This is a genomic window from Paenibacillus senegalimassiliensis, from assembly GCF_001486585.1.
In the GTDB taxonomy this organism is placed as follows: domain Bacteria; phylum Bacillota; class Bacilli; order Paenibacillales; family Paenibacillaceae; genus Fontibacillus; species Fontibacillus senegalimassiliensis.
The window spans coordinates 346029-807401 of record NZ_LN909046.1 but is presented as its reverse complement, the minus strand read 5'-3'; the positions used below and the strand labels follow the sequence as shown (position 1 = coordinate 807401).

451 protein-coding genes, 4 tRNA genes, 1 other RNA gene, 2 CRISPR repeat arrays, 2 riboswitches and 3 other annotated features (2 of these 463 running past the window's edge) are annotated in these 461373 nt (G+C 49.6%); of the genes, 59 read left to right on the top strand and 397 right to left on the bottom strand.

Going from position 1 to position 461373, the window contains the following annotated elements; translation table 11 throughout:
• From dinG to BN3279_RS17750, 13 genes are all read right to left on the bottom strand, one after another.
• On the bottom strand, positions 1-1456 hold the 5' portion of the coding sequence (gene dinG, locus BN3279_RS17810; protein WP_059052581.1) for an ATP-dependent DNA helicase DinG. The gene continues 1436 nt to the left of window position 1, outside the view; 1456 of the gene's 2892 nt are visible here — the first part of the coding sequence; the start codon lies at positions 1454-1456; the stop codon falls past the left edge of the window.
• 218 nt (positions 1457-1674) lie between these two features.
• Complete coding sequence (locus BN3279_RS17805; RefSeq protein ID WP_082673116.1) at positions 1675-2307, bottom strand: tetratricopeptide repeat protein; 633 nt, start codon at positions 2305-2307, stop codon at positions 1675-1677.
• 96 nt (positions 2308-2403) lie between these two features.
• Positions 2404-2787 (bottom strand): aspartate 1-decarboxylase, encoded by a 384-nt coding sequence (gene panD, locus BN3279_RS17800; RefSeq protein WP_059052577.1) that lies wholly within the window; start codon positions 2785-2787, stop codon positions 2404-2406.
• Complete coding sequence (gene panC, locus BN3279_RS17795) at positions 2787-3689, bottom strand: pantoate--beta-alanine ligase (RefSeq protein WP_059052575.1); 903 nt, start codon at positions 3687-3689, stop codon at positions 2787-2789. Before panC ends, panD begins: the two co-directional genes overlap by 1 nt.
• Positions 3686-4564, bottom strand: a complete 879-nt coding sequence (gene panB / locus BN3279_RS17790) for a 3-methyl-2-oxobutanoate hydroxymethyltransferase (protein WP_059052573.1) — start codon at positions 4562-4564, stop codon at positions 3686-3688. Before panB ends, panC begins: the two co-directional genes overlap by 4 nt.
• A 267-nt stretch (positions 4565-4831) precedes the next feature.
• Positions 4832-5809, bottom strand: coding sequence for a biotin--[acetyl-CoA-carboxylase] ligase (locus BN3279_RS17785; RefSeq protein WP_059052571.1), 978 nt, complete (start codon positions 5807-5809; stop codon positions 4832-4834).
• Positions 5787-7178 carry a CCA tRNA nucleotidyltransferase gene (locus BN3279_RS17780; RefSeq protein WP_059052568.1) on the bottom strand — a complete coding sequence of 464 codons (1392 nt, stop codon included), beginning with the start codon at positions 7176-7178 and terminating at the stop codon, positions 5787-5789. Before BN3279_RS17780 ends, BN3279_RS17785 begins: the two co-directional genes overlap by 23 nt.
• Before the next feature lie 34 nt (positions 7179-7212).
• Positions 7213-8373 (bottom strand): N-acetyl-alpha-D-glucosaminyl L-malate synthase BshA, encoded by a 1161-nt coding sequence (gene bshA / locus BN3279_RS17775; protein ID WP_059052566.1) that lies wholly within the window; start codon positions 8371-8373, stop codon positions 7213-7215.
• 44 nt (positions 8374-8417) lie between these two features.
• Positions 8418-9131 carry a bacillithiol biosynthesis deacetylase BshB1 gene (bshB1, locus tag BN3279_RS17770; protein ID WP_059052564.1) on the bottom strand — a complete coding sequence of 238 codons (714 nt, stop codon included), beginning with the start codon at positions 9129-9131 and terminating at the stop codon, positions 8418-8420.
• On the bottom strand, positions 9128-9550 hold the full coding sequence (gene mgsA / locus BN3279_RS17765; protein WP_059052562.1) for a methylglyoxal synthase: 423 nt from the start codon (positions 9548-9550) through the stop codon (positions 9128-9130). The genes bshB1 and mgsA overlap by 4 nt, the downstream gene beginning before the upstream one ends.
• Before the next feature lie 15 nt (positions 9551-9565).
• Positions 9566-10372, bottom strand: a complete 807-nt coding sequence (dapB, locus tag BN3279_RS17760; protein ID WP_059052560.1) for a 4-hydroxy-tetrahydrodipicolinate reductase — start codon at positions 10370-10372, stop codon at positions 9566-9568.
• 23 nt (positions 10373-10395) lie between these two features.
• Entirely contained in the window at positions 10396-10926 is a 531-nt protein-coding gene (locus BN3279_RS17755) for a tetratricopeptide repeat protein (protein WP_059052559.1), read from the bottom strand.
• A gap of 56 nt (positions 10927-10982) precedes the next feature.
• Positions 10983-11291, bottom strand: a complete 309-nt coding sequence (locus tag BN3279_RS17750; protein ID WP_059054520.1) for a nucleotide pyrophosphohydrolase — start codon at positions 11289-11291, stop codon at positions 10983-10985.
• A 210-nt stretch (positions 11292-11501) separates the two neighbouring features.
• Here BN3279_RS17750 and BN3279_RS17745 point away from each other — a divergent pair, with 210 nt between their 5' ends.
• Complete coding sequence (locus tag BN3279_RS17745; protein WP_059052557.1) at positions 11502-12371, top strand: YitT family protein; 870 nt, start codon at positions 11502-11504, stop codon at positions 12369-12371.
• A gap of 6 nt (positions 12372-12377) precedes the next feature.
• Here BN3279_RS17745 and BN3279_RS17740 read toward each other — a convergent pair whose 3' ends face one another.
• The 57 genes from BN3279_RS17740 to BN3279_RS17465 form a co-directional block, all read right to left on the bottom strand.
• Entirely contained in the window at positions 12378-13238 is an 861-nt protein-coding gene (locus tag BN3279_RS17740) for a sporulation protein YpjB (RefSeq protein ID WP_232436879.1), read from the bottom strand.
• Between the two features lie 52 nt (positions 13239-13290).
• Positions 13291-13920 (bottom strand): DUF1405 domain-containing protein, encoded by a 630-nt coding sequence (locus BN3279_RS17735; protein ID WP_082673115.1) that lies wholly within the window; start codon positions 13918-13920, stop codon positions 13291-13293.
• 114 nt (positions 13921-14034) lie between these two features.
• Entirely contained in the window at positions 14035-14919 is an 885-nt protein-coding gene (locus BN3279_RS17730; RefSeq protein WP_059052553.1) for a menaquinol-cytochrome c reductase cytochrome b/c subunit, read from the bottom strand.
• A gap of 76 nt (positions 14920-14995) precedes the next feature.
• Positions 14996-15667: a menaquinol-cytochrome c reductase cytochrome b subunit gene (qcrB, locus tag BN3279_RS17725; RefSeq protein ID WP_059052549.1), complete on the bottom strand. Its 672-nt coding sequence runs from the start codon at positions 15665-15667 to the stop codon at positions 14996-14998.
• 19 nt (positions 15668-15686) lie between these two features.
• Positions 15687-16229: a Rieske (2Fe-2S) protein gene (locus BN3279_RS17720; protein WP_059052547.1), complete on the bottom strand. Its 543-nt coding sequence runs from the start codon at positions 16227-16229 to the stop codon at positions 15687-15689.
• 172 nt (positions 16230-16401) lie between these two features.
• A complete protein-coding gene (locus tag BN3279_RS17715) occupies positions 16402-16833 on the bottom strand; it encodes a DUF2487 family protein (RefSeq protein ID WP_059052546.1) in 432 nt (143 codons plus the stop codon).
• Positions 16834-16961: 128 nt separating this feature from the next.
• Positions 16962-17147 carry an IDEAL domain-containing protein gene (locus tag BN3279_RS17710; RefSeq protein ID WP_059052545.1) on the bottom strand — a complete coding sequence of 62 codons (186 nt, stop codon included), beginning with the start codon at positions 17145-17147 and terminating at the stop codon, positions 16962-16964.
• Positions 17148-17308: 161 nt separating this feature from the next.
• Positions 17309-18394, bottom strand: coding sequence for a hypothetical protein (locus tag BN3279_RS17705; protein ID WP_059052543.1), 1086 nt, complete (start codon positions 18392-18394; stop codon positions 17309-17311).
• A gap of 148 nt (positions 18395-18542) precedes the next feature.
• A complete protein-coding gene (locus tag BN3279_RS17700; protein WP_059052541.1) occupies positions 18543-19142 on the bottom strand; it encodes a histidine phosphatase family protein in 600 nt (199 codons plus the stop codon).
• A gap of 70 nt (positions 19143-19212) precedes the next feature.
• Entirely contained in the window at positions 19213-19815 is a 603-nt protein-coding gene (locus BN3279_RS17695) for a zf-HC2 domain-containing protein (protein ID WP_059052540.1), read from the bottom strand.
• Positions 19812-20405 carry an RNA polymerase sigma factor gene (locus BN3279_RS17690; protein WP_059052539.1) on the bottom strand — a complete coding sequence of 198 codons (594 nt, stop codon included), beginning with the start codon at positions 20403-20405 and terminating at the stop codon, positions 19812-19814. The genes BN3279_RS17695 and BN3279_RS17690 overlap by 4 nt, the downstream gene beginning before the upstream one ends.
• Before the next feature lie 319 nt (positions 20406-20724).
• On the bottom strand, positions 20725-21537 hold the full coding sequence (gene thiD / locus BN3279_RS17685) for a bifunctional hydroxymethylpyrimidine kinase/phosphomethylpyrimidine kinase (RefSeq protein WP_059052538.1): 813 nt from the start codon (positions 21535-21537) through the stop codon (positions 20725-20727).
• Positions 21534-22382 (bottom strand): hydroxyethylthiazole kinase, encoded by an 849-nt coding sequence (thiM, locus tag BN3279_RS17680; protein ID WP_059052537.1) that lies wholly within the window; start codon positions 22380-22382, stop codon positions 21534-21536. Before thiM ends, thiD begins: the two co-directional genes overlap by 4 nt.
• Positions 22383-22417: 35 nt before the next feature.
• Positions 22418-23125, bottom strand: a complete 708-nt coding sequence (gene tenA / locus BN3279_RS17675; RefSeq protein ID WP_059052536.1) for a thiaminase II — start codon at positions 23123-23125, stop codon at positions 22418-22420.
• Positions 23126-23253: 128 nt separating this feature from the next.
• A riboswitch (TPP riboswitch) is annotated at positions 23254-23356 on the bottom strand.
• Between the two features lie 278 nt (positions 23357-23634).
• Positions 23635-24723: a prephenate dehydrogenase gene (locus BN3279_RS17670; protein WP_059054516.1), complete on the bottom strand. Its 1089-nt coding sequence runs from the start codon at positions 24721-24723 to the stop codon at positions 23635-23637.
• Between the two features lie 40 nt (positions 24724-24763).
• Positions 24764-25861 (bottom strand): histidinol-phosphate transaminase, encoded by a 1098-nt coding sequence (gene hisC, locus BN3279_RS17665; protein WP_059052531.1) that lies wholly within the window; start codon positions 25859-25861, stop codon positions 24764-24766.
• A gap of 41 nt (positions 25862-25902) precedes the next feature.
• Entirely contained in the window at positions 25903-26724 is an 822-nt protein-coding gene (trpA, locus tag BN3279_RS17660) for a tryptophan synthase subunit alpha (protein ID WP_059052530.1), read from the bottom strand.
• A complete protein-coding gene (gene trpB / locus BN3279_RS17655; protein WP_059052527.1) occupies positions 26724-27920 on the bottom strand; it encodes a tryptophan synthase subunit beta in 1197 nt (398 codons plus the stop codon). The genes trpA and trpB overlap by 1 nt, the downstream gene beginning before the upstream one ends.
• Complete coding sequence (locus BN3279_RS17650; RefSeq protein ID WP_059052526.1) at positions 27917-28585, bottom strand: phosphoribosylanthranilate isomerase; 669 nt, start codon at positions 28583-28585, stop codon at positions 27917-27919. The genes trpB and BN3279_RS17650 overlap by 4 nt, the downstream gene beginning before the upstream one ends.
• Positions 28585-29418: an indole-3-glycerol phosphate synthase TrpC gene (trpC, locus tag BN3279_RS17645; RefSeq protein ID WP_059052525.1), complete on the bottom strand. Its 834-nt coding sequence runs from the start codon at positions 29416-29418 to the stop codon at positions 28585-28587. Before trpC ends, BN3279_RS17650 begins: the two co-directional genes overlap by 1 nt.
• Positions 29408-30445 carry an anthranilate phosphoribosyltransferase gene (trpD, locus tag BN3279_RS17640; RefSeq protein ID WP_089153502.1) on the bottom strand — a complete coding sequence of 346 codons (1038 nt, stop codon included), beginning with the start codon at positions 30443-30445 and terminating at the stop codon, positions 29408-29410. The genes trpC and trpD overlap by 11 nt, the downstream gene beginning before the upstream one ends.
• 21 nt (positions 30446-30466) lie before the next feature.
• Positions 30467-32029, bottom strand: a complete 1563-nt coding sequence (trpE, locus tag BN3279_RS17635; RefSeq protein WP_059052521.1) for an anthranilate synthase component I — start codon at positions 32027-32029, stop codon at positions 30467-30469.
• Between the two features lie 388 nt (positions 32030-32417).
• Complete coding sequence (gene aroH / locus BN3279_RS17630; protein WP_059052520.1) at positions 32418-32792, bottom strand: chorismate mutase; 375 nt, start codon at positions 32790-32792, stop codon at positions 32418-32420.
• Complete coding sequence (aroB, locus tag BN3279_RS17625; protein ID WP_059052518.1) at positions 32785-33888, bottom strand: 3-dehydroquinate synthase; 1104 nt, start codon at positions 33886-33888, stop codon at positions 32785-32787. The genes aroH and aroB overlap by 8 nt, the downstream gene beginning before the upstream one ends.
• Entirely contained in the window at positions 33888-35057 is a 1170-nt protein-coding gene (gene aroC, locus BN3279_RS17620) for a chorismate synthase (RefSeq protein ID WP_059052516.1), read from the bottom strand. Before aroC ends, aroB begins: the two co-directional genes overlap by 1 nt.
• An 89-nt stretch (positions 35058-35146) precedes the next feature.
• A complete protein-coding gene (locus BN3279_RS17615; RefSeq protein WP_082673114.1) occupies positions 35147-36472 on the bottom strand; it encodes a hemolysin family protein in 1326 nt (441 codons plus the stop codon).
• A 299-nt stretch (positions 36473-36771) separates the two neighbouring features.
• Positions 36772-36939, bottom strand: coding sequence for a hypothetical protein (locus BN3279_RS24065; RefSeq protein ID WP_187377817.1), 168 nt, complete (start codon positions 36937-36939; stop codon positions 36772-36774).
• A gap of 60 nt (positions 36940-36999) precedes the next feature.
• Positions 37000-37833: a CheR family methyltransferase gene (locus BN3279_RS17610; protein ID WP_059052513.1), complete on the bottom strand. Its 834-nt coding sequence runs from the start codon at positions 37831-37833 to the stop codon at positions 37000-37002.
• Positions 37824-38267, bottom strand: a complete 444-nt coding sequence (gene ndk, locus BN3279_RS17605; protein ID WP_059052512.1) for a nucleoside-diphosphate kinase — start codon at positions 38265-38267, stop codon at positions 37824-37826. Before ndk ends, BN3279_RS17610 begins: the two co-directional genes overlap by 10 nt.
• Before the next feature lie 119 nt (positions 38268-38386).
• The gene (locus BN3279_RS17600; protein WP_059052511.1) at positions 38387-39361 is read right to left on the bottom strand and encodes a polyprenyl synthetase family protein; all 975 of its coding nucleotides are present in this window, start codon (positions 39359-39361) and stop codon (positions 38387-38389) included.
• Positions 39358-40224 carry a menaquinone biosynthetic enzyme MqnA/MqnD family protein gene (locus tag BN3279_RS17595; protein WP_059052509.1) on the bottom strand — a complete coding sequence of 289 codons (867 nt, stop codon included), beginning with the start codon at positions 40222-40224 and terminating at the stop codon, positions 39358-39360. The genes BN3279_RS17600 and BN3279_RS17595 overlap by 4 nt, the downstream gene beginning before the upstream one ends.
• Positions 40205-40822, bottom strand: coding sequence for a UbiX family flavin prenyltransferase (locus tag BN3279_RS17590; RefSeq protein ID WP_059052507.1), 618 nt, complete (start codon positions 40820-40822; stop codon positions 40205-40207). The genes BN3279_RS17595 and BN3279_RS17590 overlap by 20 nt, the downstream gene beginning before the upstream one ends.
• A complete protein-coding gene (locus BN3279_RS17585; RefSeq protein ID WP_059052506.1) occupies positions 40819-41694 on the bottom strand; it encodes a UbiA-like polyprenyltransferase in 876 nt (291 codons plus the stop codon). Before BN3279_RS17585 ends, BN3279_RS17590 begins: the two co-directional genes overlap by 4 nt.
• 1 nt (position 41695) lies before the next feature.
• On the bottom strand, positions 41696-42415 hold the full coding sequence (locus BN3279_RS17580; protein ID WP_059052505.1) for a demethylmenaquinone methyltransferase: 720 nt from the start codon (positions 42413-42415) through the stop codon (positions 41696-41698).
• An 11-nt stretch (positions 42416-42426) separates the two neighbouring features.
• Complete coding sequence (locus BN3279_RS17575; protein ID WP_059052504.1) at positions 42427-43299, bottom strand: heptaprenyl diphosphate synthase component 1; 873 nt, start codon at positions 43297-43299, stop codon at positions 42427-42429.
• A 133-nt stretch (positions 43300-43432) separates the two neighbouring features.
• A complete protein-coding gene (locus BN3279_RS17570; RefSeq protein ID WP_059052502.1) occupies positions 43433-43975 on the bottom strand; it encodes a hypothetical protein in 543 nt (180 codons plus the stop codon).
• A gap of 114 nt (positions 43976-44089) precedes the next feature.
• Entirely contained in the window at positions 44090-44344 is a 255-nt protein-coding gene (gene mtrB, locus BN3279_RS17565) for a trp RNA-binding attenuation protein MtrB (RefSeq protein WP_059052500.1), read from the bottom strand.
• A 120-nt stretch (positions 44345-44464) separates the two neighbouring features.
• Entirely contained in the window at positions 44465-44737 is a 273-nt protein-coding gene (locus BN3279_RS17560) for an HU family DNA-binding protein (RefSeq protein WP_018751416.1), read from the bottom strand.
• A 238-nt stretch (positions 44738-44975) separates the two neighbouring features.
• A complete protein-coding gene (gene spoIVA / locus BN3279_RS17555) occupies positions 44976-46454 on the bottom strand; it encodes a stage IV sporulation protein A (RefSeq protein ID WP_026263374.1) in 1479 nt (492 codons plus the stop codon).
• Positions 46455-46877: 423 nt separating this feature from the next.
• Positions 46878-47642 (bottom strand): hypothetical protein, encoded by a 765-nt coding sequence (locus BN3279_RS17550; RefSeq protein ID WP_059052499.1) that lies wholly within the window; start codon positions 47640-47642, stop codon positions 46878-46880.
• Positions 47643-47652: 10 nt separating this feature from the next.
• The gene (locus BN3279_RS17545; protein WP_059052497.1) at positions 47653-48003 is read right to left on the bottom strand and encodes a 2Fe-2S iron-sulfur cluster-binding protein; all 351 of its coding nucleotides are present in this window, start codon (positions 48001-48003) and stop codon (positions 47653-47655) included.
• 10 nt (positions 48004-48013) lie between these two features.
• Complete coding sequence (locus tag BN3279_RS17540; protein ID WP_059052495.1) at positions 48014-48652, bottom strand: nucleotidyltransferase family protein; 639 nt, start codon at positions 48650-48652, stop codon at positions 48014-48016.
• 38 nt (positions 48653-48690) lie between these two features.
• The gene (locus BN3279_RS17535) at positions 48691-48870 is read right to left on the bottom strand and encodes a DUF2768 family protein (protein ID WP_059052494.1); all 180 of its coding nucleotides are present in this window, start codon (positions 48868-48870) and stop codon (positions 48691-48693) included.
• 157 nt (positions 48871-49027) lie between these two features.
• Entirely contained in the window at positions 49028-49300 is a 273-nt protein-coding gene (locus tag BN3279_RS17530; RefSeq protein ID WP_059052492.1) for a stage VI sporulation protein F, read from the bottom strand.
• Between the two features lie 80 nt (positions 49301-49380).
• Positions 49381-50421, bottom strand: coding sequence for an NAD(P)H-dependent glycerol-3-phosphate dehydrogenase (locus tag BN3279_RS17525; protein WP_059052490.1), 1041 nt, complete (start codon positions 50419-50421; stop codon positions 49381-49383).
• Positions 50414-51028: a glycerol-3-phosphate 1-O-acyltransferase PlsY gene (plsY, locus tag BN3279_RS17520; RefSeq protein ID WP_059052488.1), complete on the bottom strand. Its 615-nt coding sequence runs from the start codon at positions 51026-51028 to the stop codon at positions 50414-50416. The genes BN3279_RS17525 and plsY overlap by 8 nt, the downstream gene beginning before the upstream one ends.
• 11 nt (positions 51029-51039) lie before the next feature.
• Complete coding sequence (der, locus tag BN3279_RS17515; RefSeq protein ID WP_059052486.1) at positions 51040-52362, bottom strand: ribosome biogenesis GTPase Der; 1323 nt, start codon at positions 52360-52362, stop codon at positions 51040-51042.
• Positions 52363-52547: 185 nt separating this feature from the next.
• Positions 52548-53783 (bottom strand): 30S ribosomal protein S1, encoded by a 1236-nt coding sequence (rpsA, locus tag BN3279_RS17510; RefSeq protein WP_059052484.1) that lies wholly within the window; start codon positions 53781-53783, stop codon positions 52548-52550.
• 139 nt (positions 53784-53922) lie between these two features.
• Positions 53923-54501 (bottom strand): lysophospholipid acyltransferase family protein, encoded by a 579-nt coding sequence (locus BN3279_RS17505; RefSeq protein ID WP_059052482.1) that lies wholly within the window; start codon positions 54499-54501, stop codon positions 53923-53925.
• Positions 54502-54514: 13 nt separating this feature from the next.
• The gene (gene cmk / locus BN3279_RS17500; RefSeq protein WP_187377815.1) at positions 54515-55207 is read right to left on the bottom strand and encodes a (d)CMP kinase; all 693 of its coding nucleotides are present in this window, start codon (positions 55205-55207) and stop codon (positions 54515-54517) included.
• Between the two features lie 117 nt (positions 55208-55324).
• Positions 55325-55558, bottom strand: coding sequence for a hypothetical protein (locus BN3279_RS17495; RefSeq protein WP_232436878.1), 234 nt, complete (start codon positions 55556-55558; stop codon positions 55325-55327).
• A gap of 81 nt (positions 55559-55639) precedes the next feature.
• Positions 55640-56302, bottom strand: coding sequence for a flagellar brake protein (locus tag BN3279_RS17490; RefSeq protein WP_316245770.1), 663 nt, complete (start codon positions 56300-56302; stop codon positions 55640-55642).
• Positions 56303-56452: 150 nt separating this feature from the next.
• A complete protein-coding gene (gene ypeB / locus BN3279_RS17485; RefSeq protein WP_059052474.1) occupies positions 56453-57814 on the bottom strand; it encodes a germination protein YpeB in 1362 nt (453 codons plus the stop codon).
• 38 nt (positions 57815-57852) lie between these two features.
• Complete coding sequence (locus tag BN3279_RS24060; protein WP_187377814.1) at positions 57853-58026, bottom strand: hypothetical protein; 174 nt, start codon at positions 58024-58026, stop codon at positions 57853-57855.
• Positions 58027-58108: 82 nt separating this feature from the next.
• The gene (gene prsW / locus BN3279_RS17475; protein WP_059052472.1) at positions 58109-58798 is read right to left on the bottom strand and encodes a glutamic-type intramembrane protease PrsW; all 690 of its coding nucleotides are present in this window, start codon (positions 58796-58798) and stop codon (positions 58109-58111) included.
• Between the two features lie 82 nt (positions 58799-58880).
• Complete coding sequence (locus BN3279_RS17470; RefSeq protein ID WP_059052470.1) at positions 58881-59501, bottom strand: genetic competence negative regulator; 621 nt, start codon at positions 59499-59501, stop codon at positions 58881-58883.
• A gap of 200 nt (positions 59502-59701) precedes the next feature.
• Complete coding sequence (locus tag BN3279_RS17465; protein ID WP_059052469.1) at positions 59702-60067, bottom strand: hypothetical protein; 366 nt, start codon at positions 60065-60067, stop codon at positions 59702-59704.
• Between the two features lie 96 nt (positions 60068-60163).
• Here BN3279_RS17465 and BN3279_RS17460 point away from each other — a divergent pair, with 96 nt between their 5' ends.
• Positions 60164-61024: a polysaccharide deacetylase family protein gene (locus tag BN3279_RS17460; RefSeq protein WP_059054514.1), complete on the top strand. Its 861-nt coding sequence runs from the start codon at positions 60164-60166 to the stop codon at positions 61022-61024.
• Between the two features lies 1 nt (position 61025).
• Here BN3279_RS17460 and BN3279_RS17455 read toward each other — a convergent pair whose 3' ends face one another.
• Together BN3279_RS17455 and BN3279_RS17450 are read right to left on the bottom strand one after the other, a co-directional pair.
• Entirely contained in the window at positions 61026-61319 is a 294-nt protein-coding gene (locus BN3279_RS17455; protein ID WP_059052467.1) for a hypothetical protein, read from the bottom strand.
• On the bottom strand, positions 61316-61909 hold the full coding sequence (locus BN3279_RS17450) for a CPBP family intramembrane glutamic endopeptidase (RefSeq protein WP_059054513.1): 594 nt from the start codon (positions 61907-61909) through the stop codon (positions 61316-61318). The genes BN3279_RS17455 and BN3279_RS17450 overlap by 4 nt, the downstream gene beginning before the upstream one ends.
• A 77-nt stretch (positions 61910-61986) precedes the next feature.
• Between BN3279_RS17450 and BN3279_RS17445 the strand changes: the two genes are divergently transcribed.
• Positions 61987-62907, top strand: a complete 921-nt coding sequence (locus BN3279_RS17445) for a hypothetical protein (RefSeq protein WP_059052465.1) — start codon at positions 61987-61989, stop codon at positions 62905-62907.
• Between the two features lie 186 nt (positions 62908-63093).
• Positions 63094-63321: a binding site (T-box leader), on the top strand.
• A gap of 210 nt (positions 63322-63531) precedes the next feature.
• A complete protein-coding gene (gene serA, locus BN3279_RS17440) occupies positions 63532-65121 on the top strand; it encodes a phosphoglycerate dehydrogenase (protein ID WP_059052463.1) in 1590 nt (529 codons plus the stop codon).
• A 175-nt stretch (positions 65122-65296) separates the two neighbouring features.
• Here serA and BN3279_RS17435 read toward each other — a convergent pair whose 3' ends face one another.
• The 36 genes from BN3279_RS17435 to BN3279_RS17260 all read right to left on the bottom strand — a co-directional run bounded on the left by BN3279_RS17435 (position 65297) and on the right by BN3279_RS17260 (position 101295).
• Positions 65297-66739, bottom strand: a complete 1443-nt coding sequence (locus BN3279_RS17435) for an ATP-binding protein (RefSeq protein WP_059052461.1) — start codon at positions 66737-66739, stop codon at positions 65297-65299.
• 1 nt (position 66740) lies between these two features.
• The gene (locus BN3279_RS17430) at positions 66741-67457 is read right to left on the bottom strand and encodes a response regulator transcription factor (protein ID WP_059052459.1); all 717 of its coding nucleotides are present in this window, start codon (positions 67455-67457) and stop codon (positions 66741-66743) included.
• A 66-nt stretch (positions 67458-67523) separates the two neighbouring features.
• Positions 67524-68789: a cytochrome c biogenesis protein CcsA gene (ccsA, locus tag BN3279_RS17425; protein ID WP_059052458.1), complete on the bottom strand. Its 1266-nt coding sequence runs from the start codon at positions 68787-68789 to the stop codon at positions 67524-67526.
• A complete protein-coding gene (gene resB, locus BN3279_RS17420; protein ID WP_059052455.1) occupies positions 68786-70456 on the bottom strand; it encodes a cytochrome c biogenesis protein ResB in 1671 nt (556 codons plus the stop codon). The genes ccsA and resB overlap by 4 nt, the downstream gene beginning before the upstream one ends.
• 22 nt (positions 70457-70478) lie before the next feature.
• Positions 70479-71006, bottom strand: a complete 528-nt coding sequence (locus BN3279_RS17415) for a peroxiredoxin family protein (protein ID WP_059052453.1) — start codon at positions 71004-71006, stop codon at positions 70479-70481.
• Positions 71007-71226: 220 nt separating this feature from the next.
• Entirely contained in the window at positions 71227-72141 is a 915-nt protein-coding gene (locus BN3279_RS17410) for a pseudouridine synthase (RefSeq protein ID WP_059052451.1), read from the bottom strand.
• Between the two features lie 133 nt (positions 72142-72274).
• The gene (locus BN3279_RS17405; protein ID WP_059052449.1) at positions 72275-72808 is read right to left on the bottom strand and encodes a spore maturation protein; all 534 of its coding nucleotides are present in this window, start codon (positions 72806-72808) and stop codon (positions 72275-72277) included.
• A gap of 7 nt (positions 72809-72815) precedes the next feature.
• Positions 72816-73445, bottom strand: coding sequence for a nucleoside recognition domain-containing protein (locus BN3279_RS17400; RefSeq protein ID WP_059052447.1), 630 nt, complete (start codon positions 73443-73445; stop codon positions 72816-72818).
• Positions 73446-73509: 64 nt separating this feature from the next.
• Positions 73510-74718, bottom strand: a complete 1209-nt coding sequence (locus BN3279_RS17395) for a D-alanyl-D-alanine carboxypeptidase family protein (RefSeq protein WP_059052445.1) — start codon at positions 74716-74718, stop codon at positions 73510-73512.
• A 130-nt stretch (positions 74719-74848) separates the two neighbouring features.
• On the bottom strand, positions 74849-75322 hold the full coding sequence (gene ytfJ / locus BN3279_RS17390; RefSeq protein ID WP_059052443.1) for a GerW family sporulation protein: 474 nt from the start codon (positions 75320-75322) through the stop codon (positions 74849-74851).
• Entirely contained in the window at positions 75295-75978 is a 684-nt protein-coding gene (locus BN3279_RS17385) for a DUF2953 domain-containing protein (protein WP_059054511.1), read from the bottom strand. The genes ytfJ and BN3279_RS17385 overlap by 28 nt, the downstream gene beginning before the upstream one ends.
• Positions 75979-76108: 130 nt before the next feature.
• On the bottom strand, positions 76109-76753 hold the full coding sequence (gene scpB, locus BN3279_RS17380) for an SMC-Scp complex subunit ScpB (protein WP_059052441.1): 645 nt from the start codon (positions 76751-76753) through the stop codon (positions 76109-76111).
• The gene (locus BN3279_RS17375; protein ID WP_059052439.1) at positions 76722-77537 is read right to left on the bottom strand and encodes a segregation and condensation protein A; all 816 of its coding nucleotides are present in this window, start codon (positions 77535-77537) and stop codon (positions 76722-76724) included. The genes scpB and BN3279_RS17375 overlap by 32 nt, the downstream gene beginning before the upstream one ends.
• Before the next feature lie 139 nt (positions 77538-77676).
• Positions 77677-78144, bottom strand: a complete 468-nt coding sequence (gene ribH, locus BN3279_RS17370; protein ID WP_059052437.1) for a 6,7-dimethyl-8-ribityllumazine synthase — start codon at positions 78142-78144, stop codon at positions 77677-77679.
• Between the two features lie 42 nt (positions 78145-78186).
• Positions 78187-79425, bottom strand: coding sequence for a bifunctional 3,4-dihydroxy-2-butanone-4-phosphate synthase/GTP cyclohydrolase II (locus tag BN3279_RS17365; RefSeq protein ID WP_059052434.1), 1239 nt, complete (start codon positions 79423-79425; stop codon positions 78187-78189).
• An 81-nt stretch (positions 79426-79506) separates the two neighbouring features.
• Entirely contained in the window at positions 79507-80187 is a 681-nt protein-coding gene (ribE, locus tag BN3279_RS17360) for a riboflavin synthase (RefSeq protein ID WP_059052432.1), read from the bottom strand.
• 15 nt (positions 80188-80202) lie between these two features.
• Positions 80203-81312, bottom strand: a complete 1110-nt coding sequence (gene ribD / locus BN3279_RS17355) for a bifunctional diaminohydroxyphosphoribosylaminopyrimidine deaminase/5-amino-6-(5-phosphoribosylamino)uracil reductase RibD (protein ID WP_059052430.1) — start codon at positions 81310-81312, stop codon at positions 80203-80205.
• A gap of 274 nt (positions 81313-81586) precedes the next feature.
• Positions 81587-81741, bottom strand: a riboswitch (FMN riboswitch).
• Between the two features lie 247 nt (positions 81742-81988).
• Positions 81989-82426: a CRISPR direct-repeat array (repeat unit 32 nt; unit sequence ATTTCAATCCACGCATCCGCGTAGGATGCGAC).
• A 375-nt stretch (positions 82427-82801) separates the two neighbouring features.
• Positions 82802-83903: a CRISPR direct-repeat array (repeat unit 32 nt; unit sequence ATTTCAATCCACGCATCCGCGTAGGATGCGAC).
• 377 nt (positions 83904-84280) lie between these two features.
• Positions 84281-84718, bottom strand: a complete 438-nt coding sequence (locus tag BN3279_RS17350) for a peptidylprolyl isomerase (protein ID WP_059052428.1) — start codon at positions 84716-84718, stop codon at positions 84281-84283.
• A gap of 156 nt (positions 84719-84874) precedes the next feature.
• On the bottom strand, positions 84875-86203 hold the full coding sequence (gene lysA, locus BN3279_RS17345; RefSeq protein WP_059052426.1) for a diaminopimelate decarboxylase: 1329 nt from the start codon (positions 86201-86203) through the stop codon (positions 84875-84877).
• Between the two features lie 111 nt (positions 86204-86314).
• On the bottom strand, positions 86315-87967 hold the full coding sequence (locus BN3279_RS17340; protein ID WP_059052424.1) for a spore germination protein: 1653 nt from the start codon (positions 87965-87967) through the stop codon (positions 86315-86317).
• A 31-nt stretch (positions 87968-87998) separates the two neighbouring features.
• On the bottom strand, positions 87999-88421 hold the full coding sequence (locus BN3279_RS17335) for a stage V sporulation protein AB (protein WP_059052422.1): 423 nt from the start codon (positions 88419-88421) through the stop codon (positions 87999-88001).
• Positions 88421-89068 (bottom strand): stage V sporulation protein AA, encoded by a 648-nt coding sequence (locus BN3279_RS17330; protein ID WP_059052420.1) that lies wholly within the window; start codon positions 89066-89068, stop codon positions 88421-88423. The genes BN3279_RS17335 and BN3279_RS17330 overlap by 1 nt, the downstream gene beginning before the upstream one ends.
• Positions 89069-89246: 178 nt before the next feature.
• Positions 89247-89954, bottom strand: a complete 708-nt coding sequence (deoD, locus tag BN3279_RS17325) for a purine-nucleoside phosphorylase (protein WP_059052417.1) — start codon at positions 89952-89954, stop codon at positions 89247-89249.
• 129 nt (positions 89955-90083) lie between these two features.
• A complete protein-coding gene (gene sigF / locus BN3279_RS17320) occupies positions 90084-90839 on the bottom strand; it encodes an RNA polymerase sporulation sigma factor SigF (protein WP_059052415.1) in 756 nt (251 codons plus the stop codon).
• Between the two features lie 11 nt (positions 90840-90850).
• The gene (gene spoIIAB / locus BN3279_RS17315) at positions 90851-91279 is read right to left on the bottom strand and encodes an anti-sigma F factor (protein WP_059054509.1); all 429 of its coding nucleotides are present in this window, start codon (positions 91277-91279) and stop codon (positions 90851-90853) included.
• Between the two features lie 29 nt (positions 91280-91308).
• Positions 91309-91662: an anti-sigma F factor antagonist gene (gene spoIIAA, locus BN3279_RS17310; RefSeq protein WP_059052413.1), complete on the bottom strand. Its 354-nt coding sequence runs from the start codon at positions 91660-91662 to the stop codon at positions 91309-91311.
• An 89-nt stretch (positions 91663-91751) separates the two neighbouring features.
• Entirely contained in the window at positions 91752-92942 is a 1191-nt protein-coding gene (locus BN3279_RS17305; RefSeq protein WP_059052412.1) for a D-alanyl-D-alanine carboxypeptidase family protein, read from the bottom strand.
• 134 nt (positions 92943-93076) lie between these two features.
• Positions 93077-94408 carry a pyrimidine-nucleoside phosphorylase gene (locus BN3279_RS17300; protein WP_059052410.1) on the bottom strand — a complete coding sequence of 444 codons (1332 nt, stop codon included), beginning with the start codon at positions 94406-94408 and terminating at the stop codon, positions 93077-93079.
• Between the two features lie 27 nt (positions 94409-94435).
• Positions 94436-95263, bottom strand: a complete 828-nt coding sequence (locus BN3279_RS17295) for a purine-nucleoside phosphorylase (protein ID WP_059052408.1) — start codon at positions 95261-95263, stop codon at positions 94436-94438.
• A gap of 258 nt (positions 95264-95521) precedes the next feature.
• On the bottom strand, positions 95522-96712 hold the full coding sequence (deoB, locus tag BN3279_RS17290; protein WP_059052406.1) for a phosphopentomutase: 1191 nt from the start codon (positions 96710-96712) through the stop codon (positions 95522-95524).
• 46 nt (positions 96713-96758) lie between these two features.
• A complete protein-coding gene (xerD, locus tag BN3279_RS17285) occupies positions 96759-97721 on the bottom strand; it encodes a site-specific tyrosine recombinase XerD (protein WP_059052404.1) in 963 nt (320 codons plus the stop codon).
• 105 nt (positions 97722-97826) lie between these two features.
• Positions 97827-98063 carry a DUF4227 family protein gene (locus tag BN3279_RS17280; RefSeq protein WP_059052401.1) on the bottom strand — a complete coding sequence of 79 codons (237 nt, stop codon included), beginning with the start codon at positions 98061-98063 and terminating at the stop codon, positions 97827-97829.
• Between the two features lie 172 nt (positions 98064-98235).
• Positions 98236-98709: a ferric iron uptake transcriptional regulator gene (gene fur / locus BN3279_RS17275; protein ID WP_059052399.1), complete on the bottom strand. Its 474-nt coding sequence runs from the start codon at positions 98707-98709 to the stop codon at positions 98236-98238.
• A gap of 126 nt (positions 98710-98835) precedes the next feature.
• Positions 98836-99459, bottom strand: coding sequence for a stage II sporulation protein M (spoIIM, locus tag BN3279_RS17270; RefSeq protein WP_059052397.1), 624 nt, complete (start codon positions 99457-99459; stop codon positions 98836-98838).
• Positions 99460-99544: 85 nt separating this feature from the next.
• Complete coding sequence (locus BN3279_RS17265) at positions 99545-100732, bottom strand: endonuclease Q family protein (RefSeq protein WP_059052395.1); 1188 nt, start codon at positions 100730-100732, stop codon at positions 99545-99547.
• Positions 100729-101295, bottom strand: a complete 567-nt coding sequence (locus BN3279_RS17260) for an NUDIX domain-containing protein (protein WP_059052394.1) — start codon at positions 101293-101295, stop codon at positions 100729-100731. The genes BN3279_RS17265 and BN3279_RS17260 overlap by 4 nt, the downstream gene beginning before the upstream one ends.
• A gap of 121 nt (positions 101296-101416) precedes the next feature.
• On the opposite strand from BN3279_RS17260, the gene BN3279_RS23490 reads away from it, so the two are divergent.
• Both BN3279_RS23490 and BN3279_RS17255 read left to right on the top strand, forming a co-directional pair.
• Positions 101417-101584, top strand: coding sequence for a Z-ring formation inhibitor MciZ (locus tag BN3279_RS23490; RefSeq protein ID WP_082673113.1), 168 nt, complete (start codon positions 101417-101419; stop codon positions 101582-101584).
• A 1-nt stretch (position 101585) separates the two neighbouring features.
• Positions 101586-102140: a tetratricopeptide repeat protein gene (locus BN3279_RS17255; RefSeq protein ID WP_059052392.1), complete on the top strand. Its 555-nt coding sequence runs from the start codon at positions 101586-101588 to the stop codon at positions 102138-102140.
• A 101-nt stretch (positions 102141-102241) separates the two neighbouring features.
• Here BN3279_RS17255 and BN3279_RS17250 read toward each other — a convergent pair whose 3' ends face one another.
• Positions 102242-103369, bottom strand: coding sequence for a M20/M25/M40 family metallo-hydrolase (locus BN3279_RS17250; RefSeq protein ID WP_059052391.1), 1128 nt, complete (start codon positions 103367-103369; stop codon positions 102242-102244).
• A 75-nt stretch (positions 103370-103444) separates the two neighbouring features.
• Between BN3279_RS17250 and prli42 the strand changes: the two genes are divergently transcribed.
• Complete coding sequence (prli42, locus tag BN3279_RS23595) at positions 103445-103543, top strand: stressosome-associated protein Prli42 (RefSeq protein ID WP_089153486.1); 99 nt, start codon at positions 103445-103447, stop codon at positions 103541-103543.
• Between the two features lie 26 nt (positions 103544-103569).
• On the opposite strand, the gene lipB is transcribed toward prli42, so the two are convergent.
• The 5 genes from lipB to lpdA all read right to left on the bottom strand — a co-directional run bounded on the left by lipB (position 103570) and on the right by lpdA (position 109261).
• A complete protein-coding gene (gene lipB, locus BN3279_RS17245; RefSeq protein WP_059052390.1) occupies positions 103570-104268 on the bottom strand; it encodes a lipoyl(octanoyl) transferase LipB in 699 nt (232 codons plus the stop codon).
• A 59-nt stretch (positions 104269-104327) separates the two neighbouring features.
• Positions 104328-105689, bottom strand: a complete 1362-nt coding sequence (locus BN3279_RS17240) for a dihydrolipoamide acetyltransferase family protein (protein ID WP_059052389.1) — start codon at positions 105687-105689, stop codon at positions 104328-104330.
• Positions 105690-105708: 19 nt separating this feature from the next.
• On the bottom strand, positions 105709-106695 hold the full coding sequence (locus BN3279_RS17235) for an alpha-ketoacid dehydrogenase subunit beta (protein WP_059052388.1): 987 nt from the start codon (positions 106693-106695) through the stop codon (positions 105709-105711).
• Between the two features lie 2 nt (positions 106696-106697).
• Complete coding sequence (locus BN3279_RS17230) at positions 106698-107723, bottom strand: thiamine pyrophosphate-dependent dehydrogenase E1 component subunit alpha (RefSeq protein WP_059052387.1); 1026 nt, start codon at positions 107721-107723, stop codon at positions 106698-106700.
• A gap of 116 nt (positions 107724-107839) precedes the next feature.
• Positions 107840-109261: a dihydrolipoyl dehydrogenase gene (gene lpdA, locus BN3279_RS17225; RefSeq protein ID WP_059052386.1), complete on the bottom strand. Its 1422-nt coding sequence runs from the start codon at positions 109259-109261 to the stop codon at positions 107840-107842.
• Between the two features lie 203 nt (positions 109262-109464).
• Here lpdA and BN3279_RS17220 point away from each other — a divergent pair, with 203 nt between their 5' ends.
• Entirely contained in the window at positions 109465-109767 is a 303-nt protein-coding gene (locus BN3279_RS17220) for a DUF2627 domain-containing protein (RefSeq protein ID WP_059052385.1), read from the top strand.
• An 80-nt stretch (positions 109768-109847) separates the two neighbouring features.
• Here BN3279_RS17220 and BN3279_RS17215 read toward each other — a convergent pair whose 3' ends face one another.
• On the bottom strand, positions 109848-110066 hold the full coding sequence (locus BN3279_RS17215; protein ID WP_232436877.1) for a hypothetical protein: 219 nt from the start codon (positions 110064-110066) through the stop codon (positions 109848-109850).
• A gap of 16 nt (positions 110067-110082) precedes the next feature.
• Positions 110083-110394, bottom strand: coding sequence for an ArsR/SmtB family transcription factor (locus tag BN3279_RS17210; protein WP_059052383.1), 312 nt, complete (start codon positions 110392-110394; stop codon positions 110083-110085).
• 151 nt (positions 110395-110545) lie between these two features.
• Between BN3279_RS17210 and BN3279_RS17205 the strand changes: the two genes are divergently transcribed.
• Positions 110546-111076: a hypothetical protein gene (locus tag BN3279_RS17205; RefSeq protein ID WP_059052382.1), complete on the top strand. Its 531-nt coding sequence runs from the start codon at positions 110546-110548 to the stop codon at positions 111074-111076.
• A 549-nt stretch (positions 111077-111625) separates the two neighbouring features.
• Here BN3279_RS17205 and BN3279_RS17200 read toward each other — a convergent pair.
• From BN3279_RS17200 to BN3279_RS17045, 32 genes are all read right to left on the bottom strand, one after another.
• Positions 111626-114160, bottom strand: a complete 2535-nt coding sequence (locus tag BN3279_RS17200) for a hypothetical protein (protein WP_059052381.1) — start codon at positions 114158-114160, stop codon at positions 111626-111628.
• A gap of 319 nt (positions 114161-114479) precedes the next feature.
• Positions 114480-115283: a sporulation transcription factor Spo0A gene (gene spo0A / locus BN3279_RS17195; RefSeq protein WP_059052380.1), complete on the bottom strand. Its 804-nt coding sequence runs from the start codon at positions 115281-115283 to the stop codon at positions 114480-114482.
• 258 nt (positions 115284-115541) lie between these two features.
• Complete coding sequence (spoIVB, locus tag BN3279_RS17190) at positions 115542-116873, bottom strand: SpoIVB peptidase (RefSeq protein ID WP_059052379.1); 1332 nt, start codon at positions 116871-116873, stop codon at positions 115542-115544.
• Between the two features lie 98 nt (positions 116874-116971).
• A complete protein-coding gene (gene recN, locus BN3279_RS17185; protein WP_059052378.1) occupies positions 116972-118711 on the bottom strand; it encodes a DNA repair protein RecN in 1740 nt (579 codons plus the stop codon).
• Positions 118712-118741: 30 nt separating this feature from the next.
• Entirely contained in the window at positions 118742-119191 is a 450-nt protein-coding gene (gene ahrC, locus BN3279_RS17180; RefSeq protein ID WP_059052377.1) for a transcriptional regulator AhrC/ArgR, read from the bottom strand.
• Positions 119188-119661: a hypothetical protein gene (locus BN3279_RS17175; protein WP_059052376.1), complete on the bottom strand. Its 474-nt coding sequence runs from the start codon at positions 119659-119661 to the stop codon at positions 119188-119190. Before BN3279_RS17175 ends, ahrC begins: the two co-directional genes overlap by 4 nt.
• 185 nt (positions 119662-119846) lie before the next feature.
• Complete coding sequence (locus tag BN3279_RS17170) at positions 119847-120704, bottom strand: TlyA family RNA methyltransferase (protein WP_059052375.1); 858 nt, start codon at positions 120702-120704, stop codon at positions 119847-119849.
• Between the two features lie 18 nt (positions 120705-120722).
• The gene (dxs, locus tag BN3279_RS17165) at positions 120723-122636 is read right to left on the bottom strand and encodes a 1-deoxy-D-xylulose-5-phosphate synthase (protein ID WP_392396875.1); all 1914 of its coding nucleotides are present in this window, start codon (positions 122634-122636) and stop codon (positions 120723-120725) included.
• A gap of 93 nt (positions 122637-122729) precedes the next feature.
• A complete protein-coding gene (locus BN3279_RS17160; protein ID WP_059054505.1) occupies positions 122730-123605 on the bottom strand; it encodes a polyprenyl synthetase family protein in 876 nt (291 codons plus the stop codon).
• Between the two features lie 55 nt (positions 123606-123660).
• Positions 123661-123942 carry an exodeoxyribonuclease VII small subunit gene (xseB, locus tag BN3279_RS17155; protein ID WP_059052374.1) on the bottom strand — a complete coding sequence of 94 codons (282 nt, stop codon included), beginning with the start codon at positions 123940-123942 and terminating at the stop codon, positions 123661-123663.
• The gene (gene xseA, locus BN3279_RS17150; protein WP_187377813.1) at positions 123917-125107 is read right to left on the bottom strand and encodes an exodeoxyribonuclease VII large subunit; all 1191 of its coding nucleotides are present in this window, start codon (positions 125105-125107) and stop codon (positions 123917-123919) included. Before xseA ends, xseB begins: the two co-directional genes overlap by 26 nt.
• A 45-nt stretch (positions 125108-125152) precedes the next feature.
• Positions 125153-126010: a bifunctional methylenetetrahydrofolate dehydrogenase/methenyltetrahydrofolate cyclohydrolase FolD gene (folD, locus tag BN3279_RS17145; RefSeq protein WP_059052373.1), complete on the bottom strand. Its 858-nt coding sequence runs from the start codon at positions 126008-126010 to the stop codon at positions 125153-125155.
• A 29-nt stretch (positions 126011-126039) separates the two neighbouring features.
• Positions 126040-126489 (bottom strand): transcription antitermination factor NusB, encoded by a 450-nt coding sequence (nusB, locus tag BN3279_RS17140; RefSeq protein ID WP_059052372.1) that lies wholly within the window; start codon positions 126487-126489, stop codon positions 126040-126042.
• Positions 126490-126659: 170 nt separating this feature from the next.
• Complete coding sequence (locus tag BN3279_RS17135; protein WP_392396874.1) at positions 126660-126905, bottom strand: DUF2273 domain-containing protein; 246 nt, start codon at positions 126903-126905, stop codon at positions 126660-126662.
• A gap of 2 nt (positions 126906-126907) precedes the next feature.
• Positions 126908-127447: an alkaline shock response membrane anchor protein AmaP gene (amaP, locus tag BN3279_RS17130; protein WP_059052370.1), complete on the bottom strand. Its 540-nt coding sequence runs from the start codon at positions 127445-127447 to the stop codon at positions 126908-126910.
• 90 nt (positions 127448-127537) lie between these two features.
• Positions 127538-127945 (bottom strand): Asp23/Gls24 family envelope stress response protein, encoded by a 408-nt coding sequence (locus BN3279_RS17125; RefSeq protein WP_059052369.1) that lies wholly within the window; start codon positions 127943-127945, stop codon positions 127538-127540.
• Between the two features lie 112 nt (positions 127946-128057).
• A complete protein-coding gene (accC, locus tag BN3279_RS17120) occupies positions 128058-129401 on the bottom strand; it encodes an acetyl-CoA carboxylase biotin carboxylase subunit (RefSeq protein WP_059052368.1) in 1344 nt (447 codons plus the stop codon).
• Positions 129402-129474: 73 nt separating this feature from the next.
• The gene (gene accB / locus BN3279_RS17115; protein ID WP_059052367.1) at positions 129475-129969 is read right to left on the bottom strand and encodes an acetyl-CoA carboxylase biotin carboxyl carrier protein; all 495 of its coding nucleotides are present in this window, start codon (positions 129967-129969) and stop codon (positions 129475-129477) included.
• Positions 129970-130141: 172 nt separating this feature from the next.
• Positions 130142-130927: a SpoIIIAH-like family protein gene (locus tag BN3279_RS17110; protein ID WP_059052366.1), complete on the bottom strand. Its 786-nt coding sequence runs from the start codon at positions 130925-130927 to the stop codon at positions 130142-130144.
• A 33-nt stretch (positions 130928-130960) separates the two neighbouring features.
• The gene (gene spoIIIAG / locus BN3279_RS17105) at positions 130961-131599 is read right to left on the bottom strand and encodes a stage III sporulation protein AG (RefSeq protein ID WP_059052365.1); all 639 of its coding nucleotides are present in this window, start codon (positions 131597-131599) and stop codon (positions 130961-130963) included.
• A 33-nt stretch (positions 131600-131632) separates the two neighbouring features.
• Positions 131633-132397 carry a stage III sporulation protein AF gene (gene spoIIIAF / locus BN3279_RS17100; protein WP_059052364.1) on the bottom strand — a complete coding sequence of 255 codons (765 nt, stop codon included), beginning with the start codon at positions 132395-132397 and terminating at the stop codon, positions 131633-131635.
• A 40-nt stretch (positions 132398-132437) separates the two neighbouring features.
• The gene (gene spoIIIAE / locus BN3279_RS17095; RefSeq protein WP_059052363.1) at positions 132438-133643 is read right to left on the bottom strand and encodes a stage III sporulation protein AE; all 1206 of its coding nucleotides are present in this window, start codon (positions 133641-133643) and stop codon (positions 132438-132440) included.
• 75 nt (positions 133644-133718) lie between these two features.
• A complete protein-coding gene (gene spoIIIAD, locus BN3279_RS17090) occupies positions 133719-134108 on the bottom strand; it encodes a stage III sporulation protein AD (RefSeq protein ID WP_059052362.1) in 390 nt (129 codons plus the stop codon).
• A gap of 10 nt (positions 134109-134118) precedes the next feature.
• On the bottom strand, positions 134119-134322 hold the full coding sequence (spoIIIAC, locus tag BN3279_RS17085) for a stage III sporulation protein AC (protein ID WP_009225775.1): 204 nt from the start codon (positions 134320-134322) through the stop codon (positions 134119-134121).
• A 61-nt stretch (positions 134323-134383) separates the two neighbouring features.
• Positions 134384-134902 (bottom strand): stage III sporulation protein SpoIIIAB, encoded by a 519-nt coding sequence (gene spoIIIAB / locus BN3279_RS17080; protein WP_059052361.1) that lies wholly within the window; start codon positions 134900-134902, stop codon positions 134384-134386.
• The gene (gene spoIIIAA, locus BN3279_RS17075) at positions 134895-135893 is read right to left on the bottom strand and encodes a stage III sporulation protein AA (protein ID WP_059052360.1); all 999 of its coding nucleotides are present in this window, start codon (positions 135891-135893) and stop codon (positions 134895-134897) included. The genes spoIIIAB and spoIIIAA overlap by 8 nt, the downstream gene beginning before the upstream one ends.
• Positions 135894-135980: 87 nt before the next feature.
• Positions 135981-136247 carry a YqhV family protein gene (locus tag BN3279_RS17070; protein WP_059052359.1) on the bottom strand — a complete coding sequence of 89 codons (267 nt, stop codon included), beginning with the start codon at positions 136245-136247 and terminating at the stop codon, positions 135981-135983.
• A gap of 110 nt (positions 136248-136357) precedes the next feature.
• A complete protein-coding gene (locus BN3279_RS17065; RefSeq protein ID WP_059052358.1) occupies positions 136358-137611 on the bottom strand; it encodes an aspartate kinase in 1254 nt (417 codons plus the stop codon).
• Positions 137612-137780: 169 nt separating this feature from the next.
• On the bottom strand, positions 137781-138338 hold the full coding sequence (gene efp, locus BN3279_RS17060; RefSeq protein WP_059052357.1) for an elongation factor P: 558 nt from the start codon (positions 138336-138338) through the stop codon (positions 137781-137783).
• 71 nt (positions 138339-138409) lie between these two features.
• A complete protein-coding gene (locus tag BN3279_RS17055) occupies positions 138410-139483 on the bottom strand; it encodes a M24 family metallopeptidase (protein ID WP_059052356.1) in 1074 nt (357 codons plus the stop codon).
• Between the two features lie 49 nt (positions 139484-139532).
• Positions 139533-139985 carry a type II 3-dehydroquinate dehydratase gene (gene aroQ / locus BN3279_RS17050; RefSeq protein WP_059052355.1) on the bottom strand — a complete coding sequence of 151 codons (453 nt, stop codon included), beginning with the start codon at positions 139983-139985 and terminating at the stop codon, positions 139533-139535.
• A 76-nt stretch (positions 139986-140061) separates the two neighbouring features.
• Positions 140062-140601: a YqhR family membrane protein gene (locus BN3279_RS17045; protein ID WP_059052354.1), complete on the bottom strand. Its 540-nt coding sequence runs from the start codon at positions 140599-140601 to the stop codon at positions 140062-140064.
• Between the two features lie 359 nt (positions 140602-140960).
• On the opposite strand from BN3279_RS17045, the gene BN3279_RS17040 reads away from it, so the two are divergent.
• Together BN3279_RS17040 and BN3279_RS17035 are read left to right on the top strand one after the other, a co-directional pair.
• Positions 140961-141959, top strand: a complete 999-nt coding sequence (locus BN3279_RS17040; RefSeq protein ID WP_059052353.1) for a DUF1385 domain-containing protein — start codon at positions 140961-140963, stop codon at positions 141957-141959.
• A 7-nt stretch (positions 141960-141966) separates the two neighbouring features.
• Positions 141967-142287: a hypothetical protein gene (locus BN3279_RS17035; RefSeq protein WP_059052352.1), complete on the top strand. Its 321-nt coding sequence runs from the start codon at positions 141967-141969 to the stop codon at positions 142285-142287.
• A gap of 77 nt (positions 142288-142364) precedes the next feature.
• Here BN3279_RS17035 and BN3279_RS17030 read toward each other — a convergent pair whose 3' ends face one another.
• The 21 genes from BN3279_RS17030 to adhE all read right to left on the bottom strand — a co-directional run bounded on the left by BN3279_RS17030 (position 142365) and on the right by adhE (position 171802).
• Positions 142365-143333: a patatin-like phospholipase family protein gene (locus tag BN3279_RS17030; protein ID WP_059052351.1), complete on the bottom strand. Its 969-nt coding sequence runs from the start codon at positions 143331-143333 to the stop codon at positions 142365-142367.
• Positions 143334-143411: 78 nt separating this feature from the next.
• A complete protein-coding gene (locus BN3279_RS17025) occupies positions 143412-145136 on the bottom strand; it encodes a proline--tRNA ligase (protein WP_059052350.1) in 1725 nt (574 codons plus the stop codon).
• Between the two features lie 374 nt (positions 145137-145510).
• Positions 145511-147145, bottom strand: a complete 1635-nt coding sequence (locus BN3279_RS17020; protein ID WP_059052349.1) for a family 10 glycosylhydrolase — start codon at positions 147143-147145, stop codon at positions 145511-145513.
• A gap of 163 nt (positions 147146-147308) precedes the next feature.
• Complete coding sequence (gene mntR / locus BN3279_RS17015; RefSeq protein ID WP_018751529.1) at positions 147309-147734, bottom strand: transcriptional regulator MntR; 426 nt, start codon at positions 147732-147734, stop codon at positions 147309-147311.
• Between the two features lie 123 nt (positions 147735-147857).
• Positions 147858-148571, bottom strand: coding sequence for a cytochrome c biogenesis CcdA family protein (locus tag BN3279_RS17010; protein ID WP_059052348.1), 714 nt, complete (start codon positions 148569-148571; stop codon positions 147858-147860).
• A gap of 30 nt (positions 148572-148601) precedes the next feature.
• Entirely contained in the window at positions 148602-149405 is an 804-nt protein-coding gene (locus BN3279_RS17005; RefSeq protein ID WP_059052347.1) for a metal ABC transporter permease, read from the bottom strand.
• Positions 149406-149486: 81 nt separating this feature from the next.
• Complete coding sequence (locus BN3279_RS17000; protein WP_059052346.1) at positions 149487-150248, bottom strand: metal ABC transporter ATP-binding protein; 762 nt, start codon at positions 150246-150248, stop codon at positions 149487-149489.
• 38 nt (positions 150249-150286) lie between these two features.
• Positions 150287-151324: a metal ABC transporter solute-binding protein, Zn/Mn family gene (locus BN3279_RS16995; RefSeq protein WP_059052345.1), complete on the bottom strand. Its 1038-nt coding sequence runs from the start codon at positions 151322-151324 to the stop codon at positions 150287-150289.
• 233 nt (positions 151325-151557) lie between these two features.
• Positions 151558-153576, bottom strand: coding sequence for a methionine--tRNA ligase (gene metG, locus BN3279_RS16990; protein ID WP_059052344.1), 2019 nt, complete (start codon positions 153574-153576; stop codon positions 151558-151560).
• Between the two features lie 370 nt (positions 153577-153946).
• Positions 153947-154231, bottom strand: coding sequence for a membrane protein insertion efficiency factor YidD (gene yidD / locus BN3279_RS16985; protein WP_059052343.1), 285 nt, complete (start codon positions 154229-154231; stop codon positions 153947-153949).
• 1 nt (position 154232) lies between these two features.
• Positions 154233-154694: a Fur family transcriptional regulator gene (locus BN3279_RS16980; protein ID WP_059052342.1), complete on the bottom strand. Its 462-nt coding sequence runs from the start codon at positions 154692-154694 to the stop codon at positions 154233-154235.
• Positions 154695-154841: 147 nt separating this feature from the next.
• Positions 154842-157052: a stalk domain-containing protein gene (locus BN3279_RS16975; RefSeq protein WP_059052341.1), complete on the bottom strand. Its 2211-nt coding sequence runs from the start codon at positions 157050-157052 to the stop codon at positions 154842-154844.
• A gap of 267 nt (positions 157053-157319) precedes the next feature.
• Positions 157320-158930, bottom strand: coding sequence for a beta-N-acetylhexosaminidase (gene nagZ / locus BN3279_RS16970; protein WP_059052340.1), 1611 nt, complete (start codon positions 158928-158930; stop codon positions 157320-157322).
• Positions 158931-158948: 18 nt separating this feature from the next.
• Positions 158949-160556, bottom strand: a complete 1608-nt coding sequence (locus BN3279_RS16965; protein ID WP_059052339.1) for a response regulator — start codon at positions 160554-160556, stop codon at positions 158949-158951.
• The gene (locus BN3279_RS16960) at positions 160531-162375 is read right to left on the bottom strand and encodes a cache domain-containing sensor histidine kinase (RefSeq protein WP_059052338.1); all 1845 of its coding nucleotides are present in this window, start codon (positions 162373-162375) and stop codon (positions 160531-160533) included. The genes BN3279_RS16965 and BN3279_RS16960 overlap by 26 nt, the downstream gene beginning before the upstream one ends.
• 47 nt (positions 162376-162422) lie before the next feature.
• A complete protein-coding gene (locus BN3279_RS16955; RefSeq protein ID WP_059052337.1) occupies positions 162423-163250 on the bottom strand; it encodes a carbohydrate ABC transporter permease in 828 nt (275 codons plus the stop codon).
• Entirely contained in the window at positions 163250-164134 is an 885-nt protein-coding gene (locus BN3279_RS16950) for a carbohydrate ABC transporter permease (protein WP_059052336.1), read from the bottom strand. Before BN3279_RS16950 ends, BN3279_RS16955 begins: the two co-directional genes overlap by 1 nt.
• 83 nt (positions 164135-164217) lie before the next feature.
• Positions 164218-165606: an ABC transporter substrate-binding protein gene (locus BN3279_RS16945; protein ID WP_059052335.1), complete on the bottom strand. Its 1389-nt coding sequence runs from the start codon at positions 165604-165606 to the stop codon at positions 164218-164220.
• A 209-nt stretch (positions 165607-165815) separates the two neighbouring features.
• On the bottom strand, positions 165816-166556 hold the full coding sequence (pflA, locus tag BN3279_RS16940) for a pyruvate formate-lyase-activating protein (RefSeq protein WP_059052334.1): 741 nt from the start codon (positions 166554-166556) through the stop codon (positions 165816-165818).
• A 119-nt stretch (positions 166557-166675) separates the two neighbouring features.
• Positions 166676-168937: a formate C-acetyltransferase gene (pflB, locus tag BN3279_RS16935; protein WP_059052333.1), complete on the bottom strand. Its 2262-nt coding sequence runs from the start codon at positions 168935-168937 to the stop codon at positions 166676-166678.
• A gap of 249 nt (positions 168938-169186) precedes the next feature.
• Positions 169187-171802 (bottom strand): bifunctional acetaldehyde-CoA/alcohol dehydrogenase, encoded by a 2616-nt coding sequence (adhE, locus tag BN3279_RS16930; protein ID WP_059052332.1) that lies wholly within the window; start codon positions 171800-171802, stop codon positions 169187-169189.
• 452 nt (positions 171803-172254) lie between these two features.
• On the opposite strand from adhE, the gene BN3279_RS16925 reads away from it, so the two are divergent.
• Complete coding sequence (locus BN3279_RS16925; RefSeq protein WP_059052331.1) at positions 172255-172971, top strand: Crp/Fnr family transcriptional regulator; 717 nt, start codon at positions 172255-172257, stop codon at positions 172969-172971.
• Between the two features lie 126 nt (positions 172972-173097).
• Here BN3279_RS16925 and BN3279_RS16920 read toward each other — a convergent pair whose 3' ends face one another.
• The 6 genes from BN3279_RS16920 to BN3279_RS16895 all read right to left on the bottom strand — a co-directional run bounded on the left by BN3279_RS16920 (position 173098) and on the right by BN3279_RS16895 (position 178908).
• Positions 173098-173880, bottom strand: a complete 783-nt coding sequence (locus BN3279_RS16920) for a formate/nitrite transporter family protein (protein WP_059052330.1) — start codon at positions 173878-173880, stop codon at positions 173098-173100.
• Positions 173881-173952: 72 nt separating this feature from the next.
• Positions 173953-174282 (bottom strand): nitrite reductase small subunit NirD, encoded by a 330-nt coding sequence (nirD, locus tag BN3279_RS16915; protein WP_059054501.1) that lies wholly within the window; start codon positions 174280-174282, stop codon positions 173953-173955.
• 39 nt (positions 174283-174321) lie between these two features.
• A complete protein-coding gene (gene nirB, locus BN3279_RS16910; protein ID WP_059052329.1) occupies positions 174322-176760 on the bottom strand; it encodes a nitrite reductase large subunit NirB in 2439 nt (812 codons plus the stop codon).
• 285 nt (positions 176761-177045) lie between these two features.
• Positions 177046-177612 carry an FAD-dependent oxidoreductase gene (locus tag BN3279_RS16905; RefSeq protein WP_059052328.1) on the bottom strand — a complete coding sequence of 189 codons (567 nt, stop codon included), beginning with the start codon at positions 177610-177612 and terminating at the stop codon, positions 177046-177048.
• Between the two features lie 60 nt (positions 177613-177672).
• Positions 177673-177990: a winged helix-turn-helix transcriptional regulator gene (locus BN3279_RS16900; protein ID WP_018751554.1), complete on the bottom strand. Its 318-nt coding sequence runs from the start codon at positions 177988-177990 to the stop codon at positions 177673-177675.
• 207 nt (positions 177991-178197) lie between these two features.
• Positions 178198-178908, bottom strand: a complete 711-nt coding sequence (locus BN3279_RS16895) for a TerC family protein (RefSeq protein ID WP_059052327.1) — start codon at positions 178906-178908, stop codon at positions 178198-178200.
• A 456-nt stretch (positions 178909-179364) separates the two neighbouring features.
• On the opposite strand from BN3279_RS16895, the gene msrB reads away from it, so the two are divergent.
• The gene (gene msrB / locus BN3279_RS16890; RefSeq protein ID WP_059052326.1) at positions 179365-180336 is read left to right on the top strand and encodes a peptide-methionine (R)-S-oxide reductase MsrB; all 972 of its coding nucleotides are present in this window, start codon (positions 179365-179367) and stop codon (positions 180334-180336) included.
• Positions 180337-180361: 25 nt separating this feature from the next.
• On the opposite strand, the gene BN3279_RS16885 is transcribed toward msrB, so the two are convergent.
• The 7 genes from BN3279_RS16885 to BN3279_RS16855 form a co-directional block, all read right to left on the bottom strand.
• Positions 180362-181027, bottom strand: coding sequence for a YitT family protein (locus BN3279_RS16885; RefSeq protein ID WP_059052325.1), 666 nt, complete (start codon positions 181025-181027; stop codon positions 180362-180364).
• 310 nt (positions 181028-181337) lie between these two features.
• A complete protein-coding gene (locus BN3279_RS16880; protein WP_059052324.1) occupies positions 181338-181850 on the bottom strand; it encodes a Crp/Fnr family transcriptional regulator in 513 nt (170 codons plus the stop codon).
• A gap of 210 nt (positions 181851-182060) precedes the next feature.
• Complete coding sequence (gene map / locus BN3279_RS16875) at positions 182061-182807, bottom strand: type I methionyl aminopeptidase (protein ID WP_059052323.1); 747 nt, start codon at positions 182805-182807, stop codon at positions 182061-182063.
• Between the two features lie 107 nt (positions 182808-182914).
• Positions 182915-183205 (bottom strand): stage VI sporulation protein F, encoded by a 291-nt coding sequence (locus BN3279_RS16870; RefSeq protein ID WP_059052322.1) that lies wholly within the window; start codon positions 183203-183205, stop codon positions 182915-182917.
• A gap of 86 nt (positions 183206-183291) precedes the next feature.
• Entirely contained in the window at positions 183292-185337 is a 2046-nt protein-coding gene (recG, locus tag BN3279_RS16865) for an ATP-dependent DNA helicase RecG (protein ID WP_059052321.1), read from the bottom strand.
• A 27-nt stretch (positions 185338-185364) separates the two neighbouring features.
• A complete protein-coding gene (locus BN3279_RS16860) occupies positions 185365-186237 on the bottom strand; it encodes a DegV family protein (protein WP_059052320.1) in 873 nt (290 codons plus the stop codon).
• Positions 186238-186268: 31 nt separating this feature from the next.
• Positions 186269-188041: a DAK2 domain-containing protein gene (locus tag BN3279_RS16855; protein ID WP_059052319.1), complete on the bottom strand. Its 1773-nt coding sequence runs from the start codon at positions 188039-188041 to the stop codon at positions 186269-186271.
• A 539-nt stretch (positions 188042-188580) separates the two neighbouring features.
• Here BN3279_RS16855 and rpmB point away from each other — a divergent pair.
• Positions 188581-188769, top strand: coding sequence for a 50S ribosomal protein L28 (gene rpmB, locus BN3279_RS16850; RefSeq protein WP_059052318.1), 189 nt, complete (start codon positions 188581-188583; stop codon positions 188767-188769).
• Positions 188770-188911: 142 nt separating this feature from the next.
• Here the strand turns inward: rpmB and spoVM are convergent, their stop codons facing one another.
• The 7 genes from spoVM to BN3279_RS16815 all read right to left on the bottom strand — a co-directional run bounded on the left by spoVM (position 188912) and on the right by BN3279_RS16815 (position 195726).
• Entirely contained in the window at positions 188912-188992 is an 81-nt protein-coding gene (gene spoVM / locus BN3279_RS16845) for a stage V sporulation protein SpoVM (protein WP_036621610.1), read from the bottom strand.
• A 138-nt stretch (positions 188993-189130) separates the two neighbouring features.
• Positions 189131-189802, bottom strand: a complete 672-nt coding sequence (rpe, locus tag BN3279_RS16840) for a ribulose-phosphate 3-epimerase (protein ID WP_059052317.1) — start codon at positions 189800-189802, stop codon at positions 189131-189133.
• A gap of 4 nt (positions 189803-189806) precedes the next feature.
• A complete protein-coding gene (rsgA, locus tag BN3279_RS16835) occupies positions 189807-190721 on the bottom strand; it encodes a ribosome small subunit-dependent GTPase A (protein ID WP_059052316.1) in 915 nt (304 codons plus the stop codon).
• Between the two features lie 25 nt (positions 190722-190746).
• Positions 190747-192816 (bottom strand): Stk1 family PASTA domain-containing Ser/Thr kinase, encoded by a 2070-nt coding sequence (gene pknB, locus BN3279_RS16830; RefSeq protein ID WP_059052315.1) that lies wholly within the window; start codon positions 192814-192816, stop codon positions 190747-190749.
• Entirely contained in the window at positions 192813-193586 is a 774-nt protein-coding gene (locus BN3279_RS16825) for a Stp1/IreP family PP2C-type Ser/Thr phosphatase (protein ID WP_059052314.1), read from the bottom strand. Before BN3279_RS16825 ends, pknB begins: the two co-directional genes overlap by 4 nt.
• Before the next feature lie 6 nt (positions 193587-193592).
• On the bottom strand, positions 193593-194639 hold the full coding sequence (rlmN, locus tag BN3279_RS16820; protein WP_059052313.1) for a dual-specificity RNA methyltransferase RlmN: 1047 nt from the start codon (positions 194637-194639) through the stop codon (positions 193593-193595).
• 130 nt (positions 194640-194769) lie between these two features.
• Positions 194770-195726 carry an AraC family transcriptional regulator gene (locus BN3279_RS16815; protein WP_059052312.1) on the bottom strand — a complete coding sequence of 319 codons (957 nt, stop codon included), beginning with the start codon at positions 195724-195726 and terminating at the stop codon, positions 194770-194772.
• A gap of 185 nt (positions 195727-195911) precedes the next feature.
• Here BN3279_RS16815 and BN3279_RS16810 point away from each other — a divergent pair, with 185 nt between their 5' ends.
• Complete coding sequence (locus BN3279_RS16810; RefSeq protein WP_059052311.1) at positions 195912-196643, top strand: SDR family oxidoreductase; 732 nt, start codon at positions 195912-195914, stop codon at positions 196641-196643.
• Between the two features lie 89 nt (positions 196644-196732).
• Here the strand turns inward: BN3279_RS16810 and BN3279_RS16805 are convergent, their stop codons facing one another.
• From BN3279_RS16805 to BN3279_RS16740, 14 genes are all read right to left on the bottom strand, one after another.
• Positions 196733-197404, bottom strand: coding sequence for a DUF1048 domain-containing protein (locus BN3279_RS16805; protein WP_059052310.1), 672 nt, complete (start codon positions 197402-197404; stop codon positions 196733-196735).
• Positions 197391-197708: a PadR family transcriptional regulator gene (locus BN3279_RS16800; protein ID WP_059054499.1), complete on the bottom strand. Its 318-nt coding sequence runs from the start codon at positions 197706-197708 to the stop codon at positions 197391-197393. The genes BN3279_RS16805 and BN3279_RS16800 overlap by 14 nt, the downstream gene beginning before the upstream one ends.
• Before the next feature lie 188 nt (positions 197709-197896).
• Positions 197897-199282, bottom strand: a complete 1386-nt coding sequence (gene rsmB / locus BN3279_RS16795; protein ID WP_082673109.1) for a 16S rRNA (cytosine(967)-C(5))-methyltransferase RsmB — start codon at positions 199280-199282, stop codon at positions 197897-197899.
• On the bottom strand, positions 199279-200250 hold the full coding sequence (fmt, locus tag BN3279_RS16790) for a methionyl-tRNA formyltransferase (RefSeq protein ID WP_059052309.1): 972 nt from the start codon (positions 200248-200250) through the stop codon (positions 199279-199281). Before fmt ends, rsmB begins: the two co-directional genes overlap by 4 nt.
• Before the next feature lie 9 nt (positions 200251-200259).
• A complete protein-coding gene (def, locus tag BN3279_RS16785) occupies positions 200260-200742 on the bottom strand; it encodes a peptide deformylase (RefSeq protein ID WP_059052308.1) in 483 nt (160 codons plus the stop codon).
• A gap of 82 nt (positions 200743-200824) precedes the next feature.
• Complete coding sequence (gene priA / locus BN3279_RS16780) at positions 200825-203392, bottom strand: primosomal protein N' (protein WP_059052307.1); 2568 nt, start codon at positions 203390-203392, stop codon at positions 200825-200827.
• Positions 203389-204609 (bottom strand): bifunctional phosphopantothenoylcysteine decarboxylase/phosphopantothenate--cysteine ligase CoaBC, encoded by a 1221-nt coding sequence (gene coaBC, locus BN3279_RS16775; RefSeq protein ID WP_059052306.1) that lies wholly within the window; start codon positions 204607-204609, stop codon positions 203389-203391. Before coaBC ends, priA begins: the two co-directional genes overlap by 4 nt.
• 190 nt (positions 204610-204799) lie before the next feature.
• Complete coding sequence (rpoZ, locus tag BN3279_RS16770; RefSeq protein WP_059052305.1) at positions 204800-205021, bottom strand: DNA-directed RNA polymerase subunit omega; 222 nt, start codon at positions 205019-205021, stop codon at positions 204800-204802.
• Positions 205022-205040: 19 nt separating this feature from the next.
• A complete protein-coding gene (gmk, locus tag BN3279_RS16765) occupies positions 205041-205646 on the bottom strand; it encodes a guanylate kinase (RefSeq protein WP_059052304.1) in 606 nt (201 codons plus the stop codon).
• Positions 205647-205659: 13 nt separating this feature from the next.
• Positions 205660-205920 carry an extracellular matrix/biofilm regulator RemA gene (gene remA, locus BN3279_RS16760; protein ID WP_018751582.1) on the bottom strand — a complete coding sequence of 87 codons (261 nt, stop codon included), beginning with the start codon at positions 205918-205920 and terminating at the stop codon, positions 205660-205662.
• A 54-nt stretch (positions 205921-205974) separates the two neighbouring features.
• Positions 205975-206862 carry a YicC/YloC family endoribonuclease gene (locus BN3279_RS16755; protein WP_059054496.1) on the bottom strand — a complete coding sequence of 296 codons (888 nt, stop codon included), beginning with the start codon at positions 206860-206862 and terminating at the stop codon, positions 205975-205977.
• Between the two features lie 32 nt (positions 206863-206894).
• Positions 206895-208802, bottom strand: coding sequence for a bifunctional homocysteine S-methyltransferase/methylenetetrahydrofolate reductase (locus BN3279_RS16750; RefSeq protein ID WP_059052303.1), 1908 nt, complete (start codon positions 208800-208802; stop codon positions 206895-206897).
• A 207-nt stretch (positions 208803-209009) separates the two neighbouring features.
• Positions 209010-209846 (bottom strand): diaminopimelate epimerase, encoded by an 837-nt coding sequence (dapF, locus tag BN3279_RS16745; RefSeq protein ID WP_059052302.1) that lies wholly within the window; start codon positions 209844-209846, stop codon positions 209010-209012.
• Positions 209847-209954: 108 nt separating this feature from the next.
• A complete protein-coding gene (locus BN3279_RS16740) occupies positions 209955-212753 on the bottom strand; it encodes a calcium-translocating P-type ATPase, SERCA-type (protein WP_059052301.1) in 2799 nt (932 codons plus the stop codon).
• Between the two features lie 243 nt (positions 212754-212996).
• Here BN3279_RS16740 and BN3279_RS16735 point away from each other — a divergent pair, with 243 nt between their 5' ends.
• Positions 212997-214760, top strand: coding sequence for an Rqc2 family fibronectin-binding protein (locus BN3279_RS16735; protein WP_059052300.1), 1764 nt, complete (start codon positions 212997-212999; stop codon positions 214758-214760).
• Positions 214761-214861: 101 nt separating this feature from the next.
• Here the strand turns inward: BN3279_RS16735 and BN3279_RS16730 are convergent, their stop codons facing one another.
• The 8 genes from BN3279_RS16730 to BN3279_RS16695 all read right to left on the bottom strand — a co-directional run bounded on the left by BN3279_RS16730 (position 214862) and on the right by BN3279_RS16695 (position 223183).
• The gene (locus tag BN3279_RS16730) at positions 214862-215737 is read right to left on the bottom strand and encodes a PHP domain-containing protein (RefSeq protein WP_059052299.1); all 876 of its coding nucleotides are present in this window, start codon (positions 215735-215737) and stop codon (positions 214862-214864) included.
• On the bottom strand, positions 215734-216648 hold the full coding sequence (locus tag BN3279_RS16725) for a selenium metabolism-associated LysR family transcriptional regulator (protein WP_059052298.1): 915 nt from the start codon (positions 216646-216648) through the stop codon (positions 215734-215736). Before BN3279_RS16725 ends, BN3279_RS16730 begins: the two co-directional genes overlap by 4 nt.
• Before the next feature lie 134 nt (positions 216649-216782).
• The gene (locus BN3279_RS16720; RefSeq protein WP_059052297.1) at positions 216783-217220 is read right to left on the bottom strand and encodes a hypothetical protein; all 438 of its coding nucleotides are present in this window, start codon (positions 217218-217220) and stop codon (positions 216783-216785) included.
• A gap of 232 nt (positions 217221-217452) precedes the next feature.
• A complete protein-coding gene (locus BN3279_RS16715) occupies positions 217453-217716 on the bottom strand; it encodes a YlbG family protein (RefSeq protein ID WP_018751591.1) in 264 nt (87 codons plus the stop codon).
• 43 nt (positions 217717-217759) lie between these two features.
• Complete coding sequence (locus tag BN3279_RS16710; RefSeq protein ID WP_059052296.1) at positions 217760-218197, bottom strand: YlbF/YmcA family competence regulator; 438 nt, start codon at positions 218195-218197, stop codon at positions 217760-217762.
• A gap of 93 nt (positions 218198-218290) precedes the next feature.
• Positions 218291-220252 (bottom strand): helicase-associated domain-containing protein, encoded by a 1962-nt coding sequence (locus tag BN3279_RS16705; RefSeq protein WP_059052295.1) that lies wholly within the window; start codon positions 220250-220252, stop codon positions 218291-218293.
• Positions 220249-221943 carry a DNA repair helicase XPB gene (locus BN3279_RS16700; protein WP_059052294.1) on the bottom strand — a complete coding sequence of 565 codons (1695 nt, stop codon included), beginning with the start codon at positions 221941-221943 and terminating at the stop codon, positions 220249-220251. The genes BN3279_RS16705 and BN3279_RS16700 overlap by 4 nt, the downstream gene beginning before the upstream one ends.
• A gap of 73 nt (positions 221944-222016) precedes the next feature.
• Positions 222017-223183: an amidohydrolase gene (locus BN3279_RS16695; RefSeq protein WP_059054494.1), complete on the bottom strand. Its 1167-nt coding sequence runs from the start codon at positions 223181-223183 to the stop codon at positions 222017-222019.
• A gap of 228 nt (positions 223184-223411) precedes the next feature.
• Here BN3279_RS16695 and BN3279_RS16690 point away from each other — a divergent pair, with 228 nt between their 5' ends.
• Together BN3279_RS16690 and ftsW are read left to right on the top strand one after the other, a co-directional pair.
• Positions 223412-223753, top strand: a complete 342-nt coding sequence (locus tag BN3279_RS16690; protein WP_059052293.1) for a YugN family protein — start codon at positions 223412-223414, stop codon at positions 223751-223753.
• A 12-nt stretch (positions 223754-223765) separates the two neighbouring features.
• Positions 223766-225019 (top strand): putative lipid II flippase FtsW, encoded by a 1254-nt coding sequence (ftsW, locus tag BN3279_RS16685; protein ID WP_059052292.1) that lies wholly within the window; start codon positions 223766-223768, stop codon positions 225017-225019.
• A gap of 127 nt (positions 225020-225146) precedes the next feature.
• Here the strand turns inward: ftsW and BN3279_RS16680 are convergent, their stop codons facing one another.
• The 6 genes from BN3279_RS16680 to BN3279_RS16655 form a co-directional block, all read right to left on the bottom strand.
• On the bottom strand, positions 225147-225509 hold the full coding sequence (locus tag BN3279_RS16680) for an Asp23/Gls24 family envelope stress response protein (RefSeq protein ID WP_059052291.1): 363 nt from the start codon (positions 225507-225509) through the stop codon (positions 225147-225149).
• Positions 225510-225659: 150 nt separating this feature from the next.
• The gene (locus tag BN3279_RS16675; protein WP_059052290.1) at positions 225660-225947 is read right to left on the bottom strand and encodes an Fpa/YlaN family protein; all 288 of its coding nucleotides are present in this window, start codon (positions 225945-225947) and stop codon (positions 225660-225662) included.
• Between the two features lie 179 nt (positions 225948-226126).
• Complete coding sequence (locus tag BN3279_RS16670) at positions 226127-226372, bottom strand: HPr family phosphocarrier protein (protein ID WP_059052289.1); 246 nt, start codon at positions 226370-226372, stop codon at positions 226127-226129.
• A gap of 82 nt (positions 226373-226454) precedes the next feature.
• On the bottom strand, positions 226455-227570 hold the full coding sequence (locus BN3279_RS16665; protein WP_059052288.1) for an aminopeptidase: 1116 nt from the start codon (positions 227568-227570) through the stop codon (positions 226455-226457).
• A 146-nt stretch (positions 227571-227716) separates the two neighbouring features.
• Positions 227717-228574 carry a hypothetical protein gene (locus BN3279_RS16660; RefSeq protein WP_059052287.1) on the bottom strand — a complete coding sequence of 286 codons (858 nt, stop codon included), beginning with the start codon at positions 228572-228574 and terminating at the stop codon, positions 227717-227719.
• A gap of 146 nt (positions 228575-228720) precedes the next feature.
• Entirely contained in the window at positions 228721-230685 is a 1965-nt protein-coding gene (locus BN3279_RS16655) for a sensor domain-containing diguanylate cyclase (protein ID WP_059052286.1), read from the bottom strand.
• Positions 230686-231146: 461 nt separating this feature from the next.
• Between BN3279_RS16655 and rpsD the strand changes: the two genes are divergently transcribed.
• Positions 231147-231746: a 30S ribosomal protein S4 gene (gene rpsD, locus BN3279_RS16650; protein ID WP_059052285.1), complete on the top strand. Its 600-nt coding sequence runs from the start codon at positions 231147-231149 to the stop codon at positions 231744-231746.
• Positions 231747-231803: 57 nt separating this feature from the next.
• Here the strand turns inward: rpsD and tyrS are convergent, their stop codons facing one another.
• Entirely contained in the window at positions 231804-233057 is a 1254-nt protein-coding gene (tyrS, locus tag BN3279_RS16645) for a tyrosine--tRNA ligase (RefSeq protein WP_059052284.1), read from the bottom strand.
• 251 nt (positions 233058-233308) lie between these two features.
• Positions 233309-233576 (bottom strand) — a binding site (T-box leader).
• A 191-nt stretch (positions 233577-233767) separates the two neighbouring features.
• Between tyrS and BN3279_RS16640 the strand changes: the two genes are divergently transcribed.
• Positions 233768-236881, top strand: a complete 3114-nt coding sequence (locus tag BN3279_RS16640; protein ID WP_059052283.1) for a transglycosylase domain-containing protein — start codon at positions 233768-233770, stop codon at positions 236879-236881.
• Between the two features lie 74 nt (positions 236882-236955).
• On the opposite strand, the gene acsA is transcribed toward BN3279_RS16640, so the two are convergent.
• Complete coding sequence (gene acsA / locus BN3279_RS16635; protein WP_059052282.1) at positions 236956-238680, bottom strand: acetate--CoA ligase; 1725 nt, start codon at positions 238678-238680, stop codon at positions 236956-236958.
• 241 nt (positions 238681-238921) lie between these two features.
• On the opposite strand from acsA, the gene BN3279_RS16630 reads away from it, so the two are divergent.
• Together BN3279_RS16630 and BN3279_RS16625 are read left to right on the top strand one after the other, a co-directional pair.
• On the top strand, positions 238922-239554 hold the full coding sequence (locus BN3279_RS16630; RefSeq protein ID WP_059052281.1) for a GNAT family N-acetyltransferase: 633 nt from the start codon (positions 238922-238924) through the stop codon (positions 239552-239554).
• 28 nt (positions 239555-239582) lie between these two features.
• The gene (locus BN3279_RS16625) at positions 239583-240761 is read left to right on the top strand and encodes an acetoin utilization protein AcuC (RefSeq protein ID WP_187377811.1); all 1179 of its coding nucleotides are present in this window, start codon (positions 239583-239585) and stop codon (positions 240759-240761) included.
• Here BN3279_RS16625 and BN3279_RS16620 read toward each other — a convergent pair.
• The 4 genes from BN3279_RS16620 to BN3279_RS16605 form a co-directional block, all read right to left on the bottom strand.
• On the bottom strand, positions 240742-241464 hold the full coding sequence (locus tag BN3279_RS16620; protein WP_059052280.1) for a 5'-methylthioadenosine/adenosylhomocysteine nucleosidase: 723 nt from the start codon (positions 241462-241464) through the stop codon (positions 240742-240744). The genes BN3279_RS16625 and BN3279_RS16620 overlap by 20 nt on opposite strands.
• Positions 241465-241634: 170 nt before the next feature.
• Positions 241635-242639, bottom strand: coding sequence for a catabolite control protein A (ccpA, locus tag BN3279_RS16615; RefSeq protein WP_059054491.1), 1005 nt, complete (start codon positions 242637-242639; stop codon positions 241635-241637).
• A 109-nt stretch (positions 242640-242748) separates the two neighbouring features.
• Positions 242749-243096 carry a bacillithiol system redox-active protein YtxJ gene (gene ytxJ / locus BN3279_RS16610; RefSeq protein ID WP_059052279.1) on the bottom strand — a complete coding sequence of 116 codons (348 nt, stop codon included), beginning with the start codon at positions 243094-243096 and terminating at the stop codon, positions 242749-242751.
• Between the two features lie 128 nt (positions 243097-243224).
• Positions 243225-243641, bottom strand: coding sequence for a hypothetical protein (locus BN3279_RS16605; protein ID WP_059052278.1), 417 nt, complete (start codon positions 243639-243641; stop codon positions 243225-243227).
• Positions 243642-243821: 180 nt separating this feature from the next.
• Here BN3279_RS16605 and BN3279_RS16600 point away from each other — a divergent pair, with 180 nt between their 5' ends.
• Positions 243822-244349 carry a type 1 glutamine amidotransferase domain-containing protein gene (locus BN3279_RS16600; RefSeq protein ID WP_059052277.1) on the top strand — a complete coding sequence of 176 codons (528 nt, stop codon included), beginning with the start codon at positions 243822-243824 and terminating at the stop codon, positions 244347-244349.
• Between the two features lie 72 nt (positions 244350-244421).
• Here BN3279_RS16600 and ptsP read toward each other — a convergent pair whose 3' ends face one another.
• The 6 genes from ptsP to BN3279_RS16570 form a co-directional block, all read right to left on the bottom strand.
• Positions 244422-246164: a phosphoenolpyruvate--protein phosphotransferase gene (gene ptsP, locus BN3279_RS16595; RefSeq protein WP_059052276.1), complete on the bottom strand. Its 1743-nt coding sequence runs from the start codon at positions 246162-246164 to the stop codon at positions 244422-244424.
• A gap of 185 nt (positions 246165-246349) precedes the next feature.
• Positions 246350-246778 carry a CoA-binding protein gene (locus BN3279_RS16590; RefSeq protein ID WP_059052275.1) on the bottom strand — a complete coding sequence of 143 codons (429 nt, stop codon included), beginning with the start codon at positions 246776-246778 and terminating at the stop codon, positions 246350-246352.
• 38 nt (positions 246779-246816) lie between these two features.
• On the bottom strand, positions 246817-248109 hold the full coding sequence (gene aroA / locus BN3279_RS16585) for a 3-phosphoshikimate 1-carboxyvinyltransferase (protein ID WP_059052274.1): 1293 nt from the start codon (positions 248107-248109) through the stop codon (positions 246817-246819).
• 31 nt (positions 248110-248140) lie between these two features.
• Entirely contained in the window at positions 248141-248653 is a 513-nt protein-coding gene (locus tag BN3279_RS16580) for a shikimate kinase (protein WP_187377810.1), read from the bottom strand.
• A 165-nt stretch (positions 248654-248818) separates the two neighbouring features.
• On the bottom strand, positions 248819-250228 hold the full coding sequence (gene gndA, locus BN3279_RS16575; RefSeq protein ID WP_059052273.1) for an NADP-dependent phosphogluconate dehydrogenase: 1410 nt from the start codon (positions 250226-250228) through the stop codon (positions 248819-248821).
• Between the two features lie 130 nt (positions 250229-250358).
• Positions 250359-250955 (bottom strand): hypothetical protein, encoded by a 597-nt coding sequence (locus BN3279_RS16570; RefSeq protein ID WP_059052272.1) that lies wholly within the window; start codon positions 250953-250955, stop codon positions 250359-250361.
• 165 nt (positions 250956-251120) lie between these two features.
• Here BN3279_RS16570 and BN3279_RS16565 point away from each other — a divergent pair, with 165 nt between their 5' ends.
• Positions 251121-251753, top strand: coding sequence for a DUF1054 domain-containing protein (locus BN3279_RS16565; RefSeq protein WP_059052271.1), 633 nt, complete (start codon positions 251121-251123; stop codon positions 251751-251753).
• A gap of 54 nt (positions 251754-251807) precedes the next feature.
• On the opposite strand, the gene BN3279_RS16560 is transcribed toward BN3279_RS16565, so the two are convergent.
• Entirely contained in the window at positions 251808-253079 is a 1272-nt protein-coding gene (locus BN3279_RS16560; protein ID WP_059052270.1) for an MFS transporter, read from the bottom strand.
• Between the two features lie 199 nt (positions 253080-253278).
• On the opposite strand from BN3279_RS16560, the gene BN3279_RS16555 reads away from it, so the two are divergent.
• Positions 253279-254754, top strand: coding sequence for an aminotransferase class I/II-fold pyridoxal phosphate-dependent enzyme (locus tag BN3279_RS16555; RefSeq protein ID WP_059052269.1), 1476 nt, complete (start codon positions 253279-253281; stop codon positions 254752-254754).
• A gap of 89 nt (positions 254755-254843) precedes the next feature.
• Here the strand turns inward: BN3279_RS16555 and BN3279_RS16550 are convergent, their stop codons facing one another.
• Both BN3279_RS16550 and BN3279_RS16545 read right to left on the bottom strand, forming a co-directional pair.
• Positions 254844-255167, bottom strand: coding sequence for a DUF1292 domain-containing protein (locus BN3279_RS16550; protein ID WP_059052268.1), 324 nt, complete (start codon positions 255165-255167; stop codon positions 254844-254846).
• Between the two features lie 102 nt (positions 255168-255269).
• Positions 255270-255824 (bottom strand): hypothetical protein, encoded by a 555-nt coding sequence (locus tag BN3279_RS16545; RefSeq protein WP_059052267.1) that lies wholly within the window; start codon positions 255822-255824, stop codon positions 255270-255272.
• Between the two features lie 178 nt (positions 255825-256002).
• Between BN3279_RS16545 and BN3279_RS16540 the strand changes: the two genes are divergently transcribed.
• Complete coding sequence (locus BN3279_RS16540; protein WP_059052266.1) at positions 256003-256740, top strand: MBL fold metallo-hydrolase; 738 nt, start codon at positions 256003-256005, stop codon at positions 256738-256740.
• A 133-nt stretch (positions 256741-256873) separates the two neighbouring features.
• Here BN3279_RS16540 and BN3279_RS16535 read toward each other — a convergent pair whose 3' ends face one another.
• From BN3279_RS16535 to BN3279_RS16525, 3 genes are all read right to left on the bottom strand, one after another.
• The gene (locus BN3279_RS16535; protein WP_059052265.1) at positions 256874-257113 is read right to left on the bottom strand and encodes a DUF3892 domain-containing protein; all 240 of its coding nucleotides are present in this window, start codon (positions 257111-257113) and stop codon (positions 256874-256876) included.
• Positions 257114-257167: 54 nt separating this feature from the next.
• A complete protein-coding gene (locus BN3279_RS16530; RefSeq protein ID WP_059052264.1) occupies positions 257168-257620 on the bottom strand; it encodes a GNAT family N-acetyltransferase in 453 nt (150 codons plus the stop codon).
• A 252-nt stretch (positions 257621-257872) separates the two neighbouring features.
• Positions 257873-258130 (bottom strand): hypothetical protein, encoded by a 258-nt coding sequence (locus BN3279_RS16525; protein WP_059052263.1) that lies wholly within the window; start codon positions 258128-258130, stop codon positions 257873-257875.
• A gap of 1012 nt (positions 258131-259142) precedes the next feature.
• Here BN3279_RS16525 and BN3279_RS23855 point away from each other — a divergent pair.
• Complete coding sequence (locus tag BN3279_RS23855; RefSeq protein WP_157686462.1) at positions 259143-259316, top strand: hypothetical protein; 174 nt, start codon at positions 259143-259145, stop codon at positions 259314-259316.
• Between the two features lie 300 nt (positions 259317-259616).
• Here BN3279_RS23855 and BN3279_RS16520 read toward each other — a convergent pair.
• The 8 genes from BN3279_RS16520 to BN3279_RS16485 all read right to left on the bottom strand — a co-directional run bounded on the left by BN3279_RS16520 (position 259617) and on the right by BN3279_RS16485 (position 266892).
• Positions 259617-259689: transfer RNA gene (locus tag BN3279_RS16520), tRNA-Val, on the bottom strand.
• Positions 259690-259867: 178 nt separating this feature from the next.
• On the bottom strand, positions 259868-261403 hold the full coding sequence (locus BN3279_RS16515) for an outer membrane protein assembly factor BamB family protein (protein WP_187377809.1): 1536 nt from the start codon (positions 261401-261403) through the stop codon (positions 259868-259870).
• Positions 261404-261519: 116 nt separating this feature from the next.
• Positions 261520-262596 (bottom strand): metallophosphoesterase family protein, encoded by a 1077-nt coding sequence (locus BN3279_RS16510; RefSeq protein WP_059052261.1) that lies wholly within the window; start codon positions 262594-262596, stop codon positions 261520-261522.
• Positions 262597-262601: 5 nt separating this feature from the next.
• Positions 262602-262925 carry a DMT family transporter gene (locus tag BN3279_RS16505; protein WP_059052260.1) on the bottom strand — a complete coding sequence of 108 codons (324 nt, stop codon included), beginning with the start codon at positions 262923-262925 and terminating at the stop codon, positions 262602-262604.
• Between the two features lie 33 nt (positions 262926-262958).
• Positions 262959-263762, bottom strand: a complete 804-nt coding sequence (locus BN3279_RS16500) for an HAD family hydrolase (RefSeq protein WP_059052259.1) — start codon at positions 263760-263762, stop codon at positions 262959-262961.
• Positions 263737-265098, bottom strand: coding sequence for an ABC transporter substrate-binding protein (locus tag BN3279_RS16495; protein WP_059052258.1), 1362 nt, complete (start codon positions 265096-265098; stop codon positions 263737-263739). The genes BN3279_RS16500 and BN3279_RS16495 overlap by 26 nt, the downstream gene beginning before the upstream one ends.
• Before the next feature lie 45 nt (positions 265099-265143).
• Positions 265144-265986, bottom strand: coding sequence for a carbohydrate ABC transporter permease (locus tag BN3279_RS16490; protein WP_059052257.1), 843 nt, complete (start codon positions 265984-265986; stop codon positions 265144-265146).
• A gap of 24 nt (positions 265987-266010) precedes the next feature.
• Positions 266011-266892, bottom strand: coding sequence for a carbohydrate ABC transporter permease (locus BN3279_RS16485; protein WP_059052256.1), 882 nt, complete (start codon positions 266890-266892; stop codon positions 266011-266013).
• A gap of 206 nt (positions 266893-267098) precedes the next feature.
• Between BN3279_RS16485 and BN3279_RS16480 the strand changes: the two genes are divergently transcribed.
• From BN3279_RS16480 to BN3279_RS16465, 4 genes are all read left to right on the top strand, one after another.
• Entirely contained in the window at positions 267099-267644 is a 546-nt protein-coding gene (locus tag BN3279_RS16480; protein WP_392396873.1) for a GbsR/MarR family transcriptional regulator, read from the top strand.
• A gap of 56 nt (positions 267645-267700) precedes the next feature.
• Complete coding sequence (locus BN3279_RS16475) at positions 267701-268465, top strand: polysaccharide deacetylase family protein (RefSeq protein ID WP_059052254.1); 765 nt, start codon at positions 267701-267703, stop codon at positions 268463-268465.
• A gap of 200 nt (positions 268466-268665) precedes the next feature.
• Positions 268666-269193, top strand: coding sequence for a DoxX family protein (locus tag BN3279_RS16470; RefSeq protein WP_059052253.1), 528 nt, complete (start codon positions 268666-268668; stop codon positions 269191-269193).
• Positions 269194-269379: 186 nt separating this feature from the next.
• Positions 269380-270066: a helix-turn-helix transcriptional regulator gene (locus tag BN3279_RS16465; protein ID WP_059052252.1), complete on the top strand. Its 687-nt coding sequence runs from the start codon at positions 269380-269382 to the stop codon at positions 270064-270066.
• A 14-nt stretch (positions 270067-270080) separates the two neighbouring features.
• Here the strand turns inward: BN3279_RS16465 and BN3279_RS16460 are convergent, their stop codons facing one another.
• Together BN3279_RS16460 and BN3279_RS16455 are read right to left on the bottom strand one after the other, a co-directional pair.
• A complete protein-coding gene (locus tag BN3279_RS16460; RefSeq protein ID WP_316245760.1) occupies positions 270081-270608 on the bottom strand; it encodes a GNAT family N-acetyltransferase in 528 nt (175 codons plus the stop codon).
• 72 nt (positions 270609-270680) lie between these two features.
• Positions 270681-270932 (bottom strand): YuzB family protein, encoded by a 252-nt coding sequence (locus tag BN3279_RS16455; RefSeq protein WP_187377808.1) that lies wholly within the window; start codon positions 270930-270932, stop codon positions 270681-270683.
• 192 nt (positions 270933-271124) lie between these two features.
• On the opposite strand from BN3279_RS16455, the gene BN3279_RS16450 reads away from it, so the two are divergent.
• Positions 271125-271742, top strand: coding sequence for a superoxide dismutase (locus tag BN3279_RS16450; protein ID WP_059054483.1), 618 nt, complete (start codon positions 271125-271127; stop codon positions 271740-271742).
• Between the two features lie 53 nt (positions 271743-271795).
• Here the strand turns inward: BN3279_RS16450 and BN3279_RS16445 are convergent, their stop codons facing one another.
• Positions 271796-272794 carry a LacI family DNA-binding transcriptional regulator gene (locus tag BN3279_RS16445; protein WP_232436876.1) on the bottom strand — a complete coding sequence of 333 codons (999 nt, stop codon included), beginning with the start codon at positions 272792-272794 and terminating at the stop codon, positions 271796-271798.
• A 137-nt stretch (positions 272795-272931) separates the two neighbouring features.
• Here BN3279_RS16445 and BN3279_RS16440 point away from each other — a divergent pair, with 137 nt between their 5' ends.
• The gene (locus BN3279_RS16440; RefSeq protein ID WP_059052250.1) at positions 272932-273849 is read left to right on the top strand and encodes an ROK family protein; all 918 of its coding nucleotides are present in this window, start codon (positions 272932-272934) and stop codon (positions 273847-273849) included.
• A 39-nt stretch (positions 273850-273888) separates the two neighbouring features.
• The gene (gene manA / locus BN3279_RS16435; RefSeq protein WP_059052249.1) at positions 273889-274833 is read left to right on the top strand and encodes a mannose-6-phosphate isomerase, class I; all 945 of its coding nucleotides are present in this window, start codon (positions 273889-273891) and stop codon (positions 274831-274833) included.
• Positions 274834-274882: 49 nt separating this feature from the next.
• Here the strand turns inward: manA and BN3279_RS16430 are convergent, their stop codons facing one another.
• The 8 genes from BN3279_RS16430 to BN3279_RS16395 all read right to left on the bottom strand — a co-directional run bounded on the left by BN3279_RS16430 (position 274883) and on the right by BN3279_RS16395 (position 286244).
• Complete coding sequence (locus tag BN3279_RS16430; RefSeq protein WP_059052248.1) at positions 274883-275101, bottom strand: DUF3006 domain-containing protein; 219 nt, start codon at positions 275099-275101, stop codon at positions 274883-274885.
• The gene (locus BN3279_RS16425; protein ID WP_059052247.1) at positions 275098-278256 is read right to left on the bottom strand and encodes an alpha-mannosidase; all 3159 of its coding nucleotides are present in this window, start codon (positions 278254-278256) and stop codon (positions 275098-275100) included. Before BN3279_RS16425 ends, BN3279_RS16430 begins: the two co-directional genes overlap by 4 nt.
• Before the next feature lie 57 nt (positions 278257-278313).
• Complete coding sequence (locus BN3279_RS16420) at positions 278314-279225, bottom strand: carbohydrate ABC transporter permease (protein ID WP_059052246.1); 912 nt, start codon at positions 279223-279225, stop codon at positions 278314-278316.
• A 29-nt stretch (positions 279226-279254) separates the two neighbouring features.
• Positions 279255-280193, bottom strand: coding sequence for an ABC transporter permease (locus BN3279_RS16415; protein WP_059052245.1), 939 nt, complete (start codon positions 280191-280193; stop codon positions 279255-279257).
• A 96-nt stretch (positions 280194-280289) separates the two neighbouring features.
• Complete coding sequence (locus BN3279_RS16410; protein ID WP_059052244.1) at positions 280290-281777, bottom strand: ABC transporter substrate-binding protein; 1488 nt, start codon at positions 281775-281777, stop codon at positions 280290-280292.
• A gap of 212 nt (positions 281778-281989) precedes the next feature.
• Entirely contained in the window at positions 281990-283534 is a 1545-nt protein-coding gene (locus BN3279_RS16405) for a response regulator transcription factor (RefSeq protein WP_059052243.1), read from the bottom strand.
• Positions 283535-285334 (bottom strand): sensor histidine kinase, encoded by a 1800-nt coding sequence (locus tag BN3279_RS16400; protein WP_059052242.1) that lies wholly within the window; start codon positions 285332-285334, stop codon positions 283535-283537. It abuts the gene before it with no gap.
• Positions 285335-285371: 37 nt separating this feature from the next.
• Positions 285372-286244 carry a helix-turn-helix domain-containing protein gene (locus BN3279_RS16395; protein ID WP_059052241.1) on the bottom strand — a complete coding sequence of 291 codons (873 nt, stop codon included), beginning with the start codon at positions 286242-286244 and terminating at the stop codon, positions 285372-285374.
• A 136-nt stretch (positions 286245-286380) separates the two neighbouring features.
• On the opposite strand from BN3279_RS16395, the gene BN3279_RS16390 reads away from it, so the two are divergent.
• On the top strand, positions 286381-287388 hold the full coding sequence (locus BN3279_RS16390; protein WP_059052240.1) for a Gfo/Idh/MocA family protein: 1008 nt from the start codon (positions 286381-286383) through the stop codon (positions 287386-287388).
• Complete coding sequence (locus BN3279_RS16385) at positions 287385-288377, top strand: Gfo/Idh/MocA family protein (protein WP_059052239.1); 993 nt, start codon at positions 287385-287387, stop codon at positions 288375-288377. Before BN3279_RS16390 ends, BN3279_RS16385 begins: the two co-directional genes overlap by 4 nt.
• A 138-nt stretch (positions 288378-288515) precedes the next feature.
• Here BN3279_RS16385 and BN3279_RS16380 read toward each other — a convergent pair whose 3' ends face one another.
• Positions 288516-289466: a ComEC/Rec2 family competence protein gene (locus BN3279_RS16380; protein WP_059052238.1), complete on the bottom strand. Its 951-nt coding sequence runs from the start codon at positions 289464-289466 to the stop codon at positions 288516-288518.
• A 180-nt stretch (positions 289467-289646) separates the two neighbouring features.
• The gene (locus BN3279_RS16375) at positions 289647-291914 is read right to left on the bottom strand and encodes an Ig-like domain-containing protein (protein ID WP_059052237.1); all 2268 of its coding nucleotides are present in this window, start codon (positions 291912-291914) and stop codon (positions 289647-289649) included.
• Positions 291915-292139: 225 nt separating this feature from the next.
• Here BN3279_RS16375 and BN3279_RS16370 point away from each other — a divergent pair, with 225 nt between their 5' ends.
• Both BN3279_RS16370 and BN3279_RS16365 read left to right on the top strand, forming a co-directional pair.
• A complete protein-coding gene (locus BN3279_RS16370; protein ID WP_059052236.1) occupies positions 292140-293330 on the top strand; it encodes an MFS transporter in 1191 nt (396 codons plus the stop codon).
• A gap of 29 nt (positions 293331-293359) precedes the next feature.
• Complete coding sequence (locus tag BN3279_RS16365) at positions 293360-293965, top strand: TetR/AcrR family transcriptional regulator (RefSeq protein ID WP_232436875.1); 606 nt, start codon at positions 293360-293362, stop codon at positions 293963-293965.
• Between the two features lie 90 nt (positions 293966-294055).
• Here BN3279_RS16365 and BN3279_RS16360 read toward each other — a convergent pair.
• Positions 294056-294141: transfer RNA gene (locus BN3279_RS16360), tRNA-Leu, on the bottom strand.
• A gap of 232 nt (positions 294142-294373) precedes the next feature.
• Between BN3279_RS16360 and BN3279_RS16355 the strand changes: the two genes are divergently transcribed.
• Positions 294374-294553 (top strand): DUF6199 family natural product biosynthesis protein, encoded by a 180-nt coding sequence (locus BN3279_RS16355; RefSeq protein WP_059054481.1) that lies wholly within the window; start codon positions 294374-294376, stop codon positions 294551-294553.
• A 38-nt stretch (positions 294554-294591) separates the two neighbouring features.
• On the opposite strand, the gene BN3279_RS16350 is transcribed toward BN3279_RS16355, so the two are convergent.
• From BN3279_RS16350 to BN3279_RS16340, 3 genes are read right to left on the bottom strand one after another with little or no spacing between them, the layout of a single operon-like run.
• Positions 294592-294939 carry a YolD-like family protein gene (locus tag BN3279_RS16350; RefSeq protein ID WP_059052234.1) on the bottom strand — a complete coding sequence of 116 codons (348 nt, stop codon included), beginning with the start codon at positions 294937-294939 and terminating at the stop codon, positions 294592-294594.
• A complete protein-coding gene (locus BN3279_RS16345) occupies positions 294936-296150 on the bottom strand; it encodes a DNA polymerase IV (protein ID WP_059054479.1) in 1215 nt (404 codons plus the stop codon). The genes BN3279_RS16350 and BN3279_RS16345 overlap by 4 nt, the downstream gene beginning before the upstream one ends.
• 14 nt (positions 296151-296164) lie before the next feature.
• Positions 296165-296548 (bottom strand): YhjD family protein, encoded by a 384-nt coding sequence (locus tag BN3279_RS16340; RefSeq protein ID WP_059052233.1) that lies wholly within the window; start codon positions 296546-296548, stop codon positions 296165-296167.
• A gap of 257 nt (positions 296549-296805) precedes the next feature.
• On the opposite strand from BN3279_RS16340, the gene BN3279_RS16335 reads away from it, so the two are divergent.
• Positions 296806-297321, top strand: coding sequence for a hypothetical protein (locus tag BN3279_RS16335; protein ID WP_059052232.1), 516 nt, complete (start codon positions 296806-296808; stop codon positions 297319-297321).
• 519 nt (positions 297322-297840) lie between these two features.
• Here the strand turns inward: BN3279_RS16335 and BN3279_RS16330 are convergent.
• Both BN3279_RS16330 and BN3279_RS16325 read right to left on the bottom strand, forming a co-directional pair.
• Positions 297841-298926 (bottom strand): phage tail protein, encoded by a 1086-nt coding sequence (locus BN3279_RS16330; RefSeq protein ID WP_059052231.1) that lies wholly within the window; start codon positions 298924-298926, stop codon positions 297841-297843.
• Between the two features lie 186 nt (positions 298927-299112).
• Complete coding sequence (locus tag BN3279_RS16325; protein WP_059052230.1) at positions 299113-300006, bottom strand: polysaccharide deacetylase family protein; 894 nt, start codon at positions 300004-300006, stop codon at positions 299113-299115.
• A gap of 197 nt (positions 300007-300203) precedes the next feature.
• Here BN3279_RS16325 and BN3279_RS16320 point away from each other — a divergent pair, with 197 nt between their 5' ends.
• On the top strand, positions 300204-300662 hold the full coding sequence (locus BN3279_RS16320) for a DinB family protein (RefSeq protein ID WP_059052229.1): 459 nt from the start codon (positions 300204-300206) through the stop codon (positions 300660-300662).
• A gap of 199 nt (positions 300663-300861) precedes the next feature.
• On the opposite strand, the gene BN3279_RS24275 is transcribed toward BN3279_RS16320, so the two are convergent.
• Complete coding sequence (locus BN3279_RS24275) at positions 300862-301845, bottom strand: tail fiber protein (RefSeq protein ID WP_059052228.1); 984 nt, start codon at positions 301843-301845, stop codon at positions 300862-300864.
• Positions 301846-302586: 741 nt separating this feature from the next.
• Between BN3279_RS24275 and BN3279_RS16305 the strand changes: the two genes are divergently transcribed.
• Complete coding sequence (locus BN3279_RS16305; RefSeq protein ID WP_059052226.1) at positions 302587-302877, top strand: hypothetical protein; 291 nt, start codon at positions 302587-302589, stop codon at positions 302875-302877.
• A 188-nt stretch (positions 302878-303065) separates the two neighbouring features.
• Here BN3279_RS16305 and BN3279_RS16300 read toward each other — a convergent pair whose 3' ends face one another.
• The 8 genes from BN3279_RS16300 to BN3279_RS16265 form a co-directional block, all read right to left on the bottom strand.
• On the bottom strand, positions 303066-303341 hold the full coding sequence (locus tag BN3279_RS16300; RefSeq protein ID WP_187377807.1) for a hypothetical protein: 276 nt from the start codon (positions 303339-303341) through the stop codon (positions 303066-303068).
• 45 nt (positions 303342-303386) lie between these two features.
• Entirely contained in the window at positions 303387-303965 is a 579-nt protein-coding gene (locus BN3279_RS23850; RefSeq protein ID WP_198343590.1) for a hypothetical protein, read from the bottom strand.
• The gene (locus BN3279_RS24525) at positions 303941-304153 is read right to left on the bottom strand and encodes a hypothetical protein (RefSeq protein WP_059052223.1); all 213 of its coding nucleotides are present in this window, start codon (positions 304151-304153) and stop codon (positions 303941-303943) included. Before BN3279_RS24525 ends, BN3279_RS23850 begins: the two co-directional genes overlap by 25 nt.
• 478 nt (positions 304154-304631) lie before the next feature.
• Positions 304632-305201 carry a phage terminase small subunit-related protein gene (locus BN3279_RS16285; RefSeq protein WP_232436874.1) on the bottom strand — a complete coding sequence of 190 codons (570 nt, stop codon included), beginning with the start codon at positions 305199-305201 and terminating at the stop codon, positions 304632-304634.
• Between the two features lie 48 nt (positions 305202-305249).
• Positions 305250-306734 (bottom strand): NUDIX domain-containing protein, encoded by a 1485-nt coding sequence (locus BN3279_RS16280; protein ID WP_198343586.1) that lies wholly within the window; start codon positions 306732-306734, stop codon positions 305250-305252.
• A 126-nt stretch (positions 306735-306860) separates the two neighbouring features.
• Entirely contained in the window at positions 306861-307058 is a 198-nt protein-coding gene (locus tag BN3279_RS16275) for a ParB N-terminal domain-containing protein (RefSeq protein WP_059052222.1), read from the bottom strand.
• A 31-nt stretch (positions 307059-307089) separates the two neighbouring features.
• Positions 307090-307845, bottom strand: a complete 756-nt coding sequence (locus BN3279_RS16270; protein WP_059052221.1) for a hypothetical protein — start codon at positions 307843-307845, stop codon at positions 307090-307092.
• A 206-nt stretch (positions 307846-308051) separates the two neighbouring features.
• On the bottom strand, positions 308052-308615 hold the full coding sequence (locus tag BN3279_RS16265) for a hypothetical protein (protein WP_059052220.1): 564 nt from the start codon (positions 308613-308615) through the stop codon (positions 308052-308054).
• A 159-nt stretch (positions 308616-308774) separates the two neighbouring features.
• Here BN3279_RS16265 and BN3279_RS16260 point away from each other — a divergent pair, with 159 nt between their 5' ends.
• The 3 genes from BN3279_RS16260 to BN3279_RS16250 all read left to right on the top strand — a co-directional run bounded on the left by BN3279_RS16260 (position 308775) and on the right by BN3279_RS16250 (position 310831).
• On the top strand, positions 308775-308999 hold the full coding sequence (locus BN3279_RS16260) for a hypothetical protein (RefSeq protein ID WP_059052219.1): 225 nt from the start codon (positions 308775-308777) through the stop codon (positions 308997-308999).
• 978 nt (positions 309000-309977) lie between these two features.
• Positions 309978-310364 (top strand): hypothetical protein, encoded by a 387-nt coding sequence (locus tag BN3279_RS16255; protein WP_059052218.1) that lies wholly within the window; start codon positions 309978-309980, stop codon positions 310362-310364.
• A 2-nt stretch (positions 310365-310366) separates the two neighbouring features.
• Positions 310367-310831: a hypothetical protein gene (locus BN3279_RS16250; protein WP_059052217.1), complete on the top strand. Its 465-nt coding sequence runs from the start codon at positions 310367-310369 to the stop codon at positions 310829-310831.
• 110 nt (positions 310832-310941) lie between these two features.
• Here the strand turns inward: BN3279_RS16250 and BN3279_RS16245 are convergent, their stop codons facing one another.
• From BN3279_RS16245 to BN3279_RS24050, 5 genes are all read right to left on the bottom strand, one after another.
• Positions 310942-311433: a hypothetical protein gene (locus BN3279_RS16245; RefSeq protein WP_059052216.1), complete on the bottom strand. Its 492-nt coding sequence runs from the start codon at positions 311431-311433 to the stop codon at positions 310942-310944.
• A gap of 108 nt (positions 311434-311541) precedes the next feature.
• Positions 311542-311691, bottom strand: coding sequence for a hypothetical protein (locus BN3279_RS23840; RefSeq protein ID WP_157686461.1), 150 nt, complete (start codon positions 311689-311691; stop codon positions 311542-311544).
• Between the two features lie 223 nt (positions 311692-311914).
• Positions 311915-312193, bottom strand: a complete 279-nt coding sequence (locus BN3279_RS16235; RefSeq protein ID WP_148466862.1) for a hypothetical protein — start codon at positions 312191-312193, stop codon at positions 311915-311917.
• Positions 312194-312288: 95 nt separating this feature from the next.
• Positions 312289-312819 carry a J domain-containing protein gene (locus BN3279_RS16230; RefSeq protein ID WP_059052214.1) on the bottom strand — a complete coding sequence of 177 codons (531 nt, stop codon included), beginning with the start codon at positions 312817-312819 and terminating at the stop codon, positions 312289-312291.
• Between the two features lie 83 nt (positions 312820-312902).
• Complete coding sequence (locus BN3279_RS24050) at positions 312903-313139, bottom strand: hypothetical protein (protein WP_187377853.1); 237 nt, start codon at positions 313137-313139, stop codon at positions 312903-312905.
• 168 nt (positions 313140-313307) lie between these two features.
• Here BN3279_RS24050 and BN3279_RS16225 point away from each other — a divergent pair, with 168 nt between their 5' ends.
• Entirely contained in the window at positions 313308-313988 is a 681-nt protein-coding gene (locus BN3279_RS16225; RefSeq protein ID WP_232436873.1) for a site-specific integrase, read from the top strand.
• Between the two features lie 110 nt (positions 313989-314098).
• Here BN3279_RS16225 and BN3279_RS16220 read toward each other — a convergent pair.
• From BN3279_RS16220 to BN3279_RS16190, 8 genes are all read right to left on the bottom strand, one after another.
• Positions 314099-314172 (bottom strand) — tRNA-Ile (locus BN3279_RS16220).
• A gap of 16 nt (positions 314173-314188) precedes the next feature.
• Positions 314189-314262: transfer RNA gene (locus tag BN3279_RS16215), tRNA-Met, on the bottom strand.
• An 82-nt stretch (positions 314263-314344) separates the two neighbouring features.
• Positions 314345-314521, bottom strand: coding sequence for a hypothetical protein (locus tag BN3279_RS23835; RefSeq protein ID WP_222860901.1), 177 nt, complete (start codon positions 314519-314521; stop codon positions 314345-314347).
• Between the two features lie 124 nt (positions 314522-314645).
• Positions 314646-316148 (bottom strand): ABC transporter substrate-binding protein, encoded by a 1503-nt coding sequence (locus BN3279_RS16210; protein ID WP_059052213.1) that lies wholly within the window; start codon positions 316146-316148, stop codon positions 314646-314648.
• Entirely contained in the window at positions 316145-317029 is an 885-nt protein-coding gene (locus BN3279_RS16205; protein ID WP_059052212.1) for an ABC transporter ATP-binding protein, read from the bottom strand. The genes BN3279_RS16210 and BN3279_RS16205 overlap by 4 nt, the downstream gene beginning before the upstream one ends.
• 2 nt (positions 317030-317031) lie before the next feature.
• Positions 317032-319962 (bottom strand): ABC transporter permease, encoded by a 2931-nt coding sequence (locus BN3279_RS16200; protein ID WP_059052211.1) that lies wholly within the window; start codon positions 319960-319962, stop codon positions 317032-317034.
• Positions 319963-321057 carry an efflux RND transporter periplasmic adaptor subunit gene (locus tag BN3279_RS16195; protein WP_059052210.1) on the bottom strand — a complete coding sequence of 365 codons (1095 nt, stop codon included), beginning with the start codon at positions 321055-321057 and terminating at the stop codon, positions 319963-319965. It abuts the gene before it with no gap.
• The gene (locus tag BN3279_RS16190; protein WP_082673107.1) at positions 321020-321859 is read right to left on the bottom strand and encodes an ABC transporter ATP-binding protein; all 840 of its coding nucleotides are present in this window, start codon (positions 321857-321859) and stop codon (positions 321020-321022) included. The genes BN3279_RS16195 and BN3279_RS16190 overlap by 38 nt, the downstream gene beginning before the upstream one ends.
• 216 nt (positions 321860-322075) lie before the next feature.
• Here BN3279_RS16190 and BN3279_RS16185 point away from each other — a divergent pair, with 216 nt between their 5' ends.
• Positions 322076-323698 (top strand): S-layer homology domain-containing protein, encoded by a 1623-nt coding sequence (locus tag BN3279_RS16185; RefSeq protein WP_059052209.1) that lies wholly within the window; start codon positions 322076-322078, stop codon positions 323696-323698.
• Positions 323699-323774: 76 nt separating this feature from the next.
• Here the strand turns inward: BN3279_RS16185 and pyrE are convergent, their stop codons facing one another.
• From pyrE to pyrR, 7 genes are all read right to left on the bottom strand, one after another.
• Positions 323775-324422 (bottom strand): orotate phosphoribosyltransferase, encoded by a 648-nt coding sequence (pyrE, locus tag BN3279_RS16180; protein ID WP_059052208.1) that lies wholly within the window; start codon positions 324420-324422, stop codon positions 323775-323777.
• The gene (gene pyrF, locus BN3279_RS16175) at positions 324419-325171 is read right to left on the bottom strand and encodes an orotidine-5'-phosphate decarboxylase (protein ID WP_059052207.1); all 753 of its coding nucleotides are present in this window, start codon (positions 325169-325171) and stop codon (positions 324419-324421) included. The genes pyrE and pyrF overlap by 4 nt, the downstream gene beginning before the upstream one ends.
• A 72-nt stretch (positions 325172-325243) precedes the next feature.
• Complete coding sequence (gene carB / locus BN3279_RS16170; protein ID WP_059052206.1) at positions 325244-328456, bottom strand: carbamoyl-phosphate synthase large subunit; 3213 nt, start codon at positions 328454-328456, stop codon at positions 325244-325246.
• 4 nt (positions 328457-328460) lie between these two features.
• A complete protein-coding gene (gene carA, locus BN3279_RS16165; protein ID WP_059052205.1) occupies positions 328461-329597 on the bottom strand; it encodes a glutamine-hydrolyzing carbamoyl-phosphate synthase small subunit in 1137 nt (378 codons plus the stop codon).
• 54 nt (positions 329598-329651) lie between these two features.
• Entirely contained in the window at positions 329652-330938 is a 1287-nt protein-coding gene (locus BN3279_RS16160; protein ID WP_059052204.1) for a dihydroorotase, read from the bottom strand.
• Between the two features lie 67 nt (positions 330939-331005).
• The gene (locus BN3279_RS16155; protein WP_059052203.1) at positions 331006-331917 is read right to left on the bottom strand and encodes an aspartate carbamoyltransferase catalytic subunit; all 912 of its coding nucleotides are present in this window, start codon (positions 331915-331917) and stop codon (positions 331006-331008) included.
• A 2-nt stretch (positions 331918-331919) separates the two neighbouring features.
• Entirely contained in the window at positions 331920-332465 is a 546-nt protein-coding gene (gene pyrR / locus BN3279_RS16150; RefSeq protein WP_059052202.1) for a bifunctional pyr operon transcriptional regulator/uracil phosphoribosyltransferase PyrR, read from the bottom strand.
• Between the two features lie 109 nt (positions 332466-332574).
• On the opposite strand from pyrR, the gene BN3279_RS24375 reads away from it, so the two are divergent.
• Entirely contained in the window at positions 332575-332703 is a 129-nt protein-coding gene (locus BN3279_RS24375) for a hypothetical protein (protein WP_262362539.1), read from the top strand.
• Between the two features lie 213 nt (positions 332704-332916).
• Here BN3279_RS24375 and BN3279_RS16145 read toward each other — a convergent pair whose 3' ends face one another.
• From BN3279_RS16145 to lspA, 3 genes are all read right to left on the bottom strand, one after another.
• Positions 332917-334170, bottom strand: coding sequence for an LL-diaminopimelate aminotransferase (locus BN3279_RS16145; RefSeq protein ID WP_059052201.1), 1254 nt, complete (start codon positions 334168-334170; stop codon positions 332917-332919).
• 146 nt (positions 334171-334316) lie between these two features.
• Complete coding sequence (locus tag BN3279_RS16140; protein ID WP_059052200.1) at positions 334317-335264, bottom strand: RluA family pseudouridine synthase; 948 nt, start codon at positions 335262-335264, stop codon at positions 334317-334319.
• Positions 335261-335758, bottom strand: coding sequence for a signal peptidase II (gene lspA / locus BN3279_RS16135; RefSeq protein ID WP_059052199.1), 498 nt, complete (start codon positions 335756-335758; stop codon positions 335261-335263). Before lspA ends, BN3279_RS16140 begins: the two co-directional genes overlap by 4 nt.
• A gap of 185 nt (positions 335759-335943) precedes the next feature.
• On the opposite strand from lspA, the gene BN3279_RS16130 reads away from it, so the two are divergent.
• Entirely contained in the window at positions 335944-336663 is a 720-nt protein-coding gene (locus BN3279_RS16130) for a TraR/DksA C4-type zinc finger protein (RefSeq protein WP_059052198.1), read from the top strand.
• A gap of 234 nt (positions 336664-336897) precedes the next feature.
• Here BN3279_RS16130 and BN3279_RS16125 read toward each other — a convergent pair whose 3' ends face one another.
• The 40 genes from BN3279_RS16125 to BN3279_RS15930 all read right to left on the bottom strand — a co-directional run bounded on the left by BN3279_RS16125 (position 336898) and on the right by BN3279_RS15930 (position 382947).
• Positions 336898-337179 (bottom strand): DUF5665 domain-containing protein, encoded by a 282-nt coding sequence (locus BN3279_RS16125; RefSeq protein ID WP_232436918.1) that lies wholly within the window; start codon positions 337177-337179, stop codon positions 336898-336900.
• Between the two features lie 246 nt (positions 337180-337425).
• The gene (ileS, locus tag BN3279_RS16120) at positions 337426-340518 is read right to left on the bottom strand and encodes an isoleucine--tRNA ligase (protein ID WP_059052196.1); all 3093 of its coding nucleotides are present in this window, start codon (positions 340516-340518) and stop codon (positions 337426-337428) included.
• A 54-nt stretch (positions 340519-340572) separates the two neighbouring features.
• Positions 340573-340852, bottom strand: a binding site (T-box leader).
• 128 nt (positions 340853-340980) lie between these two features.
• Positions 340981-341487, bottom strand: a complete 507-nt coding sequence (locus BN3279_RS16115) for a DivIVA domain-containing protein (RefSeq protein WP_059052195.1) — start codon at positions 341485-341487, stop codon at positions 340981-340983.
• Positions 341488-341618: 131 nt separating this feature from the next.
• A complete protein-coding gene (locus BN3279_RS16110) occupies positions 341619-342401 on the bottom strand; it encodes a YlmH family RNA-binding protein (RefSeq protein WP_059052194.1) in 783 nt (260 codons plus the stop codon).
• Between the two features lie 10 nt (positions 342402-342411).
• On the bottom strand, positions 342412-342687 hold the full coding sequence (locus tag BN3279_RS16105; protein ID WP_082673106.1) for a YggT family protein: 276 nt from the start codon (positions 342685-342687) through the stop codon (positions 342412-342414).
• Between the two features lie 7 nt (positions 342688-342694).
• Positions 342695-343147 carry a cell division protein SepF gene (locus tag BN3279_RS16100; protein ID WP_059052193.1) on the bottom strand — a complete coding sequence of 151 codons (453 nt, stop codon included), beginning with the start codon at positions 343145-343147 and terminating at the stop codon, positions 342695-342697.
• Entirely contained in the window at positions 343135-343839 is a 705-nt protein-coding gene (locus BN3279_RS16095; RefSeq protein WP_059052192.1) for a YggS family pyridoxal phosphate-dependent enzyme, read from the bottom strand. The genes BN3279_RS16100 and BN3279_RS16095 overlap by 13 nt, the downstream gene beginning before the upstream one ends.
• 8 nt (positions 343840-343847) lie before the next feature.
• Positions 343848-344696, bottom strand: a complete 849-nt coding sequence (pgeF, locus tag BN3279_RS16090) for a peptidoglycan editing factor PgeF (RefSeq protein WP_059052191.1) — start codon at positions 344694-344696, stop codon at positions 343848-343850.
• A gap of 338 nt (positions 344697-345034) precedes the next feature.
• On the bottom strand, positions 345035-345367 hold the full coding sequence (locus BN3279_RS16085) for a YlmC/YmxH family sporulation protein (protein WP_059052190.1): 333 nt from the start codon (positions 345365-345367) through the stop codon (positions 345035-345037).
• A gap of 164 nt (positions 345368-345531) precedes the next feature.
• Positions 345532-347472, bottom strand: a complete 1941-nt coding sequence (locus tag BN3279_RS16080; protein WP_059052189.1) for an FAD-binding protein — start codon at positions 347470-347472, stop codon at positions 345532-345534.
• 148 nt (positions 347473-347620) lie between these two features.
• The gene (locus BN3279_RS16075) at positions 347621-348433 is read right to left on the bottom strand and encodes a MerR family transcriptional regulator (protein ID WP_059052188.1); all 813 of its coding nucleotides are present in this window, start codon (positions 348431-348433) and stop codon (positions 347621-347623) included.
• Between the two features lie 149 nt (positions 348434-348582).
• Positions 348583-349365, bottom strand: coding sequence for an RNA polymerase sporulation sigma factor SigG (gene sigG, locus BN3279_RS16070; RefSeq protein ID WP_059052187.1), 783 nt, complete (start codon positions 349363-349365; stop codon positions 348583-348585).
• Between the two features lie 65 nt (positions 349366-349430).
• A complete protein-coding gene (sigE, locus tag BN3279_RS16065; protein ID WP_018753244.1) occupies positions 349431-350153 on the bottom strand; it encodes an RNA polymerase sporulation sigma factor SigE in 723 nt (240 codons plus the stop codon).
• A gap of 18 nt (positions 350154-350171) precedes the next feature.
• Positions 350172-351149 (bottom strand): sigma-E processing peptidase SpoIIGA, encoded by a 978-nt coding sequence (gene spoIIGA, locus BN3279_RS16060; RefSeq protein ID WP_082673105.1) that lies wholly within the window; start codon positions 351147-351149, stop codon positions 350172-350174.
• Positions 351150-351377: 228 nt separating this feature from the next.
• Positions 351378-352526, bottom strand: a complete 1149-nt coding sequence (gene ftsZ / locus BN3279_RS16055) for a cell division protein FtsZ (protein WP_059052185.1) — start codon at positions 352524-352526, stop codon at positions 351378-351380.
• Between the two features lie 57 nt (positions 352527-352583).
• Positions 352584-353840: a cell division protein FtsA gene (ftsA, locus tag BN3279_RS16050; protein WP_059054472.1), complete on the bottom strand. Its 1257-nt coding sequence runs from the start codon at positions 353838-353840 to the stop codon at positions 352584-352586.
• A 269-nt stretch (positions 353841-354109) separates the two neighbouring features.
• Complete coding sequence (locus BN3279_RS16045; RefSeq protein ID WP_059052184.1) at positions 354110-354877, bottom strand: cell division protein FtsQ/DivIB; 768 nt, start codon at positions 354875-354877, stop codon at positions 354110-354112.
• Between the two features lie 106 nt (positions 354878-354983).
• Positions 354984-356261 carry a UDP-N-acetylglucosamine 1-carboxyvinyltransferase gene (murA, locus tag BN3279_RS16040; RefSeq protein ID WP_059054469.1) on the bottom strand — a complete coding sequence of 426 codons (1278 nt, stop codon included), beginning with the start codon at positions 356259-356261 and terminating at the stop codon, positions 354984-354986.
• 16 nt (positions 356262-356277) lie between these two features.
• Positions 356278-357183 carry a UDP-N-acetylmuramate dehydrogenase gene (gene murB, locus BN3279_RS16035; RefSeq protein WP_059052183.1) on the bottom strand — a complete coding sequence of 302 codons (906 nt, stop codon included), beginning with the start codon at positions 357181-357183 and terminating at the stop codon, positions 356278-356280.
• 183 nt (positions 357184-357366) lie between these two features.
• Complete coding sequence (murG, locus tag BN3279_RS16030) at positions 357367-358467, bottom strand: undecaprenyldiphospho-muramoylpentapeptide beta-N-acetylglucosaminyltransferase (protein ID WP_059052182.1); 1101 nt, start codon at positions 358465-358467, stop codon at positions 357367-357369.
• 4 nt (positions 358468-358471) lie between these two features.
• Complete coding sequence (spoVE, locus tag BN3279_RS16025) at positions 358472-359569, bottom strand: stage V sporulation protein E (RefSeq protein WP_059052181.1); 1098 nt, start codon at positions 359567-359569, stop codon at positions 358472-358474.
• A 49-nt stretch (positions 359570-359618) separates the two neighbouring features.
• Positions 359619-361043 (bottom strand): UDP-N-acetylmuramoyl-L-alanine--D-glutamate ligase, encoded by a 1425-nt coding sequence (murD, locus tag BN3279_RS16020; protein ID WP_059052180.1) that lies wholly within the window; start codon positions 361041-361043, stop codon positions 359619-359621.
• 3 nt (positions 361044-361046) lie between these two features.
• Positions 361047-362012 carry a phospho-N-acetylmuramoyl-pentapeptide-transferase gene (mraY, locus tag BN3279_RS16015; RefSeq protein ID WP_059052179.1) on the bottom strand — a complete coding sequence of 322 codons (966 nt, stop codon included), beginning with the start codon at positions 362010-362012 and terminating at the stop codon, positions 361047-361049.
• A 23-nt stretch (positions 362013-362035) separates the two neighbouring features.
• On the bottom strand, positions 362036-363439 hold the full coding sequence (locus BN3279_RS16010; RefSeq protein WP_059052178.1) for a UDP-N-acetylmuramoyl-tripeptide--D-alanyl-D-alanine ligase: 1404 nt from the start codon (positions 363437-363439) through the stop codon (positions 362036-362038).
• On the bottom strand, positions 363436-364926 hold the full coding sequence (locus BN3279_RS16005) for a UDP-N-acetylmuramoyl-L-alanyl-D-glutamate--2,6-diaminopimelate ligase (protein ID WP_059052177.1): 1491 nt from the start codon (positions 364924-364926) through the stop codon (positions 363436-363438). The genes BN3279_RS16010 and BN3279_RS16005 overlap by 4 nt, the downstream gene beginning before the upstream one ends.
• Before the next feature lie 99 nt (positions 364927-365025).
• Positions 365026-366978, bottom strand: a complete 1953-nt coding sequence (locus tag BN3279_RS16000; protein WP_059052176.1) for a stage V sporulation protein D — start codon at positions 366976-366978, stop codon at positions 365026-365028.
• 78 nt (positions 366979-367056) lie between these two features.
• Complete coding sequence (locus BN3279_RS15995; protein WP_059052175.1) at positions 367057-369315, bottom strand: penicillin-binding transpeptidase domain-containing protein; 2259 nt, start codon at positions 369313-369315, stop codon at positions 367057-367059.
• 20 nt (positions 369316-369335) lie between these two features.
• Entirely contained in the window at positions 369336-369791 is a 456-nt protein-coding gene (locus BN3279_RS15990) for a hypothetical protein (protein ID WP_059052174.1), read from the bottom strand.
• Entirely contained in the window at positions 369792-370766 is a 975-nt protein-coding gene (gene rsmH / locus BN3279_RS15985) for a 16S rRNA (cytosine(1402)-N(4))-methyltransferase RsmH (protein WP_059052173.1), read from the bottom strand. It abuts the gene before it with no gap.
• A gap of 25 nt (positions 370767-370791) precedes the next feature.
• Entirely contained in the window at positions 370792-371229 is a 438-nt protein-coding gene (mraZ, locus tag BN3279_RS15980) for a division/cell wall cluster transcriptional repressor MraZ (protein ID WP_059052172.1), read from the bottom strand.
• 253 nt (positions 371230-371482) lie between these two features.
• A complete protein-coding gene (locus BN3279_RS15975) occupies positions 371483-372751 on the bottom strand; it encodes an adenosylhomocysteinase (protein WP_059052171.1) in 1269 nt (422 codons plus the stop codon).
• Positions 372752-372761: 10 nt separating this feature from the next.
• Positions 372762-374402, bottom strand: a complete 1641-nt coding sequence (gene bshC, locus BN3279_RS15970; protein WP_059052170.1) for a bacillithiol biosynthesis cysteine-adding enzyme BshC — start codon at positions 374400-374402, stop codon at positions 372762-372764.
• Between the two features lie 151 nt (positions 374403-374553).
• Positions 374554-375498 (bottom strand): ABC transporter ATP-binding protein, encoded by a 945-nt coding sequence (locus tag BN3279_RS15965; RefSeq protein WP_059052169.1) that lies wholly within the window; start codon positions 375496-375498, stop codon positions 374554-374556.
• Positions 375495-376490 (bottom strand): ABC transporter ATP-binding protein, encoded by a 996-nt coding sequence (locus BN3279_RS15960; RefSeq protein ID WP_059052168.1) that lies wholly within the window; start codon positions 376488-376490, stop codon positions 375495-375497. The genes BN3279_RS15965 and BN3279_RS15960 overlap by 4 nt, the downstream gene beginning before the upstream one ends.
• A 12-nt stretch (positions 376491-376502) precedes the next feature.
• A complete protein-coding gene (locus BN3279_RS15955) occupies positions 376503-377471 on the bottom strand; it encodes an ABC transporter permease (RefSeq protein WP_059052167.1) in 969 nt (322 codons plus the stop codon).
• Between the two features lie 6 nt (positions 377472-377477).
• A complete protein-coding gene (locus BN3279_RS15950) occupies positions 377478-378410 on the bottom strand; it encodes an ABC transporter permease (protein ID WP_059052166.1) in 933 nt (310 codons plus the stop codon).
• 196 nt (positions 378411-378606) lie between these two features.
• Entirely contained in the window at positions 378607-380322 is a 1716-nt protein-coding gene (locus tag BN3279_RS15945) for a peptide ABC transporter substrate-binding protein (protein WP_059052165.1), read from the bottom strand.
• A gap of 222 nt (positions 380323-380544) precedes the next feature.
• Complete coding sequence (locus tag BN3279_RS15940) at positions 380545-380928, bottom strand: DUF3397 domain-containing protein (RefSeq protein ID WP_059052164.1); 384 nt, start codon at positions 380926-380928, stop codon at positions 380545-380547.
• Between the two features lie 292 nt (positions 380929-381220).
• Positions 381221-382168 carry a ketopantoate reductase family protein gene (locus BN3279_RS15935; RefSeq protein WP_059052163.1) on the bottom strand — a complete coding sequence of 316 codons (948 nt, stop codon included), beginning with the start codon at positions 382166-382168 and terminating at the stop codon, positions 381221-381223.
• Positions 382169-382293: 125 nt separating this feature from the next.
• Positions 382294-382947, bottom strand: a complete 654-nt coding sequence (locus tag BN3279_RS15930) for an RsfA family transcriptional regulator (protein ID WP_059052162.1) — start codon at positions 382945-382947, stop codon at positions 382294-382296.
• Between the two features lie 341 nt (positions 382948-383288).
• Between BN3279_RS15930 and BN3279_RS15925 the strand changes: the two genes are divergently transcribed.
• Both BN3279_RS15925 and BN3279_RS15920 read left to right on the top strand, forming a co-directional pair.
• A complete protein-coding gene (locus BN3279_RS15925; protein ID WP_059052161.1) occupies positions 383289-383525 on the top strand; it encodes a DUF2626 family protein in 237 nt (78 codons plus the stop codon).
• Between the two features lie 126 nt (positions 383526-383651).
• A complete protein-coding gene (locus BN3279_RS15920) occupies positions 383652-384728 on the top strand; it encodes a coiled-coil domain-containing protein (protein WP_082673104.1) in 1077 nt (358 codons plus the stop codon).
• A 16-nt stretch (positions 384729-384744) separates the two neighbouring features.
• Here the strand turns inward: BN3279_RS15920 and BN3279_RS15915 are convergent, their stop codons facing one another.
• Both BN3279_RS15915 and BN3279_RS15910 read right to left on the bottom strand, forming a co-directional pair.
• Positions 384745-386022, bottom strand: a complete 1278-nt coding sequence (locus BN3279_RS15915) for an ABC transporter substrate-binding protein (protein WP_059052159.1) — start codon at positions 386020-386022, stop codon at positions 384745-384747.
• Between the two features lie 399 nt (positions 386023-386421).
• Positions 386422-387753: a PhoH family protein gene (locus tag BN3279_RS15910; RefSeq protein ID WP_059054467.1), complete on the bottom strand. Its 1332-nt coding sequence runs from the start codon at positions 387751-387753 to the stop codon at positions 386422-386424.
• A gap of 134 nt (positions 387754-387887) precedes the next feature.
• Between BN3279_RS15910 and BN3279_RS15905 the strand changes: the two genes are divergently transcribed.
• Positions 387888-388475 carry a YhcN/YlaJ family sporulation lipoprotein gene (locus BN3279_RS15905; RefSeq protein WP_059052158.1) on the top strand — a complete coding sequence of 196 codons (588 nt, stop codon included), beginning with the start codon at positions 387888-387890 and terminating at the stop codon, positions 388473-388475.
• Positions 388476-388513: 38 nt separating this feature from the next.
• Here the strand turns inward: BN3279_RS15905 and BN3279_RS15900 are convergent, their stop codons facing one another.
• The 6 genes from BN3279_RS15900 to BN3279_RS15875 all read right to left on the bottom strand — a co-directional run bounded on the left by BN3279_RS15900 (position 388514) and on the right by BN3279_RS15875 (position 394091).
• Positions 388514-388966, bottom strand: coding sequence for a pyridoxamine 5'-phosphate oxidase family protein (locus BN3279_RS15900; RefSeq protein WP_059052157.1), 453 nt, complete (start codon positions 388964-388966; stop codon positions 388514-388516).
• A 108-nt stretch (positions 388967-389074) separates the two neighbouring features.
• Positions 389075-390163, bottom strand: a complete 1089-nt coding sequence (locus BN3279_RS15895) for an LCP family protein (protein ID WP_059052156.1) — start codon at positions 390161-390163, stop codon at positions 389075-389077.
• Positions 390164-390260: 97 nt separating this feature from the next.
• Positions 390261-390560, bottom strand: coding sequence for a YlaH-like family protein (locus BN3279_RS15890; RefSeq protein ID WP_059052155.1), 300 nt, complete (start codon positions 390558-390560; stop codon positions 390261-390263).
• A 270-nt stretch (positions 390561-390830) separates the two neighbouring features.
• Positions 390831-392672: a translational GTPase TypA gene (gene typA / locus BN3279_RS15885; RefSeq protein WP_059052154.1), complete on the bottom strand. Its 1842-nt coding sequence runs from the start codon at positions 392670-392672 to the stop codon at positions 390831-390833.
• A 160-nt stretch (positions 392673-392832) separates the two neighbouring features.
• The gene (locus BN3279_RS15880) at positions 392833-393327 is read right to left on the bottom strand and encodes a hypothetical protein (protein WP_059052153.1); all 495 of its coding nucleotides are present in this window, start codon (positions 393325-393327) and stop codon (positions 392833-392835) included.
• Between the two features lie 104 nt (positions 393328-393431).
• Positions 393432-394091, bottom strand: a complete 660-nt coding sequence (locus BN3279_RS15875) for a TerC family protein (protein ID WP_059052152.1) — start codon at positions 394089-394091, stop codon at positions 393432-393434.
• A 131-nt stretch (positions 394092-394222) separates the two neighbouring features.
• On the opposite strand from BN3279_RS15875, the gene BN3279_RS15870 reads away from it, so the two are divergent.
• On the top strand, positions 394223-394918 hold the full coding sequence (locus tag BN3279_RS15870) for a TerC family protein (RefSeq protein ID WP_059052151.1): 696 nt from the start codon (positions 394223-394225) through the stop codon (positions 394916-394918).
• Positions 394919-395003: 85 nt separating this feature from the next.
• Here BN3279_RS15870 and thiI read toward each other — a convergent pair whose 3' ends face one another.
• The 7 genes from thiI to BN3279_RS15835 form a co-directional block, all read right to left on the bottom strand.
• Positions 395004-396239 carry a tRNA uracil 4-sulfurtransferase ThiI gene (thiI, locus tag BN3279_RS15865; RefSeq protein ID WP_059054465.1) on the bottom strand — a complete coding sequence of 412 codons (1236 nt, stop codon included), beginning with the start codon at positions 396237-396239 and terminating at the stop codon, positions 395004-395006.
• A 17-nt stretch (positions 396240-396256) separates the two neighbouring features.
• Positions 396257-397396: a cysteine desulfurase family protein gene (locus tag BN3279_RS15860; protein WP_059052150.1), complete on the bottom strand. Its 1140-nt coding sequence runs from the start codon at positions 397394-397396 to the stop codon at positions 396257-396259.
• Positions 397397-397526: 130 nt separating this feature from the next.
• A complete protein-coding gene (locus BN3279_RS15855) occupies positions 397527-398291 on the bottom strand; it encodes a lytic transglycosylase domain-containing protein (protein WP_059052149.1) in 765 nt (254 codons plus the stop codon).
• Positions 398292-398475: 184 nt separating this feature from the next.
• Entirely contained in the window at positions 398476-399432 is a 957-nt protein-coding gene (locus BN3279_RS15850; RefSeq protein WP_059052148.1) for a nucleoside hydrolase, read from the bottom strand.
• A gap of 30 nt (positions 399433-399462) precedes the next feature.
• Positions 399463-400296: a carbohydrate ABC transporter permease gene (locus BN3279_RS15845; RefSeq protein WP_059052147.1), complete on the bottom strand. Its 834-nt coding sequence runs from the start codon at positions 400294-400296 to the stop codon at positions 399463-399465.
• The gene (locus BN3279_RS15840) at positions 400293-401174 is read right to left on the bottom strand and encodes a carbohydrate ABC transporter permease (RefSeq protein ID WP_059052146.1); all 882 of its coding nucleotides are present in this window, start codon (positions 401172-401174) and stop codon (positions 400293-400295) included. Before BN3279_RS15840 ends, BN3279_RS15845 begins: the two co-directional genes overlap by 4 nt.
• Positions 401175-401178: 4 nt before the next feature.
• Positions 401179-402531 carry an ABC transporter substrate-binding protein gene (locus BN3279_RS15835; protein ID WP_059052145.1) on the bottom strand — a complete coding sequence of 451 codons (1353 nt, stop codon included), beginning with the start codon at positions 402529-402531 and terminating at the stop codon, positions 401179-401181.
• A gap of 175 nt (positions 402532-402706) precedes the next feature.
• Between BN3279_RS15835 and BN3279_RS15830 the strand changes: the two genes are divergently transcribed.
• Entirely contained in the window at positions 402707-403456 is a 750-nt protein-coding gene (locus BN3279_RS15830) for an AraC family transcriptional regulator (RefSeq protein WP_059052144.1), read from the top strand.
• Between the two features lie 71 nt (positions 403457-403527).
• Here the strand turns inward: BN3279_RS15830 and BN3279_RS15825 are convergent, their stop codons facing one another.
• The 3 genes from BN3279_RS15825 to BN3279_RS15815 form a co-directional block, all read right to left on the bottom strand.
• The gene (locus BN3279_RS15825; protein WP_059052143.1) at positions 403528-403911 is read right to left on the bottom strand and encodes a hypothetical protein; all 384 of its coding nucleotides are present in this window, start codon (positions 403909-403911) and stop codon (positions 403528-403530) included.
• A gap of 23 nt (positions 403912-403934) precedes the next feature.
• The gene (locus BN3279_RS15820; RefSeq protein ID WP_232436871.1) at positions 403935-404150 is read right to left on the bottom strand and encodes a DUF1540 domain-containing protein; all 216 of its coding nucleotides are present in this window, start codon (positions 404148-404150) and stop codon (positions 403935-403937) included.
• Positions 404151-404296: 146 nt separating this feature from the next.
• A complete protein-coding gene (locus tag BN3279_RS15815) occupies positions 404297-404800 on the bottom strand; it encodes a YpuI family protein (protein WP_059052142.1) in 504 nt (167 codons plus the stop codon).
• 177 nt (positions 404801-404977) lie between these two features.
• Here BN3279_RS15815 and BN3279_RS15810 point away from each other — a divergent pair, with 177 nt between their 5' ends.
• Positions 404978-406882 (top strand): S8 family peptidase, encoded by a 1905-nt coding sequence (locus BN3279_RS15810; RefSeq protein WP_059052141.1) that lies wholly within the window; start codon positions 404978-404980, stop codon positions 406880-406882.
• 92 nt (positions 406883-406974) lie between these two features.
• Here the strand turns inward: BN3279_RS15810 and rnpB are convergent.
• The 27 genes from rnpB to BN3279_RS15690 all read right to left on the bottom strand — a co-directional run bounded on the left by rnpB (position 406975) and on the right by BN3279_RS15690 (position 440376).
• An RNA gene (rnpB, locus tag BN3279_RS23255) (RNase P RNA component class A) lies at positions 406975-407380 on the bottom strand.
• A gap of 74 nt (positions 407381-407454) precedes the next feature.
• Positions 407455-408570: a Nif3-like dinuclear metal center hexameric protein gene (locus BN3279_RS15805; RefSeq protein ID WP_059052140.1), complete on the bottom strand. Its 1116-nt coding sequence runs from the start codon at positions 408568-408570 to the stop codon at positions 407455-407457.
• Complete coding sequence (locus BN3279_RS15800; RefSeq protein ID WP_059052139.1) at positions 408546-409310, bottom strand: tRNA (adenine(22)-N(1))-methyltransferase; 765 nt, start codon at positions 409308-409310, stop codon at positions 408546-408548. The genes BN3279_RS15805 and BN3279_RS15800 overlap by 25 nt, the downstream gene beginning before the upstream one ends.
• 215 nt (positions 409311-409525) lie before the next feature.
• Positions 409526-410650 carry an RNA polymerase sigma factor RpoD gene (gene rpoD, locus BN3279_RS15795; RefSeq protein ID WP_059052138.1) on the bottom strand — a complete coding sequence of 375 codons (1125 nt, stop codon included), beginning with the start codon at positions 410648-410650 and terminating at the stop codon, positions 409526-409528.
• A 45-nt stretch (positions 410651-410695) separates the two neighbouring features.
• The gene (dnaG, locus tag BN3279_RS15790; protein ID WP_059054461.1) at positions 410696-412516 is read right to left on the bottom strand and encodes a DNA primase; all 1821 of its coding nucleotides are present in this window, start codon (positions 412514-412516) and stop codon (positions 410696-410698) included.
• 69 nt (positions 412517-412585) lie between these two features.
• A complete protein-coding gene (locus BN3279_RS15785) occupies positions 412586-413074 on the bottom strand; it encodes a YaiI/YqxD family protein (protein WP_059052137.1) in 489 nt (162 codons plus the stop codon).
• A 74-nt stretch (positions 413075-413148) separates the two neighbouring features.
• Positions 413149-415230 (bottom strand): glycine--tRNA ligase subunit beta, encoded by a 2082-nt coding sequence (gene glyS, locus BN3279_RS15780; protein ID WP_059052136.1) that lies wholly within the window; start codon positions 415228-415230, stop codon positions 413149-413151.
• Positions 415223-416110, bottom strand: a complete 888-nt coding sequence (gene glyQ / locus BN3279_RS15775) for a glycine--tRNA ligase subunit alpha (RefSeq protein ID WP_059054459.1) — start codon at positions 416108-416110, stop codon at positions 415223-415225. The genes glyS and glyQ overlap by 8 nt, the downstream gene beginning before the upstream one ends.
• A 46-nt stretch (positions 416111-416156) precedes the next feature.
• Positions 416157-416303: a hypothetical protein gene (locus BN3279_RS23830; protein ID WP_157686460.1), complete on the bottom strand. Its 147-nt coding sequence runs from the start codon at positions 416301-416303 to the stop codon at positions 416157-416159.
• A gap of 184 nt (positions 416304-416487) precedes the next feature.
• On the bottom strand, positions 416488-417237 hold the full coding sequence (recO, locus tag BN3279_RS15770; protein WP_059052135.1) for a DNA repair protein RecO: 750 nt from the start codon (positions 417235-417237) through the stop codon (positions 416488-416490).
• 20 nt (positions 417238-417257) lie between these two features.
• On the bottom strand, positions 417258-417395 hold the full coding sequence (locus tag BN3279_RS23470; RefSeq protein WP_082673102.1) for a YqzL family protein: 138 nt from the start codon (positions 417393-417395) through the stop codon (positions 417258-417260).
• Between the two features lie 116 nt (positions 417396-417511).
• Positions 417512-418414: a GTPase Era gene (gene era / locus BN3279_RS15765; protein WP_059052134.1), complete on the bottom strand. Its 903-nt coding sequence runs from the start codon at positions 418412-418414 to the stop codon at positions 417512-417514.
• Positions 418415-418478: 64 nt separating this feature from the next.
• Positions 418479-418892, bottom strand: a complete 414-nt coding sequence (locus BN3279_RS15760) for a cytidine deaminase (RefSeq protein WP_059052133.1) — start codon at positions 418890-418892, stop codon at positions 418479-418481.
• Between the two features lie 17 nt (positions 418893-418909).
• Positions 418910-419281 (bottom strand): diacylglycerol kinase family protein, encoded by a 372-nt coding sequence (locus tag BN3279_RS15755; protein ID WP_059052132.1) that lies wholly within the window; start codon positions 419279-419281, stop codon positions 418910-418912.
• The gene (gene ybeY / locus BN3279_RS15750; RefSeq protein ID WP_059052131.1) at positions 419281-419778 is read right to left on the bottom strand and encodes an rRNA maturation RNase YbeY; all 498 of its coding nucleotides are present in this window, start codon (positions 419776-419778) and stop codon (positions 419281-419283) included. Before ybeY ends, BN3279_RS15755 begins: the two co-directional genes overlap by 1 nt.
• Positions 419750-422041 carry an HD family phosphohydrolase gene (locus BN3279_RS15745; RefSeq protein WP_059052130.1) on the bottom strand — a complete coding sequence of 764 codons (2292 nt, stop codon included), beginning with the start codon at positions 422039-422041 and terminating at the stop codon, positions 419750-419752. Before BN3279_RS15745 ends, ybeY begins: the two co-directional genes overlap by 29 nt.
• A 47-nt stretch (positions 422042-422088) precedes the next feature.
• Complete coding sequence (locus BN3279_RS15740) at positions 422089-423060, bottom strand: PhoH family protein (protein WP_059052129.1); 972 nt, start codon at positions 423058-423060, stop codon at positions 422089-422091.
• 6 nt (positions 423061-423066) lie between these two features.
• Positions 423067-424248, bottom strand: a complete 1182-nt coding sequence (gene yqfD, locus BN3279_RS15735; protein WP_059052128.1) for a sporulation protein YqfD — start codon at positions 424246-424248, stop codon at positions 423067-423069.
• A 3-nt stretch (positions 424249-424251) separates the two neighbouring features.
• Positions 424252-424539, bottom strand: a complete 288-nt coding sequence (gene yqfC / locus BN3279_RS15730) for a sporulation protein YqfC (protein WP_059052127.1) — start codon at positions 424537-424539, stop codon at positions 424252-424254.
• Positions 424540-424659: 120 nt separating this feature from the next.
• The gene (locus tag BN3279_RS15725) at positions 424660-425103 is read right to left on the bottom strand and encodes a GatB/YqeY domain-containing protein (RefSeq protein ID WP_059052126.1); all 444 of its coding nucleotides are present in this window, start codon (positions 425101-425103) and stop codon (positions 424660-424662) included.
• 16 nt (positions 425104-425119) lie between these two features.
• Positions 425120-425293 carry a 30S ribosomal protein S21 gene (rpsU, locus tag BN3279_RS15720; protein ID WP_005547957.1) on the bottom strand — a complete coding sequence of 58 codons (174 nt, stop codon included), beginning with the start codon at positions 425291-425293 and terminating at the stop codon, positions 425120-425122.
• A 132-nt stretch (positions 425294-425425) separates the two neighbouring features.
• Positions 425426-425791 (bottom strand): histidine triad nucleotide-binding protein, encoded by a 366-nt coding sequence (locus tag BN3279_RS15715; protein WP_059052125.1) that lies wholly within the window; start codon positions 425789-425791, stop codon positions 425426-425428.
• 1224 nt (positions 425792-427015) lie between these two features.
• The gene (locus BN3279_RS15710; RefSeq protein ID WP_082673101.1) at positions 427016-430123 is read right to left on the bottom strand and encodes an AAA family ATPase; all 3108 of its coding nucleotides are present in this window, start codon (positions 430121-430123) and stop codon (positions 427016-427018) included.
• Positions 430120-431310: an exonuclease SbcCD subunit D gene (locus tag BN3279_RS15705; protein WP_059052124.1), complete on the bottom strand. Its 1191-nt coding sequence runs from the start codon at positions 431308-431310 to the stop codon at positions 430120-430122. The genes BN3279_RS15710 and BN3279_RS15705 overlap by 4 nt, the downstream gene beginning before the upstream one ends.
• Before the next feature lie 29 nt (positions 431311-431339).
• Entirely contained in the window at positions 431340-435326 is a 3987-nt protein-coding gene (addA, locus tag BN3279_RS15700) for a helicase-exonuclease AddAB subunit AddA (protein ID WP_059052123.1), read from the bottom strand.
• On the bottom strand, positions 435323-438853 hold the full coding sequence (addB, locus tag BN3279_RS15695) for a helicase-exonuclease AddAB subunit AddB (RefSeq protein ID WP_059052122.1): 3531 nt from the start codon (positions 438851-438853) through the stop codon (positions 435323-435325). Before addB ends, addA begins: the two co-directional genes overlap by 4 nt.
• 149 nt (positions 438854-439002) lie before the next feature.
• Complete coding sequence (locus BN3279_RS15690; protein ID WP_059052121.1) at positions 439003-440376, bottom strand: class I SAM-dependent rRNA methyltransferase; 1374 nt, start codon at positions 440374-440376, stop codon at positions 439003-439005.
• A gap of 328 nt (positions 440377-440704) precedes the next feature.
• On the opposite strand from BN3279_RS15690, the gene BN3279_RS15685 reads away from it, so the two are divergent.
• Positions 440705-441721 (top strand): Na/Pi cotransporter family protein, encoded by a 1017-nt coding sequence (locus BN3279_RS15685; protein WP_059052120.1) that lies wholly within the window; start codon positions 440705-440707, stop codon positions 441719-441721.
• Here the strand turns inward: BN3279_RS15685 and BN3279_RS15680 are convergent.
• The 7 genes from BN3279_RS15680 to BN3279_RS15655 form a co-directional block, all read right to left on the bottom strand.
• Positions 441712-442149 carry an NUDIX hydrolase gene (locus BN3279_RS15680; RefSeq protein WP_059052119.1) on the bottom strand — a complete coding sequence of 146 codons (438 nt, stop codon included), beginning with the start codon at positions 442147-442149 and terminating at the stop codon, positions 441712-441714. The genes BN3279_RS15685 and BN3279_RS15680 overlap by 10 nt on opposite strands.
• 127 nt (positions 442150-442276) lie before the next feature.
• Complete coding sequence (gene mtaB, locus BN3279_RS15675; RefSeq protein WP_059052118.1) at positions 442277-443620, bottom strand: tRNA (N(6)-L-threonylcarbamoyladenosine(37)-C(2))-methylthiotransferase MtaB; 1344 nt, start codon at positions 443618-443620, stop codon at positions 442277-442279.
• Between the two features lie 3 nt (positions 443621-443623).
• Complete coding sequence (locus BN3279_RS15670; protein WP_059052117.1) at positions 443624-444385, bottom strand: 16S rRNA (uracil(1498)-N(3))-methyltransferase; 762 nt, start codon at positions 444383-444385, stop codon at positions 443624-443626.
• Positions 444386-444417: 32 nt separating this feature from the next.
• Positions 444418-445107: a site-2 protease family protein gene (locus tag BN3279_RS15665; protein WP_059052116.1), complete on the bottom strand. Its 690-nt coding sequence runs from the start codon at positions 445105-445107 to the stop codon at positions 444418-444420.
• Positions 445108-445113: 6 nt separating this feature from the next.
• Positions 445114-446079 (bottom strand): 50S ribosomal protein L11 methyltransferase, encoded by a 966-nt coding sequence (prmA, locus tag BN3279_RS15660; protein WP_059052115.1) that lies wholly within the window; start codon positions 446077-446079, stop codon positions 445114-445116.
• 118 nt (positions 446080-446197) lie between these two features.
• Positions 446198-446371 carry a hypothetical protein gene (locus BN3279_RS23825; protein ID WP_157686459.1) on the bottom strand — a complete coding sequence of 58 codons (174 nt, stop codon included), beginning with the start codon at positions 446369-446371 and terminating at the stop codon, positions 446198-446200.
• Between the two features lie 26 nt (positions 446372-446397).
• A complete protein-coding gene (locus BN3279_RS15655; protein ID WP_059052114.1) occupies positions 446398-446715 on the bottom strand; it encodes a hypothetical protein in 318 nt (105 codons plus the stop codon).
• Between the two features lie 210 nt (positions 446716-446925).
• Between BN3279_RS15655 and BN3279_RS15650 the strand changes: the two genes are divergently transcribed.
• A complete protein-coding gene (locus BN3279_RS15650) occupies positions 446926-447357 on the top strand; it encodes a hypothetical protein (protein WP_059052113.1) in 432 nt (143 codons plus the stop codon).
• Positions 447358-447360: 3 nt separating this feature from the next.
• Positions 447361-447645 (top strand): YxcD family protein, encoded by a 285-nt coding sequence (locus BN3279_RS15645; protein WP_059052112.1) that lies wholly within the window; start codon positions 447361-447363, stop codon positions 447643-447645.
• A gap of 94 nt (positions 447646-447739) precedes the next feature.
• Here the strand turns inward: BN3279_RS15645 and dnaJ are convergent, their stop codons facing one another.
• The 7 genes from dnaJ to lepA all read right to left on the bottom strand — a co-directional run bounded on the left by dnaJ (position 447740) and on the right by lepA (position 456499).
• The gene (gene dnaJ, locus BN3279_RS15640) at positions 447740-448858 is read right to left on the bottom strand and encodes a molecular chaperone DnaJ (RefSeq protein WP_059052111.1); all 1119 of its coding nucleotides are present in this window, start codon (positions 448856-448858) and stop codon (positions 447740-447742) included.
• A gap of 155 nt (positions 448859-449013) precedes the next feature.
• On the bottom strand, positions 449014-450849 hold the full coding sequence (gene dnaK, locus BN3279_RS15635; protein ID WP_059052110.1) for a molecular chaperone DnaK: 1836 nt from the start codon (positions 450847-450849) through the stop codon (positions 449014-449016).
• A 53-nt stretch (positions 450850-450902) separates the two neighbouring features.
• Positions 450903-451529, bottom strand: a complete 627-nt coding sequence (gene grpE, locus BN3279_RS15630; protein WP_232436870.1) for a nucleotide exchange factor GrpE — start codon at positions 451527-451529, stop codon at positions 450903-450905.
• Positions 451530-451576: 47 nt separating this feature from the next.
• Positions 451577-452608 carry a heat-inducible transcriptional repressor HrcA gene (hrcA, locus tag BN3279_RS15625; RefSeq protein ID WP_059052109.1) on the bottom strand — a complete coding sequence of 344 codons (1032 nt, stop codon included), beginning with the start codon at positions 452606-452608 and terminating at the stop codon, positions 451577-451579.
• Between the two features lie 118 nt (positions 452609-452726).
• Positions 452727-453194: an N-acetyltransferase gene (locus tag BN3279_RS15620; RefSeq protein ID WP_059052108.1), complete on the bottom strand. Its 468-nt coding sequence runs from the start codon at positions 453192-453194 to the stop codon at positions 452727-452729.
• A 194-nt stretch (positions 453195-453388) separates the two neighbouring features.
• Positions 453389-454597, bottom strand: a complete 1209-nt coding sequence (gene hemW / locus BN3279_RS15615; protein WP_059052107.1) for a radical SAM family heme chaperone HemW — start codon at positions 454595-454597, stop codon at positions 453389-453391.
• 84 nt (positions 454598-454681) lie between these two features.
• Entirely contained in the window at positions 454682-456499 is a 1818-nt protein-coding gene (gene lepA, locus BN3279_RS15610; protein ID WP_059052106.1) for a translation elongation factor 4, read from the bottom strand.
• Between the two features lie 191 nt (positions 456500-456690).
• Here lepA and BN3279_RS15605 point away from each other — a divergent pair, with 191 nt between their 5' ends.
• Positions 456691-457869 carry an AGE family epimerase/isomerase gene (locus BN3279_RS15605; protein ID WP_089153500.1) on the top strand — a complete coding sequence of 393 codons (1179 nt, stop codon included), beginning with the start codon at positions 456691-456693 and terminating at the stop codon, positions 457867-457869.
• Here BN3279_RS15605 and BN3279_RS15600 read toward each other — a convergent pair.
• The 4 genes from BN3279_RS15600 to gpr all read right to left on the bottom strand — a co-directional run.
• Positions 457863-458939: a LacI family DNA-binding transcriptional regulator gene (locus tag BN3279_RS15600; protein ID WP_187377805.1), complete on the bottom strand. Its 1077-nt coding sequence runs from the start codon at positions 458937-458939 to the stop codon at positions 457863-457865. The two genes, BN3279_RS15605 and BN3279_RS15600, sit on opposite strands and share 7 nt — an antisense overlap.
• Before the next feature lie 80 nt (positions 458940-459019).
• The gene (locus BN3279_RS15595) at positions 459020-459472 is read right to left on the bottom strand and encodes a hypothetical protein (protein ID WP_059052103.1); all 453 of its coding nucleotides are present in this window, start codon (positions 459470-459472) and stop codon (positions 459020-459022) included.
• A gap of 19 nt (positions 459473-459491) precedes the next feature.
• A complete protein-coding gene (locus tag BN3279_RS15590; RefSeq protein ID WP_059052102.1) occupies positions 459492-460793 on the bottom strand; it encodes a stage II sporulation protein P in 1302 nt (433 codons plus the stop codon).
• Positions 460794-461178: 385 nt separating this feature from the next.
• A protein-coding gene (gpr, locus tag BN3279_RS15585; RefSeq protein WP_059052101.1) for a GPR endopeptidase crosses the window boundary here: on the bottom strand, positions 461179-461373 show its end. 822 nt of this gene lie beyond the right edge of the window; the window shows 195 of its 1017 coding nt (coding positions 823-1017); the start codon falls outside the window, past its right edge — the gene reads right to left on this strand; its stop codon occupies positions 461179-461181.

Sequence of the window (461373 nt, the reverse complement as noted above, 5' to 3'; positions counted from 1 at the left end):
TATGGATACCCAAATGTTTGCCTGCTACATCCTCCAAATGATGCGCTTCATCAATGACCAAATGCTCATAGCCCGGTAACAATTGATGTCCTGCCTGGATGTCAGTAAACAATTTGGAGTGATTCGTAATGACTACATCGGCCACTCCGGCCTCATGCTTGGCGCGGTGGTAGAAGCACTTACGGAACCAAGGACACGACCGGCCCAGGCAAGAATCCGATTCACTGGCCACCGTCTCCCAGAAATCACCTCCGCGATTTCCCAAGTTCAGTTCTTCATCATCACCGTTCCCGGTTTGCGTCAGCCACACAATCATTTGGGCGGCGATCATGACATCTTCTTTGGGAGTGGCGAAATCTTTCCTGCTTATTTTATGTTCAAATTTGCGCAAGCACAAATAATGCTGCCTTCCTTTAAATACCGCTGCCCGAAACGGGAACGGCACGACCTCTGTCAGGAGTGGGATATCTCTCTCCCGAAGCTGCTCCTGCAAATTAATGGTATGGGTGCTGACCATAACCTTCTCGTCTTGTTGAACACTGTGGTAAATGGCAGGCAACAAATAACCCAGCGATTTGCCCGTGCCTGTACCAGCCTCTACCATGAGGTGCTTCTCCTCGGCAAAGGCCTGCATGACCTCTTGCAGCATCAAGTTCTGCGCCTCGCGCTCCTCATATTGCGGAAGTCGTTCCCGCAAGCGTTCACGTACCTGCTCCATAAATTGCTCGAAGCTGATGTTCTCAAGCGGGTTACCCTCTATAGAGTCCCGGGCTGGCTGAATCTCCATCCAGTCCTCCGCTTGCAGCGCGAACTGCCGGTAATACGTGAATCCGTCGTCGCCAGTTAACGTCTCGCGTTCCTTCTCCTGCACCATCGCGTCAAAAAACCAGCCAAGGTCGCTGTCCTCGCTGGCAAATAGATCATTCAGGCGCTGCAAGGTGAGCAAAGGAAGCTGTTCGCACTCTTCCAGACATTTCAGGAAGATGAGCGCGGTGGCCAGGGCATCGCTGTCCGCCCGATGTGGACGGTCATGCTGCACTTCAAATTCGGCCGAAACCATGCCGAGCTGATAGGAGGTCAAGGACGGAAACAGGATCTTTAAGAAATCCATCGTATCCAGTATTCGACCCGTGAAGGGCAGATATCCCGTTTGGTCCAAAGCGTTCTGCAAAAAATTAAAATCGAACGCTACATTATGTCCAACAAGCACAACATCATTGAGAAGCGGCACCATCTCCATCATAACTTCATCCAAGTCCGGAGCGTCCTTCACTTCCTCCTCTGTAATTCCCGTAAGTCCGGTAATGAAGGGAGGGATCGGAACACTCGGCTTGACGAGGGATTGATATACCTGTGAAATGCTCTTATCTGGCTCTATAATGGCAAGTCCTACTTGAATAATTTCATCAGAGGACTGGTTACCCGTCGTTTCAAAATCAAGCACGGCATATTTCATTGCGATTATAAGTCCCTTTCGTTCCAGTCTCTCTACAGCATAACAGAAGATTGCTCATTTGAAAATTAATACAAGAAGGAATTTGTAATTTAAATCACAACAGAAAAACAAGCGACGCCCCGCTTCACACGGATAGCATCGCTTGATCAAACGTAGATATGAAGTACCTATAAGTTCGAGTTCAATTCCGGTTTGAGAGCCAGGTTTTTCAGCATCCATTACAAGAGGGATGTCAATTCATTGCCATAAGAAAGCTTCCCCTTACTGTGAAGACAAGCTTCCAGATTGGCCAGGGGTTCGGCCAGGGAAGGGTCACTGTGGTGCGCCAGGGTAAAATACTCCTTCGCCTTGGCGAAGATCCCCTTCTGTGCTTCAATACAGCCCAAGGCGTTGTAGATGATCGAACGAAGCCGCTTACTCCCCGCCCGCTCCAGCACGAACCAGAAATGCTTGGCTGCATGTTCGCTCTGTTCCATGTGTAAATGACACATCCCCAGGCAGGTGCGAGCCAGTACACTGTCTGGGTACTGCCTGATGACCTGCTCAAACTCTTCAAGTGCCTGGGGGAACATCAACAACTTATAATACCCCTGTCCCTTAATAAAACATGGCGCGTCCAACTCGGGAAGCTCCGGCATATCCTTAAATTCAGGATTTCCCAGCTTTTGGCGTACATCCCCCATCTTCTCTTCAAAGCAAAGCCATTCCTCAATAATTCCATCACTCATATGCTTGAGCAAATTCCACTGTTGTGCAAGCTCTTGCTTCTGGGCATCCCCAGCCAAATGAAACTTACGGGAAATATCCTCCAACATTTCATTCATTTCCGCAAATACATGCTGAAACATCATTCGCCATCCCACCCTTCACGAAAATGAAATCAGTCCGCGCCATACGTTCATTTTTTGTTTCGAACGGACTTTTCATTCCCGCAGGCAGGAATTGCATTAACGAATCATCGCGTGAAGCTCTTGCCGAGCTTTCTCAACAGGGCGGTTATTCTCATCGACGAAAACAATCGTTGGTTTATGACTCCGAACTTCTTCCGGAGACATCTGAGCATAAGAGATAATAATGACATTGTCCCCTGGCTGCACCAGACGAGCCGCAGCACCGTTCAGACATATTACTCCACTTCCGCGTGGTCCAGGAATAACATAAGTCTCCAGACGTGCGCCGTTATTATTGTTAACGATCTGTACTTGCTCATTCTCCAACAGATCAGAGACCTCCATCAAATCCTCATCAATCGTGATGCTGCCAACATAATTCAGATTGGCTTCCGTCACCGTCGCACGGTGAATTTTGGATTTCATCATCGTTCTATACATCAGACGTTCACCTTCTTCGTCAAAATTACATTGTCGATCAATCGCGTACTTCCAAATTTGACAGCGACAGCCACCAGAATATCTCCGTCTTGTCCTTGGTCGTCTACACGTTCCTCCGGTCCCAGCGGCTCAAGTCCCGGAAAGCTTACAACCTCTACATAGTCAATTACAGCCAAAGGCTCTAAGCTAATGTTCTTGCGCAATTGTTCCCGCAAAGTGGAAGCCGTTAAGACCTCCTCCGCTTGACTGCCTGCCTGCACCTCCAAGAGGTTGCGTGACAGTACCAAAGCCGCCTGCCGTTCCTCTGTACTCAAGTAGACGTTGCGTGAGCTCAAAGCCAACCCATCCTGCTCCCTTACAATAGGGCAAGGCACAATCTCTACATTCCAATTCAGGTCCTGTACCATCTGAGTAATAACGGCAACCTGTTGGGCGTCCTTCTGCCCGAAATAAGCCCGGTCAGGCCCCACGATGTGCAGCAGCTTGCCCACAACCGTTGTAACTCCGTCAAAATGCCCTGGGCGCGATGCTCCGCATAGGAGTTCCGTCAGACCAGATACCTTGATTTGAGTCCGTGTTGGTGCAGGGTACATCTCTTCGACTTCGGGCAGGAACACCAGGTCCACGCCTTCTTTCTCAGCTAGAGCCAGGTCTTGCTCCGGATTGCGAGGATACCGCTCAAAGTCTTCGCCGGGTCCAAATTGAATCGGATTTACGAAAATGCTGAGCACAACCAGATCATTCTCTGCCCGAGCCTTCCTTAACAGACTGGCGTGCCCTTCATGCAAGTAACCCATGGTGGGTACCAACGCCACCTTGAGACTCCGTCCTTCCCGGGCTGCTGCAAACCGCGCAGCTTCCAGCTTTGTCCGAAGCGTATTTATTGTCGTTAAGGTCATCATGACCGTACTTCCACCTTTCCCTTGCCGTACAAAGTGTCCAACGTATCCGTAACGCCCTGATCTGCCCGGAAGGCATGTTCTTCGGCAGGGAAGGCACGGCTCTTCACATCTGCCACGTATTCCGAAATCCCGCGGCGAATGTCAGCTCCAATATCGGCATACGTCTTTACAAAGCGCTTGTCTCGATAATTCGCACTGTATTTCAACACATCATGGAATACCAGCACCTGTCCATCGCAGCCCCGGCCCGCTCCGATGCCGATGGTGGGAATCGACAACTCACGGGAGATCGCCGTAGCTACTTCCTCTGTGACCAATTCCAGCACCACGCCAAACGCTCCGGCCCGCTCCAGCGCCTTGGCGTCTTCCATCAAGCGGCGGGCATCGGCTGCATCCTTGCCCTGGACACGGTAACCACCAATTTGGTTCACCGACTGCGGTGTTAATCCGATATGCCCTATGACGGGCACCCCGGCTTGAACGATGGCCCGCACGGTCGCCTCGATCTCCGTTCCGCCCTCAATTTTGACGCCATGGGCATGCCCCTCTTGCATCAAGCGGCGTACGTTCCGCAGCGTCTCATCAATACTTCCGTGATATGTCATAAATGGGAGGTCCGCCACGATAAAAGTCTGCTGTGCCCCGCGAGCCACCGAGCGAGTATGATACACCATGTCCTCCAACGTGACCGGAATGGTTGAATCGTAACCCAGCACTACGTTGCCGAGCGAGTCCCCTACGAGCAAAATATCCGCTCCCGCTTCCTCGGCCAATTGGGCCGAAGGATAATCGTAAGCGGTAATCATCGCCAGCGGAGTACCTTCCTGCTTCATTTTCTTCATCTTCACAATATTTACAGGTTGTTTCCCTGCCATTTCCGTCATCTCCTTCGGTTAAATACCGTTGTCCGCTTGAAGTTGAAAACTGCGCACAACAAAAAAACCTTTTAGTTTGGCACTAAAAAGGTCCGAAATCCAAAGAAGAGTCACTTTGCCCGTCCCTTCTGTCTCGGTCCTCTTCGGCTCAGAGCAGAATCCAACGCATCCTGAAAACTATAACCACCAACGAACGCCCAGAGTGCAGCTCGGATCATTTACCGATGCCACCTCCTGAGCACATTATAACAAATTACGTTATTTTTTTCATCCTCCAAGTTGTACTTCTCCTGAGAAAATCGTACGTGTATTTCCGCTATCCTCCAGCAGAAGCAGCGCTCCGTTCTCCGCCAGCGCGGTAGCCTGACCGGAAATCTCTCCGTCCGGAGTACGTATAGTAATTCGTCGTCCCAGCGTGACGGACAAAGCCTCCCACAAATGGGCAATCGGCACAAAGCCTTTCTCCGTATAAAGCTGATATAGCTGCTCCATCTCCGTCAAGACCGCCCCAATTAATGCTGTTCGCTCAACTCGGCGGCCACTGGAAATTTGCAGAGATGTGACCACAGGATGGAGCTCCTGCGGAATATCCTCCAGTTGCAGACTTACGTCGATGCCAATGCCAGCAATAGCGTACCGAATCAATTCATCCTCGGCAATGGATTCTACAAGGATACCGCACAATTTGCGTCCATCGACCAAAATATCGTTAGGCCATTTAATTCCCGCATCCACCCCGAATTTGCGAACAGCCCGGCAAACAGCCACAGCAGTAAGCAACGTCAATTGCGGGGCAATGGATACGGGCTGGCGGTCCGGACGTAACAGCAAGCTCATCCAGATCCCTTTGCCTGGTGGGGAATACCAGCGCCTACCTTGTCGGCCGCGCCCGGCTGTTTGCTCTTCGGCCACAACCAATGTACCATGCGGAGCCCCTTCTTCCGCCAGACGCCGAACTTCTTCCTGCGTGGAAGTGACTGAAGTCAGAAGCTTGATGCGGCTACCCAGACTTTGATTCCCTGCCAGAGCATGCAGCAAGGCAGTCTGACTTAACCGATCCGGCTGACTGATCAAACGATATCCTCGGCGTGGAGCGGACTCGAATTCATAGCCTTGCTCCCGCAGCTTGGCGATTTGCTTCCATACCGCCGTCCGACTAATGGATAGTCGGCGGCTCATCTCCTCGCCAGATATATATTGCCCCGGATGCTCCAGCAGCATGTTAATCAGCTCGCTTGTCCCCATCTTCTTCCACCACCGATTCCACATATTCCAGGATCGCCTGCCGTTCATTAGGCAACTCGCCAAGTGCCACGTGCAGCAGCAACCGCTTCATTAACTCCCCCAGCCACGGCCCACCGGAACGGCCACTGATCTCCAGCACATCTCTGCCGCTAACAGCAAGCTCGGATAAGGTATGTACCGGCACCTCTTGATGCCACTTTAGCGCAACGGACATCCGTTCTGCTTCTTCCTGCTCAGTCATATCGCCATACGCCGAAACCTGTAGCAAGGCGAACTGCCGACGCAACCACCCTTGAGCTATGTCTCGACCGAACTCAATTTGTAAATGAATCCATTTGCGACGCAGCGCTTGTTCTTCCAACAACTCTGGCTTGGTAGCTTCCCAAGCTTCATCGAAGCGAACAATCGCGGCCGTTTCCTCCGCGATTTGATTAGGGAACGTCCAATTCTTCAGCAAACGCGATACTTCCTCACCGGGCACCTCTAGACTCTGAAGGAGCAACGACCAACGCAAGACAGGATCAGGCGGTAATAACGGCAATGCTGTTAACCATTCAGGCCGCGGCGGATTACGGTGCAGTAATCTCCAGGCCAGGACCTTAGTCTCGTCGTATGCACGTCCGCCGTCCTTGCCCTCCGCCTCCGATGCTTCCTCCTTTGGTAATAGCGCCGCCTTGGCATATTGTAGCAATCCACTGCGCTGAAGTAGGGCCAACCCGCGAAGCGGATCAGGTCCTAGCACCATCTTCTCCAGCTCCACGCGAACCCGTTCCATGGCAATGTAAGACAACTTGTCTCTTCCGGCAAGCAAGGCAGCCCATAGACTCTTGACCGGGCGAAATCCAAAAGTCGACGCAAAGCGAACCGCCCGCATCATACGCAAGGCATCCTCGTCGAAACGTTCCTCAGCCACACCTACACAGCGGAGGATACGGCGTCCAATATCGGACTGCCCTCCGAAGGGATCCGTTAATGTACCGTCCAGTTCCCGGGCAATAGCATTCATGGTAAAATCACGCCGACGCAAATCCTCGGCGACTGCGTCGACGAATTCCACCGACAACGGATGCCGGTGGTCCTCATATTCAGATTCCTTGCGAAAGGTTGTCACTTCATACGCAAACTTATCCATTAACACCGTAATTGTTCCGTGCTGTATACCAGTAGGAACAGTTCGCTCAAATAGAGCAATGACCTCTTCCGGCTTCGCCGAAGTCGCTATATCCAGATCGTGCACTGGCTGACCCATCAACTCATCGCGTACGCAGCCCCCGACAAAGAAGGCCTGATGTCCTGCAGCTAGTAACGTACGCAGCACGTTTTCCCCCTGATGAAGCATCAAGGGGTCTACCTGATTCCAATGATTCATTTCGATGTATGACACCTCCAGATCTTGGCCTTGTTCAGGAGCAAGCCGGGTCCAACGCTGGCAATTTGCGATTCAACACGCGATAATAAATTTCTTCATAGGTAGCGGTTGTCAGTTCACTGCTGAATTCCGTTCTTGCCCGATCCAGGCAGGCCTCTCTTAATCTCGCGGCCAATTCTGAATTCTTAAACATTTGAATGCAATACTGCGCCATTTGTTCCGTATCTCCGATAGGAGCGAGGAATCCAGTCTCTCCATGCTTCACAAGTTCGGGAATCCCCCCGGCCACCGTTCCTACCGTAGGAACACCACAGGCCATCGCTTCAAGAGCCACTAGCCCAAAGCTTTCCTTCTCGGAAGGTAACAGAAGTACATCTGCCATGGAGATCACGTGGGCGATATCATCCTGCTTGCCCAGGAAATGCACACGATCCTCAATCCCCATCTCCTTAATCTTGTGCTGGATTTTAGGCAGATCAGGCCCTTCACCAACGAACAGCATTTTTGCCGGCAACTCTTGATTCACGCGATAAAATATGTCAACAACATCGTTAACCCGTTTTACCGGGCGGAAATTTGAGATATGCATTAAGACTTTCTCGCCAGGATCAGCAAAGTCGCTGCGACATTCCTTGGCTTCGCGTGGGTAATATACCCGTTCATCCACAAAATTGTAAGTCAAATCGATATCCCGAACGATGTCCAGCACTTCACGGGTTTCCCGGGTCAAATCCGAAGATACAGAAGTTACTGCATCGCTTTCGTTTATCGCTAAACGAATTAAATCCTTTAACGACTCGTCTTGCGCCAGCACCGTAATATCCGTTCCGTGCAGCGTAGTTACGACTTTCAAAGAATCGCCGACCATTTGCTTGGCCAAAAAGGCGCACACAGCATGAGGTACTGCATAATGGACATGCAAAATGTCCAGCCCTTCGTTCTTGGCCACCTGGGCCATCTTGGTGGCCAGGGACAAATCGTAAGGCGGGTAGCGGAACACGTAATAATCGCTTACCTGTACTTCATGATAGAAGATATTCTTATGGTAACTTCCCAACCGGAAAGGAACGCTATGAGATATAAAATGGACTTCGTGGCCCTTCTCTGCCAACAATTTGCCCAGTTCGGTAGCCACAACCCCCGAACCGCCTAAAGATGGATAACAAGTAATGCCGATTTTCAAAAATGGTTCCATATGGTGGGGGCCTCCTTTATTAGATATAGTCCTCGGCTCAGGCTTTATGAGCCTACTGGACCGAATAGATGCACAGGATATGCCGTCTTGCTCATAAAACCTTCAGCAAGCGGAAGCAATAAGCGTTGACCCATCAACGAGTCGCGGGCCTTTACACGCTCCACATAACCTTGATTCAGGGGTGTAGCGGCGATGTCCTCACCGGATACGCTCTGTTCGAATTGGGAGCGGTAGCAGCGAAGCGCCTGCTCCTTCCGGGTATAGTATGCACCAACATCCACAACCAAGTCCGGCGCCGTCCAATCGTTAATGAAATAGAAATAAAGCTGTGGAGCAGGCACTGCAGGCTTGTCCGGCATATAGCGGCGTAACTTGGCATTAAATACCGCAGCCTCTACCAGACGGCTGCAGTCGATATGATCGGGATGGCGGTCCTCCCAATAGGGTGCAAAGACAATGCTTGGCGCGAAGTCGCGAATCACTCCCACAACAGCAGAGAGTTGCTCCTCCGATCCCGTGAGACCGCGATCCGGCAGTCCCAGATTCACACGTGCAGACAACCCGAGTACCTCCGCTGCTGCAGCCGCCTCCTGCTTACGCAATACAGGGTTACCATTGGAGGACAACTCCGCTTCCGTTAAATCGCAGATGCCCACACGAAGGCCGGACGCGACATGCTTGGCCATCGTACCAGCCATACCGATCTCGGCATCATCAGCATGTGCTCCGAAGACCAGAATGTCCAGCTTGTCACTCATTTCGACAGCCCCGGCTTATTAAGCTCTACCAGTTCCCGCCATCCGAAGTCACCACGGTCCAGTGCGCGAACTAGAATCTCCGCAGAAGCCATATTAGTGGCAACCGGAATACCGTGTACGTCGCACAAACGAAGCAAGGCCGTAATATCCGGTTCATGCGGCTGGGCCAGAAGTGGATCACGCAGGAAAATGACCAGATCCATCTCATTCTGTGCAATCAAAGCGCCGATTTGCTGGTCTCCCCCAAGCGGCCCTGACAGAAAACGATGAATTTGCAGTGACGTATTCTCCATAATTTGCTGTCCGGTTGTGCCGGTGGAGAACAGCCGTTTGTCCTTAAAGACATGTTCATAAGCAATGGCAAAATTGACGATATCCTCTTTTTTACGGTCATGGGCAATAAATGCGATGTTTAACATAATCTTTAGTCCCCTCTACTCATCCATAAAGTGTTCAAATCCGTAAACCATGCCTTGGCATTCCAGCACTTTCTTAATGGCTAGATTTACCCCTGGCATATATGCGGCCCGCTCATAAGAATCATGGCGAATCGTCAGTGTTTGGCCGAAGTTACCGAAGATAACCTCCTGCTGTGCAAACACACCAGGCAAGCGGACACTATGTATCCGAAAGCCATTGTAATAGCCACCGCGCGAACCTTCGATGGTCTCTTCCTCGTCGGGGTTCCCTTGGCGCAGCTCTTCCCGGTTCTGGGCAATCAGCTCAGCCGTTTTTACCGCCGTTCCCGAAGGAGCATCCAGCTTCTGATCGCCATGGTACTCGATGATCTCCAGATGAGGGAAGTATTTAGCAGCTTGCGCAGCGAAACGCATCATCAAGATAGCTCCAATCGAGAAGTTCGGGGCAATTAATCCCCCGAGCTTGCGTGCACGGCACTGCTCGTCCAATTCTTCGATTTGCTCTGGAGTAAAGCCTGTCGTTCCAACAATCGGCGATACGCCATAACGAATAGCCAGCGCCGTATTTTCATACGCCGACTGCGGCGTTGTAAAATCAACCAGCACTTGGGGCCTGGTCTCTTCCAGAGCCCGCTCCAAATGATCCGTCAACGTAATACCGCAAGCCGGTAAACCCACCATTACACCGGCATCAAGGCCCATGTCCGACAAATTCACAGCAGCGACGAGCTGCAGCTCCGAATCCTGGAGCACCATCTTCACGACTTCTCTGCCCATCCGGCCGGCAGCGCCGGCCACGGCTACTTTAATAGGTTGCGACATCTGTAATCTCCTCACATTCTCTACTATGATGATTGTCTGAGCTTGGCCTTGAATCGTTGCTCCATTTCCTTTAATTGCGCAGCCACGGCAGGCTCCAGTGGAAGCGCAGCCGCTTCGCGTACCGCCTGCAATGCCTCTGCATACCGCTCCAGCTCGCCATAAGCGACGGCAAGCCATACCTGCGCGTCTACTGATAGCGGGTCCAGTTCTACCGCTCGCTTCAGCATCCGTGATGCCGGCTCCGCCGCCGCTGTCCTGCGGGTATCCGCCTCTTCAAGCTGCCGCTTGGCCATCCGTGCCAATTCCATGGATTGGAGGCGATCATAATGCAGCCGGTATTCCTCCTGCCCAGGGTCCAGGGCAGACGCAAGCCGGGCATGCTGGAGCGCTTTATCCAGTCGGCTGCTGCGAGCACAGGTAATTGAATATCGGTAATGTATATCCGCATGGTCCGGTTGAACGGCAAGTGCCCGCTCGAACCAATGCTGCGCCTGCTCGAAATCATTATCGTAAATGCTTCGATAGGCCTTATGCAAATAATCCTCCGCCTTCATATGCTATCCCTCCTTACTGTAGGGATGATCCTGCTAACAGCATATGAAGAATACACCTATTCGGTGTTTTTTTTCGTCCAGCGGTCCGCATCACGTGTGTTAAATTTATGCATGACCTTATTATGGGCCTCTGTCAGATCAATTCCCAAAGAGTTGGCGAAACAAATCGTAATGAACATAATATCGCCAAGCTCCAGCTCAATGGAATTATACGGCTCATCCGCCTTCTTGGGTTTCTCGCCAAAATGGTGATTAACCTCGCGGGCCAATTCTCCGACCTCTTCGGTCATTCGGGCCAGCATCGTTAGCGGACTAAAGTACCCTTCTTTGAATTGAGATATGTAACGGTCTACTTCGCGCTGCATTTCCGCGAGAGATTTGTCTTTGTCTGATTCCAAGCCGAGATCCCTCCGTCGTGTGTCCCGTTTTTCCCTATGTTATCGTAAGTAAGAGGCGAAAACAAATCATTTTTTAATCCATGCACAAAAAAGGTATACTAGGAAAGGTGGTTCCCCGGGGCAGTTCACGCTGGCTGGAGAAGGCCTATTTTTAACTTGAGATGGGTGTGAGAATGGATGAATGCAAATCGAGTAACTGTTTTTCTAAAAACACTGCCACCTATTTTGCTGGGGACGGCCATCTACGCCTTTGGACTTCTCTACTTCATATTACCCAACCAACTGATGGAAGGCGGTCTGACCGGCGTTACGCTGCTGCTGAACTATGCGTTCGGGATTTCTCCCTCACTATCCAACCTACTACTTAATATTCCTTTGTTCCTGCTCGGATGGAAGATCCTCGGGGGCAAGCAAATTGTTCTGACGGGGATTGGCATCGGCTCATTGACCTTCTTTCTCTGGGTCTTTGAGCGCCTGATTGTGCAAGGCTGGATCGTCCCCTTCGCCACGGAGACTGATTACATCCTCGTTTCATTATATGCAGGGGTCACACTAGGGGCCGGTTTGGGGATTGTTTTTCGCTTTGGGGGCACAACCGGGGGCTCGGATATCATTGCCAGAATATTTGGTCGTAAATATGGCTTTAGCATGGGTCAGGTTATCCTGACGCTCGACATTATCATCATCGGACTATCGTTGTTCTATATTAGGAAGGAAAATATTTTGTACACCCTCGTAGCTGTGTTTATTGCTTCCAGAGTTATCGACTTTATCCAGGAAGGGGCCTATTCAGCTAAAGCATTTACCATTATTAGCGATGAGGCCCCTGCCATTGCCGATATGATCACCAAAGAGATGGACCGGGGAGTTACGCTCATCCCCGCCATCGGCGCGTACTCCAAGCAGGCCAAGTATATGGCTTATTGTGTAGTATCACGTCAGGAGTTACGGAGGCTGCAAAGCATTGTCAAATCCATCGACCCCAGGGCCTTTGTCATTATCAGTGATGTCAATGATGTGCATGGGGAAGGGTTTAGAGAAGAATAGCACTGTCTACAGGCGATATCTGAAGCCTTCTTCCTTCGTACGCCTTACCGGCGTGATGCTCTGATTACCCATGAACTTGCGAATTCCTGCATAGCCTAAAGCAAGCACGATCCACAAACCAATCATTCCACTCCAGTACCACGGGCTGTCCGGTCCTGTAATCGGCAAAAACACCGGCTCGTCTCCCCGGCGGCCGAACAACCCCTTGAGCGCGCCTTCGCCTTGTACCAATGCCTCACGCAGTGCAGCCTCGTCCCAAGTCCGCTCTTGACTCAAGCGTCCCACATAGGATAACCACGAAGTAAATTGATTGATATCCGACGGTGAGCGACGGATGATGGCTGCTGGACGGATAATCTCATAATGACGTTGTAGCGCCTGAAGTGCCGTACGAAGCGCGGCTGGCTTGCCTCCCGCGCGGGCTTTGCTCATTTGCTGCAAATCATGGGCCATTACCGTATAGTATTGCTGCCACAACGCATGCTCCGTGTGTAATAGACTATTGACGGCGAGGCGCAGGCGAGCGGAGGATTCCGCCCATTCCTCGGGTACCACCTCAGCCTTGGCCAATGTCGCCTTCGTGTCCATAATTGCTTCCGCCAGTGCGTGGATGCCTTCCACCGAGGTCAACCCTTGAAAGGACAAGCCCTCCAGCGTAGCGGTCAGCACCCCCATATCAGCCGCAGCCTCGCTGACACTGCCTTGCTGCATATGCGTGTAAAGTTGCTCCGCTGCCGCTTCCAGTTGCTTCAGCTTCTCCCCGCGATCAGGCTCCTGGGCTAACGCCGATAGGCTCCATGTCAGCAGCGAAGCCAGCAGAATGAGTGCGGCGGTGAGTCCCACCCTTCTTTTGAATTTCACGGACATCCCTCCCTTACCATCATGGTATGGCAGGCTGTCCCACGTTAGAACCCGAAGGTTAGACCCTTTTGGACGCTCTCAAAGCTATGAAGCCGGCTACCACGCTGGCAGCCGTTAATACAACCGTGAAGACAGCTACGGCAGGTACATCATCCCACAGCGTTCTGGGCAACCACGGGTACACTCCGAAGGTGTAATCTACCCAATCGTTAAGGAAGGTCCAGATACCAGCGCAAGCCAGCATAAATACTCCGAATTTGTACAATCTGACGAACAGCAAGGCCTCCACCGCCATAGCCAGATGAGAGGCCACCAGCATTCCATCCTGCCACACCAGTGACCCGCCCTGAAAGGCACCGGCAAAAATCATGGCCACCGCCCATACTCCATACTTCACGCTCGTTACTACCGCCAGACCTTCCAGTAAGGTACGGATACGAACAAACTTGCCCAGCTTCCCCGGAAAGAGCAGGAACAGCAAGGTTAAGGTAAAGAACAGGCTCGCCGTTGGACTATCTGGCACAAAAATAATCAGCCAGTGGGGATAATGATTCCAGGTATCTAGCAACTGCGCATCATACCAGATGTAGCCATAGATCGTGCCCAGCAAATTACACAGAAACAAGGTCCATAACACCAAGCGCGAGGACAAAAAGGAGGTACTCCAAAAAGTAAATGGCTTCAACAACGTTCTTCCCTCTTTTTCTATAGGAATGGCCTAGGGTCAGCTTACAGAGTATACTGCCCAAGCTTAAAAAAACCTGACCGCAAACTACGATCAGGTTCTCACATATTTCCTATTTTACTGTTCTGATTTTTGTTTCGCAAGCCATTCCGCCAATTGGTCGATGTCCTGGTCTGTTAACCCTGCGCTGATTGCAGCATCATACACGGCCGGCATCTTGCCATTGTAGCCTTCTTTGATAATCGTCAGGATAGCTTCCTTATCATGCTTATCGCCAACTCCACGCAAGGATGGAGCTCCTGCTCCCTTCAAGTCAACGGCATGGCAGGATACGCAAGTGGCCTTCTTGTATACCTCCATCGCCGGATCATCCGCATCTACAATGGCCAATTCTTCCTCTGGCCTTATTGCATTCGAGGTTGGCAACCCCTTCTCACGCTTCTCCCGCGCCTCTTCCTCACGCTGTATGTGCTCTGGCAATTGCCCTCTCGCCTCGAGCTCATGCTGGTAGTGGGTCCAGGCAAAGTTCGTCAGATACACAACGGCTGCGAGTGACAGAAGCATCAAGGATGAAGCAATCGGGCGTTTGTAGAAGCGCCGCTCCTTCCCTCGATCAAGAAACGGGGCGAGCATCAGCCCTCCGAAAGCAATCCCGGGAATCCCCATCGTACCCAATACAACAAAATCTCCAGAAGCATATGGATACTTCAAATATTGATATAGAAACAAGAAATACCAGTCTGGCATCGGAATGACCGAAGCCGCAGGATTAGCAGGATAGCCCAGCGGAGCTGGCTCTGAAATAGTCAGCACCAGAAACCCTACCAGTACCACGACCCCTACCATCCATTCTTTCAGCAAAAAGTTAGGAATAAACGCTTCGGATTTGCCAGGATATGCCGTATAGTCCGGTGGCGCAACGAAACCCTTTCCCTTACGGACGCGCGAGTCGCCAACGTATACGACCTTTTCCTTCTCTTTCGAGTTGTCCACATGAGCCATGTCCTTGTTCCCCTCCCTTCTTCATTCAGAGCTATAGAGGTTGTTCAAAAAGTCATGACGACTTTTGAACTCAATCTTATAATGGCCCGGAAATTCCTTGTCTGCGAATCATAATGAAATGGCCTACCAATAGGATTAATAGCACGGCCGGAAGGAAGAACACATGGATGGCGAAGAATCGGGTTAACGTCTCCGCACCAACAATGCTGCCGCCCTGCAACAGTTCCTTCATCACCGGTCCAAGCACAGGCACCGAGTTGGCGATTTCCAGAGTTACCTTTGTAGCAAAGTAGGCTTTGTTGTCCCATGGGAGCAAATAACCGGTTAAGCCAAGCCCGATCATGACGAAGAAAATCAGCATCCCAACAACCCAGTTCATTTCACGCGGCGCTTTGTACGACCCGGTAAAGAATACCCGTAACGTATGAAGAAACATCATCACAATGACCAAGCTGGCTCCCCAGTGATGCATACCCCGTACAATTTGCCCGAAAGCTACCTGAGTTTGCAAATACTCTACACTAGCATAAGCGTTAATGATGTCCGGCACGTAATACATCGTTAGGAACATCCCCGATAAAATTTGTATGACTGTGATAAAGAACGTTAATCCTCCAAAGCAATACACAAAAGCGGAGAAATGATGTGCCGGGTTGACATGCTCCGGAACCTCGTGATCGGCCACATCGCGCCAAATCGGCGTGATATCAAGACGTTCGTCTATCCAGTCGTATACGTTTTTAAACATCCGATTGTGCGCCCCCTCTTCATTTCACGATGGTGTTCGGGATAATATCCCCCAGATATACCCAGTCATCCTTAATCATGACCTTATACTCGTCAAGCGGACTGGATGCAACCGCCAGTTGCTTGCCTTCCTTGGTGTAATGAGCACCATGGCAAGGGCAATGATATTCATCTGGAAAGTTGCGGTCACTGTCCCATCCCACGGTACATCCCAAATGTTTACAGATTGGTGAAAGCGCATAAACTTTTCCGTTCGCGTCTTTACGGATCCAGGCTGTGAGCTTGGACGTGCTCAAATACCATCCGTCCTGTTGTTTTAATTCAAAATTAAATTCCTGTGGTTCATCCGTAATCTCCCGGGCCTCCACCACTTTGACGAAGTCGCCTTCCCCTTTCTTGTGCAGGATCGGATCAACCGCAAACCGAACCATAGGAAGTGCTACCCCGCCCATCATAAATGCGGTGGCTCCACCAAGCGTGTATGTAAGAAATTGCCGCCGGGACATTTCCTTGCGAGTAGGCGGTTTATGTAAAGATTCATGCGGGTCCTGCTGATGGCTCATAAGTCTTCAACCCCCTTTGCAAACAAAATTCCTGACGGTTCAATGACATTCATCACAAACCGCGGCAGACACATTTATCATATATTAGGCTTTTAAGACCGTCAAGAATTAGACACATTTTTTCCAGGTAACATTCCCAATCTATCTTCAAATTGTCGTTAATTAGTCACATTTAAACATTGACATGCCCTTGCCATAATCTTTGAATTTCCGCCTTCACCCACTCTTCGGGCGTCCCACCCTCCACCTCAGAAAAACCGCGTGGGGACAAGATAAAGTCGGCATCCGGCACAGCATCCTTAAGCCAATTTTCCTGCATGACAACCACGATGGAATAGACAAATCCACTAGACTTGACATTTCGACAAATATCGTTAACGTTCTTCTCCAAATTCTCATTCCCGTACTGTATAGCCGGATAAGTAACAACTCTTCCCCTGAAAGGAATTTCAATCATATCAATCAGCTTCTGAAGACTTCTCAATTTCTCTGTGACTTCGGCGGGCGCCTCATGTCCCGTTAATCCAGTCACCGGAAGGAGACAAGTATCCAAGTAGGGCTGCAGCTCTTCCCAGGCAGCAGGCTCAATCTCGCTGAATTTCATAGGACAACCTCTTTTCTGATATATTTCTTTCCAAATTATATACATGCAGCCAAGACAATACCACCCGCTACCAAAAAAACCGCTCCAATCCATCATAATATCATGATGGTCAGAGCGGTTCACTCAAGCTAACGTTCTTCCAATGTCTTCAGTTCATCCGTCAGGAGCCGGAAGGCAACCTCATCCCCCTGCGCCAAGGCGGAGTCAATCTCGCTGTAGATTTGTTCCGAACGGTGTTTGCGAAGCGCTTCGTCCCATATCATTTCCGCTGCCAAACTGAGCATTGCTTCATAAGTAACCTTCATTTGATCCATAGGATGCACCTCCAAACTATGGTTTAAGAGATTATGTCCGGCGCCGATAACCTGCTCCTACTAAAGCATATTCACCATTATCCCCACCGTTTAGGGATAACCGCCCCCATTCTCACGAATATGCGCTTGCCCATCATAGCGGTACAAACCTGAATATGTACTTAGGAGAGCCTTAGCTCAGCGATGACCATCTGTCCAAAAGGAGTCGCCTGTACGTAACGTTCCCGCTGCTGATCCTCCCCAATACGCACTATCCCCAAGTGAAGCATCATCTGAATCAGACGTTCTTCAAATATGGATGCAGGGGTATCGTAGAAGAAAGGCTTAATCAGGCATTCCACCCTCTCATACAACGAAGACAACGTCACCCAGTCCTTGGAACAGCATAAAGTCCAGTAAATCAACGAAAGCAAGTTAGGGATCGGACCTTTGTATATTCTTAACCAAAAGCGAACGAATTGCATCATCGGCTCTTGGCGCTGCTCCGTTAAGTACTCTCTACCAGCCTCCGTTAACTCCAGGGCATCGGCGTTCTCGCGAATCAAGCAGGAATGATGGGCGTAATCGTATAGCAAGGCCAGGCGATTCGGGTAATCCCTGAATCTCCGGCCGTAGCCAAAGCGCCACCCTTTCCCGTTTAAAGACTCGGATACATGCAAGGTCTCCATAAGCTGTAACTGATTTCTGCGATACATCACGCCTTCCCCGTTCAAGGGAATGTCATGACCCGCTACATACTGCAAGAGCAGCAACAAATCTGCAGCGAGCATATTCGGTTCCTCACGGTACATGAACGGCTCTGGAGCCGCTTGTATTCCGCTGACAAAACGTCGTTCCAGCACTTCACGGAACCGACGCTTCAAATCCTCCGGAATTTCAAACAAGTAGCGCGTATGATGGGTCGTCCCGTTAAACAGCCAGCCCCTCTGCCGAAACCGTGTAATCATATCTCTTGGACTTTCCCGCTCCTTGGCGTCTTCGGTGAACCGGGATGCCTGGGCACAAGCTACCAGTTCCTCCAGACTAAATTGCCTTCGGCCATCAAATAACAACGTGTTCAAAAAACGCAGGTCTTCCAGACTCATTTCACTCACATGATGGTCAATAAAATCTCTTCGGCTCACGGTTTGCAGGATGGACTGAATCAATTCATGCTTGGAATGTCCGCTGCATTCACATTGGTAATGATTAGCAATTCTACTAAGCTGTCCAATGTCCGTATACGTCAGCATATCTGCCAGATCCATCTTTCATCCCCTCGCGCCGTTTTAATCCCATTATGGGAAGGTTTTCCGGCATTTATTCCCAAGCGGAGAAATTTCTATGCAGGATAAGGATTATATTGCTTCCATATTTATAAAAAAACGAAAAAAAATAAACCGGAACACTGCCGATTTATTTCTTCTCCTCTATCATTTCCTGCAAATGCCGGGTGCAGTTGTATAACCGCATATCCCAATGCTCCGATTGCTTCTCCAGAACGGTTAATGACAAATTGCCGATTCGCTCCATGTAAGTTTGTTCATACAAGGCAATGTATAGCTGGGCCAGCAAGCCACCATGCGAGATCACAAGCACCTGCTTATCTGGATATCGCTCTGCCAGATCATGCATAAATGACAAGGCACGCTCACGGATTGCCTCATCCTTCTCCTGCCCTAAATCCTGTTGATCCCAATCCATACCCCAAAGCGTCTCACGTTCCGTATGAGTCAAGCCCTCAGCTTGGCCAAACGCTTTCTCCATTAGGCGTGAATCGGGGTCATATAACGGGATCTGCAACGCCTCGGCAATAATGCTACCCGTCTCCTGTGCACGGGACAGACCGCTTGTAATAACGAAGTCCCAGCGGTATTCAGGTTCTTCCTGCAATCTTCGGGCCAACCTTCTGGCTTGGCTCCGGCCTTCATCATTCAGCGGAATGTCGCTTTGCCCTTGTATTCTCCCGGCCTGATTCCAATCGGTCAAGCCATGACGTACCAACCCTACCAACATAAGCATCCCCCTCAATATAAATAAACGCCCCTGCCGCCTCAAAAGCGGTAGAAGCGTCTAGCCTTCTTGGTTATCGTCTACTACGGCGCAATCCCTTCCATGACACCAGCGCCAACAACATACCGCCCATGGATAACATCATCCAATATTGCGGATAAGCAGGTCCCATCTGCACAGCAAAGGGTTCTACGATTCCTCTTGATTCACCAGGTAACGCAAATGTTAAATCACCGTATATTTCCGCATTGGTGTCCGCAGCCGCTACCGCCGTTGGCAATATGCCAGTTTTCGGTTCAGCCACTTGCTGCCCAGGCGAAACCTGATCCATCAGCAGAAGCGCAGAGCTAAACAGGAATACGGCCAGGAAGCTTGCCGCCCAGATCATGACGCGCCTCCGGAATCGTCGGCTCACGCCACGCTTCACGTCAGGAGCGAGCCAAGGCGATTCGGCATAAATTCGATCCATAACCCGCCGATTAACCTCTTCTGCCTGCTCTTCCGTAACTTCTATTGGAGTGTACTGCAACATCTCCAGGCTTTCTTCCCATTGCCGATATTCCGCGGCACAGGAATCACAGCCCAGAAGGTGCCACTCCAACATCCGTCGCTGAGGATCTTGTTCGGGTAAATCTCGCATCAAACCGAACAGTTCCTGGGCCTCTCTACAGTTCATCTGCTTTTCATCCCTTCATATTGCTCATAGATCGGTTCGTAAAAGTAGGGTTCAAGCTGACTCTTAACGCTGGTTCGCGCACGAAACAACAGCGACTTGACTGCACTGACGCTCTGTCCCAGGATACCCGCAATCTCCTGATAATCCAGTTGGTCATATTCGCGCAGAATCAAGGCGGAACGCTGCTTCTCCGGCAAATTGTTGATGGCCTCTCTCACCATACCGACCTTCTCGCTCCGCAGCACCGCTTGCTCAGGAACGGCCTCACTTGAAGCGACAGGTACATAACCACTTTCGTCCAAGGAGATGTTGCCGGTTCTTTGCTTGCGAAGTTCACTTAATACGGTGTTACGAGCAATGGTGTACAACCAGGTCGAGAAAGAAGCATCCACCTCCCGGAAGGAGTGCAAGCTGCGAAATGCTTTGTAGAACGTTTCCGAGCATAAGTCTTCAGCGAGCAGCTCCAAATGAGCGCTCTTCAACATGTGATAAACGAAGGCCAGTATCTTGCGCTGATATCTTCTCATCAGTTCCGAATAAAGCTCCGTATTGCCTTCCTTGATTTCACGAATCATTTGGGAATCCGTCATTTGGGTGCGATCCTCCTCGCGCTGCCATGGGCCTCTTCCCGTTCGATTCTTGTATCCATTATTACCGAACAGGGTCCGAAAAGTTGCGGTTTTCTATGTAACATCTATATAAATATTCAGATCATGGCGAAATTGAACTTACCAGCTTAACCAAACATTGCACATATTATACCACAGGACTTGGAATTAAAAAAACACTTCTCTGGGCTTAATTCAAGAGAAGCAGATTTCCCTGCTCTTTCCTCGTCGTCCTAAAGCTTGCAGCAAAAGGCAGTCCTTGCTTCCAATCAGCCAAGAACTGCCAATTACATTATATGATTCACCGTGAGGCTCCTTGCAAGCGATAAGCAAAATGGTTCGTAGGTCCGTGTCCGTGTCCCAAAGCCAGCTCATTCTCTATAGCTGCCTGAATAAAGGTTCGGGCTGTGATAACCGCCTGCAGATCTGCCACCCCCTTAGCCAGCTCCGCCGTAATGGCTGCCGAGAAGGTGCAACCTGTACCATGCGTATGTCGCGTCGAAATGCGTTTGCCAGCAAGTTCTGTAAATTCACTGCCGTCATAATACAAATCAATGACCTGCTGCCCGAGATCGGCATGTCCCCCCTTGATGACCACCTGCCGCGAGCCAAATTCGCAAATTCGCTTCGCCGCGTCACGTCGGTCTTGCATATTGTTAATCTTCATCCCGGAGAGAGCCTCCGCTTCCGGAATATTCGGTGTCACTATAGAAGCCAAAGGCAGCAGAGCTGTCTTCAATGCCTGCATCGCTTCCGGCTGAAGTAAAGATGCTCCGCCCTTGGCAATCATCACCGGGTCCACGACCACATGGCTCCAGCCGAAGGCACCGATGCGCTCCGCCACCGCCTCAATAATCTCGGCGCTGAACAGCATGCCCGTCTTAACGGCATCCACCCCCAGATCATGGCCGACAGCATCGATCTGCTCGGCTGCGGCAATGGGTGGCAACGGGTAGACCTTGGAGACGCCCAGCGTATTTTGCACCGTGACAGCGGTTAGTGCGGACATACCATACGCCCCCAACTCCTGGAAGGTCTTCAAGTCAGCTTGTATGCCGGCCCCGCCACCGCTGTCCGAGCCAGCGATGGTTAATGCTCGGGCAATCCGGTTCATCCTACCCACCATCCTCCGGCACCTGCCGCTTCAGTCTCTCTCACCGCAGCATACCCTTTCAGTGAATGTGGATGCAGCTTCGCTAGTTCATCCAGGAACGCAATCTGGAAGCTACCCGGACCGTATTGTGCTGTCCGCTCTGCCGCCCGGGAAGCAGCGGCTCCGTAGAAGGTTAACCCGGCGGTACCCGCGAGCAGCATATCTTGCTCTACCGCCGCAAAAGCTCCCAGCACCGACGTAAGGAGGCAACCCGTGCCAGTAACCTGGGTCAACAAGGCATCGCCCCCGCTGATGATACGGCATCGTTGTCCGTCGGTAATGACATCCTCCCGTCCGGTCACGGCTACTGTTGTGTTCAAGGCCCTTGCCGCCTTTACTGCAAGCTCAGCCGCTTCTGTCCCTGAGCTGTCACCGGCATCTACGCCCTTGATCTCGCGGGACTCCCCTACGAGATTGGCGATCTCTGCGGCATTCCCCCGCACCAGCGACACCTCGACTTTGCGTAAAATACGCAGCGCTGATTCCGTGCGGAAAGTAGTCGCCCCCGCCCCAACCGGATCAAGGAGTACCGGCACGCCATGGGTATTGGCTGATCGACCCGCAATAATCATCGCATCTACCTGTGGAGTGGACAACGTACCCAGGTTAAGGACGACTGCCCCGGCTATCTTCGCCATATCAGCTACCTCTTCCGGGGCATAGGCCATCACCGGGGAAGCCCCTAATGCATACAGGCCATTGGCTGTAAAATTAGTCACGACAACATTCGTCATATTGTGAACAAGCGGCTTGGTTTTCTGTACCTTTACGAGCAAATCGGAACATTGCTTTTCCAGTGTATCCATATGAATTCCAACCTCTTTCCGGATTTAGATTTCTATTAACGTACAGTCAGGTTCTCCAGCGACAACGCCCCAGTCAGCGGCACTGGCCATTCCTCCAGCCTGTATGCCATCTCCCAGAACTGATACTCCAGTTGGCAGCTTTGTAAGAAGTGCTCCGTCATCTTTCTCCGTTCCAGCGCATTCGAAGTCTCCGCCCAGCGATCCAGCGCCAGCCCGAACGCTCCAGTCACACCGCCCGCCCTGCTGCCATAGAACTGCATCCAATCGTAGAAGGGATGCTCGGGAGTAGGCTGTACCTCGGCTAGCAATCTTTGCCCGATCTCTACGTATGTCCATGGACAAGGGAGCAGCACAGCATAAATTTCTCCAAGACTGCCTTCATGAGCAACTGTTAGCATATGACGAATATAGTGATGTGCCGACGGAGCCAGCGGAAAGCCTTGCAAATCCTCGAACTTAGCCCCGGCCACCCGGCAGAAGTTTTGATGCGGATGAATTTCACTGTTCAGAATAAATCCGATTTGCTCATGGAATATGGCCATCTCCTCACGGCTTACACTCTTGGATATCGCAATACCGTAAATCCGCATGTAGGCATTCAGATATTCAAAGTCCTGTTTGACATAATGAATTAATTGCTCCCGTTCCAGTTGCCCTTCAGCAATTCCCCTCACAAAAGGGTGATTGAAAATAGCCTGAAAAATATCATCTGCTTGCCTGCGTAGTTCTTGGGCAAAACTCATTCTTCCCCACCTCCGAATAAATGTTGTTAGCTAATGTTCTGCTTCAAACCCAAGCAAAAAAGCCGCTCCCGTAGAGGGAGCGGCTTATAAATAGCAAACTTGGGATGAACTCCAAAGATGCATGAACGTCAAGACCGACTCCACTTTCCTACGCTAGTACGAACTAGATCAGGTTCAAAGGGTCCAAGATACTTCTTGTCTCAGCCGTTCACGGCTCCCCCAGTGGATTTGCTATGCAATTTAACTATTACTGTACCCATCTCTACACGGGATGTCAATCCTCTTCAAGCAAAATGAAAGCGCTAAAAAAAGTTGTTGACAGAATGAAAACGGATACATATAATAAAAGTACAGTATGGTTTCTCTCCACTCCTATCCAATAACTGCATGTTCTGAAAATGAACATGGGACCGCTCATAGAGCGGTCTTTTTTTTATCCCAATAGCCCTCTCCCTAGATAAAAACAGCGACTCTCCCGGATTGGAAGAATCGCTGTCCTGCGTGCCTGCTCATACATAAACCGTGTATCCCAACGACTGCAAATGCGCTTTGCCCCGCTCCATCTCCGACTCCTGACGGAAGGATAGACGCATCACGCCCGGCACGTCCTCACGGCTCTCAATAATTTGCATATTACTCAAGTTGATGTGACGAAGACCCAATTCCGTGGCAATCTGGCCGATAATTCCCGGATGGTCAGGCACATCGATATAAAGATCGAACAAGGAGGTAATGGCCCCCTTACGCCGCTCTGGCAGCTCCCCACGGAACTGATTAGCTGTTTGGAACGCCTGTTCAATACCTTCCCCGTTGCGCTCCTCCAGAAGCTCAACAAAGCCTTCAATCTCACGATTCCAATCCTTAAGAAGCCCGAGCAGTACCTCGCGGTTGCTGAGCAAAATATCACGCCAAATCAGCGGATCACTGGAAGCAATCCGGGTAATGTCGCGAAAACCACCAGCAGCCAGCAGCCGATAAAGCTCGTTGTCCCCGTTGTAACCACGCACCTGATTCACCAATGCCACGGCAATAATATGCGGCAAATGACTAATCGCACCAACAATTTGATCATGCATGACCGGGTCAACACGAACGATTTGGGCTTTGGTATACGATAACAACTGGGCAAGACGCTCATAAGCTGCTTCCGGCACGTCCAGAGGTGGAGTCAACACATAGTAGGCATTCTCAAATAATAAGGTTGAGGCCGCCTCCACCCCGGAGCGTTCCGAACCCGCCATCGGATGTCCCCCGATGAAATGCACGCCAGGGCTAGCAAGAGTAGCAGCGCATGAGACTACCGACGCCTTCGTGCTGCCTACGTCCGTTACGATACAGCCCGGCTTTAGCGACATTCCGGACAGCCTTTGCAAATAATCCTCCAGCTTCCCTACCGGTACACATAAAAAGATAAAATCGGCATCTTGCGCCGCTTCTTCCATAGACAGAGTCGCCATGTCGACGACGCCACGTTCCTCCATCCGTTTCAGCGATTCCGGACGATGGGCATGACCCATCACCGTAATCCCGGGCTTGCCCTTGAAGCAAAGCGCCAGTGAACCCCCGATCAGACCTACGCCAAAAATGGCAATTTTCATTGTCATATATGCTCACTCATTTTCTACGAATAAAGTAGGATTACACCCGAGCCGCCGGCTTACCCAGCACTTGCTCCAGGGCGGTGACGAACTTGGCATTTTGTTCTGCGGAGCCAACAGTGACCCGAACATAGGTTGGATATTTGCCGAATCCGCCCCGAATAATGATCCCCAGCTTCAATAAGGCCTGGAACATCTCGCTCGCTGGACGCTGAACATCAACCATAATAAAATTACCATGGGCCGGGAAATAGGATAAGCCCAGGCGGTCAAACTCCTGGTAAAGATAAGCGATGCCTTCCCGATTTTTGCTTCGGCACTCTTCAACAAATTGCTGATCGCGAAGCGCCGCCTTGGCCGCCGCCTGCCCAAAACGGGAGGTGTTAAACGGCTCGCGCACCTGGTTGATCAGTTTGATAACACTTGCCTGCCCAACCCCGTAGCCAATACGCAACGATGCCAGACCGTAAATCTTCGAGAAGGTCCGTAGTACGACCAGATTTGGATACTTACTCAGCAGTGAGATGCCGCTTGGGTAATCCACATCGGTCACATATTCTGCATAAGCCTCATCCAGCACTACCAACACGTGCTCTGGCACCCGGTCCAGGAATGACTGCAATTCACCACGGGTGACAATCGTTCCGGTCGGATTATTAGGATTGCAGATCCAGACAACTTTGGTTTTTGCTCCGATGGCTGCCTGTATAGCTTCAAGGTCGTGAGTACCTTCTTTCAAAGGGACTTCAATACTTACAGCACCTTCGATATCCGCATTGCTCTTATAAACGCTGAAGGTTTGATCAGCCATCACGTTCTCATCACCGGGCAGGAAGAAGGCCCGGGCAATTAGTGCAATAATCTCATCCGAGCCGCAGCCGAAAATAATCTGCTCCTTGGCTACGCCAAGTTGACTCGCCAGCAGTTCAGTTAGTTCCGCTGCACTGCCGTCCGGATACAGGCTTACGTTCGCCAGTTCCTGCGTAATGGCTGCCTGAACCTCCGGCGAGGAGCCAAACGGATTCTCATTGGATGCCAGCTTGATGACTTCCTCCAGGCCAAGCTCTTTCTTAACTTCTTCAATCGGCTTGCCAGGTTGATACACTGGCAAATTCACGATCTGGGGTTTCGGTAGCATGCGTAAATCCTCCTCGTAACAATCTTACTCCTGCAGTGTTTCTATAATTTTAATTGTGCCACAAAGTCGCGAATTTGCAATAACGCTTGTGATTTCGTGTCCCGGTTCTCCAGTAAGGAGATGCTGTCCTCGATTTTGCGGACAATAGCACTGCCAACGACCGCCCCGTCGCAAAGCTCCGCAAACCGCTGAACCTGTTCCCGGCTGGAGATGCCAAATCCGACGGCAACCGGCAGGTCAGTTTGCGCCTTAACGGAAGCGATGAATTCATCCACGTCGGTATGGAAGGAGGTCCGTTCTCCCGTTACCCCCAGCGATGATACGCAATAGATAAACCCGCGGGCACGGTCCAAAATACGTGATATGCGTCCACTGGACGTCGGTGCTACCAGCGGAATAAGTTTAATATTTGCAGCATCCGCTAATGCCAGCATCTCTTCCGATTCCTCGAAGGGCAGGTCAGGGATAATGAGCCCGCTGATCCCCGCCGCATTAACCTCTTGTAAGAAACCCTCAATTCCCATTTGCAACACAGGGTTGTAGTAAGTAAACAGGACGAAAGGCAAAGAAATGCCCCGCTCCCGAGCCTGCGCAGCCGTACGGATACAGGAAGCAATCGTAATGCCATGACGAAGCGCCCGCTCGGAAGCGCGCTGAATGACGGGACCATCGGCAAGTGGATCGGAATACGGAACGCCAAGCTCGACCACATCTGCCCCAGCCTGCTCCAAGGCCTCCAAAATGTCCAGCGTTGTTTCAGGATCAGGGTCTCCTACAGTAATAAAAGGGATTAGCGCCGTCCGTCCGTCCGCTTTTAGCTTGGCAAACGCAGCGTCCAGTCCATTGATCTCCTGGTTGCTCATCACGCTTCTCCCCCTTCCGTGTAGGCCATGATCGATTCCACGTCCTTATCACCCCGGCCAGACAAGCAGATGACGATGATATCGTCAGCAGCCATCTTCGGAGCCAGCTTGACAACCTGGGCTACCGCATGTGCCGATTCCAGGGCAGGAATGATCCCCTCTGTCCGGCTCAACAATTGCAGAGCATCCAAGGCCTCCTGGTCCGTAATCGGGTAATAGCGAGCGCGCTGAATATCCTTCAGGTAAGAATGTTCAGGACCGATGCCCGGGTAGTCCAGCCCGGCCGATATCGAATGAGCGGGCTGAACCTGTCCGAATTCATCCTGCAACAAATAACTCATCGAGCCTTGGAAGACCCCCTTCGTCCCCTTGGTCATGGTCGCAGCATGGAACTCGGTATCCACGCCGCGGCCTGCGGCTTCTACACCGACCAGTTGAACGTCCGTATCCTCGATAAACGGATAGAACATGCCAATCGCATTACTTCCCCCGCCAACCGCTGCAACCAACATCTCCGGCAGTCGGCCCTCGGCCTGAAGAATTTGGGCCCGAGTCTCATCTCCGATAATACGTTGGAAATTGCGCACCATCATCGGATAAGGATGGGGTCCCGTTGCCGATCCGAGAATATAGAAGGTGTCCTGTACATGGCTGACCCAGTAGCGTAGCGCTTCGTTACACGCATCCTTCAACGTCCGTGTACCGGATAGCACAGGAACGACCTCCGCCCCAAGCAGCTTCATGCGGAATACGTTGAGCTGCTGACGCTTGGTGTCCTCTTCTCCCATGAACACCTTGCATTCAAGACCCAGCAGCGCCGCAACGGTAGCGGTTGCCACACCATGCTGGCCAGCCCCTGTCTCCGCAATCACCTTCTGCTTACCCATTCGCTTGGCTAATAGCCCTTGCCCGATGGCATTGTTAATCTTGTGGGCACCTGTATGATTCAGATCCTCACGCTTCAAATAAACCTTGGCTCCACCTAAATGCTCGGTTAGCCGCTCTGCGTAATAAAGCGGAGTCTCCCTGCCGGAATATTGCTTCAATAAGTAAGCGATATCCTGCTGAAATGCGGGATCATCCTTGTATGTCAAATAGGATTGCTCCAATTCCATTAAAGCGTTCATTAAGGTTTCCGGCACATAACGGCCTCCGAAGGGGCCAAAACGTCCATGCTCGTCCGGTACTTGCTTCATCTTCCCTTCACCCTTTCCACGAATTGTGTAATTTTGGCCAGATCTTTGACGCCGCCAGTCTCGACGCCACTTGATACATCCACGCCATCAGGCTGAAGCGTCTCGATCAACAGCTCAACATTGCCCGGATGGAGACCACCAGCCACAAACAACGGTATCCCCTGGGTCATTGTCCAGTCACGGTAAGGATTCACTGCTCTCCAATTAAAGCTATGTCCCGAGCCGCCGCCGTATTTCGGATCGTACGTATCCAGCAGGACCCCGTCCAGCACACCAGCATAAGCGGTCAAGTCCGGTCTTCCATGCACTGATCCGTCCTCCTTGATGGAGAAGGCCTTCATCACCTGCACGCCAAAGCGAGCTTTGACGTCGCGGCAGAAGGCCGGGTCTTCCGTGCCATGAAGCTGCACTACATCCAGCGGCGCTGCCCGCAGCACATCCTCCAGTTCATCCATGGAAGGATTGAGGAACACCCCAACGCTGCGCGGAGCCGCCCCGCCGCTCCATGCCCGGAGAAGAGGGAGCAGCTCCGCCGCCCGCTCACTACTGATTTGACGCTTGCTCCTAGCAAATACAAATCCGACGTAATCCACAGGTAAGTTTATCATCGATTTTAGCACTTCAACGCTTTGAAGTCCACAAATTTTCACGGCGGTCTCCTTCATTACTTCGCATCCTTTCCAAGGCTGTAATTCGCCTTGCTCCCGGTATGCAACGGCCCCATCAGTTCCTCAATGGCATCTCCAACTTGCTCGCGCCGCATAAAGGTTTCGCCGATCAGCACACCCTTGGCTCCCTTGGCGCTCAAGTATTCTATATCCTTACGAGAGGCGATCCCGCTCTCGCTAATGAGTGTCACATCCGAAGGCACCTGCTTGGCCAAGTCAGCAGTCGTATCCAGCGACACCTCGAAGGTCCGCAGATTCCGGTTGTTAATCCCAATTAGCTTGGCTGTGCCTAACGCAAGCACCCGTTCCAGCTCCAAATGATCATGAACCTCCACTAACGCATCCAGGCTTAGCGCCTGAGACAAGGCCAGATAATCGCGTAGCTGCGAGTCGGTCAAGATGGCCGCAATCAGTAGCACTGCATCGGCGCCCAGTAACCGAGCTTCGTAAATTTGCCGTTCGTCGATGATAAAATCTTTGCGCAATAGCGGTATGCTTACCGCCCTGCGAATAGCTTCCAGATAGGCACCACTTCCCTGGAAATACGTCTCATCGGTCAGCACAGAGATACAATCTGCTCCAGCCCCCTCATAACTCCCGGCCAAGGCTACAGGATGAAAGTCTGGACGAATCAACCCTTTGGAGGGAGATGCCTTCTTCACCTCGGCAATCAAACCAATATCCCTCTGGCGTCCTTCGGTCAAGGCAAGGTGGAATCCGCGTGTCGGGTCCAGCTTCGCAATGCGCTCTTCCGCCTCTATACGTGAGAAGGTTTCAGCCAACCGCTGAACCTCCTGCTTCTTTGTCTCTACAATTCGCTCAAGATACATAGCTCAATTCTCCTGTCGTTTGAATAAGCTGCTCCAGCTTGCTATACGCATGACCTGAATCAATAGCTTTCGTAGCGATATCCACGCCGTCACGAATACTGTCCGCCAGCCCGGCCACATAAATGCAGGCTCCAGCGTTTGCCAGCACAACGTCGCGGCAAGCCCCCTTCTCTCCTTGTAGAACCTGCCTTACAATCATAGCATTCTGCAACGGATCGCCGCCGATCATTTCTTCCAGCGGATAAGAGCGCAGCCCTAACTCCTCGGGACGCAGATCATAGGTAGTGATGATACCATCCTTAAGCTCCGATACCTTAGTGACCGAAGATAGGCTGATTTCATCCAGTCCTTCTTCGCTGCTTACGACCAGCGCCCGCTTGGAACCAAGCTCGCGCAGCACCTCGGCAATGGTCGTCGTTTTGCTGCGATCATATATGCCCAGCACCTGGCGGTCCGCACCGGCCGGATTAGTGAGCGGCCCCAGCATATTGAAGACGGTGCGAATACCCAGCTCTCTGCGAGGTCCGGCAGCATGGCGCATAGAAGGATGATATAACTGTGAGAACATAAAACAGATGCCGATTTCATCCAGACAACGCTTGGCCTGCTCTGCATCCAGGCTGATATTTACCCCCAGTGCCTCAAGCACATCTGCACTTCCCGAACGGCCAGAGGCAGAGCGATTACCATGCTTGGCAACCCGAACCGATACTGATGACGCCACAATGGCAGCCGTTGTTGATACATTGATTTTATGAATCCCCGAGCCACCCGTTCCGCACGTATCCAGCAGTTGCCGTGCTTCCGTATCCACCCGGCTGGATGCTCCGCGCATCGCTTCGGCAAATCCGGTAATCTCTTCGACGGTCTCCCCTTTGATACGCAAGGCCGTCAGCAAGCTGCCGATCTGTGCAGGCGTCGATTCTCCGTCCATAATCGCCTGCATCATGCCTCGTGCCTCTTCGCGCCGTAAGTTCTGTCCTTCAATCAAGCGGCTGATTCCCGCCTGTACCGTGTGCTGTTCCATCATCGTAATTCGCTCCTCTCTTTATTTTCCTGGGGTATATTCATACAAATAATCTTGATTAATTACGTCATCACAGGAGGACGGTACCGGAAACATTTGCTCAGCCGTCCGAATCGCGGTTAACAGTGCCTTCGCTTTGTTGACCGATTCCTGATATTCGTTCTCCGGAATCGAATCCCATACAATGCCTCCCCCGGCTTGCACATAGGCTTTGCCTCCCTTGAATACGATCGTACGGATCGTAATGCAAGAATCCATGTTGCCAGAGAAGCCTAGATAGCCAATGGCCCCGGCATAGGTTCCGCGAGCTTCCCGTTCCAGTTCCGCAATGATCTCCATCGCCCGCAGCTTGGGTGCACCAGATACAGTTCCGGCTGGCAGGCAGGACAGGAAAGCATCGAAGAAATCTTTATCCTCACGAAGCTGCCCCGATACCTTGGACACCAGATGCATAACATGAGAGTAGCGTTCAACTTCCATATAAGACTCGCATTTGACACTGCCGAAGTCAGACACCCGGCCAAGATCGTTACGTCCCAAATCGACCAGCATTAAATGCTCGGCACGTTCCTTCTCGTCCTGAAGCAGTTCCGCCTCTAATGCCAGATCGCTCTCCTCGGTGTCTCCCCGTGGCCTTGTGCCGGCAATCGGACGCGTCTCTACCCGACCATTCTCGACCTTGACCAGCGCCTCCGGGGAAGTACCGACAATAATCTCTTCATCCAGCTTGAGATAATACATATAAGGTGATGGGTTCATGGTCCGCAGGACTCGATACACATGCAGCGGATCTACCTCTGTTTCAATATGGAAGCGCTGGGACAATACAACCTGAAAAATATCTCCTGCGCGAATATAATCCTTTGCTGTCTCCACGTTTGCAATAAATTGCTCCTTGGTCAGATTAGAGCGGATATCCCCAAGATCGGTTATCGATGGCACCGGACGGCGATTGAAGCTCTCCCCTGCTCCCTCCTCCTGCAGCAAGTCGGCAGCTTCATCCAGCTTCCGCTCTGCCAGCTCATAGGCCTGACGAATCTCCTCGTCCCGAGCGCCCGGCTTCACATGCACGTTGGATATCAGCAATATTCGTTGCTTCACATGATCGAACACAATAATTTGGTCACAAAACATGAATTGCATATCCTGCAAATTCAAGTCGTCCACCGGATGAGAGGGAAGCTTCTCGTAATATTGTAGCAGGTCGTAACCGAAGAACCCGATAGCTCCCCCGGTAAACGGCGGCATTTCCGGAAGTTTAGGACTACGGTATCCGCGTAAGATAGCTTTCAGCTCATCCAGAGGTTTATCCGAGCGAAGCCGTTCCTTTACTCCTTCCCGCTCGATGGTTACTTCCCCCTTCTTTGCTGAGATCAGCAGAAACGGGTCTGTACCGATGAAGGAATAACGCGCCCATTGACTCCCCCCCTCTACACTTTCCAGCAGGAACGCCCGCTCCCGCTGGGCAATTCGGCGAAATATCCGGATGGGTGTCTCCAGATCAGCGAGCAGCGTACGAGCAATCGGGATTAAATTATATTGACTTGCCAAAGCAATAACCTCTTCAACTTGCGGATTTGCCATGTCTTTCACTTCCTTTTCGGATAATAGGGTTCATTATGGACAAACAAAAAAACCTCTACCGAAGTAGAGGTTCTGGATTTGCGGTTTATTTGAAAATGCCTGATTCCGCTAAAGTTAAGATAGGTTAAGAAGCCACAATATCGGCATTCTGCCCAATTCATCTCCGAACCCCCGGAAGAATTGCGCACAACTCCGCGCTGCGGTCAACGTTCATATCCTAATCTCAATGGAACCTGCACTCACTCAACTAAACTCGGCTCATCTCTGGCTCAGCTCTACTCAGCTCTAAACAAAACAATCAACTAAAACTCACTCAGCTAAAACTGATTTAACTATAACTTATTACCTGCTGGTTTGGCAACCCTGCCTGTCAGCAAACTTCTCCATATTAAGATGAGGACACGCCCAAATCCGGACGGAGGATTCTTGCTTCATTCAAATAGACATGCTTCATATCCCGCTGCCCCTTCGTCGTGTTCACATGAATCAGCAAACGAATGCACATCGGTAACGCACCCTTCACCGGTATCTCGGTAGAACACATTAAGGGCACCATATCCCAGCCCTGCAAATCCCGAATCGCTCTTGCAGGAAAGGTAGCATCCAAATCCGGCGTTACCGTGATCCAAACGCTGCTGATGTCCTCAGGGACGATTTGATTGCGTTCCACAATTTCCTTCAGCATATCGGCTGTTGCCGTCAGCATCTCCTGCTCCTCATTGCGGGTGACCGTCGTCGCTCCGCGAATGCCACGGTTATACATGTGGTTCCTCCTCTTTCAGCTCGGCGATGACCCGATGGACTTCCTCCAACGTGACATCATCCACGATTTCTACTTTTCCGATGTCTACCGGCAAAACAAACACCATCTGCTGCTCCTTGAACTTCTTGTCATGCATCATGGCATGGACTAATTCATCGGCCTTTAACTGACCTGGCATAGCGGTAGGCAAGCCGTAACCGCCAAGCAAGGCGACCGTCTCCTCATAAAGCTTAGGCGCACGGCCCCGGTTCACCGCCAGTTTGGCTGCAGCAGCCATTCCGATCGATATCGCTTCCCCGTGCAGGAATTCACCATATCCGCCAGTAGCTTCAATGGCATGCCCTAGCGTATGGCCCAAATTAAGAATCGCCCGAAGGCCCTGCTCCCGTTCATCCACCGACACCACCTGAGCTTTGACGGAGCAGCCTTGCGTCAGACCGTAGCCCAGTGCATCCGGATCAAGAGCCAGCAACTCAGCGGTGTGCTCACGGCACCAAGCAGCAAATGCAGCATCCCAGATCAGGCCATGCTTGACCATTTCGGACAAGCCGGCACGAACATCACGGGGAGGCAGGGTTTGCAGACTATCCACGTCATACAGTACCAACTCCGGTTGGTGAAAGGCACCGATCATGTTCTTCGCCAGTCGATGGTTAACGGCGACCTTACCACCAACGCTACTATCATGAGCCAAAATTGTCGTTGGCATCTGCACGAAGGTAACGCCGCGCATATAGGTCGCCGCTACAAATCCGGCCAAATCGCCAATCACCCCGCCACCCAAAGCAACCACAACCGAGCGCCGGTCAAGCCCGCCCTCAATCGCTGCTGTCATGAGATTCTCATAGACCTCCAGGGATTTGGATTTCTCCCCTGCCTTGACGGTCACACTAACCGTGCGATAGCCTGCGTTCTGGAGCGAAGTCTCCACTACATTAAGGTATAAAGGGGCTACGTTCTCGTCGGTCACGATTAGCACGGGACTCTTCACCGAAAGCTTGTGCTCTATGAAAAATTCTCCCGAACGCGCCAGCAACCCGCTGCCGATATAGATGGGATAAGAACGCTCGCCCAGGTCCACCTGCAGCGTTCTCATTAATATTCCTCCAACTGTGCCAGGTACCCCTGCACGTTACGTTCAATCTCCTGAATCGAATCACCGCCGAACTTCTCTAGAAAAGCCTTGGCTACTTCCCATGCTACAACATGCTCAAGCACTACGCTGGCAGCCGGCACGGCGCAAGCATCCGAACGCTCCACCTGTGCTGCAAAAGCTTCCTTCGTATCGATGTCCACACTTTGGAGCGGCTTATATAAGGTTGGAATAGGCTTCATCACACCGCGAACCACCAGAGGCATTCCGTTCGTCATGCCACCCTCGAAGCCACCCAGTCGGTTGGTAGACCGGTGGTACCCACGTTCCTTCGTATATACAATCTCATCGTGAACCTGCGATCCAGGAATCGTGCCCGCCTCAAAGCCAATACCGATTTCTACTCCCTTGAAGGCGTTGATCGACATGACCGCCTGGGCAATTCTGCCGTCCAGCTTGCGATCGTATTGTGCATGGCTACCCAGTCCCACCGGAACGCCTTCTACGATGCATTCCACGATCCCGCCGATGGAGTCGCCTTCTTCTTTGATTTTATCAATATAAGCTTCCATCTTCTTCTCGGTCTCGCTGTCCGCTACCCGCACGGAAGAAGCCTCGGTTACGCGCGCCAGCTCTGATAGCGGCAGGTTATGGGGCGGAGCCTCAATTTCGCCGATTCGAATAACATGGCCGGCAATGCGAATGCCGAAATGCTCCAAGAACTGCTTGGCAACGGCACCAACGGCAACGCGAATCGCCGTTTCCCGGGCACTGGACCGCTCAAGCACATTACGCAAATCCTTATGGTTATATTTCAAGCCGCCGTTCAGGTCGGCATGGCCAGGACGGGGACGATGCACTCTGCGCTTCTCCTCATCCGTACCTTCCATCGGCTCTATGTTCATGATCTTCTGCCAGTGCTTCCAGTCGTTATTCTCTACAATCAACGCCACAGGAGCACCCGTGGTATAGCCATGGCGGACACCCCCGGCAATCTGGGCAGTATCCTTTTCAATTTGCATGCGGCGGCCGCGGCCGTACCCTTTCTGGCGACGAGCCAGTTCAAAGTTAAGCGCCTCAAAATCAAGCGGCAAGTGGCTCGGCAATCCTTCGATAATCGCAGTAAGCTGGGGTCCATGCGTCTCCCCCGCTGTTAAGTAACGTAAACTCATGATGTTGCGTTCCCCCTTTAAACTGTTAAACTGTAAAGAGCTAAAATCTATTCATCTTTGCCCATTATAATATTGATCGCCTGCTTCTGTCACGTGATGTTTGCATTTTCCGCAGAAAAGTCCCTCTGTTTGATAACGGCCAGCTTACGAATCCGGTGCTGCCCTACCTCACGTACAGCGAATATGTAACCCCGGTATTCAAATTCCGGCTTCTCCTGAATTGTAGGAATCCGCTTGAGTCGTCCGATCATAAATCCGCTTAGCGTATCATAATCCTCTATCGGCAAAGGGATATCCAGCACGTCCTGGGCATCGTGCAGCGACATGGTGCCACTGAACAAATAATGTCCCTCCTCCACTAGCTCGAATTCACGCTCTTCACTGTCATGCTCATCATAAATATTCCCGACGATTTCCTCCAGCAAATCTTCCATCGTGACGATCCCGGCCGTTCCGCCATATTCATCCACAATGACAGCCATCTGAATGCGGTTCTGCTGCATATCCTCAAATAATTCATTGGTCTTCCTCGACATCGGCACGAAATGAGGCGGCGTCACCATCTCCTGCAAATTCCAGTCTTCTTGCGCTCCTCCCCGTAAATAACGCAGCAAGTCCTTACTATGCAGAATCCCGATCACATTATCGATCGTCTCCTCATAGACCGGAAATCGGGTATATTGCGCTTTGTCGGCCAGTTCAGCAACCGTCTGCTGATCGGCCTCCACCGGAATTCCTACGACATGAATTCGATGAGTCATGATTTCATCAACCGTCAAATTATCAAAGTCAAAGATGTTATTAATCATCAGCTTCTCAATCGGCTGAATCGTCCCCATCTCGGTGCCGGTATCCAGCATCATGCGAATCTCTTCCTCCGACACCTCTTCATCATTGGCATTCGGATCAATCCCGAACAATCTGACGATCAGATTTGTCGAACCGGTAAGCAGCTTCACGAACGGTGCGGTCACCTTGGACAACACCGAAAGTGTAGTAGCTGCGAGCATCGCCATGCTTTCCGCTCTCTTCATCGCTACCCGTTTAGGAACGAGTTCACCAAGCACCAATTGGAAGTAGGATAACAGCAACGTAATGACAATCAACGAAATTGTGCTAAGTACGGAAGGCGCAAGCGGCACACCCAGTAAAATCAGATAAGCAGCCAGGTCACCCGCAAAGCTCTCACCCGCAAAGGCACTGGCAAAAAATCCAGCCAGCGTGATTCCGATTTGAATCGTGGCAAGAAATTTACTTGGCTCGCCGAGCAAGCTAAGAATGATCTTCGCCTTACGATGGCCTTGCTGGGCCATTGCCCTTATTTTATTATCATTCAAGGAGATTAAGGCAATTTCCGATGCAGCAAAAAAAGCATTAATCAAAATCAAAACAAGAATAATGAAAAGCTCAACCAATCCCACACACCTCCAAATATTTCCCCGTTATTTTGCCGTAACGAATCCTTAGATATACGCAAAAAGGCATAACCCGTCGTCAATCGCTTGACGCAGATTATGCCTGATCATCCGTCAAAGACGGATGTTAAAGGATTCAATTGTATTTGCTGGCTACTCTCGGGGTCGTCCGAAGCATTCATGGATGAAACCTCTTCCTGACGGTAATTATAAATTATTATAGGAAGATCCTCACCCCGCTGTCAAGTTGGACCCTCTGGACCATCTGTTCAGCGCAACGACCGCCTCTTAGGAACCCCTTAGCCAGAAGCCGGCTGGTTATCCAAAGGGCAAGGGCGCCTGCCCTCAAGCGGAACGTCTTCTAGCATCCGCTTCAGGTGGCTACTTTCGATTCCCAACACTTGCGCACATTCCTGCGACGTCAGAAATCCCCGCTGATAAGCTTCGATTACCTTTCGCTTGTCCATAACCTGACCTCCATTGACCGTATGCTACAAGTATAGGAAAGTTCAGGAGATAATATACAATCAGGCCTTTTTGCGATAGAAGAAAGTTTCCGCCGGCTCCAGCCCATATTGACTTGGGGAGAAAATCTGCTCCGTGCTGCCCACGAACAGAATGCCCCCGGGGCGAAGCGCACCCGCAAATTTATGATAGAGTACCTGCTTGGCTTCCTCGGTGAAATAAATCATGACGTTCCGGCATACGATCAGGTCGAACCCTTCTTCGAACGTATCCAGCAGTAGGTTTTGCTTCTTGAAGGTAACCGCCTTCTTCAGCTTGGCATCAAAACGAAACATCTGACCCTCCGCCGTGAAATACCGCTCGGCCACCTCCTTGGGCACGTCCTTCAACGACCGCTCCAGATAAAGCCCTTCCTGTGCCTTCGCCAACGCTCCCTCATCAATATCCGTAGCCAGCAGATAGGTTCCACCGAGCAGTCCAGAATCTGCCAGAATCATCGACAACGTATAAGGCTCTTCTCCAGTCGAGCAGGCAGCGCTCCACACCCGTAGCTTCGGCCGTCCGGCAGATAGCTCAGGCAAAGCTTCGTCCCGTAGTACCTCCCAGCGATTCGGGTTCCGCCAAAATTCAGAGACGTTAATCGTCATTTTATCCAGGAACTCGTAAAACAACGACTTATTGCCCATCATGGCTGTATAGAAATCTGTAAATTTGGTATAGCCGTTCTTGTTACGCAGCGTAGTTAACCGCCGCTTCATCTGAGCTTCCTTATATTGGGCCAAATCGATGCCTGTGCTCTTCTTGATGCCTTGAATGAATTCAAGATAATCGGGGTCTACACCCGTCTCTGCTTGGTTTGCCCGGGGAAGTTCGGGAAAGATGCGGTTCATATCCATGAGCTCACGCTTCTCGAATACTTCATGAGTTCCGGTTCCGTAAAGAAATTGGCGATTTCACGTTCTGCGCTTTCGCTGCCGTCCGAGCCGTGAATCAAATTAAACGGTGTATGGGCGGCAAAATCCCCACGAATAGTTCCAGGCAACGCCTCCGTCACCTTCGTCTTACCGATCACCATCCGGGATAATGTAATAATGTCATCGCCCGTCCAAACCATGGCAAATACCGGACCGGAAGTGATAAAGCCCACCAGTTCATCAAAGAAGGGTTTTCCCTCATGCTCGGTATAATGCTTCTTCGCCTGATCTTCCGTCACCTGGGTCAGCTTAGCGGCAATCATTTGGAAGCCCTTATCTTCAAACCGGCTAACGATTCTGCCTACCAATCCGCGCTGTACGCCGTCTGGTTTAACCATCAAAAAAGTTCTTTCCATGGTTCCCCTCCCGAAAAAAGTCAACATTGTCCATTCGTTTGCTAGACGCCTTGCCCGCTCCTACGGAAAGAAGGCGGTTTCATCTGCATTTTACCAGATACTCACGAAATAGGTAAAGATTAATAGGCGCGCTTATTGATAAAGCGGGCAATATCCTGCAAATGAGTCCGCGAAGCAGTATCCGCCAGCCCTTCTAACGCCTTGAGCGCCTTGTCAATAAAACGGTCAGCTAGTACCTCTGCTCGTTCGATACCACGGCTTCCCCGAATCATCTCGATGGCCCGCTTCTCGTGTCCGGTACCATCACTTGCTTGAATACCGCGAATTTCTTGCAGCAGAGGGCCTCGTAATTCTGCTTCCTGCAAGGCAAAGATCACAGGAAGCGTAATATTGCCCTGACGCATATCGCTACCTGGCGGTTTGCCAATCGTCTTCTCGGTTCCAAGCAAATCCAGCAAATCATCGCGAATTTGAAAGGCCATGCCTACATTGTAGCCATATCGGTAGAGCGCAGTGCTTACCTCATGGGAAGCTTCCGCTGCCATGGACCCGAGCTGGCAGCTTATCGCAATCAGCAGAGCCGTCTTGCGGCGAATCCGCAGCAAATAGTTCCTGACGCTCTGCTCGGTATTGAAAAAATCGCGGATTTGCTCCATCTCACCGATGGACATCTCCACCATTGCCTTGGCCAATATTTGATGTATGTATGGGTTGTCCAGCTTTGCTACCTGCTGAAGCGCTTTGGCGTAGATATAATCGCCCGTGTACATGGCAATTCGATTATCCCATTTGGACTTGACCGTAGCCTTCCCACGCCGCGTGTCAGCATCGTCAATAACATCGTCATGTACCAGCGATGCCGAATGGATCATTTCGAGTGGCACCGCGATGTATTGCAGCTTCTGCAAATCGTAATTCCCAAACTTGCCACCTAGCAAAACGAACACAGGACGCAATCGCTTCCCGCCCGCCTTTAGCAAATGCAGGGATGTTTCGCTCAGCAGACCATCATCGTCCTCAATCGCCAGATAGAGCTGCTTCTCGATATAATCCATATCTTTTTTTAGTGATCCAAAAATATCCAATAGTTTCATTCTTTCACCCGTGTCAACGAATTATGATTCCATATTTCCATGTCTACCCGATGATCCAGCAAGCCCATTTCATAAGCGTAATCGAAGTAGAGCGACAGACCCTTACGGCGTTCCGGTCCAAAATCATAACGTAAATTGTGAAAATAGTGTTGCCAGTATTCCCTGGTGCCGCCCAATTCTTCGCAAGCCTTCATAACCAGAGGCGTCACATCAGCAAGGCTTCTCTGCTTGCTGGCTTCAAAGGCCAACGTAATCTCCTCCAGAAAGTCTTCATGACTCCGGGCAAATGGCTGCTGCACGGCCCAGACGGCAAAGGTCATACCGTATCCGGTCCATGCCTTCCAAATCTCCCCAAGGTCCGTCATGATATAACCGGGATGATGCCACGAGGCTTGAATGGCCTGATCTCCGATCAGTAGCGCCGCATCGCTGTCTTCCATCATGGCTTCCAGATCAGGCTCGCTGTTCCAATAGCTTGGCTTGCCGCCATAGGCCTTCTCCATAATAATCTTCAACAAATTCACCGAAGTAGCCGACGTATTGGTTAAGGCAATCCGGCCGTTCGCCACTTGCTCTGGCGGCTTCCGCGAGAAGAGCAGAATGGAATTAACCGGGCCGTCGGCGCTCACCGAAAGATTAGGCAATAATACTAACCGGTCGCTACCATGTCCATAGGCGAAGGAAGATACCGGCGATATATCAAGCGAACCCTCCAGCATCCGGCTATTCAGTTTGGATGGCACCTCGGTTACCAGTCGGCTGGGTTGCGAGAGCTGGGCCGTCTCGAAATAGTGGAATACAGGCCATACGTTACTATATTTTATTTTACCGATGAGGATGTCTTTATTGCTTCGGCTCTGCATCGTGATCCCCCCATCTATGAAATAAGGCATGCTCGATACCGAGATTGTCCAATACCTTGCCCACCATAAACGCCACAAGATCATCGATGGTCTGTGGACCAAAATAAAATGCTGGCATCGCCGGAATCATCCGAACCCCTAAACGAGACAGCTTCAGCATGTTCTCCAGGTGGATGGCATGCAGTGGTGTTTCGCGGGGAACCAGCACTAACGGCCGCCCCTCCTTAAGCATGACGTCCGCCGCGCGGGCCATCAAATTATCGGATGCTCCCGTCGCAATTGAGGACAATGTGCCCATCGAACAAGGCATCACGATCATACCGTAGGTAAGAAAAGAGCCGCTGGCGATCGAAGCGCCGATATCGGCGATCGGATGGTACACGAGCTTGCCGGGAAGTGCGCCGAAGCTCGTCCGTAGCACCTCTTCCCGATTCGTCGTATCCCACCCGAGTTCTTCCTTGATCACCCGCCAGCCCGCATTGGAAATAACCAGATGGACGGTAAACTGCATGCCGAGCAGCGTCTCAATCAGCTTAACACCGTAAATGGAGCCGCTGGCCCCGGTCATGCCAATAACGATTGTTTTGGTCTTATTCATCTGTAATGACGCACCACCAAGTCGATCAAAGTAAACGAAAAGACCACGATACTGAGTACACCGTTCATCGTAAAGAAGGCGGTCTGCAGACGGCTTAAATCCCCCGGAGACACGATATGATGCTCATAGAACAATATCAAATAAGCGATAATCATACCCGCAATATACCACCAGCCCAAATCCGTCATGAGCAGCATGGCGATAAAGCCTAACGCCGTGAGAATATGGAAAGCCTGGGCAATCTTTAACGATTTGGCCACTCCAAAGCGTACCGGAATGGAATGAAGACCTTCTTCCTTATCAAATTCAACATCCTGACAGGCATAAATAATATCAAAGCCGGCAATCCAGAACGTAATCGTAGCAAAGAAAATCATTGCCGTCCAATCGACCTTCCCGGTCACCGCAGCCCAACCTCCCAGTGGAGCCAGAGCAATCGTCAGACCCAGCACAACATGGCAAAGCCAGGTAAAGCGCTTCGTGTAGGAGTAGAACACTAGCATCACTACAGCAATAGGCAGTAATTTGAGCGCCAGTGGTTCGAGTTCAGCCGCAGCCCAGAACAATAGCACGAAGGAAGCTATAATAAATAGGATGACTTCCCCGATCTTGAGCAAGCCTGCCGGAATGGCACGACCCGCGGTTCGTGGATTCTTGGCATCACTGACCCGGTCAATCAACCGGTTGAGCCCCATAGCAGCACTGCGAGCTCCGAACATGGCAAGCAACACCCAGCCAAGTTGCGCCCAGGAGGGAAGCGTATTGTTGACAACCTCGGAACCAAGGAGCGCGCCCATAAATGCAAAGGGCAGTGCGAACACCGTGTGTTCGAATTTAATCATTTGCAGAAAGATACCAATTTTCTTAAACATGTTACGTCTCCTTCGTTCCGATGTGCAGAGCGGCAATTCCACCAGTTAAAGGATAGGCTTCGACCCCGATTAATCCGGTCTCCCGGAAGATTTGGGCAAGCTCTGCGCGCCCGGGGAACTGAACCAGTGACTCCGGCAGCCACTTATATTGCTGGTACCGCTTGGCCACTAGCTTACCGACCATCGGCATAATTTTCTGGAAGTAGAAATAATAAAGTCCCTTGAAGGGTTGCCAGGTTGGCTTGGACAATTCCAGACAAACGACCATACCGCCCGGCTTCACAACCCGCTTCATCTCCTGCAAAACTTGACGCAGATCTGGCACGTTGCGTAAGCCAAACCCGATCGTCGCATAATCAAAGGTGTCATCCTCAAACGGCAATGCCATCGCGTTCCCTTGAATCAAGGAGATTTGCGATTCGAATCCGCTCTCCTCCACCTTGCGGCGTCCAAACTCCAGCATATTCTCACTGAAGTCAAGGCCGGTAATCGTCCCTCCGCTGGCCTGAGCCATACTGATCGTCCAGTCGCAGGTGCCGCAGCATAAATCAATAGCTGTGTCCCCAGGGGACATCTTCATCTTGGCCATCGTGAACTTACGCCAGGCCTTATGGCGTCTAAAGCTAATTAAATCATTCATCATATCGTATTTTGGAGCAATGCTCTCAAAGACGGAGTGTACAAACTGTTCCTTGTTCTCCGATGAAGTCGATGGACTCATTCGCAAATTACCTACCCTTCTTGCACGGAACGGCGCACAGGCGACAATACGGCGGCAAACGGCTCAACAATCGCTCGCAGTTCGGCCCGCACCGTTTCTTTGTTGCATTCATGAAGCAGTGATTGCACATGGTCCACCGATTGGTGGAGCATGGATGTCAGTTGCTCTCTGATGTTATATTTGGCTAATAGCAACGTCCAGTCGCGTTCTCCGATCTTGCGTTCGGAGAGCGTCTCCCGTTCCTCGGAGGTTGCGGCTTCCATGATTCGCAGGTAGGCATAACCTTTGCGCTCCTGCGGCAATTGTCCAGCCAAGCGGATCTCGTCCATGACAACCTCGCAATGACTTAATTCCGCCAGTAAATGCTGCCACATGCTTTGGGCCGATTGGTCCAGCAAATGCGTAAAAGAAAGAAAAAGCCCCATCCTCACATGGACGCATTCCTTCACGTATTCCTCCGCCGGAACCACCATCCGCTTGAGCCGGCTATACAAACGTGCCTTCAGCCGGTTTACCTCGCAAATGGCCGCACTCATCCGGGACACCATACCAATCTCTCCGGCCTGGGCCAGCAATTGATAGAAGGCGCCGCTGAAGTAATCCCCCGCCAGCACCTTAAGCTGCCTTGCGCGCATCTCAGGCGAAGCCTCGGCTAATCCCTGCTCCAAATCAATCTGATCATGGGTATCCATGCCTAATTGCACAAGGAAAGCAGCGAGCGAACAAGTCTCCGCCGTCGAAGCCGAGCCCTCCTCCCGGTCGTTTAGAAAGGTATAAAGCAAGCGAACACGGGGCACCGGAAATTCCGGAAGCGCCGTGTATGCGGTAATCATGTCATAGCTGACATATTTATGTGCCAATTCAGTTATGCGATAAGGTTTCATCCTTTGCCTCCGAGCCGCTAGTCCTTTATCATTCATTGATTCACAATAATTCTGTCACAATCTTGTCTATTATAGCATATGTTATTTCACTGCGCACAGAGGTGAACGGTGATCCGCAAGAGAAATATGGACACTACTCACTCAGGAAGCGAGACTTCCATAGCTGCGTCTGCGTGACATGCATTCTTGACTGCAAATCCTCCGTCAATGGGCCATCTCCTATATCCCGTAAGCCGGACAATTCCTCGGTTGATATTTCGTTCCGCCTCACGTCAGCGGCGATAAGCAGATATCTCGTGCCCAGCCATCGGTCCTCGGCCAGCACACGCAGCAACAATTGGTCTACGTTGCTAGTATGCTCAAAAGCAAAGGAAATCAGCTCGGCCATCCCCCGGTAGACCTGCTCCGTGCTTGACTCCTCATCCATCACCTTCAAATCGACGGACAAGATGCCTGCATTCAAATCCACCTTGGCGAGCGGTAACGGAAGCGGTAGAACGGACAAACCATCAACCAAATTATCCTCCGTCAACCTGACTGGCTTTTGTCCTGCAAATACAGTGGTTGCATAGGGCATCTGCTCTGTCTGTGAATCACCAAGCGAAGATATCGCCGCCCACAACATAGCACAGCTCATAGCCAGCAGTACGGCTCGGAAGACTATTTTCCCATACATGGGGCACTCTCCCTTCAGATGCGATCAGACCGTTCGGAATAACCCACCCTGTCCGAGAGTCCTATACCCCATTGTACATAGAAAAAAAGCAGGCTATGCCTGCGATTTGAAAAATCATTCTTCCGTATCGATAATTCCATGCTTGGTGTATACGAGTGCTTTGCCGCGGACCTTCACCGCCGACGTATGATCCGTGAATTGAGCGATTAACACTTCGCCTTTGTCCAGCTTCTCCGTATGGTGAAAGCGAGTATCTTTCCCCCGGGTCAGACCGATCACCGTAACTCCTTGCTCCTTGGCTTTAACGACAAAGTAATCCCCGCCCGTAACCCCCGATTCATTGCCGCCTACGTTCTGATTGTCCACCATGGCTGCGCCTCCCTTTGCATTTTTGATCAGGCTGCTCTCTGCTCTACAACCTTCCGTGAAAAGAAAAAGCCGTGAACGGAAAGCCCACGGTCTTTTGCACGGAAAGATATATAGAAATCTTTATTTAATTCCGTCTTTGAGCGCCTTGCCTGGTTTAAAGGCAGGAATTTTGCTCGCAGGGATTTCGATTTCCTCTCCGGTTTGCGGGTTACGGCCTTTACGGGCAGAACGTTCACGGACTTCAAAGTTGCCAAAGCCAACCAGTTGAACTTTGTCTCCACTTTGGAGCGCTTCGGAAATAGCTTCGAAAACAGCATCTACCGCTTTCGTTGCATCCTTCTTGGACAATTCCGTGCTTTCAGCCACTTGAGAAATCAAGTCGGATTTGTTCATTTCTGATTCACCTCCCTGTCAAGGAAAATTATACCACTTGTTATTTGTGTTTCCGTTTTATCGCAGAATATACGCGAAATGAGCCCTATTGGCATATTTTATGGGGCGCGGAACAAACTTATAGTAATACAGCCCGGGCATAATTTCAAGTATTTCAACCTGGAGCGGCATTTTGGCAACAAAATAACCGCACGCGGCCAGCCTGGCACACGCACGGTTACTTAAAGTAAAATCGGTTTTAAAGGATGATCGCGATGAGCCCACCCGAGCCTTCGTTGATGATACGACCCAGTGTTTCCTGCAGCTTGTAGCGAGCGTTGTCCGGCATCATGGCAATCTTGCCCTGAATGCCCTCGCGTACAATGGAATGCAGCGAGCGGCCGAAAATATCAGACTCCCAGATCTTGATTGGATCGTTCTCGAAATCTTGCATCAGATAACGAACCAGTTCCTCGCTCTGCTTCTCAGTGCCTATAATCGGGGCAAATTCCGATTCCACATCCACGCGAATCATATGGATGGATGGTGCCGTCGCTTTCAGTCTTACGCCAAACCGTGAGCCTTGACGAATGAGTTCCGGCTCATCCAGAGCCATCTCTGCAAGCGATGGTGCAGCGATGCCGTAACCGGTCGTCTTAACCATTTCCAGCGCTTCCGCGAAGCGATCATATTCCCGCTTAGCATGGGTGAATTCCTGCATAAGCTGGAGCAAATGGTCTTTGCCGCGAATCTCAACGCCCACCACTTCCATCAGGATACTATCATACAGATCGTCCGGTGCGTACAGGTCGATTTCAGCTACGCCCTGCCCCATATTCAGGCCGCTAAGCCCTGCCCGGTCGATGAAGTCATATTCCATAAAGTTACCCACAACCCGGTCCACATCACGCAACCGGCGGATGTCCTTAACCGTATCGCGAACGGAATTCTCATAATTACTGCGCAGCCAGTGGTTCTCGTTCAGCACCATCACCCAGCTAGGCAAGTTGACATTCACTTCATGCACAGGGAATTCGTAGAGCACTTCGCGAAGTACGCCGGTTACATCTTCCTCGGTCATGGTTGCTGCACTTAACGTAATCACCGGAATATCATACTTCTCGGCCAGTTCACCGCGAAGCTGCAGCGCTTCCTCACTATTAGGTCTTGTAGAGTTAATGACTAGGACAAATGGCTTGCCAACTTCCTTCAGTTCCTCGATAACTCGTTCTTCTGACTCCACATAAGAGTAACGCGGAATATCGGCGATTGTGCCATCGGTGGTCACGACAACGCCCAGCGTAGAATGCTCCTGAATGACCTTGCGCGTACCGATTTCAGCCGCTTCCTGGAACGGTATAGGCTCTTCGAACCATGGCGTCGAGATCATGCGAGGACCATTTTCGTCCTCATAGCCCTTTGCGCCTTCCACGGCATAGCCGACGCAATCGACGAGTCTGACATTCACCTCGAGTCCTTCTGCCACCTTAATCTGCACCGCATTGTTAGGCACGAATTTAGGTTCCGTAGTCATGATGGTTTTGCCAGCGGCGCTTTGCGGAAGCTCATCCACTGCGCGAACCCGATCGGCTTCGCTAGCGATGTTAGGGAGCACAACCGTTTCCATAAAACGTTTAATAAAGGTTGATTTCCCCGTTCGTACCGCCCCGACGACTCCCAAATAGATATCGCCTCCGGTGCGTTCAGCAATGTCTTTAAAAATGTCCACTTTCTCCAATACCAATGATATCCCCTCCTCAAATTTCGCCGAAGGAAAAATGCCTTGAGAGCATCCGCTTCGTTATTCACCATTCCTTCAGAACCACTGCTACGAACAGGAGCGGCAGCCCCTCTTGCCCGTGTCCGCCGCCGCCATCCAAGGTGGAAAGAACCTGAACGAAGCGACGTTAACTCGTACATGCATTTGGACTAGTAACATCTTATGTACCAGATGCGCAAATATGACGGAAATAACCGTACAAGCCCACTTTTTTTGCAAAGCCGCTCGTTCAGCCCGAACCAGGCGGGCAATAAACGCCACATTTTCATTTGTATGACTCTAGTGAAAAGAGTATTCCGCTAATGGTATAACAACAAAAGCCCTTCGGATTTCTCCGAAAGGCATGATTGTGGGTGAATGGACCCCATTTGCGGTCTATAATTATTGATCCGGGGTAAGCTCAGCTAGTGGAGCCCCATCTAGCCAACGGTAAGGCAGCGATTTTACCGGCACCTGAGATGAGCGGTCTGTTAGCCATTGCCGCAAATCCTCTTCCCCTTGAGGCAAACGACCCGATTGATCGATGGCCTGCATAATATCATAGGCGTAGTCTACATAGACATGCCCGGCCGCGTCTACGAGATAAGGCAGAGCCTGGCTAGAATATACGCTTAGCAGCTCATATTGCGAGGCTTGGGCCAGCGATAAGTCTACTTGGTACAGTCCGGGATAGGCCTCTCCGTCCACCTGGCCTGGAAGCTGTCCTCCATGCTGGGAACGGTAGAGTTCTACCTGACGCTGCACATCGTTAACCTTTTGCACCGTATTCAAATCCATTACTTTCACGGTAGGGTCCACCTCTTCGTTAATGACCAGGAAATAAACACTGCCCCCTTGTTCGAAGGCCGCTGCCGGAATATCGTCCAAATAACCCAACTGCTTCATTTGACCCAAATTCAGGCGAAACTTCTCATAACGAGGTATCTCTTCCCCCGCAGTGAAGATGGGCAAAATCCCTCGTTCCTCCTGAAAGCGGTCCAAGGCTTGCTGAACACGTCCCACGCTCTCGGCATAGGATACAGGTCCGGCCTTCTGCTGCTCTCCCCGGTACATACAACCGGTAGAAAAGATCAATAGCAACGTGGCCAGGCCAGACCAGACAAACGGTTTGCTCCATTTTCGTATTAAACTGCTCGCTGCCGGCATCACTATCCTCCTACCACAAGCTATCATCTTGTTGCTGCTCTAATTGTTTGCGGATGGCCGCCTTAAGAGGGTCCTCAGGCACTCGTACCACGCCTTGCCCGCAAATTTTCGCCTGGCAAGCCAGCCGATAACCCTGTTCGATCTGATAGCCAAGCTTCCGCCGCTCCGCCTCCGTAGGCGAAGTCAGTGCAGCAGCTTGATCTGGTTCCAACAAAATTTTGCACATCAGGCACCCCGCTTTCCCTCCGCAACGGGTAGAGATAGGAACCTTCGCTTCACGCGCGGCCCTGAGTACCGTTGTTCCCGGGCGTACCTTGACGGACTTATCCATGGGTTGAAAATTTACTACTATCTTCTCCATGATTTAATCCTCATTCTTCCCAGCCATGGTACTCCTGCCATGGCTGGGACAGAAGCGGCCGATCCAGCAGTTCCGCCATACGTCCGATTAGATCAGAAGTCCAGGCATTTCTCTTAAGCAGCTCCAGCAACAAGGGCAAATGCCGTTCCGGTTCTTTGCGCATGACCGCAGCGATTGGCAAATAACGATCGTGCCGCTCCCGCAGCAAATTGAATATAAATTCATGGGCCAGCGGCATGACTTGTATTACCGCCTTCTGCAAAGCAACCTGATGTGAAGCTCCGGCCAGTAGCTCATTCACCTCCGTACGGTAAGAAGCACGTGCAGTGCGTATTTCAAACCCCCCGGCCATTTCTACCTCCAGGTCACCCAGGCGATAATGGCTAAGTACAGAGGCATAACGCTCGTTGCGATCATAGGCAGGCTTGTCTGTAGCCAGCGAGCTTAGCCGCTCATGCAAGCTGTGAGCTTCCTCCGTATCCGCATAAATATCTATATCCCTTGGCGGGGACTCCAGTGGTACACCCTGGAGCCACAAGCCGCAACTTCCGCCTAACAGCCAGGCCTCCGGCGAGCCCGCAAGCTGACCCGCAAGCTCCTCAAGCGCTACGGTCAACCGGGCATACAGCGCGCTTTGTGATTCAACCATATAGATTCCCCTTCTCTATTCACCAATGTTTACAGAGCTTACGTGATGGATACAAGACCCGCCAGAAATCCCGTCAGCATGATGAGGAAAGCGATGAATGACAGGACCCATTTCACAAGCCCTTTAGTTTTTGTCCGTGCAAACGTAATCAAAAATACGGATATACCCATAATTAGAACTGCCGCGATCGACAACCACATCTTTGTCATAGCATCCATCGTTCAATTCTCCCATTTTCTATCGTTTAATATGATCCATATTATAGCATTTTTCCGCCGATGAGGCTACGCTGTGAAAGCGCAACCAGATCAGGCCAAATCAAATAAAGCCCTGCGACACTATGCCGCAGAGCTTTGGAGTCCCAAGAAAGCATCCTTATTTCTTCATCATCAATTTCATCAAAGCTTCCATATTGGACGGGTTCATACCGCTTTTCTTCACGGCATTGACAATTTCCGAAACGGTGCTTTCCGTGACCGGCACTTTCGCCATGGCCGATACTTGTTTGATCAGCTTGCGCAGTTCAGCTTCATTCTTCATAGTAGACGGTTTGACCGTACTGGCCAGCTTCTTGACCGAACCTTCCGAAATCGTCTTGCCGGTCTTCTTGTTGATGGCATTCAAGGCCTCTTTGGATATTTTGCTCACGCTATCGCCTCCTCCGCTGTCCTCTTCAACCAATGTATGAGGAGGACAAGCGAAAGGTGACGACGTCCCGGAAAACAGGCTTACGTGTGCCACTGCTCCCAAGTTTCCAAGGATATAACTTCCATCTCGGTCTTCTTGTCCCGGCCCATCAGCGTTTCAACAGCGGTGCGCGGGTCCATTCCCTCGAACAGAACATGGTACAATTGGGCAGCAATAGGCATCTGCACTTGATATTTCTCGGAGATGGCATGGGCGGCCTTCGTGGTACGAATTCCCTCCACCACCATTCCCATGGAGCTCAGCACCGTTTCCAGGGAATTGCCTTCGCCGAGCATAAAGCCAGCTCGCCAATTGCGGCTATGTCGACTTGTCGCCGTGACGACTAAATCCCCGATTCCAGCCAGCCCGGCAAATGTAAGCGGGTTAGCGCCCATTTCGACTCCGATTCGCGTAATTTCTGCAAGCCCGCGCGTCAACAGCGCCGCCTTGGCATTATCGCCATATCCAAGTCCATCAGACATGCCAGCCCCCAGGGCAATGATATTCTTCAACGCCCCGGCCAGTTCTACGCCAACCCGATCACGATTGGTATATACTCGGAAATAAGGGTTCATGAACAAATCCTGAGCCAGATCGGCCTGAGACTCGTCTTCCGCAGCAACCACTACCGTTGTAGGGCAGCGCTTGACGACTTCTTCGGCATGGCTCGGCCCGGATAAGACGACAATCCTGCCCTCATCGCAGCCTAACTCCTCGGCAATAACCGTAGACACCCGCTTCAAGCTTTCCGTTTCAAAACCCTTTGTCGCATGAACAACCAGCATATCCTCATGCCAATAGGGCTTCAAGGCTCTAGCCACCTCACGGACCGCCGAAGACGGAGCAACCATAACTACAGCCTTGGCACCGCTTACGGCGGCTTCAAGGTTTGTCGTCGCCTTCAAACGAGGGGATAAATCGATATCTGGCAAGAAACGTTCATTGCGATGCTTGGTATTAATCTCTTCTTTTTGCGCTTCGTTGCGTGTCCACAGGGCCACATCCATATCCTTGTCGGCGAGCACACTGGCTAGTGCCGTTCCCCAACTGCCCGCCACCAATACGGCAGCTTTATTAGACAACGCGATCTCCTCCTTTGGAACCCAGCTTATTCTCCTTACCATGAACAAGCTTATCTATATTGGTGCGATGTCTCCAGAACGCGAACACACAAATAATCAGACTCATCCAGAAATAAGGTCCCAGTTCTCCGGAGATCGCCACCAGAAATAGGGGCGTCAGCAACACAAAGATCAATGAGCCCAGCGATACGTAGCGGGTGAACACGATACAAAGAATCGCAACAACCCCTGCGTACAATGCGGGCAGAAAGAACAGTGTTGCCATGACGCCGATCGTTGTAGCAATGCCCTTTCCGCCTCGAAAGCGGAAATACAGCGGCCAGTTATGACCAATAATCGCGGCAATACCGCAGAGCGAAGCTGTCCATGGATCTCCTCCGCCCAGCCAGTGACCAAGCCAAACCGCAACAATGCCCTTCATTACATCAAGTATCAGAACGAGAATAGCCGGTCCCTTGCCAAGCACGCGCAACGTATTGGTTGCTCCGGCATTCCCGCTCCCATGTTGCCGAATGTCAATTCCCTTCAAACCTTTGGCCAGCACGACGCTGAAGCTGATCGAACCAACCAGATAGCTAATGATAACCGCAACAACAGGTAAAATCACCTTATTCTCCCCTAACCTTCATCAGACTTGCGCCGTGTGAACAGACGGATGGGCGTACCTTCAAAATCAAATGCCGCCCTAATTTTGTTCTCCAGGTAACGCTCATAAGAGAAATGCATGAGCTCCGGATCATTAACAAACACCACGACGGTAGGCGGCTTAACCGCTACCTGAGTGACGTAGTTAATCCGTAAGCGCCGTCCTTTGTCGGTAGGCGGAGGATTGATCGCAATAGCATCGGACACCACGTCGTTCAGCAAATGCGTCTGTACGCGTTTGGTATGCTGATCCGCTACATGCTGTACAACGGGCAATAGCTTATGCAGGCGTTGCTTGGTCTTGGCCGACAGGAACACGACCGGTGCATACGTCATGAACAAGAAGTGATCACGAATTTTTTGCTCGAACTGCTGCATTGTCTTATCGTCCTTCTCGACAACATCCCATTTGTTAACGACAAAAAGGGATGCCTTGCCTGCTTCATAAGCATAACCGGCAATATGCTTGTCCTGCTCGATAATGCCTTCTTCTCCGTTAATCAGCACAAGCACCACATCCGCACGCTCAATAGCCTTCATAGCGCGCATTACGCTGTACTTCTCCGTTGTCTCATATACTTTGCCACGTTTGCGCATCCCGGCAGTATCAATGAGGACATAACGTTGTCCATCCTTCTCAAATGGAGTGTCGATTGCATCGCGAGTGGTTCCGGCAATATCGCTGACAATAACGCGTTCTTCACCAAGAATAGCGTTGACGAGTGAAGACTTGCCCACATTAGGGCGACCGATCAAGGCTACGCGAATAACATCCTCATCGTATTCATCGTCCACAAGCTCAGGAAGGTTATCTACGATCGCATCAAGCAAATCACCGATACCGGTACCATGGCTGCCTGAAACACCGATAGGTTCACCAAATCCCAAGTTATAAAATTCATAGATATTATCAACCCGGCCAATATTGTCAACCTTGTTCACCGCGACTACGATTGGCTTGCCCGATCGGTACAACAGGGTCGCCACCTCTTCATCCGAAGAAGTCACCCCCGCTTTCGCATCGCACATAAATACGATAACGTCCGCCTCTTCAATCGCCAACTCCGCTTGCATGCGGATCGATTTCAGTATCGGCTCTTCATCATCAAGTTCGATGCCACCAGTATCAATGATGCTAAACGCCTTGCCGTTCCATTCCGAGGCTCCGTAAATCCGGTCGCGCGTAATCCCCGGCTTGTCCTCGACGATTGCAAGTCGATCACCGATGATTCGGTTGAAAATTGTGGACTTCCCCACATTTGGCCGTCCAACGATAGCCACTACGGGTCTTGCCATAGACATACCTCCTATTGCTGATCATTCCATCCACATCTTTGATCTATGTTTAATGATTTTATTGACCGTAACATGTAAATCATCATAGCAAAAAAACGGTGGAATGGCTGTATTTATTTATCTTAAAAAAAACGGCGAACCCGCTTCTTCAGGGTCCGCCGATGTTCGAGCCACAAAAAACCTGATTATTTCAATTTGCTAAGCTTGTCGCCGAAACGCTCACCTAGCGTGATGCTTAATCCTTGGTTGTTCAAGGATACGTTAGGGTTATCACCCAAATCTTCTTTTCTCACGCTGCTGCCTTTGGACGGTTTTTCGCTTCTAGGCGTTGGAGCCGGAGCTTCTTCCGTTTCCTTGATGCTGAGGCTAACCCGCTTCTCCGAAGTATTTACGTCAAGCACCTTCACTTGTACCGTTTGGCCTTCTTTCAATACTTCATGCGGAGTACCGATATGCTTATGAGAAATTTGAGAGATATGAACGAGTCCTTCCACGCCAGGAGCGATTTCTACGAATGCTCCGAAGTTCACCAGGCGTCTTACTTCACCGCTGACGATATCCCCAGTGTGGAATTGCTCAGCCGCTGTATCCCAAGGACCTGGGAGCGCCGCTTTGATGCTCAGGCTGATTTTGCCCTTCTCAGGATCAACCTTAAGCACTTTAACCTTCACTTGGTCGCCTTCGGACAAAGCGTCGGATGGCTTCTCAACATGGCTCCAAGCGATTTCGGAGACGTGAACCAAACCGTCAACGCCACCAACATCAACAAATGCGCCAAATTGAGTCAAGCGTTGAACCGTACCTTCAAGCACTTGGCCTTCGCTCAATTCGCCCATAACCTTCAGCTTGTTAGCTTCAAATTCTTGATCTAGCACGTCTTTTTGCGAAAGGATGACCTTGTTGTTCTCACGGTCCAGTTCTTTCACTTTGACGCGAAGCGTGCGGCCTTTGTAGTCGCTGAAATCTTCAACGAAATGACGTTCTACCATGGATGCTGGAATGAATCCACGTACGCCAACGTCTGCAACGATTCCGCCTTTAACGACATCGGCAACGGTCACTTCAAATACTTCTCCGCTTTCAAAGCGCTTCTCAAGCTCTTCCCAAGCGTTTTCGCTGTCGATAGCACGTTTGGAAAGCACCAGTCTTTCCTTCTCGTCGTCGATGCTAACAACCTTGGTTTCTACTTCCTGACCAACGGCAACCGCGTCCGAAGCGTTGTCCAGGTGAACAGAAGACAGCTCACGAATAGGAATCACACCGTCATATTTATATCCAATGCTTACATAAGCTTGGTTATCCTCGATTTTTACGATCGTCCCTTTGACGGTGTCCCCCTTTTTCAAGGAAACGATTTGTTCCAATTCATCCTGATTTGTTACTTCTGTAGCGTCTTGAACATTTTTTGTTTCTTCCGACATGTCAATAACCTCCTCAATTCAAAAAACCATTTATTTAAACCCGCTTGAAGCGAAGTTCAAAACTTGCCTGCAACCTATTTAAAGGTTATCTTTCCATATATCCTCTATCTTCATGCATGCTGGGACGAAACCTCAAAGCCTACTGCTTCTTCAGTTCTCCGATGCGTGCCATGATTCTTGCAGTGGCCAATTCCGCTGCATCCGGGCCGCCGTTCTCCTTGAACTCCGTCAGATCTACCGGTGGACCATACACTACGCGCATCTTTCTGAACCATCGGTAATTACCGATGATCGCCACCGGAACCACTGCCGCATCACTGCGAAGGGCAAAGGTAGCCGCGCCTCTCTTGCCAACTGCCTGATCTTCTCCCTTGGAACGTGTACCTTCCGGGAAAATACCCATAACATGACCATTTCGCAACAATAGAAGCGATTGCTTAATGGACTCTTTGCTGACTCCGCCCCGTTTGACCGGGAAAGCGCCAAGCTGCTTGATGAGCCAGCCAAAACCAACGATATCGAACAATTCCTTCTTCGCCATAAAATGCACTTTACGTTTTAACATAATGCCGATGGTGGGAGGGTCAAACAGGCTAATGTGGTTAGAACACAGCAATACGCCGCCCTCTTGCGGAATATGCTCCAAGCCGATAGGCTCCAGGCGGAACACTAATTTGTAGAAAATGCGTAGCACACCTCGACAAAAATTGTAAATCATCTCTGGTCAACTCTCACTTCCGTAGGTTCTGCACAAGCAAAATGATGTGATCCACGACTTCATCCAAAGACATATCCGTGGTATCGAGCAGTATAGCATCCTCGGCCTGACGCAACGGTGAAACTTCCCGTTCCTGATCCAGCCGATCACGCTCCGCAATCGAACGCACCAAATCTTCGAATGAAATTTCGTCTTGCTCCTTCATTTCCTTGTAGCGACGACGCGCTCTCTCCTGGACGCTGGCGGTCATGAAAATCTTCAATTCCGCATCGGGCAGAACCGTGGTGCCGATATCGCGCCCGTCCATCACGACGCCTTTGCGCAAAGCCATTTGCCGCTGCAGAGAGACAAGCCTGCTACGCAGCCCCTCGATTTGCGCATATCGGGATACCTGGGCGTTGACGGCTAGAGAACGGATGTCCTCCGTGACGTCTCCACCGTTCACCCGAACCTGCTGCCCTTGCTCGCCGGGCAACAACTCAATGTCCAGATCCGGCAAAATGTGCATGATTTGCTCCACGTTATCCGAACCGATGTCCCTTTGCAGAAAATACCATGTTGCCGCCCGGTACATTGCCCCGGTATCGACATAGACATAAGCTAATCTGCTGGCCACCATTCGGGCTATCGTGCTCTTCCCGGCTCCGGCAGGACCGTCAATTGCAATGTTGATGTTGTCATGAGCTGTAGACGCCTGACTTGCCAAAGGGGTACTCCTCCTCAAACACATCCTCAATAAAAAAGCAGGCATTGCCTGCGACGTGAAAATTATACCACATAACATAGAGGGATGCAAAAGAATCAATATTGGATATTCCAAAGCTTAATTGCTTTCTTGGCTTGCATCCCTGAGGATGGGCACCCCCTCATATCGATCTGCCGAAGCGAGATAATAACGTAGTGCCGGAATGCGCAATAGCCCCTGGAACAAGCAAAGTCCTATAAGCAATACCAGAACCAATCGTCTCAGCCATTTCTCTATCCCATCTGAAAATTGCAAAAATAATCCGGTAAATGCCTCGGCATCCTTGATATCGTCAGCATTTTTCACCTTCATCCCTCCTAGCTCAGAACTTGTCTGCCATATAACTATAGCTTATCCAATTATGAGCAGCAGGAACCGGACTCTTTCGGGCAATCAATTGTCCTTCATATTAAGCCGTTGCCTCTCGAAGCTAAAGCGAACCAGCTTCTGGCGTTCCGTATCCAGAATTGTAATAAAGCTAAGCATAGCCACGATACGGCCATTATCCAGTTGCTTGGTACGAACTACCTCGGCATCAAAAGGGACATTATCAATCAATCCATTCTTAAAAGGCACACGCAGCCAGCAGAACATCCGATCTCCCTCAGAGATCGGATAGAAACTGTCACATTTGAAGGAGACACCTCCCCCGCCAACATCCTCTGTATAGGTCACGAAGCGTGTCTCATCCCTTAACTCTATCGCGAGTTCAAGTTCCGCGGCCACACGCAAGTAATTGCGCCGCTGCACCTTCGTAATGGCGGCCTGCTCTGGCCGCTGTATTCTGACCAACGGGATGCCGTCCTCGGCAAAACCCAAAACATATGTATTAAAATATCTGAGTCCCGATTCCGTAGTAAAGGATATCGATAGCTCTTCCCCGATGCCGGGCTTTCTCATCCGTCCGCTTCCGATTTCAATCGGCATTTCTATCAGGAACGCTTCATCCTCCACATCGGCAATCCGGGATTTTCCGGCTTTATCCGCATCTCCATTATCCTGGGATACGGACCTGATGTGCACCAGGTCGTTCACTTTTGGAAACAAACTACCCACCACCTGAGTTTTATTAAGGCATGCCACCTTTTCCCTGATTATAGCACGGCTCAAGGCCTCCAAGTTCGCGAATATTGTTAAGCTTTTTCACGCAAAAAAGAATGCCCCGGCTAAGCAGACCGAGAGCATTCTTCATTGTTATCAGGAGTGTCAGGATTGGATAGCTTCTTCCTTGCCCGCTCTGATCTCCTCCACAATCTCTTCATTCCCGTTATCGGCATTAATGTAAATCCGGTACTGTGACCCGTTGACCGAGCCGCCGAATTCATACGTTAATACTTTCTCCGACTGTTCATTTTCAATCAAGGCCAGCCGTTGGTATTTTTCTTTGTACTGGCTATTCAGAAATTTACGGGCTTCCTGCACCGTGAGCTTGGGCTTGCCCGCCTCATTTTGGTTCTCTCGCTCGTAAACGTAATCGCTGGCTTGCATGCCGGTTACCTCACCGTTATCCAAGGCGACTCGCAAGGTAACTTTCTCGGGATAAATCAGCACCTCTCCTTGCTTGGTGACATACGTAAAGTTCCCCTCATTATCGAACTCATCGAAGGAAACGGCCGTCAATCCCTTATAACCCTTATCCGCTAAAAACTTGTCCGCCTGGGCTCTGGCCTTATTTGCGTCCACCGCTTTTTTTCCGACCTCGCGATTGTAGGAGTAGGAGATCAAATGCCCGCCGTTTCGGGTAAAATCAAGACTCCATGACTCCCCTTTCCCTTTATTCTGCACATTTGCTGTATAAGAAGCCCATTCCGTTCCTTTTCCGTTCTCAATCACTTCAATATTGGCTGCACCCTTAGATCCAACAAATGCTGCTGCCTTCTTCTTGATATCCTCTGTCGTGATGGGCTGGCCGCCAAGCTTCTTGACGGAACGCTTGTTATACATGCTGGAGATGGAAGGCCCCCAATCCAACTCAGGATATTCACCCACCTTCTTGTCAACGGTCTTGAACCCGTCAATGATGGTGTTATCATTGGGCTCCTTCTGGCTGACGAGCGCCGTTTCAACATCCATCCAGCGTAGCCGATTAGAAATGACCTTATCCTGCACCTCAACTAAATCCTTGGAAATCTCCGCTGAATTTTTGTAAAGCTCTTGCAGGTTTTTCATTTCATTATCGCTCAAGGGCTGTTTGGTCAAGTCTCGGATCGCCGTCTGATACGAAAATTTGGCAATTCTCGACAGGAACTCCTCCGTTTTATTGAACGGTAGCAAAGTCAATGGAAGCTGGTTAATTTCGTTTTGCGCTTCACTCGTAATCCGCCACACGTTGACAAGACCTTTGCGCTGCGATCCGGTCGAAGCCGCGTTTAACGCTAGCGTAGTCCCAAGCTCGCTATGCAGCTTGTCCACATGATAGGACAAGTCATGGAACGCACGCTGATATTGATTTTCCGCCTTGATCAGAATCGCATTTTTCTCCTGGTTCTCCTGATAACCCCAAACAAGGGAACCGATCAGCAAAAGCGCCGTCACCGGAAAAAGAATGGCACTCAATCTTTTATACATCGGCTAGAAGCACTCTCCCTTCTTCAACTAGATTGGGCTTAGTTTGACATGAAGGAAGGAAGTTTATGCACGTCCTCTTCGATTTTGAAGTGCTCACGATTGTTGCACAGGCACTGCTTGAACCCGGTCTCGATTCGTCCGTTCTGCTTGTTGCCCCTCAATATAAAATGCTCGCCACAGTATTTGCACGTAATCTTTACTTTGACACGCACGAAAAAGGCACCCCTTTCCCAACTTCCAGCAACGATAACCGCCGCCTAATATTGGAATCAGGATGCCCTATTTTTACCTAAATTAGTCCTGCCCCTTCGCTCCAGTTAACCGGAACGGGGAACGCTTGTTGGCCCGATACATCTTGCCCAGACCTCCATACCAGAAAAATGCCATCAGCGGAACGATGAACCATATCCAGTATTGCGAAACATTGTTCAAGAACCAGTCGTAGACACCATGCCAGAACCAGGGGAATAACAACGAAAACCAGATAAACTTCCGGCTTACCCAACCGGTAGAGAATTTAGCCCGCCCCAGGTAATACCCCATCATCACACCAAACATGGCATGGCCGGAAACAGGGAGCAAGGCGCGAACCATCATCGTTCCGATGGAAGCCTGGCTGGCGAAGGCATAAAGCACGTTCTCCACCGTAGCGAACCCCAGTGAAATCGCTGTTGCATACAGAATGCCGTCATAAGGCTCGTCAAACTCCGTGTGATTATAGATCATATGGAATAATACAAACCATTTGAGCGTTTCCTCCACGCCCGCCGAAATCCCAAAGGCCGTAACCAGCGAACCGTCACCGAGCCATAAGGTTAAACCACGCTGAAAGATCATGACCGGCAAAACAATCAAGAATCCCAGCAGGAACACCTTGATGACCATATGCAAGGGTTCAGCATCATACTTGTCCTTGAGATAAAAATACGTAAGCAGAGCAATACCGGGAGCTACCGCTGCGCTTGCAATTGAGAAAAAGAGCAACGGTTATCCCCCCTTATTGACCCGCTTGCCGTTCCACGTTTCTCTTCCCTATCAGACTCGCGCCACTTCTTGGAGCACGAGGTTAGTCTTGACGTTTGAAATAGCCGCAAATGGTCTCAATCGCATTCTCGGCCATCACCAGATTACCGTACTCCTCAAGCATAGCTGTGGTGACAGAGGTCGCCTCACCGAATTCGGCCAACACTGCAATCAATGCAGGATGCTTGCCTTCCTCCAATTCCTCCGGCTCCAGTTGAAGAATCCATTTCCCATTATATTTATACAGTCTGCCGGCGTTTTGGAGCATCGGCCGCAACACATGTGCCGCCTCAATCAAATTCTCGAAATCTTTAAAGGAATAAAGAATGGTATCGCTTTGCTCCAGCGTAACTTCCATCTCGTAAACTTCTTCCGGCAGCTCATCCTCATAGGGCGATCCGACACCATGGTGATGGTGATCGTACTTCCCGCGCGTTACGATGACGACCATTCCCTGAGCGGGGAGGGCGAACACTTCAACGGCCAGAGGCCCGGTGGCATCAAAGCCCACTTCATTGTAAGCCTGATCCATCATTTCAGTGAACAAATCATGGACCTTAGGAATTTCCTGCCACATGTCCTCTTTCTGAATACCGCGTTCGCTTAAATCGTCAAACGTGAGGAAAATCCGTACCTTATCCTGGCCAAGTCTTTCTATCTTCATATACAGGATCCTCCTCTCTCTATACCGTATTATAACAGATTATGAAACCTGCTGTAATGTGTGATGGAAATGGTTCTTTGTATGTATGTTATCATTTATTCCCCCTAATTGCACGTAAATAAAATAGACAGAAAAGAATCATTTTCCACTGCCCTGAAGGGAGTAAAAAATGATTCTGATCCTCGTCTTTTTGTACCCGTTTACAGACCGGGAATTACGGTATGAGTTTCCTTGAGAATCGCTTCAACCTCGCGCCGCACATTGGCATCGCTCTTAATGAATTGAAGCAGTTGCTTCATATCGTATTCCTTCGAATGATGCGAGTCCGCTGTGGAGCCTGGACTGGGATACACCCGGGCATTTTCAGCCCCACCAGATGCCAAGTGTTGATCCGTCTTAGCCGTATCCGTCGCACAACCATGGCTTTTAGCCGAGGACAGTCCGGCAAATTTCAGCATACTACCGGCTCCCCCCATGGCCGACATCAACCCGCGCTTCCTTTTGGAAGCCCACATTGTCGCAAAAGCACCCACCAGCACACCGCCTAAAAATGAGGAAGATTTCACGCAAACGCCCTCCTTGGATATGTTAAAATCATCTGTAGTGTTCACCTCTTGCAGCAAACTCATGCGGCATAAATACAGGAAAGCGAGTTGACCCCATTGTTATACAAAAAGCTTCTGCTTATAATTGCCCTTGGCCTGGTTCTTGCTTCGTGCAGCCAGCCCACCGCCCCCACAGGGGAAGCTACACCTGAACCGCCAGCGCCGGCTTCCACCCAGACTAACCAGAATGCAACTGATACGATCCCTTCTGCGAATTCTCAGGAGGAGAACTCGGGCAGCGCCAATATGGAGGAGGAGGCTCTGCCGGAGCTGCTGTATCATATTAATAAAGCCTACCGCGTAGTCCCTAATGAAGAGATTACCAACAAGCAAGTTGTGCTGTTAACCTTCGACGACGGACCCAAAGAGAAGGAAATGATCGATGGTCTGATTGATACACTGGACAAGCACGAGGCTAAAGCCATCTTCTTTGTCAATGGTTACCGGGTGAAGGCGCACCCGGAACTGCTTCAACGGATTGCAGAACGCAACCAAATCATTGGGAATCATAGTTGGGACCATATTGACCTGAAGAAAGCCAGCAATGACGAGATGCGTGAGCAAATTGAGGACGTTCAAACGATTGTAAAAGAGACGACCGGTGAAGCTCCCCGCTTCTTCCGCCCGCCCTTCGGGTCCGGTAACACCATGACCCATCAGATCGCAGAGGACAACGACCTGATCTATATGACCTGGTCCAACGGTTCGCTGGACTGGGATAGCAAGAATAAGAATAAACCCGATGCCGTAATCGCAAATGTTCTGGAGCAACTACATGACGGCAGCAACATCCTGATGCATGAGCTTCCCTGGACAGTGGATGCGCTGGATGAATTGTTGACCAAGCTTGAGCAGAAGGGCTATGAGTTCGTTGACCCACGCAGCGTTGGCCCTGCCCCATCCGAGACGGATTCCTGAATCAAAGCCCGTACTTGTCGCCCCACGGAGAATCGCTGACTCCCCACCACAACAAATAAATTAAAATGATAACGAAAATGTACAATAGCGAGTTGTAAAACCAACGTGTCCACTTGAGCCGCTGCGAAGGGAACAATTCCTTTCGCGTCGGCATTTTCTCTACATCCATAACCTCAGGTTCGAACTCTTCCAAATCTGGCAAATGAGCGGGCAAAGATTTTGATTTGCCACCTCGCTGCGGCTTCATTCTCTTGCGCTGACCATATCGGTCCATTCGACTTAAACGTTCGTTCATGACTCCCTCCGAAACTTAATCACTAAACCCGACACCAGATCAATTAGGAAATGACATAAAATAGGTGCCCACAGCGTGCCTGTATGTATATAAATGAAACCCAATCCATAGCTACTGGCAAATACCCACGCCGTCGGAAGCCAATGCTTCAGGTAACGGACATGGATGACAGCGAACAGGATACTTGTCCAGTAAGGCCCAATGCCATGCTGGATTGCTCCTCTAAACAACAACTCCTCGCAAACAGCAACTATGGCCGCGATAACTACAATATGCCAGATCGGTCTTCCACGAAATAACATTTCATTAATTCCACCATCATCCATGCTATCTTCAGTGCCGAAATGTGACAATACCATGTCGGCTACGAACATAATAATAGCCAAACCGACACCCCAATACAAAAAGTTCACATTTTCGGGCCAATTTAACAGAGAAACGGGGTTTCTCTTCTGAAAAAACAAAATGATTAAACCGATAAATAGAGTAAGTCCTTGTGTCAGATACAAATTAATAAGTAACATACGGTCATTAAGCTGACTCGGGTCGACTTTTTTTATTTTTATGTCCCTTAGATTGAATTTTTTCATAGTTTTTGTCAAACCCTGTCCTTTATTATTATTCTAGCTCATGCAAATACAAATAAAAATAGTAAGGAGCATAAATGATGATCCGAAAAAGCAATTCCAAATTTGAAATGATGTTTGTCCTCGGCTTTTTGTTAACGCTTATTATCTCATTCGGTACTTTTTACTTCGGTCTTAATATCGGAATTGAGAAGACGGAAGCCCGGTACGCATACCTTAAGGAAATTCCACCCGGACAAGAGACGGCATTATCTTATCAGCAACAAGACCTGGTCACTTTCTACTACGTCGTGTTCCAACCTTATCAACAGTTCAAAGAAGACTATCTTGCCCTGGTTGATGAAATGGCCCGCAGCAACTCGAACGCCGTTGCCAGTGATGCCATCAAGCAAATTAGCGAGAATGCCAGCACACAGTATGCTCTAATCGCCGGGCAGTACATCAGCGACTCATCACCACTGTTAAAACAAGCGCAAACCGATTACTTAAAGAGCTTGAAATTGTTTGAAGAAGGAACGAGTCAAGTTAAATCCGCAGTCAAGGGCAAAAAAGGTAACGAGCTGATTGAAGCCTTAGCCGCAGATGAGTTCACTAGCAATGCACAAAGCTTTGGTCTGCAAGCACAGCAGAAGTATTACTCCTCTATCCTGAAGTGGACGGCAAAGACCAATCAAGAAATACCGGATAATCTGGCATACAAGGACACTCTCACTATTAAGGAGTGGTCTCAGTACCCCCTTGCGGTGAAGAATAAAATAGTCACCGATATGATGACTAATGAGAAAATTTATGCCTCTTATCTACCGCAAGACTTAACCGTGAAGATCGATCAGATGATTGACAGCAGTAAAGCCGACGCTCTTCAGCTCAAATCTGTCGCTTCCATTGTGAAAGTTCTCACAGAAACCCAAGCTGTCAAGGAACAAGAGTTCGTAAAATGGAGAACCGCTTACTATGCTTCTGAATCGCTCCCTCAGCTTCCGTTCTTTACCGAGGAGTAGGCTTCTTAAGTGCAGTTCACAAAGTGTCATCCCAAGTCGACATTAGTAGAATCATAACTAAAATTCAAGGCGGATTCAAGCGCAGCCCGGAGAGTCAATTCGGCACAGCGCCGATTCCGCCTTTTTTTGCAGGTGGGTGTTGACACCTTGCCGGGGCCGTGTTACATTATGAAAAATTACATCCAATGAAACACGTTGAAGGAAACAAAACATTCGGGGAACTCCCAGAGAGCCGGTGGTGCTGCAAACCGGTAGTGAAACGAATGTCTTTAGCGCTCCTGAGTAGCTGCGTTGAACTTGTTAGTAGGCGCAGTCGGTGAACTCCGTTATCGTTCTGTCAGCAATGACAATGAGGCTGCCTCTGTAAAGGTGCAGCGAATTAGGGTGGTACCACGAACAACTCTCGTCCCTTACTACGCAAGTAGTGTGCGGATTGAGGGTTTTTTTGCATCCTTTTTTAGCCGCTCCGCCCGTGAAGGGAAGTTATACGTCTCTCGCTCTACCCTTACCCTTTGATGCAGTATAACGGTAATTGAACACAGTGCTAATGCTTTCGAAGAGAGTTTTGTACGTAGAACTTTCGAGAAGCCTTGCTATACAAAACTTTTAGGAGGGTCAAGAATCATGTTTAAAGTGTTAGTATCGGATCCAATCAGCGATTTGGGAATTCAACAGTTAATGGATGCAGCGGACGTTGAGGTAGAGAAAAAGACAGGGCTTAGTGAGGATGAACTGGTAGCCATCATTCCGCAATACGATGGGCTTCTCGTTCGCAGTCAGACGAAAGTAACCGAGAAAATCATGGAAGCTGCGACCCGCTTGAAAGTAATCGGCCGTGCTGGCGTTGGGGTCGACAACATTAATCTGGAGGCGGCAACCAGCCGCGGGATCATCGTTATTAACGCGCCGGATGGCAACACCATCACCACTTGTGAGCATGCCTTTGCCATGATGATGGCCCTGGCCCGCCATATCCCTCAAGCTTATGCCAAAACGATTAAAGGCGAATGGGACCGTAAGTTCCTTGGTGTGGAACTGCGGAACAAAACGCTGGGCGTACTGGGCATGGGCCGAATCGGTAGCGAGGTAGCCAAACGGGCCAAAGCCTTCGGCATGGATATTCTCGGTTATGATCCGTTCCTTACCGAAGACCGCGCCGAGAAGCTGGGCATCAAGCTTGCGACCGTCGAGGATATTGTCAAGAATGCTGACTTCATGACCGTTCATACGCCGCTTACGCCGGAAACCAAGCATATGATCGCTCGCCCACAATTCGAAATTATGAAGAAAGGTATGCGCATCATTAACTGTGCCCGGGGTGGCGTCGTTGATGAAATGGCGTTAATCGAAGCGATTGACCAAGGCATTGTAGCCGGAGCCGCCTTTGACGTATTCGAGAAGGAGCCGCCAGAAGCCGACCACCCGTTCCTGAGCCATCCGAAGATCATCGTTACCCCGCATCTGGGAGCTTCCACGGTAGAAGCCCAAGAGAACGTGGCTATCGATGTATCCGAACAAGTGCTGCATATCCTGCGCGATGAGCCGTTCAAGAATGCCGTGAATATGCCTCCGGTGGCCGCAAGCGTGATGAGCAAGCTTCAACCTTACTTCGAGTTAGGTGAGAAGATTGGCGTATTCCTGACTCAATTGAACAACCAGGCCGTCAAAGAAATTCACGTTGACTATGCGGGGGATCTTGCAGAGGTTGATACTCAGCCGCTGACCCGCTACATTATCAAGGGTGTGTTATCCCGTCACTTCGGCAATGACGTCAACATCGTCAACTCCATGCACTTAGCTAAAGTTCGAGATATTAATATCGTGGTATCCAAGGCCGTAGCGACCAAAGGCTTCACCAACCTAATCACCGTGACGCTCAAGGCCCAAGACGGCACTGAACGCCGTACTGCGGGAACGCTGCTTAATGGGTATGGTGCTCGAATCGTGCAAATCGACAAATTCTCGGTTGACGTAGCTCCAGAAGGTCATCTTATCTTCATCTCTCATAATGACAAACCGGGAATTATCGGTAATGTAGGAACCTTGCTTGGCAAAAATGACGTCAACATCGCTTCCATGCAAGTGGGACGCAAACTCGTTGGCGGCGAAGCCATCATGGTCCTCACCGTAGACAAAGACGTTCCGAAGGAAGTTCTCGATGAGCTGACCAGCCTGTCAGAACTTAACAAGGCATTGCCTATCACGTTTGTCTGATAACTAATATCCTCCCGCTCAAAACAAGCCGCCGGAACTCCGGCGGCTTGTTGCTATGTTCAGCCTTCTTCTCTACTAAGCTCCTCCGCAAGTCGCAGATGTTCCACGATGAACAAGATTTATCTGCGGCATTCAACAAAAAAACATCCTTCACATGAAGGATGCTGGCTTGATTTTACGTAGTTTGTTGCATTTCGACAGGTAATGTGAAGCGAAAGGTCGTTCCTTGCCCAATCTCGCTACTCGCCGTAATGGTTCCTTGATGAGCATCCACAATATTCTTCACAATGGACAAGCCAAGTCCCGTTCCGCTATTCCCTCCGCGTACACGAGCCTTATCGGCCTTATAGAACCGCTCGAAGATAAAGGGTAGATCATCCCCCGGAATACCTACGCCGTTGTCCTGTACAGCTACGTGAAGCTCTCTAGCCCCCTGCTCTGTCCGCTGTATCACAGCGCTGAACACCACTTCACCGTTCTCGGGGGTGTGCCTGAGCGCATTATCCAACAAGTTGGTCAACACCTGCTCCAGACGGTCCTCATCGGCCTGCACCACAAGCCCTTCGGGTCCCAGCTCCAACTTTAGCTCCACGCCACTCTCCTTGGCCCGCACCTGAAATTTACGATAGACGCGTTCAGCCAGCTCACGAAAATCCACAGGATGCATGGACATATCCGTATGCCCTGCTTCCATCCGTGCCAAATCCAGCAGATCCCGAACCAGACGGCTCATTCTAAGCGATTCCTCGTGAATGACCTGGGCCAGTTCAGCGCTTTCCTCTGGAGAAGAGGCCATGCCATCCAGCAGCGCTTCACTATATCCCTGCATCATCGATAGCGGTGTACGGATCTCGTGGGATACATTAGCCACAAAGTCACGTCGCATCTTCTCAAGACGCACTTCCTCCGTTACGTCGCGTAATACCGCAACCGCTCCCCGGATCTCCCCATCCGAAGCTAAAGGAGCCATATGAACGGACCACACGCCCTTCATGACGTGGACGTTCATCTTCTGGTCCCCCTCCTGCTCCAGGACGCGGCGAAACATCGGCAGCAGCGGCTGAAGCACGGACTGGCCTTCTCCCGTGGCAAGGGCGTGCTCATCCGCTTGCTCCTCGGGAAGGTCGCCCCACATCTGCATAATTTGATCACCCGGAGGATTTGTCAATATGACATAGCCCTCTCGGTCCAGCGTAATCACCGCATCATTCATGCTGCGCAGCACGCTTGCGAGATGCTCTTTCTCGTGCTTCAAGCTGCGAATGGTGTTCTCCAGCTCTGCCGCCATATGGTTGAACGCAATCGCCAGCTCGCCAATCTCATCACTGGTACGAAGAGACACACGGGTATCGTACTTGCCTTTCCGTATGGCATCCGTTGCCTTGATCAGCCGCTGCATCGGCTGCGTAATCTTGGTGAACAGAAATAAAGCAAAGAAGGTCGTAAGAGAGAAGCCAATCATGGCAACAATGACGAACAGCCGTTTAACAGCTCCCGAATTTGTAAAATTCGTATCGATATACGGCAGCAGGAACAAGCCCATCAGCATCATAACGCAAGCTACCAGACAAATGATTGTAATCCATAGCTTACCGACAAGCGTTCTCCAAAAGTTCACGTTACTTCGCTACCTCCAGCTTGTAACCCACGCCCCAAACGGTCGTAATCATGGCCGCTGATTCGGGAGATACTTTGTTCAGCTTCTCACGCAAACGCTTGACATGAGTATCCACCGTCCGCAAATCACCGAAAAATTCATAGTTCCATACGTCCTTCAACAGCTCTTCCCGGGAAAACACCTTATCCGGAGATACAGCCAAATAATGCAGCAGTTCATACTCCTTGGGAGTCAAGCTGACCTCCTGGCCGCTCGCCGTAACCCGGTGAGCATCATGCTCGATGACGAGATGGGGAAATACGATATTGTTGCTGGTCCCACTTTCCTTGGACAGGTATGCAGTAGCAGAGGCACGACGCATAATAGCCTTGACCCGGTAAATGACTTCTCGCGGGCTGAACGGCTTCACAACATAATCATCCGCTCCAACTTCAAAACCCTGAACCCGGTTGATTTCTTCTCCCTTAGCCGTCAGCATCAGCACCGGCGTTGACTTGACCTGTCTGAGACGATTGCAGACCTCTACGCCGTCAATACCCGGCAGCATGACGTCAAGCAGAATCAATCCATAATCTCCGGCAGTCGCTTTTTTCAAAGCTGTCTCGCCGTCTTCCGCTTCATCGATTTCGTATCCTTCCTTCTCCAAGTACATCTTCAGCAGCCGGCGAATCCTCTCCTCATCATCGACGACCAGAATACGGTTTGCATGATCTGACATATAACAACAACCCCTTCATCATCTTACCCAAAGCACTTGAGCAGTCCATATGGTTTTGTGATTCTGTTAATCAGTACCCGCGTAGGAATGTAGCCCCGCAATAATCAGGTTAACCCCCACGAGCGTAAACATAACGACCAGAAATCCCAAGACGGCAAGCCAAGAGGCTTGTCGACCCTGAAATCCCCGGGATAAACGAAGATGCAGGTATGCACTATAGAAAAGCCATGTAATCAATGCCCATACCTCTTTAGGGTCCCATCCCCAGAACCGTCCCCAGGCCTGCTGGGCCCAGATCATGGCGAAGACAAGCGCCCCCAGAGTAAAAATCGGAAAGCCAATGGCTATCGCCCGGTAGCTGATCTCATCAAGATCATCGGGATCAATCCCGCGCAGCACCGGAGATAATGCCTTGCCTAATGGCTTACGAGCCATTAGCCGAAGCAGCAAATAAAGCACGATACCTGTTAGTATTGCCCAAATGACCGTATTCAGTTTACGTCCCGCATTCTGCCCGTTCATCCAGGATGGGGCTTCGAACAAAGGCTGCGAAATACCCAAAAAAGGCTGTATCTCCGCAGGTTTGCTGTCATGTGGACCTACGATCGGCGGAAGCTTATAAACTTCTTTATCCTCTATTGTACTATCTTGATCTACTTGGCTGTCAATCACTGTCTGATTTTGTATGAAAATAGCTTCATATCCGGCTGCCCGAAAAGCAAAAACGGAAACAATAAAGCCCACTACTATAATAATAGAAAAAAGCGTAAATTCAACCCATCTTTTTTGCCTACGTCCTGACCGGTCCTTGGCTCCAAAGTCCACGGACCGCAGCAAATACATCAATCCGGCAATAAAGCCTACAGCGAAGAAGGCTTCCCCTGCCGCAGCAAGGGTGACGTGAATGTACAGCCAGATCGAACGAAGAGAAGGAATGAGGGGCTGCACGTCCTGTGGAAATACAGCGGCATACGCCATAATCATGATCGCCAGAGGCAAAGCGAACATCCCGAGCAAAATTTTGCGATAGATGAGAAATACAATCGTGAAAGCAATCATAATCATCATCGACAAGAAGGTCATAAACTCGTACATGTTGCTGACGGGTACATGGCCGCTATAGGCCCATCGCGTTCCACAGTAAATTAAATGAGACAACAACCCAAGCGAGGATACAGTAAAAGAAATGCCTCCCCATTTCCGTTCATGACGGTTCGGATCTCGGCCTCGCCACGTTCTTCCGGTCACGGCAACAACATATAAGATGAAAGCGGCGCAGTATAGCAAAAACGCAGTCATAAAAGCAGTTCTGCTAATTTCTAAGAAATTCATGGACGTTTCCCCCTGTTTTCCAAAGACTTCTCATCCGCTTCCACGCCCATAGCAGCCAGAAACGAAGCTACCTCTCGGCGCATGCCAAACCAATTTTTGGCGGTATGTCCCCCTAGCGTTAGCTTTCCGTCGTCCACCCGCAGCCAAATCCGACGATGCTGCCAATAGAAGCCGAGGATCAAGCCCAACATGACAATGCCAAGACCCAACCAGACAAAAGGCATCGCCCGATCAATCCGGATGTTGAGATAACTTGATGAGGCTATAAAGTCCACATCCTCCATCCCCTGCACATCCAGTGTAACGATAGCTTCCTGACCACTTAGCTGCCGATTGATGGCATCTTGTTGAAAACGCTCCTTGTCAATTTGCTTGGGAAAGTACAAATATTGCACACCCTCAGCGGGTAATTCCGGGCCTTGAATAAGAAATAAGAAGGCGGGTGCATTGGGCTGCCCGGAAAGAGAAACCGGCTGACCCTGTTCGTTCAAGGAGAAGTCCATATATTTGTTGTGAAGTGTTAGCTTATATGGGCCTGCTTCATATTCACGCTGAGGATTCTGCATGTCCAGCTTGAATTTACCGTAAGACTCCCCGGTCTTGGTATTAACCAGCGCTGGTTGCACCGCTCTAAGCTTGGGCGTTAGATCAAAATCAAACTGATACGCCTTAAGCCCTTCAAACACCAGGGGATCATTCACCTGGATGGGATGACGCGCTACCTCCTCAAGCTGCGGGTCTTTGGAGGGGTCCTGACAGCCGGCCACGCACTTATACAAGATGGCCTTCGTTTCATACAGCTTCGGCACAATCTTCCCCGTCTGCTTGAAGTCCTCGGACATTTCATCCTCGGTGTAGTATTCCACCGTAAATCGCTCATTTTCCAGGTAATAGTCCGTGCCCGGAATTCGCGTAGCTTCCCCTTCAGGGAACCAATAGTGTTCGTCCATGTGAAGCCCCGGCAACCCTCGGAACAGGACGGCCAGCAAGAATATAATCAGTCCGATATGGATGACGTAGGGTCCCCAGCGACTGAATCGCTGCTTCTCGGCCAGCAGCGCATTCCCCTCTGTATGAACACGGTAGTGCCGCTTGCGCAAAGGCTCGACAGCCTGCTGTACGAAATGTTCACCATCTAACCCTATATCCCCTTGATAGACCACCTTCTGCCTTGTCAGGAACTCCATATGTTTAAGTATCTTTTGTTTTGAAAGCGCTTTGTATAATGGCAACACCCGATCCAGACTGCAAATGACCAGAGAGGCACCGATCATAACCAGCAGCAAAATGAACCACCAGGATTCATAGGTATGAGACAAGCCAAGCCGATAATAAATCTCCCCGATAGTGCCATATTTGTCTTTGTAAAAGGTAGAAGGATCAAATCGGATAAAATTGCTCTCTTGCTCGAAGATTGTCCCGAACATCGCACCGATTAGCGTAATGATAATTAAATAGACCGCTACCTTGACCGAAGAGAAGAAATTCCAAATACGGTCGATGATATTGGGATTCACTCGCTGCGATCTGCGGGCAACCCCGTCATAACGCATTTCCAGCAAGTCTCCGGTGGTCTCTTCCTCTAACAGAGGCTTGCCGCAGGCTTCGCAAAGGACGGTGCCTACCCGGTTCTGATGGCCGCACTCGCACTTCGTATTCTCAATCAACGTCCGCTTCCTCCTCCCGCGCTCAAGGATTCACCAGTTGCCTGATTTGATCATCTAACGTGTCCAGGTTAAGCTCACCTTGATGTATGGAGGATATCTTCCCGTTCCTGCCCACAAAAAAAGTCGTTGGCATCGGCACAATACCATAGTCTCGCGTAACGGTATTATCGGAATCATAGAGAATCGGGAAGCTCACGCCTGTCTGCCTGACAAAGCTCTCAACCGTAACCGGGTCCTCGCCCGTATTAATGCCGAGCACAACGACGCCTTGATCGCGCCACTTCTCCCACTGGGCTTGCAAAGCCGGCATTTCCTTAACGCAATAAACACACCAGGTCGCCCAGAAATTGAGCACTACCACCTGGTCCTTGTAATCTTTCAAGCTATGTACTTCTCCGTCCAAGCCTAGCAGCTTGAAGGCCGGCGGTGTCCCGCCTTGCACCGGCTTCTGCGCTTCGCCGCCGAATACTGCTGTGCCAATGGCATATCCTCCCAGCACAACAATGAGCAGTAAGACAACAATCTGGATCGGCCTTCTAGCCTTCCCCATAGTCCTCTCCCTTTCCACGACAATTATCATAAGTGTTGAACAAATCGTGAACACTCTATGAACATTATAACGAAATGCGCGCTCATTTCAGCCAGAATAAATGTGAATATTATGTGACATCCATGATTACGGTCCAGCGAGGAAGACGCCGCAGGTTCACGGCGCCCTTCTGATCGTTATTAGAGCCGGACACATCATGTATGGTGAAGATTACCAAATGTTAACGTTTTTTGGGTGCGGATCGTCTCGTTTTTGCGGGTCTATTTGAAGGGCCTGTTTTTCTTGATTTGAGAGGTCTCCCCGGTTTATCCGCCTTCGTCTCATTTGTTGTCTTTCTTGCTTGTCTTGTTGGTTTTGCTGGCTTCTCGGGCGAAGTTACCGGATTTGCAACAGTAACAGGCCTCACTGGTCTGGGCATCCCCGCCAGTTTGTAGAAGCTTTCAATTTCATCCTTGGTTAGATGTCGATACAAACCTCTCTTCAAATTACCTAGGAACAGTTCGCCAAAGGAGATTCGTTTCAGCTTGATTACAGGGTGCGAAATCGCATCAAACATCCGGCGCACCTGACGGTTTCTTCCCTCATGGATCGTAATGGTAATCGTTGAGGATTTTCCGTCACTATCAAGATCGTGATATTCCACCTCTGCCGGTGCCGTCATCCCGTCCTCCAGCATAATCCCTTGCTTCAGCTTGTCCAGAGCCGTACCATGAGGCACACCTTTGACTGTAGCCAGGTACGTCTTGGGTACATGGTGCTTCGGATGCGTCAACAAGTGGGCGAATTCCCCATCATTCGTGAGCAATAGCAGTCCTTCGGTATCGTAATCAAGCCGGCCTACCGGATATACGCGTTCGTTAATTCCCTTTAAATAGTCGGTGACAATTTTTCTGCCCTGTGGATCGGATGCGCTTGTGATTACTCCCTTAGGCTTGTTAAAGACGAGATAGAGCTTCTTCTCCACGCCGACGGTCTTCCCGTCCACAGTAATCGTATCCACAGCAGGATCGGCTTTCGTGCCCAGTGTGGTCACGGTCTCACCATTCACTTGCACCTTACCGCTCAATATTAGTTCTTCACATTTGCGGCGAGAAGCAACTCCTGCGCCAGCTAAAATTTTCTGCAATCTTTCCATATTCACTAAGTCACCTCATAAACATGATACCTAGCCGCAAGCAAAATCACAATAGCCACAGGATGCCAATATAAAAACCGCCCCTGGCAGCGTAGGCGCGAGGGGCGGCTCTTGTTAGGATAGCGAGCTCAATTTAACCGAACAGAAGCAGACAAACAGCAAGGGCGGCGATAAAGCCAATCACATCGGAGAACAATCCAACCTTTAAAGCATAACGTCCATTGCGAATGCCTACGGCCCCAAAATAAACGGTGAGCACATACAACGTTGTATCTGTACTGCCCTGGACGGTGGAAGCCATCCGGCCAATCATGGAATCAGGGCCGTAGGTCTTGATCAAATCCGTGGTAAAGGCCAGAGACCCGGTTCCGGTCAAAGGTCGCAGGAAGCCCAGTGGCAGCACCTCCGCCGGGATATGTAGAGCTGCCAGGAACGGCGTCATCCATCCTACAAGGAAATCAAGGGCTCCAGAGGCGCGAAATACGCTAATGGCTACCATCATGCCAACCAGATGCGGGATAATGCCGATGGCTGTTGAGAAGCCATCCTTGGCTCCGTCAACGAACGACTCATAGACTGGAACCTTTTTAAAATACGCATATAAAGGAATGAAGGCAATCATCACCGGTACGGCCCAAGCCGATATCACATTGATCCAATCCAGCACGTTCCCCTCACCTCTTTAGCGAAAAAGTTGGCGGTGTCGTTCGCTGTGGTGGCGTGCGGTAGCTACTCCGTCCACGATACCATCGGTCCGCCATGATGGCTGCTGCGGTGGCGATAGCCGTCGCAAGCAATGTGGAGCCTACAATTTCAGCCGGATTGGCTGACCCGAAGTTGATGCGAATGGCAATTAATGTAGTCGGGATAAGCGTAATGCTCGCCGTATTCAAGGCCAGAAGCGTACACATCGCCGGAGAAGCCGTTGTCTTGTCAGGATTGAGCTCTTGCAGCTCTTGCATGGCCCGAATTCCCATAGGCGTCGCAGCGTTACCCAGGCCTAACAGGTTGGCGCTCATGTTCGACAGGATATACCCCATGGCTGGATGATCCTTGGGCACATCGGGGAACAGATAAGCAACGACAGGGCCAAGCCAGCGGGAGATGGTCTGAACCAGACCCGACTCCTCCGCGAGCCGCATAATCCCAAGCCAGAACACCAGCACGCTGATCAAGCCGAAGCATACCGTTACCCCCGTTGCAGCGCCCTCAAAGGCTGCTTGGGTGACCGTACTGATATCCCCATTGATTGCGGCAAACGCGAATCCGATTAATATCAGTGCGAGCCATATTTTATTGACCATCTCTGCTCCCCCCTCCTTACCCTAGCCTTGACCAATCGCTCACGTACCCATGATCTTCTCTCTCCTATGCACCAAGCAGCAGGGATCGTAGCACTTTCTGTAACGAGCTTGGCCAAATGCCGCTTCCCAGAGCACCATGGCCCCCTCCCATTGTAACTAGGGCGCTCCCGCCTTGTTCTCCTCGCCTATCCGCACCGGGCTGGTAGTTCTTCTGCTCATAAAGGGGCACCGAGCCGATAAGCTGTTCATTTAAGGTGATAGCGATTTCCCCGCGATAGCCAAATGAGGCCGTTCGGCTTTCCTTCAGCTTCAGTCTCTTCTCCACATGACCAACTTCCTCTGGAGCTAACGCATATTGAAAGGCAGCGCCCGTCACCAATCCACCCTGTATCTGCTGCCCTTCCTTAATAATTGTGGCTAGCGGATAGTTGGCAAAGCCAAAATCCAGCAGCTTGCGATGATCATTCCAATCATCTCCATCGTTCAGTGTGACCACAACAAGCTGCTGTCCACCTCGGGAAGCGGAACTCACGAGGCAACGCTTGGCAATCTTCGTGTAGCCTGTCTTGACCCCATCGGCCCCTTCATAAAAACGCAGCATTTTATTTTTGTTAAGCCATTTATAGTCCCAGGGGTCGTTAGGATTGGGTGCCGTCTTGTCCGGGGTGCGGACGATTTCCTTGAAATGTGGATTTTTCAGAGCGTAAGCGGTCAGCTTGGCCAGATCGTTGGCCGACGAGTAGTGGCCCTTGGCATCTAGTCCATGCGGGTTTTGAAACTGCGTATTGGCAAGTCCCAACATCCTGGCTTTCTCATTCATTAGATGGACAAAGCCTTCCTCCGAACCGCCAACATGCTCAGCAATCGCGGAAGCCGCATCATTGCCTGAACGAAGCATTAAGCCATACAGCATATTTTCCAGGCTCATCTCTTCTCCTAAATGCAAATAGATGGAGGAGCCTTCTTTGGCATAGGCGTTTTTGCCTACCTTGACTATGTCAGATAGCTTGCCATGCTCAATAGCTACAATGGCAGTCATAATCTTCGTCAGACTGGCGATAGGCAACTGCTCGTCCCCCTTCACATGAAAGATCAAGCGCTCCGAGGTCACATCGATGACGGCCGCAGCTTGAGCATGGATAGATGGCGGAACAGGCGCAGCTTGTGCAATTTGTGCGGCTTGGGGCAGCAAAAGCAACGACAAGATCAATAGGCCGACGGTTGCGCGGCACAATGCACGCAGAATGCCAGATGGTTGTCTATTATAGGTCATAAGTAAATTCCTCCGGTAGAGTACTTATATAACTTATATGCGGTGGCAAAAGGGAGTATGTCCCACTCAAAAAAAGACCCCTCCCGGTCAACCGGAAGGGATCGGTACATATACCTGAATAGCAGATCTGTTAAATGATCGGCCCTGACGGCTCGCCCGGCTCATGATCTACGGACGAGGCTACATGCACATGATGTTCGCCCGGGAACATGGATTGAATTCTGTCGATTACCCCAGGAACCGCATCGATAATTTTCTCTACGAGATGGGTCTGATTATCCAGAGGTACGATGTGTACTCCCGGCTTGCCGACAACAAGGAACGCAATCGGATTAATTGAGACCCCGCCGCCGCTACCACCACCAAAAGGTCTGGATGCACGGTGTTCCTCTGTAGACGAGCCAGAGGTACGCTTTTCATGTCCGTCATCAATGTTAAAATCGCTACCACCGGCAGCAAATCCGAAGCCAACACGGCTGATTGGCAGAATAACACTACCGTCCGGCGTTTCCACCGGCTCGCCAACAATGGTGTTGACGTCAACCATATCCTTGATGTTCTCCATAGCCGTTTGCATTAGCCCTTGAATAGGATGGTCAGCCATTTCTTCACTCCTCCCTTCACTTTTAACACGCGAACTCCAAGCAATAGTCCAGCATATATAGCATAACCGCAGCGAATTTGCGCTATGCAACGGACTTCCGTGGAAAATAACGGCGCACGGTCAAACACGGGAACAACAAATAGCTTGGGACGTTGCTTTAATGAAATATAGCAGGTTAGCCAACCAATCAGAGTGGCCTTGACGCCCCACAAGGCCCCGGTCAAGGTAGCGGTATGGGCTGCGTCCTGCAAGCCAATATTGGTAGACCATTCCAGCTTATGGAAGGTAATATGCCTGAGCGTAGTCTTGATCCAAACGCGAAAGCCTTTGGTCGCCTCAAGCACCCGCTGAACCTCATCCATCCATTTTTCCACTTTCTCCCGATTCACCTTCGGTTTGGTGCTCGAAGAATTTTGCTGCAAAATATTCTCCGGACGGTCCCGCTCGATTTGCAGGCCTTCCTTCCAATTTTTGAGTCGAATGGAGGGAACCTGATAATGGATATGGACAAGTCCGTACAACAAGTAAATATCGAACAGAATCAGGTCATCCTTGTTCTGCTTCCTCATCGTCAAATGAATCGTAATGGTAGACAGCAAAATCAAAGCAGCCAGAATCAGCAGCAGGATCAGGATGCCTCCGAGCCAAATCCACACGGGAAAGCCCTCCATACCTATCAAATAAAATGCTCCCGTATAGTATGGCTTGCCCAATAGGAAAAAATGCAAAAAACTGCCTCATCCTGCTGACCGAACGGTCAGGAAGAAGTGAGACAGCTTAGCGAATTTAATTTTCAATTTTCTCCAATTCCTCTGGCAGCGGCTGCGTCTCCTCATCAACATCGTCGAACGTTAGCTGCTGTTCCTCCAGCTTCTGGAAGAGCAATTGAGTCTCTTCTTCAAGCTGGTCGGTACTCTCATAGTCAGCCAGATCAGGCAAGTCCTTAAGCCCCGCTAGGCCGAAATAATCCAGAAAAGCCTTCGTGGTTCCGTACAAAATGGGCCGACCAATCGCTTCAGCCCGACCAACCTCCTCAATCAAATCCTTATTAACCAGAGAATGAATGGCGCGTTCCGATTTGACCCCGCGAATTTCTTCAATCTCTACCCGGGTAATCGGCTGGCGATAAGCCACGATGGACAAGGTCTCTAATGCCGCTTGAGATAAGGAGGATCTGGATGGTGAGTAAGCCAGCCGTTCAAAATATGGCGCATGATCCGGTAACGTTGCTAGCTGGTAGTGACCAGCAATCTGAACAATTTGCAATCCCCGACCGGTCCGTTTGAAGGAATTCTTCATATCCAGCAGTGCATCCGTGATCACATCCTGACGTTGCTCCGTGACTTCAGCCAGTTGCTTAAGACTTAGGCCCTCCTCTCCGGCCAGAAACAACAGCCCCTCAATAATCGATTTCAATTCCTTGAAATTCATCAGTCTTTCCTTCCCCTCTCCACTCCATGACAATATCGTCAAACAGCTTGTTCTGGAAGCAAACAATCTGTTTCATCTTCATTAACTCCAGCACGGCTAAAAAAGTAACCACGATCTCATGCCGATACATCTGCGGATGCAGCAGCTTGGAGAACAACAGTCTGCCACCCTTGCCTGATTGCTCCAGTGCTGAGACAACATCTTTAATCCGGTCCTTGACCGAAATCTCGTCTCGGTGTATACGTGCTACCGTGTTGCGCTTGGATGCCCTACGCAATGCTTTCTGAAATACAGCGATCAAATCGCCCGCATGCAGCCCCTTCACCGGATTCTCCTGTACCTCCGGCATAAATGGCGTTAAATCATCAGGCTCCTTGGAGAAGATTAAGCTGCGTTCCCATTCACGTTCATGAAGATGCTCGGCGATGCCTTTATATTTGCGATATTCAATCAGCTTACGAATGAGTTCGTCCCTCGGGTCCTCCTCATCCTCCAGCAAATAATCGAATTCATTGTCGAGTTCAATGACAGGTGGCTTGGGCAGCAATTGTTTGCTCTTGATGGACAGCAGCGTTGCTGCCATGACCAGAAATTCACTGGTCACCTCCAGCTCAAGCTCCTGCATGTCATGCAAATATTCGAGATACTGGTCCGTGATCTCACTGATGGAGATTTCATTGATATTAATCTCCGCTTTATCAATGAGATGCAATAATAAATCAAGTGGACCCTCGAAGGTTTCCAGCTTGTACGTTACTGTCGTCAATGAACATCCTCCACCCATAACCAAACATATATGTAACTAATTTTACCTTAAAAAACGTAGTTGCAAAAGATGCGATTGTTTACACCTTCACCCAGGGGGATCATTTACGCAAAAAAAATGTAGTGCCCTGAAATCGGACACTACATTCAAGTAAGCATTATTTCAGTTGATTCGTCAAGTTGGCCATTTCAATAGCCGCCATCGCTGCGTCCCAGCCTTTGTTACCGGCTTTGGTGCCGGCACGTTCAATCGCCTGCTCAATGTTCTCGGTAGTCACTACGCCAAAGATGGTAGGCACGCCAGTCTTCAAGCCTACGGCAGCCACACCCTTGGCAACCTCGTTGCAGACATAATCATAATGAGTTGTTGAACCACGAATGACTGTTCCTAGGGTAATGACCGCATCGTATTTGCCACTCTCGGCCAATTTTTGTGCTGCGAACGGAATTTCAAAGGCTCCCGGAACCCAAGCTACATTAATCTCCTCTTCCTTCGCCCCATGACGCTTCAAAGCATCCAGAGCACCGGACAGTAATTTACTGGTAATAAATTCGTTGAATCTCCCTACAACAATTGCATAATTTAATCCTTCGGATACTAAATGTCCCTCAAATACGTTTGCCATCTCTCATCATACCTTTCTGTATATAAAATTATAATTAAGCTACTAAATTTGGGAGGACTCGTCTTGCTCCAAATCATCGAATTGAAGCAAATGGCCCATCTTGGCTTGCTTTGTATGCAGGTACTTGGTATTGTCTTCGTTTTCCTGCATTTGAATCGGCACGCGTTCAACAACTTCCAGGCCGTAGCCCTCCAAGCCTTTGATTTTGCGTGGGTTATTGGTCATCAAACGAATCTGGCGAACACCCAAATCCTTTAATATCTGCGCCCCGATGCCATATTCACGCAAATCCGCCGGGAAGCCGAGCTTGAGGTTGGCATCCACCGTGTCTAATCCCTGCTCCTGCAGCTTGTAAGCTCGGAGCTTGTTGATCAGCCCGATGCCTCGACCCTCTTGCCGCATATACAGCAGTATTCCTCTGCCTGCCTCTTCAATTTGACGCAAGGCAGCTTCAAATTGAGGACCACAGTCGCAACGGTGGGAGTGGAATACATCCCCGGTCAGGCATTCCGAATGCACCCGTACCAGAACCGGCTCGTCACCGCTAATGTCGCCTTTCACCAAGGCCAGATGCTCCTTCGTATCCACATCATTCGTATAGGCTACTGCACGGAATTCGCCGTAATCGGTTGGCATCCGAACCTCAACCTCGCGGTTCACCAGCTTCTCCTTCTCGTTCCGATAGTGAATCATATCCTTGACACTGATCAGCTTCAGGTCAAATGTCTTGGCAAGCTCGACCAAATCCGGCAATCGGGCCATGGTTCCGTCTTCCTTGACCACTTCGCAAATAACTCCGGCAGGGTAAGCTCCACACATGCGGGCCAAATCTACAGCCGCTTCGGTATGGCCAGCACGCCGCAGCACGCCACCCTTCTTGGCAATCAACGGGAACATATGACCCGGACGCCGGAAATCCGACGGCTTGGCCTTAGGGTCCATGATGGCTTGCACCGTCAAAGAACGCTCATATGCCGATATTCCCGTGGTTGTATCCTTATGGTCAATAGATACGGTAAAGGCCGTGCCATGATTGTCCGTGTTCTGAGCCACCATCGGCTGCAAGTCCAGTTCCTCTGCCCGTTCGGACGTAATCGGAAGGCATACCAGACCCCGCCCTTGTGTAATCATGAAATTAATAACCTCAGGCGTCGCCTTTTCAGCTAACGCAATAAAATCTCCTTCATTCTCCCGATCCTCATCGTCCACAACGATGATAACCTTCCCCCGCATCAGATCATAAATGGCTTCTTCAACGCGGTCCAATTTAATATCGCTCATGGCGGTCCCCTCCTATATTTTCATAAGTGAGATGAACACTAGTCGCCTAAGGCTACCGCTCACCACACCTGGGTTAAATCTTTACATGAAGCCATTGGCTGCCAGGAACGACAAGTCAATGCCTTCGGTCTTCTTCTCTCCGTCCTGCTCCGCTTCGCTCTCCGACACTTGGCCAAATCGCAGCATATGTTCCACGTATTTACCCAGAATGTCGCATTCCAGGTTCACCGTGTCCCCGGCCTTTTTGAAGGCTAACACCGTTTGAGCTAGCGTATGCGGGATAATGGAGATAGTAAAACTCCCGCCTGTTGCCTCCACCACGGTCAGACTTATGCCATCCACCGTAATGGAGCCCTTGGGAATGATGTATTTGAACAAGGAAGACTTACTAGGCTTGATCTCATACACCACTGCATTCTGGTCTCGGGTAATGCTACGAATCGTTCCCGTTCCGTCAGCATGCCCCTGGACGATATGACCGCCGAAACGGCCCCCCGCTGCCATGGCCCGCTCCAGATTGACCCGACTTCCCGGCTTCAAATCCTTTAGATTCGTATTACGGTAAGTTTGCGGCATCACATCTACAGTGAAAGAAGTTGTGTCAAAGGAGGTAGCCGTCAAGCATACGCCATTAACAGATATGCTATCGCCCAGCTTCATCCCTTCCGTAATCACGGTTGCGGAAATGCCCAGCAACATCGCTTCACCCTGGCGGTTAATTGATTTCATCGTTCCGACCTCTTCTACGAGTCCCGTAAACATCAAGCATTCCCTCCCTTACTTCTTGGTCGTCCAAACCGGAATGCCACGTATACAGACATTATCCCCGATTTGCTCTACTTCGATGTCCCGTAGGGACACAGCATCCTGCATCAGGTCGAAGCCATCAAAGGTGAAGCTTCCAGCTGCTTCACGGCCGCCAACCAGCTTGGGCGCGAAGAACAGTACAATCTCATCGACTAATTGCTCTTCGACCAACGAGCCGTTTAACTGGCCGCCACCTTCCACCAGCACCGAGGAAATCCCTCGCTGACCTAGCAGGGTGAATGCAAGCCTCAGGTCCACTTGAGGGCCGTCCCCGCACAAAATGACTTCTATCCCTCGTTCCACCAGACGAGCTACCTTGTCCTGCTCTGCCTGGCTGGTCGTGATTATCCAGGTAGGCGCTTTGCCATCGTTTAACACGGCTGCTGTCTCTGGAATCCGGAGTCGGGAATCCGCTATGATCCGGATTGGAGACAATCCCGGGACAGATAAGCGCGTGGTAAGCTGCGGATCATCGGCAATCAGGGTAGATGCACCAACCATAATTGCCTGGTGGCGGTGGCGCATGGTGTGTACGATCTCCCGGGAACGCTCACCCGAGATCCATTTGCTATCCCCTGTCCTGGAGGCAATCTTTCCATCCAGGGTGCTGGCTGTTTTGATCGTGACGTACGGAAGTCCCGTCGTAATGTGCTTGATAAACCTGCGATTCAGCCGAACTGCCCGCTCCCGAAGCACACCTACCTCAACTTCGATGCCATGGTTACGCAGCAGATCGATCCCTTTACCCGCAACCAACGGATTGGGGTCTTCGCAAGCAACAACCACCCGACGCACCTTCTCCCGTATCAAGCGTTCTGCACAAGGCGGTGTAAGTCCTTGATGACTGCATGGTTCCAGGGTCACGTAGACCGTACTTCCCTCTGCCAGTGCACCAGCCATGTTCAGAGCATGTACCTCAGCATGGGGAGTTCCCCGCTGCAAGTGGGTTCCCAGACCGACCAAGGCACCACTCTGGACGACCACGGAGCCGACGACCGGATTCGTTCCGGTCTGTCCCAAAGCCCGCTCAGCCATATCCAGCGCCAAGCCCATGTAATACTCGTCATCAATGACCTTCATCCGTTCCCACTCCTCTTTCTCCTTACCAACCCTAACAAGCAAAAACAACCCTGCCGTAATCCGGCAGGGTTGGTATGAGAGTGATCCTACGCAAGTCAAAGAGCGTTGCTGTTGTCCTGTCTAATCCTGTCTCTTAACGAGACCCGTCGACAAATTCAACGAAGCAAGCTACTACTCCACTAGCCCACCTCTCACTTTGTGAAAAGTAGAACTTTGTCAAGTAAAGCCCTTAGTTCCTGATACATCTGGCAGTATAGCCCCATGTATCTCTTGCGTTTTCCTTCTCCCATCCAGACTATACTGTCGGTCCCGGAATCTCACCGGCTCAGCCGCACATGCTTGGTTCAAGCATCATACGGGTCACGGACTTGTGCTCTCAAAAGAGCCATCACCGTCGGTGGGGAATCGCACCCCGCCCCGAAGGATTACAAATATTTTGTTAGTTGCTTTCGGGGTAATGTTACCATCCCGATACAGAAAATGCAAGAGGCACTAGACAATCTTGCATGCCTGAGAAGGTGTCTAACGGGTAATAATATTCATTTTGTATCAACGCATCCGTGTAGGATGCGACGCTGGAGAACGCCCAACGATTCACCGCGCTTTTGCGATTTCAATCCACGCATCCCGCGTAGGATGCGACCAAGGCCCCGGAGGAATCAGCAACCCACTGCCAATTTCAATCCACGCATCCGCGTAGGATGCGACAACTAACCCCACTCTTTTCCTCAAGTCCTCTCAAAATTTCAATCCCCGCATCCGCGTAGGATGCGACCGCACCATGGGCGATAAGCTCAAGGATGGCGACATGATTTCAATCCACGCATCCGCGTAGGATGCGACTAACCACATCCAAGCTCATCCGCCGTCCCCCCTGATAATTTCAATCCACGCATCCGCGTAGGATGCGACTCTTAGCAATTCTTGCGGTGGTTTCGGATTGTTAATATTTCAATCCACGCATCCGCGTAGGATGCGACTGGTCGCCGGGGGGATGCCGGTACCCTTTACCATCCATTTCAATCCACGCATCCGCGTAAGATGCGACGAACGCTTCCACTAGACTGGGCAGATTGCGGGATATTTCAATCCACGCATCCGCGTAGGATGCGACCAGATCGAGCGCGACCGCATGAAAGCAGCTACTGCTATTTCAATCCACGCATCCCATGTAGGATGCGACAGGTTTCGGCTCCAGATGAGCCGTTCTACACGATGATTTCAATCCACGCATCCCATGTAGGATGCGACAGGTAGGGCGAGCTGTTCCCCATACAAATTTAGTTTATTTCAATCCACGCATCCCATGTAGGATGCGACGATGAAATGAGCGCTGATGTAGTTTTGTATTTGGGGATTTCAATCCACGCATCCCATGTAGGATGCGACTACTCATGTCCATTTCATTTGTGCCACCTTCCTATTTCAATCCACGCATCCCATGTAGGATGCGACGAAGTGCTGGAGCTGGCCTTGGGTAAAGATGCGGTATTTCAATCCACGCATCCGCGTAGGATGCGACGGCCGCTTCGCTGTCGATGGGGACGACGCCCTTCAATTTCAATCCACGCATCCGCGTAGGATGCGACGTTATGGTGCTGGACATGCTAACGCCGGAGGAAATTATTTCAATCCACGCATCCGCGTAGGATGCGACACTGTCGGTATTGGTTGTTGACTCCGAATTATCAATTTCAATCCACGCATCCGCGTAGGATGCGACCCGAATTACAACAAAACTTCGGTGACATCACCCCGATATTTCAATCCACGCATCCGCGTAGGATGCGACTATGACCGCATTAGACGGGGATTGGAGTTGGAGCATATTTCAATCCACGCATCCGCGTAGGATGCGACACAAACAAATGTATCAAGTATTGGCTCAAGAAAAATTTCAATCCACGCATCCGCGTAGGATGCGACGTCAAAAAGTCCAAAAAATATGGCTAGTACAAGTGGGATTTCAATCCACGCATCCGCGTAGGATGCGACATCAAGGAGATGTCAAAACAATTTCCTTGACGATATTTCAATCCACGCATCCGCGTAGGATGCGACATGTGGTTTGTCAATGAACACCTGAAAAACACGAAATTTCAATCCACGCATCCGCGTAGGATGCGACTATGATAGCCATGCAGCCCTCTAGGCAGTTCAGCATTTCAATCCACGCATCCGCGTAGGATGCGACTCCTATTTCAATAGATAAAAACCAAGCGAATCAAATTTCAATCCACGCATCCGCGTAGGATGCGACGTTATCCGGGACGGATGGTGCCGGGAGTGGCAGTAGATTTCAATCCACGCATCCGCGTAGGATGCGACCATTGCTGGTACAGTCGCTTTGTTCAAAGGACTAATTTCAATCCACGCATCCGCGTAGGATGCGACATTCGAACAATCCCTTAACACGATGCGCAATGAAATTTCAATCCACGCATCCGCGTAGGATGCGACCCGAGCCTTTGTGTCGATAGAGGTCAACGGAGAGATTTCAATCCACGCATCCGCGTAGGATGCGACAAGCGTGTGGATCTGGCTCATAAGTGGGTCATTATTTCAATCCACGCATCCGCGTAGGATGCGACTCCGATTTTTAACATAATAAGGGTATTTTTCTGCTTAATTAGCTAATTTCAGCCCTTATACAATCAAAAACGCTCAAATAATTGTATAATTATTACATAAAAACAAATGAAAGTAAATTATTTTGGTGCGAATCCCCCAGGGAAATCATGTTCGCTTCACATTCGCACCAGCCATAAACTAACTTTTTCCACCTGTTTTGCATCTCTGAATAACTTGAAATCCTGTTAAAAAGAGTCTACCACAGTCATCCACAAAATTACACGCTCTCTTACTATCGTTATGCTGTGATAATGCCATATCCAGACATAAGAAATACCGCCCAGACGGGCGGTATCATTGGAAAGATTGATTTCTTGCTGAAGCTACATACAACACCTTAAGCTTCGTCCCAAACTGTAACTTCCTTCATTTTGTCGCCAGGACGAACCTTGTCTACCAGTTCCATCCCGGAGGTCACTTGTCCGAACACGGTATGAACACCGTCCAGATGTGGCTGTGGTTCATACACGATGAAGAACTGGCTTCCGCCTGTATCCTTGCCAGCATGAGCCATCGACAGTACGCCACGTCCATGCTTCGTTACATTGGAAGCTGTTTCACACTTGATGGTGTACCCTGGTCCACCTGTGCCTGTACCATTAGGGCAACCACCTTGGGCTACAAAGCCTGGAATAACGCGGTGGAAGGAAAGTCCGTTATAGAATCCCGAATTTGCCAGCTTCTCGAAGTTGGCAACCGTTCCTGGCGCTTCTTCAGGCAGAAATTGAATTTCTACCTCGCCGCCTGTTTCCAATACAATCTTGCCTTTTTTCATATCGTACACACCTTTCTTATTAACGTCACTTTGACAAACCTCTTACAGTGTACTAAAAAATCGGGTTGCAAGCAAAAAACAAGGCCGAAAAAAACCTACGCCGCAGCGGAAATTTTCTCTCAGCCTTGCCGGTACTTGATATATTAGTGGACTAGCTTATTTAAGAGATGGTTCCTTGGCAATCCGCTCTGGAATCACATCGCATGAAATCAAGTCTTCCAGCGTCTCCCGCTTCACTACCAGATCGCTATGTCCCTCTTGTACGAAGACCACGGCCGGACGACGAATCCGGTTATAGTTGCTTGCCATAGCATAGTTATAAGCTCCGGTGCATGCAACAGCAAGCAAATCCCCGCTGTTCGTCTTCGGCAAATCAACATCCCAGATAAGCATGTCGCCGCTCTCGCAGCATTTGCCAGCAATGGAGACCGTCTCTTCGTTCGCCTCATTGGCCCGGTTGGCCAGCATCGCTTCATATTTGGAGCTGTACAAGGCTGGACGAGGGTTGTCCGTCATCCCGCCATCTACGGCCACATATTTGCGCACGCCAGGGATTTCCTTGCTCGTTCCTACCGTATAGAGCGTCGTTCCGGCATCACCCACAATGCTCCGGCCCGGCTCTACCCAAATCTCCGGCAATTGCGGATAAGAGGCAAAATGCTGCTTCACCGCATCCGTAATAGCTCCAACATAATCGGATACCAAGAGCGGAGTGTCTCCCTCAGTATAGCGAATACCGAACCCGCCGCCCAAATTCACGACTTTGAAGACTACGTCCAATTGCTCCTTGACCTGCATGGCAAAAGCCGCTACCCGCTCAACAGCCAGTTCAAAGCCACCGACCTCAAAGATTTGCGAGCCAATATGGGAATGCACGCCCAGAAGCTGCAAATTCGTGCTCCGGTTAGCCAGATCAACCGCTTCAAAGGCCGAGCCATTTCCGATGTCGAAGCCGAACTTGGAATCCGTTTGACCCGTCGACATATATTCGTGTGTATGGGCTTCCACCCCTGGGGTTACGCGCAGTAATACATTCACTGTAATGCCCTTCTCGGCAGCGATCGCCTGCAACATGTGCAGTTCAACGAAGTTATCTGCTACGAAGCAGCCGATTCCGGCAGAAATCGCCATTTCCAGTTCTTGAGGCGTCTTGTTATTGCCATGAAAGTGGATTCGCTGTGCGGGAAAACCCGCTTGAAGAGCCGTAAACAGTTCACCCTCGGAGACGACGTCCAAGGACAAGCCCTCCTCCTCGGCCAGCCGGCACATTGCCATGACACAAAATGCCTTGCTCGCATAGGCTACCTGAAAGGTCAGGCCCGATGCACGGAAAGCATTCATATATTCACGGCATCTTTGCCGAACAAGGGCTTCATCTACGACATAAAGCGGCGTGCCATAGGTTTGTTTCAATTCTACCGCATCGCAGCCGCCAATCTCGAGATGGCCGTTTGCATTAATCTTGCTGGTACCGTGTAAATACATCCTAAGTCCTCCACTTTTAAATTTTACACCAGTATAGCAAATAACGGCGGATGTGAGAAATGGATTTTTCGGAATAACATTTGTGTTATTTGTAAGACATGCCGCAGGACCCTACTTTTTGCCCGGCATTCTTGTATCATCCCTTGGCTTGTTATACGACGGTCTTTGCTTCGAAGTCATCACTGGAACACGCAGCAGGACAGCGGCCATCGCCTTTGCATTAAAAGGTATAAATGGCCACAAATAAGACGAGTTATTGGAGCGTCGCAACGTTAGCAGCACGATAAAGGCTGTCGTTCCAATGACGAAGCCAGGGCCTCCGAATATCGCCACAACCAGCAGCAATCCCAGTCGAACGACGCGATTAGCCAGCCCGAGCTCATAGCTGGGTGTTGCGAACATCCCGATGGCCGCTACAGCCATATAGAGCACCACCTCGTTGACGAATAGTCCCGTTTGCACCGCAATATCCCCTATTAGGATAGCGGCTATCAAGCCCATGGCAGAGGCTAACGGGGTAGGAGTATGCACCGCAGCCATCCGCATCAGGTCAACACCGAACTCCACTAGCAGGAACTGGGCGATCAGCGGGATTTCCGCCTGCTTTTCCGGACCAATAAAGGCTAATGAAGCGGGTTTAAATTCGGGATGAACAACAATCAACAACCATAACGGTAGCAAGAAAAGGGAAGCGAACACGCCAAAGAACCGCACCCAACGCAGGTAAGTTCCCATGAACGGGGTTTGCCGATTCTCCTCGGCATGTTGGCATAGATCAAAGAAGGTCGTCGGTAAAATCATAACACTGGGCGAAGTATCCACAAATACCACCGCGCGCCCCTCCAGCAAATGAGAGGCAACCACATCAGGCCGCTCGGAGTAGCGAACCAAGGGGTATGGATTCCAACCTCGATGGATGATCGCTTCTTCCAATTGCTTGTCCGCCAGTGGAATGCCGTCAATGTTGACCGCCATAATCTTCTCACGGATGGAATCCACCAAAGTCTTATCCACAATGTCATCGATAAAAGCGATACACACATCCGTTCGAGTCCGGCGCCCCACACCCATCATCTCGAATTTGAGGCCAGGGTCCCGCAGGCGGCGACGAACCAAGGTAATATTCGTCACCAAGGTCTCGGTGAAGCCATCGCGTGAACCACGAACCACCCGCTCCAGTGACGGCTCCTCCGGGCTGCGGACCGGATATTGCCGGGTATCCATGACCAAGGCCGTCTGCTCTCCCTCCAGGAACAATACGCTATTCCCTGTCAGGGCTTTATTAATCGCATCGCTTAGCTTCTCCGTCTTGTCCACCTGAATGTGGGGAATATACATCTCCAGGAACGAGCGAAGCGCCCCTGTTGACAAATCCTCGGGCGTCAAATAAGTCAAACGCTTGATGATCTCCACCATCACATCTGCTTGAGCGAAGCCGTTAACGAAGAACAATCCGGTCTTTTTGCCGCCAAAGGTCATTTCACGAAAGACAATATCAAAGCTATCCCCCAGGCCAACCACTTCTTCAAGTGTATGTCTTGTCGTCGACAGACTGCGGCTGATATTATCGCTCTTCTGCCAATACCTTACCGATTCCTCTACGGAATCAGACATTTCCTGCTCACGCTTGAGCTGGGCTGGATCTTTGGCCGAGGAGTCGTCCTTCTCCTGTGTAGTCGGCTCTTCTCCCGGATCAAAGTTTGGGATATCTTGCATCTGCTCCAGCTCATCCTGAGAGCTATCATGGGTGTCATGTTCCATCATGCTTCTTCCTCAACCTCCATCACTTCCATATTTATGGCCTGTACCAAAACCATTCGAATAGCGATCCTGCCGTCTTACCGAATACCATGGCTAACAGCAACCCGAATAAATACCGCTTCATGTGCAGCCTCTTGGCGAGAATAGGCAAGACATTCAGCACCTCCGTCAATGCCGCCGCCAGCATACCGACAAATACACCATTGAACAAGCCAACAGCCCCGGTCAAAATGTGAGGCCCTGCCAGGCGCCAGTTCCAGAAATCCGCCACAGTCCCAAGCACGGCGCCACTAATCATCGCACCTTCGTACCAATGGACCCTGTTATAGCTTCGTGTCACCTGTGCCAGCCTTGGAATCATGTCAAGTACGATGAACAAGGCAATTACCCCACCACCTACGGCAATGCCTCCAGCCAGTCCCAGAAATATAGCAAGTCCCGCTGCGATGACTGCCATCAAGGTCTCTTCTCCACAGCTTCGGTTTGCTGCATTTTTTTGTATTCCTCAGCCACCACGTATTGGTTCAAATTTTCCTGATAAAGGAACATCTCCACTTCCAGCGGGGTTGGTTCCTCATTCCATTTCTTCTTGAACAAGTGATTGAAGAAGACAATCATCCCGAAGCCGATGCCCAAGGAATAGGCGGCCTGAAATAAATAAGGATGCTCATCCCGCTCACCCGTAATCATTTCGACAATACGCACTTGGACCTCTGGCATGCTGACGTCCGCATGAAAGTTCATAATCGTCAACGCCGCCCCAAAGAACAGCAGTAACCACACGAGTACAAACAACAGCAAGGAGGCCGGCTTCTCCTTGCGGATCATTTCCACCAGTACATGAGGTTCTCCGATCCATTCGATCCGTTGCCCGGGATAACGATCGCGGAGAATAGAGATGACCTGGAGCATATCAATAACGATCAGATTCCCATCACGCTGTTCGGGACGAACCAACACCAGCCTAAGCAGCTCAGATTCCAGCTCCGGAGCCGCCAGTACCCTTGCGACATCCCCCAGCCGAATCGGCACTTCCGCCGGAAGTCCCACCTGCTTGCGAAGCCGCAAATAAATAATGGGCACAGGCACAGCCTGCTGCTCCATATGCCCCCTCCTTCCGCTTTGTTTTGCCCATAGTATGCCAAAGGAGGGGTGCCTTTACTCCCGTTCACCAGTCATGCACATGAAGAGCTGCCCTCACATATCAAAGGACCCCCAATACCACAGAATAGGTGGTATTGGGGGTCCTTTAGTGAATATAGTGAAACCTGGGAACAAGTATCTATAACGTAATCGCCGTATCCAGGGCAACCTCCATCATTTGATTGAAGGTCGTTTGCCGCTCCTCGGAGGTTGTCTCTTCCCCGGTTAACAAATGGTCGCTTACGGTCAAGATGGTCAAGGCTTGGACGCCATATTTGGCAGCCAAGGTGTAGAGCGCTGTCGTCTCCATTTCCACACCTAGCACACCGTATTTCATCAACAGTCCAGTGATGGTGGTATTATCGCGGTAGAACATGTCGGAAGTAAAGATGTTGCCCACATGCAACTTCAAGCCCTTCTCTACCCCACGCTCATAAGCAGCCTTCAGCAGCGGGAAGCTGGCGATTGGGGAGTAATCAAAGCCGCCGAAGACATGGCGGTTCATGCTGGAATCCGTACATGAGGCTTGAGCCAAAATAACATCCCGCACATGTACATGCTCTTGCATACCACCGCAGGTACCCACCCGAATCAGGTTCTTCACACCATACTCCTGAATGAGCTCGTTCACGTAGATGGAAATAGAGGGAACACCCATCCCTGTTCCTTGCACGGAGATGCGTTTCCCTTGATAAGTTCCGGTGAACCCAAGCATGCCGCGCACTTCATTGTAGCAGATCACATCGCTTAGATACGTGTCCGCAATATACTTGGCCCGTAGCGGGTCCCCTGGTAGCAGAATGGTCTCTGCAATTTCTCCGGTCTTCGCCGCAATATGTACACTCATATAATAATAATCTCCCTTACACACGATTTGGTATAGTCCCGCCTCTATTATAAAGGATAGACCCCAAAACGGAAAATCCCCTCTGGACCGGCCATAGCCGATTGCCCAAAGGGGGTAGATTACTCCATATCACTGTGCGATTTGATCGCGTATGCTCTGCAGTATTTTTTTCTCCAGCCGAGAGACCTGGACCTGGGAAATTCCCAGTCGTGCGGCTACCTCAGATTGCGTCTGATCACGGTAATACCGCAGATAGACAATCAGGCGCTCACGTTCCGTCAAGCCATCGATAGCCTCATGCAGCGCCAGCTTATCGAACCAACGTTCCTGAGATTCGTCGGCAATCTGATCCATAAGCGTAATCGGATCACCGTCATTCTCGAACACCGTCTCATGAATCGACGCCGGCGGCTTATTGGCCTCCTGGGCAAATACCACATCCTCAGGAGTGACCCCGAGTCCCTCCGCCACTTCCTTGACCGTTGGCAGACGGCCGAGCAACTTGGATAACTCATCCTTTTTCTTACGTACCTTATTCGCCATTTCCTTCAGCGAACGGCTTACCTTCAACGTCCCGTCATCACGCAAGAAACGCTGGATTTCCCCGATAATCATCGGCACCGCATAGGTCGAAAACTTCACATCATAGCTGAGATCAAACTTATCCACCGACTTTAGCAGACCGATGCAGCCGATTTGAAACAAATCTTCGGGTTCATATCCCCGGTTCATAAAGCGCTGTACGACAGACCAGACCAGCCGTATGTTGCTGTTCACCAATCGGTCTCTGGCGGCACCGTCCCCCGATTGGCTTAGAGCAATCAGTCGTTTCACTTCCGCATCGTCCAAAAACTCTCGCGAGGTTTGCTTCACTTCGGCATCCATAGACCCAACCCCTAATTGTATAAAGCTTTCTTGGATACAATCCTTTTCTTCATCCGAATACGGGTGCCACCGCCCATTTCGCTGTGCAAATCAAACTCGTCCATAAAGTTCTCCATGATTGTAAAGCCCATACCCGAGCGTTCCAGTTCGGGCTTGGAGGTATACAACGGCTGCTTCGCCAGCTCCAGGTCCTCGATACCACGGCCCTGATCCTCAATAACTAAAGTGATCGTATCCCCTTCGATCTCTGCGGAGATCGATACGACCCCCTCCGGATTACCGTCATAGCCATGAATGATGGAGTTGGTAACGGCCTCGGACACAACGGTCTTCAAATCCGTAATCTCCTCCATCGTCGGGTCCAATTGCGAGACAAAGGCTGCGACGGTAACCCGGGCAAAGGATTCATTCTCGGACTTGGCCGCAAACTTAAGCGACATGAAATTACCAGCTTGTTGGTTATCTGCGCTCACAACGCCACCTCCAAATCTGTCAGCGCCAGATCTTCATTCTCGAAGATCGGCATAATCTTGAACAGTCCGGACATTTCAAACAGACGATAGACTGGAGGGTTGGCATCACAAACCACCATTTTGCCACCCTTTTGCTTGATCAGCTTGTATCTGCCCAGGATGACGCCAATACCGGAGCTATCCATAAACTGCAGCGATTTAAGGCTTAGAACCAGGTTGCGGCAGTTGCCGCGCCCAATCTCTTCATCGAGCCGCAAGCGAACATCGTCCGCGGTATGATGATCCAATTCCCCACTCAAGCGCACGATCAGCGTCTCGCGGTGTCTTTCCATTTCCACTTGTAAATTCAAGCCTGTTCACTCTCCTCCCTGACATGAACACAACAATTCTACGATCCCGCTTCCGATTCCTGCTAGCTGACAAAACTAGAAGAAAAGCCCTATGAATCTACAAAAAACAAGTGAGCTGCGGTCCGTTTGAAGAGCGTCCACCACCCGGCTTTGTCAATATCCGCAGAGGCGGTTAGCTCAAATTCAGTGAGCACCTCACCATTTTGATATACCACCAGCTTGCCAACCACCTGCCCCGCCTTGATTGGAGCGGCCACTTTGTCAGGAGCAACCAGCTTGTGCGTAATACTGTCCGGCCCCGACCCTTTCTTGACCAGAACGTTCAGTGGCTTGGCTGATGCCAACTCAAGCTGCGCGCTGGTTCCCTTCTGTACCTTCACCTTGCCGATCGCTTCCCCCGCTTGATAGATCGGTAGCAATGAATACTGCGAGAAGGCATAGTCAAACATAGCCGACACCTCACTATTGCGCGTCTTGGTATTGGGTTCACCCAGTACGACAGCAATAAGACGCAGACCATCCCGTTTGGCTGTGGCAGCCAGGCAGAACTTGGCCTCGGAAGTATAACCTGTCTTCAGACCATCCGCTCCACTATAGAAGCGTACAAGCTTATTCGTATTCACTAGCCAGAACGGCTTCTCGCTGCCCTGCCGTAAATAATCCTGGTATGCGCCGGTGTATTTCGTAACTGCCTCATGCTTCAATAACTCGCGACTCATCAGGGCAATGTCATAGGCAGAACTATAATGGTTCTCCACGGGCAGCCCATTGCAGTTGGCAAAGTGCGTATTCTTCATGCCAAGTTCCTTGGCCCGTTTGTTCATGAGGCTTACGAAGGCTTTCTCCGATCCGGCAATCTTCTCAGCCAACGCTACAGAGGCATCGTTACCGGACGCCATAGCTACCCCTTTCAGCAATTCCTCCACCGTCATCGTTTCCCCTGGCTCCAGGAAGATCTGTGATCCCCCCATGGAAGCGGCATATTCACTTGCTGTCACCTTATCGGTCAGCTTGAGCGTTCCGTTATCGATAGCTTCCATCGTCAGTAACATGGTCATAATCTTGGTGATACTGGCAGGTGGTAAGGACTCGTGGCCCTTCTTCTCATAAATGACCGTACCCGTGTCCGCATCAAGCAGCACAGCCGATAAAGCACTTTGAGCAAGGGCAATTTGATCGTCTCCCGCACGGGCTTCGCTCTCCTCGGCATGAACGCCGGGAGCCCAGACTGAAAACGCCAATACTAACACGGTCAACCAGATGAATCCCCGTTTTTTCAAGATTAGTCCTCCTTTAGACATAAGTCTGGATTCTGCTAACCTAGTATTGGCTGAAAGGTGGAATTTTATTCCTGAGAAGCACAAAAAACGCCCTTCGGCGTTTTTTGGCAATCAACATCATATCATGATTCCAGTTAAAAGCGTTTGACGCCCTCTGGAGTAACCAATGCAAATACAAGCGGTCTTCTCGGCACTTTGGTTGCCGATATCCCATAAGCCTGGAGTACCCGCCGCGCGGCTTCCGCTTGGCCGGATTGGTGAGTAGGGTTGAAATGCAGAATAGCTAGCGCCTCTCCCTCCTTAACCACATCTCCAATCTTCTTCCGTAGCTCCACTCCCGCAGCAAGGTCGATGACGGAATCCTTCGTTTCCCGTCCGGCTCCCAGCAACATGGCGGCAATACCAATCTCCTCTGCCTGAATCGATTCGATATATCCTTCCCCCTCTGCTCGCACCTCGACCACAAGCTCGGCCCGGGGCAGTAGCTCCGGGTTATCAATCTGAGCAGTGTCTCCACCTTGGGCCGATACCAGTTCCTTCAGCTTCTCCAAGGCCTTGCCACTATCCAGTTGCTCCATCAGCAGCGCATTCGCTTCCTCTTCCGTCTCTGCCTTGCCGCCCAGCATCAGCATATGCGAGGCCAGGATGAGGCACACCTCCTCCAGATCAGCAGGACCCTCACCCCGCAGCGTTAATACCGCTTCGCGTATCTCCATCGCATTGCCAATGGCGTGACCGAGCGGCTGGTCCATATCGCTGATGACCGCCACTGTGCGGCGGCCTACCTGGGTACCGATATCCACCATCGCTTTGGCCAGACGGATAGAATCCTCCAGCGTCTTCATAAATGCTCCGCTGCCTGTCTTGACGTCCAGTACAATCGCATCCGCTCCGGCGGCAATTTTCTTGCTCATGACACTGCTCGCTATGAGGGGAATGGAATCTACTGTGGCTGTAACGTCCCGCAAAGCGTACAACTTCTTGTCGGCAGGTGTCATATTCCCGCTCTGGCCCACTACCGCAAGACCGATATCATTAACCTGTCGGAAGAAATCCTCCTTGCCAAGCTCCACAGAGAAGCCTGAGATCGCCTCCAGCTTATCGATCGTTCCCCCGGTGTGTCCCAAGCCCCGACCGGACATCTTAGCCACAGGAACGCCTGCTGCTGCTACCAGAGGGGCAAGCACCACGGTAGTCTTGTCTCCAACACCTCCGGTGGAGTGCTTGTCAACCTTAATTCCGTGAATCGAGCTCAGATCAATCATATCTCCGGAATGGGCCATCGCCATGGTCAAATCTGCCGTCTCCCGCGCGCTCATTCCTTGATAAAATACAGCCATCGCCCAGGCTGACATCTGATAATCAGGAATATCCCCTCTACTATAGCCATTAACCAAGAAGGCAATCTCATCGCCGGTCAGTTCCCGGCCCTCTCTCTTCTTGCGAATCAAATCCACTGCTCTCATCGTCCTTACCTCCATTCCTCAGGCTGTCTACATTTTAGGAATGATAGACAATACAAGACTCAGAAATTTCTCGCGTACACGATCCGTCGTCTCCATAACCTCATGATGGGACAAAGGTTGATCCAGAATCCCGGAGGCCATGTTGCTAATACAGGAAATGCCCAGCACCTCAAGACCCGCATGTCTGGCTACGATAACTTCAGATACGGTGGACATCCCCACTGCATCCGCACCCATCGTCCGTAGCATACGAATCTCCGCAGGCGTCTCATAACAAGGACCCAGCAGTCCAGCGTATACGCCCTCCTGCAACGGCACATCCTTCTCGGCCGCAACGCTCTTCGCCAATTCGCGTAGCTTACGGCTGTATGCCTGGGACATATCCGGGAACCGCGCTCCCAATTCCTCATCATTAGGCCCAATCAGCGGATTTCGTCCGGTAAGATTGATATGGTCCGAAATCAGCATCAGATCCCCAGGTGCATAAGCGGTGTTGATCCCCCCAGCAGCGTTCGTCACAAGTAGCGTGGACACGCCCAGCTCTTTCATCACCCGCACGGGAAAAGCGGTTACCTCGGGACCATAACCCTCGTACATATGAAACCGCCCCTTCATCAACACAACCGGCGTACCTTGCACCGTTCCGATTAATAGTTCCCCGGCATGTCCTTCAACGGTAGACTGCGGGAAGAAGGGAATGTCATGATACGCAATGCTAACGGGCTGCTCCAAATGATCGGCCAGAACCCCCAGCCCCGAGCCCAAAATCAAGCCTACTTTCGGCGTAAGTGCCGAGCGAGAACGGATATAGTCAGCCGCTTCCCGAATCATACCAATGGTTAAAGTTGTCGTCATAGATGGAATCCTCCTGTTATGGATAAATAGGTTGAATATAGGCAGAGCTTATGATCTAGGCATAGAAGCAGACGAGAAAATGTTCTTACGATCGCTGTTGCTCATGGATTTCTCTTATTTGTAAATTCTTATGAGGTAGAAATCCATTCCCAAAGGCGAACGAGCATATGCTTCCGATGCAGCTTTCTTGCAGAAAGCTTTGAGCTTCTTCAGAATCATTTTTCTCGCTTGCTTGTTATGCCAATTCCTAAGCTCAGCTTATATTAATAACTCACGCAAGAAGCTGCGTCCATGCTCCGGTGCCGTCACGCCAAAGTTATCGGCGATTGTTGCGGCCAGATCAGCGTAGGTAGCTCTTACGCCAAGGCTACCCGGCTTGGTTAACCCTGGGCTATACACCAACAGCGGTACATACTCGCGGGTATGATCCGTTCCGGCATGTATCGGGTCGTTGCCGTGATCTGCGGTAATGATGAGCACATCACGCTCGCCTACCTTCTCCAGCAAGGCCGGCAATGCTGCATCAAATTCCTCCAACGCCCGCGCATATCCTTGCGGGTCGCGGCGATGTCCGTAGAGCGAGTCGAAATCGACGAGATTAGTAAACAAGAGTCCGGTAAAATCCTTACCCAGATGTTCTAAAGTCTCCTCAATGCCGTGTGCATTACTCTTGGTTGGATGGGAGGCAGTAACACCCTCTCCGGTGAAAATATCATTGATTTTGCCCACAGCGACAACTTCCTTGCCCGCATTCTTCAGTGCGTTCAGCACCGTCGGCTGAGGTGGCTTCACCGCATAATCATGACGGTTCGGCGTACGCTGGAAGTTCCCTGGTTCGCCAACAAATGGCCGGGCAATAACACGGCCTACGGTATGCTCAGGCTCCAGCGTCAAGCGACGGGCGATCTCGCAAGCCCGGTACAGCTCGTCCAGCGGAATGACTTCCTCATGAGCGGCAATCTGGAATACACTGTCCGCCGAAGTATAGACAATCCAGGCACCGGTGCGCATATGTTCTTCACCCAGTTCCACCAGGATCTCCGTACCGGAGGCCGGTTTGTTGCCGATGATCTTGCGTCCAGTCTCCTGCTCGAAGCGAGCGACTAAATCACGGGGGAAGCCGTCTGGATACGTCTGAAATGGAGTCTCAACTTTCAAGCCCATAAGCTCCCAGTGACCGGTCATCGTATCTTTGCCTGCCGAGATTTCTGCCATTTTCCCATAATAGGCTGCCGGATCAGTTACCGCCTCCAGATGGGGCAGCTCAGCAATGTTGCCCAGACCTAATCGCTGCAAATGGGGCAGCTTGGTACTCGGTACCGTCTGCATAATATGGCCTAACGTATGTGCGCCCTTATCACCAAATTCAGGGGCATCGGGCAGTTCACCAATGCCTACACTATCAAGAACGATGACCGTCATTTTGTTAAAATGATGTTCGCTTTGCATACATAAATCACTCCTTATATAGTATTTCCGCTTATTACTTTACAATTTAATTATCCCTTGTGGGAGAAAAACCATCCACCTCTCCAGGTCCTTCGGATAAATCTGCTTCCGGCTCGCGCCGCCTTGCCCTGGGATGGAAGTTGTCATACACTGATTTCAAATTAGGTTTGGTACGGTTGAGATACATCTGAATGGTTGCAGCATCGGTATGCCCGAGCAGCTCTTGTACTGATTTGACGTCCGCCCCACCCTCCAGCAGATGAACGGCAAAGGAATGGCGCAAAGTATGCGGCGTAATGTCCGCCATAATCCCTGTTTCCTGCCCATACTTCTTAATTACCTTCCAGAAGCCTTGGCGACTAATTCGTTCACCACGGCGATTTGGGAACAAAGCCTGATTGTTCTCGGACAGCTTGAAATGAGGGCGTCCCTCCTCTATATAACGGGCCAGCCACTCGGCTGTCACCGGGCCAAACGGGATAATTCGTTCCTTGCCACGTTCGCCGGAACAGCGCAGAAATTGAAGCACCAGGTCCACATCGCTAGCCTGAAGCTTGACCAATTCGGAGACGCGAATTCCCGTAGCATATAGCAACTCCAACATCGCCTTGTCCCTGAGGCCCAGTGGAGTTTCGGCATCGGGCGCGTCCAGTAAGCGCTCTGTGTCCTCCACGGTCAAAATGGGCGGTAGCTTCTTCTCAGGCTTGGGCAGCTCCAACATCACCAGCGGGTCCTGTTCAATCAACCTCTTCCGCAGCAAATATTGAAAAAAAGCGCGAAGCGTGACGGACACCCGCAGGATGGTCGCCGGAGCTTTGCCCTGCTCCTTCAGAGATGCGAAATAGAGCATAACCCCCGCTCGGGTCACCTCATTATAATGCTCGATACCCCGTTCCCGTAAATACCGAAGATATTGCTTAAGATCACGGGCATAGGATTGCTGCGTGGCTTGGCTTAGCCCCCGCTGCTCAGTGAGAAACGAAATAAAAGAGGCGGCATCCCCTTCCATGTGCTGCGCCCCCCTTCTAAATTGTCGCAAGCCCTACTTGCGTTCATCTCAAACTATTGAATTCCACGTCAAGGTTCAATTTCCCTGCTGCATAAGATGGATTACTCACTCTCCGTACCAAAAAAACAGCAGCAACCGATCTGTGAGCGTCTCCATCCGACTACTGCCGGAGGTTCCTTCATGGAATACCTTAACCGCCGCGCCTTCCGGCACCCGGTATTTATCTGCGCGGAATACGTACTCGTCCAGTAGTCCCAGCCCTTTATACAGACTATATGCGAGCGCAATGAACAGAAGCAAATATTTAGCGCTCCGCAGCCACTTACGAAGTGAAATGACCATCTGGCTTCACCCTCTCCTTCAATATGGGGCCCGGCCAATATGGCTTGGACACCTCCATACCTCAAGTATATAAATAGAGGGCAATGAGTATGCCGGCTAGTACATTTCTTCGCCAGTAGAACGTAAAAAGCTCCTTACGGCATGAGGCCGTATGGAGCTCTGCTTCCATCATTTATTTCTTATTTCCAGGTCCCGACGAATCATTGTTCTTGTCCTTACAGCGGTAACAAATCCCCTGAAAGTCCAGTCGGTGATCCAGCACCGTAAAGTTGAATTCTTTCTCCAGACGTTCCTCCAGTGGACCCAGCCAATCCTCGCGAATCTCATCCATCGCCCCACACTGCACACAGATCAAGTGGTGATGATGGTGCTTGGCTGTATCCGTACGCAAGTCGTAACGAGCAACCCCGTCGCCGAAATTAATCTTCTCCACCACATGGAGTTCGCTAAGCAATTCCAACGTCCGATAAACGGTGGCCAGCCCGATCTCAGGAGCCTTGTCTTTAACGAGCATGAAAACATCTTCCGCACTGAGATGATCGTCTTCATTTTCAAGCAATACGCGTACCGTAGCTTCCCGCTGGGGCGTCAATTTGTAACCGTGGGATTGTAATTGTTGTTTGATTTTATCGATCTTAGCTTCCATGTTCTCCCTCCCCCAGCCATGCCGCACATCCAAAAAAAGTTCTACGACCACTTCCTTCATTATAGGGGGAGTTAATCAACAAAGTCAAACATTTTACTACAGCCGCACCGGGTCCACCCTGCTGCCTCAGAGCATGGGGGCTACCCAGCCCATCAGCACAGGCGTCACCCAGGTTTCGAAGGAGGATATACCAAGCAGTACCGCCGCCATCACCAGGGTAAGCCCCGTATAAGATAAGAAGGGCCTGGCTGCCTGACCCTTGCGATTCATCAAGACGCGAGAACGAATGATGCCCAGGGAGAAGCCAATCGCAGCCACACTGGCAATCAGCAGGGCCGGGATAACAACCAGATTGTGCGGGGCAACCGATACGAGTGCGAACAGAAGTCCCTTCCATGTATACTGCCCCACCAGACAACCAACGGTGAAGCCGATCAATACCCCTTTCAGAAAATCCAGCAGCAGAATGCCGGGCAATCCAATCACCGATAAACCAAGCAGCCAGATTAAACCCAGCCATTTTAAGTGCAAGGCGGCCACACTCCAAAATGTCATCGGCTGAAAATCTACGCCTTCTTCATGTATGGAGAGAAAAAAATCGCCGAGATAACGAGATATATCCTGCTGTTGCTCCAAGGTCAAAGCATTTACCATCAATGCGCCAAAAACGACGCCCATGAGAAACAGGACGGAAACGAACACGTATAACGGGGTTTGATCCTTAAGCGTATGGCGAATCGGTTGCAGCATAATGGGCCTCCTTGCTTGTTCGTTTTGGTTCCTACCTTAAAACTATGAACAAGCCTGGCTCCCTATGCGCATTTCGCCCGCTATCTTAAGATTTCACGACTTTGCCGTATACACCGCCGCCTCCTGAGGCCAGCTCAAGCCGGCCGCTGCGTGCAGCAGCAATCTGCCCCGCCAGGATCGGGCCAACCTGATCTGTAAGGCTCTCTTCCGGTACCCGGTGCAGGATATTCATCTCCGTGCCGAAGGCTCGCAGCAATAATTCAAGCTTGGCCGGACCCAGGCCGGGAATGAATTCAAGCGGCACCTGATAATGATACGGTGGACGATGGCTTGGCACATTTGGTTCCTGTCGATCCGCGATCGAGCGGATACGATCCAGCACACCACGCACTAACTTGGGGCTGCCGCAGTAAGGACAACGTTCGACCGTTGTCTCGGCTTCGTCAATGATATAGCTGCATCCGCTGCAATAGGTCCGGTGGTATTTTCCGAGTCTTGGATTCAGACCATAGTTACCAGCCACATGCCGACCATCCTCGCGCCGTAGCGCTTTGACAAACTCCTTGAAGCTTGCCTCCTTGAGCCGAAGCTCATTGTACTCCCGCCCGATTTTCCCCAGGGAGTGGGCGTCCGAATTTGTCAGGAGGGTATGCGGGTCAAGCTCGCTCAGCAATCCGGCCATCTCGGTATCCGCGCTAAGCCCCAATTCTACGCCCTCAATAAGCGCTGGGTCCAGCACGTCCGCCATCCGCGGCGCACAGCTTCCGTAGATGCTGCGGTGTGGAGTGAAGATATGAGCAGGTATCATCATCCCGCCGCGGGCGATAACCTCCTCCTGCAACAGCTTGGCAGGAGCATACACACGCTGCGAGCTCAGGTTAACATTCTTCATCCTGCTACTCAGCCACTCGGTGAAGCCACGAATGGTCTCCAGATGCGGGAAGAAAGCCAGCACATGTGCCGGGCCCATGCCAGGCTCACGAATCTCCAGCTCACTGCCGAGCAGTAGCGTGGTCCCCTGAAAGGTGATTCCACCATCAGTGAGCTCCTGCATCTCTCCGTGACGAAGAGCTTCTTCAATGTCCTCCTGTACCCCTGGAGATTGGCAATCGATGATGCCGACCAGCCCGATTCCTTTACGTTCGGCTGCCTCTCTAGCTATACCGGCAAACGTAAGGTCCTTGCTGCCGCTAATCTTGACAGGTGCTCCCCCTCCGGTCCGCCCAATATGAATGTGCAAATCAGCAAATATGGTATCTAAGTGAGCACTCATTTGACCGATTCCGCTGCCTTCTGCGCCAATCGCGCTTGCCAAATATATACCGCCAGAATGGTCTTGGCATCAGCGATGCGCCCTTCTGTGATATAGGCAAGGGCTTGCTCGGGCGTCGCCTCATACAATTCGATAAATTCATCCTCATCCAGAGACATTTCCCCGGCTATCAAATCTTCGGCCAAATATAAATGAATGATCTCATCCGCAAAACCGGGAGAGGTGTAGAAGGAATGCAAATGGGTAAGCTTGCTGCTGTGAAACCCAGTCTCCTCCTGAAGCTCACGTGCCGCCGCTTCCTGAGGGTCTTCTCCTTTCTCCAGCTTGCCAGCCGGAATCTCTAATTCACAACGCCCCATAGCCTGACGGTACTGATCGACCAGCAGGAGCCGCCCTTCATGTATTGCCAGTACGGCCACAGCCCCTGGATGCTTAACAACCTCCCGCGTAGCTGTCGTTCCGTCTGGCAGCGTTACGGTATCAATCTGCAAGGAAATGATTTTACCGCTAAATACCGGTTGTGTAGACACCGTTGTTTCTGTTAATTGATCCTTGTCTGTCATGGTATGATTCCTCCCTATTGTACAAAGCGCTTAAAGCGTTCAAATATGGCTCATAACTTGTCCGGCTCGGACATATGTTGTTATTATATCAAACCCGTCCGAGAAAGGAGCCCAGGAGCGCATGAAAAGTTATATCGCTCAAGACCGCGTTCACGCCCAAGGAAAAGCTTGGCAAATTCGCATTCTCTTATCCCAATGGATGAAGGAGGCTGGAGGCGCCGTTCCTCTATCTGAGTTCATTCGTACGCGGCAAGCTGCATCTTGTAGCCGCTCCCAAGCGGGGCGTTAATATGCAAGGCCCTTCGGAACCAAAACCACCTCCAAGCCTAAGTCGTCTACATGAACTGATCACCGAGGCTATCGTCGCAGGCCAACCAGAATTGGCTGGACAGTTCATTCATGACAGCGATCCTTATGAATTCAGCCTGTTCGTACAAGCCTTATACCAGTCAGGCTATACCTTGCTTGCCAAGGAAAAGCTGCTAAAGCTCACACCCTCCCTACTACGGGAACCTCATCCTCCCTATCTGGAGCTGGCCTTCATCTGGGCAGACATCTGTTATGAGGAAAAGCGATTTAGCGAAGCTGCGCCCATCCTTGAAGCCATTGCTGAGCAAAATCCTGACTTCGCTGCGGCCAGATTCGGGACTGCCGCCTGTCATTTAAGGCAAGCCATCACCCATCTCGAGCGACGAGTGGAGCTCTATCATCCCTCACAGGCAGAAGAAGAGAAAATCGCCAAATATATTGAGGACTGCCATCATATGCTGGAACTCGTCCAGGAATCAGGCTGGCGAACACGCTGCTCTGGCGCGAGAACGCAGACGAATCGTTCGTCAGCATGAGATTGCTCCGGACTTGCTGGCATTAGAAGCAGCCGCCTCTTAACAAAAGCCCGGCGCAAGAGAATGCACCGGGCTTTAGGCAAAGCATTAATATTTAACGTTTAGGCCGTTACGGATTGACGAACGATTTCCAAGGCAAATTCCGCCGTCTTCACGATATCATCCTGTTTAATTTTTTCCTTAGTCGTATGAATATCCTCGTAGCCAATCGCCAGGTTGACGGTGGGAATGCCCAAGCCATTGAATACATTGGCATCGCTACCTCCACCGGTCGTGAAGGTCGTCCCTGACAAGCCTAGAGCCGATGCCGCCTTTTGGGCAATCTTCAACACAGCATCTTCCTCAGAGACACGGAAAGCGCGATATAATACATCACTCTGGAATTCGCCCTTGGCTCCGTAATCACGGCAGACCGCCTCCACCGTTTCCTTCATTTCGCCAAGTTGTTTCTCTACCTTTTCCGGGGACATGCTGCGAGCTTCACCGTACAAAATGACATGATCCGGTACAATATTAGTGGCTCCCCCACCTTCAAATCTGCCGATATTGGCCGTGGTTTCATGATCAATACGGCCCAGGTTCATCCGTGCCAGCACCTTGCCCGCCACCTGAATTGCACTGATTCCATCTTCAGGATTAACACCGGCATGTGCCGCTTTTCCAAAAATTTCGATTTTTACGCTGGCTTGGGTAGGTGCTCCAACGCAGATCGTTCCTACTTCACCACCCGTATCGATGGCAAAACCAAATTTGGCGTTGATATACTTGGTCTCCAGAGCTCGCGCCCCGCGCAAGCTGGACTCTTCACCAACGGAGATGACGAACTGGATAGGACCATGGGGGATTTGCTGCTCCTGAATTGTTTCAATTAACTCCAACAATACCGCAACCCCTGCTTTGTCATCGGCACCAAGTACGGTCGTCCCGTCACTGCGTATCCAGCCGTCCTCGCCGACGATGGGCTTCACGCCTTTGCCCGGCGTTACCGTATCCATATGGCACGAGAACAGGAATGGATCAGCAGATACTCCCTCGCTCGCCTTAAGAGTAGCGATAAGGTTGCCGGCACCGTGTCCGGTTTCTGCCTGAGAGTTATCTTCGACCACCTCAAGTCCCAGTGCGGTAAATTTATGAGTTAGCACGTCAGCGATTTGCCGCTCATGCTTGGTTTCACTATCGATTTGCACCAGCTCCAGAAATTGCTGAATTACTCGGTTTGGATTGATCATTGGACTTTCCTCACTTTCTTCTATACGATATGATAATAAGGACAACATCTAACGTGAATATAAAGGAGTACCGTTATGCGTAAAAAATGGATGAGACTTGTTGTATATCTGATGCTGTTCGCCATGGTGGCTTCTACACTGCTTGCGTTCCTGGAGCCCCTGTTCATGCGATAAGGCCGCTAAGCCGCGGCTCCATCATCTTACTCATTGCCTGCGGCTTTGAAGGCCCCGTCAAGCTTGAATAACTCATTAAAATAAGGCACAATTTCCCGCGCCACCTGTCTCACACTAAACGTCTGACCGGTAACGTCCTCCAGCGACGTCACCCCATATTCCTGAATGCCGCAAGGCACAATCCCCCGAAATCCCGCATCCTGAATACCAGACTTCACGTTAAAAGCAAACCCATGGCTTGTAATGAACCCTCTACTACGACGGCATTTATTAAATTTCACGCCAATGGCACATATCTTGACATCTCCCACCCAAACACCGGTATATTCCGGTTTTCGCGATCCTTCAATTCCAAAGGAGTGCAAATAATTAATAATGACCTGCTCCAATTGACGCAGGTAGCCGTGCAAATCCAGGCCTTGCCCTGCATCCAGCTTCAACAGAGGATAACCGACTAACTGACCAGGTCCGTGGTATGTAATATCCCCGCCGCGATCGATTTCAAACACAGCAATGCCCTGCGCCTGAAGTTGCTCGGGACTAAGCAGTAAATGCTCAGGGTGACGCTGGGAGCCGATCGTATAGGTCGGTGGATGCTGAAGCAGCAGCAGGTGCTCCTGCTGCTGTCCTTCATCGATTTGTTTGACAAGTCGTTTTTGTAATTCCCAAGCTTCCCCGTACTCCATCGTCGGATAATAGCAGATTTTCAAGCCGTTATCGCTCATTGCGCTTCGCCTCTTTATAGGAATCTAGGCAGTGGGCTCTCGCCCCTGCCATGCCAAAGTTAATAGACCTGGGTATCGAGTGAATAGCTTTCCATGTTTTCCTTAACTCGCTGCATGAAGCGTCCACAAATGACTCCGTCCAAAATCCGATGATCCAGTGAGAGGCAGAGATTAGCCATAGAACGAACGGCAATCATGTCGTTAATAACTACTGGCCGTTTCACAATGGATTCGAAGGTCAATATGGCCGCTTGCGGATAATTGATAATTGGCTGTGTCAGAATGGAACCGAAGGAACCTGTGTTGTTCACTGTGAATGTCCCGCCCTGCATATCATCCAGCTTCAGCTTGCCCGCACGGACTTTGCTCGCCAGCTCCTCAATCTCCCGGGCGAGTCCGGCAATGTTCTTCTGGTCGGCCTTCTTAATCACCGGAGTCAGCACAGAGTCCTCCGTCCCCACTGCAAGTGAGATATTAATATCACGCTTGACGATAATTTTGTCTACCGCCCAAACGGAATTCATAATCGGATAATCCTTGATCGCACCGACGACCGCTTTCAGCAGAAAGGCGAGATAAGTCAGGTTCACGCCTTCTTTTTGCTTAAATTCCTGCTTAATCTTATTGCGCAGTTGAACCAGATTGGTCACGTCCACCTCAATCATCATCCAACCATGCGGAATTTCGGAGACACTTTGACGCATCCGTGTAGCAATCGTGTTGCGAATAGGGGTTACATCTATAAAATACTCGGATCGGTCCCCATGCTCAACCTCAATCGTAGGAATCGATGGACTTTCTGTCAAATGCAGACCGGAGTTACGGACCGGTTCGGATGAGGCTGCCGATACGGCTGCCATAGGTACGACATTCGGTTGTACAGGTGCAGGCGCTGATGTAGAAGCTACCGCCACAGTTCCTGTGCTGGCCGGACCTCCCTGCTCTATAAACGCCAGTACATCCTTCCGAGTCACCCGTCCTCCCAGTCCGGTACCGGCAATCTGCCGAAGATCCAGCCCATGCTGGGCCGCCAACGTTTGAACTGCTGGAGAATACCGGCTACGCTGCGCGCCTTCCGGCTCCATTACTGGTGCCACCGGAGACTGCGTTGTGCTGCTGACGGACGCCGTAGCTTCCGTGCTGGATTCACCAGCGGCTGACGATACTGAAGACGTTTCAATACGGCAGATAATCGCACCTACCTGAACTTCTTCGCCTTCCTTGGCCAACAGTTCGCCCATCACTCCATCCAGCGTTGAAGGAATTTCGGCATTCACTTTATCGGTAATGACTTCGCAGATTGGCTCATATTGCTCCACCGGATCGCCCGGTTGTTTTAACCATTTCCCAATGGTAGCCGACACGAGTGATTCAGCAAGTTGCGGCATAACAACATCGGTTAACGTTTTATTGGATGGCATATTATGGCTCACTCCCTAATTAATAAAGCGCCAATTGAAGCATGGCTTCCTTGACCTTGTCTTTGCTAAGCATAAAGAATTTTTCCATCGGCGGGCTGATCGGCATCGCCGGTACATCAGGACCACATAGACGCTGAATTGGCGCATCCAGTTCAAACAAGCATTCCTCGGAGACAATCGCCGACACTTCGGCACCAATGCCCCCGGTCTTGTTATCCTCATGGATAATAAGCACCTTCCCTGTCTTACGAGCCGCTTCCACAATAGCTTCGCGGTCTAATGGCTGCAAGGTACGCAGGTCAAGAATATGCGCGCTTACGCCGTGTTCTGACGCCAGTTCCTCAGCGGCTTGCATGGCAAAATGCAAAGGCAAGCTGTAACTGATTACCGTAATGTCAGAGCCTTCGCGGAGCACCTTTGCTTTCCCAATAGGTACCACATAATCGTCGTCTGGAACATCCTCTTTGATCAGCTTGTAGCATTTCTTGTTCTCGAAAAAGAGTACGGGATCGGGATCTCGAATTGCCGCTTTCAGCAAGCCCTTGGCATCATAAGCCGAATAGGGAGCCACAATCTTTAGCCCCGGTGTTCCGAAGAAGATGGACTCCGGACATTGTGAATGATACAGTCCGCCAAATATCCCGCCACCAATCGGAGCACGAACTACGACCGGGCATTGCCAATCATTATTGGAGCGATAGCGAATTTTGGCTGCTTCACTAATAATTTGGTTCGTGGCAGGCAGCATGAAGTCCGAATACTGCATCTCGGCAATCGGCTTCAGTCCATACATTGCGGCGCCGATGGCTACTCCGGCAATGGCTGATTCGGCCAAAGGCGTATCGATGACTCGCGCTTCTCCGAATTGCTCCTGCAGGCCCTTCGTCGTTGTAAATACGCCACCCTTGAGCCCGACATCTTCACCTAATACAAACACATTTTCGTCCCGCTCCATCTCTTCCTTCATGGCCAGGCGAATAGCGTCGATATATTCCATAACCGGCATGATTATTGCCCCTCCCCTTCGCTGGCATACACATGCAACAACGTATCTTCCGGCTTAGGGAACGGCGCATTGTCAGCCGCTTCCACCGCTTCTTTCAACTGCTGGTTGATCTCCTTGAACAAGGCTTCATTCTGCTCTTCACTCCACAAGCCGGCTTCCACTAGATAAGCCTTCAGCTTAGGAATGCCGTCCTTCTTCCAGTTCTCGTCAACCTCATCCTTGGTCCGATAAGCCAGATCGTTGTCCGATGTGGAGTGTGGCGACAAACGGTACATCATCGCTTCAACCAAGGTTGGCCCTTCTCCACGTACAGCCCGCTCCCGCGCTTCCTTCACTACCCGGTAGACTTCAAGAGCATCATTGCCGTCCACGCGAATGCCAGGGAAGCCATAACCTTGGGCACGGTCACAGACACGCCCCCCTAACTGCTTCTTCACGGGTACAGAGATGGCATACTGGTTATTTTCACACATGAAGATCACCGGCAACTTTTGCACCCCGGCAAAATTAAGTCCTTCGTGGAAATCCCCTTGGTTGCTGGAACCTTCACCAAAGGTAACGAACGAGACGATATCCTGCTGCTTCATCTTGGCGGCAAGTGCGATTCCGACCGCATGGGGAACCTGCGTTGTCACCGGACTTGAGCCCGTCACGATCCGCAGGCGTTTGCTTCCGAAATGCCCCGGCATTTGACGGCCACCGCTATTAGGATCATCCGCCTTGGCAAAGGCCGATAGCATTAACTCCGTGAGCGACATCCCCGCAGCCAGGACAAAGCCGTAATCGCGATAATACGGCAGGAAATAATCTCGCTCTCTATCCAGAGCAAAGGCTGCTGCCACCTGTGCCGTCTCCTGACCGATGCCGGAGACGTGGAAGTTGATCTTTCCCGCTCGCTGCAAGAGCATATTGCGCTCATCAAATTTGCGCGCAATCACCATATATTTGTACATCTCAACCACTTCAGCATTCGATAAACCGAGTTGCTCGTGCTTTGATTTTGTTTGAATTGAACTTTTCGCATTCATGGGAGTTACCTCCTTTAATTGAGTGTTTCTCACCTAATCTTAAAACCAGGTACTAAGACTTGGAATAAGTTTATTATAACCGCTTTTGTGCGAAAAGGAAAACGTTAACTCCAGAATTAAGTATTTAAAGACCGCCCGTCTACAGCCAAAGCCGCCTCACCGATAATTTCCGCCAAGGTCGGATGGGCAAATATCGCTTGTCCCATCTCCCAAGGTGTGGCATCGAGAAGCTGCGCCAACGCAGCCTGACCGATTAATTCCGTAGCATGGGGACCGATAATTTGCACCCCTAGAATATCGTTAGTGTGAGCATCGGCTACCATCTTGACGAAGCCGTCCGTTTCCCCATGAACCAATGCCTTGCCAATCGCGGAGAACGGAACTTTGCCGATGTTGACCTCAAGTCCCTTGGCCTCTGCTTCCTTGGCTGTGATGCCCACTGAAGCTACCTCAGGTCGTGTATATACACAACGTGGGACCTGACTCTCCTGATAAGCATAAGACGTCTCCCCGGCCAAATGATTCACTGCCGTCAACCCTTCATGACTGGCCGCATGGGCAAGCTGCAACCCGCCGATACAATCACCAATGGCATAAATATGCGGTTCAGTTGTCTGCATATGCTCATTTACCCGTATGAAACCACGCTCTAACCCTACATCCGTATTCTCCAGACCAATGTTCTCTACGTTGGCCTGACGCCCTACGGAGACTAACAGCTTGTCACCGGATAGCTCCATTCTTTCTTCCCCCTGGCGGGCAAAAATATGCACCCGCTCTTCCTTGACCTCATACGTCTCAGGCTCTACTGACACACCGGTTAGCACCTTAACGCCCCGACGCTGTAACTGCTTCTGCAATTCACGCGCCACGTCCTTGTCCTCCGCCGGAAGAAGTTGATCCGCTGCCTCTACCAGCGTCACCTCCACACCGAAATCACTCAGCAGTGAAGCCCATTCCACACCGATGACCCCGCCCCCAATAATCAGGATGGAGCCGGGCAACTCCTCCAGTTGCAGAGCTTCATCACTGCTGAGAACATGGATACCATCTGGCGTTAAGCCGGGCAATGTGCGTGGTCTTGATCCAGTCGCAATGATCAGATTCGTCGGGACAATGGTTTCCATTTCGCCATCGGCCAATTCAACAGCTACCGCACCACTCTTGGGAGAGAAGATAGACGGACCAATCACTCGTCCCTTGCCTTCGATAATACGAATCTGATGCTTACGCATCAAATATTGTACCCCTTTATGAAGTTGATCCACGATCCCTTGCTTCCGCTGCTGAACCTTCGGGAATACCAAAGTCACTTCACCCGCTTCAATACCAAAGCTAACGCTATCCTTCATTTGGGCATACAATTCGGCGCTCCGCAGTAGAGCCTTGCTGGGAATGCAACCCCGGTGCAGACAGGTACCTCCCAGCTTGTCCTGCTCAATGATAACGACTTCTTTCCCCAACTGCGCAGCACGAATCGCTGCTATGTATCCTCCGGTGCCTCCGCCTAATACTGCTACATCACATGTAATTGTCATTTACCCATCTCCACCCATCTATCAATATGCTAAATCATAATCATTCATTTATAAGTTCTTGCTAGGAAGTACATTCTTATTTTACCTTGTTTCTCTATGATTACAAAAGCCCAACCAGCCATGGACATTCCTGGGTGAAATAGGTATGATATTTCTAGCCGTCATCTCAATCTAAGCTTATGGGTAGAAAGGACGATTCTCTTATGAAGCTAAAATTATCAAGATTCATTGCTATCCTCATCTTGGTTCTACCCGGTATCGCAGCAATGACTGGCTTTCTGAAGATGAAAGACGCCTTGTTCGACTATATGTCTGACCACGGCAACGATGCTCTGAGTCGTGTCACCTTTGATTGGCTGGAATTTGGACTGGGCTTCGCCCTGTTTGTTGCTGGTGCCGGTTTCTTGGGAGGCTGGATCTTCTTCCGTGACCGCAAGCGCAATTATTTAGGACCCAGATTTCGCGATAAGCAAGCGGCGGTGGAGGATAATTCCTCGCAGTCTTGAACTTAAACACACTGGAACTTGAACGCATGGAAATAAATAAACCTCTTGCCCCAATCATTCGGCGGAAGAGGTTTTCTGTTTTATTCGTATAATGCATCCTTCAGCTTGGTTGACATCCGTGATCCACTCTGTCCCGACACCCGCAGCAACGCCTTGCGCAGCCTAAGATTTTCCGCCGTTACCTGTTCAAGACGCTCCAAAATTTCCTGAACCCATTGCCGTTCATTATCCCCTAGCGTCGCCTGCTCCAGCTTATCGCTGTACGCAGCCAAGTCAAACTCGTTCGTCATGCTATTCATTTCCTCTCTCAACATTCTAATGCTTGCATGCAGCATGCTCAACGGCCTGGGTCAGCAACGAAATGACATGCTCATCGTCACAGCTATAATATACCGTATTAGCTTCTCTGCGAAATTTTACCAGCCTTAAGTTACGCAGCAGGCTTAATTGGTGCGAAACTGCGGATTGTGATAACCCTAACACTTCCGAGATATGATTCACAGAGCATTCCTCTTCTGAAAGCAAATGAAGGATTCTGATCCGGGTTGGATCGGACAACGTTTTGAAGATGGTTGAAACCTGCTCCAAAATGTCCGGATTTAACAAATGATGGACCTCTTTCTTCACCAAGGGTTCCCCTTTCCAATGTACCAACAGTCAATATGATTACTTGCTCATGCAAAGAATAATCTTGTAATCCAGGATTGTCAAGCTTGGACCCACGCTGTAAAATAGGTCTGAATTCGGGAAGAACCCCGTAGAAGGAGGCTGTCTGCACATGACATCCAGCATGAGCATAGACAATATCCCATGGCATCGTCTGACGACCGCCTACGGCAAAGGAACAAAAATCCCTACCTTGATTGAGGCGAAGCAATATCATCAATTAGCTGCCCTCATCGAACACCAGAGCACCTTATGGCAAGTGACCCCATGGGTATTGCTTGTCCTGCTAAACAGGCTGCCTGAGCAACCCCTGGAACAATTGAGCATGGAAGAATTGCTCTTATATAAAGCCGTCGCTTCCGTAATCCCTTTGGAAGAAATGAGTCCAGAGCGAGCCGTTGCTTCCCTCGACGAGCTACTTGATGAACGTTATTTATGGCCACTGGACGAAGAGGAAAGTGAACTGGAATGGGAAAAGGATGAGCCAAAAGGTTACGATCCCCAGGCTTTTCTGAGCTATTATTATTTCAGCTACATATTACTATGTGATGCCATCCCTCTGTTCAAGACCCTCATGACCCACCAGCCTGAACAGCGTGAACTGCTGGAAGAATTGGTCGGCTTGTTGCAGCCTGAAGGTTGAGTATAAAGATTTAAATCTAATGAGCAAAGGCCCTGTATTGGCAAAATAACCTTCAAGCCCACTGTGCAAGAGGGAATGAAAAGATACAGTATATTTATCAAAAAGTAGTTCTCCACCGCATTGTGCAGCAATCTCTAATAGGATAGCTCTAGCAGTTACTCCCTCTTTTAGTCGATACTAACTTTAATAATGTTGGTGGGGATTCTGTATGTATAAATCCACCTTAAAAAACAGTAAATGAAAGATAATATTACCTGTTTGTATGAATGGGCTTTTATCGTTGTTGAGAACAGTTGAAAATTTGAATGTATATGTACCATTAATACTCTCTGTGAACTCTTCATTAAAATAATTATCAATCACCGCTAAAAGCTGCTTTCTAACCTCTGTACTTCCCTTCTGAATAACCCAAAGTAGACCTTCTGTAAAGTCCGACTCTGACAGATCATTTTAAAAAGACGACACCACCAAGGGTATCGTCCACTATTAAATATTACATGCAGAGACCTTCTATGTTTACTTTAGATGTGACTTTCATGTGATGCCTCCTTATTGTTCGGCTAAAAATGAACCATCGAATATAACCGATGCAAGTGTTGTGCCTGTTGAACAGGCGGCTACATATACCTCGCCGCTGGGTTCAATAGTGATTGCTATGGCCTGTGCATTTAAGCCAAGTTCATTGGCGTTTGTACCAGAAACATATACTCTTGTACGCGGCCGATATCCAGAAGGAAGCACAAACATAATTGTTCCCTGTGGAAGAACCCCAACTAAAGCAAAGGATAGCCAAACACGACCGCTACTATCTTTGTAGTATCCGTTGTGATTTACTCCTAGGTTGTTATAATAAAAACCATTGATTAAAGTAGGCATAATCCATCCCGGCGCATCCTTCTCCTCCTTCTTCTGCTCCACGACTGACACCCGTTGCAGGGCTTCGGTCACTCCTACGGTAAGGTCGCTAATCTGTGTCTTTTCGTTGGCCGCTAGCGTGCCTGTGATCGGGACAACCTGCGATTTGTCCAGCTTGATGTAGGTTACACTGTAGGCTGCGGATTGGTCGTAGTTTTCCGCGTTAAGACTCGCCCATACAGGTCCGTTCGAAATTTCTAGTGGTGTACCTGGCGTTCTAAATCCCGATGCATCCGGGTAGATGTGGGCGCTATTTTTATACAACGCATTAATTAGTGCGGCTCTATATTTCAGGGGATACATAGCCCCGTTAAAGGTAGCGACACCGTTACTTGCCACAGAAGCGGCATTACGTTCCCACAAAACAATGCCTGTACCTACTTCTACCATGTTGTCACCTTCGGACAGTATCAGCGATCCTTCCGTTACTACGGGTTCAATGGTTTCTTTGGCTAGGCGGAAAAGAAGATTGTAAGGTGCCCAAGTATCGTAATTATTGGCCAAGATAGACGGAACTTCCCTCATTAGATAGGTCGCATCAAAAGCATCTCCCAAACGAGATATCGGATACCACCCTTTTGTACCAACTCCATTATAGGGAGCAACTCTTGCCCCCTCAGTTCTATACATCTTCCACCCGTTAAAATACGCCTTAATCTCGTCTTGTGTTGGTATGTAGTCGTCTCCCCAACCGCTATCAACGTTAGAAATAGTAATATGAATGCCGTTTTTGTACATTAGGCTTTGATCCGCTCCTGTATAAGAGGCAGTTATTCTGTTAGTCAAGAGTGCTCCTGTGTATTTAGTTACATAGGTAATGTAATCTACAGCCGATATTGTCCCGTCTCGAACATAAACAGGCTTATAGGTAGGAGCAACATTCCCCATATCAACATTCCAATCTAACAGCCCTCCCAGCACAAACTTCTTCCATTTGGCCAACTTGAGGTGTTCCCCGTTTTCCTTAAATAGTACATCCGGTTCACTACCATTCATAGGGTTAGCGTGTAACTCCATCTGGAAGGCGAGCATGGATTTACGTTGTGGCTGGAATGGCTGCGGATCTGATCCGATGGTGAGCATTGGGTTTGCAAGTGTGTAAGCTACATTCGACCCTATCTCGATAGAGCTTAAATACACGGAAATCTCTGTGAAAGTTCCGCTGTTAAATTGAATAAACTGTTCCTCCGTATATGGAACAATCGACTCTGTTCCTTCGCCATTTGCAATAGAAATTTTCATATTGTGGTTGCATGTAAAAAAATAGTTTGAATTGGCTACTACAGATACCTTGTAACTTATGAATTGCCATCCATCAGCAGCCTTTTGATCGATTGTCATTTGATATGGTGCTTCAACCTTTTTGGCGCTGCTCCCAAGCCACGTCCACTCATAAAACGGCGGTAGCAGATTACCGGACGTATTAATTAAGTAAGGAGATTCTACGCCGATAATGCCAGAAGGGACAAATGGATACTTTGCAGCTAATTGGTCGGCCATCATATTGTCTATCTCGTTATATTCATCCTCAGTAATTTCGTACATGCGGACAGCGTCAAAATACCCATATTGTCCTGATTCTCCTTGAACATTAAGGTTTGCCCCAAAAACTGAGTTGTCGGCACTAGGTGCATATTTCAAGTAAGACAATTCAAATTTATCGGTTGCTGTCACAGTGTTCCCGCTAAGATTTGTCAAGGGGGATTCAGTGTAAATATTAACCCGAACCCCATCAGTGGCGTTTCCGTTTTTGGCGTCGCAAAGAAAGATGTAATATTTCCCTACTTTAAGCGGGCTATTAACGACTTTGGATGCAGATCCATTTGTGTCTTTTATTTCAACTTTTAACCCAGTGGAACCATGAGTATGATTTCCTGCATCAACACTAATTGTACCTTCGTTCCCCCACCATTGACTTATTTGCTCACCTGGAAGTCCGCTATCCCCTAGTAGAGTAACTAACGTTCGTCCCTGCATTTCTGCTAAATTAAATCGTGCATCCTTCTCCGCATGAATAATCTGTAAGCCCGGCTGCAAGGTAACCGGGGATGTATCAGCGGTATCTAGACGATCCCTAATTTCCGCTTGTAGGTGATTAATCTCCTGTCCAATGTCATTAATATCCTCCGGTTCTACTGTATCCGTTAATGTCCAATCTGTTTTTGCCATGAATGAATACCTCCGCTCTTTATAATTCGCAGCAAGTTCCTGTCCTGCTACGTTCATTCTATAAGAAGCTTGGGGGTATTTATCGGCCTTATTGCGGACGGAAAGAGGACATGAAAAGGACAGAAATGTGCTAACGAAGCCGTGTGGTTTATTTTTAGATATTTGCTGATTTTCAAAGATTGATTAAATTGAAATTCAAAATCAGGCATAGAAAATGCTCCTCTACTGGTTATTTAGCCTAACCAATAAAGGAGCAAAATCAATACATATTAACAGTAAATGTTTAGAGGCATAGAGCAAAGCCCTATTCCTCATCCTTTCAAGAAACTTTATGCTCAATTCTAAGCTTGTCGGCAACCATGGCAATAAATTCGCTGTTGGTTGGCTTCGACTTGCTGATGTTGATGGTATAACCAAATAAATGGCTGATGCTGTCGATGTTGCCGCGCGTCCATGCGACTTCAATAGCATGACGGATGGCGCGTTCGACACGGGAAGGCGTAGTCTTGAATTTTTCGGCAATTGCAGGATACAATGTTTTGGTTATAGCCCCAAGAATTTCAATGTTGTTGTACACCATCGTAATAGCTTCGCGCAGATATTGATATCCTTTAATATGCGCAGGAACGCCGATTTCATGAATAATCGATGTAATGTTTGCGTCCAAATTTTTTCCTTTGCCGAGCGGAACTACGTTGGATTTCACGAATGAGGAGGATGCCCCACCGCTCGTCAGGCTTTGCACGCCTACAAGCTGGCGAATCCGGTTCGCTAGAACCTCCATGTCAAAAGGTTTTAAAATGTAGTAAGAAGCGCCAAGCTGAACGGCACGCTGCGTGATGTTCTCTTGACCGAAGGCGGTCAGCATGATGATTTTAGGCTGCGGATTCAGATTGAGGTCACGTATTCGTTCGAGCACTCCCAGTCCATCCAGATGAGGCATGATGATGTCCAGGATTAGGACGTCCGGCACCTTGGCCGCGTTATCGATCATCTCCAGCACTTCTTCTCCGTTATATGCGATTCCTGAGATGACCATATCGTCTTGCTCCGAGATGTATTCCGCAAGCAAATTCGTAAATTCTCGATTATCATCCGCCAACAACACTTCGATTTTATGCACTGCCTACTTCCTCCTTCAAAATAAATAAATGTATTCAAGCTCTTCTCTTTCCCAAGAATAAGGATTCGACATGCAAAAGTAAATTCCTTCTGTCGAAAATTATTTTTCTTTATTTTTTTACGGTATTAAGTTATAATAATTTATTTATTTACATAAAGTGATGATGTTCGCAGCCTTTCGACAAATGCATACAGATTTTTCTTCATGAATGTCGAGACCCAACCATACCAGAAACATAAAAAAATCTCAAGGCAGCATTTAGCTGGCCTTAAGATTTTGAGTTGATTCTGGTTGACCTTTCAGTATTCCGGCATCCTGGAGCATCCATTCAATGAAGCACCCATACCCGGATCGCGGGTCATTAACGAATACGTGAGTGACTGCACCAATTAACTTGCCGTTTTGCAGGATAGGACTGCCGCTCATCCCTTGCACAATCCCACCGGTCTTCTCAACTAAACGCGGATCTGTAATACGAAGGACAAGTCCTTTGGTTTCAGGAGCATGTTGTTTGGATACATGGACAATTTCAACCTTGAAGCGCTCTACACGTTGCCCTTCCACCACCGTAAGTATTTCCGCCGGACCTTCCTTGACTTCTTCGGCAAATGCGACGGGAACAGGTTTCTGGAAGACGCTATGCTCCGGGTTTTGCGTCATCTTGCCAAATATCCCGAAATGCGTATTACGCTCAATATTGCCTAATGTTTTTCCCTCTTTCAAAAAATGAGCTCGTTTCTCGCCAGGTTCTCCGCTTTCGCTTTTCGATATTGAGGTGACACTGGACTGCAGAATTTGACCACTCCCCACCACAATGGGGGTTTGGGTGTTCATATCGGTAATGATGTGCCCTAGCGCACCATATACCCCCTGATCGGGCGCATAGAACGTTAGGGTGCCAACTCCGGCAGCGGAGTCCCGAATGTACAATCCCAATCTCCATGCCCGGTCTTGCTTATCAAAGGCTGGGCTTAACGAGGTATTGAACTCCTTATCCCCACGTTTGTAGGTAATCTGCAATGGACGTTTGCTTTTGCCCGCTTCGGCTGCGGTATTAGCCACATCGCTAATATCCTTGAGCTTGACCCCATTGATATGCGTGATCAAATCGCCGGCTTGAATGCCGGCTTGCTCACCGGGAGAAACCTTATCCGCTTCGGTAAGTACCTGATGATGTCCTACGACAAGAATGCCAGCGGATTTCACCTTAACTCCAATCGTCTGTCCCCCCGGTATCACCTTTAACTCGGGAATGACATTGACTTTGACTGTCTTGAGAGGAATTTGACCGAATAATTTCATACGGAGCTTGGCTTCTCCGCTCTGAAGCGTCGAGAGCTTGAGGGGACTCCCCAATGATACTTTCATGGAGGGGTTAGCCTGATCGTTCAATTGAACGACATCAGGTCGGTCCACACTAATTTCAGCTTGTACCGGTATTGCTAAAGAAATCTGTGTCCCCTGGCCTTGGAACAGGCGCAATTCGTCCGGTAGAGCAGGCAAACGCCCTTCAGCGGCGGACGTACCGATAAAACAAAAGAAGAAGGCAAGAAAAAGACCGAGCATTCTTTTCCTGAGGTTCGGGTTCAATGGCTGTCACGCTCCCTTAACTTCTTCGCTTGACGAAAAGGTGGTCGCCAATTGCGTACCTATAAGATACCCCCGGTCAGGTGTTTTATTACTGTCAATCATTGTGCCGCACGGAATAAACCATCCTTTTGTTCCTGCGCCAGCTTGAGCATTTCCTGGGCATGATGTTGCGTTTTCTCCGTTATTTCTACCCCTCCGAGCATCCGAGCCAGTTCGTTCACTCGGCCTGCTTCATCAAGGGCTTCAACCTGGGTCATCGTCCGACCATCGGCCACAATCTTCTCAATAAGATACTGACGATCGGCCATACAGGCGACCTGTGGCAAGTGGGTAATTGCAAACACCTGACACATCGTCGACAAGCGTGCCAGCTTATCAGCAATGGCTTGTGCCGCGCGTCCACTAACTCCCGTATCCACCTCATCGAAGATTAATACCGGAACTTGCTCGTGCCTTGCAAAAATGCTCTTGAGTGCCAGCATAATCCGCGATAGCTCCCCACCTGAAGCAATTTTGCCCAAGGGACGCAATGGTTCTCCCGGATTGGGCGAGATTAAGAACTCCGCCGTATCAATACCATTCTTGCCAGGACGAACCCGCCGTCCTTCCCATTCCAGCCCTTGACGATCCTCGGTCCATGACAGCTTCACCTGCATACTGGTTCGGTCCATTTGCAAGTCTTTAAGCTCCCCTTCAATTTGCGCAGCAAGTTCATCGGCAATCTTGCGTCGCAATGCGCTCAGCTTAACAGCTTGCTTCAACAACTTGGAGCCCAGCTTCTCACGCTGAGCTTGCAATTGCTCCAGTCGCTCATCCTTATTCTCAAGCGCATCTGTTTCCTGACGTATCTTGTTGTAGTAATCCAGAATCCCGCCAATGTCATCGCCATACTTGCGCCGCAGGGTAGAGATGAGGTTAAGTCGTTCCTCTACTTCATCAAGCCGCTCGGGATTAAATTCAATGTTCTCACGATAGCTGCGGAGGCCAAATGAAGCATCCTCCAGTTGATAATACGCCGATTGCAATTGTTCCAGAAGTGGTCCGACTCCCTTGCTGTCATAAGAAGTTACATCGTTCAAGCGCGAGACGGCCTTGGCTATGGCGTCCAAACCGCTGGGACCGTACAGCAAATCATACGCACTTGAAATTGAATCCATCATCTTCTCGCTGTGGGATAGTTTCACCTTTTCTTCCAGAAGCCATTCATCCTCACCGGGCTTTAACTCGGCCGCGGCGATTTCCTTTAGCTGAAAACGATACAAATCCAGCATTTGCAGCGCCTGTTGGCTAGTATTTCGCAATTCATCATATTCCTTGTCAATATGTACAAACTCGTTGTAGGTCGTCTTGTACTCTGCTTTGACCGAAGCAATTGTCTCGGCGCCATAAGCATCAAGCAGCTCTAAATGAAGCTCAGGACGAAGCAAAGTCTGGTGCTCATGTTGACCATGCAAGTTAATCAATCCCCCGCCAACTTCGCGCAGCATGGACAAATTAACCAATTGACCGTTGATGCGTGCTGAGCTCTTGCCTTGTAGGCTAATCTCCCGGCGGACAATAAGCAACTCCCCCGGATCTGCGGTGATGCCTAGTCCCTCCAGTATAGACCACACCGGATGTGTCTCAGACACATCGAAGGAGGCCTCCATTTCTGCCTTATCGCAACCGTAGCGAATCAGATCCGCGGAGCCACGGCCGCCAGCAATCAAGCCCAGGGCATCGATGATAATCGACTTGCCTGCGCCTGTCTCCCCTGTCAACACGTGAAACCCGGAACCAAATGAAACCTCGACTTCTTCAACCACCGCCAAATTGCGAATGGACAAATGAACCAACATGCGAGGCACTCCTCCCCTATACCGAATCCGTTATGATATGTAGCCCATAATCTGTCCGATCACAAAAACACTGTACTCCTCATTTCGGCAAATCAGCAAAATCGTATCATCGCCACAGATCGTTCCCAGCAAATCCGGCCACTCCATGTTATCGAGCAGTACAGCCACGGAATTTGCGGTCCCGGGCAAACACTTCATGACCACCAAATTACCGGTGTAATCGATGTGTACGAAGCTGTCCACCAATGCACGTTGCAGCTTCTGTACCGGATTATAGCGCTGGGCTGTTGGCATGGAATATTTATATCGTCCATCATCCGTAGGAACCTTAATGAGCATTAATTCCTTAATGTCCCGCGACACCGTCGCCTGCGTCACCTGATATCCGTTCTCCCGTAACGCTTCCACCAGATCATCCTGGGTTTCGATTTCCCTTGATGAGATAATTTCGCGAATTTTGATTTGTCGTTGACCCTTCATTCTGCCCTCCATAAGCCCTTCAAGGCTGTTTCTTCTTCATCTTCGTCTGTTGTCAGGACGATTTCCTTCAATTCTCCCTGGTCCGGATCTACGTACAGAACACCAGCGCACTCGGGATACAGCAGCAAGTAGGGCAGTAATTCCCTGCGAACGCCACTGCCTGTCCATTCGATGGACAAACGCTCCCGTGCGATTCTTACCAAATAGAATTCCCCGTTCTTGACCGCAATATAGTCAATGAACAAGCGGCTGTGCACAATCTCGCGATTAACGCGAAAAGCAAGCGGCACCTTCAGCTTATCGCTGACCACCTCATATCCCGCTTGTTCAAGCAGCTCTACGGCAGGATGCTCCAGAATTTCCTCGTTCATTTCAAAGCCGATGCCTGATCTTAACGTAAACGGCTTGCGGACCCAAACACGAAAGCCGCGATACAATAAATAAAATCCAATTCCCGCAATCAGCAACATGAGAAGACCATCTGCGTTCGCACCCACCGCAATCACCTCAACCCTTATTTCGACGCAACTGCGGAAAGCTCCTTCTGCCTGACCACCTAATTTGTCACAGAACTACAGACATTAACAGTCATTTTTCTATATTATAGGGAACTTATGTTCGTTTTTCAAGATGCTATATGGTAAAAAAAGACCCATCATTTTGATGGGCCTCCCGTAAAGGTATCCGCTGCTTCCCGTACAATTGCAGTAGCCATATCGTGTATACTCGCCTGTTGCTCGGTATTCACGGCTTCCTCATTTGAAGTATCATCCTCCAGCCTGAGATGGGCCAAAAATTCAATATTGCCTTCGCCCCCGGTAATAGGTGAGAACGTCAAGCCAGCAACTTTGAATCCGTGTGCCACCGCAAAACCAAGAACTGTGTTCAATACCTCCAGATGCACCTTCGGGTCACGAACCACCCCGGACTTGCCCACTTTCTCCCGCCCTGCCTCAAATTGCGGCTTAATGAGCGCGGCGATATCGGCCGGTCGCTTAAGCAAAGCTAGCAGGGGTGGCAAAATAATTTTGAGCGAGATAAAGGACACGTCAATGCTCGCAAAATCAGGCACAGGTCCGTTCAGATCCTCCGGTGTCATATAGCGGAAATTAGTTCGCTCCTTCACATTGACTCGTTCATCATTACGAAGCGACCAGTCAAGTTGATTGTAACCAACGTCAATCGCGTATACGTAGCTTGCTCCGTGCTGCAAAGCGCAATCCGTGAAACCGCCGGTGGAGGAACCGATATCCAGCATCGTTCTGCCTTCAAGCTTGATGTCAAAACGCTTTAAGGCCTTCTCCAGCTTCAGTCCCCCGCGGCTTACGTAAGGATGTACCGCGCCTTTGACCGATAGCACCGTATCGCGGGAAATTTTGGTCCCCGCCTTCTCCAGCCGTTCCTGTCCGCCAAACACCAGTCCGGCCATAATCGCAGCCTTGGCCTTTTCCCTGCTCTCAAAAAATCCCTGCTCCACCAGCAGGACGTCTAGTCGTTCCTTGGATACCGACATGCCAATCTCCCGTCTGCCTTAATAAGGGTTTACCTTCTTGCCATATGCCAAATGCTGCTTGGCACGAAATTTCTGCACTTCCTCCACTACACCCTCTGCCGTTAATCCCACTTCGGCAAGCTGATCCTTGATGCTGCCATGCTCGATAAAGCGATCCGGCACACCCATCAGGCTGATATCCAGCCCGGTAATTCCTTGCTCAGCGTAGTGCTCCAAAATGGCACTGCCCAGGCTTCCAGCCTGCGAGACTTCCTCAAGCACTACCATCTTGCCGCCCATTTGAGCCAATCTCGCCAACATTTCACCATCCAGTGGCTTTAAGAATCTTGCGTTGACTACAGAAGCTGAAATTCCTTCACGCTTAAGGAGTTCTGCCGCTTCCTCAGCTACTTGCACCATAGGACCAACAGCGATTAGCGTCAAGCTCTCACCCTCGCGCAACATCTCCCAGGTCCCAATTGGAATCGGCATCAATTTCTCATCCAAAGGAACACCCGGCACGTTGATACGTGGATATCGATATGCAATCGGACCTTCATTATATTCAAGCGCTGTCTTCATCATATGACGCAGTTCATTCTCGTCCTTAGGCATCATCAGTACCATGTTCGGAATATGACGCATGAACGCCACATCATAAACACCTTGATGCGTTTCACCATCCGCACCTACAAATCCAGCCCGGTCAATGGCGAACATCACGTTGGCATTATGACGGCAAATATCATGCACAATCTGATCGTATGCCCGTTGCATAAAGGTGGAATACACCGCGTAAACAGGCTTCATACCTTCCATCGCCATCGCCGCACACATCGTGGCTGCATGCTGTTCGGCAATACCCACATCAATCATGCGGTCAGGGAAGCGTTCCGCAAAGGGCACAAGACCGGAACCACCCGGCATTGCTGGCGTTACCGCCACAATTCGTTCATCCTGCTCAGCCAGACTGATGAGCGTTTGCCCAAACACCTCGGTGTACATCGGATTGCCTACAGCCTTAAGCACCTGGCCCGATTCAATCTTATAAGGCGGAATTCCGTGCCACTTATGAGAATCCTTCTCCGCCGGCTGGTACCCTTTCCCCTTGGTCGTTAGCACATGAACCAGAACGGGGCCACTAACGTTGTTCGCTTGCTTGAATGATTCAATCAAGCCTGGCAGATCATGACCGTCAACAGGTCCCAAATATTTAAAGCCGAGCTCTTCGAACAGCACGCCCGAAACCATCAGATACTTCAGGCTATCCTTCACCCGCTCCACCGTTTTGGCAACCTTGCCCCCGATGGCCGGAATTCGCTTAAGCAATTGCTCCACTTCGTCCTTGGCCCGCAAATAATTACGGTCTGAGCGAATTTTAGTCAGGTAATTATGCATGGCTCCCACGTTAGGGGCGATAGACATCTCATTATCATTGAGGATAACCATCAGGTCCTTCTTCTCATGCCCGATATGATTCAGGGCTTCAAAGGCCATCCCTCCGGTCAGAGCACCGTCGCCAATTATAGCAACCACCCGATGGGATTCCCCCTTGAGATCTCTGGCCAGTGCCATCCCCATTGCCGCAGAGAGCGATGTGCTGCTATGCCCGGCTTCCCATACGTCATGCTCGCTTTCGTTCCTCTTCACGAAGCCACATAATCCTCCGTGCTTGCGCAGCGAATCAAATTGGTCCATCCGCCCGGTCAGTATTTTATGTACATATGCCTGATGGCCTACGTCAAAAATAAATTTGTCCTGCGGACTGTTATAGCAATAGTGCAGGGCGATCGTCAATTCCACCACACCCAAATTAGAAGCCAAATGTCCACCGGTTACCGATAGTTTCTCGATTAGAAACTGACGGATCTCGGCAGCAAGCGGCTCCAGTTGCTCCAGGGACAAGTTTTTCAGATCGGCAGGCTCATGAATTTGTGAAAGCAGCACAGCCATCCCCCGCTTCCTTAAATGGATTTCTCAATTTCTCATGTTGATAATAGCCTTCATTATATCATAGGTGACGATGTTGTCGAAATCAGAAATCAATTAATGATCTCGATGCAACAGGAAATCGGCAATTTCCAGTAACCGTTGCGGATAAGGAATACAGCCTGCCTGAATAGCTTTCTTGGCTTCCGCGGTAAGGCGATCTGCCTCCGCACGAGAGCCATCAATCCCAAGGAAATAAGGATAGGTCACCTTCTCCTGCTTGATATCGCTTTGCGTCTTCTTGCCCAGCTTGCCTTCATCCCCTACTAAATCCAGAATATCATCCTGAATTTGAAAAGCATGACCCAGCGCTCGACCAAAGCGTTCCAAAGCTTCAAGTTGAGCTTCTGTAGCAGAAGCAATGCGCCCGCCTGCCTTGAGACAGAATACGATTAAATCGCCTGTCTTATGCTCATGGATGAATCGAAGTTGCTCCAGGGCAGTTAATCCCTGCTCTCCCTCCATATCAGCCACCTGTCCGCCCACCATCCCCGCAGGACCGGCAAAGCGAGATAGCTCCTCCACGATGGCCAAGACATTTTCGGCCGGCACGCCATGCGCGCTTCCGGCTTGCACTACACTGTAAAAGGCATGCGTTAACAACCCGTCTCCAGACAAAATAGCCATCGCTTCGCCGAATACTTTGTGGCTGGTTGGCTTGCCACGACGGAAATCATCATTATCCAAGGCGGGCAGATCGTCATGAATCAGTGAATACGTATGCACCATTTCCACGGCGCAGGCGACGGGCAAGGCAGCTTCCCGGCTGCCGCCCAACGCTTCCGCCGCAGCCACGACGAGCAGTGGACGCAATCTTTTTCCGCCTGCCATTAATGAGTATTCCATCGCTTTCCGCAGGTTCTCCGGAACTTCCCATGCTGCGGGAATGCTTGAGGTTAGCCCGGATATCACGGCGCGGCCAACCTCATTCATATATTCATCTAATGCTGTCTGCTTGTGCTGCTGCAAAAAGATCCCCGCTCTCTGTTCAGAAGTCACTTGGCTCGCCCAAGGGCGGCTGAAACGGCTGCTTAGCAATTTCGCCGTCCTCTTCGACTATCATCTCGATTTTACGCTCTACCTCGGCCAGCTTCTGTCCACATAGTTGCGAAAGCTGCATCCCCTGCTGGAACAAGTCAATTGCCTTCTCCAGCGGCACATCGCCTCGCTCCAACTCAGAGACGATATTCTCCAACTGCTGCATGGCCTCTTCGAAATTAACCTCCGGCTGTTCTGCCGTAATGTCAGCCTTTTCTGCCTGCTTCTTCATCTTTACCAGCTCCTTCCGCCCTCATGCCCCATACTTGGCAATCTAACTCTCCATCCGTCATAGCCACTCGTATCTTGTCCCCAAGCTCAACTTGGGCCAGTGATTTAACCAGCTTCGTGCCTGTTTCGTCATAGACAAGGCTATACCCCCGCCCCATCACCTTGAGGGGACTTAACGCATCCAGTTGACGAATATGTGCCGTTAGCTGACGTGAGCTATCTCGCAGCATGCTGAGCATCGATTGCCGCAGCAAACGGTCAGCGCCCTGCTGACGTTTTAGCGCGAATTGCAGCGTCTCCTGCGGATGATATCGCAGGAGGCGCTGACGCAGGCGGCCATGCGCCGCATCCGCCAGTTGCAGCCGCAGCCGATGCGGCACGGCCAGCTCGGCGGCCGCTGTGGGCGTTGCCGCCCGCAGGTCGGCGACAAAATCGGCGATCGTAAAATCGGTCTCATGGCCAACGGCCGAAATGACCGGAATCGCCGATTCGTAGATCGCACGAGCGACCTGCTCCTCATTGAACGCCCACAGCTCCTCGAGCGAGCCGCCGCCCCGGCCGACGATCAATACGTCGGCCTCGCCCATGTCGTTCAGGGTGCGAAGCGCCTTCACGATCGAGGGCGCTGCCCCTTTGCCCTGAACCAGCACGGGGTAGAGAACTACCGCCGCCTGCGGGTAACGCCGCGCCAGCGTGGTCAAGATATCCCTCACCGCCGCACCCGTCGGTGAGGTCACTACACCGATCGTGCGCGGATAGCGCGGCAGAGGCCGCTTCCGCTGCGGAGCAAACAGGCCTTCTCCCTCCAGCTTCTGCTTCAATTGCTCAAAGGCCAGATACAGGCTGCCGATGCCGTCCGGCTGCATATGCGTTGCATAGAACTGATATTGTCCATCCCGCTCGTAGACGGAGACGTTCCCGCGCGCGATGACCCGCGCGCCTTCCTTCGGCTTAAATGGGAGCCGCTGGTTATGCGAAGCAAACATGATGCATTTGATGCGACTGTCCGTATCCTTGAGCGTAAAGTACATGTGCCCGCTGGAGTGATGCGTGAAGTTGGAGATTTCTCCGCGAATCCAGACATCTGCCAGCGTCGCGTCGGATTCCAGCTTCATCCGCATATAGCGGTTTAATTCCTTAACCGATAAAATTCGCTGCGGCTGCACCAGAACCTCCCCTTTCCAGGCTAGTAACGCCCATACTGTAGCCTGTTAAGCCAGACCTTGCAGTCTCTTGGCCGCAATCAGTGTATTTTGCATCAACATCGTAATCGTCATCGGACCCACACCGCCAGGAACAGGTGTAATGGGGCCGGAGATTTCACGAACGCTTTCGTAATCCACATCTCCCGCCAGCTTGCCATTATCCAGACGGTTCATACCAACGTCGATAACAACGGCCCCAGGCTTCACATAGGAGGCATCCACAAAATTGGCTCGTCCAATAGCAACCACCAGGATATCTGCTTGCTGGGTCAATTCCTTCATATTGGCAGTGCGAGAATGACACATCGTAACCGTAGCGTTTTCCCGTTGCAGCAGCAGGGATACCGGCTTGCCGACGATATTGCTCCGCCCGATAACCACTGCATGCTTGCCCGAGATCGGGGTACCCGTGCGCTTGATTAGCTCAATAACGCCAGCAGGAGTGCAAGGTAACAGACTATCGTCACCAATGACCAGATTACCCACATTCACTGGATGGAAGCCGTCAACGTCCTTCTCTACCGAGATAGCATCAATGACCGACTTCTCCTCAATATGCCCAGGCAAAGGCAACTGGACCAGAATGCCGTGGATATTGGCTTGATGGTTCAGCTTATCCACCAGCGCTAGCAAATCTTCTTGCGAGGTCTCGGCTGGCAAACGGTGAACTTCAGAATAGTAACCCAAATCATGACAGGCCTTCTCTTTATTACGTACATAGACTTGAGATGCCGGATCTTCACCAACCAGCACGACTGCCAGCCCTGGCGTGAAGCCTTGCTTCACCAGTTGCTGCACTTCCTCGCGCAAACTTCCCCGAATATCCTCTGAAATTTGTTTTCCGTTAATGATAGGTGCTGACATGTCATCTCTCCTCTACTTTACTCTGTGAATTATCGTTTGCTCTTCAATTGCTCGACATCCTGAATCATCTTGCCAAGTACGCCATTCACGAATTTACCGGAATCTCCGGTTCCGAAGTGCTTGGCCAATTCAATAGCTTCATTGACAGCCACTTTGCCTGGAACGTCGTCACGAAATACCATTTCGTACGTTGCAAGCCGAAGCACCTGCCGATCCACTTTGGACAACCGGCTAAGCTGCCAGCCCTTCAGATAGTCAACCAACAATTCGTCAATGGCCTCTTTATGGCCCCAGGTTCCCCCGATCAGTTCCAGTACGAACGCTTTGGTCGCGTCGATATCGGACAATTCCACTTCACTTTCATTTTCCCCCGCCGCTTCCGTCAGCAGCATCATCACCGCTTCTTCCGCATCCACCTCATTCATTTCCATCTGGTACATGCTCTGTACCGCAATCTCTCTGGCTAATCGCCGTTTCATGGTTTTCCTCCTAAAATTAATCTTAAGCTGTGTATCCCATAGTTATCAGTATCCACAAAATGACGCTTCTATCTGCCACCTGAACAAAAAAAGACCCGTAACAGGCTTACTCCACAAAATGGGCAAGAATCGTTCCTCAGCTCTTTTCTGGAGAAAGCATATTACAGGGATCATTTAAAAGGGCGCCAGCGTGAAGACAACCATTCCCAAATCCGGCCCCAGGGCAGAAATGGGCCTCCCTCCAAGTCCTTCTGTTTGCCTACCGTGTATCCGATAAACAACAGTAAGGCACAGAACAGCATATTCCAAAATCCAAAAAACAGATAGATCGGACATAAGAACAGGGCCGCTGCTATTCCAAGCAAGCGTCCTTTATAATTCTCCCACAATTGCTTCCAGAACACCTTGCTGCTCACCTCTATTCAACCCGGCTTTTGATCACCGGTGAATGAACCAGATTGGCGATGTATACCGAGACATACGTTACAGGAATTCCCGTTATCTCCTCCACATGGTCATGAACCTGCTTCTGGACTTCTTCCGTCAGCGACGGAATGGAGCTTTCTCCATCTACCATGGCACGAACTACAATTTCCAGACCCGCTTCTGTAATTCGAATACGCGTCTTGACTTCCTTGATGCCACGAACACGGGATGCCGCCTTGTACGACAGATTTTCAATCGTCTCTACCGAAATTTGAATATCGCCATATTCCGTCCGCTGATCGATTGAAGACATCGACGCCCGATCTCTGCGCACCGATATGTAGAAAAAACGGATGCTAAGCAGCAGCAAAATGATGACAACCGTCCAGGCACTAATGTAATAAGCTTGGTGCTTCAGGACATTCTCACCCAAAGGCAAGACCTTTGTCAGCAGAAGAATCGCAAACAGAGCCAATATGGCAATACTCAAGCTATAGATAAACAGCAACAATCGATCTAAAATTTTGGCCACGACAAGTACAGCCTCCTTGGTGCAGCGTGTCCACGCTGAAAATTACAGTAAACCCCTGACCCAGAACGGTCGGGGGTTCATGATCCAACATTATTTCACCCGGTGAGCCGGCTCCAATTCTTCAACGCGCTCCGTTGTTTTGAAGATGACGTCGTGAATATGTACGTTCACTTCCACTACGTTCAGTCCCGTCATCGTCTCGATCGAGCGTTTGACATTGCGTTGAATTTCTGAAGCTACTTCAGGCAGACGATTGCCATACTCCACAATTACCGATACGTCAACGGCCGCTTCGCGTTGTCCAACTTCCACCTTAACACCCTTGGACAGGTTCTTTCTGCCGAGCAGTTCAGCGATGCCTCCGGCAAAACCTCCGCTCATTCCAGCGACACCCTGGACTTCAACAGTAGCCAGGCCAGCGATGACTTCGATAACCTCTGGTGCAATCTGAATCTCACCGATATCTGTACGTTCGAATTCCGTAGGCAATGTGCTCATTCTATTCATCCACCTCTCAATAAGTATGACGCCGCAATAGCGTTAGAGCCGCGCACTTATTATACATACTATATCATTTTGGGTTCATTATGACAAACGAGTAAGCAGCTTCTTAAATCTCGTTTTCTTCCAAAAATTTAATATCAAAATCACCCTTAAGGAAGGCAGGGTGCTCCAGCAATCTCTGATGAAAAGGAATGGTCGTATGAATGCCTTCAATAGCAAATTCAGATAAGGCCCGCTTCATCTTGGCAATAGCTTCTTCCCGCGTTGCTCCCCAGACGATCAGCTTTGCGATCATGGAATCATAATGCGGAGAAATCGTATAACCAGGATACGCGCCGCTGTCTACACGCACACCAGGACCTCCCGGCGGCAAGTAAAATCCGATCTTCCCAGGGGAAGGCATGAAGTTACGTGAAGAATCCTCAGCGTTAATGCGGCACTCAATAGACCAACCGTTCAGTTCAACATCATCCTGACTGAACGAAAGAGGGTTGCCCTCAGCTACGGAGATCATCTCCTGAATCAGATCGATACCCGTAACCATTTCTGTAACCGGATGCTCAACCTGGATTCGGGTATTCATCTCCATGAAGTAGAAATGACCGTCAGGGCTAAGCAGGAATTCCAGCGTTCCCGCCCCCGAATAATTCACGGCAAGTGCTGCGCGCACAGCGGCCTCCCCCATCTCACGACGCTTCTCCTCCGTAAGAATTGGGCAAGGCGCCTCTTCAATCAGCTTCTGGCGGCGACGCTGAATCGAGCAATCCCGCTCGCCCAGATAAGCCGCATTACCGTGCTTGTCGGCGATAATTTGAATTTCTACATGCTTCATACCGGTCAGATATTTCTCTAGATACACACCGGCATTACCGAATGCCTTCTGAGCTTCCTGTTGTGCGGTCGTAATCTGCTTGATGAGCGAACTCTCGTCCTCCGCGATACGGATTCCTTTGCCTCCGCCACCGGCAGTAGCCTTGATAATGACAGGATAACCAATATCCCGGGCGATCATGATTGCTTCATCAATGTCCTCAACGAGTCCGTCCGTACCAGGAATAACCGGTACCTTGGCATCCTTCATCGTCTGCTTCGCTACGGCCTTATCCCCCATACGGGTAATAGCCTCGGGAGATGGACCGATAAACGTAATGTTGCACGAGCCGCAGATTTCGGCGAAATCGGCATTCTCGGCCAAAAATCCATAACCTGGATGGATGGCATCACATTCCGTCAAAGTAGCAACGCTCATCAGATTGGTCAAATTCAGGTAACTGTCCTTGGACAAGGTAGGCCCGATGCAATAGGCTTCATCAGCCAGCCGCACATGCAGCGAATCCTTATCTGCCTCGGAATATACCGCCACCGTGGAAATGCCCAGTTCGCGGCAGGCGCGAATAATCCGAACCGCAATTTCGCCGCGGTTTGCGATTAATATTTTATGAAATTTCATAAGTGTCTCATTTCCTCCTTTGGAAAGCTGACGACCCTCACTCTTAGGTAGGTGCGGGTGCGGTACGATCTAGCTACTCCGGCTTCACCAAGAAGAGAGGTTGTCCGTACTCTACCATTTGACCATTTTCCACGAGGATCTCGGCAATTTCGCCCTTGACTTCAGCTTCCAGCTCATTCATCAGCTTCATCGCTTCGATAATGCAGACCGTAGTTTTCTCGCCTACCTTATCTCCAATGTTGACAAAAGGCTGGGCTTCCGGGGAAGAGGAACGATAGAAGGTTCCTACCATCGGTGAAACTATCGTATGTAAGTTAGCGGCTGGTGCAGCGGCTCTCGCCGATTCCTCCGCTTGCTGGGTTGCAGTTTCAAGGACAGCAGGTGCCGATGAGGCGGTTGAGATATGTTGTACTGCTGCGGGTACGACCGGAGATTGTACATGAACAACCTCACTGATTCCAGGTTTACGAATACACAAACGAGCGCCTTCATTCTCAATTTCCAGCTCTTGCACGGATGTCTTGTCCAATAGTTCGATCAATTCTTTAATCTCATTCAGTTTAAACATGTTTTCACTCTCTCCTTCAGCTTTATAGGGAAAGCTTTAGCCCAGTGACAAGCATTTACAGTCCATAACTTTATGTATTATATCATAATCAATCAAAATGGAAAGAGCCCAAGTTTGCCCTGGGCTCTTTCCAACGATTATGCACTTAAGGCTTCCAAGGTAACAGTTGCCATTACTGTGTCACGTACTGAACGCTGACCTTGTCTTGAGCAATGTCGAGCTCCTTGATAATCAAGTCCATGATGCTAACCGCTTCCTTGGCTTCCATCTTCTCGCTGACAACAACAACCTTGAACTTATCATCTGCCTCCGTCACCACAGCGTTAGCATATTGCTGTTTGAGCTTCTCTTCGATGTCATAAATCTTGGCTTCCTTCTCTTCAAGGGCGTTCAATTGTTGCTGGGCCATAGCCGATTCGCTTACTGTTTTGTCTACGTCGCTGATGGTTTGCATCAGTTCTTCCTGCTTCTTCATGTTCTCTTGAGTACGCTCAAATTGATAAGCGGTCAAAGTATCCATAGACGACACGCCCTGAGCCTCTACTTCGCTTAATACATCCTCGTCAGTTACGCCTGGAGCAGCCGTATTCGCGGAACCATCATCTGTTGATGTAGTCCCGGTTGCTGGTGTTTCCTCAGCGGAAGAGGTCTCCTCCTTGGTCACCTCGGAACCCTCTGCACCTTCCTCCTGACCTTCCGGCAAGGTTGCTGCATTCTCATCTGTAATCGCACTGCCGTTCTCACTACCATCCGTTGTGACTTCCGAGAGAATAACATCGTCCCCCAGCGTTTGATCTTCATTGTTCGGCAATACACCGCTGTCCGCCACGTTAACCTGTTGTCCGTCCACCGGAGCGGCTGGGGAAGGACCATCTTCCGTAAACAAATAATAAGCGGATAAAATCACCATCAAGCTGAGCATAGACACTAACCAAATCGTTTGTCTTTTGGATTTCATGTTTAAATTCCTCCTAAATAATGGGGTTAAAATTTATTGAGACTGCTTGCGTGGTACAACGGAAATTCGGTAAGCAGGGACATTCAGACCCTTCTCGACCGCATCTACAATCAGACCCTTGACCGTCTTGTTTTCGGCCCCTCTTGCCACAACCAGCACTCCTCGAACCTTTGGCTTGATCTTCTTGGTGACGATGGGCTGCTGTCCCGCCGAAGCATCGTAAGTGACGATTTGACCGTCTCGTGTGTATTGGGTTATATGCCGCCTGCCTCCGTCTGCATCACTTTCTTCTGTGAGCTCCTGTGAATCCTTCATATTGCGTTGGACCACGATTTCCTCGGTTGAATCGATGGTCACCAGCACATCAACGGCACCAACGCCGACAATCTTCTCCAAAATCTCCTTGGTCTTGTTCTCCAGACCCGACTCGATTCCGACAAAATCGTCATTCTCCGACTCGCCCGAAAATCCGGATAACTCTTGCATCACTGGAGGCTCCCTGCTGCCCCCTCCCTCGGTATCCACCTGCTTCACGTTGACAAATGAGTTGAACAACATGATGGCGACACCCACTAATCCGAGAATTAAGAGCAAACGGAAGGTATTCACCGTCTTCTTGCCTTCTGTTCCTCGGCCTAACCATTGTTCCAGCTTCTTCAGCCATCCCGGCATATACTTCACCTCCCTGACATTTGCCCGCTTGCTTTAGGCTTGCGGATCAATAATCGTGATCGTCTCTTCCCCCACGCCCCATTGTTGCCGGAGCAATTGTTCGATTTGCCGGGTCAACTGATGACCTGAATTCCCAGCCGTCCCGCTTGAAGCTTCTTCTTCGGCTTCTTCCGTACTTGTGCCCGCGATTGCTGCCCTGCTATCCTCGGGTGCGTCCACGCCCGTCTCGGCCTTCTGATCAATCTCGATATGAATTTTCGGTACCGGTGCAATCGCCACTTGTGTTGGCCTCCTGTCAGCACGCTGCTCTTCCTGCTGATCCGGTAAGATCTGTGACATGACAACCTCTACGGAGGCGATGCTCGGCTGGGGAGAACTTGCATCCTTGGCCCCTGATTCCGTAATCAGCTTGACGGATACGCGATCTACGGAGCGTCCTGTCTCCCGTTCAATCTGATCTTTCATCTGCCTGGCAGCCTCTTCTCCAGCCCAGACCAAGGCTTCCTCTTCCCGCTTCTGCTTCAGCTTCTCGCCTTGTTTTAAAATGACTTCGGTGCTCTCCCCTATTTGCTGATCCTCTAATCCATCCATCCCTTGCGAGAATGCCGCTTCCAATTGCTGCGCTGCATCCGCTGAGAACAGCTTGATGACCGGAGATAGAAGGGTAAGCAAGATCAGGAGACTGACGACGAACCTGACGTAACGCTCCATAGCGCGGTTAGGCAAGAGCAGCTCGATAAAAACGGCAATCAAGACGATAGAGATAATTTCCCGCAGCCATTCGGCCAGCCAGTTCACGCGCTCACCACCTTGTGTTCGTGCGTCAGGATGAAGATGTCTATCTCATCATGACCGTAATGTTCCCCGCTGTAAGCATGATGGTTATGGCCAGGAAGAACATCAGCCCAACCGCCGCCAGGGCAGCGAATACATACAGCATACTTTTTCCGATGGTCTCCAGGCAGGTCACAATGGGGGAATCTCCTAACGGCTGCATCACCGCCCCGGCCAAGTTAAAGATGAGGGACAACGTGATGATCTTGATGGCTGGGAACGCGCAAAGCAGCAGCAGAATAATGACACCCACCAGACCGATGGAGTTCTTGACCAGCAAGGAGGCAGAGATCACAGTATCCGTGGCATCGGCGAACACTTTGCCCACCACCGGAATGAAATTCCCGGTTAAATACTTGGCTGCCCGCAGCGTTACCCCATCTGCCACTGAACCAGCAATCCCCTTCACAGAGATGACTCCAAGGAAGATGGTCAACAGAATACCCAGTAGGGCCATACTTACCGTTCGTAGCAGATTGGCAAGTTGAGTCAGCTTGTATTTATCCGATAAGGAACTGACGATATGCAGTACGGCCGAGAAGAATAATAACGGAAAGATTACCGTATGTACGGCCGTTCCAACCACATGCACCATGAATACGACCAAGGGATGTGTCACCGTAACTGTTACCGCATTCCCCATGGAGGCCAGCAGGGTAAAGAGCAGTGGCACCATCGCCATCATAAAATCAATCATTCCGCTGATTGCGTTCGTTGCGTAACTAATTGATACTCGGAAGCTGTTGATGGCCAGTACCAAAATGACCATATAACAGATGGAGTAAGCCACTTTACTGACTTGCTTGCGCTCGAATGCAGTTTGGAGTGTCTCCAGAATCAGGCTGAAAATCGAGAGCAACACGATGGTGACCAGAATATGTCCGTTGTACAGCACCTCATGCCACATATACCGCATCAAACCCGACAAACCGGATTTAAGGCTAAAGCTCTGGTCTTGCTGCAACAGCATCTCCATAAAGGTAGGAACCTTTTGATCGGGAAAAAATCCGCCGTACTCCTTCATTAGCTGCTGCCAGTAAGCTTCGACTTGATCAATGGGTAATTCTTCGGCTTGTCGCTGAATCCAGTTATCATCCGCTCCTGGAGCGGCGGAGGCCAGAAACGGCACATTCCAGAACAAGATCAAGCCCAGAATGATTAGGATTAGCGTTCTACCGTACCCATGTCCTTGTCCGTTAATAGCCTCCATCCTCCCTCTCCCCCATTCTCATGAAGTACGTATTTCATCCATCAGACATTTAGCATTCGGGGGATTGGACGAGCGCTAGGCCGGCAGCAGCTTGATGACGGTCTCGACAATGATGCTGATAATCGGAATGGCAAGCACCATGATGAAGACCTTTCCGGCCATTTCAATTTTGCTGGCGATACTTTCTTGTCCGGCATCCCGCACAATTTGTGCCCCGAACTCAGCGATATAGGCAATTCCGATAATTTTGAGAAGTGTCTTCAGGTAGATCATCTCGACCCCGGATTTATCGGCCAGGTCCTCAAGCACTTCGATGATGCCGCCAATTTTCCCGATCAGATATAAAAAAATGAGAATTCCGGTACTTGTGGCAATCAGGAAAGCGAATAGCGGCTTAGTTTCTTTAATGACCAGAATCAGTACGGTGGCAATTAGGCCAAGCCCGACAATTTGGATGATTTCCATAGGAATTCACCTACTGAAACAAGAAGATCGATTTAATTTCCTGGAACAGACTGTCAAGCAGCCGGATGACCATGAATAGCACAACGACGAATCCGATCAACGTCACCCAATGCGCCATGTCTTCCTTGCCCATCTGCTTCAACACAGTATGGATCATGGCGATTATGATACCGATGCCCGCAATTTGAAAGATGGCGTTCACTTCTATGTTCATTGATTTGGCACCTCGCTAACGATTTCACAGGCGGCAATCGGCCGTGGAGGAAATGGGTAATTTAGTAGAATAAAATGACGATGAACGCTCCGCACAATAATCCTAAGCTTCGATACATCTTCTCATAGCGGGCCTGGTCTTCCCGCGCTGCCGATTCCTCGCTCTCCAATTGACGGACCGCCGTGGCCAAATGACCCAGTTGATCCTGGCGATCGCTTGTCCCGAGTGTGTAGCTTAACTGGCGGATAACTTCCTGCTCGGAACCCTTCATAGCGGTATTCCCCCACAGCTTCATTGCGGCATGCTCCAGGCTTTGCTGGGCTGTCCATTGCTGCTTGGAGTCCATATTGTCCGCTGTCCTGATGAACAGGGACTTGATAGGCTCTTGGGCTTGCTCTCCGATGCGGCGCATCGCATCGGGAAGCGGCGTAAAGCCATACATAATCTCGGTCTCCAGCCGTTTCAGAGCGAGAATCAAGCGGCGGATCTGATTAGGACGAGCAGCAAATTGTCTGGCCTGAAGCCATCCCGCCAGCGTTGCGGCCAGCAGGACGAGCGCGGCTCCGAACATTTTAACCATGCTCTTCCCCGCCCTTCCATGCCGCTCCCGCAAACGGCACTCCTCTTCGCTTGCTATCCCAAAGCTTGAATGCCAGTCCTTTCTCCGAGCGCGAGAGCACCACATACATCTGGAAGAAGAAGGTATCGGTTAACTTAGCCAACGCAGGCCGGGAGGATAAGTCATCAACGCTTGATCCATGCGCTGTAGCGATGACCCGGACCCCGGCATGAAGCGCCTCGGCTAATGCTTCCGCGTCTTCGGGTCGCCCAATCTCATCCACAATTAATACATCCGGAGACATGGAGCGAATCATCATCATCATGCCCTCGGCCTTGGGACAGCCGTCCAGTACGTCGGTCCGTGGACCGACATCAAAGCCGGGTACCCCTCGTTTGCTTCCCGCAATCTCCGAACGTTCGTCGATGACCCCTACCTTGCGGCCGGGCCAAACTGCCGCCGGATGCCCCCAGGTTCCACTGCTGATCTGGCGGGCCAAATCACGGATTAAGGTTGTTTTACCGTGCTGAGGTGGCGAAAGAATAAGCGTATGATGGACCGTTCTGTGCTTGAAATCCAGCAACTTCGGCAAAATTGGGTCAGCAATACCTTTGATCTCTCTGGCGATCCGCACGTTAAAGCCGCTGATATCCCGCAAGTGCTCTACCTTTCCTCCACTTAACAAAGTCCTTCCCGCCAGCCCAATCCGATGACCGCCCGCTATCGTAATGAAGCCCTTTCGAAGCTCCTCCTCCATCGTGTACAGCGAATGGTTCGTAATCAGATCAAGCAGACGATTGCTGTCTTGCTTCTCAGGCTTGTACGCTGCCTGAGGGTTTCTTGTGACCTCTCCCGCAGGCGTTAGAAAATAGTAACGGCCACCTGTGTTAATCTCAAGCGGCCGCCCCTCTCGGATACGTATCTCTTCCAATTGGGGAAAGATAGAAGGCGGTAGCTTGAGCAATAGACTTTGGAGGTTGTCGGGAAATACGTCTAGCCAGCTTGGGCCCATGAACACACCCCCTACCAAGCTTGATGTTCTTGATTTTGCTATATCTCATATGTATGCCTGTACTTTGTGTTTATGCTAGGGAATCTATCATTTCTTCAAAATGCCAATTAAGAGACACGCGACCCCTAAGCCGATCCATAACATCTTCCCAAGTGACAATCTATCAGCCATGCCGGCAAGTCCGATGAAGGTCGTAACAATTAGTACGGAAGGCCCCACGAAGGCTAGTGCCGAATTGACAGCCAGGGCCTTATCGACTCTCCCCAGCTTGAGCATGAGCAGGGCTGCAAGGATCTCTATCATTCCTGACGTGATGCGCAAACTTGCCATGCTTGCGACAAATTTATCAAGCATAAGAACCTCCTTCCTTGTCCCATCTCTTAAACGATATGCCTGATTGTCCCTGTTTAGCATATAAAAAAAAGAGCCCGCATCTCGCGAGCTCTTTGAATCCTCTATATCATTTATCGGCGATCTTGCGGACCCCCGACAAATGCCGTATTCTCCGTATCCAGACCGTAAGCAGTATGCAGCGCGGTGATCACTTCACTCAGCTTGCCTCCATCAATCACACAGGAGACTTTAATCTCTGAGGTGCTCACCATCACAATGTTAACCCCTTGCTTGGAGATGACTTCGAACATTTGAGCAGCCACCCCCGGATGGCTCACCATACCGGCGCCAACGATGGACACCTTGACCAGTCCCTCTTCGGAAGTCACTTCATCGTAAGGCAAGTCATTGCGGATTTGCTCCAAGACCTTAAGGGCTTTGTCGCAATCGGACAGGGCCACTGTAAAGGAGAAGTCCGCTTTCCCATCTTGCACCCCGCTTTGGACGATAATGTCCACATCGATCTTGGAATCGGCTAATGAACCGAATACCTTTGCTAATACGCCAGGAACGTGCGATACCCCCAGAATGCTGATTCTGGCTACGTTCTTATCGTAGGCAATCCCGCTTACTACTACGCCTTGCTCCATCTTGACTTCCTCCTTCACAACCGTTCCTTCATTATTGTTAAAGCTCGACCGTACCACAAGACGGACCTGATGTAGCTTGGCGTATTCTACCGCACGGGGATGCAGCACCGCTGCCCCCAAATTCGCCAATTCCAGCATTTCGTCATAAGAGATTTCATTCAGCTTGCGTGCATGCTTGACAATTCTCGGATCGGTGGAGTAAATGCCGTCCACGTCCGTATAAATTTCGCAACAATCAGCGTTAGTAGCTGCCGCCAGGGCAACCGCTGTCGTATCAGAGCCGCCGCGACCGAAGGTAGTGATTTCGCCCTCCTCGGTCATCCCCTGGAACCCGGCCACAATCACGATATTCCCAGCTTCCAGAGACTTCAGCACCCGCTCTGGCTGAATATCGGTAATCCGTGCCTTGCCATGCACCGCTTCCGTACGGAAGCCTGCCTGCCAACCCGTATAAGAAACCGCTTGAGCACCCATCGCATGAAGCGCAATAGACAACATCGCAATGGAAATTTGCTCCCCGGTAGTCATTAGCATATCCATTTCCCTTGGCGGGGGTTCTTTGCTTAGCAGCTTGGCCTGATCTATCAGATCATCCGTCGTGTCTCCCATAGCAGAAACAACGACCACCACTTGATTTCCTTCCTCCTGCTTCTCGATAACGCGACGGGCAACCCGCTGCATCCGCTCCGTATCGCCTACGGAACTCCCTCCGAATTTCATCACATATAAAGCCAACTTCAGACCCTCCCTAATGATGCTCCACTTATCTGCGCGACCATCGTTTGAACCAGTAACGCTTTAAACCAGTATAATACGAATGACCCAAAGGTCGTCAATGGTTTATACAAAAATTCCTCCACCCCAGCAAGGGTGGAGGAGACCTGCGACAAGCGAGTAGTCCCGCTTATGCCCGCGAAATATATTTACCTTCCCGGGTATCGATCAGCAGCGTGTCATCTTCATTAATGAAGAGAGGAACCTGAACATTGAGACCAGTTTCTACCTTGGCATTTTTGGTTGCACCCGTTGCCGTATTGCCTTTGATACCTGGCTCGGTTTCAACCACTTTAAGCTCTACGCTGTTCGGCAGGTTAATCCCCAGGATTTCTCCTTGATAGCTAACGATTTTCACATTCATATTCTCCCTGAGGAAGTTCAATTCCCATTCCAATTGATCTTCCGTGAGCGAAAATTGATCATAGGTTTCGTTATCCATGAACGTATGCTCTTGTCCGCTGGCATACAAATACTGCACATCACGGTTCTCGATCATCGCACGGCCAATGGTTTCACCAGCGCGGAACGTTTTCTCTACGGTGTTGCCGTTGCGCAAGTTCTTCAGCTTCGAGCGGACGAATGCGGCACCCTTTCCCGGTTTTACATGCTGGAACTCCAGCACCGTAAAAATATCACCGTCTACCTCGACGGTAAGGCCTGTCTTAAAGTCGTTTACTGAAATCACAAAAGTACCTCCTCAAATGGGTTAACAACATTTATTAAGATTGTGGATTAAACATACCATAAATACAAGGTTTAGCCGAGCGCTATGAAGTCCTTGGTGGATTCCGTCAACCGACGATTTCCAGTCTCCGTTATGACGATATCGTCTTCAATCCGGACACCGCCAATTCCCGGTAGATAAATTCCCGGCTCCACGGTAACAACCATTCCTGGCTGTAGCACCGTATCGCTGGCCTTCGACAACCTTGGTGCCTCATGAACCTCCATACCTAGTCCATGGCCCGTGCTATGCCCGAAATACTCGCCATAGCCATAGTTGGCAATGACATCCCTGGCTAAGGCATCCGCTTCCCGTCCCGTCATACCAGGACGTATCCCTTCGACAGCACGCAATTGGGCTTCCAAGGTAATATCATAAATCTCTCGCAACTTCTCGCTTGGGGTGCCGATTGCCACGGTACGAGTAATATCAGAGCAATAATCATTCATGAGCGCTCCGAAATCCATCGTCACCAGGTCGCCCGACTGCATAATGCGCTCGCTAGCCCGCCCATGCGGCAAGGCCGAACGTTCTCCCGAAGCCATAATCGTTTCAAATGAAGGGCCGGTAGCCCCGTTCTTGCGCATGAAGATTTCAAGCTCAAGAGCAGCGTCCCATTCACTAATACCTGGCTTGAGTACATCAAGCATGTGCATGAAGGTTTGATCGGCCAGGTCTGCTGCTTCCTTCATCAGTTTCAGCTCACCGCTATCCTTGAACATCCGCAGTTCTTCTACCAGACCACTTACTGGCACAAGTTCAACTGGCTTTAATTCACGCTCATAAGACCGATAGGTGGCAAATGACATTAATTCCTCTTCAAAACCCAAGCGTTTAATGTTAGCTCCGCTCAGCAGGCTATGCAGCGCTCCGGTAACCGATGCTCCGTGATCCACAATTTGAAAGCCTTGCGCTTGATCAGCGGCTTGAATTAAATAACGGAAGTCCGTCAACAGCCAGGCATCCTGCAAGGTCACGAGTACATAACCTGAGCTTCCTGTAAAACCCGTCACATAGCGGCGGTTCACTTCTCCGGTAATCAATACGGCTTCCAGGTGTTGCTTGTTCATTGCTTCACGAAGCCGGATAACACGAGTGTTCGCCATCTTAAACTCTCCCTTAATATATGAACTTTATAACCAGGTTCCAGACATCCTAACTCTGAGAGCGGGTCTGTTCCAAGTGACGCTTAAGCGCCAGCAAGCCCATCTCATAGCCATAGGACCCAAAACCGGCAATTTGCCCAATCGCGACCGGGGCAATGACCGACGTATGCCGGAATGCCTCCCGCTTATGAATGTTGGACAAATGCACCTCAACGACGGGAATATCCACCGACGTCAAAGCATCGCGAAGAGCATAGCTGTAATGCGTCAGCGCGCCTGGATTCAATAGAATTCCGTCCGAACTGCCATAGGCAGCGTGAATCCGGTCAATCAATTCGCCTTCATGGTTCGATTGAATGAATTCCAGCTCCAGGCCGTTGGTCCCGGCTAACTGAGCCAGTCTGGCTTCAATGTCCCCAAGCTTCTCGGCTCCATAAATTCCGGGCTCGCGTACGCCGAGCATATTCAAATTCGGTCCGTTCATCACCAGGATGCGATACATAACGGCTCCCCCTTCCGAAAATAACCAAAAGTAATTTTAACATAGAAGAGAGTCGCTTGAGAAGCTTTTTTGTCTGTTATTGGAGTGCTTGTTTCGTTGTTTTCTTCGGCTCTCTGGCCCGCTCATCCGTATATTCCTCAGCAGCAGTGTAGCCGATAAACAGTCCCCATAACAAATAGAGACAAAATTCACTGATGATTGTCATGGCAGGCAATTTGGTCAGAGGAGGGAGCATGTCCAGCCAAGGACCCAGCAAAACGAACAGCAGCCCCCACCAAACCACACCATATATAAGTCCCGGTACAGGTCCCCTCATTTTGCGGAAAGCAAGCGTATAAATCATAGTTGCAACCAGAGAAAGCCCGATAAAAGACGCCCAGCCCACGTAATATCCGAATTGTGTATGTAGAAAGGCGTTCTTAAAGAACGGCTCGACCAAGTATCCCGGCACCACCTTCGTAAATCCCATATAGAAGAATAAAGCTTTGACTCCCCCCCAGATCAGCCCTGCAAAAAAACCAATTTCTAATGAAAATAGCCATATATTCGTGTTCTTTCTCCGCTGCTGTCTCCACGACTGAGGGCGTTCTTTGGTTGTTTGCTTCTGATGTCTCAACAAGCATTCTTCCTTTCTATTAAGAGGTAGTTCAAAAAGTCGTCTTCCCAGAACGAAGTTATTCGAGAAGTGGGTTCGACATCGAATCTTGAATTCACCCGGGCCTTCCGGTGCTCACGTACCCACTACGTACGCTCCACTCCTCAGTCCCTAGCTTCATCCAACTCAAGCGTTTTGAAAAAACGCACATCGGAAGCATAAGCTTTGGTCCTAGAAATTCGACTTTTTGAACACGTACTATAAGCTTCTGATTTTTGAAGATTAGTATGCTCATTTCCAGAAAGACTAAACAAACTAGAATTTGACCGCAAAGTCCGTTACAATGGAATCATTACAGAATTCATAGGAAGGTGACTTATTTGCCTGAGCAATCTGCACCCGTCATTTACGGCGGCCAAGCCGTTATTGAAGGCGTTATGTTCGGCGGCAAGCATGTGAACGTAACAGCCGTACGCCGCAAGAGCGGCGAGATTACCTTTTTGGAAGTACCCAAGCAAGACAAGCAGTGGGTTAGAAAGCTGCGTAAGATTCCATTGTTACGTGGTCTGGTCAGTATCATTGATTCCAGTGCCAAAGGCTCCAAGCATTTGAATTATTCAGCGGAAGCGATGGCTGACGATGAGATGGAACCGGAAGAACGAGCCAAGCAGAAGGAAAAGGATGAATCAGGCTTCTCCTTGACGATGCTGGTCGGTGTAGCTATCGCCGGGGTCATTTCCTTTATCGTTGGCAAGCTCATCTTCACGCTGGTGCCAGCTCTGGTAGAACAATATCTGTTCCAGCATGCGTTCTCCAGTCAAACCATGCATACGCTAATCGAAGGTGTCATCAAGATCGTATTGCTGCTTATCTATTTATGGCTAATGTCCCAGACCCCGGTAATCAAGCGCCTGTTCCAATATCACGGCGCAGAGCATAAGGTTATTTCCGCTTATGAGGCTGGAGAAGAACTAACACCTGCTAATGTGCAGAAATATAGTCGCTTGCATTACCGTTGTGGTAGTAGCTTCATTATTCTGACTGTTATTGTGGGGGTTATTATCTATTCATTGCCTATCTTCAGTTGGGATAATGTCTGGGAACGGATGTACATCCGTGTATTGCTGCTTCCGCTGGTTATTGGTCTTTCCTATGAATTGTTACGGTTGACTAATGCAGTTCGCGAAATTCCTGTGCTTCGTTATCTCGGATATCCGGGGTTGTGGCTGCAATTGTTGACAACCAAGGAACCTAGTGACGAGCAAGTGGAAGTATCCATCGCTTCATTCAACCGCATGCAGGAGATGGATGCCCGTATGGAGCAAGTAGGCGTTACGGAGACAACGGTCAATGCTGCATTGGATCCCTTGAAAGGATGAGATTCGCATGAGAAGACAACGCATCTTTTTGTGGATTATCGCATTTTTGTCGGTATTCGGCATTATTGACGGCTTGTTTCTCAGCAAGCATATCCCTATAGGTAACGTAATCGTGCCTTTGGCGGTAGTAGCGATTGTATTTCTATTGTATAAATACCCGCCCCGCCGCTACCGAAAGCAACACCCCAAAATCAAACCCTCTGCCCGCACGATGGCCAAGGTAGCCGCGGAACGACGCTCTACTACAGAGAAGCGCAAGGCTTATCCGTTCCAGGTCATCGAAGGACAAAAGGGCAAAAACGATGACGATTTGCCCAAATATCATTAAAGCTCGTCAAAAAAGGATGGAACCCATGAAGATTCATGGGTTCCATCCTTTTTGGGTTATTCCCTACCAATTATTAATTAAGGCACGTAAGTCTGTTGATATTTCTGGAATTGCTCCTCATAAAGCTTAGTGCTCCATCCCTTAAAGAAACGATCCCCCGCACGGAATCCCGACTCGAATAATAGCAAGCTTTCCTCATCGTCGATATCAAATTGGGTCGTACTGATACCCAGTGTGGGAATCTTGACGGTCCGATAGCGATTGGATTGCTCGATGTACCGTTCATCATGTGCCGACAACATGGACTCCACGATCGCCTGTAGCATTGAGAACGGACCATAAATATCATGTGGCTTATTCGTGTTTTTACCAACCATTTGAAAGCCCACGGTAGGAATTCGCTGTTCAGGAGACTGCGGCTCCTCGCGATCGAATAACCACAGTGGAAAATTGCTTAACAAGCCTCCATCGACAACATGCAGGAACTGATTGACAAAGGGCCTTCCCTTGGTCCGCTTCGCCGGAAGACGAAGCAACACCGGATCAAAAAAATAAGGTATACTGCAGCTCATCCTTACGGCACGCGCTACCTCGAACGATCCGGAATGAATGCCAATTCTCTCCAGATCATCCGGGAGTACCAGAATTTTGCCGTTTGTAATGTCCGAAGCAATTATCGTCAGTTTCCCCGGCTCCAGATCTCCAAAGGTCCGTACTCCCTTGAGCTGCAGGATGTAACGGACCCATTCTTCCAAGGCTTCACCGGAGTACAGGCCCTTGCGAAGCAATACCCTTAGTGCAGGACCAAGGACGGCCAAGTTGAAAATTGGCGAACGCTTCAGGAGCCGGGAGAACGACGTACGCATGATGATTTCTCTCATCTCTTCGGCGCTATATCCGGCGGCAAGTAACGAAGCGACAATGGAGCCTGAGGAGGTGCCGGCAACGCGATTAAACTTTCCTCCGTTGACTTCCGCTGCCCGAACTGCCCCCGCCAGAGAAATCCCTCTGACTCCGCCACCTTCAAACACTGCGTTCATCAGCATCAGGCTAGCATCACCCATCCCTATCCATAAGGTCTATTGCTTATGTATGTTGATAGGAGCGTGCATATGCCTGTCTGGCTAACGATGCAATAATTGAAGTGCGCGGTCAATCGCCTGCTGTGATGAGATTACTTCGCCATCCGACATACCGTGCTCCAGCCATTCCACCAGGTCTTGGTCCGCACCCTTGCCGATGACAATCCGATAAGGAAGCCCTATCAACTCAGCGTCCTTGAATTTGCTACCTGGCCTTTCATCTCGGTCATCAAGCAGTACCTCCACCCCGCACTCAAGCAACTTGGCGTACAACTGCTCCGCTAGCTCCACTTGCCTAGTGTCCTTCATGGATACGGGCATAATATGGACTTGATAGGGAGCCAGGGACGTTGGCCACGCCAGTCCTCGCTCATCATGATGTTGCTCTGCTATAGCGGAGAGCAGTCGTGAAATTCCTATTCCGTAACAACCCATGATCATCGGCTGCCGTTGTCCTTGGCGGTTCAGAAATGCTGCGTTCAAACGCTCACTATATTTTGTTCCCAACTTGAAGATATGACCGACCTCAATGCCATGCAGAAGCTGGAGAACTCCCTTACCGCAATGAGGGCAAGTGTCGCCGTCTACCACATTTCTGAAATCCCCCGCTACTGCATGCACCATATCCCGAGAGGGAATCACGGATTGCAGGTGGGTATCAACTTGGTTAGCTCCGGCTATCCCCTCACTCATCAGGAGGACATCCCGATCCATCAGAACCGGAATATCCAGCCCGATTGGACCGGCAAAGCTAACAGGAGCCCCCGTTATTTGCTCTACGGTTGCAGCATCGGCCAAATGCACTTCGGTCACACCGAGGTAAGTAGCTACCTTAAGCTCATTCACCTCATGATCTCCCCTTACAACTACAGCAACAGATTGTAACCCATCAACTGTGTATATCAGAGTTTTGATCATGTGATCTGGTCCGGATTGAAAAAAATCACAAAGCTGATCAATGGTGTGAACTTCGGGAGTTTGGACTTGTGCAGGCTGTGGTGCTGTAATTAGGGAACCTGTGATAGTTGGAGGAGCAGCATCGGAATTAACTGAGCTAGCCTTCTCAATATTTGCCGCATAGTCACAAGTATTGCATACTGCAATTCTGTCCTCGCCAATGTCCGCCAGCACCATAAATTCATGGGTCTCCCCCTCTCCTCCAATTGCACCTGGATCAGCCTCTACCGCCCGATAATCCAAGTCGCATCGCCCAAGGATCGCTTCATATGCCTTGAACATAGCACGATAAGACTGGTTCAATCCTTCCCAATCTTCATCAAAGGAGTAGGCATCCTTCATCAGAAACTCTCTCCCCCGCAAAAGCCCGAACCTCGGACGACGTTCATCGCGAAACTTCGTCTGAATCTGATACAAGGTTACAGGTAGTCTGCGATAAGAATTGATCTCGTCCCCTGCAAGTTGCGTAATGACTTCCTCATGTGTTGGCCCCAACGCAAACTCGCGGCCGTGCCGATCCTTAAGTCGGATTAATTCATCGCCATAACGTTCATAACGCCCGGATTCCTTCCATAGCTCTGCTGGCTGCATGGCAGGCAGCAGCAATTCCTGAGCTCCCGCTCTTTCCATTTCCTCGTGAACTATTCGCTCAATCTTATGCAATACTCGTCTCGCCAGGGGCAAATAAGTGTAAATCCCTGCGGCCAGTTGACGAATGTAGCCTGCACGCAGCAACCAACGATGACTTGCAGCCTCGGCATCTGACGGAGCCTCCCGTAGAGTAGGCGCTAATAATTTACTTTGACGCATAAGAAGTCCCTCCCTAATCTAAAGAGCAATATACAAAAAAAGACACATTCGTCAGGGACGAATGTGTCGTGGTACCACCCTATTTCCATGCCGATCCATAGATCGGTCATGCTTATCCCGGTAACGGTGGGGCCGGTACAAGTTATTCTCCTCTTCAGGATGATTCCCCTGTACAGCTCGCAAGGCGGGGGAGATTCAGTCACGGCAGAGACCTCTCAGCATCAGTCTCTTCTCTGAGGCACGGACAAATGAAACTCGCTCCTTGGTCGAAGCATTTAATGATGTATTAAACATAATATATGATTACGAATGTATCTTAATAGCTGGCTTCTGTCAAGAGATGTAGATAAGACCGCTACTGCTACTACCTTTGTCTACTGGCCGTAATAAGCTTGCAGCAACGGAATCAGTCCCAGCGGGTTCTTGCGCAGGTCCTTGGCACTGAAGAAGATGCTGCCTTGAATTTCAGGAACCTGACGATTATAGTCCAGTTGGTTGATGATCTCCTGCGCACTAGACCAGCCAATCTCCGGCGTCCCCAGCTTGTATGGCGCATGTCCGATGTACAGCTTGACGTTAGTTCCTTTGACCTCCCCTGCCCACCAGTCGGCCAGCAGATCGTATTGAACCTCCTTGCGGGACATACTCCAATATAGCTGTGGCGCTACATAATCAATCCACTCCCGCTTAATCCAAGTGCGTACATCCGCGTACATATGGTCATACGTCGTGACTCCGGCCTTGGTATTCGAGCCCGTAATATCAACTGCCTTGTTGCGCCATACTCCAAACGGGCTGATACCGAAGGATACGTCTGGCTTAGATTGATTAATGCTTTGTCCCAGCTTCTCGACAAACCGATTGATATTATCTCTTCTCCAGTCGCCTTTATCTTTCAGCTTTTGAGCATTATAGGTTCTATAGGTCGTGTCGTCATTAAATTTCTTGCTGGAAGTTTCTCCGGTTGGGTAGAAATAATCATCCAGATGAACCCCATCGATATCATACCCGCGAACAACTTCCATAACTGCGGCAATGACATGATCACGGGCCTCCGGGACTCCCGGATTGATATACAATTTATCATTGTACTTGACGATCCAGTCCGGGTGCTCGTTAGCTACGTGATTCTTCGGTAGCTTGGTAGCATCTCCACCCGTGCTAGCACGGAACGGGTTAAACCAGGCATGGAACTCCATACCTCTGCGATGAGTTTCTTCAATCAAAAATTGAAGAGGATCGTATCCCGGGTCCTTGCCCGCGGTTCCAGTCAGGTAAGCCGACCAAGGAACCAGCTTGGATGGATAGATCGCATCGGCTTCCGGGCGAACCTGTACAAACACGGCATTCATCCCCATGGCCTGCACCTCGTCAAGCAGCTTGATATATTCCGCTTGTTGTACATCTGCCTTACCGTAAGAAGCTTTGGTTGGCCAATCGAGATTAAATACGGTGGATATCCATACGCCTCGCAGCTCGTCAGCAGTTCCCACCGGCGTTGATGGCGGTAACGAAATATCAACCGGTGGCGCATCCGTGCCCGGCTCAGGCCCGATCTCCTCTCCCCCCGTATCGGAGCTTAGTGTAATCGTACGGTTTGTGTTATTCCAGTTGACTGTAAGCCCAAGCTGTTCACTGACAAACCGCAAAGGCACCATAGTCCGTCCCCCGCTGATTTCTACGGAAGCGTCCAATTGAATCGTCTCCCCGTTGACCTTGGCACTTGCAGTTCCACTCGTCAGAATTAACGTATTTCCATCCTTCTCAATCGTTGCTGTCTTGTTCAGTTGGGACCAGGCCACCCGCGCGCCCAGGCCTTCGCTAATCACGCGGAGCGGCACCATTGTTACATTCGCCCCAGGTTTGATATACGGGGGAGCATCTGTGGACAACAACGCCCCGTCCAGATAAATGCGAATGTCGGGTGTACTAGCTGCTTCCAGCTTGCCGGCATTCGGCCATATTAGCATCAGAATAAAAATAGGAATCCACCAAACGCGTAATTTCATGAGTAACCTCCAAAACATTTTTGATGTACAAGCAAATGCGTGCACCCATATTAACGCTTTGAACCACCCAAGAGTTGCGTTTTTTCCATAAAAAGCAGGTTAAGCAAGCGACATAGAAGCATAGAAAAAAGCATCTGCCTTGGTCATAAGACAGATGCTTCCTCTAGGATTCATTTAATAATTCCTGATGGACATTTTCAAGCTCATTCATACGAGAAGCATCACGTTTGAAATACTCTACCAATGTAGCGATACGCGTGATAGAGTCCCAGCTCAAATGATGCTCGATTCCTTCGACATCTTTATAAATGTTCTCATGCTCCACACCGATCATGCCAAGGAACTCCTCCAGCAATTGATGGCGGTCCACAAGTCGTTTGCCGATTTTCTTCCCTTTGCTGGTCAGGACAAGCCCCCGGTACTTCTCGTAAATTAAATATTCATCCTTGTCCAATTTTTGGATCATTTTTGTAACGGAGGAAGGATGAACCTCCAAACCTTCCGCAATATCGGATACACGAGCGTAGCCTTTCTCGTCGATTAGCTTGTAAATCCGCTCCAAATAATCCTCCATACTGGGCGTTGGCATCTGATGATTCCCTCTTTTCCATGAGTTAACGCGGACTTAATGTACGCAAAACATTACTCTGTTAATGATACATGTTATGATTGTCCATTGGCAAGTGCACTTCAGACACTCAATCGTCCACGCTCAGAATTTCAGCCATTCCGGAGTGATTTGCTGAAGCCAGATAGTAATCTGCGCCATGCGATTTGTGAATAGCAGGACACCCATCAGCAACATAAGGGCCCCGCCGATCTTCATGATTGCGACAGAATATTTGAGAATCCATTTGGTCGATCCGATAAAGAAAGCCAGCACGAAAAATGGCAAGGCGAAGCCAAGCGTATACGCTGTAATGAGTCCGATCCAAGCGCCCGGTTCTGTTACTGCCATCGCAATGATTGCGGCCAAAATCGGCCCCACACATGGCGACCACCCCGCCGAGAAGCCGATACCAAATATAAATGAACCAAGGTACCCTGCTGGCTTGGACGTAAAGTTCATCTTCCGTTCCTTCATCAGAAATTGCGGCTGGAACAAACCTAACAGGACCAAACCCATCACCATAATCAATATAGCTGATAATTGCCGAATCAGAACGCGGTATTGATTGAAGAATTCTCCAAACAAGCCCGCTCCGAATCCAAGCGTGTAAAATACAACAGAAAAACCAAGGATGAAGGCCAACGTATGCGTCATCGTCCGGAAGCGAACCTCCCGCTTCCCTTGCTCCGTCTTAAGCTGCTGTACAGACATTCCTGTGATATAAGACAGATACGATGGATACAAAGGCAAGCAGCAAGGGGATATAAAGGATGCAACTCCCGCACCAAAGGCAATGCCGAGATGAATATCAGCCATACAAACCTCCTATGTATATCCCAAGTAGGGCTACGCGGAGAACCCCCGTTTTCCCAGCAGGGTTAATATAAGCATACCAATCAGTAGCAGCACGATCGTCGCTCCGGGTGCCAAATTCCAGATCCCCGCTATCATCAGCCCTGCCACTACAGCAATTTCTGCAATAATGACAGAGAAGATCACAGAAGACTTGAAGCTTCTGGCGATCAGCAGACTACAAGCTGCTGGAATCGTCAGCAAGGCGGAAACTAGCAAAGCGCCTACAATTTTGATGGCTGTACTGATAACAAGAGCCGTCATGACCGTGAGCAACAGGTTTAGCATTTTAACAGGCAAGCCGCTAACGGATGCTGCATCCTCTTCAAAGGTAAGCAAGAAGAACTCCTTGAAGAAAGCGAATACGACCACAATCACCACAATGGTAACGGCAAAAGCGACATATAAATCCGTAGTATTTAGTGTGAAGATACTGCCAAATAAATAACTGGTTACATCTGTATTGTAGCCCATTCCCAGCGTAAAGAACAAGGAAGCCAGCGCTACGCCACCAGACATAATGATAGCGATGGATAGCTCGGCATAGCCCTTATAAGCCTTCCGCAGCTTCTCGATGGCGAAGGAAGCCACAACGGCGAACACCAAACCGACACCGACAGGATATGCCCCGATCAAGAGGCCCAGTGCAACTCCTGCAATGGTCACATGAGCAAGGGTATCTCCAATCATGGACAAACGCCGCAGCACAAGGAAGATACCAATCAGCGGGGCCGTAAGCCCAATCAGCAGCCCTCCGGTCAGCGCTCTTTGAAAGAAATCAGCAGTTAAAATTTCCAAAACCCACAACTCCTAAAGGTTCTGCCAAGCAAAACCAACTTCGCAAAACTTCTGTCTATTTGTTTCAAGTGAATCAACTGGCTATACCAAGGAATGCTGGAGATCTGGAATCGCACAGTCCTGATCATGCGAATGACGCACGTAGAACTTGATTCCGCCGCACTCCTTACGAGGTTCTTGTCCCAAGCGGCCTTCAATCATGGCAATATCATGCGATACCATAAGAAAGGTCATGTGATGGTGCGCATGCATATGGAAAATTAATTCAAAAAAATCAGCCTGCGTCTGCGCATCAATCCCCACTGTCGGTTCATCCAGAACGAGCAAATCTGGTTTATTGATTAAGGCTCTGGCCAAAAAGACGCGTTGCTGCTGCCCCCCGGATAGCTGCCCGATCCGCTTGTCGGCAATACTGCCGATGCGCATCACTTCCAGGGCATCATTGCATTTCTGCTGCTCTACACGGCCGACCCGGCGGAATATTTGCCGATTATGGTACAAACCCGACATTACCACTTCGCGCACCGTTGCGGGAAATAGCGGATTAAAGGCGTTCTTCTGCGGCACATAGCCAATTCGTTTCCAATCGCGAAAACGCTTGATGGATTGACCAAACAACCGAATCTCTCCCTGTGTCGGCTGCAAGAGCCCGACCATCATGCGTAGCAGTGTCGTTTTCCCGGCTCCGTTGGAACCGATCACCCCGACGAAATCCCGTTCATGCACCTCAAAGCTGAGGTCAGAGATGACCTTCTGCTCCTGATAGGAGAAGGACACGCGGTCCAGTTCAATGATGCTGTCATGACAAACGGCCTTTTCGGCCGCATTAACGTTGTATTTCATCCGTTTATAGCATCCTTCCACGTACTAATGTCTACTATCTATTGTAGGGCCAGCATCAAATTTTGCAAATTTTTCTCCATCAGCGTGAAATAATTATCTCCCGCCTGCTCCTGATCCTTCGTTAATCCTTCAACCGGGTTCAGGACAAGGGTCTCAACGCCCGCTTCGGCAGCCAAGGTCTTGGCCAACTTGTCAGAGACCAGCTCTTCAAAGAAAATGTAGCGTATCCCCTCTTCCTTCACCATCTTCGCCAGCGTGATCAAGTCCTGCGCTCTAGGTTCCGCCTCGGGGGAAAGCCCCATAATAGCATGTTGGGTTAGATTATAATCCCGACACAAGTAGCCAAAGGCCTGGTGAGACACGACAATTTCTTTCTTAGGCAAGGACGATAGTTGTTCGGTGAACTTCGCATCCAATGCCTGCAGCTTGCTGACAAGCTCTTCATAACGAGCCTCATATAGCTCCTGATGTGCAGGATCTGCCTCGATGTAGCTATTCTTAATGTTCTCCGCCATAATCATCGCCGATTTGGGGCTGACCCAAGTATGCGGGTCCACGGCATGGCTATCCGTCTCTCCCTCAGACTCATGATTTGCATCATGGTCCTCATCTTCATGGCTATGCTCATTCTCTGTCCCGGCTTCGTCATGATTGCTAGCCTGTCCATGTCCGTGGCCATCATCACCCGTGCTTTCAATCAACTTGATGCCTTGGCTGACCTCTATTGGCTTCACGGTCGCGTCGGCATTCAGACCCTTCAAGAAGTTAGGTACCCAGCCCTCCAGGCCCGCTCCGTTATATAAGAACAATTGCGCTTTGGACGTATTCAAAATATCCTGGCTCCGCGGAGTCCAATCATGTGGCTCCACACCGGTGGGCAACAGATTGATCACATTCGCTTCCTCGCCGCCGATCGCCTTAGCAAACTCATATATCGGATAAAAGCTGGTAATGACATTCACCTTACCCTCTACGATGCCTCCGCCTGTGCTTTTTCCGCAAGCGGACAACACCAGCAGTATCGTGAGCAGCAAGGCTGCAAAGCCAGCTCTGCGTTTCAATTTGGGCAAAACCATTTAAAAATCCTCCTCGTTACAAATCGTAATGATTACCAAAAGGATTATAGGACTATTACGAGAGCATTGTCAACTTAAAATATTCTTCGTTATATTACATCATGCCCACCTGGTCATGGGATTCTACTCGCAGTCCAAGCTTTCCTGACTTCTAAGTCGAGCTGGAGAAGGAGCGTGAACGAGAAAAAAGCCACCGGGAAGAGGGTCCCGGTGGCTAAAGCAGCCCCAATTGACTATTTAACTACTGCTCCATTAGGCATCGAATCCGGCACTGTAGCCAACGTCAGTTGGTCCCCTTGGGAAGCGGCCAAAATCATGCCTTGTGATAGCTCCCCACGCAGCTTGACCGGCTTCAAGTTGGTTACGCAAATGACTTTGCGGCCCACTAACTCTTCAGGCTGATAGAACTTGGCAATGCCGGACACGACTTGACGTTGCTCGTAACCCAGGTCGAGTTGCAGCTTAAGCAGTTTGTCGGCCTTCGGAACGGGTTCACATGCTAATACCTGCGCCACGCGAAGCTCGACTTTTGCAAAGTCGTCGATACCGATTTCTTCCTTAAGCTCCGGTGTCTCCACAGCGGAAGTAGCAGCAGGAGCCGCTGAAGAAGCTGTCTCTGCTCCCGATGCCGGAGTTCCGCCTGTCATTGAGCCTGCAATAAATTCGATCTCCTGATCTACCTCAAGGCGTGGGAAGATCGGATCGCCCTTCACCAGCTTCGTGCCACCTGGAAGCTGACCAAAGGTCTTCAGGCTCTCCCATGAGGTTAATTCACCCGAAGTGATTCCGAGTTGCGCCCAAATTTTCGCCGGAGCCTGCGTCAAGAATGGCTGTAGCAAAATCGAAGCAAAACGCAACGATTCCGCAAGATGCGCCATTACGGAAGCCAATTCTCCACGCTTGGCTTCATCCTTCGCCAGCATCCATGGCTGTGTCTCATCTATATATTTGTTGGTACGGCTAATGAAAGCACCGATATGGGTAAGAGCTACAGAGAACTCCATATTCTCCATAACTTCCTCCACCTTCTGAACCGTCTCTTGAGCCACCTTAACTAATTCTCCATCAAAAGCGGTAACATTCGGCACATACGCCGGTGCTTCGCCATCAAAATACTTGTCAATCATCGCCACCGTACGGTTAAGCAGGTTGCCAAGATCGTTGGCCAGGTCCGAATTAACCCGTTGCACAAAGCTTTCCGGCGTAAAGGAACCGTCCGAACCGAAAGGTACCTCGCGCAGCAAGTAATAGCGAGTAGCATCCAAGCCATAACGATCAATTAATACATTTGGGTCCACCACATTGCCCTTGGATTTGGACATTTTGCCGCCCTTCATCAGCAGCCAGCCATGGCCAAATATCTTTTTCGGCAATGGTAGTCCCAAGGCCATCAACATGATCGGCCAGTAAATCGTATGGAAGCGAACGATCTCTTTTCCCACCAGATGCACATCTGCTGGCCAATACCGTTCATAATTCTCGGCATGCTCCGTACCGTAGCCAAGCGCTGTAATGTAGTTGGTTAAAGCATCGATCCACACATAAACTACATGCTTGGGATCACCCTTCACCTTGACGCCCCAATCAAAGGTTGTGCGCGAGACGGCCAAATCCTCCAGTCCCGGCTTAATGAAGTTGTTGATCATTTCATTCTTACGGGATTCCGGCTGAATGAAATCCGGATTCTCTTCATAATATTTCAGCAACCGATCAACATATTTGCTCATCCGGAAGAAATAACATTCCTCCTTGACCAACTCAACGGCATGCCCGCTTTCCGGACTTTTCCCACCGATGACCTCATTGTTGTCATTACGAACTACGTCCACAAGCTGCGATTCCGTATAATACGTCTCATCGGGAATACTGTACCAGCCTTCATATTCCCCCTTGTAGATGTCCCCCTGCTTCAGCAACTGATCGAATATCTCTTCAACAACCAGCTTGTGCCGTGGTTCGGTGGTACGAATAAAATCATCATAGGAAATGTCGAGCTTATCCCACAATTGCTTGATACCGGACACGATACCGTCCACAAATTGTTGTGGGGTTTGTCCCTTTTCCTTGGCCTTCTGCTCAATCTTCTGCCCATGCTCATCCGTTCCCGTCAGATATCGAACATCAAAGCCACGAAGTCGTTTGTAGCGCGCCATGGCATCCCCTGCCACGGTGGTGTAGGCGTGGCCGATATGCAGCTTGTCGCTTGGATAATAGATCGGTGTTGTAAGGTAAAATGTTGGTTTGTCAGACATCACATCTTCAGCTCCTTCTGTAAAATGACAACAAAAAAACTCCCATCCCCTATATGGGACGAGAGAGTTCTCACGTGTTACCACCCAAATTCCCTGATTCTTCACAGAATGCAGGCTCTGTTGGTCTTGACGACCTGCCGTTAACGCCGGCCCATGCGCTGCCCCCTTACCGAAACCCCTCTCAGGTGTGTCGGCTCGAAAACAGTTCCTCCCGGACCATCTTCCAAAGAAGCTCCAGACCGGTTTGCAGCTCCCCCGGCTCTCTGTGGCTGGATTATCCCTTGTACTCATCCGTTCACTGGAAGTATATAGATATCATTTATAATAAAAGTTGTTCCATGGCATGTCAAGCCACCGGCCGCCTCCAACCCTACGGCTTGGCCTGGTCGCTCTGCAATGAAGTGGTTATCTCTTCACTCCGCAGCTTCTCCGCCTTGGGCGGCACCAGATCAATACCACCCGGATGAAACGGATGGCACTTCGCAATGCGCTTAGCAGCAAGCCAAGAGCCCACCAGGGGACCATGGACCTCAATCGCCTCTAGAGCATAAGCCGAACAAGTCGGATAGAACCGGCAGGTCGGCGGTTTGAGCGGCGATATGAACTTGCGATAAACATAAATCGGAGCCTGGAACGTCTTGCGAACAACGCCCATCTTATGCCCCCTCGTGCTGCTCCGGCGACGGCTCTGCCTGTGCTTTGCCATCCGTGCGGCAGTTCTTGCAATATCCGAACACCTCGAACTTGTGCTTCACGACCTGGAATTGCTCTGGAGCATCTGCCATTGGCATCGGACAGAAGTGAATTGGATAGGTCTTCTCACATTGCAAACAAATCATGTGGTGATGATGATGACCTTCGCTACAACCCGCTCTGAACTTCAGGCCGTCTTCAAAAACAACCTGTTCAAGCACACCCAGTTCCTCCATGACCCGCAAATTGCGGTACACGGTATCGAAGCTAAGCCCACTGTACTGCTTGCACATATATTGGTAAACATCCCTCGGCGTGAGATAAGCATCCCGTTCCGCGAACAGTTTGGCCAAGCTTCTGCGCTGATCGGTAATTCTCAAGCCCCGGCTAGACATTACTCTGATAATTTCCTCTGTCGACAGCATGTGACATTCCTCCCGTCTACATCCTACCTCCATGCGTCTTATCTAATAATGCCCCAAATTCGCTGCTGCGTCAATGAAAGGGGACATATGGGGAATGATTGCAAAAAAAGACACAGCGTGATTCAACGCTGTGTCTTGGTCCTTACCCTACTCGTTCTTCTTCTCCGGCATTTGCTGGAATAACAGGTTAACGGAAAGGTTGCTGCCCGGTGAAGCGGTAAACAATATTTCTACGGTTTGCTCACGCTCCCCGTTGCGGAACAGTACGGCACTGTCATTCGGCGCATTGACCCCGCCGTTATTTGGCAAGTTGATAATGCTACCATTCACCATAATGGAGCCGGAATAGAAGCCCCCCCGCGGATTGAAGGTAATCAACGTATTCGGAGCCACACGGTGAAGTCTTATTTTGTAGAGCACTCCGAAATTCCCGGCATTCATCCGGTACTCCCCGGTAGGTCCATCATGACCAATCAAGAACGGGTCACTGGAGTTATCACCGATGAGCAATCTCGAAGGCGTCTCGCCAACTAGACCGGCATAATCAATATTTCGGTTGGCTTCCATATACGTACCACGGTTATGAATATCAGGTGCTAGCGCGCTGAGGTAAGGCAAAGTTTTAAATGGATCTTGATCCTTATCTATCATGATCACCGTATAATTCAGGGTATGATCGCTGTACATATCGGCAAACAATGAGATTACGTCGCCTTGCTTCATGGCTGTAGCACTCAACTCATTTAAGATGATTTTGCTCTCACCCGGTGCGAACCAGGTATCTTTATACTTGCTACCTGTCTGCATCGATTCGAAATAACGCTGTACTGAAGCTTTACCCGCGGCCGTGGCGTAGATGCTTGGGCCACCAAAGCCAAAGTTACTTTGCGTCAAACGAGCAGTAGCATCATTGTTATTCGTTGCAATAACATACATTTTTACCGGTTTGCCTGTGGCGTTGACGTGATGAATCATAAAGCGCGTATCACCAATCGCCGTTTCACGATACACAACGCCTTTGGAATATACCGTTTCCGGGCTATTACTGCGAATCAGGGTTACGTCTTCCGAGCTATATGAATACTTCACTCGTTCCCAGCTTGGCACCTGTGTTCCCTCAAAGGTATATTTCTCGCCAACCGGAATAAACAACTTGTTGAATTCATCCCTCGTATAAAGTGTTTCATTTGTAATCGTAATCGTCTTCTCATAGGTCGAATACAATCCAAATTGGTTTACAACCTTCAAGCGAATGGTCATGGTTCCCGGCGTAAAGAAAGCCCATTCCTGGTTTTCCCAATAACGCTCGGTAATGCCAACCTCATCGGTACTAAGATCCGTATAGGTGATCAGTTCACCCATTTTATACGTATCTTTATCCGTCGTGAAGTTTGCCACCGGCGGTGTATGAGGTTTGTTCACTCGTATTGTTAATGAGTATGGATTACTCCATTGACCACTGGAGTCCTGCACCCGGTAAGTAACTGTGTAATTACCCGGAGTTTCAAAGATCTCCTGACGCCCGATCCACTCTTCGTTCACAATCTCCAACCCGATTGGAGAAGTAGCCGTCGTAAGGTATTGTACCTGTGTCTCTCCGGCGACGACTTCTTTATTACCAATTGTAAAAGAAGCCTCTGGCAGTGTGGACAAATTAACGATGACTTTTTTCCCTACCGCATCATACGAATAGGAGATATTCAAAGCCTTGGTAATTGCCGTTAACGGCACCATAAAATTGTTCTTCGCCGAATATGATTTCCCTCTCATGGTTTGTGTCACACCGTTGACTTTGTAGCTAGTGGTATCTAATTTAAAGCGAAGTTCATCTGTTCCCCGCTTAATAATCGTTTCTTTGGTGGAATTATCGAATGAAAGCTGAAATCCCGCGCGCTCAACAATAGCACGAATGGAGATGTAAGATACCCCGTCCTTGACTTCCATCGGATGACCCGCAAGATACTCCTTGCCGTTCTGGTACATCTTGTTGCTGTTCACCATAAGGACTAGTTGGCCGGAGCCGCTTGTACTATTTTCAGTCTGATTGTTAGGTACTACAGGTGGAAGCACTACTTCGCCTTCCACTGTTCCTTGCTCGGTTTCACCTGTTACCGTTTCGCCTTCGTTTTCCCCATTTACGTCAGCGTTAGGATCAGTAATAGTCTCTCCTGACTGTACTTCATTGGTAACCTCTTGCTCTGTCCCTTCTTGATTCAAGACACCGGCTTCTGTTCCTTGATCGGTTATATGAACCTCCGGCTGGTTCTCCTGGCCCAATTCCTCCGCACTTGCCGGAAGAACCATGGCGACTTGCGATGCTGCCAAAATCGTGGTGATTAATAATCTCCTAAAATTCATTCTTAAACTCCCTTTGCTCTCCCATTTTGTATATCCACTTTACTCACAATGTATTAAACGCAGGTAAACTCGAAAAGTTTCTAGCTTAGCCGACATTAATCACGTGAATTCCCCAATTTATTTAATAAGCCCTTCTATGGGCCATAAGACAGGCGTCATAATTAAAGGGGGCGCCCTTAAATCATCTTGCGATGATTATTCGGGGCACCCCTAATTAAGCTATATAAGCTGAACTTATGTTTACGCAAAGAAGCAGACGAGATCCACTCAATTCGTAGTTAAGCTGACTGGCAGAACGCCCTGCGGTTGCAAGCGGCCAACGAGCACTTCGGCAACGGCATCCAGCGCTGGCGGCCGATTCTCATACAAACACAAATAGGTACCCACCTCAGGAAATGCCCGTAGATCATAGGGATTACGGGTGGAAACGACAACGATTCGCTTGTCGCCAGCTTGCTGTATTAATCTCTGTACCAGGGTTTGTTGCCCCTGGTCAAGTTCTCCTACCGCCGTATAGGTAGCTACAACGATTTGCGTGAATGACGCGCTCCGCTCCAATACGGCAGCGATCTCTGGCTCGGAAGCCCGCACGCCGATGACCGCCACCTCTACCTGACGATGGAGTTGCTCCAAAGCCTCTGCCAGCGTATAAGTGTACACCGCCGGTTCATCGACCTCGGTTGTATGCCGCAGCTCTGGCCAGACCACCAGAACCGGTTCATCCAGCCGAATCGGCAGGCTTCCCTCGTCACGCGCCAGCGTGACGCTTCCCTCTGCCGCGCGGCGCAAAATATCCCCGCTCTCGTCTTCCGGCGTCAACGGGATGGTTACCGCTGGCGGAGTGGCCCCCAAGGGCAGCGAGTTTCTCAGCCGCTGCTGCTTTAAGGTCAGAACACGCTCGACTGAGCGGTCGATATGCTCCTCGCTGATTCTCCCGCTGCGTACGGCTGCGGTCACCGCTTCAATTGCAGCGATCTGGTCCGCCAGCGTATGGCTCACCAGCACCAGGTCAGCTCCCGCTTCAATCGCCCTTACCGCTCCTTCTCCCACACCAAAATGGCGGGCGATCGCCTGCATTTCCAGACAGTCGGTCACGACCACTCCATCGTAACCAAGTTCACCACGTAATAGATCTGTTAGAACCCGCCGAGACAGGGTAGCCGGAACCTCTTCCGGCTCAAAGGCCGGGAAGATGACGTGAGCCGTCATAATGGCGTCTACTCCCGCCTCAATAGCGGCACGGAACGGCAGCAATTCCACCTGCTGTAGCCGCCTCCGATCATGGGGAACGCTAGCCAAGCCCAAATGGGAATCGACATCCGTATCACCATGGCCGGGAAAATGCTTGGCCGTGGCAATTACGCCTTCACGCTGATACCCGTGAATGGCCGCCGTGCCATGAGCCGCCACCTGCTCCGGGTTCTCCCCAAACGAGCGAACGCCAATGACCGGGTTCGCCGGGTTATTGTTGACATCGACACACGGCGCAAAGTTGAAGTTAATGCCCAAGGCCAGCATTTCCCTTGCCGCCAGGACGGCAACCTCTTCCGTTAACGCCGGGTTATTTGTCGCTCCCAGGGCCATATTGCCAGGAATCCGGCTCATCCCCTCGTGATCCAGCCGTGCAACCATGCCCCCTTCCTGATCTATAGAGATGAAGAGGGGCACCTCCTGGTGACGACGAGGAAGCTGTTGCAAACTCTGCGATAAATCAGCAAGCTGGGCTACAGATTGAATATTGCGCCGGAAATAAACGATCCCCCCTACATGATAACGCTGCACCAAAGTCTGAATTTGCTCGTCGGGCTCCAGGCTGTGGAACCCGCAAATAAATAACTGTCCGAGCTTCTCTTCCAGACTCCATTCCGTCAAATTCACTTATACTCCTCCTCTCCTTCAGGATACGCTCGTTTCCTTAAGCCGAAAGTCCGACGGGGTCATCCCCGTATACTTCTGAAAGACCTTGGTGAAATAGCGGCGTTCCTGATAGCCGATTGAACTGCTAATTTGCGCGATGGAGCGCTCGCTGCTGCGCAGCAGGCATTTAGCCATCTCCATACGTTGCTTCGTTAAATACTCCACAAAAGTTTCCCCGAAATGATTCTTGAACAATAGGCAAAAGTAGCTGCTGCTAATTCCTAAATAATCGGCAATATCCTCGATTCCGAAATCATCGCCCAAGTGGTTTTGAATATAATTTTGCGCCGACATCATCAATAGTTCAGATGTCTTCTTGGCGGAAAGAGAGCTTCGCGATTGGTCTATGAGCGATACAATCAGGGACAGAAGCTCCTGAATATCCAGAGGGTGCTGCAGCTTTTGCCATAATACCGCCTCCTGCTCTCCGGACAGCATCTGCAACTCACGCATCTCCCTCAGTAAATGAATCAGCAAATAATGAAGCAACTTCTCTGCCGCCCCTGCCCGCTGCTCTTCCAAATAACCGACATAAGTCTTTAGTTCTGAGGCAATATGCTCAAGCGCTTCATGGTTACCGCCCCGAAGTGCGGTCCCAAGCTGCTCAATCCACCCCCACTGGGCTTCCGTTCGACTTGATTCCGAAGGATATTCGTCCATCCCTTGCACCTTGGCTTCCACGAGCCAATCCTGCCCTTTGTTTAGTATCAATTTCCGCCTTAATTGATGATAGACCGTGGACAACTCCTGCAAAGGATGAAGCTCGGATTCCAGACAGATGCGAACCGGAAAGTCTTCCTTATCCCGAACTACCCGTTGTATCCGCTCATAACCCGGGTATAGCAGTTCCTTGGCTATAGGTTCATCTCCGGGCTGCATGGTAAATACGAGACACCACTCGCCCTCCCTGATTTGCAATACCGTCATACCTGGAAGCAGCTCCCCGAATAGCTCTCTGAGCGCATGCCTGATATGCAGATTCCACGCCTTCCGCTCATGAAGCGTCCAATTGATGGAACGATGGGAATACCCCTCCAGATCGAGGAGCAGCATGGCGTAAGAAGGACGGATAACTACGCCCTCCTCTTCCTCCCACAGCAGGTCCTCCTGGTCGGTCTCCTGACCCAGTAAGGAATGAAGCAGAAAGTTCTCGTTAGCCAAATCAACCACTTGATTCAACCGCCGCTCCTTATTAAGCGTTTTACGTTTTTCCCGAATTTGCCGGGCAATACCTCGTACGGTGTCCTCAAGCTCCACATAATTGATGGGCTTGCATATGTAGTCCTTGACGCCGTATCTTATCGCCGTGCGTGCATACTCGAATTCCTGATAGCCGGTCAGCAACAGGAACTCACAGGATATATCCCGTTCTCTTACTTGCTGCAACAGCATGATTCCATCCATAATCGGCATACGAATATCGCTTAAGATCAAATCGGGGCGATGCTCGGAAGCTGCTTCCAGTGCATCCCTCCCGTTCCTCGCCAAACCAACGATTTCAAACCCCATATCTTCCCACGGCAACACTTTGGAAAGGTTGCTCAGGATATGAATCTCATCGTCAACCAATAGCGCCTTCAATCTCACCCGGATCACCCGCCCCATATCTAGGTATCACACATTGTATTATCGTTCCCTGCCCCGGCTGTGAACAAATAAACAAACCATATTTCGCCCCATATTGAAATCTCAGCCGATCGTAGACACTGCGAAGCCCAAGGCCTCGCCGTTCATGACTAGGGTATGCCGCTACCGGCCCTTCTGCCGGATCCTCCAGCTCAGCATATTGAATGCTGGCCAACTGCTCGTTGGTCATCCCTATGCCGTTATCCTCGACCCGCAGCAGAATTTGCTGCGGCGTAAGCCTTCCCGTAACTGTAATTCGCCCTTTATAGTCAATCCCTTCAAAGCCATGTTGAATAGAGTTCTCCACCAATGGCTGAAGAGTCAGCTTAAGCAGCAGGCAATCCATCATTTCAGCCGGAACATCTAGTTCATAGTCAAACAAATCATCGAAGCGGAATTTCTGAATTTCCAGATAGTTGCGTAAATGCTCCACTTCCAGCCGCAGCTTGATCTCTTCCTTATCCTGAATACTAATTCGCAAAATGCTAGCAAGACGCAATACCATTTCGCTCACCTTGCGTCCTTCATTTTGCACCGCCAGCACATTAATGGATTCCAGGGTATTGAACAGAAAATGCGGCTTGATCTGTGCTTGCAGTACCCGCAGCTCCGCGTTCGCCTTTTGCAATTGCTCTCGCTTAACCTGCTCGAACAGTTCATTAATTTTATCCATCTGGTTATTGAAGCCCTTCTGCAGCAGCAGTAGTTCGTCATCGCCCTTCTCATCCACTCTCGCGCCCAGATCACCGCTTTCGACCTTACGCATGAAGCGGACAATCACGCCGATTGTCCCGGTAATTCGGTTCATAAATATAAAGTTGAACAGCATCGCCGTCAGCACACAAATACAGATGATAGCTACGAACCATTTGGCAAAGGTCGTAACCTCCTGCGACAAATAATTCCATGAAGTAATGGATACCAGGCTCCACGAGAAATCCTGCAACTTATAAATAGAGACTACACTTTCCTGGCCGTTAAACTTGCTCTTGAAGCTTCGATAAGCTTGACCGGACTGCCACTCTTTAGGCATATAAGTACCTATCTGCTGCCCGTCCAATTCCTCCTGATAGTCGTATAAAATCAGTCCGTTATCGTTGACCAGCATAAAGCGGGTATCCCGCATGTTGCTGCCCAGCTTCAAATTTGTGAAAATCTTCTCAAGCTCCCAGTTCTTAATCTGCACCACCAGTACGCCAACCCGTTCAAGATTACTTAGCTCCTTGATCAAACGAATTTGAGTAAATACATTGTCCGATCCGGTCAACTCGGGATATTCGTGTGGAGCAATCCACTTCGGCTGACCATTCAGCGACATAACCTCATTGTACAAAGGATGCTCACGAAATTGCTCATAAGGCAATGTCTCGAAATTTTCCTTATTGAAAATGGCTGTCACATTCGACTTCCGTCCCCCGTGGATATTGTACAGGAAAGCGTAATCAATAGCCGGGTGGCTATAGAGCAGGGAGCGGAAGTTCTTCTGATTGGCATTCAGCTCAAGCTGTGTGGTTGCCGTCAAGTCCTGACTATCAGGGTCCTTGGCGGATAGTGCAGCCTGAAACACTCCCTTGGCAATCCCGTTATCCGTCACATTATCCATCTCTTGAAATACATTCTTGATGCTATATCCAATCGACTTGAGCGAATACTGCGTCTGCTGACTGTATTTCGTTTCAATTGAACGAAATGTAACAAAGAAGGTAATAATACCCAGGATGAACAAAGGAATGATGACCAGGCCCAGAAAAGCGGTGAATAATTTAATCCGCAGGTTCAATGGCAGCAGCTCCCCATAGGTTGTAACTCCATTTTACCACGATGCCGCTACCCTTTTACGCTGCCCGCCGTCACACCTTCAATAATTTTTTCTTGCAATATCGCGTAGATCACCATGACCGGGACCACGCTAAAGACGATTCCCGCAGACATTTGGGCATAGTTGGTGTTGTAAGCATCCCGGAAGCCGACCATACCGACCGGGAGCGTACGTAGCTCATCATCGGACAGAAAATAATTGGCCAGCAGGAATTCATTCCAGTTGCCCAGGAAATTAATGATAAACACCGTGACAATCGCTGGAACCGTGAGTGGAATCATGATACGGACAAACACCCCTGCCGAGCCAAGCCCATCCATGACGGCTGCCTCCTCGATCTCGCCGGGAATGGAGCGCATAAAGGCCGCCAGTATAATCACAGAGAAAGGGATGGCGTTCGCCACATAAGGCAATATCAGTGCCATATGCGTATCCAGCACGCCCAGCTTGCTCATAATGCCGTAAATTGGTAAAAGCAAGGAATTGTTCGGAATCAGCATCCCAAGCAATACAAGTTGGAAGACGATGGCACTGATTCGGCCATACCGCATTCTTGTGACTGCGAACGCCAGCATCGCCGCCAGCAAGATCGACAGACATGCGGATAATACCCCAATATATAAACTGTTAAAAAAGTAGGTGCTGATTCGCGCGTTCACCCACGCATTAACGTAATTATCAAAAATAATGGACGAGGGCAAGCCAAACGGATTGGAGGCAATCGCCTGGTTATTTGTCTTGACTGACGAGAATAGCACAAACAGAAAAGGATAGAGAATAACGAGTAAATAAGCCATCAGAAATAGATGCGGGATTGTCTTCTTCAGCGCTCTCATCAGTATTCAATCCTTTCCGTCCGTCGTGCCACAACCACCTGATACACTACGGTAATAATGATGGTGAATAAGAAGATCAGCACAGCAATCGCATTGCCGAAGCCATGCCGGAAGCTTGTGATAGCATACCTGATCATATAGGTCGCCATGACATCCGTGGAACCTGCCGGTCCCCCCTTGGTCATAACCAATACGATATCCGCTGCTTTCATCGCTCCAGCCATGGACAGCATAATGACCACCGAGATGATTGGCATAATCAGTGGTATTGTTATTTTCCAAGCCCGCTGGATACCATTGGCTCCATCAATGGCTGCCGCTTCATCCAGTTCCCGTGGAATGGATAAGATCGCCGCCAGTACCATTACGATATAAAATCCGGTCCATTGCCAGGCGTTTGTAATCAGAATGGCGATCATAGCCCAATTCTTGTCGGAAAGCCAATAGATCGGAGAAATACCAAAAATGCCAAGCACTTCATTCATCAAGCCAAAATCGGGGTTGTAAATAAACCCCCATAAAATACCGATAACCGCCGTAGACATAATGGATGGCATAAACACAGCCGTCTTATATAAGCCTTTGAATTTCTTCACATTAGCAATCAGCAAGGAGAAGAAAATAATCAAGGGCACCTGAATTAAGCAAGAAAATAAAATGAAATAAACATTATTGCGCACCGACTTCCAGAAGGCTACATCTTGAAAAGCCATGACGTAATTGTCCAGGCCAATGTAGGTGACGTTCTTGGAGATCCCATTCCAACTGGTGAAGCCGTTATTAATTGCCGTAAATATCGGATAAATGAAAAATGCCAGAAACAATATAAATGCCGGAAGAACAAACAAGCTATAAATTAACGGGTTCCTGAGCGCTTTGTTCATGCCATAACCTCCGTGGTTGGAAGTAAGGGCGCCCCCGCTTGTGGCAGGCGACGCCCTCGCTTCAATTCATCAATGTAATTACTTTATTCCCCTGCCGCATTGGCAGCTTCTTGAGCTGCTTGCACATTCTCCAGCATCTTGGCCGGCTCGATTTCACCGCCGATGATTTGTTGAATACCCATGCTAAGCGCTGTATTCACTTCGGCTTGCACCAGAGCATCAAATGCTGGGAAGGAGGTGCTGATTTCACTGACACCCTTGAAGATATCCTGCATGAGCGGATCATCCGATGCGGTCTTCATTTGCTCGAGATCCATCTTCATTGCTGGCAACACGCCATCTTCCTTCAGTCCACGCAATTGCATTTCTTCGGTCCACATATTTTTGATGAATTCCTTAACTGCTGCAAGCTTACGCGGATCTTCTGACACGGCATTTGAGAATCCGTACCCGTTGTTAGCATCTTGCATGACTACAACAGGGTCTCCTGCGTTAACTGGAGGCATATTGAAATAACCAATCTTGCCTACCATATCACCAGCTTGCTCCGGATCGCGGAACACCGAGTTAGCCCAGGAACCGTCCATCATAATAATGGCTTCCCCTGTAATGATCTGGTTTCTCATATCGGCGTATTCAAAGCCCAGTTCGCCTTTCTTGTAATAGCCCTTTTCTACCCATTCCTTATGTTTGGCAATAGCCTGAACCATGCTATCGTCCGTCCATTTCGTTTGTCCTGTCTTGAAGCCATAAGTAATTTCCGGTCCGGCATAATAAGACCACAGGTTGTTAGTAGTCATTAACGGAATCCATGCATCCTTGGACGATTGTGCGAAAGGAATTTTGCCATCAGCCTTAATCTTCTCGGCAATTTGTTCCAGCTCGCTTAACGTTTTCGGAACGGTCAAGCCTTTTTGTTCGAAGTATTCTTTATTATAGAAATAGCCTTCAATCGATCCACCGATCGGTAAGCCATAAACCTTGCCTTCATTAGTAAAAGGGTCCAGCGTCGTAAATGTATCCTTAATGCCCAATTCTTCGATAATTGGCGTGAGGTCCAACATCAAGCCTTCCTTGGCGTAGAGCGCTGCATCCGGGCTACCGAATACATCGAACACTTCCGGTGGTTTACCAGCAGCCATTTCACCGCGCAGCTTTTCCTTACGGTTAACTTCGGAATCCACTGCATCCAGCTTGATCGTTAAGCCAGGTACAGCCGCTTCCGTCTGCTTCACAACATCTTCAAGCATCGCTAAGCGGAATTTCTTGGATTCCCCTACTTGTGTGTGGCGAATCGTAATTTCGAACGGATCATCCTTTGCCTGGTTCTCACCCGCCCCGCTGTTGTTCGTCGTCCCCTGGCCTTCGTTTGCAGGAGTATTATTCGCTTTGTTTCCAGAGTTTCCACAGCCCGCCAAAATCGCGGATGCGATGAAAACAAGAGACAGCAGCAGCACCAAACTCTTCTTCATGTTTCTAGACCCTCCTCAAAAGAACAATATATTGTAATACACCCTCATTATAGGAAGCGGAAGCGCCTTTGGTAAGGAGGACATTTTTCTATTAAGGGGATAATATCATCTAAAATGCAAAATGAAAACGGTTAAACCTAACATGTAAATGAAAGGTCTAACCGTCTGGTCTAAAAATATATAGTTTTATGTCAGGAAATATAACGCATTTATTTGTTAATTGCGGCTTGTTGCTCCCCTTCATGAATCAGTCGGTAAGCACGTTCCACTTCTTCATCCGTAGGAGAAGGTACTCCTTCAAGAGGGTAATCCCAACCTAATTCCTGCCACTTGTATACGCCCATTTGGTGGTAAGGCAAAATTTCAAATTTGTCCACACCACGAAGACTTCCAATAAAATGTCCAAGCGCAAGCAAATCCTGCTCGTCATCATGAATACCAGGCACGTATACATGACGAATCCACATGTGATGGTCGTGATCTGACAACCAATGTGCCATTTTCAACATCCGGTCATTGGGCTTACCCGTCAGCTTGATGTGCTTCTCATTATCAATATGCTTCAAATCCAGCAGCACCAGGTCAGTCACATCAAGTAAATCTTTAATCTTGTCCCCATCATTATAGCCATTGGTGTCCAGTGTAGTATGCAGATTCCAGCGCTTCTTCACTTCCCGGAACAATTCCGTGACGAAGGGGGCCTGTAACGTGGCCTCGCCTCCAGAAACCGTGAGTCCACCACCGGAAGTACGATAATAATTCAAATAAGGCTCGATCTCCGCCAATACTTCTTCAACGGTCATTTCGGTGCCTTCGGTCAGGCTCCACGTATCCGGATTATGACAGTATTGGCATTGCAACAAGCAGCCCTGCATAAAGAGCACGAAACGAATCCCTGGCCCATCTACCGTTCCGAATGTCTCCAATGAATGTATTCGACCTTTGAGCATTCTCCGTCACCCTCTCCATAATCATTCAAACAATAAGCAAATGAGGAGAAAGGCACGCCCGGCCATTCTCCTCATCCCTTTATTTGAACTATTTAACTGCCTGTCAACAGACAGGTTACTTACATTTTACCGTGGAATGTACGATTTACAACATCCAATTGTTGTTCGCGAGTCAGCTTGATGAAGTTAACCGCATAACCCGAGACACGGATTGTCAATTGCGGGTAGTTCTCAGGATGATCCATTGCGTCGAGCAATTGCTCACGGTTGAACACGTTGACGTTCAGATGATGCGCATGGCTACCGAAGTATCCGTCCATCATCGATACGAGGTTCGATTTACGAGAAACGTCATCTTTACCCAGTGCTTTTGGTACGATGGAGAAGGTGTTCGAAATGCCATCCAGACTGTGCTCGTAAGGCAGTTTTGCAACAGAGTTCAGGGAAGCAAGTGCACCCTTCTTGTCGCGGCCGTGCATTGGGTTAGCACCAGGAGCAAACGGTTCGCCCGCTTTACGTCCATCTGGTGTAGTTCCTGTCTTCTTACCATAAACAACGTTGGATGTAATTGTCAAGATCGATTGTGTTGGCATAGCATCACGGTACGTTGGATGTTTGCGAATCATGCCCATGAATTTCTCAACCAGATCAGCGGCAATCTTGTCAACGCGGTCGTCGTTGTTACCGTAGCAAGGATATTCGCCTTCAATTTCGAAGTCAACAGCGATTCCGTTTTCGTTACGGATTGGTTTAACTTTGGCATATTTGATCGCGCTCAGGGAGTCGGCTACAACCGACAGTCCAGCGATACCGCAAGCCATAGTACGCAGAATGTCGCGATCATGCAGCGCCATTTCGATGCGTTCGTAGTTGTATTTGTCATGCATGAAGTGAATGACATTCAGCGTATTGACATACAGCTTAGACAACCATTCCATCATTGGGACAAAACGTTTCATGACTTCATCATAGTCAAGGTATTCGGAAGTAACGGCTGGATATTCTGGAGCTACTTGCGAGCCGTATCTTTCGTCTTTACCACCGTTGATAGCGTACAACAGACATTTTGCCAGGTTCGCACGAGCGCCGAAGAATTGCATTTGTTTACCGATTCTCATAGCGGATACGCAGCAGGCAATACCATAGTCATCGCCGTATACCGGACGCATCAGATCGTCATTTTCGTATTGAATCGAGCTGGTTTCGATCGATACTTTAGCGCAATATTTCTTGAAAGCTTCTGGCAATTGTTCAGACCAGAGAACCGTAAGGTTAGGTTCTGGAGCAGCTCCCAGGTTGTCAAGTGTGTGCAGGAAGCGGAAGCTGTTCTTAGTTACACGGGTCACGCCTTGTACGGACATCCCGCCGATGGATTCAGTTACCCAAGTAGGGTCACCACTGTAAAGCTCGTTATATTCTGGAGTTCTCAAGAATTTGACGATACGCAATTTCATAACGAAGTGGTCAACCAGTTCTTGAGCTGATTCTTCAGTCAATACGCCTTCAGCCAAGTCGCGTTCAATGTAAGCGTCAAGGAACGAAGATACCCGTCCAAGGGACATTGCAGCACCATCTTGTTCTTTAACGGCAGCCAGGTAGCCGAAGTACAGCCATTGGAAAGCTTCCTTCGCATTGTTAGCTGGTCTGGAGATATCGAATCCGTACATTTCACCCAGTTGCTTCAACTCACCCAGAGCACGAATTTGCTCGGACAGTTCTTCACGTTGGCGAATGACTGCTTCGTTCATTACGTCTACTTCAAGCTCTTTAAGTTCTTGTTTCTTTTGCTCAATCAGGAAGTCTACGCCGTAAAGAGATACGCGGCGATAGTCACCAATGATGCGGCCACGGCCGTAAGCATCAGGCAAGCCTGTGATAATCCCTGTATGACGGGCATTTCTCATATCTGCAGTATAAGCGTCGAAAACGCCTTGGTTATGTGTTTTGCGAACATTAGTGTAGAGGTCTACAATTTCTTCCGGAAGCTCGAAGCCGTAAGCTTTACAAGCTGTAATAACCATCCGGACCCCACCGTTCGGACGAATCGTCCGTTGGAACGGAGCAGAACCTTGAACACCAACGATTTGCTCTTTCGCTTGATCAAGGTATCCAGGTGCATGGGAAGTAATGGTCGAAGGCGTATTTACGTCAACATCCAGTACACCGCCAGCATCTCTTTCTTGCTTGGACAAGCTCGATACGATATCCCACAGTGCTTTCGTGTTGGCAGTTGCGCCTTGCAAGAAAGCTTCGTCCCCATGGTAAGGCGTAATGTTCGTGTCAATGAAATCTTTCGTATTTACTTCATTCATCCACTTGCCGGGTTTAAACCCTCTCCATGCGACTTGCTCATTTTTAACTTCTTTTTCGATCACCGACATCTTTATTCCCTCCATATTATATAGTGGTCGCGGACTGAAGGATTTATTCCGCGCCTCATGATCCCTTAAAATTTGTGATACTTTTCACAACTTTTATAAAAATTGCGCCCGGATATCACTTCCGGGTCAGTCCGTCATAAATCTATGAGGGATCATTTATAATGTAATCATAGCTTAACTACCTATAAAAGATTGTGACAAATATCACATCAAGTGATATTTGTCACGTTTTTAGACAGCTCTGTTCACTTATTTTTCAAATCTTCCGTAGAAGGCATCGCGGTAGACTTCAGCCAGTTCAGTTACGAGTGGCAGCTTAGGGTTAGCTGTTGTACATTGGTCTTCAAATGCACGGTCTGCCAGGTAGTCAACACGTGATTCAAAATCCTTCGGATCAAATCCAAGCTCTTCGAAAGTCTCAGGAATGCCCAACTTGCTGTTCAGATCGCGGATAGCTTTGATCAGGCTCTTAACGCCCTCTTCCGTAGTCCGGGCAGGCAAGCCCAGAATGCGGGCGATCTCTGCATAACGCTCGTCAGCGATAAAGTTGGTGTACTTAGGCCAAGCGGCAAACTTAGTTGGCTTCTTGGCATTGTAGCGAATGACATGCGGCAGCAGAATCGCATTCGTGCGTCCATGAGCCGTATGATATTGTCCGCCCCATTTATGCGCCAAGCTGTGGTTAATACCCAGGAATGCATTCGAGAAGGCCATCCCGGCAATAGTCGAAGCATTATGCATTTTTTCGCGAGCCAGCTTATCTCCGGTCAAGGCCGATTGCTCCAGATATTCAAACACCAGTTGAATCGCCTTGATGGCCAGGCCGTCCGTATAGTCATTAGCCATTACAGACACGTAAGCTTCAATAGCATGTGTCAGTACGTCCATTCCTGTATCAGCAACGGCTGTTTTCGGCAAGCTATAGACAAATACAGGGTCGATGATAGCCACATCTGGTGTCAGCTCATAGTCAGCCAAAGGATATTTGGTGTTGCCATTAATTTTATCGGTAATTACAGCGAACGAAGTTACTTCGGAACCTGTACCGGATGTTGTAGGAATCGCTACAAACTTAGCTTTGCGTCCCAGCTTTGGATACTTGTAAAGACGTTTACGGATATCCAGGAATTTTTGCTTCAAATTGAAGAAGTCTTCATCCGGATATTCGTAGAACAGCCACATTCCTTTGGCAGCATCCATTGGGGAACCGCCGCCGAGAGCAATAATGCAGTCCGGTTGGAATCTTGCCATCATTTCAGTACCGCGTTCTACCGTTGTTGTCGATGGATCAGGCTCCACCTCAGAGAATACTTCAATTGCGACTGGCGTTTGACGTTGACGCAGGTAGTGCTCCAGTCTTTCTACATATCCGAGCTTCACCATCATTGGGTCAGTGACAATCAATACACGCGAGATGTCCGGCATTTTGGCAAGATACTGAGTCGAGTTCTTCTCAAAGTAAATTTTGCTTGGCACTTTAAACCATTGCATATTCACGGTACGACGATTCACCCTTTTCACATTGATCAGATTGACGGCTGTAACGTTCGACGATGTCGAGTTGCGTCCGTAAGATCCGCAGCCCAGTGTCAGCGACGGCAGGTTCGAGTTGTAGATGTCACCGATACCGCCTTGCGAGGAAGGCTGATTGACCAAGATCCGGCAGGTTGGCATCTGATCCGAGAAGCTTTGAATGATGTCTTCGTTATTCGAATGAATGACCGAAGAGTGACCCATACCTCCAAAATGAACGATTTCAAGTGCGCGTTCGATACCTTGCTCAGCATTTTTCACTTTGTAGCAAGCCAGCACGGGGCTCAACTTCTCGGCAGACAGCGGGAATTTTGTTCCCACGCCTTCGATTTCAGCTACGAGAATTTTAGTGCCTGCTGGTACGTCTATTCCGCACATTTCGGCAATTTTGCTGGCTGGTTGCCCAACGATGGCCGGGTTAACAGCACATTTCTCAGCAATGATAGCGCCTGCAGTCAATTTAGCTGCCTCATCCTTATTTACGAAGTAACAGCCGTTAGCGATCATTCTCTTCTTCACTTGATCAAAGATAGGCTCTTCAATAATAACCGCTTGTTCGGAAGCACAGATCATACCGTTATCGAATGTTTTGGAAAGGATCAGGTCGTTAACCGCTTGATTGATATCGGCACTCTTCTCAATGAAGCAAGGCACGTTACCAGGACCTACGCCAAGCGCCGGTTTGCCGCAGCTATATGCTGCCTTCACCATTGCAGAACCCCCGGTTGCCAAGATACAGGCTACATCAGGATGATTCATCAAAGCATTAGTACGGTCCATCGACGGATTTTCGATCCATTGAATGCAATCTGCAGGAGCGCCATGCTTCACCGCAGCTTCAAGCAATATTTTAGCAGCTTCCGCGCTACAAGCTTGGGCGGATGGATGGAAGCCGAAGATAATCGGGTTGCGTGTCTTGATGGCAATCAAGGCCTTAAAGATGGTCGTTGACGTTGGGTTGGTTACCGGGGTAATCCCCATAATAATTCCGACTGGCTCAGCAATCTTCTGGAAGCTGTCGAAATCATTGTCTTCGATGACGCCTACCGTTTTGTCGTACTTGATGCTGTGATAGATGTACTCAGTAGCAAACATGTTTTTGATGATTTTGTCTTCATAAACACCACGGCCCGTTTCTTCGATCGCTAGTTTGGCCAGATGCATGTGCTTGTCAAGTCCAGCCAGCGCCATAGCTTGTACAATGTTGTCAATTTGCTCCTGATTCATGCTCATAAATGCCTCAGATGCTTTTTTACCCTTGTTGATCAAAGTTTGAATGTAGTCCTCAGCAGTGGGTTGAGTTTTTGCTGCCACTTCGTTTTTAACGGCCATCTCTCTCATCCTCCTAAATTTGGTAAGGAAGTGCCTGCGATGTTGGAAGTTCTTTACATAGTGAAATTTTTCACTTGCAGGTCCGACCTTCGGAAGCTGGTGTGCTTCTCTTTATGGTTTGATCATATCACAGCCTTTTTCGTTTGTATAGTGAATTTTTTCACATACTTTAAAAAAGATGAAACTTTTCACTTGTTATGATTTTATTTTCATATATACTTTACATTATGTTGTTTTTAAACACCTGTTTGAGTGGCCTGCTTCTCCTGTTTCCCTAACCTTATTTTTATGGTTTAGATAACTGATGCATCTCATTTGATAAAGTGAATTTTCTCACAATGTTGAAATTTCGACACTTTTTCAGCCTTTACGGGCCCCAAAAATCAAAAGAAACGTTATATAATTAATTTAAAATTTTCAGAAAAATTTGGAGTACAAAGGGGAAATCAATGATGAGTGAAATTGTAAGTGCCACCCTGCCCCGCGGCAATACGAGCTGTTTCACAGAGCAAAACTTCAACCGCCTTCTAGTTACGATGAAAGACAAAGCATACCCTGAGGGAACGCATTTGTTTTGGGAAGGTGATTTTTCCGATAAACTGTTTTACATCAAGCGTGGCCGCGTCAAATTAACCAAATCCACCGATGAAGGCAAGGAATTGATTCTTTATATGTATGGCCGCGGTGATATGGTTGGGCAAGCCGACCCTTTCTTCAGCACGAAGCATAGCTTCACGGCCGAGGTCATCGAAGATTGTGAAATTGGCGTTATCGAGCAGAAGGATCTGGAGATTATGATCTGTCAGCACTGCGATTTTGCCATTGATTTTATGAAATGGATGGGCATTCACCACCGCCTGACGCAAACCAAGTTCCGTGATTTGATGATGTATGGCAAGCCCGGCGCGCTCTGCTCTACGCTGATTCGCCTTAGCAATACGTATGGCGAACCACATGGGGATACCATCTTGATTAACAAGAAGATAACGCATACAGATTTGTCCAATATGATCGGCGCTACGCGGGAAAGTGTGAACCGCATGTTAAGTGATCTTCGCAAGAAGGATGCATTGGAGTACGAGAACGGCATGATCGTGATCAAGGACCTCGTTATGTTGCAGGATATTTGCCACTGCGAATTGTGCCCCAATGAAATTTGCCGCATCTAATCGGCTGGCTTTGTATACGCCCTCAGCCCGTTAAAACCGTCCCCCCGGTCCGTTGGAGACGGTTTTTTGCTGCGTTATTAATCGGTCTTGCGATAAACGGCAATAAATTAAAGCCTCGCTATACACCTATGCTCGCTTGCGCAGTGGAGAGACAAACCAGTAGGCCATGCCTACGAATACAGCGCCACCAACCATGTTCCCGAGCGTTACGGGTACCATATTATGCGCCCATCCCGCAAGCGTAATTGTCTCTGGATGATTGGGCAACAAAAGTGACAGGCTTAATAAGGTCATATTCGCTACGCTATGCTCATATCCACTGGCGATAAAGGCATAAAGGCACCACCACAGCAGCACCAGCTTTGCGATATCCTCTTTCGTCCGATTAGCCATCCATAACGCGAGACACACCAGCCAGTTACATAGAATGCCGCGAAAAAACAGCTCCATCACAGGTGCAGTCATCTTCTTGGTAGACGCAGCAAACAGGAGATGCTCCGGCGTTACGCTCTTAAATAACCCGCTCCCTACAATCAACAGACAAAGTAACACCGCTCCAGCCAGATTACCCAAAAATACAAGGCTCCAGTTCTTGGCCGTATCCCTTACAGTAGTGCGTCTTGCCAAGGTGCTGATGGTAAAGAACATATTATTACCTGTAAACAATTCCGAGCCTGCAAAGACGACCAAGGTCAACGCCAAGCCAAAGGACATTCCCATCAGCATCATTTGATAAGGAGACTTCTCCGCTGCGAGCGGCGCCCCGATACTAAAAATCAATATAATAGCCAACCCCACGTAAGCGCCAGCCAGCATCGCCGACACAAAATACCTAGGCAAACTTTCATTCATTTTGTCCTTTTTCTTGACTGCTGCTTCCACTAACCCTTCTATATTAGAAGAAAACAAGTTCTTCCCCTCCCTATCGGTATAAATAAGCGCGGTGTCCCAATTCTTCACACCGCGCCCTGATGATTACTCTTAAACCTGGTCCTGCAGCGACGCTATCCAGACTTGACCATTCTCCACCTTGACCGGCACCATCTGAAGCTGTCCGGTATCGGGGGCTTGAACCAGACCGCTCGTTAAATCAATCTTCCAATCATAGAGAGGATCATACAGATAGTGTTCGGACACGATTCCTTCAGCAATAGGCCCCCCCTTAGGATGTGGGCTTTGATTCAACGCAGCGAAGACTTGATCATCGGAGGTGCGGAACACCGCAATTTGCTGTCCTTTTATTTCAATCACTCGCCCAATTTGTGGAAGAAACTCCTCTACCGAACCTGCCAAATAAAATCGTTCATTCATCTCCCTACTTTTCATCCTCATGCTCTCCCTTCATAATAATTAGTTCAACTGGCTGCTGACTTCCAGGCTGTGGAACAATTTCCCCCGACTTCCTTCGTCCTTCAGCATCTTCTTCCATGGATCTGTGACCTGCTTCAATGCAAATTCGATTCGCTGCATAAGCTGCTTCCGATTCTCGATATCCTCAACTACTGTCAAATGGATGTGTTCCAAGCCCATGCGCTCTACCCATTCCGATGTTCTTTCCAGATAATTTCCGGTTTCGCGGTAGTATTGCATGATGGCTCCGCACAACTCGATCAGTTCTTCGTCCGTCTTGACCTTGCACAACGAATCCGCCAGCCGTGCCTTGATCCCACCGTTACCGCCAATAAAGATTTCCCAGCCGCCATCATTGCCCACAATCCCAATGTCCTTGGTACATGACTCTGCACAATTACGCGGACAGCCGTTAACGGCCATTTTGAACTTCGCAGGGAAATCAAGCCGCTCAAATTTACGCTCAAGTAAGGCCCCCATGCCCATTGAATCCTGGGTACCAAATCGGCAGAACTGCGAGCCAACACAGGTCTTAACCGTTCTAAGCGATTTGGCATAAGCGTAGCCTGACGGCATATCGAGTTCTTCCCAAACTTTGGGCACGTCTTCCTTCTTTACTCCAATTAAATCGAGACGCTGACCACCAGTAACTTTGACTACCTTCACATCATATTTGAGGGACACATCGGCAATTCTTTTCAAGTCCTCTGGTGTCGTTACTCCCCCATACATCCGAGGTACAACCGTATACGTACCATCCTTCTGAATATTGGCGCTCATCCGTTCGTTAACAAATCGTGATTCCTTTTCGTCTTCGTGCGTATCGGGATAGACCATGCCCAGATAATAGTTGATGGCCGGCCGACACTTGGAGCAACCCTCTGGCTGATCCCAGCCCAGTACATTCATGACCTCTTTGGTCGTTTGCAGGCCCTTCTCCTTGATTTCCGCAACAATCTCATCCCTGCTCAGCGTTGTGCAACCACAGATGCCCTGCTTGGCCGTTTGTGTAAAGCCATCGCCCAACACATACTGCAATATTTGCTCAACCACCGGTTTACAGCCGCCACAGGAGCGGGTCGCGCCCGTGCAAGCTTTAATTTCATCCACTGTCGTCAATCCTTGGGTTGTAATAACATCCACAATCGTTCCCTTCGTTACACCGTTACAACCACAGACAATTTCATCATCGGCCATTACTTCTACAGAAGCACTTTTCTTGCCCCCTTCGCCACAGCAACCGCCTCCTATTAATGAGTTATATATTTCCTCCGTCATTTCCACCTGCTGCTTGGTCAGCTTCTGAAGTTCGGCTGAATCGGAAATATCTCCAAAGAGCACGGCACCCACCAGTTTGCCGTCTTTCAGCAATATTTTCTTATACGTGCGCTTCCACTCGTCCTTGCTTACAATCACCGTATGGTCCAGTCCATCCAGGAACTCTCCGGTGGAAAATACGTCAACCCCGGAAATCTTCAGCTTGGTTGATACAACCGAACCAATGTACGGAACAGTCTCTACCCCACTAATATGCTTGGCCATCACCATGCCTTGCTCAAATAACGGAGCAACCAGTCCATAGCAAGTTCCCCGATGCTCCGTGCATTCTCCGACCGAATACACGCCATCCAGCGAGGTTTGCATGAAGTCATCGACCACAATTCCCCGATTGACCGTAAGTCCACTAGCTTGACCCACCGTTACGTTAGGCTTAATCCCTACGGCCATCACAACGAACTCCGCTGCAAGCTCAGTTCCATCAGCGAACCGCAAACCGCTCACTCTCTGATCTCCTAGCAATTCCGCAGTTTGTGCGCCCATCTTGAATTTTATCCCTTGGCGTTCCAGTTCGGCCTTCAACATGCTGGAAGCTTGGGGATCAAGCTGACGCTCCATCAGGTCTTCCATTAAATGGACCACCGTTACGTCCATGCCGAGCTGTACCAGCCCTTTAGCCGCCTCCAAACCAAGCAATCCACCACCGATGACCGCCGCCGTTTTGCATGTTTTTGCCGCATCTAACATCTGCTCACAATCCGCTATATCACGGAAGCCTACTACACCTTGTTTGTCGCTGCCCGGAATCGGGAGAATAAACGAATTAGAGCCAGTAGCAATTAGCACCTTATCGTAAGGTACCCTTTGGCCGTTAGCCGCTACAACTTCCTTGGCCCCAGCATCAATACGTTCCACGGTTGTCCCAAGATGCAGTGTAATTCCGTTATCCTTGTACCAGTTCAAATCATTCAGCACGATATCATCCATCGTCTTACTGCCTTCAAGTACATACGAGAGCATAATCCGGTTGTAATTGGGATACGGCTCACTACCAAAGACGGTAATATCAAATTTGGATGTCAATTTAAGAATTTGCTCCACCGCACTCATTCCGGCCATTCCGTTACCAATCACAATCAATCTCTCTTTGTCTTTACTCATTGATTTGCCTCCTCCAGTTCAAACTGACTGTGCCTGATGCACTTTAAGCTTCAACATGAATCCTATACTAAAAGTGTATAGCTTCAGAAAGAGGTCATTGTGATTACATTCACAACCAATGTGAACCGATCCCTAATGAATTGTCATTTCTCTCGCTTGTCAGTGTGCTATTATTCACTGATTTATGACGCAGATTCCCATTAACGGTATTTCTAGAACAAAATAAAGAGGCCTCCCTATTGGAAGACCTCTTTAGAAGTTTACTTATCAATGTATAATTGATAATTATTTAAGTACATCATGGTCGACGTAACGCTCGCCATTTAATTCGCTAATCAATTCGATCGCGACTTTGGCACCATCTCCGGCGGTAATGATTGTATGCACACTCACACCAGCCACAGTTCCGGCTGCCCATACACGTGGTACGCTGGTACGGCCTTCACCGTCTGTAGCTATTACTGTCTTGATGCGAGGTTCGCGCCCTTCCTTAAGTTCCAGACCGGTAGCGCTTGCAAGTTCCGTGATTGCGCCTGTAGCCAGAATGATATGAGAGGCTTCATAACTGCGGCCAGATTCCGTCTTCAGGGTGACCTTGGAGCCGCCATTGGTATCAATCGCAATTACCTTTTCCTCAATAAATTTAGCGCCGAATTTCTCAGCTTGTTCCCGTCCGATCTTCAATAAATCGGGTCCGGAAATCTCCTTGGCACCATAATGATTTTCAATCCATGCTCGCTTAGTCATGCTGGCGTTGCCGTCCAGGACGAGCGTCTCTTTCCCCGCCTTGGCCAAAAAGAGTGCTGCACTGGCTCCGGCCGGCCCTGCTCCAATTACAATAACCTCAGCCACAAGTACACCCACTTTCTATATTATTCATGCCGTTCCAGGTAGCCTGAAACGGCATGCCAATCACTTAATCCATTCCGAGGCCCAGCTTTGAACCTCTTCCATAACCGGACGTAATGCTCTTCCCTTATCCGTCAATTCATATTCAATCCGTACCGGCGTCTCAGGATACACATGTCTTATTAGTATTCCTTCACATTCCAGATCCTTCATCCGTTCCGAAAGCATCTTGTCACTCATGGAAGGAATCTGATTGGAAATATCCTTGAATCGCTTCGGCCCGCTCATCAGTGTCCTAATGATCAGCCCGTTCCAGCGCTTGCCCAGAAAGGAAAAAGCCGATTCGAAACGTGGACACATCGCATGAGAATGCTCTTCCATAACATCACCTCATTAATCATGGCCAGCTAAATGCTTAATAATTAATGCTTACATTTAGTTAGTATATTTCATATTAGCATATTTAAGCGAATAAAGTAAGGGGGGCCTTTCGGATTTAAAAAAACGACCGCCTTGGCGGCGGCCGCTAATTACTATAGTATATTACATTCGCAGTGACTTATACCGAGCATATCTTCAAGCGGTTCATTACTGCGAAGCTTGTGATGCTTGAGCAGCTTGAAGCGCATCCTGACGCATCTTCTCTCTTCTTTTCTTCATCTGCGTACCCAGTCCTACAACAGCGAGGATAACCACGATTTCAAAACTGTATTTAAGCCATCCGCTGGTGAACCATCCATGAATCAGCGGCTCGGCCACAATCATCTTGGATGCGGTCCAGGCCAGCACGGCAGCACCAATAGTGATAACAACCGGGAAGCGTTCCGTCAGCCTCAGTATCATCGTGCTGCCCCATACCATGATCGGAACAGAAATGGCAAGTCCCATAATAACCAACAGATTATCACCATGGGCCGCACCCGCTACAGCCAGGATATTATCAAGGCCCATCATGGCATCGGCAATGATAATCGTACGAATCGCCGCCCACATTTGATTACCGGCTTTGATATCATGGCTCTTCTCGTCGACCAGCAGTTGATAGGCGATCCATACCAAGGCAAGTCCCCCGGCAAGTCGCAATCCAGGAATCAAGAGCAATTGTACCACTAACAAGGTCATAATGACCCGAATGATAATCGCTCCGACCGTTCCCCATATAATAACCTTCCTCTGGTCTTTCTGCGGAACATTTCTGGCGGCAAGTCCAATGACAATAGCGTTGTCCCCGGCAAGGACAAGGTCAATCAGGATGATGGATAATAAAGCCATCCAAAACTCAGGTGTTAACAACTCCATATTCTCTCCCCTTTCTAGTCTCCATGCTGGGAACCCCACTTCGTTGGAGGATTTCTTCTGTGCGAAGCCGCCACTACCCGCAAACAGAATTAGTTTTGCTGTCTGCAAAACATTTCATGCAGCCGAAGCTACGGGAAGAAACTCCAGCCTTCCTCCAAATAAAATACGCCGTGTCCGTATCGGGCACGACGCAAAATTTGCATCAAAAAAACCTTTACCCAATACTCGCTAGGGCAAAGGTCTCGCTAACAACTCATCGGTTGCCAATAAAGCCGGGGTATGTATGACTCCCGTATTGACGACTTTACTGTAACAGCTACTCCCCTTTGGGAACCATGCATGATCAATGGAATCATTATAGCACGTGCCCCACAAGAGCACCAGCCTTTTTGAACGCATTTTGGGTTTTGAGCAAAAGCCGCTATAATGATAGTACGAAACGGAGGGATCTAGGCGATGAATTCAGAATCAAATTCCAATCTTAAATTAGCCGCTTTTGCAGGAGGCTGCTTCTGGTGTATGGTCTCCCCATTTGAGGAATTGCCCGGTATTCACGGTATTATTTCCGGTTACACGGGCGGACACACATCCAATCCAACTTATGAGGAAGTCTGTTCCAGTAACACCGGACATTATGAAGCCGTACAGATCACTTATGATCCGGCTGTATTTCCTTATCGCAAGCTGCTTGAACTCTTCTGGCAGCAGATTGATCCTACTGATGAAGGTGGACAATTTCATGACCGCGGCGAATCCTACCGCACGGCCATTTTTTACTACGACGAGCAGCAACGACTTGATGCCGAAGCCTCCAAGCTGGAGCTTATGCAAAGCGGGCGGTTCGACAAACCGATTGTCACGGAGATTCTTCCCGCGGCAACCTTCTACCCCGCCGAGGAATACCATCAGCAATATCACCACAAGAATGCAGGTCATTACAAGCTTTACCGCAAAGCCTCCGGGCGCGAAGATTTTCTGGCTAAACATTGGTATGGCCCGTCCAATCCTGAGGCACTGAGAGAGCGTCTAACCCCGATTCAATATGAAGTTACGCAAAATAGTGGCACGGAACGTCCATTCACCGGACAATATTGGAATACGGAAGAAGAGGGAATTTATGTCGATATCGTCTCAGGCGAGCCCTTATTCAGCTCTCGGGACAAGTATGATGCCGGTTGCGGCTGGCCAAGCTTTACCCGTCCACTCCAGAGCTACGTTATCAAAGAGAACACCGATACCAGTCATGCCATGATTCGCACTGAGGTTCGCAGCCGACTTGGGGATTCACATCTGGGCCACGTGTTCGAGGATGGCCCGGAACCTACCGGGTTACGGTATTGCATTAATTCCGCTGCCCTGCGGTTCGTACCCAAGGATCATTTAGTCACAGAGGGATACGGAGAATATCTGCAACTGTTCGAGGATTGAGCAACAGAAAAAACGGCACAAGCCTTTAGGCTCGTGCCGTTTTCTCCTTCACCCGTTGGTAGGGTAAACGCATGGGTGCCAATTGTGCATGCCCGTAATGGACCGTCCAAGTAATAACCTTACCGGCAATGACAATGGCCATAATCGTAAACATTGTTTCCTTAAATGGCAAGAATAACAATGAGATCGTCAAGACTACAGCATCCATCAGTACAAATACAGTACCGATTTTTAGCCCGGACCATTGGCTGAGCATCATAGACAAAATATCGTCCCCTCCGCTAGCCGCGCCCGCTCGAAGAACCAAACCAGCGCCAAATCCGGTTAACAGACCTGATAATAAAGCAGCCAGCGGTAAATTGTCCTGCATGTTCATCGTCAGAGGCGAATACCTTTCGCATAGATCGTATACTAAGGAAAAGGATACCGATGCCACTAGCGTATACACGACAAACTTGTAGCCCTTCAACCAACAAGCCAATGCCATCACTGGCAAATCCAATAAAATAATTGTCAATGCCGGTGGCAAGCCGAACAAATACTTGCCAAGCAAAGCTAAGCCTACAAAGCCGCCCTCTGACAATCCGTTCTGAAAGTTAATATGATAATACGTAAACGCCAATAAACAAGAGCCCGCTAACATCATCAACAACCGAATTCCGTCAACTTGCCATTTAACTTTTGTCCTCATTGAAATCCCTCTTATTCGTAGGTTTGGTTGACCTTCCGGCAACACCTACGGAGGAAAATCCTGGAGGAGTTCATCCTTCGCATGAATTCACTCTTCTTTCGTAGGTTTGTCGCCTTTACCGACTAACTACGAAAGGAGCTAAGTATAAGAGAGATCACAACGTTTCCAAATCGTCCTTTGGGATTTCGTCCTTCGGGGACACATGGTATCCTGATCCTTTCTGTTTGGAATTTCTTCTATATTCTATTATATCACAAAGCCAATCATGACTGCACGGCTTCCGCCATGGGAACTCTTGTTTTTTTTAATGCTAAGATTTGTCATGGCCATGACCCCGGAGCAACCGATTCACCGTCTCACGCCGAACACCGATCAACTGCCCTATTTCTTCCTGAGTCAAATATTCGGTTAACGGAACCCCATGTGCATGCTGATCCAGCCATTTGCTTAGCAGTTCCATGCGTTCAGCCGGCGTTCCCACCGTCAAATGATCCAGGCGCTCCTGCATGAAGCGGAACTTATCCTGTAGCATCTCGGCAATCTCCAGCGGCTTCTTGGGGTCCTCCTGCAATTCGCGATACCAAGTCTTGGCAGGAATGACCTCGACCTCACTACGCATTAACGCAATGGCAGTACCATGGATCTCTTTGGGCGAGATCAAAGAATGGTGCGGGACCGTTTCTCCCGGATACAAAATGTTGAACAGCACCATATTCCCGTTCTCATGCAAACGCATAACTTTGAACAGACCACTCTTGATTTGATATAAGTAGGTACCTTCGTCCCCTTGCCTGAACAAGATCTCGCCTTTATGTAAAATCATGCCTAATCTCTCCATTCCATCATTGCAATTACATTTATTATAGCAAAAATAAAAAGGCCTGTCCCCGTCCTCATGTCCTCCCTTTGGAACAAGTCATCCCTACAATATGCGACTGTTATACCAAGAGCCTGGGCTACCACCAAGAAGAATCAAAAAACGGTCCCTCAGGTTTGGTTAAAACCTGAAAGACCGCCTAAGCATCATGTTGTCTTAATGAGCCGTCAAGATCAATGGACCAGCTTCGGTAATGGCAATCGTGTGCTCGTATTGTGCCGACCACTTGCCATCCGCCGTTCTCGCTGTCCAGCCGTCGTTATCGATCTGAATACGGAAGGTCCCCTCATTAATCATCGGTTCCACGGTGAAGACCATGCCTTCCTTCAGACGAATCCCCTTGCCTGCCACGCCGACATGCTCATAATTAGGTTCCTCATGCAAGCTACGGCCAATACCGTGACCCAGCAAATCACGAACCACCGAGAAGCCATTAGCTTCCGCATGCTGTTGAATGGCTGAGGTTACATCCCCAAGCCGTGCTCCGGGAAGCGCCTGAGCGATACCTAGTTCCAGGCATTCCTTCGTAACACGAACTAGCTTAGTGATCTCAGGCCGTAACTCCCCAATGGGAAAGCACCAGCATGAATCGCCGTACCAGCCATCATATTCCGCAACAATATCCAGCTTGAGCAGGTCTCCCTCCTGCAACTTGCGGTGGGACGGAAAACCGTGGGCTACTACATCGTTAACAGAGGTACAGGTTTCAGCCGGAAACCCCCTGTAGCCTTTGGTGAACTGTTTGCCTCCCAATTTGGTAATATGTCTGGCCACAAAATCATTAATTTCCTGCGTTGTTATGCCAGGAGCAATTATCTTGGTTACTTCGCGATAGCAATCAGCAACAATTTGACTGGCTGTCTTCATCTCTTCAATTTCTCTTGGTGATTTTAATATAATCATCTCTGCTTCTACTCCTCCACTACATCTATGTCCAGACTACCAAAGTTGCCTTGACAATGCAAAGCAGGCCCCCGGTAGATATACCTGGGCCCTCTTGCTGGCTTGGCTTAGCGGAACATCCCCCACAGCCGAAGCAGATGTAGTGTATTACGTGGATCAATCTTCTGATCGATGACAAAATGGACGATTTGCTCCTCCTGAGCTGTGCTAAGGCGCTCCCCCAGCACGGAGGCTGCTGACTTCACCAGTCTGCGCACCTTGACGCGGTCCTGCAAATCTGTGCGGGTCAGGCCATCCACCATTTTTTTAATCCGGTCCTTGATGGCCGGATTTTTCATTTTCAACTTAATACGCTCTACCAGTTGTGGACTAATTCCATATTGATGATAACTCGGCATCGTAACAAGCACCTCCTGTTCCGTCATACGGGCTCTAACCCTAATATATGACGTAAAGGCTGTACATAGTGCAGAGTAAATCGTCGCTAATCGATCAGCTCGCCTTGAAAAATCTGCTCCCGCCGCAAAAATTCCCGCAGGGCTTCATATTCGGGAGATGTCCAGAAGGACTCATCCCTCACCAAACGAGTGGCGTCCTCTCTCGCTTTCTCCAGCACCTCATAGTCACTCACCATATCCGCAATACGGAAGTCAGGCACACCACTCTGCTTGGTTCCGAAGAAGTCTCCTGGGCCACGCAGTTCCAAATCCCGCCGCGATACCTCAAATCCGTCGTCCGTCTCCGTCATGACCTTCATCCGCTCCTGACCAATCTCCGACTTCGGATCGGCAATGAGCACACAATACGAAGCATGCTCCCCTCGCCCTACACGACCACGCAACTGATGCAATTGAGATAAGCCAAACCGGTCGGCATCCATAACAATCATCAAGGTGGCGTTCGGCACGTCCACACCTACCTCGACAACCGTAGTAGAGACAAGGAGCTGCACCTCGTTGTCGTAGAAAGCTCGCATCACTTCATCTTTCTCAGCAGCCGTCATTCGGCCATGCAGCAGGCCCACCTGAAAGTCAGGAAACGCCTGCTGCATCGATACGTACAAATCAATAGCATTTTGCACGTCCAGCTTATCCGATTCCTCGATGAGCGGGCAGATGACATACGCTTGTCGCCCCTGGGATACCTCCCTTGAGATAAAGCCTAACACGCGATCCATCATACTGTGCTTGACCCAATACGTCGAGATCGGCTTGCGGCCCTTCGGACGTTCCGACAACGTGGATACATCCATATCGCCAAAGGCGGTAATGGCAAGCGTACGTGGAATCGGCGTCGCCGTCATCGTTAGCACATCCGGATTAAAGCCCTTGCGGCGCAATATACTGCGCTGGTTCACCCCAAAGCGGTGTTGCTCGTCGGTCACGACCAGACTGAGGGAACGGAAGAACACGTCCTCCTGAATCAAGGCATGGGTACCCACCACAATATCGGTCAATCCCATTTGCAGCGAAGCGAGCAAGTCCTTGCGCTTGCGCCCTGTCACGCTGCCAGTCAGCAGCCCTACCGTAATGCCAAAGGACTCGAACAGTCGGCTCAAGGAACGGACATGCTGCTCGGCCAATATTTCCGTAGGCACCATAAAGGCACCCTGATGACCTGACCTTACCGCAGCATATAGCGCTATAGCGGCAATGACCGTTTTCCCGGAGCCAACATCCCCCTGCAACAGCCGGTTCATACAATAGGGTGAACGCATATCACGCAATATTTCAAGCTCCACCTTCTTCTGGGCATCCGTTAGCTCGAAGGGCAAACTACGTACAAATTCACGAATCGTCGCATTATCCGCTGCATGAGTCACCCCATCCATACGCTCATGATTCATCGCCCGGTACGCTTGCAGCTTCAATTGGAACAGAAATAATTCCTCATAGACCATACGGCGTCTTGCACGTTGACCTTCCTCATTATCTTGAGGCTGGTGCAGCCGCAAAATCGCTGCCTTTCGGGGCATCAGATCGTATTGCCTCAATAGCTCCTGCGGCAATATTTCCGGAATCATCTCCCCATACTGCTGTAAGGCTTGTCCAATGGTCTTACGAATCCATGCCTGCGTAATTTTGCCCCCTACCGAATAGACTGGCTGGAGGCTTCCGCTGCGTACCGTCCCCCGGTCGGGGAACTCCGAATCCGTCGTGGTAAGCTGACTACGGCGCATGTCCCATTTTCCGGTAAGAATAATTTCCCGCCCTGCGGTTAACTGGTCCTTGAGAAAATGACGGTTGAACCACGTAGCCGTGAACATCCAGTCCTCTGCCACCATCTTGCAGGTCAGCCGCGATTTTCGCCCATACCGCTGCAGCACGGGCACCCCCATGATTTTAGCCTGAACCGTCACCTTCTCCCCGTCCTTCGCCTCACTGAGAGAGCGCAGCCGATAATCCTCATAACGGAAGGGATAATATTCAATTAAATCCTTTACCGTAAAGACGCCAAAGGCGTGAAGCTCTTCTTGCTTAAGAGCGCTCACGCCGCTAACTTGTCTTACGGGGATGTTGTTCAAGTCCATAGAACATAACCCTCGCTCATCTTATAATCACGATGCAGGCCATATGAAGACCGCTACAGTGCCATGCCCGACATGGGAGCCAACAACAGCCCCAATACTGGTGCGAACCACCTCATGTAATGTGAAGTGCTGCCCCAATAGATCAATGATTTCATTGGCACCTTCCGGATTAACACTATCACACACAGCCACATTGATATCCTTGATATCTTTGAAATCATTTACGAATAGTTCAATGACCCGTGAAACCGCCTTTCTGCGTCCACGGACCTTATCTACGGCGTAAATGACGCCCTCTTGGTCAACCGACAAGATAGGCTTGATATTCAGCAATGTACCCAGAACTGCCGCCGCTTTACCAATCCGCCCGCCCTTTTGCAGGTATTCCAGCGAGTCCACCAGAAAATATAAACGCCGTTCCTGGCCAAGACGACCAACCTCCGCCACGATTTGCTCCAGAGGTGTTCCTTGTTTGGCCAGCCTTGCTGCATGCACAACTTGCAATCCAAAACCATAAGTGGCACAAAGCGAGTCAATGACGGTGATATCAACAGCCTGTCCTAACTCTTCCCCCAACATCTCCTTGGCAAGCACGGCCGATTGGTAACTACCACTCATACCTGAGGAGAGGTGAATAGAAATAATCGGCGAGCCAGGATAGGCTCCCAGCAAATTGCGGTATACCTCAGCATAACGGGATGGAGAATTCTGAGAGGTCGTCGGCAACACCTTGGACTCGGCTAATTTGTCGTAAAATTGTTCAACCGTGATATCAATGCCTTCAATGTAAGATTCATCGCCGAAGGCGAGCCTCATCGGTACGATATGAATGCCATACTCCGACACCATCTCCCGAGGGATATCCGCCGTACTGTCGGCAACAATAACAGCCTGAGTCATGGGGCCACCATCCTCTCTTAGCTCATTTCAATCAGGATTCTACCGAGAACAAATAATAATAAATCGGTTGTCCACCATTGTGAACTTCCACTTCCACATCCGGATATTTCTCATGAATCCAGGCCACAAGTGCATCCGTCATCTCCCCGGCAGTTTCCTCACCAACAAGAATCGTGACGATCTCGTCCCCATACGCCAGCATCTTATCAAGCAAGCCCTGGCTTGTCTCCAGCAAACCTTCCTCCGTAGCCACGATCTTGGAGTCGGCAATGCCGATATAATGTCCGGCGGTAATCTCAAGGTCATCAAACGTCGTATCGCGAACAGCATAGGTTACCTGTCCTGTTCTTACATGCTGCACGGCGTTGAGCATATTGTCCTCATTGCTGTCCACGCTTTCTTCTTCCTGGAAAGCAAACGCTGCGGCAATCCCCTGCGGAATACTCTTGCTCGGAATCACAATGACGCTGCGTTGTCCTTCCAGCAAATCGCGGGCCTGCTGAGCAGCCAATATGATATTCGAGTTATTTGGCAATACAAAGACATGCTCCGTCGAAATCGACTCAATGGCTTTAACAAAATCCTCCGTACTTGGATTCATCGTTTGTCCTCCAGACAACACGACATCTACACCCAAGCTGGTAAAAATATCCGAAATGCCTTGTCCCGATGCAACCGCAATAAAGCCATAAGGAGCTAATTCATCGGCTGGCAATCCCGCCGGATCGACTGGACGAGCTGGTTCAGCCGGAATATCGGCGAACAGTTCGGGCATGGATGCTGCATCCATCCCGGCCGTCAGCAAATCACGATGCTGTTCACGCATATTCAGAATATGAATTTGCGTAATTTCACCATAACGAAGCGCCAAGTTCAAGACATCGCCCGGCGTTTTCGAATGAACATGTACCTTAATAACTTCATCGTCCGAAATAACGATAATAGAATCGCCATTTTTTGACAGCGCTTTCCGGAACTTCTCTTCATCGAACGGAACATCCTTGACATCCCCAAGCTTCCGATTAATGAAGAACTCCATATCATACAAAAATTCAATATCTTCCGTGTCAAGCTGTGCCTGTGCGGAAGAGGGAACATAAAGTGCGGCGGTATTCGCTTGAGCCCGAAGCTCAGCATCTGGACGCACAGCAGCTTGTCCAGGCGAATCCGCTGATTCCGTAATCGCATTCCCGGTCAGGTATTCCAGAAATCCTTCATAAATATATACGAGTCCTTGACCACCCGAGTCCACGACGCCCACCTGCTTAAGCACAGGTAACAAATCTGGTGTGCCTGCCAAGGCTTCCTTCGCCTTCGCGAGCACCTCGCCCATCAATTCCGTTACATCCGTAGTTCTGCGTGCGTAAAAAGCCGCGTGTTTGGCGGCTTCCTTCGCTACCGTCAAGATCGTCCCTTCCACCGGTTTGACGACTGCCTTGTAGGCTGTCTCAACACCGCTTTGCAACGCAGCGGCAAATTGAACCGTATTCAGTTCCTCCAACGAAGCGGCAGAGCGGCCAAAACCGCGGAATAGCTGAGACAAGATAACGCCAGAGTTGCCCCGTGCGCCCATCAGCAATCCTTTGGACAGAGTAGAAGCCCGGCTTCCCAAGCCTCCTGATCCATGATTTTTCAATTCGGTTACACCGGCCGTCATCGTCAAATTCATATTTGTCCCCGTGTCTCCATCAGGGACCGGAAATACGTTAAGCGTATTGACATGCTCGGCTTGCTCGGCCAAACGCTGCGCTCCGGCCAAGACCATCGCGGTGAAATCTGTTCCATTTAAAGAACGCTTACTCAATGAAGATTCCCCTTCCTAGCTTGATACACATACGCGCTGGACAAGGCAGCTATAATACACCTAGACCAAGTCCTGGCGGCTTCATTTAGTTCATTACAACTTAATTATAATATAGTATAAAGTAATATCGCTAATGGATAGTCGAAGCTGACTTTCATAACCCAGGCCCCTGCTTCCTGACCCGGCATATTTGGCAATACCGGCCTTGATCTGTGTCGGCTTGCCGCTCCTCCCATCCATAACACTCTATGGCGGTTGATTCGGCGATAACCTGAAAATCGCTTCTTTCCGATATGCTAATCCGTCCATACTCGGTTTAAAGCCCTGCGGCCACGCCTGCACTACTCCTCCCTAGAAATATTATGGACTGAACTATATTGTACTATAAGAACAAGGAGAAATAAATAAAAGAGTCGGCGACATATCAGTTGACGAGGCTTTTTTTACTGTGATATTATATTTAAGTATTGTCAATAACCGTGTATAGCTAATAAACTGTTATTTTCGAGACAGGTGTATTTGAACAGGAGGTGTAACGAATGGCTCGTAAATGTTATGTAACTGGCAAAAAGCCAAGCAGCGGTAACCATGTATCTCACGCGAACAACCGCAATCGGCGCTCTTGGGGCGTTAACGTGCAAAAGGTTCGTATCTTGGTAGACGGTAAACCAAAACGCGTATACGTCAGCACTCGTGCTTTGAAATCCGGCAAAGTGACCCGCGTATAATGACCGGGAAGCGACATATAGACAAAAAGCACCTTTTCTAATAGAGGTGCTTTTTTATTGCGTTTTTTGTTAAAATGAACCGCTTTGGCGGGAAACACCGGGCGTGCCTATTCGCTGCTGTGGCGATGGCCAGGCCCGCCCGCTAGTTTTTGTGAAACGTGTTCAATACGGCCTTAACGAATCCTCCCAAAAACTTAGGCAGCTTGAATGTGTAAAATTTCATTCGTTCACCCTCCCCATCGTACTCATGCCTTCACCCTATTTTATGTCCGCTGTCATTTGTCCGTGTATTCCCGCCACAAAAAAAAGGCTACATGAGAACCCTGCTCATGTAACCCATTCTATGCGAATTAACGCCCACCTATGCCAAACCGGCTAAGCTATCCCGGATTTCCTTGATCGCTGCCTTGCGATCTGCCCGGCCGAATACGGCGTTGCCCGCGACCAGTACGTCCGCACCAGCTTCTACAACAAGTGGAGCCGTCTCAGCCGTAATGCCCCCATCCACTTCAATACGTAGCTCAGACAAGCCCAATTCGTCCTTCCAGGCCTTCAGCTCACGTATTTTACGCAGTGTTCCTGGTATGAAGGCTTGTCCCCCAAAGCCGGGGTTCACGGTCATCACCAGCACCAGATCAAGATCCTCCAGCACTTCGCGGACAGCCGAAGCTGGCGTTGCCGGATTGAGAGCTACCCCGGCCTTGACGCCCTGCTCTCGTATCAAATGCAGAACCCTATGCAAGTGCACGCACGCCTCTGCATGTACGGTAATCAGATGAGCCCCCGCTTGGGCAAATGCAGGAATATACAGCTCCGGCTTCTCGATCATCAGGTGAACGTCCAGCGGCAATACCGTGTGTGGTTGCAGAGCGCCCATTACAAGAGGGCCAAAAGTCAAATTAGGCACAAAGTGGCCATCCATGACATCGACATGCAGCCAGTCGGCTCCACCATTCTGCACATCAACAACCTCTTCGCCCAATTTGGCGAAATCAGCGGATAAAATGGACGGTGCTATATAAATCTCGTTCATGAAGTTAATACCTCCGCTTCTTCTCCTTCATTTCATCCTGAAATTGCACATAATGCTCGTAACGGCTGGCTGCGATCTGTCCAAGCTCCAGCGCCTCCCTTACCTTACATCCTGGCTCATGCAGATGGCTGCATCCCCGAAACTTGCAGTCCTCGGCATATTTGGTGAACTCGCGGAAGCAATAGGACAACTCTTCCACACCCAATTCAAGGAAATCCAATTGGCTGAAGCCAGGTGTATCCGCTACATAACCGCCATTCTCCAATTCAATCAGTTCCACATGCCGCGTCGTATGACGTCCTCTTCCCAACTTGAGGCTGATTTCGCTCGTTTCCAGCGAAAGGCCCAGCATGCGGTTCAGCAAGGAGGATTTCCCCACCCCGGATTGCCCTGCGAACACGCTAATCTCGCCAGCCAAATGGCGCATGACTTCCTCCGTGCCCGTTCCGGTTAGGGAGCTTGTCACAATGACCGTGTAACCGATATCTTCGTACAATTGCTTGATTTGCGTCAGACCCTCGGTATTTGCCTCATCTCCATCATCCTGAAGCAAATCCTCTTTGGTGAGGCATATCACCGGCTTCAATCCGGCGTGCTCAATGTGGGCAAGGAACTTGTCCAGCAACTGCAAATTCATGTCCGGCTCCCGCACCGAGAACAACAGGACAGCCTGACGCGCATTAGCCACCGGTGGGCGAATCAATTCTGTCTCCCGCGGTAAAATCTCATCCACGGTTCCTTCCCCGTTCTCAGTCGGCGTATACAGAACCTCGTCTCCTACCAGCGGCGTTATTCCCCTCTTCTTGAAGATGCCGCGACCGCGGCACTGGACGTAACCATCCTGTGCCTCAGTCTCAGGCGCCGTAGGCTTTACATAGTAGTATCCGCTTAGTGCCTTTACAATCAAGCCTTGGGGCATATATGCCGGCCTCACTTTCTTCATGCTATTGCTCAGGATTATTCTCCAAGTCCGGGTCCAGCCCTTCCTCATTCGTTCCTTCCGGTTCCCCGCTTACCGGGAACTCCGGAACTGGAACCGTCCCCTGCTTGGCGTCAATATAAGAGATCGGGTAGGTGTCCAGCAACGCACCGTCACGATGAACGGAGACATAACCATTTTTATTCGGAGCCAGAACCAGGTCAACAGCAAGATACTGCGCCTTGCCAACCTTCTGACTTCCCCACTCCCGGTTCTCCCCTCGCGCATCGCCGTACACGATCCGGATTTGACTGATCGTCCCTTCCTCGGCCGGAACTACCGGCACCTGGAACGTATACTGAATCGCTTCGAGTGGATATCCTGTGCTGACGAATAATGTGACTTCCGAACCTGGGGCAACGGGATCATTTGCTACATAAGGCCATTGTTTTGTCACCAAACCCGATTCAACCTCGTAGCTGGCTTCCTCTTTAATCCCATCTTTGGCCAGCTTGAGCCCCGCCTCTTCCAAAGCCTTTTCCGCTTCCGCCTGCGTTTTATTCACCAGATCCGGCATCTTCACCTCAGCCGGTCCCTTGCTGACCTTCAGCACCACATTAATCGATGCCGCATCAAACTCGGTATCCACAGCCGGCATTTGTTCAAACACCTTACCCGTCTCAATATCATCATTGTTCTCTTCCGTCTTGGTAACCTGATTATCATCCACCCCAAGCTCTTCCAAAGCTTTCAGAGCTTCATCATAAGTGTGATTGCTTAAATCTGGCATCCGGGACAACGGCTTGGCGGTACTGATCTTCAGATCCAGGACCGAGCCTTCCTTGACCATCGTGCCCTCAGGCTTACTTTGCTCGTAAACGATACCTTCATTAACGCCTTCTTTGTACTCCCGCGCAATGGTACCAACCTCAATGCCCGCTTCGCTCAGCATATCCAGCGCCTTCTGCTCTTCCAAATTCAGCACATTAGGCACCTTGACTTCGGCTACAGTCACCAGACTGTTCACATACCAAGCAACCCCTGCCATGGCAATCAGAACAATCAGAGTGAGAGTAATCCAAAGTGCAGCAGGTTTGCCCCCGCCCTTCTTCTTTGGTTCTTTCCACTGCGGGTCCGATGAGCCTCCGGCATCACGAGTTAACTTGGAACTTCCAAATGAAGACGATGAAGAATTGGACGGGCGGATCGCCGGAATAATTCTAGTGCTGTCTTCATCTTCATCATCGACGAAAGCCAGCTTGGATTCCGACTTACGCTCCGGTAACAGACAAGTCTCCAAATCGTGCAGCATCTCCTTGGCCGATTGATAACGCTCGGCTGGATTTTTGCGCATCGACTTGAGAATAATGTTCTCTACGCTTTGTGGAATCATCGGGTTAACCGTTCGTGGCTCGTCGAAATGCTCCTGCAAATGCTTCAACGCCACACTGATCGGACTTTCTCCAAGAAACGGCAAACGTCCTGTCAGCATTTGATACAATACGATACCCAAGGAGTACAGGTCCGATTTCTCCCCCGTCACAACCCCCTTGGCATGCTCCGGCGAGAAATAATGCACGGAGCCCACGACCGAGCCCGTTTGCGTAATCGTCGTAGAAGTTACCGCCCTAGCAATCCCGAAATCAGTCACCTTCACGCGCCCATTGCGTCCTATTAAAATATTATGTGGTTTAATATCGCGGTGAATAATTTGATTCTGATGGGCATGATCCAGTGCATCGGCAATCTGCGAGGCAACGCGAACAGCTTCGTCCACCTGCAGCGGTGCCCGCTCTTTGATGATTTCGTTTAAGTTTTGCCCTTCAATGTACTCCATGACGATATAGTGGACATCCTCTTCCTGTCCCACATCGTACACGCTGACGATATTCGGATGCGACAACGATGCTGCAGACTGCGCTTCGCGGCGGAAGCGGCGGATAAATTCCTCGTCATTCACAAATTGCTGCCGCAGCACCTTGATGGCTACGTTGCGGTTCAACAGAATATCCTGCGCTTTATAGACAAGCGCCATGCCTCCTCCGCCGACCCGTTCGATAATTTGATATCGACCGCCAAGTTCGTGTCCGATCATGAATTCCACTCCTTTACGCCTGACGCGGCATCCTCATGTTGTTCCAGCAAGGCAACGCTGATATTGTCGTCGCCCCCGGCATGCAGCGCCAACTGGAGCAAATGGTCGGCCCGCTCGTCCAGACTCATGTCGCCTGACTCCAGCGTCAGAACCATCTGTTCTGGCGTCACACAATTACTGAGCCCATCGCTGCAGAGCAGCAAAATATCCCCCGTTTCCATAGTTAACGGGATCATATCAACCTCGACCTTCTCATCCGTGCCAAGCGCCCGGGTAACTACGTTGCGATGAGGATGTACGTCGGCCTCTTCCTTGCTAATCTGCTTATTCTTCAACAGCTCATTAACCAAGGAGTGATCATCCGTCAATTGGGATAACTCGCCTTGGCGGTAATGATAAACCCGGCTATCACCGATATGAGCAATCATACCTTCGCAATCAGCCAGAATAGCCGCCACCACGGTCGTCCCCATATTATGATATTCCGTATGCTCCATCCCTTTGCGGAATACCACCTCATTGGCGTGAAGAACTGCCTTCTTAAGCTGTTCCCCGCAAGCTTCCGCTGGCAAGCCGGCTGGCAAAGCGCCAAGATCCTGCGTAATCGTGTCTACGGCAAGGCGGCTGGCGATGTCTCCCGCCTGATGTCCGCCCATTCCGTCAGCCACGACAGCCAACGTATAACCTGGCTCCAATTGCTGCACAAAGGTGCAGTCCTCGTTGACGGAGCGTACTCTTCCTACATCACTTACAGTAACCGTTCTAATCAAATTCGCTCACCTCGCACCAGACTCCATGTGCTGGGCCCGCAATTGTCCGCAGGCTGCCGCAATATCATGGCCTTGCTCACGACGAATCGTCACGTTAATTCCTTGATCCGCCAATATGCGCTGAAATTGAAAAATATCATTGCGAGAAGTCCTTACGTACTTCCGCTCCGGAACATAGTTTACCGGAATCAGATTCACATGGCAAAGCATATCCTTGATCACACTCGCCAGTTCCTCTGCATGTTCCGGCTGGTCGTTGACTCCGCCAATCAAAGCGTACTCAAATGTAATTCTACGTCCGGTCTTCGCAATATAATAATGCAGCGACTCGATCACATCGTTGAACGGGAATCGCCGATTGACCGGCATCAACTTGGAACGAAGCGCATCATTCGGTGCGTGAATGGAGATAGCCAGATTAATCTGCGTCTCCTCATCCGCAAAGCGGTAGATGTTCGGAACGATACCACTGGTCGATACCGTAATATGCCGCTGTCCGATGTTCAGGCCCTTCTCATGAATCATGATTCGCAAAAATTTCATCGTTTCATCGTAGTTCTCGAACGGTTCCCCGGTGCCCATGATAACGATACTGCTGACCCGTTCACCTCTAGGATCGAGAATTTTCTGCGCCTGTACAACCTGAGCCACGATTTCTCCAGCCGTCAAATTGCGCTTCAGACCGCCCAACGTGGAGGCACAGAAGGTACAGCCTACTCTACAGCCCACCTGCGTTGTCACGCAAATGCTATTCCCGTAATTATGCTTCATGATGACCGTTTCAATCGCGTGATCATCATGTAGTCCAAACAGGAATTTCACCGTGCCGTCCTGGGATTCCAGCTTCGTGATCTCCTTGAGCATAACGAAGGAGAAATGCTCATCCAACTTTTGCCGAAGAGGCTTGGACAGGTTGGTCATTTCCTCGAAGGAAAAGACACGTTTGACGTAAAGCCAGTCAAAAATCTGGCCCCCGCGAAAGGCGGGCTCTCCCTGAAGAACAACCCACTCCTTCAACTCTTCCAACGTATAATCATATATAAAAGGTTTCATTTTACGCACCTGTCCTATCTTATTTTCATTTTTGCCAACTCATTCTTCCCATTTTAACATAAATAGCTATACTACTAAAGCATGTCTGGGTCAAGGGGCTCTTCAAGCCCGTTTAGCGCCTGCTTGCGGGTCATGTAGCCAACCCGTTCTCAGCCTGCAGCGACTCCCTCAATTGTTGAACGTCCAGCAGAGGCGGCTTCCCGAACATGCGGGCATACTCGCGACTGAATTGCGACGGACTCTCATAACCCACCCGAAAGGCTGCATCGGCAACCTGGGTTCCCTCGGCCAACAGCAAGCGTCTGGCCTCGTGCAAGCGAACCGATTTCTGATATTGCAGCGGACTAAATGTTGTAACCTGCTTAAAATGTTTGTGAAACGCTGATACGCTCATATTCACCATCTTTGCTAAATGCTCCACGGTCAGCAGTTGGTCATACTGACGATTTATGAAGCGAATCGCTTGAGCGATGTTGTAAGCATGGCTACCGCTGATGCCAAACTGTTCAAGGCTACCGGATGGCTGATCCTGCACGATGCGATATAGAATTTCACGTATAATAAGCGGTTCCAGCACAGGAATATCGCTTGGTGTATCCAGCAGACCCACAAGCCGGACGATGGCATTCAGCAACGCTGAAGAGGTTTGCTGTACCGCAAGGCCAGGATGGCTTTCCGTCCGCGATGCTTCCTCACGGGCCGCACCCAGCGAAGCCGCTTGCTCCACAATCTCCACAATTACTTCGGCATCAAAGCACAATTTCAGCCCCAAATACGGCGTTGCGGGCGAAGCCTCAACAATATTGCTGGCTACAGGCAACTGCACGGAGGTAATGAAGTACGCCGAGGAATCGTATCGATAGGACTGGCCCGCAAGTGTAGATAGCTTGGCTCCTTGTGCCACAATACATATCGAGGGCTTGTAGACCGTTTCGAAGGGGATCGACGGCTGGACTGCGTGCATTAATGACAAGGAAGGAATAGCCGTTTGAAACGTTCCCGCAACCGGGGCATGGCGGTACAACAGACGCGTCAATTGTTCTAACGCTTCAGTTCTTGCATGTGACCCATTCGCTACCTGATTCATCTGACCGGCTCCTTTTCAACCGAATTTACTCGTTGTTTTATTATAGAAGTGTGAAAGAGGATTAGGCAAGAACAGAAGATGAATGAGCTAACAGACAATCTTCCTCTCTGGTTATAATAATCTCACAAGGGCCGTGAAGACATACCCAAGCTTGGCCTTAATAATCGAAGCGGAGGAAAAGGACTATGCATGGAAAAGTAGCTATCATCACCGGAGCCTCACGAGGCATTGGAAGACAAACAGCCATTCAACTGGCCCAGGCGGGAGCCAAGGTCGTGATTAATTATTCAAGTCAGCGGGAAAAGGCAGAGGAAGTGGTGACAACCATCGTAAACAGCGGTGGCGAAGCCCTGGCCGTTCAGGCTGATCTCAGTCAAGTCAATCAGGTAGAGGCATTGTTCGCAGAGACCCTAAGCCGGTTCGGTCATGTCGATATTCTGATTAATAACGGCGGTATCATGAACAACTATCCTCTTGAAAATGTTACGGAAGAGATTTTTGACCGCCATTTTGCCATTAATGTGAAAGGGACCTATTTTGCTTGTCAGCAAGCTATGAAGCATATGGCACCGGGCGGGTCCATCGTGAATTTCTCCACCTCTGTATCCGGAGCCATGCTGCCGACCTACAGCGTCTACGCAGCCACAAAAGGAGCTGTCGAACAACTGACGCGGCAACTGGCGAAGGAATTCGGACCGAAGAACATTACAATTAACTGTATCGCCCCGGGTCAAGTAGCTACAGAGCTGTTCCTGACTGGAAAATCCCCGGAGCAAATCGAAGGATTTACGCGGATGAATGCCTTTGGTCGACTAGGTGAACCGGGAGATATAGCCAGCGCCATTGAACTGCTTGTCAGCGATAAGGCACGCTGGATTACAGGGCAAACCTTAAGAGTCAATGGTGGATTTAACTAAGGGAAGGTCGTACTAACAAAAATAGGCGAACCCAGGTCATCATAGACTTGGGCTCGCCTTCTTACATCTTGGCTTCAAATTGGCAGGTGTCAATTGCGATAAGGCTTCAAATCGGCTTTGCCTGACAGCCGTTTAAACAACTGATGCAGCAGAATCATGACGATGGTGACCGCAAGGCAGGACCAGAAGCTCATTGGAACCATCCAGATGCCCTTAAACAAAATGGTTGAATAGGCATAACCGCCAACTGCTGCCACATAGACCAATACCCCAAGAATGAACCAGGATTTAGTGCCAAATATAGAAGCCTTAAGAGCGTATAATATGACCAGGATGGCAATCGCTCCTACAGCAATAATGATCAGAAAAGGCACCAAGCTAATGCTTTCCATTTTCAGAGAAGGAATAAAATAAGCGAGAAATTGCACAATGGTATAGACTGCAAAAAGGCCTCCAAACAAGATGGTTGCATATCTCAATATTTCCAAAATCCAAGACTGCTTACTTTGATGGGGGATGTCGGCAATTAAGGCATCGCAATAGCCATGCAGATCGTCGCCAAAAACATCCTGTGCGGATTTTCCGTGCTGCTGAGCTTCGATCAGATGTTCCAGCAACTCCAGCAGGATGCTTTCCGTTGCATATTCAGAGCGAGCATTTAGCCGAATGTATATCATGGCGTCCTCATATACCTTCAGGTTTTCTTTATTCAGAAGTTCACGTCGCTCATTGTTACGCTTAGTCATTTCAATTGTGTTCATCGCGTTTCCTCCTTAAATAAGTGATGGCCTGAGACAACTGGGCCCAGCTTTCGTCAAATTGTTGCAAGGCCTCTTTTCCTTGCTGAGTAAGATGATAGTATTTGCGATCTGGCCCGGTTGCTGAAGGCTTCATGGTTCCCTCAATTAATTCGTTCTTCTGCATGCGTAACAGCAGTGGATATATACTACCTTCCTTCACCATGGTCAAGCCTGCTTCATGCAGCTTCTCACTTAATTCATACCCGTATACTTCCTTTTCGGAAATAATGGCAAGCATACAACCCTCAAGCAGCCCCTTCAACATCTGGCTCTGACTATCCAAGTCCTGATTCCCCTCTCTATATTGCAATGCAAGGTACTACCGTGAAATACTACATTGCATTACAAGTTAGATGATAATTGAAGTGTAGCATATACTACTTTGCAATGCAAGCTAGTGATAAAAAAAGCCAAGCCTGCCACAAACGGCACAGGCCCGGCCCTGTATCATGCTTAATTAGGCTTCTTGCGTAACCGCGCAATATAGAAGCCATCCGAATGAGCATCCTGAGGCAAAATTTGCAACCCGATGCTTCCACGCGCGGATGCCGCAACCAGCGGCTCAGTCTCCCAGCTAGCCGGCTTGTCTGTGGCCAATTCGAACTCGGGATGACGGTTTAAGAAGTTACTCACCATGTCCACATTTTCACGGGGCTCAATCGTACAGGTACTGTAAACCAACAGGCCCCCTGGCTTGAGCAAGTCTCCAGCCGTGTCGAGTATTGCGTGTTGAATACCAGCGATTTCAGCAATATCCCCAGCCGTCTTGGCCCATTTCAAATCCGGCTTGCGGCGAATCACACCAAGACCGGAGCAAGGGGCGTCCAGCAAGATGCGGTCAAAGGAATTCTGCTCGAAGCGCTCACCCAGCTTGGATGCGTCTCCGGTGGATAGATCAATATTGGTTAGTCCCAGACGATTCGCCTGATCCTCAACCAACTTCGCCTTGTGCGGGTGAATGTCGTTAGCCAGCACTCGGCCGCTGCCCTGCATCATCTCGGCGATATGACAGGTTTTCCCTCCAGGCGCTGCGCAACAATCCAGTACAGACATACCTGCCTCTGGATTTAGCGCCTCTGCTACGAGCATAGAGCTCTCATCCTGTACAGAAATCAGCCCCTCCCGATACCAAGTCGTAAGAGCCATATTGCCCCCGCCCTCCACTAAGATTCCATCTTGGGCAAGCTTGGATGGGACAGCCGACAATCCTTGTTCCTTCAGCAATCGCAACATATCATCGCGGCTGGTCTTCGCCCGGTTCACCCGAATACTGATGGAAGGAGGCTCATTATTGGCACGGCAAATTGCCTCGGTGGTTTGTTCTCCATACTGCTCCAGCCAGCGCGCCACCAGCCATTCCGGGTGTGAATGCTCCAGGGCAATGCGCTGAACAGAACTAAGTCCTTCCGGCAGCTTCAACTCCTCCTTACGGCGGAGGACGTTACGGAGCACCCCGTTAACCATACCCGAAATCCCCTGATGTCCACGCTTCTTCGCCAGGTTTACTGCCTCATTGACTACGGCGTGCGGGGGAATGCGATCCAGATAATAAAGCTGATAGAAGCTCAGCCGTAGCAAGTTGCGTACCCAAGGTGCCAATTTGGCCATTCCCTTGGTTACAAACGGTTCCAGCAAGAAATCTATCGTATTGAGCCGCTGAATCGTCCCGTAGACCAACTCTGTAGCCAGCCCCGCATCGGGCCCGGATAGCCCGGATTTCTGCAACGCCCCACCAAGCAACAAGTTGCTGTATGCGCCCTCTTGTTCCACAGCCGTCAGCACTTGCAGCGCTAAGCTTCGCGACGTGGTCTTGAGTGAACTTCGCCCGCCACCACTCATGACAGGACCATCCCTGGCTTCATGACGCCCCCGCGAATGAACTCTTCCGCTTCCATCGCCTTCTTGCCCGCAGGCTGAACCCGGGTCAACATTACGGAACCATCGCCAGTCTTCACTTCAATGCCTTGCGGGGAGAGGCTTAGCACGGTACCAGGAGCTTGTCCAGAAGCTTGGCCGTTAACGACAGCCGCTCCTTCCACCTTGCCTTGTTCTGCATCAGGCCTCGCAACCGCCCAGATCTTGAACACTTCGCCGTTCCAGGTCGTAAATCCACCAGCAAAGGGGACTAGACCCCTTACACGATCATAAATGGCACGTGAGCTGGCTGACCAGTCAATTCGCTCATCATCGCGCGACAGATTGGACGCATAAGTTGATTCCTCATCATTTTGCGCAATGCGGTCAGACGTGCCTTCCAAAATGGATGGCAGTTGTTCCAGCAACAACTTGGCCCCGGCCTCGCTCAGCTTCTCAAACAGCGTTCCCGAGGTATCCTCGTCTTCAATCGGAACAACGACTCTTGCGATCATATCGCCCGTGTCCAGCCCCTCAGCCATATACATCAAGGTGATGCCCGTTTCCTTCTCACCGTTAATGATGGCACGCTGGATAGGCGCACCTCCGCGATATTTGGGGAGTAAGGAACCATGCACGTTCAGGCAGCCGTACTTCGGAAGCTCAAGCACACCCTTCGGTAGAATCTGTCCATAGGCAGCCGTGACGATCAAATCGGGCTGCAAGGCAGCAACCTCTGCCACGGCCTCCGGTGCACGCATGCGCACCGGCTGCAGCACGGGAAGACCGTGTCGCAGCGCCGCCTCCTTCACGGGTGTTGGCGTCAGCACCTTCTTGCGCCCTTGCGGGCGGTCCGGCTGGGTAACCACGCCCACGATGTTGTAACCTGCGCTAAGCAGCCCTTCCAATGAAGGCACCGCAAACGCCGGTGTTCCCATAAATACTATATTCATCGTGCGCCGTCACTCCTTCTCTTCGCCCTCAGGGGTAATTTCGTACACGCGCTCCGCTATGTCCGTGTACAACACGCCATTCAGATGATCGATCTCATGCTGAAATGCCCGAGCCAGCAAGTCCGAGCCGGTGTAGGTCACTTCCTTACCGTTGCGATCAAGTCCCTTCACCGTCACAGTCAGCGCTCGCCGAACTTCACCACGATATCCCGGGATGCTCAGGCAACCTTCGGAGCCGAATTGCTCTCCTTCAACCGATACAATCTCGGGATTAATCAACTCAATCAACCCATGCTCGTCGCCCACATCCACCACGATGACCCGCTTCAGAATACCGATTTGTGGCGCGGCCAGACCCACGCCCTCGGCGTCATACATCGTATCTGCCATATCCGTGAGCAGCTTCTGCACGTTGGGGGTTATTTTCTTGACTTCCTTGGCAACCTGATGCAATACCTCATCCGGTTCCTTGACAATAATGCGTATGGCCATGATGGCACTTCCTTTCCGTGATCGCCTTGCTTCTTTAGATATATATGTTATGCAATTCAAAATGGTTTGTTATCACTGTACGTTACATCAGCATTTGCGGATCAACATCAATGCTAATCTGCAAAGTCGCATCCTTCAACTGTTCCAGCGTGGCCGAAGCGACCTCCCGCACAAGCTTCACCGCATCCAAATCACCGCGATACTTCACCATGCACTGGAACCGATAACGGTTCTTGATTCGCGGAATAGGCGAGGCGACCGGACCCAAAATATCCAGAGCAGCCGCAGCAAAACGATCAAGGCTCCCGAACCAGCCTTGACGCTGGGCCTTGGCACGCAGGTCCCCGGTGAAATTCTCGGCCATCCGCAGCAGCAACGGCAGCTTCTCATGGGACAGCGTAACCAGTATTAAGCGACTGTAAGGCGGATAGTGCAGCGCCTTGCGATGCTTCAACTCATCGCGTACAAAGGCAAGATAATCATGGCCACTTGCATGGATAATTGAATAATGATCCGGGATATAAGACTGAATGAACACTTCCCCCGGCAATAAATGGCGACCTGCTCGCCCAGCCACCTGCGTCAACAATTGGAACGTCTTCTCGGCTGAGCGGAAGTCAGGAAAGTTCAGCGCAGTATCGGCGGCAATCACGCCCACAAGCGTCACATCCGGGAAGTCCAGGCCTTTGGCTACCATTTGCGTTCCCAACAGCACATCTCCCTTCTTCTCCCGGAATGCTTGCAGCAGCTTCTCATGCGAGCCCTTCTCGCTGGTCGTATCAACATCCATACGTATAACGCGGATGCCGGGGAACAGCTTCGCCAGTTCGTCCTCTACGCGCTGAGTGCCCGTGCCGAAGTAACGGATGTGCTCGCTTCCGCACTCCGGGCAGACCGCCGGAGCGGTCTCGGCGTAACCGCAGTAATGGCAACGCAAATTATTGGATTTCTGATGATAAGTCAGGGAAATATCACAATCCGGGCAACCCGCCACATAGCCGCAGCTACGACACATGACAAAGGTTGAATATCCGCGTCGGTTGAGAAACAACACTGTCTGCTCCCCACGCTCCAGCCGTGCAGCGATACCTGCATGCAAGGGGCGGCTGAACATGGAGTGATTCCCTTCCTTCAGCTCCTCGCGCATATCCACGATATGTACGACGGGCAGCTTGCTGCCAGAGGGACGTTGCTTCATCTCCAGCAGAATCGGCGCATACTCGCCAAGGTCCCCACCTGCCGAACGTGCGGCATGATAGCTCTCCAGCGACGGGGTGGCAGAACCAAGAATCACGGCAGCTCCATGTTGCCGCGCCCTGCGGACAGCTACATCGCGAGCATGATATTTAGGCGTTTCCTCCTGCTTATAGGAGGTCTCATGCTCTTCGTCCATCACAATGAGGCCCAGTTGCTTGAACGGAGCGAAGATGGCAGAACGCGCCCCAATGGCTACCTCCACCCGTCCCTCGCGAATTTTGCGCCATTCATCATAGCGCTCCCCACCCGACAAGCGGCTGTGCATCACGGCAACCTTGCCGCCAAAGCGGCCTTTGAACCGTTCGACCATTTGCGGGGTCAAGGAAATCTCCGGTACGAGCACAATCGCCTGCCTGCCTAAGGAAATACATCGCTCGATCGTCTGCAGATAGACCTCAGTTTTGCCGCTGCCAGTAACACCATGCAGCAGGAAGACTTCATGCTGACGAGCGTCCAGCGCCTGAACCAGTTGATGATACACCACCTCTTGCTCTGGTGTGCGCGTCAAGGGCTCACTGCTCTGGAAGCGCCGTCCTGCATAAGGGTCCCGGAATACCTCCACGTCCTCAACATGAACGTAGCCCTTCTCCACCAACTTCTTGACGGTTCCTGCAGTCACCTGCAAGGTCGACAGAACCTCCTGCAAGGATAAGGTCATCCCGGCTTCCAACAGGAACTGAAGCACCTCTTTCTGCCGACGTGCTTGCCCGGAGAAGGAGGCCAGCGCATCCTGTGCATCCTGACCACGCACAGCAGCCGTTACACTTTTTACCGTTTTCTTACGGACTTTATCCTTAATCGCCTGACTCTCCGTCAATACGCCGCGGCTCAGCATGTCTTTGATTAAATCCCCGGACCCCGGATACCGGCTCCCAAGTGAAGTCATCGTCACCTCGCCGGAGGTGGCAATATAACGAATAATCGCCTCTTCCTCTGCGGTGAGCAGCGAAGGCGGGGCCATCCAGGAATTGTCCGCCACCATATCACTCTGCCCGACTGCCTCCTGCTGCGCTTCCACAGCAGAGATCGCAGCAACGCGGATATAACGTTCGGCCTTTCCTTTCAGAGCAGCAGGTATCATGGCTTGCAGCACCTTGATCATGCTGCAGGCATACCTGTGGCTCATCCATTCCGCCAAGGCTACCAGGTCCGGCGGCAAGGGTGGTACCATGTCCAGCAGTTCCTGAATGGGCTTCATCCGGGTGCTGTCCATTTCAAAATGTTCATGCAGGGATACAACAAAGCCCTGTACCGTGCGGCGACCGAACGGAACACCCACCCGACTGCCAACCTCGATCCATCCCGCGATGGAATCTGGAATTAAATAGTCAAAAGGCCGGTCGGTTTCCCGGCTCGGCACATCGACAATCACTTTGGCCATTCTATAAGTCATCGGCTCGTTCCCGCCACCCTGGAAGCAGCCATCTCCATAATACGAAGGGCCACTTCTTCTTTGGCCAGTCGGGGCAGAGACTCTACCAGACCGGAAGCATCATAAATATTTACGATGTTGGTCTCTGTGCCGAATCCCGCCCCCTGCACTGTTACATCGTTGGCAACGAGAAAATCGCAATTTTTACGCTTCAGCTTGTCCATAGCATGCTGCTCTATGTTTTCTGTTTCGGCAGCAAACCCGATCAGAAATTGGGAAGTCTTCTGCTTGCCTAGCGTTTCCAAAATATCGATATTTTTCACCAGTTCAAGCACCAGCGAATCCCCGGTTTTCTTGATCTTATGTGTCGCGGTCTCCTTAGGACGGTAGTCTGCTACCGCAGCAGCCTTCACCATGATGTCCGTATCTGCCCACAAGGCTTGTACCGCCTCATACATCTCTTGCGCTGACGATACGCGAATCAAGGGAATTCCAGCAGGCGGCTTGGCCTGGGTATTCCCCGCGATCAGCGTGACCTCCGCGCCTAGCCGCTTGGCAGCTCTGGCGAGGGCGAAGCCCATCTTCCCGGAAGAATCATTGGTGATGTAACGAACCGGATCGATCCGCTCCACCGTGCCTCCGGCCGTTATCACTACCCGCTTCCCAGAGAGTGGCTGTTTGTCCAAGGCTGCTTCCCGAATAAAATACTCATCTACGACCCGTACCAACGTTTCCGGTTCTTCCATTCGTCCTTTGCCTGTGTAACCACAAGCCAGCAGCCCTTCTCCGGGCTCAATCATCATAACCCCGCGCGACACTAGCTCCTCCAGATTTCGTCTTACTGCCGGATGCTCGTACATATGCACATTCATCGCTGGCGCTACCATAATGTGCGCCTGCGTAGCCAGCAGCGTTGTCGAGAGCATATCGTCGGCAATGCCCGCAGCCATCTTACCGATGATATTTGCTGTCGCTGGCGCTACCAGAACCAGATCAGCCCAATCAGCCAGACTAATATGGGCAATGGAATTGGCATGTTTCTCATCGAATGTGTCGGTATAGACCACATTTTTGGACAAAGCTTGCAACGTCAGCTCCGTAATAAATTGAGTGGCCGATGAGGTCATAATAACCTTGACCTCTGCCCCTTCCTTCACCAGCTTGCTGCACAAGGAAGCTGCTTTGAACGCTGCAATACCGCCGGTAACGCCCAGAAGAATTTTCTTGCCGGTTAACATCGCTACCCCTCGCTTTCCGAACAGAAAAAAAATAACAACCTCGCGGTTGTCTTGAAATAAACGTCTATCGACGCCCCCCCTAAGGGGACAGACCGCGTATGCGGCAGTTGCTTCTTTGCAATATCAGAAGGCCTTCGCCCGGTTCAGATGATCGCCTTCTGATGATTCACAAAAAATAGAGCCGTAAATCCTACTTCTCGTTCTCGGGAGCCGGCTCCCCATCCAATTTCAGCTTGACGTAGTCCCCATAAATTTCTTCCAGTGCCACGCCAACCTGCTTAAACGATCTTGGCTGCTTGAGCTCACTTCTCTCGCCTTCGCGAAGTTGTCTTGCACGCCGTGAGGCAGCTACAACCAGAGAATATTTACTTCCTACCTTGCCAAGCATTTTATCAATTGATGGATACAACATCTTCACATACACCTCTTCTTCATTTGGTCATCGCCGAGGGTGAGCTATCACACGACTTTCTTATCTTGCAATGCTCAGCAACGATGATAGATTGAATTCTTTGGCAGGCCAGGTCGATTTCATCATTAACAACGGCATAATCATAATTCTCCATCAACCCGATTTCATGAGCCGCCACCGTCATTCGATGATCAATCGTCGCTTGGTTCTCCGTTCCCCGCCCTTGAATGCGTCCCTTCAGCTCGTCAAGCGACGGCGGGAGCAGAAATACGAAGACGCCCTCAGGGAATTTCTCCTTGACCTTCAGCGCGCCCTGAACCTCAATTTCCAAAATAATGTCCTGACCACCGGCAATCGTCTCTTCTACAAAATCACGAGGTGTTCCGTAGAAGTTGCCGACATACTCAGCATGCTCCAGAAGCTGATCCTTGTCGATCATATTCAGGAACTGCTCACGGCTCTTGAAAAAATAATTCACCCCGTTCACTTCACCCAAACGAGGTTGCCGTGTGGTCGCAGAGACCGAATAAATCAGTTCAGGCATTCGCTTGCGTAGCTCGGCGCATACCGTTCCTTTTCCAACGCCTGACGGCCCGGACAATACAATAAGTAACCCTTTTGCCATTGTTCTCTCCATTTTATTCGTCGTTGTCTTCGTCTTTGGTGGACAATCGATGAGCTACTGTCTCCGGCTGCACCGCCGACAAAATAACATGGTCGCTGTCCGTAATAATTACGGCACGCGTCCGTCTACCATATGTAGCATCAATCAGCATATGGCGATCACGCGCCTCTTGAATAATACGTTTGATCGGCGCAGATTCGGGGCTTACAATTGAAATGATACGGTTGGCCGATACGATATTTCCGAAGCCAATGTTAATAAGTTTGATTGCCATATTAAGGTAGTTCCCCCTATTTGATTTGACTCACCTTGCGTCCTTGTGCGGGCCTTATTCCAGGTTCGCCGCTTGCTCGCGAATCTTCTCCAACTCAGCCTTCATCTCGACGACAAGGTTGACTAGAGCCAAATGATTGGCTTTAGATCCAATGGTATTGGTCTCCCGGTTCATTTCCTGTATGAGAAAATCCAGCTTGCGCCCTACCGGTTCAACAGATTGCAGCAGACTATGGCATTGCTCCAGATGGCTCCGCAATCGAATCAATTCCTCATCAATATTGGAACGATCAGCAAATACGGCAACCTCCATAGCAAAGCGCTGCTCGTCAAAGCTACCCTCCACAAGTTCCGCAAGTCTGCTCCTCAGCCGGCTTCTGTACTCGTTCACGACCTCGGGAGCTAGCCGAACCAGTTCAGCTTGAATCGCTTCAAGCCGCTGCAAACGCTGCTCCAGATCAGCAACCAGATGCCGTCCTTCGCGCTCTCGCATCCCAAGCAATCCGCTTACGGCTTCCTCCAGACCTTCCGACAATACCCGCTCCCACTCCGTATCCGCATCTTCTTCAGAAGAAGGCGGCTCAGGAGCCGTGAGTACGTCAGGAAGAGACAACAAGTCCTTGACGGATACAGCAGCGTCAATGCCGTAAAGTTCGCTAAGTTCCTCGGCAGCCCGCAGGTAAGCTTCTGCCACTGTGCGGTTTAGTACAAGCGGCAGTGCACTCGATTCTTCATGTTCTTTGCTAATGAAGACATCAATACGCCCTCGCTTGATGCGAGTCTGCACCAAACGACGCAATGAATCCTCATAGCACGTCCACTCGCGCGGCAGCCGCAGAACAACTTCGGCATACCGATGGTTGACAGATTTTATCTCAAATTGCACGGCATAACCGCCATAAGATCTGGTGGCTCCGCCGTAGCCTGTCATACTGTGCGACACAAGCATCACATCCGTTATCCTATTGTAATTGATTATGTGAAGCGAGACAAGTGGGACGAGCTTCGTTTCGCCTTCTCTCCAACATAATTTGTCAGAGCCACATTCATTTCATAGAACATGAATGGCGTCATTAAATAAATTCCATTAAAATGCTCCATCGCCGTATCCAGCAACTCTTTGGCAATTTCTACCCCCATCGCCCGACCTGCCTCGCCCTGTAACCCGTCCATTCTGGCCCGAACCTCTTCGGAGAGCTGGATTCCCGGCACTTCATTATGCAAATATTCCGCGTTCTTGCCACTCGCCAGCGGCATAATGCCTATAAAGATTGGTATCTCCAGATGGGCTGTTGCCTGCTTGATCGCTACGATCAGTTCCGGATCGTAAACCGGCTGGGTCATAATGTAGTCCGCTCCAGAAGCAATTTTCTTCTCCAACCGCTCAACCGCCTTATTCAGATGTTTAACATTCGGATTAAATGCCGCGCCAACCACAAACTTCGCCTTCTGCTTCAACGGCTTACCGGAGAAGGATACCCCGGTATTCAACTGCTTGATCATCCGGATAATCTCAAATGAAGTCAAATCATAAACAGAACTTGCTCCGGGCAAATCGCCAAATCTGGCAGGGTCACCAGTGACGGCCAGGACATGATCGATGCCAAGCGCATCGAAGCCCATCATATGAGACTGAGTCCCGATCAGATTGCGATCCCGACAAGCAATGTGAATCAGCGGACGCAAGCCAAGCTCCGACTGCACAAGATGACCTAGCGCCATATTACTCATACGCGTGACGGCCAGGGAGTTATCTGCCAGTGTCAATGCGTCTACTCCGGCCTGCTTCAAGGCCGCCGCACCTTCCATGAACTTGCGGATATCGAGATCCCGCGGCGGGTCCAATTCAACAATAACCGTATGTCGCTCCTTCACGAGCTCCGTCAGGCTAGGCGGAGCCGTATGACCACCAGTTCCTTCTCCCTTGTCCCTTTCCCGGACTTCCGGAGCCCGAAGCGAAATACTTACAGAACCGCGCGGTTCCGGCAGCATTCGTTCATGAGCCAGCGGCGGCACATCCACATGCGCAAGGGCCCGAACAGTGGCAGCAATATGCTCCGGCGTGGTGCCGCAGCAGCCACCAATTAATCTGGCTCCCAGGTCAACGAACGACCCAGCACATTCGCCAAAATATTCAGGAGTGGCTCCATATACATACTCCCCATCCACATAATCCGCCAAACCTGCGTTTGGAAAAACAGACATCGGCACATCAAGTGGACCGTGCAAATCCTCCATTACGCCCATAATGCCCTTAGGTCCGGAATGGCAGTTGAAGCCCAGCATATCCGCTCCCTCTTGCAGCAAAGCGCTGAAGGATTCAGGCATAGTGAAGCCATCTAGTGTCCGGCCAACCTGGTCCACAGCAAATTGGCAGATGGTTGGAATATCACTAAGCTTGCGGGCCTGTGCCAGTGCAATTCGCAACTCCCGCAAATCGTAGAAAGTCTCGAATAGTAGCGCGTCCACACCTTCCGTAAGTAGCGCGGCAATCTGCCGTTCGAAATAGTCCTCAAGTTCACGCGAGCTGACATTCACCCGCTTGCCGCCACGAATAGAACCGACGGCACCGGCCACATAAGCGTCTTCTCCCGCCGCCTGCTTGGCAATACGGACTGCAGCGCGGTTGATCTCCTCCATCTTGGACTCCAGCCCAAATTTGGATAATTTATAATAATTGGCCGAGAATGTATTGGTCTCCAGTAGCTTCGCTCCTGCTTCTATATAACGGCGATGCACATCACCAATTACATCCGGACGCAATAAATTAAATTCTTCATAGGAAATGCCGACCGGAAATCCCAAATGGTATAAATAAGTTCCCATCGCCCCGTCACCAACAATGACTTCCTGCTTCCAAGCCGTGCGCAAATCCTGCTTCATCAAAGATACCCTCCCGCCTGCCTCTAATGTCCCTTACTGCCCGTCAATCACCCGCAGCAAGTCATTTCGCTAGTAGATTATCGTACTAATGTATCATAAATCCATCAGATTGATAAGATATCTGTTCTGATAATAATCTGGCAACAACAAAGAGCCGGATGTCCCCGTAACGGAACACCCGACTCTGCCCAAATGATTAACCTGCTATCAGATATGAACTTCTCCTTCATATACCGCCGCTGCTGGCCCGGTCATGTAGACATGATTATCGCGTTCATCCCATTCGATGAACAGGTCTCCGCCCTTGAGGCCCACCCAGGCAGCCCGGTCTGTCAGCCCATTCAGCACTGAGGAGACGAGCGTAGCACAAGCGCCCGTACCGCAAGCAAGTGTAGGGCCGGCCCCCCGCTCCCATACCCGCATCTCTATACGAGACCGGCTGGAGACTGTAGCGAATTCCACATTGATTTTCCGCGGAAAATAGGGATGCACCTCCAGCTTCGGTCCCCAAGTCGTAAGTGGGAAGCTTGGGGCATCCTCAACGTTGATCACGCAGTGTGGATTGCCCATGGAGACCGCTGTGAACTCAAATTCCTCATCTTCCACGACAATTTGCTGACCGAGTACAGGATTGCCTTCGATCGTGGTCGGCACGGCTAATCCATCCAGGACAGGTTCCCCCATATCAACCCTCACTGTCTTGACAATACCGTCCTCCACCTGCAAGGTTACCTGTTGAACCCCCGCTCCCAGCGTCTCAATCGTCACGCTCTCTCTGTCGATCAAGCCACGGTCATACACGTACTTGGACACGCAGCGTATAGCATTGCCACACTGTTCGGCTTCCGTACCATCCGAATTGATGATTCGCATCTTGAAATCTGCTCGCTCCGAAGGGAGAATGAACACCAGTCCATCTCCGCCTACCCCAAAATAACGGTCACACCAGGTTATCGCTAGCTCGGATACGTTCTCCGGCAGTTCTTGATGCCCTTCAAATACGAGAAAGTCATTACCTAATCCATGCATCTTAGTAAATTTCATCTTAATCCACTCCTGCATCGTCAGTATATATCAAGGGAGAGCATCCCCCTCAGCAAAGCTTGCCTATGGGGTAAGTCTATATTTTGCAGGAGTGAAAGGGTATTGATTTTATGCACGAATATTTGTACTTTTCGCGGTGATCAACGGACGTGATCCCTTAGAACCACGCCGCTTGCCAGACCACACGCTGCCTGCCCCCATCAGGAAGGTAGGGATGCCTGCAGCTACCAGCGTCAGCGCCCATTCCCGTGTACCTAGGGGTACCGTTTTGAAGATTGGCTGGAGCGGCTCCACATAAATGACCGCTAGCAGCAGGGCAACCGAGGAGAGAACAGCCCCCACCAAATATTTATTTTGCAAAATATTGCGGTGAAAGATCGATCTTGAGCTACGGCAGTCAAATACATGGATAAGCTGAGCTATAACCAAAGTTGCGAAGGCTACGGACTGGGCCTTGATCAACTGATTTGCATCATTTGGAGCCACTTGCAGCGTAAACCAGAAGGCTCCCAGCGTACATAGACCAATCAAGACGCCGCGGCTGATAATCTTCCATCCCAAGCGACGGGCAAATATATTCTCTCTGGCTCCCCGCGGCTTATGCTCCATCAAATCTTTCTCAGGTTGATCAACGCCGAGCGCCATCGCAGGCAGACCATCGGTTACCAGGTTAACCCAGAGAATTTGAATCGGCAGCAGGGGTAAGGGCAAGCCGGCCAACATGGCGAAGAACATCGTCAAGATCTCCCCTACATTGGAGGCCAGCAAATAACGGATAAACTTGCGAATATTCTCGTAAATGTTGCGACCTTCTTCAATGGCCGCCACAATAGACGTAAAGTTATCATCGCTCAAAATCAAGGAGGAAGCCTCCTTGGAGACATCGGTCCCCGTCATGCCCATAGCGATACCAATATCGGCGGCTTTGATAGCCGGAGCGTCGTTCACGCCATCCCCGGTCATCGCGACGACATGCCCGTTCCGCTGCAGTGCCTTGACAATCCGCAATTTATGCTCGGGAGAGACCCGTGAGTAGACATAAGTATTCTCCACTTGCTTCTCTAATTCCTCATCATCCAGGATCTCCAATTGTTGTCCCGACATTGACGTCCCGCCGCGTGGCAAAATGCCAAGATCGGCAGCGATCGCCTCTGCGGTCAGTCCGTGATCCCCGGTAATCATCACCGTCCGAATACCCGCGCGGCGACAAACAGCGATGGCTTCACGTGCTTCACGGCGGGGAGGATCAATCATGCCGGCTAATCCAACAAATATCAGTTGTGACTCTACTGCGTTCTCGTGAACTCCTTCTTCGTGCGGCTTCAAATCACGGTAAGCCATACCTAGCACCCGTAGCGCACCGCGAGCCATCTTCTCGTTAGCGGCCTGCACTTTCTGTCTTAGCGTACCCGTGAGAGGTACAATTTTACCTTCCCATGAAATGTAAGAGCAACGCTCTAACAACATATCGGGAGCTCCCTTAACGAGTGCCATCTTTCCCCCTTGATGGGACACGATGACAGACATCCGTTTACGCCGCGAATCGAACGGGAACTCCTGCTCCCGCACGTAGATGCCATTCAAGGAGGAGGGGGATAGTCCCATCTTGGAGGCCAGTGTCACTAGAGCCCCTTCTGTTGGATCTCCCTTAAGCTTCCAGGCAGGGGAAGTGAGCGGCTCTTCCTTCGCTTTGCGCCGTCCCCGCATGTCCGAATCCTCTTCATAGATCGCCGCGTTCCCGCAAAGAGCGCTCACTTGCAGCAGACGACGTAGCCCCTGCTCCTTGCGCAAGTCCACAGGGGCTTTCTGATGCAAAATATTGCCGACAGGCTCATATCCTTCACCTGTCACCTCCAGCATCCGACCTTCCAGCCAGAGCTTTGTCACGGTCATTTTGTTTTGCGTTAATGTCCCGGTCTTATCCGAGCAAATAATTGAAGCACAACCTAGCGTCTCCACCGACGGCAGCTTGCGGACGATCGCCTTGCGTTTGATCATGCGCTGCACGCCGAGGGCTAATGCAATTGTTACTATAGCAGGCAGGCCTTCCGGAATAGCAGCCACCGCCAGGCTTACACCCGCGAAGAACATCGCACTGGCCGGCTGCCCTTGGATGATTCCCAAGACGACCACAATCACTGTAAGTGCAAGTGCCGTGTAGATCAGAATTTTGCCCAGTTGTTCCAGCCGCCGCTGTAACGGAGTCTCCTGAACCTCCGTATTCTGAATGAGATCGGCGATTTTGCCCATCTCGGTATCCATCCCCGTGCGTATGACCAACCCTCGGCCCGTGCCTCGCGTAATCATCGTCCCCATGAAGCCCAAGTTCTTCTGGTCCCCCAGCGGAACATCGGTTGCCATAATCACTCCTGCATGCTTGCCTACCGGATGGGATTCACCGGTTAATGCAGATTCCTCTACATCCAGGCTATTGGTCGATAGCCAGCGGATGTCTGCCGGAATTCGGTCCCCACTCTCCAGAAGGACAATGTCCCCGGGAACCAGCTCTTTAGCCAGAATATTTTTGGAGACACCTTGACGTAATACATTAGCATGTGGTGCGGAAAGTTCCTTAAGTGCACGTAAAGATCGCTCCGCGCGAAATTCCTGAATAAATCCAAGCACCCCGTTCAGAAGAATGATCGCAATGATCGTGATGGCATCCAGATATTCCCCAAGAATGCCGGAAATGAGCGTAGCGCCCATTAATACCAGCATCATAAAATCCTTAAACTGATTCAGAAACAACAGGATCGGGGAGATACGTTCCCCTTCCTGCAATTCGTTCCAGCCGGATTCCTCGCGTCTTCGCCCCGCTTCTTCATCGGTCAGACCCTGTCCAAGGGCAACGCTGAAGTGCTCCATAAGCGCGTCGCTGCTCCACTGGTGCCAGTTCTTTTGTTCCATCCTCCCTCTTCCCCTTCCGTTTTTGTAGATACGACAAGTAGGCTTATCCACGCGTCGCCATCGTGAAGGCTTTTCCACCTAGGGTAAATGTATTCTGGCCAGTCCCAAATTATCACAGCGCTCCTCTTAAGTTTTTACCGCAAGTATGGCATCATGGAAGGAGCGGATACTTTGACGCGAGCGGCTTCATTCGTTATGATTAGCCTCACATCCATATATTTAGAAGGAACAGGAGATTACACAATGGCACTTGACGGTATCGTAACAAGAGCGATCGTCCATGAACTGCAACTTTGCATTGGCGGCCGCATTCATAAAATACACCAGCCCGCAAGCAGCGATCTTATCTTCCATCTGCGTACCCAGGCTGGAACCAAGAAGCTGCTGCTATCGGCTAACCCGACTTATCCACGTATTCATCTGACTGAAGCTTCATTTCCGAACCCCATGGAAGCACCGATGTTCTGCATGCTTATGCGCAAGCATTGTGAAAATGGAACAATCGAGTCCATCACTCAAGTAGGCATGGAGCGGATTATTCATATCGACATTCGCACACGCGACGAGCTTGGGGATATGTCGACTCGAAGAATCATTGTGGAGCTGATGGGACGCCATAGCAACATTATCCTCGTCGACCCGGCAACCGGAACACAGCTTGACGGCATCCATCATGTAACCCCGGCCATATCTAGCTTCCGTGTCGTTATGCCTGGCTTTGCTTATAGCAAACCACCGGAGCAGCACAAGCTGGACCCTCTAACAGCAGACCTGGCCTCCTTTACATCGGCTTTGCGCAAAGCGGAGGAAGCAGACAAGGGGAGCGGCTGGCTAGTCGAAGCCTATGAAGGCCTGAGCCCGTTGATTGCGGGGGAGATCTATGCACGAGCCGAGCTAGGAAATAACGTCATACAACTTGGTCTGGGTGAGATTGAAGCGAAGCGGCTCTGGGAAGCCTTCTCTGGACTGATGGACAGTATTCGTCAGCATCAGTACCAGCCCATGAGTGGAGAGAATGCCAAGGGCAAGAGTATATTTTCTGCCATCGAGCTAACCTCAATTCATGGTGAAGTTCAAACCTATCCTTCCATTAGCACTTGCATGGAGGACTACTACGGGGATAAGGCGCTCCGAGATACGGTCAAACAGAAGACCGGCGACCTGCTACGTTTCTTGCAAAATGAAAAGAGCAAAAATATCAAGAAGCTAGCTAATCTGGAGCAAGACTTGAATGAGGCCGAGGATGCTGAACGCTATCGAATTTGGGGAGAATTGCTGTTGTCCTCTCTCCATACCATTCACAAAGGCGACGCTTCCGTGGAGCTGGTCAATTATTATGATGAAGAACAGCGCACAGAGACCATCCCGCTTGACCCGTTGCTAACCCCTTCGGAGAACGCCCAACGTTATTTCAAGAGATACAATAAATTCAAGAACAGTCTGGCTGTCATCGACGAGCAGAAAATACTGGCCCATGCCGAAGTCACCTATTTGGAAGGACTGTTACAGCAATTGCACGATGCCAGCTTAAGCGATATTGATGAAATTCGTGAGGAACTGACCCAACAAGGATATTTGCGGGATCGGGGCAAGAAAGGCAAGAAGAAGAAAAAAAGTGATAAGCCAACCCTGCATCTCTACACCTCCTCGGAGGGCATCGAGATCTACGTGGGCAAGAACAATCTGCAAAATGAGTATGTCACCAACCGGCTTGGCAAGCCAAATGATACCTGGCTGCATACCAAGGACATTCCCGGATCGCATGTAGTGATTCGCAGCGACTCCTTCGGTGACGCAACCTTGAACGAAGCCGCACAGCTAGCCGCCTACTTCAGCCAGGCCAAGCAATCCAGCAGCGTGCCTGTCGACTGCACCTTGATCCGGCATGTCCGCAAGCCGAGCGGAGCCAAGCCCGGCTTCGTCATCTACGATCATCAGCGCACCTTGTTCGTAACCCCGGATGAGCAGTTGATCAAGGGGCTGCCTAATACGGTCAAGAATGGTTGAATCCCCCTCGTTTATAGAACAACAAGAACCGGAGCATCCCCGACTGAGTTCAGGTCGCTGCTCCGGTTCTTTCTGTTGCCCGTGCTTGATTATTATCACTCTTATCCCTCTTGGCCCCGTACATTCGCGGCTGCTTGCCGAAGCTGCTCTACCGCTGCAGGCGGTGCAACATGGCTGCCCAAATCTCCATGGAACACAACTCCTTGGCGCACACCGTGGTAATCAGAGCCTCCTGTTGCGATCAACTCATATTGGGCTGCCAGTTCCAGATAACGCCGTTCTTCCTCCGGGCCATGATCGGAATGGTACACCTCAATGCCGGCAGGCCGTCCTTGCTCCAATATATCCTTCACTAATTCGTCATCACCATACAAGCCAGGATGAGCAATAACCGCTGCACCTCCGGCTTCACGAATCCAGTGAATAGCTTCCTCGGGAGAGATTAGCGGTAGGGAAGCATAACCGGATTTACCCTCGGCCAAATACTGATCAAAAGCATCACGCAGGTCGGTTGCGTGGCCTTTGCGAACCAGACAATCAGCAATATGCGGTCGACCCAGACTTTCATCCGGGCGTAACGTCCTGCCGAGCCCCTCCTTAACCTCCTGAAGCGTAATCGCTATCCCTAATTGCTGCAATTTCCCGATAATAAGCTCATTCCGTTCATCGCGCACCGATCGCAACCGCTGCAGCCTGTCCTCTAATTGCTTATTCTCTGTATCCATAAAATAACCCAGAATATGAATATCCTTGTCTTTGGCACGGGTGCTAATCTCGATGCCTGGAACGACGTCTATTCCCAGTTCCTTCCCGGCCAGTCTGGCTTCAGCTACCCCTGCCATCGTATCATGGTCTGTAATTGCCAGACCCGTTAGACCCATATTCTTAGCCAATTCCACGTTAGCCCTTGGACTGTTCATCCCGTCGGAGGCTTGTGTATGTGTATGCAGATCATACCGTTCTGCTTGATTAGTCATGATGGATTCCCTCGCTTGGAGTATTCCCGTAAAAAGGTCAGAAACGTGACCGCTGTTACGGGTAGTAGCGTCGACTTGAGATGAATGGAATAAAACATGCGTTTGAAAGATACATCTTGAATATTCAGTGTCTTGATCAAGCCCAGCGCCTCTTCATGCTTGACGGATGAGGGCGAAATAATGGTAATACCGATACCCGCCTCCACGGCAGACTTCACGGCGCCTGTGCTTCCAAGTTCCATCACCGTCTGAATCTGTTCCATGTGAAAGCCCTGCCGTCTTAATTCGTCTTCCATCACCTGACGGGTGCCCGATCCCTTCTCTCGCAGCACAAAAGGATAAGTGACGACCTCTTCCAGGGTAACGGAGGATTGATCAGCGAGTGGATGGCCCGAGGGAACGATAAGCTTTAGCTCATCCTCCATCACGGGTTCTGATACCATATCCGGATGTTGTACCGGGGCTTCAACCAGTCCAAAATTAAGCTGATGGTTAACGATCTCTTCAATAATTTGCGTCGTATTGGTTACTTTCATCATAATCGAAATATGTGGATATCGTTGACCAAATGGCGCAAGCAGACGAGGCAGCACATATTCACCAATCGTTAGGCTGGATCCGAGTTGCAACCGTCCCTGTAGCATGGAAGTATATCTGGACATCGCCTGCTCTGTCTCCCGGATAAGCTCTACGCTTTGTTCTGCAAACGGGAGCAAGGCTTGTCCCGCTTCGGTGAGATCAATCTTCTTGGTTGACCTCACCAGAAGCTTAACGCCGAAATAATCCTCTAATGACTGGATTTGCATCGTTACCGCAGGCTGGGTCATATGAAGTGCTTGAGCTGCCGCCGAGAAGCTCCCCCGCTGGGCCACGTTATAAAAAATATGAAGCTGATGGTAGTTTAGCGCCATCCCACGGCCCCCTCTCTTCTCTAACCATAGCACGCCCGCCGCAACAAAAAAAGCATGCCTTGTATGCATGCTTGAGTAAACCCTTCTAGCGGTCCGTTCTGCTAACCTATCATCTTAATGATCTTATCTACGTCTTATCTACGTTTACGACTGTTCTTCATCAGTGTCATACGGCGGGAATGCCGCAGCCAGGAATAGTAGGATTTCAGATCTCGCAGTTCTATAGTCTCGGACATCCTCCCGAGAAAGGTCACAATGATCATCCGGTGCAACGGGCGACCGGTAAGATCAAATTCACCAGGAATTTCCGCAAATTCCGCGACCATTACCAAATCATCATCAATCAGATAAACATCTTCCTCTTTGCGATAATACGGGGTCATCCGTCCTTGCTTCAAGCAATCCCAGGCCCAACTGGCAATTTGCTCAAAACCAATTTGTTCCCGGTCAATTCTGTCATGATATCTGAGCTTGGCATGGTTGGTCACTACGATGTCGGCAACTCTCTTGTCTCCCAGCACAATATGAAAAGCTTCGTAAGTCCCCCAACGTTCTGTCGCCCGATCTCTCATGCCACACCTCACATTAATAGGTCTTTTTAACTAAGCACTTTTACCTATTATATTACAACATTCTCCAACTATCTACAAGATAAGCGCTACCATTTTTCAACTCAAAGAGTCCATTGATCTATAAAAATCCATATTTGTATGTCCTTGGTCCTACCAAAATAAGACAAAAGAACGCCTCGGCAACTTATTATAGTTGCCGAGGCGTTCTTCCCTTGCCACTTCCGTTCCCTACTTATATACCATAGTATTGTGTCTTGTCGGGAACATTCTTGCTATACTCCGTCTTGATCTCCCCTCGATAAGAGCGCTCGATCTTGCGAACATAGGATAGCTTCCGAACATTACGCATGATATCCTCCGCCCGTTCGGCGTTTACATACATCACCACGTAATGCATGCGGCGGGATAAGTAATGCACGCTTCCGTATTTATCCAAATTTCTTGCCGCCTTCAAGTCACTTACCCATATAATAAAGCCTGTACGCTCCGGAAACATGAATTTCCCCCTTCCCTGTTACGCATCCTTCTGCGCCTTCATCTTAACCACAACTGCACTTGCCACCGCTCCCGCAACCACCTTGAGGATGGGGGTCATTGCTAGGTACCTTAATGGAATCAGAGACAGCAAAGGCAATCATTTCAGACATCTGATGCAGAATGTCGTCCAGTTCACTCTCAGCAGCTTTAAAATAGCGAACCGCCTCGATCTGCTCCAGTTCACGCTCCACTTCAGCAACCCGATCCTTCGCTTCATGGTAGTTCGGATGAAAATGGCCGAAACGCTCTGTCTCACGGAACAGTTCCTTCTGCGCCTCCAGCTTCTTGATTAAAACCTGGACATCCGCACTTTCATCCACGCGCTGCTTCCAATACAAGTATTCGGAAACGGCTGTAGATTGATTTATCATATCGCCTAATTCATAGGCGTATGTCAACACTTCGGCCATGTCGACCGTGTTCCTTGCAATTACGCTCATGAATTTCAACTCGATTCTATGCAGGTATTCTACCCAAAGTAGACGTCATTATCATAACACAATCCTTTAGCGAGCAGAAGAGTTTCATTCTTCCTAATGGAAGGCCTGCCCAATTCCTTCGGGTAACACAAGCTGAATTGCCAGCCATTCCCCGGGAACTAAGAGCCGCTCGGCCTCTCCGTTCCAGGCTGTCAGTGACGAGGATAAGCAGCGCACCTTAAGTTGCCACACTTCTTCACCCTCCACGGAGAGCGGCAGGCACAGGAGTTCTTCGTCGCCAACTTTCACCCTCAATTTGGTTTGCCATTCCAAGGCCAGTTCCACTAACTTTCGCGCCGTAGACAAGTGGTACGGTCTGCTCTCCTTCCACCAAATGGAGGGTAGAGAAGTCAAGCCTGGGAATAACTCTTCGGGTTCAGGTACCCCATGCTCCGATTCATAGAAGTGCAAGTCAGCGCCCTTGTAAATCCACCCCTGAGCCTCAAATGCTTCCGAGGGCTTACTGTTAGGATGGCCCTTATCCTCGCCTAATTCACCGTGAGTGCCTATCAGTCTTGGATAAACCATGCGATCGCTACTGCTGACCAGGCTCGAAGAGACAGGGGCCAGGCGTTCAGTCTCAAGCCGTTTGATGATCTCAGCGCTCTGCTCACCGACAACTATGAAGTGCTGTGGCCCAATTCGTTCGAGCTTTTCGCCAAGATCAGACATGGAAGCAATCCGCTCAGCCGCCTCCAGATCCGCGCAACGCAGCAATTGTGCCTCCATAAGCTCCGTACGCCCAATCTCCCTGCCCCACTGCTCAAGCGCAACACGGACAGAGTCGGGCACGGTGGCCGCATATCTGGAGAGAAGGTCCATAATATCTTGTACCGAGCGTCCCAGAGCAGCGGCTTGATCAACAGCACTACGACTAATTCGGTAGACACTCATAACATCGGTCGTCACATGCTCCGCACAGGCCTCCAGTTCAAAACGTGCCGCGAGCGAAAAGTCAGGGGGCACAAGAATTTCAAAATCCGGCTGCACAATGAGTCCCACTGGAAGGCGACTACTTATCTCCCCGTTTGGTTCGTCCGCGTGATCATCGATCTGAGCCATCTTGGACGAGATCACCCTTTCCCGGCCAAGCGACGCCAAGCCCTTCCTGTCTAGCAACCAGCGGAACGCCGTTCCCTCTGCTGCAATTACTCCCAGCTCCACAAATCCAAAGCCACACAGAGCCTCCAGCCAGGCTTCAATCCAGACCCGCTGCTCCGTCGTCAGCTCTTCCTCTAATAAAGCCCTTTCGTGAAGCGAATCAAGCAACTCCTCCAGAGAATACCACTGGCCGAATTGAAGATCATACGCGACTAACCTAAGTGCTATATGCTGGAGCCGCGCATCGGCAGGTACGTAACGTTGTAGCACCTCTAGCAATAATTGCTCATTCATTCCCTGGATATCTTGGGATAACCAGGAAGAGAGCCTAGCTGAGTGGAGGTTCCACTTGGGACGGTCCTTGACAATTAACCCCTTAGCCAGCATCATGTCCAGAACAACGGCAAGCGCAGGCGAGTAGACATCGGCATGGGGATAGCTAAGTCCCAGGCCCACTGCATCTTGATCAGATAAGCTGATTAACCCTTCCAATTTGCTCCGTTCCTTCTGGTGAATTGTTCCTTTGGCCGTAATGCGCAAACCATGCTTGGCAATCCAGGCCAGACTGTGGAACAAATCTAGCGCAAGGCCGGTTCCCGCCTCTCGGCGCAACGTAATTAACCCCGAGTCCTGTTCCCGGAGTGGAGGATACGCCTCTATGTATGGAACACCAAGCAGACTGGGAAGCGATAGATAATACAATTTCTCTCCCCAGGCTTTACGTACGGCTGACACTATACCGGAACTGAGCAGGGCAGGCAACGCTGCAAGAATATCTGCTCCGCTGATTTCTCCCTTTGCTGCCTGACGGGCCTGCTCTAATTTGAAGGGGTGTCCCGCAAACCGGGCAAATAAACAGCCTAACGCAGACCTCGTTATTGTATCCTCTATCTTCTTGCTCACTCCCGCATTCATGCGTTAAGTACCTCCCGCTCTTGCTGCACGGCATATTCGTAACCTTGCTCCAGCAAGAAAAGCTGCCGACGCTGGGCAAAATCCTGCTCCCTGGTATTCTCTGATACCAGCGTGTAGAAGAAAGCGCGACTCCCATCTGTCTTCGGTCGTAATATACGCCCCAGACGCTGGGCCTCCTCCTGACGTGAGCCAAAACTACCCGAAATTTGAATTGCCACGGAGGCATCGGGCAGATCCACCGCAAAGTTAGCAACCTTTGATACGACCAGGACAGGCAACTTACCTTCCCTGAAAGCCTGGTAGATGCGGCCCCTCTCACTTTGGGGCGTACTCCCCGTAATGAGGGGAACTCCCATCTCCTTGGCAACGCTCTGCAACTGATCCAGATATTGTCCGATGATCAGCACTTGGCGGTCCCGGTGACGATCCAGCAATTGCTCAATGACTGGCTGCTTGCCCGGATTTTCGGCTGCCACCCGAAATTTCTCACGGCCCTCGGCCTGCACATATCGCTTCTGTTGGTCTTCTGGCATTGACACCCGAATCTCTCGGCAATCGACCTCGGCAATATGCCCACTCTCTTCAAGTCTTCTCCATGGGGCTTCATACCGTTTCGGTCCAATCAATGTAAAGACATCTCGTTCACAGCCATCCTCACGGACCAGAGTGGCTGTCAGACCTAACCGCCTGGTCGCCTGGATATCCGCAGTAGCTCGAAAGATTGGCGCCGGGAGAAGATGAACCTCATCATATATAATTAATCCCCAGTCCCGTTCATTAAACAGGGACATATGACGGAATTCCTCATTCTTGCGCGAGCGATGGGTCAAGATTTGATAAGTCGAAACGGTAACCGGCTTCACCTGCTTCTTCTCCCCTGTATACTCCCCTATCTCTTGGGCTGGCAACGTCGTCTTGGAAGTCAACTCGGCTACCCACTGACGGACTGAAGTCACGTTAGAGGTTAGAATTAACGTTTCGCACTGAAGGCGTTCCATAGCCGCCAGACCAATCACGGTTTTCCCGGCTCCGCAAGGAAGAACGACCACTCCGCTCCCGCCTTCTCCCCGCTCGCCAGCAAACGCCGCTTCTGCCTCCATCTGATATGACCTTAATTGGAATGGGTGGCCAGAATCCGGCAACACAGAACGAAGCTTGAAGCTCAGAGGACGGCCCTGATGGTAACCGGCTTCATCTAATACGGGGTAACCAAGTTGGCCCAGTTCCCGCTTGAGCATTCCTCGAAGCGCTGCACTTAGACGGCAATGCCGCTCCCCTTGAAGAGTAATGCGCCCGTCAGCCCAGTTCAGTTGTGTCAGTAATTGCTCAAGGAGCGCCCCATCCGGTCCACAATTCTCCAATTCAAGCAGATCAGCTACACCTGGCACCGGGTACAGCTTCAGTTGACCATATCTTCCCATCCATTTGCGAATATCCTGGGCTACTCCGCCAGGCAGAGGATAACGGGCAAGTTCAGCCAAATCCTTAAGGATGGCTTCTGCATCAATGCCTCCAGCCGCCGCATTCCATAAGGTTAACGGCGTCATGCGGTAGGTGTGGTAAAAGGCCGGAGTTTTTACCAATTCAGCAAATGAGGATAAACGCTCCCGCGCCTCTTCAAAACCGGGATGATCCTTCTCCAGCAGCACCGACAAATCGCGCTGAACGATACAAGCTCCGGGTTTATTCATCGGCTTCACCTCACCCTGATATATTTAACCCTGAGTTATCCTTAAGTTCATAGTTTGCTATATATGGAAATATTTATGCATGCTCTGCAGAGTAGGACTCTGCCATGGCTATTAATAGTCCTGCTGCGTGCAGCATGGCCTGTTCATCAATGTCAAACTTCGGATGGTGGTGCGGATACACGGCATTTTGCCCGTTGCCTGCTCCAACAAGCATGAAGCAGCCTGGTACCTTCTGCACATAATAAGCGAAATCTTCAGCCGGCATAATTGGAGTCGACAATTCGGCATGTAATCCGAATACCTCCGGAGCCGCCTCCATAAAGCGTTCATATTCCCGTTCATGATTAATTAGACTTGGATAACCAGGCATATAATTAATGATCGCTTCAGCCCCATAGGCTTGAGCCGTCCCCTCAGTCAAGGCATGAATTCGCTGACGAATCAATGCACGCGTCCCTTCCTCGAAGCAGCGCACCGTCCCGGACAACTTACACCGGTCGGCAATAATATTTTGCGCTGTGCCTCCCTGAATTGCCCCAATCGTGACTACGGCAGGGTCCAGCGGGTCTACCGAGCGGCTGACCACGCTTTGCAATTGCAGAACCAGCGCAGAAGCGGCAACGACGCTATCTACAGTTTTGTGCGGCATGCCTCCATGGCCGCCTTGTCCCTGCATTTCAATGAAGAATTCATCGGTAGAAGCCATCAATGCTCCCGGCCTGCTAGCAACAGTCCCCACAGGCAAGGGGGTCCAAAGATGAACGCCGTAAATGACATCTACGCCATCCAGTGCACCCGCCGCAATCATTGAGGTTGCCCCCCCAGGGCAAACTTCTTCGGCTGGCTGGAAGAGCAAGCGAATCTCTCCGCGCAGTTGCTCCCTCGTCTTGGCAAAATATTCGCCAACCGCCAGCAGAGTTGCTGTATGGCCATCATGCCCGCAAGCATGCATGACCCCTGGTTGCTCTGAGGCATAATCGCAAGTTTTCTCGTCCTGAATGGGCAAAGCATCCATGTCCGCTCTGAGCGCCACAGTCTTCCCCGGGAGCCCCCCGTATATCTTGCCCACTACGCCATAGCCGCCAACGTTAACAGAAACCTCAATGCCCAATTCCTGTAACCTCTCAGCAATATGGGCCGATGTCTCCTCTTCCCTAAAGGAAAGCTCCGGATGGCGATGAAGGTGTCGCCGCAGCTCCACCATTGCCGGAAATAACTCATGTAACAAGCCCACTTCCATGGTCTCCCCCTCTTCCTTCTTCCCGGAACCCTTCTGTTGCTTCATATCCTTGCCGTCCGTCCGGTTACCTTATTTAGCTCTATTGTAGCAGAAAAAAGCCAGGCAAATCATCATGAACGGAAAGGGCAAGCGGGCCAGGCTTTCCCGGCTTGCACAAGCGCTGGAAACATAATATCATGGGGTAGAGAAGATTTGAGAAAAGTTCACAATTTAAGGGGGCAAATTACCATGATCGTGGAAAATACCGGCTTGGACGGTTTGCAAAGCGATTTGGCTTATTTGGATGAATCAGCGGAGAAGCTAGGTTTTGTACGCTGGCAATGGGAATATTACCGCGCTACATACGATTATAAAATTGAATACAACAATAGCGATTATTACTTGCGCATCAATACGCGAGCTTTGGAGGGCAAGTTGGAGCGCCCGGATACCGTGCTTGCCATCGAAGCGGTCTATATGGGGCGGGCCACTTTTCCACACGGGTTGGAGTACGAATCGGAGATTCCGCCGCTGGTGATGAAAACCGCCAATTACAAATTGACGGAATTGAAGGAACTTCTTGAGTCCTAAAGTGATGCAATCATGAGAGAAGAAGCCGAAAAGCCAAGACGCGGAGCCCCCGACTTTCAATTGCTCATCCTGACACTACTGCTGGTTGGTTTCGGAATCGTGATGGTGTTCAGCTCCAGTTCCAGTATCGCATTAGTTAGTAAGCTATTCGATAACGATCCCATGCACTTTACCAAACGTCAAATCATCTTCAGCCTGCTTGGTATTGTCGGCATGTTTATCACCATGAATATTCCTTATCCCAAATTCAAAAAGCTATTTATACCTATATTTATTCTTGCTATCGTTATGCTGCTGCTCGTCCCCTTCATTGGAGGACGCATTAACGGCGCCACCAGTTGGTTTGCCATCGGAACACTTGGCATTCAACCTACAGAGCTGGCGAAGATTACGACGATCTTGTATCTCTCGGCTCTAATCTCCAAGAAGGGAGAACGATTTCGGGATTTGCGGACCGGCTATATCCCTGTCATGGTTATTGTCGGGTTTATCGCCGGACTCATCATGCTTCAACCGGATTTGGGTTCCTGCCTTATTCTGGTGGCGACAGCCGGCTTGATTATCTTTGCCGGAGGGGCCAACCTCAAGCATATCGTTGGCTCCATTGCCCTATTAATATTTGGTGCAAGCATCGTCATCGGTATCGGCGCCTTGTGGGAGCAAGTTAATCCGCCAGACCCGACCACCGTCACGGGAGATAACTACAGACTTGGACGCATACAGGCGTTCCTGAACCCTTGGGAAGATACCCAGGGTACTGGATACAACCTGATTCAATCGTTGACTGCGATCGGTCATGGCGGCGTCACTGGCACCGGATTTGGACAAGGTATTCAGAAGCTTCATTACCTGCCCAATGCATATAATGACTTTATCTTCGCAGTTATTGGCGAGGAATTCGGACTTATTGGCACCTTGATTTTCCTCATGGTCTATATTTACTTTATTTGGCGAGGACTACTCGTTTCCCTTCGGTGCAAGAGTACCTTTGGTACCTTAACCGGTGTTGGCATTATGGGGTTAATAGCGATCCAGGCATTCGTCAATATCGGTGGTGTCACCAATACGATTCCAGTTACAGGAGTCACCTTACCGTTCATTAGCTACGGCGGATCTTCACTTCTGGTCATGATGATCGCAATGGGTATTGTACTCAGTATTTCGAGGGAATCATCACTACCGGTCAAGCAAGAACGCACCAAGTCCGTCGTCGTCCGTGAACCGACCCCGTTCGAAGTGCGTAGCCAGCAGCGTAGACATATGTAAATTGTGATGATAACCAAAAGACTACGGAGCACGCTCCGTAGTCTTTGTTTTGTTCATCGATTATTCAACTTAACTTATTTGAGGCCGAAAGCAAACCTTGTATCACAGCGCAGCCTTCAGGCTACTACTAGAGCTCATCGTCTTTAAACGCAACGCCCTCAACTTTAACGTTCACTTCTACGATTTTCAGTCCTGTCATGCTCTCGACCGCTTCACGTACATTTTGCTGGAGCATCCGGGAAACCTCATGGATCGGCGTTCCATACAACACGATGATGCGCAAATCAATCGCCGCCTCCAACTGACCGACTTCCACCGTAACGCCCTTTTGCACATTCTTACCGCTTAACCGTTTGGCCCAGCCCTCAGACAGTCCACCGGACATCGCAGCAATTCCCGGTGTCTCCAGCGCGGCCATCCCGGCAATCTTCGCCACGACATCGTCTGAAATGCGAATCATTCCACTATCTAATTGCAGTTGCTCGGTCATGGTTATTCCTCCTTCAACCTCATTAATTTCATTGTAAAGCGTAAGCCCATTTAAAGCAAATGACATGCCTCTGGCCTATGTATGATGAAACAAGCGTATTCCCCTTGTAACAACGGAGTATACGCTTGCACTATTTGAAGACAAACCGGTTCACTGTTTATTGTTCATGGCTTCATATAGTGAGGCCAGATTCCGTTCAAGTCTGCTAAGAATTTGTTTGCCTGCCAGTTCTTCAATAAGTCCAACGCGAGTCGCGTAATCCACTTGCCTGGAGAATCCATACATCTGGGTATCCAGCACTTCCTCATAGAGAGGACAGTAACGTGTAGCCAAGTTCTCCATCTGTACTTCAATCAGCTTCTCTATTTTATCTGCATCTTCTTTCAGAAGATTAAGTGCTTTCTGGTTCAGTTGCTCCTGCAACTCAGATGAAGTCATGCCTCTTCCCCCCCCTATGTCCAAAAATCGTCACACCTCTGTTCTATCCTAATATTAGACGAAATCGAGGGCCAATACAAGAACCTGTGCAAATTAACCTTGTACCCACTCGGCTGATCTGCAGTGTGAGAAGAGCATTAAAAAACACCCCCGCAATGCGGGAGTGTTTTCTTCATTTTCTATTCTGCAACAACTTTGACATCCAGCCCATGCTTGGCAAAGGCTTCGGTTACAGCTTTCTTAGCTTCGTCTGCATCCGGTCCATGGACGTGAAGCTCATAACTCTTGGTGTTCACAAGCGTAGTGAAGAGACCAAGAATACTCTTTACATCGATGTACTTATTGTCTGCCTGAAGCACAATGGAAGAAGTAAATTTACCCGCGATTTGGGCAATTTCTACTACTGCTTCATTATTCGTAGCCATATGGATCCCTCCGTGATCAACTTTGGAAATAACATACCTTCATCATACATTGAATCCGCTTTCCTAGCAAGGGTATTTCTCTTTATTTCAAGTTCTCAGGATTTAAAGCGGACAGTTCAGGTATTACAAAAATACCGTCCTTGCGGATTAAAACGTCGTCGAAATAAATTTCTCCACCGCCGTAATCCGAACGTTGAATTAGTACCAAATCCCAGTGGATTGAGGAACGGTTGCCATTATCGGCCTCTTCATAAGCTTGACCCGGTGTAAAATGCAGGCTACCCGCAATCTTCTCGTCGAACAAAATATCCTTCATCGGATGGAGAATGTACGGATTGAAGCCGATGGCAAATTCACCGACATATCTTGCCCCTTCATCAGAATCCAGAATATCATTCATTCGCTTCGTATCATTGCTGGTCGCCTCAACAATTTTACCATTCTCGAAGCGGAACTTGATGTTCTCGAACGTAATGCCGTTGTACAATGTGGCCGCATTGTAGCTGATTGTACCGTTTACGGAGTCACGAACGGGAGCGCTGTATACTTCTCCATCCGGGATATTCTTCTGACCGGAGCATTTGATTGCACCGATATCTTTGATCGAGAACGACAGGTCCGTACCTGGCGAAACAATACGTACTTTATCCGTTCTGCTCATCAGTTCAGCCAAGGCATCCTGTGCCCGGTCCATTTTGGCATAATCCAGGTTGCATACGTCAAAATAGAAATCCTCGAAGGCTTCCGTGCTCGTATTGGCCAATTGTGCCATGCTAGCATTAGGATAACGCAGCACCACCCATTTCGTCCGTTTCACCCGTTGTTCACTGTGCACGGGATGAGAATAAAGCGAGTTGTACAATTTCATTTTGTCTTCAGCTACGTCTGATAAATCATTGACATTGGCACCCGCACGAATACCAATATAGCAATCCATCATTTGCATCCGCTTCAGATCATATTCGGCCCATGCCTTGATCCCTTCGGCTGTTGCATATTTCAGTTGTGCGCGCTGCACCGTACGATCAGTAATTTCTACAAAGGCGTTTCCGCCCTTCTTCCCTATTTCTTCCACAACTGCTTTCAGCAAATCTCGTTCATCGCCAATCATTTCGACCAGCACGTTCTCGCCAGGCTGAACGCTTACGGAGTACCCTACGAGGTTTTCCGCCAGTTTTTGAATTCTTGGATCACGCATCTGACTCACTCTCCTCATTATGTAACGGGAACCTGTCAGGGAATAGCTCCTTGAAGACTTCCCGCTCGTTAACCATTGGTTAATTCTTCTTATATTGTAGCACGAAATGGAGCCTAGCGTCAGCCTACGCTTAACAGGCCACAGTTCTATTTATAGCTTTTGAATTGATTATCAATACGTAGCACTTCTTGTTGCTCCTTCCCCTCCGCAGAGAGGTAGGTGACCACAGTCTCCGAAGTCAACCTGGCTGGAAGTCCCGACCTACGATCGATGGTCAAGTGGTATACCGGCTCCGCCTTCATCTGCCCAAGCATGTGTTGCAATTGTTCATTTCCGGCTGTCCAGACAAGTAATAGCTCGTTTTGCAGCGCCTCCTGCTGGTCAGGAGGTACATCAATCAGTCGTTCCTTCCAGTCCTCGCCAAGCTGATGCATCTCAGACAACAAACGTTCCTTCAAGCGAAGGCTGGCTTCATCCGGATCAATCTCAATTCTTAGCACCATCGTTCCCCGCGCGGCGCCGCTTTCTGTAGTAATGTGCTTGTGAGAGGTTTGCCTGATCTCCTCAAGCTGATCCAAAGGATTCAATCTAGCGACACCTTGCCGGAGGGCATCCTCCTCCAGGGGTACGGCAGTCTGCCATATCCCGTCTGCCAAATAGAGCTTGGCGCTCCAGCCCGAGTCCCCGGTCAGCCCGGCCGCACGCAACGAGTTGCCAGGCAGCAAAGCAGCGTTAACAGCAGGCTGAGCGCTCATATGCAGCTCCCTGTGTGCACGCAGCTCTCCCGTATAGCGCAAACTCTCCCCTTGACCAGTTTGGTTCCCCCGATCTAAGACAGCCAAGCCGTTAAATGTAAGCTCATCGCAGCCTGCTAACCCCGACCAGGTAAAATCGAACCACTGCTCCGGCGTCTTTTCCAGAGGGCTGCAGGAGGACAGCAGAAGCAGAAGTAGCAGCCCGCAGGCAGCGGTTCGTCCAGCCTTACTTATCCGTAGCAGTTCCATCCTGCAAGCACTCCTTATCCGATTTATTTGCCAATTTAGCTGTATCCTCCCACCCCACTCTTAAATCTATGCGTAACTGGCACGCAAAAAAAGCATTCTGCGGTAGATTTGTTCCACACGCAGAATGCTTATCTTTAGGATCGTGACTATGAGTCCTGTTCTCCGGTAGCTGTATGCGTCTGATTGCGTCCGCTGTTCTTGGCACGATACAAGGCCATATCCGCTTGGTAGAACAAAGATTCCACCCCCGGCTTGTCTTTACCCCGTTGCCATTCCGCAATTCCGCAGGACACGGTTACCTTGGGCTCCGTTTCCATCGACACCCGCAGACGGACCGTCTCCGCGATTTGGTACGCGCTGCTGGCCGTGGCTCCCGGCAAGTATACCGCCAATTCCTCGCCCCCCCAACGAGCCGCAATATCCGTCTTGCGGATGGTTCCCTTCACGATATGACATACTTGCTTGAGTATCTTATCGCCCACCTGATGTCCGAAGGTATCGTTCACCTGCTTGAACTGATCAATATCCACAATAATCAGCGAACCGTTGCTGTCCTTCTTCTGGAACTCCTGAATAGCATCATCTACGTAATGGCGGGCATACAATCCGGTGAGCATATCCCGGTTAGCCATCCTCCGCACTTCTGCATGCAGCAAAGCATTAGCCACAGCCAAGCCAATATGAGAGGACAGAGCCTGCAGAAGCTTGTAATTATCGTATGAGAAGAAACGGGGTTGGCGATGGGCTAGCATAATTCCCCCGATTGCCTCACCACGAACGATAACCGGTGCTGTGATTAGTGAACGTGACTCCGTCTCCTCCATAAAGCGCGAGTTAATCTTGCTGCCATAAGCGCGATAGTCAGATAGAATAATAGGTTCATTCGTAGCATAAAGCTGACCGCTGAAGCCATAATCACTCGGGAATTGCTCGTTCGCTAGCCCCGGCACATTGCTGGACACGATTTCAAAAGTACCATGCTCCCGGTTCAACTGGGAGATACAACAATATTCCGCCTTAAAGATAGACAATAATTCTTCCATAGCAAACTGAAATACATCGTCTATTTGAAGACTTTGATTCAGCCGCTTGGTCAATTCGTTAATCAACCGCAGTTCATCGATGAGCAGATTGGATTGCTCGTACAACCTGGCATTCTCGAAGGCCGTACCCGCTGTGTCGGCCAACATGCCAATAAGCTGCAAATCAATTTCATCAATCAAATCCTGCTCGATCGATAGATGAAACACTCCGTAGCTGCCTTGCTTCCCACTTAGCGGAACGGCTATCTCCAAGCCCGCCTTCTCGCCCTCATGCTCGCCATGCAGTCGTCGAAGTTGCATGCTTCCTTCCATGAATGCCTGTACGCAAAGATCGTCGCCTTGCTCGTAGAGCAGTAAAGACTTAATTCTGGGATCACGGCTAAGATGATCCTGGGACATCAGTAATTCCAGCTTGGCCGCCGGATACATCCCGGACAACCGTTCAAACAATTCCGTCAGTACGGAATCCACGTCGATCTTGTCATGCAGCTTCTGTACAACGGAGGATAGCTTGGAACGACGCTGTTCCTCCCGCTTGGCCCTCTGCTGGGCCTGCAGCAGATCGGAGACCAGGAGCGCTTCAAAAGATTGATAGAAGCAAGTACGCAGGAGTTCCGCTGCCATCTTCATGAATAAATCGGCGCCTGCAGCATCATAACCTGTCAGACGGCAGCCGAATATGGCGAACATCTCGCCATGCAATCGCGTAAACAGCGGTACAGCAGCATAAACGCTTCCCGCTTCTTCCCTGGTAATGGATTTCTTCTCATCAATGGCAGCTATAATGATGTCGGCCATAGGGCCAGGCTCGTCAAGATTGCCAGCGGCAGTGAGCGGAATATCCGGATCAGCCACCAGCGCCGTTCCAAGGTAATCCGTAACCATAAAGCTCGCCTCGCCCAATCCGGGCAGATCAGGGACCAGCTTACGCCAATGACCATAAGCATCCATTAAAATAGAATCAATGTAAGGATAATCATAAGTAGTAATGTCTAGTTGCCGCAACCAGTCTGTGTAATTGGTACCTTCTTCAAGCTGCGGCAGAAAAGAAGCATGATTAGAATTCATCGTTGGTTGCCTCCTGATCGATTGGCCATAAAAAAAGAGCTCCTTTACAAAGCTTTATATTTTGCGCCATCAGCTTGTCCGTTTCTATCCCTTGTGATCCGTTCTTGATCAATACATTTATTTTACTATCTCCACAAAGGTTTTGCACTATATTTCCCACGTTTGGAACTATATTTTTAGGACAAAAGACCTATCGACAAAAAGTAGCAATTTCATACAAAAACACCTAGTTGACTTTCATTGATTAAATCGTATAATATATATTGTTGAAAAAGACTGGATAGAGTCTTTGCTTAGGGCGTAACGCATGCGAGCACCCTCTCGGTGTTTTGTTGCTGATAAGACAGCGGCTGAACTTTCTTATCAGAGAACGTATTCATCTATCCTTACGTTCGACGAAACAATACCCGCGCAAGTAGAACCCTACACGAAATATAATTATAAAGGAGTCTACCTATACAATGGCACGTTACACTGGTCCTAAATTTAAACTCAGCCGCCGCCTTGGCATTTCCTTGAGCGGAACAGGCAAAGATTTGAAGCGTCCTTTCCCTCCGGGGCAACATGGCGCTAACCAACGCAGAAAAATCAGCAACTATGGTGCACAATTGCTTGAGAAGCAAAAATTGCGTCATATGTACGGCTTGGGTGAAAAACAATTCCGTACTTTGTTCGAAAAAGCTCAAAGCATGCCTGGTATCGCGGGCGAAACTTTCATGTTCTTGCTTGAAAGCCGTCTGGACAACCTGGTTTACCGTCTTGGCTTCGCGAACTCCCGCGCTGGCGCTCGTCAGCTCGTAGCTCATGGTCACGTAACCGTTAACGGCAAGAAAGTCGACATCGCTTCTTACCGTGTTAGCCTTGGCGACGTTATCAGCCTTCGCGAAAGAAGCCGTGGTCTTGCCTTGGTGAAGGATGCCATGGAGAACCGTTCGCATCTTCCAGCTTACCTGGAATTTAACGACACCTCCCTGGAAGGCAAATATATTCGTTTGCCTGAACGTTCCGAGTTGTCCCAAGACATCGACGAGAAGCAAATCGTCGAATTCTACAACCGCTAAAATTAAGCACATCAAAACCGGCCCAAGTCGTCATCGACTTGGGCCGGTTTATTTTGTTTATTTTACCGTGAGCCTGGCGAATTTACGCTTACCAACCTGAATAATCTCCCCACCAGCCAGTTCAAGTTCGGCATTCGGATCGGTCAGCTTCTCTTCGTTAAGCTTCACCGCGCCTTGTTGAATGCTGCGTTTGGCCTCCCCGTTAGAAGCAGCAAAGCCAATCAGAGTCAACAGCTTCATCAAGCGGATTTTGCCATCCTCCAATTCAGATGCAGGGATTTCCTTATCCTCAATATCCTCAGGCAATGCCCGCTGCTGGAATACGGTGATAAAATGTTCCTGCGCTGCTTCAGCCGCTTCTTGACCGTTGTACATCCGTACCAGTGTATAGGCCAGCTTCATCTTGGCATCGCGCGGATGAATCTCGCCCGAGTTCACTCTTTCAGTCAAAGCCGTGAGTTCTTCGTTCGAAAGGTCTGTGACCAGTTCATAATATTTAAGCATTAACTCATCGGGCACTGACATGGATTTACCATAAATTTCATTAGGCTCCTCATCGATGCCGATATAGTTGCCCAAGCTCTTGCTCATCTTCTGAACGCCGTCCAGCCCTTCAATAATCGGCGTCATGATGGCAACCTGCGTCTCTTTGCCGTATTCCTTCTGCAAGGTCCGCCCCATTAGCAAATTAAACTTCTGGTCCGTTCCTCCAAGTTCAATATCGCTCTCCAGTGCCACTGAATCCATCCCCTGCATCAGCGGGTAGAAAAATTCATGGATGCTGATCGGCAAGTTGTTCGTGTAACGCTTCGTGAAATCGTCGCGTTCCAGCATACGCGCTACCGTTACCTTGGCAGACAATTTGACCACCTCGGCGAAGGTCATGGGCGCGAGCCACTCCGAGTTAAAATAAACATGCGTTTTCTCCGGATCAAGAATTTTGAAGATTTGCTGCCGATAGGTCTCGGCATTGCGCTGCACATCTTCTTCTGTCAATTCCTTGCGGGTCTCGGACTTCCCCGTAGGGTCTCCGATTCGGCCTGTAAAATCACCAATGATCAATTGTACTTGATGCCCCAACTCCTGGAACTGGCGCAGCTTCTGCATAACAACCGTATGTCCAACATGGATATCGGGCGCCGATGGATCAAGTCCAAGCTTAACCTTCAACGGTTGTCCGGTGACGACCGATTTAATGACCTTCTGCTTCAGTTCATCCTCAGGTACGATCTCTACAACACCTCGGGAGATCACCTTGAGTTGGCGCTCTACCTCCGCTTGCTGCGCCCCGCTTAACTCTTCCCATTTCATAAGCCTGTTCCTCCAATATAATGATGTTTTGCCGCCTTTAAGAGGTTGTTCAAAAAGTCACCTTCCCAGAACGAAGTTGTTCAAGGAGTGAACTCGACATCGAATCTTGAATTCAGCCGGGCCTTCCGTTGCTCACGTACCCACTACGTACGCTCCGTTACTCAGTCCCTAGCTTCATCCAACCTTCTTGGTCCTGAAAATTCGACTTTTTGAACACGCACTTTAAGAACACAAAAAAGCCCCTTCTTGTCCCAAGGGACGAGAAGGAGCGCTCGCGTTACCACCCTAATTAAAACCGCTAGCCTTTGCTATTGGCAGCCACAAGAGGCACGGTTTTCACTTCATTCACATAACGGAATAATCCGGTACCGGACTACTGGCATATCACTTACGTATATGCGTTCCCCCGGACGGCTCCAGACGGTAATTCAAAAGCGATCCGCTCATTCGGTTCACAGCGACCACCGATTCTCTGAGCAGCGGGATTCCGCCTTCTACTTAGTCTTTCCAAGCCTTTATTGATATGTAATTAAAATAATTTATATCACAGATGTATTTCCAAAGTCAAACCTCGCGACACTAAACCAAGGGCGGTTCGAAGGTCCTAAATTTGTCGAACCCGTCCTTCAAATCAGCTAAAATGGGCTGAAAAAACATCCAAAACCCCTTTTTTATGCTATAATGTTGCTGTTTATAAAGGAGGATCATTCATGGCTCATGAGAACGACAACAACTCCAAGCAGCCTCAGACCGAACTCAAGCGAAGATCTCGGAGCGATAAGACGGCCACCAAACCGGCGCGTAAGCGTAAGAAGGGTCGTATCGTTTGGGCGATTCTAGGATGGCTTGTTTTGCTGGGGTTTGCGAGTGTGCTATTTGTGGGAGGTGCCGTATTCGGCTACGTGTCCTCGATCGTCAAGGAGGAGCCGGTACGCTCACGCACAGATATTGAAGAGAAGATCAACCATAACGAGATGACAGGGTTCGCTTACTTCCGCGACGGGCAGCCTATCGGCCAATTGCGCTCAGAAGAAGATCGGCGCCCCATCTCTTATAAGGAAATTCCGCAGAACGTGCTGGATGCGGTAATTGCCATCGAGGATAACCGTTTTGAAGAGCATATGGGTATCGACTTTCAAGGGACCCTGCGCGCCGTTAAACAACGGGTGCTTAACGAAGCTGTACAGACCGGCGGCAGTACGCTGACACAGCAATTAGCAAGGCGTGTCTTCCTCAACCTCGACGTTACAGAGGATCGTAAGGTGAAGGAAATTTTGCTGGCCCTTCGACTGGAACGCTTCATGTCCAAGGAAGAGATTATGACGGCTTATATGAACAAGGTACCCTTCGGCAACGGATCAAACGGCTATCAGGTTTACGGAATAAAGGCAGCCGCCAAAGGGATATTTAACATTACCAATCTCGAAGATCTGAATATTGCCCAATCTGCTTATTTGGCCGGCTTGCCTCAATTGCCTTCATCCTACTCGGCCTTTAATGGCAAAGGGGAATTCAATGAGGAAGCTTTTCAGCGAGCAATCAAACGCCAGCAATTAGTGCTACAACGTATGCTGGAGGAGAACAAGATTACAACGGCTGAATATAACGAAGCTGTAGCCTTTGACACTCAAGGATCGCTGGCTCAGTCAACCAAGAAGGCCTATGACACCTTCCCTTACCTGATGCTGGAGACGGAACGGCAAGGGGCCATCGTCATTGCGATGATGAACAACCCGGAGTTGACCAAGGAAGAGGTCTCCGGTAATACGCAAATGCTGGAGGAAGCCCGCCAGGAGTTGCTAACCGGAGGCTACCGGGTATATACCACCATCGATAAGAAGATTTATAATTCGATGCACCGGGTATCAGACAACGCCGAGAACTTCTCGCCGTTCAGCGAGAAGAAAGGACTGGAGCAAGTAGCCGCCATGATGATGGATAATCGATCCGGGGCTATACTCGGCATGATTGAGGGACGTGACTTCTACACCGAGCAGATGAACTATGCCACGCAAATGAAACGGCAACCTGGCTCGACCATGAAGCCAATCGCCGCATATCTGCCCGCTCTCGACACCGGCCTGGTTCAGCCAGCCAGCATTCTGGATGATTCCCCTATCATTTTACGGGATTATCAGAAGGGCTATCATATTCCAGGCAATGCCAGTGGCGGTTATAAAGGACTTGTTACCGCCCGTACGGCTCTGAATGAATCGCGTAATATCCCCGCACTGAAGGTGTTTAACAATGTCGTAGGGATCGAGAAAGCTTGGGATTTCAGCAAGAAGCTGGGTATCACCACTCTCGAAGAAGAAGACTATGGTGCCCAAACCGGGGTGCTTGGCGGTCTTAAGTATGGGGTAACGGTTGAAGAGCTTACCAATGCCTACAGCACCATTGCCAATGGCGGTCAGTTCACCGATGCTTACATGATCGAGAAGATTATTGACCACAAGGGAAATGTCGTCTACAAGCATCAAGTTGAGCCGCAACAGGTGTTCTCGGAGCAGACGGCCTATCTTATGACCGATATGTTACGGACAGCCCTGAGAGACGGTACTGGCAAATCGATCAGAAGCGACTTCAAGAGCTATAGCAAAATTCCCGTAGTCGGTAAAACCGGATCAACCCAAAACTATGCCGATGTCTGGTTCATGGGGTATTCACCGGATGTCACGCTAGGTGTATGGATTGGCTATAAGGAGCCGGTAAATACACTTTCCGATGCTGGTAAGGCCAGAGCACGTAAAATTTGGGCACTGGTCATGAATGAAGTTACCGAGAACGTCAGCGACGTGTTCAAGACGGATTCGTTCACCAAGCCGGAAGGCATCGTTACCAAGACCGTGTCCGGCTACAGTGGCAAATTGCCAACGCAATTGACCCAACAAGCTGGGAAAATGGTTACTGATATCTTCAATGCCAAATTTGTGCCAACCGAGCCGGATGATGTTTTAATCCGTGCCAAGTATGTCACCTACAATGAGGTTAACTATATTCCGCTGGAGACTACGCCTTCCGATATGCTGCGTGAGAAGGTGGTCGTCAAGCGCGAGAAGCCGATTGCCGAGCTTAAAGAAGAGCTTGAAAAAGCCTTTGCCCGCATGTCAGGAGGCCATAAGTCGCTGAGCTTCTACATGCCAAAAGACATTGGCGAGGATGCCCCATACAAGGAGGACCCTCGGACTGATGATGGCAAGGCACCAAGCGCCCCTGGGGGCGTAACCTTGATTGGCCTTGGCGGAGGATCCAAGATCAGTTTCACCGCAAGCCCAGAGAAGGATGTCGTCGGATACCGACTGTACCGTACGGATGACGGTGTGAAATTCCAGTCCACCGGCAAAGTCTCGCTCACCGGAGACTCCACCGTGATTGCCGATGCCCGGGCCCCAGGTTTCGGTACGGCTTACTATGTAACCGCCGTAGACGTTGCTGGCAAGGAGTCTGAACCAAGCGCTGTCGTTAGCCCTCTAGGGGGTGGTGGCAGCCCTGACGGTAACGGAGATGGCCAAGACAACGACGACGGTAGCGGTGGCAATAATGAAACTGGGGGAAATGCTCCTTCCTCACCATCGGGCGTCTCAGTGAATAAGGATGAAGGCGGGTTTACAGCCAGTTGGAAGGCCAGCCCTCTGCTCGATCTCGTCACGAGCTACAATGTTTACGTCTCGGACAGTGAAGGCGGCTCCTATTCCAAAGTTGGCTCTACGTCCGATACGCAGTATTCCATCAAGACAGACTACACCAGCATTTGGGTTAAAATTAGCGCAATAAATGTATTGGGCGAATCCGCCCTCTCGGCTCCAGCGCAATTTACCCCTTAAGCTGCAAGCAAATAAAAGCCTCCGTTTCACCTTATGGTGGAATGGAGGCTTTTCATTTATATCAGGTTGACATATTAGTCCTCAATCGTCGATAAGTCACCGGTCGGCAAATTAAGCTCCCACGCCTTCAGCACGCGCCGCATAATTTTCCCCGAGCGAGTCTTGGGCAATTTGTCCTTGAACTCAATCTCACGGGGAGAAGCGTGAGCTGAGAGCCCTTCTCTGACGAACTTGGCAATGTCTTGCTTCAGTTCCTCCGATGGAGTGAAGCCTTCGCGCAAAGAGATGAATGCCTTAATGATCTCCCCCCGGATTGGGTCCGGCTTGCCAATGACCCCAGCTTCCGCAATGGCCGGATGCTCCACCAGCTTGCTCTCCACCTCGAACGGACCAACTCGCTCCCCGGATGAATTAATAACATCATCAATCCGCCCCTGAAACCAAAAGTAGCCATCTTCGTCCATGTACGCCGTATCCCCGGAAATGTACCAGCCAGGAATACGGAAGTATTCCTCGTATTTGGGGGCATTGTTCCAAATTAGCCGCATCATGGATGGCCACGGCGTACGAATCGCCAGATTGCCCATCCGATTGGGTGGCAACTCCCTGCCATTATCATCGATGATCGCCGCCTGAATGCCCGGCACAGGCTTACCCATCGAACCCGGCTTGATCGGCAAGGTCGGGTAGTTACAGATGAGTTGACCACCGGTTTCGGTCATCCACCATGTATCATGAATACGCCGGTGATACACCTTCAGCCCCCAGCGTACCACTTCGGGATTCAGCGGCTCTCCCACCGATAATACATGACGTAGGGAGGATAAATCATACTGACCAATCAGATCCTGTCCTGCTCCCATCAACATCCGAAAAGCCGTTGGAGCACTATACCAGACTGTGACCTGGTTCTGCTGAATAGTTGCGTACCAATCCTCCGGACTGAAGCGACCACCCCGCACTACATTCGTCACTCCATGCAGCCAGGGAGCAAAAATTCCGTAAGACGTACCCGTGACCCAACCCGGATCGGCCGTACACCAGTAGATGTCCCCTTCCTTCAAATCCAATACCACCTTGCCAGTGTGGTAATGCTGAAGCATGGCGTTATGCACATGATAGACGCCCTTGGGCTTCCCGGTAGAACCGGATGTATAGTGTAGAATCAAGCCGTCTTCACGATTGACCCAGGTCACCTCCGCTTCCGGTGAAGCGGCTTGAAGTTCTGCCGTAAAATCCGCAACCCCCTCGCTAGCAGTCACTTTATCTCCAACCAGGAAGACGGTTCGCAAGGTGGGTAATTCCTCCCGGTTAACCCGAGCCAACAGCGCAGGAGTGGTGACCAAGGCAACGGCACCGCTATCCTCAAGCCGATCCTTGACCGCCGTCTCCATAAACGCCTCGAACAACGGACCTACCACGGCCCCTACTTTTATAATTCCAAGAATGCTAATGTACAGTTCCGGCGTTCTGGGCATGAACACAAATACCCGATCTCCCTTGCCAATTCCATAGTTGCGCAGCACATTGGCAAACCGGTTAGTCGCTTGCCGCATCTCCGCGTAGGTATACGTCTCCTCTCGCTCCGGATCGCTGAACTTTAGGGCGACTCGCTCCCCTTTCCCTGCATCTACATGACGGTCAATCGCTTCATAAGCCATGTTCACGTTACCTGTGGTATACCAAGAGAACTGCTGCTCCACATCATTCCAGTCAAAATCAGCACAAGCCTCGTCATAGCTGTTCATATTGGCGGACGGTACGTCCACGGAAATGATTTCCCCTTGCAAATGACTCATCCCTTCATCCTCCCTCAATCTCTGAATACAGCAAGATCGTAGATCAAAGTTCATGAAAACGGATACACATCCATATAAGCCAAGGTCGCTTTTCGAGAGCATTTATCACATATCAGTTTAAATATATGAATTTTTTGTGTCGGAAATCATTATAGCACAGCTTTTCATGCACAGGCTATACTTTTCAAATTTTCATTTTTCTGTTATAAGTGAGGGGAATGAAGCAAAGGAGGCGGCTTAGATGGAACATCCCAAAACGTATATCCGCCATACCCTCCCCCAACAGCAAGGTGAAATCGTCGTGGAGGGACCGGTTACCCCTTCGCATCTCCAATCCCTGAATATGCATGCGGATCTGGATGCCTTCCGCAAGCCGAAGGAACAGCATGAGGCACTCATTGAAATCGCCGAGCTGCCCGAAGGACGTATTATTCTGGCCAGGGACGAGTTGACCATCATCGGTTATGTTACCTTTCACTATCCCGATGATATGGAGCGTTGGTCACAAGGGCATATGCCTGATCTGCTGGAGCTTGGTGCCGTTGAAGTCGCCAATGCTTACCGTTCTCTGGGTCTGGGATCAACCCTGATCCGAACCGCCTTCGAGGACCCCCAAATGGAGAGCTATATTGTATTTACCACGGAATATTACTGGCATTGGGATCTAAAAAGCAGCGGCCTGTCCGTCTGGGACTATCGCAGCATGATGGAACGGCTGATGAAGACCGTTGACATGGTCTGGTACGCTACAGATGATCCGGAAATTTGTTCTCACCCGGCCAACTGCTTGATGGTAAGAATCGGCAAGCAGGTTCCACTTGCCTCAGAGGAACAATTTGACCGCATACGATTTCAACAACGCTTTATGTATTGATCGTCCAATAAGGAAGGCGTGTGATTGCGTGTCTGCAAGCGCTTTATTCGTACATCATAAGCAAGCGATGAATTATCGCTTCCATGACCAACATCCCTTCCACCCGATTCGGTGGGAATTGACAATGGATTTATTAAATGATCTGCAAGCGCTTTCTACAGACCGAAAACTGGCTTCACGACCAGCCACGGAAGAAGAATTACTGTGGATTCACCAGCCCGCCTATGTGGAGAGCGTCAAGCGGCTTAGCTCGGCTGCCCCCGAACCTCACTGGATCAGCGAGGGAGAACCTTACGGGCTCCTGGATGAGGATACGCCTTACTTCCCCGGTATGCATGAGGCGGCTTCCTGGATTGTTGGGGGTAGCATAACCGCAGTAGAGGCCGTGTTATCGGGCGCCAGTCCCCATGCCCTGCATTTGGGTGGTGGGTTGCACCACGCCTTGCCAGCAAAGGCTGCGGGCTTCTGCATCTACAACGATGCTGCTATCGCCATTGATTATGCCCGGCGCCATTACGGCGCACGTGTCTTATATGTGGATACCGATGTGCATCATGGCGATGGCGTACAATGGAGTTTCTATTCGGACCCGGATGTCTGCACCTACTCTATTCACGAGACAGGAAAATACCTGTTTCCAGGCACCGGACACTTGCCCGAACGGGGCGAGCATCAAGGTTACGGGGCATGTATGAACTTGCCGCTCCAGCCCTACACGGAAGATGCTTCCTGGCTGGAATGCTTTGAAGAATCCATACGGCGCTTAACGAAGTATTTCCAACCGGATTTAATCCTTAGCCTGCATGGCTGTGACGCCCATGCGCTGGACCCATTATCCCACATGCACTGCAGTATGGAGATTTATCGCCAAATGCCAGCCATCCTGCATGAACTGGCGCACACCTATTGTGAAGGGCGCTGGGTCGCTTTGGGGGGAGGGGGCTACGACTTCTGGCGTGTCGTGCCTCGAGCCTGGAGTCTGCTGTGGTTAGAGATGAGCAGCCACCCACTGGCAAATGCTCTCCAGACTGACGCCCGCCATCCGCTTCCCCAGGCCTGGATTGACACCTGGCAGCCACATACTCCGCAATCGCTACCTTCGGAATGGCTGGATGACGCGCAACGCTGGGAGAGCATTCCCCGGCGTGACGAAATCACGGCAAAAAACCGCGAGACACTCGCGGTAGCTATGCAGGATTATCCATGATAACATGCTGCATCATATCCTTGACTATGGCAAAAGAGCGTGCAGCCGCCATCACAGTAAACTCGGCGAAGTTCACTTCTGCTTCGCCATCAGCCTGGTCCGATATGGAGCGAAGCACGATGTAAGGGATAGCGTTCATCTGGCACACCTGAGCTAAAGCCGCTCCCTCCATCTCTACGCAAGCCCCGCCTAGTTGCTGGTACAGTACCGTCTTCACATAACCGGGATTTGCAATAAACTGATCCCCTGACAAGATGCGGCCAAGCACATGCTTGTGATCCGTGCATTGACGTTGGCATGCTCCTTGAGCCAAGGCAATCAGTGCAGGATCTGCTGGGAAATCAGACACAGCCTGGTACGGTGTAACCCCTCGTGTATATCCAAGTGGAGCTACATCCATATCATGCTGCTGGCAGGAAGAAGAGATTACAATGTCCCCCACAACCAGATCAGGATGAACTGCTCCCGCCACCCCGGTGAACCAGATCTGTTCTACCTCAAAGCGATCGATTAGAAGCTGCGTAGCCACCGCTGCATTAACCTTTCCTACACCAGATTTACAGACGACCACCTCATGCCCATACCAACTTCCCTGTACAAACCGAATTCCTGCAATGACAGATGACTCTTGATTCTGTAGCACCTCTAAAATCTGCACAATTTCCTCGTCCATGGCCCCCATCAGGCCTATTTTCATGCCCATCCCCTTACTCCCTTCAACAACTCCTTGAGAGGTATGAAGCTGTTCTCCTCATTCCTTACCTCTCCTGATACTCAAAAAAGCTCCTTTGCAGGAGCTTTTTCCGTTTCATAACCTTTTTCATATATATATTTCTCTATGTTTATCATTTTTCTACCCGTTTAGCTTGTCCATTAAACGTGGCTAACTGATAACCGCAAAATAGTCTCATGCGGCAAGATAACCCGTGGATTCTCAACGGCTTCCTTCTTCATCAACTTGGTAAGCAAGCGCATCGCTACAGCTCCAAGATCGTACATCGGCTGAGCCACAGTCGTCAATTGCGGACGCACCATGGAGGCCATACGAATGTTGTCCACGCTAATGATGGAGATATCGTCCGGTACCTTCAAGCCTTCATCTTGAATGCTGTGAATGGCCCCAATCGCCATCTCGTCGGTAGCGGCAAAGATCCCGGTTGGGCGTTTCTTCAAGCCGAGGAAATACTTCATCGCTTCAACACCTGACTCATAGCGGTAGTTGCCGATACGAACCAAATCTTCTTGATATTCAATCCCTGCCGTCTCCAGCGCACGCTTATACCCTTGGAATCTGGCATACCCGTTCGCCGGGTCCTGCAGCGTGCCACTAATCATCGCAACCTCACGGTGACCATGACGAATCAGGGTGCTGACCGCATCAAACGCTGCCGACTCATGATCGATATCAACAGACGGATATTGGCCATTGTCGTCACTAGTTGCACAGAGCACAATCGGCACCGACGAGGTCCGGAACGCCTGAATATGCTCCTCCGTTACCGTACCGCCCATGAAGAGAAGCCCGTCCACCTGCTTCTCCAGCAGCGTGTTAATAACGCGGATCTCCTTCTCCTTACGCTTGTCGGCATTACACAAAATGATGTTATAGTGGTACATGTTGGCAATATCTTCGATGCCCCGGGCAATTTCTGCAAAGATTGAATTCGAAATATCAGGGATCACCACACCAACCGTGGTGGTCTTCTTGCTGGCAAGTCCTCTCGCTACCGCGTTAGGACGATAACCTAACCGTTCAATCGCTTCGTAAACCTTTTTCCGGGTCTGCGGTTTCACATTCGGATTGTTGTTGACAACCCGGGAAACCGTGGCCATCGAGACGCCTGCTTCACGTGCCACATCGTAAATGGTAACCGTCACATTCTTCTCTCCATTGCCATAGATTTTCACTCATTCATCCGGTAAAGTTCCAGAGCTCCAATTAAAGTTTATGATACGACAAAATACTTCTTTATGCAATGACAACGCTTCAATGTGAAGTCAATGCCACGCTTAAAGCCGTTTTTGTAATCTTGGAGTGGGAAGTATGCCAGATGGCTTGCCCATCCTTAACCAAAATCGCCTGCGGCGATTCATGTCTGACCTCAAGCCGGTCTGCCGCTTCATTCGACACGTCCCGACTTTGGATCACATGTATCAGACCATATGTAACATCCTCACGGGGCTCTTCCTGCAGGTAAGCCTCTACCGCCTGGTGAGCCTTCGCGCTGATGGAACAGCGGGTGCTGTGCTTAAAGAGCAACAAGGGCTGACGGCTGGAATCCGCCAACGCAGTCTGGAGCTCCTGGATCGTTTGTATTCTCATCATGTCGGACATAGCGCATATCCCCTTCTTTGAATAAGAATCGCCAGATGTTCTGATGCTCTGATGATATCTTAACAAAAAAAATTATGAAAACACAAGTTCATTTACAAATTCATTTGCAAAATCCGTCAAAATCACCGTTAATTCGTACTGGATATTTGACGATTTCTTACAAATTTAGACAAGGGTTGAAGACGTTTGGAAATACTGTCCATCCATTCCAGATCACCAAGCTGTTTTGCCCCACCATACAAATCCAGCAACAGATTAATCTGCTCCTCACATTGCCGCTCCAGCACACTCTCGAAAGAAGCTTCCTCGGTCCCCGTCCATTTATCCGACACAGCTAAAATCAGCCCCGCCAGCTCATTTTGCTCAGAAAAATCAACCCATTCCCCGAACCCTTCTTCTTTTAGTCTGGCCAACAAATCTGTCAATTCAACCTTTACCTCGGGAAGCACTTCGTAATGACTGCACTCTTCACATTCATAAATAGGAACATTATCAATTTCATAGATTCCTTCAAAAATGACCGTTCTAAAACCAAGGTTCATCATTTGCCCGCAATGGCAGTGCTTACGCACAGGATCACCTCATCCTAACACTTCATAGATTGCTATGTTTGATGTTTAAGAAACTGAAATTTAGTCTAAGCATAGTAATAGTAATTATTTGTTCTCATTAAAATATTAGAACGGGCTTTCGTCAAGAGCCAGCCTGGTAAGGAGGAGATTAATTTGAGACTTTCTGGAAAAAATATTATTGCTTTGGTGGATGAGGAATTCGAGGATTTGGAGCTGTGGTACCCGATCTATCGCCTGCGCGAAGAAGGTGCCGAGGTTCATTTGACCGGCCCGGAGAAAGGAAAAAAGTACATTGGCAAATACGGGGTGCCTGCCGAAGCTGAATACGCTTTTGAGGAAATGAATGCCAGCGATACCGATGGCATCATTATCCCTGGTGGATGGGCTCCCGACAAGCTTCGACGTTACCCGAAAGTGTTGGAGTTGGTCCGGAAGCTACATGAAGACAGGAAGCCTATAGGGCAAATATGCCATGCCGGATGGGTGCTCATCTCTGCCGGTATACTCGAAGGCGTAACGGTCACTTCCACACCGGCCATTCGCGATGATATGCAAAATGCGGGGGCGATCTGGAAGGATGAGCCCACGATTGTAGACGGACATATCATTTCAGCCCGCCGGCCTGCGGATTTGCCTATTTACGCCAAGGCTGTTGCCGATGCGATAGCACAGCGTAAGTAACTCTTCCCTAAATACGCGCAGGCCGCCCGGTCATATAAACCTTGGGCGGCCTGTGTTTGCTTATACTTCATATTATTTACTTAGCCGTTCCTGCCCCAGCTCGTATCCATACCGGATTAATTCAGTTTCAACTTCATCGCTGGTTGTCAGGCGATAGCAGGTAGCTCCAATCAGTTTGCCCTCTTGTGCATGCGAATTGAGGACGCGGTGCTTCACACGTAGCAGTGCTTGTGGCGACATGCTAAGCTCGGTCACGCCTAAATGCAGCCACAACGGAATTGCCTTCTCATCGCCCGCCATCTCTCCGCAAACACTCACAGAAATCCCGGCTTCATGGGCCGCTTGTACCGTTTGACGCAGCAAACGTAACACCGCGGGATGGAACGGATGATACATATGGGCAATTTTCTCATTCATACGGTCCACAGCCAGCACGTATTGAACCAGATCGTTGGTTCCGATGCTAAAGAAGTCAACTTCCTGGGCCAGCAAATCAGAAATAGCAGCAGCAGCGGGAACTTCTATCATGATGCCCACTTGAATACCAGCGTCGTAGGCAAGACCGCGCCGGGACAAATCCTGCTTGGCCTCTTCCAGAACTTCCTTTGCCGCCCGGATCTCTTCGAGCGAGGAGATCATCGGAAGCAGCATTTTGACCTTGCCGTAGGCACTTGCCCGCAAAATGGCGCTCATTTGCGTCTGGAATAACTCCCGACTGTCCAGGCTGATCCGAATTGCCCGATACCCTAGCACCGGATTATCCTCTTCCGGCAGAGCAAAATATTCAAGTTGCTTATCTCCACCAATATCCAAGGTACGAATTACGACAGGATGTGTGCCCGTCTTCTCCACGACCTGACGGTACACTTCGAACTGCTCATCCTCACCAGGGAAGGTAGCCCGATCCATATACAGAAACTCCGTACGGAACAGCCCTACTCCCTCTGCGCCATGCTTGATCGCCAGTTCCAAGTCCTTGACGGAGCTGATATTGCCAGCAAGTCGCAGGCGAACACCATCCTTCGTGACGGCCTCGACGGAAGCCAGCAATTGAAGCTGTTCTTTGCGCCGACGCTGCTTCTCGGCAAGCTCTGTGAACCGTTCCACGACAGCCTCTCCTGGGTTTAGGTAGATCAAGCCCTCATCCCCGTCAATGACCAGCAGATCACCAGTCTGCAAAGGCTCCGGTAGCTTGTTCTCCAAACCCGACACAAGCGGTATGCCAAGAGCACGGGCCATAATGGCCGAATGCGAGGTTTTCCCGCCAGCCATCGTCACCATACCGAGCACGTTATCCGGATTCAAGTGTACTAATTGCGAAGGCGACAGCTCCTTGGCCACCAAAATATAAGGCTGTGTATCCGCTGGCAATGTGATATCCGGTGTCCCCAGCAGATGCTTGAGCAAGCGATTGCCAACATCCTTGATGTCCAGCGCCCGTTCCTTCATATACTCATCATCCAACAGGTCAAACATCGTCACAAAATGATCGATCGCTTCTTTTACCGCTACTTCGGCCGCTTTGTACTGACGTTCGATAATCCCCTGGATCTCGCTCATAAAAACAGGGTCCTCCAGGATGGCCAGGTGAGCATCGAATATACCCGATTCCTCCGCCCCTACCGTCTCCTTGATCTCCCTCTTCATCACTTCAATTTCACTTTTAGATGTACGAATGCCCTCGTACAACCGTTCAAACTCTTTGGCCAAGTCGACCTTATCCATGCGCCGATCAGGCACATCCCACTCCCAGGCGGGCAGCACAAAGGCTTTGCCGATCGCAACCCCTGCTGCTGCTCCGATCCCCTGTATCATGTAGTGACCCCCTAGTCTTGCTTGTGAGTTCCTTGTCTGAAGCTTCCGTTACCAAGTAACTTCTATCTATCTCATAATGGTACGCCCTGCCCGTCAAATTTGTCAAAGGAAAAAGCGCAAAAGCCAAAGAGACCCCTCCTTAAGGACGGGTCCTTTGGACGTTGGAATAGCCATGAATAGGCCACTTAGCTGCGTTTTCCAATTAAGATGCTATCCTCGACCTTGATGCAACGATCCATGATGACGGTGAGTCCCCCTTGGGAGGCGATCTCATACGCTTCCTCACTCACAATCCCTTGCTGTAGCCACAGAACCCTGGCACCGATCTTAACGGCTTCCTCGGCTACCGGAGGCGTCTGCTCGCTGCGGCGAAATACATTGACGATATCCACCGGCTCAGGAATATCCGACAAGGAGGCATACACCTTCTCGCCCAAAATCTCGCCGGTTACGGTCGGGTTCACCGGAATAACACGGTAACCGTTGCTTTGCATCGCCTGAGCCACCATATAGGAGGTCCGGTCCGTTTTATCGGATAACCCCACTACGGCAATATTGCCTGCGTTCTGTAGGATTTCCTTAATTTGCTCACGACTTGGATTCTCAAATGCCATGGTTAGTTCCTCCTCGGATGCGGATGGCGCTTCAACGTTTACTCCACTCGTTCTATAGATGCGCCAAGCGCTGTAATGTGATCAAAAAATTGCGGATAAGATTTGGCGACATGATGAGCATCTTTGATAACCAGCGGCTGCCGGCAGCGAAGTCCTACCACCGTCAAGGCCATAATCACCCGGTGGTCGTAGTGGGCGTTGATCTCCACTCCGCCTTCCAGCCCGAGCGGACGTCCATGCACGATGATCTCGGCTTGACGCTCCTCCACCTGGGCTCCAGCTTTCTTCAGCTCGGCCAAATAATCCGTAATGCGGTCACATTCTTTATAACGCAAATTTTCGACATTGTAAAATCGGGAGGTACCATCGGCAAATACAGCAGCGGCTACCATCGCAAGCACAGCATCCGTAGCTGCGTCACCATCGAACTCTACCGGACGAAGCCGACCATTACCGCGAACATGCACCGTACCATCCTGATGCGTCAGCGGCACATCCATCATCTGAAGAACATCGACGATGGCACGTTCCCCCTGCTTGCTCTGCTCTGCGAGACGATGTACCTTGATATCCGATTTGGTGACGGCAGCAGCCGCCAAAATCGCTGCCGATCCTGGGTAATCTCCCTGTACGGTATAGGTCTTCGCTTGATAGGATTGCCCACCCGGCACACGGAAATGCATATAATCATGGCTGGCATGAATCACGATACCGGCCTGCTCCAGCACTTCCAGCGTCTGACCTACCACAACCTTGGATTTCAGGTCATCCAGCACCTCAATTTCGCTATCTTCCGCCAGCAGCGGTGTCAGAAATAACAGAGCGCTCAGATACTGTGAGCTAACCGCGCCAGACACCTTGATCTTACCGCCCTTCGCCGCACCGCCACGAATGGTAATGGGTAAACGTCCTTCTTCATGCGTTACCTGGACGCCCAATTGGCCCAGCGCGTCTATCAAATCGTCATGTGGGCGCTTGCCCAGCGAATCAGGATATGTGTTTACAAAGGTTACTTCGGGACAAAGCGCTGCAATAGCCATCAGGAAACGAAGCACCGCTCCCGCATTGCCCACATTCAAGGTTTTGACATCCTTGGGCCTGCTTCCGAAGCCGGTGATGACGATCTTCTCCTCATCTTCCTCCAACACCGCTCCCAAATCGGCGATACAGCGGCGAATCGCATCGCTATCTTCGCTATGAGCCGGATAATATACCGTACTGGTTCCCTCCGCTAGTGCGGCAACCAACAAATAACGGGTCGTATAATTTTTGGAGGATAACGCTCCAATTTCGCCTTTTAGCTGCGCCGTTGGCCTTACGATAACATCCATATTCAACTTCCCCTTTTATAGTTATTAATCTTTAACCGCGGTAATGCGTTAAAATCTCAACAGCCACGCGGGCCGCATCTTTGCCTGTCGTGTCTATGGCATAGTGGGCAAAATCATAGGCCTGCTTCCGTTCATCCAGCAATATCTTGATTCGCTGCTCCGCATCACCTGCGAGCAAGGGGCGATTCGGGTCCTGGCCTACGCGACCGAGAATTTCCTCGGCGGTAGCCCGTAGAGCAAACACTTTGCCACCGGCGAGCATCACGTTGCGATTAGCCTCCCGCAACACAGCACCTCCACCTGTAGACAATATAATGCCTGATTGACTAAGCACTTTGCTAAGGATCTCAGACTCAAGGTCACGAAAATAGGCTTCGCCTTTATCGGCAAAAATCTCCGGGATGCTTAGTCCTGCTTCCAAGACGATCTGCTCGTCCAAATCCACCATCCTCATGCCGGTCTCTGTAGCCAGCAGCGCGCCCACGGTTGATTTGCCAGTACCCATCATACCGACCAAGACGATGTTGTCTATTGCTTTATGCAATTATCTTCACCCGCTTAACATGTTCAAATAATGACTTTTTGAACTACCTTATATAGCAAAACTTTTTCATATCATAACACAGGCCGATACATTTTCAAGATATAAAAAAAGAAAACCGGAGGAACGCATTCGTCCCTCCGGCTTCCGGGCTAAACTGCCCGGGATTTAGAACCATTGATGATGGAAGACGCCTTCCTTGTCTACACGTTTGAAGGTATGAGCTCCGAAGTAGTCGCGTTGCGCTTGCAGCAGATTAGCCGGCAAACGTTCCGTCCGGTAGCTGTCATAGTACGACAGGGCGCTGGCAAAGCCAGGTACAGGAATTCCATTCTCCACGGCAGCGGAGATTACTTTACGCCAAGCTCCTTGATAGCTTTCGACTACATTTTTGAAGTAAGGGTCCAGCAGCAGATTCTTAAGCGCCGCGTCGCGGTCATAAGCTTCCTTGATGTTCTGCAGGAATTGGGAACGGATAATGCAGCCTCCGCGGAAGATCATCGCGATGTTGCCATATTTCAGATCCCAGCCGTATTCGTCCGAAGCCGAACGCATTTGCGCAAAGCCTTGAGCATAGGAGACAATCTTGGAGACAAACAGCGCCTTGCGTACATTCTCGATGAACTCTTGCTTGTCCCCTTTGAAGGCTTGCTTCTCAGGGCCATTCAAAATTTTGCTGGCCGCGATACGCTCTTCTTTCATGGCAGACAAGAAGCGGGAGAATACAGACTCGGTAATCATGGACAACGGCACACCCAGATCAAGCGCGCTTTGGCTTGTCCATTTACCTGTACCCTTTTGTCCGGCTGCATCCAAAATCACGTCAACCATCGGCTTGCCGGTCTCTTCGTCATATTGGGAGAAGATGTCCGCCGTAATCTCAATCAAATAGCTGTCCAGTTCGCCTTTGTTCCATTCTGTGAAGATTTCGTGCAGTTCCTTGGCGTCTACGCCCAGCACGTCTTTGAGCAGATGATAGGCTTCACCGATCAACTGCATGTCGCCGTACTCGATACCGTTATGCACCATCTTCACATAATGGCCGGCACCATCCGGTCCAATATATGTACAACAAGGATCACCATTAACCTTAGCGGAGATCGCGGTCAAAATAGGCTCTACCAGCTTATAGGCACTCTCTTGTCCACCCGGCATAATGGCAGGGCCCTTCAATGCGCCTTCTTCGCCGCCGGATACCCCGGTGCCGATAAAGCGGAAGCCCTTGGCTTCAAGCTCTTTGCTGCGGCGCTGCGTATCAGGGAAGTGAGCGTTACCGCCGTCGATGATGATATCGCCTTGGTCGAGGAAAGGCAGCAATTGCTCAATAGTCGAGTCGGTCGCAGGACCAGCTTGTACCATAATTAAAATTTTACGCGGAGTTTCCAAGGAATTCACGAATTCCTCGATGGAAAATGCCCCTGCCAGATTTTTGCCCTTGCCTTCGTTAGCAAGCAGGTCATGCGTTTTCTCCGGAGAACGGTTGAACACCGAAACGGTGAAGCCCCGGCTTTCAATATTAAGGGCTAAGTTCTTGCCCATGACAGCTAAGCCAATAACGCCGATTTGTTGTTTTGACATGGTCTCCATCCTTTGTCACTCATATTTTTTTCAATATTATCATTTTAACTCTTTTGTGTACAGAAGTGAACCCTGAACCAGCAAGCCAAAAAACAACCCCCACGTTGTGGGGGATGAACCGTTGACGCCATTACCATTCCAACATGAGCAATTCAAGCCGCAGCTTGCGCAGCCGCTCCTTGCAGGCTTCCTTTGTCTTGTCGTCGCCATGCTGCATGGCCTCGAACAACCGCTCTAGCTCTACATCCAATTCTTGCTGCAATTGCTCCAACTGCCTCTCTGCCGACCGCGAGGCGAACATTTCCGCCATCTGCACGGTGTCGACCAGGGGGCTCTTCTGATAAATGACCCGGTGCTCCATACCGGAGATTTCCACGGAACGGATGACTTCACCGAACAGGATATTCTCGACGAGAATTTGCCGATCCTTGAAACGTTTGACTACGGCGTGGCCCCGGAGGTCGCCAATCAGCTTCTCCAGCCACTCCGCAAGTTTGGCATCGCGGATGACATAATCCCCCGCCAGTTTATATCCCCGGGCCAGACGTTGGAAACGTAGCTTGGTGAGCTTTCTCCCGGTGCGTACGGAGATGATAAAGAGCGCCTCATTTTCGCTCCAATATAAAGAATACCCATCTTGGATCAAGTCACGAATCAGTTGTTGAATGTGCCGGCGGTCGAATCGGAGTTCCAGGTTACAATATTCCACCTCGTAACTTTTATTCACGGCACTCCCTCCTCTTAAGTCATCCTATACTCCATCTTATGTAAAGCAACTTGGTTTATTGATTATTTTTACCCTTAACGGGCCTGGCTTGACGCATGAAATATGATATACTGTCCATTATTCATGGAGAACAGTTGATTTACGACTAAGCTTGGAGGGAAGACCATGACCTTTGCCGGATTTGCCGAACAGGATTTCAAGGCACTGACGGTCCCGGGATTACAGCCCCGAATGGAAGCGATCAGCAATCACATCAGACCCAAGCTAGAAGGGCTGGGCGCAGAGATTGCCCCTTATTTATCTGCGCTGTGTGGAGAAGATATGTACCCCCACGTGGCCAAGCACGCCCGGCGAACCGTCAACCCGCCCAGGGATACATGGGTGGCCTGGTCAACGAGCAAACGCGGTTACAAAGCCTTGCCTCATTTCGAGGTTGGGCTGTTCCCAAGCCACTTGTTCATCATCTTCGCCGTCATTTACGAAAGCCCCAATAAAGCGATCTTCGCTCGCTATCTGGACAAGCAAGCCGCTGCCATCAACAAGATGATTCCTGCGGATTTCTACTGGTCCTTGAGCCATAGGGACCCAACAGGTGTTCCGCACCACCAGGTGGATGTCAAGCAGTTGAAGGCTTGGGCGGAGCAGCTTGCCACGGTCAAGAAGGCCGAAGCAATCTGCGGACTTCGCCTGGAACACGATGATGCGCTTGTCCGTGATGGAGCGAGACTGGTTCAAACGGTCGAACAGACTTTCGAGAATCTTCTGCCGCTGTATCGAAATGCCTTCTATACACGCTGATTCAACATATACAGCGCGCTCACCATACCTGTAAGGCCCCAGGGCCGTCCCGGTTTACGTTGCCGGGGCGGCCTTTGGCTTGCGGACGAGGCCCAGATGCAGGAAGAACAGCAACAGCATCACCCCCGAGCTGGCGAGGAACGGTGCGGTTGGACTGACCATATCCCACAGCTTCCCGGAGATGATGGGACCCGCCACCATGCCAGAGCCCTGGATGGTCAGGAACAGGCCCCAAACCGTCCCCTTCTCCTTCTCCGGCAGCATATGGGAGATCATCGTATCCCAGGTCGGCAAGATGAAGGCATAGCTCAGTCCGATCAGCAAGACAAACAGCCAAATCATGGGAAGCTCCCGCGATAAGGCGAACATTCCGACCGACGTGGCCGCCAAGGCGAAGCCGATATGGAGAAACCATCGCGTGCCCAAGCGGTCCACCAGCTTGCCGATGGGAATGAGGCCAGCTACGGTAACTCCGCCACCGATGACCAGCATGGCGCTGAACATTTCTGGTGACAAGCCTAATTCGGAGCGGACATACAGAGTAATGACCGGCGTCAGCAGGCCAACAGCGAAGGACTGCAAGAACAGAGCTGGATAAAGCAGCGGGCTGACATGTAGTTGGCTGCGAATGTGTCGAATCGAGCTATGAATACGACTCCACACGTTCCCCTGCCCCTGCTGACGAATCACCTCCGGAAGGGCAGTTGACTGGGCAGCCTCCTGCTCCGTGCTTACGACCTTTCTTTTCCCCGGCAAAGTAAGGGAGACGATGACCAAAAAAGCAATGCAGCCGAGTAAAAACCAAAAAATAGGCTGATACGATCCATGCAGAAAAAAGTTAATGATAACGGGTCCAAGGCCTGTGCCTCCCAGACTGGACATTTGAATGACACCCATCGCGGTGGCAAAATTGTTATTTCCTTCGGTCACTGCCGTAATGCCCATCAGCACGCTTGGCCAAAGAGGAGCTGTTCCGATGCCAAGTAAAGTACAACCCAGGACCAAAAAGCCCAGCGTCTTGAGAAAGGCGATGATGGCCACTGCCCCTAGCGTGATACATAAGCCCAAGGTCATGGTCAGGCGGAAGCCCAGCCGTTCAATCAGCCAGCCTGCCGGACTGCGAAACACATTATCTCCTATGTACATCAGGGAAAAGGACAACCCGATAGCAAAGGCTCCCAGCATCAATACATTCCCCATATAGATTGGCAAAATCGAGACAATTAACGCGCCCTTGACGAACTCTACCAGAAACATAATGATCCACAGGCCGATAAATGTGGGATTCAATAGCTTCCTGGACGCTGCTACAGAAGTGAATGACACAAGTAAGCCCCCTTCTCTTTTTAAATTGAACGCTCCCTGCTTAGCCCGATACTTTCAGTTTGTCCGCTTTGGCTCGTGAATTAACCTCCGGATTGTCAAATTTCTGTAAAGCTCGCAGCTACTGCTTGCATTCCGGGCTCTTTTTGCTATACTCAAGCTTGTTTGAAAATTATCTCGACGAAAGGCAGGGATGGCCCGTATGGATCATCAAAACACGCCGCTCTTCACCGCTCTCAAAAAACACGCGGCCGGCAATCCCGTTCAATTTCACATTCCCGGGCACAAAAAAGGGCTCGGTACCGATAAGGAATTCCGCGAATTTATTGGCGATAACGCCTTATCCATCGATTTGATTAACATTGCGCCGCTGGATGACCTTCACCAGCCAACTGGAGTTATCGAAGAAGCACAGAAGCTGGCTGCCGACGCGTTCGGTGCGGACTATACCTTCTTCTCCGTGCAGGGTACAAGCGGAGCCATCATGACTATGATACTATCCGTTTGTTCTCCCGGTGATAAAATTATCGTTCCGCGCAATATTCATAAATCCGTCATGTCCGCTATCATCTTCGCCGGTGCGAAGCCAGTCTTTGTCTCCCCGGCTCAGGATACTAATCTCGGCATTGACCATGGCATTACGACAAGCTCGGTAGGACGGGCCCTCAAGCGCCATCCTGATGCCAAGGCAGTAGTCGTGATTAATCCGACTTATTTTGGCGTGTCCGCCAATTTGAAGGAAATTGTGGAGCTCGCTCATAGCTTCCATGTGCCTGTACTGGTCGACGAAGCGCATGGTGTTCATATTCATTTCCACGACAAGCTGCCGATGTCTGCTATGCAAGCCGGTGCGGATATGGCGGCAACCAGTGTGCACAAGCTTGGTGGTTCCATGACGCAAAGCTCCATTCTGAACTTGAATACGAAGAATGGCTACGTCAATCCGCAGCGTGTTCAAACCATCATCAGTATGCTTACGACGACTTCTACTTCTTACCTGTTGCTCGCTTCGCTTGATACCTCTCGTCGTAACCTGGCCCTGCACGGGCATGAGATGGCGGAAGAAGCGATGAAGCTAGCGAATTACGTTCGTGACGAAATTAATCAAATTCCTGGCTTGTACTGCTTTGGCCGGGAAATTCTGGGCGGGGAAGCTACCTATGACCACGACCCTACCAAGGTCACTATTCATGTGCGTCATTTGAGCATCACGGGCTATGAGACGGAGAACTGGCTGCGTGAGCATTACAATATTGAGGTTGAGCTCAGCGATATGTATAACATCCTGTGCCTGATTACTCCAGGCGACACACAGGAGACAGCCGACATCTTACTGACGGCTTTGCGCGAGCTTTCGCAGATTAATTATACGGAGGATCATGCGGGAGAGTTGGTCGTTAAGGTTCCGGAAATTCCGCAGCTTTCCCTGATTCCGCGGGATGCCTTCTATGCTGAAACCGAGGTCATTCCCTTCAAGGAATCTGCGGGGCGCATCATCGCCGAATTCATCTATGTGTACCCCCCAGGCATTCCAATTCTGTTGCCAGGTGAGGTCATCTCCCAGGATAACATTGATTACATCGTGGACCATGTGGAAGTGGGTCTGCCGGTTAAAGGGCCTGAGGATCGTTATATTCAAAACGTAAAAGTGATTATTGAAGCCGACCCTATATTCTAATACTTCAGTTGCAATCATCAAAGAAGCTCCCCGGTAACCCGGGGAGCTTCTTGTGATTATCATGCCTATATCATTCTGACGACCACGTGTTAAGCTTCGTCTGCTTGGGAGACCAACTCGTTGTAAGCTTCCTCCACTTGTTTCCATTCTTGCTCGTCTTCGATGTTGTAAAGCACCATTTCTTCATTTTCTTCTTCCATGCGGAGAATGATACCATCCGCCCCCGGATTGTTGCGTTCAAGCAGCAATGCGTATACTTTCTCACCGACATCGAACGTCTCGACGAGAACCATCTCTACGTCGTTACCTTGCTCGTCCGTCAGCGTCAGCACAAACTCTTCATGCTCATGATCGTGATCATGGTCATGTCCGCAGCCGCACGCTTCGCCGTGTTCGTGATTGTGGTCGCTCATGAAATTACCTCGCTTTAATTGTGTTTTTAATCCCTACGTATCGTAACATTTTCATATGAACAGGTCAATTTGGATACACACAAGCTTACAGGTAACCCACTATTATTTCAGCACATTGATCCCTTTTTCCGTAATCAGGACATAGTCGGACCCCGAAGATGCCTTCATATAGAAGCCGACCTTATAGCGACCCGCCGTTTTGAAGTCATAAGTAAAGTCCTTGGTACGGAACCAGAAATTGTCGCGCTGGTCCTTGATTTCATCGGTTTGAATCTCCTTCGTCGTCCCGTCCGGCGCCGTAATGGACACCCGCACCGCCGAAATGTCGGTCCGCAGGTTATCGATTTGCGAGAACACGTTGAACTTCAGCTTGCCCGTCTTCTTGACGTCTCCGAACACTCCCTCTTCGGTAAAGAGAAACATGTGAACGTTCGGCTTATAATAACTCACCGTTTTGGTGCTGTCGTTGTATTCAACCAATCCCTCTAGATGACGTACAGGAACATACGTCTTACCATCAACCATATAACCGCCGTCTTCCACCTCATGACCGTTAAGTACCAGCTTCACCTTTTGGGTGGCCGCATCGGCAAACAGCAGTGAACCTCCCATTAGAGAAAAAGCAACTACGAGTAATGCAACTCTTCTCCATTTCATTGATATGAACCTCCAATTTGATTCATGTTGATGTAAAGTTATACTCTTTGACGAGAAGCAAGTTGCGGTGTTTTCCGGCAAAATCATTACTTTTTTTCATCAGGCGGACAAGACTTTCGTTTCCACCGGAATTTGTGTACATTTAAGGAAGAAAGACGATGATGCAAGGAGGATTATAATGCCACTACGTTTGCAAATGCTAGGAACCGGCGGAGCCTTCGCCAAGACATATTATAATAACAACGGGCTATTATCCGCCGATGATTATACGCTGTTGATCGATTGCGGGATTACGGCGCCGATGGCGCTGCATAAGCTGAACCAATCGCTGGACGATATTGATGCCGTGCTGATCACACATATTCATGGCGACCATGTGGGAGGGCTTGAAGAGTTTGCCTTCCGCATGAAATATGTCGTGGGCCGCAAACCGCGATTGTACGTCGCAGAACCACTGCTAAAGCCTCTATGGGAGAATACGCTCAAGGGTGGTCTCAGTCAGGAGGGTATCATTCATTCGCTGGAGGACGTGTTCGAGGTGTATCCTTTAACGGAAAGGCAGGCGGTCCAGCTTGCGCCCGGCTTATCGGTGGAACTGCTGAGAACACCTCATATTCCCGGAAAAAGCAGCTATTCGCTGTATCTGAATGACGAAATATTTTATAGTGCAGATATGACCTTCCAACCCAAGCTATTGGAGCAACTCGTTCATGACCGAGGCTGTCGTAGAATTTTACATGAGGTGCAACTAACCGGCCCAGGAGAGGTACATACAACACTCCAAGAGCTGCTTACCCTCCCTGAAGAGGTTCAGGAGATGATTCTGCTGATGCACTATGGGGATGAGATGGAGAACTTTATTGGGGCTACTGGTCAAATGCAATTCTTGAAGCAGCATGAAATTTATACGTTGTAAAAGTGGCTTCTCGGTGCTGAAAATGTGACTTTAGAACTCGCTTTAGTAATGAATCAGGAGCGCTCCAGCATGGCTGGGCGCTCCTGATTGAGGTTAGCGCTTATTGTGGCTGTAATTGTTCTCTTGCTTGAGTTCAATCAAAGTTTGGCAGATTATCCAGGTTGTTCGTCGGATCTCCGTCGGCATCGCCGCGCAGATACATCTCCCCGTCTTTTCCTTTGAATGCGTTCACGCCAGCAATTGCTCCGGCATTGACCTCTTGCAGCGCTTGCTGGTAATCCAGCACACGTCCGCTGGACGTCTTGAATGCTTCCAAATCCCCGTCACCGTTCTTGCGTACGGCAATAATGGTCTCTCTGCTGTTCAGGGCCATCTGCTATCACTCCTCTTAAAGGTTTGATCTCAGTGTGCCCCGAAGTTTTGCAAACTATGATTTCAGCGATTTCACCATACGCACATGGGGAATTCCGGCATCATCAAAGGGCTCCGTCGAGATGGTCTCATAGCCCAACTTGGCATAAAACCCTTCCGCCTGACACTGGGCATCCAGCACAGACTGGGACAAGCCCAACTCGCGCGCCAGCTCCTCCAGAGCCAACAGCAAGATGGTCCCTACCCCTTTGGTACGGAATGCCTTGTGAACCGCAATCCGTTGAAGTTTGGCACTCGTATCCTGATAATAGGTCAGCCTGCCGGTAGCTGCGTACTCCCCGTCCATTTCGATCAACACATGATATACATCCGGTCCCAACTTGTCGTAACTGTCGATCTCCAGGTCTACCGGAACCTGCTGTTCCTTGACAAACACTTCTTTTCTAATGTCCAGACAACGTTCTAGTTGTTCTTCGGTCTGAACCCGAATAATTGTTGCAGCACCCACTTCGTTCTCCTCCCAGCATGGTCTGTATAATCGATGTAAACTGCATTATTATACAAAAAAAACGTTTTCCTGTATAGTTGAACTATGCATTGGAGCTTCAAAATGGTTGCTGAAAGGAGCTAACAGAATGACTATGGTCATGGGAATTACAATCGCTGCTGCGGTACTAATCTGCGTAGTGTTAATTGCGTCCATGTTCTATGTGACGAAGAAAGGCTACTCTCGCAAATGGGACGAGGAATAACTTCTAACTTACTCCAACGAATACACATCCTCCACAATCGTGGGTGAATACACCTCATCCAATACCGACGCCGAGCCAAAGGGCCAAGCAAACTCCTTGGCCTGGCGACTCATCGTCTCCGCATCCGGCTCAAGGGTACAGGCGGTGGTTAGGGTGAGAGAGGTGAGAATGATGGCTCCAAGGGTCAAAAGCGTTTTATATAATTGCTTGCTGTTACTGCCCTTATTGCTGTTCAAAAGCTCTGACACTGTATATTTATTTCTCATCCTATTCTCTCCTTTACTCGCAGTTCTGGCATAGTAAGAACTTATGAATACATTGTTGGCTGTGAACTAGATGGTTATACTTTCATATTGCACAAAAAATCCGCTGCCTCTGGCAACGGATAATTATCCTTGTGTATAAATTCAACTAATCAGGCACATTACATTGTTCCTAAAAAAGCAAAGAATCCTTGATATACAAGGTTTTTTCTTGTTCGTATCTTTGTTCGTATTTATTAGTTTTTTGGTGCCGATATTTAACTTTCGGCACCAGATTTCAGCTTACACACTGACGACGAGAAACAAAAATCCTGCACATTATAATTGCAAGATTTAAATATTTCACACCCTATCCAAGCTCCCTCTGGGAAGGGATGCTTGGATAGGCTGTTTTGTTGATTCATTTATTTCTTACAATTTTTGTTGTACCACCAACGCAAAATGATAACGATAAGGATGACGATGGCTATAACTACAATATCCCGAAAATCCTGATTCATCGGCATTCAACTCCATATTTCCCAGAGAGAGCCAACAGCCCATCCACTACAAGAAGATAATACCAAACGACGTAAAATAAATAAAGTGGCTGAGATCATTAGATCAATTAATTACAGTCATTTTATCCACCGTCTTGATTCGCTTGTAGAGGGCATAACATGGTCCTGCTCTACAAACTCGCCGTGGTCAATGGATTTGGGTAGGGATAAGAGTTCGAAGATTTTGCTTACTGGCAAATCGCGCGACGTCGAGTGATTTGCAAACTGGTCAAAAACTTGAATTAATTTGCCAGATATCTGAGGCACAAGGGCAATTGAATCAAGCCAGGATTCCCCTGCCCATGAACCTAATCATTCTCCCTCACATGCTTAAGTCGCTTTTCGATTTCAAATATTGACTGCCCACGATTTGCTTGTAACTGTTGAATCTCTTCCACGTCAATTGGATTACCGGTCATTCAATCAGCAGGAATGGACCTATGGTATATCGAAATGGGATAATAGGAGGTGTGATTGTGCCATCATTCGGTATTGAACCAGAAAGATTAGAAAACTTGTTGAAAAATTTGGGCATTCAAGATGAGAAGATCATCGTAGTGGTGAAAGGTATATTTGATATAAACAATCGTATGATCGAAGCTCATGTTGATCGTATGATTAATGAAGCTCTAGATCGACGGTTGAAATAATTAAGCCAGGCATCCTGCGGGATGCTTTTTCTTTTGGCAGTTTGATTAAAACGGAGGGAAGTGAGGTGGCGACATATCGAAATAACAAATCAGGCAAGCAGGCGCCGCCAATCACCCGGATTGTAAACGGTTCGCTCCAAGGACGAAAGAATGTCATTTAAGGCTTGTGACCTTCTGGCCTACTTTTAGTTGAATAAAGGGCACCAATCCGGCACCAATTTCATATTTCGGGGCTTATTTAAGTGCATTACTTTGCCCATAAAAAGCAAAAAACCCTTGAAAATCAAGGGTTTTTCAGTATGATCTGCAGTGGGCTCGAACCACTGACCCCCACCCTGTCAAGATGGTGCTCTCCCAGCTGAGCTAGCAGATCAAGTTTATAGCGAAGATGAATTTTATATTAACAGGAAGTAGGATCATTGTCAATCTGCTGCTTGGAGAACCTAGTAAATATTTAAAAATGAGCCTCCTCCGTTTGATTGGGGAGACTCACTATAGTTTAAAAATTTTTCATGCCTATAATTTACACAATAACTGAAAAGCAGTGCAACTTAATATTCGTTTACTTCAAAAGCGATGATTTTATCGTACAAAATGTAGTCCTGTCTTTGTTTAAACGGACCAATATTATTCTGATGCTTATTAATTGCATACGTAATAGGACCATTCCCATTGGCTTTATCTTCGTACCACTGGATGAATTGTTGAACTTCCTGCATTGAAAGATCATACTCTTTCTCTACGCCATGGCTCAAGATAATGGTAAGCAATGCCCGTTCTCCCACAGGGTCTACTGGAGGATTAGGGTCAACCGGAGGATTGGGATCAACGGGGGTTTCTCCCCCTGCTATTTCACCTCCAATTGCATATATATATCCCTTACTGTTAGTAAAGTACAAGGTCCCCTGACTATCAATAGTCACATTATTGGAACTATATGCAGGCGTCCCAACTTCAAAGGGAGCCATTCTGGAGCCATCTTCAAGGAAAATATACAGTTTGTTTATAGAATTTATATAAACATTACCTTTTTTATCCACTAAAGGAGAATTATAAGATCCTACTCCATTAGTGATATCTTGCCATTTGATGGTCCCATCTAAATTGATAGCATATAAACCTAATGAACTCGTAACATACAACACTTGTTGCTTTTCGTTTAAAGCAGGGGTTGCATAGAGATTGCCTTCAAGCTGTAGACTCCAATTTAAAGTCCCGTCAGATGTTTTCACACTATATAATTTCTTCCCATGTCTACTAACCACATATAGATTCCCATTTGAATCAAGCTGTGGAGCACTGAAACGTGGATCATCACTTAAGTTGATGTGGTCTACTTCACTTTGCCACTTTATAGTTCCATCAGGAGATACAGAAGAAACGAATAAATCATTTCCCGATTTGCTTCTTACAAAGATATCCCCGTTCACATCAATAACAGGTTGACCAAAAGGATAACCTATATCCGATTGCCATTTAGTTATTTTAAGGTTTGGATCAAAAGCAATTAATAATCTTCTTTGTGAACCTATGTATAACGTCCCGTCACGATCAATTGCAATGTGCCCCAGGTTCCCAATCCCCATATTAATACTTTCCCATCGTGGACTACCTGTGTTGACATCTACCCCATGCAAAATACCATTTGTCACAAAGTAAACATAGCCATCCTGACTTATCACAGGTGATGAGTCATCGAGATTAGAAGTTATTGCATATTCCCACTTAATACTGCCATCCGGATTCAAGGCAAGCAGTTTATTACTTTGGGTTCCTACAATAATTGTTCCATCCTCTGCGATAACGGGGGAGAATAATGAAGCCGGGGACAACTCTACGCTCCATTTTTCATATAAATTGCTGTTTACGCCATCAAAACGTGAATGTCTTGTCCAATTAAGCTCTGTAGGCTGATCCCCCAACTGATCATAGGCACCTTGGTCATACCCTCCGCCTTGAACAAAAGGGGTGCTGGCCGCATTAGCTACATTTGCAAGAGACAGTGCAAAGCACAGCATCAGCAATACGACTACTCGTCTATTAAATTTCATTTTTCCTCGTCCTCTCTTAGCTGTTTTTATTTTCAACTATAATATCGGATCGTTCCCCAGTAAGAATGAGTGATTAACACGAAAAGTTAGATAACAAGAAAAATCCGCTGCCCCTGGCAACGGATTTTTCTCATTTCATCCTTTACACAAACCTACCCCAGCTCCACCCGAAACTGCGCTGACTCAATCCATTCGCCCTCGGTGAAGTCACGGCCGCGAACAAGGACATGGTCGTGGTAGACCTCTATATAGTAGCCTTGGCTACCGTCCTTGTGCTCGTCCTCGTCAGTCCATAGATAAGCTACGGATGCAGCGTTGAACATGGTTGGCAGCGCACCTCGTCCATCATAGTGGTTATTTGGCGCTTCCAGTTCCCAGTGCGTGTGTCCGGTGAACAGAATGGTTTGCGGATGGCGGGCCAATACAGCCTTGAGTTCGGCATCCTGTACTACGCCATACCATTTCTGCTGCTCGTAAGAGCCGGCTACGGTATCTTTCAAGGGCTGATGCAAGAACAGAAATACCGGCCGATTCGGTTCTGAATTTTCTCCCAGCTTAGTATCCAGCCAGGTTAGCTGCTCCTCTGATAGCGAACAGAAGATTTCCAAGCCTTCCTCGGTCCCAAGGAAGATAAAATGATAGCCATTAATCCAGTGATCATGATATATATCTTCCGTCCCTGTCTTCTCCATGAAACGTGCCAAACGTTCTTGCCAATGCTCCAGGCTGATATCTTGATCCTCCATACCAACTACTTGATGGAGGAAGTCGCTGAGTTGACCTTTCCACAAATCAGGGTTGCCTTCCCCCTGCTCTGAAGAAGCATTAGCCCGAATTTCCTCCAGTCGTTCCTTCCAATTATCTGGTGTAATGTTCTGCCCTTCTAGTCCTGACAGACGCAGAAATTGGTTAAGCCGTTCCTCCCAGTTGCCCAAACCTACATCGTGATTGCCCATGGTCAGGTATAGGGGTGGCAAAGAATCGCCATGCTCGTCCCAAATGCGCTGCCATTCGGCATATTCCTCCGGCAGTCCATGATCGGTTACATCGCCCACATGCATAATTCCCGCACTGCCTTGACCCTGAGCCTTCAAATCCTGCAAAGCACGAACCAAGTTCACATTGTACGCATGATTCGGATCTGTTCTTACATGGGTGTCAGTAATGACCTGGAAGGAAAGAAGCGCCGCTTCCCCCTGTTGCTTGCCTGCTTGATCTGGCACACTCATTTACTTCATCCTCCCTTGCTGCTTATATTCAGCCCGATGACCCCCATCACAATCATGCCAATCCACAGCACTGAGGACAACGATAGCTTCTCCTGAAACAAAAATCCGCCAATCAGCGAGATCAACACAATCCCGATGCCCGACCATATCGCATAAACAGTTGATACTTTCATATAACCCAGCGCATAATTCAAGCAGGTAAAGCTGGCGCCATAAAAGATAAACATGAATATCGACGGCATCAGGCGGGAAAAGCTATCCGACAGCTTCATCGATACTGTGCCTGATACCTCCAGCACAATCGCCAGAGCCAGGAATAACCACCCCATCTTGTTGTCCACCTTCCATTATTCGCAAAAAGACTATCCTAGTCTTAATTCATCATATCCCGCAACCACAGCATGTGCTGCCGGATATCCCTTCGGTCCCGATACTCTTCCCTCGTCCAGACCGATGGCTAAGGCCGCGCCCGCAGCTCTGGCCATCTGCATATCTCCGTTGGTGTCACCAATCACTGCCGCATGCTGCACCGCCACGCCCATCTCCCGGCAGGCCAGCTCGACCATATCGGGATAAGGCTTGCCCCGGCGGACCAGATCGGCTCCGATCACTACGTCGAAGTATGTGCGTATTCCTAGCCAGTCAAGGTGCTTATTCGCCGCCTCCGTCTCATCGGAAGTGACAATTCCAAGCTTAATGCCACCTTGCCGACAAGCTTCCAGAAAGGGCTGAACATGGGGCAGCAACCTAGCAATCCGTAGCCGTTCCAGTGCTTCGTCTGCTTCCAGGCGGCACTGCTCAGCCAGTACCTTGGCCTCCGCCCAGGACAGTCCCGCTTTGTATCCTTCCAGCGCTAGCAGGATCAATAAATCATTGACCGTTCCCATTGACAAGGGGCTGTTACGATCATAACCGGAGATCTTGCCGTTCTCATCATAATCAATTCCCCAGATTCCCAGCAGATTGTCGGGAAGTACGGGAAGCCCTTGCTGACCAAGCGCAGTGGAGAAATGGGCGAGCAACTGCTCGCCCCAACTCCCCCAGGTATAAATGAAATCCATTAGCGTACCGTCCTTGTCGAACAGAATTGCCTGAACTTCAGCTTCACTCCCTGGGGCGCTCAACTTGACTACGGACGACTTACTTATTGATCCGGTCGAGTTCACGCTGGGCCGTCTCCTTTGCTTCCTTCAAAGCTTCCGCAGCAGGCACATTGCTGATTTGAACCTTGTCCGCCGCAATACTCAGCGCATCCTGAATTTTACCGCCCGTTGGGTCCTGGAACGGTTTGGAGGCATGAGTCGCTTGCTTCAGCGGAATGGTTGCTTGTGGGTTCTGCTCACTGAAAGCTACAAATTCAGGATTGTCCAGTGCCGATTGACGTACTGCGATATAGCCCGTATTCATCGACCAGAAGGCTGTATTTTCTGCGTTCATAAAGAAGGTATACCATTTCATGGCAGCTTGCTGCTGCTCAGGACTCGCCGCAGCGGGAATACCAGCCATGATCGCCTCTGCTACCGGCTTGCCTTCGCCAATACCTTCCCAGCCCGGTTGTTCCATGGCAGCAACAATGGAGAAGTCCAAATCACCTTGGTCACCGCTAGAGCCGATATACCCTGCTGCTTGACCCTTCATCACGTCATCAATCGTCTTGTACCAATACTCCCAGCCTTGACCACCGGAATGAATGCGCATGATCTTGTCCTCATGAATCCATTTACGGAACAGATCCCAGGTTTCCACCCATTCAGCGGAGTCAATCAGCACCGTCTTCCCATCTTCACTAAGAATTGTGCCACCTTTGCTATATACCGCATCGATCATATTGCCAGCGCCCCACATCGGCTCCCAGCCATAGAATGAGGTTTTGCCGCCTTCTTTGACTGCCATTTTCTCAGCAGCGGCAGCCAGCCCTTCCCAGGTCTTCATATCATCCGGGGTCAGACCATTCTTCTCCAGTGCATCCTTACGGTAGTACATGACTTGGGTTGTCCCATACATCGGCAGGAAGAATTGCTTGCCATCCACCTTGCCTTGCTCCAGGAATGTAGGTACGACATCCTCCGGATTAAAATCAGCCGTAGCGGCAATCAGTTCATCAATGGGTGCATAATAGCCTTTGCGAGCCCAGTCGGCATTCGAGGATAGAATGGCACCTGGTACATTGCCAGAGGCAATTGCAGCTTGAAGTTTACGCTCTGTCTCGCTGTAATCGGCTTGTACAACCGGCTTAACGATAACCTCTTGCTGTGAACTGTTAAACTTGTCAATCAAGGTTTGCATGTTCTCGCCGAGCTTACCGCCGAGGCCATACCAGAATTCGATTGTTACTGGTTCTGCAGGAGCCACAGTCTCCGACCCGGTATTTCCGCCTGCCGCCGACTTGGCTGGCTCCGCCGTGTTGCCACCCGCCGTGCTTGGTCCACCACCACAAGCCGTAATTAATAGGAATGTGCATGTCATCAAGAGTGCAAGAAACTTGGTTTTCACCTTAAACATTGTATAACCTCCATAATCTTTATTTTGTTAGTTCAAAAGGGGAATTTACCCCTTGCTAGCACCTGCGGACATATTGAAGCTTTGCATGATCGTTTTCTGGGTCAGCGCGAACAACACCAGCAATGGTGCAATGGTGAAGGCGCTGGCGGCCATAATAAGCGGCCATTTTAGCCCGTAAGCACCCCCTTCCACGAAGAAACTGCGCAGCCCCGCCGAAACAAGCTGCAAATCCTGACTTTTCGTAATCAGCATCGGCCAGAAATAGTTGTTGTACTGGTCGATGAACGTAATCAAGCCCAATACGGCAAAGGATGAGCGCGTGAGTGGCAACAGAATCGTCCACAAAATCCGGAAATGAGAAGCCCCGTCAATCTGTCCAGCCTCGACCATCTCGTGAGAGACTTGGAGGAAGGCCTGACGAATCAGAAAGATGGAGAACACACTTACACAGTTGGACAAAATCAAGCCGGTGTAAGAATCCAGCAAGCCCATCTGCCCCAATAAGATGTAGCCAGGCAAATACACCGCTGTGCTCGGAATCATGTAACCCACCAGCACGAGTCCGGTGAATACCCCCTTCAGGCGGAATTTCATATGAGTCAGGGCATACGCCATCATACCGGAGTTAATGACTTGCAACACGATAATCGACATCGCCACGAAAATACTGTTAAACATATAGCGTTCAAAGGGGGCTGCTACCCAAGCTTCTGCAAATTGCCCCCAGTTGGGATTCTCTGCCCACAGCGTTGGCGGTGTTTGCCAAATCTCGTCATTACTCTTGAGCGCATTGGTTACCATCCAATAGAACGGAAAGGCCATAACCAGCGATGCGGCAGCAAGCAAAATATGACGGCTTAAGGTACCGAGTTTGTTCAAACCTTGCATACGTTCCTTCTCCTTTACTGGCAATTAGTTATAGTGAACCGTACGTCGACCGATCCAGAACGAGAGCATCGACAAGGCTACGCAGGCCACAATGAGCGTAATCGCCACCGCAGAGGCCTCGCCAATCTGGAAGGAATCGAAAGCGGCTTGATAATATAGGTACAGCAAGGTTCTGGTAGACCCCGCTGGTCCCCCTTGAGTCAACACGTTAATCTGATCGTAGGCCTGCAAGGCAGAAATAATCTGCACAACTACCAGGAAGAAGGTCGTAGGCGAAATAAGTGGCAATGTAACGTTCATGAACTTACGCCAGCTATTGGCCCCGTCCAATTCAGCAGCTTCGAGCAAATCTGTAGGAACATTGCGCAAAGCTACGAGGTAGAACACCATCCCCCATCCTGCCGACTTCCAAATGGTCACAATCAGAACTCCGATGAGCGCCCATTTAGGATCTTCCAACCAGCGGACACCCTCCAGCCCTATGGCTCGGAGCAAGGTATTGGCCATTCCCACCTCAGGCTCATAAATCCAGGACCATACAATAGAGACTGCAACCATTGGGGTAACCCAAGGGGAGAACATGAGCAACCGATATACCGAACCGCCCTTCATGTTTCGGTTCAGCAACAGAGCAAGCAACAAGCCGATAACCACAATGGGCAACACGCTGCCAAGACAGAATAGCAGGGACACCTTTAAGGATTGATAGAAGGCCGGATTACTAAATAGATTTGTGTAATTTTCCAATCCGACAAACAGCTTGTCCGGGCTCATGAAATCCCACTCCATAAAGCTGAGATAAACGATTAATACCATTGGATAGAACCAAAATAGCGACAGCGGAATCATTGCGGGCAGCGTAAACAGCACAGATCGCACCTCTTCCCGCCATTTCAAACGTTTCATGAATCCTCCTCTTTTTCCATTCATTATTTTTTGAATATTTGTTATAATCGGGATATAAACAATGTTTTATCTCTTTTGTACAATAATTATTGTACGTTCAAAGCCTCGACAAAGGGTTATCGCTATGTGAAACGACTATTAATTTTATGTAAAATCTCTACATTTCTGAGGCAGGTGTACTGATGAAAAAGTCAATTTTGGGAAAAATGGAAAATCCAATTAGTGTGCGTGAGGAACTACGAGCCAAGGTCATTGACGCCATTGCGCAAACGATGGATTTGTATGGGGTAAACTACTCCTACGGTCAACTCTATGGAATTATGTTTTTCGAAGATCGCCCGATGACACTGGAAGAAATGCAACAAAGCATGAATATGAGTAAGAGCAACATGAGCTACGCCTCCAGAGCTCTGATTGAATCTAAAATGGTGGAGAAATTAAATGAGAAGGATGCCCGGAAGGACTTATATGTAGCGGAAACAAATTTTTATAAGGCCTTTCAAGCCTTCTTCGCCACGAAGCTCCAGCGGGAAATTGATGTAATGCGCGAGGCACTGGATATTGCAATTCCGGTATTATCTGAAATGATTCTTGATATTTCTACGACCGCAGAGGAGCGAGAGCTGTGCTTGGAGGATTTGCATAAGCTTAAGCACGCCGCAGAATATTACGATTGGCTCCAGCAATTTGTACATGGCCTGCAAAGCGGTGATTATTTTACAGCAACGGACGCTTCCTCTAAAGAAGGATAAAAACCGCGACCTCCAGCCAAACTAAACATCAATGCTAAATGCCGGAGGAGCTATTCATGACAAAACGTAAATTGGGCGCCGTGCTGGCCGTAGTGCTTACGGCCACACTGTTGTCCACCTCTGCCACCGCTTCCACCCCATCCTGGGCGAAGGCGCGGAGCTACTACGAGGAACGAGGCGATATCGTATGGGAGGTTCCTACCTCGGAGAAATATATCGCCTTCACCTTTGATGACGGACCCGACCCCAACAAAACCCCTGAAATTCTTAAAGTTCTGGAGCAGTATCAAGCAAAGGCAACCTTCTTCGTGGTAGGCGAACGTGTTGAACGTTTCCCGGAAATTGTACGGATGGAACTGGCCAAGGGACATGAGCTAGGTAATCACTCTTATCAGCATCCCGCCTTTAACCGGCTGGCCTTAAGTTCAGTATCCAAGCAGCTTGATCTCACCCAGGAAGCTATATTTGAAGCAACTGGCACCAAGCCGGTGCTGTTTCGCCCGCCTGGAGGTTACTATAATGAAGGAATTGTGGAGTTATCCAAGAGCAGCAGCCTGCAAATGATCTTGTGGTCTTGGCATCAGGACACCAAGGACTGGGCTGCGCCCGGGGTATCCGCCATTGTGAGCAAGGTGCTGGATAATGCCAGGAACGGGGATATTATTCTAATGCATGACTATGTGTACAACAGTACGCAAACCGTTGAGGCGCTGAAAGAGATTTTGCCAGAACTGAAGAACCGTGGTTATTCCTTCGTGACAGTCTCTGAGTTACTGACTCACAAAGTCACTCCGGATCACCATATCAAGGTTAATCATTAGGCCTGGCTACAATAAGATTCTTAAAGGCAGCAGCAAGACACGAGTATTCTCGGTCCTGCTGCTTTTTTAAAATTTATTTTATTTAAATTTTATTAATTGTGATTTAAATCACTTAATGTGTGAAAAATATCACTTATTATAAAGACATCAAAGATGTTCTACAAAAATAAAGAGAAAACAAACCTAAGGAGTGGTAATTCATGTTTAACAATTTCCTCAGAACGAACAAAGTGGCCATGTGGTTCTTGACCTTCATCCGTATTTATCTTGGCTATCAGTGGATTACCGCAGGTTTCAAAAAGATTACTGGCGGCTTTGATGCTGCAGGCTTCCTAAATGGAGCGATTGCCAACAGCACCGGTGACCATCCTGCTGTTCAGGGCTGGTGGGCATCCTTCCTGCAAAGCTTTGCTTTACCGAATGTGGACCTCTTCAACGTCCTTGTCCCTTATGGCGAATTTCTGGTCGGACTGGGCTTGATTCTCGGTACTTTTACCACCTTTGCTGCCCTGATGGGCTTGGTCATGAACGCTGCCTTCCTCTTCTCGGGTACTGTCAGCACGAACGCACAAATGTTGATCCTTGAAGTTCTGGTTGTAGTAGCTGCCGCTAATGCCGGCAAAATCGGTCTGGACTACTATGTACTCCCTTACCTGCGTAAGCAATTCGGCAAGAAAAACAACACTCAAGCACAGATTACGGCACCGAAGCAAAGCTTGAACGTTTAACTTGGCTACGATTTTTTGAACAACCTCTAAATAGAGAAACCATACTATGTGACAAGAGACCCCCAGCGGGTCTCTTGTTTCGTATCCAGATTCAGTCCGTTCATTGTATATGAACCTGACCCATGATAATATACTTACTATACTTAAATATGTAATAAGCTTCTTTAGAGGAAAGGAGCATTGCTTATGAATGCTAACAAAGACCTCTCTACCCGGGAACGTATTTTGCATATGATGAAGACGTCCGGTCCACTTAGCGCCAAAGAAATCACCACAGAATTACAAATTACCGAGATGGCTGTACGAAGACATATTGGCACGATGGAACGAGATGGACTTATTGAATCGAAAATGATTCGGCAAACTCTGGGACGTCCCACGGCCGTCTATGGACTTACCGATATCGCCGAAGGTTTATTCCCTAAAAAATATCATTCATTGACCCTGGATTTGTTGGATGAACTGGCGGAGGAAAGCGGTCAGCACATGGTTAATCGCTTGTTCGATCGCCGCAAGGAGAAGCTTAACCGCCGATATGTTGATGAGATGGAGGGCAAATCCTTCGCTGAAAAGGTACAAACACTATCGCAAATCCAAAGCGATAATGGATATATGACGGAGCTTACGCAAAACGATCAAGGTGACTATGTTTTAATGGAACATAATTGCCCGATAGCCCAAATTGCTAACCAGTATAACCACGCCTGCGAGTGCGAGCTTCATTTGTTTGAATCGCTGCTTGATGCCAAGGTAGAACGAACGGAATGCCTGGCCCAGCAAGGCAAGAAATGTGTATACATCATTCGGCAGGAGAGCCGTGACGATCAGACAGCACAAGTGGAACAAGAACAAGTGTCTGATATTCAGAAATAAGCTGCCCCTGCCTCCTACCGTTGCATCGCCTCATCTACGCGATACACCTCACGGTGTATTACGGCTTTAGCATGATTGAATTCATCCGCAGATAAAGGGTGCGGAAAACTCATGATCTTAAGCGGTACAGGACCTTCACCCGGCTGAAGAGGCGGTTGCACATAATTAAATTCGTTAAGATAAAATCCCAAGCGCTGATAAAATCCAATTCTTCGCTGCGCCCATTCTGTATTCGGTAATTCTACCTCCAACAGAACGGGAGTGTCTGCCTGACCCAGCAATTCGTTCATTAGTTGCTTGCCAATACCTCCTCCCCTTGCGGAAGGTTCAGTCGCCAAATGCTCCACAAAACGGAATTCCTGAAATTCCCAGGCAGCGAGAAAAGCGATAAGTTGTCCCGCCTGATTCTCCTTCGTCATCAGACGATAATAAGCATTGGCAAGTAATTCGGCCTGCCCATCATAAGTCCGTCGCTCGCTTGGAGGAAATGACGCCTCCATAATGGCATACACACGCTCAAACTTCTCATCCTGCATATTCATATGAATTCCTCCTCTCCTCTCTATATATAAATGATGATAAAGGCAGCCCCAAGGCTGCCTTTATCTTGTATTCTACATCTCATAGATGCTTAATTCAGCTTCAATCGCTTGCTTGACCAGGCCCAGGCAATCCTCTGTTGTCTTGGCGACAACCCGCTTGCCATTCACCAGTGCGTACGGCTTTAATTTGCATAAACCACACAAGCTAAGGCATTCTGCACGCATAACGGCAATCTCAGGATACTCTTGCTCCAGTTGCTCCAAGTCAAGTGCGCTCATCAGGTTGCTATCGCATACTTCCACGATGACAATCCCCATTCCCATGCCACATTCACCCCAACTATATTGCCTTCATTTGAACATTCATTATGAGGAAGCCTCGTCACTTTGTCAATGTTCACATCGCTTTAACATACTTAACATACATTTATGTTGACTAAGTTTAGGCAACCCTTTATAATAGGGATTGTCGGAATTACTATTACATATTACAAATAAGGAAGGATTGATTTGAACATGGCACATCAATTACCTGCATTACCTTACCCTAACAACGCTCTTGAACCTCATATCGATGAAACAACGATGATGATTCACCATGATCGTCACCATAATACCTACGTAACCAACCTGAATGCTGCTCTGGAGTCCGCTCCGGAATTGCAATCCAAATCTGTAGAAGAACTGATTGCTGACCTGGACAGCGTACCAGAAAGCATCCGTACAGCAGTTCGCAACAACGGCGGCGGTCACGCGAACCACTCCCTCTTCTGGGAAACGATCGGCCCTAACGCCGGCGGCCAACCATCTGGTAAACTGGCTGATGCAATCAGCAGCGAATTGGGTGGCTTCGATAAGTTCAAGGAAGATTTCACCAAAGCAGCGACTACTCGCTTCGGCAGTGGCTGGGCATTCCTGGCTGTAGACGGAAACGGCAAATTGTCCGTATCCAGCTTGCCGAACCAAGACTCCCCGATTATGGAAGGCAAAACACCAATTCTGGGTCTTGATGTTTGGGAGCATGCTTACTACCTGAAATATCAAAACAAACGCCCTGACTACATTGGTGCCTTCTTCAACGTCATTAACTGGTCTGAAGTTGAGAAACGTTACGAAGCTGCACTGAACAAATAAGAAATAGAGCAATCCCCCTGAATGCCGAATGTCGGTTTTCAGGGGGATTATTTTTATTTAGGTTGTACAGACCCACGAACTACTAATGTCGGCTGCACCTGCCAATGCAGTGCTTCTCTAACACGGCTAAGATCAGATAATAGCAGCGCCATCGCGGCGTCACACATCCGCTCCTTCTCCACTCGCATCGTCGTCATGTTCAAACCTTCATCACTGAAATAATGAAGATCATCAAATCCGGCGATTGAAATATCCTCCGGTACACGCAGGCCTCTCTCCTTAAGCAGTCCGGCAAGCAAATAACCCATCCGATCATTTGCACAGAAGAAAGCGGAAGGCCATTCTTGAATATGGTCCAGAAAAGCAGCAATCTCCCTCGATGTATAGTCATACCCGTGCGAAGTCGTCAAGCAGAACTCCGGGCGAAGGGGAAATCCAGCCTTGAGCATCGCCTGCTCATAGCCAAACCAACGTTCCTCATGACTTGTTGATAAGTTGGTGGGACCAATAAAGCCAATTTCCCGGTGCCCCCTCTCAATGAGATAAGCTACCGCTTCCGCAGCACCATCCAGATTGGCCGAGGTGACAGCCGGGCAAGGTAAATCCCGGTGATAGGAGTCCATCATGACCAATGGCGTATTCAGCTCCCAAATCAATCGAGCATAATTCCTGTTCGTAATGCCAAATAATATAACGCCACGATACGGAATATCGACAAATTGGCCGGGTAAAGTCAAAGACGCTTCCATTTCCTGATCAAGTGGAGTAATAACGGCGTTGCAGCCCTGCTTTCTCGCGCTTTTCTCCAGTCCCCAAATCATATCATGAAAAAATTGAAAGTGATCGTTGTCCTGGTAGCTCATAATTCGCTCCGGTACTACAACCAATAGATTGGCATTCCCGCCGGTCTTGGGTGCGTAGGGACCATAGCCCATCTCCCGGGCAGCTTGCTGCACCAGATTGCGGACTTCCTCACTGACTCCCTTCTTTCCCATGAGGGCCAATGACACGGCATTTTTAGAGATTTGCAGCTTGTCCGCGATATTTTGCATCGATACTTTCTTTTTCCGGCCCATTCTTTTCAATCCTTCCGAAACATGCTAAACTTAGCCTAAATATACTTTACAAATTTTATTTTTGTCAAGTTTGTCAAGCTTCAGGTTTGGACCTTTTATAGGAGGAATGTATTTTGAAATTTGCATTGGGTATTGACATTGGCGGGACGAAGACAGCCATCGGGCTGATTAGCGATACCGGCCAGGTTCAGGCCAAGCTATCTCTGCCTACAGATCAAGCGGTATCGCCAGAAGTCATGGTCGACCGGATCGCGGAGGCGGTCTTTGGCATGCTTGGCGAGCAAAACGTCAAAGAGACCGAGTTGCTGGGCATTGGTGTGGGCGCACCGGGACCGCTTAATACGAAGGAAGGAAAGATCGCTGAGCCACCTAACTTGCCAAGCTGGTGGGACTTCCCCGTTGTCTCTTCCTTAGAACGCCATTTTACCGTGCCGATTAAATTGGAGAATGACGCTACAGCCGCAGCCTTGGCGGAGAAATGGCTGGGTGCCGCGCAAGACGCCGAGCATTTCGTCTTCATCACAATCAGTACTGGGATTGGAGCCGGAATTTATTCTCATGGTCGCTTGATTACTGGTGCTACCGGCAATGCCGGAGATGTTGGACACTTTGTCGTCGACCCTTCTGCTGAAGGAACCTGCGTGTGTGGGCAACAGGGCTGCTGGGAATATGTAGCTTCCGGAACAGCGATCGCCAGACAAGCCTCGGCTTTGCTGGGACGGGAAGTATCCTCCAAGCAAGCCTTCGATTTGGCCGCAGCAGGCGATGCCCCCATGAACGAGTTGGTACAACGTGCCTTTAAGAACATCGGGATTGGCTGTGTCACGTTGATCAATACACTTGATCCGGAGAAGCTGATCATTGGCGGAGGTGTCTCCCAAGTAGGCGCCCCACTGTTCGATGCCGTCCGCAATTATGTATCCCAATATGCGCTGAACCCATCCGGTCGGAAGACTCCTATCGTTCCTGCGGCCCTTCAGCAGGATGCCGGTCTCATTGGTGCAGCCGCTCTAATTCACATTAACTATTAACCAATAACTAACCCACTCAGAGAAGGAGCTTGATCCAACATGAACGAACCGATTTTTTTACAGCCAATTTTTCAAGAGCGCATTTGGGGAGGAACTAAGCTGAAGGATTTGTTCGGCTATGACATTCCTAACGACCATACCGGCGAATGCTGGGCGATCTCCGCTCATCCCAATGGACAAAGCACCGTGAAGAACGGCCCGTTCCAAGGCATGAAGCTCGGCGACCTGTGGACCTCTCAGCCCGAACTGTTCCGTTCCGAATCCAAGGTATTTCCCCTGCTGACCAAGCTGCTCGATGCATCGGATGACCTGTCCGTCCAAGTCCACCCGGATGATGAATATGCAGGCAAATACGAGAACGGCGAATTAGGCAAAACCGAGTGCTGGTACATTGTTGATGCCGAGCCAGGCGCTGTAATTATTTATGGCCATGGAGCGCAAACGAAGGAAGAGCTTGTGCAAATGATCGAGAATGGCGACTGGGAACGCTTCTTGACTAAAGTTCCTGTTAAGCCAGGCGACTTCTTCTATGTTCCTAGCGGCACGCTTCATGCTTTGGGCAAAGGTATCGTCGTGCTGGAAACCCAGCAAAGCTCGGATACCACCTACCGCGTATACGATTATGACCGCCGCGACAAGGACGGGAATACTCGCGAGTTGCACCTGGAGAAGGCGATCGACGTCACCGGTGTCCCTCAAGTGTATGAGCCGGTTCGCTTCAAAACGGTTCAGCAAGATGGCCTTACGGTAACCTCCTTCGTCTCCAACTCCTTCTTCACTGTAGAGAAGTGGAACGTAGCCGGAGAAGCCAAGCCTGCTGTTAACGAGAAATATACGATATTCAGCGTTCTCGCTGGCAAGGGCTCGCTGGAAGTAAACGATCAAAGCTACGAATTGAGCAAGGGGGATCACTTCATCCTTCCGGTGGGCTTTGGACCATATAGTCTCAAGGGCGAACTGGAATTCATCATGGCACACGAATAAATGAAACAAAACGGACGGGACCTCACTGTTGAGGTCCCGTCCGTTCTCTTCATTCGTCTTCTTCCCACACCGCATCCATCAGCTTGCGAATATGCTCGGTCCGCTGACGCGTGGCTTCTGCATCGGCTACCCATTTAGAGCCGTTCCACTCCACTACATCCCCGACCTTGACCCCGGCATCTACCTGATCCCGCGGGATGTTGCGAGTCTTCCCGTCTACCTCCAGGATACACTTATCGCCTTCAAACCCCTCGATAATGTGGCTCATTGACTGTCCTCTCCTTTGTAAAGCAGCTTCACCGTCTTAATCTCGTAAGGATGGAAGTCCAGACAAATGTCACCTCCATCCATGAGCACTTCTTCCAATGTGTCTTCCACTAGGTTAACGATCACGGCCTTGTCCACGGGCTGTTTCCAGTGCAGACAGATTTGCTCGCGTGCGCCTGAGGATTCATAGAACCTTAATACAATTCCCGTTCCATCTTCCGCTACCTTCATTGTATCCAAAATGACATGCTCGCTGTGCAACTCCAGGAACGAACCTGAACTAGGCAGGACGCCCCCCTGAATCTCGGCTTGCTCTACCACCACGGGCTGATTCAGATCAGCCGCAGCACGTACGACGTGGGCTTCTCTCCAATTCCCTTGATGCGGATAAAGTGAATAAGTAAACTGATGATGCCCCAAATCCGCCTGCTTGTCTGGCCATTTGGGCGCACGCAGCAAGGAAAGTCTCAGCACGCCTTCTTTAATATCATAACCGTATTTACAGTCATTCAGTAGACTAACTCCGTACCCACCCTCGGACAAATCTGCCCAACGATGGCCACACACCTCAAACTGCGCCTGATCCCAGCTAGTATTATTGGTAGTGGAGCGCTCCAAGGCACCAAACGGGATTTCATACGTCGCCTTCGTCGTCACTAGATCTACCGGGAAGGCTACCTTCCATAGTTTATGAGCTTCCTGCCAATCTACGGTTGTCTTAAAGTCCACTCTACCTGTGCTGCGATGAAAAATCATATCCTGTTCAATTGACGAACGGCTCCAGGTCCAGCGTAAACGCAACACATCCCTGACGCTACCACGTTCCACAACCTTGAAGGATTCCAGCTTGGCAGCTCCGGCAGACTGCTTCGCATACCGATTATCTACATCCCATGCATCCCACTCGACAGGTCTGTCATGGAAAAATTGCAATTCATTCGCCACCATTCCGGCCTTCAGCAGTTCACGGTTTGCTCCCTTGTCCAGCCAGCGGGTAATTTCCCCACGGTCATTGAACTCCAGAATATAATCATCCGTCTCCCAGCATTCTAGTGGCTCAATACCTGCTAATTCTCCGGAAAGATGACTTGAATTCGAGGCAGAACTCTCCTCTCGCAGCCATACCGTCGTATAACCAAAGGCCGGAACTACAGGAATCTCCACCAGCAAGCTGTTCCCTGTCTCCTCTTCCACAAGCTGCGACAGCAGGTGTCTTCTCTGTTCGTCAACTACAACTCCCTCTACTGCTCCGCTGAGTGGTAGCTTGACTACGGCAGATCGTGCCCATCCCAAGCTGTTGAATACCACATAGGGAATTCCCTCTCCTTCAGTATTCATTTTCGAGCGCAGATTGTCCAGTCCACGGGTTAACATGGAATGCCCAATTTGAGATACGGCTCCATACTCCTGTAGAGAAGTGTTATATACTTCGGGAATGGACGAGCCTGGAATAATATCATGAAATTGATTTAATAAAATCAGCTTCCAGCCTTCCTCCAAATCCTGCAATTCGTCCTGTTTAAGCACAAGCTGACCATCCCAGCAGGCAGATAGGCTGCTCCACACTTCCGCCTCCCGATATAACAACTCCATCTTCCGGTTCAGCCTTTTATTTCTGGCCTGGGTCGTATACGTTCCACGATGATATTCCAAATACAAATCACCATACCATTTTGGGAAAAGCTCTGCCGAGTCGTCAAGCCCACGGAAATAAGCCTCAGCCGTAGAGAATTTGCTGGCTGGAAGTCCAGGCAGACTGGCTGAGCGCGCTACGTATTCAATCATTTCCCGGTTGGCCCCGCCGCCGCCATCACCATGTCCATAGAGCAGCATCTCCTCGTTATGGACCGTCTTTTGCCGGAAGAAATCCCAATGCTCCTTGATCTCCTTCGGGCGAGTATCTTCACCTAAGCCATGGTTGAGGTAGGACAGAATGGACGTGCCGTCTATGCCCACCCAATGGAACAAATCGTAAGGGAACGGATTGGTGTCGCTCCAGTTCAGCTTACTGGTCATAAAGTATTCCACGCCAGACAGCTTCAAGATTTGCGGCAAGGAAGCGCAGTAACCAAAGGTGTCGGGAAGCCATTCGATAAAGGAACGTTTGCCAAACTCCTCCAGATAGAATTTTTGTCCGTATAGGTTCTGCCGTACCAGGGACTCTCCGCTCGGGATGTTCAAATCCGGCTCAACCCACATGCCGCCTACCAATTCCCATCGTCCGCTAGCTACCTGTTCCTTCACCCGCTTATAAAGCTCAGGATCATGTTCTTTGACATAAGCATATAATTGGGGTTGGCTCTGGGCATAGCTGAATTCCGGGAATTCTTCTATCAAGCTTAGCGCCGTCGAAAATGTACGACTGCCCTTCCGCACGGTCTCCCTTACAGGCCATAGCCAGGCCAGGTCAATATGGGACTGAGCGACCATATGCATAACGCCAGCCTTCTCGCCCGTCGAATCTTCTCGAAGTACCGCAAGCAGCATGTTCTCTAGCCGCCGAAGCTCTTCCTCCCCTGGAAGCTTGGCTTGGTCCTCATCTGCCTGTCCTGTCAAGTGAGAGAAGGCATCATGGACTACATACAGGGCTTGCATTAGCCGATGCTTCTCCAAGCTTTGCTCCGCCAGCAAGGCCGCTGCTCCTGAGGTTACGGTCAACGTATATAGCAAACCACGAAGCGGACGGTTGACTTGAACCAATCTGATGCTAATGTCCGCCATCGGTTGTCTTCGCGGGTAGAATTGCTGATTTAGCGGCTCCTCCGGATTAGGCTCCGGGTCCATCAGCTCTATTTCCAGTTCAGGAGTATTACCAACCTTAAGCGGATTAAGCGGCACAAAGCTATGATTGCTATCCACCCCGTGGTAGGAACAGCCATTGATTCGCAGTAGTCCCTCCCCGCCCGATTCCATCACGAGTCCCACGTCCTCTGCGGGCCACTCCAACGGAATATCTATATTTTTTTGCAGCAAATAGGTAGTTCCCGAGGTCCCATCCAGCCGATCTCCTGCCTGTTCTATCTCAGCTTGCTCTATCCAATCATATTGTCCGGGCTGGATATAGCGTCCTCGCTTTAGCTTCCAGCCGGTCAGAGCTATCGTATCTGTCCACTGTAACTCGCTCAAATGGCGCATCAATCGTTCTATTCTGTTCATCATTACTCTCCATTCCCGGTGCTATAGTTCTCTAGTTCAACGTGCTGCATAACATCACTATTCTTTCAATGAACCTACGGTAAGCCCCTGAACGAAAAAGCGCTGGAAAAACGGATAAGCCAAGACGATAGGACCTGTCGCCAGTACCACCATAGCCATCCGTGATGTCTCTTGAGGCAGGCTGGCCGCTACGCTTCCCAAACCGTTGGTATTGGCATTTTGCAAAATAAAGGCCATGCTGCTCTCAATGCGCATGAGCATCGATTGCAGGGGAACCAGATTCGGATTGTCGATGTACAGAAGGGCATTAAACCAGTCATTCCAATAACCCAGCGTACAGAACAAACCAATGGTGGCGAGACCCGGCAAGGAGAGCGGAAGCACAATTTTACGGAAAATTTGAAACTCGGTTGCCCCGTCAATCTTCGCCGATTCGATAATGCCATCGGGCAATCCCTTGAAGAAGGTCCGCATAATCATAATGTAGAAGGCATTCATCGCCATCGGTAGAATAAGCGCCCATATCGTGTCCTTGAGATGCAGCACCTGTGTGACCACAATAAACGTAGGTACAAGTCCGCCGTTGAACAGCATCGTAAATAAAGCCAAAAATGAGAAAAAACTGCGATATTTGAAGCTGGATCGAGAAATTCCGTAAGCATATAGCGCAATGACCAGCACACTGATTAACGTCCCTACCACAGTCACCGTGATGGTCACCACATAGGATTGCAGAAGCTGGGAGCCATTTTGGAATAAATACTCGTAGGCATAGGTGCTCCACTTCTCAGGAATGAGTCGATAGCCATGCAGGGCCAAGCTCTTCTCATCCGTAAAGGAGAGAATCACGACAAAGGCAAAGGGAAACAGGCAAATCAAAGCAAACAGAGCAGCAACCACGTTAAACACTATATTCATTAAGGGCGAGAGACTATGAATATCCCGGTATTTTCTAGTCTTGATCGACATCTAGCATCCTCCTCTTCCTGTAGCCGTTGCTAGAACAGCGCGTTATCCTTATCTAGTTTGCGAACGGTATAGTTGGAAGCCATGACTAGAATAAAACCAACGATGGATTGATATAACCCCGCCGCCGTGGCCATTCCCATTTCACCGGTAGTTTTTAAACCACGAAATACATAGGTATCGATAACATTAGTCACCGGATATAGAGCACCTGAGTTGCGCGGAACATTATAGAACAAACCGAAATCGGCATAAAAAATTCTGCCCACCGCCAGCAAGGTCATAATAATGACTAACGGCTTGAGCAGGGGGAGTGTTATACTGCGAATCTGCTTCCACTTGCTAGCCCCATCCATCATCGCCGCTTCATATAATGAACGATCAAATCCTGTGATGGCCGCCAAATAGACGACACTGCTATAACCAATACTCTTCCACAGATTTGTCAAGATCAGAATGAAGGGCCAATATTCGGGGGTGGTGTACCAAGAGATCCCTTCCATACCGAAGCGCTCCAATATACTGTTGAGCAGACCCTTGTCCATATTCAAGAAGCTGTATACAAAGAAGCCAACAATGACGAACGACATAAAGTGCGGGAGAAACATACCTGTTTGATACAGCTTGGACAAGCGTTTGTTGACGATTTCGGACAACAGGATCGCCATGGCTACCGCCGCTATGGTGCCTAGCACGATAAATGCAATATTGTATAACAGCGTATTGCGAGTGATGATATAGGCATCATTGGTACCGAACAGGAAGGTGAAATTTCTGAGTCCCACCCATTCACTGCTGAAGAAGCTGGATAAGAAGCCTTCTCCGTTATACCGGTACTGCTTGAAGGACAGCAGTGTCCCTCCCATCGGCAAATAGGAGAATAGAATAAACCCTAACGCTCCCGGTAACACCATAAGCAGAATAGGCAGGTTTTTATGAAAATCCTTGAATATTTGGAGTATTGCTTGCATGTTCTATCCTCCCATCCAGGTTATCTTCCGTCTTGAAGGAGCAAACCAGACTGGGAGGTTCCCAGTCTGGCCCACTGCTTACTACGACCTGGTTATTTATTTCTGAGTAGCCCGCCATTCGTCTAGTTGCTTCTGAGCTTCTGCAATAATCGTATCCAGGCCAGCGGCCTTGAACTGTTCAATAGCCATTGGCAGGTACTTATCCGGGTCCACGGACCCTGTCATGAGGGGAGCCCAGAACTGATCCTTGGCATTATTCAAGGCAGCCAGTTCTGTCAATACATTAGAACCGTCGAAATTAAAGCCCAGAAGTGGTGCCGGTACTCCTTCATCATTAAATTTGCGGAAGCCTTCCCATTTATCGCTTGGATCGTCTTCCGATAAATAATTCAGCATGACATTACCTATGGCGAACGTAGGCATGTCGTAGTCTCTCGACTTATCCAGGTTCTTCGCTACGTTCTCGCTAACCTTCTCATAGTGGACACCCTCGATTCCGGAGTCTACCAGATTGCGCAGATATACATCGGTATTCAGCAAGTTGAGGAATTTCATCGCTTCTTCCGGATGTTTCGAGTTTGCCGAGATGGCTTGCAGCGAACCCATGACTGACCAGTTGTAGATCATGGAATCCGTCGCCGGTGTAGATACTACCGGATAGCCAAGTGAAGCGGACCACAGATTGTCTGCGAACGGCTGAGTGGTCGGACGATCCACAAACCAGTTCCCCGTCGTCGTCAAATCTGAATTGTTCGTTGTGGTAGCTACCTCGGAAGCAATATAACCTGCTTGATAGAACTTACGCATCGTAGTCAAGGCTTCCTTCAGTTCTGGCGTCTCCAGAATGTTGATGACCTTGAAGTCTTCCGTGTCCAGCTTGACGGCCATCGGCAGATTTTGAATGATATAGTCATAAGGTAGATTAGGAACATAATTCCGGTCGATCATGAACGGAACCACGCTCGGCTCGTTTTCTTTGATCACTTTCATGAGGGGTTCCAGACTTTCCAGGCTTCTCACGCCGGCAATATCCAGATTGTATTTATCAAGCCATTGCTTGTTAAAGCGCCATACATCCTGTGCGGGAAGCTCCTTATTAGCGGGAATACCATAATTCTTCCCGTCAACCTTTGAACCCTCAAGGAATGCTGGGTCAAGTGTTTCCTTGATGCCTTGACCGTGTTTGTCCAGCAGGTCATTCAACTCCATGAACGCACCCTTTCTGGCATTTTGCACATAGTCAAAGCCCCAGGAGGCCGTGAACAAGATATCCATAGGCTCGCCAGATTGTGTCAGGACTTGCATCTTCTGCGTGTAATCGCCGAAGTCAATCTGCTTCATTTTCACAGTGACGCCTATCTTCTCCGCCGTATATTTGCTTACTTCCTCCATCACCAAATCCGTATCCTTCTGAGGCGTACCAATGTTGTACCAAATCAATTCCACCGCTTTTTGATTCCCGGCATCAGGGCTACTACCACTCTCTGCCCCTTGCTCTTTGTTGGTCCCGCCGCAGGCAGATAGTATCGCTGTACAAGCCAGTACCAGCACGAGAAGCAGAGACAATCTTGATTTTTTGTTCATCTGTTGAAGCCTCCCTTTTGTATGAAACCGCTTTATGATTACGTTTTCAGGTTATCAAATCTTTCTCTGTAACAGTAGCAGACAAACCTAAGATCACTTAAACAAACTTAAGAAAGACTTGAACAAATGTTACTTATGACCCTATTTTCATAAAAAAAGAACGCTGTGAGCACCTTCCGGCAGCAGCGTCCTAGCTTATCCATATTGTTCACTCATACGAGGGATTTATATTCCATGGGAGATACCCCGACATACTTTCGGAACTGCCTGTTAAAGTAGGCGGCTTCCCAGTAACCAACCTGACGAGCCACCTCATTGACCTTCAGACTTGTTTCACGCAGCATTCTCTTGGCCTGCTCAATACGGTAGCGATTCATATAACCGGCAAAGCTCTCTCCTGTCTCTTTACGGAACAGTTGGCCCAAATAGACGGGATGAATATTGAAGCGGTCACCCAATTGCAACAGTGTCCAATTCTCGGTATAGGTCTCCTTCACCAGCTTCAGCACCTGCTGAATGACGGGACTACTGCCCGTCGTTTGTAGCAAATCAATGGACAACTGGGCGATCTCAGCAAGAATTTCCATCAGCTCTGCCCATTCTGAGGTGATATGGAGGCTCTCCACGTACTCTGAAAATCTCTCCTCTAATGCAGCATCCGTAGACTTGACCTCTTCTGCCGCCAGCTTCAGCCGGAATGCAACCTCGGCAGCGACCCGCCATAGATGTCTTGGGCTCATGCCCTCTTGCTCCCGCAGATTAGCAAAGTCCTCCTGAATTGCCGCCTTCAATCCCTCAGCATTACGGGCATGAAGCAGTTGCGTGTATTGCTCCCAGCGGATACTACCCTCCCAGCGAATCAGCTCTTTGGACAGGTTAAGCGTCTCATAAGAAATGATCTGCTTCTTCGGATACAGCAGGAAATATGCCAGTGCTTGCTTCGCCTCATCATAGCTCAGACCACCAGAGACCTCAGTAACCTCCGAGATTTCGGACAATTCCACTCGTCCGACACCCATCCGAATAGGTTCTTTGCCCTCAGCGTTTACCCTAGAGGTTCTATCCTCAATCCATCTATGCACATACTCCATAAGTGCCGCCTCTTCGTTAGCTTGAAATACAATAACAACGTCCTCATCCAAATCACGGTAGGCCAGAGGATGGTCATCACCCGCTGAGTTCACCAGTTCAGCAAAGACCTGATCGGCCAGGTCTCCCTTCCTGATTACTACGGCTAGACGATACCGGCGGATAGGGGCAAGCTGGAGCAACTCACGACGTTCCCTCCATTCGGCAGGGGCAATCTGTCTGATCATCCAACGATGGAGTGTATTGTTCTTAATGATGTAGATATCGTTATCATAGAGGTAATCTGGCTTAGATGCTTCCAGCTTGTCCAGCAAAGTAACCAACGTGTGCTTCAGTTCGGAAACATTAACTGGCTTCAGCAAATAATTTTCAATCCCAAGGCTCATTCCCTCCTTAAGATAGTCAAACTCATTATAACCGCTGAGGATAATCACCTTAAGCTGATCATGATGCTGCCGGGCGGCCCGAATCAACTCCAGTCCATTCATCCCGGGCATCGAAATATCCGTAATCAAAATATCTACGTGGGTAGTGGCCAGCATCTCCAAAGCCTTCTTGCCCCCTCTGACCATCCCGGCAATCTCCAGTCCCAAGGCAGACCAATCGATCAAATGGCTTAGACCTTCCAGAATAAACTTCTCATCATCTACTAGAAGAACCTTGTACAACTACACTTCCTCCTCTGCATAAGGCATAGTGATCGTTACGGTCGTCCCTTCTCCAGGTGTGCTAGCTACATCTAGCGTGCAACTGTCCCCATACAAGTAGACCAGTCTTTGATAAACGCTGCGAAGTCCAAAGGAATGGCTTTCGCTTCGTTCCTCTGACAAAGAGTTACGGATGAACGCCAATCTTTCCTCCTCTATTCCCATCCCGTTATCACGGACAACAATATACACACGCTCCTGTTCCAAACGGGAGGTTACTTCAATATGATTCACTTCATCATCATCACGAAGACCGTGCACAATGAAGTTCTCAATCAGAACCTGTAAAGATAGCTTAACCATACCGTGCTGGGCTGTTTGTGGGTCCATGCGAATCTCATAGCTGAAATCCTCCTGATAACGTGACTTGAACAGTTCCAGGTATAGCCGGCAATTCTCCAGTTCTTGCTGAAGGCTCACAAATGTTTCTTCTTCCACCAAATTGCGAAATAAATTTGCCAGATTATAGACCATATCTCCTATCTCGGTAACGCCTAGCGAGACGGCCCTCATCCTGATGACCTCCAGAGTATTGAACAAGAAGTGGGGATTGACCCTGGCCTGGAGTGCGGTCATTTCCGCCCGACTTTGCTCTGTCTCCGCCTTATAGCTGCGGTTGATATGATGTGTAAGCTTGTTGAGCATCTGATTAAAGCTACCCGCGATTAGGCCCAGTTCATCCTTGCGTTGAATGGGAATACGGACACCTAGCTCCCCGGTCTCCACACTACGCATATAGCGAATGATGAGATGCATCTGCTTGGTGTAGTTCATAACAAATACAAAGGGAATCAAAATAATAATGAGTACACAAATCAAACTCAATATGATGATTGTCCGCCGAATATCCGTGAGTCCCTCAATAATCTCCCCTTTGGGAACAACACTAAGGACAATGAAACCGCTGTTATTTTGCACGGCATTCACCCAGGAATTCTTCTCCATCACTGCCGAACCGTTATGCAGCAGGAGTTGTTCCGTATAAGGATAAGGCTCGCCATAATATTGGCCAGATTGATCATAGATCACCTGCCCCTTGGGGGTAAGCACGAGAAGATTGCCCTTGAGCTTGTCCTCATAAGGCGCAATTGCCGAGCTGATCTGATCGGAATTATAATACACGATTAAATGCCCCACCGTCTTGAGATTGTATCCACTCGTAATGGTTGTACGTATGGCATACATCCGCTCCTGATTTCTGCCAATCAGCTTCTCAATCCACAGATTAGGGACAAGGATTCGGGCCGTCTCCTGAATGATAGCTCCAGGTACATAGGATTTCTCTGCATCAACAGGATGCGTCTTCAAGCGCCCATGCCATAAATGATAAAGATGCTTGCTGTCCTCGCCGTACAGGACCATTTCCTGAATCGCCGGGTTCGTCCCCATCTTCCGTTCGAAGAATCCGGTGGCATCCCAATAGGCAATGCCGGACCCGGTGATTTGTTCCATGCGGTAGCTCAAATATTCGCTGTAGGTATGGGTGAGGAAGAAGGTTACATTATCTGCGAGCGCCGTTTGGCTATAAATTTCATTGGTAATCTGCTCGGTGTAGTCAACATTCTTCTGCACATAGTCATTAATACTGTCCAAGGCTCTGCGCTGGATATCCATCTGATTGTCAACTGCCGAATCTGTCATACTCCTGAGGATTCCCTGAGCGAGCACAAGCACCGTAACCATGGCAATCAAGCTGTAAAGCATCACCATCTTCGAAAGTGTCTTATCTTTAAGAAAAGTCTGATACCAGTTATTCAACAAGATGGCTTCCTCCTGTATTCGTCGGTGTTTCGTATTATCAAGCCTGCTTCAACTTCGCTCTGTACTCGTTTGGCGTACAGCCATGCTGCCGCTTGAACAACTTGTAGAAATGCGACGAATTGACAAAGCCCGCTTGCTCCGCCAGGACGGCAACACTCTGGTCGCTGGTGATCAGCATCCGTTCAACGATCCGCAGACGCCGCAAATTAACATAATCAACGAAGGAATCACCCGTTGCCTTCTTGAAAAATTTAGAGAAATAAGTATAGCTCATCCCCGCCAGTCGGCTAGCTTCTTCCATCGAGATGCGGTCTGTCAGATTCAGATCAACGTAATCAATAATACGTTTTAGCGTATCGGCATCGCCCCATTCCGCCGGCTCCAGGATACCGCGTCGGTCGGCACGCAGGAGCAGCAAGAGCAAGTGCTTGATGTGCATGCTGGCAGCAATCTCATAGCCTTTGGATTTCTCCTGCATTTCCTGGCGAATTTCATAGAGAATCCCCGCTACCTTGGCCTTGAATTCAGGGTCCTCTGTAAAAAGATCATTCAATTCATCCAAGGGATGATGGATCTCGGAGAAATGGCGGTAATAGCTCATCATGGCCGGGTCAAAGTAAGGCTCCAGATCAAAATGCAGGACGAAGCATTTCATTTCGCCCGAACCCTTCTTATGTCCATAGTGGAGCTGGGAAGAGCCAACAATCGCCACATCCCCGGGGGCCAGTAGGTAGTTACGCTTCACAGTTCGAATCTCGTGAAGTCCCTGCATCACCATCACAAACTCGATTTCTTTATGATAATGCCAAGCGGAGATTTCCGTGCTTTCTTCTTCACTACAGACGAAATCCAGCGTTTTGATGCAAAGCTGCGGATGCTGGTACAGAATTGGTTCCTGAAAAATATCCATGCCGTATCTCCTTCATGCCAGAGAATAAAATAGCACATAAACATGACTAATCGGGGCCTAGTCTCTTATGAGTCTACATTATATGCTGGTATCAGTTGTTCGTCCATTATAGAAAATGTGTCAGGAGTGAACCGATATGAGGATTGCTATTGCCGGATGCGGCGGCATGGGCCGGGTGCATGCAGGCGAATTCGCCCAGATGCCCGGTGTGGAATTGGTTGGCGTTTGCGATATTGAATATCATTTGGCTGAAGAGTTAGCGGCAAAAACAGGGGCTAGTGCATTTGCTTCGTATGAGGAAATGATGTCCGCAGTAAAGCCTGACGTAGTTAGCTTGGCTTTGCCTAGCTACCTGCACAAGGAATATGCCTGCCGGTCCGCCCGGCTGGGAGTGCATGTCATATGTGAGAAGCCTATAGCGTTAACAGCAGAGGATGCACGGGAGGCCATGGCGGTATGCAAGGAGCATGGTGTGGAGCTATTTCTGGGACACGTCGTACGATTTTTTCCCGAATATGTACAAATCAAGGAAGCCGTGAATGCAGGAACCCTGGGGCAAATGGGCGTCGTCCATCTGAAGCGGGTTGGATCGCATCCGGGAACCGTACGTGAATGGTACAACGATGAAGCGAAGAGTGGTGGTGTCATTGTCGACCTGATGATCCATGATATCGATTTTGCCTTATGGACCTTGGGAGAACCGAAATCCGTATATACGCTTCGCCGCACCTGGGCCGGCTCGGATTATGCTCTCATTACATTGGTGTTCCATAATGGCGCCGTGGCTAACCTGGAAGGCTATTGGGGCGATCCCGGGAGCTTCCGCACCTCCGCCGAATTTGCCGGTAGTGGCGGAATTATCCGTACAGACAGTGAAAAAAGCCGCTCCGTAATCATCCGCAAGTCCGCACAAAACGCTGAAGGCCAACGTTTTGCGGAAATTCCGGAAAGCCCGTCACTGCATTCTCCGTATTATCTGGAACTGGAGCACTTCATCACCTGTCTCCGCGAGCATCGGGAGCCTGCCGTGACACCGGAGGATGCCTGCCGGGCACTAATCGTAGCTAATGCTGCCAGAGAATCCGCCGTCACCGGCCAGGCCGTGCATTTCGGCCATGACTTTGTAAGGGAGGGGCAACAATGAAGAAACAAGTCAAAGTGGGAATGATCAGCTTCGCCCATGGCCATGCTTTCTCCTATCTGGAGGGACTATCCAAGCTTCCTCAGGCGGTAGTAGCCGGGATTGCCCATCCCGTCAGAAGCGAAGTTGAGGAGGCCCTCCAGCAGACAGGTGCCGCTTATTATGCCGACTACCACGACTTATTGCGTACGGATATCGATGCCGTCATTATTTGTTCGGAGAACGTCCATCATGCGCAATTAACGCTGGATGCCGCCCGGGCTGGGAAGCACATCATGTGTGAGAAGCCTTTGGGACTCTCCGTTGCGGAAATGGAGGAAATGATCTCGGTCTGCGCGGAGGCCGGTGTTCAGTTAATGACGGCCTTTCCTTGCCGCTATCTATCCGCAGTAGTCCGCGCCCGAGAAGCTGTGATCAACGGCGAAATTGGCGAGATTGTTGCTATCAAGGGAACGAATCGAGGTACGATGCCGGGTGGCTGGTTCCTTGACCCTGCTCTTTCCGGCGGCGGCGCCTTGCTCGACCATACCGTGCATGTGATGGATTTGATGAACTGGTTGATGCCGAACTCCAAAGTTGCGGAGGTTTATGCCTATGCCAATCGCATCTTCCACGAAGACATTCAAGTCGAGGATGCTGGAATGATGCACGTGAAATTCGATAATGGCGTGTTTGGCGTCATCGATACCAGTTGGTCACGTTCCAAGTCCTTCCCGACTTGGGGAGATGTTACCCTGGAAATTGTGGGCACGGCTGGCACGATCTCCGTAGACAGCATGGCACAGCACAACGAATGGTTCATCGACAAGGATGGAAAAGGCCAATATCATTTCTGGGGCGACTCTATGGATCATCTGCTCGTTAAGAGCTTCATTGAAGCCCTTGCAGAAAATCAGCCTGTACCTATTAATGGCGTGGACGGACTTCGATCCGCTGAAGTAGCCCTGGCTGGCTACCAATCCGTAGCCTCGGGACAACCCGTTAAGCTATAGTGCCTGATATATCAAGAGGAGCAGCCGAGGTCCTGAATGTCATTGGACTAGGCTGCTCCTTTTGATGCATATAGACAGTTAGGTGTTATCATCGGATGGCTTTTGTTCACCACATTTCCTATTGTGGGGGTTCTGGCCCTACTTTTCCGTGGTAATCTGATAATCCCGCCCGTCTGTCGTTATTTCTACTGTGCCCTGGGTATCGTTACGGTAGGTTTGTACATTTTGCTTGTCCAAGCGATTCAGAATCGTCTGCGTAGGATGTCCGTAAGAATTTGGCCCGACCTGAATGACCGCATAGGTAGGCTGAACCAACTGCAAGAACCGCTGCGTCGTTGATGACTTGGAGCCATGGTGGCCCACCAGCATCACATCGGCGTGCAGATTGGCTCCACTTTCTATCATGGCCTGCTCGCTTTCACTGCCTGCATCTCCAGTCAACAGGTAACTGGCGCTCCCGTAATTCAGCTTGACCACGGCGCTCATGTTGTTGCTGTCGTCCGTTGTTGCTACCGGAGCCAGCATCTTGACCCGTACCTGCTCGCCAAATGCCAGGTCAAGCCCGGCCTTGGCTGTCTTGACCTTGAGCCCTTTACGCTGAATGGACTCCAGTAGAGACTGGTAAGTCTTTGTATTCGCCTGTATCCGGGGCATATAAATATCACCAATCTCCAGGTGATCGACGACCTTATCCAAGCCTCCAATATGATCGGCATCCGGATGCGTTCCAATCAGGATATCCAAGCGCTTTACGCCATAACGGGCTAAATAACTGAGCATCAATTCTTCCTTGTCATTGTTCCCACCATCGATGAGCATGGTTTTCCCCTCAGGACTGATAATCAATTGTGAAGCTCCCTGCCCTACATCGAGAAAAATCACGCGAAGTCGCCCTTCTCCATCCACTTGAGTCGTGGCATCTCCCTGAGCAAAATCTCCGATTTCACCTGACAGCCAACCCTTCATGGAATCCCATTCCAGCGATCCGCCGGATAGCCAGCTTCCTATCAGCAATACAACCGCAACCATTACCGTCATGAACCATTTGTTCTGCTGCTTACTCTTCCTTCTCCGTCTCTGTCTCCTCATCGATGCCTTCCTTTTCTCCATGTTGTCATTAGATCAATGGCTTATAGCTCACCACACAGGAACATACGTTCCAATTATATAAGATTACCTGCTTGGGTAGCAACCCTTGTTGGCGAATAGGAAGCAAATTAAAGAGCCTGCCCTTCAAGGAAAGGCAGGCTCTCTGGTTAGCGTATTCGCTTATTTCACCGAAACTCTGACCGTTACGGTTTTACCGCCGTATTTAGCTTTAACCGAACTGGTGCCTTTGGCTACGGCCTCAATTTTCCCTGCCGTGACCTTTACCGCTGCTGGCTTCGAGCTAGTCCATACTGCACTTGATGTGACATCTGCTACCTTACCGGTATCATATGTCGCCTTCAGCACTAAGGTTTTTGCAGAACCAGGAGCAAGTTGCAAGCTCTTTTCGCTAACTTCCAGCTTCGTCAATTTCGGTACCACGTTGACTTTCACGGTTACCGTTTGGCCTTGATACGAGCCGGTAATTGTAGCGGAGCCCTCAGCCACTGCCTTAACTGAAGAGGAAGACACAGTAGCTACACTATCGTCTGAGGATACCCAGCCCATTTTGCTAGACAAGGTTACTTTCTTGCCATCTGTATAGTAGCCAGTTACCTTGATCGACTTTGATTTTTTGATGTTCAGTTCAACCGTTGTTGGTTCAACAACTAGCTTCGTAATTTTAGGTTCAATAGTTACCGAGACACTCACCGTTTTATTGGAATAGGTCCCTTTCAGCGTAGCAGAACCTTTTGTAAGTCCCTTGATTTTTTTGCCCTCTGCCGTTGTTTTCAGTACCGCGTTAGCACCGGACAACGTCCATTCGATGTCGCTTGGATTGGCAAGCTCTTCCCCGTTCTCATAAACGGCGATTACGCTTGGCAGATCCGTCTCTTCACCAATCACGATGCTCAGCTTATTGTCTGGAACAAGAATGGTCAGTACCTTCTCATTTACCGTCAGTTGAATGGTCACTTCGCTATCTGCCGTTCCCCGAATCGGGAATGCCGGGTTAGGAGTCACTCCGGCTCCTGCGTCAGCAAGTTTACCCGTAATTGTAACTACAGCAGAAAGAGTTGTGTCGTCCGTGTCCTTGGTTACAATCTTTCCATCTTCAATCGTAGCGATATCTTCCCGATCGGAAGACCAGACGATTTCATCACTGAAATCAATTTCCTCTCCATCAATCTTCGTTGCCGTCACTGCTGGCAATTTCACCGATTCGCCCTTGAACAATTCCAGCTCGTCCTTCTCTACTTCAAGCTTGGTGATTGTAGGGGATACAACCAATTTGAAGCTCTTGCTAATGCCTTGGAAGCTGGCTTTAACAGTCGTCGAGCCTGCTGCCTTGGCTACAATCAGCCCATCGTTATTTACGGTAGCGATTAATTTATTGGAAGAAGTCCAGGTAGCTCTGCTGCTAATATCTTCTGTGGTATTAGCGCTGCTTCTCACACCAGCTTCTGCCTTCAACGTTTCTCCGAAGAAGATCATCGCATCCTCCGAAGGCGTCAACAGAATAGCTTCATAAGGAGCACGAACATAAATGTCCACTTGTGCCCGATTACTAAGGTAGGAAGCGGCAATTGTCGTTTTCCCTGTCGACAGCAGCTTCACTTTCCCATCCTCAACGGTTGCCACTGCGGAATCCGAGGACGTCCACACAGCCTTATCGGACACGTCCGTTGTTGTTTTATCATTAGCCAGAATCGTCTTGGCCAGCAATTCAATCTCGCCGTCGGCCATAATCAGTTCCAGATCTTCCTTCTCGCCAATTTCTGTATCCGGTGATTCGCTGCGATACAGCTTCAATCCGGAGTAAGGAGAAGTTACCGTCACTTTAAATGAAGCAGTCAAGCCGGAATATTTAGCTGTAACCGTTGCTTCGCCTGCACCTAGCAGAGTAAGTTGTCCCTTATCCACGGTCAGTACGGCCCCATTAGAGGTGCTCCACTCTGCTTCCGTAGTTACATCCTTTGGTTCTACCAAGGTACTGTCGACCTTAGCCTTGGCCGTTACCTCCAAGTCGCTTTCATCCGTATCAAGACTGAACTTGCCGTCCAGCTTATAATCCAGCGTCAATGCCGAATAAGTATCAACCGTTTTAATAGTAATGATGGATACCGAACCGGAATAAGCTGCCTTGACCGTAGCCGTACCACTCTTGACAGCAGTCACCAGCCCCTCATCCACCTTCAGGATACTCTCATCCGAGGAAGTCCACGTTACAGTTGTAGTAACGTCCTTCTTGGAAGTAGAACCTTCCACGTTAGCCCACACCTTCAACTGCTTGGTCTTGCCAACGGCCAGTTCAATTGTCGTGTTCTCCCCATCAATAGCGATAGAGTTAATGTCACCAGCAGCCGCCATGGCACCTGTCGGAAGGACCACCGAAAGGAGCAGCGCCACAATCAGCAGCCAATGCGTTGTTTTCCTGTTCGTAATCATCAATTTCTCTCCTTTTTTCTTGCTAGAATGCTGGGATTCTTTTCCCAGCCCTTTGCGTTTTATATCGGTATTTGGTAGGAATTTCATAACCTTTTTAAATAAAAATAATTCCTTTGGCCTATAATTTTTTCTTTATATCTTTCCATTTACATCTGATTCAGCTTGAGTTTATAATGCTTTACACAAAGTAAACATTAACACACTGTAAACCAAAGGAGTTATTTCATGTCTCATTCCATCTCCAAGTCCGCTAAATTTCCTCTCTTTATCGTCATGCTCAATTTATTTATCGCCTTGCTGGGACAGGGGATGGTCATTCCTATTTTACCGGATTATCTCAAACAGTTTGATGCAGGAGGCACGGCGGCTGGCTATCTTGTCGCTGCTTTCGGAGCAGCCCAGTTCATCTTCTCCCCTATTGGCGGACAACTTTCTGATAAATGGGGACGTAAGAAATTAATTATGTCCGGCCTCTTCTTAACCGTGGTATCCGATCTTATCTTTGCTGCATCCACCACATTGCCCTGGTTGTATTTTGCCCGCTTTCTCGGGGGCATCGGGCTTGGGCTGATGGTTCCTTCCGTCATGGCCTACACTGCAGATATTACAACTCCAGAGACACGGGCAAAAGGAATGGGCTACTTGAGTGCGGCTATGAACTTGGGAATGGTTTTGGGTCCTGGTCTGGGAGGAATGATTGCCGAGTTTGGCATACGCGTCCCCTATTATTTTGCATCAGGTCTTGGCCTTATAGCGACCCTGCTCACTTTTTTCATGCCGGAAACCCGTAACACTCATCTCAGTCTATCCTCTCAAGATACTGCAAGCCGAGAACCAATAGGGCAACAAATAGTAGAATCATTTCGCACCCCATACTTCCGGTACCTTCTTTTAATCCTGATTATGACGTTTGGCTTAGTGAACTATGAGACGGTGTATGCTCTGTTTGTGGAGCAGAAGTATGGCTTTGATGCTGGACAAATCTCTATTATCATCACCGTTGGGGCCATTACGGGCATTATCGTCCAGGTGTGGCTGCTGGATCAACTCATCAAACGACTTGGCGAGACCTGGCTTATTCGTTTATCACTAATGATGACGGGCGTCGCGCTATTGCTCATGCTTGTGAAGATTAATTTGAGCTATTTGCTCGCCGTATCGATTTTATTTTTTGCCTATAATTCTCTCTTAAGACCCACAGTTAACTCCCTGATTGCCAACGCGGCTGGAGATCGACAAGGGTATGCCTCAGGGCTGAATACGACTTACATGAGTGTGGGTAATATTCTTGGTCCCATCATAGCGGGAACCTTGTTTGACAAAAATATTAATATGCCCTATATTTTGGGTGCATTTATTCTTCTGGCTACCCCGTTCCTTACGGTAAATCGCCGGAAAGCTAAAGGGACGGATTAAGGCGTATGAGCGAAAATTGGCATAAAAATTTGAAAAACAAAAATCGTCGGGAGCTCATTGCTGCAGGCAAGGCATTATTCACAGAACAGGGCCTTTCCCATGTCAATATCAAGGATATATGTGAGCAGGCTGATATGAGTCGCGTTACGTTCTACAAGCACTTTGAGTCTATTGATGAGCTGATTTTTGAGGTCCAAATGGAATTGATGGAGAGCATGTCTGAATTCGTAGAAGTCGCAGGCACAGACATATCTTCAGGCAAAAATAAGCTTCGCTCCATGCTAATGGCCTGGGCTGAATTCGCCAGACGACACCCTGGCTATATTAAATTCATCGTATCCTTTGACCTCCAATATAGCGCCTATCAATCAAGCCCAGAACTGGTAGGACGCTATAAATCCTTTGTTAAGGAAAAAATCAAGCATCATTTCCTTATCGATCCTCTCAAGGCTGGAATTGCAGATCAATCACTAAAACCCGAGCTTGACCCCTCTGAAACTGCCCAATTCATTTTTGTCTCCATGATGGGATTATTGCAAAGACTCAGCTTGTCTTCAACGAGCTCCAAAGATTCGTTAACCCCTCAGCGATTTATAGACATGTTGATTGAATACATGAGTAATGATCACTCGTGAGTTCAAAATTTAAGTTTGGACATGCAAAAGGAGAGAGCTCTGATGAGCCCTCTCCTTTTGCAGCTTCAACGTGCCGCTAACCATCTATGATGCCGAGGACGGGGGTCGAACCCGTACGGTACTCACGTACCGCAGGATTTTAAGTCCTGTGCGTCTGCCTATTCCGCCACCCCGGCAAAATCATAAGGATTTTTAAAAAATCCCGTATCTATGATTATATACAGAAGTAAACGCAAATTCAACCAGAAAATAATGACGAGTAAGGTGAAGGAGCCCCCACTAGGGCTCCTTTCTCTTTTGCTATAAACCTACTGTAGAAACGAAACCGGGAACTTGACGTATTATTATAGAAGAAACAGCGTCTATGAAGGAGGAATTTTTTTGCTCGCTCTTGGAGGATTTTTCATTATGATTATCGGCTTGGTCAATACTTTTGCACCTTCCTTTGCCTGGTATATTAAAGAAGGCTGGAAGGTCGATGGCGATTCCGAACCAAGTGAAGCCTATCTGTCCATAACAAGATTTGGTGGCATTATAGCCATTATTATAGGCATTATTTTATTTCTGGCAGGGCTTTCCTCTTCCTAAAAGATATCGTCTGAACTAGTTACTACTACTTCTGGCTCCTATTTAAAGGCCGACAGCCAGTCAGCGGATAAAATATCTGCTAGGCGAACCCACTGCCATTCTCCTGGCTCCGTCGTCAGCTTAATCTCGCGCAAATAAGTTTGTACCGTGGTGACCACTCCACATAACTCCTCATCCTCATACTCTCCCCAGACTCGTAGCCTGATCTTCCGCCGTTCTCGAAAAGAACCCGCCAGCACCCGTTCGATCAGCTCTATCTCCTGAACGTCCAATTCCGGATGGGGTTTGGACTTTTTGGCATACCGCTCTCGGTTAATTGCTTCTTTATGCTCAGGCAACATCATTCGGCTGGATGCCCACAGTCCGTTGCCTTCCAGCTTCTTCATCTATAATGTCCCCCAATCATTTCCGCTCTTTGCTTGGCCTGACCGGATGTGGTCAACGATGCGGCCCGTAAAATAGCCGTTTGCCCAAACCGACGTTTGATCTCATCCGTCACCTTCTCCAAGGCCTGGTACTTGGGTCGTTCATCAAATAAGGTTAATTGATATTCATCATCTTGAATGAAGCCCGACAACGTAACCCCCACCTTGCGGATGGGCTGGTGATCCCAATGACGCCCGAACAACGCCATTACGCTCTCATATACTTGCTTGGTAGCATTTGTCGGATCAGGCAACTTCATTTGCCGGTGGAAGCCGGAGGGATGGTCCAAATCAATCCCCCTACAGCTCACCATGACCACCCCGCCCATATATCCCTTCTCCCGGCAGCGGCGGCACACCAGTTCCGTCAGCTCCAAGAGAGGCACGGCTACCTCCTGCAATGAGTAAAAATCTCGCGGCAAGGTCATTTCGTGGCCGATGGATTTTTCGCCAGCGTGGCTACCGGGATCTACCTGTGAATCATCCAGACCATGAGCAAGCCGCCATAGCACCTCGCCATTAATCCCCCACCGCTGACGCAATTGAACGAGCGGCGTGTTCGCCAAGGCCCCGATCGTATGAATACCCATTCCTTTCAAATGGCGCTCCATCCGGGAGCCAACCATGTACATTTGCCGAATCGGCAGCGGCCACAGCGCTTGAGTCGTCTGTTCCCGAGGTAGCCAATACAAGCCGTTCGCATTCTTCTTGGCAAAATTATCGCAGGCCATTTTACTAACCGCCTTGTTATAGCTAATGCCAAAGCGGCTGTATATCCCGGTCTCGCGTTTAATCTCCTGTTGAATTCTGTGCGCCAAGGCAAGTGGTTCGCCGAACAGGGACAAGCTTCCGGTCACATCCAGATGCTGCTCATCAATGCTGTACGGCTCAACCAAGTCCGTAAATCGCAGCAAAATATTCGTAATTTTCATTGAAACGGCAATATATCGCTCCATCCGCGGGCGCATGACGACCATCTCCGGATTTTTGGCCAACGCCGAGCCTAAGGTTTCCGCCGTAGTCACGCCATACCGCTTGGCCAGCGGACAGGCAGCCAAGACGATGCCAGAGCGTCTCTCACGGTCTCCGGCAACGATTAGCGGCCGGTTCCGATACTGCGGATGATCAGCCTTCTCTACACTCGCATAAAAAGATTGACAATCCGCCAACATAACAACTCTTTCTTTCACGGTGAGGTTCCTTCTTTCGTGATGTCGATCCCCGAGTAGTCGCCTAGTAGCTGAAAGATTTCTGCTTTTACCAATCCCCAGAGCATGTCAAATTCATAGCGGTACCCGCGGCATAAATAACGAGCCTCCAGACCATGATTCGTTCGCCGCTCCTCAAAGACCTTGATTCCATGCTTACGCATGTCTTTGCGCACCTGGGCCAGTTCATCCATCGCCGCAGCCTGTAATAAACCAATAAATCCCCTGTAAATGTGCGGCACCTTTAACGGAATATCCGCCAACGCTTGCCGATCCCTTTCCAGAAGATCCAATAGCACAGGTAACAAAATAGCCCGCTTTACCAACTCCGCTTCTGCTTCGGTTTGCCAGGGTACAGGCATCAACGTCCCTCCCTAATTACAGTTCAGTGATCGGGCAACAGTCCGTATAGTCTGGTGTTATTATATGCGAACACATGTTCTTTATTCAACAAGAAAAGATTTCCTCCACCCACATGCCAAACGCCATAGTTGACACCGTTGGTCGGTACCTTTGGATTATCCCAGAGACCACGAAAATAAATCTAAACACCTATATTCATATGTTTGGTAACTGGGTAATAATTTAAAAGTGATTATTACAATTTGGAGGGATATCCATGAAAAAGCTTGTTGTATCTTTAACCGTCTGTGCTTTGCTCGGCACAGCATCTGTCGCCGCTGCCGCTCCTATCGGGAAGACCGCCAAGGCAACTATTCAATACTTTAACTTTATTGTTGGAGGACAGAACCGAGCAACCGCTGACGCACTTGTGTTCAACTCGACAACCTATGTGCCTATCCGGGAAGCTGCGAACTTATTTAACTACAGCACTTTTTACGACCCAGCCTTAAAATCAATCTCCTTCGAGTCTAAAAACGAATGGGTTACTCTATCCGAGCTCGTTGCAGCCAATAGCGAACTCTCTGCCAGTGCCCAATCAAGCAATCCACTCACCTATGAAGTGAAGAAAGCAGGTGAAGTCATTTTCAGAATTGATAGCTCCTCGATTTCTGACGGATTGAGCGCCACTATTGTGGATAACCAATCTCGTGAATTTACCGTCAAGAAAGAACTGGGCTCCTTGGTTATTAGTAAAGATGACGTCCTGGCTGCCGGGTACAAAGCTTATTAATAGAGCGTGACATTTAGTCTAGTCATAATATGAGCAAAAGAAAGAAGCCGCCATTCTAAATGGCGGCTTTTTTCTTTTGGGCTTGATGTTCGGAACAATGCCTTGCTACTTTATTTCCCCCATCCCATCGCTTAAGGCAATGGATTATTATTTATAAATTTGATAATATTTAGTAAAATCATTCAATGCGAGGTGTCAAATGAGACATCAAAGGACTAAACTCGAAAAATGGGCTGACCGACTAACATGGATTTCAGAATTATTATGGTACTTGCCGAGATTGATTATTAAACTGCTGACTTAGCAGCGTTGTTTGTCTGAGTGTAAACAGCCGCATCGTGATGATGCGGTTTGTTCCATAATTTCAGATTACTGACTCCTGATAGCCCCTATCATATCCCGCATTCCGTTAATAAATTCTACATAAGAACTCTAAACCATCTCTTGATTTGAGTAGATAATTTACTAACCTCTTCAACCGTATCTAATTCTTCTTTATGAAGAAACTTCCTCTCTATTTTATCGACTAAATACTGTACCGTTGAAATAATAACTAACAGTTGTATCTACATCTGAATATATCTGATAGATTAATGTGAGTTGTCCGTTAGGATTAAATCCCTCGGGCTGTGATAAGCCACCACCATAATTAGAACCAACTATTTTTTTGTTGCTTTGTGGAAAAATACAAAAGCTATCTAAACTTATGTACCGCCCATATGCAGAACCATTTAAATACCAATATTTTCCTTGATTATCTTTTATCATAAAATCCATTCGTGCATTCGTTGAGTGAGTGCATTGATAATAAGACTTAGTAGTCCCGCTAGTACCTCCATACGAAATTTCCGTTGTTTCAGGCGGGAATACTGCCAAAACTATGTCCTGCCTTTGACCAGCATACGCTGTTACTGCCCCACCACTTGTTATGTTTACAACACTAAATTCTGATGTCGACGGGATAAGCGTACCTAATACATTAAACAAACGTACATTTTTTTTAATATTACTTGGTTTCAGCTCTGGTTCAACCTGCTGCAACTGCTCTGCAGATACTTTAATTTCTCCATCCCCAGGGCCACCCTTTTGATAGCCTTTTTCCGGGTAAACAAAAAGATTACTTTCTCCCCACTTCACGCCCGTTGCATTGCGTATACCTGTTAAACTCGGCATTGTGCCTGCTATATTATTCCCCGCTGCGTTGCTAAATGTCTTACCCACCAGCACATCCGCCGCCGTTGCATTCCCCGTGGCCTTGATGACCGTCGACATCTTGCTGATCAGCACATCCCAACTATCGGCCATGGACGCTGTCACTCCTAAGGCAATGAGGGCGTCCACGACTTCTTGCTTACGCTCATTGCCAACTGTTAAAGACGATTGTGCCAGATCATAAGCAGCCTTTACCGCTTTTGATGTTGCAGCCTGCACCTCACTTGTACTATCGGTTGCATTTGACAGTTGCACAATCCCCGCTTCTGTTAAAGATGCCGTGGGAACCTCAATATGATTGACATCCATCCGAAGTTGATTAATTTCTCGTCCAATGTCATTAAAATCATCCGGTTTCACTGTGTCGGTTAATGTCCAATCGGTTTTTGCCATGAATGAATACCTCCACTTTTTTATAGTTCCAGCAGCTATTTCTTATCTCTGCTAAGTTCATTCTATAAGAAGCACGGGGTATTTATCGGCCTTATTACGGACAGTAAGAGGACATGAGGAGGACAGAAAAACGCTTCTTCTTACCTCGCCAACCTTGCTTGTCTCTGATATCTCTGTTGTTATCATCTAAATACTCCGTTGCAGATCCCGTATATCGTTCCACGATATAAGCTTAATTCGTTCTTTTTGAATTAAATCCTTAATTTCAACATCATGGAGTAGACGATACTCTATCTCTCTTTCCTTGAAGCAGTCCGTGATTCCCATCAACTGGTCAGTTATTTTAGACGGGTGCAGGGTCAGTTGGGTGATTCCAGGTTTTAGGCTCTTTAACATACCAGCTAACTGCTTTTTCATTTCACCATACCCCATGAATGGACTAGAACAGTAGGGCAGAGAAATAATATCATCAATTAATAGAATTTTTCTATCTTTTGCCGATGATATTCTTTTATGAAACAACTTAAGCTGCTCTGCACTAAAAAAGGATTGCTCTAATATTCTAGTAGGCAAATTAAACGGAAGACGGTACTTTTCGCACAAATCGAATGTTATCTCTAAAAAGTCTCGCCCTGTAAATAACCCCATAATGCTCCCGGCGTGACTATCAACATGGGTTGGATCAATTCCTTTCAACATGGCCCTTTGAATCTGAGATTCTATCTCCATTCGCACCTCATCCTCATCGGCGTTTCTTTCTAGCAAAGTACCATCCGTGTGAAAGTACCCTTCTGCTGTAACTAGACTATATAATTTTCTTTTTTTGAAAACAGGTGTGAGAGGATCTAGCATACTACTTGTTAACGTAAGATGAATCCCAATATTCTTTATGCCCTTTTGATTGCTTATCTCCATGGCCTCATTTGAATCTGAACAAGGAATCATGATTGATGTAGAGGTTATAGAGTTTTTCTCAAACAAGTGAACAATGGCTTCGTTAGTTCCCTTAGTAATTCCAAAATCATCCGCATTAATAATTAACAAACGTTCATCTGCTGAAAAACCTAATTTTTGAATCATTAATTTTCCTCCTATCATTGATTAAAAAAACAAAAAAATGATACTCCAAACTGGTATAGTTTGAGCATCATTTATTGCTTAGTAATATAAATTTTACTGCTTGCGCATTTTGTTACCTCTTTGGGAACAGCCTTCATCGTCACCTCCTTTATATGATAGACTAAACCAATATAAACGAGAGTATCAGGAGGAGCCATATGAACCTTGCAACTTTTTTCCCCTACCGAAATGATGTAAGAAAGGTATTAATTCCTTACTTAAAAGAGCTGACAGTGGAACAGTGGTATGCAACACATTCCAATCACCCTAACTCGATAGCCTGGATCGTTGAACATATCGCTCGTAGTGAAGATGAATGGATCAATGTTATTGCTTTGCAGGCAGGGTTGCAATTACCTCCAAAGCTTGAATCCCCTCAACAACTTTTGCAAGCTTATATAGACGTTCGGAATCAAACTGATTTCAGACTCAAATCAATACTATTTGATGAGAATGCCCCCGCTATTCAACTGCCTACTTACTCGGATGGTTGGCAACCACCTTCTCCTCCCACTCTACATTGGATATTTCATCATGTGTTCGATCATGAGACATACCACGTAGGGCAAATTGGAGTAATCTCCCGGCTAAATGGATTTGCGGGGCCCTCTTTTTAAGCATTACTGAGGCTGTGATAACCCCGGCACTAACATTTCCGTCAAGGTCATAATTAACCGTTAGCGGGAAGTCCATGAACTTAATGATTTCCTTGATCGTTGACATTTCGACGTCTGAGAATTAATTGCTGCTTCTGCGCTATCTTTTGAACGAAATATTCTGATCATTGTCAACACTCTTCGTATTTTATTTGATCATTTACTCGTAGCTCAAAATCCCTCTCAAGAGAATGTATGACCATGGATAATTTGACGTTAACTGGTTTTGCCTATAGGTATACACAATTTTAAACGGTCCTGGAGCGGTACTCAGACCGGCTATTGTGTTATGGCCATTTGGAAGTACAATCGTAGATTCGGCGAATATAATATAAAAGTCCTTAATACTGCTTACTCCCGAAGCAACGGAAAATAGATCAATCAGATTATTATTAGCATCCATCAGCGATATTGTCGGGATGGCATACACCGAATTATCTGAGTTATATCCTGATCTAATATAGCTGCTATCAGTATCGATAAACCGGAAATAAGATACTGCTTTGGGCAGTGTTAAGATTTCTTTAACGACTCTGCTTGTTGAAGTTATTTGCAATGTGCTTTCGTTAAAGTTGATTGTCGATGTGCCCTTCTGCTTTGCTAAAATCTGTCCAATTTTATTTGCCAGTTGGGCGAACGTATCACTGCCAGATGCCGGAACTCCCTTGCCAGTAATCGCGGCAGCGACTTGGGTTTTACCGTTACTGGCAGACGTAAAAAGCTCATTAATCGCGGCGACCGCATTGCCCTTGGCTGTGGTCTGTAAGCTTGCGAGATTGCCCACTGAAGCATTTACTTTGGCTTGCGCTCCTGTCGGGGTTTCCGCTGCATTAGCCTTGGTTTGCGCCACTCCTGCCGCAGCATTAGCAGCGTTCGCCGTCACCTGCGCAGCAATACCAGCATCATACGCTGCTTTTACCGCCTTTGGCGTAACTGCAAGGTTTTCAGCGTCACTGTTCAGAGCGCTGGAGAGTTGTACCTTCCCTTTGACATTGAGGGAGGCTTCGGGGATATCAATATCGCCCATAGCTGCATCAATCTTATCCCAGTTATCATTGAGCATGGTTTGAATATTGAATGTATCATTCCTGTCGACTATAGGGTCTTTTTTTAACAAATTGAGATTCGGCGTATTACTGGCCATTCGGATCTCCTCCTGCAAATTTATTTAGCAACAGTTATCTGCTACCTTCATTCTAGCGGAGGTAGTAGGTATTTATAGGCCTGATTGCGGACAGTAAGAGGACATGGAGAGGACAGAAATAGCTAGACCAGCCCCTCCCTTTGAGCAAAATAAAGAGCCTGCGTAAACCGCAGACTCTTGGTATAATTTGGCTTGTACAACTAAACTTGGGTGGGAAGTATTACCTCCAGACGGAGGTGATACTTATGCATTTTTCGTTTTCAGAAGTTATGATGCTTGGAATGTTTGTCCTTGCACTCCTCACTTATCTGAATAAACGAAAATAACCCGCCCAGGTTAAGCGCCAAGGGAACGGGTTATTTTCAAGCTCATTCTTGGAGGTATTCCACCCAAGTGTTGTACCGGGGAGGCTGTGGCGCAGCCTCCTTGTTTCTATTGTTATCTTAACACAACGAATGGCATACCTCAATTATGTATACTACAAAAGTCGTGATGAAACTAAACACAAAACCACACTAAAAATTTCTAGAACCCGTGGACATTCAATTCACGACAGCACATATAACCATTTGCACGACCAACTACATCTTATCCATCACTGAAATCAGCTAATCCCGTATCAATATAGCGACTATAGCAATCTTCTTAAGAGTTATTTTCTAATCTATGGGCATTTGCCGTGATCGGAATGGGTTGAAGTCCATAGACTGTAGTCGAGTAATAACTTCGAGGAGGTCATCCATGGATACCAATTATCAACAACTCGCATGGAATTGTATGAATAAGTATGTCGGTATTACTACTTCTGACGGACAATCTCATGATGGGTTCATCGCACATGTTGATCAAGAGTATATTACGCTTGCTATTCCCACAAACGAGATGTATGGAATGAACGGAATGCCCGCAAGAGAAGCTACGTATAGACAATTTGGATTCTTTCCAGGATTTTATCCGCGTCGTCGCTTCTACCCGAGACGGGTGCCACTCGGTGCAGTTACCGCGTTATTTTTGCTACCGTTTTTCATTTGATAATATGTTGAACTACCCCACTCAAAAGCGTTTCTTCATCCTTTTAGGTGGGGTAGTTTATTTTGCATTTACGCCTTCGTCTCTACTCTGGCCATCGTTACAGCGTCTCAGCCTCAGTTGCACTCCTTCCATACGGCTCCTCCATCGCCCTATGTAAGCTATAAAGGGCATAAAAATAACCGCCATCCTTAAGATGCGGTCTCTTCAGTAACTTCTTCATATTTTTCTATGAGTTGGTCGTAGTTGCATACCCCAATCTTGCCGCTGCTTTCCCTATACACATATTGCCCGACATTCACTACCAGGAGATTACCGGGGCTTTTGATAACCCCGGCTCTAACATTTCCGTCAAGGTCATAATCAACCGTTACCGGGAAGCCCGTGAACTTAATGATTTCCTTGACCGTTGCCATCTCGCCATCTGAGGATGCAATGGCTTCTGCGCTGTCTTTTGAACGAAACATTCTGATCATTGTCAACACCCTTCTTCGCTTTGTATGTCATACTTGCTATCTGCCTGCGGCGTAAATATCGTAAGTGTAGCCACCCCTAAGTCCGATCTTCAAGATGTTCACTCCCTCGGAAGTGAAAAAACTACCTTCCGCATATAGGCTTGTTCCTGTGTATTGTTGCCCTCCCTTATCTGTCCATAATCCGAACATTGTGGTATGATGCCCTCCGTCTGGCCTCCAAATAACCAAGCCATAAAAACCTATCGCAAAACCACAATTAATCGACACTACTTTGCTTGTTGCAGATGTAAGTCCATATTGGATATACTTTTCTCTATTCACTATCTGCCCAATCTTCCCCGCCAACTGCCCAAACGTATCGCTGCCTAATGCTGGCACTCCTTTGCCAGTAATAGCGGCAGCGACCGCAGTTTTACCGTTACTGGCAGATGTAAAAAGCTCGTTGATCGCGGCGACGGCGTTACCCTTGACTGTGGTCTGTAGGCTTGCGAGATTGCCCACAGCAGCGTTTACCTTGGTCTGTGCGCCTGTTGGAGTTTCGGCGGCGTTGGCTGTCACCTGTGCAGCAATACCCGCGTCATACGCCGATTTTACGGCCTTTGGGGTAGCTGCCAGGTCTTCAGCATCGCTGTTCGTAGCGCTGGAGAGTTGCCGAGGGAGGCATCGGGGATATCGGTATCACCCACGGCTGCATCAATCTTGTCCCATTTGTCGTTGAGCATGGTTTGAATGTTGAATGTGTCATTTCTGTCCACAATAGGGTCTTTCTTTAATAGATTTAGATTTGGTGTATTACTGGCCATTCTAATTTCCCCCTGCAAGTTTATTTAGCAACAGTTATCTGTTACCTTCATTCTAGCGGAGGTATTAGGTATCTATCGGCCTTATTGCGGACAGTTAGCGGACATGAAGGGGACAGAAATATTTAACCTAAGGTGGGATGCTGATCATTGTCAACACCCTTCGTTAAAAATAATTATAAGACTATGTTTTCTCCAAATATACAATTAGCTGGATTAATTCCAACTCTAAATACATTGTAGTATCCACGGGCGTTAGCCCCAACCGCGTAACATCCATATCTCTATTGTATCTCCCCCATTAGCTGGAATACTTGATTTACATGGGTACTAGGATTAGCTACGTATTCTTCGCTGACCGGATTGCCATTAACGTATATTTTTGCCCTGGCATTAGCGTTACTACAATACAAACCAAAAGACACGTGGTACGTAGCACTAAGATATACTTTGACCGCACCGACTTTTACAGGTGTAGCAGTTAAATTAATACTATCAGATGATTGACCCCCGGTGATGAATAATTGAGTTCCTGAAGCAGCCGCCGCTGCTTCTCGGTCAGGCCGTTCATAAGCTTGGATATTCGCTGAAGCATACGCCGCTCACGGATCGTCAACAGCCTGATAGCCTCGTCGGCCTGCTGGACCGGATCCGTATCAATCTGATCGACCAGTTCCTGCTCATCTTCTTCAAGCGCATCCATCCAAATACTTTCATACTCACCGGTAGTGACCGCCTTCTTGTTACCTGCGGGCCCACCTTTCCCACCACGATTACCCTTGGCGTTCTGATTGCCTGGTGGAGCACCGCCCCGATTGCCTACGGCGTTTTTGTTCCCTTTGGGAGCTCCACGTTTAGTAACGTTACCTTTCGATTCATTGGTAACGTTAGTATTGAGTTCGGCGGCCCATTTGTCCTGACTCTTCCATTTCCGGACTTGAGTCTCGCCTATAGTAAGAGCAGCAGCGATGTCCTTAAGCTTCATCGTCCCGATGCTCTCTATCCACATCTGTTTTGCTTTGTCCCGTTCTGGGCTACGTTCTCTAGCCATTACATGTATCACCACCTCCGTGTCTGAATTAAAAAGAAAAGATCCCGTCTATGTGGACGAAATCGAAATTCTGCTCTTCTTTTTTTTGGCTAATCTCTTTAACTGATCAACGAATATCTCATCGGCTGGCAAAAACTGATATTGATCAAGTTCCGAAACAGTGACCCACTTTAATCCACTATGCTCAGATGGATTAAGATCGCCACTTATTAACTTGGCCATGAAAGCCATAATTCTGTATGTCCGAGCTGTACTCTGGAAAATACTTTCTCCAAAATATCTTTGTACCTTTATATTAACACCGAGTTCTTCTTTTATTTCTCTACGAAGACACTGTTCTAGACTTTCCCCTTCCTCTACTTTGCCCCCTGGAAACTCCCACTTACCAGCTATATCACCAGTGCCTCCCCGCTGAGCAATTAGAACTGTATTATCCTTTCGTATGATTGCTGCCGTGACCGTGACTATATCAGCAGCATGATGTGCGGCTCTATGACAGTTAGGACAAAGCGCTTTTGCATTCTCAACCGTATCCTCCCCCCCTTCTGATAGCGGCTTAATATGATGGACCTCGAGGTATGGAGTAAGGTCCTTTCTCAAGAATGGAGCTGGTCTTCTACAGTCTTCACATATCCCCTTTGCCCTTTCCAGAACCTCAACGATCACATCACCGTTTCTCACGAATTGGGTAGAGGTAACTGAAACAGTCCCTGGGGCTTTCGGAGCTGTCTTGAGTCTTTCGCGACGCTCAGTTTTGTTACGTGTCCTTGATACAGAAACTTGCTTATTTACTTCCTGCTCATACTCACGAAGAGTAACTGCTTTATTAATATCAAGCGAGTTTAGCTTTTTCAGTACAAACCACTTTGAACCATTAACCGGGTCCGCTTCATCTCTCTCATATTTGTAGATGCCTTTTAAAGAGCATTTTTCAGCCTGCTTTTCAAAAACATAAATCGGAACTCCATATTTAGGAGAATTAATGATAGCAGCATTGTATTTGTAATCGGATTTGAAAACGTTCTTCAAGCTGTACATATAGTATTTAAGAACATCATACTTCTGGATCCACTCGTTCGGATATTTTCCATCAGTGAACGTAGCTTTGATAAAAATAGCCTGGTAATTAGGCTCGTCTCCGATTAAGTAGATCCCCGATTGAGTATCATAGGTTTGCGAGAAAATTGAAATATCCCAAGATGAATAATCCTTGCCAATAATAAAATCATCAAGTACGGTTACATCATCAATTCCTTGAGCAAATATCTTGATGAATTCTGGGTAAAGATCTTCGTATGTTTTTAGGCCCAATGATTTGAATCGATCATAGAGCCTCCTCTTAGGATCACCTACTGGTGGAATAGTTTCAAAACGCTTAAGGTATCTCGCAAGGTCTCCAATTTTTTTCATTCGGTGGACCACAGTCTTGGAACGAGTTACCTTATTTTTAAACTCCTTTTCTAGTAAAGAATGTTCAAGTGCCGGAGACTCGACTTCATCTACAACAAACTGAATTGCGTGATTAATATCCAACTTGCACACCCTTTCGAAGCATGTCTTTTACTCATAATTTCGACAAGGGGCGCCTACTCCCTCTTTATTTCAACAACATTTCCTAAATTAGAGTTCACCCTTCTACAGCTCCTTAAGCAGTCGCCCCTACTCATTCAACATAATCTTATAGCGCTGATGTCCGCCAACCATGTTGCCGGTGCGCTCGTTCCAGAGGCTCCACGTAACGAAGGATTCGATGCTTCGCCGCAGCTTCTCGTACTCCGAATCTCCGGGCTGAAGCTCAATACGCGGGTTGTAGGCTGCTGCGTTGATTTGATTAATAGAAATGATTTTTATATTCATTGAAACCACCTTAAAATTTAAAATAGACCACCTATATAGATGATCTTAGTATCAAATCACTATTCTTTTTGTACCTTTCATTAAAAAATTGATTTAATAGCGATAACCTGTATTGATCGTCGAAAAATGCTGAATATAAAATATATATCTCTGCATCCGATGTATCCATATCTAACATTTTTCCAAGTACTTTCTTTTTCTCTAAATCTAAGTCTGAATTCACGATATACTGCAAAATATAGAAAAATGAATTAAAGTAGTTCTGAAGTACTTCCTGATCTTTGGTAAATGGTATATTTCTTTCTCTATTGTTTATAACCATCTTCGACAACGCTTTTACTCCCTTAAAATCTTTATCATCGCTTAGAAAACCTATGAGTTCAATCCGCTTGTTTTTAATCTTTATTAATTCATTTATCGTTGTCATCACTATTTGAAAGCTCATTAGACCCTGCTGAATCTCAAGTTGATCCGCTGATCGGGCAGCTTCCTCTCGCTGCATCCTTAACTCTTCAGTCTGCATCTCAATAGCCTTTCTTTGAAGTGATAGCTCTTCCGTTTGCATTTCTATAGCTCTTTTCTGCTCCTTCAGTTCTTGTCTCTGTACTGAAATGGTATAAATAAGTCCTGCAAAAGCAAAGCCCGAAAACAGCGCGTTCACAGCCCCAAACATATCACCAGCAGCGCCACGAAAGTCTTCATCAATAAATAATACTATCAGTATTGCCGACAAAGCCCACGCTAAAAATATACCAAGAGATACGAAGACAATATGTTTCTTTTTCACATAACCACTCCCTATATTCTGGAATAACACCTTCCAGTATCAGACAATAAATGATAATGGTCAAGGGATAGGTTGTGTTGAGTTGGTTTCACATACACAGGAACGACGGACAGAGCCGTACAGCAACTCTACGAACCTCTGCCCACAATCGGACACCCGGAACATACGTGCCTGTAAAAGGCAAAAGAAAAAGCACCTAAAGGTGCTCAAAGCTTCTTTATCAGTTCTCCAATTTCATTCGCTGAGTTTGCAGCCATTGTTTTTACGTAACCAACGTTTAAATCAAACTTCGATCGAGTGACTTCACCGGTCATATTATCCATCCAATGACAACTGTAATGCTCTAAGAAGCTTCTCCAAATTTCCGGGATATACTTTCTTTGTTCTTCGTTAAAATATTGGGTAAGTTCATAAGGTGTGGGTTGACCAATGTTATACCCTTTTTGAATTGCAAGTATATTAGGCCTACCATCACTAATACCTCTTAATACATCATAAAGATATTTAGCATCTTTACGATACCTGACTTGATACTCCCTGCTCATTATTTCTTTTTCTGTGTCTAACCGAGTTTGTTGTTGCTTACTAAACTTTAGTGTTTCTTCAGCGACTATAGCACTTTTATCTGCTGCAATAGCCCCCTTATCCGCTGATTCAGCACTTTTCCGAGCTGCTTCTGCACTACTCTTACTTGCCCGCCACAAAAGAAAATTGAACAAAATTCCCGTTCCGGCCGTTATTATTGTAACAACTAAAGTCCAAAACTCCATTAATATCCCCCTCCTTTGACATCACATTTCGACATCAGGAAGGAATTTCCTTCTTAAAACATTGCTGCTAACTGCAGAATTACTTAGAATAATTGTTGAATTGTTTTTCATTCTAATCCGTATAGAATAACAGTATGTTTACTCGAAGGAGGACTTTCCTTGAATGATATTTGGCTAGATGCCATCGTGTTAAGTTCTATTTGTACTATCGGCGCAATCCTTATGCTTTTGCTTGAGAGAGGAGCGAGATTGTTACATAAGCGCAGAGGAACAACCCCGGTATCTAAATATAATGATCCTGATTACTTCAGACTTATAGTTTACATATTTTTATTTCTTTCTGTTTTTTTCATAGGTGAGGCTATTTTCAAAAGCATCACATAAAATTACCGCCATCCGAAGGGATTTACTTGTTGCAACCAAATTCTATATGAATCAAGTTTTCTGCAACTTTACACACCTCTGCTTCGAACAGAACTGCTTAGTCCCCGTCCAGGCTCCCCACATGCAGTTCTTGCACTTCGCCGGCTGCTTCGGCTCCGATCTTGGACGTTGTAACTTATGACGTTTCCCTGCCATGCCGCCGTTCACCTCGATTCTTCGGAACCTCTGACCTGCCTGCTGTTACCTGGATCAACCACCGAATCACATTCATATCCATCACGCTCCGTTCCTGAAAAATAGAAAAGGCCGCTCCAGTGAAGGAACGACCTGAGTTTATATATTGAGTTCACATATACAAAAAGTCTGGCCAGAGCATTGCGACCGTACCGGCCGCCGCAAAAACGCTACGCTCTTTGCTTTAAATAATATGTACTTAGTTACTAGAGTGCTCAAAACCATTTTAACGAGCTGGTAGAAATGGAGTCAAAATGCTAACCTTCTGATTCATGGAAGATAGCAATCCAAAGCTTAAATTCTCTCCCTCTTCCTAACTATTTTGATATTGCTCATTAGAAGGGTTATTCTGGAAGTAAGGATACCAAAGGAAAGGAGAATGTGTATTGTATCGTGTAGAAACATACATAGAGAAGCTATTCATGATCGGTTTGATTATCTTATTTGTATTTGGCATCAGTAAAGGTTTTCTTTATGCATTTGAAACCCTTCCAGAAAGAATAGCCGTTTTCACAGCAAACTTCGGCAAGTAACAGAAAAAAGCGAGAAGAGTTACGCCCCGGTTGTTCGCTGCATGTGCAGCCGTGCGTGTCATTCTCGCCTTTTTCTATGCTCCTAATGTATCACGGGAAAACCGTCAGATGGTGTTCAACTTAGGGTCAAGTTACGTTCGATTTGTAGTCATATATTTAATTAAAACGAGCATATAAAATCAGTATCCATAAATATTAGGGGGAATTACATTTGAGGTTGAATCCCAAGTTAAAAATCTACAAAGAGAATGATAAGTTGTTAAATAGCTTTCAAATTAGCATCATAAACCAATTTGAAACAGAACTAGCTAAAGATATACTCATATCTGAGCATTATGCAAATGAGAGAGATGAAGAAGAACAAAGATGGCACTATAAAGAAATATCGGTAAGACATGTTGTATCAATAATGAACGCATTAGGGATTAGTATTGATCAATTTGAGAAAACAGAACAGTATAGCGAAGAAGCATCCGAACCATATTACACATACAATTTCAACAAAGTGTGGGAGTTTCTAAAACAACTTTCCCCTTATGAATTTCTGGTAGCGATGGTGACGGTAACCCAAACGTCAAGCAAAATGACACACGTATAAATATGAAACTATTAAATACAACCATTCGTGAGCAACTTAACATTCACGACATCCTCTTTGAGGAGCTTATACAAAATCAAATCTTCATTGCAATGTCTTTCGACAATGATATGAAACCTGCAAGGCAAGCAATTATGAAGGCCGTACAAGCCTGTATGTATACTCCTATTCTCATTGATGTGAAGGAACATAATAATTTCATTGTTCCAGAGATCTTTACTGAAATAGATAAGAGTGAATTGGTTATTGCTGACCTTACACAGCAAAAAACAGGAGTTTATCTCGAGGCAGGATATGCTTTAGGACAAAAAAAGTCTGTTATTCTAACTTGCAAAGAAACTGACTTTGAAAATATGCATTTTGATGTCGCCCAGATAAATACAATTAAATGGTCAGACGAAAAAGTTCTAGAAGAACGATTAATAAGTAAGATTAATGCTATAGAGTATCAGCGCAAAGCGTTATAGGACAAATATTAAAAAATCAAAGCTTGGGTCAAAGGACATTAGTCTAGTAAAAATAGCGGCAAATTAGGCTGTATTTCGTGTCTTAGTTTGCCGCTTTTCCTAGCCATTTTTTAAAACTTCTCATCATACTGCTCAAAGAACCCCATGATCTTCAGCGACTCAGCTACGCTCTCCATTCCCTCGCCAATCTTCCGCCGAATAGTGCTGTCACTCAAACTGCGCCGGAAGAACAGCAACGTCTCCTTATATGAGTACCCCTGGATGTAACGATAATCAACCGCCTGCTTTGCTTCCGGATCCTGTATCAGTCCCCAGGCTCTGCGGATCTGCTGCGTATAGAATTGGTACTGTTTATACACCCAGCGCTGCTTTTCAATCAAGATAGTCGCATTGGCCGTCTTATCCGCATGCAGATCCTCTTGATCGACCCGGCGAGCTGCTTCTCCATCGATGGCCACCTGCTTCAATTCCTCTTCATAGTTCTCGAAATCCTTCATCAACGCCAGCATCTTCGTATATTTACCGAGCAGGAACTTTGTGCGCTGGATCTCCTGCTCACTTGCTGTCGGAAAAAGCTCTCCCTGTTCCCACACCATCGCCATTCCCCTCAATCCCCTTTGTGGTATAATTCGTTGAGAGGAATATATTACCGATTGACCCCCGCGCCCGGCTAGGTTATGGGGGTCTTTGCGCTACTTTTTCGCACTGCGTTATTCGGATTTTATTTGTTCACTACATTCACAACAGAACACTTCAATCTTTCCACTACGATCCAACGAGATAGTTACATTGCCGCTATCTAAGTGTTCTGCTGCCTCAATTACGTTTGAAGCTCCGCATTCACATTCAATTTTGAACATTTAGGCCCCCTCCTTCCTACACTTAATGGGTCTGTTTACAAATAATCGACTGTAATATAAGATTGGACTTAGCCATTTATGGCAAGCTTTTATAGGTCGGTAGCTCAGTTGGATAGAGCACCTGTTTCGCAAACAGAAGGGCGAGGGTTCGAGTCCCTCCCGGTAAAGCAATCCGAGGACTATCTCCTCGGTTTTTTATTTCACTTAAGCCACTTAATGTACGTCAATCTGGCCTTGCAAGTACGCCTGCAAGTGCTTTAATCGCCCGGGGCTCCGCTTGATTACGCTCGTCATTTGCCAGATATTCAAAATCTGGATGATAATACACTTCCGGCTTGTGGCCGTCTCGCTTTTTGTGGGCCAGCTGTCCAGACCTTACAGCCGTGTTGAGCGCTTTGCGTACGTCAGCCGGTATCTTAACGGCTACTCGCACGCGCTTCATGCGTACCATCTCGACATTAGTCTCATCTGCCGTCATCTTCCCAAGATGTACTTGGTCCATTAGCCACTCAATATTGTTTTGCATAGTCAAGTTTATCACCGTCCCAAGTCCGCAACTCTTGCTGCCCCTTGGCTGGTATTGGATCCGTGAACCTCTCAGTAGTCGGCATCTGCCATACCCTCCCCCTCCTGGCTGAAATATCGTTTAGCATCCTCCGATGCGCGCTGTAGCTGCTTAAATGCCGTCCCATCATCTTTGAGTACATCCGGATGTCGCTGCTTGGCCAGTTCCCGAAATCTGTCTTCAACCTCCGCCGCGTCCCCAGGGATGTGTTCAAATCCAAGCTCCTTAAAATACTCCGGAACAACAACCGGTGGAGGAAGGAACCACATGCCTTCGATCCAGTTTTGCAAATCATACAGACCTCGTTCTACTAGCCGTGCTAAGTCCTCAAGAGCCAGAACAATCTGTGCAAAGGCATCGCTGCCATACCGGATGCTTTGTCCCTTCGCTTTCGCCTTCTCAACGCTATGCTCAAACCGGTAAAGCTGGCCGCGGTAACGAAATTCGATCCAGCCACCGTGCCGACCCCAGTCGTAGTTGTGCTCATCTACACCAAATCGCTCCATGACCTTAGCGAGCTTCTTTTCGTAATAATCTGGGGATACATATTGCTTCCCTGCCATACTTACCACCCCTTCAGACGATCATACGTTCGGTCAGAGGGCCGCAGATGGCCCTCCCCGATTCTAATATCACAGGAAACGAATTAAGCCGCTCCCCCGTCTTTCATAAGTTTCTCAACCCGCTTTTTGTACGCGGAATACTTCGAACTGATTTGCAAACTCGGTACGCCTGCCTCCTTGGCAATCTGCATCCAGGTTTTGCTTTCTTCCTTCCGCTGCTTAAGAAGGGTTGGGAAGTCGAATGGAATGTCCTCAAAAACAGGAGCCTTGTTGATAATGAACTCCTCAAGAGCCTCCTTGCTGATTTCAACCTCATCCATAATTTCCCGCTCGTAGTCCGTCAGCTCATCCTCTGGAGCACCGGGCTCCTGGCTGCCATCGTCCGTGAAGTCTATCCCTTCCCTATCATCAATACCCTTAAGCGGGCTCTTCGTCTCGCCTATACCGAGTCTGGTCTGCTTGCTGAAGATGTCATGAGTAAGGTGTCCATGCGGAGTAAAGTAAATGCTAATGAACAGAAGGAGATGCAGTTCTGGTCTGTCGAGGATTTCACAAAATTCCTGGAGTCCTCCAAGGGACATGTACATTATATTGTATTCTCTCTGGCCATTTACACAGGGATGCGTCGCGGAGAGATCCTTGGCCTGCGCTGGCAGGACATAGATTTCGATCATCGCGAGCTGAAAGTCATACAAACGGCCAATTGGACACGCTCAGGTCTCGTTATTCAGCGTCCTAAGACAAACTACTCCATACGTAGCGTCAAGCTGTTTCAGGCCGTGCTGGACGATCTGCAGGAGCGCTATGAGCAAGTCCAAGCGCTAAAAGCGGAATACGGGGATGCATACGAGGATAATGATTTAGTTTGCTGCTATCCCACCGGAGGCTATATCAAGCCAAAGCGAATTACTGAAGGCATGGTTGTCCTCGTACGGAAAGCCGGAGTAAAGAAAATTCGCTTCCACGATCTCAGGCATACCCATGCTTCGTTTCTTCTCAAAATAGAAATCAATCCTAAAGTAGCTGCGGAGCGTCTGGGTATGACACCAGCAATGTTCAACGAGCGATACTCTCACTTGCTCCCTACAATGCAAGACGAAGCTGTAGATCGAATTGAAGCAGAACTTAAGAAGCACAGCGAAAAATCCCTTGAGCCAACGAACGTTTAAGACTCCGTTAGCAAAATAGATTTAAGGTCATTTTGCAGCACGAATCCCCCCAACTCTACCACCCTACCAAATAGCAAAAACCCCTTGCTAGGCAAGGGGTTCACGCATTATGGGCCCTGAGGGACTTGAACCCCCGACCAATCGGTTATGAGCCGACCGCTCTAACCAACTGAGCTAAGGGCCCGAACGACTTAAATGAATTGCGGGGGCAGGATTTGAACCTGCGGCCTTGGGGTTATGAGCCCGACGAGCTACCGGGCTGCTCCACCCCGCGTCAATAAACAGCGACAATTAATAATATACACGATTTCCGTAGTCCACGTCAAGCCCATGGGTCGGTCGAGCTGACTCATCGATCAGACAATAAAGCGTACGCCATACTTGCCCTTACGGGAACGGTAAATTTCAATTTGTCGCATATCGTCGAAGCCGTAAATCCAGCCATCCTGTTCCAGCCGGCGGGCCAAGCATCCGGCTTGAAATTTAGTTCGATACAACTTATTAAAATACACCCAGCGCATACGTCTCGCCATCATCCTTTCACCAGAGTACCTTTCTTTCCTCATTTTGGGCCTGGTTATAGAATACCCATTAATAGCAAAAAAAGCCGTCGGTTTAGCACCGTACGGCTTTTTATAAGCTGGTAAATTTAGAGAATTATCCTTCCACAGCCGCATCGGTCGGAACAAATGGCGTACCGTCACCCTGGAACTGGGTTTTCGGATTGTTCTTAATCTCTTGCAGCATGGTATTTCCTTTCTCTTCCCACGCCTTCAAGGCTTCCTCAGGCGTCTTCTTGTTCTCCAGCACCTCTTGGAAGAACTGGCGACCACTATCGTTAACGCTATACAGTCCTGGCTTCTCCATCATCAATTTATCGAGCTTGGAATCACTAGGTGGTATAGGCTTCAACAAATAGAATGCTTGAATGTTGTAATCCAGCCCGTTTCTCGGCTGAATATAAGTTTTGCGGGCCAGCATTTCATAAGAATTACTACGGGATTTTAATTTAGCCCAGTCCGCACCATTAATAAATTTAATGAAATCCCAGGCCGTCTCCGGATTAGGGGCAGCGCTATTGATAGCAAATAAATTATTTAGCCAAATATTTCCCCCTACACCCGGCTTCTCTGGATGGGAAGGAACCGTAACAACATCCCAATCCACAGCCTTAAAGTTTTTGATTTTCGAGGCATTGTTATTGGCATCATTGATTTCGTTGACATAATAATTTTCGCCAATCGTCATCGCTACTTTACCTGACAGGAACATATCGCTGCTGATCGGGGTCCAGTTGCCATCCATTCCATCCATCATGGAGTTGCTATCGGGAAGAACCTTCTCCTTGGACAGCTTGCTGATCGTTTCCCAAACCTTCGTCCATTGCGGCGTGTTCACCGTCATCGTCTCAGCTTTTTCGTCAAAGGTTTTGAGCTGAAGCGCAGGGATATAGTTGGATTGCATATCCCAGAATGGATCATTGCCCATATAACGACTGAAGGTGAAGCCGTAAACGCGTTCTTTACCCTCGCCCTTCGTTACGCGGCGGGCCAGGTTAAAGATATCTTCCCAGGTCATATTGTCCGTAGGTGGCTCCACACCCGCATCCGTGAAGATTTGTTTGTTATAGTACAATGCTGAGGAAGAGAAAGAAGGTGTCAGAGCATACAGGTTGCCTTCCCCCATATCCTTGATTCCGTCAATTACCGCAGGAACAAAGTCCGCCGTATCAAATTTATCCTCCTGAATCAACGGATCCAGTGACTTAAGCATGTTTTCCTTAATCAATTGATTAAGCACGCTAGTATCGGTCACAACAATGTCTACCGGATTGCTCCCGCCCATGACCTGCTTCATGCTTTCCAGATAATCAGGCTGAACATAAGGCTGCGAGCTGTCCTGATACCGATATTGGGATTGATCAATCGCCGGAACAATTTCAATACGGACATTTTGATTTGTAAACTCATATACATCAGTGTATTGTTGACGGAAATAAGAGTCGTCATATCCCCCGTACAGCACCCCGATACGCAGAACCTTCTCCTGCTGATTATCCACGGCTTTGCCGCTGTTGCAGCCTGCGAGCAGGCCCAAGGCCAGCGTAGCAGTCAACGAGATGGACAGCAGCTTCTTCAGCCTCCCATATTTCTTCGTCATGATTGTTCCTCCTCCAATGGTTTAGGTGCCGTAATCACAATCTTCTCCCCATCAAACTCCATCGACGCCCGGCCGCTAATTCCTACGGACTCCAGATACTCCTTAGGAACTTGCAGGCGGCCCACGCGGTCAACGACCACAAACGCCTCATGCACCTCTTGGAGCCCACCAGCCAGCTCTGCCGCAGCCAAATCCAGGTTCGGATTACGCTTCACAAACTCGGTGCTGGTCAGACCATCGCGAATGGCTACTACCCGGTCTACCTTACCTGCTAACGTCAAGTCATGCGTAACGATAACGACCGTAATGCCAAGCTCCCGATTGACTTGCCGGAAGATCTGCATGATTTGATCGGAAGTCGCCGTATCCACCGAACCCGTGGGTTCATCGGCCAGCAGCAGCTTCGGACGATTAGATAGCGAAATAGCAATCGCCACCCGCTGCTGCTCCCCACCCGAAAGCTGGTGCAACTTATTGTGCATCCTATCCTTCAGCCCTACGCGTTCCAGTAGTTCCTGGGCATAGGCCCGATCGAGCTTGCCGGTCAACAGCATCGGCATCTCCACATTCTCCAGCGCCGTTAAATAAGGCAGCAAGTTACGGGCATTATTTTGCCAGACAAATCCCACCGTATTGCGCTTGTACTCTACCAATTGATCATCCTGAATCTTAAGTAGGTCCCACCCTCCAACAGACACTTGCCCTGCCGAAGGATGATCCAGCCCACCCAAAATATTCAACAGCGTTGATTTGCCGCTACCACTATTACCGATAATCGCCATCATCTCGCCCTGCTCAACGGATAAGTTCAGGCCTTGGAGCGCCACAACCTCGATGTCTTCGGATTTGAAAATCTTGACGAGTCCTTCGCATTGAATCATCTTTAACGCTCCTCTCCCATTTTAACGGCCTGATGCACCCGCAAGCGCCGAATTTGCCAGAGCAGCAGCCCGGCACCCAGCAGCAGCATCACGAATACGACCACATATAGCTGAAGCGTATCCTGCGAATCAAATACAATGCGGAACGGTGGTACTTGCGTCGTCACATTATCAGCCGTTTGCAGGAAGGGCAGGTACAGCTTCCCGGCGATCTTCCCGATGACGATACCCAATGCGATAGACAGTCCTGCCGTCAAAATCTGCTCAGCCAGCAGCATGAACGTCAACTGCTTGCGTGATAAGCCCATCGCCCGCAATATTCCGAACTGAACGACCCGGCCTGACAGGTTGAAGAACCAATACAGGATGTAGCCGATCAGTGAGACAATGACCGAAACGAGGAAGCCCAGGCTCAAAATACCGAATACTCCGCCCCGTGTCGGATGCTTGCTTTGTGCTGCCAGTTCACTGCGCACGTCATCAACCGAATAAAGATCAATGCCTTGCTCGGCTAATTTGGTAATCAGCGGGGCCACCTTGGCTCCCGGCTCCATCTTCAGCCATACCTCATAAGGTATGAGCGGAACCTGATCATAAATATAATCCAGATTGGCGATGACAAACGGAGTTTGATCCGGGTACTGACTAGGCCAATATGGCAAAATACCATAAACGGCAAATTCCACCGTCTGATCGCCGATCGCAATCGTGAATACATCCCCCGACTTCAGCTTGTATTTCTCCGCCATGTTAGAAGGTATTAACGCTGCACTTTCGTTCATGCCAAGAAACTGCAAATAACGGAAGGGATGCGTAGGGAACAGGTCTTTTCGGAACCATCCCACCTTGGAAAAGTCCAGGTTATCGATCCCCATCACATTCCCTTGCCCAGCCGAACGTCCGGACACAATAATATTCCCCTTGGTTTGAAGCACCCGTGCGGCATGCTCCACACCATCGAGCTCCCGGAAAATTTCAAATGGCGGTTCGGAGTAGATAACTTTGGATGGCGTCTGATTTTGGCCCCCTCCCGGAGCACCGCCACCAGAGCCGCCACCCCCACCTGGAGCACCTGGATTCCCGCCGCCTCCCGGCTGTCCGGAGTTCCCGCCTTGCCCAGGATTTTGATTCCCTCCGGAACCGCCCCCTTGGGTAGGACGAGTAATCTCTGCCGTTCCCTCCCATACGGTGCGCATAATGACATCTGAACCGTATTTGTAGAGAGTCCGTTCCGTCGAATTCAAATCGATCGTCCGGGCTGCCGAAGCGTTATACACACCAAGTCCCAGAGTCAACACAAGCAGAATCATCAACGGATAATAAGATGAAGAAGAACGGGAGAGCTGAGTTAAGCTCAAATAGTAAGGCACCGGCAACCACTTCTTGCCGAGCCAGCCAATCAGCTTCAACAACCACGGGAATACCCGCAGGAAGAATAGGCCAATGGAGAAAATCGCCAGTGCAGGCACGAAGAACAGAAACGGCTGCACCTGTAGTTCATCCGTCGTCATACCAGTTTGGAAGGTCAACATCTGCCGTTCATTGAACAGATAGTAACCATAGCCAGCGATTGCCATCAATACAATATCTATGAACCACCGTTGCCAGAATGGTGCACGATCGGAACGGGCTTGCTTCTGCTTTGCCTTCACAATAGATGACCTAGCGTAGGACACCGCCGGCAGCAAGGTAGCCAAGATAGCGATAACTACCGCTGCTCCACCCAACGCGAGAGCATCCAGATTAAATCCAACCGGAATGGATTGACGATTGACGAAGGTCAGGAAACCATCTGCAGACCCGATACTTTTGGACATAAACCAACCCAGCAGCGGTCCGGCAATCAAAGAAATAGCTCCAAGGATCAAGCTCTCCAGCAAATAAATAAGAATAATCTGCTTCGTTGACGCCCCGCGGCTGCGTAGTACCGCGATATCGCTCTGTTGCTTATCCAGCGCCTGGCGTGCATTCATCACGATGTAATAGAATACCATCGCAATCATAGGCGCTGCCAAGGTGAACAGCAAGGTTTGCATTTGCAAGCTTTGCTTGCGGAAATCACTTAGTAGACTGCCAAATGAAACATCAACCTTGGTATCCTTGAGTTTCTGATACAGGTCCACATTCAACCGATCCAGTGTATCGGATAATGGGGACAACTGGCTGGTCTGAATTTCAGATAAATTAAAGGCATAATACCAGCTTGAATTATGCAAAGGTATTGATAATTGCTTTAGCAATACATCATTAAACGCTTTCTCCGAGATGTAGAAGCTGTTCATCATCCCTTCAAAGCCTTGATACCAATATGAATCACTCTCATTTTCAGCCTGGAATGTGCCGACGATTTTGACCTTGAGCGTGATATCTACCCCGCTGTATACCGGGTATTCCATCACATCACCGACGTGAAGGTCCTGGCGGTACATCGCCTCCTCCAGCATCAGCGCTTCGACCATATTGTCGTTGACACTGTCCGAGAACAATTGACCGCCCGAAAGTGAAATATGCTCAGCCAAGCCGCTCATCGAGAGGATCGACATGGTTCTCGTCCGACTGGCATCCACCTTTGTGGGATCTTCCGGGAATACCTCGGTACCACGAATGGCACGAGTATTCACGTAGGCATCGTATGGAAAACCAATTTCCTGGGGAACCTCGTCAATGATATATTGGTTAACAGCCTCCAAGGCGCCCTGATCCGTTTTGGTCCCGCCCGCCGCCTGATAGCTCATGATTAAGGAGCCTGCCGGGAGCCCTTCGCTTTCGCTCTTCAGCGTTGTGGCAACCACTCTCTTCAGCGAGCCGTCCGAATACATCGGAATGCTGACAGTGAACGAGACGGCGACAATCAAGCCTAGCAAAGTGCTCAGCGTCAGCCATTTCGTGTTCCACATCTTACGGAACAGCAGGCGTAATAAAGGAATACCCATCTAGCGACCCACTACTTTCTGTCCCGGGGTAAGTCCCTTCACAATTTCTACATCCGTGGAAGTTTGCAGCCCGACCTCGACATCCACCTCACGTTTGGCGCCATCCGATTCAACAACCTGAACATACGTCCGCGAGCCAATGGTACGCAGAGCAGATGCAGGAATCAGCACCGCATTCTCCTTGCGCTCAGTCACGATAGATACGCTAAGCGGGCGGCCCCGTTCAATGCCTTCCGGCCATTTGGCCAGCTCAACAATCACGTACTTATCAATCGAATCCTTGTCCGGCTGGTTCGGATTGCTGTTACCATTATCATTATTGTCAGAGCCCGTGCTCACGGGCATAACCTTGACCTTGCCCTCGTATACACCAGATGCATTAATATCAACCTTCGCATTCATGCCTACGGCAATTTTCGTTAAGTCTTCCTTGGCAAAAGACGCCGCAACCACCAGCGAAGATGTATCGGAAAGAACAGCTACCGTATCATAGGACTTAATCGAGCCGCCCTTCTGCGCTGCAATAGACACAATCGTACCGGAGAACGGCGCTTTGAGCGTACCGTCCGCAATGGTTTTTTCCAAATCCGCCAGATCCTGACGCTGCTCTTCGAAAACGATAGACGCCTCTTCAAACTCAATCGGTTCCTTCTCATCCTTGGTCCGCAGCAGCTCTTTCATAGCGATCTCCTGCTTGCGGAACTCTAATCTTTTCTTGCGAAGGTCCTTCTGCATATCCTCCACGTCCAATTGAATCAGCACATCGCCTTGCTTCACATTGTCTCCAGCCTTAACGAGCACCTCTTTGACATGAAGATTATCCTCTGTGAAGAATAGAGGTTCCTCTCTTTGACTCATAATTTTACCGACCGCGCTGACGTTCAATTCAATCGTCTCCGTGCGCACCTCGTATTCCGGTTTCTTGGAAATCGTCGGCGGCGTGATTACAGGCAAGTCCTCTTCCGCCTCTTCATCCGGAAGCAAAGCACAGCCGGATGCGGCTACTAACGTTAGGCTCAAGGTCAAAATGCCTGCCAGCCGAACTACTCTCCCCCCTTTACCTGATAAATTTGCCATCCACCATTTCGTAAACATGGTCTGCTACCTCCAGGATTGTAGGATCGTGTGTCGTCATACAAATCGTAACATGCTCGGTTTGTATGATATTTTTGAATACTGCCATAACTTGTGCTCCCATTTGCGAATCGAGATTGGCCGTCGGTTCATCCGCCAGCAGCAGCTTGGGACGGTGCGCAATCGCTTTGGCAATCGCTACCCGCTGCTGCTCCCCGCCGGACAACTCAAACGGTCGGTGAAACATTCGCTTGCCCAGCCCAACAAGCTCCATGCAATGTGTGACGCGTTGCTTCCACTCCTGGGAAGGAACTCCGGCCATACGCAGTGACAGCTCCACGTTCTCCCAAGCGGACAACAAAGGGAGCAGGGCGTAGGCCTGAAAGATAAAACCAATCTGATCACGTCGCAACAACGTCCGCTTGTCATCATTTAATTGATGCAGGGGCTGCCCGCGAAACAAAATTTCACCGGATGTCGGCTGATCAAGACCGCCGAGCATATTCAGGAGCGTCGTCTTCCCCGAGCCGGACCGGCCTTTAAGCATCACCAATTGGCCAGGGAGCACCTCCATATCAATTCCCTTCAGGACCTTGATTTCTCCGCTGCCCACCGGGAATGATCGGTGTACATTCCTGACCGACAATATCGGCCCCTTCTCGCGTTCGTCCTCTACCCGTACCTTAGCAGCTACAATGGCCTCGGGTTCAGATTCCTCCACAGCGCTTTCATCCAAAGCCACAGCAATCTGGGCCTGTGAAGCGCGTGACTCTTCTTCGGACTTACCTTTCACTTTTTCCGTTTTGCGAAGCCATCGCATCATCGTGTATCGGTCTCCCATTTCTTGATTTGTGGTGCGTTTCTTGCCTTGTCCAGCAAGTCATCATGTCTTGCATTATAAACGAAATACGATGTCAAAAAGTTACAACGACTTTTACGAAATTGATAATATATTTCCAGATTTTAAACACTGATGAAAGATTACAATTCTGTTAGAATTAAGGACAATTCTACTAAATTCGCCAAGGAGCTCTACTTTATGAAAAAAATAATTTTGCTTATGCTCATAGGAACGTTGCTATTTTCATATACCACCACTCGCCAAGAACCAGCATCAGCCGCCACGCTTCCTTACCATGATATCTCAACCAGCTATGCCAGGGAAGCCATTTCCCGCCTGCATGCCGGCGGCATCATGCAAGGGACTACGACAACGGCCTTCTCTCCAAAGCGTTCCGTCACCAGGGCTGAGTTCATCACCGTGCTGATGCGAGCTCTTGGAATCACTCCCGCTTCCTCAGCTATTCCCGCCTATACCGATGTACCAAGAAGCACCTGGTATTATGGAGCCATTCAAGCTGCAACCGAACTTGGTTTAACCAGTGGCTTGGGAAACGGTACCTTTCAGCCTGACCAGGTGCTAACCCGTCAAGAGGCGGCGGTATGGCTGACCAAGGCACTTAAGCAAGACATACCCACCGCAAGCTCGCTTTCTGCCTATCGAGACACTTCAAGCATCGCCGCCTGGGCCAAGCCTTATGTCGCCGCCATATCAACACTCGGATTAATGCAAGGCAGCGAAGGTCGTTTCTATCCGTTACAATCCATCACTCGTCAGGAGACGGCTGTTATTTTTGACCGTCTGCTGGAGGATACTCGTTGGAAGAATAAACTGACAGCAAACGCTGAATCCACTACGTCTACGGCCATTCATATCGGCTGGCAATACGGCCAATCTACCGAAGCTTATCAGAGGTCTGTGCTGCAATCCAATATTAACGTGCTTTCGCCCAGATGGTATTTTCTCGAAAGCACCGGACAGATTTCGGATTCCACTGTTCCTTCTTTAAATACATGGGCCAAAGCTAACGGCAAGCAGGTATGGGCTATGGTGGGGAACCGCTTCGACCAGAAGGCCACTCATCAAATGCTCGCTTCCGATTCATTATCATCCACTGCGATTCAGAGCATCAAGTCCTATGTACAGAAATATAACTTGGCCGGAATCAACCTTGACTTTGAGAATGTCCACGCTTCGGATCGCGACTTGTTCACAAGCTTCATTGCCAAGCTGGCCGAGGAATTGCATAATGCTGAGGCCGTTCTATCAGTCGATCTGCCGCCTGATCTAGGCAGTGATTGGTCCGCAGCCTATAACTATGCCGAATTGGCCAAGCACGCCGATTATTTGGTCATTATGGCCTATGACGAGCACTGGACGGGATATAAAGCTGGCTCTGTAGCCTCCTTAAACTGGGTAGAGCAGCATCTCGACAAGCTACTCCCCCAAGTCCCAGCAGATCAATTGATACTTGGCATGCCGCTGTATACTAGGGATTGGGCCATCAATGCCCAAGGGGCTACCCTCTCATCCGAGGACCTTTCGTTGCCGGAGCAGAACAAGCGGGTCCAGGCAGCCGGAAGCTCTCTGAAGTGGAACTCCGCAGCCAGTCAATACACGACAGAATACTGGAAGGCAAACACCAAGCACCGTATATGGCTGGAGGATGCTCGCTCCCTATCCGCCAAGCTACAGCTAGGAACTAATTTGGGTCTCGCAGGTTATGCGTATTGGCATATTGGCGGTGAATCCTCGGACATTTGGGCCAGCCTGCGTAACGCAGAGAAATACGGAAATTATAGATTTGATCGCAGCAAATAAAAGAAGACCATCCGCAGGGGGAAGGCTAAGCCGCTATCCTATCCTGTGGATGGTCTGTTTAGTTAAGTAGCCTATCTTACTTCCCGAACGCTGCCGGGTTCTCCCGCCAGGATTGCAGCAGTGACAGGTCTTCCTGCTTGATATCTCCACGTTGCACGGCTACATCGATTAGCGCCGTATAGTTAGAGAGAGTTTGCAGGGGAATATCAGCATCGGCGAATCCCTGAACAGCCTTATCCAATTGATAGCTGAAGATGGCCAGCACAGCGAGCGGCTCAGCCCCAGCGGCACGTACAGCCTCAGCGGCCTTGATTGAACTGCCGCCTGTCGAGATCAGATCCTCGATGACCACAACCTTTTGGCCCGGCTTGATCAACCCTTCGATTTGATTCTCCTTGCCGTGGCCCTTAGCCTTATCGCGGATATAGGCCATGGGTAGACCCAGCTTTTGAGCTGCGAAGGCGGCATGTGGAATGCCGGCAGTTGCCGTTCCCGCAACCACTTCGGCCTCTGGATATACTTCCTGAATCAGCGCCGCAAACGAGTCGGCAATCAGATCACGAATCTCGGGATAAGACATCGTTAACCGATTATCGCAATATATCGGGGATTGAATGCCCGAGGTCCAGGTGAATGGTTGATGTGGACGAAGCGCCACCGCTCCGATATCAAGTAAGCTTGCTGCAATTTTAGCCTCTACGGAAGCAAAAGAGCTTTGAGTCATTGTTGCATCATCTCCTTAATAATGGTTTCCGCCGCTTCACGCGGCTGCGCCGCCGCAGTTATGGGCCGGCCTACCACAATATAATTGGTTCCTTGCTGTATCGCCTCACCAGGCGTAAGTGTTCGCGACTGATCTCCCATGGCGCTGCTGGTCGGACGAATACCTGGCGTTACCGTCAGGAATGCCTGTCCACAGCGTTGTTTGATCGCCTTGACTTCAAGGGGCGAGGCAACTACGCCGTCCAGCCCCGCCTCTTGGGCCAGGGAGGCATAATGCACTACGGCGTCCTCTACGTTGCCGGGAATACCAATTTCTTCATTTAACGTCCGCTGATTCGTACTGGTCAACTGAGTTACCGCAATAATCTGTGGAGCTGGTAACGAAGCATCGGCCTCCAGCGCTGCCAACGCGCCTTCTCTAGCGGCTTTCATCATATCGAGTCCCCCAGCCGCATGAACATTGAACATATCAACGCCCAGCCGAGTAACACTGTTCGCCCCGCCCTTAACGGTATTAGGAATATCATGCATTTTTACATCCAAAAAAACGGAGTAGCCCTGCCCCTTCAGCTCACGGATGAAATCGGGACCAGCCGCATAAAAGAGCTGCATCCCTACCTTCATATAACAAGGGATTCCTTCAAGCTCCTTCAAGAGCTTTCTTGCCTGCTTCGCCTCCGGAAAGTCCAGTCCGACGATCAGCCTGCCGGCTGCTTCTTCAAATGAACGCAAATTGGCTCCTCCAGTCATGCGTGCGGCTCCGAAGCTATTTGCTTCCGAGCCGCCGCTTAAGTGTAGTTGGTTCTCAGGTTTAAATTTCCATTACAATGACGGCATTGCTTGGGAGGAGAAGTTAATCGTCTCCAGCATCTCCAGCAAAGCGCGCACCGTATCCAGCGAGGTCATGCAGACCACCCCGTTCTCTACGGCTTCGCGGCGAATACGGAAGCCATCCCGCTCTGGTGCCTTGCCCTTGGTCAGCGTATTGATGACAAAGTGAGCTTCTCCGTTGCGAATCAGATCCAGAATGTTTGGCACTCCTTCAGACAGCTTGTAGACCGTCGTGACATGAATGCCTGCTTCAATCAAAGCCGAAGCCGTACCATCTGTTGCAATGATTTGGTAGCCTAGCTGGTAGAAGCCACGTAATAGCTCCACCGCTTCTTGCTTATCTTTATCGGCTACCGTTGCAATGATGGCGCCTGTCGCCGGAATCTTCATCCCAGCGCCGATCAAGCCCTTATACAACGCTTTGGCATATTGCGGATCGCGTCCCATGACTTCCCCGGTGGATTTCATCTCCGGCCCCAAAGTCGGCTCTACCCGGCGCAGCTTGGCGAAGGAGAAGACCGGAACCTTGACTGCTACCTGGGTACTCTCAGGCCATAAGCCATCCTTGTAGCCCAGATCGCTCAGCTTGGTACCAAGAATGCACTGCGTTGCCACATTAGCCATCGGTATGTTAGTCACTTTACTCAGGAATGGCACCGTCCGCGACGAACGTGGGTTCACTTCGATGACATACACTTCACCTTTGTAGATGACAAACTGAATATTGACCAGCCCGACCGTGTTCAGTTCGCGGGCAATCTTGATCGTAATAAGCGCAATCTTCTCTTTCAATTCATCGGACAGGTGCTGTGGTGGGTAGACGGCGATCGAGTCTCCAGAGTGAATTCCGGCCCGCTCGATATGCTCCATGATCCCCGGAATCAGTACCGTTTCTCCGTCGCAGATCGCATCGACCTCGACTTCCTTGCCCAGCATGTAGCGGTCGATCAGCACCGGGTGCTGTGGATTAATATTCACCGCTTCTTCCATATATTTCAGCAACTCGGCATCAGAGTACACGATCTCCATCGCCCGGCCTCCCAAGACATAGGAAGGTCTGACCAGCACTGGATAACCCAGCGACTGCGCCGTGCCCACGGCGGCTTCTACTGAAGTCACCGTGCTGCCTTTCGGCTGGGCAATATCCAGGCGTGACAGCAATGCCTCAAACCGTTTGCGGTCCTCCGCTTCATCGATGCTTTCCAAAGATGTTCCGAGGATTCGCACACCTGCCTCTTGCAGAGGTGCTGCGAGATTAATCGCTGTCTGGCCACCGAATTGCACGATAACGCCAACCGGCTTCTCTTCGTTAATTACGTTCATAACATCTTCGAAGAACAAGGGTTCAAAGTAGAGACGATCTGAGGTATTGAAGTCCGTAGATACCGTCTCCGGGTTGTTATTAATGATGACCGCTTCGTAGCCAGCCTTCTGGATTGCCCATACAGCATGCACCGTCGAGTAGTCAAATTCAATCCCTTGCCCGATGCGGATCGGACCGGAGCCAAGTACGACAATCTTCTCCTTATCCGTCCGAATCACTTCGTTCTCCGTCTCATAAGTAGAGTAGTAGTAAGGAGTAGATGCCTCAAATTCCGCCGCGCAAGTGTCAACCATTTTGTATACAGGACGTAAGCCGTGCTCCAGGCGGTAGTCTCTGACGTCCGCTTCGGCCAAGTTCGTGCCTGTCGGCTGAGCCGCAGCCCGAAGCTCGGCAATCGCCCGGTCCGTAAAGCCCAGACGCTTCGCCTGGTACAGCGTATCGTAATCAAGCTGCGCATCACGCGTGATTTCCGCTTCGAAGGCAACCAATCTCTCGATTTTGTCCAGGAACCACCAATCAACCTGGGTCAAGTCGTGGATTTGTTGTAGCTCATACCCGCGGCGGAAGGCTTCGGCAATCAGGAACAGTCGCTCGTCATCTGCCTTGATGAGCCGCGTGTTCAGCGTCTCGTCATCCAGCTTATCTGCCCCTTTCAAATAAAGGCGGTGCGTACCGATTTCCAGAGAGCGAATGGCCTTTTGGATCGATTCCTCGAAGGTTCGGCCAATCGCCATTACCTCGCCGGTCGCCTTCATTTGCGTCCCTAACTTCCGATTCGCATGGATGAATTTATCAAACGGCCAACGTGGAATTTTACTGACGATATAGTCGAGTGTAGGCTCAAAGCAAGCATAGGTTTGGCCTGTCACCGGGTTAATAATCTCATCCAGCGTGTAGCCAAGAGCGATCTTGGCTGCCATTTTGGCAATTGGATACCCTGTAGCCTTGGAAGCCAGCGCCGAAGAGCGGCTTACCCGCGGATTTACTTCGATAACATAGTATTGGAAGCTTTGAGGGTCCAGTGCGAACTGTACGTTACATCCGCCTTCGATATTAAGGGCACGAATAATCTTGAGCGACGCTGAGCGCAGCATTTGATATTCGCGGTCGGAAAGAGTCTGGCTTGGCGCTACGACAATACTGTCTCCGGTATGTACACCGACAGGATCGAAGTTCTCCATGTTGCAGACCACGATGCAGTTGTCGTTGGCATCCCGCATAACTTCATATTCGACTTCCTTCATGCCGGCAATCGATTTCTCAATCAGGCATTGTCCGATTGGACTGTAGCGAATACCCGAAGCAACGGTCTCTCTTAGTTCCTCTTCCGTGGCGCAGATTCCGCCGCCCGTACCGCCCAGTGTATAAGCTGGCCGTACAATAAGAGGATACCCGATCTCTTCCGCGAAATTCAGAGCTTCCTCCAGCGTAGTAATGATTGTGCTATCCGGTACTGGTTGCTCCAGTTCACGCATCAGCTCGCGGAACAAGTCCCGGTCCTCTGCCTTCTCAATGGAAGTTAACTGTGTTCCCAGCAGCTTCACGTTCTCCCGTTCCAGCACGCCTGCACGCGCCAACTCCACAGCCATATTCAAGCCCGTTTGTCCGCCGAGCGTTGGCAGAAGACCATCGGGACGTTCCTGCCGGATAATTTGTGTAACAAACTCCAGAGTTATCGGTTCGATGTAGACCTTATCGGCCATGTTCGTATCTGTCATGATGGTAGCCGGGTTGCTATTAATCAGCACCACCTCAACGCCTTCTTCTCTAAGCGCTTGGCAGGCTTGCGTTCCAGCATAGTCAAACTCGGCCGCCTGACCGATAACGATCGGCCCGGAGCCGATAACGAGAATTTTCTTTAGGTCTTTTTTGATCGGCATGGAATTACAATTCTCCTTTCGCAGCGGCCATAATCTCGGCCTGACGAGGCTTTTGCGGGTACAACCGTTTGTTCTCACGGATCATCTCGATGAATCGATCGAATAGATAGCTATTGTCGTAGGGTCCCGGAGCTGCCTCTGGGTGATATTGTACCGAGAATGCCGGATACTTCTTATGTTGCAAGCCTTCTATAGTCTTATCATTATTGTTGATATGCGTAACTTCCAATTCCGTACCGGAGATGGAAGCTTCGTTGACGGTATAACCGTGGTTCTGCGAGGTAATATAGCAGCGTCCTGAGGCCAGTTCTTTAACCGGATGATTGCCACCGCGATGTCCGAATTTCAGCTTCTCGGTATCCGCACCCGAAGCCAAGGCAAACAGTTGATGTCCCAGGCAAATGCCGAAGATCGGATATTCGCCAAGCAGTTCGGAGATCATGTCTACGGCATAAGGAACATCCTTCGGGTCCCCAGGTCCGTTGGACAATTGAATACCGTCAGGATGGAGGCGACGAATTTCTTCGGCCGTTGTATTGTGCGGCACAATGACTACGTCGCAATCCCGTTTGTTCAGTTCGCGCAAAATACCACTTTTCGCCCCGAAGTCCACCAGCACGATTCGCTCCTTGGAGCCCGGGCTACTGTAGACATGTTGTGTCGAGGTTTGCGCCACTTGATTGCGCAGCTCAGAAATGCTTGTTGCGAGCATCATTTCTTGTAGTTCTTCAATCGACTTTGTTGATGTCGTCAAAATCCCTTTCATCGTCCCTTGATGACGGATTAATCGGGTCAGCATCCGAGTATCGATATCGGTAATGCCGGGAATGCCGTACTCCTTAAGCAGGTCACCCAAATTGTACTGCGCCCGCCAGTTACTTGGGGTTGGTTCATAACGGCGGACCACAAAGCCGTGGATCGACGGTGCAACGGATTCGAAGTCATCACGCGAAATTCCGTAGTTTCCGATTAGCGGATAGGTCATCGTCACGATTTGACCGCAATAAGATGGATCGGACAGAACCTCTTGGTAGCCTGTAATCCCTGTATTAAAAACGACTTCGCCGGTTTTGTCCCCTTCTGCTCCAAACGAGGTTCCGGTAAACAACGTGCCGTCCTCCAACAACAATCTTGCCTGCATCTTTCAGCACTCCTTTATGCATCACTTTTAAAGGTATTTATATCTTTTCTTCAATTATTCCGACCAAACGAGCTTGCCCTTGGTGATAGTTGCCACAGGCCAGCCTTTGAGCTTCCAGCCGGTGAACGGGGTATTGCGTCCCTTGGAAGCGAAGGTCCCAGGATCAACCGCTCGTTCCTGCTCCAAATCCACAATCGTTAAGTCAGCTTGCGCACCTGGCTCCAATTTCCCTGTACTTAAGCCAAAGACACGCGCTGGATCGGCTGTCATCCGTCTGACCAGGAAGTCCAGACTCCAGCGTCCTTCTGCGACAAACTTGGTGTACAACAGCGGGAAGGCTGTCTCGAAGCCGACAATACCGAACGGGGCAAGCTGCATGCCCTTCGCCTTCTCCTCCGCACTATGCGGAGCGTGGTCGGTGACCACGATGTCGATGGTTCCATCCTCCAGTGCGGCAATACATGCTTCCACATCCCGTTTGGACCGTAGAGGTGGATTCATCTTCCAGTTGGCATCCAGTTCGGGAATGTCTTCTTCAGAGAGTAGCAAATGGTGCGGGCACACCTCCGCCGTGACATGAATGCCGATTTCCTTGGCCTGACGAATCAGGCGAATCGACTGCTCGGTACTAACGTGACACACATGATAGTGCACCCCAGTTGCTTCCGCGAGCAGAATGTCCCGGCCGACATGAATTGCCTCCGACTCGTTCGGGATGCCCTTCAGCCCATGCTTGCGAGCAAATTCCCCTTCAGCCACCGGCGCGCCTTCCACCAGCGAATTATCCTCGCAGTGGGCGATGACCGGCATATCCAGGGAAGCAGCAAGCTTCATAGCATCCTTCATCATCTGCGCATTTTGCACACCAACACCATCGTCCGTGAAGCCGATGGCTCCTGCGGCTTTCAATGCCGCAAAGTCGGTAAGCTCCCGGCCCAACTCGCTTTTGGTAATAGCCGCATAGGGCAACACGTTAACCAAGCCCGATGCAGCCCCTTTTTGCTTGACCATACTTACAGTTTCGGGATTATCCGTGACCGGCTTCGTATTCGGCATACAAGCGATTGTGGTGAACCCACCCTTGGCCGCCGAACGGGAACCCGTTTCAATCGTTTCCTTATGCTCAAAGCCCGGCTCTCGCAAATGCACATGCATATCGATGAAGCCTGGAGTCACCAGCTTGCCTTTGGCATCCAGCACCTGTGCTGTTCCGTCTATCGCAGTCCCAGCTTCAGTGGCTCCATCAATGCTGACGATCAAGCCATCTTCTATAGTAATCCGGGAGAGCTCCTGCTCCCCGTGTCCGTTTAGAATGTTTGCATTATCAATTATAAGCCTCATCCCTGCACCCTCCGCTCTAATATGTTCCGATTTCATCCTCGCGCACTCACTCGTCACCCGGCATGGCCTACAGTAAAGCTCGCTCCATAACCGCCATACGAATAGGTACCCCGTTCTGCATCTGTTTGAAAATGCGTGACTGCGGATGTTCCACAACCGCATCATCAATTTCCACACCCCGGTTGACCGGAGCCGGATGCATAATCAGTGCATGTGGGGCCAGCCGTCCGGCCCGTTCTTCCGTCAGTCCGTATTGTAAGCGGTAGTCTTCCGTGGAGCTAAAGATACCACCATGATGGCGCTCCAGTTGAACCCTCAGCATCATGACCACATCGGCGCAAAGTGCTTCATCCATCGTGACGTAAGGCGCGTAAGCGGCAAGCTCCGGTGCCTGCATATTTTGCGGCGCACACAGCTTGACCTCAGCCCCGAATTTCTGTAAGGCCCACAGATTAGAGCGGGCTACCCGGCTATGTTGAATGTCCCCGATAATAGACACCTTCAGGCCATTCAGTTCACCAAATTGCTGCTTCATCGTATACAGATCCAGTAAAGCTTGTGTGGGATGCTCATTATTGCCATCTCCGGCATTCACCAGAGGCACACTCACCTTCTTGGCCAGCTCGGCCAGCATACCAATCGGCTTCAAGCGAATGACTCCGGCATCGATTCCCATTGATTCGAGCGTCCGCACCGTATCATAAATCGATTCACCCTTCTCTACGCTGGAAGCTGCCGCCGCAAAATTCAATACCTGGGCGCCAAGCCGCTTCTCTGCCATTTCAAAGGAAAACCGGGTTCGTGTACTATTCTCAAAAAACATATTAGCCACAAATGCATCCTTCAGAACCGGAATCATCTTCTCTTCTCTTGCATCCCAATAAGCCGCCCGAATCAGGATGGAGTTGATCTCATCCGCACTTAGATCCTTCAGCCCTAGCAGGCTACGTTCCTTCACCGCGTTCGCTGTCATTCCCATGATCAGTTCCCCTCCCGCGTATGGAGAATACGAACCATGTCACTACCATCATGCTCTGTCAGCAGCACTTCTATTTCTTCCGAGCGGGAGGTCGGAACGTTCTTCCCGATATAATCGGCCCGTATCGGCAATTCCCGATGTCCCCGGTCGGCAAGTACTGCAAGTTGAATTGATTCTGGTCGACCACAGTCCATAATGGCATCCATCGCCGCGCGGATCGTGCGTCCTGTGTAGAGAACATCATCCAGCAAGATGACTTTCTTGCTATGAATAGAGACCGGGAAGGTTGCTTTAGCCGTTCCCCGCACCGAGCTCTCCGTGTCGTCGCGATAATTCGTCACATCCAGCTCTCCCCATGGAATTGCTGTTCCCTCAATATCCTCCAGCCGCTCGGCTAACCGCTTCGCTAGATGTACCCCTCTTGTCTTGATTCCTGCCAGCACACAACCTTCAATTCCTTTGTTACGTTCCAAAATTTCATGTGCAATCCTGGTCAATGCCCTCCGAATCGCCGTTTCATCCATAATGATATGACTTTCGATGCTCACAGCTTACGACCTCCTTAAGGACGATGTTCACCTAGTCCGGTCCGTGATGGCGCATAAAAAAAGACTCCTTGCCTGATTCAGGCAAGGAGTCCTCAGTCATAGTATGACCATGACTGTCACGTGGGTCTTGGGCAGAATCGCTGCATATGAGCGTAGTCTGCCCCATTTCCCCATTCACGTTACCTTGCCAGCCTCACGGGACTGGATTAAAGGTGCTTATGATTTACATGAATTATGACAGAAGGAGGTTAGCCTGTCAAGACGCCTAGCCGGAAAATGTACGTAAGCCGTAAGTATCACAAAAACGATTTATACTAATAATTATACATTTTAAGTTATATTTATTCAACTGTATTTTAATGTGCCTGTTGATCTGTTGCATAGAACAAAAAAAGAGCCGCCCTCAGGTCTGAACAAGACCCTTGAAGGCAGCTCTCATGCCGCTTAACACTTAAAAAGTAAATTTCACTTCGCCCAAACGGCGTTTAATTTCGGAAATAACACGACGTTCCTCTTCTTCGCCATGCGCAATGAAGGTCACAGAGAAGCGTACATAATGTCCGGCATCGTCCCACGGCACTGTAGAGATTAATTTCTCACGAATCAAATACTGGGAGAAATCTTCAGCCGTAGCAAAGGTAGGGCCACCTTCTACACCACTTGGAGCCTTCACGTACAAGAAGAACGAACCTTTCGGCTTCTTGGCCGTAAACCCTAAGTCATTTAATGCAGCAACCAGCAGCTCATGCCGACGGGAATACTTAGAAGCAATCTTCTCCGTAATCTCCGGATGCTCAAGCCCGTAAGCTCCTGCCTTCTGGATGGCAATAAATTGGCCGGAATCATTGTTGTCCTTCACGTCGCTAAAGGCCTTAACAATTAGCGGATTACCTGCCACAAAGCCGATTCTCCACCCAGTCATGTTATAAGACTTGGACAAGGAATGAAGCTCTACACCTACATCCTTCGCTCCAGGTACGGACAAGAAGCTAAGCGGCTTCACACCGTCATACGTCAATGCTGAATACGGAGCATCATGCACGACAATAACATGATATTTCTTGGCCCAATCCACCACTTTGGCAAAAAACTCCGGCGTTGCGCTTGCTCCTGTCGGATTGTTAGGATAGTTCAAATACAGCAATTTTGCCTTCTCGGCAATCTCCCCTGGAATGGCATCCAAATCCGGTAGAAAATGATTCTCTTCCGTCAACGGAACGGTATACACCTGACCACCCAAATATTTAGTATGGGTGCCAATAACCGGATATCCGGGAACGGTCATAATGGTGATATCTCCAGGATTGATGAAGCAAGACGGAAGCATGGCAATCGCTGGCTTCGAACCAATGGAATGCACAACCTCTGTTACCGGATCAATACCCTCTACACCAAACACCTCATGTAAATAGGTGGCGGCGGCCTCCTTAAACTCCGGAATACCATTATCAGCGTAGCCGCGATTTTCCGGCTTGGCCGCCTCTTCGGCCAGCTTGGCAACAATACCAGCATCCGCCATATCGTCAGGTTCACCAACGCCCATATCAATTAGTTCAACGTCTGGAAAATCCTTTTTTGCCGCAGCCTTAGCCCGTTTGATCTTCTCAAATTTATAAATAGCGGTATCTTTACCATAGTTCGATCCGCCAATTCGTTCTGCAAATTGCTGCTGAATGTAGGTTTCTTGCCCGTTCAACGTACTCATATCAGAGTTCCACTCCTTCATATCATAAAAAAATCTGCGCAATATAAATATGCAGGAAGCGGAACCAATATTGAATGGATTAATCACCTGATCGTTTGTACTATTTGATCAGGCTGTCTCCTGGAGATGTACATTCAGAACCCGTATTAGCGATTCCTAAGCGATACTAATAAAGCTTCCATATCCTCGGGAATCGGAGCTGAATACTCCAAATACCGTGCATCCTCGGGATGTTCAAACCCCAGCACCGCGGCATGCAACGCTTGGCCGTTCATCTTGATCCCCTTACTCCGTCCATAGAGCGGGTCTCCCACCAGCGGATGGCCGATAAACTTCATGTGTACGCGAATTTGGTGAGTACGACCGGTCTCCAGCTTCAGTTCCAGCAGGGTGTAGTCCCCAAAGCGTTCAACAACATGGAAATGCGTAACCGCCTGCTTACTATTGCGTTCAATAACGGTATACATCTTACGATCATGCGGGTCGCGCCCAATTGGCGCATCCACCGTTCCCTGATCATGACTCACGTTACCATGCACCAGTGCGAAATATTTTCTCGTCACGGAATGAGCCTTTAATTGAGACGCCAGCGATGCGTGAGCCTTATCATTTTTGGCTGCCATAATCAGCCCCGACGTATCCTTATCGATCCGGTGCACAATCCCTGGACGCAGTTCACCGTTGATACCAGATAGATCATGGCAATGAAACATCAAGGCATTTACCAGGGTGCCGGAGCCATGTCCTGGAGCAGGATGCACAACCATCCCTCGCTGCTTATTGACCACGATTACATCCCGGTCTTCATAATAAATATCCAGCGGGATATCCTGCGGTTCAATCTCTGTGGCTTCAGCCTCTGGCACGGTTAAACAAATCACGTCTCCTGAAGCGAGCTTATAATTGGCTTTTACAGAAGCCCCGTTAACAATAAGGTTTCCCGCCTCAATCCACAATTGAATTTGGCTGCGGGAAACCTCTTCGCCTAACTGCTGCTTCACGTATTTATCAATTCGTTCCTTGGCTTCGGCAGGACTAACTACCCACTCCAGTTGCTCGTCTGCTTCCGCCTCATATGGTTTACTTGAACTCATACTTTCTCCTCATGATCTTGCTGCGCTGCGGCAATTTGCTTCTCCCGGCGAATCTCCATCAACGAATCCAGAATGATCAAAGCCACGCCCACCACGATGCAGGAGTCTGCCACGTTAAAGATCGGAAATGTATAATTACCGAAATTAAACTGGAGAAAGTCCACTACTTCGCCGCTTATAGCCCGGTCCAGGAAATTGCCAATAGCCCCGCCCAGCACGAGAGACAGCGCTGTAGGCAGCATTTTATTAGGCTGATGTTTCACTTTTTGCAAATACCAAATAATTCCGATTACGACCACGGTAGTTATTACGATAAAGAACCAGCGCTGATCTTGCAAAATGCCAAATGCAGCGCCCCGGTTCCGATGGGACGTAATCAGGAAGAAATCACCGATGACCGGAATTTGCTCTCCGATGGTCAAGCGGGTAGCGATCAAGTATTTTGTTCCCTGATCAATGAGAAATACAATCAATGCAATCAAGAAATATACCACGCGGCAAGTCACCTCGTTTTTCATTTCCTGTCCGCATGAAGCGGCAGGATGTTCCACGTTCAAGCCTTGTTTATTGTAGCACAGCGGGAATTGGCCCGTCCATGCACGAAAGGTTTTTCCTTAGGTATTTCGTCTCGATTCTGTGCAAAATATCCGTAGACAAGAAGGAAAGGAGCAGCAAGCTTATGTCTCATTTGACAGCAACTCAACTGGAACAGCTTACCGCTAAGCTAACCGCAACCCGCTACTCCCTGGTTCATCAGCAAAAGGACGGCCAAGGTCTGGGAATAGCAAGCTCCCTGCGTGATCAAACGGATGAATTAAGCGTTATTGATAACCATCCTGCCGACCTCGGCTCTGAAGTGTATGAACGGGGTAAGGATCTGGCCTTGGCAGAACATCAACAATTGCATCTTGCCCGAATTGAGGACGCCATGCAGCGAATCAAGGAGGGGAGCTACGGTACTTGTACCATCTGCGGCCGCCCGATCCAATTTGAACGACTTAACGCGATTCCTGAAACGGCTTATTGTCTGGAGCATAGTCCGCAAACTTCGGTTTCCAACAACCGCCCGGTGGAGGAGGTCGTCTTGGCTCCCTCGTTTGGACGAACAAATCTGGATGAGCGGGACGACCAGAATGGCTTTGACGGTGAGGATACCTGGCAAGCGCTGGAGCGGTTTGGCACATCGGGCGTCCCCGCCATCATCGAAAGCTCGGATATGACAGAATACAATGAGCTTGAGAACGAAAGCCCCACCGAGTTGGAGGGGTTCGTAGAGCCTTATGAAAGCTTCATCGCCACCGACATTTATGGTCAGCATGCCTGCTTTTACCGCAACCATGCTTATCGCCAGCATATGGATGCCGAAGAACATCTGGAGAGCGAAGACTCATTGGAATAATATAGGTTCCCTTTAAGTGCGTGTTCAAAAAGTCGGTTTTTCAGGACCAAGAAGGTTGGATGAGGCTAGGGACTGAGTAGCGGAGCGTAGATAGATCTACGTGAGCAACTGAAATGTTTCTGCAAGAAACATGCTACGGAAGCCTACGCTTGGCCCGGCTGAATTCAAGATTCGATGTCGAATTTGCTTCTCGCACAACTTCGTCCTGGGAAGACGACTTTTTGAACTACCTCTCTAATAATCAAGCTCAAGTTGTCTTTGCACGATGCGTACAATGTCCGCGATATAATCACCGATGATTGGCAAATTAAGTGCTCCTAAAATCTGAAGCACATAAATAATGGTAGCCGCAAAAAAGGTAAACCCTATCGCGATTCCAACGCCCCGGGCTGTGCCTGATATTAGATTGAGCCAAACCAGACGCCAAGGACGATTCAGCAGCTGTGTATATTCGGCAATACGTGACTTCTCCAATTGCCGGGTCCACTTTAACGTCAGACGATACATGGCATTCATTTGTTCTTCAGGATTTTCCGGGTATTCGGCTGGTGGTTCGATAGGTGTTTGTTGACTACGAGTCATTAGCTTCCCCTCCCCATAAATGGCCGCACGATTTTCCCCTGATTAGCGCAAACGAGCCCGGCTCTCTACCATGCAGAGATTAATCAGGGCTCATTTGCGTACTGTTGAACTACCTCAATTATTATGTTCCACCTGAAACAGACCCATGCAGCACCGTAGCACGTCGTTATAGGCTAAGCATTAATCAATCCAAATCTGAATTGTCTTCTGGCCAAGATCGGCCGTTTCCGGCTTACCTTCCGCCTTCCCGAAGGTAAGCTCATTAACTAATACATTCTCCCGCAATACATGTTCAAAGGCCTGAATAGCCGCCTTCAATTCATCATCTACGTCCAGGGTGAGCTGGACACGCTTCTCGATGGCCAAATCCAGCTTCTTACGAGTATCCTGCACGGCACGCACCACTTCACGAACCCAACCCTCCTGCTCTAATTCAGGAGTGATATCCGTATTGAGAGCCACCGTCAATCCATATCCCGAAGCTGAAGCAAAACCCGGTTTGGCCTGCTTTTCGATCAGCAACTCTTCCGCCGTAACCATTAGCTCCTCGCCGTACGGAGACACAATGGAAAATTGCCCCCGATCTACGATTTCCCGAGTCTGCTCAGCTTCAAGCCCCTTCAGATAACCCTGCAAAAAGCCGACATTCTTGCCGTACTTCTTACCCGCCACCTTCAAATTAAGCTTCAGGGTGAAATCAACAAAGCCGCTGTCGCTATGTTCGATATCGATGGCTTTGACATTGATTTCTTCCTTGATGATCTCCTCGTATTCCTCAACCGCAAAATGACGATCCATGGAGACGATCAAACTAGATAAAGGCTGACGTGTCTTGATACCGCTCTCGTTGCGGACGTTACGAGCAAGCTCCACAATTTGCCGCGCACTTTCCATGTCTTGCTCCAGTTCCAAATTGATCAGGGCCTCATCCGGCTCTGGATAATCTGCCAAATGCACGCTCTCCCCACCACCGAGATTCGTAAAGATATCCTCGGCGATCATTGGCGCGAACGGAGCGATCAGCTTCGAGACAGTCAGTAATACATGAATGAGTGTCTGATAGGCCGATACTTTATCTTCACCCAAACCGCTTCCCCAGAAACGGTCGCGCGAACGGCGAATATACCAGTTACTCAATTCGTCAACGAAACTTTCAATAGCTTGCGCAGCATTTACATAATCATTAACCGCAAGCCCCTTATCAATAACAGGAATCAGACTATTTAACCGTGAAAGGATCCAACGATCCAGCTTATTGCTGGACGGACGATACGGATGCTCTTCCGGTTTGTAGCCGTCAATGCCTGCATACAGTGTCAGGAAAGCATGGGTATTGACCAGCGTATCGATTACCTTCGATTTGGCCTCGCCCACAATTCCCTTCGAGAACCGTTTGCTGTTCCAAGGTGCGCTATCGGACAGCAAGGCCCAACGGAACGCATCCGTACCAAACTCGTTGATGATCTCCCAAGGGTCGATAACATTCCCCTTGGATTTGGACATCTTCTGCCCGTTCTCGTCCAGCACATGCCCTGTAGCAATAACGGCTTTGTACGGTGCCTTGCCGGTATATAACGTAGATACAGCGAGCAGGCTGTAGAACCAGCCACGCGTCTGATCGATTCCTTCACAAATCATGTCTGCCGGGTATTGCTCTTGGAAAGTCTCCTCATTCTCAAACGGATGATGATGTTGCGCGAACGGCATCGAACCACTGTCGAACCACACATCAATAACTTCGCTTGTACGCGTCATCACTCCGCTCTCGCAATGCGGACAACGCACCTTGACTTCATCCACGTATGGCTTGTGCAACTCAAGATCCTCGCTGATCTCGCCTACGGCATGTTCGCGAAGCTCCTGCAAGCTGTGTGGCGCAAACTGCTCTCCACAATCCGAACATACCCACACATTAAGCGGCGTCCCCCAATAACGGTTCCGGCTGATGTTCCAATCGACCAATTCTTCAAGGAATTTACCAAAACGCCCTTCACGGACATGTCCGGGATACCATTCAACGGCATTGTTGTTGGCAATCAACTGATCCTTAACAGCGGTCGTCTCAATGAACCAACTCTCCATCGCGTAGTAGAGCAACGGCGATTTGCAGCGCCAGCAGAAGGGATAGCTGTGCTCGTATTTCTCTTTGCTATATAGCAAACCTTGCTCCGACAGCATCTTCACGATATCCAGGTCGCAATCCTTCACGAAGCGTCCGGCAAAGTCTGTAACCTCGTCCGTATACCGGCCTTGACCGTTCACCACACTGACGAAGCTGATACCATTCTCACGACAGACGCGATAGTCGTCCTCGCCATGAGCCGGTGCCATATGCACGATCCCCGTACCGCTTGCATCCGTAACAAATGAAGCGCCTACGATTACGTTGATTTTGTCAGCTTTAATATAGCCAAATGGTGGAGTGTAGGTTTTGCCAATAAATTCGGCTCCACGATGAGTCGACAACACGGTGTAGTCGCCCTTCATTACTTTCTCAACCAGATTCTTGGCTACAATGTACACACCATCTTCCTGCTGTACCTTGGCATATTCCATCTCCGGATTCATCGCCAGCGCTACGTGAGACGGTAATGTCCACGGAGTTGTGGTCCAAGCCAGCACATATTCGCCGGTATCCTGCAGCTTGAACTTGGCCGTAGCACTAAGGTCCTTGACATCCTCATAGCCCTGCGCGACTTCATGGGAGCTCAAGGATGTCTGACAACAAGGACAATAAGGGCTGACCCGGTGCCCACGATATAACAATCCCTTATCATGAATGGTCGCCAGGATATTCCAGACGCTCTCGATATAGCTGTTATTAAGCGTAATGTAAGGGTCATCCAAGTCTGTCCAATAAGCAATGGCTTCGGTGAATTCACGCCATTGCTTCTCATAACCAAACACGCTGTCCTTACATTTCTTGACGAACTCTTCAATGCCGTATTTCTCAATCTCCTGCTTCCCGGAAATGCCCAGTTCCTTCTCAACCCCAAGCTCAACCGGCAGGCCATGCGTATCCCAGCCCGCTTTACGAACAACCCGGTAGCCCTTCATCGTCTGGTAGCGCCCGACAAAATCCTTAATGACACGTCCCAACACATGACCGATGTGCGGCAAGCCGTTCGCCGTAGGCGGACCCTCGTAAAATACAAAATTCGGCCGGTCCTTGCGGTTCTCAATGCTCCGCTTGAACGTATCCTCCCGGTTCCATTTATCCAAAATTCGCAGGTCGCGCGTACGCGCATGTTCTCTGACATCCACTTTTTTCATGTTTTCGCTTCCTTTCGCTTGTTTGCATAGAAAAAACAAAAAAAGCCCCGCCCCAAAAGGGACGAGACCTGGCTCGCGTTACCACCCTTGTTCCATGAACGTAGAAAGCACCTGACAAAAACGACGCTGTGCTTTAAGCGAACATGACACCTTGATCCCATACGCTTCATATGGGGTCGGTATAACGGCCGACAGCCGGCTAAGCTTACTTCACATTTCAGCTTGGCTTCTCCGGGACGATCTTCCACTCGCGCTTCGAACGTTGGCTTCCAGCAAATCGCCAACTCTCTGGAGAACAAAATCGCGGTGTACTGCTTCCCATCATCAAATGTGTAACCTATTCAAGTACATTATGTACATAGTTATAACGCATTGGTGCTTTCATGTCAATGAGGCCTAGCAAAATGCCATTTGCTGCTCCTCACGGAAAGGCAAATGGCATTTATGAATTGCAGTATCAAGTTAATATAACTCCGGTACTTCCCGTCCCTTATCACTGGCTTGCTCACGCGTATCCAGCGTATCCCAGCCGTCGCTTGCGAGCAGGTCAAGCTGAGCTTCTACTAATGTCCGGAATCGCGCTCTGTAGATGGAGGCTTGCTTCTTCAGCTCTTCAACCTCCAGAGCCACCTTGCGGGATTTGCCCAGCGACTCATTCACTATCCGGTCAGCGTTCTTCTCCGCTTCCTTCACGATAAGCTGAGCTTCTTTCTTAGCATTATTTCTGACTTCATCAGCGGCTTCCTGAGCCACAATAATGGTCTTGCTAAGTGTCTCTTCAATATTGGAGAAGTGATCCAGCTTCTCCTGTATCGTAAGCAGTTGATTATGAAGCTCTTTATTCTCACGGATCACAATTTCATAGTCCTTAATAACCTGATCAAGAAATTCATTGACTTCATCTTCATCATAACCGCGAATTCGTCTGGAGAACTCTTTGTTATGTATATCTAACGGCGTTAATGGCATGATCCCCACCTCCTATAATTTTCGAGAACTTCCCGCAATGGGGAAGACGCGGTCATTATCCATATCCATGTGACAATAGATAGTTTGAACTATCTTATTCGACAAGAACTTAGCATCTCCTGCAAAGCCAATCACACAAATTTACCGATTTTGACACGATGTCTCCCTTTTTTGGTCAATCCATCTGCTTCAAGTACCTTAAAACGACCAAATCCTTGCAGAGCTACGATATCTCCCACCTTAAGCGGCTTGGAGGGGTCCTCCTCAACACGCCAATTCACCCGGCAGCGCCCCGCCTTAATCGGGAGTAGTACCTTGGTGCGGCTAAGCCTAAATACGTCGCTGGCAATGCCATCCAACCGTAAAGAAGCCACCGTCAAGTCCAGCGGCTCTAGCTCCTTCTCTATCCTTCTTAGCTCGCTTAGCTCCAAAATATCCGTCATTACACCCACACGGTGTACTTGGCGAAGATGGAGCTCCACAAATGGAGCAATCTCTTCAGCTATCACTACATGGCAGCCATCCTCCAGCACATGGATATCACCGATCTTGTCCCGCTTGAGTCCCAAGCCCAAAATCGAACCCAAATAATCGCCATGCTGAAGTGAAAGGAACTTCTGGTCTCCCGAAGTAACTGCCAGCACCTTCATACCCATCGCTTCTTCACTAAGGTCCCGATAATCAGGCGCTATTAGCGCCCGGCAGCGTTCAGCACCTTCATAGCCGCCATCCAGGCGAATCGTCACATCCGGGTGACGATTCGCGAGCGATTCCAGAATGTACCCCTGTCTTGGATCAAGGAAATCGCTACGCTTGACCTCATGGTATTCCCCTGCGTTGACAACCCATTCCCAAGCCCGGTCCACGAAGGGACGTTCTTCCGGACTGAAATGCTCATATAGTTCTGTTCGCATCGAATTCACGTTACCTGATAATGATAAAGTGCAGCACGCTCAGTAATCCGTAAACGGCCAGGCGCAACACGAACAAGGCCACGATCGGGGAAATGTCAATGGCCCCCATAATCGGAGGAATAAAGCGCCGGAATGGAGCCAGGTAAGGTTCAACCAGCTTTCCAAGCAATTCGCCAATGAAGCTCTCGCGAGCGTTCGGAACCCAAGACATCAAGATATAGACCAAAATCATGTAGAAATAGATATTGTAAAGCAGTAGTACGATCGAATCGATAGTCCCTATCAAGCAGTCTTCACCTCATTCTGTTATAGTCAGGATCCTCGGTTAGTATTTCCGTAATGGCACCCTCAATTTCAACTGTGTCGGGCGTACATAGAAAGATATTTCCGCCTATCTTGGAAATGCTGCCGCTTAACGCATAAATCGTTCCACTGAGAAAATCAATAATACGCATAGCCTGATCATTGCGCACCCGTTGCAAATTGACAACTACCGATCGGTGCGAACGCAAATGATCCGCAATTTCCTGTGCCTCATCATATGAACGAGGCTCATAGAGAATAACCTTCACATTCTTCTGGGAGTGAATGCTCACAACGTTATTTCCTCTCTGATTTTTACGGGATTCAAAGCTTGGAGTTTCAAGTTCCGCATCATCCTCAGTATCGGAGAAACGTTCGCGCTCCACAACTTCCTCTTCTTCCTGCAGCCCCAGATAATTCATAAACCGGTTCATGACTCCCATGTCATCTCTTCCCCTTTCCCCACTAAAATGGTCCCTAGGCGCACCCATGTTGCCCCTTCCTCAATCGCCACTTCAAAATCACCTGACATCCCCATCGACAGTTCTGTTAGTGGTTCATTCGTGATGCCCAGATCGTTCAACTCGTCACGCAGTTTGCGGAGCCTGCCGAACACGGGCCTCGTCTGCTCCGGATCATCCTCAATCGGAGCCATCGTCATGAGTCCAATGACCTTAATATGCGGATAAGCTTGCATCTCCCGCAAGAAATCCGCCGCTGTTTCAGGCGTAATCCCCTGCTTGGAGGCCTCCCCGGATACATTGACCTGCACAAAGGCGGAGACTGTAGTATCCAGCCCCTCGGCCCGCTTCTCCAGTTCACTCGCCAACGAAATGCGGTCTAGCGAATGAATATATTGAAATCTACCGATGACATCTTTGACCTTTCTGCTCTGCAAATGGCCGATGAAATGCCATACGCCTTGTCCACCAAGCGCTTCCCACTTCGGCAAGGCGTGCTGAGGGCGGTTCTCTCCAATATGGGTAATTCCTTCCTCCAGGACCGCTCGGGTTAAGTCCGATGACACGTATTTGGTGACGGCTACAATGTGCACGTCCTCGCGTCTTCGTCCGCTACGCTCGCAAGCCGCCTGAATTCGCTCTTCCACTAGCTTAATCTGTTCCTTCAGCGACAACGAAAGGATCACCTCTCTTTCATGCCAATCCAGCTTGCCATCCTTCCTGTTACACCGTTTTGCTTACGGTAGGAGAAGAAAAATTCCGGATGACAGCTTGTACACCACGTTGTACATTCGATATGAGTCGGCAATATTCCTGCTTTAATCATAATGATTCGATTCAATTCTTTCAAGTTCAGCATCGTTTTTCCTTCATGGACCGAGGGAGAGCACCATGCAGGTTCCGTTGTATCCCCCTCTTCGGGCAACGCTAGGCGCGCCTGCGCCATAACCTTCTCGTCTACTTCATAGCAGCATTCCCCAATGCTTGGCCCTATGGCTACGTGAATATTTGCCGGCCTACTTCCGAACTCCTGCTCCATTCTGGACACCATCGCGGTTGCCATCCCCGCTACTGTTCCCTTCCAACCAGCATGAGCCAGACCGACGACCCGCTGCACAGGGTCTACAAAATAGAGGGGAACACAATCCGCATAGAAGGAAGTGAGCAATACGCCGGGAACATCGGTGATTAGTCCGTCGGTTTGCTGGAAGGCATCTTGCTGGCTCTGATAACCTCGCCCAGCATCCCCTGCACGCACCACAGCAATGTTTGTACCGTGAACCTGCTCCCCGCAAGTCCATGACTCGGGAGCAAATCCAAGTTCCTCGGCCAGAAGGCGGCGATTCTCCAGCACATGGGCGGGATTATCTCCCACATGGTAAGCAAGATTCAACCCGTCATAGGGGGCCTCTCCGACCCCGCCTGACCTCCCGGTGAACCCCACGCTCAGTTCAGGAATTAATAAACTCCAGGAGCCAAGTTCAAACCGCTCCGGCTGCTTATGATTAGGATTGCTAATAAACGGTTCCATCATCCATCTCCTGATCAAGGTTATTTAGATTATGAGTTTTGAACAGCTTCGTCCCGGGAAGACGACTTTTTGAACTACCTCTTCAATCATATGTTCAAAAAATCGGGTTTTCAGGATCAAGAAGGTTGAATGAAGTCAGGGACTGAGTAGCGGAGCGTAGACAGATCTACGTGAGCAACTGAAATGTTTCTGAAGGAAACATACTACGGAAGCATATGCTAGGCCCGGCTGAATTCAAGATTCGACGTCGAATTTACTCCTTGAGCCGCTTCGTCCTGGGAAGACGACTTTTTGAACTACCTCTTGACAGTTTACCATAAAGTCGGGGCTGGTCGCCTCTATACCCGCCGTTCGGCCTTTCCATCCCGGTCGATATATACCGTAGTATCGTAGGCGCCCCCTCTTGGCTCCCTGGCCTCCTCCATCTTCACCAGCACCACATCAGAACCTATTTTAACGATGTTTCTCCAGGGAATAATCAGATCGCTGCCCCCACCAAACAACCCCATAAATTTTGCCCCCGCAGGAACGACGATAGCCTCGATCACCCCTTGCCGCAGGTCCAACTCCAAATCGCTAATATGACCAAGTCGTTTGCCGTCTACCACATTAATAACATCCTTCGTCTGAAAATCGGAAATTTTCATATTTGCCCTCACCACATTATCCATGTCATACGCCTCCCGTTCCCGCGAATTCACCGTCCCTTTACTATATGACTCGTATTTTGCGTACATGCGCCTAAGCAAGGGAAAGAGCTGTGCCCGGCGGAACGCTAATCGTTCCGGGGCACAGCTCCTCTGTCTCTGTTGCTTGTATTATTCTGACTCTAACTCTATTTGCCTAATGCACCAGTTGCCGCACTCTCGCCACCAAGGCGACCTGATGTAAAGGAATAACCAATACCTACGCCGTTGCCCACATAAGTATCGTTATACAATACTCCTTCGGATTCCAAACCGACTGCATACAGGCCTTTGACCGGTACCCGCTTGTCATTGAGTACCTGGAATTTGCTATTGACCAGCAAGCCGCCAACAGAACCCAGGTTATTAATTTCGGCAATCACAGCGTAGTAAGGTCCTTCTCCCATAGGTTGCAGATATTCCTTGGACTTGCCAAATTCACTGTCCACACCGCTTTGTGTAGCTTCTGTATATTGCTCAAATGCATCCTTGAACACTTCTACATCCATTCCAGCATTTTGAGCCAGTTCTTCAATCGTATTCCCCTTGTAGCCGTCGCCGTTCTTGACCATCGCTTCGAACACCGTTTCTACATTCGTCCATGGGGTGTCCAATTTGAATTGATCCGCAAAATCAGCATAGAATTCAGGCGGCATTCCCGGCAGACTTGGCGCTTTAATGCCATTCATACCTTGAGTCTCCAGCGCTTTTAGCTGAGATTGCGACACAACCACCAGATGATACGGCCCATTGAATGCACTCGTATTCGCCGCTGCTACAGCCGTCAAGGTCGTGGCTTCATCTCTGAAACGAGCGCCCGATGGGCCCACATTCATCAGCGTCGGTAAATAGCTAAGCATTACCGGGTAGCTCGCTTCAAAGGATGAATATTCCTTCTTCAAATTGCTTGTTGCTCTTGCCAACGTTTGATGCAGCATCTGTCCGCCGAAATTGTCCGGCACTTTGGCGCCTGCTTCCCAGGCCATTTCCAGGCCTTCGCCAATGTTCTGCCCGAGCCCGCCGTTGACTCCTTCAAAGCCAAAGGCTTCCTTCACCATTTCCTTATTACCGGCATATCCGCCCGTCGCCATAACGACACTCTTAGCCGTTATCTCTAGCGTTGTTCCGTCTGCCTTCTCGGCGATGACGCCGGTTACCACACCCTCGGTATCCGTAATAAGCTTCTTGGCCGTCGTTTCAGTAATTACCTGTCCCCCGCCTTGCTCCACAGAGCTGGCCAGCATGTTGCGAAGCGTTTCTTCGCGAGTCTCATAAGCTGGAAGCACATGAAGCTGTTCTCCGCCAAAGTTCATGAACGTAGTCACGTATCCCTTGCTCTTTAGCCAATCATAAGTATCACCGGATTTAGTGACATATTGACGCAAGCTGGCCGCATCTACCCGCCAATGGTTATTTACGATCCAATCCGCAATTTCCTTCTCTACATTGACCTTCAAGCCACCTTCTATCGCGGCTGAGGAATTATAAAATTTACCCGCCCAAGACAGGTTGCTGGCACCGCCTATGACCGCTGTTTTCTCGATAATAACAACCTTGGCTCCTTTGTCTGCTGCCGTAACCGCTGCAGATACACCGGAAGCGCCTGCGCCAATCACAACGACGTCGGCCTGCAATTGCTCTGTTTTACCTTCGCCCGCCTTCTTAACACCCTCGCTCTTCAAGGCAGTCAAATCACCGCCTGCTTTCTTGACGGCATCCTCCACCGCACTAAGCAAGGCGTTACTGGACAAGCTGGCTCCACTTACAGCATCCACAGCCAGCGTTTGATGGGACAAAATCTGCTCCTTCATTTTATTCAAGGCAGAGTCCCCGAGTCCTTCCGTTTCCGTCTGACTTACAATTTGGATATCCTTGATTTCATCAACCTTCTCCATCGTGACTTCTACTTTAATCGTGCCATCTTTTCCTTCCGCTTCCCCCGTGTAGGTACCTGCCTTGAATGAGGACGCCGCTGAGGAGTTCGAATCTCCTTCACCCTGCTTCCCGCCCATACATCCGCTAAGCACAGATACGATCAGTATCATGCAAATCGTAAGCAGAAGCACCTTGTTCATTCCTTTGCTGCGCATTGCCTTTCTCCCCCTATTGCTTATTGAAGCCTTGCTAATGTGATTATTTTCACATATATCTAGCTAAAAACGAGCTTCTCTTCAAAGCATAAACCTTGGTCCAACACCAAGGTCAATAGGGCGTTCAAATCAAATCGGTATCGTCAGCCTACTCTACAGGAATTAAGATCTCGAGGTAGGAGCGCTTGGCCCCATCCCTCTTCTCGGTCAGCATTAACCTCCCGGTTACGTCACCAGCCACAGCTAGCTCTTGCTCCTCCAGAGCATCTATCATGAATTGGAGAACATCCTTCGTAAAGTGTTCCTCATTAGGTGACAGAATGATTGCAGACAAACAAGTGGAAGGCGGAATATATTCCAGTATCCCTTCTTCCAGCTCAATATCTAATAAGCGGACATCCTCCTCGGAGATCGTCAGGCCCCAACCATAATCCAGGCTGAACGATTCCGAAACGAACACTTCCCGCTCAATACGAAAGCAATAGAAGGTATAGGGCAACCACTCCATCAACGTATTGATAACTCCCTCGGTGCCTTTGGTATCCAGCAAGTTATTTTTGTCGGTCTGTTGAATTCGGTATAATCCAGGTCTCCCCTTCAGCTTACATTGCAGAAGATTACCTTCGATGCCCTGAATTTGCTTGGCCAGCTCATCAAGCTTGCCCAGCAGCATGGTACTTCGGCGAATCTCTTCAGCCAGTTGGCTTCTGCTCTCCTCTACGCTATCAAGAATCATCTCCAATGGAGACTCCTTAATCAATTGAGCTACGTCCTGCAAAGGAATTTGCAGGCTGCGGTACCACCGGCTCATGAGCATATCCCGGGCATCCAGGTCGTTAAAATAACGGTAGTTGTTATTCTCGTCTTTCATCGGTTTGACGATATCATGCTTCTCATACAATCTCAGCGTATCTCTGGAGATCCCCAGCAGTGAAGAAAACTCACCTATGCAATAGTTCATGTTGTTCGCCCTCCACCCTTTCATATTACGTTCGGAGCTTACCCCTCCCTTCCATGATACAGAGAAATTGCCCCCTGCGGTGTGGCCTTGTTCACAACCCTTTGCCTCCCTCAACATGAAAAAGGCCCCTAACGGGGCCGGTTCAACTTCTACGACTTCACATGCTTCTGCATTTGTAAAATGGCGGACTTCTCAAGCCGGGAGACCTGAGCCTGGGAGATGCCAATTTCGTCGGCCACCTCCATCTGCGTCTTTCCCTCAAAGAAGCGCATGGACAAGATCATCTTCTCACGTCTGCCTAACCGCTGCATCGCTTCGCGAAGTGCAATCTCCTCGATCCAGGAGACATCTTTGTTCCTGTCATCACTAATTTGATCCATGACGTAGATCGGGTCGCCCCCATCATGATAAATCGGTTCAAACAAGGAGACGGGGTCCTGAATGGCGTCCAAGGCAAATACGACGTCTTCCTTCGGTATCCCCAGCGCCTCGGAAATTTCAAAGATCGTAGGCTCACGTGAATTGCGGTTGGTTAAGCTATCCCGCATTTGCAAAGCCTTATAAGCAATGTCACGCAAGCTACGGGATACCCGAATCGGGTTGTTGTCCCGCAAGTACCGGCGGATTTCACCGATAATCATCGGCACCGCATAGGTAGAGAATTTCACGTTTTGCGATAAGTCAAAATTATCAATGGCTTTCATGAGTCCGATACAGCCGACCTGGAACAGGTCGTCCACATATTCCCCGCGATTGTTGAATCGCTGGATAACACTCAGTACGAGCCTCAGATTGCCATTGACAAGCTTTTCTCTGGCGGATCTTACGTGGTCCTGCTGCAAGGAGCGGAACAGCTCTCGCATTTCCACATTGGTCAGTACAGGTAACTTGGCGGTATCTACGCCGCAAATCTCAACTTTATTTCGGGTCATCGTGTCTTAACCTCCCAAGGAGAAACTAATGATCAGTATCTCCCCGGACTGCATTTTTATTCCGGCTATACCATCTTGTTGAATTCCTTGCGCAGCCGTTTAATGATACGCTTTTCTAGTCTGGAAATATAAGATTGTGAAATGCCCAGCAGATCAGCCACATCCTTTTGCGTCTTCTCATCACCATCTACGAGGCCAAATCGCAGCTCCATGATCATTCGCTCCCGCTCGGTTAATTTGTCCAATGCCTTGTGCAAGAGCTTCCGATCCACCTGCTCCTCAATATTGCGATAAATCGTATCATTCTCCGTGCCAAGCACGTCTGACAGCAGCAGTTCATTGCCGTCCCAGTCGATATTAAGCGGCTCGTCAAAAGAAACCTCGCTACGAATTTTGCTGTTACGCCGCAGGTACATCAAAATTTCATTTTCAATGCAACGAGAGGCGTAGGTAGCCAGTTTGATCTTCTTCTCCGGGTCAAAGGTGTTTACCGCCTTGATCAAACCGATGGCTCCAATGGACACCAGGTCCTCAATATTGATCCCTGTGTTCTCGAACTTACGAGCAATATAAACGACCAGACGCAGATTACGCTCAATCAACATTGCCCGAATGCTTGAGTCCCCGCCTGGAAGGCGCTGAAGCAGATACTCCTCCTCTTCGCGCGTCAGTGGGGGCGGCAGTGCTTCACTTCCGCCGATATAATAGATTTCTTCGCTTTTTAGTCCCAAAAGAAACAGTAACCGGTAGTATTGAAGTTGCAGCATCATTTTCCACTTTACACGCATATCCTCTGTCCTCCCATATTACGTTCCCGTTTTGCTGACGGCATTCAGCATAGAATCGCTCGTCTCTCCCGCTTCCGCCGTTTCAACCAGGGCTGGATGAATAATAGCCCGATAAGTACCTTCTGCCGATAGACGGCCGCCATCCCAACCAATCAATACACGTGTGGACCGGTACACGCACCCCTCCAAACGTACTGTTACCTCATCCGGCTTTAGAGCCAGCATGAATTGGGCATTTCTGTTTACGCCCCGGTAAGGAACCAGGCGCAACCGATGGGGCCAAGGAAAAGCCTCGGCCTCGGACCATTCGAGAATGAGGTTGTCCGCTCGCTCATGAGCCAGCTTTCCCTGATAGGCAGCAGGTAGAACCTCTTCCCACAACGACGCCTCCATCACTATCACCGGCAAGCCGCTAAGCGGATCGGACAACTGATTCCCTGTATCAATCAGACCTGTACAAGCAACCACCAGCCCCTCCAGATGCACCTCGACTTCCGCCAGAAAGGTGTTGATCCTCTCCTGCCTTTGCCTGGCGGCCATGACTCGCCGGAACCATAGCAACACAATGAAGAAGCATACTAGCATAAAGACCGTGCCGATTTGCAACGAGAAGCCAAGGCCCCCGGAAGCCGAATACCAAATTCCGCTCCAGATTTCTCCGCTATCCTGCAGCAAATAATGAATGCCCAAAATACCGCCGGCCGCCACAAAGTTAACGATATAGAACGCGCCCATATTTCTTAAATAATTTTGTAAGCTTCCAAATCCGAAGGCGACCCACAGCATGATGACAGAGAAAAGAAACTTCACCAGAAAAGTAAACATAAAATCCAGTTCCGGTAAAAACATCATCACCACATATAAAGCTCCCACCACAGCCGAGAGAATGACGCGCCAGAGAATAACCCTCTGCTTGCGTAGCCATGCCGTAGCCAGCAACAAACAAGCATCTATGGCTAGGTTCATAGCGAATATGAGATCGATATAGACTATCAACGGCATTCACCTGCCTGGGGAGATGCTTATCAGTATAAAGAGAAACATTTATAAAGTCTGTCTAAAATTGCAAGCAAAAAGCCACTAATTTTGTCGAGGATAGAGATAGTAAAGAAAGAGGAACCAGCCAATTCCTGTGGAGAAAATCTAGAGGGGTAAATCATTGCAAAAAAGACCTTAGCCCACTGGGGGCCAAGGTCTCGGGGAAGACGAAACGGTAATTTCTATCTACTCGTTATTATTCCGGGAACGATTGCGCAGAAATGTCGGAATGTCCAGTTGATCACTGTTGGATGAGTTTCCAAAAGGTCTCAACGACGGAGCCTGACGGTTATCTTGGGATTCCGGTGCACTTGGAGCACTTGAGGTACCTGGAGCACCCGGAGCCGTAGCTGTCGGTTTGCGGTTCAGATGACTCATATCCTTATGCTCGAATCCGGTGGCAATGACCGTCACCTTAATCTCTTCCTTCATATCCTCATCAATGATGGCACCAAAAATCATATTTACTTCCGGATCGGAAGCAGCAATAACGATTTCAGCGGCCTCATTGACCTCATACAACGACAGGTTCGCCCCGCCAGTAATATTCATGATTACGCCACGAGCACCTTCAATGGAAGTCTCCAGCAACGGACTCATGATCGCTTTGCGTGCTGCTTCAGCCGCACGATTCTCGCCAGTAGCCAGTCCAATTCCCATCAAAGCCGATCCACGTTCCGTCATGATCGTCTTCACGTCAGCAAAGTCCAAGTTGATCAAGCCAGGTACGGCAATCAGATCAGAGATACCTTGTACCGCCTGACGCAAGACATTATCCGCTTCACGGAATGCTTCCAGCATCGGTGTCTTCTTGTCCACGATTTCAAGCAAGCGATCGTTTGGAATAACGATCAGCGTGTCCACTTTTTCCTTCAAAGCTTCGATACCCAGTACAGCCTGGGAAGAACGCTTGCGTCCTTCAAACGTAAACGGTCTCGTAACTACCCCAACCGTCAGCGCTCCACACTCTCTGGCAATTTCAGCGATGACCGGCGCAGCACCCGTACCGGTGCCACCGCCCATTCCAGCGGTAACGAACACCATGTCCGCACCCTTCAACGTATTCGCAATCAAATCACGGGATTCTTCAGCCGCCTTCTTGCCGACCTCCGGATTGGCTCCGGCTCCGAGTCCACGCGTAAGCTTGTCTCCGATTTGCAATTTATGCTCGGATTTGGCCAGATGCAATGCTTGCGCATCTGTATTCACCGTAATGAATTCTACGCCTTGTACACCATTTTCAATCATCCGGTTGACGGCATTGCTTCCACCGCCGCCAACTCCGATAACCTTGATTTGAGCCAAGCTCTCCATTTCAAAATCAAATTCCAACATACTCTTCCATCTCCCCCTCAATGTGCGTGGATGGCCCGTTTATCATCCCAGAACCAACTATATGAATTCGCTGAATATATTTTTTAGCCGTTCCATCAGGCCTGTCTTATTCCGTGCGGCTTCTTGCGCCCCCGGAGATTTGGTCCGGTTAGCCGACTTCTTGGGGCTCCCCGTGTTGTTACGCACGCGAATATTCTTGATGACCTTGTAGAGGATGCCTACCCCACCTGTGAACGCAGGATCACGAACCCCGATATAATCGGGAACCGCAACACGTACAGACGCTGATAGCTCTTCCTGGGCAATCTTAAGCAATCCAGGCATCGAGGCCGTCCCCCCGGTGAGTATGAACCCTCCGGGCTGCTCCGCGTAACCAAGACGCTTCACTTCCTGATGAATCAGTTGGAAAATTTCCTGCACGCGTGGTTCCGCGATCGCAGCCAAATCCTCCTGCGTAAACTCCTTGTCCACATTGCTGCCGATACGCGTTACCTTGAAGGTCACGTCCGCCGCTGCATCCTCAATCGAAGCACAGCCATATTTCAGCTTGGCCTTCTCCGCCTGATCCGTTAACGTCCGGAGACCGTAGGCAATGTCGTTCGTTATAAATTCTCCCCCAATCGGAAGCGTGGATGTCGATACGATCGTGCCGCTTTCAAATACAGCGATCGTGGTAGAGCCAGCGCCAATATCCACAAGCACAGAGCCCATAGTCTTCTCATCCTTGGACAAAGCCAATTGGCCGGAGCCCAATGACAGCAATACGAGATCCTTCACCTTCAAGCCGGATTTCTCCACGCAACGAAGTAGATTATGAATCGCTGTCTTGGCGCCGGTAATGATGGTCGCCTCAACTTCCAGACGTACTCCAATCATCCCGCGAGGATCAGAGATCCCCTCAAGCCCGTCCACTACATATTGTTTTGCTACAACATCGATAATTTCACGTTCCGGCGGCAAGGCAATGACTTCGGCCGCTTTAAGAACGCGGTCGATATCCTCCTCACCAATTTCCCGGTCTTCATTTTGTACGGCTACAACCCCGTGGCTCGTTTGGAGTCCGATATGATTTCCCGAAATGCCGACATATACTTCCGATATTTGAATACCTACCATCCGTTCCGCATGATCCACAGCACTGCGAATCGATTGTACCGTCTGGTCAATATCTACAATCGCACCTTTTCGAATGCCTTCCGAGTCGGCAGACCCAACCCCAATAATATTAAAGGTTCCATTATTAATTTCCCCAATAATAGCACGAACTTTGGATGTACCGATGTCCAAACTAACAATGATGTCATTGTTACTCAAGCCCCTGGCACCTCCTATTTCCCAATCAAATATACTTGCCGTGTTGGATTCACTCTCTACATATTCAACGCCATTCAATCTTTCCCTCTTTTTTCTACAAATTTTTTGACTTCCAACTTTATACAAAGAACTAGGCATGAAGTACCTGAAATCTACAAATCTCAGATCCTGCCTTGTAAGTGGTTTTTGAACACGTATTGTAAGCAAAATCAGAAGAAAAAAGAGGGAGGCTGGCAAGCTGCCCATAAAACGTATTTTAACATTGTTTTTCACTCATGAGTAGTATCATTTTCCCTGTCAGTGCCGTTCTCCAGCGATTCGTACGGAACGTAGGAATCCGCGTCCAGCATCGTGAGTCTTCCGGGGTCCTGAACCTGTAAAATCTCGTTCATATATCCGGCCTTTTTGGCCAGAAGAGACACCGCAGAAATGATCTCGAATCCGGACCTGGTGTACATCTTGATCCGGTCCGGATAAGACAAGGTCGGAGACGGTACAATTTCAGAAATATCCGCCGTAAGCTCACTCGGAATCTGGGAGAGAGTCAGGCATAGCTTGGCCAAGGTCACCTCATCTGCTTCCCAGCCCGTCAATATGGGCTTGTCCACCGGCATCGAGCCGTTCTTAAGCTCAACCTTCGTCCCATTGGCCAGCAGCCCTTGCAACGTGCCATCGGCTGTCAACTGGTAAGCCGCTATCGGATATTCCTCAATGAGCACATTCACATTGCCGGGGAACGTCTTGTTCACCGTAGCCTGCTGCACCGCCGGAATCTCTTCCAGCCTTTGAGCTACATGATCAGAGCTGACGGCGAAGAATGGTGATCCGACCTCTACTCCACTGGCCAGCAGTAACTCTCCACTTGTTATATACTCGTTGCCTTCAAACGTAATCACCGATATCTTGCTTAAGGACGAGCGGAAGAACAGGACACACAGCAAAGAGATGAACAACAGCATGAGAATGATCTTGATTTTCCGGCCGCCTTTCTTTTTCGGCACCGGCGTTTTCAACACAGGAACATTAGCTTTTGGCATGTCATTTCTCCGCAACTTTCTGAATAAGTATTACAAAGCCCTGTATCCCCTCCATAGGGAGGGGACCCTGATCAGGCCAAGGCATGGCATCCATGCATCATACCGTCTACGCAAGGTCCAGCTTCAATGCGGGAGCTTCGCGATGCACCGCGCCTCCAAGCCGCTGGAACATATGTTCAATCCGATCATAACCACGATCAATATGGTGAACCTGTTCAACAACCGTCTTGCCTTGTGCCGCCAGGCCTGCGATGACCAGTGCGGCTCCGGCTCTCAAGTCTGTCGCCTCTACAGTAGCCCCGTAAAGCCTGGGTACCCCGCGGATAAACGCAGAGTTCAAGTCTACCGAAATATCAGCACCCATGCGAACAAGTTCATCAACATGCTTGAATCTACCTTCAAACACCGTTTCTTTCATAACGCTAAGTCCGTCTGATAAAGACAGCAACACCATCACCTGGGACTGCAGGTCCGTAGGAAAAGAAGGATAAGGCGAAGTTACGATTCGCTCCACCGCCTTGAGGCGACCTGCGCTGCTTATCGTTATTATATCATCGGAAGCTCCGATTTGAACACCGGACCGCTTGAGCACGTGCAAAAGCGAGGTCAGATGGGCCGGATTGCAATGGGTCAGCGTTACACTACCACGTGTCGCCGCGACAGCAAGCAAGGCAGTTCCAGCAACAATGCGGTCGGGAATGACCTCATAATCGCAAGGGTAAAGACGCGTTACCCCACGAATCGTAATCGTATCTGTACCTGCCCCCATAATACTTGCGCCCATTGCGTTAAGAAAGTTCTGTAAATCCTGAATCTCTGGCTCACGGGCCGCGTTGGTCAAAATCGTGGTGCCTTCGGCCAGTGCGGCGGCCATCATGATATTCTCCGTAGCACCCACGCTTGGAAAATCCAGATGAATATCGCTACCGACCAGTTTACCTGCCCTGCACCAGATCTGTTGGTCATACTCTTCAATCTTGGCACCCAGGGCCTCCAGCCCTTTCAAGTGCAGATCAATTTTACGCTCTCCGATCGCACATCCTCCAGGCTGATAAATGCACGCCTCGCCAAATCTGGCTAGTAAAGGTCCCATCAGGAAGATGGAGGAACGCATCTGCTTCATCAGGTCCTCCGGCACGTGGCTGGAATCCGCACTTCCCGTATCCACGGTGACCGTTTCCCCCAAGTGGACGGTCCTGCAGCCCAAGCGGCCTAGAATGCCCAGCATGACATCAATATCGAGCAGACGGGGGACATTTCGAAGTTGTACTTTGCCTTCCGCCAGCAGACTAGCCGCCAGAATCGGCAGTGCAGCATTTTTCGCTCCATGGATACGAATGGTTCCTGAGAGGGGTCTCCCGCCTTCAATCACCAATTTGTCCAATGTATCACCTCCGAGTTTACCGTTCACCCACGTAGAAAACCTCCGGCACCAGGGCTACGCCGAACTGATCGGCTACCACGGCCTTGATCTTCTCCATGAGCGCAAGAACGTCCTCTGCTGTCGCTTGCCCGGTATTGACGATGAAATTGGCATGCAGCGTAGATACTTCGGCTCCGCCGACCTTCATTCCCTTGAGTCCCGCCGCTTCAATAAGCCTTGCTGCATGATCGCCCTGCGGATTACGGAAGACGCTGCCGCAACACGGCTGAGTGAGCGGCTGAGTTTTACGCCGTCGGTCCTTGTACGTCGCCATGGCTGCCGCAATCTCCAACCTGTCCCCGGCAGCCAGCGACAACCGGGCTTCAGCCACGATGCCGCGCTGTTCATGCAAGATGGAATGCCGGTAGGCAAACTTCATGTCGTTTGCGGTATAAGTTACCAATTCACCTGTCTCCAGAACAATGTCAGCGGATTTGAATATTCGTGACACATCCGACCCGTGAGCTCCTGCATTCATATAGACGGCACCGCCAACCGTGCCAGGGATGCCCCCGGCAAATTCCAGACCCGTCAGCCCCGCCTTGCCCGCCATCACGCTTAATCGGACGAACGAGGCTCCGCCTCCAGCCGAGATTGCCGCACCGTCAATCGCTATGCTCTCCAGATCCCCGCCAAGCCGAATGACGCAACCACGGATGCCTTTGTCGGACACCAGCATATTAGAGCCTTTGCCCACCGTCATCCACGGGATTTGCTCTTCATGTAGCAGCCGAATCAATTCCTGCAACTGCCGGACGTTCTGGGGAACAATCATCGCGTCTGCCGGACCGCCAATTTTCCATGTTGTATGTTTTGACATCGGCTCATCGGGTAATATCTCTCCGACCTCCAGCCGGGCCAATTTCGATAACCACTGCTGCATCGTAAAACCTCCTTGACTTGAATGGCGGAAAAGCGCCAGACACCCAGGCTATGGATGCCATCTATTTCCCTGCTTTCGGGCTCCGTGTGGTTTGTCACGATGTATAGAGTATCTTATGCCTTCCCGGGAAAGAGTGTGACAATCGCCCAGTCCCGAGGCTTATGCTTCCGATGTGCGTTTTTTTCAAAGCAGCCTTTGCATTTCTTCCACAACCAGACGCGCCGCCTCCGGTTTGCCCAAGGTACGGGAGGCAGAAGACATGGACACCTGCAGCGCGTGATCGCCCATCACCTGTTCAACCACTGCGTACAGACTGGAACCGGAGAGTTCCGGCTCCAGGATAACCTTGGCCGCACCAGAACGCTCCAACGAGCGTGCGTTCTTCTCTTGGTGATTATTAGTCACGTTCGGTGACGGAATCAGGATTGCCGGAATGCCCAAAGCCGTAATTTCAGCCAAAAAAGAAGCCCCGGCACGGTTCACGATCAGCGAGGTGCACGCCAATACCTCAGGCATGTTGTGCACATACGGCAGCACCCGCAGATTGGCAGGAAGCTCACCTGTCTTCGCCCGGATCGCCTCCACCGTCGAGGCATAATAACTTTCGCCTGTTACGTATACGTATTGCAAATGCGGAGAGTTACGCAGAAGCGGAGCCATCTCGATCATCGCCTCATTGATAGCCCTTGCTCCTCGGCTGCCGCCCACGACAAGCACCACGGAACTGCTGGCGGGCAAGCCAAGTGTCTCGAACCCTTTGGCCTTGTCGGCTGCGTATACGGTTGTTGCCCGCGGATTCCCCGTGTACACGACGCGGCGAGCAGCAGGAAACGCAGATTCCGAATCCTCAAAGCTGACGGCCACTGCCGAGACGTATTTGCTTAGAAAACGGTTCGTCAGACCGGGAACGGCATTCTGCTCGTGAATGATACTTGGAATGCCCAGCTTGGCCGCCGCATACACGACCGGGCCGCAAACATAGCCACCTGTCCCGATGACCACATCAGGCTTGAATTCGCGAAGCAGCTTTTTCGAGGTGCGAACCCCCTTGAGAAACCGCATGACTGTTTTTACATTATCCAAAGACAGCTTCCTGCGGAAGCCGGTAATATCGATTGCTTCAAACGGAATATCCTGCTTCGGTACCAGCGAACTTTCCAGCCCGCGCTGGCCACCGATATAGAGAAACTCACAGCCGGGAAATTCCGTAGCGCATTGGCTTGCAACAGCGAGCGCCGGGTAAATATGTCCTCCGGTACCGCCGCCACTCAGTACGACGCGCATAGTCTCACCTCGCATAACGGGATAAATTTAATAGAATACCTAACGCCGTCAGCATCAGGGTCAGAGACGACCCCCCATAGCTGATAAGCGGCAGCGTAATACCCGTCACTGGCATCATGCCAATGACTACACCGATGTTAATGACGACCTGAACCGCTACCATGCCGACAATACCAACAGCCAGGAGACTGCCGAATGCATCGTCAAGCGTCATGGCTACCCTCATGCCTCTCCAGACTAGTATCAGGAACAACAGCAGCACTAGCAGCCCACCGATGAATCCCAACTCTTCCGTGAGAATGGAGAAGATAAAGTCCGTTTGCGGTTCCGGGACATAGCTGTATTTCTGCCGACTCATGCCGAGTCCCAGGCCAGCCAAGCCCCCAGGGCCGATGGCGTACAAAGATTGAATAATTTGATAGCCTGCACCCAAGGGGTCAGACCAAGGGTCCAGGAATGCGGTAATCCGCTGCAGCCGATAAGGCGCCGCAAGGATCAAGCCGGCAAAACCCAGAGCTCCGATAGCCGCCAAGCCAGCCAAATGCCTGATACGCGCTCCCGCCGTAAAGACGATCAGCAGCGCAGCCCCCAGCATCACCGTTCCGGTGCCCAGGTCGGGTTGAAGCATGATTAGGCCAAAGGCAAGTCCAATAACGCCAAGAGGAGGTAACAGGCCTCTCGTAAAGTGAGTGATTCTGTAATCCTCCTTGCTGAGCCAATAGGAAAGAAACAATATCATGCCCAGCTTCATAAACTCGGAAGGCTGAATGCCAAAGGAACTGATGCCAAGCCAGCTTCTTGCCCCACCTCGAACGACGCCGATACCAGGGATAAGCACGGCGATGAGCAGCACAAAACATAACAATAAGCCTATCTTTGCATATTTTCGTAATAACCGATAATCAAAGTTCATCATGAAGAACATGGCAGCCAAGCCCAGCACAGCAAACAATAGCTGCCGTTTTACAAAATAAAAGGAATCGCCGTAATCATGGAAAGCGAGTACCGAACCCGCGCTATACACCATCACAATTCCGATGGCGAGCAGCCCGAGTATGCTGACCATCATCCAAAAATCCGGCGTCGTACGGCCCTTGCCCATCGTGGATGCCACCTCTTAATAGTAAGTAGGGGCTTTTCCACCCCCCTACTTAAAGGGTATGCACCGCCTCTTTAAAAATGCGTCCACGCTCTTCATAGGAAGCGAACATATCCCAACTTGCGCAAGCCGGTGAGAGCAATACGATATCTCCCGGCTCCGCCAGGGCAGCCGCCTCCTTCAGCGCGTCACGCAAAGTATCTGCGGCGCTGTCTCCATTATCGACCAGCACGATGCGGGATAGACCCGCCAGCTCAGACACGCGCGCGATTTTTTCCTTTGTTTGCCCTAAGGCGACGATAGCCTTCACCTTCGCCTTGAAGGCCGGCAGCAGTTCCATATAGTCCGACCCGCGGTCCAGCCCACCTGCAATCAGGACAATCCCCTCATGCAGAGCATCCAGCGCCATCAAGGTTGCTTTGGAATTAGTTGCCTTGGAATTGTTGTAATATGTAACCTCGTTCTTCTCGGCCACGAATTCCAGTCGGTGTTCTACCCCCCGGAACATGCGCAGTGGCTCAGACAACGCCTCCGGCAACGCTCCTGCCGCAATGGAAATCGCCGCGGCCGCCAGGGCATTCTCCACATTGAACCGGCCAGGCAAGGCAATTTCCTCTACGTTAACGATATGTTGCACTTCACCGTTAGCATCTCGGTAGATGATGCTTCTTGGCAGCCCGTCCTCTTGCCCTTGCACATAGGCCGGATGAACATATACGCCTTCGGTTAGCAATTCCTCAGTCATGGAGAAGGGAATGAGCCTCGCTCGAAGGTAAGGCACCAGTTCCCGGCATGAAGGGTCATCCCAATTGATAACCGCCCTGTCCGTCTCCCGTTGATTGGCGAACAGCTTGGCCTTGGAAGAGACATAATCCTCCATGGTGCCGTGGTAGTCCAGGTGCGTCTCGGCTATATTCAGCAGACACGCCACTTCCGGACGAAACTGTCCGGTGCCCTTCAACTGGAAGCTGCTAAGCTCCGCAACCAGCCAGTGGCTTGCATCTGCTGCCTCTGCCGCTTCACAGAGCGGGGTGCCAATATTGCCCGCTACAATGGGATGCAAACCCGCAGCTTCCAGCATGCGTCCAACCCAGGTTGTGGTTGTGGTCTTGCCATTAGAGCCCGTGATACCGATGATCGGCGCCGGGCTGAGTAGATAAGCAATTTCCACTTCCGTAACTACTTCAAGGCCCAATTCCTGCGCTTTAGCCACAGGGGGAGCCGTATAGGGAATTCCGGGATTCTTGACCACCAGGGCCACACCTTCATGGATTAGCCCATCTGGATGCCCGCCGCATACAACAGAAATTCCCAAAGCTTCCAGTTCGGATGCTTCGGGACACTGTTCCCTTTCCTTCTTGTCGTTGACCGTCACGACGGCGCCGTGGCGATGCAACGTTTTGGCGACCTGAACGCCGCTCTTGGCCAGACCGAGAACGACAACCTCACGCCCCCGGTATTCGTCTGGATGCTTCATCAATTACAGCCCCTTGTTCAAATAAAGTCCGATCACTGCCAATATCAGGCCAGCAGCCCAAAATGTGACCACTACGCGCCACTCCGACCAGCCCGACAATTCAAAGTGATGATGAATCGGACTCATTTTAAATACCCGTTTACCTCGGGTTTTAAACGATATGATCTGAATGACAACCGACAACATTTCAATAACGAAGATGCCGCCGATGACCAGAAACAGCAGCTCGGTTTTGGTAATGATCGCAATGGCTCCAATCGCCCCACCGATTCCAAGCGAACCGGTATCCCCCATAAACACCTTGGCCGGATGAGCATTGAAGACGAGAAAGCCCAACACCGCTCCAATCATGGCTGCCGCGCAAACCGCTGCAGGCAGTGAAGTGACCTGCATCGCAACGACGGCAAATGCCCCCAGCGCGATCGCACTAACGCCAGATAACAGGCCATCCAGGCCATCCGTAAAGTTAACGGCATTCGTGACCGCAATAAGCATGAATACTATAAAGGGATAATAGAACCATGGTCCAAAGTCAAAGAAAATATGAGTTCCTGGAATGCCGATTGCTGTACTGTGACCTTCCGTAATCAACAGAGCGCATATGATACCGGCGAGCAGCAACTGCCCGATCATTTTCTGTGCGGGCGTTAGTCCCAAGGATCGTTTAAAGATAATCTTGATGTAATCATCCAGAAAACCAATTAATCCAAAGCCTAATGCAGCGACGAGAAGCACGTAGAAATCCGTGTTAACTACAGAAAATTTGAGATACGAGAGCGTAAAGGCAAGTAGAATTATGATGCCGCCCATCGTAGGCGTACCCGCCTTTTTCTGATGGCTTTCCGGCCCTTCTCCGCGAATCTGCTGCCCGAATTTTAATCTTCTTAGCAGCGGAATGATCAACGGAGCCGAAATAACAGCCAAGATAAATGAAACGCCTATGGTTAATAAAATCAGTCCAAAATCCATGGGTCTCCCCCCTTTCGCCGGTGTTATGGTTGGTCAAGCTTGCTGTATTTGACGGCTTCAACGACCTCTTCGAGTCTCATGCCTCTGGAGGCCTTGACCAGGACGACATCTTGCGGATGTAAATGTTCAATCAGCTTGCCTATCAACTCAGACTTATCAGTATATGCATGGATGCTGGAGGGTGTCAAATGCTCCTGTGCTCCTCGGGCAATGTGCCCGGAGAGCGGGCCATAGGCAAACAGCATATCCGCCTTGTCCGCCGTCAGGGAAGCTCCTACTTCGTAATGATAAGCTTCTTCATCCGGTCCAAGTTCCAGCATATCCCCTAGAACAGCAATTTTCCGCCGATAGCCTTTCATAGTTCCCAGAACACCGATTGCGGCTTTCATCGAAGTGGGACTAGCATTGTAAGCATCATTAAGCACTGTGATTCCGCTCTCCCCGACTACGATCTCAATACGCATGCCCGTTAGTTCTGCTTCACCCAGCCCCTCGCGGATGGATGCTTCACCCACACCGTAATGACGAGCAATAGCGATGGCCGCCAGAGCATTGGATACGTTATGCTCTCCGAGGAGCGGCAGTTCCACAGGATCAGCCTGTTCACCACATGGTGTAAAGAGCGTACGGTTGTCCATGAACATCATTCCGGACGGATACAGGTCATTATGTGGCGTCAAGCCAAAGGTCATGGTCTGAAGGCGCTCAGGCTTGGTCGTACCTGGCTCTGCCAAAGCGCTGGCAATGAGAGGTTCGTCCCCGTTGTAAACAAGCAGTCCCCCCGGCTTCATTCCTGCGAGGATTTCCAGCTTGGCGCGAGCGATCTCCTCCCGAGAGCCAAGCTGAAGCAGATGGGATTCTCCAATGTTGGTCACAATGGCCGTCTCCGGCTCCCCAAGCTTTGACAACAGCTCGATTTCGTGGCGGCCGCTCATCCCCATCTCCAGCACCGTAATTTCCGTATCCTCCGGCATGGCCAGCAGGGTTAGCGGCAAGCCAATATGATTATTGAAATTGCCTTGAGTCTTATGCACTTTATATTTCTTGGACAAGAGGGCAAATACCAGGTCCTTGGTCGTCGTCTTCCCGTTGCTTCCCGTTATGCCAACTACCTTGACTCCTGTCGCTTCCCGGTACGCCTTGGCAAGCCTCTGGAGCGCTACCAGCGTATCGTCCACCAGGACGGCTGGTCCCGGCGGTGTTCCCTTGGATTGCTCCCACAAGCAGGCGCTTGCGCCGGCCCCGAGACAATCGGCAGCGAATTGATGCCCGTCAAACCGCTCGCCCACGAGCGGAACGAACAGGCAACCCGCCTTGATTTGCCGTGAGTCTGTAACAACTCCGTCGATGGAGAGTGTTGCATCCTCCGCATTTTGTAGCTGTCCACCGCACATGGCGGCAATGTCCGCTAAGCTTTTCTTAATCACTTTGCCAAACCCCTTATCGCTTCTCTGGCTACAATTCGATCATCAAAATCAAATACCTTGGAGCCGATCAATTGGTAGGTCTCATGACCCTTCCCCGCAATCAATACTACATCGTCATGGCTTGCCATTTCAATAGCCTTTTGAATGGCCTTATGGCGGTCTACCACAAGCTCATAGCTATCTTCCGGCACGCCGTCCTTAATCAGCCCCTGCTCAATATCTAGCAAGATGGCATCCGGACTTTCTGTCCGCGGATTATCGGAGGTAATGATGACATGCTGCGCATACTTGGCGGCGATCTGCCCCATTAACGGACGCTTCGTACGATCCCGGTCTCCGCCACAGCCAAAGACACAAATGACACGTCCCTTGGCAAATTCATTCACGGTACGGAGCACGTTCTCCAGTCCATCCGGGGTATGGGCATAGTCAACAATGACAGCGAAGGGCTGTCCTTCGTCCACCGCTTCCACACGTCCTTCAACCCCGTGGATGGCTTCAAGACTCGTCTTGATTTGCTCAAGTTCAATCCCTTCCAGCAAGGCAGCCGAGATCGCAGCAAGGGCATTATATACATTAAACTTCCCAACCATCTTCAAGGTAATGTCCGTATTTCCCCGAAAAGTCTCTACATGAAACGAAGTTCCCTTGGACGTGACGGAAATAGCGGATGCCCAAACATCCGCCTGATGGTCCACTCCGTACAAAATTGTCTCCGCCGCTGTCTGCTTGGCAAAATAAGCGCTAGCCTCATCATCTGCATTCAGCACCGCATAACTGCGCTTATCAGAGCTGTCCGCATACGTATTGCCCAGCCGCGAGAAGAACAAGGCCTTCGCTCCCCGGTACTCCTCCATCGTATTATGGTAGTCCAGATGATCCTGCGTCAGGTTGGTGAATATGGCGGTACGGAAGGCCGTTCCTTTTACCCGCCCCTGATGCAGCGCATGGGAGGATACCTCCATCACGCAGTACTCACCGCCGTCATCGGCCATATCATGCAGATAGGACTGCAACTCAAGCGATTCGGGGGTCGTTCCGGACATCGGGAACGTCCGTCCAGCGAAGCGACGCTGAATCGTGCCGATCAGACCCGTCTCGTGCTCCTGATCCTGCAAGATACGTTCGATTAAATACGTCGTCGTCGTTTTGCCGTTCGTGCCGGTAACCCCGATCACCTTCATTCGTGAGCTTGGCGATTTGAAGTACACCCCAGCCAGGATCGACATGGCTACCCGGCTGTCCTTCACCTTCAATTGAGGAAGCGATACGCCTTCCAGCCACCGCTCCACTACTAGCGCGGCTGCGCCTAGATCGGCAGCTTGCTGGGCATAATCATGCCCATCCACCGTATGTCCAGGCAGGCAAATAAACAAATCACCCTGCTGCACTCTCCGCGAGTCGATGACGATGCCCGTACACGCCGTACTTTCGTCGCCCTGAATTTGTGATGCCATCAAATAAGTCGCCAATTCCTTAAGCTGCATAGATACCCCTCCGTTAAATTCAACAACGTTCTCTATGTTGACGCATAGAGCAATACACTCACTCTATATTATCACCAAATATTGCAAAGTTCAGGAAATTTATTCACTGTGATTATGCAATTGCTCCGCATCTGCTTCCTTCCCCATATAAATACGAATCGTTGACCCCTTCTCTACTCGTGCCCCTGCCTTCGGGGCTTGATTAATGACCACGTTGCCTGCGCCCGACTTAGCCAGATTGAAGTTCATATTCATATCCTCATAAATCTCCCCAGCAGTATGCCCAATCAGGTCTGGTACGGTAACGATCGGTGTTTCCCCATACTTATATTTCTTGGCGACCTGCTGCTGGCGTGGAGGAATCTTCAAATATTCTAATGCATCTTCCATAATATTGCGGACAATCGGTGCCGCTACTACCCCGCCGAACTGAATGCCTTGGGGATTATCTACCGCCGTATACACAACAATTTGCGGGTCATCTGCCGGGGCGAAGCCAATGAAGGACACGATATGTTCGTTTGGAGAGTACCGGCCATTGATGACCTTTTGTGCTGTCCCTGTCTTCCCGCCGACCCGATATCCGTCGATAAAAGCATTGCCCCCCGTGCCGTTAGCGACCACACTTTCCAGGGCCGTACGGACACGCTCGGAAGTTTCTTCCGAGATGACCTGCCTTACCAGTTCAGGCTTGGTCTCAGAGATCACCTCTCCCGTCTCAGGATGGGTCCATGCCTTTGCTACATAAGGCTTGTAAAGCTTGCCACCATTTATTGCAGCCGACACCGCAGTAATTTGCTGAATCGGCGTCACCGATACCCCTTGGCCAAATGAAGTTGTCGCGAGCTCCACCGGCCCCACCTGAGGCAATTTGAACAGAATACCGTTCTCTTCACCGTTCAGGTCAATACCTGTTTTGCTGCCAAACCCGAAGTCACGAATGTATTCGAACAATTTCTCCTTACCCAGACGCTGCCCCAGAGCTACAAAGCCAGGGTTGCAAGAGTTTTCTACCACCTGCAAGAAGGTTTGGCTTCCATGTCCACCCTTCTTCCAGCAACGAAGCGTCGCTCCGCCCACCTTCACGTATCCGGGATCAAAGAAGCGATCATTCAGCAAATCAACCTTCTTCTCCTCCAGGGCTGCAGCGAGCGTAATAATCTTGAAGGTGGAACCCGGCTCATAGGTCATCCAAATCGGTAAATTACGGTTGTAGACTTCGGCATCATATTCCTGGTATGCTCCCGGCTCATAACCTGGTCTGGCAGCCATACCTAAAATTTCACCCGTCTTGGGATTCATTGCGATTGTCAAGGCCGAGTCGGCTTGTAGTCGGTTCATAGCTTGATCCAGTTCGCGTTCAATAATGCTTTGAACCGTCTTGTCGATGGTCAAGGTTAAATTAAGTCCATCCTTTGGCTCCACGTATTTCTCCGAAGAGCCAGGCATCAAACGTCCGCCCGCATCCGACAAATAAGAGACACTTCCGTTCATTCCGCTAAGCAGTTCATCATATTTGCTCTCGACGCCAGTCAAGCCTTGACTGTAACCACCGGTGAACCCGAGAATATGAGCCGCCAATCCGCCAAAGGGATAATAGCGTTTGTTGTCCTCTGCGACAACAATGCCCGGCAGAGCCAAATCACGAATTTGCTGCGCTTTCTCCATCGTAATTTTACGTCCGCCGGGCTGAAGTCTGACTATAGATTGTCTCTTGGTGATTGATTTGAAGATGATGTCTTCACCCATGTCCAGCAGAGGTGCTAGGCTTTTGGCCGTCTGCTCCGGGTTCTTGACTTGCACCGGAATAGCCATAACGGTAGGTGTTGTAATATTATAAGCGAGCACATTGCCGCTGCGATCGCTAATCTCTCCACGCTTGGCGGAATAAGGAATATTGCGGCGCCATGAGTCCTCCGCCTTGGCAGACAACTCCGCACCCTTCCCAATCTGTACATAGGCCAGGCGCACGGCAAGTGCGGTAAACAACACACACAACATCATCAAGAGCCAGAACAATCTTCTTCTGACAGTAAGCTTGGAAATTTTCACAGGTTGCCCTCCTATCTACCCTGACACATGAATGTTCTCATCTCATGAGTATTCAGGACAACCTGGGGTTAGAACAAGCTACGGAGAGTCTCCGCCGGCTTCGCCACTGTCTGTATTTGCTGCTTCTTCCGTCGTTTCTCCCTGTTCTTGCTCACCGCCAGAAGCTTCTTCGTCTTCGCCGTCCCCCTCATCATCTGGAGGCCGCAGCGTCAGTTCAACTCTTCTTCCACCATTGTCTTCAATCACCTGCTGAGATACCACATACCCTTCGCCTTGCGCCGTGACTGGAATCTGCAAGATGGAGAGCAGTTCCACGGCATCCCTGAGCGATTCTCCCTTCAGATTAGGCACATTTATTGACGCCCCCTCCTCGGTCAGCAGGTATACGAATTGACCCGATTTCAAGGTAGTTCCTGCTTTCGGGAACTGGGAGATCACTTCCGTGCCCGTTCCGAGGGTAGCATAGGAGATTTGCTCGTCCGCCAGCTTTTTCTTCGCATCGAGTACAGCCAACTTTTTGAGATCGGGTACTTTACGTGCGTTGCTAACTTTACCTGATCCCTTTGCCGCGTCGCCTTCAGTGCTCTTAGGTACGCCCATATATTGAAGCGTTTGGCTGACAATTTCCTTAAATACCGGGGCCGCCGCTGTCCCCCCGCCCAGCTCCGAATCCTTGGGTTCATCAATCAATACAATGATAGCGATCTTCGGATCATCTACTGGTGCATAGCCAATAAAGGAAACGACCTGCTTCGTATAATCGTATACCCCGTTGACTGGTTTGATTGCGGTCCCCGTTTTACCTGCGATTCGGTAGCCTTCGATGTAAGCATGGCGACCCGTACCGATTTCGCGGTCAGATACAACTTGCTCCAGGTAACTGCCGACTTCCTTCGCTTTTTGAGGAGTAATCACTTGTCGGATTAACTTAGGTTCCGTTTTTACCGTTTCTCCAGTTTGTGTATCTGTAATGGATTTGACGATATGAGGCTCCATCAGTCGACCTCCATTGGCAATCGCCGATACGGCAGCAATCTGTTGCAGCGGCGTAACCAGAAGCTTACCATGTCCATAAGCCATCGCTGCATAGTCAGCCTGTTGAACCGGGTTTACAATCCCTTTGGATTCGCCGGGTAACTCAATCCCGGTCTTCTGACCAAAACCGAACTGATCTACATAAGCTTTCAGCCGTTCGGGACCCAGCATCTCATATCCCAATTTAACAAAGGCAACGTTACTGGAGCGCTTAATCCCTTCCAGATAACTGATTTCGCCCCAACCTGATCTTCTCAAGTCATGGATCGTTTGCCCCGGAACCCGAATGCTCCCCGATTTGTATGTCGCGTTAGGATTCAACAAGTTCTCTTCAACCGCTCCGGCCAAGGTAATGATCTTAAAAGTCGAACCCGGTTCATAAACCGACTTGATGGCATGATTGTAAAAGTTCTTCTGGTCCACATCTGCCCAATATTCGTTTGGATCATAAGTAGGCATATTGGCCATACCGAGGATTTCCATCGTATTCGGATCTGCAGCAATGACTGTCATACTGATCGGCTGAAGCTGGGCGAAGGCCTCTTGCATCGCCTTTTCGATATAATATTGAATGGTATAATCGATCGTCAGCTTCAGGTCATCGCCGTTCTGAACTGGCGTGTATATCTCACTGGCCTTCGGGATCTCAATCCCCCGCCCGTCCCGTTTATACTCTAGTGATCCATCAGTGCCCTTTAGTTGTTCATCAAAATAAGCCTCAAGACCCGATACCGCATGGCCCTCCCGATCCGTGTAACCCAGTACATGAGCAGCCAGGCTATGTTTAGGATAATATCGCTTCTGATCCTTAATCAGATAAACGCCCACGTCCTCCAGCTTGTTATGCTTCTCCTTCAATTCATTGATGAAGATCTGCACCTGATCGCGCAACTCCTGGTCAATCTTCCAACCTTCGTTGCGCACCTCACGCTGGGCGTAATAACCACTACCATCGGCTTTTTCTGCCCCGATAATATCCCGCAGTTCACTCTCATTTTTGCCAAGAACCTTGCTAAGGCCTACGGCAATCTCATCCTGAAGTTGATATTTATTAATAATTTCAGGATTGACGGCTACTGTATACGCCGGCGCATCCACCGCCAGCACATCCCCGTTTCGATCTGTAATCGTGCCCCGCGTGGCCGGCAAAGTCTTCTTGGTGGACCAAAGCTTCTCCGCATGCTCTTGCCAGAAATCCGCCTGAACGACCTGCAGCCAGAATACTCTCCCCATCAATACAGCAAAAAAGAGGGTGATAATTCCCCCTATGAGCAGTGTTCGCAGCTTTATTCTCTTAATCATGGCACAACCTCTTTTGACTGTTATTTCTTAGCGGTAGTTACGCTATCCGCAGTCTTTGTCTCCTCATTGTCAGCAATTTGGCCTGCATCCGTATTCGCGCCTTCAGGAACCTGAACATGCAAACCTTCAACTTCAGGTTGCACATATCCTAGTTCATTCATCGCTCTCTCCGGAATTTGTTCTTCCAGCTTCTGCTTTTGAATGGAAAGTTCTTTAATTTCCGTAGTAATGGCCTGAACGTCCGTATTCAAATTAAACATTTGACGCTTGATATTGTAAAGCGCCACATTTTGCCATAAGATAGCCGCCATGACAGCTACGCAAAACATGACCGTGAACATGTACAGCAATTTCTCCCGAACCGGCAACGGGGAGCGGCGCGTGACCACCTTGGTTGTTTCCCGATAACGCTGTGAGGGGTTGCTGCGTTTCGATTGTTGTTCCTGAACTGCTAAATTTCCCCGTGTATATGCCATCTACAATTCCTCCACTAATGTTTGCAATTTCTCCGCCACACGCAGCTTAGCTGAGCGGGCCCGCGAATTATCGGATAACTCCTCTTCCGAGGGAACGATAGGTTTGCGGTTAACTAATTTGATCGTCCCTTTCCCCCCACACACGCACATGGGAAAGTCCGGTGGACAAGTACATTTCTCCAAGTATCCCGCAAAAATTTGTTTGCAAATACGGTCTTCCAAAGAATGGAACGTAATGACGGATACCCGGCCCTCGGGCGCCAGACAGCGAATAGAAGCATGAAGCCCTTCCTCAAACGCGCCCAGTTCGTCATTGACCGCAATACGCAAAGCCTGGAAGCTGCGCTTGGCCGGATGCCCGCCTGTTCGCCTTGCCGCTGCCGGAATTCCTTCCTTAATCAACTCAACAAGTTGCTCCGTAGTGTCAATCGAACTCTGCTCACGTCGTTCGGCAATCACCTTGGCAATTCGTCTTGAGAATTTCTCTTCCCCATATTGGAACAAAATGCGAGCAATTTCACGCTCAGGCCACTCGTTAATAATCTCCCAAGCTGTTAGCGGTGCGGACTGATCCATCCGCATGTCCAGCCTGGCATCTGCATTATAGCTAAATCCGCGTTGTCCCTCATCAAACTGAGGGGAAGACACGCCAAGGTCAAACAATATTCCATCGACCTGAGGAACCCCATCTTGCTGCGGGATACCCTCAATCTCCAATAGCTTCTGCTCCAAATAACGAAAATTACTTCTAACCAATGTCAACTTGTCTGCATAAGACGACAGTCGTTCTCTGGCATTGTCCAGCGCCCAGTCATCCTGATCAAAGGCAATAAGCCTTCCTCCGGGACCAAGCTTGGAAAGAATGACCGAACTATGCCCGCCGCCTCCCAGCGTACAATCCACATAAATACCGTTCGGCTTGATGCGCAGCCCTTCTGTCGCTTCTTCTTTGAGTACCGTGATGTGATGGAACAAGACCTACGCCTCCAAACCTAAAGTGTTAAAGATCAAAGTTAAAATCCACAAGCTTCTCAGCAATTTCGTTAAACGTATCCTCCGATTGCTGGAAGTATTGTTCCCAGGTATCTTTACTCCAAATTTCTACCCGGTTCGACACGCCCAAGACGACACAATCCTTCTCCAGCTTGGCGTACTGTCTTAAATTGCCCGGCAGGTTTACCCTTCCCTGCTTATCCCATTCGCATTCCGTCGCACCAGAGAAGAAGAATCGGGTAAACGCCCGTGCGTCGGATTTCATCAGTGGCAAAGCCTTCAGCTTCTGCTCCAGCACTTCCCACTCCTGCGAGGGGTAGACGAATAAGCACTGGTCCAGACCGCGGGTAACCACAAAAGAGCTTCCGAGGAGATCACGAAACTTAGCCGGGATAATAATCCGGCCTTTATCGTCAATGCTATGTTGGAATTCCCCCATAAACATTGTTGCCTCACTCCTTACCTCTTTCCCCCACTTTACACCACTTTACACCACTATGATAAGTAACTATTCTGCATAGAGCTTTAAATTCCTTCTAATGTTCATAATTTTTTTTGAAACAAAGAAGGACGAGGACGTTATGGAGCGACAAAAAGGGCTAGTCCGCACAGATTTCATCTGCGGGCTAGCCCTGCTTAAGTCTGTTTATTTAATTCTTGCTCGACATCTGGAAAGACGACTTTTTGAACAACCTCTATTAATGCTCTTGCCAGCTATCAAGATAAACGCGTTGCTCTTCAGACAAAGCATCGATGCCAAGTCCCAGACTCTCCAACTTAAAGCGGGCTACCTGCTCATCCAGCTCGTAAGGCACATTCACCACTGTATTGCCGATTTGCTGATATTGCTCATTCACAAATTTCAGCGATAATGCCTGTAGTGCGAATGTCATGTCCATAATTTCGGCCGGATGCCCATCTCCTGCTGCCAGATTAACCAGACGTCCCTCTGCCAGTAAATAGATTTTACGACCATCCTTGAGCTGATACTCTTCAATGTTACGACGCACCGTACGTACAGAGGAAGAACGTTCCTGAAGTTCAGGCTTGTTCACTTCCACATCGAAGTGACCAGCGTTAGACAATAAGGCTCCATCCTTCATTACGTCATAATGCTCTCCACGAATGACATCGCGATTCCCAGTAACCGTCACGAAGAAATCGCCTATTTTGGCCGCTTCCAGCATCGGCATCACTTGGAATCCATCCATGTAAGCCTCTACTGCTCTAATGGCGTCTATTTCTGTAACTACGACATTAGCTCCAAGACCCTTGGCCCGCATAGCAACCCCTTTGCCACACCAGCCGTAACCTACTACTACAACGGTCTTCCCGGCAACCACCAGGTTTGTCGTACGGTTGATGCCATCCCATACCGATTGGCCTGTACCATAACGATTATCGAACAAGTATTTGCAATAGGCATCGTTAACAGCAACCATCGGGAATTTCAGTTGCCCTTCCTTATCCATGGCCTTCAAACGCAAAATCCCCGTCGTTGTCTCTTCGGCTCCACCCCGGACCTGAGCCAGCAGGTCTGGACGCTCGGAATGTAGTGTCGAGACCAAGTCTCCCCCGTCGTCAATGATCAGGTCTGGCTTGGTTTCCAGCGCCTTAACCAATAAAGCCTTGTATTCCTCAGGCTCCGGATTATACTTGGCGAACACCGTAACACCGTCCTCCACCAAAGCTGCGCAGACGTCGTCCTGCGTGGACAATGGGTTACTCCCGGTAATCGTCACTTCAGCTCCACCCGCTTGCACTACCTTGGCCAGGTAAGCTGTCTTGGCCTCCAAATGGAGCGAAATGGTCACCTTGAGGCCTTTAAATGGCTGCTCGGCTTCAAATTGCTTGCGTACCCGATTGAGCACAGGCATGTGAGCCTCGACCCAATCAATTTTCAAGTGCCCCTCTGGTGCAAGCTTCAAGTCAGTGATAATGCTGTTCTGAATAGCTGTTGAGCTCATCATATTCCTCCTATAAATAGATAATGCGATGCTTCCCAGTCTCGTCATAAGAAATATCCATCAGACCATCGATCCAGTCAAGTCCAAACCGATTGAGATAATAAAAGATATTGTAAACCCTCTCTTGTGGCTTATTCAAGGGGAACAAGGATAATTCGATCCGGTCCAACTGACGAAGGCCGGTGTCATGATTTCTGGCTAGTGCATCCTTTGTCTTGCCCCGCAGATAATTCATCTGCTCGATAATCTTGTCCCGATTGATGCCGCCAAGCTTATGTAGACCTTTGTCAATGCTGAATAACTGTTCAATAAGCGGATTGTACATATCTGTAAATGTCCCAATCACTTCATCAAATCGGGTATCGGTTTGCAATGCATCCTGAGCAGACAGCCAAGCTTCGCGCTTCTGACGGAAGCCTTCACGCTCCTTCACATCATTCCACTTCAGCGCGTACTTGTTCATATATTTCTGCACCGTCGGTTCCACAACCGTGAAGGACTCACGAGGAAGCAGCAATGGCATACGTAAGCCCAGCTTGCGGAAGGCACGCCGAGTCAGCCCCCAATATGATATTTCCCCAGGACCCAGCACTGTAGCCAGTACCGGCAGCACGCTGTCCTGCATCAACGGACGAGTAAGGACATTATTACTAAAGCGTTCCGGATACTTATGCAGTTCAGCCAGCAGCTCTTCCTGTGAGAAGGATACCTTATGCTTACGATCACTATAGCGGCCCGACTGCTTGAAGAGCAACCGACGCTCATGGTCGTCAACATAAAATAAATTGGCTCCACCCTCTGCTACTTCAGCAGAGGGGGTATAGCCCAAATCAGCCATATCACGCACTGCATCGAAATAAGCACTCTCAAGCTCATCATTCTGAGCAATAATTGCCTCGAAAACCGGAAGCTCCAATTGGCGTAGCTTGGGATCTGCTGAATCCAGCAGTATTAGTCCGTACTTGCCAAACAAATTGCCCATCAGTCGAGCAAACATCTCACTCAGGCTTGATGCATCCTTGCCTTGCAATTGATGTGCCATGTCCAATAGTTGCGCCTTGAACTCACTGTCCGGAAGCTGTTGCTCCAGCTCAGCCACCGCTCGTTCCCACTCCTTCGAGCTAACGCTGGTATAACTGACAGGGCCCCGATCCACCGCATCACGATGGACACGAATACGCCCGACCTGGAGCTCCGGAGACAAAAAATAAGAATGATTTACTTCATCCCAATCATGATCCTCCCCGGCAATCCAGAATACCGGCACCACCGGACGCTGCAATTGAGCTGAAGCCTTCTTGGCCGCTTTGATTACCGTCAGTGCCTTATAAATAACCAGTAGCGGCCCAGTAAACAATCCGCTTTGCTGACCACCTACAATGACCGCCGCTCCAGGTTGCTCCAATTCAGAAATTGCCTGCTCCACAGCCGGATGTGGGTTAAACTCACGGTTATACCCACGCAGATAAGTCGCTAGGTCAGCCCTTCCGAGACGTGTATGCTCGGATTCGTCCAGCCATGCCGCACGCTTACTCCAACTCGTGGACTGAGCCGGATCACTTTCATATAACAACTCGACCGCAGAGAACTGATTTACATAAACCTCAGCCAGCGGTTGAGCGGATGATAGTTGTTCTTGAACCACATTCATCAGGTCAAATCCTCCTGTTCTCCATCAAACCTTTCTTGATTGTACCGGATGTCCGGCTGCTCCGTCAAAGAACTTCTAACTTTTTGTAACCTTGGACAAAAAAACTCCCGCAGCATCAAATTATGCTGCAGGAGTTTGCTTCTATATTAGATTAACCTTTTTTCGGCATGGATACGAAATGACCTTTGGACACTTCGACAAGCTCGGAATTGTCCAGATCAAACAATCCGTTACCAGCATCGCCATCTTTGGAACTAATCGGTCCACTCGCTGTATCCTCCAAGTGAATCCGTTTCTTGTTAGCCTCCACTTCCGGATCGGGAATCGGAATAGCGGACAAGAGTGTTTTTGTATAAGGATGCGTCGGATTGGCGTAGAGTTCTTCACTTTCGGCCAGTTCCACGATTCGTCCCATATACATCACCGCAACGCGGTCACTGATATGCTTAACCATGGACAAGTCATGGGCGATAAACAAATAAGTCAATCCCAGGCGATCCTGCAAGTCCTCAAGCAAGTTAACTACCTGCGCCTGAATGGATACATCCAGCGCCGAGATTGGTTCATCACAGATGATGAATTTAGGATTTACCGCAAGTGCACGAGCAATCCCGATCCGTTGGCGTTGGCCCCCGGAGAATTCATGTGGATAACGGGTAGCATGGTCAGGATTCAAGCCGACCAGGTCAAGCAGTTCCTCTACGCGTTTCTTACGCTCAGCACGGGAGCCTGCCATCTTATGGATATCCAGGGCTTCACCAATGATATCCGTGACGGTAAACCGTGGATTAAGTGAAGCATAAGGGTCCTGGAAGATAATTTGCATATCCCGACGCATAGCCTTCATTTTACCGGGCGACAGCTTATTGATGTCGACACCATTAAACCGAACACTCCCGGCCGTTGGCTCATAGAGGCGAAGAATCGTACGACCAGCAGTGGATTTACCACAGCCGGATTCGCCTACCAAACCTAATGTCTCACCTTCGGCGATGGAGAAGTTGATATCATTAACGGCCTTCAACACATTGCCGCCGCCGACATTAAAATATTTCTTTAAACCTTCAACCTCGATTAGGGTTTTTCCATTACTCATGACGATTGTACCTCCTTAGCCATCGGATGCAGATCCCAGCAGCGGGCCAGGTGCGAATCGCTAAACACAGTGGCTTCTGGATCAATACGTTCGCAAATCGTCATCGCATGATCACAACGGGCGGCAAAAGGACAACCAATTGGCGGCTTGATCAAGTCAGGCGGCGTACCGATAATCGGAATCAACGGTTCCCCCTTCTTCTGGTCCAGACGCGGCATGGAGCGCAACAATCCCTTGGTATATGGATGCTGCGGATTTTTGAAGATCTCCCATTTGGTTCCGGTCTCTACCACTTCACCGGCATACATGACGATGACGCGGTCGCACATCCCGGCAACTACACCGAGATCATGGGTAATTAGGATAATAGAAGTACCCAGACGGGCCTGCATATCCTTCATAACGTCCATAATTTGTGCCTGAATCGTTACGTCAAGCGCTGTTGTAGGTTCGTCCGCAATTAACAGCGCAGGACGGCAAGCGAGGGCAATCGCAATCATGACACGTTGACGCATGCCCCCGGAAAATTCGTGAGGATATTGGTTAAAGCGAGCCTCTGCATTTTTGATGCCAACAAGCTTGAGCATTTCAACAGCTTGTTTTTTGGCTTCGGCCGCTGACATATTCTGATGTTTGATTAATACTTCAGTAATTTGTCGGCCTACCTTAATCGTAGGATTGAGGGAAGTCATCGGGTCCTGAAATATCATGCCAATATCTTTACCGCGGATTGATTCCATATGCTTGTCGCTTGTTTTCAACAGGTTTTGCCCTTGAAAAATAATTTCACCTTGCTTAATGATAGATGGAGGGGACGGAATCAAGCGCATGATCGTTTGGGCCGTGACACTCTTGCCACTGCCGGATTCGCCGACGATCGCAACCGTTTCGCCTTTCCCCACTTCAAAGTTCATCCCGCGAACAGCCTTAACTTCTCCACCGTTCACTTGGAAGGAAACATGCAAATCTTTGATTTGTAAAATCGGCTCCAATCTTTCCACCCCCTATTTTTTCAATTTTGGATCAAGCGCGTCACGAAGACCGTCGCCGAAGATGTTAAATGCAAGCATGATCAAACTGATTAAGATTGCCGGGAACAGCATCCGCCAAGGATAGTACAACCAGCCGGTCAATGCATCATTAATCATCGATCCAAGGGAAGCAACTGGGGCTTGCACACCAAGGCCAAGGAAGCTTAAGAAGGCTTCGGCAAAAATTGCATTAGGTACGGACAAAGTCACCGTAACGATGATCGGACCAACCGCATTCGGCAGCAAGTGACGGAACAACAAACGTCCCGAGCCAGCACCCATCGAACGGGAGGCCAATACGAATTCACGGTTTTTGAGTTGCATAATTTCACCACGAACAATCCATGACATATTGATCCAGCCTGTAATGGTCAAGGCCAGTATGATCGTTCCAAGGCTTGGCTCCAGCACAACCAGCAACAAGATCGTAACGAGCAGATAAGGAATGGAATACAGAATTTCGGAGAACTTGTTCATAATTTCATCCACACGTCCACCAAAATAGCCCATAATCCCACCATATATTACGCCGATCAGAAGGTCGATACAAGCAGCAGCCAAACCAACGATTAAGGAAATCTGCGCCCCTGTCCAGGTACGGATAAACATATCACGTCCAAGATCATCTGTTCCAAACCAGTGAGTGGAAGAAAAAGAAGGAGGTGCATTTGTATTCAACAGATCATTCGTATAATAATTGTAACCGTAAATTTTACCAACCAGCCACGGAGCAACCCATGCTGTAATTGTAATTACTATCAGTATCAACAATGCGGTCATGGCCAATTTGTTTTCACGCAATCGTTGCCAGGCATCACGCCACGCCGAGATACTCTCGCGTTGAATGACCTCCGCTTCCTTCTCGTCTGTTCCGATCTTGCGGAAATCCTCAGGTCTAAGGTCGGCAGGAGAAGGCATCACTTTAATCGGGTTAGTATCCATACTCCGTTAGCCCTCCTTCCCTTTTGTAAGCTTAATCCGCGGATCTACAAACACATAAGCAATATCAGTGATAAATCGGGCAAGCATCAGCAGAATACCGTAGAAGATTGTTATCCCCATAATTACAGGATAATCACGCCCACCGATAGCTTGTACAAATTGTTTACCAATCCCACCGATACCGAAAATTTGTTCAATAACAACTGAACCCGTTACGATATTGGCAGTCATCGGTCCAACATAGGTAATCACTGGCATAATCCCGTTTCGAATAACATGGCGGGACAAGATAGCCATCCAGCCAAGTCCTTTGGCTTTAGCTGTCTTGATATAATCCGCATGTAACACTTCCAGCATGCTTGAGCGGGTAAGACGTGCGATAAACGCAATCGGCTGAGCCGTCAAAGCCGCCACAGGCAAGACATAGTACAAGGGTCCCTTAAAGCCCATTGTTGGCAACCAGTGTAGTTTGGACGCAAATACATATTGCAGCAGAGATGCGATAACAAAGCTTGGTACTGCAATCCCGAGTACAGCAACCACCATTGCAATATTATCAATCAGCTTGCGATGATATAATGCTGCCAACATCCCCAGCAGGACACCAACCACGATCGCTACAACAATCGCTACCGACCCAAGCTTCAGTGAAGCAGAGAAGGTCTGACTTATAATATCGGATACATCCTGATTAATAAGCTTCATCGAGATTCCTAAATCGCCCTGTACAACATCACCTAGATACTTAAAATATTGTTGGTAAACGGGCTTGTCTAATCCGTATTGTTCATACAGACGTTCCTGAATTGCAGCTGGGACTTTTTTCTCTGACGTAAAAGGATCGCCCGGAATGGCTTTCATCAGGAAGAAAGTAGCTGAAATCAAAATAAATAGCGAGACCAACATGAAAAAAAACTTATTGGCTATATAACGTACCACGCCCGCCCACACCTCCTTAACAAAAAATTTCGACACAAATCGATTTTAGGTGAAAATGCTCACTTTGTCTAATCCATATATTTGTATAAGGACAAAAAGCTTGGAAGAAGACCACACACAAAAAAAACGGGATATATATGGAATACCCACATATATATCCCGACATCTCTATTTAATTTAACACCAATGTCATTAATTATTTTTCCGTCAAGTAAGCACGAGAGTAATCGATTGCACCACTGTAATCAAGTACTGCACCTTTTAGGTTCGGTTTAGTTGCGGAAACACTAGTGTAGTAGTAAACAGGCATCAAGACCTGCTCATCGCGAATCAGAATTTGTTCTGCTTTCACGAAGTTTTCTTGACGTTTCGCCAGATCTTCAGAAGTCTTAGCTTCTTGGATCAGCTTGTCATATTCTGCATTCGAGAAGAATGCATCATTGTTACCACCGTCAGTTACCCACATATCCAAGAAAGTCATTGGATCATTGTAGTCAGCTACCCAACCTGCACGTGCAACTTGGTAGTTACCGCTTTGACGATTTTCAAGGAATACAGCCCATTCTTGGTTTTCAGTTTTCACATCAACCCCAAGGTTGTTTTTCCACATATCTGTAATTGCCAAGGCAATTTTCTTATGTGCTTCACTGGAGTTGTAGATCAAAGTGATTGCAGGCAATGTAGTGTAGCCTTCTTCTTGCATACCTTCTTCAAGCAGCTTTTTGGCTTCCTCTACATTTTCTCCAAACAGTTCACTATCTTTGCTTTCTGTGCGGAATTCATCGTTCAACCCTTTGATACCTGGAGGTACGAAACCAAAGGCAGGAATTTGACCACCAAGGGTTACTTTATCTACAATCAATTGACGATCGATTGCCATAGAGAAAGCTTTACGAATTTTTGCATTGTCAAATGGTGCAGCAGTTACGTTAAACTCATAGTAATACGTACTTGCAGTCCCTTTGATTTGCAATTCATCTTTCAATTGATCTTTTAGAATCGGAATTTGGTCGGTTGGAATTTCGCCGTTAGGATGACCGGCACGATCCAATTCGCCGTTTTGGTAACTTGCCAACTCAGTAGCACTACTGTTAACGATAGACATATTAATTTTGTTCAATTTAATGTTGTCTTTATCCCAATAGCTTTCACTTTTAGTCAATTCAATTGTTTGACCTTTAATCCAGCTTGTCAGGGTAAATTCACCGTTTACGATCATTTTGCTTTGATCAACGGCCCATTTCTCATCATCCTTAACAGATTGATGAACCGGGAAGAAAGTATAGAAAGAAGTCAGACCCAAGAAATAAGGAGTAGGCGTAACCAATTCCACTTCAAGCGTGTAATCATCAACTGCTTTTACACCAACTTGACTGAAATCAGTAATTTCTCCTCCATTATATTGTTCTGCATTTTTGATGTAGTACAATTGGTACGAATATGGAGGTGCTGGAGTTGTGTTCGGGTTAAGCACACGTTCCCAAGCAAATACAAAGTCATTTGCCGTTACAGGATCGCCGTTGCTCCATACTCCGTCTTGACGAAGATGGAAGGTGTATTTGGCACCATCAATCTCCCAGCTTTCAGCAGCCCCTGGAAGGGATTGACCGGACTCATCCATACGAGTCAAGCCATCATACATCAAGTTCAGGACCGTGTTAGCTTGGCTATCTTGAGCTTGGCCAGGGTCGAAAGTTGGCGGTTCAGCACTCATGTTAATTCTAAGTGTTTGGTCGGCAGCCAATTTCTCTTCACCACTGTTACCGCTATCGGTAGCTGTGTTGTTTCCTCCGTTTGCTGCGCCACCATTAGCAGCACCATTGTTTCCGCCATTCGAACCGCAAGCGGCAAGTAAAGTACCGACTGCAAGAACGAGCGTCAGAAGAAGCAATAGACTTTTATTCTTCTTCATCTAGCAATATCCCCCTTAAAATGTTGTGGTATATGTTTTTAGATTATACAACCAGCGGTCAAAAAAATCCAACACAAATTTTAAGATTTTACATTTCATTTGACAAAATTAGCGGTTTTCCTTAACAAAATAGTCCAATATACAATATTGACAATTGTTTTTCTTAACAATTAACCCCGTATGTCACTGATTTATTCGTCATTTCGCTTTATTTAGCTTAACCTAAATTGAAGAAATATATGTAATCATGCTAATCAGGAACAATAAAATATAGGCAATGCCCGTTCCTGCAAACGCTAATCGCCATACAACGCGCAGCAATTTCCGTACATCGGCTTTTCCCTTCACACGCGTCTGCATCCCGCCAATCAACCCACCCATAATCAATAATATGATCAAAATAAGATAAAAACCGAAGGTCGAATGAAATACATTGTTGAACAAAGCCGATACCGAAAAGATCAAAAATAGCGTGGTGACATCCATAGCCAGCTTAAGCGCCGCTTTCTTATCATGCCGGAGAAAGAGATGAATGAAGTAAACTAGGAAAAATGGAACGAATGGGACGATGGCCAACACAATAAAGGAAGAGACTAAAGCTTTCAATGCCACACCTCCTTCAATAGATTATAAGCGTTAAGAAAAACCTAACCTGATAAGTGAACGACTTGATTTTTATATGCATGTTAGGTTATAAATATAAATTCACCTGACGACAAATTATACGGTATAGGTATTTTTCGACAAAAGGCCGGGAAATCCTGCTGTTCTTAGTGGAATAACCGAGTTTTTTTCCATCTTAGAGGAAATAAATTTTAATAATCATATGGTATTTTATAACTTTACTTCATTAATATATAATAAAATCTATCATCATCCATGAATAACCATTTTAGTGTCATTTATCCTCGAAAGCACGAACCAGTCTCCATACCATCTCATGACCCGGTGCAACAATTCCTTTAGCACGAGCCATCTCAACCAATCGTCCATTGATATAATCAATCTCCGTAGGGTTCCCTTCCAGCACATCCCCCAGCATAGACGACGTGTTCGAAGAAGTTGCTTGGCATACAGCGACAACTTGCTCATACAACTCTGTACCTAGGTTAATTCCATAAGCAGCACAGATCTGCTCCCCCTCACGGCATAATTGCCGAAGTATGGACAGGCGTTCTTCTGTAGCCAACAACTGACCATTTGATATTCTCCATAAGGCGGTAAGCGGGTTGATTGCAGAATTAATTAATAACTTCCAGTAGATCTCCTTGCTGATATTTTCCGCTATAACTGTAAGAACCCCCGCTTTTTGAAGCATACTTACTGCCGCCTCTTCCGCAAGATGGGTGGACATAGCATCGTTAATACCACCGATTTTCGTCTCTCCATGACCCGAACGCGTTACACTTCCCCCATCCGTCCGCTTTGCTCCCTCGGTCGTAATTGCAGCAAGCAAGATGCTATCAGGCAGCACTTTCCTGATTTTCTCCATATGCCCCATTCCATTTTGGAAGCATACCCACCTGGTGCTAGCCTGAATTATTTTTTTGAGCTTGTACAATAAACTCTCATCTATATCCTTTTGTTTAAGAGTAAGCAATAGCCACTCCACTTCAATTAACGGCAATGTCCCTTCCGTGAGCTCATTCAGACAAACAGCCTCAAATTCTTCTCCCCGAATCATCTGCTGCTTACCGTCCGCCTCAATCAACCGGATTCCCTCTTTCTTCAAGAGAAGAGACTGCTCTTTGGTTCTTGTCCAGAATCTTACCTTCTCCCCCGCCAGTACCAGCTTACTGCCAAACAATAAACCCAGGGCTCCCGCCCCAACAATGTCTATCCCCATACTTAGTACCGCCCTTTCAATCAACTTTCTCTGGTCAATACTTCCTATTAATGTTTATAACAGACCTGCCCCTCTGCACGCAAAAAAGCCGCCTTATCGGCGGATTTTCGCTTACTCACTTATTCTTATTCAATACGTTCTAAATTGCCGTTAGCATCCATCTTGAACCTTGACTTACTTTCATCTTCCTCTTCATTTAAGAAAGCGAGTCGTCTGGCGCGATCCATAATTTGAATCAACGCCTTGTAATCATCGTTGACTACCCGATAATCGGTCTGAACCTCATTGACCTGGGCTGACAAGCGGTCATTCTCTTCGCGAAGTACGGCAAGTTCCTCGTCTTTCTCCTGCAGCTCCTTCTCAAGCAACTTCACATGGCGGTTCGTATCCTGAACCGTATTCTTCCATCCACGCAGGAAACGAATAACCGCATCAATGGAAATCGTCTCTTCCGTGACGACATCACTCCGGTACCCCCCATCATCCACCTCTACCGAGGTCAAGGACGCAATACCGGAACTTACCGATAATGGAGCCTGCTTCTTTAAATAATTACGTTTTTGTCTCTGAGCCTTGGCAATACCAATGGCCGCCTCGTATTTCTTGCGGACACAACTGTTCCAACGGAATCCGCAAGCGGCAGCCGTTCGACCAATACGCTCCCCGACTTCTTCAAAGGCAGTTAACTGTGTGCTGCCCTCGCGAATATGCCGAAGCGTCACCTCGGCCAAAATCAAATCATCTTCTGTACTCCATGCATCTTGTCTCACCGCTGTCATGCTATAAAAACCTCCTAACGACATCCTAATCTGACCGTCTTCTCACCAGCATTTGGTGAGCGTATGGATAAAATGCTTCTTACTTCATTTCTATGCCTCTCATAGAGTTCATAGAATCTATTTGATACTAAAATGTATTTCCAAAATCAAGGTTGTCCATACATGACACAGATCGAAATAAATTTCTTTAGTTCAACCAAACAATAAGAGACATTAAATAAATCACAATTGCAATATATTTATTTGTCATAATGTTGACTTTTCGTTTACACTTCCCAGCCTAAAGGTTATAATTAGGGGAAAATAGGTTGTCGTGATACATAAGAAAGGGGGATTTATTCGTGGCACGCATGTTCCGTGTTCTTGGTTTCTTCACCCTGATCATTGGACTGATGGCGTTTGCGGGTGATCTGACAGAAATGGCTTTGCTTTTCTTCATGCAAACGGCGTTTTTCGTTCTCTTCGGTTACCTTAAGTTTACGGAAAGAACCTACATCCTGCTCTTTTGGGGGTACATGATCGTCGCTTTTACTGGCTTTAGCTACTGGACAATTTTCAAGATGGGCTTACCCCTGTAATTTAAAATTTATACACTCAAGAAGACGCTTCGGTCTAAGACCGGAACGTCTTTTTTCATAACTGTTGCTATTTTTGATGCCTGCCCACATATATATAGTACAACTATGAACAGGAGAGGATCGCTTTTGAGAAAACGCAGATTGTCCTTGTTTCTGTTGCTATTCCTATTCGCTACCTATCCTTTCTCCGCGACCCTTCAGGCCGCACCGTTCTCCCCGCAGGAACAACAGGTACTTGAACAAAGCTTATCGATCAAAGAAATTGACCGGGAGATTAACCGGATTGAAATACAACAAAACCAAATGCAAATCGATCTTGCCAAATTAGAGGAGCGTCTGGAGGCTAAAAATCAGCAAATCCACACCAGTCGTGAACGAGCCGGAGCGAGACTGCGTGCTTATTACATGGGAGAACAGCAGAACTTCTTAGGTGCGTTGCTCTCTGCCGGCAGCTTGAAAGATTTCTTTGCCATGATTGATTATTATGCCATCATTTTGGAGCGTGACCGTATCGTACTGCAAGATTACAAAAACGAGTATGCCTCACTGTCGACCATCAAACAGCAGCTAGACAATCGTCTGCTTGAATTGGACCGATCAAAGATTGAGCTTAGACAACAGCGAAGCAGAGTAGCCTCATTACGACAATACGTAGATGAATCAATAGCACTTAGTGCAGATCCCGAGAAGCTGCAAGCCATGATTGAAGAATTGACCGCCTACTGGGAGCATACCGGACTACTTGAGCTACGCAAATATTTCCAGGCCTTGGCCTCTGCGATGTCACAGTTCCCCAGCTTCCTCTCTCAGTATGAGAACAGTCTTATCTCTGAGAAGGGCGGATATCAGCTTGTAATTCAAGAACAAGAACTTAATGAATTTCTACATCGTCAAAACGAGCTTCTGCAAGATATAAATTTCCAATTTGAGCAAGACAAAATTGTTGTTCAAGGCAGTCAGGAGGGATTGGAACTTAAGGTCGAAGGCCATTACACGGTAGAGCAGGAACCGGTTAACTCCATCACCTTCCATGTTGATCGCTTAATGTTCAACGGGCTCGCCTTGCCCGATACCACGCGCCAGGAATTGGAGCATGATTTTGATTTGGGCTTTTATCCCAAAAAAATAGTCCCCTTTGTGGAGGCAACTGCCGTGGCCGTCTCTAAGGGAACTCTGATTGTTAAGCTAAAATTATCATTATGATTGCGGCTACGCTAAGCTATTTGCCAATTTGAATTAATGAAGCGCGATATTGCTTCGCGTTGATCTCCGCCTGAAGATAAGTGGATGTGGCTTGTGCCAGTTGCTCCATTTGCCTTGGCAATAAAGGTCCAGCAGGCAAAGCCCCGCCTGAACCAGCAGCGAGGGCAGGTGGAACCCAGTTTGGCATGATAGGATTACCCGCTTCGTAATACATGGTCTTTATCACCGGAAGATGCCCTGTAGCCTCATACCAGCGAGGCTGATTTAACGCAGCGGTCATCTCGGAAATCCACATCCCTGCGGCTTCGGGATGATCTGTCTGCGAGGATACTACATAACTCCTTCCGGAAATCCACGTTGTTCTCATATTCGGTTTGATATCAGGCAGCCAAATTGAGACGGAAGTCGTGCCGACCATTTGCTTACCTATCTCTGAAGCTGGGGCCAGAATCATGGGCAACTCCCCTGCTAATAAAGGCTGCCAGGCATCTGCTCCGAATGATTGCTCCCCGTTCAGATCAACCATGCCGGGCCGCAGCAGTTCCAACTGCTGCACCAGCAATGGTACCTTCTCCTCCGCAACAAAGGGAAACGTCGTATATTCCGAAGCCGCTCCGCCTGCAAGCTGCCATAATAAAGTTATAGCCGCATAGGGGTCGTGATAATCCAGACCCAGGAGAGGCGTGTCAGGATTTTGTTTCTGATAAGCTGTGAGTAGTGTTGTCCACTCCGCCTCCGAGGCCGGAACTTGCTCCAAGCCGAATAGCTTTAACTGAGCAACGTCGTACACAAACACATAAGGATCTATATCTAGTGGTACTCCCCATACATAACCATTCCATTCGTTAGGAAGTAAGGATAAGCCAAGTACCTCGCCCGACAAGGAGCCCGCGTAGTAGCCTTCCGTCGGCAGCAGATATCCATCCGCCGCAAACCGGCGAATGGATGTATTATTCATTAACAGCACATCAGGAGATTCGCCGAGCTTCATCAATCTCCGCTGGTAAGCCTCATAGGTCTCCGTAGAAGGAACGTTTATCAGCTCGACTTGTACGGAGTAAGTGTCCATAAATTGGCGGTTCATCTCGTCAAGTCGCCTGAAGTCAGAATCGTCCATCTGTACAGCTACTCGAATTTGACCCGTCTCCTCCTGGATTTGCTGCTCTTGAGGGTGAACAGGCTGAGACTCTCCACGATCTTCGGAACGAATCAATGTGGTTTCTTCACTAGGAGACAAGCTAATCAATGCGAGCAGCAAAACAGCAAACAGCAATCCATGGTTTTTTCGCTTCACACCAGTTTCTTCCTCTCCGCAAATGTAGGAGCGTGAGCCAATTTGTTATCCGATACTCCACATTGTAGCAAATCGAAGCTTGACTTGTCCCGTAAATAATTGCTACATCTCCTAATAGAGGTGGTTCAAAAAGTCATCTTCCCAGAACGAAGTTGTTCAAGGAGTGAACTCGACATCGAATCTTGAATTCACCCGGGCCTTCCGTTGCTCACGTACCCACTACGTACGCTCCGCTACTCAGTCCCTAGCTTCATCCAACCTTCTCGGTCCTGAAAATTCGACTTTTTGAACACGTACTAATAGAGGTGGTTCAAAAAGATAGAGCCTGGCAAAAGGCAATGCTGCCAATTCCCAGGCTCTTGTTATTGAGAATAATATATTGTGCGATCAAGTAAAAGCTTACAGCAAATCGGCAGCTTGTTGAGCCAGCTTGGAGCGTTCGCCCTTCTCCAGGGTAATATGCCCGCTGAGACCCTGATCACGGAAGCGGTCTACCAGACTCGTTAGTCCATTACTGGAGAAGTCCAGATAAGGGTGATCAATCTGCTCAGGATCGCCCATCAGTATGATTTTACTGCCTTCCCCAACGCGCGATACGATGGTCTTCACTTCGTGACGTGACAAGTTCTGTGCTTCATCCACGATAATGAACTGTCCAGGGATCGAACGTCCGCGAATATACGTCAACGCCTCAACCTGAATACTGCCCAGTCCCATCAGAATCTTATCAATATCCCCGGATTTCTTGGTATCGAACAAAAATTCCAGGTTATCATAGATCGGCTGCATCCATGGCCGCAACTTCTCTTCTTTCTCCCCCGGGAGGTAACCGATATCCTTACCCATCGGGACAACCGGCCGCGCAATCAACAATTTCTTATACTTGTGTTCATCCTCGACCTTGAGAAGCCCGGCTGCCAAAGCTAATAATGTTTTCCCTGTTCCTGCCTTGCCGGTTATGGTAACCAAGGGAATATCATCATTCAGCAGCAACTCCAAAGCCATTCGCTGTTGGGCATTACGAGCGCTAATTCCCCAAACTGGCTCATTACTCAAATATAGCGGCTCCATCCTGGTAGCATCTTCATTAACCTTCAGCAAGGCAGATTTTCCACTGCCCATTTCATCTTTCAAAATAACAAACTCATGAGGGTAAAGGGTGAAATTTAAACCCATCGGCTTGATCGGTAATGAACGATACGTATAGAATTCATCAATGACCGATGGATGCACCTTAATGGTTGAATAGCCTGCATACATATCGCTTGGTCCTACGGTACGGTCGGACAAATAATCCTCGGCGGTTAGCCCCAGAACATCAGCTTTGATTCGAACCAAGACGTCCTTGCTAACCAGCACTACCGCACGTGGCTCAGGTTGCTCGGCTTCCTCCAAATGATAATTCAGAGCCACAGCAAGAATTCGGTTATCATTCGTGGCTTCCCCAAACATTTCCTGAACCTTGATGAAGCTACGATGATTCATCTCAACCTTGATTCGTCCGCCTCCCTTGAGCGGGACCCCATCATGTAAATGACCCGTCTCACGAAGTCCATCCAGCAAACGGGATACGCCCCTGGCGTTGCGTCCAATTTCGTCCGCATTACGTTTCTTGGTATCGATTTCCTCCAGCACAACGGCCGGAATAACCACCTCATGCTCCTCAAAGGCGAATATAGCATTTGGATCATGCAGCAGAACATTGGTATCCAATACAAAGATCTTTTTCACCATTATCCCCTCCACCGCGGTCATTGCAGCCTCTTTGAATTCGTACATAATTTTTGCCGTCCCGGGTAATCTAAGCTTGAATGTTAGAACCTGCGAATATCCCAAGAGCTCAATTCCGAAAGGACGGATGAAATATGCGAATTTGGCTGTGTTTGCTATTGTTAGCTTCCCTGCTGACGAGCTGCGGTACTAATACTGAAAAGGCATCACCCTCTCCACGAGATCAAACGGAGAATGTCCCCCGGGCACAAAGTGCAGATATGAATACCAACAATTTGACCGACAAAGAGAACTTGACAGATCGAGACAAACAAATCTATTTAGAGGAGCTTGTCACCAAGGTACCTGGCGTTCAAGGCGCACATTGTGTCATCATGGGCAAGACTGCCGTCGTTGGCATCGATGTAGACAGCAAGCTTGAACGAGCTCGTGTCGGAAGTATCAAATATACGGTAGCCGAAGCTCTGCGCAAAGATAAACACGGTGCTAACGCCATTGTTACAGCAGACATTGATTTAAATCAACGAATTGCAGAAATTGGGCAGAAAATTCGGGAAGGTCACCCAATCTCCGGCTTTGCCACCGAACTTGCAGACATCATCGGTCGGATTGTACCTCAGATGCCTAGCGACACCCAGCCACCAGAAGGTATAAACCCAAAGCAACTGCCTAAAACCCCTGGAAGCATTAAACAACAACAAAACCCGAAAAATCAACGTTAGTTTGTCCTTAACAGGAAAAAAGCCCAGCGAACAGATCGCTAGGCTTTTTTCATTGCGGCAAAGACTTGAGCATCCAGCATGTCCGCAGCACGCTGATCATAAGTTTTAGAATACTCTGGAGCAGACACCAACTGCGCGCCGTAGAACAGCGCATTGCGCACCGCGTCAATTTGAATGTCAAAGCAACACATCCGGAAGGATACTCCCTCCAGCGGGTCCTGAACCACCCTTGCCTGACCATTAATAGCATAGATCGTATCCTGGCCAAACACCGTCACTGTCACACGTGGGTTAGCCTGAATATTGCCAACCAGCCTGGAGCGGTGATCCAATGCCAGACGCAATGTAGCAGGATCGGCTGCATAAATCCAGGATATGGCACTGGATGTAGGCCCACCGGATTCCTGATCAATCGTGTTCAGCAAAACAAATGTTTCGGACTGGAAAGTGGCAAGAAGTGAATCGGATAATTGAGTAACAATCTCAGACATTACGACCAGCCCTCCTGTACATAGCCATTCATGGTTTGAACTGAAGACGTGTAGCTGTCCTGTTAAGTTAATTGTATTATATCACGGAGCAAAACTTGCATTCAATCGTCAGTTGCCTGCCGGAGGTTCTGCACCTTCGCCATCATCCGCCACGTTTGCCGTCTTCGTCCCGGCAAGCTCATTGCTCAAAGCCTGCTTTGCCGCCTCCAGCTCACTCTGATGCAAATAAACATAAGGGCTCTTCCATTCACCGGTTACCGGCATAAAGTCAACATTTTCCTTCGATATGCTCCAGTAGGCCTGAATCATATTTTTCATTTGCTGCGATTCCAGATCAGTCTCCATATTCTTGCCGACCGACTCAATCACCTTACCGGCTCCCATCACGCCGTTTAATGATTTAGCCTGATCAATCAAGCCATGAAGCACCTCATTCTGACGGCGGTTGCGATCGAAGTCATCGGACCCCTTGGTCTTCGGCTTGCAGTTCGACTTACGATAGCGCACAAAGCCGAGGGCATCTTCTCCGTCCAAATGCTGTGGCCCCTGCTTCAAGTTGATATCTGTACCGTCTGCGCGATCCCGATAGCACATGTCCGCATCAACATTAACATCCACACCGCCTAGTGAGTCCACTACATCGCGGAAGCCCTGAAAGTTCAGCACGGTAACATAATCAATTGAAATATCAAAAAATTTGCTCATCATCGTCTTCATTTCCTGCTCCGCAGAAATCCCCGATTTCTTCTCGGCTGCCAGGAAATTCGGATAGAACGCATTAATCTTGTTCGTCTTATACCCGTCAAGTTCAAGCTTGGTATCCCTCGGCAATGAAACAACCGTTGCCGATTTGGTCTCCGGATTCATCGAGATGACCATCATGACGTCGCTGAGATGTGTCCCCGTCTCCGGGCGATAATCTGTACCCAGCAGCAACATTGTAATGGGCTTGACCTTAGCCGATTGCTCCGGCGCCACGTTCTCCGACGTACCGGTCGCATCTATCACTTGATCAGCCGTATAAAATAAATAGCCCGCATATAATCCAACCCCGATTATTCCGATGATCATGAGCGTCAGCACAAACTTTAAGAAACGAGCAAAACCGCCGGATTTCTTTCTTTTTCTTCCCGGTTTTTTTGAAGGGACTTTTTGCCCTTTGCCCCGGGGAGGTAGAGCCTGATGGTTAGAACTCATGAAATCAAACACCTTTTTCTTTAAAATTATGTCGCATTTATAAAGACGTGATTATCATCGGAAAAGTTACCGGGTATACCGCAGGGCTAGTCACACTCTAACTTCCGGAAGTTGAATCCGATTTGTCCTGTTTGCTTCGGCGGCCCTCGACAAAGTAGCGAATGCGCACCATTAGCATGAGAATAACCGCAACAAGCAGACATTGAATAATCGGCAACTTGTCAATTTGGAAAATAAGCAGCATAAATGAACCGAGCGCCATCAGAAGGTACAGGATGATCTCTTTCCACAGCGGAAGTTTCTGCTGCGCGCGGAACACTTTGTTATAGACAAAGACCACTAGCAAGAATATCAACACGTAGGAAATCACCGGATGTTGCGCAAGCCAAGCCTGCAAGACAATCCCCCTCCTTCAAATGGCGCATCAATTTTTCGTGAGGATGTTCAAAAAGTCGTCCTCCCAGGACGGTGTTGTTCTAGGAGAGTATTCGACATCGAATCTTGAATTCAGCCGGGCCTAGCATATGCTTCCGTAGTATGTTTCTTGCAGAAACATTTCAGTTGCTCACGTAGATTTGTCTACGCTCCGCTACTCAGTCCCTGACTTCATCCAACCTTCTTGGTCCTGTAAACCCGACTTTTTGAACTCGCACTTAATATATAATTATTATAGATTGGACTCGGACATTTTGCGATGTTTTTCAGCCCGTTCACGTTCATTCTTGTTAAGAATCTTCTTGCGCAAGCGAATGGATTTAGGCGTAATCTCACAATATTCATCATCGTTCAGATACTCCAGAGCTTGTTCCAACGAGAACAACCGTGGTGTTTTCATCTTGACCGTATCGTCCTTGGTAGCCGAGCGAATATTCGTCAATTGCTTTTCTTTACAAATATTTACGACAATATCGTTATCCCGGGTATGCTCGCCAACGATCATACCTTCGTAGATGTCCGTAGACGGTTCTACGAATAGAATACCACGATCCTCAATGGACAAAATACCATATAGTGTAGATACACCATTATCATTTGAGACAAGAACTCCTTCATGACGTCCACCAACCTGGCCACCAACAAGCGGACCATAGCTATCAAAGGCATGGTTCATAACACCGTAGCCACGGGTCAAAGTGAGGAAGTGGGTGCCATATCCAATCAAACCGCGGGCAGGAATCAGGAATTCCAGACGAACTTGTCCATTGCCGCTATTGATCATATTAACCATCTCGGCCTTGCGGGAACCCAGGCTTTCCATCACGGCGCCCATGCTCTCTTCAGGAACATCAATCATAAGACGTTCAATCGGCTCCATCTTGGCGCCATCGATTTCCTTCACAATAACCTCTGGTTTGGATACTTGCAGTTCATAGCCTTCACGGCGCATATTCTCGATCAGGATACCAAGGTGAAGCTCACCACGACCGGATACGATAAAGGCATCGGGGCTGTCCGTTTCATCAACGCGCAGGGAAACGTCTGTTTCCAGCTCTTTGAACAAGCGTTCACGGAGCTTCCGGGAGGTTACCCATTTGCCTTCGCGACCAGCAAACGGACTGTTGTTTACGAGGAAGGTCATTTGGAGCGTAGGCTCGTCGATCTTTAATACAGGCAAAGCTTCAGGTTGAATCGGATCAGCAATGGTTTCACCAATGTTAATATCCTTAATCCCTGCGATGGCCACAATGTCACCGGCTCCCGCTTCTTCAACTTCTACGCGGCGTAAGCCCTGGAAGCCAAACAACTTCTCGATCCGGGCTGATTTCTTCCCGCCATCTCGGGTCATAACGGCAACAGCCTGTCCTTGGCGAATCACACCACGGTTAACGCGTCCAATTGCCACCCGGCCAAGATATTCATTATAATCCATCAGCGTCACCAGGAACTGCAGTGGCTCTTCCACATTCTCTGTTGGGGCTGGAATATGTTCAATAATGGTCTCATACAACGCCAGCATGTTGTCATCTTGCTGCTCTGGAACCAAGCTTGAAGTGCCGTTCAGACCGGAGGCATACACTACTGGGAACTCCAATTGATCATCACTGGCTTCCAGTTCAATGAACAGGTCCAGCACTTCGTCAATCACTTCAGCAGGACGTGCGGCAGGGCGGTCAATTTTGTTAACCACGACGATTGGTGTCAAATGTTGCTCAAGGGCTTTGCGCAACACAAACTTGGTCTGTGGCATACAGCCTTCGTAAGCGTCAACGACCAGCAACACGCCGTCAACCATCTTCATAATTCGCTCCACTTCGCCGCCGAAATCGGCATGCCCTGGGGTATCCACGATGTTGATCAAAAAGTCTTTGTAAGTAATCGCCGTATTTTTGGCCAAAATCGTGATCCCGCGCTCTCGCTCTATATCGTTGGAATCCATAGCCCGTTCCTGGACCGCTTCATTGTCCCGGAAAATACCAGACTGTTGCAACAGCTTGTCAACTAGGGTTGTTTTCCCATGGTCAACGTGGGCAATAATCGCAATGTTGCGAATTTGTTTTCTTTCATGCATAGGTTTATCTCCAAATCCTTTCCATCTATCTGTATTTGACACCAACTGACAAAATGTATCAACATGACCACAAAACAAAGCGTCGACGAAAATGCCGACGCTCTTTCACATCCCCTATATTATACGCGAAATTTCGAATAATTCAAGAACTTGGCAACCATCACCAAAAACTTCTACGATTTCCGCGAGCCGCAATCAGCCATACCCCTCCAATGATCAGCAATGCTGCCAGCAAATAGATCACAGGCAAGGAGAACAATGTCCATCCCAGCAGAATCAACGATAGTGCACCCAGGATCAACGAGGCTATCAGAAGGCCTTTTTGCCGCCGGGGCGAGAAGTAATCATATTCGAATAACCCCGCCGCAATTCCGAACACAAAGAGCGGCCAAGTGAATTTCAAAGTCTGAAAACCACCGATAACCCCGATGAAGAAGACCACACTATAAACGACTAGCACGGCGCCAGGCAACAGCAACTCGGAGGGTCCCTTTCGCCAAAAATACCATAAATGCAACACAATGCCCGGAATTAGCAACAGCAATGGCCATAACGCTTTTCCAAGAAAGCTGAACACCCCTAATTTCCCGAGCAGGATAATAACTCCGGCAGCCAGAATCAATACGCCTGTCATTAGCTTGTTGTTGTCGGACATATCCACCACACACCTTCCAGAAGACAATGAGGGACAAGTCACAGCAAAATGCGACACCCTCTTTACTTCCAGTCTATATGAATTTGAGTCAAAAAACCACTATCCTAACCACGTCCGGCATTATATTTCTTCAGCCACCCGACCATAATAACGATCACGGCGAGCATAGAAGGAACCGCCTGGTCCAGACGGGGAGCAAGGGACGCAATGATTGGCCCGAGCTGGGGATCTTGCAGCAGCATATCCCCAGCCGTGTAACCAAGAATCCCCGCCCCGGCATAGGTCAGGATCGGGAAGCGCTGTAACCATCCCGCAAGCAGATTACTGCCCCACACTACAATTGGAATACTGATGGCAATCCCGATGACCAGAATAGACAAGTCTCCCTTGGCTATTGCAGCTACAGCAAGTACATTGTCGAGGCTCATAATGAGATCGGCGGCCAAAATGGTACGTATGGCTCTCCACAAAGAATCTGCCCCCGTCACCCGGGAATGTTCCTCTTGAGGCATCAATAATTTGAAGGCAATAGCGGCCAGCAACACCCCGCCAGCCGCATGAATGAATGGAATTTTCAACAATATGATGGCAATCCATGTCAACACACAACGCAGCAATACCGCCCCCATGGCCCCCCACCATACCGCTTGCTTTCTTTGCTTTAACGGCAGGTTTTTGCTGGCCATCGCTATGACAACGGCATTGTCGCCGCTTAGCACTAAGTTGATGATAAGTATCTCGGATAACAATAGTATATGTTCCACGCCTATCCCTCCCCTACAACTTGTATGAGGGAATAGACCAAGCTATACCAATTTCAAAAAAAGATCACTGGACAAATGAACCCTTTTGATTAATAAATACGTATATACATCTACAGAGGAAGTGACCTAAAGTGGAATTATTTAGTGCCGCATTTTTCCTTTCGCTGATTAACATCGTTTTTATCGATCTTATCCTGGCGGGAGACAATGCAATTGTAATCGGAATGGCGGCGAGAAAACTCCCCCATACCGTTCAGAAAAAAGCGATCCTGTATGGAACGGGCGGAGCTGTTATCCTTAGAATCGCGGCAACTCTTGTCGTCGTCTGGCTGCTGGGGATACCTTGGCTGCTGGCTATCGGCGGTTTGATGCTCATTTATATCGCCTACAAGGTATTAGCGGATGATGGCAACCACGACAACATCGAAGCCAAAGACAAATTATGGCCGGCCATTCGCACTATCGTCGTGGCAGATGCTGCCATGGGACTCGATAATGTGATTGCCGTAGCCGGTGCCTCTCAGCAGCACACCGTGCTCGTTATCATCGGCCTTCTGATTAGCGTACCTATTGTTGTCTGGGGCAGCACCTTATTCATTAAGTTGCTGGACAAGTTCCCCTGGATCGCTTACGTTGGAGCGGCTGTACTTGCCTACACTGCTGCCAAGATGATTACCGAGGAGCGGCATTTCCTTCATTTCTTCGAAGCCCATATGGTCCTCCGTTATCTGGTCATTGCTGTGGTCGTCTTGACTGTCCTGTTAGCCGGATATCTTAAGAAGCGCCAACAAGCAGCCCATAGCCAGGCCCATCCGATTCCGCGGTAACTCCGAAATAATGACAAAACCCCGCGTGGGATTACATCTCGATGATGTGTTTCCACGCGGGGTTTTTCTATATCTATTTACTGTCCTAGAACCAATTCTCTTGAATCACGTTATCTTCGGTGAGTTCACGGCGTACAACGCTGCGCCCTGGACGAATAACTAACGTCTCCGTATCCTCCACCGCCTTGATAATCATTTGCTCCAAGTCGGGCAGCGTTTGCTCGGTATTCTCCAGCACACGCAAGTTAGGATTTGTGGAAGGAGATTTCGGGACAAACAGAGTGCAGCAATCCTCATAGGGCAAAATCGATAGCTCATAAGTGCCGATTTGCTGAGCCATCGCAATAATATCTGTCTTGTCCGTCATAACCAACGGACGGAGCAACGGCAATTCCGTGGCACGTCCAATGGCATTCATACTGGATAATGTTTGGCTGGCAACTTGCCCCAGGCTATCCCCGGTGACCAAGGCCAACGCCCCGTTCTGATCAGCCAACCTACTGGCAATTCGCAGCATCGCTCTTCGCATCAAGGTGATGATTAAGCTCTCTTGTCCCGTTTGTGCAAGCGAGGTCTGAATGTCCGTGAACGGCACAAGGTGCAGCTTGACTGATCCGGCATAGCGGGCCAATACTTCGGCCAAATCGATTACCTTCTGTTCAGCCTTTTTACTGGTAAATGGATAACTATGGAAATGAATGCACTCAATCTCCAAGCCACGCCGCAGCGCAGACCACCCGGCTACAGGACTGTCAATGCCTCCGGATAGAAGCAACATGGCCTTGCCATTGGTTCCTAGCGGGAAGCCCCCCGCTCCCGGAATGATTTCACAGTACATATATGTCCCTTGCTCACGAATCTCCACACGCAAATTCAGTTCAGGATGATGCACGTCCACCTTAAGCGCAGGACAAGCATTCAGAATGGGGCCGCTAACCAACCGATTCATCTCCTGCGTCGAGTGAGGGAATGGCTTCCATACCCGGCGGGCGCTCACTTTGAAGGTCGTGTCTGGAGCAGCATTATATTGTTGCATAAATACCACGGCCGTTTGGAGAATATCGTCCAGCCGGGAGGGAGTTACCTTCACCGGGGAGATTGAAGAAACACCAAACACATTTTTCATAGCTTCAACAATGGGCTGCATCGGTTCTCCGTTCAGCACCACATAAATCCGGCCGTATTCCTTGATGATCTCTGTTCGGGGATAAGAATGCAGCAACGCCTTGACATGGTTGTAAGCTACCTTCTCAAAGCGGGAACGGTTGCGTCCCTTAATCGCAATCTCCCCAAAACGCAACAGTAGCATATCGTATTCCAGCATATTTTATTTCTCTCCTATCGTAAAACCTGCAACCGCTGAACCGATTGTCTCAGCACGGCCAACAAGGCATCAATATCCGCTTGCTTATGTTCATCACCCAGGCTGATGCGTATGCCCGACGAAGCCACTTCTTTAGATTTCCCCATCTCCAACAAAATCCGGCTTGGTTCACTTCGCTTAGAAGAACAAGCCGAGCGGGTGGATACATAGAACCCTTCCTCTTCCAGCATATGCAGTAAAGCTTCTGCCTTCATACCCGGAAAAGAGAAATTCACAATATGTGGTGCTCCTTGTTCCGAAGAATTGATAGTTAGTTGTGGCAATTGCTCCAACCCACGCAGCAGTCGGTCTCTTAATTTGTAATACTTCTGCGCTCTCTCTTCCTGACCTTCCACTGCCAATCGAAGCGCCTTGGCAAAAGCTACGATGTAGGGGACATTCTCCGTACCGGAGCGGAATCCCCCCTCTTGGCCTCCGCCCGCCATCAATGGCATAAGCTTCAGACCTTCCCGGATATATAATAGCCCGACACCTTTGGGTCCGCGAAGCTTATGCCCGGAGAGACTATACAAATCTATCCCACTCCCTGGAATAGATAATTTCAACTTGCCAAATCCCTGCACCCCATCCACATGAAACAACACTCTTGGCGAACAACTCTTAAGCATCCGCCCGATATCTCCAACGGGCTGTATTGTACCCGTTTCATTATTAACATGCATGACGGACACCAATACCGTGTCTTCTCGCAGCGCCTCCCGAACTTGTTCGGGGAGAGCTTGCCCTTCAGGGTTAACCGGTAAATAAGTCACTTCCCAGCCCATAGCTTCTAACTGCTTCATGCTTTCCAGAACCGAGGGATGCTCCGTTCGGGTAGTAATCAAATGCTTGCCTCGATTCATAAACTGCCAAGCGGCTCCCTTGATGGCCAGGTTATTACTTTCCGTAGCCCCGCCGGTAAACACCAGCTCTTGTGCCTTTACTCCAAGGGCCCCCGCACAAACTGCCCGTGCTTTATTGAGCAGCTTCTCGCTGTCTTCCCCCAGCCGGTGCAGCGATGAAGGATTCCCATAATGACGCGCCATCACCTCTGCTACTGTACGAATGACTTCTTCATCCGGCGGCGTCGTGGCGGCGTGGTCGAAATAAACCATGGTCAACTTCACCCCTTTGCTTAATTATCTCAAAAAAAGATCAAAAGAAAAAACGCAAAAACCTGAAGAGACCGGTTTTCGAACGTTTTCTCGATTGATCTTCCGTTACACGCCCTATCAATCAAGCATCTCAGACTTCAAACTTAGCCTGAGCATTCATAATTTTACCAATGTAGTTTTGTGTTTCTTGCGGCAGCAGATGAAGGTTCTCCATCAATTGCTCATCATTGCTGATACCAAGACGTTGCAAGCGGCCTGGTCCAGCGTTGTACGCCGCGAGTGCTGTCTTCACTTCACCGCCAAAGCGGTTTAACTGATAGGATAAGTATTTCGTCCCACCGTCAATATTCTGTGCCGGGTCAAATGAATTGGTAACGCCAAGCCCTCGGGCCGTTCCGTCCATAAGCTGCATAAGCCCCTTGGCTCCTGCTGAAGACATGGCCTGTGGATTAAAGGAAGATTCCGTCGCAATAACGGCTTTAATCAAGCTTTCCGGCACACCATAATTGCGGCTGGCCTTAGTGATAAGATCCTGCAGATCTCCCGCACCTGCGCGAGACCATCCGGAGATTTCTTCATTCGAGAAATCCGTCATGCCGGATGCAGACGACAGAGTGCCAGATAACAGGCCTTCCCAATTGGAAGCTCCGTCCAGCCCGGCGGACAACATATAGTTCTGCAATAAAGAAAGCATGGATGAGGAATCCGGCTCAGTAGCAACATCAGCCTTATCCCCTTGCTCCGAAAGCATCATCTCTTGCAACAATATATCAAACAACGAACCATCGGTATCGCCGGTCTGACTTTGGCTTTGTACCGCAGTTCCTTGCAGATCAATCTGGTTCATAGATTGAAGCTGAATCATCTGTCCTAGCGTGCGCGGGTCTATTTGCATCGCAATTAAAGCTCCTCTTTTTTGGGAAATGACAAGCTTGATGCTTTCATTTTACACGTTATGCGCTTGGTTCACCACCACTTTTTTCTGAACACGCACTAAAAGCAAAACGAGGTTATCCGGCTTGGTCAGTTTTTCCTGCCTGCCGGATAACCCCGAAGTAAATATGTTCTTACAACCTCGCCTAAGCCAGCACGCTGGTCATCACAAGCTTCAAGAAACGCCGATAATCGGCTTCACAGGCCACCTGCACGTCCGGTAGATCGTTCCAGACATGATGATGCCGTGAATCCATAACGGTCATGCCCAGCGTCAATTTACCCTGTGTCTCTACGCCGACCTTTGCTGTAATATACTGAACCAGCGTAGGGTCGATAACGGCAGCTACGGCCATGGAATCGATTAGTACACAATACGATTCAAATCCCCGACCTACTACGAAGGATATCATTCTCCGCAGCACGTCTGCTTCTGCTCTTGGCGATGCCTCCAGCTCCAGCAGTTCCGCTTCGGTGAAGTTCACGTCGAAGTGGGTGGATACGTCCAAGCCGATCGCCTGCAACGGAACACCTGATTTGAAGATCATTTCAGCAGCTTCCGGATCAACGTAAACATTCCATTCACTTTGCGGATTATCGCCGGTAGCGTTAGCCGTCGAGTATTTATTTAAGCCGTAGGAGCCCGCAATGGCCGTAATGCTCGCAATCATAGGTACGATCTCTGGTGCCTTCATCATTGCCATCGCAATGTTTGTTAATGGACCGAGAGCGATCAAATGCATTTCTCCGGGATACTGCTTAACCTTCTCCACAATCAAATCAATCGCATGTCCGTGATAGAGCGGAGTTACCGGTTCTGGCAAATGCACCTCAGCCTGGCCATCTGAGCCATGTGAGAATGGATCTGAGGCCAAGTCGCGAACCAGCGGCTTGCCCATCCCTTTGGCAACAGGGATATCGGTGCGTCCCATCAACTCCATAATTTTAAGAGCGTTGACACTCGTAACCTCAATCGGATAGTTGCCCGCAACCGTCGTAACCCCTTCAATTGATAGCTTGTCAGATTTCAAAGCCAGAATAAGGGCCAGAGAATCGTCCATTCCCGGGTCACAGTCAATAATTACTTTTTTCAATGATTTCATCCTTTCAAATGCCTTATCGAGATGAGATGACTACTTTAAGCTACCCTGTGTCAACCCGTTAACCAGATAACGCTGGAAGAATACGGTGAGCAATACGATCGGCAGGCTGGATACAACACCGCTTGCCGACATCAATCCGCGATCCAGACCTTTCTGACTGACGAACGTACTGGTCAGGACCGGCATTGTTTTAGTCTCCTGGCCCGTCAGCGTGACAGCAAAAAGGAATTCGTTCCAGCAGAAAATGAAGCAAATAAGTGCGGTTGCAGCAATCCCCGGCATAACCACCGGCAGCACGATTCGCCAGAAGGCATGCAGGCGTGAGCAACCGTCAATCATGGCCGCTTCCTCCATATCGGCTGGCAGCGAGGCAAAGAACGAACGCAGCAGCCAGATAACAAGTGCCATATTCAAGGCCGAATAAGCGGCAATGATGAGAAAATAAGTGTCCAGCATTTGCGTACGGAATGCCATCAGGAAGATAGGCACAATAACGACTACCGGTGGAATCATCCGGGTCAGCAGCAGCAAGTTGGGCAACAACGTTCCACCAACACGGAAACGTTCAATGCCATAAGCCGCCAAGGCGCCGAACAGAACCGTGATCAATGTCGCTGTACCGGCAATCAGTAGACTGTTCAGCAAACTGGTCACAAAGTCGGGATGCCGGAACAGTTCCAGATAAGCATCAAATACCGGGTTCTCCGGGAACCAGACTGGTGGAATCGCCATCTGATCTACAGGTCGTTTGATCGAAGTCAGGAACACCCAAAGAATTGGCAGGGTGAAGAAAACAAGAAACAGGCACAACACGGCGGTTCTTAGTCCCGTGCCTAGATTTCTGCGAATGGCTTTGGCCTTCATCTCGTTTTCCCTCCCCGGTTCGCCAAGCTAAGCAAGGCAAAAATCACAATTCCGACCACGATCATCACACCGGTCGAAACGGCAGATGCATAACCCATATCATAACGGCTAAATGCAATTTTATAGTTGTAGATGGAGACCAATTCGGTAGCCGTTCCCGGACCACCACTGGTCAGAATGTATACAAGGTCAAATGTCCGCATCGCGTCCATGGCGCGCAGGATGCCCACAGACAACATGCCCGGCAAGACGAGCGGCAGTGTAATCCGCCAGAATTCCCGCCATTTGGAAGCACCGTCCATTTGCGACGCTTCATAAATCTCATGTGAAATCCCTTGTAGGTTAGCTAGCAAGAGCAGCATAACAAACGGCGTCCACTGCCATACATCGGCAAGAATAACTGAGAACATGGCCCAGCCTGGTTCAGTCAGCAGCCGTGATGGATCAAATGGAATACCTAGCCGATCGAAGATAGGTCCGAGCGGTGTGAAGTCCGGCAGCAGGAACAGCCGCCAGGACACCCCAACCACGACAGGCACCATCATCATCGGGATCATAAATGCCACCTTGAAGATGGCTTTACCCCATACCCGGCCGTTCAGCAGCAGAGCCAAGATCATACCGAGTACCAGCTCGCCAGCCACGGCACCTAAGGTGAACAGCATACTTTTGCCTAATGAGTTGGTAAAGCTACGGTCGGACAGCAATTTGATGAAATTATCCAGCCCCGTAAAGCGAATACCCAGATCGGGGCGTTGCAGTGGATAAGAGAAGAAGCTAAGACCCAGCGCCGCTCCTATCGGAATCAGCAGCACGATCACGATGATCAGGACGCCGGGCAGCACGACGCCCCATTTTTTAAGTGCTTTGGATGACACGATTTTAATACCCTCTGGAGCTCATAAGCTCGTCATATTCCTCAGCGGCCTGCTTGAGCGCATCCTCGGCCGATTGCTCTCCGTTCAGGAACCTAGAGACCGCACTTGGCAAGATATCGCCAGTCACAGTTGCACCTTCTGGAATCAACGGTAACGGCTCAAGACGGAATGAATTCATAATATCCGCATGCGGCTCATAGAAGCTGTATTCGGAAGCCAGTGCGCCTGTGAGTGCGGAGGTGCGTGCCGGAATGTTGCCGACGGGTGCCGCTTTCTCCATCATTTCCTGGCTAGTGGCAAATTCAATCCAGTCGAACGCCTCATCCTTTAACTCCGAGGAGCCAGTTACAACAAATCCAAACGGAAGGTAGAAGCGTTTCACGTCTGACGTGTTCTCATCTACGCCCGGAATTGCTGAGAAGCCCACCTTGCCAACTACTCGGGATTGATCCGGATCTTGAGCGACCTGGGCAATGGTTGTGGCCATTTCTGCCATAGCGCTGCGTCCTTGCAAGAATTCACCTGAAGCATCAGACCATCCATATTGCTTGGATGCAGCCGAAGTGAACTGGAACAGCTCCTGCAGATCGTTTAGCGCCTTGACACCCGCTTCGTTGTTAAATTGTTGCTTGTAGTCCGCGTCATACAAATCCCCGCCATAATTAAAGAGACGGTTGTAGAAAGCAAAGCCGAGCAAAATGCTCTTTTCGCCCATCAAGGTTACGCCGCTTAAGTTTTCGTCTGGACGGTTAAAGAATTCGGCGATTTGCTTGTACTGCTCAATAGTTGCAGGCGGAGCCAGTTCATAACCGTATTTCTCCTGGAAGGCTGCCTTCTCTTGCTCATCCTCAAACAGGTCTGTCCGGTAAAGGATACCTTGCGTTTCATTCATGTAAGGCACGAAGTATAACTCGTTGTTAGCGCCAAAATAAGCATTTTCAATACCTGGAAAGTCGTCCAGCTCCAGTTCGCTCAATTTGGCTTCATCCGTGCTGATAGGTACGATATAGTTGGGAACTTGAAGCTCAGGCACCCAGCCGATTGGCACATACGCCAAATCGAAATCAGCCGAACCAGAAGTATATTTCAGCGTCAATTGCTGATGGTATTGATCATAAGGCAACTCAACTACGTTCACCTTTACACCTGTTTTGGCTTCAAAATCTGGAATAATGCTCTTGAACGCGTCAGCGTGCGAGCTTTTTTCCGCCATGATCGTCAAGGTTTTGGACTCTCCGGCAGTCGAATTACCTGTTGTACCCTCACCAGGCGATGCGTTATTGCCCGAGCATGCGCTGAGAACGACCGTTAAGCCGAGCACAAGCGACATCATCCATCCCATTTTCTTTTTGTTCATTTCTGCCCCACTCCTCATGTCGTTTACGATGTAAGATTAGCTGACATAAAACCTGCATTTATTGCGGTTTATTGCAGCAACTGTTAGGATAGTACCAATAAAACGCGTTTCGCAGTACCCCAATTCGGCCGCTTTTTTTAATTATTCGGCTAACCTGTGCCTATGGAGGCCTAATATGGATAAATTATTGTTTCTGTTTCATACAAAACATCCCAAAAACACCTATATACAGATGCATCACCACGAATGCTACGAGTTGGTTTATTATTTCAGTGGTAATGGAATAACCAATATCGGCTCGGATAGTTATAGTATCAAGCCCGGCAGCTTTGCCTTCATCTCCCCGCGAGTCCTGCATGACGAAAAGCATAACGAAGAATCAGAGTTGCTTTTTATTGGCTTTCACAGTCAGCAAGACTACGCCGTTCGGCATGGCAACAAATTGTTTGAAGATGACGAGAAACAGACGATCCGGCAATTGCTTCTGCGGATGGAACATGAGTTCAATGAGCAGCAAGAAGGCTATTTTGCGATGCTCAATCTGCTTGTCTCGGAGCTCACTACACAAGTCCAACGGCTATCCCAGTGGAACAAGCCGGTCCGGTTTTATGGTGAGAGATTGCAATACGTGATCAACTTTATGGACGAGCATTTCCGGCAGCCATTATCCGTGGAGACGCTGGCGAAAATGTCGGGCTACAGTTACGACCGCTTCCGGCATCTGTTCAAGGAAACGGCGGGCGTTCCGCCGCAGCAGTATTTACAGCGCAAACGGCTGGAGTACGCCAAATTGCTGTTGCTGCGAACTGAGCTTCCCGTGTCCGAAATAGCGCAAAAGTCCGGTTTCGTTAAGGATTCCCAATTTTGCACCATTTTTAAACGGGAAACTGGTCTGACCCCGCTTAAATTCAGAAAAGCCAATTAGCTGTATTGCAAACGGACCGCTTCCATTAAGAAGCGGTCCGTGCAATGAACGGCAACTTGCCGCACCCTTGATTAACGAGTAAACGGCATGAGTACGAAATAGCTTAAGGTGGATACGATGCCAAGTCCGATGCCCCAGGCTCCGGATGTCTTGTGGCCTTGACTATAGGCGTAGAAGCCCATCACCGCTGCAAGTGGACCCAAAATAATCGACCACATGAACAATGCGGCGATTCCTAGCCCTACACCGACATAACCCACCGTACGGCCTGATTGGCTTGCCTGCACGGGTTCATGTGAGTCCGTCGAACGGGCATCATTTTCAGCACGCTCAATTCGACCTTCACCTATAACGTTACCGCTGTACGTACCCGCCGGCGTTACCTCGGCAGCATATTCTTCAAGATGCTGTCGATCTGCTTTGCGGGGGTAATCCACACGTTCCTTATCAGACATTGCTATATCCCTCCCTTCTGACTTTACGAAGATGCTGCTGCTTTGGGCTTAAAGGTGTGGCAACAGGTGGCTGAAGACGTAGATGCCTCAGACTGATGTTCGGTGTCAAAGGTCTCGCCCGCAAATTCTTCCTGATAACGGCTGTCCGCATGCCGATCGATATCAATCATGATGACATCGGCGTTGCATACGTTTTCTTCTCCCCAATAGCTGCAGTTAGCTACACTGCATTTAACCATCGGTTTATCGCCATTTGGCATATTGATCACCTCGGATAACATTTTCCCCGCTTGGACCATCCCTTATGCAACTTCACACTTAGTAAATGGTACAAAAAAAAGATGCCACAGCGGCATCTTTTGTAAACTTCCATTCTGTTGCTTTTTTAGTTGGAGGCTGTCTTCTTCAGGCGAAGCCCCGTCAAATAATCGCTCTCATAGTAAGTCAAATCATCACGTAATTCTTCAAAGGTACCGGTAATCTCCAAGATGATATCACGCGCCGGCCGGACCGGCTTCTTGCGGAAACGAATCGCATCCTGCCCTGTGTAGGCATACCTGCCATCTTCAGAATAACATTCGCTCTTGGGGTAAAAGAACGAATTCACACAGTCATGATATACCTGATACAAGATTTTTTCGGTTGCCTCTTCATCAAAGGTCCCCCGCCGCAAAGCAATTCCCAGCTTCTCGTAGCAAACCTCCGAAAATACCAGGAGATGTCGTAAATCCGACAGAAAGCCGGAATAAAACAACATCGTTTCTTCATTCTCTTCCGTAAATTGAGTTAGCGAAAAATGGTTTAAAAAGGCTTCGAGTTTACCCTTTGCGCTGTTGAGCTTCTGTCTCGTGGCTTCACACAGCGGCCTGATGTTGTTGGCTTGTGGCATGCTTACGATTCTCCTTCACTTGTAGTGATCGGTATGCTCATGTCGGTTGCTGATTTTTGTTGAAAATATCGTAACACAATTCATGGAAATACGGTATCCCTCAAGGAATAAAATCGGCTGGTTCACCTCACGCTATAGCCAATACACTACCAATACCCTTGTAGGAGGTTTTGACCGATGAACAGGCACAAACGGTTCCTAAACAAGATGGCGGGTATCATCGTGCCGATGATGGTGCTTTCTCTGCTAGTTCTGCCTGCATGCAGCAATCGATTCACACAGCAATCCACGCAAGAGACGGTTCCCAAACCGGCCGAGGAACAGAGATTAAAGCAAAATATGCTAAGAAGGGACATGACAGCCACGGAGCGCTTATCCCGCATGGATGCCCGGGGACATCTTCGTGAGCTTGCCAGCTCGCTGAAACCGGGGGCTCCTGATAAGCTGTCTGCCTTGGCTCAATCTTTGCAAAAAGATCATAAGCAGTTCCAAACTATTTTGTCGTATAACGCAACCACGGGGCAAGAAAATCAGTTCCGCCGTGCCGATTTCTCCCCCGACTCCAAACAGCAAAAAGAGTTAAATACGTATTTGTCCTACGCCAAGCGAGCTTTGAAACAATCGAAATCTTATGAATCCCCGGCTTTTCCGGAGAATCAGCCGAAATATTTTGTCGCCGCCGAGCCCTCCAAACAAGGCAAGCAAGGAATCATCGCTGTGATGGATGTCCAAATTCTTCAGCGGGTCCAGGATCATCAACACAAAAATTTGCGTCTGATCCCTTACCCTAAGGAAGGTAAATTCAAGATTGAATCCGTGCATGCCGATACCTTGCAAGATATTACGGTCAAGACCGGCCATGATAACGAGAAGGCCAGCCACTACTATGAAAATGAGCTCGTAGTTACCTTCCGGCAAAGTCCCAGTGCCACGCAAATGCAAGAAATTCAGCAAGATATCCAATGTTCTGCACCGAGTCAATTGAGGAACACTTACATTTTCCGGTCCAAGACGATGAGCATGCAGCAGCTTAAACAGTATTTCGAGAAGCGATGGAATCCGCAATATGTTGAACCCCATTATTTGTACCTGACTAACGAGAGCGTCGATAGCAGCTATGGCTCAACGCTTGAAGAATCAGCACCGGAAATCCCTAATGATCTGTTATTCTCGGAATACCAATGGAACCTGCCAGTCATTGAAACCAACCGAGGTTGGCAGCTATCCAAGGGCAACGATAATATTATCGTTGCCGTGGTGGATACCGGAGTTGACTTGAACCACCCAGATCTCCAAGGAAGACTGCTGCAAGGTTACAATGTAATCAATCCCGAGCAAAAGCCCACTGATGACGTTGGGCACGGTACGCATGTAGCGGGGATTATATCGGCGAATGTCAATAACGGCGAAGGGATCGCTGGAATGATGTGGGGAGGCAAGATCCTGCCGGTCAAAGCGCTTGACCAATCCGGGGCTGGTACAACCTATTCCGTCGCCCAGGGAATTATCTGGGCCACCGATCACGGAGCCAAAGTCATTAACATGAGCCTGGGTAACTATGCGGATGCCGAGTTTCTGCACGAGGCTATCAAGTATGCCTTCGAACGCGATGTCGTCTTGATTGCCGCCACCGGTAACGACAATACAGAACGTCCTGGCTATCCTGCCGCTTACCCTGAGGTTCTGTCGGTGTCGGCAACCGATTATAATTTGCAAAGAGCTGCCTTCTCCAATTATGGGGATTATATCGATGTGATGGCTCCTGGGGAGAGCATCGCCAGTACCTATCCGGATAATCAGTATGCAGCATTGTCTGGCACCTCCATGGCCAGCCCTCATGTGGCTGCTCTAGCCGCATTGATCCGTTCGGTCAACCCCGATCTGAAAAATACAGAGGTGATGGATCTTATTCGTAGTAGCGTCATTGATCTGGGGGCAACCGGGCGAGATAAATATTATGGCTACGGTCAAATTGATGTCTATGCCGCACTGCAAGCAGCCGGAGGAGGGAAAGCTCCCCTGCAGTTCTGGCCCCAATCTATTCAACGCAAGATGGAACGCGTGATAGAACGGCTTAAATAGTATTTTGCCAAAAAAAAGCCTTCGCTTACCGGAACAAAATTCCGAAAAGCGAAGGCTTTACTCATAGATAAAAACATAATGTTCCCTTTAGTGTTGAAAGTTTGCCGTAAGCCGGGTTCTGTGCTCATTGCGGTATAACGGGAACAACCCTCCCGCAGTCAAGCGACAATCATCTATCTAGGCCGCACATTACTGAGCGGCTCCAGCAACCAACCCGGACGCGCCTCGGGCTAAGGCTACTTCTGTTAAGAAGCTGCGTCCCATTAGGTCTTGCTCCAAGTGGGGTTTACCAGGAACGAAGTCACCAGCGTTCCTCGGGGTCTCTTACACCTCGGTTCCATCCTTGCCTGTACGCGCCTAAAGCGCGCCATCGGCGGTCCATTTCTGTGGCACTATCCTTCAGCTCGCGCTGACTGGACGTTATCCAGCACCCTGCCCTATGGAGCCCGGACTTTCCTCCCGCGGCTTAACGCCGCCGGCGATTGTCTGTCAAACTTTCGAAGGCAACACTTGTATAGTATACAGACATTGCAAGGCATTGACAAGAGCGATTAATTGGGAATCTTAAATGGCTACATGAACTGAAATGGCTCGGTGTTGACCGCCGAGATATGCACCTCAGTAGCATATTTGCCTGCCTTCAGTTGCTCCGCAAGCCACGCCGCCACGCGAGGCTTCATGATCTTCTCCGCATTATGTCCGGGATCAATCAACGCAATTCCTGCCATCTCGGCATCCTGGGCCGTGTGATAATCCACATCCCCCGTGACCAGTACGTCTGCACCACGAAACTGTGCATTCTTCCAATAACGGCCACCTGAACCGCCCAATACCGATGCTTTCTTGAGAATTCGGGTCGGGTCGCCGACCACTCGCACCACCGGTACGTCGAACTGCTGCTTAACTTGTTCTGCAAATTCCTTAAGCGTAACCGGCTCCTTCAGCTTGCCAATTCGGCCAAGCCCCAAAGTACGGCCTTTCAAAGCCAGGGGATACAGATCATATGCCACCTCTTCATAGGGATGCTGTCTTAGCATCGCCTGCACAACCTTGCTTTTCAAGCTCTGGGGTACGACTGTCTCTATCCGCACTTCCTGAACCTGCTCCAGCTTGCCCTGGCTGCCGATATAAGGGTCACTGCCCTCACCAGGCTTAAAGGTACCGTAACCCTCCAGGTTAAAGCTACAGTGGCTGTAATTGCCGATGGCACCGGCTCCTGCCTGTAGCACAGCATCCAGCACCTTTTCATGATGGTCCTTAGGTACGAATACCACCAGCTTGTACAGTTCGTCCGTGTGCAGGTCCTCCAAAGAGCCCGTGCTTTCTATACCCAGTACCTCAGCCATCCAGTCATTCATTCCGCCGTCCGTGATATCCAAGTTCGTATGGGCAATATAAACGGCAATATCATGCTTGATCAGCTTCTCGTACACCTTGCCCATCGGAGTATCACTTTGTAAATTCGCAAGTGGACGATAAATAATCGCATGATGGGCCACAATCAGATTCACTCCAAGCGCAATGGCTTCATCCACTACAGCTTCGTTCACATCCAGAGCCACCAGCACATGTCTGATTTCCTTCTGCAAGCTTCCTAGCTGCAGACCGATCTTGTCTCCCTCCATCGCTACATGCTTGGGGGCCAACTGCTCCATATATTGTATTACGGTTTGACCTTTGGCAAACATGCCAGCACCTCCTTAAGCTGTCCCGATAATTGGACTAATTCCGCTTCCTTCTTGCGTGACGCCTCCAGATTTGAGGCAGTCAATGAACGGCGAATCTGTTCCAGCTTCTCCAGTTCCGAATCCCATTTGGCAAGAAAGGCCTCGTTAGGCGCCATCGTCAAATGCGGGCCCATCATCAGCAACAATTCCTTCGTTAGCTGTACCTTATTGCCCCCTGGCAGCTCACGCTCCCGATAGAGCTCTTCATTTTGTCTGGCCACATCAGAAGGCCTCTCTGCCATCATGACTTCATAGATCTTACCGTCTTCCTCCAAAATCGCTTCCTTGGCCAAAAACCATCCGTGCCCGAGCAGCCAGCGACGTACGAACTCTCCCCCGACGTTAGGCTGCAGCACAAGGCGCTTCACGCCTGCAAGCTTCTCTTCACCTTCGCCAAGGATAGTGACGATCAGAGCACCACCCATCCCTGCTATTGTAATGGCATCCACCTCGCCTGGGGCAAGGACAGCCAAGCCATTTCCTTTACGAACTGAAATTCTTGCCGACTCACCGGCTTCCGCTACCTGGCGGCGTGCCGCTTCCAGAGGCCCGTCATTGACTTCTCCGGCGATGGCAAAGGCGGCCCTGCCACTTTGCACAGCGCATACTGGCAATAGCCCATGATCTGAACCAATGTCAGCAAATCGGCATCCACTTGGAAGCCAATCGGCAATTAGCTGCAATCTAGCTGATAATTTCATAACCGGTTTCCACCACCCATAGCTCGTTTTCCCCATGTTCTCATCACCAACGCAAGCCATTTGCATTGCCCGGGAAAAAACGCTAAAATAAAATCAATAAAGAAAAAGAAGGAAAAACATCCAGAATATTCTTCTGGCGGATTCCTTCTGTTATGTAACAAAAATGACCTTGCTGCTTCGCAGCAGAAGGTCAAAGTTGCCTGCCCGCATCCAGCTTATTCGAGGAAATCCTTCAGCCGTTTACTGCGGCTAGGATGACGCAGTTTGCGAAGCGCCTTCGCTTCGATTTGCCGAATTCTTTCGCGCGTCACGCCGAAGACTTTACCGACTTCCTCCAATGTTCTTGTCCGTCCATCATCAAGACCAAAGCGCAAGCGAAGTACGTTCTCCTCGCGTTCCGTAAGCGTATCGAGTACGTCCTCCAGTTGCTCCTTGAGCAATTCGTAGGCGGCTGCATCAGCAGGAGCAAGTGCCTCTTGGTCCTCAATAAAATCACCCAGATGAGAATCGTCTTCTTCCCCGATCGGTGTTTCCAATGAGACCGGTTCTTGAGCGATCTTCATAATCTCCCGTACCTTCTCCACGCTGAGTTCCATCTCGGCTGCAATCTCTTCAGGTGCCGGTTCACGGCCCAACTCTTGTAACAGTTGCCGGGACACCCGGATCAGCTTGTTGATAGTCTCCACCATATGCACGGGAATCCGAATCGTTCGAGCTTGGTCAGCAATTGCCCGCGTGATCGCTTGGCGAATCCACCACGTAGCATAGGTACTGAACTTAAAGCCCTTCTTGTGGTCAAATTTCTCCACGGCTTTAATCAAACCCATATTGCCTTCCTGAATGAGGTCCAAAAATAACATACCTCGACCCACATAGCGTTTTGCAATGCTGACCACAAGCCGCAAGTTGGCTTCAGCCAGACGCCGTTTGGCCTCTTCATCCCCATTCTCAATTCGCTTGGCAAGCTCCATCTCGTCATCTGCCGACAGCAAGGGTACCCGCCCAATTTCCTTCAAATACATTCTTACAGGGTCATTAATCTTGATTCCCGGGGGTAGCGACAGATCATCTTCAAAGGTGAACTCTTCTCTTTCATGGGATTCGTCCCCATCTCCACGCCGCCGTTCTTCATCGCCATCACCCGTGACGTCAACACCAAGGTCAGCCAATTGCTCAAAAAACTCATCCATCTGGTCGGGATCCTGATCAAAAGGCGAAAGCTTCTCCATAATCTCTTTATAAGTTAAAGAAGATCTCTTTTTGCCTTGTTCTATCAGTTGATCCTTCACCTGATCAAGTGTCAATTCCGTTTCTAGTTCAGTATGCTGGTCATTCGTCATATCGGGCTCCCTCCTCCCTAGAAACATCGCCGAAACTCCATCGTCTTACTGTCTCTCTAGGGCAATAATTTCACTTGCTATTTGTGCGGCACGTATAAAATCCCCGGCTCGTTCGGCCGACACCATTTCTTCCTTCTTCTGTTTGATCTGTGCAAATAGCGGTACCCGCCTAATCTCCCGAATGCAACCATCCAGTTCTTCGGTCGTCCAATCGGCCGGGATTTCCATCATAGCGATAGAAATTGCCGTCTGCTCCAGCCGTTCATCCTGAAGCGTCTGGATGAAGCGACTTGCATCCGGGGTCTTCCCTTGTGCATAATAGGCGTATAGATAAGCGGCAATAGCCACATGATCTTCAATGTTAAAGCCGGTTCCCACCCGTTCACTAACATAGCGGGACACCTCTTCGTCCTGCAACATAAAAGCGAGCAGTCTCCGTTCTGCTACATGATAAGCGGGTAGCAGAGTTGGCATTGACGGCTGCCTTTTTTTATGCCTACCATTATTCCACCTTTCGGGCTTATTATCCCCAGCGCTTGCCTTTTTTTGCATAGCGGTCCTAAGTTCATTGCATTCCTGCTTCAAGCTTTCGAAGGAGACCTGCAAATCAGCAGACAATTCCTTCAAATAAATTTCACGTTCGCTTGGGGATGAAAGCCCTGCAATGACGGGCATCGCTTCTTTGATATAAGCTACCTTTCCGTCTTCTTCTAGCAGTATATGGTTCTTTTTGAGATATATAAGCCTAAATTTGACGGATGAAACTGCACCGGCCAAGACCTGCTCGCGAAATCTCTCGGCTCCATGCTTTTGAATAAATTCGTCAGGGTCCAGGCCTTCACTAAGCAGAGCAATTTTGACCTGAAAGCCGACGTTCTCCAAAATCGGAATACTCTTCAATGCAGCCGCTTGTCCGGCGGAATCGCCATCATAGCAGACCATAATCTCCTCGGCCATCCCTCTCATAATCGCCGCATGACTTTCCGTCAATGCCGTTCCCATGGTGGCCACGCCATTATGAACACCGGCTTCCCAAGCGCTGATAACATCCCCGTAACCTTCAAAGAGCACGATCTGGCTAGTTTTACGGATTTCATTCTTCGCCAGATGCAGATTGTACAGGATGCGACTCTTGGTAAACAGCCGACTTTCCGGCGAGTTCAGATACTTGGGTTGTCCTTCGCCTAGGACTCTGCCTGCAAAGGCAATCACCTTGCCGCTCCGATTGTGTAATGGAAAAATGACCCGGTCACGAAACCGATCCACGAATCCAGAACCATCCTGCCTGGACGACAACAAGCCACCCTTCTCCATCTCTGTCAGGTCAAAGGAACGTTTCTCCAAGAACTGCACCAGCGTATCCCATCTGGAAGGAGCGTATCCGATTTGAAACGTGTCAATCGCTTTGTCCGTAAACCCCCGGGATTTTAAATAATCCATGGCTGGTTTACCGAACTCCGTATTTTTCAGCAAATAATGATACAGCTTGGAGGTCCATTCATAAGCCTGCAGCAGTTGTTCAAGCTCCCGGCTTCGAGGGGTGTCCTCAAAGGTCCTTCCCTTATCTTCATAAGGGATGTGCGCCTCGTCCGCCATGATTTTTACAGCTTCGGGAAAGGTTAACCCTTCGATTTCCATCCTGAATTTGATGGCGTTCCCGCCTTTGCCGCAACCATAGCAATGGAATATTTGGCGATCGGGAGTCACAGTAAATGAAGGGGTTTTCTCCGAATGGAACGGACATAATCCCTTCATGTATTTACCCTGCTTTGTCAGATGAACGTGCTTGCCGACGGTATCGACGATATCATGCTGACGCAAGACGGCTTCGATAACTTCCTCCGGTATACCACGCCCGGTACTCATCCAAACCACCTTCATCCTTGGAACTTTCCTTGTGCAATGCTCCTTGACGTAAATAATAATTCGCTAAAATTATACATTCTCCTGCAAATGTTCTAAAAGTTTTGTCAGTTGAGCCGAAAAATGCTCGCGATCTGCTGCTGTAAACGGTTTGGGCCCTTTCGAGTAACGTCCGCTGCGCCGCGCTTTGGCGTGAAGGTGCCGACTCTCCAATAACTCGTCAATTTGATCGGGGCGATAGAGTCGGCCCCGGGGAGAGATACACTGGCAAGATTTGGCGATTACCAAAGCGGCCAAGCCATAGTCCTGAGTAACGACGATGTCTCCCTTGGCTACATGGTTGGCAATGTACATGTCTGCGCTCTGGCTGCTCCGATCCACCTGAACCACGGTAACACCCTCTTCAGCCTGCAACACATGGTCATAGGAGGAAACCATCAAGACATGTATCCCAAATCGACCTGCAATTTCGACAATTTTCGCCTTTACGGGACAGGAATCCCCATCGACGACAATCTGCACCTTCTTCCCTCCATTCTGCGCGCTTGCTTGTTCAACCATACATCGCGGCTTTCAAGCGAGGCAGGTGCAGTGACTGAGCTAATCCCAGCCACCACGCCGTCTCCCTCTTATTGTTATGCCCAAACCAGCTTGCTAAAGTCAGCGAATGTCTTCAAATCATCATTGATAACGGATAGCAAGGCCAGCCGATTTGCACGGACCGCTTCATCCTCAGCCATAACCATAACCGCATCAAAGAATACGGTGATGGCTTCCTTCAACTCGCCAAGTCGTTCCAAAGCTCCAGCCGCATCACGTGCTGCCAGGGTTTGACGATAATTATTTGAAACGGACTGCCAAGCTTCATACAATGCTTGTTCTGCGGACTCTGTCAGAAGATCTGAACGGACCTTTCCTCCAGTCGCTTTGGCAGCAAGATTGCTAACACGGCCGAAGGATTCCACAGTCAGCTTGAATTCCTCCTTGCTGTGGACTGCCTCCATCAAGGCACGACCTCTTGCAACTACGGAAACGACATCGTCATAGCCAGCAGCGATAACCGCATCGACCACATCATAGCGCAGTTCACTGTCCGACAACGCTTTTTTGACACGGAGTCCAAAGAATTCCATCATATCCTTCAGGATTTCCTCTTCACCGCGCTTCAAGCCGCGGAACTGCTGATGCGTTTCCAAGGCCAGCTTGAACAGATCCTCTAAGGAAATCGACAGTTGATGTTCCAGTATAATTTGCACGATACCAGCCGCTTGACGGCGCAGTCCGTACGGGTCCTGTGAACCGGTTGGTATAATGCCAATCGAGAAGCATCCGGCAATCGTATCCATCTTATCAGCGATACTTACAATAGAGCCTACCGTTGAGGCAGGTACCGCATCATCGGCAAAACGCGGCTGATAATGCTCGAACACGCCGCGAGCGACTGCTTCTGCTTCCCCGGCCTTACGAGCATAGTCCTCGCCCATTACACCTTGCAGCTCAGGGAACTCGTATACCATTTGCGTGACGAGGTCAAATTTACAAATTTCTGCGGTGCGTGCAGCAGCTTCGGATGTTCCCGAATCTACCTGAAGCATGCTCGACAGCTTCTCTGTATTGCGGCGGATACGCCGAACCTTGTCGCCTACCGTACCCAATTCATCGTGGAATACGATGCTTTCCAGCTTGGACAAGGCATCCTTGATCGCCAATCTCTGATCTTCTTCGTAGAAGAACTTCGCATCGGACAGACGTGCACGCAGCACCTTCTCGTTCCCACGGGCAATGACATCAAGCGAAGCATTATTTCCGTTGCGCACCGTGACGAAGTAAGGCAACAAGCTACCCTTATTATCAAGGACAGGGAAGTAACGCTGATGCTCACGCATAGAGGTAATTAACACCTCCTGCGGAATGTTCAGGAACGATTCCTCAAACGTGCCAAAGAGCACGGTTGGTGTTTCGACCAGGAACAGGACTTCCTCCAGCAAATCATCCTTGACTGCAATATCCCAGCCTTTTTCTTTCGCAAGAGCCGCAATCTGCTGCTCAATCAACGCCTGACGTTCGTTAACATCGGCAATAACGTGCTGAGCACGCAATGTCTCTACGTACCCGGCTGGCTCGGAGATAACGGCTTCGCTTCCCAGGAATCGATGACCACGAGTTACATTGCCAGATTTAACCCCGGTAATTTCCAGATCAATAATATCTTGACCGAACAAGGCAACCATCCAGCGAATCGGACGAACAAATTTGAAATCATGGTTGCCCCAACGCATGTTTTTCGGGAAATTCATCGCCTGTAAAATACCAAGCAGCCCCTCAGCCACGATACTCGCTGTCTCCACACCAATGCGGCTCTTGTTAACGTACACATATTCTGTGCCGCCAAGCTCGCGGAAGGTAAACTGTTCAGGATTTGCTCCCTGACTACGGGCAAAGCCCAGCGCTGCCTTACTCCAGTCGCCGTTCTCATCCAGAGCGATTTTGCGGGAAGGTCCCTTGACTTCCTCATGTACGTCATCTTGCTTCTCCGCAACATCCTTCACCAACACCGCCAAGCGCCGCGGAGTGGCATAAGTCTCTACTGTGCCATGAGCAATAACAGATTCCTCCAGCCATTTCACCGTACGATCCTTCAATTGCTCCGTTGCATTACGAATGAACCGGGCCGGCATTTCTTCCAGGCCGATTTCAAATAATAAATCCTTAGCCACGAGCAGCGCCCCCTTTCTGAAGCATCGGGAACCCGAGCTTCTCACGCTCTTCCAAATACGTAGCAGCTACCTGACGAGCCAGGTTGCGTACCCGGGTAATGTAACCGGTCCGCTCTGTCACGCTGATCGCTCCTCTTGCATCCAGCAGGTTGAACGTGTGAGAACATTTAAGCACATAATCATAGGCAGGGAATACCAGCCCCTGATCCATCGCTTTCCCTGCTTCTTGCTCGTACATATTAAACAAAGTGAACAGCATCTTGACGTCGGAAATCTCAAATGTATATTTGGAATGTTCAAACTCGGCCTGGTGGAACACATCGCCATAAGTTGTCCCATCCACCCATTCCAATTCAAATACATTCTCCTTATCCTGAATATAAGAGGCCAGACGCTCCATCCCGTAAGTAATTTCTACAGCTACCGGATTAGCCTCGATTCCACCTACCTGTTGGAAATACGTGAACTGGGTAATCTCCATTCCGTCCAGCCATACCTCCCAGCCAAGTCCCCAGGCGCCCAGACCGGGATGTTCCCAGTTATCTTCAACAAAGCGGATATCATGCTCCAATGGATTGATTCCGAGGCGCTTCAAGCTCTCCAAATAAATCTCCTGAATATTGTCCGGGGATGGCTTCAGAATCACCTGGAACTGGTGATGCTGGTACAGGCGGTTCGGATTCTCCCCATAACGGCCGTCAGCCGGACGCCGGGAAGGCTCCACGTAAGCCACATTCCATGGTTCAGGACCAATGGAACGCAGGAACGTCATAGGATTTAGCGTACCTGCCCCCTTCTCCACATCATAGGGCTGAACGATAATACAATTTTGTTCCGACCAGAACTGCTGCAACGTGAGAATCATTTGCTGAAAGTTAATACTCATTGAACCACATCTCCTAACCTCTAATGGAATCAGCTAGCTGTTACGAGGCAATATAAAAAGCTCCCGCCTCTACGCCTGCTGTCAGACGTAGGGACGAGAGCTGTAAGTTCCCGCGGTTCCACCCTACTTGATTTGCCCCGCTGCGAAGCAGCAGCTTTCCCAGGCAAATCCGCTTTTCAAGTTCCATTCATGCTCCGGGGATGCCATGTTCACAAGGGCGGCTTGGCCGGGCTCTCACCACTCCCGACTCGCTAGATCAGCACGCTAGGTCCTGATTTCAACAAACTTCAACCTCGTTACTTTTCCCGTTCAACGCATGGACTCTCTATGAAGAGAAATCTTATATATATTACCTAATATTATGCCATTCGTCAAATCTCATATTTATCGAGTTGGTCAAGAAAATGCTGTGATTTTAGCTTAAGACCTAGCTGTATGTCCATAAAGGCACGCATCAGGGTTTGCAGCTCCCGCTTGGTTTCCTCTTTGACCTCCACATTGCCCAGCCGCCTTAAATCAACCTTTTCGAACAAAATCAGCAGCTTCAGCACACCGGGAGAAGCCTTCACGGCCGCCGGGTCCTGATGTCGACACTTCCGGCACAATCTGCCGCCAAGTCTTGGACTTATGTAGGGTGAGTCATCGCTAACCCCGCAGGAGACACAGCTTGCAAAGGATGGACCATATCCCGCCGCCTGCAAAATCTTCATTTCGAACAGGTGCACCACAACTTGCGGGTCCTTGCCCGCCGATAAGCCTTCGAGACAAGCCTTTAATTGGGAGAACCAAAAGCTTCCCACCTCATCATCCTGCAAAGTGCGGTCTAGCAGCTCGCAGGCATAAGCAGCATAAGCCGTCAGGAAAAGATCTTCACGCAAAGAAAAGTGAGATTCAATGATCTCACCTTGATTCAGTGTTCCCAAGCCACCGTTTTGACGGAAGAACATATACTCTCCATACGTAAAAGGCTGCGTTAGCGCGGCATGGCGGCTTTTGACCTTTTTTGCTCCCCTTGCCAAAATCCCGATCTTACCGTGCGTATCCGTGCTCAAAGTAATAATTTTATTGCCCTCGCCATAGTCCATGCTACGGATGACGATGCCTTGCACCCTGTAGAGCATGTCTCTTCCCCCAAACGGAATTACTCGGCCTCTTCCACCGCAGCCAGTTCATCTGCAGCTACGTTCTCCTCTTCGGAATTGCCGCCCACTTCTTTATAGAACAAGTAAGCATCGACATCTCCAGTTATCGCAAAATACTTCCACGAAAAATCTCGCATTCGTATTCACCCTTTCTTCGGAAACGACGCCTGCATCTTCAAAGATAGGATGTGCGCATAGAAGCGATCTATGCGTTGCAATAACTCCCAGTACCGGATGATCCGGCCATACTTATTTAAGCATCTTTATGAAAGCCCAAATCCTTCAGCACGCGGTCCTGGTTACGCCAGTCCTTCTTGACTTTAACCCACAGCTCCAGGAAGATTTTTGAGCCAAGCAACTTCTCGATATCATGACGAGCCAGCTTGCCAACTTCTTTCAGTAAAGCTCCCTGCTTGCCGATAATAATTCCCTTCTGCGAATCCCGCTCAACAAAAATAACCGCCGAGATATAAACTACACCGTTATCCTCTGCTCGCATGTCCTCAATGGTAACAGCGATGGAATGCGGTACCTCCTCGCGGGTAAGATGCAGAATCTTCTCACGAATCAGTTCGGCGCACACAAATTGCTCAGGGTGATCCGTCACTTGATCTTCTGGGTAATATTGCGGACCTTCCGGCAAATATTTTCCAATCTGTTCCATCAAAGTGTTAACGTTGTTGCCCAACATCGCAGAGATTGGCACAATTTCGGCGAAGGGATAGAGCTTACTGTATTCCTCAATCAAGGGCAGTAGTTGCTCCGGCTCAATGCGGTCAATCTTGTTCATGACCAGAATGACTGGCGTCTTCAAATCCTTGAGTCGCTCAATAATGTAGCGGTCTCCGCCTCCAAGTCCCTCAGCAGCATCTATAAGAAACAATACCGCCTCTACCTCGCCAAGTGTACTCAAAGCCGTTGTGTTCATATAATCGCCCAGCTTGGATTGACGTTTATGGATACCAGGTGTATCCAGGAAAACGACTTGCATCGCCTCCGAAGTAAAGACCCCATGGATTTTGTTCCGCGTGGTTTGCGGTTTATCCGACATAATAGCGATTTTCTGACCTATGATTTGGTTCATGAGCGTGGATTTGCCCACATTCGGCCGTCCAATGATCGCCACAAAGCCTGATTTGAATTTTGCTTTTGCCATTAGCACACGATTCCTTTCCGTTCATATCGGCCCTTCAGCCTGTATTCAATCAATGTTCAATGCATTAAGATTGAGGCTCGTCCAAATGGGACGGAGCAAATGCGAAGGGAAGCAGTTCCCCGACCGTCGTACGGCGGATATTCCCCTTAAGATTACCCAAAATCACCGGCATATCCGGTCCGCACAATTCCAGCAACACCTGCCGACAAACACCACAAGGTGCAATGGGTTCGTCCGTATCTCCAACTACAGCTAAAGCGCGAAATGTTCCTGGCCTGTGGCCGTCTGCGATGGCCCGGAATAATGCCGTCCGCTCCGCGCAATTCGTTGGGTTATAAGCAGCATTCTCCACATTGCAGCCGCGATGAACCTGCCCCTTCTCGTCCAGTAAGGCGGCCCCTACCCCAAACCCCGAGTAGGGAATATAGGCTGCCTTCCGAGCTTGTATCGCTTCCTGTATCAATTGAATGTCATCCATCAATTTCTTCCCTCTCCTCACAACCCAAGCAGGCAGGTTACCGGTTCATAAAATAACAGAAGTCCGATCACCACGGCAAACACCGCGGCAACCAGCACTGCTCCGGCTGCAGCATCCTTGGCGATCTTCCCTAAACGATGCCAACCCGGCTCGGCTAGGTCCACTGCCGCCTCAATAGCCGTATTGACCAGTTCCAGCGAAATGACCAACGCGATGACCAGCAATAGCAAAGCCACATCTCTGACAGGCAGAGACAAAACGATGGAAGCGACCATCACCAGCACCGCAACCACACAATGGACTCTTAGATTACGTTGAGTTCTGAGGGAAGATACAATTCCCTCCAGTGCATAACGAAAGGTCGAGCTCCAGTGGCGGGTCGGCTTCATCAGCGCATCAACCCGACGCGGGCCAATGCCGCTTCTTGCTTGCCCATCATTTCCGCTTCACTCTCGGCGTCCTGATGATCATATCCAATCAAATGTAAGAAGCCGTGAACGAATAGAAAGCCAATCTCTCGCTCCAGGGAGTGCCCGTAATCTTCACTTTGCAGCTTGGCCCGATCCACCGAGATGATGATATCTCCCAGCACATCGGTCAGACCATCCACTTCCTCGTCTTCTTCCAGTTCGTACACAATTTCCAATTCGTCATCCAGCGATTCATTCATGGCAAAGGAAAGCACATCGGTAGGCCGGTCGATCCCCCGGTAATCCCGATTCAACTCATGAATAGCTTCGTCATCCACAAAGGTCAGTGCTACCTCACCTTCTGTAATTCCTTCCGCCTCAGCGGCGATTTGCAACGCTTTATCAAGCAGATCGATCAGATGCTCATCAATCTCCATCTTATCTTGCTCATTGCTCCAAGCCAGTTCCAGGCTCATTCAGCTTCTGCCCCCTGTCTTTCTCCTCGTTTTCCTTATGCTTCTTCATTTCTTCCGGATACTCGATCCGAGAGTGGAAGATCCCCATTACCGTCTCTTTCAATGTCTGGGCAATTAAATCAAGTTCTCTCATCGTCAAATCACATTCATTAAATTGATGATCATCAAGACGGCTCTTGATAATCTTCTCAATCATCGACTCTACTTGCTCCACCGTAGGCTTGCGTAATGAGCGCACCGCAGCTTCCACGCTGTCGGCAATGCCGACCACAGCAGCTTCCTTGGACTGCGCCTTAGGACCCGGGTAACGGAAGTCTTCCTCGGTAAAATCAGGCTCAACCCCTTGCTCCTCGGCCAGACGCAACGCTTTATGATAGAAATAATGCAGGAACGTTGTCCCGTGATGCTGCTCCGCAATATCCCGAATCGGCTTAGGCAACTTATAATCCTTCTGCATTTCCACGCCATCCCGGGCATGGGCGATAATAATCGATTTGCTTAACTTGGGATCGATAAAATCATGCGGATTTTCCATATTGTTCTGGTTCTCAATAAAATAACTTGGTCGCTTCGTCTTGCCGATATCGTGATAATACGACCCGACTCGGCAGAGCAGTCCATTGGCGCCAATCGCTTCAGCAGCCGCCTCTGACAGATTACCTACCATGACACTATGATGATAAGTCCCCGGTGTTTCCGTCAGCAGCTTGCGAAGCAACGGATGGTTCGGGTTCGACAGCTCTACAAGCTTGAGTGCGGATAGAATGCCAAAGGATGCTTCGAAGAACGGCATCAGGCCGATGACCAGAATGGTCGTCAATAAGCCCCCTGCAATAGAGAAGCCCAAGGCATACAAGGTACTTTCCTGAGTCCAGTCCTTATTGCCGATCAGCAGCATCGTAAAGATCGACAAGGAACCGAACAGGCAAATCATGATCCCCGCCTTAAGCAGTGAGGAACGCTGGCTTGCCCGATGAATTGCAAAGATCGAAGCAAACGAAATCACAAAGGCAAAGAAGCCAAATTGGAAGTCAAAGATTTCATTTTGCCGCTGATTCAAAATAATGCTTGCCAGAATACTGAACAAAATCGAGCAGATATAGGCCAGCGGTAAATCCAGCAACAAGGTAATCAGCATGGCACCGGTAGCGATAGGAGCCAAGTAACCGATATACGGCCGCTGCTCATTCTGCAAAATATTGATAACATGCATAGAAGTTATGGTGATCAAAATAATCAACAACAGCATGACAAACTGTGAGTTGTTATACTTAAACCGACTTGCACCCTCGGACTGACGGATGTACATAATGAGCCCGATAGCCATCAATAGCGAAAACAACACCAAGCCGAACTGTGGTGAATAATTGACCTCATCCTTCAACAGTCCGTTTTTTTCCAGCAGCGTGTACATTTCCTGGGTAATTTTCTCACCCTTGCCGACGAGCACATCCCCTTGCTTGATATACACAGTTGGTGTGTTCTCCCGTGCCTCTACCTTCGCTGCCTTTGTCGCCTCTTCATCGTAGAACTTGTTGGCTGTAATGGATAGACGGGCAAGTTCTTGCACGACTTCGCGCGAGGTTCGCTTACTCAGTGAGCTTGTACTCACCATCTCCGCTACCTTGGCCCGTGCCGCCTGAGCCTCTACAATCGGATCAGCAGTAAGTCTGGCAACAATATCTGCAGCAACCGGCTTCATCTCATTGATGTCCTCGGCTGTCAGACGCGGAATTTTGATAAAGGTTTCCTCCGAGATGTGGTATTGCTGCTCATCCACTCGTTGCGTAACCTCTTCAAAGAGCGTCGCGGAGTATGTACTGGAATTGCGGTTATTCATGATAAAGTTCTGAACATGATCCTTGACGCGCTGTGGCAATTCCTCGCGATAAATCTTGATCTTGTCATCCTCAGATACCTGATCATCCTGATTCAGACGAAAAATCCGGTCAAGCATTTGCCCGACCAACGCTTCATTGCGAAGAGGAAGGATGGTAAACACCTGACCTTCTTTCTCGGCCGCTTCCTCCTGTGCCTTTAACGTAGCCTTGGTGTCCGGAATGTCCATAGGTGCCAAAATTTCCTTGTCGCTTGGCATGCCTACCGCAATATCATAAGTTTCGGGCAGCAATTTGGGCGCCAGGCTGACATACAGCATAATAACAAGCACCACAAACAAAGCATACCGGACCGCTACACTATGTTTCCAACCCGTAATTTTGGAAGGAAACTCATTTTTCTTTTGCTGATCGTGATTCGTCATAAAGACAGCCCTCCTGAACAAAGCAAACCTCTGGCCTAACCCGAAGCTTACCCTTGATTTTCGGCAGCACGATCGTATGCAACGATGATCTTCTGCACCAGCGAGTGGCGAACGACGTCGGATTCGTCAAAATATACAAACCCGATCTCTTCGATCCCGCTTAAGATAGTCTTTGCCTCAACAAGCCCGGACTTCTTCCCCTTGGGCAGATCAATTTGTGTGACGTCGCCGGTAATCACCATCTTGGACCCAAAGCCAAGACGGGTCAAGAACATTTTCATTTGCTCCGGCGTTGTGTTCTGCGCTTCATCCAAAATAATAAACGAGTCATCCAGCGTCCGTCCGCGCATATACGCGAGCGGCGCAATCTCGATCAATCCACGTTCCAGTGCCTTAGCCGTCTGCTCCATACCCATGACATCGTAAAGCGCATCATATAACGGCCGCAAATAAGGGTCTACCTTCTCTTGCAGGTCACCTGGTAGGAAGCCCAGACTCTCGCCGGCCTCAACGGCAGGGCGAGTCAGGACGATGCGCTTGACTGAACCCTCCTTGAGGGCTGTAATCGCCAAAACAACGGCAAGGTAGGTTTTCCCCGTCCCTGCCGGCCCGATACCGAAGACGATATCCCGTTTCTTGATCGTCGTTACGTAATGCTTCTGACCGATCGTCTTGACCCGAATAGGCTTGCCCCGGTAAGTAACAGCAATTTCACCTTTATATAAATCCAGCAGTTGATCGGCGCGAAAATCTTTAGCCAAATCGATGGCATAAAGCACATCTCTTTCGGTCAGAATATAGCCGTTCCGAATCAATTGGAGCAATACCGCGAACAACTGCTCCGCCTTTTCTGCTTCCCGTTGTTCCCCACGAATCACAATTTCGGATTCCCGTAAAACAATATTCGCCTGCATATGCTGTTCGATTAATTTCAAAAACACATCCTGAGGGCCGAACAATGAAAGTCCTTCAGCCGCACTCTGAAGCGATAATTTAAGGTTCACCAGTTGTTCCGACAAATAGACTCATTCTCCTTGATCTTGTACTATAGGCACCTCTTCAGCAATATTTTGCTCTACTTCGAAATGCACTTTCATATAAACTTTACCATTCTCCGTCTTCTCATGCAAAATTTTTTGGTTCAAAATGACGCTATCGACCCCATATTTAGCCAGAATATCGCGTTTCACCCGTTCGATTCCCTGCTGCTGTGCCTGCTCGTCCGTACGCTTCAACTCCATCTCTGCCGTCTCCAGGATCTTTTCCGACATCCAGCCGATTGGAAGTTGGAAGCTGCGCCAGGTTAACGGGTCCATTTCGGTTAACGTTTCCGCTTGAATAAAGGGCACCTTGCCATACCCGGTTAACTGAACAGCCGTTTTGCCAAAATATAAATAACCGCGTTGTTTGCGGTCGCCCGTATATACCTTTTGCTTATAGACCAGCGGCACCTCAATCTTATATTCATGCCAGACCAGACCGCGAATCTCCGCTTTGGATACCACTGCCTTCCCGCCCTGAATTCCCGATACAAGCACCTGGCCTTTCTTGACCCTATCATTCTTACCCACCTCGGGTTGCCCCTTCTCCGCATAAATATGCGTAATGACAGCATCATACTTGCTGACCAAGTGATGTGGATTACGCAGCGCCTGCTCCTTCGGTCTTGTCGACTCTACCAATTGAATCGTAATCCGGGTACCACTTCTCGTCACCCCCACCCAGGATGCCCCAGGCAGCTTACGAGTCATGCTTGCAGATAGCTTGTCCTGCTCAGGCAAGCGGAATATCCATTGAAATGGATAAACCCCCTCCTGCTTGGCCACCTGAAGAACGTCCTCGACAGGGATCAACTCATTGCCTTTCACCTCAACGTCCCATACAAGCGAAGATAACCCTATCACAGCCGTAAGGAATAGAGCAAAGCCGATGATAAAGCCTTTCCGTTTCCACATCTTGGCCCACATGAAAGGCAGGCCAGAGCGATGACGTACTCTCATACGGCAGCCTGTCCTTTTCAGAAGCGGACGCAAGCGAAAGAAGTCAGCAAGCGGAAGCTTCATATCCATCCGCCCTTCAGACAAAGGCTTGACATCCCATACGCCGATCCCTTGCCTGGACAGTTCATTGACAAACCCCTCAAGCGACTCTCCACGAACCGTGATGGTAACGACGCCTCGGACTAAAGAAAGAATGGATGATTTCACAGGTTATTCCTCCGTTTCACGATATTTAATCCCCAAGATTCGGCCTTCTACGACTACCTCTTCGGGCATAATTGCCTTGATTACCAAGTCCTGTCCCTCTACTTCCAAAGTCCCTTGACGCAGCGCCAATTGCAGCACCTCAGCAGAGAAATGAATCACGCCGCGATGATTTTCTATGTAAAGCTGCCGTCCACCAATTAAGGTGAGCCTGGGCAGATCAAATACGAGATCGCTGGGCAGGTCGAGCGCATCGACCGTCCACTTACGGATTTTCCGGGCAAACCGGCTCATATGAGGCAATCCTCCTTCCCCTACTGTACAAATTATGCGAGGTCCCGCAGATTTATGAGAAAGGAGCACAAAGCAAAAAACACCCCCTACATAAATGTAGGAGGTGTTTATCTGTGAGAGTTATGGCAGGAGTTGCTGAACTACCTGATTGACAAGTCTGCCGTCCGCCAGGCCTTTGACCTTAGGCATCAAGGCACTCATCACTTTCCCCATTTCGGCTTTAGAAGAAGCACCGGTTTCCTGGATGGTCTGCTGTACAATGACTTTAATTTCTTCTTCAGAAAGCTGTTCCGGGAGGTATTCCGCAAGAATCTCCGCTTCCGCTTTCACTTGCTGGGCAAGATCGTCACGACCCGCTTTTTCAAATTCTTGGAGGGCATCTTTGCGCTGTTTGATTTCACGACTTAGGATATCAAGCACTTCGTTATCGTTCAAAGTTCTTTTCAAATCTATTTCAAGATTCTTTATCGTAGCACGAACCATTCGTATGGTGGAGAGCTTGAACTTGTCTTGATTCCTCATCGCCTGCTTCATATCTTCGTTCAATCGCTCGCTAAGATTCATCGTTGACTAAATCCTCCTAAAACTTTCTCTTACGAGCAGCCTCGGACTTTTTCTTGCGCTTAACGCTTGGCTTTTCATAATGCTTGCGTTTCTTCACCTCAGCCAATACTCCATCTTTCGCGATGGAACGTTTAAAGCGACGAAGTGCAGCATCAATTGTCTCGTTTTTGCGAACTTTAGTTTCAGACACCAGTTTTCCCTCCCTCCGACCAGACCGTCCAAGAGCATAACACGGTTCATCAAACTTCATTATAGGGGAAAGGGAAATAACGTGTCAACCTGGGCGCCCGGTTTTTTCTCTTCCAATTTCTCTAGCAATCATTCATAATGCGTGCGAATTTGAGGACTGTACCAAGGCACCAAGCTTGGCGCCTCCTAGCAAGTGATAATGAATATGCTGTACCGCTTGTCCACTATCAGGTCCGCAGTTATTGATAAGACGGTACCCACTCTCCGCGATTCCCAGCTTTCCAGCCAGGTCCTGGGCAATTCGATGCATCTCCCCGATGAGGACAAAATCCTCGGGAGCAACCTCATTCATCGACCCGATATGCTTCTTGGGAATGATCAATACATGAGTCGGTGCAGCCGGCTGAATATCATGAAATGCCAAAAAACGCTCATCCTCGTAAACCTTGTTGGATGGAATGGTTCCTTCGATAATTTTGCAAAACAAACAGTTATCCATGAGAAAGTCCTCCTAGTTCTGTTACTAGAGCGTTCTCAGACACGCCCCAACACCACTACTCGTATGATACCGAAAAAAGACAAAAAAAAGAAGCACCCTGCCGCCTCAAAAATGAGTTGGCTGATCGCACGGACGTATTGGACGGAAAATCAAGCATAGCTCTCTGTAACCAATACGTCCGGCGGGGTGCTTGCAAAATATGATGTCGGCTAACTGTAGTATAACAGGGGGGTGATACTGTATCTGTGATATACATCACCCCCAAGAATCTATTTTCAGCTTATTACAAGTACCTGTTCAAAAAGTCAGGTTTTCAGAAACCAAGCCTATGCTTCCGAGGTGCGTTTTTTCAAAACGCTTGAGCCACGCTAAAGCCAGGGACGTCAGTAGCTGAGCTACACGTATTCGGAGAAAACAACTTCGGAAGCAGGGGTACGTTAGCAACTCAAATGTTTCGGCTCAATTCTAAAAATGAGCGGTTGACCGTTAGCGAGAGCGGATAATCAAACTCACGTAGGGTCAATGAACTAGAGATCGCGTTTCCCCGAGGCCTATCCAAGCTTCCCTTTTCTGATTATAGGTAAAAACTCCCGTTAAACCGCTTAAATCCGGCACAAAGCGGGGCTTATAGGGATTTCCTCCTGCTAATCTTGATAGAATCGTCTATTGCTGGGAAAAATCTCAAAATTAACAGGAGAATTTCCCGCTAAATAGGGAATTTGGGCGGATATAGGCGAATTAGAGGGAGGATTTCCTGTTAACGGAAGCATATACTAGGCCCGACTGAATTCAAGATTCGATGTCGAAATCCCTTCCTGAGCCACTTCGTGATCAAAAGTTGGCTTTTTGAACTACCTCTTCAATATATGTTCAAAAAGTCGGATTTTCAGGACCGAGAAGCTTGGATGAAGCTAGGGACTGAGTAGCGGAGCGTACGTAGTGGGTACGTGAGCAACGGAAGGCCCGGGTGAATTCGAGATTCGTGCCGAATTTACTCCTTGAGCAGCCTCGTCCTGGAAAGATGACTTTTTGAACTACCTCTTCAATAATTGTTCAAAAAGTCAGGTTTTCAGGACCGAGAAGCTTGGATGAAGCTAGGGACTGAGTAGCGGAGCGTACGTAGTGGGTACGTGAGCAACGGAAGTCCCGGGTGAATTCGAGATTCGATGCCGAATTTACTCCTTGAGCAGCTTCGTCCTGGGAAGTTGACTTTTTGAACTACCTCTACAACCGTTCTGTTTCGATGCGTGAGCCAGCGCCTCCACTATCCGCCGGAATCACAATCAGCTTGCGCGCCAGCCTGGATCGCAGTTCAGCTACATGGCTGATGATGCCCACGGACAGATGGTCGTGATGCAAATGCTCCAGAGAGGTAATGACAGTATCCAATAATTCGGGGTCCAGCGTACCGAACCCTTCGTCCAGGAAGAAGAATTGCAGCGGATACTGACCGCGAAGCTGAATTTGGGCGGATAAAGCCAAGGCCAACGCTAGCGAGGTCAAGAACGTCTCGCCGCCCGACAAAGTAGCCACCGGGCGTTTTACTCCCCCATTGGCATCATCACGAATCACAAACCCGCCTCCGGAATCTGTCTCCAGTGCATAGCGCTGCTTCGTCAAGGAGCGTAGGCGCTGGGAAGCCGCATGGCTAACATTCATCAATTGCTCTTCGGCCACATATTCGACGAAGGCATTGCCGCGCAGCGAAGATTGCAGTTTGCCTAGTAGGCCAGATTCCCGCTCCAGCTCGCCCCGCCGTTGCTCCAACTCTTGCCAGCGGATGTGGCGAACCTGCAACTCCTCCCAGTCTCGCTCCGTGCGCGCCTGGAGTTGCAGGGCTGTCTCGTCCAACTGCTTGGCAGCAGTCAATGCATCCACACTCGCTTGCCACTGTTCGCTGCCAAGTGTCTGTCCTTGCAGCTTGGCATCCAGTTCGCTGATTGACAATACCAGTTCTTGTTCTCTACGCCGGTGATGCTGAACCTTTTCCCCCAGTTGCTCGGCTTCGCCGGGAGCAAGCAGGCTCTCCAATACCTCATCCTTCACCGCAAACGGTGAGGCTTCAAGCTCGCTCAGCCAGCGAGTCTCAAGCTGCTCAGCTTGCTCCTTGGCCGTTAATGCCGCCTGAAGGGCAAGGGCCTCCACTTTGGCCCGTTCATGGCTTTCAGCTACCGCTGTGGCCTGCTGGTGGCGTGTAGTCTCTACCTTGCGTCGCAGTTCTGAGAGCCGATCCTTGGCTTCAGCAAGTTGCGCCTCAACCGGACGTTCTCCAGCCCAAACATGCAGCCGTTCTTGCTTCTCACGCAGCAGTTCACCCTTGCCCTGTTCCTGTGCCTCCCATTGGACCAGTTGCTTATCCAGTTCTATCGCTTCCTGGGCCAGCGCTTGCAGTTTGGCTGCTCTCTCTTCAAGGTAAGGAATACTGGCATCCAGGCGTTGCCGAAGTTGCTCAGCCAACCGATCCTTGGCCGACAGCTCCTCCAGATGACGTGATGCTTCGTCCGGCATGATTCCGGGGAATAAGCCCTCCCATTCCTGGCGCCCCTGAACCAGGGCTGACTCAAACCCTGCGCTGCGCTGAACCGCCTGCTCCAGAAGCTCGCTAGCTGTGGCTACAGCCGCTTCAGCAGCAGCACGCTCCGGCTGCAAGGCCGAGAACGCACTTAGAGCCTCGCGTGCTTCAAGCTGCAAAGCCACTAATTGATGGCGCACGGCCTCATGCTGACCGGCATACTCCTCGGTCTGCTGACGCAGTTCGGTCACTGGCAATCCGGCTAATTCCAACGATGAGGGGGCCAGGGTTGCTGCCACTTCAACTTCGCCAGCGGAAGATGCCTGTGGCTTTCCTCCATCCTTTTCGCCCATATTGACAGCGAGGGAATCAAGCAATCCCTGGCAATTCTCCCGATCACGGGATACGACCAGGAGAAGATCCCGGCAACCGGAGATCAGGGCCGTCCATTCCTCCAACTCGTTCTCCCCGATTTGGTGCAGTCCTTGCGCCTGTCCGGCAAGGACAGGATGATGCGCTGAGCCGCACACAGGACAAGGCTCGCCTTCGGCCAGTTCTTCCGCCAGCCGTGACGACCATAGCAGGCGTTCCTGTGCTTTCAACGTCTGACGCAACGCGGCTTCATGCGTAGTCCATTCCCGTAATCGAGCGACCAGCAGTTCTTCTAACTGGGCAAGCTGCTGCTCAGCAACAACTATCTGTCGACTCAGGGCCTCCATAGCATCCTGAGCCCGCTGCGTATCCTTCACGACACGTGCCAGCCTGTCGTCTGTCTCCTTCGCTCTCAAGCGGCTCTGTGTCTCCTCCGCAGCCGCCTTGGCCCACTGCTCCTGAAGTCCTGTGAGTCGCTGCGCATGTTGAACTGCCGCTTGTCTAAGCTCCCGCTCCTCAGACTTGACAACCGCTCCCTGTAATTGCTGTTCCAGTTCACGTTGAAGGCCCTTCGCCTTGCCGAGAAGCTCCTCTTCCTTCGCCGTCTGCTCCGTCAGAGCAAGCCGCTGGCGCACGCCTTCCTCGCGTCGCCCGGCCAACTGCCGTACCTCGGCAGCCAGTCCTTCCGCTTCCGCTTGCAGGCCACGGGCCTGCTCCAACTGCTCCAGCTTCACGAGCAGCTCGGGTTCGCTCTGCTCCAGCGCCTGCGTAGCGGCCAGAGCATCGGCCTCCGGCTCCAGCGCCTCTGCCGAGGCATGGCCAAGCCCCTGCTGCTCGGCTGCTGCTTCCGCCCGGCGCTGCTCGGTCTCCTTCACGCGCCGCGACAGCTTCTGCGCAAGCAGGTCACCGTATTGCTCCAGATGGAACAGCCGCTGTAACATAGCGCGCCGTTCGGCTCCCTTTAGGGATAAAAATTCAGCGAACTTGCCTTGCGGAAGCACGACCGCCCGCGTAAAGTCATCCATCTTCAGTCCGATCTTCTGCTCGACATAACGCGTCACATCAGCAAGCTTATCGGCCAGCACCTTCTCGCCCTCCGGCATAACTTCAATAAAGCGGCTAATCGTATTGCTTACCGTCAATTCGCTTTGTCGTTTAAAACGCCGCTCCACCCGGTAACACTCCACCCCGGCCGCCGAAGTGAGCTCAAAGGTGAAGGACACAAACAAGCTATCTTCCGCGTGGTTCATAATTCCTTGCGTGCCGCCGGAGGCACGGCCCACCTTACCATAGAGGGCCAGCGTAAGCGCGTCCAGAATGGTGGATTTGCCACTTCCTGTAGGGCCGAAGATACCGAACAGTCCTGTCTCACAGAGTTCAGTGAAATCGATCGTCTGTAACTCCCGGTAGCTCTGTAATCCCGATAATTTTAACGTAATCGGCTTCATCCCCGGTCCACTCCTTCCTCAGAAGCCTCGTCCTCATTGTCCTCAGACACCAGCGACATAAACAACTCTACCAATTCCGCTTCGGGCTCAGCTCCACCGGTCTGCCGTTGATAGAACTTACGGAACAACTCCGACACCGGCATTCCCGCCCGGGATACGAATGTTTCCTCGGCATCCCGTCCCGGGTATACCGGACGAATATGTACGATTCCTTCATGTGCCTTGCGAAGCGCTTGAATGTCACCCAGAGACATCGCCTCGCTCAAGCTAAGCTCAAGGTCAATAAATGCCTCGGCATCTCGCCCTTCCGCAAGCCAGTGGTACGCTTCCTCCAGACCGCCCCGGCAATTCCAGCGAACAAGCGGCCGTCCGCTGCGTAAGAACAGCTCTTCAAGCCGAGGCTCTCGCCCCGGCTGAATATCCAGCAGCATCACCGATTTGGCTTGTCCCGCTTCGGAGAAGGAGTAAGCGAGCGGAGAGCCGCTGTATCTCGCAAGGCCTGCCCCCTTCACGGCTTGTGGCCGATGGAGATGGCCGAGTGCAGTATATTGGGCCCCTGCATCTAACGCCGAAGGATCAACCGTATACGCCCCTCCCACTTGGATTGGACGTTCGGAATCCGACTCAAGTCCCCCCAGAACGTAAATATGGCTCATTGTCAAATTGACTGTATCCGGGCGAAATGCCCGGGACATCTCCTGCATCAGCTTACCCACCTTGGCGCTATAGGCCAGTCTCAGGCCGGATTCATCCTCGTCCCCCGCTAATACCTCCGCTAGTCTGGCCTCCGAGGGATAGGGCAAGGCAGCAATGACGGCCAACTCCCCGGTTCGTGCCACGGGAATTCGTAACGGCTCAGCGGTTGGTAATCCCACCAGCGAGATGCCCTGCCGGAATACGAGCGGCGATACCGCCGATACCCGTTCCGGTTGATCGTGATTGCCAGCAATCACCGCCAGATGCCCTCCCGCATTGGTCAATCTGGCTGCTGCATCATAGAACAAGGCTTCCGCTGCCGCCGGAGGGTTGACGCTGTCATACACGTCTCCCGCCATCAGCACAAGATCGATCTGCTGTTCCCTTACGATCTGCACCAGTTCATCCAGGAACTGCTCCTGTTCGGCCAGACGGCTGCGCCCTTCGAGCGTACGTCCCAGATGCCAATCACCTGTATGCAATATCCGCATGATTTTCCTCTCCCCTCAAGACCACACTTCTATAACCGAACGGCTGCACCGCTATCAAAGAAATACAGCCATTTCTCATCTATAGTAAGGCCCGTAATTTGTCCGACCGCCCTCGCGTACAGTTCAAGCTGGAAACGATACATTTCCGTCAGCGCGGCTACGCCGCCACGATGCTCCAGTACACGATCACTCTTGTAATCCAGCAAAAAGAGCTTCCCATCCACGGAGAACAAGCAGTCGACAATCCCCTGAATCAGCACGGTTTCCCCTGCCAGTTGCCGAGCTTCAAACGCTGAATCATTCGTATTCTCCGTAACCAATCCTCCTAATTGAGGCGTCGCTTCCGCTGCTGGTAAGCCGTAGCTGAACGGGAGCTCTCGCTTCACCCAATCTGCCCGGCGTAATAACTGACCGAGCGGGCTTTGCAGCAGCTCCGCAATCGCTGTCCTATCAATAGCAGCGACTTGCTCCGTAGTCATGATTTGCCGTTCAATCAGGCGATTCAAGGTGGCCTGGACGATATCTTCTGCTTCTCCCTCATCAAAGGGCAGATGCTGCATCAATGTATGGTAAGCCGTCCCTCGTTCGCTTGGGGTAAGCTTGCGCTGCTCCATGAAGCGCGGGCGGCGTAGATGGAGGGTAAGCTCAGGCTCGCCCGATGCTTCCTCTCTACTCAATTGCTGTTGCAATTCCACCTGGGCCATAGCATCATGAGCAGGCTCCTCCTGCATGGTCAGCAATGCCTTCATCTCGGTTACGGTCGTCTTCGCAGCAATACGGCTGGCAGTCTCATAAGGATAGCTCCAGCCCAACCGATCTGCTACCTGTGTACCCAACCCGGCTGTCCCAGGAGCTTGCGGCAACATAACCGATGGCTGACCGGTCAAGAACGCCTGAAGCTGCGCCGGATCAAAACCGGCATGCTCAGCGGTTGGCGCCACGGCTTCCGTCCCGCTCGTCCGCCCCGCATCACGTGAAGATAGAAAAGCGATGTGCCAGTCTGAAGGACTGTCTGCAAGTACGGAGGAAGCCATCTCTGGTAATCCCGCAAACCGGCGCAACTCAGCAGCACTCCGGTGCCGAATCAGGGACGGACCTATCCAGTCCAGATAACAACGTCCTCTCGCCAGCACATAGTCAGGCAGTTGCATATCTTCATCTTGCAGCACACTGGCCCACGATTGAATGGAGCGCAATAAACTTTTCACCGAGGACACAAGCACCAGCTTATCTTTCGGACGGGTCAATGCCACGTATAGCACCCGCATTTCTTCGGCCAGAAGCTCCATCTGCGCCCGCTTCCGAATCGCCAGATTTGGTAAAGTAGGATAGCTTACACGAGTATCCGCATCCACAAATTTGGGACCAAACCCCATTTCCTTATGCATCAAAAAGGGAGCGTTCAAGTCCTGACGATTGAACTGTCTGGACAAGCCTGCCACAAACACAACTGGGAACTCCAGTCCTTTACTCTTGTGGATGGTCATAATTCGTATCCCGTCTCCCTGCTCTCCCGCAGCGGATGCAGCCCCGAAGTCGCCCCCGTTCTCACGCAAACGATTGACGTACCGCAGGAAGCGGAACAGCCCCGGTGCAGCGGCGGACACCTCATATTGCCTTGCCCGATCCAGCAAAGCCAGCAGATTGCTCTGCCGCTGGCTTCCCCCAGGCAAGCCGCCAACCCATTCGGGGTAGCCAGTTTGCCGGTAAATATCACGTATCAGGCTGACCAGTTCGCCCTCCCTGGCCATCGTACGCCAAGCGTGTAGCTGCTCCAGAAAAGTCTGCAAGCGAATACCCAGCTTGTCCGCAGGCGCTTCGGGTAACGAGTTCAATTCCTCCTGTTCCGGTTCGCTGCCAGAATAGGCTGTTCCTCTTTCTGAACGGGCCAGCACCGCTTCATAGTATCTGCCGCTAGGAGCTGCCAGACGGATATCGGCTAGTTCTTCTTCAGAAAAATCATATAAGGGTGAGCGAAGTACCCCTGCTAGTGGAATATCCTGCAATGGATTATCAATGACTTGCAGCAAGGATAAGATCGTTTCCACTTCAGATGCCTGGAAATATCCCTGGCTCAATTCCCCGTAAGCGGGAATCCCCATAAGCCGCAGTTCCTCAATAATTGCCGGAGCCCAGGTCATCGTTGATCTTAGCAAAATGACCATGTCCCGGTAGGCCACCGGACGCATGACTTCGGCTTGCTTGTCATAAATATGCAAGGGCTCGCCGCCCTCACCCAGCATCCCGCGAATGCGCGAGGCTATGGCCCGTGCCTCCAGCTTCACCGCCTCAAGCAAGGCAGTCTCATCCTCACTGTCAGCCCCCGAGCCTTCCTCATCAGCATAATCACTGCTGCTCCCGGCATCCCGGCCTTCTTCACCAGTGCCACCCGTATCCCGATCCACCAGCAGTAATTCTGGACGGTAATCCTCTGTCGTGTTTGGCAGGAAGCCTTCCCCATATACCAGTTCCGCCCGGGCATCGTAAGAGATTTCCGCCACACTTTCATTCATGATTTGACGGAATAACAAATTAACCGCATCCACCACTTCACGGCGGCTGCGGAAGTTCCGAGCCAGGTCGATACGTAGTCCTTCACCAGCAAAATCTTCACCGTAAGTCTGATATTTTGCCTGAAACAAGCCTGGCTCGGCCAAGCGAAACCGATAAATGCTTTGCTTCACATCGCCAACCATAAAGCGGTTCCCCGGACCGGTTCGGGAAATCAGACGTACGATATTTTCCTGCACAGTGTTCGTATCCTGATATTCATCGAGCAGTACCTCTTCAAACTGCTGCCGGTATTCCATAGCCGCATCGGATGGCCGCAGCTCGCCAGGAACGGAATCGGGATGACGCAGAATTTTCAGACAATAGTGCTCCAGGTCGGAGAAATCCAGCCAACCCTTCGCCGCCTTGTGCAGGCGATACCGTTCTCCAAACTCAATAACGAGTGCAGACAAGCTCGTAAGTAACGGAGCCATCGCATGCATCTCCTGCAAGAATACCTCCGCAGGCCGACTGTACAATTGAACCCGCAAATCCGCTACGGTCTTCTTCGCTTCTTCGCGCATCGCTTTGACCCTCTCTTGCATCTCCGGATCGGTCTGATCCTTCTTGCAAGGCTTCAGCTTGCCAAACTGCGCCGCTTGAAACTCCGTGTATAGGGAAGTCCAGGACCCCGCATGAACGGCATCCCGGAGTGTTTGCACCATTTGCATATCTTGTTCCAGCGTTATGGCATAGGGTTCCGGCCCTCCTGGTGATAGAGCTACCAGTTTCGCTTGAGAGAGCAGGCTATATGCCCCATTCAGGGACAAGGCTGTATCTGCCAGGATACCAGCTACCCATCCGCTCTGCTCCAGGGCAGAGACATCAGGCAGCATAAAAGCCTCTGCCGACTGGCGAAGCCAGTCCTCTGGCCATGGATGGCTGCGAGCAAAATCATACAGACGCTGAATCAGCGCAAACACGGCTTCATCGCTCCGCTCTCCTCCAAACAGATCGACCAGAGCCCAGAAGGGACTGTCTGCCGGCTCGCCACCGTATTTGTCCTCCAGCAATTGTTCAAGCACCTCTTGACGCAGCAAGGCCGTTTCATTCTCGGCTGCGATGCGGAAGCCCGGATCGAGAGGAATGAGAGTATAGTAACGCTGAATAACCTCCATACAGAACGAATGAAGTGTAGTAATCGAAGCCCGGCCCAACATGGCCAATTGACGACTTACATATTCATCACCTGGGTCCTTGGAAAGCTCCTTCTCCAGCGCCTCCGTAATCCGCCCTCGCATCTCGGCAGCGGCTGCTTTGGTGAACGTAGCCACGAGCAACCGATCTACGCTTAGCGGCCGCTCGCGGTCCGTCAATTTGCGGATAATGCGCTCAACCAATACAGCGGTTTTGCCCGAGCCTGCCGCAGCGGCCACCAGCATGTCTCCCCCAGATAAAGCAATAGCGCGCCACTGGTCGTCACTCCAATAGCTGCCCTGAGGTTTTGGTTTCATCGTCATGCTCATGATGGATTGGTCTCCTTTCCGTCATCTTCACCAAGAAGTTGCCATATTTCCTGTTTGCCGGGTTTGTTCAACACGTGGTACGAGCTGCCCTCAAGCGATTCTTCAAAGCGGCATACCGGCTTGTAGGGACAGAAGGCGCAAGCTGTCTCCAGCCCCAAGCGATAAGGAGCTATTTGTACATCGCCATCTGTGATACGCGTACCGATATCAGCAATCGTATGGCGCACCGTAGTAAGCAATGTCTTCCACTGCTCAGGCGTGGCTACCGATGCGCTGCTATAAAAGCCGCCATCGGCCTTAATAGCCACGGGTAAAATTTCTGAATGGCCCTTCTCCAGGCTGCTGTCCATCTTGGCAATGACCTCACGGTCCGCAAGAAGCAGCCCCTTCATTTTGAAGCGCTTCAGCAGCTCCTGCCGGGCTTGTTCAGAGCTCATCCCGTTGCTGCTTTGCAGTAGCGGATTGTGCACGTGAAAATACAATGTTCCCGCCGGCAAGGCACTTTCGCCCAGCCATTCCTCTGCCGAGGAAACAAGCACGTCCAGGTACGTCAGCATTTGCAAGGACAGACCGTAATAGACCTCATGCAACTTGAGATCAGTCTGGCTTGATTTATAGTCAATAACCCGCAGGAGCAAGCCATCTTCGCCCTCGGCCACATCCACTCGGTCAATCCGGCCTACAATCTCCATTACGCAACCGTTAGGCAGCTCAAAGATCAGTGGCGGCAGCGGACGGCCCGGCCCAAAATCCAATTCGAGGCCAATGGGTTCAAAGCTACCGCGACGCGCCTGCTCACCGAGAATCAACGAGGCCCGGCCCACGATATTTTTCAGCTTGCGAGAGATGTAGCCATAACGCTTGGAGCTCAGCAATATTTCCCCTTGCAGCTTTGGAGCCAAATCATCCACCGCCGCATCGGCTTCACGCAGCACTTCCTCCGGAGTCAGACTTCCCCAACTGAGGTTCTGCTCCCGAAAGTTAATGGCCATCTGGCTAAGTGCAGCATGGAACAGTTGACCGATATCCGGCGCCTTCAGCCGGTATAGCTGTCTTTCCTTCAGCTTCAAGCCATGGGAAGCAAAATGCGCGAACGGGCAGGCCGAAAATTGCTCCATGCGCGATACACTGGTACGTAGCCGTTTGCCATATAGCTTGCGACTCGTAGCCGGGGTAAGCCCACGCACCCGGTTGCGGTAATTCAGCGAACCTACCAGTCGTACCGCCCGGCTCTCCCACTCGGGCTTATCCTTGTACCACTCCAGCACATGCCACCATAGCGGCGATATCGATTCGCCTGATCTCCAGCGGCGTAGTTGCCTGATCAAGGTAGCCAGGGCAGGCCCAGGCTTGGCAACAAAGGCAAGCTCCTCCTTATCTGTTCCCCCAAAGGGAGAAGAGCCTATCATCTGCTCCTTTACAGCAGAAAGTGGGAAAATCCGCTTTACCTGCCGAATCACTTCCGACGGCAGCAAGGCTCCACCTTCTCCATCAGATATCGCGTAGCTCAGCCAAAGAGAGTCACTAGCTCCCGTCAGCGCTCCGTAGATCAGGAAGCGCTCATCCAGCAGATCCCGTGTCAGTCCCGGAGCCAGCTCCAGGCCAACTTCGGACAGCCGCTGCTTCTCCTGCTCGCTGAGCAGACCTTCCTCCTGAAGCCCGGCTGGCATCACCCCTTCATTAATGCCCAGAAGGAATAAATGCTTGATGCTTCCTGACCGCGTGCGGTCCGTGCTACCGACCAGCACCTGGTCCAGCGAAGGCGGTACAAGTGCCAGCTTGAGTCCCTTCATGCCTGTCTCCAGCACTCCGGCGAATAGCTCCGGCTCCAGACGCTCGTCCCCCATCATTTCTGCGATCTGATCGAGCAAGTCAAGTACCGATCCCCACAACTGGCGGTGTTCCATCGCCTGACGTGGTTGTCCGCTTTGGAGCAACCGATGCGCCAGAAGGTCAAGATGCTGAGCCGCTTCCGCATCTACCAGGAGCTGATATACCGCCGCACACATCTCGGTGGCTGTAGCAGCCTGCTTCAACCGCTTCTCAAACTCGTATAGCGGGGCGACCACCGTAGATCGGCAGCGTTCCAGCAAATCCAGCTGCTCCTGTGCCTTGCCGGAAGCCGCCGCCTCTCCCTGCTCCAGTGACAGGCTTGGAGCCCCCTTCCAGGGCCGTCCATCGAACCAGCGATAGCCTTGAATACCACTGGCAAGCACATAATTCTCCAGGACGTCCATATCCTCACGAGTAAGGCTGCCATCCAGGGGCAGTAGAAATTCACTCTTGATGCAACGGAATACGTCATCATATTTCCAGAAGCCCAGCACAACATCCAAAGCCGAGCGAATAAATTCAATAAGCGGGTGATGCAGCATGCTCGTTTTTTGGTCGAGAAAAAAGGGAACTTCGTATTCTTCCATCATCGGCGCAATCAGTTGATCATAATCCTCAAGGCGGCGCACCAGCAGACCCATCTCCCGCCAGCGTACCCCTTCTTCCCGCGCCAGACGAACCATTTCCCGTACCGCCCCTTCCACTTCAGCACGGCGGCCGTCGGCCCGGTGAATGGATAATGCGCGGCTCAAGTCCTTTGGCGGCTCCGCATGACCCCACGGGGTTCGCCGCTCATAGGCGGATTCCAGGAACTCCAGCGTCTCGCTGCGCTGAAACCGGGGGTATGGACGCTGATCCAGCAATTCCGCTGCAGCAACATCAATTCCTGCTTCCTGCGCCAACTGGCGTAGCTTCACATAAGCCGCCGCAGGAGTATGGAACAAATTCAACTCCTGAGGTAAGTTGCCATCATCATAGGGACGATCCAAAGTCAGCGATACCGTTACCGAAGCCGAAGCCTTCAGCAGGGCAACGATGGCCGTGTATTCCTGAGGTGTAAAGGTATGGAAACCATCAATCCAGATTTTAGCTCCGCGTAAATAGGCCGATTCCGGCGCTCCCTGAGCCAACTTAACGACATGATCCTCATTGTCGATGTACAGCTTGGACAATTCCATATCGAATTCGGCGAACAGGAGGGCCAGGTCATGCATTTTATCTATAAGTAACGGTGATTCGTCCACCCGGCTTTCAAGAACAGTCTCAAACCCGGATAAATCGGCAAAATCCACGTTGTATTTCTTCATCTCCGTATATAAACCAGCGATTCGTTCAATAAGGCCAAACTGGTCGCCACCTTGTCCAAACAACCTCAGGTTATCACGGTGCCTCCGCAGCAGCTTGTACAGTAGCATTTTCTTGCCTTCATCATGAATAGGCACGAGCGCCGAACCGCCAGTCTCCTGCATAACACGCAACGCCAAACGACGAAAACCCAGCACCTGTGTACGCACGGTTCCAGGCAAGCCAGAGGCTCCGGCAATTTGCTGCTCAATTTGGAAGGTACCTTGCTCCGGTGTCAAAATAATAAGCGGTGGACCGGTCGGGTCCGCTTTAAGCTCCTCCGCTACCCGGGACAGAATCAAGCTGCTTTTGCCACTGCCAGCGCGGCCAATTATGAAATGTAAGGACATGGAATAACCTCCTGCAACGGACAATTCTTTCGTTCCCAGTATAGCACAGATGCGATCAAACATTCGCATCCCTTACAATGGCTGATCTCATCCAAAAAAAGCCCGTCCCGCATTCATTCTCGCGAGGACGGACCCTTTGCAGCCATATATCAATAAGCGTTCTTACTGCGAACTTCGAAGATAGCAAACTTCAAATAATGTCCTTCGTCTACCCCCAGAATTTGCGGATGGTCTTTTCCGGCGGCCCGCCATTCCACAAGTCGAAGCACTTTGCCGGCATCCTCGGCCGCATCCAGAATGGTCTCCAGGAACAAGTCGGGACGCATGTGATAGGAGCAACTGGCCGTGACCAGATAGCCTCCCTCATTTACCAGCTTCATCCCATGAAGATTAATATCCTTGTAGCCGCGAACCGCTCCTTTGACTGCCGTCTTCGTCTTCGCGAAGGCTGGAGGATCAAGAATGACAACATCCCAGGTCTGCCCTCCTCCAGCCGTCAATGGTACGGAGGTATCTACCTTGGATGTACCTGCTGCTCTAAGCTGGCGTTCTTCCACGCCCTTGACTTGACTCCGTAAATACTCAAAGGCATCCGCCACAACGAACTCCACGCGATCGGTAAAATCATTCAACTCCACATTGCGCTTGGCACTTTCAATGGCATGTTCGGAAATATCCAGGCAAGTGACCTTCTTGGCCCCATACTCACAGGCGTGCAGTGTAAAGCTTCCTGTATGCGAGAAGCATTCCAGCACCGTGGCGCCGTCCCAATATGGGAAGCCTACTTCTTTGCCCTTACGGTTCACAGGTACATGCCTTACCTCGCCCTGCTCGTTAGCGATCTCTTGCAGTGTAATGCCACTTCTGGCCCCCCAACCGGTCATAAGCGGCCGTATGGAGGCCCGATTCTCTCTTTGATCGAAGAAATACCCCGTCTTCTGCCCTTGCTCTATATCCACCTCGATCTGCAATCCGTTCTCCGTTACAGTTACATAGCGGGGAGGTTCACCATAAATGGCACCCTTCACCTGTTCCAGCCCTTCCATTTGCCTTACAGAGACATCACTGCGCTCATAAATCCCCACCGGCCGCAGCACCTCGGTAAGCGCGGTGACAATTTGCTCACGGCAACGGTCCATGCCCAAGGTCAGCAATTGCACCACCAGTACATCACCAAATTTGTCTACAATCAGTCCGGGCAGAAAGTCAGCCTCCCCATAGACAAGCCGGTAGGAAGATTCATTGACGAAACGTTCCCGGTGCTTGAGACATTCGGTAAAGCGGCGGACAAAAAAGGACGTATCCATCTCCGTTAATGGCGTATAGGATACGACCCGTACCGTAATCTGCGAGGCCGGATTATAGTATCCCGTTGCCAGATAACGCCGCCGATGATCCATAATCTCGACAAGTCCACCAGGTACAGGCTCCCCCTCTACCGTCTCAATCTCATTTTTGAATACCCAGGGATGTCCCTTCTCCAATCGTTTCTTCCGGCTGCGCTGCAATACGACCGTTGCCATTCATCACTCACTCCTAAACAAGATTGTAAATTCGGATAACTATTAGAGGTTGTTCAAAAAATCGTCTTCCCAGAACGAAGCAATTCGAGGAGTAAATTCGGGCGTCGAATCTTGAATTCAGCCGGGCCTTCCGTTGCTCACGTAGATCTGTCTACGCTCCGCTACTCAGTCCCTGACTTCATCCAACCTTCTTGGTCCTGCTAACCCGACTTTTTGAACTCGCACTATTATAGCTATTTCTTCATGCGGGACGACTCAGGTATGATCGTTGTCCCGGCATCATATATGTAACTTGTACACATTTTCAAGGAAAGGGGGCCGCGCTGCCATGTTTCAGGAAATCTGGTTGCCCGTGACATGGGGTCTGGTCCTATTCCTGCTTGGCATGAAAATCATGGAATCTGCTCTGCATGCCTGGGCTGGTCCCAAGCTGATCGCCTTCCTGCACCGGACGACTCGCACTCCCTGGACCGGACTTGTCTCCGGTACGTTGATTACGGCCCTGCTTCAGAGCAGCACCGCCGTCACGGTGATGACCATTGGACTTGTCAACGCCGGGCTCCTCTCCTATGCTCGTACACTAGGGATTATTCTTGGGGGCAACATCGGCACCTGTCTGACAACAGAGCTCATCGCCTTGAACCTGACACGCCACGGTGCTCCCATGCTGATTATATCGCTAATATTGTGGGCGGCAGCCGTGCTTGCCGAGGACATGTTGCCCTCCTACCTCAAGCGCAAGCTTCCATTTCTGCTGCCTTTACAATATGGGGCTTTGGCCGGCGCTGGCTTCAGCCTGGTTATGGTTGCAATCCGCATGATGCAATCCATTGGTCCCGCGCTGGAGGAACGAGGTATCATTTCCTGGCTGCTAACGCATGCCACTGGCAATGTACTCTGGGGTGCGCTGGCAGGGGCCATACTTACAGCCATCATCCACAGCAGCGCAGCCGTTGTCGCCATGACCATGGGACTTGCAGCCGGCGGCGTGTTGCCGATCGAGTTCGGCATCGCCATCGTGATCGGCTCCAATGTAGGCACCTGCCTCACCGCCTTGATTGCGGCGATCGGAGGAACCCGGTCCGGCCGGTTTGTTGCCTGGTCACACGTCATCTTGAATGTGCTTGGAGCCATCTTGTTCCTTCCACTGATACCTCTATTGGAAACGGCGGCTAGCTGGCTGACCAGTGATCTTGCAGCACAAATTGCTCACACGCAGACCATCTTCAATGTCGTCTGCTCCCTGCTTGCCTTACCCATTTGCTATCTGCCCATTTGGTCCAGACTAGATTCCCCTCGTCAAGGCTCCCCCAAGTTTGGCCCCGGTAACGCCCATCAGACCTGAGGTTCGATGCCCAGTAGCCTTAACGCCTTCTCCAAAATAAAGTCATTGTTGTCGTACCCTGCCTTACATTGCTGGCGCCACGCCTCCTGCGGCTCGTACCAGGACACACTACGAATCTCTTCTAGTTGAGGGCACAAGGCACCGCTTTGCCACTTCACGAGGTAATAATGCACTTCCTTATCTACACTGCCAAGCTGAGGATGGTGATAAGTATAAGGGATGATATCGATCAGTTCATCGATTTTGCCTACGATACCGGTCTCCTCCAATATTTCGCGAAGCGCTGTCTGCTCTACGGTTTCTCCCGCTTCCTGCTTTCCTTTCGGGAACGAAATTTTCCCATATCGGTCGGTAATGAGCTGAACTTGCATCCGGTTATTCTCGATGCGATAGACAACGCCCCCCGCAGAGATTTCTTTGAATGACATTCTGGCTGTACCTCCTTCAGTAGTAAGAACGCTGGCTGGGCGTAAAAAGCATCAACATATATGTAACAACAAGGATTTCAGCTTGGGCTGAAATCCTTGTCATGCCCGGGGAAGCGGGCAAACCTTATTAAGCCAAGGCTTCAGTAGCCTTGTCCAGAACACGGACAAGTTCGCCTTCACTTGTATTAATATCTGCCTTGGTCAGCTTGACCCGGCATATTTTCCCGGTCAATGCAGAAGTTCCCGGGAATCGAACCTGCAAGTAATTATCGCTAAAACCAGTCACAAGGCCATCGCCCGAAGTCCCCTTTTCATCATTCTCGGGGATAACGTCGAGTACCTGACCCACAAATTGCTCGGCATAGGCTAGTTGCATTTGCTCTGACAAATCGATCAATTCATGCACACGGGCATGCTTGACCTCTTCATCCACCTGATCCTCCATCCGGGCTGCGGGCGTGCCGGTCCGCTTGGAATAAGGGAACACGTGCATCTCGGAGAAGCCGATACGCTTAATGGCTTCAAAGCCCTCACGGAATAACTCGTCAGTCTCTCCAGGGAAGCCAACAATAACATCGGTTGTGATGGCTACATCCGGCATGAACTTGCGAATCATGGCTATTTTCTGTTCAAATTCCTCTATGGTATATTTTCTTCTCATCCGTTTGAGCACTTCATTGCTGCCAGCTTGCAGCGGAATATGAAAATGACGGCACATCTTGGCAGAGCCCTTCAGCACCTCAAGCATACGTTCGTCAATTTGGCTAGCTTCAATAGAACTGATACGGATGCGACCCAGTCCTTCTACCTTGTCCAATTCCCACAGCAGGTCTGCTAGACGGTAATTCTCCAAGTCATCCCCATACCCGCCAGTGTGAATACCCGTCAGCACGATCTCTTTATATCCAGCAGCCACCAACTGACGCGCTTGCTTCACAACGCTCTGCGGCTCCCGGCTACGGGATAGGCCCCGTGACCAAGGAATGATGCAGAAAGTGCAAAAGTTGTTGCAGCCCTCCTGAATTTTGAGGAACGCACGGGTATGGTCAGCAAAATCCGGCACATCCAGTTCCTCAAACTCGCGCGTCTTCATAATATTGCGCACAGCATTAATCGGCTTACGCTGATCTTGAATTTCTTTAACATAAGGAATAATCTTCTCACGGTCCTGAGTCCCGATGACAAGGTCAACACCGGGAATATCAAGGATTTCCGCCGGGGAGGTTTGTGCGTAACAGCCTGTCACCGCTACGATGGCATCCGGGTTGCGACGCACGGCACGTCGAATAATCTGGCGGCTCTTTTTATCCCCCGTATTGGTTACAGTACAAGTATTAATCAGATAGACATCCGCAGCAGACTGCTCAAAATCCACCTGCTCATAACCTTCATTTTTAAATAATTGCCAAATGGCTTCGGTATCATAGAAATTCACTTTACAGCCCAAGGTGTAAAAAGCGACTTTTGGCATCGCTTATCCCCCCATTTCTCCAGATTCATACATGATGCAAGTTAGTGCAGCCATCGCTGCTGTCTCCGTGCGTAGAATACGCCGGCCCAAACCAACAGATTTGGCCCCGGCAGCCTCCGCTGCCTGAACCTCTTCTTCGCTAAAACCGCCCTCTGGACCCACTACAACAACGATATTGTAAGTTTGTTCAGTATCCAGTTCCGCTACCAGCGGCCTCAAGACCTCCCGTAAGGCGCGGCCATCCTCTTTCTCATAACATAAGCATACCAAATCATACCCTTTGAATGCAGCAAGCAGCTCATTCCATTTTACGGGCCCCTCTACCCGAGGGATTTTACTGCGATGCGCCTGTTCTGCCGCTTCCTTGGCGATTTTCTGCCAGCGACTGAGACGTTTCTCTTCCTTCTTGCTATCGTACTGCACTACCGTTCGTGCCGAAAGAAACGGAAGAAAACGCGAGGCGCCAATTTCCGTGCATTTCTGGATGACGATCTCCATCTTGTCACCCTTTGGCAAGCTTTGCGCTACTGTCACTTGCAGCCAAGGCTCGCCTGAGGAAGGCAAGACATCCAGAATCTCTGCCGTAACTTCATGAGATTCTATCGTCTTAATTTCTACCAGGACCTCACGGGACACGCCATCGCTTACTATTAATTTATCTCCCGGTTTGGAACGCATGACTCGCCCGATATGACGGGCATCCTCGCCGTTGATGATTACATTTTGCCCGTCAAATTGTTCCGGTTCCACAAAGTATCGCTGCATCTTCATCCACCCTTACTCTACAATGTTTAGTCCTACGAATAGCCCCCGAACAGAATCAGGAAAAAATGGGCAAATTGAAAATACATCGTCTGGGCCGCTTGGTACAACGGCGTGATGGTGTACGCTCGCAATACAGGAATAAACAAGATCAGCAGGAAAATCAGCATCGACCATGTCTCATATTGATGCAATCTGCCCTGCACCGAACGCGGTGCTAAATCCTCTAACAACCGATAGCCGTCAAGAGGAGGCAATGGAATAAGATTGAACAAGAACAAGAAAAAGTTCAGAACCGTAAACAGATTAAAGAAAATTAAAATCGCTTGCAGCAATCTTTCATTGCTTATACTATCAAGCACACCAAACCTGGCCAGCATCACATAGATCAACGTCCCAAGAACACCCAGCAGCAAGTTGCTGAGCGGACCAGCTACCGATACAATAGCCCCCATCAAGCGGGGATTGCTGAAATTCTCACGATTGACAGGAACCGGACGAGCCCAGCCAAAACCGGCAATTAGCAGCAGTACAATCCCAAAAAAGTCAAAGTGCACAACGGGGTTCAAGGTTACTCGGCCCAGCAGCTTGGCCGTAGGATCTCCAAATTTATTGGCAAAATACGCATGGGAGAATTCATGCAGTGTGAAGGCAATGACCAGAGTAATCAGGTAAAAAGGAAGCTCGTGCAACGGGACCTGCAATATGCGATCCAAAAAATCCATGGCTGGTTACCTCTTTCTCGCCACAAAAGCTACCCAATCTTCTTCCCGGGCGGTCTGTTCCAATTCAAAACCCGCGGCAATTAGCGCTTCTTCTACGGCTTGTTCCTTATTTTTATAAATGCCGGAGGCAATATAATAGCCCCCAGGCGTCAGAGCTTGGTATACATCATCAATAAAGAGCAAAATAATTTCGGCCAAAATATTGGCAACTACGACGCGAACCGGCAACTGTACCGTAACGCTTGCACTACCTTCTCCCTTAATGACAGACAACAAATCGCTTTCTACAACCTGAATATGTTCTTCCAGCTTGTTCAGCCGGGTGTTCTCCGTGGCACTGGATACAGCTACAGGGTCCAGGTCCAGCGCAAGCACTCGTGATGCTCCCAAGCGACAGGCACCAATTGCCAAAATACCGGAACCTGTACCCACGTCAATCACTTCGTCTCCCTCACGAATGACGCTCTCCAACGTGCGCAAGCAAAGGGAGGTCGTAGGGTGAGCGCCTGTCCCAAAGGCCATTCCCGGATCAAGCTCGATGATTTGCTCACCTGCTTCGGGGGTATAATCCTCCCAAGTTGGCTTAATGGTCAGCCGTTCCGACACGCGTAGCGGCTTGAAATATTGCTTCCAGTTGTTCGCCCAGTCATCTTCGCTGACATCGCGAACGGAGATTTCTGCAGCCCCAGGGTCAATATCATATCCCTTAAGCTCTTCGATCCGGTTGCGTACCTCTTGAACGACCTCTTCAATGTTAAGTCCTTCCGGGAAGTAGCCGCTAATTTTGGCCTCTCCTTCGGGAATATCGTTTGGCGGAATTTCGAACCATTGTCCAAGCGAGGTATCCCGCGGTTTATTGTTATCGACATGTTCCTCGATGGTGACTCCACCTGCTCCCGCTTCATGCAGGAAATTCGAAATCATTTCGACGGCTTCTTCCGTTGTATGTATAGTTATTTCTTTCCAAATCATTGTATGTTTTTCCTCCTTGACTTACATGCATAAGATTTATTGTACTATAGAATGAAGATAGTGACAAAGCAAGGCGGAGGCAACCGGGACTCCGGTTCCTCCGCCTTATATTAGTCAGCTACAGCTTCAACCGCTCGCGCTTCTGTGCTTCCGTCCGCTCGTCACGCTCCAGCGTCTCCCAATCCTCATAATTCGCAAGATCTTCCAGAGCTTCAGGGTCCCTGTCATAATCTGCAAACGGCTTGTCCAGGTTAGTCTCCACCTGGCGATTACGTCGTTCCTCACGGCTCATACTGCTCCCCTCCTTCCGATCAGTATTTATACCATGCCCCCAGCTTCCTCAATAATACGAAGGGCTTGAGGATGAATCGCATCACGCACGACTACCGTGAGTAAAATATCACGCCCGTTTGGGCCACCCTCCCCACCATGACTGAGTCCGCTTACGGCCGAATCCATTGTCTCCACAATTCCAGCCGTAAAATGGGTAATTCCGGCTGAATTCCCCGCCTCGGCATCGTACCGCCGAAAACGGTCAATAGACAAATCTGCTACCCTCAGAGTGCTCAATTTACGGGCAACGCCCTCCGCTTCCTCCGGGCTTTTGAAATAAGCGAGTATGTTCTTTTCGGTCACGCTAACCTCCCTGCCTTCCTTGGGGCTTCATGGGACTGCGTACAGTACAGTCCGCTACGTTGATAGGATGCAGCCTGTGCAGTACCTTTATACTTTATGAACTCACACTTTATATTTTATTTAAAATTTGAAACTTACCTAGAACTTACCCCGTATTACTAGCTAGGAAACAGAAGAAACTTATATTTCACAGGAGGGTTCCTACGTACCATGATGAAGAAAGTGATGTTAATTGTAATGGCTTTTACTGTACTATTTAGCTTCGTTGCTCCGGATTTAGCGGATGCCAAACGCGGAGGCTTCAAATCAGGACCGCGCAGCTATAATCCAGCTCCCAAGAAGCCTGCACAAAATGAAAATCAGAACATGACCGGGAACCGGACGGGAGCCAATACGGCAAATACGACGGCAAACCGTGGCTTTTTTAGCGGAGGCAGCTTAATGCGCGGGTTGATTGTCGGCGGCCTTGCTGGGATGTTATTCGGCAGCTTGTTTGCCAACATGGGTTTCTTTGGCAATCTATTAGGACTTGCCGTGAATTTGCTAGCTATCTATCTGTTAATTATCGCTGCCATGGCTTTGTACCGCCGCTTCAAAAAACAACCAGGTCACGACGATTACCGTCGTGGAGATAGATACTAAGCCATGATCTTGAGCATGGATGAAATTATCAATGCCGTTTGCTTGAATACGGCTGAGCGTGTTGGCGCCCGTCCGACCGATGTTCAGGTCGAGTTAAGCTGGGATGAGGATACGGGATATACCGGTGAGGTTTGGGTGAACGGGCGCAGCCGTTATCTGGTTGAAGCCAATTTGATGGAAGCTATCATGCAATATATGCACCGCGAATACGGACGCCGTATATTCCGGGACGACATTCGTCTGGAACTGAATGAAGAGATTATCGCAGTCATTCAGGATCAGGCTTAAAGTGCAGGATCAAAATATGTAAAGTCTCGCCAAACAAACAAGCGCGAGTCCAGGAATAAGATATCCCTGGACTCGCGCTTTTGTTATAGTTCGACTAATCTCCGCGAAACGCCCGTTTCATGCGGTCAAAGAAAGATTCCTCATGTTCTTGCATCTGCTCACCGTCAACAGAAGCAAATTGGCGAAGCAGTTCTTTTTGCTCTTCACTCAGCTTGCGCGGCGTAACAATCACCACTTTGATATGTTGATCGCCTTGGCCAACGCCTCTAAGCCGCGGTACACCTTTGCCTTTGAGGCGGAAATAAGTCCCGGTCTGGGTCCCAGCCGGAATTTTCAGCTTGACCTTCTCCGTCAGCGTAGGCACCTCAATCTCATCGCCTAGTGCCGCTTGAGCAAAGGTCAACGGGAATTCAAGATAGATATCATCGCCTTCCCGCTCGAAGAATTCGTGGGATTTGACGCGAATAATAATGTAGAGATCGCCAGCAGGACCGCCGCGAAGTCCACCTTCACCTTCACCAGACATCCGCAATTGAGCTCCGTCATCTACCCCCGCAGGGATGCGAACGTGAATTTTACGTTGTTTCTTCACGCTGCCGCTTCCTGCACAGGTAGGGCATTTCTCCTTAATGACTTGCCCCTTGCCGCCGCAATGGCTACATGCCCGGCGATTGACCATCCGGCCAAACGGCGTATTCTGTACAACTTCCTGTTGTCCCGAACCATGACAAACCGAACAGGTCTCCGGCTTAGTTCCCGGCTTGGCACCTGTACCAAAGCAGGTATCACAGCCTTCCGTGCGCGGAATATTAATATCCGATTCTTTGCCGAATACCGCTTCCTGGAATTCAATCGTCATCGTATATTGCAGATCATTGCCTCGCTGCGGAGCATTCGGATCACGTCTCCCCCCGCCGCCGCCAAAGAACATATCAAAAATATCGCCGAAGCCGCCAAAATCGCCGCCTCCTGAAAACCCGCCGCCTGCATTAGGATCGACATGACCGTACTGATCGTAACGCGAACGTTTCCCCGCATCGCTCAGGACATCATAGGCTTCCTTAACCTCTTTAAACTTCATTTCCGCATCCGCGGCTTTATTCACGTCCGGGTGATACTGACGAGCCAGCTTGCGGTAAGCCTTCTTGATGTCATCGTCAGAGGCATCCTTGCCCAGACCCAGCACCTCGTAGTAATCGCGTTTATCTGCCATCCTTCCACCCCCGTCTGACTAATGAGTTCTACTGCCTTCTTCAAGACAGCGTCCCCTATATCCGGCAAAAGGAAAGTCAAAGTGCGGAACAGCCCGCGCTTTGACCTTCCCAAATTACAATCTATGTGCCTGCTTCTACTTCGTGAAGCTTAACCTTATTTCTTGTCTTCGTCAACCACTTCATAATCGGCATCAACGACGTTGTCGCGGCCAGGACCACCTGCATCCGCTGCCCCGCCTTGAGCTTCCGCATCTTGTGCCGCTTGCTCATACAACTTCACGGACAACTGCTGAACGATCTCGGTCAACTTCTCGGAAGCTGCGTTGATTTGCTCCAGGTCTTCGCCTTCCAAAGCCTTCTTCAACTCTTCCTTGGCTGCATTGGCTTTATCTGTCTCAGCAGCATCTACCTTGTCACCAAGTTCCTTGATCGTTTTGTCCACGCTATAAATCAATTGGTCTCCATTGTTCTTCGCTTCAACCAATTCTTTGCGTTTCTTATCTTCATCAGCATGCAATTCAGCATCCTTCATCATGCGTTCCACTTCTTCGTCGCTCAAGCCGCTAGACGAAGTGATCGTGATTTTTTGGCTCTTGCCGGTGCCTTTGTCGGTCGCCGATACGTTAACGATCCCGTTAGCATCAATGTCAAAGGCCACTTCGATTTGCGGAACACCACGTGGTGCCAAAGGAATGTCTCCCAGCATGAAGCGTCCCAGCGTTTTATTGCCAGCCGCCATCTCACGTTCCCCTTGCAGCACATGGATCTCAACGCTTGGCTGATTGTCTGCGTAGGTAGAGAACACTTGCGATTTGCTGGTAGGAATTGTGGTATTACGCTCGATCATCTTCGTAAATACGCCACCAGCCGTTTCAATACCCAGAGACAATGGCGTAACGTCCAGCAATACGACGTCCTTCACATCCCCAGTCAATACGCCCGCTTGTACGGCTGCGCCCAACGCAACCACTTCGTCCGGGTTAACGCCTTTATGAGGCTCCTTGCCAGTCAGCTTCTTGATTGCTTCTTGTACTGCAGGAATACGGGTAGAACCCCCTACTAATACAATCTTGTTGATATCAGCAGGAGTCATGCCTGCGTCACTCAAGGCACGGCGAGTTGGGCCCAAGGTACGTTCTACCAGGTCTGCGGTCAATTCTTCAAATTTGGCACGGGTCAGGTTAAGCTCCAAATGCTGAGGAACTCCGTCAGCTACAGTAATGAACGGCAAGGAAATCGTGGTCGTCAATACACCAGACAATTCCTTTTTCGCTTTTTCCGCAGCATCCTTCAGACGTTGAACCGCAGCTTTGTCCTTACTCAGGTCAATGCCTTGGTCTTTCTTGAATTCAGCTACCAGATAATCAATAATCTTTTGGTCGAAGTCATCGCCACCCAAGCTATTGTCACCACTGGTTGCCTTTACTTCGAAGAATCCATCGCCCAATTCCAGGATGGAAACGTCAAACGTACCGCCCCCGAGGTCATATACAAGAATGGTTTGATCTTCCGACTTCTCCATACCGTATGCCAAAGCCGCAGCCGTAGGCTCGTTGACAATCCGCAATACTTCCAGACCGGCAATTTTCCCGGCATCCTTAGTTGCTTGACGCTGGCTGTCATTGAAATAAGCCGGAACCGTAATAACCGCTTGAGTTACCGGTTGGCCCAGATAAGCTTCTGCATCACTTTTCAGCTTCTGCAAAATAATTGCCGAAATTTCTTGCGGAGTATATTCCTTACTATCAATCGACTCTTTGTGATTGGATCCCATATGTCTCTTGATGGAACTGATTGTGCGGTCCGGGTTAGTGATAGCTTGGCGTTTGGCCGTCTCTCCGACTACCCGTTCTCCGTCTTTCTTAAACCCTACTACGGAAGGGGTTGTACGTGCTCCTTCCGGGTTAGGAATGACTACCGCCTCGCCGCCTTCCATCACGGCAACGCAGGAGTTAGTGGTTCCAAGGTCGATTCCGATTACTTTGCTCATTTGCTTATGTCCTCCTTAAAATGGGTTGCTTATCCCTATAGATATCTGTGTAATTAACCGCTAACCTTAACCATGGCAGGGCGCAGTACCTTATCCTTCAGCAAGTAGCCCTTCTGAACCTCTTCTACAACAATGCCTTCCTCGTGTTCCTCGGACTCGACCTGCATAATGGCTTGATGGAACTCCGGATTAAACGGTTGTCCTACGGCCTCCATGGCAGTAAGTCCTTCTGCACTCAGTACACCTTCAAGCTGGCGGAATATCATTTCCACGCCCTTCACATAGGAAGCAGACTCGGGATGATCTCCTGCTGTACTCAGCGCTCTTTGAAAATTATCGATAACGGGCAACAGCTCGGTAATCAGCTTCGCAGAAGCGTATTTTCCCAGTTCTTCCTTCTCCTTAAGAGTACGGCGCCGGAAATTATCAAAATCTGCCTGCGTCCGAAGCAAACGCTGTTGTCCTTCTTCATTATCGGCACGAAGCTTCTCTACTTCAGCAGACAAGTCCACCGTATCGGCCACTTGATCCTGGCTTGTCGTCTCCTGACTGCCTGTTTCTTCTTGCCTCACATCCTCATCGGAAGATTGGCGCAAATCCTCTTGTACATTATCATTCATGTTCAATTCGTCCTCTTCACTGTGATTGATGTTGTCTTGAATCGGCTGTGATTCCTTCAAGATGTTCACCTCCTTAAAGCACATGCGGCTAAACTTCCAAGTCGATGTTATTGCATTCTGGACAGGAATTTACTCAAATCCTTCGATAAAATATCCAGAATCCGAATGACTCTGGCATATTCCATACGCGTTGGTCCCAAAATACCAATCGTTCCAACCGCCTCGCCTTCAATTCGGTAAGTTGCCGTTATCAGGCTGCAGTTGGCAAAGGCCTCATGGTCATTTTCAGTCCCAATACGCACCTGGACGCCTGATCCGGCAGATGCGGAGGATATCATCTTGGTTAATGTCGGCGTTTCCTCAAGCAGGTCAAGGATACTCTTGACCTTGTCAACATCACGGAACTCTGGCTGTGTGAGCATGTTCGTTGCTCCACTCAAGAACAACCGTTGCCCCTCTAGTCCCGCACCCAGCACTTCGTCCAGCATCTTCATCAAATCTTCGAAATGCTCGATATGCCGCTGCATTTCCTGCCCAATCTCGCTATACAAAGCCGCCTTCAGCCTGTAAATAGGCACGCCGGCAAGCTTGCGATTCAGCAGGTTCACCACCCGCTCCATTTCAGAAACGGAAACCCCGGCCGGCAGTGAGACTGTCTTGTTCTCCACCTGCCCCGTGTTGGTCACTACAATAGCTACCGCCGTATCTTCATTTAACGGAAGTAGTTGGAAGTGGCGCAGAGACGTCTGGAAAACCTCCGGTCCCAGCAAGATGGAGGTATAGTTGGTCATATGGGATAGAATCGTTCCGGCATGCTGAATCACCTGTTCCGCCGCGTTCAGCTTCTCGGCAAAAAAGGCTTTAAGCGTGACAAGCTCTTCCTTGGCCAAGAGATTAAACGGAGTCAGATGATCTACATAATAACGGTATCCCTTATGTGAAGGAATCCGACCGGCCGACGTATGCGGCTGCTCCAGAAAGCCAAGTTCCTCCAGATCGGACATTTCATTACGGATGGTTGCCGGGCTATACCCAACATCGCCCCGTTTGGAAATGCTTCGGGACCCCACCGGCTCCGCCGAACGGATATAGTCATCCACAATGGCTGTCAATATCATTCTTTGGCGTTCCGTTAACATGGCAATCCCTCCTGAATTTGTTTGATTAATGACTGATATCTTCACTTCGTTAGCACTCGTTAACGTTGAGTGCTAATCGCTAATACAAAAATACCAAACCGACCTGACGATTGTCAAGTCAGTCCAGTATCTTAAGTACGGCTATTTCATCGCAGCAAAGTTGCTTCGCACAATTCACGCAATCCGTCCACACTTTTTCCGGGAAAATCTCCTTGCTCACTACATCAAATCCGTTCTTTACGAAGAAAGAAACCTCATAGGTCAAGGCCATGAGCTTGGGAATTCCTTGCTTGCGCGCTTCCTTCTCCAATTGCTCTACCAGCCGCGAGCCAAGTCCCTTCCCCTTATGACCTTCAGCAATGCCCAGCGAGCGAATTTCCACCAATTCATCACCAAGCTTGCACAGCGATCCGCAGCCGACAACCTCGCCATCTACCTCAGCAACCACGAAGTCCTTAATCTGGCGCTCCAGCACCGCCCGGGAACGTGGCAGCATAATGCCGCGCTTGGCATAATCCTCAATCATGATATATAGAGGCTCAACGTCCATTAAATTCGCTTGTCTGCATACAATCACCGCCGGCATGGCCACTTCCCCCTTGCACTTTCAAATAATATGAATAAATATACATGATACAGTATAAAACTTCAAGAGGGTTAACAGCCGTTGTCACAAAAAAATAGCCCGCGCCTTCCCCATTGGGAAAACACGGGCTCCATATTCATAATCCACTCCCTGAATCACTTCGTGATCAAAGATGACTTTTTAAAAAACCTCTATTATGGTACGAGTACGCCTATAAATTCGGCGAACACCTCATTACCGAACAGCAGACCTTGATGGCTCAGCTTATAACCTCCGTTATCTTCATGGGCTTCAAGCAAGCTGGTCTTTAACATCCTGGTTAGCGGTCCTGCAAATACATCGTCAAGTTCTTCGCCAAATTGCTTGGAAAAGTCAGCCTTGCGAACGCCATCCAGCATGCGAAGTCCTACCATTACAAAGTCCTCCATCGCTTCCTCGCGGGATACTTCGAACTGCTCCAGTCGGGGTAATCCCTGCTTCGCGGCCTCTACGTAAGGATTAACGCCCTTAATGTTAATATGGCGTTGTCTGCCAAGGTAGCCATGCGCTCCGGCCCCCAGCCCGTAATAGTCCTCATTACGCCAATATGTGATGTTATGGCGGCTCTCATAGCCAGGCTTGGCGAAATTACTGATTTCATATTGCTTGCGCCCTGCGCTCTGCATTCTCTCCATCAGCAGCAGATACATGTTCAGTTCATCCTCTTCGCTTGGCAACGGGAGCTGATTCTTATGATACATAGTATGGAACAATGTATTCTCCTCCACCTTCAAGCTATAGATCGAGTAATGAGGTAACCCCAATTCAAGCGCTCGCGTAATGCTGTAATCGAGCATTTCCACGGTCTGATTAGGCAGCCCGAACATCAAATCGATGGACAGATTATCAAGCCCAACAGCATGGGCATTCTCCAGGCTTCGGTAGACATCGTCCGTATTATGAATTCTGCCGATTCTGCTCAGCAGCTCATTTTGAAATGCCTGCACACCAAAGCTAACCCGGTTAACTCCCCCATCCTTCATCACGCGCAGCTTCTCACGATCAGTGGTACCCGGATTGGCCTCCATCGTAAATTCAATGTCATCCGCCCAGCGAGGATAGTGGCGTTTGATGGAAGCGAGGAAGAATTCCATTTCCTCCGGCTTCAGCACCGTTGGCGTTCCGCCTCCCACGAAGATCGTACGAATCTCGGCAGGCGGGGTTTGTTTAACTGTGAGTTCCATTTCCCGGTCCAGGGCCTTCAGATAATCCATCACCGGTTGATCCTTCAATACGTAGGAGTTGAAATCGCAATAGAAGCATTTATTGGTGCAAAACGGAATATGAATATAGACAGCCTCCGGTGCATGCGTCGGCACTCCCTGCGCTGCTCCTTGTTGGTTATAATGGTTCACTTTGGTCATGCCCCCTCTATACTAATAGTAGATAAAACACCGGACTCTCTTCACCAAGCTTGGAAAAAAGGAAAGCCTTGCGGCTTCCCTCTGTTAATCTTCGTCAATTTTCAGTACAGCCATGAAGGCTTCCTGCGGCACTTCCACGTTACCGACCTGCTTCATCCGCTTCTTGCCTTCCTTCTGCTTCTCCAGCAGCTTGCGCTTCCGTGAAATATCGCCGCCGTAACATTTGGCAAGCACGTTCTTGCGCATAGCCTTTACGGTTTCGCGGGCGATGACCTTCTGTCCAATTGAGGCCTGAATAGGCACCTCGAACATTTGACGCGGTATAAGCTCCCGTAGCTTCTGGCAAATAATCCGTCCGCGATGATATGCCCGTTCGCGGTGTACGATGAAGGACAAGGCATCAACCTGTTCTCCGTTTAGCAGAATATCCATTTTCACCAGGCTAGACTGGCGGTATCCCGATATCTCGTAATCAAACGAAGCATAACCCTTCGTGCTCGATTTCAGTTGGTCGAAGAAATCATAAACGATCTCTGACAGCGGCACTTGATAAATTATCGTGACCCGCGTCGTGTCGAGATACTCCATATTTACGAACTCGCCGCGTTTGTTCTGGCAAAGCTCCATAACCGTACCCACATAATCGTTAGGAACAATAATCGAGGCTTTAACAAAAGGCTCCTCAACATATTCAATCTTGCCGACCTCTGGATAGTTGGACGGATTGTCGATGGTGATCATTTCTCCATTAGTCAACATAACGTGATAGATAACACTTGGCGCCGTCGTAATCAATGGAATGTTGAATTCACGCTCGATTCGCTCTTGAATGACGTCCATATGCAGCAGGCCCAAGAACCCGCAGCGGAAGCCAAAGCCAAGCGCACTTGAAGTTTCCGGCTCGAAGCTGAGCGAAGCGTCATTTAATTGCAGCTTCTCCAGTGCTTCCCGCAAGTCGTTATAATCCGATGTCTCAATCGGATAGAGACCGCAATACACCATTGGATTAATTTTGCGGTAACCTGGCAACGGTTCTGGTGTCGGATTCTTCGCATCCGTTACTGTATCCCCGACACGGGTATCGCCGACCGTCTTGATTCCGGCTACGATAAAGCCGACATCACCAACGTTCAGCTCGTCCACCGCCGTCATGCGCGGCATAAAGGCCCCAACCTCGATCACCTCAAAGGTTTTGTTCGTCGCCATCATGTGGATTTTGGAACCGGCCTTGATCTGTCCATCAATGACGCGGACATAAACGATAACCCCTTTATAAGGGTCATAGTGGGAGTCAAAGATCAAAGCCTTCAAAGGGCTTTCCGGGTCTCCCGTTGGAGCGGGAACCTTGTGAACAACCTGCTCCAGAATCTCCTTAATGCCGATCCCTGCCTTGGCCGAAGCATGTACGGCTTCGCTGGCGTCCAGGCCAATGACATCTTCGATCTCTTCCTTTACCCGATCAGGATCAGCGCTTGGCAAATCAATTTTGTTGATGACTGGCAAAATCTCCAGGTTATTGTCCAGTGCCAGATATACGTTGGCCAAAGTTTGTGCTTCAATACCTTGAGCCGCATCCACGACCAGTAAGGCCCCTTCACAAGCAGCCAAACTGCGGGACACCTCATACGTAAAGTCTACGTGCCCCGGAGTATCGATAAGATTAAGCAGATATTCCTCACCATCGTCAGCACGATAGGTCAGACGCACCGCCTGCAACTTGATCGTAATTCCCCGTTCGCGCTCCAGGTCCATCTTATCCAGTACTTGCTCCTGCATCTCCCGGGACGTAAGTGCACCGGTAAATTCCAGAATACGGTCGGCCAAGGTCGATTTACCATGGTCTATATGTGCAATAATACTGAAATTCCGAATTTTCTCTTGTCTTGCCTTAATATCCTTCATCCTTACCCCCACCAAAATCCTCGAAGTAATACAATCAATTTATTATATCAGTTGCAAGGGCAAGCAGCAATCACAGCAGCAATTTAGCGCAAAGATCGCAGTAGATGATGGAAAGGAATTTTGTTATCATACATTATATAAAATAAAATAACAAAACAAACAAAGGAGGCTTGCCGTTAGTGGACAAACTAATGTGGAGCGAACAACTGCAGCAGGAATTGCAAGCAAATATTTTAAACTTCTGGGCTGAACGTACCGTGGATCACAACAATGGCGGGTTTATCGGCTTTATAGATTCCTCAGGGACGATAGATGACCAAGCGGATAAGGGGCTGGTGCTCCACGCCCGAATTCTCTGGACATTTTCTGCTGCGAGTCGCCATTTTTCTTCCATTCCCTATTCCGTTTTGGCCGAGCGGGCTTACGTATACCTTCGTGACTATTTTCAGGATCAAGAGCATGGCGGGTTCTACTGGATGCTGAATGCCCAGGGTCAGCCTGTTCAGGATAAGAAGCAAGTTTACGGTCAAGCCTTTGTCATTTATGCTCTCGCAGAATTTTACCGGGCTACTTCACGGCAGGAGGCGCTGGATCTGGCTATGGAGCTTTACCGCTTGTTGGAGAAATACAGCTACGATCCAGATCATCAGGGCTATGTCGAAGCTTTGGCCCGAGAGTGGGGACCCACCGCCGATTTGAGTTTGAGCGACAAGGACTTAAATGAGAAGAAATCCATGAACACCCATCTGCATGTGCTAGAGGCCTACACGGGGTTATACCGGGTATGCCCCTCTTCTGATTTACAACGCAGTTTGACCGAGCTTATTAACGTTACGCTGGATCATATCGTGGATTCGCAAACAGGGCATTTCCATCTCTTTTTTGATGAAGTCTGGCAAGTGAAGGGGCATCATATCTCCTATGGACATGATATTGAAGGAAGCTGGCTGCTGGTTGAAGCAGCGGAAGTGTTAGGTGATTGGGCGCTGCTCCAGCGGGTTAAACAGACCGCCATACGGATGGCAGGAGCTGTATACACCAGGGGAGTTGACCAAGATGGGGGCCTCTGGAATGAAGCTGGACCGAGTGGGCTTACCGATGCCAACAAGGACTGGTGGCCCCAGGCTGAAGCGATGGTTGGCTTCTATAATGCCTATCAGCTAACAGGGGATGAGAAATACCTTCAGGCGGCGGAGAACTCCTGGGGCTTCATCCAGAACCATTTGATCGACCGGGAAAATGGGGAATGGTTCCTTGCTATAGGTGAGGACAAACTTCCTGTACCGAACCTGCCCAAGGTCAGCCCCTGGAAGTGTCCTTACCATAACAGCCGTGCCTGTCTGGAAATGCTGGAGCGCTTGACTTATTGAGTTCCGACAAACGGTCCGGCTGTAGTATTGCGATACACCGCTTCTACGGAAATCATAATCTTCTCTTGCGGGGCCGAGGGCTGATTCAGCCGCTCCAGCAGCTTCTTCACCGCCCGCTGCCCCAGTTCCTCCTTCGGCACATTTACGGTCGTGACCGGAGGAATATGCTGAGCGGTATCAGCAATATTATCAAACCCACTTACCGCCACCTCATCTGGCACAGCTATCCCTAGCTCATCCAGGACCGAACAGGCAATTAAAGCGACAGCATCATTTGCGCATACCAAAGCCGTTGGCATGCTTCCTGCCTGCTTGCGATCCCGCACCCAGTCACTCAGCTTCTCACGATATGCTCCATTCTCGATTCCTTCCAGCTTAAGCATGGGATCATCCCCCGCCTCAGGGAGCAAACCGTTCTCTTCCAGAGCGCTGCGGAAGCCAAGCCAGCGATCCCGGAAGCTTCGCGAGAAGGAGGAATTGCCGAGAAAATGCAGGTGTCGGTGTCCAAGACCAATCAAGTGATTGGTCAGCCTTGCCATGCCATCCAGGTTGTTGGCGAAGATCGTATCGCAAGGAATAAGCGGGTCCTCATGGTCAACCAACACCATCGTCAGGCCAAGGCGGTGAACCTCAAGCAGAAAGGGCGTAGCAATTTGTCCGACGCCAATCATCCCCAAGATGCCTGCGGGGTTCAGGATATTGATAAAATGATCACTGCGGGGATCAGACACAATAATCATTCCGAGTTCCTGAGCCTCCAACTCTCCGGAAATCCCCTCCAGCAACCTTCCCCAATACAGGGAATCCTTATTTTGAAAACGAATATTCGGCATCAGCACCAACACGGACTGTTTGCCTGTCTGAGCTAGCTGAATCGAAGCGGTAGGTGCCGGTAACGTATTTTTGACATACCCGTTCTTCTGATTGAAATATCCGAGCCTTGAAGCGGCTTGAATAACTCGCTCCCTGGTCGTCTCATTTACGCCCCCCTTGCCGGATAACGCTCTAGAAACGACGAACTTGGACACACCCAGATGATCGGCAATTTGCTGCATCGTAATTTTCTTCAAAATTCATAACCTCCGGGTTGACCCGTAACACTAACGGTTTTAATAACAAGCTAACAACATTATAACATAGGCCAGCCCTGTTATTCGTTCGGATCAAACCATGAAGCCACCCAATGGATGCTTTGTTGTGATACGCGCTGTAGCAAATGAGCCGCTTTATCGGCAAAACGGTCCACAGCCGGTGCAGAAGGGGGCGGCAGCAGTAAATCTGCGGGCGTTTGCATCACCAGGTCTCCACCCTGTGGTTCCTGCGCAGTTCCGGTCCCATAGTCCTGCTCGGAAGGAGTCAATACCTGCGGCTGGCCAGAGCTAAGAGGAGCGTTGCTCTGTACCATAACGTCTCCTTGCCCATTGGTCCAAACGTAGGCGGGATTCAGGCCTTGTGCTGTCTGCTCAGGAGAAGCTGTCCTGTTTGTAGCAAAGGAGGGCCCGTAGATCGAGGCTGTGCCATTCTCCGCAAGCTGCATGCCAAGCGTCACTCCTCCGACCAGTAGGAAGCCATATAATAAAGTGTTGCGTAGCATTTTCGCCATAACAGCCCGTCTCCTTTACTCAGGATTTTTTGTTGGATGCTTCATGGGTCGCCTCTGCGCCTCCACTGCGCGTCAACGTGCCCGCCTTCTCGGCATCCTGGTTCTCCCAATACAGATCAGCAATGATGCTGGCCAGCACCTTGGCTGTACGCTCCAACTCATCCTGGCTGTTATCAATGCCACCAACTTCAATCAGAATGCTGTTGGGAGACAACGATTGGTTATATTCTCCGTTTCCTTGGGAAGAGGTCTTCCCCCAAATACCCCGAGAAATACCGGGATAGCCCCGCTCCAGACGATCATGAATCGAGCTTGCAAACTTCTCGTTCTCTCTCCAGTTCTCGTTACCATGACCGATGATAAAGTATACCTGCGCATAATTAACTCCGTCGATGGAGGTTGTTGTTTTATCATGGCGTTGTGAATCCCGGTGAATATCGATGAAATAGGCGAGTTCGCCGTTCTCGGCCATGGCTCTTTTGACGGTCTCTCGTGAATATTTATATGAGTAGTTATAGCTATAATTGCTAACCTTGGCCGCATAATTCTCGAAGGAGTGCAGGGCAGCAACCCCTTTACGCTCCAATTCCTTCGTCAAAGCCTCTCCTACCAGCCCTACATTCTTCATATTTGCAGCCGAACTAGGGTTATCTATATCCGTTCCAAGCACAGGGTTAAAGGATTCCTGAGGATGAGAATGGTAGACCATGACGATGTTCTTGTTCCCAGGCTGCACGGAAGGCTCCCCGTTATCTTCGCCCACACCGTTACCCGGCGTAGTAGATGGAGGGACCTCCCCGGCTTCCTCGCCTGGTTCTGTCCCAGGGTCTCCTCCTTCTTCCGGATCGGAATGGTCCGGAGCGCTTCCGTCTGCCCCTGTACCAGGGCGGTAGTCTTCTGGTGCACGAGCTGTATGATTCCCTGAGCCCGTCCGCAGCAAGATTGGATTATCAGCTCCAAGTCCCGGAACCTCCCTGGCTACCAGACTCTTGGGATCAGCGGGATTAACGTCAGTTAAGAGCTGAAATACAAAATTCGTCATTTGCTTCCCTGAGATGGTGGGCGTCTGCTTCTCACTCGCGACATGGGGGACTTCCATGCCAACCATATCCATAAAGAAACCGCTGGACAGCGAAGCTGCCAGGCCTTTCATGGAAGACACCGGCGATGTATTCAGGCTTTTCTCGGCAATTCCCAAGACGCCCAGCATGATAAAGAAGATCATCGACATGACCGCCAAGAGCAAGAAGGTCCGTCCTAGCGCCAACGCATGCAGCAAATTTCGTCTCATCTTTCCCACGTTCCAAGCTTTGAATTTCATAGGTAAAACCTCCTCCAGCCGCTTTCAAACTGTATATTCCAAATCTATGAACCTAGTTTGGCGGCTAGAACCCCGAATCTCATAAAAAAAAGAAATCCGCTAGATTTGCGGATTTCCATATATTTGGGGTGGTGCGATGCCGAATCCACTTCCTGAGCTGCTTCGTGATCAAAAGCTAACTGTTTGAACTACCTCATAATAATCATGTTCAAAAAGTCAGCTTTTCAGCACCGAGAAGATTGGATGAAGCTAGAGACTGAGAAGCGGAACGTACGTAGTGGGTACGTGAGCATCGGAAGGCTCGGCTGAATTCAAGATTCGATGCCGAATTCACTTCCTGAGCCGCTTCGTGATCAAAAGCTGACTTTTTGAACTACCTCTAAAATTAGTGGGTGTAGGAGGCTACATTATCGGGAGTTACCGCCTCATGCAGCGCAATATTAAGGCCACTGGCAATCACGTTGGCTACATCTTCGATGAATTCATCGATTTCCTTCGGCGTGACGATAAGGTCATGTCCAAGTGGCTCCAGAACCTCCTTGACCAGCCCCAGGCGCTCTCCTTCACCCAAATCATTAAG

Coding starts and splice junctions, on each gene's coding strand:
- BN3279_RS17805 (WP_082673116.1), bottom strand. CDS start 2,307: ATGATGTTTCAGCATGTATTTGCGGAAATGAATGAAATGTTGGAGGAT.
- panD (WP_059052577.1), bottom strand. CDS start 2,787: ATGTATAGAACGATGATGAAATCCAAAATTCACCGTGCGACGGTGACG.
- panC (WP_059052575.1), bottom strand. CDS start 3,689: ATGATGACCTTAACGACAATAAATACGCTTCGGACAAAGCTGGAAGCT.
- panB (WP_059052573.1), bottom strand. CDS start 4,564: ATGGCAGGGAAACAACCTGTAAATATTGTGAAGATGAAGAAAATGAAG.
- BN3279_RS17785 (WP_059052571.1), bottom strand. CDS start 5,809: ATGGGGACAAGCGAGCTGATTAACATGCTGCTGGAGCATCCGGGGCAA.
- BN3279_RS17780 (WP_059052568.1), bottom strand. CDS start 7,178: ATGAATCATTGGAATCAGGTAGACCCCTTGATGCTTCATCAGGGGGAA.
- bshA (WP_059052566.1), bottom strand. CDS start 8,373: ATGGAACCATTTTTGAAAATCGGCATTACTTGTTATCCATCTTTAGGC.
- bshB1 (WP_059052564.1), bottom strand. CDS start 9,131: ATGAGTGACAAGCTGGACATTCTGGTCTTCGGAGCACATGCTGATGAT.
- mgsA (WP_059052562.1), bottom strand. CDS start 9,550: ATGTTAAACATCGCATTTATTGCCCATGACCGTAAAAAAGAGGATATC.
- dapB (WP_059052560.1), bottom strand. CDS start 10,372: ATGTCGCAACCTATTAAAGTAGCCGTGGCCGGCGCTGCCGGCCGGATG.
- BN3279_RS17755 (WP_059052559.1), bottom strand. CDS start 10,926: ATGAAGGCGGAGGATTATTTGCATAAGGCCTATCGAAGCATTTACGAT.
- BN3279_RS17750 (WP_059054520.1), bottom strand. CDS start 11,291: ATGCAGCGCGAAGTAGACCGTTACATATCTCAATTCAAAGAAGGGTAC.
- BN3279_RS17745 (WP_059052557.1), top strand. CDS start 11,502: ATGAATGCAAATCGAGTAACTGTTTTTCTAAAAACACTGCCACCTATT.
- BN3279_RS17740 (WP_232436879.1), bottom strand. CDS start 13,238: ATGTCCGTGAAATTCAAAAGAAGGGTGGGACTCACCGCCGCACTCATT.
- BN3279_RS17730 (WP_059052553.1), bottom strand. CDS start 14,919: ATGGCTCATGTGGACAACTCGAAAGAGAAGGAAAAGGTCGTATACGTT.
- qcrB (WP_059052549.1), bottom strand. CDS start 15,667: ATGTTTAAAAACGTATACGACTGGATAGACGAACGTCTTGATATCACG.
- BN3279_RS17720 (WP_059052547.1), bottom strand. CDS start 16,229: ATGAGCCATCAGCAGGACCCGCATGAATCTTTACATAAACCGCCTACT.
- BN3279_RS17715 (WP_059052546.1), bottom strand. CDS start 16,833: ATGAAATTCAGCGAGATTGAGCCTGCTGCCTGGGAAGAGCTGCAGCCC.
- BN3279_RS17710 (WP_059052545.1), bottom strand. CDS start 17,147: ATGGATCAAATGAAGGTTACTTATGAAGCAATGCTCAGTTTGGCAGCG.
- BN3279_RS17705 (WP_059052543.1), bottom strand. CDS start 18,394: ATGGATCTGGCAGATATGCTGACGTATACGGACATTGGACAGCTTAGT.
- BN3279_RS17700 (WP_059052541.1), bottom strand. CDS start 19,142: ATGTTGGTAGGGTTGGTACGTCATGGCTTGACCGATTGGAATCAGGCC.
- BN3279_RS17695 (WP_059052540.1), bottom strand. CDS start 19,815: ATGAACTGTAGAGAGGCCCAGGAACTGTTCGGTTTGATGCGAGATTTA.
- BN3279_RS17690 (WP_059052539.1), bottom strand. CDS start 20,405: ATGACGGATTCCCAAATGATTCGTGAAATCAAGGAAGGCAATACGGAG.
- thiD (WP_059052538.1), bottom strand. CDS start 21,537: ATGAACCGGATTGCCCGAGCATTAACCATCGCTGGCTCGGACAGCGGT.
- thiM (WP_059052537.1), bottom strand. CDS start 22,382: ATGGATACACTGGAAAAGCAATGTTCCGATTTGCTCGTAAAGGTACAG.
- tenA (WP_059052536.1), bottom strand. CDS start 23,125: ATGAGTTTTGCCCAAGAACTACGCAGGCAAGCAGATGATATTTTTCAG.
- BN3279_RS17670 (WP_059054516.1), bottom strand. CDS start 24,723: ATGAAAATTGCCATTTTTGGCGTAGGTCTGATCGGGGGTTCACTGGCG.
- hisC (WP_059052531.1), bottom strand. CDS start 25,861: ATGCTACCGAAACCCCAGATCGTGAATTTGCCAGTGTATCAACCTGGC.
- trpA (WP_059052530.1), bottom strand. CDS start 26,724: ATGAGCAACCAGGAGATCAATGGACTGGACGCTGCGTTTGCCAAGCTA.
- trpB (WP_059052527.1), bottom strand. CDS start 27,920: ATGAAGCAAGTACCGGACGAGCATGGACGTTTTGGCCCCTTCGGAGGC.
- BN3279_RS17650 (WP_059052526.1), bottom strand. CDS start 28,585: ATGAAGGAGACCGCCGTGAAAATTTGTGGACTTCAAAGCGTTGAAGTG.
- trpC (WP_059052525.1), bottom strand. CDS start 29,418: ATGTATCTTGAGCGAATTGTAGAGACAAAGAAGCAGGAGGTTCAGCGG.
- trpD (WP_089153502.1), bottom strand. CDS start 30,445: ATGGAACAGCACACGGTACAGGCGGGAATCAGCCGCTTGATTGAAGGA.
- trpE (WP_059052521.1), bottom strand. CDS start 32,029: ATGGCAAATCCGCAAGTTGAAGAGGTTATTGCTTTGGCAAGTCAATAT.
- aroH (WP_059052520.1), bottom strand. CDS start 32,792: ATGTATAACCGTGGCATTCGCGGAGCGACGACGGTCACCCGCAATGAG.
- aroB (WP_059052518.1), bottom strand. CDS start 33,888: ATGAGAACGCTGCAGGTGGACCTGGGCGAGCGTTCTTATCCCATCTAT.
- aroC (WP_059052516.1), bottom strand. CDS start 35,057: ATGAGTTTACGTTACTTAACAGCGGGGGAGACGCATGGACCCCAGCTT.
- BN3279_RS24065 (WP_187377817.1), bottom strand. CDS start 36,939: ATGGACAAGCGAAAGGTAATCGAAGCTTATCAGCGGGGATTTCTGACG.
- BN3279_RS17610 (WP_059052513.1), bottom strand. CDS start 37,833: ATGGATATGAACCGCATCTTTCCCGAACTTCCCCGGGCAAACCAAGCA.
- ndk (WP_059052512.1), bottom strand. CDS start 38,267: ATGGAAAGAACTTTTTTGATGGTTAAACCAGACGGCGTACAGCGCGGA.
- BN3279_RS17600 (WP_059052511.1), bottom strand. CDS start 39,361: ATGAAACTATTGGATATTTTTGGATCACTAAAAAAAGATATGGATTAT.
- BN3279_RS17595 (WP_059052509.1), bottom strand. CDS start 40,224: ATGCAGAGCCGAAGCAATAAAGACATCCTCATCGGTAAAATAAAATAT.
- BN3279_RS17590 (WP_059052507.1), bottom strand. CDS start 40,822: ATGAATAAGACCAAAACAATCGTTATTGGCATGACCGGGGCCAGCGGC.
- BN3279_RS17585 (WP_059052506.1), bottom strand. CDS start 41,694: ATGTTTAAGAAAATTGGTATCTTTCTGCAAATGATTAAATTCGAACAC.
- BN3279_RS17580 (WP_059052505.1), bottom strand. CDS start 42,415: ATGAGTCCATCGACTTCATCGGAGAACAAGGAACAGTTTGTACACTCC.
- BN3279_RS17575 (WP_059052504.1), bottom strand. CDS start 43,299: ATGAAACCTTATCGCATAACTGAATTGGCACATAAATATGTCAGCTAT.
- BN3279_RS17570 (WP_059052502.1), bottom strand. CDS start 43,975: ATGTATGGGAAAATAGTCTTCCGAGCCGTACTGCTGGCTATGAGCTGT.
- mtrB (WP_059052500.1), bottom strand. CDS start 44,344: ATGGTGGACAATCAGAACGTAGGCGGCAATGAATCGGGGGTTACGGGC.
- BN3279_RS17560 (WP_018751416.1), bottom strand. CDS start 44,737: ATGAACAAATCCGACTTGATTTCTCAAGTGGCTGAAAGCACGGAATTG.
- BN3279_RS17550 (WP_059052499.1), bottom strand. CDS start 47,642: ATGCCGGCAGCGAGCAGTTTAATACGAAAATGGAGCAAACCGTTTGTC.
- BN3279_RS17545 (WP_059052497.1), bottom strand. CDS start 48,003: ATGGAGAAGATAGTAGTAAATTTTCAACCCATGGATAAGTCCGTCAAG.
- BN3279_RS17540 (WP_059052495.1), bottom strand. CDS start 48,652: ATGGTTGAATCACAAAGCGCGCTGTATGCCCGGTTGACCGTAGCGCTT.
- BN3279_RS17535 (WP_059052494.1), bottom strand. CDS start 48,870: ATGGATGCTATGACAAAGATGTGGTTGTCGATCGCGGCAGTTCTAATT.
- der (WP_059052486.1), bottom strand. CDS start 52,362: ATGGCAAGACCCGTAGTGGCTATCGTTGGACGGCCAAATGTGGGGAAG.
- rpsA (WP_059052484.1), bottom strand. CDS start 53,783: ATGTCGGAAGAAACAAAAAATGTTCAAGACGCTACAGAAGTAACAAAT.
- BN3279_RS17505 (WP_059052482.1), bottom strand. CDS start 54,501: ATGATTTACAATTTTTGTCGAGGTGTGCTACGCATTTTCTACAAATTA.
- BN3279_RS17495 (WP_232436878.1), bottom strand. CDS start 55,558: ATGAAGGTGAAAAATGCTGACGATATCAAGGATGCCGAGGCATTTACC.
- ypeB (WP_059052474.1), bottom strand. CDS start 57,814: ATGTATAAAAGATTGAGTGCCATTCTTTTTCCGGTGACGGCGCTTTTG.
- BN3279_RS17470 (WP_059052470.1), bottom strand. CDS start 59,501: ATGAAGATAGAAAGACTTGGCCAGGATAAGGTACGGATTTTCCTCACG.
- BN3279_RS17455 (WP_059052467.1), bottom strand. CDS start 61,319: ATGAACGAACGTTTAAGTCGAATGGACCGATATGGTCAGCGCAAGAGA.
- BN3279_RS17450 (WP_059054513.1), bottom strand. CDS start 61,909: ATGAAAAAATTCAATCTAAGGGACATAAAAATAAAAAAAGTCGACCCG.
- BN3279_RS17445 (WP_059052465.1), top strand. CDS start 61,987: ATGATCCGAAAAAGCAATTCCAAATTTGAAATGATGTTTGTCCTCGGC.
- serA (WP_059052463.1), top strand. CDS start 63,532: ATGTTTAAAGTGTTAGTATCGGATCCAATCAGCGATTTGGGAATTCAA.
- BN3279_RS17430 (WP_059052459.1), bottom strand. CDS start 67,457: ATGTCAGATCATGCAAACCGTATTCTGGTCGTCGATGATGAGGAGAGG.
- ccsA (WP_059052458.1), bottom strand. CDS start 68,789: ATGAATTTCTTAGAAATTAGCAGAACTGCTTTTATGACTGCGTTTTTG.
- BN3279_RS17415 (WP_059052453.1), bottom strand. CDS start 71,006: ATGGGGAAGGCTAGAAGGCCGATCCAGATTGTTGTCTTACTGCTCATT.
- BN3279_RS17410 (WP_059052451.1), bottom strand. CDS start 72,141: ATGGAAAGATTGCAGAAAATTTTAGCTGGCGCAGGAGTTGCTTCTCGC.
- BN3279_RS17400 (WP_059052447.1), bottom strand. CDS start 73,445: ATGGTCAATAAAATATGGCTCGCACTGATATTAATCGGATTCGCGTTT.
- BN3279_RS17395 (WP_059052445.1), bottom strand. CDS start 74,718: ATGACCTATAATAGACAACCATCTGGCATTCTGCGTGCATTGTGCCGC.
- ytfJ (WP_059052443.1), bottom strand. CDS start 75,322: ATGGCTGACCATCCTATTCAAGGGCTAATGCAAACGGCTATGGAGAAC.
- scpB (WP_059052441.1), bottom strand. CDS start 76,753: ATGAATTTCAAGGAATTGAAATCGATTATTGAGGGGCTGTTGTTTCTG.
- BN3279_RS17375 (WP_059052439.1), bottom strand. CDS start 77,537: ATGGGTGGAGGATGTTCATTGACGACAGTAACGTACAAGCTGGAAACC.
- ribH (WP_059052437.1), bottom strand. CDS start 78,144: ATGGCAAACGTATTTGAGGGACATTTAGTATCCGAAGGATTAAATTAT.
- BN3279_RS17365 (WP_059052434.1), bottom strand. CDS start 79,425: ATGAGCGATATTAAATTGGACCGCGTTGAAGAAGCCATTTATGATCTG.
- ribE (WP_059052432.1), bottom strand. CDS start 80,187: ATGTTTACGGGACTCGTAGAAGAGGTCGGAACGATGAAATCAATTAAC.
- ribD (WP_059052430.1), bottom strand. CDS start 81,312: ATGAAGGTCATTGATGACGAGTATTACATGGGCTTGGCGCTGGATATG.
- BN3279_RS17350 (WP_059052428.1), bottom strand. CDS start 84,718: ATGAAAAAAGGCAAGATTGTATTGGAAACAGGCGGCGAGGTAGAAATT.
- lysA (WP_059052426.1), bottom strand. CDS start 86,203: ATGTATTTACACGGTACCAGCAAGATTAATGCAAACGGCCATCTCGAG.
- BN3279_RS17340 (WP_059052424.1), bottom strand. CDS start 87,967: ATGATGGAACATGACACCCATGATAGCTCTCAGGATGAGCTGGAGCAG.
- BN3279_RS17335 (WP_059052422.1), bottom strand. CDS start 88,421: ATGGCAGTCATCGCAGCGGGACTTGCTATATTTCTGGGACTGGCTGGA.
- BN3279_RS17330 (WP_059052420.1), bottom strand. CDS start 89,068: ATGGAGCAGCAGGCTGTGCCTGTGCCCATTATTTATTTGCGGCTTCGC.
- deoD (WP_059052417.1), bottom strand. CDS start 89,954: ATGAGTGTACATATTGCGGCGAAGACCGGAGAAATTGCAGAGACCATT.
- sigF (WP_059052415.1), bottom strand. CDS start 90,839: ATGGATGCCGAAGTGAAGCAAACCTCGCGAGAGTTTTTGGACGATGCG.
- spoIIAB (WP_059054509.1), bottom strand. CDS start 91,279: ATGTCGCTTAAGTTTGCGGCCAAGTCCGAGAATGAATCCTTTGCCCGG.
- BN3279_RS17300 (WP_059052410.1), bottom strand. CDS start 94,408: ATGAGAGCAGTGGATTTGATTCGCAAGAAGAGAGAGGGCCGGGAACTG.
- BN3279_RS17295 (WP_059052408.1), bottom strand. CDS start 95,263: ATGACGACAACTTTAACCATTGGTATGATTCGGGAAGCGGCTGACTAT.
- deoB (WP_059052406.1), bottom strand. CDS start 96,712: ATGCAAAGCGAACATCATTTTAACAAAATGACGGTCATCGTTCTTGAT.
- xerD (WP_059052404.1), bottom strand. CDS start 97,721: ATGGAAGGGGATGCCGCCTCTTTTATTTCGTTTCTCACTGAGCAGCGG.
- BN3279_RS17280 (WP_059052401.1), bottom strand. CDS start 98,063: ATGGTCATTTCACTTCGTAAGTGGCTGCGGAGCGCTAAATATTTGCTT.
- fur (WP_059052399.1), bottom strand. CDS start 98,709: ATGGAAGCTAAGATCGATAAAATCAAACAACAATTACAATCCCACGGT.
- spoIIM (WP_059052397.1), bottom strand. CDS start 99,459: ATGCTGCAACCGATTCGCCATACGCTTAAGGATCAAACCCCGTTATAC.
- BN3279_RS17265 (WP_059052395.1), bottom strand. CDS start 100,732: ATGAGTGCTCACTTAGATACCATATTTGCTGATTTGCACATTCATATT.
- BN3279_RS17260 (WP_059052394.1), bottom strand. CDS start 101,295: ATGACAGACAAGGATCAATTAACAGAAACAACGGTGTCTACACAACCG.
- BN3279_RS23490 (WP_082673113.1), top strand. CDS start 101,417: ATGAAAAGTTATATCGCTCAAGACCGCGTTCACGCCCAAGGAAAAGCT.
- BN3279_RS17255 (WP_059052392.1), top strand. CDS start 101,586: ATGCAAGGCCCTTCGGAACCAAAACCACCTCCAAGCCTAAGTCGTCTA.
- BN3279_RS17250 (WP_059052391.1), bottom strand. CDS start 103,369: ATGATCAATCCAAACCGAGTAATTCAGCAATTTCTGGAGCTGGTGCAA.
- prli42 (WP_089153486.1), top strand. CDS start 103,445: ATGCGTAAAAAATGGATGAGACTTGTTGTATATCTGATGCTGTTCGCC.
- lipB (WP_059052390.1), bottom strand. CDS start 104,268: ATGAGCGATAACGGCTTGAAAATCTGCTATTATCCGACGATGGAGTAC.
- BN3279_RS17240 (WP_059052389.1), bottom strand. CDS start 105,689: ATGCCATCCAATAAAACGTTAACCGATGTTGTTATGCCGCAACTTGCT.
- BN3279_RS17235 (WP_059052388.1), bottom strand. CDS start 106,695: ATGCCGGTTATGGAATATATCGACGCTATTCGCCTGGCCATGAAGGAA.
- BN3279_RS17230 (WP_059052387.1), bottom strand. CDS start 107,723: ATGAATGCGAAAAGTTCAATTCAAACAAAATCAAAGCACGAGCAACTC.
- lpdA (WP_059052386.1), bottom strand. CDS start 109,261: ATGACAATTACATGTGATGTAGCAGTATTAGGCGGAGGCACCGGAGGA.
- BN3279_RS17220 (WP_059052385.1), top strand. CDS start 109,465: ATGAAGCTAAAATTATCAAGATTCATTGCTATCCTCATCTTGGTTCTA.
- BN3279_RS17215 (WP_232436877.1), bottom strand. CDS start 110,066: ATGAATAGCATGACGAACGAGTTTGACTTGGCTGCGTACAGCGATAAG.
- BN3279_RS17205 (WP_059052382.1), top strand. CDS start 110,546: ATGACATCCAGCATGAGCATAGACAATATCCCATGGCATCGTCTGACG.
- BN3279_RS17200 (WP_059052381.1), bottom strand. CDS start 114,160: ATGGCAAAAACAGATTGGACATTAACGGATACAGTAGAACCGGAGGAT.
- recN (WP_059052378.1), bottom strand. CDS start 118,711: ATGTTGGTTCATTTGTCCATTCGCAATTTGGCGGTGGTTGAAGAAGTC.
- ahrC (WP_059052377.1), bottom strand. CDS start 119,191: ATGAAGGGTCAACGACAAATCAAAATTCGCGAAATTATCTCATCAAGG.
- BN3279_RS17175 (WP_059052376.1), bottom strand. CDS start 119,661: ATGTTGCTGATTGCGGGAATTGGATTTTATTTATTGTATCGCGGCTTT.
- BN3279_RS17170 (WP_059052375.1), bottom strand. CDS start 120,704: ATGTCGGTATCCAAGGAACGACTAGACGTCCTGCTGGTGGAGCAGGGA.
- dxs (WP_392396875.1), bottom strand. CDS start 122,636: ATGGCTGTGCTGCTTTCACAAATTCATGAGCCTGCCGATCTGAAAAAC.
- BN3279_RS17160 (WP_059054505.1), bottom strand. CDS start 123,605: ATGAATGAGGTTGGCCGCGCCGTGATATCCGGGCTAACCTCAAGCATT.
- xseB (WP_059052374.1), bottom strand. CDS start 123,942: ATGAAGAAGCAGGCAGAAAAGGCTGACATTACGGCAGAACAGCCGGAG.
- folD (WP_059052373.1), bottom strand. CDS start 126,010: ATGTCAGCACCTATCATTAACGGAAAACAAATTTCAGAGGATATTCGG.
- nusB (WP_059052372.1), bottom strand. CDS start 126,489: ATGAAACGGCGATTAGCCAGAGAGATTGCGGTACAGAGCATGTACCAG.
- BN3279_RS17125 (WP_059052369.1), bottom strand. CDS start 127,945: ATGAGCACATTGCCTACGGAATTCGAACGTACAGATATCGGTGAGATT.
- accC (WP_059052368.1), bottom strand. CDS start 129,401: ATGAAATTTCATAAAATATTAATCGCAAACCGCGGCGAAATTGCGGTT.
- accB (WP_059052367.1), bottom strand. CDS start 129,969: ATGTTTAAACTGAATGAGATTAAAGAATTGATCGAACTATTGGACAAG.
- BN3279_RS17110 (WP_059052366.1), bottom strand. CDS start 130,927: ATGAAATCCAAAAGACAAACGATTTGGTTAGTGTCTATGCTCAGCTTG.
- spoIIIAG (WP_059052365.1), bottom strand. CDS start 131,599: ATGCCGGGATGGCTGAAGAAGCTGGAACAATGGTTAGGCCGAGGAACA.
- spoIIIAE (WP_059052363.1), bottom strand. CDS start 133,643: ATGGAGGCTATTAACGGACAAGGACATGGGTACGGTAGAACGCTAATC.
- spoIIIAD (WP_059052362.1), bottom strand. CDS start 134,108: ATGGAAATCATCCAAATTGTCGGGCTTGGCCTAATTGCCACCGTACTG.
- spoIIIAC (WP_009225775.1), bottom strand. CDS start 134,322: ATGAACATAGAAGTGAACGCCATCTTTCAAATTGCGGGCATCGGTATC.
- spoIIIAB (WP_059052361.1), bottom strand. CDS start 134,902: ATGGTTAAAATGTTCGGAGCCGCGCTCGTCCTGCTGGCCGCAACGCTG.
- spoIIIAA (WP_059052360.1), bottom strand. CDS start 135,893: ATGGGCCCAAGCTGGCTAGACGTATTTCCCGACAACCTCCAAAGTCTA.
- BN3279_RS17070 (WP_059052359.1), bottom strand. CDS start 136,247: ATGCTTGATAAATTTGTCGCAAGCATGGCAAGTTTGCGCATCACGTCA.
- BN3279_RS17055 (WP_059052356.1), bottom strand. CDS start 139,483: ATGGCGAACACTCGTGTTATCCGGCTTCGTGAAGCAATGAACAAGCAA.
- aroQ (WP_059052355.1), bottom strand. CDS start 139,985: ATGTATCGCATCCTGGTGATGAACGGACCGAATTTGAATATGCTCGGC.
- BN3279_RS17035 (WP_059052352.1), top strand. CDS start 141,967: ATGAGAAGACAACGCATCTTTTTGTGGATTATCGCATTTTTGTCGGTA.
- BN3279_RS17030 (WP_059052351.1), bottom strand. CDS start 143,333: ATGCTGATGAACGCAGTGTTTGAAGGTGGCGGAGTCAGAGGGATTTCT.
- BN3279_RS17025 (WP_059052350.1), bottom strand. CDS start 145,136: ATGCGTCAAAGTAAATTATTAGCGCCTACTCTACGGGAGGCTCCGTCA.
- BN3279_RS17020 (WP_059052349.1), bottom strand. CDS start 147,145: ATGAAATTACGCGTTTGGTGGATTCCTATTTTTATTCTGATGCTAATA.
- mntR (WP_018751529.1), bottom strand. CDS start 147,734: ATGCCAACGCCCAGTATGGAGGATTATTTGGAGCGGATTTACAAGCTA.
- BN3279_RS17010 (WP_059052348.1), bottom strand. CDS start 148,571: ATGGCTGATATTCATCTCGGCATTGCCTTTGGTGCGGGAGTTGCATCC.
- BN3279_RS17000 (WP_059052346.1), bottom strand. CDS start 150,248: ATGAAATACAACGTTAATGCGGCCGAAAAGGCCGTTTGTCATGACAGC.
- BN3279_RS16995 (WP_059052345.1), bottom strand. CDS start 151,324: ATGGTTTTGCCCAAATTGAAACGCAGAGCTGGCTTTGCAGCCTTGCTG.
- metG (WP_059052344.1), bottom strand. CDS start 153,576: ATGTCTGACAAACCAACATTTTACCTTACAACACCGATCTATTATCCA.
- yidD (WP_059052343.1), bottom strand. CDS start 154,231: ATGGGCGTTGTTCGCAAGACGTTCCAGGCTCCGATTTATGTTTATCGC.
- BN3279_RS16980 (WP_059052342.1), bottom strand. CDS start 154,694: ATGCTGTCGACAGAGGAAATTATCAGAGTAATGTCTAGCCGGGGCTTG.
- BN3279_RS16975 (WP_059052341.1), bottom strand. CDS start 157,052: ATGAATTTTAGGAGATTATTAATCACCACGATTTTGGCAGCATCGCAA.
- BN3279_RS16955 (WP_059052337.1), bottom strand. CDS start 163,250: ATGAGAGCGCTGAAGAAGACAATCCCGCATCTATTTCTGATGGCTTAT.
- BN3279_RS16950 (WP_059052336.1), bottom strand. CDS start 164,134: ATGAACAAAGCGCTCAGGAACCCGTTAATTTATAGCTTGTTTGTTCTT.
- BN3279_RS16945 (WP_059052335.1), bottom strand. CDS start 165,606: ATGAAGAAGAGTTTGGTGCTGCTGCTGTCTCTTGTTTTCATCGCATCC.
- pflA (WP_059052334.1), bottom strand. CDS start 166,556: ATGCTCAAAGGTCGAATACATTCATTGGAGACATTCGGAACGGTAGAT.
- pflB (WP_059052333.1), bottom strand. CDS start 168,937: ATGTCGGTGATCGAAAAAGAAGTTAAAAATGAGCAAGTCGCATGGAGA.
- adhE (WP_059052332.1), bottom strand. CDS start 171,802: ATGGCCGTTAAAAACGAAGTGGCAGCAAAAACTCAACCCACTGCTGAG.
- BN3279_RS16925 (WP_059052331.1), top strand. CDS start 172,255: ATGAGTGAAATTGTAAGTGCCACCCTGCCCCGCGGCAATACGAGCTGT.
- nirD (WP_059054501.1), bottom strand. CDS start 174,282: ATGAATGAACGATTTTATTTGGCAGGTTCGGTAGAGGAGTTTCTTCCA.
- nirB (WP_059052329.1), bottom strand. CDS start 176,760: ATGAGTAAAGACAAAGAGAGATTGATTGTGATTGGTAACGGAATGGCC.
- BN3279_RS16900 (WP_018751554.1), bottom strand. CDS start 177,990: ATGGAAGAGCATTCTCATGCGATGTGTCCACGTTTCGAATCGGCTTTT.
- BN3279_RS16895 (WP_059052327.1), bottom strand. CDS start 178,908: ATGGAGTTGTTAACACCTGAGTTTTGGATGGCTTTATTATCCATCATC.
- msrB (WP_059052326.1), top strand. CDS start 179,365: ATGAATTCAGAATCAAATTCCAATCTTAAATTAGCCGCTTTTGCAGGA.
- BN3279_RS16885 (WP_059052325.1), bottom strand. CDS start 181,027: ATGAGGACAAAAGTTAAATGGCAAGTTGACGGAATTCGGTTGTTGATG.
- BN3279_RS16880 (WP_059052324.1), bottom strand. CDS start 181,850: ATGATTTTACATAAAGGCGAGATCTTGTTCAGGCAAGGGGACGAAGGT.
- map (WP_059052323.1), bottom strand. CDS start 182,807: ATGATTATATTAAAATCACCAAGAGAAATTGAAGAGATGAAGACAGCC.
- BN3279_RS16870 (WP_059052322.1), bottom strand. CDS start 183,205: ATGCCGAGTTATCATCAATATGGAATTAGTCCACAACTGGTAGAGCGT.
- recG (WP_059052321.1), bottom strand. CDS start 185,337: ATGGACTTGAACAACATCCCCGTAAGACAAGTTAGCGGCGTGAGCGCT.
- BN3279_RS16860 (WP_059052320.1), bottom strand. CDS start 186,237: ATGACTCAGGCTGTTATTGTTGCCGACAGTACGGCGGATATCCCTCGG.
- rpmB (WP_059052318.1), top strand. CDS start 188,581: ATGGCTCGTAAATGTTATGTAACTGGCAAAAAGCCAAGCAGCGGTAAC.
- spoVM (WP_036621610.1), bottom strand. CDS start 188,992: ATGAAATTTTACACATTCAAGCTGCCTAAGTTTTTGGGAGGATTCGTT.
- rpe (WP_059052317.1), bottom strand. CDS start 189,802: ATGAACGAGATTTATATAGCACCGTCCATTTTATCCGCTGATTTCGCC.
- rsgA (WP_059052316.1), bottom strand. CDS start 190,721: ATGCCCCAAGGCTTGATTGTAAAGGCACTAAGCGGATACTACTATGTA.
- pknB (WP_059052315.1), bottom strand. CDS start 192,816: ATGATCGGACACGAACTTGGCGGTCGATATCAAATTATCGAACGGGTC.
- rlmN (WP_059052313.1), bottom strand. CDS start 194,639: ATGAAACCTTTTATATATGATTATACGTTGGAAGAGTTGAAGGAGTGG.
- BN3279_RS16815 (WP_059052312.1), bottom strand. CDS start 195,726: ATGAATCAGGTAGCGAATGGGTCACATGCAAGAACTGAAGCGTTAGAA.
- BN3279_RS16810 (WP_059052311.1), top strand. CDS start 195,912: ATGCATGGAAAAGTAGCTATCATCACCGGAGCCTCACGAGGCATTGGA.
- BN3279_RS16805 (WP_059052310.1), bottom strand. CDS start 197,404: ATGAACACAATTGAAATGACTAAGCGTAACAATGAGCGACGTGAACTT.
- BN3279_RS16800 (WP_059054499.1), bottom strand. CDS start 197,708: ATGTTGAAGGGGCTGCTTGAGGGTTGTATGCTTGCCATTATTTCCGAA.
- rsmB (WP_082673109.1), bottom strand. CDS start 199,282: ATGAGTGGTGGCGGGCGAAGTTCACTCAAGACCACGTCGCGAAGCTTA.
- fmt (WP_059052309.1), bottom strand. CDS start 200,250: ATGAATATAGTATTTATGGGAACACCGGCGTTTGCGGTGCCTTCATTG.
- def (WP_059052308.1), bottom strand. CDS start 200,742: ATGGCCATACGCATTATTGTCAAGGAACCGGATGAGGTATTGCATCAG.
- priA (WP_059052307.1), bottom strand. CDS start 203,392: ATGACTTATAGAATGGCCAAAGTGATTGTCGATGTGCCGAGCCGGGAA.
- coaBC (WP_059052306.1), bottom strand. CDS start 204,609: ATGTTAACCGGCAAGAAAATTCTTCTGGGCGTTACCGGCGGTATTGCA.
- rpoZ (WP_059052305.1), bottom strand. CDS start 205,021: ATGTTGTATCCATCAATTGATAAAATGCTTGGCAAGGTAGGAAGTAAA.
- gmk (WP_059052304.1), bottom strand. CDS start 205,646: ATGGCAAAAGGGTTACTTATTGTATTGTCCGGGCCGTCAGGCGTTGGA.
- remA (WP_018751582.1), bottom strand. CDS start 205,920: ATGGCAATCAAACTTATTAACATTGGCTTCGGAAATATCGTATCGGCC.
- BN3279_RS16750 (WP_059052303.1), bottom strand. CDS start 208,802: ATGAAGCAGGATTTGCGCACGGCTTGGAAGCAGGAAGTCATTGTTGGT.
- dapF (WP_059052302.1), bottom strand. CDS start 209,846: ATGAAATTTACTAAGATGCATGGATTAGGTAATGACTTTCTCGTATTT.
- BN3279_RS16740 (WP_059052301.1), bottom strand. CDS start 212,753: ATGGAACAAAAGAACTGGCACCAGTGGAGCAGCGACGCGCTTATGGAG.
- BN3279_RS16735 (WP_059052300.1), top strand. CDS start 212,997: ATGGCACTTGACGGTATCGTAACAAGAGCGATCGTCCATGAACTGCAA.
- BN3279_RS16730 (WP_059052299.1), bottom strand. CDS start 215,737: ATGACTAATCAAGCAGAACGGTATGATCTGCATACACATACACAAGCC.
- BN3279_RS16725 (WP_059052298.1), bottom strand. CDS start 216,648: ATGGCGCTAAACTACCATCAGCTTCATATTTTTTATAACGTGGCCCAG.
- BN3279_RS16720 (WP_059052297.1), bottom strand. CDS start 217,220: ATGAGAGATCGGGCGACAGAACGTTGGGGGACTTACGAAGCTTTTCAT.
- BN3279_RS16715 (WP_018751591.1), bottom strand. CDS start 217,716: ATGTTTCCGGAGCGTACAGGCTTTATTATATGGGTAAGTGACTTGAAG.
- BN3279_RS16710 (WP_059052296.1), bottom strand. CDS start 218,197: ATGAGCGTAATTGCAAGGAACACGGTCGACATGGCCGAAGTGTTGACA.
- BN3279_RS16705 (WP_059052295.1), bottom strand. CDS start 220,252: ATGAATGCGGGAGTGAGCAAGAAGATAGAGGATACAATAACGAGGTCT.
- BN3279_RS16700 (WP_059052294.1), bottom strand. CDS start 221,943: ATGAATAAACCCGGAGCTTGTATCGTTCAGCGCGATTTGTCGGTGCTG.
- BN3279_RS16695 (WP_059054494.1), bottom strand. CDS start 223,183: ATGGAAGTGGGCTTGTTACATGAGTTATTTCCGGCAATGGTGGAGCTG.
- BN3279_RS16690 (WP_059052293.1), top strand. CDS start 223,412: ATGATCGTGGAAAATACCGGCTTGGACGGTTTGCAAAGCGATTTGGCT.
- ftsW (WP_059052292.1), top strand. CDS start 223,766: ATGAGAGAAGAAGCCGAAAAGCCAAGACGCGGAGCCCCCGACTTTCAA.
- BN3279_RS16680 (WP_059052291.1), bottom strand. CDS start 225,509: ATGACCGAGCAACTGCAATTAGATAGTGGAATGATTCGCATTTCAGAC.
- BN3279_RS16675 (WP_059052290.1), bottom strand. CDS start 225,947: ATGACTTCATCTGAGTTGCAGGAGCAACTGAACCAGAAAGCACTTAAT.
- BN3279_RS16670 (WP_059052289.1), bottom strand. CDS start 226,372: ATGGCTACGAATAATGAAGCAGTAGTAGAAATTGCCCAAATCGCGGGT.
- BN3279_RS16665 (WP_059052288.1), bottom strand. CDS start 227,570: ATGCGTGATCCAAGAATTCAAAAACTGGCGGAAAACCTCGTAGGGTAC.
- BN3279_RS16660 (WP_059052287.1), bottom strand. CDS start 228,574: ATGGAACTGCTACGGATAAGTAAGGCTGGACGAACCGCTGCCTGCGGG.
- BN3279_RS16655 (WP_059052286.1), bottom strand. CDS start 230,685: ATGAATTCTAATCATGCTTCTTTTCTGCCGCAGCTTGAAGAAGGTACC.
- rpsD (WP_059052285.1), top strand. CDS start 231,147: ATGGCACGTTACACTGGTCCTAAATTTAAACTCAGCCGCCGCCTTGGC.
- tyrS (WP_059052284.1), bottom strand. CDS start 233,057: ATGAAATGGGAAGAGTTAAGCGGGGCGCAGCAAGCGGAGGTAGAGCGC.
- BN3279_RS16640 (WP_059052283.1), top strand. CDS start 233,768: ATGGCTCATGAGAACGACAACAACTCCAAGCAGCCTCAGACCGAACTC.
- acsA (WP_059052282.1), bottom strand. CDS start 238,680: ATGAGTCATTTGCAAGGGGAAATCATTTCCGTGGACGTACCGTCCGCC.
- BN3279_RS16630 (WP_059052281.1), top strand. CDS start 238,922: ATGGAACATCCCAAAACGTATATCCGCCATACCCTCCCCCAACAGCAA.
- BN3279_RS16620 (WP_059052280.1), bottom strand. CDS start 241,464: ATGGGCATGAAAATAGGCCTGATGGGGGCCATGGACGAGGAAATTGTG.
- ytxJ (WP_059052279.1), bottom strand. CDS start 243,096: ATGTCCGACATGATGAGAATACAAACGATCCAGGAGCTCCAGACTGCG.
- BN3279_RS16605 (WP_059052278.1), bottom strand. CDS start 243,641: ATGATGAACCTTGGTTTTAGAACGGTCATTTTTGAAGGAATCTATGAA.
- ptsP (WP_059052276.1), bottom strand. CDS start 246,164: ATGATACAGGGGATCGGAGCAGCAGCAGGGGTTGCGATCGGCAAAGCC.
- BN3279_RS16590 (WP_059052275.1), bottom strand. CDS start 246,778: ATGGCATTTGAGAATCCAAGTCGTGAGCAAATTAAGGAAATCCTACAG.
- aroA (WP_059052274.1), bottom strand. CDS start 248,109: ATGGATGTTATCGTAAGGCCAACGGCGCAGCTAAAAGGCGAAATTGGA.
- gndA (WP_059052273.1), bottom strand. CDS start 250,228: ATGTCAAAACAACAAATCGGCGTTATTGGCTTAGCTGTCATGGGCAAG.
- BN3279_RS16565 (WP_059052271.1), top strand. CDS start 251,121: ATGACCTTTGCCGGATTTGCCGAACAGGATTTCAAGGCACTGACGGTC.
- BN3279_RS16555 (WP_059052269.1), top strand. CDS start 253,279: ATGGATCATCAAAACACGCCGCTCTTCACCGCTCTCAAAAAACACGCG.
- BN3279_RS16550 (WP_059052268.1), bottom strand. CDS start 255,167: ATGAGCGACCACAATCACGAACACGGCGAAGCGTGCGGCTGCGGACAT.
- BN3279_RS16545 (WP_059052267.1), bottom strand. CDS start 255,824: ATGAAATGGAGAAGAGTTGCATTACTCGTAGTTGCTTTTTCTCTAATG.
- BN3279_RS16540 (WP_059052266.1), top strand. CDS start 256,003: ATGCCACTACGTTTGCAAATGCTAGGAACCGGCGGAGCCTTCGCCAAG.
- BN3279_RS16535 (WP_059052265.1), bottom strand. CDS start 257,113: ATGGCCCTGAACAGCAGAGAGACCATTATTGCCGTACGCAAGAACGGT.
- BN3279_RS16525 (WP_059052263.1), bottom strand. CDS start 258,130: ATGAGAAATAAATATACAGTGTCAGAGCTTTTGAACAGCAATAAGGGC.
- BN3279_RS16510 (WP_059052261.1), bottom strand. CDS start 262,596: ATGAGTGTGCCAGATCAAGCAGGCAAGCAACAGGGGGAAGCGGCGCTT.
- BN3279_RS16505 (WP_059052260.1), bottom strand. CDS start 262,925: ATGGGGTGGTTATTCCTGGCTCTGGCGATTGTGCTGGAGGTATCAGGC.
- BN3279_RS16495 (WP_059052258.1), bottom strand. CDS start 265,098: ATGTTTAAGGTGAAAACCAAGTTTCTTGCACTCTTGATGACATGCACA.
- BN3279_RS16490 (WP_059052257.1), bottom strand. CDS start 265,986: ATGCAAGGTTTGAACAAACTCGGTACCTTAAGCCGTCATATTTTGCTT.
- BN3279_RS16485 (WP_059052256.1), bottom strand. CDS start 266,892: ATGAAACGTTTGAAATGGCGGGAAGAGGTGCGATCTGTGCTGTTTACG.
- BN3279_RS16480 (WP_392396873.1), top strand. CDS start 267,099: ATGGAAAATCCAATTAGTGTGCGTGAGGAACTACGAGCCAAGGTCATT.
- BN3279_RS16475 (WP_059052254.1), top strand. CDS start 267,701: ATGACAAAACGTAAATTGGGCGCCGTGCTGGCCGTAGTGCTTACGGCC.
- BN3279_RS16470 (WP_059052253.1), top strand. CDS start 268,666: ATGTTTAACAATTTCCTCAGAACGAACAAAGTGGCCATGTGGTTCTTG.
- BN3279_RS16465 (WP_059052252.1), top strand. CDS start 269,380: ATGAATGCTAACAAAGACCTCTCTACCCGGGAACGTATTTTGCATATG.
- BN3279_RS16460 (WP_316245760.1), bottom strand. CDS start 270,608: ATGAATATGCAGGATGAGAAGTTTGAGCGTGTGTATGCCATTATGGAG.
- BN3279_RS16455 (WP_187377808.1), bottom strand. CDS start 270,932: ATGGGAATGGGGATTGTCATCGTGGAAGTATGCGATAGCAACCTGATG.
- BN3279_RS16450 (WP_059054483.1), top strand. CDS start 271,125: ATGGCACATCAATTACCTGCATTACCTTACCCTAACAACGCTCTTGAA.
- BN3279_RS16445 (WP_232436876.1), bottom strand. CDS start 272,794: ATGCAAAATATCGCGGACAAGCTGCAAATCTCTAAAAATGCCGTGTCA.
- manA (WP_059052249.1), top strand. CDS start 273,889: ATGAACGAACCGATTTTTTTACAGCCAATTTTTCAAGAGCGCATTTGG.
- BN3279_RS16430 (WP_059052248.1), bottom strand. CDS start 275,101: ATGAGCCACATTATCGAGGGGTTTGAAGGCGATAAGTGTATCCTGGAG.
- BN3279_RS16425 (WP_059052247.1), bottom strand. CDS start 278,256: ATGAACAGAATAGAACGATTGATGCGCCATTTGAGCGAGTTACAGTGG.
- BN3279_RS16420 (WP_059052246.1), bottom strand. CDS start 279,225: ATGTCGATCAAGACTAGAAAATACCGGGATATTCATAGTCTCTCGCCC.
- BN3279_RS16415 (WP_059052245.1), bottom strand. CDS start 280,193: ATGCAAGCAATACTCCAAATATTCAAGGATTTTCATAAAAACCTGCCT.
- BN3279_RS16410 (WP_059052244.1), bottom strand. CDS start 281,777: ATGAACAAAAAATCAAGATTGTCTCTGCTTCTCGTGCTGGTACTGGCT.
- BN3279_RS16395 (WP_059052241.1), bottom strand. CDS start 286,244: ATGGATATTTTTCAGGAACCAATTCTGTACCAGCATCCGCAGCTTTGC.
- BN3279_RS16390 (WP_059052240.1), top strand. CDS start 286,381: ATGAGGATTGCTATTGCCGGATGCGGCGGCATGGGCCGGGTGCATGCA.
- BN3279_RS16385 (WP_059052239.1), top strand. CDS start 287,385: ATGAAGAAACAAGTCAAAGTGGGAATGATCAGCTTCGCCCATGGCCAT.
- BN3279_RS16380 (WP_059052238.1), bottom strand. CDS start 289,466: ATGAGGAGACAGAGACGGAGAAGGAAGAGTAAGCAGCAGAACAAATGG.
- BN3279_RS16375 (WP_059052237.1), bottom strand. CDS start 291,914: ATGATTACGAACAGGAAAACAACGCATTGGCTGCTGATTGTGGCGCTG.
- BN3279_RS16370 (WP_059052236.1), top strand. CDS start 292,140: ATGTCTCATTCCATCTCCAAGTCCGCTAAATTTCCTCTCTTTATCGTC.
- BN3279_RS16355 (WP_059054481.1), top strand. CDS start 294,374: ATGATTATCGGCTTGGTCAATACTTTTGCACCTTCCTTTGCCTGGTAT.
- BN3279_RS16350 (WP_059052234.1), bottom strand. CDS start 294,939: ATGAAGAAGCTGGAAGGCAACGGACTGTGGGCATCCAGCCGAATGATG.
- BN3279_RS16345 (WP_059054479.1), bottom strand. CDS start 296,150: ATGTTGGCGGATTGTCAATCTTTTTATGCGAGTGTAGAGAAGGCTGAT.
- BN3279_RS16340 (WP_059052233.1), bottom strand. CDS start 296,548: ATGCCTGTACCCTGGCAAACCGAAGCAGAAGCGGAGTTGGTAAAGCGG.
- BN3279_RS16335 (WP_059052232.1), top strand. CDS start 296,806: ATGAAAAAGCTTGTTGTATCTTTAACCGTCTGTGCTTTGCTCGGCACA.
- BN3279_RS16330 (WP_059052231.1), bottom strand. CDS start 298,926: ATGGCAAAAACCGATTGGACATTAACCGACACAGTGAAACCGGATGAT.
- BN3279_RS16325 (WP_059052230.1), bottom strand. CDS start 300,006: ATGATTCAAAAATTAGGTTTTTCAGCAGATGAACGTTTGTTAATTATT.
- BN3279_RS16320 (WP_059052229.1), top strand. CDS start 300,204: ATGAACCTTGCAACTTTTTTCCCCTACCGAAATGATGTAAGAAAGGTA.
- BN3279_RS24275 (WP_059052228.1), bottom strand. CDS start 301,845: ATGGCCAGTAATACGCCGAATCTCAATTTGTTAAAAAAAGACCCTATA.
- BN3279_RS16305 (WP_059052226.1), top strand. CDS start 302,587: ATGGATACCAATTATCAACAACTCGCATGGAATTGTATGAATAAGTAT.
- BN3279_RS16300 (WP_187377807.1), bottom strand. CDS start 303,341: ATGTTTCGTTCAAAAGACAGCGCAGAAGCCATTGCATCCTCAGATGGC.
- BN3279_RS24525 (WP_059052223.1), bottom strand. CDS start 304,153: ATGGCCAGTAATACACCAAATCTAAATCTATTAAAGAAAGACCCTATT.
- BN3279_RS16285 (WP_232436874.1), bottom strand. CDS start 305,201: ATGGCTAGAGAACGTAGCCCAGAACGGGACAAAGCAAAACAGATGTGG.
- BN3279_RS16275 (WP_059052222.1), bottom strand. CDS start 307,058: ATGAATATAAAAATCATTTCTATTAATCAAATCAACGCAGCAGCCTAC.
- BN3279_RS16265 (WP_059052220.1), bottom strand. CDS start 308,615: ATGGAGTTTTGGACTTTAGTTGTTACAATAATAACGGCCGGAACGGGA.
- BN3279_RS16250 (WP_059052217.1), top strand. CDS start 310,367: ATGAAACTATTAAATACAACCATTCGTGAGCAACTTAACATTCACGAC.
- BN3279_RS16245 (WP_059052216.1), bottom strand. CDS start 311,433: ATGGCGATGGTGTGGGAACAGGGAGAGCTTTTTCCGACAGCAAGTGAG.
- BN3279_RS23840 (WP_157686461.1), bottom strand. CDS start 311,691: ATGTTCAAAATTGAATGTGAATGCGGAGCTTCAAACGTAATTGAGGCA.
- BN3279_RS16235 (WP_148466862.1), bottom strand. CDS start 312,193: ATGGACCAAGTACATCTTGGGAAGATGACGGCAGATGAGACTAATGTC.
- BN3279_RS16230 (WP_059052214.1), bottom strand. CDS start 312,819: ATGGCAGGGAAGCAATATGTATCCCCAGATTATTACGAAAAGAAGCTC.
- BN3279_RS24050 (WP_187377853.1), bottom strand. CDS start 313,139: ATGGATGAGGTTGAAATCAGCAAGGAGGCTCTTGAGGAGTTCATTATC.
- BN3279_RS16225 (WP_232436873.1), top strand. CDS start 313,308: ATGCGGAGTAAAGTAAATGCTAATGAACAGAAGGAGATGCAGTTCTGG.
- BN3279_RS23835 (WP_222860901.1), bottom strand. CDS start 314,521: ATGGCGAGACGTATGCGCTGGGTGTATTTTAATAAGTTGTATCGAACT.
- BN3279_RS16210 (WP_059052213.1), bottom strand. CDS start 316,148: ATGACGAAGAAATATGGGAGGCTGAAGAAGCTGCTGTCCATCTCGTTG.
- BN3279_RS16205 (WP_059052212.1), bottom strand. CDS start 317,029: ATGATTCAATGCGAAGGACTCGTCAAGATTTTCAAATCCGAAGACATC.
- BN3279_RS16200 (WP_059052211.1), bottom strand. CDS start 319,962: ATGGGTATTCCTTTATTACGCCTGCTGTTCCGTAAGATGTGGAACACG.
- BN3279_RS16195 (WP_059052210.1), bottom strand. CDS start 321,057: ATGTTTACGAAATGGTGGATGGCAAATTTATCAGGTAAAGGGGGGAGA.
- BN3279_RS16190 (WP_082673107.1), bottom strand. CDS start 321,859: ATGATGCGATGGCTTCGCAAAACGGAAAAAGTGAAAGGTAAGTCCGAA.
- BN3279_RS16185 (WP_059052209.1), top strand. CDS start 322,076: ATGAAAAAAATAATTTTGCTTATGCTCATAGGAACGTTGCTATTTTCA.
- pyrE (WP_059052208.1), bottom strand. CDS start 324,422: ATGACTCAAAGCTCTTTTGCTTCCGTAGAGGCTAAAATTGCAGCAAGC.
- pyrF (WP_059052207.1), bottom strand. CDS start 325,171: ATGACTGGAGGAGCCAATTTGCGTTCATTTGAAGAAGCAGCCGGCAGG.
- carB (WP_059052206.1), bottom strand. CDS start 328,456: ATGCCGATCAAAAAAGACCTAAAGAAAATTCTCGTTATCGGCTCCGGG.
- carA (WP_059052205.1), bottom strand. CDS start 329,597: ATGCAGGCAAGATTGTTGTTGGAGGACGGCACGTTGTTTACCGGAACC.
- BN3279_RS16160 (WP_059052204.1), bottom strand. CDS start 330,938: ATGAGGCTTATAATTGATAATGCAAACATTCTAAACGGACACGGGGAG.
- BN3279_RS16155 (WP_059052203.1), bottom strand. CDS start 331,917: ATGGGAATGACAGCGAACGCGGTGAAGGAACGTAGCCTGCTAGGGCTG.
- BN3279_RS24375 (WP_262362539.1), top strand. CDS start 332,575: ATGACTGTCACGTGGGTCTTGGGCAGAATCGCTGCATATGAGCGTAGT.
- BN3279_RS16145 (WP_059052201.1), bottom strand. CDS start 334,170: ATGAGTACGTTGAACGGGCAAGAAACCTACATTCAGCAGCAATTTGCA.
- BN3279_RS16140 (WP_059052200.1), bottom strand. CDS start 335,264: ATGAGTTCAAGTAAACCATATGAGGCGGAAGCAGACGAGCAACTGGAG.
- BN3279_RS16130 (WP_059052198.1), top strand. CDS start 335,944: ATGTCTCATTTGACAGCAACTCAACTGGAACAGCTTACCGCTAAGCTA.
- BN3279_RS16125 (WP_232436918.1), bottom strand. CDS start 337,179: ATGAATGCCATGTATCGTCTGACGTTAAAGTGGACCCGGCAATTGGAG.
- ileS (WP_059052196.1), bottom strand. CDS start 340,518: ATGAAAAAAGTGGATGTCAGAGAACATGCGCGTACGCGCGACCTGCGA.
- BN3279_RS16115 (WP_059052195.1), bottom strand. CDS start 341,487: ATGCCATTAACGCCGTTAGATATACATAACAAAGAGTTCTCCAGACGA.
- BN3279_RS16110 (WP_059052194.1), bottom strand. CDS start 342,401: ATGCGAACAGAACTATATGAGCATTTCAGTCCGGAAGAACGTCCCTTC.
- BN3279_RS16100 (WP_059052193.1), bottom strand. CDS start 343,147: ATGGGAGTCATGAACCGGTTTATGAATTATCTGGGGCTGCAGGAAGAA.
- pgeF (WP_059052191.1), bottom strand. CDS start 344,696: ATGGAACCGTTTATTAGCAATCCTAATCATAAGCAGCCGGAGCGGTTT.
- BN3279_RS16085 (WP_059052190.1), bottom strand. CDS start 345,367: ATGGATAATGTGGTGAGGGCAAATATGAAAATTTCCGATTTTCAGACG.
- BN3279_RS16080 (WP_059052189.1), bottom strand. CDS start 347,472: ATGCGCAGCAAAGGAATGAACAAGGTGCTTCTGCTTACGATTTGCATG.
- BN3279_RS16075 (WP_059052188.1), bottom strand. CDS start 348,433: ATGAACTATTGCATAGGTGAGTTTTCTTCACTGCTGGGGATCTCCAGA.
- sigG (WP_059052187.1), bottom strand. CDS start 349,365: ATGACCCGAAATAAAGTTGAGATTTGCGGCGTAGATACCGCCAAGTTA.
- sigE (WP_018753244.1), bottom strand. CDS start 350,153: ATGCGTGTAAAGTGGAAAATGATGCTGCAACTTCAATACTACCGGTTA.
- ftsZ (WP_059052185.1), bottom strand. CDS start 352,526: ATGTTGGAATTTGATTTTGAAATGGAGAGCTTGGCTCAAATCAAGGTT.
- BN3279_RS16045 (WP_059052184.1), bottom strand. CDS start 354,877: ATGCCAAAAGCTAATGTTCCTGTGTTGAAAACGCCGGTGCCGAAAAAG.
- murB (WP_059052183.1), bottom strand. CDS start 357,183: ATGCAGCAGTGGTTATCGAAATTGGCCCGGCTGGAGGTCGGAGAGATA.
- murG (WP_059052182.1), bottom strand. CDS start 358,467: ATGCGCGTCGTACTGAGTGGCGGCGGTACCGGAGGACATATTTACCCG.
- spoVE (WP_059052181.1), bottom strand. CDS start 359,569: ATGGGCAAGGGCCGTACGACGCCGGATTTTTGGATGATGGTCAGCATA.
- murD (WP_059052180.1), bottom strand. CDS start 361,043: ATGAAGCATCCAGACGAATACCGGGGGCGTGAGGTTGTCGTTCTCGGT.
- mraY (WP_059052179.1), bottom strand. CDS start 362,012: ATGGATTTTGGACTGATTTTATTAACCATAGGCGTTTCATTTATCTTG.
- BN3279_RS16005 (WP_059052177.1), bottom strand. CDS start 364,926: ATGCAGCTTAAGGAATTGGCGACTTATTTGATGGCATCACAAATTCAG.
- BN3279_RS15995 (WP_059052175.1), bottom strand. CDS start 369,315: ATGATTAAGAGAATAAAGCTGCGAACACTGCTCATAGGGGGAATTATC.
- BN3279_RS15990 (WP_059052174.1), bottom strand. CDS start 369,791: ATGGCATATACACGGGGAAATTTAGCAGTTCAGGAACAACAATCGAAA.
- mraZ (WP_059052172.1), bottom strand. CDS start 371,229: ATGTTTATGGGGGAATTCCAACATAGCATTGACGATAAAGGCCGGATT.
- BN3279_RS15975 (WP_059052171.1), bottom strand. CDS start 372,751: ATGAGCTCAACAGCTATTCAGAACAGCATTATCACTGACTTGAAGCTT.
- bshC (WP_059052170.1), bottom strand. CDS start 374,402: ATGAATGTGGTTCAAGAACAACTATCATCCGCTCAACCGCTGGCTGAG.
- BN3279_RS15965 (WP_059052169.1), bottom strand. CDS start 375,498: ATGAGTAATGGAAAAACCCTAATCGAGGTTGAAGGTTTAAAGAAATAT.
- BN3279_RS15955 (WP_059052167.1), bottom strand. CDS start 377,471: ATGGATACTAACCCGATTAAAGTGATGCCTTCTCCTGCCGACCTTAGA.
- BN3279_RS15945 (WP_059052165.1), bottom strand. CDS start 380,322: ATGAAGAAGAATAAAAGTCTATTGCTTCTTCTGACGCTCGTTCTTGCA.
- BN3279_RS15935 (WP_059052163.1), bottom strand. CDS start 382,168: ATGGGGATAGACATTGTTGGGGCGGGAGCCCTGGGTTTATTGTTTGGC.
- BN3279_RS15930 (WP_059052162.1), bottom strand. CDS start 382,947: ATGACAGCGGTGAGACAAGATGCATGGAGTACAGAAGATGATTTGATT.
- BN3279_RS15905 (WP_059052158.1), top strand. CDS start 387,888: ATGCGAATTTGGCTGTGTTTGCTATTGTTAGCTTCCCTGCTGACGAGC.
- BN3279_RS15900 (WP_059052157.1), bottom strand. CDS start 388,966: ATGTCTGAGATTGTTACTCAATTATCCGATTCACTTCTTGCCACTTTC.
- BN3279_RS15895 (WP_059052156.1), bottom strand. CDS start 390,163: ATGAGTTCTAACCATCAGGCTCTACCTCCCCGGGGCAAAGGGCAAAAA.
- typA (WP_059052154.1), bottom strand. CDS start 392,672: ATGCATGAAAGAAAACAAATTCGCAACATTGCGATTATTGCCCACGTT.
- BN3279_RS15880 (WP_059052153.1), bottom strand. CDS start 393,327: ATGTCCGACAACAACAAGCTAATGACAGGCGTATTGATTCTGGCTGCC.
- BN3279_RS15860 (WP_059052150.1), bottom strand. CDS start 397,396: ATGGTTTATTTCGACCACGCCGCCACGACGCCGCCGGATGAAGAAGTC.
- BN3279_RS15855 (WP_059052149.1), bottom strand. CDS start 398,291: ATGCAAATAGACCCGCGCACGCTAGGACAGATGATTCAGCTTCAATCT.
- BN3279_RS15850 (WP_059052148.1), bottom strand. CDS start 399,432: ATGAAATCATTGAAAAAAGTAATTATTGACTGTGACCCGGGAATGGAC.
- BN3279_RS15845 (WP_059052147.1), bottom strand. CDS start 400,296: ATGAAGGCCAAAGCCATTCGCAGAAATCTAGGCACGGGACTAAGAACC.
- BN3279_RS15835 (WP_059052145.1), bottom strand. CDS start 402,531: ATGAACAAAAAGAAAATGGGATGGATGATGTCGCTTGTGCTCGGCTTA.
- BN3279_RS15830 (WP_059052144.1), top strand. CDS start 402,707: ATGGATAAATTATTGTTTCTGTTTCATACAAAACATCCCAAAAACACC.
- BN3279_RS15825 (WP_059052143.1), bottom strand. CDS start 403,911: ATGTCTGATAAGGAACGTGTGGATTACCCCCGCAAAGCAGATCGACAG.
- BN3279_RS15820 (WP_232436871.1), bottom strand. CDS start 404,150: ATGGTTAAATGCAGTGTAGCTAACTGCAGCTATTGGGGAGAAGAAAAC.
- BN3279_RS15815 (WP_059052142.1), bottom strand. CDS start 404,800: ATGCCACAAGCCAACAACATCAGGCCGCTGTGTGAAGCCACGAGACAG.
- BN3279_RS15810 (WP_059052141.1), top strand. CDS start 404,978: ATGAACAGGCACAAACGGTTCCTAAACAAGATGGCGGGTATCATCGTG.
- BN3279_RS15805 (WP_059052140.1), bottom strand. CDS start 408,570: ATGTTTGCCAAAGGTCAAACCGTAATACAATATATGGAGCAGTTGGCC.
- BN3279_RS15800 (WP_059052139.1), bottom strand. CDS start 409,310: ATGAAATTATCAGCTAGATTGCAGCTAATTGCCGATTGGCTTCCAAGT.
- rpoD (WP_059052138.1), bottom strand. CDS start 410,650: ATGACGAATGACCAGCATACTGAACTAGAAACGGAATTGACACTTGAT.
- dnaG (WP_059054461.1), bottom strand. CDS start 412,516: ATGAGTACCGGGCGTGGTATACCGGAGGAAGTTATCGAAGCCGTCTTG.
- BN3279_RS15785 (WP_059052137.1), bottom strand. CDS start 413,074: ATGGTTGAACAAGCAAGCGCGCAGAATGGAGGGAAGAAGGTGCAGATT.
- BN3279_RS23830 (WP_157686460.1), bottom strand. CDS start 416,303: ATGGAACTTGAAAAGCGGATTTGCCTGGGAAAGCTGCTGCTTCGCAGC.
- recO (WP_059052135.1), bottom strand. CDS start 417,237: ATGCTCTACAGGGTGCAAGGCATCGTCATCCGTAGCATGGACTATGGC.
- BN3279_RS23470 (WP_082673102.1), bottom strand. CDS start 417,395: ATGCGAGATTTTTCGTGGAAGTATTTTGCGATAACTGGAGATGTCGAT.
- era (WP_059052134.1), bottom strand. CDS start 418,414: ATGGCAAAAGCAAAATTCAAATCAGGCTTTGTGGCGATCATTGGACGG.
- BN3279_RS15760 (WP_059052133.1), bottom strand. CDS start 418,892: ATGGATGACATTCAATTGATACAGGAAGCGATACAAGCTCGGAAGGCA.
- BN3279_RS15755 (WP_059052132.1), bottom strand. CDS start 419,281: ATGAAGCCGACCCGCCACTGGAGCTCGACCTTTCGTTATGCACTGGAG.
- ybeY (WP_059052131.1), bottom strand. CDS start 419,778: ATGAGCCTGGAACTGGCTTGGAGCAATGAGCAAGATAAGATGGAGATT.
- BN3279_RS15745 (WP_059052130.1), bottom strand. CDS start 422,041: ATGACGAATCACGATCAGCAAAAGAAAAATGAGTTTCCTTCCAAAATT.
- yqfC (WP_059052127.1), bottom strand. CDS start 424,539: ATGAGCCGGTTTGCCCGGAAAATCCGTAAGTGGACGGTCGATGCGCTC.
- BN3279_RS15725 (WP_059052126.1), bottom strand. CDS start 425,103: ATGAATCTTAGCGAGCGATTGAACGAAGATATGAAGCAGGCGATGAGG.
- BN3279_RS15715 (WP_059052125.1), bottom strand. CDS start 425,791: ATGGATAACTGTTTGTTTTGCAAAATTATCGAAGGAACCATTCCATCC.
- BN3279_RS15710 (WP_082673101.1), bottom strand. CDS start 430,123: ATGAAGCCGATTACGTTAAAATTATCGGGATTACAGAGCTACCGGGAG.
- BN3279_RS15705 (WP_059052124.1), bottom strand. CDS start 431,310: ATGCGGATATTGCATACAGGTGATTGGCATCTGGGACGTACGCTCGAA.
- addA (WP_059052123.1), bottom strand. CDS start 435,326: ATGAGCATGACGATGAAACCAAAACCTCAGGGCAGCTATTGGAGTGAC.
- addB (WP_059052122.1), bottom strand. CDS start 438,853: ATGTCCTTACATTTCATAATTGGCCGCGCTGGCAGTGGCAAAAGCAGC.
- BN3279_RS15690 (WP_059052121.1), bottom strand. CDS start 440,376: ATGGCAACGGTCGTATTGCAGCGCAGCCGGAAGAAACGATTGGAGAAG.
- BN3279_RS15685 (WP_059052120.1), top strand. CDS start 440,705: ATGTTTCAGGAAATCTGGTTGCCCGTGACATGGGGTCTGGTCCTATTC.
- BN3279_RS15680 (WP_059052119.1), bottom strand. CDS start 442,149: ATGTCATTCAAAGAAATCTCTGCGGGGGGCGTTGTCTATCGCATCGAG.
- mtaB (WP_059052118.1), bottom strand. CDS start 443,620: ATGCCAAAAGTCGCTTTTTACACCTTGGGCTGTAAAGTGAATTTCTAT.
- BN3279_RS15670 (WP_059052117.1), bottom strand. CDS start 444,385: ATGCAGCGATACTTTGTGGAACCGGAACAATTTGACGGGCAAAATGTA.
- BN3279_RS15665 (WP_059052116.1), bottom strand. CDS start 445,107: ATGGATTTTTTGGATCGCATATTGCAGGTCCCGTTGCACGAGCTTCCT.
- prmA (WP_059052115.1), bottom strand. CDS start 446,079: ATGATTTGGAAAGAAATAACTATACATACAACGGAAGAAGCCGTCGAA.
- BN3279_RS23825 (WP_157686459.1), bottom strand. CDS start 446,371: ATGAGCCGTGAGGAACGACGTAATCGCCAGGTGGAGACTAACCTGGAC.
- BN3279_RS15650 (WP_059052113.1), top strand. CDS start 446,926: ATGATGAAGAAAGTGATGTTAATTGTAATGGCTTTTACTGTACTATTT.
- BN3279_RS15645 (WP_059052112.1), top strand. CDS start 447,361: ATGATCTTGAGCATGGATGAAATTATCAATGCCGTTTGCTTGAATACG.
- dnaJ (WP_059052111.1), bottom strand. CDS start 448,858: ATGGCAGATAAACGCGATTACTACGAGGTGCTGGGTCTGGGCAAGGAT.
- dnaK (WP_059052110.1), bottom strand. CDS start 450,849: ATGAGCAAAGTAATCGGAATCGACCTTGGAACCACTAACTCCTGCGTT.
- hrcA (WP_059052109.1), bottom strand. CDS start 452,608: ATGTTAACGGAACGCCAAAGAATGATATTGACAGCCATTGTGGATGAC.
- BN3279_RS15620 (WP_059052108.1), bottom strand. CDS start 453,194: ATGCCGGCGGTGATTGTATGCAGACAAGCGAATTTAATGGACGTTGAG.
- hemW (WP_059052107.1), bottom strand. CDS start 454,597: ATGACCAAAGTGAACCATTATAACCAACAAGGAGCAGCGCAGGGAGTG.
- lepA (WP_059052106.1), bottom strand. CDS start 456,499: ATGAAGGATATTAAGGCAAGACAAGAGAAAATTCGGAATTTCAGTATT.
- BN3279_RS15605 (WP_089153500.1), top strand. CDS start 456,691: ATGTGGAGCGAACAACTGCAGCAGGAATTGCAAGCAAATATTTTAAAC.
- BN3279_RS15595 (WP_059052103.1), bottom strand. CDS start 459,472: ATGGCGAAAATGCTACGCAACACTTTATTATATGGCTTCCTACTGGTC.
- BN3279_RS15590 (WP_059052102.1), bottom strand. CDS start 460,793: ATGAAATTCAAAGCTTGGAACGTGGGAAAGATGAGACGAAATTTGCTG.